The organism is Xylella fastidiosa (genome assembly GCF_011801475.1).
GTDB classification, from domain to species: Bacteria; Pseudomonadota; Gammaproteobacteria; order Xanthomonadales; family Xanthomonadaceae; genus Xylella; species Xylella fastidiosa.
The window spans coordinates 287,843-749,215 of record NZ_CP044352.1 but is presented as its reverse complement, the minus strand read 5'-3'; the positions used below and the strand labels follow the sequence as shown (position 1 = coordinate 749,215).

Here is a 461,373-nt window from a genome sequence, read left to right as displayed (position 1 = left end):
CGGAGAAGCGAGCATGAAAATCCTCGGATGTCGGCACACACCAACGTACCGCCACCGAGGATGGTAACCGTGTCGTCGTGCCCAATATCCAGGCACGTGGAGGACGGGTAACCGCACTATCAAAATGCACAACCTGGCACTGGCCATGGACCCCAGCATCCGTACGACCGGCACACACCACCCGCACCGACGAATCCGCTACCGAAGCCAAAGCCTGCTGTAGTGTCGCCTGTACGCTAGGACCCATCTCACCCAATTGTTGCCAGCCCAGAAACTCGCTGCCGTCGTACTCTACGCCTAACGCATAACGCATCATCATATCCTGGTCACTGGAGCTTAACCGACAGGCAGAGCCTGTTATGCAATTTGATTAAGTAATGCTGCTGCTTCGGCACGTGCAACATCATCTCCGGTGACCACCACTTCACGCAAAAGACTACGCGCGGTCTCCTTATCCCCCAAATCAAGATAGGCAACCGCCAGTTCCAGACGATCACGCACCCCGGATGGGGGGCCAGGCTGCTGTGCCTGGGGCTGACTTTGCTGCGCAGCAACACTAGCAGCTTGAACATTAGCAGCTTGAACCTGGACAAATGTCTGAGGCTTAACAGATGGATTGACGGAGGTATACATACCTGCCGAGACACGATCAAGAGTAAGGTCAGGAACGTGCATGCGTTCGCCCTCACGCACCACCTGATCAGGCATCTCTAAAAAATCACTCCGCGACACAGCAGCAGTGTGAGGAAAAGCAACAACCAATGCCTCCGAGTCGAATTCACGAGATGGCAAATGAGGCAACGGCGAAGGCTTGGGACGGCGGTTCACCCACCACCACACCATGCAGATAAACAGCAAAGCAGCACCACCTAACAGGATCATTGACCCATTGCCCAACCTGCTATGTCCCTGGGTTTTTGGCAAATGCTGTTGAGCCGCTGCCAGCTCACTGTCCTTCAACGCGATCAATTGCTGCTGTTTTTTGCGCAGTTGTTCCAAATCAATAAGTCGGGAACGCAAATCTTGAATCTCAGCGTCGCGGCTGGCAATGTCTTCGCGTGCTTGTTGTAATTGCTCCCCACCAGGCATATCGCCCTCTCTTGAATTGCTGGTACCACTGATAGTGCCAGCCTTCTTGGTGTCTATGGGTACGGCTGGCGCGATTTCAAGCCGATCCGTCGCTGTATCGGGAACAGCAACAGCACGCGACTGTGACGCAGCCCCTGATTCGGCTGGCTGCGGGATGCTTGCACGTGCTTGACGCCACTGCGCAGCCTGTTCACGCACCATTGCCTTAGCTTCGGCAGCCCCAAGCTCACTCAGCGCCTCCTGCGTGGGAGTGCGCAGCACAGCACCCTGTTTAAGTAAGTTGATATTGCTACCGATGAAGGCACTCGGATTAGTACGCAACATCGCCAGCATGGTTTGGTCCAAGGTACGCCCACTCTGGCGCGCTAACTGAGAAGCAAGTTGCGATAGTGTTTGGCCGCGTTGCACCGTGACCGGCCCTGCATCGGATGGCGGCGCAGCAGGAGTGGCCACGGTCCCTACACCTTCTGTTTCTGTTGCATCACCCACATCGGCCGAGGCTGTATCCGTCGCCTCGTCAACACTGGATATGGATGGGGTCGGCGCAGTAACGTGAACGGCAGGAGGGGGAGGGGGCACAGGAACGCTGGGAGCTGGCGCAGAACGCACAATGACATTGGCAGAAGCCACCTGCGGCGCATTGATCGCCGGCTCAGCAATTGCTGCGGCAGTATTAGGCGCATCAATCAAAGCGGAGTATTCACGTACTAACCGCCCTTGTTTCCACTCCACGTCAATCAAAAAGTTGATTGCCTTCTGCTGCACAGACTGGTTGCTAGTCACCCGAACAACCGCGCGACCGTGACGATCCTTGGAGAATTGAAACTGCAAATCGTCCAGAAAACCGTTGGGGCGCTCTAATCCAACCCGGGCGAAGGTCTCTGGCGAAGCCAGCGCAACGCGCACATCGTCAAGCTCGCCGGCCTCGTTAGAGATCACCGGGATCTCTGCTACCAAAGGCTGTCCTGGCTTGGAAAGCACACGAATATCACCAAGCCCAAGCGCCAACGCAGCATTGCTGCACAGCACTAAAAACAAGGCAGTCAAGCCATATACCGGGCTTAATGCGCCCTTGCCCATAGATTTCATGAACACCAATATAACCGGTGCAGCCGGAATTCTGGATCGAATGACCACAATACGATCAGTATTGCTACTCGCGCAAACGGCAAAGGGTAATAACCACCCCATCGCCGCCACCTGTATACCGTTCCACTACGGGGAAATCCTAGTATGCTCAAATCGTCTCGCCCGTCACTAGTTCAGCAAGCTGTATTGCATTAAGCGCAGCCCCCTTACGGATGTTGTCGGCAACTACCCACAGGTTCAGGCCGCGTGGATGGGATAAATCATCACGAATCCGACCAACAAACACAGGATCTTTGCCGGAAGCGTGGGTCACAGGAGTCGGATAACCGCCAGGCTGCCACTCATCAACGACCTCAACACCTGGTGCACTGGCTAGCAACGCACGTACCTGCTCAGAAGTGACTTTCTTTTGCGTTTCGATATTGACCGCTTCGGAATGACCAAAAAACACTGGTACACGCACCGCCGTTGGATTCACCTGAATGCTGCTGTCCTCAAGAATCTTCTTTGTCTCCCAAACCAATTTCATCTCCTCTTTGGTATAGCCGTTAGACTGAAAATCGTCGATATGCGGAATCAAGTTGAAAGCAATTTGTACAGGAAATCGCTTTGGGTTGATCTCTTGAAAGGCTAACAACTGTGCAGTCTGCTGTCCCAATTCTTCAAGCGCCGAGCGGCCACCGCCAGACACGGATTGATAGGTGGCAACATTGATACGCTCAATGCGATATTCCCTGTGGATTGGCGCCAGCACCGGCATGAGCTGCATGGTCGAACAATTCGGGTTAGCAATGATGCCACGCGGCCGCTGCTTCAACGCATGAGGGTTCACCTCCGATACGACTAACGGCACATCCTCCTCGTAACGAAACGCGGAAGAATTATCAATGACCACCACACCAGCAGCCGCAAACTGTGGCGCATACGCTTCAGAGACTCTGCTGCCAGCAGAAAACAATGCAATATCTACACCATGCGGATCAAAGTGCTCCAGCTCCAATACGTTGATGCTCTCGCCCTTGAAGGTGATCTGAGAACCCGCCGAGCGCGCTGAAGCAAGAGGAATCAACTTCGCAACTGGGAAATGGCGCTCTTCCAAGATCGAAAGCATGGCCTCGCCCACTGCGCCAGTAGCGCCAACAATGGCAATGTTAAAACAACGATCTGATTTGGATGAAGACATAAACATTGTTCCTTTTAAAATAAGGGTAAAACAAAAGAAACAGCAACACGGCGATCTATGAATTTTGAAAATCTATAAAAACATACCGAAACCCCTTATCGTTCGGTACTGTCAAGGTTGTACGCATCCAAAGGCGACTCCACGCATCGGCTTGTTCTCGCAAACATCTCACTCGGGTACAGCGATAGTGCAGCCAGCCTGGAAGGGAGTTAACACCAGTACACTAACAAGATTGCCGGTATTCATGATTTTTCTCCGGCCACAATGATAATGCGATGCCTTTGCAACACATCCAGCAACACACAAGCCCCAATCATCATTGGATATCATCGAAGCAATGAAGCAAACGCGTTATATCAAACCAACGCACAAAGACATCCAGCCAGGTGAATCTGTGTCAATCGAATCCCTTGTCAGCAATACCAAACACACCGCTGTGGAACATCACTACATTGGCATAAACAGCAATGTATCCGTTGCAGCGGAACATGAGCATGAACCCCATACAACACACATATTTCACTGCCAATGAGTTTTGGAGGCCCCAAAAACTCATGTCGGCGGATATAAACAGCAGGGCATCAAACCACATAAAGACAGCGTTGGACAGCAACGACCTGCCCCATCCCTGTCACAGACAATCAATCATCGGCATTCCTGAGACCCACACCTTCAGGGATACACGGAGACATCTCACCGACATCACCACACTGGGCACGGTGGCGCAGCGCCTGATCCATCAGTACTAACGCGACCATCGCTTCAGCAATAGGAGGGGCACGAATCCCCACACAAGGATCATGACGTCCCTTGGTGATCACTTGAACAGCGCAGCCATCCACATCCACCGTCTCGCCAGGCAAACGTAGGCTAGACGTCGGTTTCAGAGCAATCGAGACAATAATCGGCTGACCAGTGGCGATACCACCGATGATGCCGCCAGCATGGTTACTGAGGAAACCTAACGGTGTCATCAAATCACGGTGCTCCGTTCCTTTTTGTACAGCGCTGCCGAAACCAGCGCCGATCTCCACACCTTTTACTGCGTTGATACCCATCAACGCAGCAGCAAGTTCACCATCAAGCTTGCCGTAAATCGGCTCGCCCCACCCTGGCGGCACGCCTTCGGCAACCACATCCACGCGTGCACCAACAGAATCGCCAGATTTGCGTAGCGCATCCATATAGGCCTCCAGCGCTGGCACCTGAGCAGCATGCGGCCAAAAAAAAGGATTATCCTCAATCGCATCCCAGGCAAAACCTTCCGGACGTATCTCACCGAGCTGGGATAAAAAACCGCGCACAGTCACACCATAACGCTGCTGCAGCCACTTTTTGGCAACCACCGCAGCAGCCACACGCATTGTGGTCTCACGGGCCGAAGAACGCCCACCGCCACGCGGATCACGGATGCCATACTTCTGCCAATAGGTGTAATCGGCATGCCCCGGACGGAACTGCCGGGCAATCGTCGCATAATCCTTACTACGCTGGTCGGTATTGCGGATCAACAGTGCAATAGGAGTGCCCGTGGTAAGGCCTTCGTAGACGCCGGAGAGAATCTCGACTTCATCGGCCTCACGCCGCGCCGAGGTATGACGGCTCCTACCGGTAGCGCGACGCTGCAAGTCGTGGGCAAACTCCTCAGCAGCGAGTTCCAATCCGGGAGGACAGCCATCAATCACACAGCCAATGGCAGGGCCATGCGATTCGCCGAAGGTCGTGACAGCCAGTAACTTTCCAAACGTGTTCGCCCCCATGAACAAGCACCTTAACGTTCAGCGGCAAGCGCAGCAATACGGTCATGATGAGCAATCAACTCACGGCATTCAACCGCAAAGACCCCCATTTGCCCGACTTTGAATTCAACCCAAGCAAAATCAACCTGCGGCAACAGCTGTACCAACTGTTGCTCAGACTCGCCAACCTCGCAGATCAACAGGCCCTCCTCATCCAAATGAGCCGGAGCATCACGCAAAATCTTCAGCACCAAATTCAGTCCATCCGGGCCAGCACGCAAACCCAGCTCTGGCTCGTAACCATACTCCTGCGGCAGTGCATCGGTTTCGGCGTCAGTCACATAAGGCGGATTGCTGACAATCAACTGGTAACGGCGTCCAACCAGTCCAGCAAACACATCAGACTTGATCAACTCGACGTTATGCGCCAACAGTCGCACCTTATTTTCCAATGCTAACGACAGCGCATCCTCACTGATGTCAGACCCATCCACACGCCAATGAGGGTTGTAGTGACCCATCGCAATCGCAATGCACCCGGAGCCGGTGCATAAGTCCAGAGCATGACGCACGTCACGCCCTGCCAACCACGGCTCAAAACCAGCCTGAATTAACTCGGCAATCGGCGAGCGTGGCACCAGTGCGCGTGCATCGCTCTTAAAGTTCAGCCCGGCAAACCAAGCATCACCCGTCAAATACGCAACCGGCACACGCTCGGTCACGCGTCGCTCAAATAGCGCCAGAACACATTCCTTCTCAGTACGCAATAAACGCGCCTGACCATAGGCGGGGCCAAGATCCGGCGGCAGATGCAAGGCATGCAACACCAGTTGCGTCGCCTCGTCCAACGCATTGTCGTAACTGTGACCAAAGGTCAAGCCAGCCTCACTGAAACGGCTAGCACCGTAGCGGATTAAGTCAACGATCGTGTGAAGTTCATCGGCCGCAGCAGGAGTCATAGCAACAGCCAAAATCAGGTCGGGCGACGATTATAGAGGGAACCGCGCTACGATTGAGCATCCGTTGCAGTGGGAACCACCATGTTCAACCGTAGCACCGTGCTTGTCTTACTAACCGCACTGGCCGCTAGTTTCACTCTACTGATCGGAAAAATATGGCTGCTCAACACACACACCCTCTTGGGTGCACACTCATGCGGTGCGCTTGCTCCCTACACCTGATGCTGTCCTGTATCTCGACGATTTGTGTTCATCCGAGGGTACCCAGCTTATTTCAAATACTCTGAAGGGACATTAGACCCTCATGTTTTTTGGCTTCACCTCCTGCCTGGATATCTGTCCAAGCACGTTAACCATACTTGGACAAGCAGAAAAACACAGGGAGAACCTTCCTGAAACACAACGCCCGCAGGTACTGTTCGTTTCGATCAATCCAGATCGCGATTCACCATTACGACTGAGTGGATATGCTCGCGCCTTCCACAAAAATATCCTGACCACGACAGCAGATACCCCAGCGTTACAGCGCTTTGCCACCGCATTAGGGCTTCGATTCCGGAAAGTACCCGGCAAAAGTTACGCAGAAAACCCTCTCGACGATACGATGGACCACCCCACAGCAATCGTTGTATTGGATCCGCAAGGCCACCATGTCGGCATGATCCACCCACCGTTCAACGCTGAGGAAATCCCCACGGACCTGCAAAAACTCACCAAGGAAATCACTCTGTGAATTTCGTCACCACCCTGACCTATCTTCTGCCACATCGCATGCTGTCCTCGCTGGCACGCCACGTCGCCTATTGCCAGCATCCACTGATCAAACAGTGGTTGATCGACACAGTCATCGCAAAATTCGACGTCAACCTGAGCGAAGCGGCGGAGCCGGATGCCCATGCCTACCCAAGCTTTAATGCCTTTTTCACCCGATCACTTAAAGCCGGCATACGCCCCCCTGATCCGAATCCGGACACATTGCTCATGCCAGCCGACGGACGCATCAGCCAACTCGGGCCAATCCGCGAAGGGCGCATCTTTCAAGCCAAGGGCCAGTCCTTCACTGCAACCGAGTTATTGGGCGATACCGCTGCTGCTTCTGCCTTCACCAACGGGCTGTTTGCCACTGTCTACCTATCGCCACGTGACTACCACCGCGTGCATATGCCTTGTACAGGTCAGCTGCTCAAAACAGTGCATGTACCAGGCCGCTTATTCAGCGTCGGCCCAGATGCAGTACGCCAAATTCCACGACTGTTCGCACGTAACGAACGACTGGTATGCCATTTTGACACTACATTCGGGCCGATGGTCTTAGTGATGGTCGGAGCGCTGCTTGTCTCTGGTGTGGAAACGGTTTGGGGTGGTGTGGAAATCCCCGCTTATGGCGATCGCATCACATACAAGGACTACCAAGGACGCAATATCGCCATAGAGCGCTTCGCAGAAATGGCACGCTTCAACTATGGTTCAACAGTCATCGTGCTATTGCCACCAAATGTCCTCACCCTCGCCCCTCACCTCACAGCAGAAAGCCCGGTCACACTCGGTCAAGCACTAGCACACCGTCTTTCTTTGAATCACTCAACACAGGCACCTACACAAGAAAAATAATCATGTAAAAACCATGATTCAACAGCATTCCAACGCGTGCTCAACATTAAACAAAGCGGCACGAGGATAATTATCTTCAACGGAAAGCTATCGAATGGCGCGAACATGCCGCAAAAGAACAGCATCGCCTGCCCCATAAATAAAATACAACGGACACACACTAAGGACACATGCTAGCAACCCCAACTCAGAATAGACGCCCATCCACTGAGCTCAGTTAAACTCAAGCCATCTTCCGTTCCCTGCACACACTTTTATGCTTACATCTCTTGGATGTGATTTAGATGATCATCCGCTTACAACAGCCACATTGATTACAATACGGATTCCGGAATCTGCGGCACCGTACAACCTGTACCCTGCATCACATCCAACCGCGCACAAGCTTTGCTGTGAACAACCACTCATCACCATGAGAACCTGTTTCACACCGATCACATACAGCACCCACGTAAAGCGATCCCTCAGCAAGCTTGCTGCAGTACACAATGACTATGAATATAGTCTTTAAAGTCAAAACAACTGATGTTGTAGAGCATTCATCGTCCCCCAAAAACCGTGAAAAATGAGATCCATCACGAATTGACTCAATTTATTAAATTGAGCCGCATATCCTGCGGTGATGCAAAAAAAAATAACCCATTGCAAACACAACTATCACGTGAAACAAATCACCTACTCCCACACAAGCCCCGCATAGTGAACAAATATTCAGGCGGCGACTTTGATATATTCCCTGGAATGACTATGCTATTACGTTTAGTGACTGCACTAACGCTGGGCATTGCAGCCTGTGCCCGTGCACAAGGTGACGACCCACAACTGATGGCTGTTCGCGATGCCATCGCCGCAGCCGAAAATGGTCGCCTCGACCCATCTCAAGCAGCAACTCTGAACAAACATCCGTTATACGGCTGGATCGAATACGCCAATCTACGCCGCAATATCGACACAATCAGCAATGCGCAGGCGCAAAGCTTCCTATCACGTTACGCCGACCAAGCCGTCGCTCAGGCATTCCGCTCAGCATGGCTGCCAATCGTCGTGCGGCGTAAAGACTGGAACACACTGCTAACACATTGGAAGCCGACCCGTACCGTCAGTCTACGTTGTGCCCAACTGGAAGCACGCTATCGTTTAGGCAAAGCAGACACCCAGTGGACCAAAGAAGCACAAGAACTATGGCGCGATGCCGACAAACCAGTGCCTAGCATCTGTGATTCCGTATTCGCCACACTCTCTGCTCAAGGAGGCCTGGATAATGCACTGCGCTGGGCACGCATCGAAGCTGCTGCCGATGCGCAACAACCCGAAGTCATGCGCGCCGCAGCACGCGGCCTGCCAGCCAGTGATCAAACCCTGGCTAACAACTACGCCGCATTTGTCGAAGCGCCAAATCAAGCCCAGGCCGTATCGAATTGGCCCAAGACGGAACGTAGCCAACGCATCGTTATTGACGGATTAGCACGCATGGCCAAAGCTGATCCGAGCGCCGCTGAACGTTCCTTACCCAAGTACACCGATGCCCTTAACTTCAATGAGGCGCAGCGTGGTCAAGTGCTGTACCAAATCGCATTATGGACCGTCGCCTCCTACCAACCAGAATCAGCACGGCGACTGGCAGCAGTACCAGAATCGGCCTACGACGAACGTTTGCACGAATGGCGTACCCGCGAAGCAATGGCACGTGGCGACTGGCAAGCTGCATTAAATGCGATCCGCGAAATGCCACCGACACAGCGTGGCGAGCCCCGCTGGCAATACTTCGAAGCACGCTTGGCCGAAAAGACCGGCGACAGCGTACAGAGCCAAACGCTGTACCGTGCTGCTGCACGCAGTGCGACATTTCATGGTTTCCTTGCAGCAGACCATCTGCAACAACCCTATTCACTCTGCCCGTGGCATCCCAACGATACCCCTGACCACGCCCAGGCCAAAGCCGCTGTTGCACGCACTCCAGCACTGGTACGTGCGATAGCACTGTTCCAGATTGACCGGACAGCTTGGGCCACACTTGAATGGAACAACGCACTCACACGCTTTAATGACAACGAACGCCGACTCGCAGTAGAAGTGGCCAGTGACGCAGAATGGTTCGACCGTGCCGTATTCGCACTTGGTAAGCAGCCTGCCGAGCTACGCATGTACGACCTGCGCTTCCCATTACGCCATGAAACTACGATCCGCAGTGAAGCAACCAAAAACGGATTGGACCCAGCCTGGATCACTGCCGAAATCCGAGCAGAAAGCGTCTTCAACCCACGCGCCCGCTCCCCAGCAAATGCACGTGGTCTGATGCAAGTGCTACCCAGCACAGCAGCAAGCGTCGCCAAACGCATTGGTCTCACAGACTATGTCAACGCCGATAGCCTATACGATGCAGACACAAACATCATTATTGGCAGTGCTTACCTACGCCAACTCCTTGACCAATACAGCCAGACGTATCTGACCATTGCAGCTTACAACGGAGGCCCAGGCTCAGTGCAACGCTGGTTATCACAGCGCCCCAACTATGATCCGGATCTCTGGATCGAAACCATCAACTACAAAGAAACACGCGAATATGTCGCGCGTGTGCTTGCTTTTAGCGTGATCTATGACTGGCGCATCAACGGCGATACACTGCTCCTCACTGATCGTTTACTTGGCAAGTCCACTCACCGACGTAAACAAATCATCTGCCAGTGAGCACGACGCATCCCATAACAACCCAGCCCAGGCCACTTGGCGGCCACTTTTGGGCAGTGTCCCCCCTTCGCACCTCATCGCTGAGATGATGCATGAAGAGCTATCTTGTCGGTGGTGCCGTCCGCGACGCATTACTCGGTCAGCCTGCTGGCGACTGCGACTGGGTCGTCGTTGGTGCCGACCCAGCACACATGAAGAGTTTGGGTTTTAAGCCAGTAGGCCGTGACTTTCCTGTGTTCCTACACCCCAAGACCGGCGAGGAATTCGCACTAGCACGTACCGAGCGCAAAAACGGCCACGGCTACCGCGGCTTTATCGTCAACGCTGACCCAACAGTCACGCTTGAACAAGATCTGCAACGCCGTGACTTCACCATTAATGCGATCGCACGTGACCAAACCAATGGCACATTGATCGACCCCTATGGCGGCGTGAATGATCTTGAGCAACGTGTATTGCGCCATATTAGCCCCGCATTTGCCGAGGACCCGTTGCGCGTGCTGCGTGCAGCACGCTTTATGGCACGGTTGGCACCTTTGGGCTTCAGCATTGCTCCTGAAACGCTGGCAATGATGCGTCAGATGGCTGCAAACGGGGAACTCAACAGCTTGATACCCGAAAGAATATGGAAGGAATTAAGCCGATCACTGACCTACACACAACCAGCGGCCTTCCTCCATACACTACGCACAGTGAATGCACTGGAGGTGGTGTTACCCGAATTAAACGCATTGTATGGAGTACCACAACACGCAGACTATCACCCGGAAATCGACACCGGCCTCCACCAAGAATTGGTCAGCGATATAGCTGCAAAGCTGGCACCAGGGGATATGCTGATCGGCTTCGCAGCGCTATGTCACGACCTCGGAAAAGCCCTGACACCACGCGCAACATGGCCTCATCATCCGATGCACGAACAACGCGGGATGGCACCGACACAACAGCTCAGTGAGCGCCTGAAAGTCCCCCGGAATTACCAGCAACTCGCATTGATCGCCTGCCGCGAACACCTCAACGTACACCGTCTGTCAAAGTTGCATGACAATACCGTATACGAACTGCTGCAACGCTGTGATGCCTTCCGCCGCCCCGAACGGATCGCACAGCTTGCGATCGTTTGCGAAGCCGATTATCGAGGGCGCTATGGACATGAAGATGCTAACTACCCACAAGGACAACATTTATGCCGACTGCACGCCGCAGCGTTGGCAATCAACGCACGTGACCTTAATAGACAAGATTTACACGGTACACAAATCGGCGAAGCGCTGGCTCAAGCACGCATCCGTGCGATCAGCTCAGCTGGTGTCTATGATGGGGGAACGGGAACAAATTTCTGACGTTTGCTACGAAGCATAAAATCAAAACGGCATATTTCAGTTGATTGGCCACATATCGAAGAAACCGGACACAACCACCGATATCTGCCTCGCCGTACCACCTACACGGCTTGCCATCGCAAATAACCGCTCATCAGCGCGCCAGGAAGCTTAGATACGCAAGGTATAAGTCTGCGAGCTGCTCACTAGACGTAATCGTGCTCTTCCAAGTCTCAGCCACGAACCTTCTATCACACGATGCATTCCAATACTTCATTAAGAAGCGAGCAAACAGCCCTACTAGCGATCATGGACAAAGCTACTGCCGCGGGAAATGGAGCGAATTAACACACCACATGTGAGCCTGCATCGCTTGGTCAAATGAATGTTTGACGAACAACCAAACGTGCTGGGCCATCAGCATCATGTGATGGCATGATGACCGTCGGTGTCGATGTTGCGTACTCGGTGATCCTACGAAGTGTATCTTTCGACAGCACAGGATCGAAGGTCACACCGTCTACCTTCCCTGAACGTAGAATATCCTCAGCGTACGTCGCATCCCCAGCAATAAAGATCGACAGATCATCGTTACGAACCAAGACGGAAACATGCCCCTTGACGTGGCCTGGGGTTGGTACAAGCACAATGCGGCCATCACGTGTAATTGGATAGGAAGATGCGAACGGACCGACAGCAGGTCCAGTCAGTTCGATCAACTCTGGCTTCAACCAGATTGGCCAATGCTGAGGCAGACAGCCTGCAACCCTACCAAAGAATCCGCGAGAGGCATCATAGTTCTCCTGCGTCACTATGATACGAGTATGTGGGAAATGATCGAGGCCACCAGCGTGATCATGGTGCATATGGTGTGAGAATAACCGCCTCGACATCACGCAACGAATCGATATTCTTCGCCAATAGCTGCGGGCCGATCTCTTCGTGCAACGCGACCTTGACGATCACTTGCTTAGTGAAAAACGGATTCCAACGTGGCAGATATCCCGGGATAGAGTTGCGCCACGTGTCACCTGTATCCACAAGGAAGCGACCTTCTGGATGTTCAATCAAGAAACAAAAAATGGGCAGCGCTTCGGTCCAGTTTGGATCACGAAAGATATCAAGCTTGCGACCGATACCGCTCTTACTGTCTTGCCCCGCCTGTTGAGCCGTCTTGATGCGGACCGTGCTGGTCTGGAACACGGCGTGACTGTGATCATTATGGCTTCTTCCTTTTTGAAATGAATAAAAATCTATCTATTATAAAGAGTGAATATTCTCATTAACTGGTAATGTCGTACTGTACACCGAATTCATGTATTTCATCAAACCAATCCAACTCAGAAACTACATTTTTCTTTGCATTCATTAACCTCATGCTTTTTTATTTTATTTCCTTATAAAAACATGATCCTCGCTTTATCATTAAATGAAAATCATCCGAAAGAAACATGCAACCACTCCGTACTCAGAACTGCCTTGAACCCGTATGACATCATATATGAACAGAAAAAACTTTTTCATTATCCAGAGAATTCAAAAGGATTTTTATCAAACATCCATAATTTCATAAATTAAAATGGAATAGTTTCAAAAATAAAATCACATCAGAGAAAATAAGTCATCAATATCTAAAATAAAACAATTAAAAATATCAAATTACCCCCACTATTGACAATGGGAATTTAAGAATATAATTAATATATAAACCTACCATACTGAAATATTGGCTGCCTTTATATCAACAAATTCAAGAAACTACATAATGCACCTATCGAAACGAATTAACAGCTTCGAATATTACAATCATGAGTTGAATTCAACACACAAAAGTTTATCCAATGATGAATCAGGCACCATGGACACCTACTGACATTGAATTACTAATTCCAATAAAAATCCGCTAGCCTCAGCCAATGATCAAACATCAGAAACGCGAATAACGCCATCAAATACACGATCGAATAACCAAACGTTTTCATTGCAAATAATTCATCAGGTGGATCAAGCAGACGCCAGGCATACCAAAGAAACACAGCGTCCAACACCAAAGCAGCCCCCAGATAAAATACCCCGCTCATCCCAGTCGCCACCGGCAGCAGCGTTACCACACTCAGAATCACCGTATACAACAAGATCTGACGGGATGTATGTTGCACCCCATGGGTCACCGGCAACATCGGAATGGATGCCTTAGCGTAATCAGCACGGCGAAAGATAGCCAATGCCCAAAAGTGCGGCGGCGTCCACACAAAAATAATGGCTACCAACAATGATGCATTAATCCAATCCGCCGCTGTCGACAACCCCGTGACCGCAGCCCAGCCCAGCATAGGCGGCATCGCGCCGGCCAAACCACCAATCACAATGTTCTGCGACGTCATACGCTTAAGATACACGGTGTAAATCACTGCATACCCAATCAACGAAGTAAACGTCAGCACTGCCGTAATAAGATTGACCCAAAGAGTCAAAATCGTCATCGACAACGTGATCAACACCCCCGCAAAAACCAACACCTGCACAGGGCGTACCTTGCCAACAACCAGCGGACGCCATGAAGTACGTGCCATCTGCGCATCGATTTTGGCATCCAGAAGCTGATTGATTGCCGCCGCGGCCGCCGCCGCCAACCAAATGCCTAAAAATCCAAGTGCCCCACTCTGGATCTGCACAACACTGGGCATACCAGGGATAGCCAGAAACATCCCAACCAAAGCCGTGAACACAATCAATGCCACTACCTTGGGCTTGGTCAGATCCCAATAATCCCGCAACCGAGCCGCCATACTCACTCCGGAGCACGCAGCCGTGCGAGCAAAGAAACTAATACGAAAAGCAATGCCACCGCGCCGCCGTTGTGCATCACCCCCACCACCAGAGGAACCGCCAATTTAACGTTGAGCACACCAAGCATCACTTGTACCACCACCAGAAATGCTAACGCTAACGCCCAAGTCAACATGCCGGGCTCACGAGATAAACGCCACGCCAGCCACACCAGATAGACAGAAGCCACAATCGCCCACAACCGATGCATCATCTGGATGGCAATCCGCGATGCGCCATCAAGTACACCACCCTCATAATCCACACCAATCGTACGGAGCAAAGTGAAGCCCTCAGTGAAGTCGTGCGGCGGCCACCACTCACCCACACAACGCGGGAAATTGTCTACCAACCAAGCGCCCCCCCCACACGCCAGCGCTGCGTAATTAGCACTGACCCATCCCCCCAGTGCAATCTGAAACACCAATATCACCACACCCCAACGCAGCCACCAACGCACCTTAGTGGCATCTACCAAAGTGATCGGCAAGTGAGTCGCCCGCCAAGCCATCCACACCAGCAACGCAAACATCAGCAAACCGCCAAGCAAGTGCCCCATCACGACAATCGGCTTCAGCAATAACGTGACCGTCCACATCCCCAACAATGCTTGGAAAATCACAACTGCCAAAGTCAGGACAGCAGCCCGAGACAAATCTTGGTTATTCCAGCGCAGCGCAGCCAACAGTAGGATCACCTCACCTAACAACGCCGCCGCCATTGCTCCAGCATGCTGACCAGCCATGTACAACTGAATCGACACCACCACCAACACAACCGCACTGAAGATTTGCACGACACTGAACCTACGGCGACGCGCAGCCAACAGAGACAGCACTAATACCTCAACGCCCAACATACCGGCCAAGAAACGATGGACCTGCTCACGCCAGACTTTATGCATCTCCAATGGGCGGATCTGACTGGCAGCATGAGCATTTGCCTCCGCGACCGTCTGCGGCCAAGTGATACGGCCATAGCACGTCGGCCAATCAGGACAACTCATACCAGCATCAGATAAGCGGACAAAACTACCAAACATGATTGTGCTGGCAGTAAACAACGCGGCCAACCAAGCCATACGGTGGAAATGCCGGAACAGTAATGGCCGGACGAATGAATCCATCAGAAAAAACTCACTTCAATGACAACAACATCACTCACACGTACTCCAACCACACACCCTATTATATCCCCCCTCAGCCAAGCTCCTTCCAAAGCTGATGCAATAATCAGGACAAATATCTGGCAGCTATGAAGACCGCGGCCATCCATGCCACCGCTGGCACTCGTACCGCCAAACGGCGATAAATACCGATCGTACTAGAATAGGTGTTTAACAGGCTCTAAGCAGCATAAATACTGCAAGACCACACTCAAACCAAGAAACTGCGGCGAAATGTCGCGCCCCCCCATCACAACAATGCGCAGCAGCGTTCACCTGACTCGAGTTACACCGTACCCGTTGTACTCTGGATCACAGCAACCACCCGCTAAGGCTAACCATGAGCACTCCCAAGCCCTATCACACCACTCCCAGAGTGATTCATCCCCGAAATAACGCACCACTCACATCCACAGACCACCAAGCTTGACAAACTCCGGAACACCCACTGACTGGGCGACATGGCAGTTGACGCGCTAGGCTAACGGACTCAACGCTCACATAGGGATGCCGGCGTGACCCGACCCGATTTGAATGAACGCATACTGTCACTACGCAAACTGCGTCTAGCACAATGCCGCACACGCACACGACGCACAATCGAAAGGCGTAACGGCGTTCGGCTCGAAATCAACGGAAGCTGGCTGGTCGAATTCTGTTCCAACGACTACCTAGGACTCGCGCAACACTTCGAAATCATCGCAGCACTACAGGATGCAGCCGCCCGCAATGGCATCGGTGCCACTGCTTCGCATCTGATCTGCGGCCACCACGCAATACATAAGGCACTGGAATATGAATTAGCCGAATGGTTGGGCTACCCACGCGCATTACTGTTCGGTAGCGGCTTCACCGCCAACCTGGCAGTGCAACAAGCTCTGCTCACCAAAGAAAACGACATCTGCGTTCAAGACCGACTCAACCATGCCAGCCTGATAGATGCTACCCGTCTGGCAGGCTGCCGCCTACGCCGCTACCCGCACCTTGATGTGGATGGAGCGGCACATCAACTCAAGAACGCACCCGAAGGTGCAGCAATGCTAGCAACCGATGGCATCTTTAGCATGGATGGCGACATCGCTCCATTACGCGCCCTCAGCCTGGTCGCACGCACCCAACAAGCACTGATGTATGTCGATGACGCACACGGCATCGGAGTGACCGGACCCCAAGGGCGTGGCTGTATCGCAGCTGCTTGGCTCAGCGTAGAGGAAGTCCCCTTGCAATTAGTGACCCTCAGCAAAGCCCTAGGTGGCTACGGTGCGGCCGTACTCGGCTCTGCCACACTGATCCAACACTTGGCCGAAACCGCACGCCCCTACATATACACCACTGCACTGCCTCCTGCCCAAGCCGCCGCCGCACTGACAGCAATCCGTATTGCACGGCGTGACGAATGGCGCCGCCAGCGCCTACAGGAACTTGTGGAGCGTTTCCGCGAGAATAGCCGCCGTCACGGCCTGGAGATCATGGATTCAGAGACACCTATCCAACCCTTGCAATGTGGAGATGAAACCACAACGATGGCGATGTCCGCGGCATTGGAACGCGAAGGGTTCCTAGTCAACGCAATCCGGCCACCCACCGTACCCGAGGGGAAATCACGGTTGCGAGTGACCTTGTCCGCACTGCATACCACTGAACAAATCGATACATTAGTGCAAGCGCTTGCCCGCTCCCGCGATGCCCTCGCGACCGAAGCCGCACCTGTAAAAGTATAAATACGCGATATCAAGGCAGGGGGGGGGGGCTCCCCCACATCTCAGCGCAAGACAAAAAAGCACGACACTGGCCCCCTGACCATTCAAGCACCTTAGCGCCGATAACTGATCGACCAATAGATCACCCAGATTCCTCCTATCAGCAACACATCTAACAATGTATATCGAAGTTACCGGATATGGTCCGGCACTAGTTTTGATCCACGGATGGGCAATGCACAGCGGTGTATTCGCACCGCTGGTCGAACAACTCAGGCCACACCATACACTCTATTTGGTCGACCTCCCCGGACACGGCTACAACCACACCACTCCCACGCCACTGGCCCTACCGCAGGTGGTTCACGCAATCGCAGCGGCGACCCCTCCAGCAGTGTGGTTGGGCTGGTCACTTGGTGGATTATTCGCACTTCACGCCGCAGCGACCCTGCCCCAAGTACGTGGCCTCATCATGCTGGCCGCTACCCCATGCTTCGTACGGCGTGAAGATTGGCCACACGCCGTTGAAGTGAGCATATTGACCCAATTCGCCCAAGATCTGAAACAAAACTATACAGAGACCATCAACCGCTTTCTTGCACTGGACACACTTGGATCAACACACGCACAAAGCGAACTGCGCCAATTACGGAAAATTTTAAATGCACGCCACACACCCAACACCGCAACACTCCAAGCAGGTCTGGAGCTGCTCGCACATACCGACTTACGTCGCGCCCTGATTGACCTCACACCTCCAAGCCTATGGATCGCCGGGCAACGCGATCGACTGGTTCCCGCTGCGAGCATCCAGGCAGCAACGGTACTGGCACCGAGTGACCAGACCGAATTACTCACCATCACCGGCGGTGGCCACGCCCCGTTCCTCAGTCATGCCAATCAAATGACGGCAGCATTACAGCACTTCATTGCCACTCTCCCCTAACCCCTAAATCACCTCGATTCCAATTTACACATCACGGCCCTCCAACCTGGATGAACTACAGTCGTACCATCGTCCCGCGTCCCCAAAGAGCCACCAAACAATATACGGAAAATACTCCAACCCCTGCACCAGATAAGCAAGCATCAACAAGCGTAGCGGCGTGGCAGTGACGGTGATAAACCACTTTGGATTGATTACTGAGTCCTTATCGGTCAACGACCAGATCACCAACACCACGAACGTGATTACCAAGATGCTAGAAAGCGCAATACAACAGAAACCATCACAGGAACAAGGCCAACCAGATAAAGAGTCTAGGTTTCCCAACAAGGCGCTTGAGTCAACCAATCATTCGTGAATTTTCAATTAGGTCTGAATATGCGGCTTATCTGCACAGCCATTTTTTTTCAAAACTGCTCAACAAGCGACAGCTTTTCTGGGAGTGATCGCCGTTAAAAATGCTCAGGGACTCCCGGTGAGAGGAAAACCGCGATTGTGAAAAATCGGGCCTCTGGAAGTCAAAGTAAAACTATATCTACTGTCGTTGTGAGAACTAAAATTTAACCCAACTATAAAGACGATATACGAGCGGTTATGCTTCCGTGGCAAAGTCAAAATATGTGCCATTAGTGCACTGATGCGAATAATCTCAGAAAAAATAATGGGTATAGGCACAAAAAAGGATGGAGAGAGAAATGAAAACTAAGGAATTGGCTTAACATTTATATGTACTTCAATAATTTTTCTTTAACAGAACATATTAAGGACACACTGCAAGCAATGTTAAACGGAAAGAATCATGACAAATCTAACGAATTGCGAATACGCGTCAGCAAGTGAATCAGTTGGCCTTGATCATCCTCGGACAATTCACGTAAAGCATAGGTGGTAGCACACTCACCATGCTGTTTCAAACGTCGCCACAAATCCTTGCCAGTCTCCGTCATAACGATGTGCAACGCACGCCGATCCTGGGCATGCGGTTCACGACGCACCACACCCATCGCCTCCAATTTATCCAAGAGACGGGTCACAGCGCTAGGCGTTTGATCCAATGCCTGGGCCAATTTGTTGGCCGTGCATGGTGCATGTATTGCGATGACCTTCAGACCTAGATAATGAGTAAACCCAAGATCGGGAAACTCTTGACGCATCTCTTCATCCAACTGACGCACAAGGCCGTCACAGACTTGACGTAACAGCAGGCTAATACCTGGAGATGTAGATGGATCCATAATATACACATTAGTTACAATAAGAAATTATTCAAAATATAAATATTAAACATTCTATAAACGAAAGCAACGACACTCTGGATGAATTGCAACCATGATCGATCAAATCATTTGAATAAATAGCAAATATCGTACCAATCACTTACAGAAACACTGGATTACACACATTTACACGTATTACTCAGGGTACTTCGTCCCCCTTTGCAACATCTCACCAAACTGCCACCTGACCCACAGCGCCTGACGTGACTTGGCTTCCTGGGCCACATACGGATAATCGATACTTGAATCTGAATGAGTGACGCATCAGTACAGCCCGATTCCTTGAATAGAGAACACACTTCCACACAATGACCGATCTGACTCGTCCCTTCTTCCATGGCTTCGAACAGATGCCACTGCGCGAATACGCCGAACGTGCCTATCTTGATTATTCGATGTATGTCGTACTTGATCGCGCACTCCCCTTTATCGGAGACGGTCTCAAGCCGGTACAGCGGCGCATCATCTACGCCATGCACGAATTGCGGCTCAATCCAAAGGCAAAACCCAAGAAGTCTGTACGTGCGGTTGGCGACGTGATCGGTAAGTACCACCCACACGGCGACTTGGCCTGTTACGAAGCACTCGTACTGATGGCACAACCGTTCTCATACCGTTACCCGCTGATCGAAGGGCAAGGCAACTTTGGCTCTTCCGACGACCCAAAATCATTCGCAGCGATGCGCTACACCGAGTCCAAACTCACCCCCATCTCTGAGATCCTACTCAGTGAACTAAGCGAAGGTACAGTGAATTGGATCACCAACTTCGACGGTACCTTGGAAGAACCTGCATGGCTGCCGAGCCGCCTCCCACACCTTTTACTTAACGGCACCACTGGCATCGCGGTCGGCATGGCAACCGACGTACCACCGCACAATCTCAACGAAATCGCCAGTGCGCTGATTCACCTGCTTGACAACCCAAACGCCACTATTGCCGCGCTGTGCCAATACATTCGCGGCCCTGACTACCCAACGGCTGCCGAGATCATCACACCACCCAATGACCTGCAAAATCTCTACGAGACAGGCAATGGCAGCGTGCGTACCCGTGCCACCTACCATAAAGAAGACGGCAACGTAGTGATCACCTCGTTACCTTACCAAGTGTCACCGTCCAAAGTAATCGAACAGATCGCCCAGCAAATTCGTTCCAAAAAGCTACCCTGGTTGGACGGCGAAGGGGTACGCGATGAATCTGACCACAAAAATCCAGTGCGTATCGTGCTGTTCCCACGTTCCCAACGGATTGATGTAGAACAACTCATGGGCCACCTATTCGCAACCACCGATCTAGAAAAAAGCCATCGGGTGAACCTCAACGTGATCGGCCTTGACGGCCGCCCGCAAGTCAAACCTCTGAAACAACTGCTCAGCGAATGGCTCAGTTTCCGCAGCGACACTGTCACCCGCCGTCTCAAGTATCGACTACAAAAAGTTGAGAGTCGCCTACACCTGCTGGAAGGCTTACTGATCGCCTTTCTCAACCTTGACAAGGTGATCCACATCATTCGCAACGAGGACGAACCCAAGCCAGTCCTGATCGCACGCTTTGGTCTGTCAGATGCGCAAACAGAATACATCCTCGACACCAAGCTACGCCAACTCGCGCGCCTTGAAGAAATGGCGATTCGCAGTGAACAAGACGCACTGACTAAAGAACGTGACGAGATCAATGTCATCCTGGATAGCGACGTCCAACTTAAAAAACTAATCAAGGACGAATTATTGGCAGATGCCAAGACGTTCGGCGATGCGCGCCGTGCGCCGCTTGTCGCACGCCAAGCGGCACAGGCCATTGATGAAAGCGAACTGGTCGCTAGCGAACCGATGACCGTGGTGCTCTCGGAGAAAGGCTGGATTCGAGCGGCCAAAGGCCACGACGTCGATCCAAGCGGGATGTTCTACCGTGAAGGTGATCGCCTTTTGGCAGCCGTGCGCACCCGCAGCACCCATCAAGTCTCCTTCCTCGACTCCGAAGGACGTGCCTATTCAACACTGGTGCATACCCTACCCTCGGCACGCGGCAACGGTGAACCACTGACGGGACGCTTTTCGCCCGCCCCTGGTGCTTCATTCCAAGCGATGGCTAGTGCCGACAACGACAAATTATTCGTGTTGGCCTCCTCTCACGGCTACGGTTTCATCACCCGGTTCGAAAATCTCACCGGACGAAACAAAGCCGGCAAAGCCATGATTCATCTCACACCTGGCGCCCAGGTCATGGGACTAGCTCCGCTGACCAACGTGCAACATGACCGCATTGTCGCGGTGACCAGCGCCGGCAACCTGCTAGCCATCGCAGCAAGCGAACTCCCTGAACTAGATAAAGGCAAGGGCAACAAACTGATTGATATTCCAAAAACAAAACTGGCCACTGAACGCCTAGTCGCTGTCATCGCAGTCGCTTCGAGTCACACCCTACTGCTCTATAGCGGCGAACGCACAATGCGCCTTTCATTTAAAGATTTGGAGGCTTACCTTGATACACGCGGTAGCCGCGGCCAACTACTGCCAAGAGGTTGGCATAAAATCGACACACTCGATATCCAGTAACCAACATGGCGGAAGATACACAGCCACACAAAAATGGAACCCTGTAGATGAGGCTAAACTACCCCGTAAAACACCATTGCCAGCTGGTTTGATAGTAAGCAATACAAACATAACAAGCTATACAGGATAGTTCTGAACCGACTACGCATTGAAAATAATTCTTTCTATCTTGGTAATTTATGTAGTGCATCACAATCTGATGCCATGAAAGAAACCGAAAACCACATTTCACTTCGCTTGCTTAAGCGATATCACGGTAGGTAATCAGCAATTCCCCGGGAATCAAGCAGGAAACGCAACTATCTTTAACAACGCCACTGTAGCACTGAAATAAAACGCATTGCGTTAATTTTCGAAGTGATTCGATTGCTCCCTTGCTCCCATGTAAACCCATTTCACTACCAAAGATCAGCCCCCCTCTTTAAAGGGGAATATTGCTAAAGATTGAAAAGCAACAAACAACGAACAAAGGCAATGCCGCATCAACATCGCACCAGATCACATTTGCTTGCCCTACACGTGATTAAGCACGTATGGGAAAGATCCATGAGCAGCTCTGATTCAGTCAATATCAAGGAATGAGCGCAGTTGTTCAGAACGGCTTGGATGACGAAGTTTCCGTAATGCTTTGGCTTCAATCTGGCGAATACGTTCACGAGTGACATCAAATTGTTTACCCACCTCCTCCAGAGTGTGGTCTGTATTCATGTCAATACCGAAACGCATACGCAGAACCTTCGCCTCTCTTGGTGTCAAACCAGCCAACACTTCACGCACTGTTTCCGACAAGTTGACATTGGTTGTGGTATCCACAGGAGACTCAACATTAGGATCCTCAATGAAGTCACCCAGATGAGAATCTTCATCATCTCCGATCGGAGTCTCCATTGAGATTGGCTCTTTAGCAATCTTCATTACCTTACGGATCTTGTCCTCAGGCATGTCCATTTCCTTAGCCAATTCCTCTGGAGTCGCCTCGCGACCAAACTGCTGCAACATTTGACGAGAGATACGGTTAAGTTTGTTGATCGTCTCAATCATATGCACCGGGATACGAATGGTGCGCGCCTGATCGGCAATAGAACGAGTAATTGCCTGACGGATCCACCAAGTCGCGTAGGTGGAGAACTTAAAGCCACGACGGTGTTCAAACTTACACACTGCTTTCATCAAACCGATGTTGCCTTCCTGTATCAAATCCAAGAACTGCAACCCTCGGTTGGTATACTTCTTAGCAATCGATATCACTAAGCGAAGATTAGCTTCAACCATCTCTTTCTTCGCCTTGGATGCTTTTGCTTCACCATAAACCATCATACGGTTAATCTCTTTGATGTCGGCTAACGTCAAAGAATTGACTTTCTCCAAATCAATGGAAGCTTGCTGCTCAGCGGTGATCTGATCTTTGATATCACGCAACGCAGAGGACCATTTCTGCTTGCGCTTAATCGCATCCTCCACCCATTCTAAATTTGTCTGGTTGTTTTCCCAGGAACGGATGAAGTCTTTACGCGGCATTTTGGCTACATTTGTCGCCAAGTGAAGCACTTTGCGCTCATGATCCTTGACAGAATTCACCATATTCTGTAGCTGCTGAACAAGCAAATCGGTCAATGGCAACGACAGTTTGAACGTCACAAAGATCGCAGCCACATCTTCACGCACCTTAATGACTGCTTTGTGCTCAGGGCCATGCTTGGCGTAAAGTTTCTTGAACTTGGCATACTCAGTGGACAGAGATTCGATACGCGAAGCAACTTCGGCAGGATCAGGACCAATCATAGGCGCATCCTCATCATTACCGACACTGTCATCGTCTTCTTCGTCAACCTCAACAATGGACTCGTCAGTAACGTCCACTGAGGAGGTTACGGAGTTATCCTCCTCTATCAAATCATTAAAGCCAACGACAACCTCAGTCAGACGCCGCTTACCTTCTTTATGCAACTCATATTCACTAAGCAGTAATTCCGTAGATAACGGGAAAGCGCCTAAAGCAGCTTGTACCTCGCTCAAGCCTTCTTCAATACGCTTTGCAATTGCTATTTCACCTTCACGGGTTAATAGTTCGACCGTACCCATCTCACGCATGTACATACGTACCGGATCGGTAGTACGTCCTGCTTCGGTATCAAGGGCGCTAAGCGCAGCTGCGGCCTCTTCTGCAGCGGTATCGTCGACTTCCCTGTTCCCAGTGTTTCCTTCGTTAAGCAACAAAGTCTCAGCATCGGGAGCCACTTCATGGACCTCAATGCCCATTCCGTTAATCATCCCAATAATGTCTTCAATTTGATCAGGATCCACCAGATCCTCTGGTAGGTGATCATTGACTTCGGCGTAAGTCAGGTAACCCTGCTCCAACCCCTTGCTGATCAGTTGCTTGATATCGGATTGCTGAGCAGTTCGTTCATTGGACATGATGGGGCTTCGCATTCTCAAAGACTTATACAAGTAAAAGTATTATAACAGTTCAATACCGTTTCTCGTACTTAACAGCAGAGGATTTTTAGCGGCCCTGAAACACCTAATTGAGCGTCAAACCCTGGATTCTCAATTGAAAAATAGATACTTACTTAAAGAGCACTCCAAACACAAACCATCACTAAATTAGCTTCGGTTTATCTGAATTCTCTTACGTCATTGTTTATTTGCCCTGATGATGGTGTTGAAACTTGGTTTCCTGCTCCTATTAACAGAAGACATGAATCACACACCAGTACACCACAGAACGATATGACTGATCGCAACCTAATCTCCAACTCGTGAAGATAGCGTCCTTATAAAATTGCATAAATGAACGCAAACTCCAAAATCCGCTGGTTATATCGGGTCGCATCATTGGTAGGGCACATCCCCTGGCCACTCCTCAAACGACTGTCAGATCTGATCGCTTACTGCTGGCTTTGTTTGAACGCCCGGGAAAGTCGTGTGACACAACGCAATTTGGAACTGACCTATCCAGAACTATCTCCCCAGGAGCACACGCGCCTACATCACCAAATCATTTATTCCACAGTGCGCCAAGCGTTCGAAATGCTACATATCTGGACCCACCCAGAGACAGAAAACTTGGCGCGACTACGTGAATACCACGGCGTAGATTTGTACAGTGCAGCCCTAGCCCGCAACCGAGGGATGATTATCGTTGTCCCCCATTTTGGCAACTGGGAATTACTGAAACAGTACCTGTCCGATCTTGCGCCGCTCACGCTCATGTACCGTCCAGCGAATTCGGCCGTGTTAGATGGCTTTCTACAACGAGTACGTGGTGGCAACAATGTCCATCAAGTTCGTGCAGAAGGGATGGCAGTACGGCATCTTTTCAAAGTGCTCAAAAATGGCGGCACAATCGGAATCCTTCCAGATCAACAACCGAAGATCGGCGAAGGTGTATTTGCACCATTCTTCGGCATCGAAGCATTGACCATGACTCTTATACAGCGTTTAGCGGAACGGACCGGCGCAACCGTGCTATACGCCTGGTGCGAGCGAATTAGTCCTCATCTAGAGTTCGCCTTGCATATGGAACACGCCGACCCAGCGGTGGCGGATCCAGATCCACTGATCGCGGCGACCGCACTTAATGCAGGGATCGAACGTATCGCCAGACGCGACCCAACTCAGTATCAGTGGACTTACAAGCGCTACAGCTTGCGCCCACCGGATAGCGGCGAACACAACCCCTATGAAATAAAACACCAATCACACTCAATAGCGAAAACACTCAAGCATCCTGATTGATGATGCACTTATCAAAGCAAACCCACTGAATTAAATAACAAACGTAGCGTTTGAAACGACTTGATTGCACAAACTGAGCGGAAGATCACCCCGCACAAATCCAGAACAGACTCACCCGTAGAACCTCATAGCCCCTCTTCTGGAACGTGCTCATCCATCATCACTTGATGATGAGAAATCCTCTCACCTCACAGCAACCAGATATCTCGTATCTGACAGACTACTCAACTCCCAGACTCACTAAAAAACACCCCATAATGCCGGGGGATCAAACGCAGCTTCTGCCCCTCAACATATTCATCCGTCGCACTAGACAATTCAATCTCCACCTCATGTGCACTGTGCTCCAAACGCGCACGCACACGCATCCTTGGACCACTACGCTGACTCCACAACACGATGGCTGACCACCCCTCCTGCGCATCCAGCACCAGATCCTCAGGTCGCACGTAAAGATCCACCGCCCCCCACCCCGATAGCTGCGGCGGACAAGACAGTACGATCCCAGCCACCTCCAACCCATCAGCACCAACACAGCCAGGCAATCGATTCACCGCCCCAACAAACGAATACACGAACGGCGAAGAAGGTCGGTTATACACCTCATCCGGACTCGCAACCTGCTCGATCCCACCCTGATTGAGAATCGCAACCCGATCGGCTAACTCCAACGCCTCCTCCTGATCGTGGGTGACAAACACCGTCGTCAATCCAGTCCTATCATGGATCTCACGCAACCAGCGGCGTAAATCACGCCGCACCTGCGCATCCAGCGCACCGAATGGCTCATCCAGCAATAACACCCGCGGCTCGATTGCCAACGCCCGTGCCAGCGCCACGCGCTGACGCTGACCACCAGACAACTGCATTGGATAACGCTGCTCCAAACCATCCAACTGCACCAATGAAAGCAATTCAAACACCCGCGCACTGATTTGCGACTCCGGCCAACGTGCCTTACCACGACGCACACGCAAACCAAAAGCAACGTTCTCATACACACTCATATGCTTAAACAACGCATAGTGCTGAAACACGAAACCGACCCGGCGCGCCTGCACACTCATCGTTGTCGCATCCTCATCACCGAACAGCACGCGCCCTGCATCGGCATGCTCCAACCCAGCAATAATGCGCAGCAACGTCGTCTTACCCGAACCAGACGGTCCGAGCAACGCCAACAATTCACCCTGACGAATATCAAGATCGATACCCGCCAATGCAGTGAAATCCTCAAACTGTTTACGCAGCTCCTGGATTCTGATCCCCATACTCAATTCATCCTCAATGCTGGCGCCCGACAGCCAACAACTCACCGTGACGCTTTTCCAGAAAAGCCTTTAACGCCAACGTCAACAACGCACTCAACGCCAACAACGAAGCACAGGCAAATGCAGCACTGTAAGCATATTCGCTATACAGAATTTCCACGTGCAACGGCATTGTGTTGGTTCGCCCACGAATGTGACCAGATACCACAGAGACTGCACCAAACTCACCCATCGCACGCGCACCACACAACAACGCCCCATACAACAGCCCCCAACGAATGTTCGGTAACGTCACCCGCCAAAAAGTCTGCCAACCACTGGCCCCCAGACTCAACGCAGCCAACTCCTCCTCATTGCCTTGCTGCTCCATCAATGGCATCAGCTCGCGCGCAATAAATGGCAAAGTGACAAATATTGTCGCCAAGACGATCCCCGGCAACGCGAACACGACCCGTGGCAACTTCACGATAACCTCGCCAAACAAAGGCAAGGAGAAGTCAACTCCATCCTCAATCAACGGCCAAGCCCACCCCTGCCGACCAAAAATGAGCACGAACACCAAACCAGCAACCACCGGTGAAACCGAAAACGGCAAATCAATCAAACTAACCAACAGCCGCTTGCCAGGAAACTGATACTTACTGACCGCCCACGCCACGGCGACACCGAAAACCATGTTCACCGGCAACACAATCATTGTTACTAACATCGTTAAACGAATTGCAGCCAGCGCATCAGGATCAGAGACCGCCCGTAGAAAAACCTGCACCCCACCACGCAATGCTTCGGAAAACACCAGCATCAGTGGCAGCAGTAAAAACGCCAATAAAAAGCCAAGCGCACCCAGAATAAGCAACCACTGTACCCACAACGACTCGGTCGTCGCAGATGCGGTCAACAACCGATGCCAACGCTGTACACCCCTCTGCCCCTGAACACAGAGAGAAGGCCCAGACATCATATCCTTGCTCATCTTCCCCCCGATGTTTAACACGCAATAAGCATGCCTGCATCGCGTTGACCATTAACAACACCGTGAATGACAACAACAACATTACTGCCGCAATTGCAGTAGCTCCAGAATAGTCAAACTCCTCCAAACGAATCGTGATGAGCAACGGCGCGATCTCAGTTGCATTGGGTAGATTGCCAGCAATAAAAATCACCGACCCATACTCACCCACACCGCGCGCGAAAGCCAACGCAAATCCCGTCAACATTGCAGGCCATAGCGTCGGCAATACGACACGGAACATCGTCTGCCAACGATTCGCACCGAGTGAAGCAGCAGCCTCCTCCAACTCCTTCTCGGCCTCTGCCAACACCGGCTGGACAATCCGCACCACAAAAGGCAGACCAACGAACACCAGCGCTACTACGATCCCCAACGGAGTGTAAGCAACCTTGAACCCAGCCAGCTCCAGCCAACGCCCTATCCATCCATTGGGTCCATACAATGCCGCCAGCGCAATACCGGCCACTGCTGTCGGCAATGCGAACGGTAAATCAATGATCGCATCGAAAACACGCTTACCAGGAAAATCGTAACGCCCAAACACCCAAGCTACCCACGTCCCCATCACCGCGTTAAACGCCGCCGCAACTAACGCAGCGCCAAAACTGACCGACAACGCAGACAGCACCCGTGGTTCCGTCCATACCTTCCATAGCCCACTCCATCCCAACCCACTGGCCTTGACAAATACGCCAACCAGCGGAATCAGCACGATCAGCCCCAACCAAACAAAGGTGATTCCAAGACTCAAACCAAGGCCAGGAATCACGCGCCGACGTGACAAACGCGCCGGCGCCACAGTACTTTCAGCCATGGACTACTTTCCCGCCTGGATCTGGTCGAACACACCACCATCGGTAAAATGCTCCTGCTGCACCTTAGCCCAAGAACCGAACGCTCGCCCGATCGTCACCAACTTAATCCGAGGAAACCTCGCCAAATCCACAGCATCGACCAACTCAGGATGGCGTGGACGGTAAAAATGCTTCGCGGCCAACCTCTGCCCACTCGGCGAATACAAATACTGCAGATACGCCTCAGCCACCGCACGGTTACCGTGCTTATCCGCATTCTTATCCACCAATGCCACTGATGGCTCAGCCAGAATCGACATTTTTGGCATCACAATCTCGAATTTGTCTGGACCCAACTCCTCCCGAGCCAAGAGCGCCTCGTTCTCCCACGTCAATAACACATCACCAATGCCACGCTGAGCAAACGTCGTCGTCGCACCCCGCGCCCCTGTGTCCAAGATCGGAACATTGCGGAACAACGCCCGCATATAACGCAGAATCTTCTCGCGATCCCCCTTGAAGATATAGTCGGCATAAGACCAAGCGGCCAAATAATTCCAGCGCGCCCCCCCACTGGTTTTCGGATTCGGGGTAATCACCTGCACCCCAGAACGCAACAGATCCGGCCAATCCCTAATATTGTTCGGATTGCCCTTACGCACCAGAAAAACGACCGTCGACGTATAAGGAGCACTGTTATCCGGCAAACGCTTCTGCCAACCGGGATCGACCAACTTCGACCTTTCCACAATCGCATCAACATCATAGGCAAGCGCCAACGTCACCACATCCGCCTCAACCCCATCAATCACCGAGCGCGCCTGCTTGCCCGAACCACCATGCGAAGTTTCAATCTTCACCGTCTTACCGGTCGTCTGCTTCCAGTGCCTCTCAAAAACAGCATTGTAATCCCGATAAAACTCGCGGGTCGGATCATAAGACACATTGAGCAACGTCTGTTCGCGCGCATCTGCCAACGACACACTCAACAGCAGCCCCAACAACAAAGCTGCAACATATCGAATTGGAATACATCGGTTCATGTCGATCTCCTGCGCAATCACGGCAACAGCCGGTCCAACAAGGATGCCATGCTGCGCAACCACATGCAGGCGGTGAAATGACATGAAGCTGGCTATTTATGACTTTTAAGCATGACCAATCGACACAGAAGCAGCACTCCCCCCTATGGTGCTGAACCTCCAAGGCGAGTTATATGCCGTTGCGATGTTGGCATACCCGACACCTTTTTAACGATATGGATCCCGTTAGCCTGCATCCAAGCATCGAACTGATCGGCTGTCATCCGCTGGCCATTCTGAGTCATCTCGAACCGATACCTCGCCACATTCCCAGACACCTGCGGCAACACAACAGGTTGCGGCATATTCGGTCGCGAAGACTTCAAAGCACAGGCCGACAGGATGAAAATCGGCATCACCACCAACACACAGCACAAAAACCTGAATACCGATTGAGACATCTTGACCTTATCCACCTGAAAATGAATCTAATTCATTAAGCAACAAAGATGTAATAAATCATGAAACAAAGCACCAACATGCCAAATGAACCATCCAAACAATCATCACCACGAACCCACTGCACGGTTACCCCCACATTCACCATAGCCTCCCCCTCACCTCAACACCCTTCCTTCCCCCTGCCCCACCTATACCACGCAATGATCTAACGCCACCCAACAATCCAATCCACCAACAGAACCATCTGCCCAACAGATCACGATGCCCCCTGAGACAACAGCCTCACCAACTGCCGCACCTTGTCAGCATCTGTGCAATCGTAATCCCCACCCAAATCATGGATATATGGATGAGCCCCCAAACGTCGTGCAGCCACCACACTGCGCGCCGAAGCATGGAACTCATGCGCTCCCGTGCGAACCCGCAACTCCAGCACATTCCCTGCAGACACACCCGCACCTGGCATCACCACAACCCGACCTGCTGCCTGAGCCACCAACGCCGCAATAGTCTCAGCACCCTCCAGCGCGCTCGAACGCCCCCCTGAAGTCAACACCCGCTCACAGCCCAGAGCAATCACATCCTCCAACGTACGTCCTGGATCCGCACTGACATCAATCGCACGATGAAAAGTCACACCAAGCGACCCAGCCGCGGCAATCAACACCCGCATCATCCCCATATCAACCTCACCGGCCGGATCCAAAGCACCAAGAACCACCCCATCACAACCAAGACGCACGCAACACTCCACATCACCGCACATCACCTCCATTTCCTCCTCGGAAAACACAAAATCACCACCCCGAGGCCGGATCAACACATAAAGCGGGATATGCAAACGCTCACGCACCACAGCCAACATCCCATACGACGGAGTCAACCCGCCCCCCTCCAACCCATGACACAACTCCACCCGCATGGCCCCGCCCTCCTGCGCAGCCAGCGCCGACGCAACCGAGCCAGCAGCCACCTCAAGTCCAGCCGACACACCCATACCCGCCTCCCATGATCCTCGTGACTTCCCAAAAACGCGCATGACATAAACATCAAAACTCACCTCACTTCCAGACCTTCAACATCAGACAACCACGCCACACCATCCCAACCAATCAAAGCCACCCAATGCCCAATAAAACCCATCCCATACCCACTTGACCCGACATACAGATAACCCTGAACTGCAACGACTCCCCCAACCTCAACACATTGCACCATCAACACACCCCGAACACTTCCGTACAGATACACCCAGATCGCCAAATAAACACAGATACGCCCACAGCTGCATACCAATGAAAACTCACCGCTTACCGTAAAAAACGTACTACCCCAACAACCACACAGCTACTTGATGCCACTGAACACCGTTCACCGTTGCAGCACCGCAACGTCACTGTAATCCCAACAAAAAAGCACCCCTCTTACCCAACCCCCACCCCCCCAGCGACTACTCCAACACCACGGAACCGACACCCCAAACACCACAGCCCTATGGACCGCCGCCGCTCAGACATACAACAGAATGAACATCACACGCCTCTAACCATGTCACACCGCACACCACACAAACGTTCTGCAACACACAGATGGCTTGGCAAATATCACCCAGACACCAAACACAACACACCATTCACACCCAAGATGCCGCACAAACAAAAATAAAATCCCTGCACACCTTGACGCATCCCGGGGCAAAACCTACGAAGTTTAGCTAAACTCGCCACATGCACACCGTTCGACCCAGCATGTCCGAGATCACCACCACCGACGCCCAAGCCCAACCTGAGAAGAAAGACTTTATCCGGCAGATCATCAGAGAAGACTTAGCCCACGGCACACACACTCACATCCACACCCGTTTTCCCCCAGAACCCAACGGTTACCTGCACATTGGCCACGCCAAAGCAATCTGCCTGGATTTTGGCGTCGCCGCGGAATTCGGCGGACACTGCACCCTCCGCATGGACGACACCAATCCGAGCAAAGAAGACCCCGCCTTCGCCGCTGCAATCCAGGAAGACGTCTCTTGGTTAGGCTTCCATTGGAACGCACTACGACATACATCGGATTATTTCGAAGTACTGTACCTAGCTGCAGAAAAACTCATTGCCGATGGAAAAGCCTACGTCTGTGACCTCAATAGCCAACAGGTACGCGAATACCGCGGCACCCTGACAGAAGCGGGCCGTCCCTCACCATGGCGTGAACGCAGCCCTGATGAAAATTTAGAACTATTCCGACAAATGCGCGCCGGCACGTTTCCAGACGGAACACGTACCCTGCGTGCCAAAATCGACATGGCTAGCGGCAACATCAACCTGCGGGACCCAGCGCTCTACCGCATTAAACACGTCGAACATCAAAACACCGGCAACACCTGGCCGATCTACCCCATGTATGACTTCGCACACGCACTGAGCGATGCGATCGAAGGCATTACCCATTCATTGTGCACCCTTGAGTTCGAAGACCACCGCCCCCTGTACGACTGGTGTATCAACCATGTCGACCTACCAAACAACTCACACTTACTCAAACCGTTACTGGACAAAGGCTTCCCTCAAGAGCCCAGCCAACCTCGGCAAATCGAGTTTTCGCGCCTGAACATCAACTACACCGTGATGAGCAAACGCAAACTCACCGCACTGGTGGACGAAAAACTCGTCGAAGGGTGGGACGACCCCCGCATGTACACCCTGCAAGGCCTACGCCGCCGTGGTTACACCCCAGCGGCGATGCGCCTATTCGTAGAGCGGATCGGCATCAGCAAACAGAACTCAATCATTGATTTTTCAGTACTAGAAAACTGCTTACGCGAGAACCTGGACACCATTGCACCACGCCGGATGGCAACCATTGCACCAATGAAACTCGTGCTGACCAACCTAGCCGAAGACCATGAAGAACAACTGATCTTCCCCAACCATCCCAAAGACGACACACAAGGCACCCGAACAGTGCCGTTCTCACGCGAACTATGGATCGAACGCGATGATTTTTCCGAAGCCCCCCCAAGGGCTGGAAACGGCTGATTCCAGGCGGAGAAGTACGCCTACGCGGTGCCGGCATCGCACGTATAGATGAGGTGGTGAAAAACGCAGAAGGCCACGTCATCGCACTACACGGCTGGCTTGATCCGACCTCACGTCCCGGCATGGAAGGCGCTCACCGCAAAGTCAAAGGCACCATCCACTGGGTCAGCGCACCACACGCTGTAGCAGCGGAAATCCGCCTGTACGACCGGCTGTTCTCCATTGAAAAACCAGACGACAACACCGACGGAAAAACCTACCGCGACTTCCTCAACCCAGACTCCAAACGCGTCGTGCATGGCTACATCGAACCAGCGGCGGCACAAACCGCACCAGAACACGCATTCCAATTTGAACGCTTGGGCTACTTCGTCACAGACCGGCATGACCACGATGCCACACACCCCGTCTTTAATCGCAGCGTCACGCTGCGCGACACCTGGCAGCGCGACTGAACCGCCGCGCCCAACATCAAAAACCAATATTAGTATTGCCAGTGCTCACCGTAGAGTGCCTGCAGCATGACATCCCATCGACCGCAAGAAAATTCTGCGTTTTCATCGCACAGCATCCACGTGATAGCGTACTTAACCTGATCTAACACCCTGAGCATCCACTGCCCAAAGTGCCATGACACGGGACACACACAGCACCTCCACACACTGCTACAACACAACATCCTGCCATCCATTCTGACAATCCCCATCAGGGATACAACAAAGACTTACGCCAATAGCCAGCAGCATCCGCCTGGTAACGCCAGCGCTCATGCAACCGAAAGCTGGCCCCATACCAAAACTCGAACACTTGAGGCACCACACGGAACCCCACCCACTCTTCCGGGCGTGGCACATCACGTCCCTCAAACATCGCTTTCACCTCCGCCAAACGTGCCTGAAACTCCTCAGGCGACCCCAAGGGACACGACTGCATCGAAGCCCATGCACCAATTTGACTCTGACGCGGACGCGAAGCGAAATAGGCATCCGCCTCCTCGGCAAGGACCTGCTGCACCCTCCCCTCAATACGCACCTGCACCCCAGCCTCACGCAGAGAACGCCACAAAAACAACAAAGCAGCCTGCGGATTGGCCTGCAAATCGCGCCCCTTGGGGCTATCAAGATGACTATAGAAAACAAAACCACGCGCGTCGAACTTCTTCAACAAGACCGTACGCACACTCGGATGACCCTCTAACGAAGCCGTGGCCAACATCATTGCATCAGGCTCAATCTCGCTGCTGCTTTTGGCTTCTTCAAACAACAACGAGAACGTGGACAAGGCTTCAGCATACAAATTGAGCATAGATTGAAACAGACATGGAAAGATCACCCTATTGTGGTCGCACCCCTATCGCCCCGCCTATAGGCAAATCAAGACAGCCATTCAAACCCACACAGTGCAACCACTCGCAGCACCCATTCCCGCAATGCAGAAAACAACCCGCAACTCCATACCACTTACCAAATCACCATCCAATACACCTCAAACAATCACACCTCCAATATCACCGTGCACGTGATCGAACGCGCAACAAATCGGCAGTGATAACATCAACACGTTATGAATCCCGCCCCTAATCTTGTGATGATCGGCCCGATGGGCGCCGGAAAAAGCTCCATCGGACGACGCATTGCCAAACACTTCAACCTACACTTCGCAGATACAGATCACGCCATTGTTGAACGCGCCGGTACGAGCATCTCCACTATTTTCAAATATTCCGGCGAACCAGAATTTCGACGCCTGGAGCGTGAAGTACTGTACGACTTGCTGAATCACGAAAACCGACTCATCGCCACCGGCGGCGGTACGATCCTGGATCCAGAGAACCGCCACCGCATGCAAAAACGCGGCTTCGTCGTATTTCTAAAGATCAACGTGAACACCCAATTGGAGCGACTGGCACATGACCGCTACCGACCATTACTGCAACAAATCGACCGCAAACAGGTACTGAGCGATCTCTACGCCACACGCCAACCGCTCTACCAGAAAATCGCAGATATGATTGTGACCACCGACCACATGTCCCCTAACACAGCCACCGCCCAGCTCATTCTGGACTTAACAGCCCACTGGCAGAAATCAAGCAACACCGCATGACCACTCCCACACCACTGCGCAGCGTCACCGTCAACACCCCCCCCCCTATACCATCGCCATTGGTCCCGGCCTATTGCACGATCCTCCACGCCTGGCCGCCACCATCCGCGGCAGACATGCACTCATTCTCAGTGATTCTGAAGTCGCCCCCCGTTATGCCGCACAACTGCATGAAACGCTACTGCGCGCCCGTCCCGATCTACACCTCAACGTATTCACCCTGCCAGCCGGCGAAACATCCAAGTCCCTAGAGAACTTCGGCGCCGCAATCGCCCAACTCGCCACACTGGGCGCCACGCGTGATGCCTGCCTCTTTGCACTCGGCGGCGGCGTCATCGGGGATCTGGCCGGCTTTACCGCCGCCTGCTGGATGCGTGGCATCGACTACGTACAAGTGCCAACCACCTTATTGGCGATGGTCGACTCTTCCGTCGGCGGCAAAACCGCCGTAGACATCCCCCAGGGTAAAAACATGGTCGGTGCCTTCCATCCGCCACGTGCAGTGATCGCCGATACCGACACCCTTGCCACACTCCCGCTACGGGAACTACGCGCTGGTCTGAGCGAAGTCATCAAATACGGCGCAATCCGCGACCCCGTATTCTTCCACTGGCTCCAAACCACACGCGAAGCACTTCTAGCACGTGACCCCGCCGCACTGGCCCAAGCAATCGCACGTAGCTGCGAACACAAAGCCGATATTGTCGGACGTGACCCACTGGAAAAAGGGGAACGCGTCCTGCTCAATCTCGGTCATACCTTCGGCCACGCCATAGAAACAACACAGGGCTACAGCACACCAGGAAGCAACAACCTCAACCACGGTGAAGCCGTCGCCGTCGGCATGGTACTTGCCGCACGCTTGTCAAACACATTAGGTCTGGCACCCGCAGAAGACACCGAGACACTGAAAAACCTACTGGATGCCTACGGCTTGCCCACTGTCCTGCCCTCAGGTCTAACACCTGAAATGCTCCTGGAGCGTATGCGCCTGGACAAAAAAAACATTGCCGGCCGCTTACGCTTGGTCCTATGGCGCGGTATTGGCCACGCCGAAGCCGTCCCCGACGTTGATGAAGCAGCCGTGCGACAGATCCTGGCCAACTAAGCCAATCAACATACGACCACCAAGCCACCAAACCGACGCCCCCATTGATGTGCATCACACCATCACTGACACCCCAACCCCACCAGATGCATCCCCACAACAACGACAATCGCTCGCCATGCGTACACCCTTGCCCCCTTTCAAACGATCCCATTCTCTCCAACACCCGGCTCAACCTGATCTATTGGAACGTTAGAAACGGTTACAACATAACATCCAGATCGGCCCATGCCTCCAACTGCAACCGCTGTACCGTCCCTGACTCGAAACACCGCATAGCACGCGTTTGACAAGACGCAACAACAGACAAAGCTCACATCAAACACCGCAGTCATACTCACCCATCATTCCTAACGCATCACACTGAGAGTCCCTATGCTCAAAAACGATCGCCTACTGCGTGCCCTACGACGCGACACCGTGGACCGTACCCCAATCTGGCTGATGCGCCAGGCCGGACGCTATCTGCCGGAATACCGTGCTGCCCGGCAACACGCCGGCAGCTTCCTCAAAATGGCAAAAACTCCTGAACTGGCCTGTGAAATCACCCTGCAACCACTGCGCCGCTTCCCACTAGACGCGGCGATTCTGTTCTCTGACATCCTCATGATCCCCGACGCGATGGGCCTAGAACTGCACTTCATTGAAGGTGAAGGGCCACGCTTGGGCAAACCAATCCGCGACGCCGCAGCCATCACACAACTCGCCGTGCCGGATATGGAAACCGAACTACGCTACGTCATGGACGCCGTGCGACTGATCCGTAAAGAACTGGACAACAGCGTCCCGCTCATTGGTTTCTCCGGAAGCCCATGGACACTGGCCTGCTACATGATCGAAGGAGGAAGCAGCAAAGAATACGCACGCATTAAGGCCATGGCATTCAACGCACCGGACGTACTACATCAACTGCTAAACACCGTCACCGACGCAGTGATCAGCTACTTGGCAGCGCAGCGCGCCGCTGGCGCACAAGCACTACAGGTCTTCGATACTTGGGGAGGTATCCTGTCGCCCACGATGTACCGAACATTCTCGCTGCCCTACTTAACGCGGATTGCACGCGAACTAGAACGCGGCACCGGTACCGAACATACCCCCCTGGTGTTGTTCGGCAAAGGCAACGGACCTTACATCGCAGAACTCGCCATGAGCGGTACCGAAGCCGTCGGCGTGGACTGGACCATCGAATTAGAAGACGCCGCACGCCGCAGCAACGGCCAAGTGGCATTACAAGGCAACCTCGACCCAGCCACACTGTACGGAACCCCAAACAACATCGCACGTGAAGTACAACGCACCCTGGACAGCTACGCAGCCGGTAACGGTGGCTCACGCGAGGGACATGTCTTCAACCTTGGCCACGGCATGACCCCTGGCATGAACCCGGATCACGTCAGCGCACTTGTCGAAGCCGTGCAGCGCTTGAGCCGTCGTTGACTGGAGTGATCTCAGTTCATTGCATCGTGTCTAACAAACGTGAAACGCTGTCAGCCCAGATGCTATTCACCTGCCCCCCGCTGTGAGCGCATCAAGACAACACACCAAGCAATCATCGAACGGCACGCCATGGAAAAGCAAAAAGAAAGGACTGTTATCAAGTCCGAAGAGATCAAGTCCGAGGAAGAGGGTTTAAACGCAGACGCTCAAATCGTCGCACTTTCAAAAAGAATCGAGTTTTATCTCACGGAATATTCCGTAGAGCTTTTGGCCAGAAAAATGAACAATGGCGACTTCATCATCCCTGCGTATCAACGCGAGTACACGTGGGATGATCATCGCAAATCGCGCTTTATCGAGTCACTGATCCTGGGCCTTCCCATTCCATTCCTTTTCTTCTGGGAAAAACCTGAGGACGGTACGTTGGAAATCGTGGATGGCTCGCAGCGCCTGCGGTCGATCGAAGAATTCCTCTTAGGCAACCTGCAACTTGGTAAATTACAAACCCTCACCGCGTTGTCTGGCTTCAGGTTCTCGGACCTTCCCGAATCCCGGCAAAGGAAAATCAATAATCGATCAATACGCGGAGTTGTACTGAACGAACATTCCGATGAGAAGGCGCGCTTTGACATGTTTGAGCGCATCAATACCGGCAGCAAGATTGCGAACATGGCAGAAATCCGCCGCGGTGCCCTCCCTGGTCCATTCATGACTCTCATCATCAACCTCGCGGAGCTTCCGGAATTTATCGCGCTGACTCCTGTGTCCCAAAAGAATTTTAAGGAACGCGAGCACGAGGAACTTGTCTCGCGGTTTTTTGCCTACAGCGATGGACTAGATGAGTATAAGGACCGCCCCTCGACGTTCATCTTCAACTACATCAAGACGATGAACGACAAGGCAGCCCAAGATGAGACGTTGACCGAGCGTTACCGTAAGCAATTTGAGGAGGTGATCGACTTCGTCGCTCGCGTCTTCCCACATGGATTCAGCAAAACTCCCAAAGGCAAGGCCACACCGAGGGCAAGGTTCGAAGCCATTGCAGTCGGATCACGCCTGGCATTGAATAATGCGCCCTAGTCTGGCCAACGCCACCCCACCCAGCGTCACCACATGGTTAACCAGCAAGAAGTTCACAAAGATCGTTGGTTCAGATGGCGCCAATGCGATCACCCTGCTGCGGACACGCACGGAGTTCGTACGCAATCAACTGCTGCGAAAAAGTAAATGAGCAGCAAACTAAGGATTGCATTCCAAGAACGACTCGAAGAAGTGAATGCCTATCTTGAGTTGCTGACGGTGATGGATGCTCAAGCACAACAAGGGCAACCACGCATCAAAGGCGCAGCAGATCCTATTACCCCCCAACAACAAAAAATCCTTTATTCAAGCGTGTATCTGCAGTTGTACAACCTTGTCGAGGCCACCATTTCTCACTGTATTAAAGCCGTTGCGGAGGCTGTCAAAGGAAATGCGCAATGCACACCTAAGCAACTGAATGATGCAATGCGGCGTGAGTGGGTACGCGTGGTCGCTCGCACGCATACTACATTGGAACCAAACAAGAGACTGGATAGCGCGTTGCAGCTTTGCAATCATCTGTTGGCTGCATCACCCATTGATACCTTCACGATTGAAAAGGCCAACGCTGGCAATTGGGATGACCGTGAGATCGAAAATGTCATTGAACGAGTGGGCCTGGAATTGAAGATAAACAAGCGCGTCTATCAAGCCATCAAGCAGCCTTTTCGGAATGACCTAGGGCCACTGGCCTTTGTGAAACAACTCAGGAATGATCTGGCGCACGGCTCCATGTCATTTGCAGAGTGCGCCGCGGAGATCACTGTCAAAGAACTGGTGGAACTCAAGGAGAAGACCGTTGATTACCTTGACGACGTGGTGGACCACTTCGCCAGATACATTGATCGCTTTGAATATCTTGCCCCGGAGAAGCGTCCTGCATGAGCCGTCATCCACGACGCCCCAAGAACATCCCCAACATTGTGGGCGTTGATCTTTTCTGCGGTGTGGGCGGCTTAAACCCATGGCCTGGCTCGCGGTGGCATTTCAGTCGCCGCAGGCATCGACATTGATCCAAACTGTCAATTCCCCTTCGAAGCGAACAATGCTGCCTTGTTTCTTGAATGCGATGTCGCAACGCTGAAAGCCGCAGCGGTGAGGCGCTTCTATCAAGCCGCCGACATCACCTTGCTTGCCGGATGCGCACCATGCCAACCGTTCTCGGCTTACAGCCGTAGTCGGCGGAATAACGCGTATGCCTCGCAGTGGCCCTTGGTGCTTGCCTTCGCCCAGCTCGTCAAACAGCTCAAGCCGGACCTAGTGACGATGGAGAATGTGCCGCAGCTTGTAAATCACCCGGTCTTTCAACAGTTTCTAAAGAGTCTTTCTGGCTATAAGACGTGGTGGCATATCGTGGAATGTGCATCCATCGGTGTTCCGCAGACACGTAAGCGCTTGGTGCTACTTGCATCCAGGCTAGGTTCTCAAGGACTGGAACTTTCACAGCAGCATGTTCCAAGGATGACGGTCCGTGAGGCCATTGGCTCTCTTCCTCCCATTCATGCAGGGGAGCGTGATCCTCAAGACGCGCTGCACACCGCCGCGTCTTTAAGTGCTTTGAACATGTCGAGGATTCGGGCGTCGCGCCCTGGAGGCACGTGGCGTGATTGGTCCGCAGCACTGCGGGCAGCGTGCCATTGCAAAGACACTGGGGCCACCTATCCAAGCGTCTACGGTCGTATGGAATGGGATCAGCCAGCACCGACCATCACCACCCAATGTTTTGGTTACGGCAACGGACGGTTTGGGCATCCGGAGCAAGATCGCGCTATCTCACTGCGAGAGGCAGCAATACTCCAAACGTTCCCAAAGTCTTATCGGTTCGCCCCACCGGGCGCTCCGATCACGGTGAATACCATGGGACGTCTGATCGGGAATGCGGTACCAGTGCGGCTGGGCGAGGTCATCGCTCGTTCACTCGTCAGGCATGTGCAGGGGTACATGGGCTGACATCACAGCAAGCAGCATCCCTGTGTCAGCCAAGAACACCTCATCGACGCGCTAACGCGATCAAACACCGGCAAGATCAGGTGAAACAGCAGTAGATCAAAGGCCATCACTAAAGGATCCGGCATCACCTAAACAAATACGTGTTTCCTTTTATCCATATCATGTTGGCGTATCCACATCAGCGTCTTGACGAGGCGCACTCAGCACCTGGGTGAGCACCTGCTCCAGCATCTCGCCGGTGACCGGTTTGCGTAAAAACGCATCGCAGCCAACGTGGAACGCCTGCCTCTGGGCATCGGCATCAGTACGCGCAGTGACCACGACAATTGGAAAGGACTGCCCCTGTGCCCGCAGTTGCACAATCAATCCGGCACCATCCAATCCCGGGAGATCTAGATCGCATAAACAGGCATCAAAACGTGTCAGCGTCACCTCCACCAAGGCCTCCAACCCATGTAAAGCATGAGTCACCCGATGCCCACGGGCACGCAACAGTTCGACGATCACCTCCGCCACTGTCGGATCGTCCTCAATCAGCAGCAAGTGCAACGGATTGGAGCAGGGTGAGGGTTCCATATCCATAACGGCAACCGCAGGTTGCACCGCCAACACCCATGGAAGAGGCAGCAGAACACGGAAGCAGGTGCCTTTGCCAAGCTCGCTATCTACGTGGATCTCCCCCTCCATCACGGTAGCCAACTCGCGGCAAATGGCCAAACCAAGTCCGCTGCCACCATAGCGGGCTGCGGTGGATGCACCATTGACTTGCTCAAAACGACGGAATAAGCGCTGGCATTGTTCTTCACTCAACCCAGGGCCGGTATCGGCCACGTCAATACGCACACCAAGGCAGGCTTGTTCCTGCCCAGGCGCGACCTGTAATACAACCTCTCCGTGCTCGGTAAATTTGGTGGCGTTGATCAACAGGTTGAGCAAAATTTGCTGTAGTCGATCAGCATCCCCATGGACATACTGGGGCACCTCTGGATCCAGTCGATAGACAAAACGCAATCCTTTACGCTCCACCATCGGCCGGATCATTGCCACCACCTGTTCCAACAAGGCATGAAAATCAAAATCACGCCGTTCCAACGACAGTTTTCCAGCCTCGATTTTGGCCAGATCCAGGGCATCATTGACCAAACGCAAGAGGTGCTTACCTGCCGCTTGGATCGAGGTCGCATAGCCATGCTGGCGCGTATCAAGCGGTGTTTCCAATAACAATTCGCTCATCCCAAGCACTCCGGTCATCGGGGTGCGTACCTCGTGACCCAACGTCGCCAAAAACTGCGTTTTAGCCAGTGAGGCCCGCTCGGCAACTTCGCGCTGATGTTGTTCCAGCTGCAAGCGGGCACGACGCCGTAAACGGCGGTGATAGTTCCATGCAACGCCCCAGAGCAATAGCAATCCGCTCCCCGTTAATACGCTCATCCCCCACGCACTGCGCCACCAGGGCGGCAATACGCGAAACGTCACCAGATGGATGCGGGACAGATTGCCCATCGGGTCGGTGCCCTGAATCAATAATGTGTAGTCAGCCGGGGGCAACGAGGAGAATTCCCGTGTACCGCTACTCCCCTGATCAATCCACCCGGTATCGAAACCTTTCAACCAATAACTGTAGCGGTTGGACAGTGGATCACCGAAGGAAAGCAACCGCGCGCCGACAATCAGTTGGCGATCATTCGGCAGCAGTTCGAAAGGCTGATCAACCGGCAAATCAATACGGTGCCCAGCACGGATCACACTGACGGTCTCCATACGCAGCTGTGGTACAAATGGGGCTGGGTCAGGCATCGCAGTATCAAACAGCATCAAGTAGCCATCGGTAGTGCCGCCAACCAATACGCCATCCGGAGCCATCCACAAGCAGGCCTCAGCAAACTCCTGGGTGCCCAAACCATCACGCAAACCGAAGTTACGCACCTGGAGCTCATCAGTATTGTCGATACGCCATAGGCCGCGGCGTGTGGACAACCAAATACGGCCCTGTGCGTCATGCTGCATCCCTAGCGACTCCATGGCAGGCAGCCCATGCTGTGGTCCCACTAAAGCAACCCGTTTCCAACCGTGACTACTGTGCCGCCATTGCTCCAAGCCCCGTAACCGATGCACCCAAACTTCATTGCCTCCCACCGGGACAAAGCTATAGGCGCGTGTTCCTGTCAAATCGGGTATGGGGACGAACATACGGCGCTGTGACTCCCAGGCATACACGCCACTACCAGCAGCCAGCCACAAACGCCCATCTGGGCCAAGGCCGATCTGCTCGACGCGGGAACCATCCAGGCCATGACTGCCAGGTACAATCTGATTTAACACACGTCCGCTTTCAAGATCCCGCTGCTGCAGCACGCCCAACGCTTCCAGCCAAAGGCTGCTATCAGGCATTTCCACGATCCAAGAGATAGGACCATACAGCGGGACCGCGTCATCTCCATGTGCAGCCCACTCACGCCACTGGCCGTTTTTCAGATCCAGGCGCGATAAACCATTTTGCATGTTTGCCAGCCACAACCGGCCACGGCTGTCCTCCAATGTGGCGGTAATGTTCACGCCGCGCAGCTCATGACGCTGCCATCCTGTGTGTACCAGCTCACCGGTGCTGGTATTCAGATGCATCAACTCTCCAATACGATTCAATTGCCAAAGTCCACCGGAATACGCCGCCGGGGCAACATTGCAATAGGCACTTTCACCACCATCACTCGGTCGCACGACCGCCATTCGCTTCCAATCCTGGCGCAAATAGCCTAGACCACGACCATAAACCGGTACCCACAGTCCTCCACTCGTATCACGCCACAAGGACGAGACAGTGGACACACCGTGATGCATGTCACTCAAAGGGATCTGTACTGGCGGTCGCTCTTGTCGAGTACGCCACAAACCACGCTCACTACCCAACCAAAATTCACCGTCACCAGCATCAGCTACAGACAAGAGTAGATTGCCAAAAGCAAACATTGGCCCCCAGTTCGGCGCACGCCAACGTCCTTCAGCATCCTGAAGATACACGCCATCCGTACTGCCAACCCACAGTCGGCTACCCACGGCAGCAATGGAATGAATCGAGGTTTTATCCAAAGGCGGCGGCGCCAAATGCAAGCGTCCCGCCTCAAAATACAGTAGGCCATCAGGCGTGCCCACCCACAGCCGTCCATTGGCATCAAAGGTCAACGCGACAACCGGGGTATCCTTCAGAGTCGGCGAAACATCAGCCAGTGCATAACGGGTGAGTGCTCCTGCGCTATCAATCCGTATGACCGAAGCATGTAGATCACTCAGCCAGATCGCATCGCCATGACCGGTCAGCGTATGTAAGGCGTCGGTTTTAGCAACCGAACCTACAGGAATCTGGATGAAGCGACGGCGCTGCGCATCAAGCACAGCAAGCCCCGCATTCTCAGACAACACCCAAATCCTATCCTGTACATCAATATACAAAGCCAGGACGGAGTCGCCCGGCAATGAGCCTGGATCATTAGGATCATGCCGCCACACCTTGAATGCGGTGCCGTCATAGCGCGCCAGACCATCACTGGTGGCCAACCACAAATAACCAGCAGCATCCTGGAGCATTGCCCGCACCACGTTGGATGGCAATCCGCTCGTGGCATCAAGCACACGGAAGCGAGGCATCTCCGGCACCGCCGCTGTGGCTGTCAACAGTGATACAAAAACAAGCAGCGCCGTCAGCAGCCCCCCCGCACCCTCTTCAAACACCGCATCCAGCTATCTCACTTTCCCTATTCATTGACATACTCGCAACGGATCGTTGGAGACGCAAGCCGCAGTACACAGGCACACAGCTTAAGAAATATAGCTAAAATCTGGGGTATGTTCCGTATCAACTTGATGTTGCTTGCCTTATTGCTCACTGTGCCGCTTGTAGGCACGGCGGCCACAACGCGCTATGTACTGGACCCAGTGCATACCAGGATCATGTTCGTGATCGACCACGCGGGCATCTCAAAAGCCCTTGGCACAGTGTCTGGGAGCACCGGCATCCTTGACTTCGATCCGGACAATTGGTCTAACGCACAGCTGGACGTGCACATACCGTTGCAACGTGTGGACCTGGGCGATGCCAAGTGGAACAAAGCCACTTTGGCGCAAGGATTGCTCGATACCGCACACTATCCAGAAGCACACTTCGTCTCTACCCAAGTCACCGCCACCAGTCCATCCAACGGGAAAGCCATCGGCAAACTCACTCTGCATGGGATCACCCGCGAGGTGGTATTGGACGTCACCCTGTATGGGATAAAACGTCATCCTTTGCCTCCGTTCCGACGTACTGTCGGCTTCTCGGCTAACACCACACTCAGCCGTTCCGCATTCGGCATCAATGCATGGAAATCAATGATCGGGGATGAAGTACAACTACGTATTGAAGTTGAAGCGGTGCGTCAAGGAAGCATCAAAAAGGAAACAACGGAGCAAACCGTCCATCAGGACACGACAACATCAAGCAATACAAAGGAATCAGATGCAACACTACACAAAACAGATACAAGCAAAAAAACAAATGAGCTACTGTAAGGGGAGCTGGTCATGACGCTGAAGGGCACTGCTGAACGATGGGGCTGGATGAGCCAAGCGCTGCACTGGCTGATTGCGGTGCTGATCCTAGGCTTAGGGATTGGCGGCCTCATTATGGGCAAACTGCCTAAAACTCCGAATTATTTTTGGGTGTATACCGCACACAAATCAATAGGCATCAGCGTGCTGGCACTGGCGGTATTACGTCTGTTTTGGCGTCTGTATGCCGGCGCCCCCAAACCAATCGCGGGCACGCCTGTCTGGCAGGAGCGCGTTGCCAATGCCACTCATATCATGCTCTACGTACTTATTTTCACTATCCCACTGGCCGGTTGGCTGTACGATTCAGCCCGTGGTCTGCGCACGTTCTACTGGTTTGGTTTGTTTGAAATGCCCGCGTTGGTGTCGCCAAACGAAACGATACGTGGAGTCGCGCTGGAGATCCATAAACTCAGCTTCTGGGCACTGATCGGCTTAGTCGTCTTGCATGCCGGCGCTGCTTTCCACCATCATCTCATTCAACGGGACGCCACCCTGGCAAGAATGCTGCCACGCAACTGGTTCTCGTCAAAATCCTAAGGAGAAAGGAGTGATCTATGTTCAAAGGGTCTTTTCTTACCGTGCTAACAGCCGCCACCCTGGTGATTGGCTGCTACGTCGTTCCCCCGGCTTGCGCAACTGATTATGTGCAAACCTCCGGTTCGATCTTGGTATTTTCAAATAAATACGATGGCAAAGTATTCACGGGCACATTCCCTGGGTTCTACACCCAAATGAGTTTCGACCCGAACGACCTCTCCAAGGCACACCTGGACGTGACTATTCCGCTGACTCATGCCCAGACCGGCGATAAGGACCGTGACTCAACCCTGCAAAGTGCAGATTTTTTCAACGTAAGCAAGTTCGCAACTGCGCACTATCAAGCCAGCAAGTTTCGTGCTCTGGGTCATGACAAGTACGCCGCCGATGGCACATTAGAGCTGCACGGCATGACTAAACCGGTCACACTGACCTTTACCTGGACACCGAGCACACACCCTGTTCTGAATGGCAAAGCCACTGTTAATCGGCTGGATTTCGGTATAGGAAGCGGTGATTGGGCTGACATCAAAATCATTCCAAACGAAACCGCAATCAGCACCAAGGTCGTATTCAAGGCCAAGTAAGGCTCGCTACATGCCCTCAAGCGGCGGACTGCCTCGTCGGGTCCGCCGTTCTTTTATGTGCGACACATCAGAAACACATTGCCATAGCAACACTGCATCGCACAGCCATTCCGGATTCAAGACAATCAACATAGCACCACTCTGCACCTGCATCCGCAGACCCGGTATGAATGTTTTCTACTCAAGAAGCAGTCGACTCCAATTGACATGAAGGGATCAATAAAATGAGCGTTACCCATCTATGGAAGCATTTAAACGCGAAACCATTCCTGCCCTAATTTGATTACCCAAGGACGCATTCCACTGCTGATTAGTGTCTAGAATCGAAGGCTGGCCGCTCACTACTCGTCCTGCGAACGATCAGAGATCACCGCTCTTTCTCCTTCATGGAAATCGGCAATCCGCCATAGATATAACCCGGCATAGGTGCGGTAAGGTGCCCAGCATTCGCCGCGGGTACATAGCGCCTTCGGAGTCGGGACGAAAGCAAGGCTATCCACACGCTGGATACCCTTGCGTACCCCTAAATCATCCACCGGCAGCACATCGGGACGGCCAAGACGGAATATCAGCATCATCTCCACAGTCCAACGACCAATACCACGAATCGGAATTAATTTTTCAACGATGGTGTTATGGTGCATTGACCCCATCTGCCACACACTGGGAAGCTCGCCTGCCACTTCACGCCGCGTCAGATCGCGTAACGCCAGAATCTTGTTGCTGGAGACACCGCAGGCACGCAAGCACGCATCATCAATACACGCAAGTGTTTCGGCATATAAGCAGGTGCTACCAATCACAGCCTCAATACGAGCAACAATGGTTGAAGCCGCTTTACCACTCAGTTGCTGGAACAGGATCGCTCTGGCCAGAGCATCAACTACGTTGAACGGCTGACGCCAGCGCCGCAGAGCTGGCAACGGACCCAGACGCTGCATCCACCCCGACAACCCAGGGTCGCAGTGGTAAAGATAATCATAGGCTGCCATAACATCGAAACCACGTGGGTACCAAGCCATGCACTTCAGCGCCTCCATGTATCAATAACCAGCAGTATCTTGCCTGTCATCATCACGATCCAGCAGCACTGAGAGACCTGCAACAACGCACCTGCCAACACGCCTCTGGAACACAGCAAGGCTGCACTGCAATTGGCAATGCAAGCCAAAGCAGTCCATATCAGGGGAGTATGATCCAGAAGGAACAAATACAACCAAAACGGCACCGTTGGAGGAAAACACGTTGCGCAATGGCTTTTAATATACCTCTGTCACTGCGGCAAGCAACTGAACGTATAAGAGCAGATAGAAGGGTTGAAAGAACGTGCCGCGCAACGCTGCACGTTCCAACAACATCACGACATGGCGTTGAAAGGAATCACTTAACCGCCCAATACAGATCGTAGCTTCCCTCTTGGGTAAACGCCTTGTCCACCCCACCCTTCCAGGACTCGTAGGGACGGTCAATTACCTCGTAGCCTGAGGTAACAGCCCATGCACGCAGTGCATTACGGGCAGCATCCAATCCCGCCATATGCCCGGTGTAAGAGGCAGAAGCAGCACGGCGAGGTTTGGTATGTACGTATTTGACAGGAGCACCGGCAGAGATAGCGACTTTCAGGGCGCCATCTGCGGAAACAGTGGCCGCATGAACTACCTTATCCTTATCAACCACATTCTTTTGAGGCTTCTTTTCTTTACTATCTGTCTTGGACTTGGTCTCACCGGGTTTGCTCTCAACCTTTTTACGCACCGGCTGAACTACATCAAACGCATATTTCTGCTGAGCAAAATCAGTCGTGACAATACGGATTGGGGCAGATGGCTCCAAGCCATTCGCATCCATAACACGCTTAATCCATTCCTGGTTATCTTTAATTGACTTCTTAATGGTATCGTTTTGACGGTCAATATTCCCTGCGTTGACAGCCAAAAGATTTTCACCAGGCACATCGACAATTCTCAGATTGGTCACGGTCAACTTACCATCAATCTCAGCACGGTAATCGACGTTTGGCACGCTGGCCAGAATGTTAGACAAACGTAACAAACCCACCTTTAAATGCTCACCCACATTGCGGCTCACATACAGACCAGCATAGCGACCAAACAGGTTAAATCCGTATTTGACGTTGTAGTCCTGGGTGATTTCGATATTCCGGTTATTCTTACCACTAGGCTTCAAGGTAAACGTGGTCACCTTGTCATAACCTCTGGTTGCATCCTGGATTGCAATCTCAACACGCTCATTCTTCACGCTATTGATAATTTCCCAGCTACCGCTACCGATGTCTTTCTGATTGGAACTGTACTCAACACGGGCACCTTTACCGGACTCCGGACCAACCAAGTTGATCTGAAGTTTGGGATCACGCAACAACAACGGATTCCAATCTTTGAAGCGACGAAAACTGTTTACCGTGTCGTACACGATAGTCGCCTTACGGTTAGTCCCAATACTTTCGGACATATGCCGTTGCCCCGGCAAGACAAACCCAATAACAAGAAATAAAACAGCCACCATTCCCAAAGCTATTAGAAATTCGGTGATACGGGAACGAATCATTCAGCAATCTCCGGAGACCTGATGCCACGGCCGGGTTAATTTAATCTCAAGTTCGCATCGTAGCAGGCTTCACACTAGATGTTCAGCTACCTACTGAGCAAGATCGCAATGAAAGTCCACCCTAAACAATATCAAGCAACGATACTAAGTCACCACGGATAGCAACATCAGCCGCATGACACACAACCAACCAGGAAAAATTCACTAAAAATGATGCGCATGGGGCAGATATTCCTGATACCGATGATTCACCGGAAAAGAGCGCCCGCTGACTTCCAGGTTCAGACGCATGATTATCATCTACTGCTTACCACGCTAAAGCCACGCATGGCATAATCTGCGATAAATGCAGGAATCTAGCCTCCAGCATGCAGATTGACCACGCTACACCACGGAGTCTCAATGCCGATCATCATCCGCGACGTGCGTGAGTCTGAACTCGATGCCGTACTGACTCTGAACAATGAAGCCGGGTTAGCGATCTTGCCACTAGATCTCTCTGCGCTTTATCGTTTCTATAAAGAGGCTGACTATTTCCGTGTCGCCGAACGCGACGGTAATTTGGCTGGTTTTTTGGTCGGCTTTGGTAGCGCAAGCCGCCATGGCAGTAGTAATTTTGCGTGGTTCCGAGAGCGGTACGAGAACTTTTTCTATATCGACCGTATCGTCGTCGCGAGTCGTCGTCGTGGGGGTGGCGTCGGACGAGCATTTTATGCCGACGTACACAGCTACGCTGAGTTGCGCTACCCCTATCTGACATGCGAGGTCTTTCTGGACCACGGTGCCGAAGCAGCATTGTTGTTCCACGGCAGCTTTGGTTTCCACGAAGTCGGACAAAACACAATGACGGGCATTGATGTACGCGCCAGCATGCTAATGAAAAAGATGTGCAGCTACCCCTGGATCCAAGAAACCTACGGTGACAAACTTCCGAACCTCCCCTGGGTAGGCCTGCAACGCCATATCTGCACACCCAACTAGGCGGAGAAGCAAATCATGTCGAATGTGAACATGGACTTCGAGCAAGCCGGCGAACTGAAAATAGGCCAAGTGGGTATCGCCACTTTGCGCATCCGTACTCTGAACGTACCACGCCTGATTCAAGAAATGTCTGACCGAGTCACGCGCGCGCCCAAGCTCTTCAGACGCACTGCCGTGATCCTAGACTTCGGCGAACTCCCGCACCCTCCGGACCTGGCCACTGCAAAAGCACTGGTGGAAGGCTTGCGCGCAGCCAACGTGCTGCCCGTGGCCATTGCCTATGGGACCAATGAAATTGACCTACTATCGCAACAACTTGGACTACCTCTACTGTCCAAGTTCCGTGCTCATTACGAACGCCAAGAAGTAGCCGCTCCACCACCCCAATCAACGCCACCTATAAGCACTGGCCGAATACAACACACTACCGTGCGGTCCGGTCAACAACTGTATGCAGAGCACTGCGATTTAACCATCCTGAATACAGTCGGCGCAGGTGCCGAAGTCATCGCCGACGGTAACATCCACATTTATGGGACGCTGCGCGGTCGTGCAATGGCGGGTGCTCGGGGTAATGCCGAAATGCGAATATTTTGCCGCGACTTTCAAGCAGAACTGATCGCAATTGCAGGCCGATACAAGGTGCTAGACGACATCCCCACTGAACTACGTGGTAAAGCTGTCCAAGTCTGGCTGGAACAAAATCAGATCAAAATTGCTGCGTTGGATTGACGCAGCCTCACCACAGAACGTATCAGGAGAAGTCCTTTGGCTGAAATTATCGTAATCACTTCCGGCAAGGGCGGCGTTGGCAAAACGACTACCAGCGCAAGCTTGGCCTGCGGATTGGCACGACGCGGCAAGAAAGTTGCAGTCATTGATTTTGACGTTGGGCTTCGCAACCTTGACCTCATCATGGGCTGCGAACGCCGCGTAGTGTACGACTTTGTCAACGTGATACATGGCGAAGCCACACTCAAACAAGCACTCATCAAAGACAAACGCTTCGATAACCTTTATCTACTGGCTGCTGCCCAAACCCGCGACAAAGACGCGTTGACTAAGGAGGGGGTGGAGAAAGTGCTCAACGAGCTGCAAGCAGAAGGCTTCGACTACATCTGCTGCGACTCTCCAGCTGGTATTGAGAAGGGCGCCTCCCTAGCGATGTACTTTGCCGACCGTGCCGTTGTCGTCGTAAACCCGGAAGTATCCTCCGTGCGGGACTCAGATCGCATCATTGGCTTACTCGACTCCAAAACAAAGAAAGCCGAAACCGGTGGAAGCATCATCACAACACTGCTACTGACCCGTTATAGCCCAACACGTGTGGAAAGTGGTGAAATGCTCAGCATTACTGACGTAGAAGAAGTCCTCGGACTGAAAGCAATCGGCATCATTCCCGAATCAGGCGATGTCCTTAATGCCTCCAACAAAGGGGAACCAGTGATCCTGGACAACAACTCCTTAGCCGGCCTAGCTTACGAAGACGCCGTGGGCCGCATTCTAGGTGAAGATCATCCAATGCGTTTCACCACGGTAGAAAAAAAGGGCTTCTTCAGTAAGCTGTTTGGGAGCTAAGCATGGGTCTAATCGATTTTCTCAGAAATAAAACGAAAACCGCGGAAACAGCAAAGAACCGCCTGCAAATTATTATTGCCCAGGAACGCACACAACGTGGTGGCCCCGACTACCTGCCACTGCTACAGCGCGAACTGCTAGAAGTCATCAAAAAGTACGTAAAGATTGATGCCGATGCAGTGAAAGTTGACTTAATCAAAGACGGTGCCAACGACGTGCTCGATATATCCGTCGCACTACCCGACGATTCAGAGCGCTGAACCAAGCAGCGTCCTACTTCAACAAATACCGCTAAGTCTGCCCGTTTCTCCCAAACTCATTGATGCCTTCCACATTAACCACATCTCAAACCACCCCCAACGCACTGGAAAATGTAGTTCGCATCGGACACATTGTTCCGGAAGATGCCTTAGAGCTGCTTGCACGTTATGGCCTGCACTTGCACCTCATCGAAGATGGAGCGCCAATCCCTGGCAGCTACTGGGGCGAACCAGAGGCTGGCATCATTGGTTGTAACGTCTACGTGCGCAACGACACGCCCGTGCACTCAATGCTGCATGAAGCATGCCACCTGATCGTACTCCCACCGGAACAGCGCGCAACGGTCCATACAAACGCAACCAATTCAAGCGAAGAAGAAGACGCCACCTGCTATTTACAAATAGTGCTGGCCGATGCACTTCAGGGGATCGACCGCGACCGGCTCATGCAGGATATGGATGCTTGGGGATATAGCTACCGCCTTGGGTCAACGCGGGCGTGGTTCGAACAAGATGCGGAAAATGCACGCGACTGGCTAAACGCAAGAGGCTTACTTACCCCATAAATTTCAGTACAACAGATCGAACACACATCCATCCTCCATCACACACCGCCATCCTCAGTAACTCACAGGATGTGCATGCAACGCAAGCACACCCGCTGCGACAATGTGCTATAGCACTACAGGCGGAATCCATCGACAGAAGATCAGCAAACACACGCACTTAGGCAGGTATTGCACACCTGAACACCGCACAGATAACAGATATGGAAAAAATAAAAATTTCATCGCATGGAACGCAGGCCTTCATACAAACCTTCACAACAAAAAGACAGTAATCCAAACGAAGTAAGTAAACGCAGCGACAGTACTAAAGAGCGATTGGGTCGCAAGTATCACGCCAAGTACAAGTAAACTGGATTGGGGTGCAAATACCCGATATTCCACCAAGAGCAATCAACTCAGCCAGGGAAAGCGCCGCTTAGATCCAACCCGCTCAGAAGATTGAATCACTCATCAAACACCTCACACAAGAACAACGAGCAGACCACTGGGAGACTCTTGCTCACACATCAACGCTGCGAAGCAAGATTAACGCGCCTGGCTAATTCATCCAACTCCGGAGTACGTGCCCCCCAACGTCGCGCCTGCTCTAAAGCACGGCGCGCGAAAGTAATATCGCCCTCACCAAAACGCTCACTTCCAACCGCAATCCAACGCTGTGCCAGACGCTTTCTGGCCCCCAGCAACCCCACATCCTGACCATTAATCGCCTGCCAAACATCAAGGCATGCCTGAGCACTCTGCAACCGATTGCGGCCAAGCTCCTCTTCAAAACAGGCACGCATCGCCACTAACAGGCGTTGTGCAGCCCTCTGCACGCGTGCATCTGCGGGTGCAATCGCTTGGGCAGCACGTACCTGATCATAAGCACTGATACCGGGCGGAGTCAGCCACTCCTTCAGACGCTCAGCCACATCAAAACGCCCCATCAATTCACCCAAATACCGCTCACGCTCAACTTTGGATAATTTTGGCTGTAATGAGAGCCGAGTTTGACGGGCACGTTGCAACGCCTGCTCAGCCAGATAGATCGAGCCTTGATCAGGCAACAGCGCGCGCGCGCGCGCTAACGACAACTCAGCCTGCTCGAAATGGAATTCAGCCGCCTGACGCCCAGCATGCGCCACATATCGCTCCACCACATCCTCCAATCCGCGCCGCGCCGCGCTCTGCTCAGGACGCACTGCCAACACTGCCCTAAAGTCTCGAGCAGCTGGCGCCAACAGGCCACGCCGCAATAATCGAACCGCACGGTGCAGATGTACATCTATAGCGCGGTTGAATAAGTCCTGCGTCTGCGGCAAATCCACGTGGCCTGGATCGTAACGCTGCGCAACATTGAGTTTGGCAGCCGCAGCATCCAACTGGCCACGTTCCAAATCAACGCACGCTTGGCGCAACAATTCAGACAAGGCATCCTCACGTCCTTGCAAAGCACGAGAAAACCCCGGCACCAACTCCAACACTCGCTGATACAACGGCAGCGCACTGTTTGGATCACCCTCTAGACGTCCAGCGACATAAGCCTCATCAGCACGCACCAGCAATTGATCAAGATCAGCATGCTCGGCCTGACGCTGGCGCACTAAACGCTCCAGCACATCAACCTGATCCTGCGGCATCTGCAACACCCGCGCCAAACGCAAATAACGTTCAGCCGCATCAAACTGACCACGATCAAACGTGATCCGTGCCTGCGCTAACGCAGCCTGTCCGGTACGCAACAAACCGTCCTGAGCCTCATGACGATCACTATCCAGTGCTTTCGCGGTCTCAAACAACTCACGCGCGCCACTGCCATCCGGGGCACTCAGATTCCCCTGAACAAGCGCCACCTCACCACGCTGTAACAACTGCGTGATCCTGCTATCCGGCCAAGCCCAATCAGCCAAAAATTTGCTCAACACCAACACTGCCACACCAAGCAATAGTGTCCCAATCGACAACACATGCCAAACCGAGCAGCGCCGCAACAAAATACACATGCGCAAACGGAGTCGAGAAAAGAATGGAAAGAACATGAAGCCGATTCCTTTTCCTTAGCTCAAAACATCCTGACAGTGAACAATGACACTCAACACTCCAAGCATAAACCTCGTAACAACACTGACATACATTCCCTACTGTAGCGGACATATACGCTACGATCAGCCCATCCTCCGCACTTCATTGACACCGGAAAGGCCATCCAATTTACCCAACAACGCCGCCAATTGCCGGTGATGACTCAGCCTGAGCCGTACCCGAAATTGAAGATAACCATTGTCTCGAAACGCATCACTACTCATTTCCAACATATGCGCATCTTCTTGTGCAATCACATCGGCGATGTCCTTCAACAACCAACGCCGGTTTACCGCACGCACCAAAATCTCGACCTCATAACTACCGCTGAGTTGACTGCCCCATTCAACCGATAACACCCGCTGCGGATGCATGGCATTCAAGCGCATCAATACAGCACAGTCAGCACGATGTACCGTCACCCCACGGCTTAGGGTCAAGTAACCGGCAATCGGCTCACCACACACCGGCTGACAACAACGCGCCAGCTGCACCAATATATTGCTGACCCCCTGCACAATGAACATTGATTTGCTTAGACCGTGACGCTTCTTGCTTGGCCGCGCGAGCGGCGCAAATGCAACAACACGCTCAGTCTCCAGCAAAGCACGGCTTACTTGATTCGGCCCAATATTGCCAAGTGCAATCTGGACGTACAAATCGTCCACACTATCGGCATGGAAACGCCGCGCGATAGGACTAAGATCCACGTACTGCTGTCCCACCCGTTTTAGCTCACGGTCCAGCGACTCCTTTCCCACCTGCACGTTACGCGCCCGTTCGATCTTATTGAACCAAGCCCTCACCTTGTCACGAGAACGGCGACTGGCGAGGAAACCATTCGCCCGAAGTAACCAATCACGATGCGGATTGGCTTCCTTCGCCGTCAAAATCTCAACACGATCACCACTTCGCAAACGGTAAGTCAATGGCACAATGCGGCCATTCACTTTTGCCCCCCGGCAACAATGCCCGACCATGGTATGCACGTGATAAGCAAAATCTAGTGGCGTCGCCCCCTGCGGCACATCAATCACCTCGCCTTTAGGAGTTAACGCGTAAACCCGATCCTCTAGCAACTCCGTATCCAGTGCCTCCACCACCTCGCCGAACTCACCCTCTTGAGCTTGCTCCAATAACTGCCGCATCCAGACGATCTTGCGATCAAAATCCCTCTCCGCACCTTTGCCATCCTCTTTGTATTTCCAGTGCGCAGCCACACCCAATTCAGCGTGCGCGTGCATTTCGTGCGTGCGGATTTGTACTTCTACAGTACGCTCTTCCGGTCCCAACACTGCCGTGTGTAGTGAGCGGTAGTCATTCGCCTTGGGCCGCGCGATGTAATCATCAAACTCACCAGGCACCGGTGCCCACAACGCATGCACCACTCCAAGGGCGGCATAACAAGCGGCCATGTCCTCAACCATCACACGAACCGCCTGCAAGTCGTACACCTGTTCGAAATGCAACCGCTTCTTCTGCATCTTTCTCCAAATACTGTAAATGTGTTTCGGACGCCCACTGACCTCAGCACACACACCATGCTCAGCAAGCACCCGCGATAACTCCATAGCAATCACACTGATATAACGCTCACGCGCAACACGGGATTCATCCAAGGCAGACGCGATACTCCGATAGATCTCTGACTCCAAATAACAGAACGCCAGATCTTCTAATTCCCACTTCAACTGCCAAATACCAAGCCGGTTAGCCAACGGCGCATGGATATCACGGGTCAATTGCGCCAACGCACGCCGCTGCGACTCAAGCAACACACCTGCAGCACGCATCTTGGCCAACTGTCGGGCAAGTAAAATCGGCACCACACGCAGATCATGCACAAGCGCCAGCAACAGCCGACGCAACCCCTCACCATTACGTCCAGCCGCACATCCAGCATGCAACGTCCACACTTGTTCCGCTGCATCCTGGCCATCAAGCAAACTCCCGACCATTTGCTGATGCGTACTCGAACGCCACGGCAACACGGGCAACATTGGACGCAGCATTGGCAGATCAAACAACAACGCTGCAATCAGCAATGTTTCATCCGCCGACAACACCACCAGTGCATCCAACATATCTAGCAACACCGGCCAGGCCACCTGCTGCCCAGCTTCAGAAGGCAATGCCTGGCACGCTTGCACTAACCCCTGAGACAATTCCGGATTCAGTGTAGATACCCCGGAGCGTCGCAGTAAGACATCCAGTTCTTGAGGAAATAATGAGACATTCACTACAAACTACCCATCCAATGTGTGCGCCATCCCAACCTTGAAACACAGGCTTTTTAAGATCGCATAAACGAATAGTCAGCATTGGGTTAAACCTACTGCGCAATACTGATTTTAAAGAATGCATCCTGTTCTTGAACGGCAGTTTCATTCCCCTTAGTAAGGGACTCCAGCACACCATGGGGAAGTTAATACGCTCAATCAGAATAGAGCAAGCAATCCTAAAGTGTCCCCAACACAGTCAATCAAATCATGTGGTGCTCGTACATCCCTCATTCTCGATCACCTCTGCAGCAACCGTAACTAGGCTGTGAGGGTACAGGTGGATCACATCAAAATGTGTCACTGAAACGCATCGTCAATCCAATGAACGAGGCTATTCAATGCAACCGCAGTGCCTCATACCACAGACAAGATAACAAACATCATCTATGCACCGAACATCCACTAAATCTTATTGCTCTTGATGCCTACCGAGGCCACCATTGATACACACAAGTTATAAAAGATCCAAGGAAACACGTTGCACCTGTAGACCACGCCTTACACCGCATCAACCACTGGATCATTGCCAACAATTAAGGTCAGCCGCACCAAACATTGGGCAATCCAGAAAGCCTAAAAAAAACCGATGCCGCCAACCGGATGCACCACATGATTTACGCAGCAATCGCAGCTGATTACAGCATGACGTTATCTCCGATCAATGCAATGAAATGACTAAGCAAGACTATTGCTCACCAGCATTACGCGGGAACAATAACATCGCGTCACCGTAGCTGAAAAAACGGTAACGCTGCTGCACTGCATGATAGTAAGCATCAAGAATCCGCGTACGTCCCGCAAAAGCAGCAACCAGCATCAACAACGTACTCTCAGGCAAATGAAAGTTAGTCACCATTGCATCCACGCTACGGATGCAATAACCGGGAAAAATAAAGATCTGAGTCTCACCAACAAATGGTTGCAGCTCCCCATGACGCATCGCACTTTCCAATGAGCGCACCACAGTCGTACCAACAGCAATGACTCGACCGCCCCGCGCACGGGCACTACGCACTTGCTCGACTAATTCAGCGCCAACCTTGAACCATTCACTGTGCATCACATGCTCTTGCAGCAACGCTACCCGCACTGGCTGAAACGTACCCGCTCCTACATGCAGGGTGATATAGCCAAACTCTACCCCACGTGCACGCAGCCGTGCCAACAACGACTCGTCAAAATGCAAACCAGCAGTAGGCGCCGCAACTGCACCCACTGAGCGTGCAAACACTGTTTGATAACGTTCACGATCATATTCATCAGGCTCACGATGAATATAAGGTGGCAATGGCAACTGACCGACATCCGATAACCATTGTTCCAAAGGTGACTCAACATCGAAACTCAATAAATAGAACTCACCATCACGACCAAGCACCTCAGCATGACCGCCCGCATCCAACAAAATTCTATTTCCCACTTTGAGCGACCTGCTGGTACGCAACTGCACCACTGCCTGATGGGTACCAAGAAAACGCTCAATCAGGACTTCAACCCGACCACCGCTCACCTTCCTACCAAACAATCGCGCGGGGATCACTCGGGTATCGTTGAACACCAGCAAATCACCAGGCTGCAGCAATTCCGGCAAATCGCGAACATAACAATCCTGAAATTGCTCTGGGGCCGACGGCACAAGCATCAGGCGACTGGCTGAGCGTTCAGGCAAAGGGCCTTGAGCAATCAGCTCCTCAGGTAAATCGTAATGAAAATCGGACTTTTTCAACACAGAACCACTTGTTCTGCAGGCTTGGGATTATAAAGAGAGACTAACGTACCCAAAGGCTGGATAGACATAGCTAACTTTTTCCCTCATCACAATGCTCAACGATGATGCATTCTCCGATGCGAACGCACCCCCATGACCAAACCGAAACCAACCAGTAAAGAAACCGCCGAAGTACCGCCATAACTCATCAGTGGCATTGGTACACCCACCACAGGTAGTAAGCCTGAAATCATGCCGCCATTAACCAACACATAGACAAAAAAAGACAAAGCAAGCGCGCCAACAAGCAAGCGAGAATAAGTATCGCGTGCTTGCCCTGCGATCCACAAGCAGCGCATGATGACGAACAAATACAACATCAGCACCGTCGTGACACCAACCCAACCAAACTCTTCACTCAATACTGAAAACGCAAAGTCAGTTGTCTGCTCCGGAATAAAGTTCAGATGTGACTGCGTCCCAAGGCCCCACCCCTTACCGGCTAGCCCCCCGAGCCAATCGCAATCTTAGATTGAATAATGTTCCAACCCGCACCAAGTGTGTCGTTCTCCGGATTCAGAAACATCATGATGCGATCCTTTTGATACGGACGCAGCAACCAGAACCAACTGAACGGTGCAATCATAGCAATACTAACGACGCCGATTCCAATCCACCACCACGGCAAGCCAGCCAGCAACAACACAAATATACCAGAGGCGGCAACCAGCACACTGGTACCAAAATCTGGCTGCAACATGATGAGTGAAGTCGGAATACCAATAATCATGAAACTGACCATCACCGTAAACAGACGTGGCGGCAGTGGCATACGATGAAGGTACCAAGCCATCATCATTGGCAAACTGATTTTCAACAGCTCAGCAGGCTGCAAATAAAATAGCTTAAGGTCCAACCACTGGCGCCCATATTTTCCGGTACCCAGTATGAATACCACCATCAACGGCACCATTGAGAACACATATACCAATGGACTCCAAGCACGAAGACGGGGCACTGGAACCCGTGACAAGCACCACATGATCAACAGACCAAACGCAAAACGCACACTCTGCGACAACATCAAGTGACTGGTGCCAGTGACCGCCGCACCAGCACTATGCATCACCATCAGTCCAATCACCATCAATGCCCCAAGAGTCAAGCACAGCGGCAAATCCAGAGTGCGCGTAAAGCGCAACACCAGATCCACAAGCAAGCGCAGCAAATCCCTCAAGGGTCTTCCTCCGGCAATGAGTCGAGAGTCACTGGCGCACGTGGCGCAACCGGCATCATGGCGGTTGAATTTAGCATTCCACCAGCAACCGAAACCTGTATTTCTCCCAGTTGCAAGGCAGCACGGTTTCCAGCTTCGCATACCCCGGCAACAGTCATATCAAACTGAGTCAAACCAATCGCGGTACGACCTCGCGCACTGTCCAAAGGCTCCAAGCCCTCTGGCAACTTGCCTAGCAACCAAGCATCAAAAATCTTGCGTGCAATGGGTGCAGCAGTGCTAGCACCATACCCGCCGCCCTCGACCGCAACCGCAACCGCAATCGTCGGATTATCAGCAGGAGCAAAACCAACGAATAACGCACGATGACGCAAATGCATTGGTAAGTTGCGCGGATCAACGGCAGCCTCCCCCTTACGGCTGGCAACTTGCGCAGTGCCTGTTTTGCCAGCAATCGAATAAGGTGCACCAATCGCAGCTTGGTAGCCGGTCCCTCCAGGACGCATGGTATCTATCATCCCTTCACGTACCACCTGCACATGCCCCGGGTTCGAGCTAATTGGCTGTGATGGCGGTTGCGGCAACACCTGCCACGGCTGGCTGAAGGCGGCACGCTCGGCCACCACCAAGTGCGGGCGGTTCATGTGACCACTGGCCAAGCCAGCAACGCTACGTACTAACTGAAGCAGGGTCACTTTCCAGTCTCCCTGCCCAATCGAAACATTGACCGTATCTCCCTGATACCAAGCCTGCTTACGCACCTTACGCTTATATTCGAGGGAAGGGAGAATACCGCTAATCTCTCCGGTCAAATCGACCCCGGTGAGCTGACCGAGGCCATAGCGACGCATGTAGTCGGTGAAGCGCTCAATGCCCAGATCCAACGCTAATTTATAGTAGTAAGTATTAACCGACTGTGCGATCGATTTACGCAAATCAGTCCAACCATGACCACCACGATGCGAATCTCCCCAACCCCGATTGACACCGGGCAGGTAGAACATACCGGTGGAAAGAATCCGGTCCTCGGGACGACGCACGCCGGCATCCAATCCAGCCAACGCAATCAAGGGTTTGAGTGTAGAACCAGGAGCCACGCCGCCAGAGACCAAACGGTTAAATTGCGGTCGCGAAGGATTCGCATTAAGCGCATTGAATTGAGCATGAGAAATGCCATTAACAAATAAATTGGGATCGTAGCTGGGTAAACTCACCATCCCCAGAATTTCCCCGCTGCGCGGATCCATCGCCACCGCCGCACCTTCATATTGACCAAACGCAGCGACCATCGCACGCTGCAAGTCAGCGTCAATCGACAACCGCAAGTCGGCACCCGCTTGTGCCGTTACCCGTCCCAGACTGCGAATCGCACGTCCTTGCACATTTGTTTCGATTTGCTGATAACCGATCTTGCCACGCAACACCTGCTCGTAGTAGCGCTCCAGGCCCGATTTACCGATGTAGGTCAATGCAGCATCCCCACCGTTCAGCGTCTCCAAGTCCTTTTCGTCGATACGACCGACATAGCCGATCACGTGAGCAAACAAGTCGCTATAAAGATAACGGCGAGTGAAATAGGGTTCCAACTCCACACCAGGAAAACGCCACCGATCAACTGCAAAACGCGCCATCTCCTCCTCACTCATGCGCAGCTTCAATGTCACCGGCATAAATCTTCGACGCACCTTACGCTCACGGTGAAAACGCTCCAGTTCATCCTCTGAAAGCGGGATCACCTTTCCCAGTTCAACAAGCATTGCTTCCATGTCGGCAACCTTATCCGGCATCACGTCCAATCGGAATGCAGGCACGTTATCCGCCAAAAGGCGTCCGTCCCGGTCATATATCATTCCGCGCCCTGGCACGACTGGATGCAATTTGATCCGATTGGCGTCAGAACGAGTCGCATAGATCTCATGATCAAGCACCTGCAACTTGAAGTACCAGCCAACCAAACCAAACAGACACACCACTACAACAAACAAGCTCAGCAAAGCACGGCGGCGAAACTGCTCAACTTCGGCATACGTATGCTTTGCTTGTGGATGATGCACGCTCATCGGATCACTTCCGACTCCCATGACCTAGTCGCAACGCATCCAGCAACACAAACAACGGTGCCCACAACAACATTCCCAATAGCGGTGCCGACCAATAACTCCAGGGCAACAATGGCTGACCCAAGGTCAAATGCAACGCCGTAGCAACTACACAATCGTTGAATAGCAAGCCACCGATGACCAACGCCTGCTGCGGCATCGGGAAGAAGCGCAGGCGGGCTCGAAAACGTTGCACGATGAAGGACATCACCACCAGACGCAACGCCTGCTCCCCTAACAAACCACCATAAATGAAGTCAGCCAGTACACCCATTACAAAAGCGAAACCGATTCCAACGCGACCAGGCGTCTCGATCACCCAGTACATCAGCACCAACGCTAACCAGTAAGGACGGATTGGCCGCACTGACACTGGTAACGGAAGTAACCCCAGAAGCAAGGCCAATATCACGCTGACCGGCAATAACCAAGTATTACGCAGCCGGGTCATTGCTGCGGCTCCTTGATTACCCTGGAAGCGCCAAGATTGGTGGAGTGAGACTCACTGTTTGAGTCAATAATAGATCTTGATGTTAACGACCCTCCACCACCAGGTGACATGGACCCACCCAAGCGCAACAACAGTACATTACGACCACGATCCAACTTGGCTGTCGGCGTGATCTCCCCAACTAGAAAAGCATGGCTATCATCCGGGTGCAGTGCTGAAATATTGCCCACCGGGAAACCAGCCGGGAAACGCCCTCCCAGCCCTGAAGTAATAAGAACATCACCAATTTTCACACCTGAACTCAGCGGAATATTGCGCAGCTCTAAGCGATCCCCCCGCCCATAAACAATCAAGCGAACACCATTACGTGCCACAGTCACCGGCACAGCGTGATCCGGATCGGTCAACAGCAGAACAATTGAATGCAGCGGCGTCACCTCAATCACCTGACCCATTAAACCGCCAGCATCAATCACCGTTTGACCGACGCTGACACCATCGCGGCTGCCGGCATCCAGGACAAGACGCTGCCGAGTTGGATCCAAATCAACATCCAGAATCGGAGCCAACTGCACATCCAGACCGTGATGCTCAGCAAAATTAAGCAACTCACGCAACTGGGCATTGTCACGTGCTGCCGTTTGCAATCGGGTCAAACGGGCATTCGCAATCAACAGCTGATTGCGCAACTGACGGTTCTCGTTAACCAAACGCGCATTACTGATTGCACGCTCACTGAGCTGACCACCAAACCAACCAGGCAACCCAGCCAGCGCCCACACCGGCTGCGCCAGCCAGTTAGCCCGCTGCCGCAACTGCGACAACCAAGCGCCGCGACTGTCGAGCACAACCAACACAATTGCCAAGGTTAAGTAAGTCAGCAAACGTATTGTGCTGACAACTGCTGGCGAACGAGACGCTAATGAAAAACCGGGATAGGAGGGCACAGAAAAACCACATGATCGAAAAACCTAAGACTCACGACGCCGCCAACCAGAAAGAGCCGCCACTATGGCACCTATCCTGCCCTGTACAGCACGCTCAGGCCTGCATCTTAGCCTGAGAGCGCAAACCAAGCTGGAGCATATCTCCCCGATCCTGTGCGAAACATGTATGGATCATACGAAATCACCATGCCAGCTAATTACGGTGCAAAGAATTCATTGCCATGCATATCAACCAACTCTAACGCACGGCCACCACCACGAGCCACGCACGTCAACGGATCATCAGCCACCTGCACGTATAAGCCAGTCTCATCGGAAATCAGCCGATCTAGGTCGCGTAACAATGCCCCTCCGCCAGTCAAGACGATACCGCGCTCGGCAACATCGGCGCACAACTCCGGTGGAGTCTGCTCCAACGCAGATTTCACTGCCGAAACAATCCCAGAGAGTGGTTCGTGCAACGCCTCCAACACCTCATTAGAGTTGATCTTGATCACCTTCGGTACGCCCTCGGCAAGGTTGCGTCCAGAAATCTCCAACTCATGCACCTCAACTTGCGGATAGGCGCATCCAACCTCTAATTTAATCCGCTCAGCAGTCGCCTCACCAATGAGCATCCCGTGGTTGCGACGCACGTAATTAGTGATCGACTCGTCGAAGCGATCTCCACCGATACGCACCGACTGTGAGTACACAATCCCATTCAACGAAATCACCGCAACCTCAGTGGTACCGCCGCCAATGTCAATGACCATCGAACCACGCGCCTCGGTGACCGGCATCCCAGCACCAATCGCTGCGGCCATCGGTTCCTCAATCAAATAAACATCACGTGCACCAGCCTCCTCGGCAGACTCCTTGATGGCACGACGCTCAACCTGAGTGGATCCGGCCGGCACACACACCAGCACACGTGGACTGGGGCGCAAGAAACGCGCCTTGTGGACCTTTTTTATGAAGTGCTTCAGCATCGCTTCGGTGTAGGTAAAATCGGCGATGACGCCATCCTTCATCGGACGGATCGTTGTGATATTACCTGGAGTGCGGCCCAACATCTGCTTGGCTTCGACACCCACCGCAGCGACCGAACGAGTACCGCCAATTGCACGATCCTGGCGCACGGCCACCACAGATGGCTCGTTCAGTACGATCCCTTGCCCCCGCACGTAAATCAAGGTATTTGCTGTCCCCAAATCAATGGACAGATCATTAGAAAACATACCGCGCAACTTCTTGGACATCTGAAAAATCAATCCTGGAAGACGTAGGATGCACACCCATGTGCCGGATGGCTTTAAAATAGGCAAAATGAAGAACTCTAAAGCCGCCTAGATTAACAATGCATCCCCGATGCAAGCAAGGAAAAAACATCATCAATCACTGATATGTCATGCAGCAAAAAATTGTAAGCAATAGGCGCGATAGGCGCGATTCCAGTATTCAATCACCGCAGCTTTTACCCCAGTGAATCCCCTTCCTTCTTTCGGCAATCTATTGTCAAAAGAAAGACCAATACAATCACAACAACAGCATCTGATATCCACACGCTCGCGGTGACATTTTTCGCACTCAAACACGCATCCTTAACATACCGTTCCCAGTGGCATACAGACATCGCACATTCGTCAGATGCAGCTAGGGTATCCCCTCGAAACCATATGTGCCAAACAACTGCATGATCATCACAAATGAGAGACAAATCATCAGAGCATTCAGCGATGACGGCAGGCATGCCCCCTACCCTTGAGCAACCCTCGGTCGCAAATGATTAAATTCACTAGAAGTATGTTCACTTGATGGAAGTTCACCACCAACCCAGCCACCATAAATACGCCATGTGATCACCCTGCCTGCCCACGACAACTCCTCCAGACAACTTGATCTATCAAGCATTTAGATAGGGGAGCACTAACTCACTCACGACACGGTGAGCAACACTGATGGACAAGATTAAAACAAATGCTAAAAGTATTCCAAAAATTCAGCGCTTCAATTTTTACAGAATTCAAAAAACAGTTCAGTAATGCACAATCACCAACACCGCTAAGCGATCGCACCTGAAAGCAAAAGCACATACCTATCATGCTTATTTCACTCATCCCCCCGTGCTAGCACTTAATCACTTCGCATCGCCTCGCGGCAAAGCACCTCATATTGCACTGAAGATCGATCAGTAGTTACAGCACAGGGTGCCAGAAATCTCAGAGCGTCATTTTGAGCATACGGCTCAAGGAGATGATCACGTAAAACATGTACTAAATCGCGGTATTGCTCCATGCTTACCAGTGCTGTGATATAGCTATCTCTCTGATTTTTATTATTTTGGATGATAGAAAGAAAACAGCATACTCTCTGTGATGAGAGGATCTGTTTTAAAAAAGCCATGACAATCATTTAAACAAGATTAACTGCACCATCTGTCATCGCAACATTTGAAGCCGTACAGATGGGCTTCTGCTCCCCTATCTATGATTAGGAACCAACGACCTTATTAGAAGGATGCTTCTTTTTCTTTAAACTCCCATCTGGATTGAAATTACTATCAAAATAATAATTTATGAAGAGTAAAACTGCTGAATAAATGCTCCCAAGTATCACCCACCCTCCAACACCGAAAAAACATCTATCCCAGTAAATACAAAGCATAAAAAATAAGAATAGAAACAATAAATGAAACAATTTTTATCCGGAGCCTACTGCCACCTTCCTCTAAGAGAGCTGATGAAATAAACGACTCAAAAGAATCATCAAGTACAATCATTATCGATTTGAAATTTTTTATTTTATCACCCTTAAATGTGGGTGCCGAAAATCATGGCACACACAAAACATCATTCATTCACAGAGAAAAAATAATATATCCTAGCATAAGGATATATTATTCTCTCACGAATCAATGTTCCAATCCCCCAACCTAATCCCGCAGAAAATCCACCAACCGCTCCAATAAGCCCGCCTTGATCTGCACCAATCAGAGTCCCGGTCGGGGCATAACCTATGACCGTGCCAATAACAGAACCTGTATCGACAAATTCAGCCATGTTACTTCTCCAACCGGCTCCATCAATTTGCATTATTTCAGAAGGTAACAGCTTATCCATATTCATCATTATTACTCCTTAATGATTTAAAAATAGTAGGATACATAGATATAAAATTTTTATGAATAAACGTTCCTGCCATCCAAGCTCCTCCCCACGCAACACCAATCAATCCCCCTGTGTCGGCAAATGCACCAAGAAACATTGGTGAAGTAAAACCGTTCATAATTCCCACAAAAGCACCTGCATCCATCACAATTGACGTCCAGTCAGTCAGAGCGTTACCTCCAAAAACCTCTGAAACCTCACTAACAGATAATGCACGCATTGTCTTAATGATTAACCGTATCCCCTGCTCCTTGGAACCGAGAACATCGCCGGTAATTTCGCAATCCAGATCCATAAAATACATTGATATATTATTTGAATTCCCCCATAAACGAACACAGCGATTCAAACATCCATTCGGACAATAATGAGATTCATCAAAAAATAAGGCAGCTTTAATCCTCAGTTAAATTAAAGCGCAATCAAATAATAGGTATCAATCCGTAAATATCAAGAAAATGACCACACAGCACGGCATGACGACACTAACAAGCTGTTATACCACTCAAACCACAAACATATGTTGAAGTAAACTTCACACAAAGCAACTAGTGTAATGTATATACAAAAGAAAAGCCCCTTCAATAGAATCGACTATGAAGGGGCCAGAACAAAGCCACAAATGCAACTTCAAGATTAGAAAATTTATTTTATAATCTTAATTTTAAAGGTTATTCCTTACAACCTTTAATAAAAAATTTAACCTTTAGTAGTAGAAGAATTCGTTGTTGTCGTAGCACCAAAAATACTAGAAATACTAGAAAATAATGATTGCAAACCAGTTGTAAACAATGATTGCAAACCGGTTGTAAACCAATTAACCACTGTGTTGACACCCGTGACAATATCAGTCAAACATCCACCAGAAATCTGCTCCATTTCTACTTTACTAAGCTCACGCATCTTCAACTCACTCCTTCATTAATTCAAATAATTTATAAAAAAACTCAGCTCTAAAAAATCTATAAACACACTTAAGATTTTCTACTAGAAGTAATTATATTAGTAGCTGTATTAAGTAATGTCGAGAAAGCATTACTAAATAATGTGGTAACACTGCCACTAAATAATGTATTTAGGGTATCTGAAATCAAACGGAATGCCGTGTTGACACCCGTGACAATATCAGTCAAACATCCACCAGAAATCTGCTCCATTTCTACTTTACTAAGCTCACGCATCTTCAACTCACTCCTTCATTAATTCAAATAATTTATAAAAAACTCAGTTCTAAAAAATCTATAAACACACTTAAGATTTTTTATTGTAAGCCTGTTCAAACCCACGTATAACACTGCTAAAAATGTTATAAATATTACTAACTGCACTATATAAAGCGGACGCCTGAGAAACAGCAGTCCCAATGACCATTACAGCAGTTCCAACAGGCGCTAAAAGGGAAGCAACTGTTGCCAATCCTAAAAAACCACCAGAAACCTCTTCCATCTCTACATCATTTATCGTGCGCATAGTTTACTTAACCAGTTTATTTACAAGTGATTTTGTAATCTTAATCTGCGACCCCTTAAATTTTTGTGACAAAAATCTCAATAAATAAGCAGGTCGCCCAAGGTAACCATACAAGCAGCGCATTGTCAACAAAAAATGGAATTAGAAAGCAGAATTGCATGAACATCAATAAAATCAAACACAAGAGCATATTCACATACATGGTCCTGATCGAGTTCAAGTCGTCATTTTTAAATTTAAATTAAAGACTTATAAAGACTTAAAAACTCAAAAATCTTAATCTCTACTACTAACAGAATTGCTTACAGCGCAATCAATAAAACGTCCTTGACATAAGCAGAATATGAGACCTTTCGGCACGTTGCTACAGGTTCTTACGCGTTGGTATCAGGAGGTTACCAAACAGCAAACCAGCCACAAGCGCCATCACCACATTCGTTACGCCTAGCAATTCGTCCTGGCCCACATGGATGCTTTGATGTTCAACCACATCCATAAATCCACGCATACTGGTACTCCCTGGTACCAACATGATGATGCCTGGCAAGCGGATCAAGGCGCCAGGTTTGGGCATTAAGCGACCAAACAAATTGCCTGCTGCAGTCAGTACCATTGCTGACAGGAAAACACCTTCTTCGGCATTACCACTTAATTTCCCGGCATAGCGTGCGATCACATAACCAGCCATAGCAGCCGCCATCACCCATGGGTAATCGCGAAAGCGTGCCTTGAACAGCACAGCAAACCCATACGCGGTGGTCAACAATGCCACCCATTCAACCCATTGTGGTTGAGGCTGCGCTACGTATATTTGCGGTTTTAGCCCAATCAGCTTGCACAAACTCAATGCGATCAAAGCCCCGACTGTAAGCTTGAATACCACAGTCAATGCACCAGCCAACCGCGCTGTACCTGAGACCCAATGCTGACTTGATAATTCGTTCACAGCGTTTGTCAGTGACATACCTGGCAGTAATACCACCACAGAAGCAATAATCACCGTATTCAGATTGATCGGACCAATCAGCGTGGCTACCAACGTCGCAACAAAACCAGCCAGCAACGCGGCCAATGCCTCACTGGCCTCACGAGTAGCAGCACGGTGATCGGTATACTGTGTCAGCAGGCCAATCAACAAACCAACCGTCGCAGCAGTAGCGACATCCAGCCACGGCAGCTTCCATAACCCAGCAACACCACCAGCAGCCAGCCCAAAACCGAACACGCGCATCATCTTGGAACGTCGATCCAACTCACGATCCAACCGGCGCAATGTAGTGTGTCCCTGAGAGATACTCATGCGTCCAGAAGCAACTGCTTGAGCAACATTGTCAGCCACGCTGAGCTTGTACAAGTCGTTCTCCCCCGGTGCCAACCGGATCACGCGGGTAATATCACTTGAACCGATTGCCTTGGCTGGATCACTAAAGCTGAGAATGATGCCCGTTGGATTGGACCATGGTTCACAATCCAATCCAAGTTGCTGGCTCAGCGCCACCAAAGATGCCTCCAGCCGCTGTGCGGTGGTGCCATATGTATGCAGGCGTCCGGCAATCTCAGCGACAAACGCAACACGCTGTGCATAGCTGGTGGAAAGGGCAGGTGAAAGAAGAGGGGCAGAAGACATGCGTCGGACAAAAAGGCACGAATAGCGAAGAGAGTCAGTGTATGTCGCCTCTGACGTGAAGATCGACCTTCGTACTTCACGCGGAACCGGTTATGCTTACACGCTTATTATGCCGAAAAAGACCGTTACTGCACCGCACATTGAACAAGACGCCCAAGACCGTGGCCAGATACACCTGAGCGGCAGCTGGGTGTTAGCTAACTTATTAACGGCATCCGAATTACTTCAGTCATATAGCAACTCCATCCAGCACATCAACGCACGCAATATCGACCAACTCGATTCGGCCGGCGCATTACAGCTGCTGCGTTTCACCACACGTACAGGACTGAAAAACGAAGCAATCGAATTTCGGGAAGAACACCGCCCCTTGATCTCCACAATTGAGATTCTCGACGATGAGCATCCCAAACCTGAACGTGACTACGGTTTTCTTGCAGCACTGGAACGCCTAGGCATCGCGGTTGTCAAAACCCGCCGCAATATTATCGACGTATGCAGCTTCCTCGGCGAGAACTTAGTGAAGATAGCCCAACTGGCTCGCGAACCACGGCGGTTCCGCATCACCTCAACCGTGCACCACATGGAGCAAGTCGGTTTGGATGCGGTGCCTCTGGTGGTGGTGCTGTCGTATTTGGTAGGCGCTGTAATTGCATTCCTAGGTTCGACCATCTTGCGCAACTTTGGCGCAGAAATCTTCGTCGTCGAATTAGTCAACATTGCCTTCCTGCGTGAGTTCGCAGTGCTGTTGACCGCAATTGTCCTGGCCGGTCGTACCGCCAGCGCGTTCACAGCACAAATCGGTGCGATGAAGTCGCGCGAAGAAATCGACGCAATCCAAACTTTAGGCCTAGACCCGATCGACCTGCTAGTCATCCCACGTCTTATCGCACTGCTAGTCATGCTCCCACTATTGACCTTCATCGCAATGATCGCCGGCTTAGCTGGAGGAATTACGGTTGGCGCATTTGACCTAGGCATCCCTCCGCAAATGTACTTGTCACGCATGCACGAAACCATGCAATTGCGGCACTTCATAATAGGGATGTCCAAAGCACCACTGTTTGCACTGATTATTGGATTGATCGGCTGTCTGGAGGGACTCAAAGTCACCGGCACCGCACAATCCGTCGGCAAACATACCACCTCCAGTGTTGTACAAACGATCTCGCTAGTCATCATCATTGATGCCTTAGCAGCACTGTGGTTCATGCGTATGGGTTGGTGAAGCTGATGAGCAAAATAACAACGCATCCCATCGCCGCAGAACATAAGGAAGCAAACTTGGCAATCCGCGTACGTGGCTTAATCAACCACTTCGGGACGCAAACCGTCCACGATGGACTAGACATAGACGTCCATCGTGGTGAAATCCTCGGTGTGGTCGGTGGTTCAGGCACCGGAAAATCAGTGTTGATGCGTACTATCCTAGGATTACACACCCCCAACGCAGGGTCGATCGAAGTACTCGGAGTAAACCCACACTCACAAAGCTCTGAGGACCGACGCATCATTGCTCGCAACACGGGCGTGCTATTCCAGGATGGTGCCTTGTTCTCCTCAATGACGGTGGGCGAAAACGTACAAGTACCAATGAAAGAACATCACGGAGAGTTCCCAAAACGCTTGTACTACGAACTGGCGCTACTCAAAATCAAGCTTGCAGGATTACCCGCCAACGCACTGGATAAGCTTCCCTCGCAACTATCTGGAGGCATGCGTAAGCGCGCTGGCTTGGCACGCGCTCTAGCGTTGGATCCCCCACTGCTATTTCTGGACGAACCCACCGCAGGGTTGGATCCCATCGGCGCAGCCTCATTTGACCAACTCATCAAAACCCTTCAGAAAGCACTTGGATTAACAGTGTTTCTCATTACCCATGACCTGGACACGCTATACACCATCTGTAATCGCGTCGCCGTACTGGCCGAACGCAAAGTCATCGCTAACGCACCGTTAGCAGAAATTGAAAACATCGACCACCCGTGGATCCGTGAGTATTTTCACGGACCACGGGGGCGTGCTGCGCGTACAGCACAGCACACCTCTACAGGAAGCAGCTGAACCATGGAAACCAAAGCTAACTACGTCCTGATCGGTTCCTTCACCATTCTGACTGGGCTGGCACTGCTGATTTTTGGCCTATGGGCAGCCAAGTACTCTTCCGACCGCACCTGGCAAAACTATCGCGTAGTGTTCCGTGAGGCAGTCACTGGCCTATCCGTCGGCAGTCCGGTGCAGTACAACGGAATCGCAATCGGTTCAATCACCCAACTCACTCTCGCCCCGAACGACCCGCGCCAAGTCGTCGCACATATACGTGTCAACTCAACCACACCTGTCAAGAAAGACACGCGCGCCAAACTGGCAATCACCAGCCTGACCGGCCCATCCATCATCCAATTATCTGGCGGCACCCCGGAATCACCATCGCTGACAAGCATTTATAAAGATGACGCACCCATTATCCAAACCACCCCGTCTGCATTACAGAACATCACCGACACTGCTAACGACATCGTCGAACGTTTGTACGATGTCCTCAGCGACAAGAATGTCGCAGCGATCTCAACCATCCTGCAGAACATGCAGAAAATCAGCGGCCAAGTATCCGACAGTGATACAGGCTTGGAAGCACTACTGACCAGCGCGCGCGATGCCACACGCCAACTCAACACCACCCTGACCACCGCCAACGGCACAGTGCAGCAATTGGACAATAACCTGGTGAAACAACTGCCGATCATCCTCAACAAACTCGAAGCCACATTGACCAAGATCGACGCAACTGCCAGCAACGCAAATAGCATCCTTGACAACAATCAAGCAGCCATCAACAGCTTTGCCAACGAAGGCCTGAGCCAATTTGCTCCGACTATGAGCGAGCTAAGCAACCTGATCCGTGACTTGCGTCAAATCAGCAACAAACTCGAAGGCAATCCAAAACGTTACCTACTTGGCCGCGATGCTCCTAAGGAATTCGACCCCAAATGAAGCTGATCCATCCCCTGGTGTGCCTATCCGTACTCACGCTCGCCAGCTGCTCCTCAACACTACTAGGCGAAAAAAAACCGACCACGATTTATTCACCACAAATCCACGTCACCACCGATCCCTCCTGGCCTAGAGTGACTTGGCATCTGACAGTACTCCACCCCAAAGCCCCACGCATGATCGATACCCCACGTATCAACGTACAACCTACCCCAGGTGAGATCCAGGTCTACCATAACGTCAGTTGGGCGCAACCAACCACCGACATGCTCGAAGACGCACTCATCCGCGTCTTCGAAGATTCAGGAAAAATTGCTGGCGTCACTCGGGCAGGAACCGGCATCCGTACTGATTACAGCCTCAGCTTAGACCTGCGCCGCTTTGAATCCGATTACGCCGGAACACCAATGCCAACCGCAACCATTGAAGTCAACGCCAAATTGATCGGCGCACACAATAAACGCTTGATCGCTTCGCGTACTTTCATCGTCACACAGCCGGCAACAAATACCGATACCTCCACGGTAGCCAACGCATTCGGGCAAGCACTCACTCAATTGACCAATGAACTGGTTGGCTGGACGCTGACCATGGGTCAGAGCGACGCTATCTCCAACAACAAGCCTTCACAACACTAAGACATACAAACCAATCCTGTTTGGCAGGACATCACAAACAACAGCATGTTGTTATTCCAACCTCCTCATCACCAGCACAGCAAACACGGATGCCTCAACTTCAACCAAGCAAGAAGCAAACTGCTAGACGCGCCCCACTACACCATTAAAAACACCCCGCAACATCCCTAGATCATCTGACCAAATCACAAACATCACATCAGGATACGCCGGAACGTCAGATTCACCCGCTCACCTACCACCCTCAAAGTGCGTGGTAAAGCATGCTGATAGTCACGCTGAGTCGTCCCTCCCATCAGCAACAAATCACCATGACTGAGAACGCATTCAGCACGCAAATGACGCTCCCTCCGATGTCGGAACACAAAACGGCGTGAAGCCCCCAAGCTAACTGATGCAATCAGAGGATCTATACCAAGTTCCGCTTCATCGTCACTATGCCAACCGATCGCATCACCACCATGACGATAACGATTAAGCAAAACACTGTTAAAAACAGCACCCGTTTCACCCTCTAAACACATACGCAGCTCAGCTAACGCCGGCCACCACGGACGGGGCTGAAAGCATCTTCCCGAATAACGATAACTGGCCTGCGGATCTCCCACCCAACATGACAATCGCGGCGAATTCACCTCACGGCCAAAGATGTGGATGCGATGGACTTCCCAAGGAACCCCTTCAAGCAGACCTGCCAACAAGGCATCAGCCGCACCGGATGGCAACCATCCCGACTGCAGAGAAATCCGCACACCTGGCAAAAACGGAAACAGATCCATGACAAATCCCCCTAACACGACAAACCAGGACACAGCAGTCATTTGCTGCTATTACAGAACTCCAGGAAAATAATCAAAAGCTATCACGCTTATTTCAGGAGCAAAGCATGTTGGCAGCGAAACAGGAGACAGAAACAAACACCATTGAGCGTGACGTCATGGAATACGACGTTGTCACCGTCGGCTCTGGCCCAGCAGGCTTAGCTTTTGCAATCCGCCTGAAACAACTCAACCCTGCCTTGTCGGTATGCGTGATCGAAAAATCCAGCACAATCGGCGGACATATTCTCTCTGGCGCAGTGATCGAACCTGCCCCCCTGGATAGCCTACTCCCTGGCTGGCGCAACGCCCCACCTCCAATCTGCGTCCCTGCAACCGAGGACGAATTCTGGCTCCTGAGCAAAAATGGCGCATACAAATTTCCGATCATGCCGCCGAGCTTGCGCAACCACGGTAACGTGATCGTCAGCCTTGGCGCACTATGCGCCTGGTTAGCACCTCAAGCCGAGACACTGGGCGTAGACATTTACCCAGGCTTCTCCGCCACTGAAACCCTGCACGACGCGGCTGGCCAAGTCATTGGAGTGCGCATTGGCGACATGGGTATCGCTAAAAACGGAACACACAAACCTAGCTTCACCCCAGGCATTGCAATCAAGGCAAAGGTCACAGTACTTGCCGAAGGCGCACGCGGCCACCTGACCAAACACCTGATTAAACATTTCTCACTAGATCAAAACAGTGATCCGCAAACCTACTCCATCGGAATCAAAGAACTATGGCACGTCCCAGAAAAACGTAGCTCTCCAGGCAAAATCTTACATACCCTCGGCTGGCCAGCCGATACACATACCTACGGAGGTGGCTTTCTCTATCACCTGAATGACAATCGCATCGCACTAGGTTATGTCAGCGGCCTGGACTATCACGACCCAAGGTACGAACCCTGGGAAGCATTCCAGCAATGGAAAAACCACCCACTCATCAAACCGCTTCTGGAAAGTGGTGACCTCCTATCGGGCGGCGCACGTGCAATCGTCACTGGCGGCTGGCAATCCCTCCCCAAAGTGGACATGCCAGGCGCACTGTTGATCGGTGACACTGCCGGCTTACTCAACGTCCCTAAGATCAAGGGAACACACCAAGCAATCCGCAGCGGCATGCTCGCCGCCGAACATCTCGTCGCCACCCAACTCATCCCCTATGGATTTGATGCCAAACTGCGTGCTTCAAAGGCAATGACCGAATTAAAACAAGTACGCAATATCAAGCCAGGTTTCAAAAAAGGCTTATGGTTGGGCCTACTGAACGCCGCCTGGGAGACAGCTACCCGTGGCGCTTCTCCATGGACATTGAAAAACACACCAGACTGGGCCGCACTGCAACGGCTCGACAAAAACCAACAAACAAAACACGACTACGTACAACGCACCTTACCGCCACGCGACCGCCTGCATAGCGTCTACTTCGCGGCCACTGTGCACAATGAAGATCAACCCATCCATCTAAAAGTCACCGACCCCGAACGATGCGTCACACGCTGCGTAGAGGAATACGGCAATCCATGCACCCGCTTCTGTCCGGCCAACGTCTACCAAATCATTGAGGACCCCAACTCAGCAACCAACAAACGCTTACACATCAATGCAGCCAACTGCGTGCACTGTAAAACCTGTGACATCAAAGATCCGTACCAGATTATCGACTGGATCACCCCAGAAGGCGGATCAGGCCCAAATTATCAAAACCTATAAGCACCCATCGACACCGTAGGAATATCAAAAGCACAAAAAAATAAACAAATATCATTCCGAAAGATTAGTAACCACATCATCAAAAATGGATAAAACACTATAAATCTCAAAACAATCACCACTATGCAATGTATTAAGAAACAAAATAAGGATGCTTCAATGAAAGCCACACGAAAAAATTATTTCACTCACATCATCATCGCTGGATTCTTTCTAACGCTTCCATTCCACGGGATCACGACACCACACAACACCAAAATTCAAACAGCGAAAATTCAAAAAGAAGATCCACTTTTTGAAACACTAATCGATAAAGCACCTGAACTCATCACCCTCTATGACCAAGGGATTTGGCTTGAGGGACCTCAAACCTTACCTGACGGCAGCCTTATTTGGAGCGATGTCAAAGCAAACCGCGTGCTTCGCTGGCAAGAAGGAAAAGGAGTTTCCGTCTTTTTAGAACCGTCACATTTCCAAAATGGCCATGCCTTAGACAATGAAGGACGCTTACTCGCAGCATCGCATGGGAAAAGGGCGATAGAACGGCTTGAGAAAGATGGTAAGTGGACGATAGTGGTCGATTCTTATCAAGGAAATAAACTAAACAGTCCAAACGACCTCATTGTCGATCGTAGTGGCGATATATGGTTCACTGATCCTGCATTTGGCATCAATAATCCTAAAGAAAGCTACGGCGGCAAAGCAGTCCAAGGAGGAGATTACAGCTATCGCTACTCACCAAAAACAGGCACCATCGTTCGCTTAAAAACACCTCTTGTCAAAGCACCGAATGGGATCGCCCTCAGTCCTGACGAAAAAACGCTTTATATCGCAGACAGTGAATTAGCCTATAACTCCAATAACTCTGCTCTAAATAGCAGAATTGTCGCTTACGATATTAAAAAAGATAAATCACTTAGAAATGGAAGAGTGCTTGCATCTATTTCACACGGCATACCAGACGGTATCGTGACTGATGCCAATGGAAATATATGGTCAAGTAGTGAAGGAGCTATTCAAATATTTTCCCCCAAAGGAAAACTTCTTGGCAAAGTAATCCTACCTGGCACTGTCGGCAACATGAATTTTGCACTGGATAAAGAAAATAACCCTATTCTTTACGTGACAGCAAGCCATGCCATTTACCGTCTAAAAATAAAGGTAAAAGGCAAGTAAACACTAAATAATAAAACTATCGTTAAGGCGCATGCCTTAACGATAGAAATGTATGGATATGGCCAGAAACCAACACACCGGCCACAGCGTATCAACCTAATAACACGCCCAAGGGGCTCGACATTTTGACGAACACTGCCAATTCAAGTTCCATCTCAAACTGCACTTTCACCCACAAGAAATACACCGATAACGCCCGCGCCGCCTATTTTCCAACGCTTACTCAATAGCAATCATCCGCTTCCCTTATCACCCAGCAAAAGACGTTTATTGTTTTCCCAGTCAGAATTGGGTCAAAAATTGCTTCACCATTAGCCTTATCTCGCTCGCTAAGCTGACAACACACCCCTGCTATTAAGGATTCGCTTCTGAGTACATTCCCCATTTACCCTCATCCATGCACTGCTACTCTCCAACAGGAATAATCCACAAGGGACATGTGGGCAACTCCTTGGAGCATGACACGCTACCCACGTACCCTATGACACAGCACAATGACAATGATGATGATGCCGCACTGTTCCGTGCTGCGATCGGTCCTGTACGGCCACTGCGCCCAAGCGAGACGGCCATCACCATCAAACCTCGCTCACGGCCCCGCAGGTGCATCATCAAACACCACGAAGACGAGGCGAAAAGCGAATTTGCACAGTTACTACGCGAATCAGCGCCACTGGAAGCTGGCGACACTATCAGCTACCGCAGTAAAGCCCTGCCTTCGCGTCTGTTCCAGAGACTCAAGCGAGGACAATTCTCGGTACAGGACGAACTGGACCTGCATGGAGCCACTGTCGTACAAGCTGAAACACTACTGCGCCAATTTCTACTCGAAGCACATACGTACGAATATGGCTGCGTCCGCATCATCCACGGTAAAGGACTGCAATCCAACGGCGGCACCCCAGTACTGAAAAATCTGGTGAATCAATTGCTGCGCTTACGCAAAGATGTGCTTGCGTTCCATTCTTCACCACCCGCTCAAGGCGGCACCGGCGCAGTATTGGTGCTATTAACGCACCGCTAAACCAATTCGACATGGAGCGACAGCCAAGCGCATATAGCAATCTCACTGAACTTACGACATCGCTCAGTCTAGTGACTGCACACCTGAACAATACCCACCTCAATAACGACACTTCCACGCTACGTTGTTCAGCAGCCACAACCCCTAACTCATCAACCACCCACATCGCAACGGAAGATCGGAGTGGATACACCCAAGACTTAACTCTATAGCGATCAAGCAATATTCTTTGTCCCCTACACCACGACACCGTTAAGGCGATACAGCAATACCACGACCTGAGCAGCAAGGCCCTCACCGCGACCAATAAAACCAAGTCCCTCGCTCGTCGTAGCCTTTACACTGACACACTCCGGCTGCACTTCAAGCAAGCGCGCAATCCCCTCACGCATCGCATTGACATACGGAGCAATCTTCGGCGATTCGCAGATTGCAGTTGCATCAACATTACCGACACACCAATCACGTTCGCGCAGCAACAGGTTGCAGTGACGCACAAAGACACCACTGTCTGCTCCCTTCCAACGTACATCGGAAGGTGGAAAGTGCTGACCAATGTCACCCAACCCCAACGCACCAAGCATGGCATCACACAACGCATGCAAGATCACATCACCATCACTGTGTGCCAACACACCGCAACGATGCGGCACTCGCACCCCACCCAACATCACATGATCACTGGGTCCAAACGCATGCACGTCATACCCCTGACCGATGCGAACATTCAAACCCGTCATCACCCTCCCCCTAAATAAGCCACTCAAACACGCCGCGCCAATTCAAACTCGAAACGCACCAAATCATCTGGCGTCGTGATCTTAAAATTACTCTCGGCACACTCCACCAGAAGAGGACGCAATCCCTGCCGCTCCATGACCATCGCTTCATCGGTCATCTCGATCCCATCCGCTGCAGCGACCTGCAAACCGCGCACCAACTGAGATCGCCGAAACAACTGTGGAGTGAATGCACGCCATAACCGTTCACGTGGCTCGGTGCCGTCAATACTGCCATCAGAACCGGCACGCTTCAGCGTGTCGCGCACCGGTACAGCCAGGATCGCACCCACTGGATGGGCACAGCCCGCCTCCAGCAATCGTTCCAGATCGGACAAAGCCACGTTGGGACGCGCAGCATCATGGACCAACACGAAATCATCAGCGTGCACCACCTGTGGCAACGCCAACAAGCCAGACAATACCGAAGCAGCACGGGTCACGCCTCCACTGCAAGTCAACAATGGCTTACCTGCCAGCTCTGTCCAGCCGGACCAAGCCAGATCGCCCTCAGCCACCACCACCATCAACCCACACACCGCCGGATGTGCTGCCAATGCTTCCAGGGTATAGACAATCAACGGCCGCCCAACAACGGGTAAATACTGTTTGGGCACAGGAGAACCAAATCGGACCCCACGGCCAGCCGCAGGGATCACCGCCCAAACACCAACACTCATCGTTTTTCTCTACGAGGTTGCGACAGATCAACTCCATGATCTGCAGATGTATCGTTGGGGAGAGGCACAGGAATATCCTCAACCACACGATAGAAGATCTCCCCAGGCTTGATCATGCCCAGCTCGCTGCGCGCACGCTCCTCAATCGCTGCATCGCCATCCTTCAAGTTCTTAACCTCAGCAGCAAGCGAAGCATTACGCTGACGCAAGCGTTCGTTCTCTTGATGCTGTTGAACGATTTGCACCTGCAACATGCGGACCTCCCCGGAGTTACCAGGGCCAAACCAGAAGCGGTGCTGTAACCAAGCCAGCAATGCCGCAAGCACCAGCAATAACCAGCGCCAGTTACGCACAAATCAGGACTTCAGGGAAACGAACGCATCACGACCAGCATAACGCGCACCAACACCAAGCGCCTGCTCAATGCGTAACAACTGGTTGTACTTGGCAACACGATCAGAACGGCATAACGAGCCAGTCTTGATTTGAGTTGCCGTAGTCGCCACCGCAATGTCCGCAATTGATGTATCCTCAGTCTCGCCTGATCGATGCGAGACGATAGCAGCGTACTGAGCACGGTGAGCCATCGCAATTGATTCCAGAGTCTCCGTCAACGTACCGATTTGGTTAAGTTTTATAAGGATCGCATTCGCGATGCCAGAAGTGATGCCTTCCTGGAAAACCTTAGGATTAGTCACAAACAGATCATCGCCCACCAACTGTACTTTATGGCCGATACGTTCAGTCAATTGCTTCCAACCCACCCAATCATCCTCGGCTAAACCATCCTCAATACTGATGATTGGGTACTGCGCAACCAAATCATCCAAGAAATCAACAAACTGCTCACTGGTCAGACGCTTGTTCTCACCAACCAAGTTGTACTTACCGTTGTTGCGAAACTCGGAAGAAGCAACATCCAAACCTAACAACACATCCTCTCCAGCGATATAACCAGCCCTACCTATTGCCTCAAGAATGGCATCCAGTGCCTCAACATTACTGCGGAAGTCCGGAGCAAAGCCCCCTTCATCACCCACCGCAGTACTTAAACCCTGTCCCTTCAGCACTGACTTTAGCGCATGAAAGATCTCGGTACCGGCACGCAGTGCTTCGGAAAACGAAGCAAAACCAACGGGCAACACCATAAACTCCTGGAAATCAACGTTGTTATCCGCATGCGCACCACCATTGATGATGTTCATCATTGGCACCGGCAACGATAACTTGGATTCACCAAGGGTGGACAAATACATCCATAGCGGCTGTTTACGCGCGGCGGCAACCGCATGTGCGGTTGCTAACGAAACACCGAGCAGCGCGTTAGCGCCCAAACGCCCCTTATTCTCGGTGCCGTCCAGATTGATTAAACGATGGTCCAAGCCTGTTTGGTCAGCTCCATCGAAACCCACCAACGCCGCAGCAATAACACCATTGACGTTATCCACCGCTGCACGCACCCCCTTGCCTAAGTAACGTGTCTTGTCACCATCACGTAATTCCACCGCTTCCTTGGTACCAGTCGAAGCACCTGAGGGGACTGCGGCACGGCCACAGACAGCATTCTCCAGAGTGACCTCCGCTTCAAGAGTAGGGTTGCCACGGGAATCAAGAATCTCACGAGCATAAATTTTGGCAATAACGGTCATGGGTCCAGTCAACAACCAAAGAAGGGAGCAATACCAGAGAACCATCGGATTATCATCGCGGTAGCGCGACTCGCAAAATAGCTCCGGCCCCAAAAGATCTAAGAAAACGCCAGGATCATATCACTGAAGACCACCACCCTGGCTGCGTTGATTTGGAACACTGCATCAGGTATTGCGACAACGCATGCATCTCATTCTGGATCATCGCATCGACAATCCAGAGCATTCACATGCCACCATCCCACCCTGAAGTGCATTCCAAAGATAACCCTCACATTCATAAACGCTTCGAGCTTGAAAATTGTTCAACACCATGCGCCATTCTCATCACAACCAAGTCACCCACCTCCACACGGAGGACGATCACCAGCCCAACACACAAAAATAAGCAAGGCAACTAAGGAATACCATCCATCCAAACCAAAGCCTTCCTGCAACCGGCAGATTGATTCAATCCTGCTCGAGGAAACCTCGTTTTTTGGTGACCGCATCCAACTCCACCAAGGTTTCCAACAACATCGCCATTGTGCGCAACGGCCAAGCATTGGGGCCATCAGACAATGCATTGGGTGGGTCTGGGTGAGTCTCAGCGAACAATCCGGAAATACCCACCGCCACAGCTGCCCTCGCCAACACCGGTACGAACTCGCGTTGCCCACCGGAACGACCACCCTGAGCACCCGGAAGTTGCACAGAATGAGTCGCGTCGAATACCACCGGACAGCCGGTCTCGCGCATCACCGCCAGTGAACGCATATCGCTAACCAAGTTGTTGTAACCGAACGAAGCGCCGCGTTCACATACAAGAATCTGCGAATTACCCGTCGACTTTGCTTTCTCAACCACAGGTTTCATATCCCATGGCGACAAAAACTGTCCCTTCTTGATGTTGACCGGTTTACCGACCGCACAGACATTCCGTATGAAATCAGTCTGACGTACCAAAAACGCTGGCGTTTGCAGCACATCAACAACAGTGGCTACCTCGTCTATTGGCGTGTACTCGTGCACATCCGTCAGTACTGGCACCCCAATCTGCGTCTTCACCGCCTCCAGTACCTTCAACCCCTCTTCCAAGCCAGGGCCACGAAAACTACTCCCTGAAGTTCGGTTCGCCTTATCAAAACTGGACTTAAAGATAAAGTTCAAACCAAGCTTAGAAGTGATCTCCTTCAGTACACCGGCAGTATCCAACTGCAACTGTAGCGACTCAATCACACAAGGACCGGCAATCAGGAAAAGTGGCTGGTTAAGACCGACTTCAAAACCACAAAGCTTCATCACATCACCTGATTGTTTAGGAATCACGAGCAACACAGAAAAAAACGACAAACCCAACGCAGGACATGTCCCTCCCTCAACCTCCCTGAAGATATCTTGATTCCGATCCGAAACACATCTTCATCAAAAATCAAACATCAGATCAAAAACAGACATAGGTTCAAACGCAGACTTCCCTGAGCAATTTGCCTCCAGCCTTGCGCGCGCGCGACGCCTTCACAAAACCAATAAAGAGCGGATGACCATCCCGTGGAGTCGACAAGAACTCAGGATGCGCCTGGCACGCCAGAAACCAAGGATGCATCTCACGTGGTAACTCGATCATCTCCACCAAGGTGTCGTCCATTGATTTAGCAGCGATCACCAAACCAGCATCCTCCAACTGAGTCCGGTAGCGATTATTAAATTCGTAACGATGCCGATGACGCTCACCAACCACATCCCTTCCATACAACTCGCGCGCCAGTGTCCCTGCCTTGAGACGTTGCTCCTGCAAACCAAGACGCATCGTACCGCCTAGATCGGACTTCTCATCACGACGCTCGACCTCACCTGTTGTGGTCCGCCACTCGGTAATCAAAGCAATGACAGGGTGAGACGACTGGCGATCATTCTCAGTACTATTGGCACCCTCAAGCCCGGCAACATGGCGCGCGTAATCCACCACCGCCGCCTGCATACCATAGCAAATGCCGAAATACGGCACCCGCTGCTCACGCGCGTACCTGGAGGCGAGCACCTTCCCCTCAAAACCACGATCACCGAATCCCCCCGGCACCAAAATACCGTCAATGTCTTTAAGAGCAGCCATATCGCTCCCCTCCAAGTCCTGAGCCTCAACCCACTTCAGATTGACCTTAGTACGTTGACGCAGGCCACCATGCTTGAGTGCCTCACCCACGGACTTATAGGCATCCTGATAATCGACGTACTTGCCGACAACAGCGATAGTGACTTCATCCAGAGGATGCTTAATCGCGTCGACCACATCCTCCCATTCGGACAAATCAGCCAAACTCGCTGTTCCGCTTAGTTTGAACTGATCAATCACAATTTCATCAAGACCCTGGCGACGCAGCTCCAAAGGCATCCCATACAACACGTCAATATCAGGACAGCCAATCACTGCCCGCTCGGAAACGTTGGTAAACAATGCAATTTTGCGACGCTCTGAATCCGGAATCACCTGCTCGGAACGACACAACAACACATCCGGCTGAATACCGATCGAACGCAGCTCTTTGACAGAATGCTGCGTCGGTTTTGTCTTGAGTTCCCCAGCAGCGGCAATATACGGCACCAGCGTCAAGTGCATGAACATCGTCCTCTCCGCACCACGCTCAATCCGCACTTGACGGATCGCCTCCAAGAAAGGGAGCGATTCAATATCCCCGACAGTACCGCCAATCTCCACCAACGCCACATCAAAGCTTGCTGTAGCCTCATCAATGCAGCGGCGAATCTCGTCGGTAATGTGAGGGATCACCTGTACGGTCGCACCGAGATAGTCACCGCGGCGCTCCTTGCAAATCACATTCTGGTAAATCCTACCAGTAGTGACCGAATTTTTACGCGACAACCGCGTGCGTACAAAACGCTCGTAATGGCCCAAATCCAGATCAGTCTCAGCACCATCGTCAGTGACATAAACCTCACCATGTTGGAACGGACTCATCGTCCCAGGATCCACGTTGATGTAAGGATCCAACTTCACCATCGTCACCTTCAAACCACGTGCTTCAAGGATGGACGCAAGGGAAGCCGCCGCGATGCCCTTGCCAAGGGAAGAAACAACACCGCCAGTAACAAAAATAAGAGGAGTCATGGGACCACATGGCTCAGGTAAAACAATAGTCTAACGGGCACTTCTCCGATGCCCAAGCATCACCACTAAGAACGACAAATGTATTGGGGCACAAAACTAAAGACGCCCCGGGATCATCCGGGGCGTCAACGCAGTAACTAAACAACTAGATCAACGGGTAGCAGAGGTGTTCTCTTCTGCTTCCTTCGTGGGCGCAGTAGCACTGCCAGTGCTCATGGGCTTAGCAGAATGAGAACGATGCTTCTTGCTTTTTCTTACTTTGTGCTCACCCGTGTGCTCACCCATACCCTGCCCCTCGGAATTAGTAGGCATGTCGGTAGAAGGAGAGGCTGGCTGTTGCATTTCAGTAGCGGTCGACGATGCCTTGGGGGCTTGAGCCAGAGCACTTGGCACGGCGACTCCCACAACAGCGGGGACCAGCATGAGCATCACTAGGTACTTCAGTTTCATGGTCGCGACTCCGGAAGTTCCTGTCCTGACCCGAAATAGGGCGACTTCAATTGGAATTCCGCCGCCGAGCCTACCAGGAATAGCAAGACCTTCACTGAACGAACCTGAATGGCGTGCAAAAATGTGTAGCAAACAGCACACTTAGACGTTACCTCACGCCACCCCAAAAGACGCATGAACTCCCGCTATAACGCCGCAGACATCGAAGTTCTCACTGGCCTGGACCCAGTCAAACGCCGCCCCGGGATGTATACCGATACGACACGTCCCAACCATCTGGCACAGGAAGTTATTGACAATTCAGTAGACGAGGCACTTGCAGGCTACGCGAATCGAATTGAAGTCACACTCTACAAAGACGGTAGCTGCGAAGTCGCCGACAACGGTCGTGGCATGCCAGTGGATATTCACCCAGAAGAGAAGATTCCCGGCGTTGAATTGATCCTGACCAGGCTACACGCTGGCGGCAAATTTAGTAATCGCAACTACACCTTTTCTGGAGGATTGCACGGCGTAGGCGTGAGCGTAGTCAACGCACTGTCCAGTAAAGTTGATCTCTTCATCAAACGCGAAGGTAGCGAACACCACATGGAATTTCGCGAAGGCTTTGCCGTATCCAAATTGAAAGTACTCGGCACAGTCAGCAAAAAAAATACAGGTACACGTCTGCGCTTCTGGCCTGATTCAAAATACTTCGACACCCCTAAATTCAACGTACGTGTATTGCGCCATCTACTGCGTGCCAAAGCGGTCCTCTGCCCCGGTTTGACAGTCGAATTACTTGAAGAGGCCACAGGAGAGATCAACACATGGCACTTCAAAGACGGCTTACGCGACTACCTTAAAGGCGAAATGACCGAAAGTGAACTGCTGCCTGCTGAGCTGTTCATTGGCTGCCTGAAGAAAGATACAGAAGTAGTGGACTGGGCGGTCGCCTGGGTCCCCGAAGGAGAACTCACTCAAGAAAGCTACGTCAACCTGATCCCTACCCCACAACATGGCACCCACGTCAATGGACTGCGCTCAGGATTAACCGACGCACTACGCGAATTCTGTGACTTCCGCAATCTACTGCCACGCGGAATCAAACTGGCTCCGGAAGATGTCTGGGATCGTGTCACTTTTGTGCTGTCGCTGAAAATGAGTGACCCCCAGTTCTCCGGTCAAACCAAGGAACGCTTATCTTCACGCCAAGCAGCTGGTTTCATTGAAAGCACAGTGCATGACGCCTTCAGCCTATGGTTAAACCAGAACGTAGACATTGGCGAACACATTGCGCAGATCGCTATTGAACGTGCCAGCGCACGTCTGAAAACCGAAAAACAAGTCACCCGAAAGAAAATCACCCATGGCCCCGCACTCCCCGGAAAATTAGCCGACTGCATCAGCCTGGATCTTTCACGCACAGAACTGTTCCTGGTAGAAGGCGACTCGGCCGGAGGCAGCGCCAAACAAGCACGGGACAAAGATTTCCAAGCGATCCTGCCGTTACGCGGCAAAATCCTCAACACATGGGAAGTCGCCTCCGGCAGCGTCCTCGCCTCCGATGAAGTGCATAACCTGGCAATCGCAATCGGCTGCGACCCTGGCAAAGACAATCTCTCAGGATTGCGCTACGGCAAAATCGTCATCCTGGCCGACGCCGACTCCGACGGCCTACACATCGCCACCCTGCTTACCGCACTCTTCCTCAAACACTTCCCCGGACTCGTTGCAGCCGGTCACGTGTTCGTGGCAATGCCTCCCCTGTTCCGCGTCGACGTAGGCAAGCAAGTGTTTTACGCACTAGACGATGAAGAAAAGACCATACTGCTGGAAAAGATACAGCGTGAAAAAATCAAGGGACAAATCAGCGTCACCCGCTTCAAAGGCCTAGGAGAAATGAACCCGCAGCAACTACGCGAATCCACCATTCATCCGGATACACGCCGCCTCGTACAACTGACCATGGATGACAACACCCAGACTTGCTCACTGATGGACATGCTACTAGCCAAAAAACGCGCAAGCGATCGTAAACAATGGCTGGAAACAAAAGGTAACTTAGCGTCACTAGACATATAGCAGACCATCCATACGAACCATAAAAATCAGCAATTGCAACATTCACATAGCCCCCAAGATCCAACGCCAACATCAGGCATCAATGCACAACCTGTCGCATACCAACACACTGCACAAAAAACGAATGTGTCATTTGCGATGCACAACCATCCACTGCTATTGAAAACCCGGCTCATGTAGCATCACATCACTGCCCTATCCGATAGCCTCGCCCCAGCATCCTGCTGTGCGATATACCCAAGCATCTTCGAATCCACACGCTCACTCCATGAGAGCGCCAATACAACAACAGCAGGCTCTGAAAGCAACAACGATACACGTTGAACAATACAGCAGCGAAACCACACCACCACATCACTCACCGGCACAGCACAATCCCCATGCAAAATCCACCAAAGCACATCCGGATCAATCAATAGACCTTAACATCCATGTCACCAACACAGACCGGTAACACACAGCGACCACACCATCGACCAGAAACACCTCACGACCATCGCGATAGAAACAGCACCACACAGATCCAATCAACCCCAACATCAAGACATGGCCTCCAGCAACTTCTGATACCCCCACCGCTCACCGCGACTGCTCTCATTTCTCACCAAATCTATTCACATGGCCATGACCCCTCGCATCGCTCTTTTGTCGCTACTACTTTCTGGTAGTGTTCCTTTGGCCTACGCAACGGCAACGCCCCCCAAGCCCGACAAGGAAACCACCACACCTGCTACCACCCTCACAGCACTACCAGCCAACACACAGATACGGCAAAGCATCCGCATCGGTAACCGCACCCTCGGTAACCGCACCCTAAGCTACAAAGCCATCATTGGTGCTTTACCGGTACAAGACGACAAAGGCAAGACGATCGGCGAGGTGATGTTCACCGCCTACATCATGAAAGGCAACAACCGCCCGGTCACCTTCGCTTTAAACGGCGGTCCCGGAGCCTCCTCGGTTTATCTCAATATGGGCGCGATCGGCCCCAAGGTGGTTCACTTCGGCACCCAGGGCACCAGCCCATCCGACCCCGCGATACTGCACGACAACCCCGGCACTTGGCTGGACTTTACAGATCTTGTGTTCATCGACCCAATCGGCACCGGCTTCAGCCGTGCCCGCATTGAAGGCGAGGAAGCTAAAAAACAATTCTTCAACCCCAAAGCCGACGTCGACTACTTATCACGCACGATCTATGACTGGCTGGTCGCCAATGGCCGTCTCCTCTCCCGCAAATATTTGGTGGGTGAAAGCTACGGCGGCTTCCGCGCTCCACGTATTGCACACACCTTACAAACCCAGATGGGTATTGCACTCAATGGACTGGTGCTGGTCTCGCCCTACCTCAACCCGACCCTGGACGACAATAGCGATGTTTCACCGTTAGCCTGGATAATGACCCTGCCTTCTATCGCCGCCGCACACCTGGAACGCCAACATCAGTTAAGCGAAGCAAAGATGCGCGAAGTGATTGAGTACACGCGTGGCGACTATGCCAGCACACTGATGAAAGGCCGCTCTGATCCTGCGGCCACCGAAACGATGCTACAGCAAGTCATACACCTGACCGGATTAGATCCGACTTATGTACGCCGTGCTGGCGGACGTCTGGAAACGCAGGCCTACCTACGTGAAGTATTCCGTGATACAGGCGAACTTGGGAGCCGCTATGACATTAACGTCACTGCATTGGACCCGTTTCCCTACGATTCCGAGCAACGCACCAACGACCCGTTACTAGACAGCATCATCGCCCCAACTACTACAGCCATGGTCGACTTCGTCACCCGAACCGTTGGGTGGAAAGTACACGAACGCTATCAAGCCCTGAACTACGATGTAAATCGACAATGGGACTGGAACGAAGAGTTGCGTAAAGGCTCAGTCACACAATTACGCCAATCGGTGGCCATTGACCCAAAACTACGCGTGTTGATCGCACATGGCTGGAACGACCTTTCCTGCCCCTTCATGGCATCGGTGTTGACCATCGACCAGATTCCCAAAATGGGCAGCGATCCAACCCGGATACAAGTGCGCGAATATCCTGGCGGCCACATGTTTTACAACCGCCCCGACAGCCAGTCATCATTCCGCCAAGACGTACAAGCGATGTACGAACATCCCCAGGACACCCCCTGAATCAGTCGCCTGAAATATATCTAGCTTGATATTGATCAATCACTTGCGACATAAAAGCAATACTCATTCCAGAGTATTGCTGACTTGACCGCTCAAGGGACGATGCTCAACCAGATAAACTACCCAGAGTGTGCGGACCCAGATCCAAACACCATCAATACGATGACATCACCAACCATAGCAACGCCCAGCACTGATTTCGCATACTGAGCAGAACATCCAAATCCACACCGTATCGACAAGAACGCACTGCGCTACAACGATCATCACGATTAAAACTCCATGAATATCCTCGGACACCTTGAAGTTCGGTAAACACCACCTATACACGCATTGAGCACTTGGCACATTGGTTCAAGAATCCCCGTCTGAAAACATCCGACACCCACTGGCAATCGGCACCACACATCATCGTATGTAAGATGTTCCCCGGATTGTCGACACCCTCATAAATAGACCGTAGACATGCTTATTGGACGTGCTCATGGCCTACAACCAACCCATGAATGGAAACACCCCAGTATCCCAACAGACATCATGCTCAACAGTCATTGTGACCATTGGAATAGATACTGGACACTGATGCCATCCTGCATTCACCCAGCCAAGCACCAAACCATCCTGTTAACATGCCCCAGTGCCCTCGCGGCACGCCCTATGGACCACGACCTAATCTCCCTCCACTACTCCTCTCCCTCGACGCGCCCAGGCTTGATTGACCTATGTGCTCTCCTTGCCACGTCACCTAAGGAAGAGGCGCGTGTTTGAACTGCTGATTGTCATTGCGCTGATTTTTCTCAACGGCTTCTTTGCTATGTCAGAGATGTCTCTGATGACCTCACGCAAAAGCCGGCTGAAGCAGATGGCCCACTCCAGCAAACACGCGGCTAAAGCGCTGACACTCGCCCAAAACCCTGAGAGCTTTCTATCCACAGTACAGATAGGCATCACTCTCATCGGCATCTTGACCGGGCTGTTTGGCGGCGACGCAATCGGTACGGCAATCGGTCAATGGCTGACCGCATTGACCCCACAGCTAGGCGAATACACAAGCATCATCGGCAAAACTCTGTCCGTCGCACTCATCACCTTCTTAACACTGATCTTCGGCGAACTGGTACCCAAACGGCTGGCACTGACACATTCAGAAAAAATCGCCAGCACCATCGCCGTTCCGATGAGCGTGTTAGCGCGCATCGCCGCACCCGGCGTTTGGGTATTGGCCAAATCCACCCAACTTGTACTGCGTGTCTTTGGATTTGGAAAAATTCCATCCAGTGCAGTCACTGAAGAGGAAATCCGCCTGCTCGTCGCCGAAAGTCACGAAGCCGGTGTGATTGATGATTACGAACGCAACATGATGAACCGAGTCATGCGCCTGGGTGATCGTACTGCCGATAGCCTAATGACACCACGCAATCGGATTGCTTGGCTGGATAACAGCGCCGACCTGGAACACAACCTTGAAATCATGCGTGAACACCAATTCTCACGCTATCCCGTCTATCGCAGCAGCGACCAGGACATCGTTGGCATTCTCGAAGTGAAATCTGTCATCACACGCATTGATAGTCAGACCCAGACCACGCTATCCCTGTTCCAAGAACTATGCGAACCAGTCTTTGTCTCTGAATCCACACATGCGTTGAAACTGCTAGAAATCTTCCGCGAGGAACAACAATCAATGGCGCTGGTGGTCGACGAATACGGAGAGATCCTTGGCTTAGTGACAATCAGCGACCTCATGGGCGCAGTCATCGGCCGTCTCCAAAACGTGGAAAACACCGACGAAGACGCTTTGATGGTCACTCGGGAAGATGGCTCATTCCTGATCGACGGGACCCTGCCCATTGAGGAACTGCGCGAAGTACTCGGCGCCGAACTGCCAGACGGAGAGGAAAACAACTACCACACCTTAGCCGGGATGTGTATCTCCTACTTCGGCCGCATCCCACATGTTGGCGAATACTTCGACTGGGCCGGCTGGCGTATCGAAATCGTTGATCTAGACGGCGCACGCATCGACAAACTCTTACTTCAGCGGCTGAATAAAGAAAAAAACCACGTCCCCCATAAATGAAATCCAGCCAACCCCTAGCATTCAAACACCATGATGTAACGTGCGGCTTTTAAAAATCCCGAATCATCATAGCGATGCATCGTCGCAAGTATTCATTGCCCCAAGCACCATTCACTATTAAAGACCGAGCCATCAGAAAACTGCAGCTCTGGATGGCAAGATTGATGTGGGGAGTATTCAAGCCGTGCGAAAAAATCATCGTCTCTGATCCTTCATAGCGCGATTGAGCAGTATATTTCATACCAAACCCCTGTTGCTGATACCACTGATCAACGTGCAAACCTGCGGAACAGTGTCGTCACTCACCAACCAAGGATGCTGAATTATCCGGACAAGCGTTGTAATTCCAAGGTAATCACCAAAAAATGAAAAAACGAAAAATGATAAGACCGACCCAGTTGCTATATTTATACAGCTTCTTAATTTATTTTTTAGATCCACACTTGCAAGTAATATAAATAACGTCATTAAAGTAAACCATAAAAATATATTAAATGAGTGAATAGCAACGATTTCAAATCTTTTTATACTACTCAAATAAGATAATAATCCTGAATATGCGGCGATATATAAAATAGAAACCTTATGGATTAATATTCACCGTAACAACCCATCCATATAATCAGCTGATAATTTTCTTTATTATTTAAATAAATTACCTCACTGAATACAATCCCATTGTTATTGGTTTTAAATCCTTTAACCCATGACACTATAGATCTCACACCCATATATCACTGCATGAAGCAGGAGTCCGATGAGCCCGCCAACTAGGGTGCCGTTGAAACGGATGTATTGCAGGTCGCAACCTACGTTTAGTTCCAGTTGCCGTGTAAGGTGATGTTCGTCCCAGCCTCTCATGGTCGAGGCGATGTGATGGGTCACGGTGTCGCGTAACCGTTCGCTGAGGCGTTCGCTGGTATCCAGAAGATGTTCATTCAACTTGTCGCGTAGGTTCGGATCTTCGGAGAGTGCTTTGCCTAGCGATTGCAATACGCCTTCTAAATGTCCGGCTAATGTTGAGTCAGCACTTTCTAGGTCGGTGCGTAGTGCGGTATTGATTTGTGTCCACAAATCCCGGATATAGGTTTGTATGGTTGAGTTGTCGATCGCTTGTTGTTTGAATTCTTCTACGCGTTCAATAAACGCGGGATCGTTGCGCAGGCGATGTATGTAGTCTTGTAACCATAGTTCGTACTGTTGGCGCAATGGGTGTTTGGGTGTAGTCAGGATCAGTTGCAGTTCTTCCAATCCGGCGCGTGCAATGCGTTCGGCCAGACGGTCACCGATTTCGTCAACGGAGGTGATCCAATTCACGGTGCCCATCAGTGTTGGCCATTCACGGCGCGCATAGCGCACGATTAATGCGGAAGCCTGTGCTTTGATTTTGTCGTTGTCTAACCAACGTGCTAAGCGTAATAGCGCTTTGTCGAACAAGCGTTGGTGGCGTTTATCAGTTGTGAGTAGCGCCATGATATCGCCGGTGGTGATTGCAGCATTCCATTCACGTAGATGTGTGATGACAAGGTGTTCGATGGCGTTCCGGACTGTTGTTTCGTTGAGTAAATTCAGTGTCTGGATTGCCCAATCACGTGTCATCTGTGTCAGCGCTTGTGTCTGCTTAGGTGTTGAGAGCCATTCGCCCAGGCGCGCTGCGGGGTTGAAAAGGCGCAGTTTTTCGAGAAGAGAGTAAGGGGCTAAGAAATGGTCGCGTACGAAGTGTGCCAGGCCATCGGCCAAGCGATCCTTGTTGCGTGGCAGGATGGCGGTGTGAGGGATTGGCAGGCCCATCGGATGTTTGAATAACGCGACCACCGCAAACCAATCGGCCAGTGCACCAACCATGGCTGCTTCGCAGAAAGCACCGAGCCAGGCCCAGATGCCGCGGTTGCCCTGGGTATGGGCCAGTATGAAGCCTCCGAGCATGATCAGCAGCAGTAGCAGCGCCATTACTTTCATGAAACGTAGTTGGCGCAGACGGGGATCAGTGGTTGGGGAAGAGGACTGGGAGCCGGACATCGGCGAAGTGTAAGTAAGTAAGGGGTGAATCCGCATGATGTGGGAATGGCCGGTGCGCTGTCATTCCGCGAATAGTACTTAGGTAATGTTGGTCATGAGGGTGTGCGATGGTGTTTACATGTTCACGCATGTTCTAAAGGTGGTAGTACGTGATGCGAACATCAGATCATGCTTGGTGGGCTGATCGTCATTGTGATGTGTTGAGATTTTCTCTGTATGTGCACTTTATAGACATGCATCGGAGGACTGGGGTTTGCATGATTTCTAGAATAGTAACGTTCTTGGGGTTGAGTCCTGGCGGATATGGCGATGCGGATGCGTCATTGTCGCGTGGGTTTGAATGTGTTTGGTTGCTACGATGCTTGCCATATAAAGACTAATTTTCTTTCAAATAGCGTTTTGTCTCTCATAGTGTTTTTTGCACATGCCGTTTGTCAGTCACTCCTTTAGACATCATGCGTGGCTCTTTGTCTGTTTAGTTGAAGTGCATCGCTTGTTTTAGGTAGCGGTACTTGATGGGTGATGGTCATGACTTCTCTCGGTTCTGCGGTGTGGTACAGAGGCTGCAGGCTGCGGGGCGATGCTTGGGGAGATGTGAGGCACTGGCTGGTACGTTAGGGATGGTTAGGTCGCTAGAGTGGCTGTGTGTTGCTGGCGGCAACGGGATACGAATCATGCGCAGGGGGGATGGGCTTGCGTGCGGTGAGTTACGTCGTTTGCAGTGCAGGAAAATAACGAAAAAACTCGGTGGATGTTTGCTGATCAATGCATCGGCTCTCAAAACGAAGACTGCGGTGTTGCGTTGATGGGCAGTATAGATTTCAGTCTTCTGTATGCGATTTGTTGCTCTTTGGGGTGCTTGGTGACGGATTGCGGGTTTTCTTCTCATTGCGTAGTTCATGTAGTTCATTACGCAGTATCTCGATCTCGTGGCGCAATGCTTCGATCTCCTCACGGGTTGGTATCTTGAGGGTATGCAAGATGTCTTGTATCCGTTCATCGAATAGCTGGTTCATCCGCCGCCAGTTGCGTTGCGTGTTTTCCCATGTTTCTTCTAATTTGACTTCGACGTGTTCACGGATGCTTTCTGCACTGTGAAGGCTACTTTCACGTCTGCGTTGCTTTATTTCTTCGCCTTCATTGACAAGTGCTTCAAAGAAACGCGCACCTTCTGATTGGACACGGCCGAGGGCGCCGATCCCCGCAAGCCAGACCCGCTCTGCAGATTTGCCTAAGCGTTGGGTGAACTCTTCGTTGTCATGGTCATTTGTCTGTTCGTTTGGGTCTTTACGTGAGGCGTGTTCATTGTGGTGATTGGTAGGGATCATTGCGGCTCTCCTCAAATCTGTAATACGAAACAGGATACTCGATACACGTTTTTGGATTGCATTCTATTACGGCATATGTCAAGTGCCATGTAATGCATTGGATGGTGTCTTTGTGGCGTTCAGTCGGGCATTTTGGCGAGGATATGGCATCCTCTGTTTTGATGACGTTTTATTATTAGGCCAGCAGAGAATGGTGCTTGGCATGACCCCGGATCTGGAGTCGTTCTAGTTGCAGTGCGATTGTGGTGGGTGGGTGTCATCGCTCTGGTGAAGGGCAAGGTGTTTTCATTAATGGATGATGGATGGGTGTACGTGAAAGTGCTCCGTGGGTTTGGTCGTCAATGTGGTAATGGTGAGGCAGATGAGGGGGTGTTCAGGACGTGGGTTATAGTGATCTAGGGCATGGTGGTATTGCGTTTGTCCAAGTGAACGTATCGTGTTTGGCCAGTCGTCTTGATGCCGCCAGTGCCATGTACTTTAAGAGGCTTGTGCTTCAGCAAGTGGGGCCAAATTGCTAGGCTCCCCGTGGTGAGTATTTTGAAAATTCATTTTTCTCAGCAGCAACAACCTGATCATACGCTCTCTCCGGGGGTGCATCGCATCGTCAGGCATGCGTCCGGAGTCGTTGCCTTTGCCGATGAGGTTCAGGGGCGTGGCGTCGTGTTGGCGCAATTCTCCTTGGATAACCGCGGTCTTTGGTTACAGGTGGCTAAAGGTATTCGTGGTATCCATGTTAATGGCCGCCCGGTGCGGCGTATGGCATGGTTGCGTGTCGGCGATGCTGTGTATGCCGATGGTGTGGAAATGCTTGTGATAGGTATTCAAGCTGAGCCACCCGATGATGCAACCGCTACGCTTGATCGGAATTGCTTGGTGTTGCGTGGTGTTGGTGGACGTCACTATGGGCGTAGCTTCACTCTGGAAACACCGCGTATCGTCGGGCAAGAGGCGGGGGTTGATATTTGGATTGATGATCCGGTTTTCGCGGCCCGTCATGCGGTGTTTGAGCGGCATGGTGATCGGGTGTTATTGCGCGATCTTGGTTCAGAGGAGGGGAGCGTGGTTAATGGTTGCAAGGTCCGCGATGCTTGGTTGCAGGCGGGTGATCAGATTGTGCTTGATGGTCAGCACCGTTTTGTACTGGAGAGTCCGCTTTTTTTATTGTTGCCACTGTCATGTTCGATGTCGGAGGACGTCGCTGCCCCGATACCACCGGCTGCTGTGTCTGTTAGAACGCCGCGTCGTACTGCACGTTGGCCGTGGTTGTTGTTGAGTGCGTTACTTCTGGCGACAGCGCTTGGCGCGTTGTTATGGTTCGATGTGCGCTGACCATCCAGAATCATCGTAAAGATTCGGAGTGCATGGGGTTTAAGACATTGGGTGGCTTCAATATTGCTTATCACTTACGCTGAGTGTGAGCTAGGTCAGGTTGGAGTTTTTCCTTAGGTGCTTGTGGGCTTGGGTTTGTTCTGAGTTGGTCTGATAATGGCGAGATGGAAATTAAGTCCGATCATTCTGAGCATGGTTTTCAGTTCCCCGGTACGTTCGAGTTGAGCGTGGTAGGGACGGCAGGTAAGGCGCTGGAGACGGAGTTACCGCGGTTACTTGCGCTATGCGGGGTGGAACTGGTGCAAGAGCGTATCAGTTGGAAACATTCGTCAACCGGGAAGTATGTGTCGGTGCGGATTGGCTTCCGTGCGCTGGATCGGGAGCAATATGACGCTGCTCACCAAGTGCTGCGTGATCATCCGGAAGTGAAGTGGACGCTGTGAATGCGTGTGGTGCTGTTGCGCCCTGGCATGTTGGCCGTGCCGCGCTGCTGCGTATGCTGGGTGCTCAGCCTTATGTGCCGGTTTGGCATGCGATGCAACGTTTTACGGATGTACGCGATGCTACTGCGGTTGACGAGCTGTGGGTAGTTGAGCATGAGCCGGTATTCACTCTTGGGCAGGCTGGGAAGCTTGAGCATGTCCTGGCCCCTGGGGAGATCCCGGTGGTGCACGTGGACCGCGGTGGTCAGGTGACCTATCACGGTCCTGGTCAATTGGTGGTGTATCCACTGCTGGATCTATCCCGTCTGGGGCTTGGTGTCCGTGATTATGTTTATGGGATTGAGCAGGCGGTGATTAATACGCTGGCTCAGTGGAATATTCTCGGTGAGCGGCGCGAGCATGCTCCTGGGGTCTATGTCGGTGACGCCAAAATTGCCGCGCTGGGTATTCGGGTACGCCGTGGTTGCAGTTTCCACGGTGTGGCGTTCAACGTTGCAATGGATTTGGAGCCGTTCCATCGTATTCATCCTTGTGGTTACCGGGGGCTGCAGGTGACCTCGGTGTTAGACTTGGGGGGTCCTTCCGAGATGGACACGGTGGCGGCTGCATTGCTCGCTGAGCTAGCGCGGCAATTTGGTTTCGTGCTGCACCCCACGTCCGGATGGCTTAGTTCTTAGTTTTTTGCAAGCGGTCTAGCCTATTCTGGTATTGCGATGACTCAACCTATTATCCGTTCTATCCCGTTGCATGTTGTCTCAAATGATCATCCTTCATCTTCCCCATTGCAGCCTGGAGTAAAGCAATCGGGTGAAGACAAGATTGGGCGTTCGCCTGTGCAGTTTGCAGATGTTCCGGTGTTACGTAAGCCATCATGGATTCGCGTTCGCATTCCATCCGGCAATGCGGTGCAAAGTCTCAAAGCCAAGCTACGTGAGAATCGTTTAGTCACGGTGTGTGAGGAGGCTGCCTGCCCTAATATCCATGAGTGTTTTAGCCATGGCACAGCGACGTTCATGATTCTGGGTGAAGTGTGCACGCGTCGTTGTTCGTTTTGCGATGTGGCGCATGGCCGCCCCAAACCGCCGGACCCGGAGGAACCAATCAGTTTGGCACGCACCGTCGCTGAGATGGGTTTGAAGTACGTGGTGGTGACCAGTGTGGATCGCGATGATTTGCGTGACGGTGGTGCCCAGCATTTTGTTGATTGCATTGCTGCGATCCGTCAGAGTGCACCACAAACACGGATCGAGATTCTGACCCCAGATTTCCGAGGAAAGGGACGCATGGATCGTGCATTGGACATTTTGGCGGCATGTCCGCCGGATGTATTCAATCATAACGTTGAAACGGTGCCCGCTTTGTATCCCAATGTGCGACCCGGAGCGGATTATCAATGGTCATTGACGCTCTTAAAACGCTTTAAGGCACAGCATCCGCAGGTGCCTACGAAGTCCGGGATCATGCTCGGTTTAGGGGAGACTCTGGATCAGGTACAGGCGACGTTGCGTGACTTGCGTGCTCATGACGTGGATATGGTCACGGTTGGTCAGTATCTGCAGCCGACGCCGCATCATCACCCAGTGTTGCGGTATTGGACTCCGGATGAGTACAAGGCGTTGGAAGAGTACGGTATGGCGTTGGGTTTCAGCCACGTTGCTTCAGGTCCGATGGTGCGTTCTTCGTATCACGCCGACCATCAGGCGAAAGAGGCGGGCTTAGGCTTCAATGCCACCGTTTCGCTGGGCTCTCCAGCGGTATCGTCGACTGAACATCGGGAGCGCAATACCATCGCATCAAAATCAGCCTCTAAGACTGAATCGATCCATCATAGATAGCTCAGAATGCGTACCACCAGTCCAGAAACAGTCAGAACACCCGCGCATTCTCTCGTGTAGTCAGGTTGCGTTTGGAGGATGAGGCGTTGCACGAAACAAGGTAAGCCATTTTCGACATCCTCCCCCCATCTACATTTTTTTGATACCACTAATGAATGCTATCGCTCCCCCATACATCGCCTTCTAGTTAGGTTTCAGTAACTTTGAGGTCTTACCCTTTCCATTTTGTGAATTTGTCACCGCCCACATAAACGACGCGAGGAATACACTAATGAATAACATGCTTCCTCGTTAGCGTCCGATGACCTTCTTTATGAGCATACTGCTATTGACGGTCATCTCATCAACATCGTTAAGAACAACATCAACCCAGCATTGTCGGCATGTTTAAGGCCCTAGACGAGACGCCTGAAGTACCACTCACCTGCTTAGAATAGACCTGCTCCTTGGCAATCACTCAACATTGCTTGTTTTAATACTCCTAGTGTGTTGTACCAGCTCACTATCACGATGCAATCACATCTAGCACATTTCTTTTGATTTGTGATGAGTTAATACGGATAAAGCAATTCACACCTCTTCATAAGTGAGTACGATGTCTCAAATAAGATATTTTGGATAGCGTCATATTATCCATCATGATGATTTCTTAAATTCATCGACACAAGCCACATAAGAGTATTCAGCAACCCTAAATTTATTATGATTTACTGTTTTTCGATATTGAAATAAATCTAAGTTAAACTGATTTTCATGGAAAATAACATCTTATTTTATAAATGATCACTTAAGTTCGTCGGCCAAAATTTCATAGAATATTCAGCAACTCTATATTTATTATGCTTTATTGTTTTTTCGATATTGAAACTCAAAAAATTTCATTTCAAAAAAACAGATTTATAAAAAATAAATGGTTAATTCAATCCACAAACCTAATAACATATCAAGAAATTTTCTAAAAAATCACACCCCAAAACATGTTTGAGGATATTAATAAATAATAAACTCAAAAATTCATTTCGCCCCATTATTTCTTACTGAAATAAAATTCAACACGACTTCCATTTTCATACAAAAATAAGGAGAATAAAAAATTTAAAAAATAATATACCCCCCAATAAACCATCCAAAAAATCCTCCATTTAAAACTACAAGGTGAATAGTTTGAAACTCCCTGAAAGTATCTTGAAAACCTTAAAATATACGATGTCTGTTTCACTATTAGCGGGAGGTTTATTTTCAACCTCATATGTTTACGCTGAAGCTCATGTCGATAACCCCTTTGTTGACGCGACCTCCTATCTGAATCCAGATTATTCAAAAGATATTGATACTTCCATTACGAAAGTAAGTGATGTGTCATTAAAAGAAAAAATGGAAACCATTAAGCACTACCCTACAGGGGTTTGGCTTGATACGATTGATGCGGTAAAAGGTGGCGCCAAAAATCCAGGACGTCTTAATCTCACAGGCCATCTAGATGCTGCATTAGCACAGAAAAAAGGAAATACGCCTATTACAGCAACCTTTGTTATTTATGACATACCTGGACGCGATTGCCACGCATTAGCTTCCAATGGAGAATTGCCTTTAAATTCAGCATCTCTGGAACGTTATAAAAGAGAATATATTGATACGATTGCCAGTATTTTTTCAAATCCAAAATATAAAGATATCCGCATTGTCAATATTATTGAACCGGATAGCTTACCAAATCTTATCACCAACTTGAGCACCCCTAGTTGTGCCAAAGCAAAAAATACCGGAATTTACGAAGAAGGCATTAAATATGCACTTAATAAATTTTCTGAAATTCCAAATGTATACAACTACATGGACATCGGTCACGCTGGCTGGCTAGGATGGGATACTAACCGGATACCAGCAGTCTCTTTGTACACCAAGGTCATTCAAAGTACTACAGCAGGTTTTGCTAGTGTCAATGGTTTTGCCACCAACACTGCAAACACTACACCGTTGATTGAACCAAACCTACCAAATGCTGATCTAAATATCGGTGGACAGCCTATTAGATCCTCTAAATTCTACGACTGGAATCGTTATTTTGACGAAATGGATTATTCAGAAACTTTGTATAACGATTTTATCGCTGCTGGCTGGCCATCCAGTATCGGATTCATCATTGATACTGGACGTAACGGATGGGGTGGATCTCAACGCCCAACGTCCGCTTTCGGAAACGATATTAATAGTTATGTGAATTCTGGACGTATAGACCGTCGTAATCACCGTGGTAATTGGTGTAATCAGCAGGATGCAGGGATAGGTTTACCTCCAACTGTAACTCCAGGTGGCCATGTGGATGCTTTTCAATGGATTAAACCACCAGGTTACTCCGATGGTTCCAGCTCACTGATTCCAAACGATCAAGGTAAAGGCTTTGACCGGTACTGTGATCCTACATTTACAACACCAGATGGCGTGCTAACAGGTGCATTACCTGACGCTCCACTCTCTGGTGATTGGTTCCATGCTCAATTTGTAAAATTAATCAACAACGCTTATCCCGATATCAGTCGCACTCCACTCCCCAGCTCCGGTTCTAGTTCTAGTTCTAGTTCTAGTTCTAGTTCTAGTTCCAGCTCCGGTTCTAGTTCCAGCTCCGGTTCTAGTTCCAGCTCCGGTTCTAGTTCCAGCTCCGGTTCTAGTTCCAGCTCCGGTTCTAGTTCCAGCTCCGGTTCTAGTTCCAGCTCCGGTTCTACTTCCAGCTCCGGTTCTAGTTCCAGCTCCGGTTCTAGTTCCAGCTCCGGTTCTACTTCCAGCTCCGGTTCTACTTCCAGCTCCGGTTCTACTTCCAGCTCCGGTTCTACTTCCAGCTCCGGTTCTACTTCCAGCTCCGGTTCTAGCTCCGGTACTGGTTTTAACCCTGGTGCTGGTTTTAACCCTGGTGCTGGCTCCGATCCAACTAAAAACCCTATTACTTCTAGTATCACCGTGGACAGCGATTGGTATACTGGCTACTGCGAGCGTGTCAAGGTGACTAATACCGGCAGCAGTCGCAGCAACTGGACAGTAACGATTCCACTCAAGGGGACGATCCAGACCCTATGGAGTGCGACTTGGTCACTGAGTGGTAGTGACAAGCTCATCGCTTCTGGTCTGAACTGGAATAAGACGCTTGAACCGAACGGCACAACAGAATTCGGTTTCTGTGCAAACTATTGAGGTACGTTTTTCACTCCGGCGGCACATCGCCGCCGGAGTAGTTGCGAGCTTAGACTTTCATCCCCCCAATAAAAACTAAGCACCATACCTATACGTTCCCATCTGCTCAGACGAACACTAGGTAACAAAAACAGATTTAGAAACACTCGAAAGCAATCACTCAGCAACATCCAACGCTATAAAGCGCGCTGCTGATGGGACCGGCGAACCAAACACCCCAACACCGCCTCACACTCAGCCTCCGATGCGAGCAACACCGTGAACACTATTTATCACGGCCGGGTGCAGGAACCTTCTCGGTCATGCACCGATAGCGTTACAACATCAAGAACGATGATTGCCAATTGCTCTCTGGAGCGTTCCCTACCCCACTGGCTACCGGATCGCTGCCTTAAATCAGAATACAAGCTTTGATAGGCAATGGAATCTTTCTTTCAAAGGATTACAAGAACATGACGTGACGCCAAGGCGTCTTCACCTTTTATCCCGAATGCATCCCACTGCAACACATACAACGCATTGCGATCCAAGCAATCCGCTAGAACACCGCCCAGTCCGCTAACACGTCATTATTAAAAGTATGATTTAATCCACAAAATCTTGGGCCATATATAGGGTGCCGCACTGAAAGAGGAATCACCCTAAGGATGCGTCATGGATACAACCCAGTGATTGCAATCACTGGCTGACAACCGCAAAAATTCAAGGACATTTTATGGAAAGAAAGAATCATAAAAAAACAACATTAGCCACCCTCATCTCCGTACTACTGATGGGAAGCGCTGGTGCCACCTATGCAAACTCGCCATCCATATCGGAGAAACTAGATTTGGCGACACAGCATCTTGATGGTGCTGCATCCACTGGCGAAGCAATTTCCTCCGATGGGAAAACCATCGCAACATCCATCAATAATCGTACTCGTGCATTCCTGTTATCCGGTGACAATTGGGCAACAAAAACCGAGCTTGGCTCATTAAAAAGCGATAGTTCAGGTACTTCTATTGTTAGAGCGCTCTCTGCGGATGGAAAAATCGCTGCGGGAATATCCTCAGTTGATTCCAGTTCTACTCAACTGCATGCAACCATTTGGTCAGGCGACAACTGGGCAACAAAAACGACTCTCGGAACGTTAGCAACAAATAACGGGGGTGACTCTGTTGTTTACGCACTCTCCGCCGATGGGAAAGTCGCTGCAGGACAAACCGCAGCCTCGATAGGTACTCTTCATGCGGTTATCTGGTCGGGAGACAATTGGGCAACAAAAACGGATCTAGGAACAATAAGAAGCGATGGTACAGGTGATTCTATGGTTAAGGCGCTTTCCGCTGATGGGAAAATCGCCGTTGGCTCTGCTGCCTCTGATATCAAAACCCCTGTTAATGGGATGTACGCAGGAGGCGTCCTTACAGGGCCAAATAGTGTCCGCGCTATTGCCTGGTCAGGCGACAATTGGGCAACAAAAACTGACCTCGGCACGTTAAGAAGCGATAACCTAGGGGCCGCCGTTGCCAATGCGATCTCCGCCGACGGGAAAGTGATCGGTGGGGCTTCTCACCATTACGTCACCACTGAATACTACCGCGCGAATGCTGATCAGCTAGCAACCATCTGGTCAGGTGGCAACTGGGCAACAAAAACGAACTTAGGATCACTCAGAAGCGATAACTCAGGTGCATCTTTGGTGGCAGCACTCTCTGCCGATGGCAGCATCGCAGGTGGAGCCGCTCTAAACGACGCTAATGCCACGCGAGCCATCATCTGGTCAGGCAGCCACTGGGCAACAAAAACAGATTTAGGAACACTCAAAAGCGATAACTCTGGAAATTCCGAGGTGGTAGCACTCTCCCCTGATGGCAGCGTCGCCGTAGGAACTGCTGCTACTGATTCAGGCAGCTCACATGCCACCGTCTGGAAAATCACCTATCCAACAGAATCAACAAGTACATCAGACAGTACCACTAACACCCAAACACCTTCACAACCTTCACAACCATCCGTCGTCACGGTCGATGCAGACAACACGAAAAAAACTTTATCGCAGTTGGGTGCAGAAACCTTCTCGGTGATGGACTTACAACGTCAAGGATTGACCCGCCTGCAACAACACTGTCAGATAGACGCGGCGGGGCAATCCTGTTGGGGTATACAGACTGCGATCAGCTCTATAGACGGCAACCGAGATAAAGTCGCCGGTATCAGACTGGGTCATGGGTTCACCGAAACATTTTCTGCCGGCGTCTCCCTGGATCGCTCCCTGTCCCGCTCCCTGCCAGATAGTTACCTGAAAAATAATGGCAATCTGGGTGCAGGCCTGTATGCACAATGGAATACCGCTTTCAAAGGGAGCCAATGGTATGTGCGTCCGGCCGTGGCATTTAATCGCTACAACGTCACCGTGCAACGTCCAGTCCTTGAAAATACAGAGGCGGGCATCGGCACCAGTCGTATGAAGGGCCGTGGCGCTTCGCTGGAAGCAGGACAAACCTTTAAGTCCGATCATGGCGTTTTGTTAGGCTGGCATCTAGGAGGACGTTACAACAACGTTTCCCGTGCTGAATACAGCGAACAAAATGCTGCGTTCCCAACCACTTACGGCAAGGCGAGCTTCAAACGCACTTCTGCTTATCTTGGTGCAGACGCAACCATCCCATTAACCACGAACCTAAAATGGATGGCTGCTGTTGAAATAGACCGGGCACTGAAAAACCGTGATGCCGTGTACAGTGCACAAGCCGATTATATTGGCAGCTTTAACCATCGTGCCGGAATCAAAGGCACCATTGCGACACTATCAAGCGGATTGCAATACACCATCAGTGAAAAAATATTGCTTGGATTAACGCTGGATGTGAATCAAACCGCCTTTGGCGATATCGCACGTGGCGGAACGTTCACTGTAGGCGGACATTTCTAAGAGCCGCAGCTCACATCATTATCCTTCACATGCAATACAAACTTGAGAGCCGCACATGCGGCTCTCTTTTTTTATTCATGTATTCATGTTTTTTTTAGGCATCGCCTCACAGCAATCAGCATTGGCGGCTATAGATTCAATCGCCCAATAGCGCTGTTAAGCATCTGCAAAATAACAACGCACAACAGCAGTAAGACACTGTGCCCCTTACCTCAATCACACAAAGCCATCCAGCCTGGGGCTGAATCATAAGAAGTGCCATTTTTTGCCGTTCACCAATCATCGCCAATAATCACCAGTGGCATACAAAACCAGTCACCAGAGATTGCCTTGATCGCTATCCGGTTCTGAACCCCATTAGCTCACTATTCAATTCGCTGGCGCACCCATGAGGCAAACAAGATGCAATGCCAACACATTCATCACGAACAACAAGCATTGTCTATCTCATCAAACATACTCAGGTCATACCCCATACCCCCTAAAGACGGGAAAACGACCAAGACTGCATACGCCCCTCACAATACGGCATCACCCCATGGAATGGACGCGGATCATCGTCAAACACCAGCGGTAGGAACTTGGCATCCCCCTCCCACATGGGCAATTCGAATAAACGTTGGCGCTCGACCCATTCCAAAACACCTTCAGCATTGTGTGTTTTGGGTTCTCCCTGAAACGCATCAATCACAAACACAAAACCAAACCAATCATCCCCCTGTTTGCCAAAGCCCGGCCAACTGATCGTGCCTCGCAAACGGATTGAAAGGCAGTCAATCCCTGCTTCCTCATATAACTCACGGCGCATGCCAGCCAGAACATCCTCACCCGGTTCGACCTTGCCACCTAGACCGTTGTACTTGCCCAGGTGCGCATCTCCAGAACGCGCATTACGGTGAATCATCAACACACGGCATTGGTCCGGTGAAAGCACATAACCGAGCGTGGCAATGATCGGGGTATAAGCCATATGTACATTCAACAGCAAGAGAGTGAGGCGAGTATGCCTGCTTTCACAAAAGCCGTCGTCTTACGTCTTAGCCGCGCATCAGGCGGCACACACGATGTGACCGGCCAATAGCACTCAATGTCGCCATGCCGTGACCGCGTTCAGCCAAATAGTCCAACCACTTCCCAAGAAAAATATTCATGCGCATTCGATAATGCATCAACTCCCCCGGAAGAGGAGACAAACCAATCACATCTTGCCAACGACGCCCAACATAGCAATGCGTGGTTTCCACCTGTAAGGCATCACAATACAAGCGCACGTAAGCCGAGGGGTCCGGCTCACCGGTCATGGGGTCGCATAACTCGTAGGTTAAACGCAGATCGACCGTATAGCGGTGACGCTCGATCACATCCAGACACAGGTCCAGGCCATCGCCAATCACCGAAACGTAACTCCCCTTCTCCAGATCCCCTGGTGCGAACAACCTTTTCAAATGTCGGTAATTTTCCGCATACAGCGCCATGAGCCAACTCAAACGACTCAAACGGGGTATGCGCTGATGGAGCATCATGTCGTTCAGCATCGGCAGATGCTACACGGTTCACGGCACCAAAAGCAGTATCACAATGCCAGCAATCACGATCTGGTATGCCAGCGTATAAGTGACATCAAAACATCTCCCGCTGCAGTCCCAGGGTCACCAACACCTTGCTGGAGATTTCTTCAATAGAGGTATGCGTCGTACTCAACGTGGTGATCCGCTCCGCAGAAAACATCTGCTCAGCCGCTGCCACCTCACGTTTGCAAGTATCCAATGCCGCATAACGCGAATTGGGCCGCCGCTCTTGGCGAATCTGCTGCAATCGCTCCGGATTAATCGTTAAGCCAAACAGCTTTTTGCGATACGGGCGTAAGCGTAACGGCAATTGATCACTGTTCAAATCTTCATCAATAAGAGGATAGTTAGCAGCGCGTATTCCGTAATGCAAGGCCAAATAAATACAGGTGGGCGTCTTGCCCGCACGCGAAACAGCCACGAGAATCACTTCCGCCTCATCGTAACTCGCAGCGACGCCATCATCGTGAGCCAGCGCAAAATTCATCGCGTTGATACGGCGGTGGTAGGTTTCAAAATCGACCATGCCATGCGCTCGACCAACACAGGAGTGACGCGATGTATTGAGTTCATGTTCCAACAGTCCAATAAACGGCGCGAATACATCCAACATCAACGCACCGCTCTCGGCCAGAATCACGCTCAAATATGGATTCACGCAAGAATTGACCACAATCGGGCGAACCCGATACCGCTCACTTGCAGCTAAAATGCGTTGGCTGGCATCGCGTGCCTTCTCTGCATCATCAATGAATACCATACGCTCGGCGACGAAAGTAAAGCCGCTAAATTGAGTCAACAACGAATGTCCGATCGTTTCAGCGGTAATCCCCGTCCCATCGGACACATAAAACACAGGCCGGATTGTCGACATGCAAACTCCCTCAATTGACTGGCACCGAGACATCTCACCAATTTAAGCTTGTGCAGTCTTGCCTATGCACTGCATCATACGACCACTTTAATACGGACGCGGCCATACAGCCCTCCTCCAGGCGATGGCCCTAAACGGAGCATCGTACTTGAACGAAAATATCCTTTGGTTACATGAACTGCGCTTGACCGATCTGGCCCGCGTCGGTGGTAAAAATTCCTCACTCGGCGAAATGATCGGCAATCTCACTGCCCTTGGAGTCTCTGTTCCAGGTGGCTATGCCACCACCGCAGCAGCATTTAAAGCCTTTATCGCTTACAACAACCTGTCCAAACGGATCTACGACAAACTAGCCACCCTTGATGTTGAGGACGTCAAAGCACTGACAGCTGCCGGCAAAGAAATCCGCGACTGGGTCATTGACGCTCCATTACAACCAGAACTGGAGAAGGATATTCGTGACGCCTACGACACGTTGTCAAAAGACAATAGCGGCAACGACGTCGCCGTAGCGGTGCGCTCTTCAGCGACCGCGGAAGATTTACCAGACGCCTCATTCGCCGGCCAACAGGAAACCTTTCTTAATGTGATCGGCGCCGACCAGGTCGTACACAAAATTAAAGAAGTATTCGCAAGTCTTTATAACGATCGTGCAATTGCCTACCGCGTCCATCATGGCTTCAAGCACGAGGACGTATTCCTCTCCGCCGGAATACAACTGATGGTTCGCTCGGATATCAGTGCCTCCGGCGTGCTGTTCACTCTAGACACCGAGTCAGGCTTCCGCGAGGTGGTGTTCGTCACCGCCAGCTTCGGCCTTGGTGAAATGGTCGTACAGGGCGCCGTCAACCCAGACGAATTCTATGTCTATAAAAAGACGCTCAAAGCTGGCAAACCTGCCATCCTGCGCCGCACACTCGGCACCAAACTGGTGCGCATGGTCTATTCAGACGCCCCAGGAGAGCGCGTCAAGATCGAAGATACCCCAACTGAATTACGTCACTGCTTCGCCATCAGCGACGCTGACGTACAAGAGCTGGCGAGACAAGCACTGATTATTGAGCAGCACTACGGCCGCCCGATGGACATTGAATGGGCTAAGGATGGGATCAGCGGCAAATTATTTATTGTGCAGGCACGTCCGGAGACAGTGAAATCACGCAGTCACACCACCCAGATTGAACGCTTTGCACTCCAACAACCCGGCCAGATACTGACAGAGGGACGTGCCATCGGCCAGAAGATCGGCAGCGGCACAGCCCGTGTGGTGCACTCACTTGAGGACATGCACCACATGCAACCCGGCGATGTCCTGGTTGCAGACATGACCGACCCAGACTGGGAGCCAGTCATGAAACGCGCCAGCGCGATTGTCACCAATCGCGGCGGACGTACCTGCCACGCCGCCATTATCGCCCGTGAGCTGGGAGTACCCGCAGTGGTTGGCACCGGCAATGCGCTATCAATCATTCAAGACGGCCAACCCATCACGGTAAGCTGCGCCGAAGGTGACACCGGCTATATCTACGCCGGGAAACTACCGTTCGAACGCACCACAACAGACCTCGGCCACATGCCACCAGCGCCGCTAAAAATCATGATGAATGTTGCCAATCCGGAACGTGCGTTCGACTTTGGGCAACTCCCGAATGCCGGTATCGGCTTGGCACGCCTGGAAATGATCATCGCCGCACACATCGGCGTGCACCCAAAAGCACTTCTGGAATACCACAAACAAGATGCTGACACGAAACAGAAGATTGACGCCAAGATTGCCGGTTATCCTGATCCAGTCAGCTTCTACGTCAACCGCCTCGCCGAAGGTATTGCGACCCTGACCGCCTCAGTCGCACCCCATACGGTCATCGTGCGCCTGTCGGACTTCAAATCCAACGAATACGCACACCTGATCGGTGGCCAGCACTATGAGCCACAAGAAGAAAACCCGATGCTCGGCTTCCGCGGTGCCAGCCGTTACGTCGACCCTTCATTCAGCGATGCCTTCGCATTAGAGTGCAAAGCAGTACTAAAAGTCCGTAACGAGATGGGTCTAGATAACCTCTGGGTGATGATTCCATTTGTACGCACTTTGGAAGAAGGTCGCAAAGTGATCGACGTACTGCGACAAAATGGCTTAAAACAGGGAGAAAATGGTTTAAAAGTGATCATGATGTGCGAAGTGCCCTCCAACGCACTGCTGGCTGATGAATTCCTGGATATCTTCGACGGCTTCTCAATCGGCTCCAACGATCTCACCCAACTTTCCCTAGGTCTGGACCGCGACTCCTCCATCGTCGCCCCTCTATTTGACGAGCGCAATCCAGCCGTCAAAAAACTACTGTCAATGGCAATAAAAGCGGCACGTTCCAAGGGAAAATACATTGGAATCTGCGGCCAAGGCCCATCCGATCATCCAGACTTGGCCGAATGGCTGATGCAAGAAGGCATAGAATCCCTGTCACTGAACCCAGATACCGTCGTCGATACTTGGCTACGCTTGGCAAAACTAAAAACGGTGCACTAAATGGACTGGACTAAATTACTATCAAACATCGTATCGCCTGCAACAGTGACGACGTTCCACGGCAGATTCAACTGGACACGGATCGACTGGATCCACATCCTCATGAATCTGACCGCCGCCGCCGCCATCGCCATCCTTGGTGTATGGTTGAGCAAACGCCTGAGCAACGGGCTGCATCGCATCCTGATCCGCGCGCACGTTGAAATCACACTAGCCAACTTCCTGCGGAATATCGCATACGCGCTGCTTTTGATCGTTGTCTCTGTCAGCGTCCTGCAACGCCTTGGTGTTCCAGCAACATCCTTAGCCGCAGTGGTCGGTGCAACCGGATTAGCAGTTGGCCTCGCACTGAAAGATTCACTCTCCAACATCGCAGCAGGAGTGATGCTCATCGTATTAGGCCCAGTCCGTAGTGGTGACCACGTTGTCATCGCCGGCCAAGAAGGCATCATTGATGAAATCCGGATATTCCAAACCCGGCTACGTACCTTCGATCAGCGCATCATCACCTTACCAAACAGCACAATCACTACAGTACCTATCATCAATTACAGCACCCTGCCAACCCGTCGGGTTGAAATCACTGTCGGTGTCAGCTATCAAGACAACTTAAAGCAGGCACAGGAACTACTGGTAAAAATTGCCCGCGAAAATCCAAAAATATTGGATGACCCTGCACCCTTGGTGTATGTCAACAACCTTGGAGAAAGTAGCGTAGACCTTCTGCTATTGGCCTACACCCAGAACGACAACTTCAACCCTGCCAAAAGCGAGATCCTTGAACAAATTCACAATCAACTACCTGAAAATGGGTTGAACATCCCCTATCCACAACGTGACCTACATCTCTACCACCACGACACCAACAACGGAAAAATCGCCTCACTGCTATTACCTAGCGTGACCGACAAAAGCTAAGGCCAACACAAAGGGCCACCGCTGGCCTGCCAACATTGAAAGTACACCCACGCCCAGGGGGTGGGTGTCACTCACGTCCCAACCAACCCCACAATGCCACTTAAACACAACCAATACGCCCTGCCTCTGCTCCTTTCAACCTCAACAATGGCTCTAACGTCCATGCATCTGCCCTCTCCTCGCGCAGATGCTCAGACCAGTGAACAAGCCATTCCTCGGACTGTCAGACTACTGACAAACCAGCGAATGTCCCCATTGATTTCCGGTAATGACGCAATTCCGCGATTGAATCATAGATATCGCTCAGCGCCGTGTGACTGGACGTTTTGACCACACCATCCAGGATACTGGGGGACCAACACCCAGCCAATTCCTTCAGCGTGGACACATCCAGATTACGGTAATGGAAATAGCGCTCCAAACACGGCATCTGCCGATGCAAGAAACGTCGATCCTGACAAATCGAATTACCACACATCGGTGAAGCCCCGATTTTGACCCATTGCTGTAAAAAAGCAATCGTGCTTGCTTCAGCCTGAGCATGCTGAATTTCACTATTAAGCACACGCTGCCATAACCCAGAATGGCGGTGTTGATTACGGTTCCACTCATCCATTGCTTCCAACACATTCAAAGGATGACTGATGGCAAACTCAGGACCCTCAGCAAGCACATTGAGCTGAGCATCCGTCACCACCGTAGCGATCTCAATGATCGAATCGCGATGGGTATCCAGCCCTGTCATTTCCAAATCGATCCAAATCAGCCGCCTGTCACTTTCGACTACGGGGAGCTCTGCAACCATATCACCATCCTTTGCACTTTAATCACCCATATCAATCATATGAACCAAATATGATACGCCCGATCATTCACCATAAACCTGATGCAAACAGCGGATCGGCAACTGCAACACAATCAAGTCATCATCATTGACACCAAACCAATTCAAATATTTCCCCGGGCGAACGACTACCCAAATCGCGTAAAAGTCACGCATCACGCATCACGCATCACGCATCACTAAAGTTGATCGCAAAACACTGCCAGATCTGATGAAAGCAGCCCAAACAATAAGCAACTCACACTGAGTGATGGATGCAATGACATGTGATTCACCCATGCCCTTACAGAAAAAGATGATCCCAATGAAATCAAACAATAGACCTACTTCACAGCAGTGATGAAACAACAATCGCAATAGCTAAATGACATCTGAAAATTCACATAGAACGAATAGTTCCCCTGGAAAACTAAGAGTTGCCCCTCTATAGCAGATCGGCATCCCTTCCGTTCCGTAACACAGTGAGGTTTTCAATGCAAACTAAAGCAATGACCAAAGGACTCGCACGTGAATTTCCATCTGCACCAATACGTGAGCTGGCTGAAACTGAGTTGCACTTCATCGTTGGTGGTTCCTCTCAGGAACAATCAGATCAACAAACTCAACCTAAGAATCCAAATTACTTGGATGAACAAAGACAAACTCAGATCGTAGGTCCGTCTTCATTCGATATGGACAATGTAAAGTTCTGATAACAAGGTCAAACCCACCAACAGCCCCTGAGTACCGCAGACGCCATACTCTATGTAGTGTGGTGTCTTTGATTAGACAAAAAAAATCAATTCATCATTATCCAAGTTATCTCAACTGAATAGTGCATCCCTGGCGACACCCTGCGCGCAGAAACTACTATCACGCTTACTGACTTCAGTCCTCATCCTGCCTCTGCCGCCACTCACGGGGAGTCATACCACATTGCGCTTTGAATGCACGGGACAATGCAGCTTCACTGCCATAACCAACCTCAACAGCAATCGTCTTTAACAACTGTCGTCCTTGACGTAAAGCTTGCTGAGCCAGCTTGACGCGCCAACCTTGCAGATAGACACCAGGGGTACAACCGACAACACGACGAAAAGTACCAGCGAACACACTGCGAGACATCCCCGCAAGATAGGCCAACGCCTCCAATGACCATCCCCGTTCCGGCTGCTCGTGCATGGCAACCAACACCTTGCGCAGCTTGGGATGCGACAAACCGGCCAACATGCCACCGGCCACCCCGCCCGTTTCCATCAGATATCGCAACATCTGAATCAACACCACCTCGAACAACCGATCAATCAACACACGGCGACCGCAATGATCGCCAAACGCTTCATCAAACAGCAGCTCCAGCACCTGAGCGGCGCCATCAATGTTCTCCAAGGGTAAACAGACGACATCTGGTAACGCCCCCGCCACTTGATTCGCACTCCCACCTTCGAAGTCAAGTTGCGCACAAACCAAGTCAGCGCCACATTGCGCGTCGGCAACAAAGCGACGGGACATGGGGCGCGGATAGAACAACAAACTGGGAACACTCACCTGAAGCAACTCCCTACCTGGATGAATAACATCCATCGCCCCACTTCTGAGCAGATGTACCTGACCGCCTTCAGCCGGAACGGAAAAATCCGTGATACCGCACAAGGTACCCGAATGGAACATCCGCGCGCGAACAGGAAAGTGATTCAGCAACGCCTCCAGACGATCAGTACATGCACCCGTCACTTCGATACTCATTATCAATATTTCAGTACTTTTAGTGACTAAAAATACTTAATTGAGTCATAAAATTCATCTTACCAAAGGAATCCAACCAAACCCCTTACATCACAAAGGATGTCACTCATCACACCAAAACTCGCAGTACCCGACCGTACTTCAACATCACTCACAACAACATCAACGTGCATTTGAATGTCCCAAATGTACCCACCTATCACTGAGGATCAACCCTATGAAATTCACCCGCAAACTAGCCACCGCTGCCATCTTGGCACTGGCATCCACCTCATCCCAAGCCGCCGGCAGCCCTGGTGTCGAACACCGCACCCAAGCCTTCCTCGAAGACTTAGCGAAGGGAGGGGGAGCACCGATCGAAACCCTGTCGCCTGCCAACGCACGCCAAGTGCTTGTAAACGCACAAAAGGGAGCCAAACTGCCACCTGCAGACGTGAGCGAAAAGACCATCACCATTGATGGCAAGCAGATTGTGTTGAACATCGTTCGTCCAGCCGGCGTCAAAGGCATCCTGCCTGGCTTCATGTTCGTCCACGGCGGCGGCTGGGTTCTTGGAGACTTCCAAACCCACGAACGCCTTGTACGTGATCTGGTGTCCGATTCCGGCGCAGTAGCCATCTTCGTAAACTACACCCCGTCCCCGGAAGCACGCTACCCAGTGGCTATCAATGAAATCTACGCAGCAACCCAGTGGGTAGCCGAACACGGCGCGCAGATCAATGTCGACGGTCAACGCCTCGCCATCGTGGGAAACAGCGTCGGCGGCAATATGGCAACCGTGGTAGCACAGATGGCCAAAGAAAAAGGCACACCAGCGCTACGCGCACAAGTGCTGTTCTGGCCAGTCACTAATGCAAACTTTGAAAACACCTCTTACAACGAATTCGCAAACGGTCACTTCCTTACAAAAAACATGATGAAATGGTTCTGGGATGCCTATACCACTGATTCCAAACAGCGTCAGGACATCTACGCATCACCGCTGCTAGCCACAGCCGAACAATTGAAGGGCCTACCACCCACCCTGATCCAAACCGCTGAGAAAGATGTGCTCCGTGACGAAGGCGAGGCCTATGCACGCAAACTTGACGCAGCCGGCGTCAACGTCGTCATCACCCGCTACAACGGCATGATTCACGACTTCGGGCTCCTCAATGTACTCGCCGACCTACCTGCCACTCGCGCTGCGTTACACCAGGCAAGCGAAGAACTGAAGATACACCTGCGTTAACGTCTGACGCTAGCTGGCCCAACATCCGATTGCTGTTGGGCTAGCCCCCTGAATGTTTTAAAGACGCCTCGAGAAAAATTCCAAATCCCGCCCCACACACTACCCCTAAGGCTGCACAACCGTGACCATTGCAGGAGCAACCCGCCCTGTACCACGCAACGCCGGTCGGTACATATCCTCCACCAGAGAGGGCGGCACATTGTAACTACCTGGCGTCACCGCCCGAACCAAATAGAAGAGATTGGCCGTCCTGCCGCCCGTCAACTGCAACATTGCGACATAACGATCATCGCGGAACTCCTCATGCTTGATATCGGCAGCATCGGCACGCTCACTGAGCGCGATCCCATCCACCGTCACATCAGCCCATTGCCTGGTCTCACCAAGATTGAAATTCTCGATCTCCAGCCCCGCCGGTAACAGATCGGTCAACAACGCATCCGGCATATTCTGCTTCGATGTGACACTCACCCGCACGATCAACGCCTGCCCCTCCTTCAATGGCCCCGGTGTCCACGGCTTGCCGTCGACGGTGTACCAACGGCGCACCACTAACAGTTGGCTATCATCCGATACCGGCGCTTGACGCGGGATACCCGCAACCTCAAAACTGGCGTACAACGGTACATCCCCTTGCGGTACAAAACGCACCCCACGCGCCAAAGCAGCCGCATCAAAACTCCGACCAATCAGCCTACTTGCAGCAATATCCTCGCGCTGCTTGCCCACGTACAACGTTCCGGACACCTGCTTCTTCTGATCGACCAACAACGCCCTACCCAGTTGCGCTAGCGCCACCTGCTCCTGAGTGCTCAACCACAACCAGCCACTACGGCGACGCGCTTGCAGATCACGTCCTAAGGCCATCACACGGGCCTCATAGGCCGGCTTCGCCAGACCATGGGCACGCACCAAGGCAATCATCAACGCATTATCACGAATCACGCTGCCGTAATCACCGAACACCTCCGGTCGACCACCCTCCGATTTGGCAAAGCCCGCTTCAATGGCCGCTTCACCACGCTTGCGGTCACCCTGCAAACTCAGAGCAACACCCAAATGCACCAACGACAGACCGCTCACTGCCTTACCACGCTCATTGTCATACAGCGTACGCAACGTCCCCAACGGAGCGCGATTGACACGTGCCAACACATAACCCGACCACGCCTGGTGGGCGAACATCAGTGCCTCACTTTGATCATTACCGTAAAACAGATGAGCACCAGACAGCAGATCCTCACTCAACCGGTTTAATGCCTTCTGGAGCACTGCATCGGACACAGCAAAACCAGCATCCTTAGCATCCAGCAAGAAACCAGCGATATAAGGTGTCAACACCGGATTGACATCACTGTTTCCCCCCCACATTGAGAAATGGCCATTCGTCGTCTGCAACGACGCCAACCGCCCCAAAGCACCTTCCAAGCGTTCCAGGCGCTGTGCTGGAGTCACCCCCTGAATGCCTAGCGACCGGATAGTGGCATCGTCTAACCACAGCGCAGCATAGCCCTTACTGGCCGTCTGCTCAGCACAGCCATACGGATACTCAAACACCCCCTGCAACACACTGGCAAACGGGATTGGTGCCAATGTACTGACAGACAAGCGCGCATTGACCGAATCAGGCATCAGCCCCTTGGCCAACGCCGGATCAAACGCAATTGGTGCCAGGACATTCAACACATGCGCCTGCGTGCGTAATCCCTGTGGCCAAACCGCACGCACCGGCAAATCATAGTGGCGCTCCGCCTTGGAGCCATTACCCTCCACCCGCACCCGCACTTGCGCCACGCTATTTCCCTCCAACGCACGCAACGGAAAATTAAGCGTAGTCTTGCCATCAATGCCAAGCGTGACACTGCGGCCAGCCTCAGCTACCACCAACGGGCCAACACCCTCGACCTTCACCGCAAATTTGCCCTGCTTACCTGTGAAGTTCTGCACATCCACTGTCACCGTACTGCGATCACCCGGTGCCATCACGCGCGGCATGCTGGCTTCGGCCAGAATGGGCGCACGCACCACCGTCTCAGCATCGCGCTGACCATAACGAGTGTCGCTATACACCAACGCCGACACACGCAAAGCACCATTGAAGTCAGGAACCGGCAGTTGGATATGCGCATTCCCTTTCGCATCCAGCTTGACCGCACCGGAAAATAGGTCAACGGTCTGTGACAGCGCCGTCGGACGCTTTGCCTGCGGCAATGGCGGCAATGCCATATCACCACCAAACTTCAGCCTGCCGGTACCGCCCTCGAAACTTTCAATCACCCGCCCATAAATATCGTACGCATCCACACTCAAACGGCGTTGGGCAAAAAAATGCGCCGCAGCATCCGGCACCGGGAAGCCGGTAATGTTAAGGATGCCTGCATCCACCGCAGAAATCGTCACATGCGCCTGTTTTCCGGCCAACTCCGGTACGCTGACAGTCACCGGCAACGATTGTGCCGGACGCACCTGCTTAGGCACCACAAGACCAACCGCTACACGCCGCTCCTTGCGCTGCATCGGAACATAAGCCTCCCCAACCGCACGTGCCGGAGTGGTGTTGTTAGAAGCGCTGCCGCCACGGAACACTAATGCAGTGACGTAAACATCATGACGCTCCCAATCAGCAGTCACCGGAATCTCAAGGGTAGTGCTCGGATTGGCGTCGATCGCTTGCACATACAAAGGCTTGTCACTCTCCACCAACAACAGCCCCTTGCCCGGGTGCGGTGGAGTGATGGTCACCTTTAAAGTATCACCAGCACGGTAACTGGTTTTATCCAAGGCTAATTTGACCTTGTCCGGACGCGCATCCAAACCGCGGTTATCGTCTCCCCAACTCCAGCCTGCACGGAATGGATAACGCATGGTCAAACCGGTCACCGGATCGAATACCTCCAACCGATAATCCCCCCACTCCACGGGCAACGACAACGTGGTGGTGTGACTCGAGGAAATGTCCACCGTCCGCGTCTCCTTATTCTCGAAACGCCGCGTAAAGTCATAATCCCAGCGGCCATCGCTGTAACGCCAATGATAGTCACGCAACTCACGGACCAACGTCGCCTTCAACCCTTTAGCGGATTGCGGTTTACCATCAACACCAACCCGGGTCAGTTCAAAGCGCGCCATGCCGTTCGCATCAGCCCCCGAGGCAACATCAAAAAGTGGACGCACCCCCACCAATGCATCAGCCGGCCACAGCACCCGCTTGAGGCTCCGAGTAACGGGGCGCCCCCCACTCTCGTAGACACTCCCTGAAACAACCACGGCCATTGGACTCACCGGCTTGGCCTCTTCAGGCAGCACAATGTCATGAACCAGATGGCCATCCGCGCCAAGCGTGATATCAATGGTCTCCTTCGCCCCACGCGGCAGTTGCAACGTGGCATCGCCGAAAAACCAGCCGGGCATATTGTCCAACGGATGCTGTTCAACCGCGACGGCGAGATTTGCAGTAAAACGATTACCTGCCGCCGGTGCGCCATACAAATACGCCGCATCAGCCGTCAACGTGAACGGTGCCTTTGCCCGCAGCACCGGCTGCGCACTGGACAGCTCTAACTTCATCCGTTCTGGAAGAAATTCCTCAACCCGCACAGCCAACCCCTGTACCGCCTCCTTACTGGCCGGATCGGTACGGAACTCAACCCGCCAACGCCCGGTGGGAGCATCGGACGGAATCTTCTGCGTGAACTCCAGATATCCCTGCTCGGCAGGCTGCAACCTGGTCTCCCGGAAAGTTTTACCATCCGGTTGCTTCAAACGCAGGAACACCGGCTGCGGCTTCACTGGCTTGCCATCACGATCACGCAACAACGCCGATATACGCAGCATTTCCCCCGGACGGTACAAATCACGTCCGGACCAAGCAAACACATCAAACCACGGGTTCTCACGCCCAGCGACCGCAAACTCGCTCAGGTCCAACGCCGGCTGATTAAATGGAAGAATCGATATGTCGCGGCCATTGCGCGATACCAGCACATGGCCAGCATTCAAAGTGTAATTGAGCAACGCATTGCCATTATCATCGGTGGCGCCCTGCAACACGGTCTCACCTTTGGCGTCGAGAACGAGGAGGTCAACCTGCTTATAAGGATTTCCGCTGCGCAACGACGCGGTATGCACAAACAACTTATCTTTGTAAGCACGGGCGTGCAGACCAATATTGCTGACACTGAAAAAAGCCGTTTCAAACGCATCGCTGAAACTGCCAGTCGGCTTCATCACGGCGAAATACAGCCCTGGCTCACGCAGCTCCCTGATGTTCTGGATCGGCAGATAGGTCAGCGCGCGTTCGTTTTTCTTACCATCGAGTACGAAGCGGGTCACGTAGACGGGATCAGCCAACTCCGATAAGCGCTTCCTGGAATTGCCTTGATTGCTCAACTCCCAACTACTACGCTGCCCGGCCTTATGGTACCGAGCCAAAAATGCTGGTAACGCCTTTTCGCGCACGCGCATAAACTCAACATCCACCTCAGGAACGTTAACCGAAACAACCGGCACACCACGGCTGCCGCGCGCCGGAAGAATGCTTCCCCGGGAAGCAAAACCAACCACTGGATCCAGTTCGCCGGTATACACCGGCTCCTTGCGACTTTTACCCAAACGGCTCCCAGTCGCAGCAAGCAAATCCCCGGAGATCAATACCGTATAGTGCTTGTCTGCCTCAACATAAGGATAACGGAGCGTCTTGGCGTCATCGGACAGCGACCAACCCCCATCATGATTACCGCTGCCCTGCTCTAAACGGACCAACGTGTCGAATTCCTGCGTCGCTGCCAACGGCTGTGAGAATTCCAGTGCCAGCGCCAATTCACCATCATGCTGATCCGGATAAGCGCGTACTAGGACGAACCCCTTGACCGGCTCTTTTGCCACAGCAACCGGCTCACCACTGCTCTGCGGCAACTGGCCGTTGTGGTTGCGGTTACAGCCGAATGAAAAAGCAACCGTCAACAACAACACAGCACGTGGGATCCAACCGCGGACCAACGGACGCAACATCATTGCAACACGGTCTCTCATTTAGGAGTACTCCACAGATAGTCACCCGCAGTATAGCGACACAGATCACGTATGCATGTCGTAAACACCGAATAACCCAAAATCGGCAAATCACACCCGATCCAGCACACCAGCTTGCCCCCATCCACTCAAGCATTGCCGGTCACAAACACCGATGACACATCACGGCACATGGCCACGTTTACAGCGACCCACTCCGTCGATCGCTCGCAACGCACATCCCCTAAGTCGAATACAACACCGCTGCCCCAAACCACGAGAAACACACCACACCGCATCACTCAACCTGACCCAAGCAGCACGCCGGCACCTCTTTGTGGGTCAAAGTCACATCAAGGGATGACTGGAGGGGTATCGCCGCTCTGCGATAAACCAGCGAAAAACCATAGCCTGCACGCTATCTAAGCAATCTAAGTACCTAATTACCTAAAGGTGCCTGACAAAAGCCGGTGCCGATAGACTAATGACACCAACTTTTATCCCTGATCGTTTTGCTCTTACCGATTCAGCAATGGAACCTTACTTAAAGACTCCTTCAAGTGCCAAACATCCCAAGGAAGATGCTCAGTTATGCCAATAGCCACCAACTCCGTTTCAGCGGCAACATCGCGAATCAACCTGATCACCTGTGCCAAACGCAATTGCCCAACCGGGTAAGTTGCCCGCCAATCGAATTCCGGCTCCGGCTCGGCAAATAACAACGAGCGGAATACATCAGGATGAAGAACGTCCAGATCGAAATGAATCACCAACTTCTCGATTTTCTCCTTACGGACCCAATCAATCACCGTCTGGCTGTTGTCAAATAACACCTCCGGTTTGGCCACATTGAGTCCAAGGCGATGAATTACCTCAGTCTCCTGCTCCGTCAACCCCGTTTCAATCAACCCTGCAAACATCACCCTGGACGGCTTCAGCGGAACTTTCACCTTTGCGGCAAATTCGTTATCACCTTCACCCAGCAAACTTCCCAGAACCATCGTGTGACCATTTATAGAATCCTGTGGTGTTTTTATATCAGGATGAGCATCAATCCATAACACACCCAACTGACCATGATGTTTCTCATTCAACCAAGCAAAAGGCGCCAAATCCACCAGGCAATCACCACCAAAGATCACCACATAATCCGGATCTTCCCGCTCCAACAGTCGATAAGCTTCATCATACTGCTTGAATAATTGCTGCCTGTAGATAACCCCTCTCTCCGGTTCGGGCGTTTCTTTTTTAAACTCAGGCACATTCACCTCAAACATAGGCGCCTCTGTTTCCGGCGCCAACCAAGCCAGAAGACGTGCGCCCAAACCATATAGCTCCTGATTTCCACCTTGCCATTGAGGAAACAGCATTCTGATTGTTTTCTTCTTAACTATACTCATTGCGTCCTTCATCATACCTACCTATTTCACAATCGTTATGTATACCAACACACAATGAATCTACCATTGAATACTTCATTGAACGCTGAGAATAAAAAATTAATCTAAAATCATTGCCATTCGCTTCCACGCATTCTCTGCCATACGGAAAGCGATTATCAATGCCTCCTTTTACCTATTGATTAAGCAGCACCCTAAAACCGGCCCGCACCATGCGCTACACACATCTTGGCACCCACAAACTGCACTGACAGCGTCTGCTTCCACATAGCATGCCCCCTGGACATCCAACACTCCCGGTACGACCATCCCATCCAATCAGCCCGTTGTCGCTCTGTCCTTAAACACCCGCCACTGACAGAACAACTCCCAACAACGGCCCACTTGGGTTAGGCTGCAACTGGAGTGCTTGTCTCCTATTGATGACCATTGAGCAGCAAGCACCCTTTCAATTTACATGGAGAGAAATCGTTAATGAGGAATATCAAGAATGGTTTAAAAGGCATTTACGCGCTATTACTGTGTTTGATCATCGCCCCAGCATGGGCCAACACCGCCAAACCGACACAACCGACACAACCGACACAACCGACACTATTTCAAGAAATTATCCTTGAAGCAGGCATTGAAAATGATTTAAGGCAAATTCTTGGAGAACATTTCGACACATTCAAAAACAATTTTGAAATGGTCGCCAATCCGGCTCACCTCAAAGATGGCGGCATCTTTTTAGATGGCTGGAAAACAGGACAACCCGACAAACAGGCCGCCGCCTTCGTGTACTACCCTGGGGAAACAGGCAGAGTGTATGCGGCTTATTACAACGGACGCCAAATATTCCATTTTGGTGTCAACGCTTCCCAAATCCACCCCGCCATCCAAGTGTGGACAAAACGGTTCTTACCGCCCTCGGCGGTGATATCCCACGCCAAAGAGCGTAGCGCTGCGGACCCCCGCTCCTTGATGAAGCGTCGCACCATGTCAAATGAGCCTTCTCCGGAAGAACAGGACAAATTGCGTCAATTGGCCGCCACCATCTGGCAACCCTGGATCGTCAACTATTGGGATATGAACGCCACCGTTGGGAATATTCTAGCCACGGTGACGGGAGAAATTTTGAAATGCTCAATAGCCTACAGCTTCGTACCTCAGCAAATACTAAACCCTTTTCTTAAACCGCTCTGGAAAGACAGATGGAAACTTGTAGTTCAATATTTCGCGCAAATCATTTGGGAAAATTATAAAATATCGCAGAACCAACGCTATCAATCATGTATATACGTTGCTGCGGCAAACTGGCGAAGCCCGATTGAAATGGCTTCCGCAGGGATCTAAGCAGACTCCCTCTTGCTAGCATGGTCATGGAGGTCGCTCTCTTTGTCAGCATTGGAAGCCGAAAGCAACTCATCATTGATTTGTCTCCGAGTGTGATTCACTCGGAGACAAACAATACAAGCCCACCTCTCCAGGCAAGATACCTTCAGACCACTGCTTATCACATAGCCACTCAATAAACTCCCCACTTTTACGGGGCATATCAGAGACATATTAAAAAATGCGTGGATACTACTGAACTATTCAAATATCACTCCATGACGCCCACACCCATCTAAATACTTTGGAAACACCGATTACATGACATTCTCAACATTTATTAAAGGAATGATTGATTTATGCATATTGATCCTTGATGCAATCACTTCTCTATATTCATACAACCCACCCAGAGTACGCAACATGATCATCTTTTTGATTATTTTGATTATCTGTTGCGGCGCTATGTTTCACTTCGGACGCAGGGACCTCTCCACAGCGCACCAACCTCCAAATGCAATTCACGCGGAAGAAAGTAATCCACCTCAAACGGGATACTCAAGAAGAATCGTTGAATTACTCATCAGTTTAGCCATCGCCTATTTCGTACTACTCCAAAGAAAATATGACGCACGCGACATAGCCATCCCTTTTATTATTATCCTTATCATTTTATTTGTGGCATTCTATTTTGCGAAAGGTGACCGAGCCTTCAAGTAAATGTACCTCTGATTCATTGGGGGGCAAACAATATACCCCACACCAGCACTTTCCCAGGTTAGACACCTTGAAACCACTGCTCATCACACGGCCACTCAATACTCCGATACTTTTACAGGGTATATCAAAAAGACATTAAAAAATGCGTGGATACTACTGAGCTATTCAAATATCACTCAATGACGCCCACAGCCATCTACATACTTTGGAAACACCGATTGCATGACATTCTCAACATTTATTAAAGCAATGATTGATTTATGCATATTAATCATTGATGCAATCGGAGATGCATATTCACACGACCAATGGAGAGTACGGTATATGATCATTTTCTTGATTATTGTGATTATCATTTGCGGCGCTATGTTTCACTTTGGACGCCGGGACCGGTCCACAGCGCACCAACCTCCAAGTGCAATTCACGCGGAGACAAACAATACAGCCCCACCCCACCACTTTCCCAGGTTAAACACCTTGAAACCACTGCTCATCACATGCTCATCCAACAAGCGCTGCTTCTGATGCGATTTATATCAGCCATGCCCATTTAAAACCATGGGCGGACATGAGCGCACTGAACTAAAAAATATCACTTACCTCCCTCTAATGCTTTTGGAAACACCGATTGTATGAAACTCTCCGAACTCATTGAGGCAATCATAGATTTATTCATTTCACTGATATTAATCATTTATACAACTGTTTATAAAGCAATCAAAGCGCATATCGAATTAAGATTACGCGCTGCTAAATTTTCTATCATCTTTCTTATTGTTGTGATTATCTTTCTCCATATTTCCCTTAATACTAATATTTTAATTTACCTTTCACAGTACTTCCCAGCTCCAAGTGCAACTCACTCGGAAAGTAAAAATACACCGCAACCCTCCCCCGCTCCACAGCAGACACCTTGAGACCACTGCTCATCACATGGCCACTCAACAAACACTCCTGCTTTTACGGGGTATATCAAACACGTATAAAAAATACGCGGCTATTACCGCGCTGAATTGGCCAAGCCCCTTTGCAATCGCTTCCACAGAGACCTGACAGATCATCAGGCAATAGAGAAATAAATATGTTTTCTGTTTTCGCATTCCTTATTTATTACTTCGTGGTTTATGCTTTCTTTTCGCCTGGGAGCCAAACATTTTTCCGCCTGACAATATTTGGTCTTTTCCTTGCCTGCATTGTCTCTAGCTGTATGTTTCACAGCGGAAGCCGTGAGCGCTCTACGGTAGATGCAATGCCAGGTGAGATGCACCCCGAAGAAACGAATACACCGCACGACACGCCCGCACCAAGCAAAGCCGATTAAAACCACAGCTGCGTTTTGCTCAGCGCTTGACTGAAATGCTCCGGGGACACTGGATCACACCGCATAACCAGCAAGTCGGAAGAGCAGAGAAATCAGCATCGGTGATCAGGAAGGCACTGGCACTGCCGTTCTGAACATGGCATAGGTGAAACCTCAGGTGATGGAACATCAGGGTTGAGCTGGAGACACTGCACAGCGCGATCCCCCATTGAGCATCGGCTCTTGCACTTGGCGGGCCGTATGGGAATCACTAGGAAATATGTAGAGCCACCCCAAGGTGATAGCGGCGAACACACGACATGCACACAAACACCTAACAGCACCCCAAGACAGCAACACATGCAATCGGGATCAAAACTCAATCCACGTTCTGCACACTTTCTGCTGGCACCCGCACACAACCTTCCATCAGCACGCGGGCACTGCGGCTCATCCGCACATTGGCGACAGACCATTGCCCATTCACTTGATGTACTTCGGCCCCAACTTGCAAGGTGCCGGAGGGATGGCCAAAGCGGACCACACGACGCAGCCCGCCACCAGCCGCACGATTGACCAGCGTGCCGGGGATTGCAGCCGCCGTCCCCAGCGCCACGGCGGCGGTACCCATCATCGCGTGGTGCAACCGGCCCATGGACATTGCCCGCACCAGGACATCAATTTCTGTAGCATGTACGTGCCGACCACCGGAGGCGACGTAATCGGCAGGAGCTGCAACAAAAGCAAGTTTAGGGGTGTGCTGATGCTGGACCATGTCTTCTAAATGTCCGATCACTCCCATACGCAACGCCCCATAGGCGCGTAACGTCTCCAGACAAACCAACGCATGCGGATCGCCATTGATCGCCTCTTGTAGCTCGGTACCGGTGTAGCCCAGGGCATGGGCATCCACACAAAGCATCGGTATCCCTGCATTGATCAAGGTGGCTTCAATCGGCCCCAATCCTGGCACATCCAACGTATCGATCAGGTGCCCCGTCGGAAACATCACGCGATCTCCGCCCACATCCGCAGGGTTGAGAAACTCCAAGCGCACTTCAGCCCCCGGAAAAGCAGCCCCCTCCATCATGAAATCGCCACTCTCCTGCACCTGTCCATCAAGGATGGGCACATGTGCAACGATGGTTTTACCGATATTGGCTTGCCAAATCCGTACACTGCATATCCCGCGGTGTGGCACCCGTGCCGGATCGACAATACCGGCAGCAATGGCAAATGGCCCCACTGCGGCGGACAAATTGCCGCAATTTCCTGTCCAATCGACACAGGCACCCTCAATCGCAACTTGACCAAACAAATAATCCACATCGTGATTGGGATAGGCACTCGGCGCGATGATCACCACTTTACTGGTACTTGAGGTGCCGCCTCCCATTCCGTCGATCTGCTTACCATAGGGATCTGGGCTGCCGATGACACGCAGTAACAAGGCATCACGCGCAGGGCCTGGCACACGGCAGGCTGGAGGCAAATCCTCCAAGCGAAAGAACACACCTTTGCTGGTACCGCCACGTAGATACGTCGCAGGGATACGGCATTGAGGGAGAGGTAGCATGACAAGACCTCGAACGCGGTAAGGGAAAAGAGGGAAAGACAGTGCCCACTCAGCCGACCTGTGTAGGACTATCCACATTCACATCATTGAGAAGGACTCCTGCCAATCACAACGATAGCGGCATCGCCACTCAAACACAGAAGAGGCACCAGGGCACCTCACATACTGCGTCCTCATGGCCCACATGAACGCGCTGCCCTGGGGGATCTCATCCGGCATTGAAACCTCCACATAAGACAGCGGCGGCATGGGATACGCGTTAAATCATAGACACACCAAGCACCATCACGCTGTCATATCACAAAGGGATTTCCTACGCGGTGAACAACAACAGGACACCGCTTATATCAAACGCGTTGTGAGGTGCCTGAGGTGGTCGCAAGCATCTCTTGCGCAACACGCTGCAACACGCCACCGGCCGCATAAATTGACAGCTCCTCAGCGGTATCGAGCCGACATGTGACCGGCACTTCCGCGACGCTGCCATCACGGCGCTGTATACGCAGGATCAACACCGCACCCACACTCGGCACGCCGCATACATCAAACAACTCCGTGCCATCAATGCGCAACGTGATGCGGGTGGTACCAGGGTGAAACGTCAGCGGTAACACGCCCATGCCAATGACATTGGTGCGGTGGATACGCTCGAACCCTTCGGCCACAATCGCCTCCACGCCAGCCAGACGCACGCCCTTGGCCGCCCAGTCACGGGAGGATCCCTGCCCATAATCCGCACCAGCAATGATGATCAAAGGTTGGCTGCGCTGCATGTAGATTTCTATGGCTTCCCACATCCGCATCACGGTGCCATCCGGCTCAAGCCGGGTCAGCGACCCTTGACGCACCTTGCCATCAGCATCACGCACCAACTCGTTTAACAGCATCGGATTAGCGAAGGTGGCGCGCTGGGCGGTCAAATGGTCGCCGCGGCGGGTTGCATAACTATTAAAGTCCTCTTGGGGCACCCCCATGCGGGCCAGATACTCTCCAGCCGCACTATTGGGCAGGATGGCATTCGACGGAGACAGATGATCGGTGGTGATGTTATCGCCCAACACCGCCAACGGCCGTAACCCGCGCAAGGTGCGCGCACCGGCTAAGACCCCTTCCCAATAAGGGGGCCGACGGATGTACGTACTCCCGGGGTGCCCCATGCGTATAACGGCGGGACGCATTCACGCCGCTGTCTAGACGCTTGCAACAGCGGCATGTACACATGACGGAATTGCTCCGGGTGAACGCTGCGACGCACCAGTGCATCAATGTCGGCATCACTGGGCCAAATATCTTTGAGCATCACCGGGGTACCATCGGCATCATGACCGAGCACATCTCGTTCAATATCAAAACGGATGGTGCCAGCGATTGCATAGGCAATCACCAGAGGCGGCGAAGCCAAAAAAGCTTGTGTGGCATCAGGATGAATGCGTCCGTCAAAGTTGCGGTTCCCCGACAACACGGCCACGGTGTGCACATGACGCGCCATGATGGCGTGCTGGATCAGCGGATCGAGTGCACCACTCATGCCATTGCAGGTGGTGCAAGCAAAACCGACGACGCCAAAGCCAAGCTGCTGTAGCGCGGACAATAGTCCGGCCGCCTCCAAATACAATGGCACCGCTTGGGAACCCGGCGCTAGGGAGGTTTTGACCCAAGGTTTACAGCGTAGTCCCCGAGCATGAGCATTACGCGCCAATAAACCGGCAGCGATGAGGTTACGCGGGTTAGAGGTATTGGTGCATGAGGTGATTGCCGCAATGATGACTGCGCCATCGGGCAGATGCCCGGCGGCTTCCTCTGCCCGCGCTTGCGCCAAGCCGCCAGCAATGCCGCGCTCCGTCAACGCGGATGTGGGCAATTGGTGATGTGGGCTGGACGGGCCAGCCATGGTGCGTGCGACGCTGGAGAGGTCGAAATGCAGCAGGCGCGCGTACTGTGCCCCATCAAGCGTATCGGCCCACAGTCCGGCCTGTTTGGCGTAGGTATCGACCAACGCCACCTGTGCCTTGTCGCGTCCGGTCAGCCGTAAATACTCCACGGTCTGCGCATCAATAAAGAACAACGCCGCAGTTGCGCCATATTCCGGAGCCATGTTGGCAATCGTGGCACGGTCACCCACGGTGAGCGCAGGGACGCCTTCGCCACGGAATTCCAGATACGCACCCACCACACGCGCCTGGCGTAAAAACGCTGTCAGCGCTAGCACAATATCCGTTGCGGTGATCCCGGGGCGCGGGCGTCCGTGTAACTCCACACCCACACTCTCTGGACAACGCAGCCACACCGCACGGCCCAGCATCACACTCTCCGCCTCTAAGCCGCCAACACCAATGGCAACCACACCCAGAGCATTCACATGCGGGGTATGGCTATCTGTACCGATACAGGTATCTGGGAACGCCACGCCATCCTGGACTGCGACGACAGGCGACAGTGCCTCCAGGTTGATTTGATGCATGATGCCGTACCCCGGAGGAATCACCGTGACATTTTCAAAAGCGTGTCGGGTCCACTCGATAAAATGAAATCGATCCGCGTTGCGGCGTGCTTCAATCGCACGGTTTTTGGCAACCGCCTCCGGATCGCTGCCGCCGTATTCCACCGCCAATGAGTGGTCAACAATCAGTTGTACCGGCACCGTGGGGTTGACCTGGAAGGCATCCCCTCCCTGGGCCGCAATCGCATCACGCAATCCAGCCAAATCAACCAGTGCTGTCAGGCCAAGGATGTCATGGCAGACGATACGCGCTGGAAACCACGGGATATCGGTATCACAGCGCCGCCCAATGAGCTGGCCCAGATACGCAGGCCACTGATCCGACACGGCGCGGCGCAACACGTTTTCTGCATACACGCGAGCGACATATGGCAACGCCGCGTAAGCCCCGGGGCACAACGCATCAATGGCGGCCCGAGCATCGTAGTAATGGAACGGTGTCCCCGGCAGGGGTTTGCAATAGCGGTTGTGCATAGGGGAAGGCACTGCGGCTGCTGTGTAGTCTACATAGCGCGAGTGTCGATGGGGTGATAACGCCCCCCTTTGGGAGCCATCAAAGGACAACATCATGGGTGATGGTGATGAGAGCGTTGCGCACATCACCCGATGCTGTACACATCATGCGTATTGGGCAGCCAAGCGAACATGATGCAACGTCCCTGCGTAGCGGATTTTTCAGCTCTATTGCGGCTTGGTGTGCCGCAGTAGGCATCTTTTACAACCGCCACGCATACACGCATACAAGCCACGCCGCACCTTGCAGTACATAGATACGTCGTGGCCAATCACTGCGGCGCGTTTGCGGTCGCTCATCAGAACGGCACCGCTAGCGTACACGGCAGCACCGACACATCTTGCAGAGCGTGGATGAGGTGCTGGCATGACTCAGAACAACGCTTTGATGATAAACGTGGCGATGCAGACAACACTCACGCCAAGCATCCATTGAAGTAACAGCATTTCACCTTTGTATTTCAATGAAACGTTGATCTGGCTGTACGAAGCGTTTTTCTATCTGTGTGATAGCGTTGTTCTACGTTGCCTAAACGTTGTTCTACCTCTGCGAAGCCTTTCACGATGTTCGCCCCAAGACGCACCAGTCCCTTGTCGTTTCTGGATGCGGACTCGGTGACCTTTTGCAAATTCATTTCCAACACATCAGCACACGCTTCGGCTTCAGCCTCAGCGTGTGTGTCTGGGACGCTTGCCGTTTTGAGCCTAACAAAAGTGTTTCGGATCGGCGTCAATGCGTGCCCATAGAGACATGTCACGCTGTGCGGCATCTGATGCGTTGATGGTTTGGCCGATAAGGCGATTCGGAGCGCGTTGCTTACCTTCTTCAAATTTTTTTCCGGAGCAACGCCGATTTTTTCTCCCGCGATGGGGAATAGGCGACCGCTCCCTAATGCTGGAACGCCTTGAGTACGTGCTTGGCGCTCATACGGTGGGTAGCTTGCAGTGATACGCGCGCAGTCTTCGAGCAAATAGTGTTCGGCATCTTCAATGATCATTTGCACATCTGCTCGGTCCGGAACGTTTTCCAGCAGAAAGCGCCACACCACGGTTAATATGCTTTTTAGCGGCGCAAACGTCATGCACACCAGCCCAAAGGTGCGATTAGTGCGGATGATGCCCTCGAAGTACACATCTTCGGGCGGTTGCTCGTCAAACCAGATCCAATCGACTGGATCGGCCTGCCATTTTTCACCTCCCTGTTCAAAAGATTTGAGCGAGACGGAACTACGCACGCCAGAACAATGGCGTACGTATACGGTATCGACCAGCTCAGGCACACCAGGCGCCCAGGTCATGCCATCAATGCACGCGCCAGGAACGCGCCGGTGCCTCATTCGGTTTTCGGATCACGGCCGAGCAAGAGGCGTTGCACACTGCCGGTGCGTTAACTCTCCCGTTTCAGAACCGGGTAAACCGTGATGAGCACTAGTAAAACGTTTGCCATCCCAGAAATCAGGATACCGGCCGGTGAGGTGTATTTGCTGACTCATGACAAGCACACAGCCGTTTTTCCGTATTGATTGGCTAGGATGAGCAGCCTCTCGCGCATGGTCGTGCCCATCACGTGAAACGCGTGTTGTTTGGCGTAGGGAGGATAGTTGGCTAAGCGTTTAGTACAGCGGTGGTGCATTTTTTCTGCCAGCAATAATGCCAAGGCATGATTGGGTGGTAAGGACTGCAATAGCAGCATCCAACTCGGCAACATCAGCACTGTTTAGCGCGAATTTACTGGCAATATGGGTTTGCTTGGGAATAAGGCGCGCGGCGAGTGTGTAGAAATTCCGTGCGATTTGCACAAGCCTACTCCGCTAACGCCGGAACGCCGCCGAGGTAGTCGAGGGCCTCAAGAAACGCGTTTTTAATCGTCGCAGTGTTGCGATTTTTACTGCCAGCAAGCCTACAACCCAGGTTCCAAGAGGTGCTTTTTAACCACAGCATGACCGTACAACAACATGAAAGGTGCGTTTACTAACAACGCCGTTCGTTAATTCCATTTTCGCGGTGATTGTAGTGTTGCCCCGGCATTTCCCGGTAAGCACAAAACCGAACGTAAGCGGCCGGTTACCTTGTGGTTTTTTTAACTCCACAGCAACGTGCGTTGTATCCGTCCCTGTTAACTGGAGGGAAGACAAACATACGTCTATCGTGCGGGGTACGCGCAGCCTTATGTAGCAATCGATTTGTACTTTTTCAGCAAGAATCAAGGGGTACGGCTCGTGTGCTTCGGCGTATGGGTCAATCTCTACTTCATGTTTAAAGCTCACGGGCGCACCTCGGCACTGCCACGGCGCGGCTGTCGCTGTTGCGTAACAAAAGTAATTGCGCGATTGCGGCATGTTGTTCCGCATTCATCGTTGCTTTCTCATTTAAAGCGCGTTCCATGCTGGCTACTTGCTCCTGAATATACGTCGCGCGTTGCGTTAATTTGGCGTGATTAACCCACGATAGCACCGCATGAGCGGCTAGTGATACTAACGACGTAATCATCACGTATTCAACAAGCAATCGCATGTTAGGAAGATAGGCTGGGATACGGCGCAACGCTTTTCTGATCATTATCACTTTCCGCCGATACCCAGCTTCAGCACGATAAAGTTCCGAATCAGCGCTAGCGTGTACAGCGTGTCTATTAAGCCGGACGCGATCACCGCAGCCACGGTGAATGACTGGCTCAGCTCCAGACCTTCACAGATACACATCACGAATAAGCCCACAAACCCTATCGGACAAACGCTGCTTTGCAACGTGGCTATAAACCAGAGACAACGCCATGCCTATAAACCGGTGCTTTGCGCGTAACGCGGCAACGCCGGTTGTACCACTGCCTGCCAGAGGTGGCACAGCAAAGCCATTTTTCAGAGGTTTTTCAGCGGAAACGTTTTTGACAAAGATGCAAAAAATGGCGAGGCGATGCGGTCACTTGGGTGTTGTTGTCCTTCCGCAACACACTCGGCAACACGTCTTTTGATTCATTCCAATCGTGTCATTGATGTGTCTATCGGCCGGTTGTATGCCAGTCTCTACGGACCATTTTCAGGGGTCATCAAACACTTTCGGAAGCCCGCACATTGGTTTTAAGCTTAACGAGTGAATTGCGTAGTGCATAAGTCTCCAGTGACAGGGGGACGTGGTTCTTCCGTAAGGCATACCCTCCCTCTTACTACGGAATGAATCGTTTTTCTTCTTTCTTTGAATTCCAATGTGCGGGCGTTGCGATGGTTGTAAACTGCGTGCGGCCGGATTTGTGGATGCTGGTGTCGCAGCCGCCACTGGCTATGTACAGTAAAAATTATGTTTCTGGTTAGTCTTAGCTGTACACTTTGCGGCCGCAACCTCATGTTCTGAGTTGTTGTTTTGGGCCGTTAGCTCAGTCGGTAGAGCATCGGACTTTTAATCCGCTGGTCGCTGGTTCGATTCCAGCACGGCCCACCAGCTTGTTTCAGCCCTTCTAGTTTTTCTCTATTTTTCATGATGAATTGAGGGTGTTTTATTTGTTTTTAATGGCGAATGGCGAGATCAACATTTTTGGGGTCCGATTCTCAAACATGTCTCACTGCGCTTGCGGTTAAGTCGTCAAAATAAAACCACGCAATGGTTCTATTGTTAATCTGGGCATTGTCATTAATAGTGCATGTCATTGTTCTGTCGCTATCCGGTGTGAAAGGCGGAATATTCACTGCAATGCAATGCTATGGCGATGACAAATTGGCGTTGCGCGATTAGGATGCCGCATTGGAAGGAGGTAAGGATCAGGTGCTGCGGGAAGACAGGGCATCCAAGCGCTGTTCGAAGGCATGGTAATCAAGGCGTTCGTATAGTTCGGCACGGGTCTGCATGTGCGGCAATACAGCCTGTTGATGGCCATCACGGCGAATTGCCATATACACGGTTTCAGCAGCTTTGTTGGCGGCACGGAATGCGGATAATGGGAAAAGTTGCATCGCAACTCCAACAGCCTCTAATTGTTCGCGGGTCAACAGTGGGGTTTTACCAAATTCGGTCATGTTGGCAAGCACGGGGACTCGGATTCTTTCGACAAAATGTCGGTAGGTCTCCAAATCGGAGACGGCCTCGGCAAAAATACTGTCAGCGCCAGCTTCGACATAGGCCTGGGCGCGTTCAATCGCCGCTTCCACACCTTCGGCCTGAATGGCATCGGTCCGGGCAATCAAAAAGAAGGTTGCATCGGTGCGGGCATCGGCAGCAGCCTTCACCCTATCTGCCATATCGCTCAGGGACACGATCTCTTTTCCGGGACGATGGCCGCACCGTTTTGCCGCTACTTGGTCTTCAATGTGGCACGCAGCAGCACCAGCTTTAATCAGTGTCTTGATGGTCCGTTCGATATTGAGTGCGCTGGGACCGAAACCCGTATCAATATCCACGAGCAAGGGAAGATCACACACATCGGTGATGCGGCGTACATCGATCAAGACATCTTCTAGGGTATTGATTCCCAAATCTGGCAGGCCGAGGGAACCGGCAGCGACGCCGCCTCCGGAAAGATAGAGGGCACGGTAACCGGCACGTTGGGCCAGTAGTGCGTGGTAGGCATTCATTGCACCGATCACTTGCAAGGGGCGCTCGTTCATTAAAGCAGTACGGAAACATTGGCCTGGTGTCTGGATGGGGAGAGATGTGGACATGGGGCGATTTTTAATCTGTAAAAAAGATGGAGAGAGGAGCGCACTCTAAGGTGCCACACGGAAGCGCTCCTTCAGAAGTGCTCCATCATGGGGAACACTATGTCGCAGTATGAGATCACATGAAGCACGGCAACATCATTCGCATGAAATGGTGGTTCGCACGGTCTGCCCGATGGGGTGCCACAGGCGCAGACCGTAGCAACAATCCGTATTCCGTGCTTCAGTAGCCAAACCAGTCTCTGAGCACAGTTGTGACGGATGGCGGACTTGAATACCTGTCACACTGGCAGATCAACCCAGGTTGTAGGCATCATCATCATGAGGCAAAGATTGGTCCGCACCGTGTTGCCACATGGTGATCTCTGACGCTGCCAACACAGGCACACAAGACAATGGGAGCACCGGATTAAAGCACTCGCGACATCATGAGTATGAGATGTGGGCGACTTGAGCGATGCGTTGAGTGCATTAGGCAAAGGCAGATCGGAGCTTTCCTGACAGATGTTGCACGCTAGATGGGGTGTGGCCAATCTATGAGCATTGTTCCTGTTTGAACATGAGCACATCGGCAATAGTGCTATGTCACTGGCAATTGGTGCATCTTTCTTGGTGATTGATCAGCCGGGATTTATCGGACAGGCCATGCGCTGCAAGCCTTGAATATGTTCGCCTGTCTGTTGGACTTTAATGAGGAGACTGCATCAGCCGTTGAAAAACGCGCTGCGCGGCAAGAGATCCCGAGCAAATGAGAAATGACAGTTATTTTTCCTTACGCCAATTCACTGAGCCTTTAGTCTCAACAGTGCTGGATTCCACTTCAAGATCAAAACCACGGCTTAATAAGTATTTGAGGGTTAGCACGGAACCACTGCCAACCATCGAAACACCGTAGCCTACATAGAGTTTAGGGGAGAGATATTTTCCGAACCCCAGGACAGAGCCACCCATAGTGCTGGATTGGCTGATACCTGCATCATCCAGACCGAGTTTGGCACCAAGTTGGGAGGCAATCAGACCACCGCCAGCCGATAGTGCGGCGGCGGCAGAAGCAACTTGCTGGTTCTCGTCGCTACTGGCAGTCGCCAGTTTACGTCCAAGCACCAAGTAGGAGAGCGCTTCGGATTGCGACATCACCGGGTCCGACCAGACCTGAGCACGTGGTGATTGCGCGCGGCCACTGACATCAATCCCTGCGGTGATATCCGCTATACGGCGTTGGGCACGGATGTTCACACGCGGATCAGAAACAATATTGTTATTCCAGACAAGTTGACCGCGCGTAATGGTCAAGTCCTGGCCGTAGGCTTTATAGCGGCCACGCACATCCAGACCACCATTGGCGGTCATCTCACGGCCAGGACGCGCGCGGATCTGCATCTGTCCGGAAAGGCCCCCTTTCAAACCAAAGCCGCTCATGTTGACTTTGTCGCCAAGGACAATACGTAAGTTCATCTCCAGCGGTGAGACGGTAGTACGCTCAGGGTCTATCGGATCGAGAACGACGACATCCTCAGACACCGAGACGCCACGGTCTAAACGCTCCAAATCAATGTCAGCCTCCGACACTGCAACCTCACCTTGCAGTTGCATGGTGTTATTAATCAAACCAAATCGTAAATCAGGGTCAGACACGATACGTAGTTCGCTGGTGTTGTAGGCAAGGACGTTGCGACCTCGAATATTGAGCTGTAATGGATTGTTCTCTCCGAACCAGGAGAGACCACCATCAATATTCAATGTGCCATCTCCTGATTTGACAGAGGCTAGAATCCGCGCCGATCCGTCGGGCTGTGCCGTGAAGCGCCCTTGACCCTGGCTGAGGTTCAATCCGATTGAGGGGTATTCAGCAGTGAAATCACGCAGGGTCGCTTCACCACCGAGCAGCGGCCCGCTACGTGTACCGCGCAAGCTGACATGGCCTTCAATCAAGCCTCGTGGATTGCCAATGTCAGGGACAAACATTTCCAGCCAATACAAGCGTGACATGTTCATATACAGATCCCCTGTCAGTGGCGCATAGGGATCCCAGCCGGTATTGAACTTGGCATCGACAAAGCCGTTACCCTGAAAGCCAATGCCGAGTTTGCCAACGATATGCTGCGAGGTCAGGTCGACTTGGACGCTGAATTGGTCGTAACGGACTAATTCACCGCGATCTTGGACACCAAGCACGTCAGCGTAGCGCGGCTCTCCTAAGCGAATGCCTCCTTCCAAGGAGGACGCGCGGAAGCTACCTTCCCAGGCATCGCCATGCGGTCGCAGGTGACCATCGAGTGTGAGTACACCTCGCAGGTTGATTGAGCGGCCATTTTTCTTGGGTAGCCAGGGATGCACCAACGTCAATGGGAGTGCCTGGCCCTTCAGTACCAGTCCCTCATGTGGCCAGTCGGCATGCAGACACAGGGCACCGCCGCCCTGCGCATCCAAACATGTGGCGGACAGGGTGAAAGCAGGAGCGTTCATTACAAACTGTGCCGGTGCACGCAGTGCCCACGCTGGCCCCCTGGCTGGTTCAATACGTAACTGTGAAAGGTTGCCGCGCCAGCGCGCGCCATCGCGATGGACGCCGCCATGCAGGGTAAGCAGAACCATTGCATGGCGTACATCGGCCTGAAGATTCAGATTCTCAACTGCACCACTGGCGTGGATGCGAACACTATCAAGCAGTGTGCCGATCTCAAGTTCCTGTGCTTGCAGGGTGAGCTTGCCGTTGTTGCCGCGCCACGGCAAATGTCCATGCAGTGCGAACTGTTTGGCGCGATAGTCATTCCAGCGCAGGCTGGTGCCGTTCAAATCGACAATCACATCTGGAGTGTGTGCAGGGCCTCTGAGCAGCAGGCTGCCTTTCAGGGTGCCTTCTTTGCTTGGCAATAGGTCGTTCAAATGGAGTGACTGTAACTGCACGGCCAAATCCAAATGCGGTCCGACTTTCCCTTTAGCACTGATGTGGCTATCACCGATGCCGAGTTGGAAGGCACCCTCACCCTGATGATCTTTGAGGGTAAAGCGGCCGCTGGCTTGCATGGGACGTTGCCGGAGTTGTCCGTTCAGTCCCGGCACTGCCACGATAGCCTCAATGCCAGAGGATACAGTGCGTTGTCGGCCTTGAGAGGTCAATTGACCGGATACATGACCATTCCAACCAGGGATGAAATAACCCGGATCGAACTGCGCCAATTCGGCCTTCAGGTCCCAACGCAATGCAGGTGCCCAGGTCACCCCGCCAGTGAAGTCAAGCAGACCGCCAGGGGTAGCCGCTTGGACTTGCTTGAAGGTGGCATGTTCAGCATCTCCCCGGACATCGAAGATCAAACGCGCTTGTTGTGCATCGCGCGTCAGCCGTGCACGGCCGACTGCTGCCCAGGCACGAAGGGTGCCGGACACTCCCAATCCCGCCTCTTCGAGAACAACCGGCACGGCTCGGATTTGAGTATTCCCAGGCTCGGGAGAGGGCTTGAAACTTAATCCACGGGCGTTGACTGAAAAATGGAAGCGCGTGTTAGCAGGATCACGCAGATCGACCTTACCACGCAGGTTGGTGCGCCCTCCAAAGGCATCAATGACCAGTGGTTCGACCATCAACATTTGATTGGCCAGTTGCAGGCGCGAGGGCTGCAATACGATTGTTTGCTCTCCCTGTTTGAACTGTCCCTTAAGATCAGCTTTCCCACCTTGCCCCTGGGCATGCACGTTAAACGCCAACGCTGTCGCTGGTGGAGTCCCGGTCAGTTCACCAGGGAGCAACAATCCAGGTTCAAAGTGTTCACTGGCAGCACTGAACGTCCAGCGAGGGTCGCTGCGGCCGTTGAGCACCACATCGGCCTGCAATGGTGCAGGGGCACGTCCGGCAAGCGCGAGCTGCAGGCGATCCAGGTCACCACGGATCACCAAGCCAAAACTGGCGGGCGGCCGGCCACGGACACTAGGCAATACCGCAGTGGCGGTCAAGTCGGTGGAGTAATCGTGACGGGGGCGGTAGTAACCGTCGGCACGGATATTGCCACGATCACTGTCCACGGCAAGGCGCTGTATTTCTAATTCACCATCAGCAACGTTGACCGCACCGCGGATGCGGCGCAGATGAATGAGTGGTTGCTTTAATTTGGAAATGCGAAAATTATCAATCGTGATGGTATCGATCTGCAAGGCCAAGGGCACGTTGATCGACGGCAACACATCAGGCCAACTCGGGAGCTTGAACGGTTCCTCGCTCTGACCCAGGCTGAGGCTGGCGTTGCTCATTTCCAGCACATCAAGACGCAACCGAAGTAGGAGCAGTCGCCAGATATCTGGGTCCATACGCAAACGCGCAGCACGGAAATGGATGTCTTGGTAGCGAAACTCAATGTTGTGTAAGGTCAGCGGCCCAGCCACAGCACCTTCAGCACGGTCCCAGGTCAATGCGGTAGCAGCCGGTAGACGGGTCACGACCTGAGCCAACAAAGCATCACGCCCAGAGGTGGTCTGCAATAACCAATACAGCAACGCCAGCAGTGTGAGAAATAGGCCAGTGGCAATCAACCCTATACCAAACCATAGACGGTGCCGACGCAGGGCACCAATGGGCTGAGGAGCATTCACAGATTGGCCCCAATGTCGATATACAGTTGAATCTTGGAATCGGGTTTGTTCAAGCCACGCGCAATATCCACACGTACTGGACCTACCGGGGAGCGGTAACGCAAGCCAATACCAATGCCGGTATGCCAATCCGGATAGCGATTGAACGCACTGCCGCTATCCACGAACACGGCGCCACCAAAGGGTCCTCCTTTGTAGTAGTACTCATATTCAGCGCCAGCACTGAAAACATGTTTGGCACCGAGTGCGAAGGCATCCGGTTTGGCAGTACGTGGACCAACCTCGCGGAAAGCGTAACCACGAATGCTGTTAACGCCTCCAGCAAAGAAACGCAAGCTTGGCGGCATTGCGACCAAATCGCTGGCCCAGGTGGTACCGACCTCTCCACGTAAGATGAGGCGGCTGCTGGACCCCAATCCATGAAACCAACGCAGTTGGCCATGAAGCTGGGTAAAGTTACTTTTGGAACCAAATGCACTGGCACCACCACGCAGGAGCACTGTGGCGGCGCTCCCATTGCGGGGGAAGGTGGCATCGTCAACATCAACATAACTGGCTTCCAATTGTGGGTAGACCAGCGTGGAATGCTGGTAAGCCACTGTATTGGTGCCGTCATCGGCCGCATAACGCCAACGCTCCCGTAGCGCGTTCAGTGAGGCGGTTGCGGTCAAATGTCGGTTGATCTGACCGCTACGTGCCGCCGATAGCTTCACGTTACGCAAGTCGATGTACTGGGTCTGCTCATCATAGGCACGTGCGGAGAATATGTACCAACCATCCAGCCATTTGAACGCGGGGATTTGATAGGCCGTGGTGAGGCTTTTGCGATTCTGGGCATAGTCCAATCGTGCATTCATTTTGTGTCCACGCGCATTCATGTAACGTCGCTCAACACCAGCACGCAGACCGGCACCACTTTCGCTGCCATAGCTGATGCCCGCCGTGTAGATTTTGCTTTTGGCGCGTTCCAGCTTGACATCAACGGGAACATTGCCTTCAGAGTCCGCTTCCTCGGGCTTTGGTTGGATATCAATGCTGCTGAAATAGTCCAATTTGGTCAGTGACTCACGCAGGCGATCAAGCTTGCCTTCGTGGAAATAGCTACCTTCCTCCCAGTACACCAGTGGATTAAATAGCCCTTCGTGGAAATAGTCGTAATGGAAGCGAACGGGCCCCATGTCATAGCGGCGCCCGCTTTCCCAGATCAAATCAATGTCTGCTGCATACGTGGCACGGGTCACTTCGACCTGACGGCGGGTGAAATCGGCATCGAAATAGCCTCGCTCAGCCAAGCGCCGGGTGATGCGAACCTTGCTGGCTTCATACGTGGGATGGTTGAATATTTCGCCAAGCTTAGGCTTGAAATCTTCCAGGTCACGCTGAAGATAATGGTCCTGCGCGGCGGCTCCTGTCATCGCAACGTGCGCCTGACGTATCCGGACCGGCTCTCCTTTGTCCACGTAAATAACCACGGTGATGTGATCATTCTGGCGCGGGGCATCAATGCGAATGGCGGGAGCATAATAGCCAAAGGGCTCCAAGGCTTGGCGGGTCTGGAACTCGGCTTGGCTGAGCAGGTATTCCAGCCGGGATTCGCCCTGCTCCTTACCAACCACGCTATACAACGATAACGAGACAGTGATGTTTTTCATCATCTCAACGTCATCACCTTTATCCAAACCTTTGATCTGGATTTTGTCTACGGTTGCGTTCGCCTGAGCCAAAGAAGCGAAGAGCAACCATAAGCTCAACATTGGCGGGATAAAGCGTCTTAGCATTTGCGCAGTATACCGAGGCAGTATGGATAGAGTGATAAATCTCACATTCCAGAAGCATCTAAGGACTTCCAAATCCTGCAGGTGAAGCATCCATGCCGTTCGCATCATATGGCACGGTACAACGTAGTTTCTTTAACACACCGAAAGTAGCAGCGAAGGTTGATGGAGAAAACAGCAGCCCTAAGGGGTGTCCAAGCTTGGAGACAAGATCAAAAATAACGCCGCCGACTATTGGCTTCACAGCTCTCGTTAGATTTATTACGATCGATATTTGAATCGGTGCTTCGGGCTTTATAACTCATGAAGATTGACATACATAAAAATAAAGCTTCGGCACATGCCCATCACACATTCCAATAGGCTTTGCTGATGCTGGCTCCTTTCATACTCACCGGGAATAAGCCAGAGCAGTACGCGCAACTTGAGGCCCAGGCCAAAGCACTGATACATGGTGAGACCGACAGGATTGCGAATGCCGCTAATCTTGCAGCACTCATCTTTCATAGTCTGCCTGGGCTGAATTGGGTCGGCTTCTATTTCTACGATGGGCGTGAATTGGTCGTTGGTCCATTTCAAGGATTACCCGCTTGTATACGCATCCCACTGGACAAAGGTGTCTGTGGTGCTGCTGCACGTACGCAGCGCACGCAACGGATTGACGACGTGGACACATTCCCTGATCACATCGCTTGCGACTCGGCCTCACGCTCTGAACTGGTGGTGCCATTACTCAAAGACAACACCCTGATCGGTGTGCTGGATCTGGACAGTCCAACATGTGCTCGCTTCGATAGTGACGACCAGACGGGGATTGAATCGCTGGCGCGCGTGTTCGTTAGCAATTTAAGGTGAAAGTGGTTGCCATCTATGGCACAACATCGCTCCAAAGAGCACGCCCTAGTTTCGTCAAGTCGACCTATCCGCATCTTTGTTAACATCCGCCATGTTGACTGCAAGCTCCACCTGGCCCTGGCATACCTACCAGAAGCATTTCCGGGACCCGCTGGCTCGGGGAGGCAATTCACATTGGCGGTGGTGGCCGTGGAGCACTTCACTGGGCAATGAAGTTTCTCAGATCAGTGCTTCGCTTCATTGTCTTCACCACTTGAGGCGATGCTTGAGGCGATGAGATCAAAAATTGAATGCACCACACTATTCCTACTCAATCCAACAGCATCACCCCTGAAGATTGGAGGTGGAGTTAAACATCCGTTTGCGATGCGATGCTACGACCCGCGCGTCCTCGGCAGTCATGGCAGGCTACTGGAATGCTTGTTGTTATCCATCAAAGTAGGCAATCAAGCAGTACAGAAGGATGAATTTAATGGTGGACACCTAAATCCACATCTTCTTTGTGCCGCATGAACCACCACGCTCTGCCAATTGATGCGCTACTACCAGCTATAACAACGAGCTTATCCAATCATCCACGCCTGATTTTGGAAGCCCCACCAGGGGCAGGCAAAACCACCCAAGTACCGCTGGCCTTACTTGATGCGCCGTGGCTGAACGGACGCAGCATCATCCTTTTGGAACCACGCCGGGTCGCCGCACGCAATGCGGCACTGTTCATGGCCCGCCAATGCGGTGAAGAGGTCGGTGGGCTTGTCGGCTATCACATCCGGTTTGAAAGTAAAGTCTCTGCACGCACCCGCATTCACGTCGTGACGGAAGGAATTCTGACCCGGATCATCCAGGATGACCCGCTGCTGGATGGGATCGGCGCGCTGCTGTTCGACGAATTCCATGAGCGCCATTTGGCCAGCGACCTTGGCTTGGCGTTGGCACTGGACGTGCAGACACAGCTACGTGAGGATCTACGCATTGTCGTGATGTCAGCAACCCTGCAAGGGCAACGCTTGGCGCAATTTCTCGATGCACCACGTCTGACCAGCGAAGGGCGTGCCTACCCCATTACGATCACTCACTTTCCTGCGCGCCGTGATGAATCACTTGAAACACAGGCAAGCCGCGCCATTCAGCATGCTCTGGACACACACCAAGGTGACGTGCTGACCTTCCTCCCCGGCCAGCGAGAGATCGCCAGGTTACAAGCCATACTGGAGAAAACACTCTCCCCAGAATTGCACGTGATGCCACTGCACGGTGAACTACCGCTGCAAGAGCAAACACGTGTGCTGGAACCAGATCAACATGGCAGGCGACGCATCGTGCTAGCCACTAATGTCGCTGAGTCCTCAATCACCTTACCGGGAATATCGGTGGTGATCGACAGCGGATTAGCACGTGAACCTGCCTACGATCCGAATACCGGCTTCACACGCCTGGATGTGGTGAGCATCACGCAAGCTTCGGCTGACCAACGCGCTGGACGTGCAGGCCGCCTCGCCCCAGGCTGGGCCTATCGGCTGTGGCCGCAATCACAACGACTGGAAGCACAACGCCGACCGGAAATAATCCAAACCGAATTATCTGGTCTGGCCCTGGAACTGACAGCTTGGGGCAGCAGCACACTGCGCTTCATCGACCCCCCTCCCTCTGGCGCGTTGAGCGCTGCACGCGAATTACTACAACGACTGGGTGCGATCAGTAACACCTCCACCCTCACTCCCCTGGGTAAGCGCATGCTGGCACTGGGCATTCATCCACGTCTGGCCGCCATGTTGCTGGCCCCACACGATCCGCAGGAACAGGCGCTGGCCTGCGATTTGGCAGCATTACTTGATGCGCGCGATCCACTGCGCGGCAGCGGCGACGCGCTGATTAGTCGCTGGCGTGCCTTAGCCGAATTACGCAGCGGCTGTCTCCCTCACGACACCAAACGCAGCACACTAAAAGCCATCGACGCCACAACGCACCAATGGCGAAGGCGCATCCGCTGTGACGCCACACCACCGGATGCGATAGAAGCGCATACCCTCGGCAACCTACTCACATATGCTTTCCCTGAACGCATCGCCGCACGTCATTCCAGTGACCCACTGTATTACGTATTAGCGAACGGCCGCCGTATGCGCCTGTTAGACAACAGTGCGCTGCATGGCGAACCTTGGATCATCGCCAGCGAGTTACATCACGGGATCAAAGACATCCAACTGCTCTGTGGTGCCCCTTTGGATGAGAGAAAGTTGCACGCTGATTTCCCCGAACGCTTCATCCAACACGATGTCATACGCTGGGAAACAGATAAACGCGCCTTGGTGGCGCAGCGTGAATCCTGCTTCGACCGCATCGTCCTCGACGTACGCCCCGCCGGACGCATTGATCCAGTACAGGCTGCAAACGTATTAACCGGAGCCGTACGCACGCTCGGCCTGGATACCCTCTCGTGGACAGAACACCTACGCCAGTGGCAGGCACGCGCTGTAGCACTGCGTCACTGGATTCCGGAGCTTGAACTTCCAGACCTTTCCAATACAACGTTACTAGCAACACTGGACACGTGGTTAAGACCAGCATTCGCAGGGAAAACCAGACTGGATGCACTGGATGAAGCGGCATTCGAGCAAGCAGTCAAATCGCTACTGTCGTGGACACAACACGCACTCATCGACCGTCATGTACCCGCCCACATCATCGTACCGTCTGGGATGGGACGCCACATTGACTATGGATTAGCCGACGATGGCACGCCGCAGCCGCCAGTGCTTTCTGTCAAACTACAAGAATTATTTGGTCTGCCCGATACCCCACGCATCGCAAAAAACCGTATCCCTCTCACTCTACACCTACTCTCACCTGGCGGGCGCCCGCTGCAAGTGACTCAGGATTTAAAGAGTTTCTGGACTAACACGTATCCGGAAGTGAAGAAAGAAATGAAAGGACGCTATCCGAAACACCCATGGCCCGACGATCCATGGACTGCAACCGCCACCCACCGCACGAAATCACCTGGAAAGTAATATAGCTGTCATGGTAACGATGCCAACGAACCCCATACGTACCGTTCTCAAATGAAGAACACGCGAAATCTGCACAGCGATCGTTTAGCATACGTAGAAAATTAGCCGCACTATTGCGCCGTTATCCTGTCATAGGCCGCTACGGAACATACTTAGCTGAGCATCAGCCAATAAAGATATGTATCAGCGCCCGCTGTCATGATATGACCTAATATATTGCATTACATAAACACTAGCCGCTTTTCACTGGACAAGGAACCCATTCATGAACAAGTTCACCGCCATGACCGACCGTGCTCTCAAACACACTATGGACCTGGCTCAACAGGCCAATGACCGCATCCGCCGCACTGCACCGCAGGCAAGCCAGTGGTTGAAGAGCGGCGCTGCCTTGGAGGTCGTTAAAAGCAGCCGGAAGGTAACTGGTAAGCTCATCAAACGCAACCCCAGCATTGCCGTTGCTGTCGCAGCAGTTAGCGTAGGGCTAGCTGGTTATATGATCTACCGTAAATATAAGATGAATCATAAAAAGAAAATCGTCATCAACGGTAAAGGAGAACACATGCTGAATGAGCATGCTGACCACGTTGAGGTACGACGTAGCATTCACCGCCATCGCAGTGCAGCCGCTCCTACTGATAACAACAGTGGGTAACCCTCGCACGATGCAAACTCGCTGTACACGCAAAAACGCTGCGGTATTTACCACGACACCTCACAAACCCGTGGCGCTGGTATTTAAAAATCATTCAGATAAAGTCGGTCTTCATAAAGAATCCATCTTTGATCTTCCCAAGTAATCACTGATCGTCTTTATTGGCAAGGACAGCTCGTCACTGCCGCATAGATCCGGAGTTCCCCTGAACAGCGTTTGCACCATCACTAAAGTTAGATCAGATCGGTAGCCCCGTTCTACATGCAATAAATCAGCATGGTATGACCTGCGGATCATCGTTTTTTAAAACGCAAGCACCGTACTAAAGTACTTTACGGATCATCCAGACGAATCATGAAAAACGAAGCGATAAGGCCCCAGTAACAGCAACGCTTTTCAGGCTTGCTTGAGAAATGGACGACACAATGCAAACTATAGACAGCTCCTCAACTGGGCAACTGACTGTCAACAAGCAAATCAAGCATGACGAAATCATAAAGAGCACTGTCACAGAAAACTGACACAAATAAAATAACCTTCAGACCTAAATATGCCGAAGCGGGAAAAATTAGCCAAGGATGGACTGATTGGCAAATAACACAGCACATCAACACCAGAAAATAGAAATCATCTTCAATACCCCCAGCGACACACAATTATAATGCAGCTCGATCAATATTTTATTAACTCAATATTTATAATAATATAACAAAATATCTTTATGGAGAAATATTTAATACATATAGGAAATATAGGCTTAGATTCAAGTCATTACCACTGATTGTCAATGCATATTTAAAACCTACACACTGTTTTGAGTATTTCTCATTAGTTATTCATATCTCAATTAAAATTGATTGAAAGCACAGCGAACGCAGTCTAAACTGCAATCACTTTCCATCCGGCGGATAAATCTTACTATGCTGCGTTTCGCTACAGCTGGGTTTTTCTATGTATTGTTGACTCCTATGGTGAAGGCTTCCACACCTCATTATTCTGTCAATACCCCTTTTAATCAATCGACCCCAACGACGGTGGTTACACCGATCAACACGATGTTCTACAACCCCCAAACCCCATTAGGCATACCGGGCAAAGCACTGTCACAACGTTACAACAGAGAGTATTTAATGGACCCCATGTTGCTGCACTTGCGGGTAAATAGTCGCCAAAGTATCGCAAAAACGAAAACGACTTCAACCGAAAGTACAGCCAACTCAAATAACAAAACAGAAACCGATTACAAGAAACAAACCATTTACGACAACACACCCTGGCGCTTCAACATGAACCAACAAGGTAAGCGCATGACAGCCGATGAGTTCGACGCATGGATGAAAGCGCGTGGAGTGCATGTTATCCCAAGCCAAACTAATAACAACGTGCAATCGGTATCTGAAGCCAAGTAATCAATGATGTCCACATACTCTGCCCTTGCCATACTAAAATCTTGATGATTGGCACGCTTTTTCTCTGACATCCCGGCTACAGGTGTTTTTGTCACTCAAGTAAGGAAGATAGCGCTGTAATTATTGAAGTGAGTAAAAAAGTCAGGCGCGATGCGTGGCATGCAAACTTGAGAAATATGCCCTTATTTTTGCAGTGCCCGCTCCGCTACCTCCATTGTGTCGCGCCCAGGTAATTTTAATTGTGCTTGTGGCCAACCACCTCCAACACAAGCCAAGCATTGAGCTTCTTGCGACCATTCCTTATTGCGTACCGCCGCTGAATACGTAATACGCTTTTTAAAGAGCTTCCAAGCATTGTAGAAATAATCCGAATTTTGGAGCGTCTCTATCCATCTCTTTTTTTGTGGATTACGGCCTCAAGATTTCACGCCATGACACACGGTTTATATTGAGGCCTCCGCTGGAGGGCGTCTTCAACGACGTAACCGTACCGTCATCCGCTCCTATTTGCATGATATTGCCGGTAAATACAGGGCTATTCGGCGCACTGCTCACACCCACACCAGACACTGGATTACCATTCAACGCACCACCACTGCCACCACCAGTGTTGAGATCAAAAAACCATTGACCCAACCGGCCACCAGTGAATGGGTTGATCGCCATGACAAACCCACTGCCGCTGAGCTTGCAAATGTCGCTGTTATCCGGAATACGAGTGGTCCCGATCAACGCCGCTCCACGGAACATGTTGGACACAATCATCCGTTCTCCCTGCTTACCGGATTTCGGCGAAATCAGATCCATATACCAGCCATCAGTACCTATATTCTTAGGATCAGAAACCGTACGCACGGCATACCCATTGACTACACCCTCATCAACAATCTGTACCTGGCTCAGCCCAGTACGCCCAGAAATCGTCGTTCCCTGGTCAATCAGGCCATACCAGCTCTGTACCTCCTTGTTATCCATATCATGCGAAGACAACACTCTCCCTGTCCCAAAGAAAATCCACATCCGCCCCGTGGAGCGCTCAATGGCCCCCAGCGGAGTTGCGCTGATCGGCTGTGCCTTCCCTTGATACGTGGCAGTAAACAGCGGCACCACCTTCCAAGCGTTATCGCTAAAAGTAAAGCGCCACAACGTGCCCAGCAGGTCACCTGCATACACGCGATCCGTAATGCCGTTGCTCTGGCTGGACCAGGGAAATACACCAGACAGTCCATTGTTTGAGGTCTTGCTAACGGGCACTTGGGCTGCATGACCGGTCAACAGATTCATCACGATCAGTTGCGCGTTATCCGCAGTGCTGTTTGGACCATTGCCAAGCAATACCGACCAGGTGCCATCGGAGGTCTGCACAATCATCGGTTTGCTCAAGGTATTCCCCAAGCCGCCAATATCCGCGGACGTTTTGTCCCACAGCAAACGAATATTGGAAGGGTCGGTCACATCCAAGGCAAACAGACCTTTGCCGCCTCGACCCAACGTCCCCACCAGCACCGAGCGCCACCCCAACTTGGTATCGTAAATATCAGCGGCGGTCAGTTCACCATCCACGTAGTACTGGTGTACGTAGTTCTGATCGGTGTACTCCAGCAATTTGGGCATGGCCGCACGAGGCACAAATGCAAATATTTCTTTACCGGTATTGGCATCGAAGGCATGCAACATGCCGTCATTGGCACCCACGTAAACCACCGGCACCCGGTTGGCCTGCTGGGCGGCGAACGCGGCATAGGCGCTCGCCCCAGTGAAGTTCGCGGTTGTGTACAGCCGTCCATTGGGGGCACCAACATAGAGCGGTTGGGAGTTGACAATATCTCCCATGATGCCGCTGCGGATGCGGAGTTTGCCGGGCACATTGCCTTCCTGGCTGCGATCACCACGCAGGTAATTAATCTGCTGCGCACTCGCCGATGCCAGCGCGGTTTGGCCTAGATTTTTTTTGGTGAAGTCTTGCAGTGTGGTGGCATTGGCAAACTTGATAACACGCTGTTCCCATGCCGGGAAGTTGGCGTTCCAAAATGGGGTGAGCGCGCCGGTCACTTTATCTACGTGATAGGCGATCAGATCACCACGCCAGGTGCCACTGAAAAATTGTGCCTGGTAGGTAACCGCACCGGTTTCAAGTCTAGCGCTGTTGCTAGACAGTCCCGTCCCTGCCCCCTTGATCTCGGCAACGATGCGCGAGAAGGCCTGTTTGAGGCTGGCTACCATCTTTTCCGCGTCGGCGGCAACGTAGAAATTGTCCGCCCGCTTGGCATTGGCCTTAAGATCGTTATTGACGTACTCGCCGTTGGTCCACCAAGTCGCCTCAGACAGGGGGTTAACTGTCTTATCCGGATCGTAACCGGCAGGCACTTGAAATCCGCCATATTTCGCGGCCAACCAGTATTGGTTGGTTGATATTGGAATTTTGTAATCCCCCCCCTCCACCACATCCACCCAATGTGTTGTGAGCAGCTGATCCCCTTCAAGATCAGGACGCATGTCCTTGGTATGGGCATCGTAGGCCAGAGCGGCAATGTAGGCTGAGTTGTTTCCGGCGCCAGGCACTAGAAAGTTGAATGAAGGTGCCAAAGCCGAGGTCATGGCATCCTGCTGTCTCATGCCTTCCATCTGGAAGATCTGCGCCATGCGCTTGACCACGTCAATGCTTCTGTCATTTCTGACCGCTTGGGGTTTGACAGGCTCTCCGGTTGTGTTGGTATTCCCAGGTAGATTCTTATCGAAATTGGTGTGGGTATCGCCGATTCCCAGAACAACATTGCTCTGGCAGGCATAACGAATCGGGTCATCCCAATCGGTAATCACCGGAAACGCATCGGCCTGCTGGTACTTTTCATTCACAGAACCCGTCAATACCGAATATTCCGGGACATTGCCCAGGCGTTTAAAATAACGGTATGCCGTGTAGTAAAGCTCACTGACAGGATCGAACCCCTTCGTGTTCTTACCGGTCTCCATCTGAGAGAACTTATTCAAATAGTTAATCACCCCGGAATTGCCGATAGTACGACCCACCCGATGAGTAGTCGCCTTAGCATCCTCAGGATTGGGATTGTCATAGAGGACGCCAGTTCGAGGATGCCATTCGGCATGGGGGTTGGTTTTTTCGCCTTGCTCCGGATAGTAGGTTTTAGGCCCAACAAACTTCTGGCGGGCACGCAGAACACCGCCATCGTCCAAGTAATAGTCGTCATTTTTGTAACTAAAAACGCTATAGCGGACACGCTTGGAATATTCCTGGACCAGCCCCTCGGGCTTGTAGAAACCACTGGGATAGGCCACACAGTTGGACTCCAAGCCGACCGAGGCATCGCACACTTTGACTCTGACGCTCACTTCGTAAACGCCTCTATCATTGCTGTTTAATGGATGCCTGGAAGGATCGTAAGGTTGACCCTCCGTATTTAAAGGATCTGTCGATAAACCGGGAAACTGAGTAAACCGCATTCTGTTGCCGAGACCGTCAATGCGCATACGGAAACGGAGCCACTGCGCCGGCACTGAAGTGGTAAGAGCCAAGCCTTCGATGGTGCGACGCGGGAAATTTCCAGGATAAGCACGATCCATCACTGCTTTTTCTAGAATGGTTTCGTTGGCGGTGTCACGCACCCGATAGCCACCGGTCAATGCGGAGCGAAATGGATCAATCGTCTGGGTGGCGGCCCAATTCAGAAAATTCCCAGCCCACACCCCGCCTGTAGTATTGCAACCGTAATTGGCTTGAGGCCTTGGAGAAGCAACGGGATAGAAGTAACGATCCAGCTCCCGAGAGCTGTAGTGGTATTTGTAGCACTTGTTGGAATCGAAGTAGCCGACATACCTCACCCCTGGGGTGTAGGTGTCGGCCAGATTAGCCACGCTAATCACCGTGGGAAACTCGATAGACGCAACAATAGCCAGGTTGCCTGGCACGTCGCCGCCACCATGTAATGGGGACTGGGAGATCTGCACCCCCGCATGTACAGCACCACTGATGACCAATGAGTGTGCCGAGAACACCGCAACCACACATCTAAAAAAGAAGAGGTTATTGAGAATAATCCTGCTCATACCTACCATCAAATCTTGTTCCTTCATCCTTGCTCCTTAGAAAATATTAACCATAATGAATCCTGAAATTTCAGATAAGAGGTTTAATAAAATCTTTTGCATATTATTCAATAAAGAATAAAAATTCACGCAGAATTATTAAATAAAAATAAGAAGTATCTAAATTATAAATTCCAACCCTCCAGTATTTTCAATTAAAATAAAATACAAATTAATTAATCGTATACACATCAAGAATAATATAAGTAACAAGAAAAAGAAAGAATCACTAACGACATGGATATCCTTTCAAACGTATCAAGCATTAGAAACTTCCCTGAACAGACGTTCCATACGTCGCACTCTACGCAAAAAATCTAATTTCGATCATTTATTGGAAATACCTCTCACATTCAAATAATAGCTCTGAGAAAATCACAGCGGAGACACATTGGCCATCTGTACACCAAGTACAGGTAGCAGACTGGGAAAGAAATCTGTTGTGCATCGCAAAAAGCACGTGATTTTTGTCTCTGACATCACGTGTATTACGAGGGGATTATATTTGAAGTGTGTCATCACAAATGACCACTAAACAATCGTCGGCATTCTGTGTTACTTAGTCCCCAAAACCATCGATATGCACTAAAGTAGACCTGCACGTACTCACGATGCTGACAATCCAGAGATGCGCCGTTATCGGACATAAAACGGTAGTTAAGTGATAGGAAACACAATCATGAACAGATTGTCAGAACAAGTGTGTCAGGAAATATTGAACAGTCACGTAGAGTTTTGGAACACTCCATAGTTCGGACAAATCCCTTACATCTTCATATAATCAGCGCCAATATCGTCGCCATACCTCCACTCAGGCACCCAAGGAATCACGTTTGAACTCCACTATCCCTAATACACCCGCTCTACACGTGTATAACCTGCACAAGACCTATAGCAATGGTACGCAGGCCCTCAAAGGGATCAGTCTGGACATCACACCAGGTGACTTTTTCGCTTTACTTGGCCCCAACGGAGCCGGCAAGTCCACTTTAATTAGCATCGTCAGTTCTCTAGTGAATTTAAGCAGCGGTAGTGTCGAAGTATTCGGCATTGACTTGGTACACGAGCGTAGTGCGGCCATACGATTGATCGGTCTGGTACCACAGGAGATCAACTTCAACCTGTTCGAAAAACCTTTAGACATTCTGATCAACTACGCCGGCTTCTACGGTATACCGTACGCCAAAGCTGAGGCTCTTGCAGAGATTGAACTCAAACGCGCGCACCTGTGGGGAAAGGCACATGTAATGAGTCGCACTCTGTCTGGCGGGATGAAACGACGTTTGATGATTGCCCGTGCGATGATGACTCAACCGCGTTTGCTCATCCTGGATGAACCTACGGCTGGTGTGGACGTGGAGATTCGCCGGGACATGTGGCGTGTGTTACAGGAGATCAATGCTAACGGCACCACAATCATGCTCACCACACACTACCTTGAAGAAGCAGAAAGCCTATGCCGTAACTTAGCGATCATCAACGGTGGTCAGATTATCGAAAAGGGACCTATGCGTACACTACTCGCCAAATTGGACGTGGAGGGATTCCTTCTTGATATCGACGGAACATTACCGGCGCAGCTGCCAAGCATTGAGGACACGACGCTGAATGCTTTGGACGATCACACGTTGGACTTAAGCATGCCGCGCGCGATGAACCTGAACCAGGTGTTCGCTGCACTGAGCGCTGCTAACATCCAGGTACGTTCGATGCGTACGAAGAGTAATCGTCTGGAAGAGCTGTTTATACGTTTGACCAGCACGTAGAACCGCAACATCGCTGCAAGCATGCCAACGTACGCAACCATACCCTAATTATATTCCACTACCGCATGCGATCCTTACCGTGACAAACACACCAAGCAACACTCAGCGCAACCTGACCGCTCTAAGTACCATTGTCCGCCGTGAAGTGCGGCGCATATTACGCATCTGGAGCCAAACATTGGTGCCACCAGCCATTACGATGGGCTTGTATTTTTTAATTTTTGGCAAGTTGATCGGTACACGCGTAGGCCAAATGGATGGCTTCGACTATATGCACTTCATCGTACCGGGCTTAGTCATGATGAGTGTGATCCAGAACAGTTACGGTAACATCAGTTCTTCGTTCTTCGGCGCCAAGTTCGGCCGACACGTCGAGGAGCTTCTGGTGAGTCCAATGCCAAATTGGGTGATTCTATGGGGCTACGTCGCAGGAGCAGTGCTACGAGGGGTGATGGTCGGCGCCATCGTGATGGTCATCGCGATGTACTTTACTCCGGTGCGACTACCTTACCCACTAGTGACATTAAGCACAGCTGTACTGGGGGCAATCATCTTCTCACTGGCCGGCTTCATTAACGCTACCTACGCCAAAAATTTCGACGACATCGCGATCATACCGACGTTCGTTCTAACTCCATTGAGCTATCTCGGAGGCGTATTTTACTCAGTGAAGCTGCTACCAGGCTGGGCAGAGGCCGCCACTTATGCGAACCCAATCTTTTACATGGTCAATGCCTTCCGCTACGGCTTGCTTGGCCATAGCGACGTACCATTGTGGAAAGCATATGCACTCATGCTGACATTCATTGCTGGACTCAGTGCATTATCGTTGTGGTTGCTAAGACGGGAAATAGATTAGGAATGCAAGTTTACAAGCCTGTCGGATCGATTGTTTGGTACTAAGCCTGGATCTGGATTCTATGGAACTTAATACTCACCGCATGTTTAAACACAAAACATGCAGCGTTATCACCTTCTGAATTAATGCCAAGATGTTCACTTGCCAAAGAAAAAACGATCAACAAGAAATAAATCAAGCACTAAACACCCCAAAAAATAAACATCAGTGTCGCTGTTGAAGATATTCAGAATCAACAACCATGAAACAAACACAGGAGCATAGTTCTAGAGGATTTTGATATGAATCCATGAAGCATGGAGGAACCACATGCTACATGCAAAACATAAACATTCAATAGCGTATGTGGCAAACCCGGTAGGTAGGCCACTCATCTATCATCTGATCCAATCGCCCCCCGAAATTAAAGGATATAGATGCCACAGACATGATATCGCGATGAAACCACACGCAATACTTGAAAAAACCAAGATTGCAAACCATTGCATGTAATAGTTGAATTGCCATATTAAGGCAGTAATGCAAGAGACTATCGTCACGTACTCTGTATCGTGTTATGCACTATTTCGATTGAGTCATCACGATCTTCTGGCATCGCCACTGTTTGCACGATACGTCCATGATCCAAGATCACGACACGATCCGTACTCGCAATGGTTTCGGGGCGATGCGCAACGATGACTTTGGTTAGTTTTAACTGGTGTACTGCATCATTCACTAAACGCTCTCGCATAACATCCAAGTGGCTCGTTGCCTCGTCTAAGAACAGCAACTTGGGCTGACGATAAAGCGCACGAGCTAAAATCACACGTTGCTTCTGTCCACCGGATAGAGCACTGCCCATATCACCGATCAACGCGTGGTATCCCATTGGCATCGCGGCGATGTCTTCATGAATCGCGGCTAGCTTCGCTGCCGCTTCAATACGCTCCAGGTCGAAATCAGGATCAAAAAAACTAATGTTATCAGCAACACTCCCCGCAAAGAGTTGGTCATCTTGCATCACCGCACCAACAATCGAACGCACATTGCGTGTACCGAATTTATGCAAATCACGCCCACTGATACGTATGGTACCTGCGGTAGGTTTGAGCAACCCAAGCAGCAACTTCATCAGTGTCGTTTTACCGCAACCAGAAGCACCGATAATAGCCACCGACTCGCCAGCGGCAACCTTGAAGCTGCAATCTTTCAGCACCCATGGTTCGTCTTCACCATAACGGAACGACAATCCTTCCACTTCAATATCTGGTTCTTTTTTCTGTAGCTGCATTTCCGGCAATTCATAATCTTCTTCCGGAGGGGTCAAGACGATATCAGCCAAGCGTTCACCATGCAGACGCAACATACGGAACTCAACCCATTTATCAATCAAGCTAGAGATTCGACTGGCAAACTGATCTTTGTAGGATAAATAGGCAATCAACATGCCAACCGAGAACACATTGCTCAATGCCAATGTGGCACCGTACCAGATCACTGCAATACGCTCCAGACCGAACACAAGCTGACTAGCAGTTGAGAAACCCAATGACATGCGTGCCAGCCGCACTTCTTGGTTAACCGTGTCATTGAGTAGATTCTCGTAAGTAGAACGACGTAGAGACTCTTCACATGCCACTTTCAAACTTTGAATACCACGTAATGATTCCAGCAAATGGGTCTGCTGTTTTGCTCCAACGACTAATTGCTGTTCGGTGCAGTCACGTACTGGCCAATAAGAAACAGCACGGATAACCATGTACAACACCACGGCTACCAAGGTTACCAACGCCAGTTTCCAACTGTAAACGAGCATCAAACCAAGCGTGACGAGCGTCATCAGCCCATCAATAATCGCTTCAACAAAACTGGTGGTCAGCGTTTTCTGGATCGATTGCACCGAAGACATGCGAGAAGTCAAGTCTCCAAGATGGCGCTTTTCAAAGTACTCCAATGGAAGCTTCAGTAGATGTGCGAATACGTTACCCATCCATTGCAGGCCAAGCCTTGACGACAGGTAAATCACCGACCAGCTACGGAACAAACCGATAGCGATCTGAAGCAACAATACCAATCCGAAGCCCAACCCCAGTACCACCAGCAAATCGCGATCAGCCGAGACCAGTACCTGATCCACGACCCATTGCATGTAGAAAGGCGAGAGCACTACAAAGACCTGTAACGCCAACGAGAGCAACAGAATCTGCGCCAATGCCCTCCACAACCCTCGGATTGGACCGGTCAACTGACGTGCTGAAATTGAAGGCGGTGGTTTCTGCTGCTTGAATTCGGTCGTTGTTGTCAATTCAAGCGCTATGCCAGTGAAATACTTTGACACTTCATTGAGTGAAAGCTTGCGCTTGCCGATGGCTGGATCGTAAATGGTGACCTTAGTGGTCCCAACTTTTGCCAGTACTACAAAGTGATTGAGATCCCAGTGCAGAATACAAGGTAACTTAAGCTTACCCAGATCTTCCATATCCAGGCGTAGTGGACGCGTAGAAAAGCCTAGCTGCTGCGCAATATGGACCAAATGAGTCAGTTTGGCGCCTTTGAGAGATGAGGGAAAACGCTGACGCAACTGGGATAGGGTCAGATGCTTACCATGCGCATTGGCTACCATCGCCAGCGAAGCCAAACCACACTCACTGACCTCAGATTGCAAAACGGATCTCATTTTAAATCCATATGGTAAATTTTATACTTCAAGGAGATTCTGAGTAACATCCGTAAACGTGACGCAAGAACTTCATTAAAGTAATCAATAGCGTTTTATATGATCCATACTAAAGCTTCCTCTCAACTTATCGCAAGTAGACAATACAATAGTAAAGAGATTTTCCATAAAAAATAAAGGACGGTATCAGTTTCTAATACCGCCCGATGGCGCTCCCAAGCCCCACCTATCTACAAGCTGGTTAATTTATATTCTTCAAGGAGATGCTGTTTACATTGTTAGTAAACAGCATCTTAAGTAAAAGTAACGACCCAAACTAAAATCACTGGCTAGAACTAATGCTGCATGCATCATTATGCATAGCAACAGCTATAGCAGCAACTGTGAGTACAGTTATACCTATAGCAGCAAGCGAGAGTAGACCTATAGCCACAGCTCCAATAAGAATACTCGCCCCGATAATAATTTCGCAGCAGCAACCACCATGAACATTTTCCATTTCATTTACAGTAATTTCACGCATTCACTTAACCCCAATAGGCATTTAAAAAATAAAAAAAAGAAGGGACAAAGAGCAACCTCATGGACTCCTTTATCCCTAATAATTTATAATTATTTTTAGATTAGCGCAAGACAACCATGAAATCAATGATAGATTCAATTTTTATTAATTTACTCTTGTATTATATTATAAATTTTCACACTTCTGACATAAAAATCTTGGGAAACTATCCTCCCAAAGTTAAATCCAAAAAGGCTTACATTTGATCCACTATGTTTGAATGGGGGAGTCAGAGCAGAAGCCGGGAAAGAGTCAAACGAACTGGAAGAAGAGACATTAGGGGAAACAAAGAAAAAAATGCCGCCATCAACCCTTCTGATTTCTTGCATAACAAGCTCACGCATTTAATTTACTCCAATAATTGATTATTAAGAAGACAATAAAACAAAGGGGCGGATTACAGAAAATAAGAAGGAACCCAATCAGGAGAAAAAGGCTTTCATGTTCCTTTGTTTGATATATCTGAAATGGGGTTCCTTAAACATTAACGAATTTAATCATCTTTTAATAAAATCAAGAAAATAAAAAACTCTAAAATTGGCTCAATTATCGCTTCAGACGAAGCGAGGTTATAAATCTATTTTCTGTATGACATTATATAAATTTACTGTACCAATAGAAACATGCCGGCTGGAGGTCCTTAAAAATCCAGTACCAGTTCCGAAAAAGCCTATCCCAGATAAAACAGGTCCAGAGACAACAGGGTCTGGCAACGTAAGAGATCCAGAGTTCCCAGTTACATTAGAACCAGTTGTAAAAGAAATAGAAGAAACAGTTCCGTTGGAAAAACTCTTAGGATAAATAACGAAGAAAAAAGCACCATCAACGTTTTCAATTTCTTGGAAAGCAAGCTCACGCATTTGATTCATTTCCATGGGCGGTTATTGGGAAGATAATGAAAATAAGGGGCGAGAAGATCACACATTCGTTTGTTTCAATCATTCCGAATCCCCCCTCCCTTAATGATTCCTCATCCTTCCTCAGATTTAGTAAGAACTGCTGCAAAATAGCACCGGGAATATTCAAGTCCCTTGATTTATTTCCTGGGTGATGCTTGTAGCATTCACAGTGTCGATATTGAGTGTCGGCTTGATGTAAAAGGAAGATCCCCGACCAAAATTTACAGCAATCGCTGTATTTCCGATTCCAAAAAATGTCAGCATAGGAGTTCTAATCAAACCACCCAAAGATCTATAATTAAGATTTAAAAAATAAACGCCGCCATCAACACTTTCGATTTCCCGTACTGTCAACTCACGCACTTTATCAATTCCCATAATTTATTCCAATATAATTTAATTCAAGAGACTGCATTATGCGAATAACAAGATTAGAAGTAAATAAAATTAACGTTAATTATTAATAAATATTGCTCGCAAACCATAGAAACTAAGAATATCATTCATTCGCCAAGATTAATATAAATAATATAATGAAAAAGTATCAAAAAATACATATAACTTATATATTTAAGGTAAGATCAATACTATCAATAGAAAAATCAATTATCACTAACCTTTCCTCGCAATGAGTACAATGGTTCAAATATCCATTCTATTAATCGACGTTTCTCGCTAAGAATATCAGCATCAATGAGCATCCCAGGTTTTAATGGTTCATGCCGACCATAGACTGTGATGGACTGTTGCGGAAGCTTCACTATCACGCGGTAATACGGTTCGGTTTGTTGAGTATTACCGATTAATGCTGCAAGCTCGCTCGAAGTCAACGCACTACGACTAATTCTGGATACTTGACCACGTTGATGCCCGAACTTCTGATATGGGTAAGCTTGGTAACGTAAACGGACCTCATCCCCTTGCTCGATAAAACCAATGGCGCTACTCGGCAATAGAAGTTCTGCTTCCAACTCACCATTCACGGGTAACAGACTCAACATCGGCTGCCCCGCCTGTACTGTTTGCTGAGACTTGACAATCTGGGTAGCCACGATTCCATCAATTGGGGAAACAACCGAAAGCGCACCGCGCGCCTCCGTTTCTACCTTTTCCTGCTCCAGTTGCGCCAGTTCACGTCTGTAGGTTGCCTGGGAATTCTGATACTGCCCCGGTAATTCCCTTAAAGATTGTTGCAACTGAGCAATAGACCGTCGCGTCATGATAGCTTGACGTTGCATTGCCTGCATCTGGCTCGTGTAATCCAGTACAGTGGATTCCTGTTGTTTGATTTGGAGGGTGCCCACATAACGCGCATCCTCTAACTGCTTCAAACGCTGCAAAGTTTCGTTTGCAATCTGTATCTGTTTCTGACGAGTCGCAATCTCAATTTCGATTTGTGCCAATTCACGTTGCGCAGCACTCAGTTGCGCTTCAATCCCTGATGTTTGTGCAGATAGCACTTGCGCCTGAGCTTGTTGACCCATCGACAATCCCTGCTTCCGCTCCTGCAACTGTTGCTCCAAGGCTCTGATGGCATCACCACTGGCAAGAGTAGTCCGCGGCACTGTAACCAATGCGAGTATCTGCCCAGAAAGTGCATTAGCCCCCTCTGACACTTTTATCTGGCTTACCATACCCGTGGCAGGTGCGACTACCGTCACAAGCCCTTTAGATGGAACAAGCTGCCCCGTTACACTGGATCTACGAGTGTAAGTCCCTACGCAGAGAAAAACCACAACTAACAATGCCATAACGCTGGATGCAAACACTAACAACCATGCTTTAATTGGTTGGATCAAAGAGATACCACCAAGCCAACTAGTGCGCTTTGCCTCAAGTACTTCTTTGCGAAACAAATCCTTCACAATTGATTAAAATCACAATTTTCATTAGTGGATTTATAACAATTTCTCTTTCAACAGTGCAACTCATATTTTCGTTAATTTGATTATTTCTTCGCTGTTGCATTTCTTCGCTATTGCGTGTAATGCGCGTACTTGATTAGCAATTTATAACCGATTCGCATTAATGAAGAATAAGTTAAGAAAGCAGTTTGATACGCATATGAAATATTGCCACACAGGGAAGAACACTGAACTACATGTCAGTTAATGCAGCGCTGAGGCATAACGACGCCGAATCAAGTCACGCGTCAAGACTGCAACCACTAGCAAGTTGATCGCCAGAACACTCCAAGAGGGCCAACCGGGATGATGGATAATTGCATAGATATCAAATGGCAAGTAGATCGCCGCCGACACGCATCCCAGGAGCGAGGCCCAGGCTTTAACTCGCCACAGTCCCCAAAATTCGATCAGATGCAGTACCCCGTAAGCCAACATGAGAACTGCAGCCAAATGCACGGCATTGGGATCAATCATTTTCAACAAAGAAGGTAAGAAACCATGCTCTGGATCAAGATGGAGAAGCCTAATCAAATTGGAGACGATATTCTGAAGCGGCAAAGGACCAAGTAGTTCTAGTCCAGTAGCACCAACTAAGGTAAGCACCCCCTTGAATGCTTCGAATAGGGCTATAGCGTGAAGCCCCGAATGCGAGTGCGAATCCGGATTACAGGGTTTGTCAGTCACACTTGATGACCTCGCTTCTTCAGCCAGTACGACTGGCACGCTTGCGATCATTTTCACTAAGATATTTTTTCCGTAACCGGATTGCCTTCGGCGTGACCTCAACCAACTCGTCATCTTCGATAAACTCTAACGCCTGCTCCAAGGACATCTTAATGGGCGGGGTCAATGAGATTGCGTCGTCCTTCCCAGAAGCACGAATATTTGTCAATTGCTTCTCGCGAAGTGCATTGACGGTCAGGTCATTATCCTTGGAATGGATGCCAACTAACATGCCTTCGTAAATATCCTCACCAGCATCAATCAACAAACGCCCACGTTCTTGCAAACCCATCAAAGCGTACCCAGGTGCTTTGCCATGACCATTAGAAATCATGACACCGTTGATACGCTTAGCAATCGGACCATCAGCTTTCGGGCCGTAGTGATCAAAGATGTGGAACAGAAGGCCGCTCCCAGAAGTGATGGTTTTAAACTCAGTCTGGAAACCAATCAAACCACGCGCCGGGATAATGTAATCCAAACGTACGCGCCCCTTACCATCCAACTCCATATTCGACAACTGAGCTTTACGAGTGCCCAAGCGCTCTATCACACCACCTTGATGCTCCTCCTCCACGTCCACGACTAACTGCTCGTAAGGCTCTTGGAGTATTCCATCGATTTCCTTGATGATGACTTCCGGGCGCGATACACCCAATTCATAGCCCTCACGCCGCATAGTCTCAATCAAGACAGACAAGTGCAGCTCACCTCGACCGGAAACCTTAAATCTGTCAGGATCCTCGGTATCCTCAACACGCAACGCAACATTATGTAAAGTTTCGCGAGCCAAGCGCTCACGGATCTGACGGCTTGTCAGGAACTTCCCACCCGAATATTCCTTCTGCCCAGCAAATGGCGAATTATTAACTTGAAAGGTCATACTGATTGTCGGTTCATCAACGCTCAATGCTGGCAGCGCATCTGGGGCCGTTGGGTCAGTAAGGGTATCGGAAATACTGAGTGACTCAATACCTGAAATAGCAACGATATCGCCTGCCTGGGCTTCCTCAACCTCATGACGCTCCAGACCAAGGAAACCGAGTACCTGGAGAACTTTACCATTATGTTTATTACCCATGCGATCAATGACCGTCACCGGCATGTTAGTAGACACCTTGCCACGTTGAATCCGACCAATACCAATGAGGCCAACGTAACTGTTGTAGTCCAATTGACTGATACGCATCTGAAATGGGCCATGCAGGTCAACTTGCGGCGGTTGAACGTGCTGCATGATCGCTTCGTACAGCGGATTCATATCCCCCGCCCGCGCACTTGACTCCAAGCTGGCATAGCCATTTAGTGCCGAGGCATAGACAATCGGAAAGTCCATCTGCTCCGGTGTAGCACCGAGACGGTCGAATAAGTCCCAAACCTGCTCAACAACCCAATCCGGACGAGCACCAGGACGATCAATCTTGTTGACCACCACAATCGGCTTAAACCCCATTGCAAAAGCCTTCTGAGTCACGAAGCGCGTCTGCGGCATTGGCCCATCCATTGCATCCACCAACAGTAGGACTGAATCAACCATCGACAATACGCGTTCAACCTCCCCTCCAAAATCAGCATGCCCAGGAGTATCAACAATGTTGATGCGGTTACCATTCCATTTGATTGCCGTATTTTTAGCAAGAATTGTGATACCGCGTTCCTTTTCCTGGTCATTGCTGTCCATCACGCGCTCACCCACCTGGGCACGTTCGCTGAAAGTCCCAGATTGCTTAAGCAACTGATCAACAAGAGTGGTCTTACCATGGTCAACGTGAGCAACGATGGCGATATTACGGAGATTTTCTATGGACATGCGAAACGACCCGGAGTTTTGCACCCGTCGTAAGGAAGCTAGGGTAAGAAGGATGAGGATTATACCGGTTTAGATTAAATTCGCGTTGGACAATCACTCGAGATACAAACAAATCGAAGCTATTTCAAACTTGCTACCGACATTAACGTGAAGAAAGAAGGGAGTAGCAATAAGCTGCGTGGGTGTATTCTACGCCTTTATTCATGCGAAAATTCTTAATTTTTTAAGGAAAAGATCTTCATGCACCTCATTGCTCATTTAGACACTGTCCGAGGGCCGATCAAAATCAATCTATTCGCTGACAAAACCCCATTAACCGTCGCTAATTTCGTTAATTTGGCCAAGCGCGGCTTCTACGACGGTTTAAACTTCCATCGTGTGATCGCCAATTTCATGATTCAGGGCGGCTGCCCCGAAGGTTCCGGCCACGGTGGTCCAGGCTACCACTTTGAAGATGAAACCAATAATGGCATGTGCCACGAACGCGGCTCACTGTCGATGGCCAATGCAGGCCCTAATACGAATGGCAGCCAGTTTTTCATCACTCATGTAGCGACGCCATGGCTAGATGGCAAACACACGGTATTTGGGAAAGTACTTGATGGCCAGGATGTGGTGGATGCAATCGCCCAAGGCGACATCATCAACAAAATCACAATTGAAGGCGATACTGATGGCGTACTAGCCCTTAAAACTGATCGCATCATCGAATGGAATTCGATCCTTGCCACCTAATCTAACATTTTTCTCACCAAAAATAGCCTTGTTCCACTTGTTGTATGAACATGCTATCCAACACTTCATTGCCGTTTTCCCACAACACCCCACCAGTTTTAGATCACTTCATTGAGCACAGGGAAACATCCTATGAAAGCACTTGTTCGTGTTGCTGTGACCGGCGCTGCAGGCCAAATCGGCTACTCATTGCTATTTCGCATCGCTGCCGGAGAAATGTTTGGCAAAGACAGGCCAGTGATACTCCAGATGCTGGAACTCCCCGACGAGAAAGCACAGGCTGCCCTTAAGGGCGTGATGATGGAGCTTGAAGACTGCGCGTTCCCACTACTGGCTGGCATGGTCGTTACCGATAATCCAGACATAGCATTCAAGGATGCCGACGCCGCATTGCTGGTAGGCTCCCGCCCCCGTGGCCCTGGCATGGAACGCAAAGATCTGCTAATGGAAAACGCTAAAATTTTTACCGCCCAAGGTGCGGCCTTAAACAAAGTGGCTCGGCGCGATGTCAAAGTGCTGGTCGTTGGTAATCCAGCAAACACCAACGCCTACATCGCAATGAAATCGGCTCCAGATCTAAACCCGAAACACTTTACTGCGATGCTGCGCCTCGACCACAACCGCGCATTGAGCCAGTTATCGACCAAGCTAGGTAAGCCTGTCGCCAACATTGAAAAACTCATTGTATGGGGCAATCACAGTCCAACCATGTATCCGGATTACCGTTTCGCCACCGCCGATGGCACTCCAATCATTGAGGCGATTAACGACCAAGCATGGAACGCTAACAGCTTCATTCCCACCGTCAGCAAGCGTGGTGCCGCAATCATCGAAGCACGTGGCTTGTCTTCAGCAGCTTCTGCAGCCAACGCAGCCATTGACCACATGCGTGATTGGCTGCTTGGCAGCAACGGCAAGTGGATCACAATGGGAGTGCCATCGGACGGTTCCTACGGCATTCCTGAGGGAATGATATTTGGTTTCCCAGTCACGACCACCAATGGCGAATACAGCATCGTCAAAGATCTGCCCATTGACACCTTCAGCAAAACATACATTGACAAAACGCTGGCCGAACTGGAAGAAGAGCGTGCCAGTATCACGCATCTGTTACGTTAACTGAGATATATCAGCGATTGGGCACCGACTGATGTCCGGGGCCCATTGCTTCCCGATTTACCCAGGCTTTGACATTCTTGGATTGAGACTGCTCAGCAAACTCCATTCAGACTGGCCGCTACACCAGCCACAAAAACACCCTCACACGAAGACGCGCCTTGCATTAACAATCAGATCAGCCCTTCCGCCTGTAATGCAGCCTGCACCCCGGGATCAGCCTCCATACGCTCAAAGAACGCTGATAACGCATCCAAACTAGAAAGATCCACACCGACTTTTTTAGCCCATCGCAACGTGACGTACAGATACGCATCAGCACCGGAACGCTGTCCGTTAGCAAGCCAATTGTGATGCTTCAAATGTGCATCAGCACGCTGGTACAACACACGCAATTTCTGGCGAGCGTTGTCCTGACTGAGTGCAATCATTTGTGGATCCTGCAAATAGGTGGTGCCTCCAAAAAGCGCCCGATACATGGGATGTACGTCGGAATTTGAGAAAGCAATCCAGCGATTGATCTCCGCACGCGCTTTCAGGCTACCGTCACCAGACAACCCACGCTCAGCAGGAGCAATATCAGTGATGTAATTGAGAATGGCTACACTCTGAGTCAATACCCAGTCACCTACTTGTAACGTCGGCACCGCACCTGCAGGATTCAGAGCAAGGTATTCAGGTGCCTTCATACTCTGATGGTCGAGAAACTGAAGATCAAATGAAGAACCAGACCACCGCAACAAAATGTGGTCGGCCAAAGAGCAAGCGCCTGGCATGATGTACAACTTCATTGAAGAACTCCGCAATAACAATGGAACCGAATTATGCACACTTATCCCAACCTAAAGAGTGCTTTTAATGAACTAACTTATTTTTCAGTCACTGTGTGTCTGTGCGTCAAAGCAACATCTGCACTAAAGAAAACATAGCCGCCGCCCATGTTCATCTGAACACACGCACGTCCAGCAATCCAAAGCAAACCAGACTTTGCCGCTCCCTAAAATGCCATAGATCATTCAATCAAGCACAGCTATCACGGACTTACTGCAACATAAAATAGCTACAGTGCTGACATCGCACCTGCAACCTCACCGACAACGACCACAGCGCAAACATCAGCAATCTGATAACTCAAGATTGCAATAGCGGCACGCGACACGCATCCACAACACCTACATCAGAGCATCTGCCAAGCGTGCAATACCCTCACGGCTACGACGCCAAGCGGGACGTTGCTGCCACTCAACCAAATTAAGCTGGCGCGCATTGGCCAGATAATCACTCTCCACCTCACGTAACTGAGTCACAATACGTGAGTCGTAACAAATCATGCCAATCTCAGCGTTAAGCGCGAACGAGCGGATGTCCAAATTAATCGATCCGAACAACGCAATATCATCATCCACACTCAGATGCTTGGCATGCAGGAAATGGGGACGATACAACGCAATTTTGATTCCTGCGCGCAACAGCTCCTCAAAGTACGCCTCCTGAGCCCAGGCCATCAGAAACTGGTTATTACTCTCGGACAGGATCAACTGCACGTCTACTCCAGATGTGCCTGCAATACGCAACGCACTGAGTGTGGCCTCATCAGGCACGAAGTACGGCGTCGTCAAGACAATACGCCGCCGTGCCAAATGGATCATTGTATTCACCGCATCACGCGCATTCTCGTACGGGTAAGCCGGACCGCTGGCCACTAGCTGGGCCGCAACATTTTGCTCACATATGGGAACATCTGGACGCATCCCCAAACGTTGACCAGTTTCAACAAACCAATCACTGAGAAACACCGCCTCCAGATGACTTACCGCAGGGCCGCACACGCGTGCGACCAATTCACGGTTGGGGAAATGCGGCACAAAATCTGGACATGCCAAATTCTGCGAACCGATATAAGCGACCCGATTGTCGATCACAGCAATCTTACGGTGGTTGCGCAAATCCATACGCCCACTGCGACGCCAGCGCAACCCACCAGGCAACATAGCGTGCACCTCCACACCATGGGCACGAAGGCACTGCTGATAGGCACGTAGACCGCGTTTAGCACCGACTGCATCCAGCAGCAATCGGCAAGAAACGCCACGCGCCGCAGCACGCTGTAATGCAGCCACAACCGCATCACCCACCGCATCATCGAACATCAAGTAATACAGCAAGTGCACACGTTCGCACGCGGAATCAATATCATTGATCAACAAATGCAGCGAAGCTTGGTAATCATCCAATAGATCCAAGGCGTTACCACGTGTTGGCATAAAATCGCCCTGATGCTCCACCAAAGGTACCAATTCCGCAGCGACGCCATTCTCCTGAGGCTGCCAGCGCAATGCACCCAACCCACGCTGCCACTCACGGATCACATGAGAAGCCAACGCCTGACGCAACACACGCTTACGTGACAGCCAAGGATGGCCAAACACCAAGTAAAGTGGCAAGCCAAACACAGGGACGAAACCAATCAGTAACAACCAGCTGCGCGCAGCACTAGGGGTGGTTCGTGCCGGGATCCAAAGCAACGCAACCAAACGGATCACCCAATCCAATGCAAACAGCCAAGTCCCTTCCATCCAAACCTACAAAGAACTTTCCTCAGCACAAAGTCAGGGCGGCCCTATGTCAGAACCTTTCGCAGTCATCACAAAGCAACCAACTAGCACCTGACTCCACCAGCACAGAAAATGCACCGCACCACACTAAGAAAACGGAAATGACGCTTGACAAATAGCATCTATAAAAAAATAAAAAACAATCACTTACTTAATCTTGCCTTCCTTGTAGATCACATGCCTACGCACCCTAGGATCATACTTTTTAAACTCAAGCTTCCCAGGAGTGTTCTTTTTGTTCTTGTCAGTCGTATAAAAATGACCAGTATCAGCCGAAGAAATAAGGCGGATCTTGTCGCGCTTGCCTGCCATGATGGATAACTCCTCAAACCTTCTCGCCGCTAGCGCGCAGCTCAGCAAGGACAGCATCAATGCCATTCTTGTCAATAGTACGCACAGCACATGTGGAAACACGAAGTTTAACCCAGCGGTTTTCGCTGGCAACCCAGAAACGGCGCTTATGCAGATTCGGCAAGAAGCGACGGCGGGTCTTGTTATTAGCGTGGGAGACGTTGTTACCCGTCTGCACTCGCTTGCCGGTAACTTGGCATACGCGTGACATTGCGCACCTCAATCGTTAATGAGCCCGACCACCACAGTCGAGCTCTGAAGGTGTCCCCCATACTCTGAGAGACGGCAACCCCGACGACACGAAATGCACAACGCGGCATCGGGAATCAAACACTTACACTGCGACAAAACAGTCAGGGAGCTGAATCCCCAAACCGCGGCCAATGTACAGACCTAACATAGCAAGACGCTTATTATGTGCGGCTATCCCTTACATCGCAAGCACTCACCAAAACACAATAGAATTCCCTCTAAACTGCAACGGTGGCATATCAAGTCGGAGAGCAAACCATGCCACATCCGGAAAAAAAACAAGCCCAGTGACCGTTACTTGCGTGAATCATCCTCTGCATACATTCACTCGCACTGAACATCAATCGCAACATAAATCATCCCTTACTACCAACCCAATGCCGTCACCGCTTCAATGCAAAGCACCGCAACACAGCACAGAAGCGTTCAAAGTAAGAAACCAACCCATCGAAATAAAATACCGACGATACGGACAACAACCCGCTCATCAAGCGCTAACAAGGCCCGCTTACGACCTCCTACAATTTCGACTCCTCAGCCTCAAACCTACGAGATGACTTCCACCATTGCCGACCCACTCGCACTGACACGCCAATGGATCGAACGCGCTGTCATCGGCCTGAACCTGTGCCCATTCGCCAAGGCCGTTTACATCAAACAACAGCTACGCCTGGTACTGAGTGACGCAACCAAACCTGAAACGCTACTGGAACATCTAGCAAAAGAATTACTACTGCTGCGCGACACACCAGCCGAACACATCGACACCACATTGATCGTGCATCCCCACGTCTTGACTGACTTCCTTGATTACAACGACTTCCTCGACAATGTCGACGCGATCATCAAGACATTAGATTTACAGAGCATATTGCAAGTGGCCAGCTTCCACCCGAAATATCAATTCCACGGCACCGCACCGGATGATATGAGCAACTACACCAACCGCTCTCCCTACCCTAGCTTGCACCTGCTGCGGGAGAAAAGCGTGGATCACGCGATAGCCGCATTCCCTGATCCAAACGTCATCGTGCAGCGCAATATCCAAACACTCAAACGTCTCGGCAACACAGGCTGGCAACAAGTGCTTGCTGGCACTCAAATAGAATGAACCACACAGAACTACATCAACTTCATTAAAAGTGGCCCACGTATCTATCACCCCATCTTGGCTGCCTGCGTAACACTGAATGGATGCACCTCAAAATACACTGACATGTGTACACCATATTCACACTCCGGCGTCACCTCAATACGCTGTCCAGCAACACATCGCTTGCAAGCTGGATAAACATCAAATGGGTGCCACCAGCACCAATGTCACCAGCCCATGCGGCAGCACATTGAAACCTGGCTAGCGCCTGCGCACCTCAAGTATTTCAACGTAACGTGCAACTGTCGACTCCACCAACACCAAGCGCAATGGGGCATCACCACGACTCTAAAATGTACATCATGGGAAACGACCTTCAGCACACCTCGCTGAGGCCAGCAACACATGAGAAAAAAGGACAACCGACATCCTCATGGATACTTCCCTCATAACTAAGTAGATAACAAGCAAATAGCATGTACGACACATGTTCACCAAAGAGCGCAACGCAATACAGAAACAAACAGCAACATGCTGCTACTGCTACTGCTACTGCTACTGCTACTGCTACTGCTACTGCTACTGCTACCAACATAACACTGCACAACACCCCAAGTGAGGAAAAAGGATCACCAGCAGGCTGAGCACATCCAGAACCAAAGGCGATACCACACTACCTAAAGCACACACCCACATCACTCACAAACCAACACATACACAACACAGAGCATACAACCCCACCGATCACATCCACCACACACGACGCGAAAAGAATGTTCAGACATCAAAACACGCTTCCAACAGGCTCTGCACCTCTGTCAATGAAGCCACAATCCGGTGCCCCAGCGCGCTTACCTGAGCATCCGGCATCAGCAAATCCGGCACCTGAATTGGCGTCATACCTGCAGCCAATGCGGCACGTACCCCAATCGGTGAATCCTCCACCACCAAGCAGCGCCTCGGAACGATACCAAGCGTGTGCGCAGCCAATAAATAAATATCTGGCGCTGGCTTAGCTTGCGCAACTTCACTCGCAGTACACACCACATCGAAACGCGACAACAAGCCTGCCGTATTCAATTTACGCAGCGCCAACGGACGCCGCGTAGACGTACCAACCGCACACGGAATACCACGCGCGAACAGCCACTCCAGTAACGTAACGATTCCTGGCCGATGCGGCACACCCTTCATAACCACCGCCTCATATAACGCATCGCTGCGGGCCAACAACGCTGTCGCTGATACAGCACCAATGCGTGCGCTCAGCTGCACGTGACAAGCGATATCGCTCACCCCGACCATCTGCAACCAGTAATCCGGCTCAATTTGGTGCTCAAGATCAAACGCAGCGCGACACCGACATTCGATGCTCACGCGCTCGCTATCAAGCATCAGACCATCCATGTCGAAGATCACCGCCTCGGGCATGAATGACAACGGAGCACTCACCATCATCGGCTCCCCTGTGAAAACAGCATCGCAAGATCCTGGGCTTCAAGCACACGCCACTGCCCTTCCGGAAGTCCATCCAGGACCAAGCCACCGATAGCACTGCGATGCAACGTGTTGACACGGTTTCCGGTTGCACCAAACATTCGTCGCACTTGGTGATAACGCCCCTCATACAACGTCAACCGTACCTGGCATGGTCCCAGTACTTCCAACACTGCTGGTTGCAACGGCTTTGTATCTCCATCCAACAGGAGAGTGCCGCTGGCAAACAACGTTGCTTCGTCTCCCCGCAACGCTTGCACGAGTGTCGCCTCATAGACTTTAGGAAGATGTGTCTTAGGCGAGATCATCCGGTGCAGCAGTGCACCATCATCCGTGAGTAACAACAGACCACTGGTATCCCCATCAAGCCGACCGACCGTGGAAAGCAACGGGGAGCGCAAGCGGAAACGGGCAGGCAACAAGTCATACACCAAGCGCCCCGCGTCCTTGGTCGAACAAATATAACCAGAAGGCTTATGCAGCATCACCATTAATCCAGGCGGCGGATCCAACGGTTCACCATCAAAACGAACCGCAGTGTGTTGTACATGGTCATCGGCATACAACACTTCACCTTCATCATTCGTGATACGGCCTTCTCTAAATATTCGGGCAACCTCTTTACGGCTCCCATAACCAAGATTAGCAATGTACTTGAGTAATTTCATACAGACCTGCCCTGCGCATCATGCCGTGACTCACTCTCAACATCTGCCCATATAGTAAGTGGTGATTGGCAAGCACGAAAATGAGCTGGCTGACCAAAACGCCCGTGCAATCCGCGGCAACGCAACGCTGACCACATAATCAGAAGACCGTACGGGTGAACATCAATACTGATGGCGTTATACACATGAAATCCAAATATGGACGCCGTAGGCAGTCACTTCACATGACACGGTGCTAACAACACACACAATGACTGTTTGGATCATCGCCAAAACCTTGCATTGCAACGCCATGATTTAGATGATCTACCACGTCCTCGGGCATTGGAGCGATAAAGCAAAGATCTATTGCTATGGCACTGAGAGCCAATCATGAAATAACGCAAAACAACTTCTTATCCGATCTTAAAGATACGTCTGTACAGCGGCCTCAATCTGAGCTAGTGACTGAAACCCAAGCAAACGTGAGACCTCCAGACCATTCTTGAACACCCCCAGGGTCGGAGTTTGCCGTAACCCCAAGTCACGAAAGAAATCCTCGCCTATCGTCTCCAAACGTATCTTCAACACCACCACACCAGCGGCTGCATCGGTCGCAGCAAATTTGTTCAAAGCCATATCTAGCATACGGCAGCCAGGACAATGTTCCTTATAGAAGTCCACCAACAGGCGGGAATGCGCCTTCAAGGCGGCATTGAATTCGTCAGGCGACGTAGCGGTAATGATCTGCATCGGAATCCTTGTTGCATTGATCCAGGACTTGATCAGTCCATTCAACAATGGCAAGCGCATCACGCTCGCCATGCGGCATCTGTTCGATCAACAAACGCGGGAATCGGCTGGCAAAAAAATCCGAGATCCGATGCACCGCACCGCAATAATACTCCTGCCCCCATTGTGTCTCGCCTGTACCAAAGACCGCGACAGACGGCGGCTTGCCAATCAGCTCTAACAATTCAACAATAAAACGCTTCATCTCGAACGGGGTACGACCAGCGTTATCAGTCCAGGTGCCAAGCAAGAATAATGTGTAGGTATGTGGATCAAGGGCTTGCCCAGCAAGCGTTTGCAAGTCAGTCTCGATCCAATCCACGCGATGACCTCTCTCCTCACAGCGCGCCCTGATGACACGGGCCACTTCACGTGTGTTACCACTTAGGGAGGCGAGAGCAAGCAGAATTCGCATGGCATCATCAGCTATAAGTCGTCAAAGCAGTTGTCTACATTGGTCTTCTTATAGCTGGCATTACGCATCTCAAAGAAATCCGTTTTTGTCTCGGTAAAATTGTCTGCATAAGCCCTGATCCAGGGCATGACGTTATCAGTAGTCTCGGTGTACAGCGTCTGGATACCAAGCATGCCAGCCATTTTATTAGCGCGGTACTTCACGTAGCGGATCATCTCCTCTACGTCAATACCGTCAATGCCATCAAGTACCTCACCAGTCCACTGTGTTTCTAGCTCAATCGCATGGGCAAATGCTTGATGCACGTAATCGGTCAATGCATCGGTTTGCAATTCCGGATTCTCACCAACAATGGCACGAATCACTTCGCTGATGAATTTGGTATGAGCCAATTCATCGCGGTTGATAAAGCTGATGATTTTGCCAGTGCCAGTCATGCGGTTCTGCCGCACCAAGTTGTAGAAATAGGCAAAGCCAGAATAAAAATTAATACCCTCAAGAATCGAGGATTGAATCAGCGAATACAGCAAAGTCTCAGCAGTTTTCTCACGCATAAAATCGTCATAGGCCTGCATGATTGGGGCATTGCGCTTGAGAATGGTGGGATGGGTCCGAGCGATCTCAAACACACGGTTTTGGTTGGCCAAGTCAGTGATGGAAGCCAACACATAGCTGTAGCTCTCGTTGTGAATCACCTCTTGCTGACCAATAATCGCAGCATTGGCATGTGCCGCCGGATCAGTGATGTACTCAGCAACGTTGTAGATGAAGCGTGTCTGCGGTGAATCCAATGTAGCTAGCAAACCGATGATGGCGTCATAAGCGTTTTTCTCGCGTGCCGACAGTTCACCGTATTGGCGCTTGTCGATCTTCATATCAACCTCGTCCGGGATCCAAAAGTTGGTCGACAATTCCTTGTACGCCCGATAGAAGGATGGGTAAGGAATGTCGTTCCAATTCAGAATGCCGCTGGTTTTCCCGTTAATAATCCCTGTGGAACGATTAGGATTACGGGGTTCCAAAATCTTGATGCGATCTAGTGAGATAGCCATGTTGGTCATTTAAGTCAAACGATGCAGGACACCGGCACAGGACCGATAGACTACAAATTCAGGCAGAGCAAACAGCATCAGCTTGAACACCACTCGCATTCGCTGATGTCAATGTCGTTAGAGCGCACGTAGTAAGTCGTCTTCAAGCCCTCACGCCAAGCGGTCATGTGAAGATCCAACAACGTGCTAGCACGGATGGTACTTGGCACATAGAAATTGAAACTGAGCGATTGATCAACGTGACGCTGGCGGCGGGCATTCTGGCGTATGCTCGCGAACTGGTCGAGCTTATAAGCACCCTTTTCATAATACGGCCACGTATCCAGCGACAATCCGGGTGCCACAACCGGGCGGCGGTAATCCTTCTTCTCTTCGTAGTAAAACGCGCTATAGATGGGGTCGATTGACGCAGTGGAACCGGCAATCTGCGCAGTACTCATGTTCGGCGCTACCGCCACCATATAGGCATTACGCACGCCATTGACAGCAACTTGGGCAGCTAATTCAAGCCATTGTGGGCTGTTGTAGTCACGCGCGCGGAAATACTCACCGGTCTGCCAGTCACTGCCGGGAAACACTGCATAGGTGCCCTTCTCCTTAGCCAACTCCATGCTTGCTCGAATCGTCAGGTAATTAATGCGTTCATACAACGCGTCGCTGTATTGCTCAGCTTCCTGCGAATTCCAGTGAATCGCCTTCTGCGCCAGCAAGTGATGCCAACCGAAAGTACCTAAACCAATCGCACGGTATTTCTGATTAGTAATCGTGGCTTGTGGGACGGGCAACAGATTCAGATCAATGACATTATCAAGCATACGCACCTGAATCGGGATCAGACGCTCCAATACATCGGCGCCAAGCAAATCAGCCTGTACCGTGATTGCACGACCAAGATTGATCGAAGACAGATTGCACACGACGAAATCACCAGCATGCTTGGTCGTAACGATCTGATTGCCACTGATCATCTCCTGTATGAGCCGGGTTGGCGTCATGTTCTGCAGGATCTCAGTACAGAGATTAGACGAATACACCATGCCAACATGCTTGTTGGGATTCTTCCGGTTCACTTCATCCCGGTAGAACATGAATGGATTGCCCGTCTCTAATTGGCTGACCATGATGCGTTTAAAGATGTCAATGGCCTTGACCGTCTTACGGCTGATACGCTCGTCAGCAACAACGTCCTCGTATTTACGGCGGAAGCTGCCATTGGGGTCACCCCTCTTCTCGTCATAGAAATCCTGCAGGTACCAACCTTTAACCCGCTTCACCTCATATGGGTCGAACAAATACCAATCGCCGCGACGTTCGACCGCTTCCATAAACAAGTCGGGAATGCAGACCGAGGTAAACACATCATGGGCACGTAAACGCTGATCTCCGTTATTCAGACGCAAATCCAAGAACGCTTCAATATCGCGGTGCCAAATATCCAAATAAACCGCAATCGCACCCTTGCGCTGACCAAGCTGATCCACAGAGACAGCGGTGTTATTGAGCTGTTTGATCCACGGCACAACACCACCAGAAGAGTTAGCTACACCACGAATCATTGACCCAGAGGAGCGTACGTAACCCAAATAAGCACCAACGCCTCCGCCATGCTTGGACACACGCGCAATATCGGTGTTGGAGTCGTAAATACCCTGCAAACTGTCGTCAACGGTATCAATGAAGCACGAAGACAACTGGCCATTGATTTTTCCGGCATTGCCCAGGGTGGGAGTCGCCACCGTCATGTACAAGTTAGACAGTGCCCAGTACGCTTCGCCAACTAGTTGCATGCGGCGCTCACGTCCACCTTTACCGGGGCCATACTCGTCTTGCATCAAATACAAGGCGATGGTAAGCCAACGTTCTTGTGGCAATTCAAACACGCCGCGAGAAGTATCGGTCGCCAAGTAACGTGTGGCCAATAAGTACAAGCCGTTATAAGTAAACAGCTTATCGCGCTCAGGATCGATCATCTGACCAGCCTCGATCAACTCCTCCTTGGAGTAGCTGCGCAAAATATCGTTGGAATAGATATTGCGGTCAGCCAAACTCTCCTGTAAACCGACAAACGAGCCGTATTTCTGGCTGGCATCGTAGAAGCGATTGCGGCTGGCACGCTTGTATAAGCGACGCAGATACAAACGTGCAGCGAAGTACTCCCACTCCGGCGCAGTCAGGTCAACACGTGACTCAGCCTCACGGATCAACAGATCAACCAAGTCATCAGCATTAACGCTATCCTTACGTTCGACGAACCCGAACACCGCGCGCTTATATTCAGCCACGTCCAATTGTGGGAATTCTTGGTGAATCGTATCGATAGCGCACTCCAAACGCGCACAGTCGAACGGCATACGGCGGTTACCCGCTTCTTTGGTAATCCAGGTAGACACATTGGCTTCTTCCACAGCCCGAGTATGCATCATGGCAGTTTGGCGTGGGATAGGCACCTCGTCCTCCGGTTCATCAGGATGGAAGACAGATAACGCAACAGGCGGAACAGACCCAGCGACATGGCCAGGATTGGGTAAAGAATCAGCGATAGCCGCAACAAATTGCTCTTTGGGAATCATGCGTCCTCCATCATGTGATACACGGATCTACCTCAAGCAGTGAGGTAGAAACCAGCTTTAGTGGACCTGGAAACAACAGCAGGTAGCCATACAGCTCGCACAAACAGAGCTACGGGCAACATTTACACACCGTCTACCCCATTAGGGAGACACCAAAACATGGACCGCGTACCGTGCTATGCACGCGGTTGTCAGCTGTTTTACGCAACGGGGACGGGCAGACAGGAACCGCGTCGATTTAGCCGCCCCCAACCCAACGGACGAAGGATGACAATCAACACTTACCAATTCCGCCGGGGATAGTCATACCCAACCCTACAGGGGGGCTGTACCTCCAAACGCTCCTGAAGACGCAAGATCAACCTGGGCCAACAACCACAAGATAATGGGGAGGAATGGCATCGTCAACACAAAATGCTGTGAAATCACCCAAACCTTTGACGCACCGTTGGTTTTATTTTTGCATCACAAACCACTGGCCAGACAACCACATCAACAGGTTGCACATTCAAGAATATAGGGAGAGTTTGACAGACATCCTAAGATGTGGCTGACAACAAGACACAACTGACTATTTCTGCTCAAAACAGGTCAGATTTCAATGGATGCACCCCAAGTATCAACTGCACTCACACACTTCTCAGACACAGCGCGGCGAGACTCTTCAATCATCGTCACACACTGTCACTCAAAGTACAGGTGCGAATGACTGTTAGTAACATCAGGAAAGCGGACTCAGAATAACGCATCATCTTGGAACTCACACACATAATGCTGCCGTGGCCAAGCATAGGTTGGCACTTCAATGACTTCGGGTACAGGAGGATCGTGAAACACGGATAACAAAGGCCGTTACGCAAGCGATACGACACCACCACCACGACACGCACGCCCAACATTGGTCGAAAATCGAACAAATACAAATGAAGCCAACGTAAACTTCAATAGTATCGGGCACCCAATCAAGCCACCAGCACCAGCCACAATCTCTGGTCACCAGAATCATCGCAACGAGTTAAACCACCGATTTCTTTGTAAAAGGTGACTGACTCAATTCTCACTCAGGTATTGCACCGCCGCACACCCAACCAATTACCACTGACAATCACAAGTGAATCCAAAGGGGCAATCATTCTTAGGTGGCATGGATTGATGGGACACAAGGAAGCGTTGCCTAACCAGTAATAAAAATAGATGCCGCTCAACGACCAACAGTAATTAAGCGCTTACGGTATTGAAACGACGACCAGAGCGAAGCAGCGATTAAAGCCACGCCCATCAGCCCAGTAATTACCTCAGGGACATGATATACGGTACCAACCAGCATGATGACCGCAAGCACACCAATCGCGTAATGCGCACCATGTTCGAGAAAAACAAATTCATCCAACGTCCCTTTGCGAACCAAGTACAAAGTGATTGAACGCACAAACATAGCGCCGATTGCAAGACCAAGCATAATGATGACGACATCGCGGGTAATAGCGAACGCGCCGATCACCCCATCGAATGAGAACGAGGCATCAAGCACTTCCAGGTACAGGAACGCAGCGACACCGGAGCGCTTCCCCGGCCCCATCACCCCATCCTCCTGTCCGTCCATCTTGAATAGCGCATCGACGCTATCCACCAACAAGTACAGCAGGATACCGCCAAGGCCGGCAAACAAGACATCCTGAAACACTTCGTAAGGCAAGAAAAACTTGGTCCCCATCAAACAAGCAACTGCGACAATTACCGCCATAGCATCAGCCTTACCAAGTTTGGCGAGCATGCGTTCAATCGGACCCAACCAGTGCAGCTGCCGTTCGTTATCAAACAGAAAGTTGAGGAACACCAGCAATAAGAACATACCGCCAAACGCAGCAATCGAAGGGTAGTGATCCGTCAGCACTAGGCTGTATTGCTCGGGGTGTTCCAACGCCAACTTCATCACTGGAATCAAGCCCATGCCGGTCGCGACCGCAACGATGACAATAGGAAACACCAGACGCATACCAAATACAGCAATGAAAATGCCAATCGTGAGAAACAGCTTTCGCCAGAATTCACTCATGTGCTTGAGAATGCCAGCATTAATCACCGCGTTGTCAAATGACAGCGAAACTTCCAGCACACTCAGCACTAAGCATAGCCACAGTGCCTGCCAGACACCGAGAGCAGTGCTGTACCCCCACCAAGCAGCCAAACTAAGACAGAAGGCGGTAAAGATGAAAGAAATTCGGAAATCGCGGAGCATAAAGAATCCAGAACAACAAGAAGCATAAACTAAACTCCCTTAATGTATGCGCTGCTACAACCGCATAGAAAGGGAAAGAAAAAGCTGGAGTCGTCCACACACATAAGGTAGACGTAAACAGCAGCAAGCAACCAGACTGCACGGGAACTCGCGTCAGCCAAGGTGAAACAGGAACAGTCTAAAGGGATTACCTAACGGGTGCCACACACTGAACTGCAATGAAAATCGAGATACAAGCTGACAATCACTCCATTTCACAACAGCAACCGGGACATCTCCTAGTAGATCGAACCTTAAAAACAAGCATCCTTTAACAGCATGAACTTTCATTACTACATGGCTATCCAATAAGAAGTCGTCAGTAAACAGGAATCCACAACAGCCCAGGCAAGTCAACCAAGGTAAATGCTTTCACCCACTCAATTCACGAGATAATTAGCCCCTGCACACCTGATGTAAAGCAATCAGTTACCAAGGCGATTCACATGAATGATTTGGACCACCCATTACACTCATCGAATACTTGAAGTACAGAAGAGCGGCAATGGGCTATAAACGTTCATCGTCAATGCCTTTGATGGCACTTCACCAAGGCAAAGCCCACTGTAAAGACTAATGATGTTCAACCACGAAAAACGACAAGCATTTTCCAATAATTATCCCAAAATACCTAAGTAGAAAACATTCATCGCTTTGAACCACTCAGGCATACATCGCTGTCAAGCAAACGAATATCCTTTAATTTTTAGACGCATCCACTCTCGATAACCACCGACATACCGTATGTCACAATGCGTATAGTGATAAGTACGCGTGCCTGGTCAAGGTTCACAACAACCACAATCACGATGTGCTTTAACTCATCATATTTGGCTCTTTACATGCATCTGGACATACCAAAGCACTCAATTTTTGACTATTAACTCGACACGAAAAACTGCAAAAGATTCTTACAACCACTAAATCGCCTGATACACCTCCCGGAGGACCGAAACTCGCTTCGGTACTAATACATATAATATGCTCCAAATATCGCATCAATAGCGAAGCATCTAGCAACCATCACAAAGCCTGCCCACTCAACATGACAATCAGGGCAGAAGAAGCCGAAGAAAAAGGGGCATCTTAGCCCCCTTTAATCTCGATAAGAAACGGCAAGCAAAGTTGCACACTCTGTATAAGAATGACTTTCTAGCAACTTCCTATGTCTCTTGTACCAATCAAACAACGAGAGGTTGCTTACGATCACGTTACAATTGCGACTTGTGAATGGTCACTTTGAAGCGCTTACGCATCATATCAACGTAAGCATGGACTGCTAGCGTTCCCTCAATCTGATCAAGCTGTTGTCTAAGCATCGCTTTCTGCTCTTCAGGGAGTTTCGTTAGATCACCAGGGATCACTCGAGTAACCGTAAACACTGCATAGCGACCATCGTCCAAACGCACTTTACCAACCGTCGGCTTACCCGCAACCGGAGATAATGCCGAAAAAATTGCACGGGTAGCCGCAAACGCCGGAACCTGTGCAGTACGTTGCAAACCGGTAAGAGGTGTAATCTGCAATTTCTCAGCTTTTGCGACCTCTTCTAAGGTTTCTCCCTTCTGCAACCGTGCTACCAGTGCATCCGCTGCAGAGGCCTCATCCTTTTCCGCACGATCAGCGCGCACCGCAGCAACAACTTGCTCACGCACCTTATCCAACGGCAGTTGCTGCTCAGTGGTATGCGCAATCACGCGTAATACCACGCTGTGATTCGGATTAATCTGAATGGGATCGCTAACTTTACCCTCCTGGATAAAATCGTGGTTGAACAACACTCGCTGCACTGCAGGATTAGCAGCAATACCAACAGCATCACGACGTGACAAAGGGCCAAGTTTGCGCAATGGCAGCCCCAATTGTTCGGACGCGGAAGAAAGATCAGTCGGATTTTTGACTAAAAGGTCCATCAGTTTTCCTGTAACGTCGTTGAATGCCTTATCAATGTCCTCCTTGGTTTGTTCTGCAGCAAGCTGATCCCGTACTGCTTCAAACGGTAATTGCTTAGCAGCCTTAATTTCTTCCAGTTTGATCACGTGATTACCAAATTCTGTTTTGATAGGGCCGACCACTTCACCCACTTTCATTGCAAAGAGTGCATCCTCAAACGGCTTAACCATCATTCCTCTCTGCACCCAACCCAAGTCACCACCAGCATCTTTAGAGCCAGGATCCTGTGAGTTAATGCGAGCCAGCGCAGCAAAATCAGCACCGGGTTTGCGGGCTTCCTCAACAAGTTTGGCAGCCTTAGCCTCGGCTACTTTTTGTGAAGCAGCATCAGCACCCGCAGTAATTAAAATATGCGCAGCCTTACGTTGCTCATTTTGAGCCTCCCCGCGTTGCTGGGCATCGTAGCGTTTACGCAACATAGCCTCACTAGGCGTCGGCCTGGGTAAGTGAGCGGCATCCAAATCAACATATTCGAACGAAAGTGTCTCCGGCTGACGGAAATCATCCCTATGAACGGCATACCATTCTTTGATCTGCATATCGCTAATCTCAGCCGTATCAAGCTTCAACGCCGGTAAAGTGACGAGCTCAGCATTGCGAGTCTGGCCGAGTAACGCGAGTATTCGCTCCAACTCGGTGTTCGGTACAAACCCAGAATCAAAAATCGCGCTGGGAATCATAGATAGCTGCATCATGCTGCGTACATAGCTCTCGTACATCTGCGGGGTACGCATCGTCGGTTCCTGAGCCAACAGCAGGCGATAGCGATCTTGATTGAACTTTCCTTTAACCTGGAAACGCTGATCGTTAGCAATAATGGTACGCACGGCCTCATCACTGATCACCACTCCCGCGCCCTCAGCCACTAAACGCATCACATGCTCTTCGATTAACTGATCTAACAGCTTGCGCTTGTTACTGAGGGTCTCGAACTCGCGTGCATCGAAGCCTTCGCCCTGCTGAGCACGCTGCTGCAGGCGCGCCTGATCGAAGCGGCTCTGGAACTCTTGCTTGCTAATCCCTTGACGCTGCCACAATAAAGATATTGGCCAAAAAGCAGGTGCAGACTTCCACCAAGTCGGCGAAGCCTGTAACTGCGCTACATCGTCCTTCCCCCCTACCCCTATGTAACGAACGTCGATCACAAACAGAAAAGGGATGACCAATAATCCGATGATAGCAGTCGCAATCCATCCAGATGTTTTTTCACGGAGTTTTTGCAGCATTAGTATTTGAGAATCGTAAGATCTGAGGAGATATTCTAGATTTTAACCTGCTTGAAGCGGCGCCAATTGTTTAACGTAAAGACACGGATGGCAGCTTTAGTGACTGACAACACATAGTACAAGCAGCATGCAGGGGGACACCGACTCTATCTATATGCACATGAGATCATGTGGTCACATATTAAAAGAATGTGTTTGATGCCTGAGCTCCAGACACACAGGGGAGAAAATACTGACTAAAGCTCACAACCTCCAGCAGGACAAGAGAAAACATCAAATTAACCAGCTGAGCCAGCGCTACGCGCTTTAGAGCTTCCCCTTTTAACAACATGCAACTAGAAAAGGAAATAGCTAAATTAAGAGAGCTTGAGAGAACCTCAGATAATATGGCGGAGCGGACGGGACTCGAACCCGCGACCTCCGGCGTGACAGGCCAGCATTCTAACCAGCTGAACTACCGCTCCACGTTTACAAAACTTTAATCATTAATGCTTTGGTGGGTGCTGAGGGTTTCGAACCCCCGGCCCTCTCCTTGTAAGGGAGACGCTCTACCGCTGAGCTAAGCACCCCCTAGCCAGCGGAGGATTTTACGGCATCTTTTAGTGCTTTACCAGGCTTGAATGAAGGGTTATTTGATGCAGCGATCATGATAGGTTCACCAGTCTTCGGATTGCGGCCAGGACGCTCAGCACGCTGACGCACCTGGAAAGTACCGAACCCTACCAACGTAACGGAATCACCCTCTTTGAGGGCCTCAGTAATTTCATTAACGACGGCATCAATAGCACGACCCGCCTCAACCTTGGACAAATTAGCAGCAGCAGCAACACCATCAATCAATTCGGTTTTATTCATCTAAAAACTCCCATTACGGCATTGAGCCGCAGAATCAAAAATCGGTCTTTTGCCTCATGAGGCAAGGAATTTAAACCAAGTACCTGATTAGCATAGCGCACACAACAGGTATAGCCACGAGTCGCATGCTTTTATACCAGCGCCTATCCAACACGCGCAAGCTGAACATGAACAATAACGATTAAGGCAACCGCTTTTGCACACATTTAAATAGCGTATATCAGTGTCTGACACGAGCATTGCTTGATCCCTTGGACTTGCCACGCACAGTAGACACACGCGAATGGGCCTTACGCGGTTTGCTCTTACCTAATTGGGCCGCAACTTTAGGTTCAAGTGGACTTTCAAGAGCTAAATCCAACACTTCATCAATCCACTTTACTGGAACAATCGTCAAAGCACGTGTCACATTAGCCGGGATATCAGCCAAATCTCTACGATTTCCTTCAGGGATCAATACTGTTCGGATACCGCCACGTAATGCAGCCAACAATTTCTCCTTCAAACCACCAATCACAGAAACTCGGCCACGCAAAGTAATCTCACCAGTCATCGCTACATCAGCACGCACTGGCACCTTGGTAAGCATTGACACCAAGGATGTGACCATGGCAATACCTGCACTTGGACCATCCTTCGGCGTGGCACCGTCAGGCACATGAAGGTGAACATCTTGATTATGCAAAAAGTCCACGTCAATACAGAAGCGATCAGCGCGCGAACGGACCACCGTCAACGCCGCAGACGCCGACTCCTTCATCACGCTACCAAGCTGACCAGTCAAAATCAGGTTACCCTTACCCGGGACAAGAGTAGATTCGATTTGCAACAAATCTCCACCTACTTCTGTCCAAGCCAAACCAGTGACTAGGCCAATCTCGTTAGCTTCCTCAGCACGGCCAAAATCAAAGCGGCGCACCCCAAGATACTTTTCAAGATTTTTCGAAGTCACCGCAAATAATACCTTAGACTTGGTTGACTTCTTAGCAAAAGGCTTCACACCAACTAAGGCAATCTCCTTGACAATTTTACGGCAAATTTTAGAGATCTCGCGCTCAAGGTTACGCACTCCAGACTCACGCGTGTAGTAGCGCACAATGTCGCGAATCGCGTCCTCTCCAATCGCCAATTCCCCAACAACCAAACCATTGGCTCTAATCTGTTTAGGTACCAAGTAACGGGTAGCAATGTTGAGTTTTTCGTCCTCAGTATAGCCTGGTATACGAATCACTTCCATGCGATCAAGCAATGGACCAGGAATGTTCAGCGAATTAGAGGTTGCCACGAACATAACCTCGGACAAATCCAGGTCAACATCAAGGTAATGATCATTGAACGCATTATTCTGCTCAGGATCAAGCACCTCCAAGAGCGCTGCAGAAGGATCACCCCGGAAGTCCATAGCCATCTTATCGATCTCATCAAGCACAAACAGAGGGTTTTTACTGCCAACCTTGTTGAGATTCTGTACGACCCGGCCCGGCATTGAGCCAACATAAGTACGTCGATGCCCCCGAACCTCAGCTTCGTCACGCACACCCCCCAAAGACATCCGTACGAACTTGCGATTGGTCGCCTTAGCAATAGACTGACCGAGGGAAGTTTTACCTACACCAGGAGGGCCAACTAAACACAAAATCGGACCTCGCATCTGTTTGACTCGTGACTGGACCGCAAGATACTCAAGGATGCGTTCTTTCACCTTATCAAGACCATAGTGGTCATCATCCAGTGTAGATTGAGCGACTTTCAAGTCCTTTCGTACCTTAGTGCACTTCCTCCAAGGGACCCCCAACAACCAGTCAAGGTAATTACGCACTACTGCTGCCTCAGCTGACATTGGAGACATCTGTTTAAGCTTGTTGAGTTCGCTCTTAGCCTTACTCTGGACTGATTTTGGCATCCCGATTTCGGCAATTTTACGAGCCAACTCCTCCAATTCACTCGGAAGATCGTCGAAGTCACCCAACTCCTTCTGGATCGCCTTCATCTGCTCATTGAGATAGTACTCACGCTGACTCTTCTCCATCTGCGACTTAACTCGACCACGGATACGCTTTTCCATCTGCTGAACGTCGATTTCACCATCGACTAGTCCAATGAGTATTTCAAGTCGGTCACCAATTTCGATAGTTTCCAACAGACGCTGCTTATGCGCCAAACGCACACTCAGGTGCGCAGCAATGGTATCGGCTAAACGACCTGGATCATCAATACCACTCAAAGTTTGTAACAATTCTGGAGGGAGCTTGCGATTGGTCTTAACGTACTGCTCGAAGAGCGACAACAGAGATCGAACAATTGCCTCAATTTCACGTTCTTCGCGCCCCTGAGTAGAGGCAATTTCGATACCACAACCTCGTAACGCACCATCATGCTCGACTACTTGATCCACACTCACACGGGTTAGGCCTTCGACCAACACCTTAATCGTGCCGTCAGGAAGCTTTAACAACTGCAGCACCTGAGCATAAGTACCGATGGCATGCAAATCAACCACACCAGGATCGTCAATGTCAGCCGTTTTTTGTGCAACCAACAAGATGCGCTTATCAGCGTCCATTGCCTTTTCAAGCGCCCGCATTGACTTTTCACGACCTACGAACAATGGAATCACCATGTACGGGAATACAACCACGTCACGCAGCGGCAATACCTGCAGATCAAGGGCTTTTTGAGAGGACTGAGTCATTAGCACTCCAGTGTAATGCATTGAATTTACGGCAACAGAAAAGACAATGGCCCCGTTATGAGGCCATTCGGGCAAGCTTACAAGAGCTTTCTTTAAAACCGTCGACTCTCAGTGTCAGTTATACGAATAGCCGCAACGCTATAAAGAGCATTCATTCGCCGGAAGCAACCTTTGCAGGCATCGTTTGATAAATCAGATAAGGCTCAGATTTATTTTCAATAACCGATTCATCGACAACAACCTTACTAATACCTTCCTGAGAAGGAAGTTCGTACATGGTATCCAGCAGAACCAACTCAACAATAGTACGGAGACCCCGCGCACCAGTCTTGCGCTTAAGAGCTTTCCTAGCCACTGCTGAAAGCGCGTCCTGACGGAACTCCAACTCTACGTTCTCCATCTCAAACAGCTTTTTGAACTGCTTTGTAATAGCGTTCTTTGGCTCGGTTAAAATTTTAACCAAAGCCGACTCATCCAGCTCATCAAGTGTAGCTACAACTGGCAATCGCCCAACGAATTCAGGGATTAACCCAAACTTAATCAGGTCCTCTGGCTCGACACCAGCTAGTACCTTACCAACATCGCGCTTACTCTCTGAGCTTTTGACCTTAACACCAAAGCCAATACCACCAACTTCATTGCAACGCTGTTGGATCACTTTATCTAGACCAGCAAAAGCACCGCCACAGATGAATAAAATATTTTTGGTATCGACCTGCAGGAATTCCTGCTGTGGATGCTTGCGACCACCCTGAGGAGGCACAGAAGCAACCGTACCTTCTATCAATTTCAGCAATGCCTGCTGCACACCCTCACCAGAAACATCTCGGGTAATTGATGGATTCTCACTCTTACGGGAAATCTTATCTATTTCATCAATGTAGACGATCCCATGTTGCGCCTTTTCAACGTCGTAATCACACTTATGTAACAACTTCTGAATAATATTCTCCACGTCCTCACCAACATAGCCAGCCTCAGTCAATGTGGTTGCATCGGCAATCGTGAAAGGCACATTCAGCAAACGCGCCAATGTCTCGGCAAGCAATGTCTTGCCGGAGCCTGTTGGGCCAACCAACAAAATATTAGATTTAGCCAATTCGATGTCGTCATTCTTATGCCGACTTTCGATCCGTTTATAATGATTGTAGACGGCTACAGCAAGAGTCCTCTTAGCACGCTGCTGGCCAATGACATACTGATCCAAAACCTCAAGTATCTCCTTGGGCTTAGGCAAACTGGAACGCGCAGATTGCGACTTCTCTTCCAGTTCCTCGCGAATAATATCGTTACACAACTCAACGCATTCATCACAAATGAATACGCTTGGACCTGCGATCAGCTTGCGAACCTCACGCTGGCTTTTACCGCAGAATGAGCAGTAAAGAATCTTATTTCCGTCACCAGAACGGCTTTGCCGGTCTTCGCTCATGCTTTTGTTACCCGATTAGCGCGGTAGGTATATATGCAGATTTACCCATGACAATACCACAATATGAGCAGAACAACATCACAGATTCCATTGCAACTAAAAATTTTCCAACTGATGCATTGAGAGATCAAGAAGACTGGATCAACTCTTCCTGGCGCTGCCCAAAGACCTGATCTACCAAACCATAAGCTTGGGCATCAACAGCACTTTTAAAGTTATCACGCTCGGTGTCATGAGCAATAGTCTCCAAGGACTGTCCCGTATGCTTAGCCAATATTTCGTTTAGACGTGCACGTAAAGCAAGTATCTCACGCGCATGAATGTCTATGTCAGTAGCTTGCCCCTGGAAACCACCTAACGGTTGATGGATCATCACACGCGAGTTCGGCAAAGCATAACGCTTACCAGACGCACCTGAAGCCAGCAACAACGCCCCCATAGAAGCAGCTTGACCAACACAGATAGTACTGACAGCGGGTTTAATGTACTGCATCGTGTCGTAAATGGCCATACCTGCAGTAACCACACCACCCGGAGAATTAATGTAAATATTAATGTCCTTCTCGGGATTTTCCGCTTCCAAGAAAAGGAGTTGCGCTACTATCAAATTGGCCATGTAATCGTCAATAGGGCCAACCAGAAAGATGAGACGTTCCTTTAATAAACGCGAATATATGTCGTAAGCACGCTCCCCCCGGCTAGTCTGTTCGACCACCATCGGCACTAGATTTAAAGCTTTTGTCACATCATCCACGCGGATATCTCCGACTCTAATTTAAACATCCATACGTTCAACACAGAGGTACACAAGGAACTAACTTTGTTATTGGGTAGAACAAAAGCGCCTATATTCATGTATCAAGAAGACACATGATCGCAAAACTAACCAGTTTATTGCTGGATAGCTTCCTGGAACGACAGCACTTGTTCAGTTTTCTGTGCACGGTCAGCGATCCATTCGATCACCTGCTCCTCCATAACCAAGCTCTGTACGCCCTCCATCAGTTTGGGATCATTGCGGTACATTTGAAATACCTCTTCGGGCTCCTCGTAGGTTGAAGCAATCAAATGGAGCGTTTCAGTGACACGCATAGGATCCAAGCGCAATCGATTGCGTCCAGCAATCTCACCAACCAACAAGCCAACCAAAACACGTTTGCAAGCAGCATCCATAAAACCAATATGTGCATCATCGGGGATAACCGTAGGGTCACGACCACTCAGTCGAATCTGCTCAATCTGCTTAGCTAACATTAAGCGAGCCTCTTTCTCAACCAAACGAGGCGGCATTTCAACATGAGCGTAGGCAGCAATTAACTGCTCCCCGATCTCACGACGCAGATGACTCACTAGCGCCCCCTTCAATTCACGTTCTAGATTTGCACGGATATCTGCACGAAAATCCTCTAATTTTCCGCTCTTCACCCCAAAACTCTTGATGAACTCTTCGTTCACCTCCAACAACACTGGCTCGGAAACCTCAATCACTTTGACATGAACTTGCACAGCCTTACCAGCAAGCTGCATTACACGCCAATCATCGGGAAAAGTTACATCCAGCACATTTTCATCTCCCTTAGATAAGCCTTCCAAACCACGCTCAATCTGCTCGAACATCACACCGGAACCAAGAATGGTGCTACCGGCTTCGACACCTTCAATCGGCAAACGTTCATCACCAGCTTGCGACCAAGTCTCCAGAGCCACCAGATAACCCACCTGAGCGCCATGCTCAGCGACACGCCAAGTGCGCCGCTGCAACCTCAAATTTTCGATCATTTGATCTATATCAACGTCGGTCACTTTGGCGGTACGTCGAACCACCCCAAGCTTGGATACATCAATCTCGCCAAAATCAGGCACCACTTCGAAGGTAGCGACAAAATTAAGCCCCCCTCGTTAGCATGATCAATACGGGCTGCACCCGCTAGACGCAACGAATGCGCACGAATTGCAGAATCAAGAGTCTCACGCAATAAACTATCAAGCACCTCAGCACGCACCTTTTCACCGAAGCGCTGCTCAATCACTTTAGCTGGCACCTTACCAGCACGGAAACCATTAATACGCGCGGCACGAGCAATTTCACGTAAACGTTCATCAACATGAGATTCCAAACGGTCTTCCGGCACAGAGAAGGTCAAACGACGCTCCAAATTACCGATGGATTCGATCAAAACTGGCATGTTGACTCCTACCTCGACGACCCATTAGGCCAGTACGAATTTTTAGTGAAATTGTAGTTGAACCGGATAAAGGCAGTCAGCCCGCCCTCACCTATAGGAGACTATTTTCGCCGATAACGGCGTACACTTCCAGCACCCCCAACAGACACCACGCTTGTGAAAGATCAAGTGTTAAACCCTATGCAAACTAATACCAAGTTCCCTTTATGCGTCCAGTAAAAATTATTGGCACCCAATCGATTCCTCAAAATAACTGTACTAGATCACCCACATCTTCTTCATTTCTTCAAAAAAGCCCCTTTAATCCATGAAAAATTTGATATATATCAATAACTTAATACAAAACCATCATTTCTACACATGAGGTTACGTACTTTAAGTTGAATGATTCGTCTATACTTGACTGCTTAAAAGAGCATTGCCGGTGTGGCGGAATTGGTAGACGCAAACGGTTTAGGTCCGTTCGCTTTTAGCGTGCAGGTTCGAGTCCTGTCACCGGTACCACAAGCTGAATAGATGTGATATGGACAAGAAGAATCCTTAGACATCAACCGCCTCAAAATTTTAGAAACCCTTATAACTGAACACCAAATAAAAATATTACCGCCGTACTCTTTATAAAAGATTGCGTAACACGTCACTAATGAACGTAAGCGGGAAGCCTTTGGAATGCCATCACCTGAATCTCTATCACTATACTATCCACAACCCTTACCACAGCCCTTAAACTGATAATTACGATGCAAGTAATGAAAAATATGAGTATTTAAAATACCTCAAGCCGATCATTATAATCAGAACCCTAGACTCAAGCTTTATTTATAAAATATTAATTTTTTAATTTTTATATAAAAATATCTATCATTAATATGTGATAGATATATAAAATGGAGAATTTACCATTACCTTGAAATATCGTTTAACGTTAAGCGACAGATCATTATTAGACCTTATGAACCACCTTAAGATGCTCAACGAATAAAAACACCAAGAGTAAGCCTAATTACTATTCTTCACAAAGAGAAAAAGATAAGGCATTGATAAATTTGAATTTTTAAATTTATGAGCGTCCTATTGAGAGAGTATTATAGAGTTAACAGGAGGTTACAGCAAGATTTAAAGCGCTCATAGCTATAGCTAGAAAAACTAGCGATTGTTGATTTAATCAAAAGTCCTACGAAGTACTTTTGATCTACCCGGAACGGAGTGCCGAATCTAATGATACCTGCTTTCCACCCTATCCAAAGTCAGCATTTATTAATTAACTTAATGCTATCCAAAGATAATATCTTGCCTAAACGTTAGAATAGGAGGCTTTTATTATGTTTCTACAAAGTGAGGAAAACTATCGAGAGGAGCCAATCTTCATCTGCTCAGTCTGCTCAAACAAGCGCATTCAGGAAAACTACTCTTTAACCTCCTTCCAGTAAAGAACATACAGAACTATCCTTTCAAGGTCGCACGTCATATGTTTTTTGACAGAAAACTACTCAACATAAGGAAGGGTAGTATCGATAGAAGCAAACTCAAACAACCCAATTTATAGCCTAAATTAGGCGAAGGTTAATCTTGCAGCCCTTCTATAGATTTCACATCGGAACACAGCACTTATACCCTAAGAAAACGTGCCCAAGACATTACAGTCGTTATAAAGTCTCAAAAAAAGTTCCAGATTTAAAGATCCAAAGAAAACAACGGCTCTATGTCGGCAATATCCTAGCAATTGTCAAGTTACTGTCGCTTCGTTATGGTAGAGGAATCGACTCCGCTTCTGTTGTATGGAGTCGCTGCGTCGGGGATGCGCCAAGGAACGCTGATCGGTCTATCGGGGATCACCGGTCTGACGAATACGAAACCATGGCTTATGCATTCCCATGGACAACATTAACTATCCCGGGAATAGCATGTATGAAACGCATACAAGCATTAGTCGTTCTTTCACTTCTTTTCATAGCAAACGCGCAAGCACAGCAAGGCACACTTTTCTGCCCGCAGTTACCTACTACATCCAAGCTACACTGGGATCAGAACGTCGGCATCGGCTTTCTATTCTGTAAGGCCAGCAATGAAGAGGGCCGCATGGTATTGGGCGTCATTTTAACAACGCGCGACCCTAATATCCCGATGACTCGCAATCATCGTGCCGAGAAGAGCCAAATTGGCTCTGAGAAATTTTACTGGTACAAACTTGACTTAGGTATAAAAAACACGCCAAGTCAAGAAAACCGCCGCATTACTGTGGTTACTTTAGGCAGAAAGCGCTATGCACAGATGTGGATCGACGCACAGGACGAACAGGAACTGGTAATGATGCAATTTGTAATCAGTAAGCTCGACCTTGAATCCGCAAGCCTGGCACTACTGCCCTAAATTTACCGCTGGACCCTGAAGATCCTCTCAACCGCAAAACTAATGACATCAAGGAATCTCTTCCTATGTTTCATGCACCCTAATTACCCCTGAGCAATATCAGTAATTACAAACATGTTCCATTGTTCCATTCGTTTTCTCACTTGTACCAGCCTAATGACCTATTTTGACTTGACCTTCTCGGGAATGTATAGCAGCGAACCCAAATGGAGCCCAGCAAATGAACACAATCAAAAATAACGGTAAATATCTGAACTAACTCTCTTGCCGGATCGGATAGCAAGTCACCCTAAACAAGGAACCAAGCTATACACACACCCATCTGACTATATTTTGGCTACAGCATCTGGTTCACCCAACGTCACTAAGTAGAAAACAACACCACACACACACTGGATGAAAAGTAGCACTCTACTACATACAAAAATACTGAACTCATCAGGAATATCATGCACTTATAACAGGAAAGCCTAGCCTAAATAACTTTCAAAGATTATAAAAATATTCACAAAAGATTAGGTAAAGCACCAATAGTAACTAACGCCACAAGAATGGGTAATAACACATCGTTTAATATCACGTTTAAACATCACGCTTGGAACATACAGTTCCACAACCACTGATGATCAACCATAAGCACAATCTGTTTATCACTGCCTAGTACGCTGGATTGGCGATACGACCTATACCACCTCAAGATGCAAAGAATCTGAGAACGGCATCTATAGCAAGATCACCCCAGACATCTCCGCTCCATCGTTACCATCTGCTCCCTCATGACTACACATCACCCTCAATAATGGCCTGCTCGACCAACTTTGAGAATACCTATACTAGAAATTAACTACCCGGCATTCCAAAGAATAGATCGAGACAAAGTTTCAAATGTCCTACAGAAACTATGATTGGTTGTTCTATGCACTGGCAAGATAATTTCGGCACATCAATGCTCATCTCCTGCTTCGCCAACCACAAGAACATCAGACATCTCATAACTACGCTATACGCAATCACACAACACACCCAAGCAGCACTCATTTCAACCATTTTACAAGACAAACTCTAGAGTACATACGAGATCACAAACGCACGAAAGGATACACGCAAGCTAAAAGCGCAATCTAACATCGAAAATATAATTTCTATAGACGATCAGTTACCGCTGCACGCGGCCACACTGATTTGACATCATAAACCACCGCCTGCGACTTACCTAGAGCTGCAATAGTCGCTACATCGTACATTCGGTACTGGGCATGCGCCACCGCGAGCACAATTGCATCATAAGCACCGGCCTTGGGCTCCGTACACAACGTGACAGCCTCATGCTCCAACGCTTGCTGCGGATCAGCACAAGGATCGCAAACATCGACTTGCGCACCTAAAGTCCTGAACATGCGCACCAAATCCAAAGCGCGGCTGTTACGTAAATCGGGGCAATCTTCCTTGAAGGTAACACCCAACACAAGCACCACGGCACGTGTCATCGGCACACTAAGCTCACCAAGTAAAGCCACAACACGGTCCACAACATGCCGACTAACACGATTGTTAACGCGACGTGCCGTATGAATCAAATCCGGGTAATACCCCACACTCTCGGATTTGTGCAACAAATAGTAAGGATCCACACCGATGCAATGACCACCCACCAAACCCGGGCGGAAAGGCAAAAAATTCCACTTGGTTTCTGCCGCTTCGAGAACGTCCAAGGTGTCGATACCGAGCCGATCAAAGATCAATGCCAACTCATTGACCAACGCAATATTCACGTCACGCTGAATGTTCTCAACCACCTTAGCTGCCTCGGCAACTCTGATCGACGGAGCACACCAAGTACCAGCAACGATGATCTGCGAATATAACGCGTCCACGACAGCTGTAATATCAGGGGTGGAACCTGAAATAATCTTGCAGATGTCCTGTAGCCGACGCTTACGATCACCAGGGTTAATCCGCTCAGGACTGTAACCACAATGAAAATCGACATTAAAGCGCAACCCAGACCCAGCCTCCAGCAATGGCACACAGACTTCCTCCGTTGTGCCCGGATAAACTGTGGACTCATAGATCACTAAATCCCCAGGCTTAAGTACCGACGCAACCAACATGCTGGCCGAACGAAGCGGCCCCAAATCCGGTTGCTCAACCACATCAATAGGGGTAGGCACCGTAATGATGAAAATCTGACAGTCACTCAATTCCCGAGGATCACTGCTATAACGCAAATGTCGCGCAGCTTGGAGTTCCTCAAGCTCAATTTCACAAGTAATGTCATGACCGGCACACAACTGCTGTACCCGACATATATCAATGTCGAACCCAAGTGTCGGACGCTGTCGACCAAACGCAACCGCCAACGGCAATCCCACATACCCTAGTCCAACCACGGCGATGCGCGCCAACGTTGGCCCCCCTTGCTTATCAGCAACCATGCCACTCAAAAATACTTGTCCGCCTACACGATAAAACCTAGACTACTTAAGATAACGTACCGGCCACGAACCGTATAGACGCCACTAGGCAGTTCACATTCTTGCGCCAATCAGGCACCCTATAACACCTAAATTGCCCGGGTGGCGAAATTGGTAGACGCAAGGGACTTAAAATCCCTCGACCTTTAGGTTATGCGGGTTCGACTCCCGCCCCGGGCACCAATAAATTCAACCACATGAGCATTCATACAGCGGACAGAACTTCACATTAAACGGCTAAGAAAGATGGAGCATTTCAAGAAAAAGTCCGTTGCTCTAAGTGAACGTGAAATATGCAAATATCATTTGCCATGCTGATCCAAGGGGTAACTAAAAAACAACTAAGAAACTATTGCCGTCTGTTCAACCGAGGTCTTGAAGACCTGTAAAAACGCGCACTTCAAAGAATCACAAGATTGAGTACACACCTTGTGAAAACCCTCCATCAAGCATCACACCCAAACACTTAAACGCGCTTCCACACTACAAAATGCTCCATATCGCCAAGACGATAAAAAAGAAAGAAGAATATAAAAATATCACCAGCAATTTACTGATCAAGCGATGCAGCACGCAACGCCTCACCTGGCTTCGTGAAAATTCGCTGCCGCAGGTTTTCGACCTGTACATCATGCTCTTTGGGTTCTAGTTGCTGTGCTTCGATTTGCGCGCGCTGCGCTGCGTAATGCTTATATTTTTCCTGCCAAATCTCATCCTGCCTTCTGATCTCTGCGACGCGATAAGCAACCTCAGGACCAAGCAAGCCCACAACTTGCAGGCGTATCCCATCAGGCGTCACTTCATCCTTCTGGAGTTGGATAATTTTCACAACAGCATCCTGCTGCTGTTGGATTTTTATACGCTCTTCCTGTACTTTCGATGGAAGTTTCTGTTCAAGAGCAACAAGGCGCTTCTTCTTCTGCTCATCTGTCAGCGCTTGATCGTCAGCGATCTTAAGACGCTCCAAATCGTAACGCTGCCGTTGCTGTTCTGCACCGAAAAATGGCTCACTCCAGTCGCCCAGCGTTCGAACCGCAAGAGATGCGCGCTGATCAAGTGCACGTTGTACCGCCACAAAGTCCAGCTTGTCGCCAAGTACCATACCCATGTCTGGCAGCTTCACCAACTGCGAAAAATACGCACAGTAACGTGTCCAAACATCCTGCGCCTCAGCCTGCGCGGACTTGCCATGCAGTTGTTTAACAATCTCATGTGTAACAATTTCATCAAGTGCGGCAGGCGTTAGATCATTCTGTGCAGTCAAAAAATAATCGAAAAAATCCCGCACAGCACTCACTCTTGCAAGATGCCCATACGCATCAAGCGGCAACGGTGGCGCAATGGAGCCAGCCAGCGATTGTGGCAGTACCGTTGGCACCGTAGAATCAACGGGCAACCTGGATAGCCGATTGGTAGTTTTTCCCTCTCCAACCGCGACTTCTTTTAATAGATTATTTGACATTTGCGGTAGAGATAAATCGACTGCGCCAACATCAATTGCTTGCCGTACATCGAACGAATACCAAACACCACATACGACCACGCAGCCCAATATCAAATAAAGCACAATACGATGATTCACAAACGAATATTTTTTTATCACTCAAAGACCCTGCATTTTCAGACGATTCACATGAGTGCGTATTACTGCTAAAGGATCCTCCGCATACGCACCGCGGATACCAAGAACTTGGTTTATTTCATCAAAATGGTTCCAATTAAAGTTATTGCTTATTACCTTACCGAACATGGAGCTACAGGTAGAGACCATGCCATCATTGCTACCAGAGCCGCGATTGATCATCACTCTCCCAAATCGATACAACGCTTTTGTAGTTGGATCGACAAAATTTGCAAGATCAATAAAAGGAATCACACTTGTATCGATAACATTGGTACCGAAGAGTGATTCTTTTTCCTTAATCGCTGCACCACCCCATGAGTATAGGTATTGACGATGACTTCCGAAGGTTTCAAATTCTGCTCCTCCCTTACATGAAGCAAGTTTATCAAGGCCAGCACTTGGATAATTCTCGTTAAATATCACTACTTGCGATGTCGTTAGACTCTTTAACGCAGCAAACATATCCTGATTCAGATTAGCGGTTGTTATCGAAGCAAACGCATTACTGAGGCCACCCAGCGCCGTTGACAACGGCCTAATTGGATTCTTATTCAACAGCTCCTCAAAGTAATCTGCCAATTCCGAACCATGATGAGGCGTACCAATAGTCGTCAACGAAGCAACAAGATCGGGAGCAACAGCCGCTACGTAACGGACAGTCAATCCACCCTGACTATAGCCAATCAAATTAACTTTCTCCGCCCCGGTAATAGCAAGGACTGCCTTAACGTATGCGAGTAATTGCTCACCACGACCATTTGGGCCATCTGGTCTCTGAAAAGCAGATGAAGTGGACAGATAGACATTTGCACCATGTGCTCGCAAATCCTCGGGAATCCTGTAAAAATAATCAATAAAAACAAATAGCTTATCGACTCCCCCGAAACCAGGTTCGAAAATGATCGGATATTTTGTCGCCGCATAACTGTCTTTGGATGCAGCCGACGCAACCCCCATACCCGTCAGCATTACTAAAGCAATCGTATTAACGAAAAAAACTGTGCTCATCACGCACGCAAGCATTTTCTTCATTAACTCATAATAAATAAAATTAATCAATTCAACCCACCCCGAAAAATTTAGATCAGAAAATGCTAAGGAGATGATTCTCACACCTTAGAAAATCCATTTCAAATAGAATTAAATAATAAAAAAATAAGCAATTACTATCATTAAGACTTAGAAAGCTATTTCTCTATTTCGCAACCTCAAAGATCATCGCAACATTTACTTCAAAGTAAGAGAAGTTCAATGTCATTTTGATCGATTTTCTCTATCTCTATTTTTATTTTATTGTATATAGTTGGTGGCCGTGTTAATTTTAATTATTCGAAAGACCAGTGACGATACATTATTCATATAAATGAATAAAAAAGAGTAAAAAAGCAGCTCCGAAATAATGATTTATAGAAAAAAAGATGAATTTTGATGAGATAAAAACAACAAAAGTGTTAAAGATTAAAATTTGATGACTTTAATTAATCCACACTCTTTGAGTACGCTGGACAGTATCGTTGGCGTATCTATCCCGACAAATAATCTCCCATCCATTACTCGCGTACATAGAAATTACAGTAACCGATAGCTAGCAGTGCAAAGAATGATTAGGAGGCAGACAATCCATCAGTATAGGGATATTACGATATAACAATTACACCATCAGGAAGATGACCTAATGCCTCTTTAAATTCCTACTATTCAGAAATATCCTTATTTATCTTTTTATCCCCAATTGAACCACCATCACACTGATGGCTGCTATCAACGTTTATTAAATATTTAATGATGACATCCAACACACTGGATCAACGCAAATCAAAAAAAGAAGATCGTTAATAGCCCCCACAATATAATCAATGATATTGGCATATCAGTCATACAGCAAGACCTGAGTGATAAAATTATCATCTTTCAGAAGGAATTTAATACTTATTACGCTGCATTCCATCTATACAACACTATCACCACTAAAGAATCCCATTGATCAACCACAAAATCAACACACGTCACTCACACGGCAATTTACATATTTTAATAAAGCGACGCATCAATATAATTTACTAAGATTCATACCAGGACGGCATCAGCAGTATTTCAACACACTTTCCCATTATAGAATCACCTCCACCATCGCCAGAACGAGAGCACTTGCGGCGTAGATACTTCTTCCATAGCCTGCCCAATAGCATCCTTAGCATCCTTAGCATCCTTAGCATCCTTAGCATCCTTAGCATCCTTAGCATCCTTAGCATCCTTAGCATCCTTAGCATCCTTAGCATCCTTAGCATCCTTAGCATCCTTAGCATCCTTAGCATCCTTAGCATCCTCGATACTATCCAGAAACATCTGTAAACCAAAGTCACAGAACCGCCGCACAGATGAACAGCAGCATCAACCATTCTGGTAGATCTTTTATAAGAACTCAGCATATATAACTCTCACCACGCAGGAGCAGATCACCCGTTCTTTAATTACTGTATGCGCTCATTTCTCACAAATAGGTCCAGTTTAAGAAGCATGCTATTACAAATATTAATGCGAGTTGGACAAACCACATATTCAGTTGTCGCAGCACCGACAATATGTCCGATTCAAATCACAGTGAATCACGCAATTACCCATGTAGAATACAAGCATCAATAACGTCATTGGTGATTTTTTGCATCATCTCAGCTCAGTCTTCTATTTTTTCCATGATGTCACAACATTACAGACTTACCAAAACTACATCCAACGAATAATATATAGGTACCAGTACTTTCTCTACAGCGTCTAAATGAGAATATATCCGAGAAATATTTCACGGATATCATAGAGAGAATTTAACCATTCGATTATATTAAAGAAGATATCTACTACTAATGTGATTGATCAGAAATATGAATGAGAGAGAGCATTCCTAATTTCACTAATCGGTGAATATCATCTCAATCAGAATTCACGTTTATTAAGACTCTATAAGAGCAAACGGCATACCCTTCTGTATTCATTCACTTTAAGAATAATACTATTTTAAAATTTCAGTTCTTATTCTTTACATAGAAATATGGATTTATTTCTCAGATCATCTAAGACGATATCGTGACGATCCGTGAGGCAAGACTAACCGCATTAGTCGCATCATATCATTGTTATCTTACATTTCATCTCCAGAATCACACATAATTGAAGCAATGTCTTTTTTTCAGTTGCAATCCATGATGGAATCATAACTATACAAATATTCAGAAACCTATATGCAACCTAATATTTCAAGATTTGATGATAGGTATTCATGAAAAATTTAATTCCTGAGTCAAATTTCTCTAGAATCGATAATCATCAAAAAAACAGTTTATATATTAAAGATATTTCTTGTATTCATAAAGCACTCTTATTTAAAAAGAAAGTCCGAATAGAAATTAGGGTAGTAATCCAGGCATACAAAACAACTACCGCATAACTAACACTAACATGTTGGTTGTATACAGGATTACAACAGGCCTTGAAACTTAGAATAATCTAAGAATAATGGAAAAATTATGTAATAAATTAGCTCCAACAGGATAGTCAATCCATCTACATAGTTTGGCGAATGCTTAAGCAATGCCAAAGGCTGTACGGTCAAATCGACGATACCCGATCGCTTCATGCAAATGCATGCTGGTGATTAATGTGCTACCATCCAAATCGGCAATGGTGCGTGCCACGCGTAGAATCCGTTGCATTGAACGTGCCGATAGCTGCAACTGTTCGATCGCGCGTTCCAGCAAACGCTGGTCGGTGGCATCCAAACAGCAATGACGCTCGGTTGCGGCTTGGCCCAGATGCGCATTAAGCCCCGCTTGTCGATTATATTGCAAAGTCCTGGAATCAGTAACACGCCTCCGCACTGTAACACTATGTTCACCACGCGGTGTACTAGGGCGCAGTAGCTGCGGTGCCAACCGTGGTATTTCCAACTGTAGATCAATGCGGTCCAATAACGGACCAGAAATACGGCGACGATAACGTCGAATTGCATCCAAACCACATTGACAACGTCCACTCGAATCACCTGCCCAACCACAAGGGCAAGGATTCATAGCAGCTACTAACTGAAAACGGGCAGGATAATCCACACTACGTGTGGCACGAGCAATCGTCACTACACCAGATTCCATGGGTTCACGTAAGGCTTCCAAGGTTTTGCGTTGCCATTCGGGCAATTCATCCATAAATAGCACGCCATTATGCGCGAGCGAGATCTCACCAGGACGTGCCTGTACCCCACCACCGATCAGTGCAACTGCGCTAGCACTATGATGCGGAGCACGATAGGGACGTCGTCGCCAATGAGTCAGATTCAAATCATGCCCACTCACCGAGGCAATCGACGCGCTCTCCAATGCTTCTTGCTCGCTTGCTGGCGGTAATAAGCCTGGCAATCTTGAGGCTAAAAGAGTTTTACCGCAACCAGGACTACCAATCAGCAACAAATGATGTCCACCAGCCGCAGCAATTTCAAGAACACGGCGTGCCTCCTCTTGGCCGCGCACGTCAGAAATATCAGGAATATCATGCAATACATCAGACTTAACTTCGAATCTCTGAGCAGCCAGCAATAATGTTTTACCGCACAAGCCAGCACAAACCTCAAGTAGAGTGCGAGCAGTATAAGCTTCACAACACCCTGCGATTGCTGCTTCAGCACCATTACTTTCTGGTATCACCAGCCAGTGTCCTGCCTGTGATGCAGCTAAAGCCGCAGGTAGCACACTGTCAACCGAACGCAGTTCTCCAGTGAGTGCAAGTTCACCGAGGAACTCCTTACCTGCTAAAGCATCAAGTGGCAGTTGACCGCTGGCGGCCAAGATTCCTAATGCAATCGGCAAATCAAAGCGCCCGCCCTCCTTCGGTAAGTCAGCAGGCGCCAAATTAATGGTGATACGTCGGGCCGGATATTCAAAGCAAGCACACAATAACGCGGCACGCACTCGATCTCGAGATTCACGTACAGCAGCCTCAGGCAAACCAACGATCTGTGTTGCAGGCAGGCCACCCGACAAATGTACTTCAACCCTAACTGAGGGTGCAAAAACTCCAGCACGGGCACGGCTATGCACCAAAGCCAAGCTCATAACAGAATCCTCAATTTTTTCCCTGATCAGTAAGGCGATCCTCAAGAAGAACAAGTGTATGCAATAGAGTTTCAAGTTTCTCGCGGGTACTTAAAAGAATTACACGCTGAATCTCAAATTCCTCACGTGTTACCAAATCCAGCTTTGCCAATCCAGCCTGTAAGACATCTTTAAATAAAGTCTGTAGCTCCCCCCGTGATTCATACAAAGCGGGAGGAAGCAAGTCACTAAGACGGTTAGCGATGGTATCAAGATGGTTCAAATCGATCATAATTACTCGAGCTGTACAAGAAACAAGACCAGAATACCATCTACTCCAAAAGCGAGACATAGGTATAATCATGATTTCAGGTTAAGAAAAATCTGATTAAGTGCTCCTATTTTGAAGTCATTCATCAAATAAAATACAAAATAACACTATGCAACTTCACAATAGTGCAGACTATGAATAGAAAACATTCAGTGATCTTATAACGTTCTAACAATCACAATGAATTGCCGATGGGTCACAGTTAGGAGATCTTATAAGAAAGATCATACTAATGGGGCACACAACAGTTTAATGTCAATGCAACATACACACCCTTCATTCACATGAAGGCGGTTGCATAATGAGGTCGCTTATGTGTCAGAGTCGTATCATTAGGCACTGTTCAGCGCTCGAAGCTATTCTATTGAGATATACAATAATATTGACTGAGGCTGACTCATAGCGACTAGCCATCATATTAAATACTTTAATCTAGCTATTTATAATAAATAACATACGAATTAAAATAAGGAAAAATAAACACAACAATTTCTTCCTAATCGAATTTCAATCAAATTACGCTAAGGAAATCACTTTCAAAAAAATAAATAACCTTAAAAATAAAAAAATAATAGATATTAAATAAAAATTAGAAAAAATAAATTAATTAATCGTTAAAGTAGGAAAATTATATAAAATACTCATCAAATAAATATGGCGCAATTTACCTTTCATTTGATGTAATTCAATATATAAATGGATCAAAAAATATGAAACAAATAATAGAGAAAACACTAAAAAACACCATCAACGATAACATGACAACTTAAAACAGAGGTGAAGAATCACTAAGTGACTTCTTCAGCAATTATAGGGCGTTCAAGCATCTCCACATAAGCCATGGGTGCATTATCACCATGACGAAAACCACATTTCAGCAAACGAATATAGCCACCCGGACGAGTAATATAACGCGGGCCCAAGTTTGAAAAAAGGATACCAACAGCTTCCTTATTTCGTAAACGCGCAAAGGCCAAACGACGATTAGCTACACTATCGACCTTGGCTAAAGTTATCAAAGGCTCAGCGAAACGACGAAGCTCCTTAGCCTTCGGCAAAGTAGTCTTTATCAACTGATACTTGAACAATGAAGCAATCATATTACTAAACATCGCTCCACGATGAGCATCAGTACGGTTAAACTTACGACCCGACTTTTGGTGACGCATATTTTTTATTCCTATTTAATAGCAAAATGGCCATAGGGATTATCACCATCATCTCGTTAGTCCATGGACTAATAAATTAGTTTCTAAGAGATGGCGAGACACAGATTCTTCATCTGCCCCCAAATCCAAGTTTAACCAAGCATTCCATATTGAGAAACACCTGGAGGCGGCCAATTCTCCAACTTCACTCCAAGTCCTAAACCACGTTGGCCAAGAACTTCTTTAATCTCAGTAAGCGACTTCTTACCTAAATTGGGAGTCTTAAGCAACTCAACCTCTGTTTTTTGGATAAGATCACCAATATAATAAATACTCTCCGCCTTCAAACAATTAGCAGAACGCACCGTCAACTCCAAATCATCAATTGGACGAAGCAGCACAGGATCCACACCACTACTAGCAGGTTTGACTGTACCACGATCACGGTGCGTAAAATCACCAAACACCGACAGCTGATCAGTAAGAATATCAGCAGCAGTACGAAGAGCTTCTTCAGCGTCTATCGTACCATTTGTTTCGATGTCAATAATGAGTTTATCCAAATCAGTACGTTGCTCTACACGTGCCGCCTCAACGACATAAGCAACACGACGAACCGGAGAAAACGAGGCATCCAAAATCAAACGACCAATGGTTCTATTTTCATCATCAGGACGACGACGGACAACAGCAGGCTGATAACCAAAACCACGCTCAATTTTCAAACGCATATTAATTGTAGTGTCTTTAGTCAAATGACATATGACGTGACCATCATTGATAATTTCAACATTATGGTCCGTCTTAATATCCGCAGCAGTCACCACTCCTGCTCCTTGTTTAAATAAAGAAAGAGTAGCAGTATCACCACTATGTATACGGATCGCCACATCCTTAAGATTTAACAAAACTTCAAGCACATCTTCCTGCAAACCTTCGACTGTTGTGTACTCATGCAACACACCATCAATTTCCACTTCTGTAATCGCGAATCCCGGAATCGAAGAAAGCAGGACACGACGCAATGCATTACCTAATGTATGAGCATACCCGCGACCCAAAGGCTCAAGTACAACCTTGGCACGGTTTTCTGTAAGACGTTCGATCTGCGGACCTCGAGGACGCAGAACCTGGCTGACGGTAACCGTCATGTCGCGTGATCTCCTATAAACCTCCTTTAAAAAATGGAGGATTTCCAATATAAATTATTTTGAATACAACTCTACAATCAAAGCTTCATTGATATCCGAAGGTAAGTCAGCACGATCCGGAAGAGCCTTAAAGACACCACTGAACTTCTCAGAATCAACCTCAATCCAGGAAAAAGCGGAACCATGCTGATCTTTTATAGTCAACGACTCTTGAACACACAAATACTTTTGCGCTCTCTGAGAGAGAGCAACCACATCACCAGGCTTAACATGATACGAAGGCAAATTTACCATCTTCCCATTGACCAACACACTACGGTGAGAGACCAACTGACGAGCAGCAGGACGTGTAACAGCAAAACCCATGCGGTAAATAACATTATCCAAACGAGTTTCCAACAACTGAAGCAAATTCTCCCCAGTGTTACCTTTTTTAGTAGAAGCATTTTTATAATAATTACGGAACTGACGCTCCAAAACACCATAAATACGCTTAACTTTTTGTTTTTCGCGCAATTGAGAAGCGTAATCAGACAATTTAGACTTTCGTACAGCACCGTGCTGACCAGGCCTCTGTTCCAATTTACACTTAGAATCTAAAGCACGAGATGGACTCTTTAAGGATAAGTCGGCGCCTTCGCGGCGCGCAAGCTTACAACTAGGGCCGATATAACGAGCCATTTTTTAACGTTCCTTTAGACACGACGCTTTTTTGGAGGACGACAACCATTATGCGGGATTGGCGTCACATCAATGATATTTGTAATTTTATAACCGACATTACTTAAAGAACGGACTGCTGATTCTCGACCAGGACCTGGACCATTGATCCGCACTTCCAAAGATTTCATTCCATAATCTAACACGGCACGCCCAGCCTTCTCGGCAGCTACCTGCGCAGCAAAAGGTGTACATTTACGTGACCCGCGAAAACCAGAAGCACCGGAGGTACACCAGAACAAAGAATTACCCTGTCGGTCAGTAATTGTAACAATAGTATTATTGAAAGAAGCGCAAATATGGGCAACGCCATCGGTGATAACACGCTTAACCCTCTTCTTAGTTTTGACAACAGACTGTTTAGACATTTTCTTAGGATCTCTCTACTTCTTAATTGCTTTGCGCGGCCCCTTTCGGGTACGAGCATTAGTTCTAGTTCGTTGCCCACGCAAAGGAAGACAACGTCTATGACGAAGACCACGATAGCAATTTAAATCCATTAGACGTTTGATAGCCATACCGACTTCACGTCGCAAATCGCCCTCAATCACATATTTACCCACTTCAACTCTAAGACGCTCAATTTCCGATTCAGATAAATCACGAATCTTTGTATAAATGGCAACGTTAGCAGCATCACAAACCTTTCTGGAACGTGTACGACCAATTCCATAAATGCTTTGCAACCCTATCCAAACATGCTTTTGAATTGCTAAATTGACGCCTGCAATACGCGCCATGAGGAAAACCTCCAAATTAAAATGAACAGATCTCAGGCGTTTAGATCAAAAAATATAGATACGCCAGTGAATCCAATAATGGATGAAGATGGGAGGTATTTTACCAAAAATTATAGGAAGTTGGAAGCATATAAATTTTGTTAATTCACAAAGCGACGCTTTTTTGAAACACCTTTCAAATTAGCTTTATTAAAAAAACTCACACCATCATATTGGTTAGAGGCTTGATGAACTTGTATTTGAGAAATAAAATCCATAACAACCACAACAGCAATCAGCAAAGAAGTGCCACCGAAATGAAAGGAAGCGCCCATCCTGGACTGCATGAATTCTGGCAACAAACATACAATAACTAAGTACAAAGATCCTACCGCAGTCAAACGAGTCAAAACCCCATCAACGTAATCGGAAGTAGCCTTACCAGGCCTGATTCCAGGAATCAATGCACCAGACTTTTTAAGAATATCAGCAGTTTCCTGCGAACTAAACACAAGAGCTGTATAAAAAAAAGCAAAGCCTATTATCAGAACAGCAAAAAGAATCATATGCAAAGGCTCACCCGGACCTAAAGCACTAGAAACGCGCTGCAACCAAGCACCAAAAAGAGTATTAGAAGAAGCTTGCCCAGACCACATTGATAAGGTAACAGGAAAGGCTAAAATACTAGAGGCGAAAATAGGGGGAATAACACCTGCCATATTAAGCTTGAGAGGCAAAAAAGAACTTTTATTCATATAAGAATTACGACCCTCAACACGCCGAGCATAGTTCACAGTAATCCTACGCAAGCCACGCTCAACAAAAACAACGAAAAAAGTGAATGATAAAACAATAAAAACAATTATCAATAAGGAGATCAAACTCAATGCATCGCTACGGAAAGCATCAATTGTTTGCAACACAGACCCAGGCAGGCCAGCAACGATACCTGCAAAAATAATCATCGACACACCATTGCCAATACCCCGCTCCGTAACCTGCTCACCAACCCACATCAGAAAAACAGTTCCTGCAGTCAAAGCAACAATAGCAGTCATTACAAAAGCAGCTCCAGGAGCATATACCACAGCAGCGCCGCCAGGAGCTGTTTGATTTTGCAATGCTAATGCGATACTACCACCCTGAATTACAGCTAGAATAACAGCACCAATGCGCGAATACTGTGTTATCTTGCGCCGCCCTGACTCACCCTCTTTTTGCATTGCTTTCAGGGAAGGGAAAATATGAGTAGCCAACTGGACAACAATAGAAGCAGAAATGTAAGGCATCACATTTAATGCAAAAATGCTAAAGCGATGGAGAGCACCACCGGAAAACATGTTAAACATGTCCACGATACCACCACCTTGCTTCTGCATCAGAGCGAGCATGGCCTCAGGATTTACGCCAGGAACCGGAACGTAACAGCCAACCCTATAAACAATTAAAGCGCCCAAAAGAAAAAGCAACCGATTACGAAGCTCGATCGACTTAGCGAAGCGATTACCAAAATTTCCCAGACCAGGTTGAGACATTTATATGTTACTCCTGGAAGCTACCACCAGTAGCTTCAATCATAGCCCTAGCACCTGCAGTTGATTCTATACCCTTTAATACAAATACTTTGGTCAATCTACCTTTCTTGACGATTTTCGCCTTCTTCGCAGTGGAAGGGACCAATTTCGCCAAACGCAAGGAAGCAAAATCAATCTCACCTGGTTCTAAATTATCCAATTTATAAGAAAGCACTTCGGCAGTATTAGCAACTGATCTGGAACGAAAACCGATCTTAGGTAAACGACGCTGCATTGGAGTCTGCCCCCCTTCGAAACCAGGCTTGATCTTCCCCCCCCCTTACGAGCAAAAGACCCTTTGTGGCCGCGACCTGCTGTTTTACCCAAACCAGAACCAATACCACGACCAACCCGAGCACGGGAAGAACTAGCACCCAAGGCGGGCTTTAAGTCATTTAGACGAAGAGACATTATCGATCAATCCTGAATACGAACGAGGTAATGAACCTTATTAATCAACCCCCGTACCTGTGGAGTATCATTTACTTTACGCATATCACTAACCTTACTCAATCCTAAAGCACGGACTGACAAACGATGTCGAGAAGGAACACCAATCAAACTACGAACTAAACACACTTTCAGAGTTTTATCGTATTCATGAACCATGGCTAAAGTCTCTAACATTCTTACCACGCTTGAGAGCAATATGAGTCGGTGATTGCATGTCCTCCAAACCCTTTAATGTAGCACGCACTAGATTAATCGGATTACGAGAACCAATAGCTTTAGCAAGAACATTTTTCACGCCAACCGCCTCTAATACAGCACGCATAGCACCACCAGCAATAACACCTGTACCCTCCGATGCAGGCTTCATGAAGACAGAAGCAGCACCGTGGTTAGCCTTCACAGGATGCCAAAGAGTACCGTTATTTAAACTCACATTAGACATCCTTTTACGAGCATACTCCATTGATTTTTGAATAGCGACAGGAACTTCACGCGCTTTTCCATAACCAAAGCCAACACTACCTTCACCGTTACCTACAATAGTCAAAGCAGTAAAAGTAAATTGACGCCCACCCTTAACTGTTTTACTGACACGATTGACAGCAACCAGCTTTTCTATCATACCATCATCGATTTTTTCTTCACGAGAACGATCTCGACTTCGTTGTGAACGTTCTTCTGCCATTATTAATTCCTTAGATTGAACGGATATATAGTTACGGCCCAGAGACAGTTATTAAGTTATAGCTTAAATGTTGAAGCCGTAATTTCATAAGGACAAAAAAACACAAGAACAGGAAGCATAATCCCCCCCCGCCCGCTCCAACTTTAAATAAGCAACCAAAGAAACAAAGGGAAGAATTCAGAATTTCAACCCCGCATCACGGGCTGCATCGGCTAGGATCTTGATGCGACCATGATAAAGATAACCAGAACGGTCAAAAGCAATCCTATCCACACCAACAGCCCTAGCACGCTCAGCAATTAACTTACCAACTTTGATAGCTGCCAGACTGTTTTTACCATTCTTGAGACCACCCTTAACCTGAGATTGTAGGGTATTGGCGGCCGCAATGACCTTTGAACCATCAGCAGTAAAAATTTGCGCATACAAATGGCGGCCAGTACGCAACACGGAGAGGCGAGGTACACCCAACTTACGTATATGAAGACGGGTCGATTTAGCGCGACGCAAACGAGCAACATTCTTACCAATACTCACAATAGACTTCCTAAATACTAAAAAGCATGGCAGAGGGAAATCCAACTACCAAACAGAAGGGTCAGCGATTAATAGACATTTGCACATCACGCTTTCTTAGCTTCTTTACGCATGATAGCCTCAGTAGCATACTTCAAGCCTTTTCCTTTATAGGGCTCAGGCGGCCGAAAATTACGAATCTTAGCAGCAACTTCACCAACACGCTGTTTATCTATCCCCTGCACCACAACTTCAGTTTGACTAGGAGTCAACAAATTTATGCCTTCAGGGGGAACAAACAACAATGGATGCGAAAAACCAAGAGAAAGATTCAAATCTTTGCCTTGCATTGAAGCACGATAACCCACACCAACCAATTCAAGTTTACGCTCAAAGCCTATAGAAACACCCTTAATCATATTTGACAAAATAGCACGGACCGTACCAGCCAAAGAAACATGAGAATGATCATTAGCCGACAATGTAAGGATATCGCCATCCATAACAACATTTACATTATCGGACTTAGGAAAAGTTAAAACACCTTTCACTCCCTTAACAGTTAGCATGTCAGACTGAACACTGACTTCTACACCCTTCGGAATAGAAATGGGCTTCTTAGCTACTCGTGACATACGCCCCCCTTCCTAAGCAACGAAACAAAGAACTTCACCACCAACACCAGACTCACGAGCTTTAGAATCGGTCATAATGCCCTTGGAGGTGGAGATAATAGAAACACCCAAGCCACCCAATACTTCAGGAAGCTCGGCCTTACCACAATATTTACGCAACCCAGAACGCGAAACACGCTTTAAAATTCTGATAACAGGGCGACCTTCAAAATATTTCAGTACAACCTCGATATCAGATTTACTATTATCACTCTGAATTACTTTTGCATCAAAAATATAACCTTCATTCTTCAGAACCAGAGCAATAGCAAGCTTAACCTTAGAGAAAGGAAATCTCACATTAGGCTTACCAACAGAGGCTGCATTTTTAATACGAACCAACATATCAGCTATAGGATCAGTCATGCTCATCTTAACACCTTAATATATAGTTGCATCGATATCCACTATTACGAAAATTCAATCATTTTTGTATGACTAAAAGGAAATCAACTATACTTCAAGAAAGTAGAATCAACATTTCAAATTAAAGTGAGTTAAATATCCTATACCACAAAGCTTAACAAGAACTACCAACTTGCCTTACGCAAACCAGGGATATCCCCCCTCATAGCTGCCTCCCTAAGTTTATTGCGACCTAAACCAAATTTACAGTAGACACCACGTGGACGACCAGAAATTTCACAACGGTTACGCAACCGAGTGGGAGAAGAATCCCTAGGCAATTTCTGCAATTTGCAAGAGGCTTCGATCTTTTCTTCATAAGAAGAAGCATAACTTGAAATAACCTTTTTTAAGGAAAGACGTTTATCTGCAAACTTTTTAGCCAACCTTTTCCGTTTAAGGTCACGATTAATCATGGAAATTTTTGCCATATCTTTAATTCTCCAATCAGTTACGGAATGGGAAGTTAAAGGCATCAAGCAAAGCTTTAGCTTCAGCATCCGAGTTAGCTGTAGTTGTAATAGCAATATCCATTCCACGTATAGCATCAACCGCATCGAAATCGATCTCAGGAAAAACAACCTGCTCCTTCACACCCATATTAAAATTACCACGACCATCAAAGGAACGTGGAGGAATACCACGGAAATCACGGACACAAGGCAAAGAAATATTAATCAACCTATCTAAGAATTCATACATCTTAGAGCGACGCAAAGTAGTCTTGCAGCCAATAGGCCAACCATTACGAATCTTGAAAGATGCAACCGAAATACGAGACTTAGTAACAATTGGCTTCTGACCAGAAATTTTAGCCATATCAGCAAGAGCGTTTTCTAGAACCTTCTTATTCGTAGCTGCCTCACCTACACCCATGTTGAGCGTAATCTTGACCAATCTAGGAACAGCCATGGGATTAGAATAACCAAACCTCTTAATTAAAGCAGGCACTACTTCTTTCTTATACATGTTTTCCAAACGCGTCATAACCTAATCCCTCAAGCACCAATAACTTCACCAGTGGAGCGAAAAATACGCAACTTACAACCATCGCCTAAAATTTTAAAACCAACACGATCACCCTTACCAGTCATCGGATTTAAAATTTTAATGTTTGAAACATGGATAGGGGCTTCACGGTCAATTAAGCCACCAGAAATACCCCGCTGAGGATTGGGCTTTGTGTGCCGTTTAACAAAATTAACATTAGAAACAACCACACGATGACCATCAATGCGTATAATCTCCCCTTGCTTACCTTTGTCTTTACCAGCGATAACAATTACTTGGTCACCCTTCTTAATACGACTAGCCATTTCTATATCATCCACTCACAGTACTTCAGGGGCGAGAGAGACTATCTTCATCAATTTCTCAGAACGAAGCTCTCGAGTTACCGGCCCAAAGACACGCGTACCAATGGGTTCTTGCTTATTATTCAATAACACCGCCGCGTTACCGTCAAAACGGATTAGTGAACCATCGGGACGACGCACTCCACTGCGAGTACGAACGACAACAGCATCATAAACCTCACCTTTTTTAACTTTCCCGCGAGGGATAGCTTCTTTCACAGTGACTTTAATAACGTCACCAATACTTGCATAACGACGTTTCGAACCGCCTAAAACCTTAATACACATTACTTCCTTAGCGCCAGAATTATCAGCAACACCAAGGTAACTCTGCATTTGAATCATGACCTAGCTCTCCAAAGATTTATTTAATCTGAACGGGCAACAATTTCCACTACACGCCAGTTTTTTGTTTTGGATATTGGAGCGACTTCAGTCATAAGAACCACATCACCCTCATTACAAAGATCATCAGCATCATGTGCATGAAGCTTAGTGGAGCGTTTAATATATTTACCGTAAAGGGCATGCTTGATTTGACGTTCGACCAAAACAGTAACCGTCTTTTGCATTTTATTACTGATCACAAGACCTTTAATCGTACGTAACGGCTTTCTTTCGTTATTGTCATTCATCACGCCGGCGTCCTATTTATCCAAGACAATAGATACTTCACACGAGCAATATTACGGCGCACTCTACGGATTTCATGAGTCTTTTGAAATTGACCCATAGCCACTTGCATACGCATCGAAAACTGTTCTTTACGCAACTCAATCAAATGAGCCTTCAAATCATCAACAGATTTACCGCGAAATTGTTGAATATCCATCAACGCACCGTCCTGACAACAAAAGCGGTAGTCACTGAAAGTTTGGACGCAGCCAAACGGAAAGCTTCACGCGCCACATCCTCCGAAACACCTTCAATCTCATAGATCATACGACCTGGTTGAATTTGAGCAACCCAATACTCAACATTACCCTTACCTGAACCCATTCTAACCTCAATAGGTTTCTTTGTAATTGGCTTATCTGGAAAAACACGGATCAACAATTTTCCGCCACGCTTAACATAACGACTAATTGAACGACGAGCAGCCTCAATTTGACGAGCCGTCAACTGGCCGTGAGCCGTAGCTCTTAAACCATACTGACCGAAACTGACTACATTAGCGTTCCAGCTCAAACCACAATTGCGGCCTTTATGCATTTTACGATATTTTGTTCGCTTTGGCTGTAGCATTAACGTCACCTCACCTCACGGGAACGACGAGATGAACGGTCAGCATTACGATCACCGCGCGAACCATCATCCTGCTTTTCCTGACTCACACTAGAAAAACTGAAAATATCTCCATGATACATCAAAACCTTGACGCCAGTAACACCATAGTTCGTATACGCTTCAGAAAAACCATAACCTATATCGGCACGCAAAGTTTGCAATGGGACACGACCTTCACGGTACCATTCAGATCGAGCAATCTCAGCGCCATTAAGACGTCCAGCAACACTAATTTTTATCCCTAAAGCACCCAAGCGTATCGCATTGCTAACCGAACGCTTCATAGCACGACGAAACATAATCCTACGTTCTAACTGTTGAGCGACCGATTCAGCGACCAACTGTGCATCAAGCTCAGGTTTACGTACTTCAATGACATTGATATGGACGGGAACGCCCATAATATCACTGACTTGTTTTCTCAACATTTCAATATCTTCACCACGCTTACCAATAACTACACCAGGGCGAGCAACATGCATGCTAACACAAGCAGTATTAGAAGGACGCTCAATAAGTATCTTACTGATACCAGCCTGAGACATTTTTTTACGTAACACTTGGCGCACTTTAAGATCTGCGGCCAAATACCGCGCAAATTCAGCCTTATTTGCGTACCACTTGGAATTCCAATCTGCAGATATACCCAAACGAATTCCAATCGGATGAACTTTATGCCCCATAATATTTTCCTTCCCGAATTACTTGGCAGGGCCGACAACTACGGTAATATGACTACTACGTTTAACAATACGAGAACTACGCCCCTTGGCACGTGCCATGAAACGTTTCAGCATTCTGCCCTCATCAACGATTATGGTATTGATCCTCAAATCATCAATATTAGAACCGTGATTGTTTTCTGCATTAGCAATAGCAGACTCAACCACCTTCTTAATCAAGCAGGCGGCCTTCTTACTCGAAAATCTCAAGAGATTAACAGCAGAGTCAGCAGATAAACCGCGAACTTGAGCGGCAACCAAACGAGCCTTTTGAGGAGAAACACGTGCACCACGCAATATAGCAGACGCTTCCATATTCATATTGCCTTATTTACCTGATTTTTTATCACCACAATGACCCTTAAAAACTCGAGTTATAGAAAACTCACCGAGCTTATGACCGACCATATTTTCATTAATAACGACAGGATGGTAATTTTTACCGTTATGTATAGCAATGGTATGACCAACCATTTGCGGAAGAATAACGGAACGCCTGGAGCAAGTCTTGATAGGTCGTTTACTACCTGCAGCAGACTCAACCTTTTTGATCAAATGGTGATCGAAGAAAGGACCCTTTTTTGTTGAACGCGGCATTAGTAATTTAACCTCTGCGACCACGAATAATGAATTGCTGAGTACGCTTATTTTTACGCGTTTTATAACCTTTAGTAGGAACGCCCCAAGGAGTAACGGGATGAGGATTACCCTGGCCTGACTTAGCTTCACCGCCACCATGAGGATGATCAACAGGATTCATAGCAGCACCACGCACAGTAGGACGAACCCCAAGCCACCTTTTAGCACCAGCCTTACCAAGTTTCCGCAAATTATGTTCTTCATTACCAACCTCACCGATAGTGGCTCGACACTCAGCCAGCACTCTACGCATTTCCCCAGAACGCAAACGCAGCGTCGCATATACACCTTCACGCGCGACCAATTGAACAGAAGAACCCGCAGAACGCGCCATTTGGGCACCTTTTCTTGGTTTCAATTCAACAGCGTGAACAGTAGTACCAACAGGGATATTACGCAGGGGAAGAGAATTACCAAGCTTAATAGGCACATTCGGGCCAGAAATTATTTTATCGCCTTCCTTTAACCCCTTCGGAGCGATAATGTAGCAACGCTCGCCATCAATGTAACATAATAAAGCAATATGAGCAGTACGATTAGGATCATATTCGATCCGCTCTACACGAGCAGGAATAGCTTCTTTATCACGCTTAAAATCGATAACACGATAGCGCTGCTTGCAACCACCACCTATGTGACGAACAGTAATACGACCATGATGATTACGGCCACCAGTTTTACTTTGCGATTCCAACAAGGAAGCGTGCGGAGATCCCTTATGAATATTTGGAGTGACCACGCGTGCAGCAGAACGGCGACCTGGAGAAGTGGGTTTGAATTTTATTAACGGCACGGTGTCACACCTCAAACGCTAGCAGCAACATCAATGGATTGCCCATCGATTAAGCGAACATAAGCTTTACGCCATCCAGAACGAGAGCCACCACGATTGCGAAAGGATTTACTTTTACCTTTTACATTCAAAACCCTAACGACACCGACCTTTACATCGAAAAGACGCTCAACTGCATTTTTCACATCAACCTTAGTAGCATCACTCGACACCTCAAAAACATAGACATTAGAAATCTCTTGAAGACGAGAGCTCTTTTCTGAAACCCGAGGAGAACGCAGTACGCCGAATATTTTTTCACAACTACTGTTCATACCAACCATTCCTCGATCTTTTTGACAGCACCCACAGTAAGCACAACAACGTCTGAGCCGACTAGCGCCACTGGATCCAGCGCCTGCACGCTACGAACATCTACACAAGGTAAATTACGAGACGATAATGACAAGCACTCTGAAATCTCATCACTCACAATCAATAAACTAGAGCCCACCCCCACCACTTCAAGCGATTTAATTTTCTCGGCAAACACCTTAGTCTTAGAAACTTCAACATCAAAGGCATCCACAACCTTCAATCGCCCTTGACGGTTCAACTCAGAAAAAATCGAACATATGGCCGAGCGATACTGCTTACGATTAACTTTTTGAGAAAAACTACGGGGCTTGGCAGCAAAAGCAACACCACCGCCAACAAAAATAGGAGCTGTCAAAGCACCATGACGCGCGCCGCCACCTTTTTGCTTTTTTGATTTTTTGGTGGTGCCAGAAACTTGCGAACGAGATTTCTGAGCCTTAGTTCCAGATCGCGCCGTATTGCGATAGGCAACAACGACTTGATGAACTAACGCCTCACTAAATTCGCGACCGAAAACCACATCCGAAACAGGCAGAGTGTTATCGCTACCGACGATAGTCAAATCCATAACACCACCCCCTATATCTTACTAGCCGAACGAATGAGGACATCACCACCAGAAGCACCAGGAATAGCGCCGCGAACAGCAATCAAGAAACGCTCAACATCAATCTTAATCACTTCAAGATTTTGGACGCTCTGCCTCACAGCGCCCATATGACCAGACATCTTTTTTCCCGGAAACACACGCCCAGGGGTCTGCCGCTGCCCCAAGGAACCCGGCGCACGATGCGACAAAGAGTTACCATGAGTAGCATCACCCATCCTAAAATTATGGCGTTTAATAGTACCTTGAAACCCCTTACCCTTGGTTATACCCTGAATATCTACCTTCTGACCAACAGCAAAAATACTTAACCCAACCTCAGAACCAACACTATAACTACCAAGCTGAGTTTTTTCGACACGAAACTCCCACAACCCACGACCTGCCTCAACCTTTGCTTTAGCAAAATGACCAGACTCAGGCTTATTCACAAGAACAGAACGACGCGAACCAACCGTTACCTGAATAGCATCATAACCGTCAACATCGGAAGTTTTTATTTGCACGACACGATTCGCAGTCGCCTCTATGAGAGTAACAGGTATCGAACGACCATCCTCAAGGAATACCCTACTCATACCAGCCTTACGGCCCACAAAACCCATTGAATAGCACCCCATGACTACAGATCCCCTCAGGTCAACTTGATTTGCACATCTACGCCAGCAGCCAACTCAAGCCTCATCAACGCATCCACCGTCTTATCGTTTGGATCAACGATATAAAGAACACGCTTATAAGTACAAGTCTCGTACTGGTCACGGGCATCTTTATCAGCGTGCGGAGAAACAAGAATGGTGCACCGCTCAATCTTAGTGGGCAAAGGGATAGGACCACGAACATGAGCACCAGTCCGCTTAGCCGTCTCGACAATTTCACCAGCAGAGCGATCAATCAGGCGACAATCAAATGCCTTCAATCGAATCTGAATCTTTTGGTCCGCCATGAAGGAGTTTCCATAATTATTTTAAATAACACGGCCAGATCACTTAAATACCGGAACAATCGCAGCAACAAGCAACCAAGCACAACCAATTCATTGAACAAACTCTCAAACACAATGGGCACAGCTATAAGCATATAGAGACCCAAGCCACCCAACTTAGCACAAGAACAACTAATCTTCAGTTCCATGCAAATCAAGGCAGGGGAGTATATAGCACTCAAATAAGGATGGTCAAGAACAACAGCCAAGAGCCGCTCAATAACCACATAAAAAAACCGACACACCATCTACAAGATGCAATCACACCACAATGGAGAGACTAAGAGACCATGAATGCAACGCAATCCAATCAACATCAATTAAGGAGCAACAAAAAAGGCACATTATACGCCGAACCAGCCCCATAGGCAAGAAGCATATCCAAGAAAAGCAACTTAATGACGAAGCAAGCAACACAGCAAGCAAATTATGACGCCACTCTGTCTATAGAGCAAAAAAGCATAAAGATAATGAGAAACATCAATTTGAAAACACTACCCCAGACACAGTTATGCCAAGTCAAAAGATTAATGCAGGACTGAATTTTTCAAAAACTTCAGTTAGCAATGCGAGAGAACCAAGCCATACACCGAAGGATAGCAAAACAACACCATCAAAACGCCATTACCAAGTCACAGTTATGTTCGAGTGACTTACTAATCAGCTCAAACAACAAACTAAATCACACCGAATTAGATCAACACAATCAAAAACCCACAATTAAATGAATGACCTCCGCTAAAAACATACCTGCCAGATCGCATACAACGACCAGAAACAAACCCACTGCGATGTCAAAACCTACCAGCAAGTATTAGCAGGGATATAAATCCACCAAGCGCCTAAATTCTAAACCTTAATACTTCATTACCCCATACATTACGTTAATTCAGTTAGCATGATAATGCAAAGCATCTTTGGACTTTCTAAACATTAGCTTTAACCTGAACCATGCAACCTACCAAACTCGGACTGAAGCTTAACGACCAAGGAACCTTTTATTTAATCTTGCACATCAGCAAGCCAAGCTATCGGCCAGGCCACACGAAATCACGACTTCTCGACAAACCCAATAGAGGGCATGAAGCTAACAAAAAACGATACGAACACTCAAGTACACCGAACCGAATAGCCCGACACTCTATTGGATGCAGTACCATGAATAGAGTAGATAACTAACTACAGCTTTAGAATCTTGTCTAATAATATCTAATTGCTATAATCCTGGCTTGGTAAGAGCCAGGCTAGTGCTTTGCTAAGCACACTTAATTTAAAGTATAGACTTGGGACTTATATGTGCTGACTTCTACGTACACCACGAAGAAACTCGCGCTCCGCGCTGCTATATCTTCACTCATTGCTGTAACCATAACCAGTCTCGCTTTACTAATATTTGATGTAAAGTATGCCTGTGGCGCAACATTGACGGGTTTAGCAATCACATTGGGTAGTTGGTTGTCAGCGCAAGTCGCATTAGGTGGCAGAGTTCAAGGAGCAGTAGCAGTAATAGCCAGACTGATACTCGCATTTTTGCTCAAATGGGTGTCTGTGATTACTGCGCTATTGCTTGGCTTTTGCCTTTGGCGGCTGCCTGCATTAGGGCTTCTAAGTGGCATTACAATTGGCTTGTTTTTTCAAGCCTTAACTATGACCAGACAACAATCATAAAGATTTTTCAGACTTAAGGTCCCAGACACATGGCAGGCGAGGAAGCAACTCCCACCTCATACATTCAACACCACCTGCACAATCTGACTTTTCAAATGCAGGACGGCAGCAAATTTTGGGTACTGCATCTTGACACGCTGATAATGGCTGTCTTGATGGGGTTGGTAATGGTATTGGTATTTTGGAGCGGTACATGCAAGGCCACTTCAGGGATACCTGGGAAATGGCAAGCATTCGTCGAGGTTTGCTTGGAATTTGTCGACCGCCAAGTCAAAGATACCTACCACGGTCCGAGTAAGTTGGTCACACCAATCGCAATAACTCTGTTCTTTTGGATATTTTTGATGAACCTCATAAAGGTGATCCCTGCTGACTTCATCGCTATCCCATTTAGCTGGGCAGGTGTACATGCTTGGAAACCAGTTCCAACGGCTGACGTCAATGCCACGCTTGGGATGTCAATCAGTGTCTTTTTCTTGATGCTCTTCTTCTCATTTCGTGCAAAGGGTATAAGCGGCTTCCTCAAAGAATTTCTTACAACACCTTTCGGTAAATGGATGATGCCGTTCAACCTTGTCCTCAACATTGTAGAATGGCTAAGTAAACCGATTTCACTAGCGATGCGGCTCTTCGGAAACATGTTTGGTGGCGAGATCGTTTTCTTATTGATTTGGGTACTTGGTGGTGCAGGCATTTCGGGCATGCTTGCCAGCAGCACGTTTGGCCTAGCCTGGATGCTGTTTCACTTACTGGTGATTCCACTCCAAGCATTTATTTTCATGATGCTCTCGATCGTATACCTGAGCCTGTCAGAAGACTCTCATTGAGTTGTTCCCCATCATCTTAAGTTTGCTTCCTCACCCTCAATTATTTCATTACCGGAGAAAATCATGTCCCTAGATGTCCTGACCAATTTCGCTCAAATCCAGAGCTTCACTGCTCTTGCCATTGGCATCATGATCGGTTTAGCGGCACTTGGGGCGGGTCTTGGCCTCGCCATCATGGCTGGCAAATTCCTAGAGTCGGCCGCACGTCAGCCAGAGTTGATCCCACTGTTGCAAGTCCGCATGTTTATCAGCGCTGGTCTGATCGACGCCGCATTTATTATTAGTGTCGCCGTTGGTCTGTTGCTTGCTTTTGCTAACCCACTCTCATCCACTCTTCTCGTAGCAGTTAGCAAGGCATTAGCTGGTTGATCCAGTGTAATAGGATGTGGCTAAACACACACATGAAGCACTTGGCCACACTATGCAATGTGGAGTCACACTCGCTTTTGTAGTGTCACCATAATCCGTAATAAGCAAATTGAGAGCCCTATGGACATCACATTTACTATCTTTGCCCAATCCATAGCCTTCGCAGCTTTGATTTGGATCGTGGCAACCAAGATTTGGCCGCCATTGATAAAGGTAATTGAGGAGCGGCAGCAAAAAATTGCAGAGGGTTTAGCTGCTGCTGACCTCGGCCAAAAGGAATTAGCTCAAGCCCAAGAAGAAATTAAAAAGACATTAAAAAATGCACGCGAAAAGGCCAACGAAATCATCGAACAAGCTCATGCGCGTGCTCATCAAATTATCGAAGCAGCAAAAGCTGAAGCAATCACTGAAACCAATCGGCAGCAAAATTTGGCACAGGTTGAAATAGAAGCAGCTGCAAAACGCGCCAGAGAGGAGTTACGTAAGCATGTATCTATACTCGCTGTTAACGGTGCTGAAAAGCTACTTAAACGTGAAATCGACGTTAACACACACAAAATGCTACTTGATGAGCTCGCTGCGGAGATTTGACCCATGAGTCAGGCCCTTACGCTGGCTCGTCCTTACGCTCGTGCAGCGTTCGCCATAGCCTGTGAAAAAGGTAAGTGTATGCAGTGGTCACAAGCGTTAACATTCTCCGCGCAAGTCGCAAACAATCCCATTGCGGCTACGTTGCTTTCCCATCCACAACTAGATCATGAACAAGCCGCAGCACTACTGTCACCCGAAGGAGCGGATCCAGCTTATGTCCGCTTTCTAGAGGTAATCGCCGAAGCACATCGACTTGATGTATTACTACAGGTTGCAGGCTTGTATGAAAAATTACGCGCCGAAGCCGAGCATGTCATCAAAGCTAAGATCACATCTGCCATTGAGCTTGCGCCAAATGAACTAAACAACATTGTCACCGCACTGAAAAAACGCTTTGACTGCGAGATTGAGGTCACCACTGGTGTTGACCACTCACTGATCGGTGGTGCAGTGATCGACACTGGTAACGTAGTCATCGACGGCTCGATCAAAAGCAAGCTCACACGCTTACAGGCCTCGCTGACCCACTGAAACTCACAAACTGTCAGCTCCCCCAGGCCGACGCAATTAGGACTCAACGATGGCAACCACCCTCAACCCTTCCGAAATAAGCGAATTGATTAAGACTCGCATCGAACAGGTCAAACTATCCGCAGAATCCCGTAACGAAGGCACCGTGACCAGCGTTTCCGATGGCATTGTGCGCATTTTTGGCTTAGCAGATGCGATGCAAGGAGAAATGATCGAATTGCCTAACAAAACCTATGCACTAGCACTGAATTTGGAGCGTGATTCAGTTGGTGCCGTGATACTGGGTGATTACAAACATTTACGTGAAGGAGACGTCGCTAAAACAACCGGACGCATCCTTGAAGTGCCGGTTGGCAAATCGCTGTTGGGCCGCGTTGTCAATGCTTTAGGTGAACCAATCGATGGCAAAGGTGCACTAGGCCCCACTCAAACTGCACCAGTGGAGCGCGTTGCTCCTGGTGTCATCTGGCGCAAATCAGTCGATCAACCAGTACAGACCGGTTATAAGTCAGTTGATGCGATGATCCCTATCGGCCGCGGCCAACGCGAACTCATCATCGGAGACCGCCAAACTGGGAAAACCGCAATGGCAATCGATACAGTGATCAGCCAGAAAGACACCGGTATCAAATGCGTTTATGTAGCGATCGGCCAAAAAGCTTCTACTATCGCCAATATCGTTCGAAAACTCGAAGAGAATGATGCGCTGGACCACACTATCGTCGTAGCCGCAACCGCATCTGAATCAGCCGCACTTCAGTACATCAGTGCCTACGCTGGGTGCACCATGGGCGAATATTTCATGGACCGTGGCGAGGACGCACTCATCATCTATGACGATTTGTCGAAACAAGCCGTTGCCTATCGCCAAATCTCGCTACTCCTAAAACGTCCCCCTGGCCGAGAAGCTTACCCGGGCGACGTATTCTACCTGCACTCGCGTCTGCTGGAGCGTGCCGCTCGTGTATCTGAAGAATATGTCGAAAAATTCACCCAAGGTGAGGTGAAAGGAAAAACAGGATCCTTAACTGCACTACCAATCATCGAAACACAAGCTGGCGACGTGTCCGCCTTTGTACCAACCAACGTAATTTCAATTACTGATGGCCAGATCTTCCTGGAAACTGATCTTTTCAATGCTGGTATACGTCCAGCTGTCAACGCCGGCATCTCCGTATCGCGCGTCGGTGGCTCGGCACAGACTAAAATTATCAAGAAACTGTCCGGGGGCATCCGCATCTCACTGGCACAATACCGTGAGCTGGCAGCATTCGCGCAGTTTGCATCTGACCTAGATGAAACAACCCGCAAGCAACTCGAGCGCGGCCAACGTGTCACTGAACTGATGAAGCAGAAACAGTACACCTCAATGTCCGTCGCCAACCAAGCGTTATCAATCTACGCAGTCAACGAAGGCTACCTTGACGACATACCAGTGGACAAAGTACTCACCTTCGAAGAAGGCCTACACGCCCATTTTTCCAACACTCAAGGCGCGCTGATCGACAAGATCAATAACTCCGGTGACTGGGACAACAACATTGAAGCTGCTTTCAAGCAGCACATTGAAGAATTTAAGACCACGGGCAGCTGGTAACAGTAGCGACTGCGGGCGGGCCTCAGGCTAGCTACTGTAAAGGCTTGAATGAGCTTCAGCTCACCCCTCCCTATGAATCAAACGAGTAAGCAATGGCAAGCGGACGCGAAATCAAAAGCAAGATCAAAAGTGTGCAGAACACTCGTAAAGTGACACGCGCATTAGAGATGGTCTCGGCCTCAAAAATCCGCAAAGCACAGGAGCAAATGAAAATCTCGCGCCCGTATGCGCAGGCAATGAAACAAATGATTGGCCATTTAGCTCAAGCAAATACTGACTATCTGCATCCATTTCTGATCGCACACAAGCAAGTTAAGCGAATAGGCTATATCGTGATCTCATCTGACCGTGGCTTGGCTGGTGGTCTCAACAACAATCTGTTCCGCAAGATGCTTGGCGAAATGCACCAGTGGCAAGATAATGGGGCCGAAGTCGACATCGTCACGATTGGTCAGAAAGCATCCGTATTCTTTCGCAGAATTAAAGTCAACATACTCGGCAGCGTGACTCACCTAGGAGACACGCCACGCCTAGAACAGCTCATTGGTGTCATCAAAGTTATGCTTGATGCATACACTGAAGAAAAGCTTGATCGCGTCTATTTGGTCTATAACCATTTCATCAACACAATGGTTCAGAAAGCGAGCTTCGACCAACTTCTGCCACTGCTAGCAGCTAAAGACAAGGTCGCGCACCATGATTGGGATTACTTATACGAACCCGATGCCGCAACAGTACTTGAGCACGTGATGACACGCTACATAGAATCGCTTGTATACCAAGCGATGCTAGAAAACATAGCATCTGAGCATGCAGCGCGCATGGTAGCAATGAAGGCTGCTAGCGACAACGCCAACAAGCTGATTGGCACACTACAACTGGTCTACAACAAAGCACGTCAGGCAGCGATCACCCAAGAAATTTCAGAAATCGTCGGCGGTGCCGCCGCAGTCTGATCTGAATACCATTTTCCCAAGATCCCTTGCCATATCCGGCCTGGACTGACAAAACATTTAAAATGCCACGAGGATTCCATCCATGAATCAGGGTAAGATCGTTCAGATCATCGGCGCAATTGTCGACGTCGAATTCCCACGAAACAATGTCCCCAAAGTATATAACGCGCTGAAGATCGACGGCACAGCCATCATCTTGGAAGTGCAGCAACAGCTTGGCGACGGCATTGTACGCACAATAGCACTTGGCTCCACAGACGGCTTAAAACGCAACCTCATTGCCACCGACACCGGCCATGCAATCACAGTTCCCGTAGGCACTGGCACATTAGGTCGCATCATGGATGTACTAGGCAACCCAATCGACGAAGCAGGTCCGATCACTTATACAGATCAATGGGAAATCCATCGAAACGCTCCTTCCTATGAAGATCAAGCCTCAACCACCGAACTGCTGGAGACCGGAATCAAGGTCATCGACCTTATGTGTCCATTTGCTAAAGGCGGCAAAGTCGGATTATTCGGTGGTGCCGGTGTCGGCAAAACTGTCAACATGATGGAATTGATCAATAACATCGCCAAGGCACATAGTGGGCTGTCCGTATTCGCGGGTGTTGGCGAGCGAACCCGCGAAGGTAACGACTTCTATCACGAGATGAAAGACTCCAACGTTCTCGACAAGGTAGCAATGGTGTATGGGCAGATGAACGAACCACCGGGTAACCGTCTGCGCGTTGCGCTCACCGGTCTCACCATGGCCGAGTACTTCCGCGATGAGAAAGACAGTAGCGGCAAAGGCAAAGATGTACTTCTATTCATCGACAATATCTACCGCTACACCTTAGCTGGCACGGAAGTATCCGCCCTACTCGGTCGCATGCCCTCAGCAGTAGGCTACCAACCAACCCTTGCCGAGGAAATGGGCGTACTACAAGAACGTATCACCTCAACCGCAAATGGCTCGATCACCTCGATCCAAGCAGTGTACGTACCCGCCGATGATCTGACTGACCCATCACCTGCGACGACCTTTGGACATCTGGACTCCACAGTGACACTATCCCGCTCGATCGCCGCATTAGGCATTTACCCGGCAGTGGATCCACTGGATTCGAGCAGTCGCCAGATGGATCCGCTGATCATCGGCGAAGAACACTACAATACCACCCAACGTGTCCAACAAACTCTGCAAAAATATAAAGATCTGAAGGACATCATTGCAATCTTAGGCATGGATGAACTTTCCGAAGACGACAAACTATCCGTGTCACGTGCACGCAAAATTGAACGATTTTTCAGTCAACCATTCCATGTCGCAGAAGTATTCACCGGTGCCCCAGGTAAATACGTCCCATTAAAAGACACAATCCGTGGTTTCAAAGCAATCGTAGACGGCGAATATGACCATCTTCCCGAACAAGCCTTCTATATGGTCGGTAACATTGAAGAAGTCATCGAAAAAGCCAACAAAATGACAGCATGATTGACTTCCTCGGATAAGAATCAGCTCAATCCTCTACTGCATTGGAACAGGATTCACCCTAGAAAACACATGGCATCCATGAGCACTATCCGTTGTGACATAGTCAGCGCTGAGCAAGAGATCTTTCATGGTGAAGCCACCTTTGTCGTGGCCACAGGAGAACTTGGCGAACTGGGAATTGCCCCAAAACATGCGCCACTGATCACTCGTCTGAAACCTGGCAAAGTAGTCATTACCACTGTAAACGGCGAACAACTCGACTTCGCCATTTCTGGTGGCATCCTAGAGGTACAACCGCAAGTCGTCACGATTTTGGCAGACTCAGCAATACGTGCAGACACAATTGACGAAGTGGCCGTACGTAAAGCAAAGGAAGAAGCCGAACGCATCCTGGCCAATCGTGGCGAAACGATTGACGTAGCTAAAGCACAACAGCAATTAGTTGAAGCTGTCGTGCAGATGCAAGCATTGGAACGCCTCCGCCGCACAGTCAAACACTGACATTTTCTCCGGCAGAAGATCGGAGCTCATCACCCATTCCACTATTAGCTAGAGAAATACCGATATCGGTAATCAAAAGAGTGGGTCTAAAGCCAATTCTGCCTCGCAGTTCAAAAGCGCATAAACATATCGTGCCGCAAAGCACACCTTGAATCCCTTGACATCGGAGATCATTCGACATCGGGAACATAGGACGCTTCACATTGGACAACAACGTTCCCTAATTCATACTGCTAGAGAAAACCCATGTCATTGTCTTCCCTATTGCGGCACAACGTACATCTTGCTGCATTCATCATTAGCCTGAGCCTTTTCGGGTACACAGACCAGGCACACAGTGCCCCCAGTACATTGACCACCTTGCTGGGAAAAGTAGCAGAACGCAACGCAATCGGTGACGAAGTCGCACTCAGCAAATGGGACACTGGTAAACCCGTCCTTGATGCCTCACGCGAAACAGCAGTATTACAAAGCGTACGCGACCAAGCACCGCAGTACAGATTAGACCCAGACTTAGCTGCTCGCTTCTTCTCCGCACAAATTGAGAGCAACAAACTGGTGCAATATCAACTGCTCAACCGTTGGCAATTACGCGGCAAGGCTCCAAATCGGACGCGACCAAACCTTATCGCTCTGCGTGATCGCCTAGATCACCTGCAAAACGAACTGCTTGACGCACTAGCACAGAGTATGACTCTACGTGAACAGAACAACTGTCCATCTGAGATTGCCCTTGCCACCGAAGCCTATGCGCGACAATTGAACCTAGACAATCTCCATCATCTCGCATTAATACGCAGTCTCGGTGATTTCTGCCACTGAACTCAGTAATGCGACACCGACTGTGCGCTCACCAAGTGAGCCACGACGATGAACCAAGCCGCGGTCGTACTGCCAACCTCCAACACCCTGCTTAACGCCTCAGTCCTCCAAGAAAAACATCTACGGGCTGAATAAAATCACCCCAAGTGCTCCTTAAGCTCAAAGACATCCAAACAACTGACCAGAGAAATCCCTCAACAACACCATCCCAAAGACACCACTAACACTAACAACATTTTTGTTACCTCTGCTGCAATACGATCACTGGTACGTTTTACTAAAGTAATGACGCATCATAAGTAGCGCCCCTCCCACTATGGTTGGAGTGCCTAGAATGCAAATCTCGCTGAAACCGGACGCTACCAATGCCTCTGTCCCTACCCCTACACATCGTGATCCTTGCCGCCGGCGAAGGTAAGCGCATGAAATCGGCACTGCCAAAAGTACTGCATCCCATCGCCGGAAAACCGATGCTCGCGCATGTGATTACGACCGCACGCGCACTCACTCCAGACGCGATCCACGTAGTCTACGGCCACGCTGGCAACCAAGTCCGCGCAGCATTTGCAGACCAGACCGACCTACACTGGGTCGAACAGACTCAGCAACTTGGCACGGGACACGCAGTCAAACAAACGATGTCGGCCATCCCGAATGCAGCAAACGTACTCGTACTGTATGGCGACGTACCATTGATTCGTGCCGAAACCCTGCAACGTCTGCCAAGAGCATCTACACCGATCGCCGTACTGGTTACAGAGCTCGCAAACCCAGCTGGCTACGGCCACATCGTACGCAATAGCGAAGGCAAAGTCGCAGCGATCATTGAAGACAAAGACGCCGACGAAGAACAACGCCGCATCCATACTGTCAACACTGGCATCCTCTGTGCTGAATCAACGGCACTACGCCGTTGGCTAAGCAAACTATCAAATACCAATATGCAGGGGGAATACTACCTGACCGACATCTTTGCCAGCGCCACAGCCGACCTCACACCAGCCAACATGATCATGGTTACCGATGCTCAAGAAGTGGAAGGCGTCAATGATCTTTGGCAACTCACCCAACTGGAACGCGCCTGGCAAATACGCGCTGCACGTGCCTTGTGCCTGCAAGGCGCACGCGTGGCCGATCCAGCAAGACTGGACCAACGAGGCACAATACGCATCGGACAGAATGTCCACATTGATATTGACGTTGTGCTAGAAGGAGAAATCGAACTCGGTGATAACGTCGTAATTGGCCCATTCGTGCGACTGAAGAACGTAAAACTTGGACCTGGTACCAAAGTACACGCACACTGTGATCTGGAAGGCGTCACCACAACGGGCTCAGCACTCATCGGTCCATTTGCACGCCTGCGTCCGGAAACAATGCTGGCCGACGGCGTGCACATCGGTAACTTTGTCGAGACAAAAAACACGTCAATAGGTGCCGATAGTAAAGCCAATCACCTAACTTACTTGGGCGACGCACAAATCGGCACCAAGGTAAACATTGGTGCTGGCACCATCACTTGCAACTACGACGGCGTCAATAAATCGATCACACTGATCGGTGATGGCGCCTTCATTGGCTCACACTCGGCACTGATAGCACCCGTCAGTGTGGGTGCTGGCGCCACACTCGGTGCCGGAACAGTACTGACCCATGATGCACCAGCCCATCAACTTACTGTGGCGCGCGCACGTCAAACCACACTGGACGGCTGGCAACGCCCGAAAAAGAAAACCTAGATACACAAGACGTAACATAATGCTCATCCCTCCTTGTAACGCCTTTCATTCCTGCTTTTCCCGATACAAACTCGTGATGGCGACGTTGATTGGATAATATCATCCTACATACTCCCTACCTGGGCTCCATCACATAGCCAGAAGCACGTCTCCTGTCCAACAACAGCCACCACAGACCACCTTGCACCGAATCAAAACCCGGGCAGCCACCTCCATATCATCATTCCCGCATCGCTGGTAATTGCTACCAGACAGTGAAATGCCTAATGGCAATGTGCCTGTTTAGTCAGACTCTAGCCTCCTAAATATGACCAGGACGCTACACGTCTTTCACTGTGAAATACCGATTTTAAAAGGATCTCCTACCTCACACTTCATACCCCAGTTATATAACATCCCTGGACTCATGCCCTATGCGCCTCACAGATCCTGCACTAACAAGCTCGCCCATTCCACTTACTGGTATTCATACTCTGACACCATCAGATTAGAACTTCTTCATATAAGAACCTGCCGATGCGCCAAGGAGCACTGTGGCCTTCCCGAACAGAAAAACCATAAAGACATCCACAGAACAACAAGCACAAGCAACACACATTGCAGCAGTCGCCTACCTGAAACCCCTCAAAATACGCCCACCCGCCCTAAAACAACGGCTACCTACAGCGGCGATCTAAGCCGCTGCTCGGACGTCATCCAATGGCCTACTGAAGTCATTACGTGAAGATACAATCGCATTAAAAATACAAACGGCTGCGAAAAGTATTCAATGCATTAGCAAAAACCTACTAACATTGTTTTCCAGTGCGCCAACATTTCCACATTTCCATGAAAGTACTGGAGCAAGATCGATCCCCGGGGTTTCCTCTTGACATACGTCAACGCCAATACTCCTTCAATGTTGCTTTCGGTGTATAACAGCAAATTAGCAATCTCTGAAATACTGTAATCTTCCTTGCTAAGCGCAACGATGCGCTTAGCAAGCGTTACCAATCCAGATACTGCAATGATTTCTTCGTAAAACCTGTCAAAAAGCCTGCCTCAATCTTTGTTTCGATCTTTTTCATCGCCGTTCCGACACAAGGCTACAGATCGTACTCACCAAGAACCACCTAAGCTTACGGAACGTTCAAACTACGAGCGTCCGGCATCCTATTCAAACCAGACCTAACTGCAATACCGAGTGAAATCCTCAGACAAAAAATTGACATCGGAACGATGAAGTCTCACAAGCTGAAATGCGTTCCTATCCCCATGATTGGCCTTAAGCCGCGCCGCACCACCAGCGACGCACCCACATTATTAAAAAGCTGACGAGAAAAAAGCCGCCACGAGAGAACACGCCGCAGACATGCAAGAACAGACCGAGTGGATGCCTCAATAAAATGAGTCCTCACGCCGACAACGTTTAACTTTGACGTCAAATACTGGCCTTGAGCTGGTCAACTACACGTTGGCCGACACCGTACGCCGAAGCTGGGTTCTGGCCGGTGATAAGGCGACCATCGACCACGACATTTTCAACCCAATTAGGAGCAGACTGATGTAGCGCACCACGCTGCTTCAGCGTGGTAGCCAACAAATAAGGCACAACATTAGCGTACTTAACCTCAGTCTCCTCCTTGCCAGCGACGAGGTAACTGCCGTCAGAGAGTATTGCATTCACCAGAGCAGCAGGACCATGACAAACCGCAGAAACAATACCGTCACTTTCCCAAATACCACGGACTACGTTCTGCACGGCCAGACTGTCAGCAAAGTCCCACATCGTACCGTGACCACCAACAAAAAAGACCGCCGAGTAACGCAACGGATCAAGGTCACCGAGAACGAATGAGTCAGCGAGCGACGGAACCGCTTTGTTCTTCCAAAAACGATCATTGACCGGGTCGGAAAGATCAAAGAAGTCGATCGGTGGGTGGCCACCACGGATGGAAGCAATCTCCACCGGGATACCCGCTGCTTCAAAGACCTCAAGCGGATGGGTGAGTTCAACCATCGCGAACCCTGTAGGCTCACCGCTATCGCCGCGGATCAGATGACTGGTCACTACACACAGGATGGGTTGATGATATTGGTCATGTTTTCAAGCTCCTGATGATGTCAGCGAAGTCATGTCAATGACGAAACGATACTTAACGTCACTTTTCAACATACGCTCATAGGCCTCGTTAATTTTCTGGATGGGGATGATCTCGACATCAGAGACAATGCCGTGCTGCCCACAGAAATCGAGCATTTGCTGGGTTTCAGGCACACCGCCAATGAACGAACCCGAAATGGCCCTACGGCCACGTACCACACCTCCAGCGTTCACAGGCGTGCTGAGCGGTCCCATATAGCCGACGAGTACGAGCACACCTTCAAGTACAAGGGTGGGCATATAGGGATTGACGTCGTGATCATAAGGAGCGGTATCAATGATAACGTCAAAGCGGCTGTAGACAGCTTTCATCTGCTCCAGATCGCTGGACAACACAACACGGTCGGCTCCAAGACGGAAGGCATCTCCCTCTTTGCCGGAAGAACGCGTGAACAACGTCACATCGGCTCCAAGAGCCTTAGCCAGCTTCAAGGCCATGTGTCCGAGGCCGCCAAGACCGACCACCGCAACCTTGCTGTCTTTGCCGACATTCCAGCGACGCAGCGGCGACCATGTCGTGATGCCCGCGCAAAGCAGCGGCGCGGCTCCGGCTGGATCGAGACCATCAGGCAACAACAGCACGAACTTATCACGCACGACAATGACATCTGAATAGCCACCATAGGTGATACTGCCATCCCGCCGATCAATACTGTTATAGGTGAAGGTCGAACCTTCAATGCAGTCCTGTTCCCACCCTTTGAGACAAGGCTGGCAGTGCTGGCAAGAATCGACCATGCAACCAACACCAACCAGATCGCCCCGCTTAAAGCGGGTGACTGTCTTGCCGATCTCGCGTACACAACCGATGATCTCGTGGCCGGGCACGATTGGATAAGTAGTAAAGCCGCTGTGGTTACGGGCAAGATGCAGATCAGTGTGGCAGACACCGCAGTAAAGGATATCAATGACGACGTCATCCGGTCTGGGAGCTCTCCGTCCGAAAGCGAACCGTTCAAGCGGGCCAGTAGCCGATAGGGCAGCGAAGCCCATTACATTCATGGCGCACATTCCTTAAATTTTCGTAAAAGATCTTCCGGTCACACCACACCGGCGCAACCGGAAAAAGAAATAGCGAAATCGAATCTCAAGCGTTACCAGAAGCAAAAAGCGCTTCCAAGTTCACGAAAGGACCCAACGGAATCACATCCCAACCGATCAATCCGGCCTCGGCGAGAGGAAACTTGGAAAGAGACTTCCTGGCAGCATCCGCAGACTCAGCTTCCACAATGATGACCACACCAGGGCGGTCCCTGTCGGAAATAGATATCACTGATAATGTCACTCTTATACATCTGCCAACCATGACGGACTTCATCCAGCATGTACGGCTGATATTTCTCCAAAATATTTCTCCAAGCTCGCACCAGGCTGGGGAACGTCAAGACACAACAATTTCATATTCAAACCCCCTCGTTCCGGGGTATAACGGATTACACGGGCTGAAAGCGGCGCACGGTCTCCGCCACGCGCAGACCTAGATGTTGTGCGGTCTTCAAATCGCTGGCGGGCGGCGCGATCTCCGGAGCCGCATCGTTATTCGACTGCGTCATCACGCCTAGCCAGCTTCCGAGGCGATTAAGATCGTCCGGACTGCCGGTGCTGCTGTTATTGCCCGGCATCAGGTCGAGTCCCACCCAGATCATTCCATGCTGAGCAGCGAACAACACCATCGACATCAGCGAATTGAGCTTGTCACCATGCTGTGCCCCTGAGTTGGTAAAACCCGCGGCAATCTTGTTGCGCCATTTCTGCGACACCCAGGCCTTCTTGGTCGAGTCCTCAAAGAACTGCTTGAACTTCGCACTAATCAAACCGTTATAGGTCGGCGAACCAAAAATGATTGCATCGCTCCTCTCCAGAGCCTCCCAGTCCACCGAACCATCAGCAACGGCCATGAGTCTAACATCGGCACCTTTCATTTCCTGAACACCTGCCGCAACGGCCTGAGCAACCCGCGCAGTGTGCCCATAACCGCTGTCATACACGATCGAAATCAGCATCTATTTCACCTTAATTTATTAAATTCTGAAAAACAGTAATTGAACCGGGAAACTGCAAACTTTCAAACTTCCCGAGCCATGTCCAAATCTCCACTTAACTTGCCAGCCACTATAAAGCAGAATTCATATCAACAATAGAGGATACATTTCCACTCAATGATTCAAAAAATTCTACAATAATAAATTATATAAATTTTATGAGGTATATGAAGATATGCAGAACATGTTCGATGGTGTGCAACTATTCGTTGAAGTCGTTGAAGCCGGCGGCTTCGCCAAAGCAGGTAAACGACTTTCACTCACCCGCTCCACAATCGGCAAAGCAATCGCCCGTCTAGAAATGCGCCTCGGCGTCCAGCTTTTTCAACGGACAACGAGAGTGCAGTCCCTCACCGAAGACGGCCAGCAGTATTACGAACGGTGCCTTCGTGCAATCAAAGAATTACGTGCTGGCGAAGCCATGCTTGAGCAAGGTCGGCGAGAAGTGGCCGGACGACTGCATGTCTCCTTGCCGGTTCTGTTCGGACGGCAATGTGTCGCCCCCATCCTGCGCACCTATGCACGAGAACATCCCCAGCTAGAACTCGAACTAAATTTCAGCGACCATCATGTCGACCTGATTGCCGACGGTTTCGACCTTGCGGTACGCAACGGCCCTCTGGGCAATGGCACCACACTACGCGCACGCCGCTTAGGGAACCAACGCAAAATCCTATGCGCTTCACCGACTTACTTGGCCGCAAGAGGCAAACCCCACACACTTGCAGACCTCGCAGACCACGACTTGCTCACCTACTGCCGCAATGACCGTAACATGGCCTGGACACTTCCCGACGCAACAGGTGCCCTCGTCGACATTCCGATCACCTCCCGACTGCGTTGCAACGATCTGGAGGTCATTGCGGATACCGCCGTCGATGGAATGGGAGTTGCCTGGCTACCCTACTGGCTACTTATGGAACGGATGCAACGCGGCGAACTCATCGGCATTTGGGGGGATCGTCCAAGTGCAGTAATAGAGTGTCATGTAGTTTGGCCTGCCGCCCAGCATGTGCCCCTACGCTCCAGACTAGCAATCAACCTACTTGCCGCTGAATTACCTAAATATCTGGAAGCCTGAGATGTATAGTGGCATTTGACTAACCCTCATAACAAAAAATAACAAAATTCCCCATAACCCTATCAACGACGTACATCAACATCGCATCAATCGTTACCAGCCACCATCATCCTCCCGATCAACAACGACCCCATGCTGACATGCGAACGCCTATCCACATCCGCACCCACCGCCTCAATGGCGGAAAACATCTCACGCAGATTGCCAGCAATAGTCAGACCATCCACTGGATAAGCAATCGCCCCATTCTCAATCCAAAAACCAGCCGCCCCACGCGAATAATCACCAGTCACCGGATTCACACCACTGCCCATTAATTCAGTCACCAGCAAACCACGCGGTAACCCAGCAACAAGCGCATCCAGATCAGCAGCATTGGCTATCACCTCAAGATTGTGCACACCACCTGCGTTGGCAGTACTCTGCAAGCCAAGCTTGCGTGCCGAATAACTACTCAACACATAACGCTGCAATACCCCGCCTGCAACCAGCGGAGCATCACAAGTCGCCACACCTTCAGCATCGAACGTCGCCGAGCGAAGCCCACGGCGCAAATGGGGGCGCTCATTAATCGCAAACCACTCTGGGAACAACCGGGTCCCAACACTATCAAGCAGAAAACTAGCACGACGATACAACGCCCCACCGGAAACCGCATTGAGCAAATGCCCAATCAACGAACGTGCAACTTCTGGAACGAACAATACTGGTAACTGAGTCGTCGCCAAAGAACGCGGCTGCAACCGCGCAACAGTGCGCTCCGCAGCCTTACGTCCAACTGCAACAGGCAACTCCAAATCCTCTCGTGCCAGAGCGTTGGTATACCAACCATCACGCTGCATTCCATCCCCATCACCAGCGATCAACGCACAACTCATCGAATGCTGAGTCATACGCTCACGACCGACAAAACCATGCGAATTGGCATACACAGACAACGCAAAACGAGTACTGACCGAAGCACCATCAGAATTGACAATACGCGCATCAGCAGCGCGGCCTGCTGCTTCACACCCCAGAGCCAAATCCACCGCAGTACCGGCCTCCAGAGTCCACGGATGCCAACAATCCAGATCAGGGAACACCGTTGCCATTCGCACTGGATCAGCCAACCCATTCGCTGGATCATCCTCCGTATAACGAGCAATCGCACACGCTTGTGCAACTGTGGCCTCCAAACTTGCCTCTTGCAAATCGACAGTACTAGCACTGCCCTTACGCTGACCAAAATACAGAGTCACCCCAATACTGCGATCACACGTAGACTCAACCGTCTCCACATCGCCCATCCGCACATTCACATCCAACCCACGCTCCTCACTGCAACCCACTTCAGCCTGAGTAGCACCACATGCATGAGCACGCTCCAGCAAACGCTGCGCAATATCAGCCAGAACATCCAAACGCACCTGGCTATCATCAACACTATTGAGATCTGTGGAACATACGTTCAATGTCTTATCCTGTTGAAGTCAGCGTGCCTATGTACACGGTCGACAAAGTTTATTTTTAAATGTGGAAGAATGGTGCAATGCGCGGATGTAATAAAGAAACCGGCGAATTCCTTGGCCCCAGCCGCAGCCAACAACGCCGTACAGCACTTGAAGTCCTAGTACTCTCCGAAAAACTAGCAGCACTCACACCTGCCCAGTTGGCCAAACTGCCAATCCCCGAGAGATTACTACCACACATCACCGAAACCAAACGGATCACATCACACATTGCCCGCAAGCGCCAGCTTGCCTTTCTCGCCAAACAAATGCGACGCGAAGACGACACCACGCTAGAAGCGATCCGCGAGAAACTTAATGCCAGCGGCATACAGGCACAACGTGAGGTTGCAACCTTGCATCGGACTGAACAGTGGCGCAAACGCCTCCTCGAAGAAGGCGACAGCGCACTCACTGAACTATTAAACCAATACCCACAAGCAGATTGCGGAAAACTGCGCCAATTACTGCGCAACAGCAAAACCGAACAAGCCAGGAACAAAGCACCGCAGGCATTCCGCGAACTGTACCAAGTACTCCATGGATTGATCATCACCCAAAACAGCGACAATCAGCACCAAACACCACAATAATCGACCAAACCATGCCGTGATAAACACAACACCGCCATTCACCCGGCATACCAGACTAAATCAAAGTCTCCTGAACACAATAGCGCTGCCTCACTACCATACCAACCGCCATCGTGTTGCATCGCAAACCCTTAAGCACATTTCCCTTATAGGTAGGCAACGCAACAACAACAAAACCGTGCAGCCTCACTAAAGAATCTCACTGCATCAAAGCATATAGCCACCCCTGAATCACCAAACACTGCACGCAAAAACTTCCAAGAAGTGTCATTGAGCAACGACGCCACCCCAGCCCAAAGAGCCCCTTCATCCAAACAACAGCTAGAGCCAAAAAAACCTCGCTCAAAACGGCCTACACTGTCTCTGATGTCAATCGCATCTTCTCTACTCTATTCGAACATCAATCGAAACAGCCACCTCCCCGCTGCGTCTCCAATAACAACAATCAGCAGAACCAGAAAAAACCCTTCGACCACCTTTTAACCTAACCGCATTCATGCCTGAGTCCCCCCCACCGTCAACCCATCAATGAGTAACGACGGTTGGCCGACACCGACGGGCACACTCTGCCCATCTTTGCCACAGACCCCGACCCCCGCATCCAACGCCAAATCATCCCCAATCATGCGCACCCGCTGCATCGTCTCAGGACCATTGCCAATCAGCGTAGCCCCCTTAATCGGAGCAGTCACCCGGCCATCCTCAATCAAATAAGCTTCAGTCGCCGAAAACACGTACTTGCCGCTGGTAATGTCGACCTGCCCCCCCCGAAATTAACCGCATACAGTCCCTTCTTAACCGAACGGATCATCTCCTCACGACTATGTGCACCAGCACGCATATACGTATTGGTCATGCGTGGCATCGTCAAGTGTGCAAACGACTCACGGCGACCATTACCAGTCGATGCCACTCCCATCAACCGAGCATTCAACGTATCCTGCATATAACCAACCAACACACCGTCTTCAATCAATGTGGTGCATTGCGTAGGCGTCCCTTCGTCATCAATATTGAGCGAACCACGACGACCATCCAGCGTCCCATCATCAACAATCGTCACCCCTGGTGACGCGACGCGCTCACCAATACGACCGGCATAAACACTGGTAGCCTTACGGTTGAAATCACCCTCAAGACCATGGCCCACCGCCTCGTGCAACAACACACCAGGCCAACCAGCACCAAGCACCACCGGCATCACACCAGCCGGAGCCGGAATCGCCTCAAGATTCACCAACGCTTGGCGAAGCGCCTCCCGTGCAAAAGCCTCCGGGCGGCCATCGGCAAACAACTCAGCATATCCATAACGCCCGCCACCACCGGCATAACCAGATTCACGGCGACCATGACCCTCAACGATCACCTGCACATTCAATCGCACCAACGGGCGCACATCCGCAGCGAGCACACCATCACTGCGTGCAATCAACACCACATCGACACCACCAGACAAATTAACCATCACCTGAGTGACACGCGGATCAGCCACACGCAATAACTGATCGACACGCCGCATCACCGCAATCTTCTCAGCATTATCCATCCCACCCACCGGATCCAATGCCGGATACAAACACAGCTCCCGCCCATGACGGCGCAACACCGCATGTGTCCCCTGCACCCCATCCCCAGGTGAACGCGAAATCGCACGCGCGGCATACGCCGCTTCAAGCAACGCATCCCGGTTAATGTCATCGGAATAAGCAAAACCGGTCTTCTCACCAGAAATAGCACGCACCCCGACACCCTGTTCAATCGAGTGCGTTCCATCCTTGACAATACCGTCCTCTATACTCCAACTCTCACGACGCGCGTGCTGGAAATACAGGTCGCCAAAATCGACCCCAGGTCCGAGTAACGTTCCGAAAATAGAATCAATTTGGCCGTCATCCAGACCGGCAGGCAACAACAGCCGGGATTCGGCGACAGAGAGTGCGGTATTTTTCATGAGTCAAGAATGCGGGCGGATTAACAAACACGCAAGCACTCCCACTGAATTAACAAGATCAAATCAAACGAAGGCAGCACACATACCCACTTCATCATCACAATACACCGATCAACCAGCCCCCCTAATTCTCCGACTTACTATTGGAAGGCTTATCACGCTGACGCGAGTCCAGATTCATCACCTGGACCTTTGGATCATTCCAAGGCCCACTCACATGATAGGTTTTGGAACCGATCGCACCCAATGACTTACCAAGCACCATATTGGCGGCCGCACCCACCGCCGCACCCACCGGACCTCCAGCTACCGCACCAACCACCGTCAACAAATTGCCGCTTTTGGGATTCACATCCACGATCTGATCAAACGTCTGCGTAGATAAATCAGACTGACCACGGATCGCAATATTCACCGCTGGTCCCTCAATCTTGAGTCTATCCGTGTGCGCCTTACCATCCCCAAAGTGCACTTCACCATAGAAGCGATTAAACGCTAAACCCTTAGAAAATAAATCGCGGAAATCCAGCATCAAGCGCCGTGGCAGCTGCGTCACACTGAGTAACCCAAGCACCCGACCAGCCCCAGGCTTGAGTTCCAGTAACTGGCCATTACGCGCATTCACCTTTAAATCACCACTCAGCGAAGGCAACTGGAAACCGACCGGCGGTCCATTCCAACCAGCACTCAACTGAATCTGCCCCTCACCGCCACGCAATTGCTCCCCATAACCGATCGCTTGTGCCAACTCCCCAAGATCACGGCTATCGACCCGCGCCGACAGTCGAATGCTGGCGGCCTCCCCTTTACCCCGCCACGTAGCGAACATCGATAACCGCTGACTAGGCGAATTTGTCTGCAACTGATCTACCTGAATCCCATCAGACAAGCGCCGAGTACGCAACCCCACACGGCCAAGCTTGACCTGACCTAACCTCGCATCTTCCACCTCAAACGCCAAAGATGGAATCGAAGCCGGATCGACATCCGCCATTGCAGACTGCACCGACCCAGACACCTTCACCGACGGAGCCTGCGCTGCCTGCCAGTGCAACACACCCAAACTGCCCGTGACCGTACCGTCAATTGACTCAGGAATGTTCAATTGACCAGACAATGCCGGCCCATCCACCACCACCGCAACCCCTTGATGCACCGGACGCAACTGAAATCGAGTATTCGGGAACATCCCACCCAACAGCAACAAACTATCCACCTGCAGATCAATCAACCGCAACGGCAAATCTGAGGAAACAGCAGACCCACCACGCACTAACCTCACCCAGTCGATTGCATCAAGCGACGTACTGTGTCCAATAACAACCAAACCATGCTCCAGCGGTGCCTCGCGCACGTTGTCACCCCCCATAACCACACGCACACCGACCCCTGCCCCATCTCGATGACGCACACGCGCCGCAACCAACTTACCCAATGCCAAAGCGATATCACCCTGCTCCATGGGTAAAGCAACATTTATATGAGCAGGCAACACCCTGCCGCTCCCTTTGTCCAACGGCGCCGGCAAATTCAACGCCGTACCGACCAGATCCGAATCCAAAGTTAAATGACCCAAGACCCTGTGAGCGTCAGGCACACTCTTAGCCAAATCAACACCGATCCGCCATTGCGAAATACCATTGACATAAGGCCGCAACCAATCCATCTGAGGCGCATGACGCAGCAAAGACTTGACATTGACCGCTGCCGACAACCGCGCCTGGAATATCTGTGCTGGATCATCAACCGCATCACCCACCCGCACACTTAAACGCCCCTCCAACCCCTGATGCAGCACATGCAAGCCCTCAGCACTGAAACCATCGCTGCTATAGCGCACAGGACCACGCACATTCTCAAAAGCGAGATTCCAACGCCGGTCAATATAATTCACATTCTCCAGCGACACCTCACCCCCAAAATGACCGTAGTCCGCGCCCTGCTCATGACGCAAAGGCAGATGCATATCAAAACTGACACTCGCCGGACCACTCGCACTGACACTGTCCAAAGTATCCGCATCGTGTTGATGCAATGGACTGCGCCGCAACAGCCCCAACAACCGAGTCGCATCACTTTGGACATGAGCACGTACATAGAGATCGCCCTTCTCAAAATCCTCTATACCCGCCTCCAACTGAACTTGTGGCACGCCAGCAAGCTCCCCCCGTCCCTTGATCGAAAAACCATTACCGATAAAAGCGATATCAGCATCCAGCTTTTCCAATACAGGCCACTCGGACTGAAATCGCATCACCCCACCATGGATACGGCCAGCCGCCTCAAAATAACCGTCATGGTTATTAAACGGCCAATCCTTCAACTCCCCCTCAATGAGAGCAAAGCCACCGCTAGTCGAACCATTGACCAAAGCAGCATTCAGCCAATCAATCAACTCACGACTCATCTTAGAACGAACCCAAAAGCGCTTGGCCACTGGCACCGCAACATCATCCAACTGCACAGCCAGTGAAATACGCGGCAACGTGCCATGCCCTTCGAACCACAGCCCACCACGCAGATTTGCCCCGTAATCGGCTGCCTGCACCCGCAATGCTGGCGTTGCAACTTTCCAACCATCACCTTGACGCCAACCGACAATACGCCCCGCCAAGTGGATTTCATGCCTACGTCCAAACCCGGAAGGCCAATCAAGATGCACCGACGCATCAGAATCCAAAGTCAGCACCGCCCCCTGCGCATCCCCCTCCAACGTACCGCGGACCCCACTCAGACCAGGAGCATCAGCCACAGGTAGAAAACCAAGCTGCTCAACACGGCCAGCAACCCAAAACCAACCATCGGCCTGCTTGCTCACATGCAACCCAGCAACCCGCAACTGTGGCCGTGCATGCAGCAACCAAGTACGCAGATCCGGCGCAAGCCAATCGCCAAGCGCCAACACCGCCAACACCGCTCCGGCATCTACAGCATTTGGTGCACTGACCGTATAGAACGAACCTCCTTCGACCACCACCCCATCCAACTTTTGCAGCCTCCCCGATTCCCCCATCCGCAACCGAGGCGCCACAACCCGCCACCCATCCCCCTGACGTTGCCAACGCACCAACACCTGTAACTGCGGCCAAAACACCCTTGGCACCACTGTCTGTCCAGCAAGACGCCCCCCTCGAATCGGACCCCTTGTAGATCACCTTGCACCGTCACCTGCTCGACATGGTGGCGATGAAGTTGCGCCCAAACCCGCACATGGCCAGCACCATCACGTAGGTGGACTCCTCTCATCACACCAGCAAGCAAGGATGACCAAGACGCCAACTGATTCGGCAGCGTCTCAACATAAACATCACCATCACCACTCACACGATCAAAATCGACAACCCCTGTCACCGGGGCACGCGCTGAATCCAACCAACCATGAACACCAGCGCGTAGCCGATCTCCGGCCACACGCACCCGCAGATTAATCTGCGACAACGTCGTACTCACCCCTGACGACGGAGCATCCACACTGAGCCGACCACCGATCACCTGTAACTCACCCAACCGCCGCAATACCTCCAACGGATCGCCCTCAACATCACGGGGCAACCCATAGACCGACCAACGTCCCGCACTGTCACGATGTACAGTCAACGCCACCCCACGCAACCGCAACTCGATCAGCGAATGCCCTGGAAGAATCCCTGTATACATCGCCACCAGCATCTCTACTTGCCCAATCCCCACCTTACCCTGCGGACCGATACGTACCCCCTGCAAACGCAGCAATGGACCGCGCTGCGTCCAAGATGTACTCAACGTATCGAAGCGCACCGGCTGACCCGCACGCACACTGAGCCAGTCCGCCACTTGCTGTGGATGACGTTCCACCACTGGCAAGAGCTGGCTCACTACCCCATCGCCAACGCCACTGCAACAAAGACAGCAACGCAAGCGTACGCCGCGTAACGGAAAACACGGGGGAAGCGCAACAAAGAAGACACCTTAAACAATAGCAAGCTTGAAAAAATCGGCCGCATGGAACCCCATCATATCCATCTGCCGTGAAACAAATACCCACCTTGACACACGCATAATGAACATCCACAACCACATATCCACCATGTACACCACACATGGCACCAAATCATTCACAACAACACCACCTCATACTGCTCCTGCAAATAGTGCGGATCAGCCTGAAACCGAATCGCTTTGCCAAGCACCGCCTCCAACTCAGCAACCGCAGCAGACTCCTCATCCGTCATCCTGGACACCACATTGGGTGAGGCAATCACCAACAACCGCACCGCATCGAACTGACGCACTGCACGGGTGATATCACGGAATATCTCGTAGGTCACCGTCTCGACCGTTTTGATCGTGCCACGCCCCCCGCATGTCTGGCACGTCTCAGACAACTGCCTCTGCAAACTTTCCACAGTACGTTTGCGCGTCATCTCAACCAAACCCAGCGGCGAAAAATCGTACACCGTGGTCTTGGCATGGTCACGTATCAATGCTTTCTCCAACACACGCAACACTTGGCAACGGTGTTCGGCGTCTTGCATGTCGATAAAATCAATGACGATAATCCCGCCAAGATTACGCAACCGCAGTTGACGTGCCAACGCCTGCGCCGCCTCCAGATTAGTACGAAACACCGTCTCCTCCAGAGTACGCTTACCGACAAAGGAACCGGTATTCACATCCACCGTGGTCATCGCCTCAGTTTGCTCAATGACAAGATACCCCCCTGATTTAAGAGGGATTTGTCTATCCAAAGCGCGACCGATCTCATCCTCCACACCATAAAGATCGAAAATCGGATGATCGCCGACATACAACTCCAACTTATCCGCCAGCACCGGCATATATTTCGTCACAAATCCCTGCAACTGGGCGAAAGCCTCCTTCGAGTCCACCTTGATCTTTTCCACATCTTTACGGATTAGATCGCGCACCGAACGCAACGAAAGACTCAAATCCTCATAGAGGAGACTGCACACAGGCAATTCACGCCCACGCCGCTCCACCACACCCCACAACCGCGACAAATAGGCAATATCCTCAACAAGCACATCAGCAGACTGGCCCTCAGCATTGGTACGGACGATATAACCGTAATCACCGTACTGCGCCGCCAGATCCGTCACGACTGCTTTCAACCGCGCACGCTCTGCTTCATCTTCAATCCGGAGCGAAACCCCAACCATCTTAGACTGCGGCAGCAACACTAAATAACGCGAAGGAATGCTGATCTGAGTGGTCAAACGCGCACCTTTCGTACCGATCGGCTCCTTAAGCACCTGAACCATCAACTCCTGCCCATCACGCAGTAACTCAACAATTGGTATCTCAGATAAAGGCGGCACTGTCGTTTCATCAGTATCAATCACACTGGAATCAGCAGGCGCAGACCGCACCACATCGTTAACGTGTAGAAAAGCGGTACGTTCCATTCCCACATCAACAAAAGCCGCCTGCATCCCAGGCATGACGCGCTGCACCCTACCTTTGTAGATATTCCCAACCACACCACGACACCCATCGCGCTCAATGTGCAACTCCTGAAGCAAACCGTTTTCAACGACTGCCACACGCGTTTCACCAAAAGTCACGTTAACTAAGATCTCCTCTGACATCTAACTCTCCTCGAACGTAGCCAGCAACTGAGCGGTTTGCTGTAGCGGTAACCCCATCACCCCAGAATAACTACCGACCAAACGGCTGACGAAACACTCCCCTCGTCCTTGGATAGCATATGCACCAGCCTTCCCCATCGGCTCACCACTGTCCACGTAACGCGCGATCTGTCCCTGACTCAACAACGCAAAACTCACCTCCGAAACCACCAATACCTGCGCTGCCACACCTCCAGCCGCCACCAACGACACCGCCGTCATCACCTGATGAGTACGCCCAGATAAAGCGGCCAACATCGTTGCCGCTTCAGCCAAATCGACCGGCTTACCGAAGACGCGGCCATCCAACACCACCTCGGTATCCGCACCCAACACCTTCGGCGCAAACGCATCCCCCACCCTTGCCAACCCCACCTGCGCCTTCTCTTGCGCCACACGGCGCACATAATCCTGGGGAAGTTCGTCCTCCCTACGCACCTCAGGAATCTCTAGATCAATGACTTGGAATGGAATATCCAAGCGTTGCAATAATTGCCGACGGCACAGCGAACGGGAGGCGAGATAGAGCATACGTGGAAGAATAACCCGCGCGCATACCAAACTTACGTTACCCTTCTCAGATCACAATTTATTCATTAGCGACACATCTCACTGACTCACAGTGTATTCACCAACCAAGGAAAAATTGATGCGTATTGCATTACCACCAGTACTAATTGCCCTGTCCCTGTTCACGGGATTGGCCACAAGAGCCCATGCTCACGACTCTTCCAGCTGCAACCTGCCCAACGATGCAACCTTACTCAGCATTTCCACAGAAGGAGAGAGCAAGCGCACCCCGGACACCGCCAACCTATCGGCAAGCGTGTTCACCAAGGACCCCAGCAGCAACGCCGCCATGAGCCAAAACGCCGAGCGAATGAGCCGGGTGATGGCCGGCATCAAGGCTGCAGGCATCCCCAATAATGATGTGCAAACCAGCAGCATTTCGCTTTACCCGCAATACGTCTATCAAGAAAAGCTTGGCCAAAAACTCACCGGTTACCAAGCCAGCAATACCATCAACATCAAGGTACGTGACCTTACCAAGCTCGGTAAAATTATCGACATTTTGACAACCAACGGCGTCAGCCAACTCAATGGCCCAAGCTTTGAGATCGACCAGATTGAATCGGCCTACGACGAAGCGCGCCTCTCCGCATTACAAAAAGCCCAAGCACAAGCCAAGTCCTATGCTGACCGTCTGGGCCTTAAGGTACGCCGAGTAATTGATATCTCCGAGAGCCGCGGCGGCGACTCACGTCCAATGAAAGTGATGTTCACCCGCGCAATGAAAGACAATACAGAAACCCCAATCTCCCTTGGTGAAAACAGCATCGGCGTTTCACTCAATATCAAATTTGAATTAGGGAAATAGAAAACAAAACATCTTGGGATTCCCCATCAAGATTGCAACAAACTCAAGAGTGATTCGTACAAGCACCGTCAGCATGTCTCTTCATTAGAAAACAAAATATGCTTGGCGGTGCCTTGTTCTGAAAAATAACCACTTTCATTTACAAAAGAAAACAACACATCCGCAGTAACCAATACCTGCTTCGGCCATATTTGAATCTGGCACCCCAAGAACTCCCGTATTTTGAGGCACTCTTATTTAAGATGTGATCCACAAAAACAGGGCAATGATGGACATCATGACTTGACTGCCCATTTGGCAGCTTCTGCAGTATTTCTTGATCTACTGTTTTTACGGATGAGCGATCAAATTAACCCTATCCGCCTTAATTATCCTGTCCTGCATTCCCTTCACCGTCACGCCCCCTACCTCTAGCAGCAACAAAGACACCGAATTTCACATTCATCCGGATGAAGAGATAGAATAATCCAGCCCCACCGATCACGTTGCCATGATTCCAATCAGCTTCGAGTTTTATCCACCCAAAAACGACGATCAACGCGCACAGTTGGACAGGACAGCAAACCGGCTACGCGCATTCGCACCAGAATATGTCTCCTGCACCTTCGGCGCCGGTGGCTCCACACTCAGTTACACCTCAGAAACAGTGCGCCATCTCAGCCAACACCACGGCTTTGACGCCGCACCGCATCTGTCCTGTGTGGGCGGCAGTCGCCAAGAAATCCGCGAACTTCTCAAACTGTACCGCGCGATTGGCTGCCAACGCATCGTGGCGCTACGCGGCGATCTCCCCTCGGGCATGGGCCACCCCGGCGACCTCCGCTACGCAGCTGACCTGATTACCTTCATCCGTGCCGAGCATGGCGATCACTTCCACCTAGAGATCGGCGCATACCCGGAAACCCACCCACAAGCCAGCAACACACTGAACGACCTTCACTATTTCAAAGCCAAAGTCGATGCAGGCGCCGATGCGGCAATCACTCAATACTTTTACAACCCAGACGCCTATTTCCACTTCGTCGACGCAGTGCAGCGCCTGGGCGTCACCATCCCCATTGTTGCCGGAGTCATGCCCATCTCCAACTTTGACCAGTTGCGCCATTTCTCCGAACAATGCGGCGCCGAAATACCTCGCTGGATTACAAAAAAAATGCAGGCTTACGGCGACGACACCAAATCGATACGCGCGTTCGGTGCCGACGTCGTGACCGCACTATGTGAGCGGCTAATCGCTGGCGGCGCACCGGGGCTGCACTTCTACACGCTCAACCTAGCCAAACCAAGCACCCAAGTGCTGCAACGCTTAGGCTATTGAAGCCACCACAGCACGCCCACCACTGCATCACATACAGCAACAGTAGCCACGCCTTATTGCTTCGCTCCCCCCGGCCACAAACCACGCATGGCAGCAATCCCTTGCGCACCATGACGCCGTGCTTCCTTGACCTGATCAGCGCACATCCCACCGATCGCATAGATTGGCAATGCAACCTGCTCGCGCAACTGCTCAAACCTCTCCCACCCCAATGTCACTGCACCAGGATGACTCTCCGTCGGTAACACCGGGCCGAGCACCGCAAAATCACACCCAATGCGCTGGGCATGGCACAAATCGGCCAGGCAATGACACGACGCACCGACCGGCAACCCAACCGGCAACGGACGCGCATCCAACACAGCCAACTGTTCAGCCCCCAAATGCACCCCGATACCCAAGGCCTCGGCCAAAGCAATATCGCGATTCAGCAACACTTCCACATGGGCACGGCCACGACGTTGCACTGCTTGGCGCACCAACCCCGACCAACGCACCGGATCGTGTTGACGCATGCGCAGCTGGATCCGCTCAATGCCAAGCCGATACGCATGCTCCACTGCATCCAACCACTCAGCATCCTGCTCCCCAGGCTCAGGTGTCACCAAATAACGGTCTGGTTGACGCAACATCCCCACGACCGGCTGATCAGCCGGCGGCATCGAATAACGCAACAATTTATCGGGTTCGACCCACGTCAACGCCTGTCCCTCACGTCCCCGCAGCCCCCCCTTCCAAGCACGCACCCGCCTCACCTCCAGACGCAGACGTTTACCCGGATACAACTGCGGCACCTCCATCAACCACTCGCCAACGTCAGCGCTGATCCCAAGTTCCTCATACAACTCGCGGGCCAACGCCTGCTCGGATGTCTCACCAGACTCACGCTTTCCCCCTGGAAATTCCCACAAGCCAGGCATATCGCTGTTCTCGGTACGCCTACTCAGCAGCAAGCGTCCTCGCACATCAGCAATCACAGCTGCCACAACATGAATAGATCGCAAAGAATCAGTCATATCCGCAAGCTTGCCGATATCTCGTCATCCCATGCAACAGAATGACTCATACATACGACTTGATTCACACATCGCAGGGTATCCCAGGACATCCATCTCCCCATTCATTGACCAGAACGCGGTCACCAAACAATACACTCATGACATGAATACCGCAGGTGCGAGTCATCATACGAATCAAGCGACATCCTCGATAAGAACTAAAGGCCACCTGGAAATGGATCGGATCGTCATCTAGATCGACACATCATCGGTATGTTGCAAAGCTGACAACACTGGAAACAGGACCAATAAACACGAAACAGTCAGCACATATCAATTGCCATGCTCACATACCTACGCATTTAGAGAATGTGTAAATAAAAATGTGCAAACATGCTCTAGCACAACAGGAGATCGAACCGATCTCAACGTAAGAATCCCGTTATAGATCGATAGCAACCCAATCGCTTCAAAACGCATCCATGGCATAGGTATGTGAGGACTCAAAGCAACAGCAGGGCATGATACATCGCCACCGCACGCAACCTCATCAAACATCCCCCGCGACTCACCATATCAACACCGCATTGCACACACCGGACTCAGCACGGCGGCTCCCTTGACAGCGCTTAGGGGGCTTTTCATAATCCAACGCCTTGAAAAGCCCAGGTGGCGGAATTGGTAGACGCACTAGTTTCAGGTACTAGCGGGTAAAACCGTGGAGGTTCGAGTCCTCTCTTGGGCACCATCATCAGAATCCGGTAGACCACATGGTTCACCCGATTCACCCCAAACGCCCAGCCGCAAAGGTTTAGGGCGTTTTTCTATTGGCAGCTGTGCCTGAACCTCCCATACCATGCTGCTCATGGCAGGCATCTGAAACCATGTAAGAACATGTGTGCGCAGCGTGTCATAGCCAGCTCCCAGCAAGACTGCATGAAATGCGTGCGGATCATGTGAACAGGCAATGCTGCAACACTTGGCTTGGCGGGAGCATCATCGTTTCAATCTATCTGACCTCAGCTCAAGCAATGCCAAGACCAGAAATGCTGCTGATCACCTCCGGATCGAACCCCGCCAAAATAGCAAAGTGGCGACCTCGCTCCACGTAGTCCTGATAAGCACCAAAACTCGGTGCTCCAGGAGAAAGTAATAACACCCCCCCCTGCGCACCCAACGCCGTGCGTGCCAACGCCACCGCATGCGGAAGATCCACCGCCGCATGTAATCCAAATCGACCTGCTGCCAATGGCGCCAGCAGTGCCTGGATATGTGGCCCGTTGGCTCCCATCGTGACAATGTCCAGTGGTACTTTCCGTGTTATCCGGGCAGCAAAACATTCCCAATTCACTCCCCGATCATACCCACCCACCAATACGGCGACGCGGCGACGCCCGAGGAAGCAATCCAGCGCCGCCAAGGTGGCATGCGGCGTCGTGCTGATCGAATCATTGACCCAGAGAATGCCATCGCGCTCCCCCAAAAATTGCAGCCGGTTGGGTAGCGGACGGAAATTGCAGGCGGCAGGTGCCAAGGCCACCGCATTCAGCCCCAGCGCTTCGAGTGTGGCCAACACTGCACAGACATTGCTGCCATTGTGCGCTCCAGGCAACGGAATTAATGCAGTATCCAGCACGGCCTGCTCACCCCGGTACACCACCTGACCGCGCACGTGCCAGCCATCACGCTGGTTGAACCAACGCAGATCACTCTGTGGCAATACCAGCGACGCCAACCGCGGATCGGCGGCATTGAGCAAGGCGATGGGGGGACGCGCCACAGTCACCAGGCTGAGCTTGTCATTGATATAGCGCTGCTCGCCGCCATGCCAATCCAAGTGCTCGGGAAACACATTCAACACCAACGCCAGCGCGGGACGCGCCCCACTGCCTGCCACATCTGCGGTCTGATAACTGGACAATTCGATGGCCCAATACTCGGGTGCCGGCTGCGGTGTTAGCAACTCCAGTAACGGCAGGCCAATGTTGCCAGCCAATGCCGTGCAATGCCCCGCAGCGCGCAACAGGTGCGCCAGCAGTGCCGTTGTCGTGCTTTTGCCTTTAGTCCCAGTGACGCACACGGCACCAGGAACCACGCCATCCGTATCGGCGTGCGCTGCAAACCACAATTGGGTGCCACCAATGAAATGCGCTCCCGCGGCGGTAGCAGCAACAGCCAGCGGAGAGTAAGGACTGATGCCTGGCGATTTAATCACCACATCGAAGGCGGCAAGCCGTGGAACACTCACTTCGGTTTCAATGGACAGTACCGGATCAGCCAGCGCCTGCACCTCAGTCGCTTCGGCAATCGTGCAGAACAACGTTAATGGTTGTTTCGGAAACGCGGCACGAAATGCACGGTAAGCGGCACGACTTTCGCGCCCCCAGCCCCACAACGCGACACGGCAGCCTTCAAGTGCGGAAATGCGCACTCATGGACTCCCATAGGGATGCTGGGATGCGATGCTCATCGGACAACGTCAGCAAGGGGTCTAACTGTAACTGTGCAGGATCCAGATGCGGCTGGATTTCACGCATGAAGCGCATCACCAAAGCATCTTCCTTCCATTCCGCACGTGTCGCCAGCACGGCCAGCGCGGTACGAGACTCGCGTGCTTCGCCGACACACTCGAAAGGCTTGTAATCCTGCCATTCCAGCAAGGCATCAAAACCGCTGGCTTGGCTAGCATCATCCAACAAGTTACGGCCAAAGATCCCTACGAGGCGGGTCTTGGGCATGAACGGTGCCAACGCCAAGAACACAAAATGGCACTTGGGACACTGTCCGCACCAACGATGCGCGGGACGTTCACCCAAGATGTGGAAATTACGATTGCAACTCGAGAAATAGGCATCGTAGCGGGCACAGTGTGCAAACTGCCGCGCTACTGCCAATTCCGAGAGAGGACGCAATAAGGAGTAGTAACGCAGGTCAGCAGCAACACGGCGCTGTACATAGTCACTGAAATGCTGCTCGAATGCCCAGCTCTTGGACCATTGATGGTTCACTTCGCCGGTGCCGGGGATAACACTGCCATAGCTGGCGGAACGCTCGTTGGAAAATACAACTTGATCGACACCATGTAGTAAGGCAACTAATACCAAGATTGCCGAGTTGATGGCGGTCACCGGGATATGTCCGTTCCAGGCACCTTTGCGGTTTAACGCGAATAATTCTGGCGCTAAGGTACGTCCAACGTTGAGCATCTGAAGTTCTGAGCGCTCAGCGCAGGCACGGATCAATTGCGAAGCACCGATCCACACCACCGTTTGCTGCATACCGGCGACACGCAATGCCTCAATACTGACCAAGGAATCCTTACCGCCACCAATCGCTACCAGAGCGTGTTCACGCAAACCGAGCTGCGGTGCAGGGGCCATTGCCCCGGTGGCTTGCACCGGCAATTGGAAGCGACCATGCAGGTTCAATCCATTGCGATATGCGAATTCGCTCAGTCCATACAAGTACACCTCCTCCACAAGGGCAGCAGTCTCAGCATCTATGGAATCATCATCCATCGTCACTGTGGACGGAACGATTGCTTTGTAATAACTCACACCAGCAATCAGGTGCAGCAGGCGCAATGCCTGGCGTACGGCCTCGGCGCGCTGCCCCTCCAAGGCAAACGGAGCGCCCGGAACCATGATTTTTTCCACAAATTCCGGTCCCTGGTCAAAGGCATACACCAAAGAAACAACGCCGGTCTGTGCATCCAATGTGCAGCGCACAAAGCGAAATGCAGAGATCTGGGATGTATCAAAAGTGGACGTCATGAAAAATCCCTGAACGGACAGGTCAACAGTCCGCATGTAACAGGATGCACAACCTGCATGATTGTCGTTACAACCGGACCACAACACCACTCAGGCATCAAGCACGACCTCGGCCGGCAGGCCGCGCAGATTGTAAGTGCTGGCCATCGAGAAACCATAGGCGCCAGCATCTGCAATCAACATTAAATCACCGGAGGCGGTGGCGGCTGGAAGGTGACGGCGACGGCCAAACACGTCGGATGACTCGCAAATAGGACCCACGACATCGCACAGTACATGGGGTGTCTCATCCAAGCGGGTGAGGTTCTCCACGCCGTGCCAGGCATCGTAAAGGGCCGGACGAATCAGGGTATGCATGCCAGCCTCCAGGCCAACCCGAAGGATGTCATCTTTTTCAATCACTTGGGTGACCCTGGTCAAGAGCACGCCCGCTTCGGCTACAAGGAAGCGGCCCGGCTCAATCACCAATTGAAATTTGGGATGCAAGGCTTTGACTTCAGCCAAACTTGCTCCCCACGCCCCCACGTCAAATGGTTCATCATCAGGCCGGTACGGGATCGGTAAGCCGCCGCCGATATCCAGGGTAGACACACTCCCGATGCGGGAGGCAAAACCAGCCAACTCATCGTACATGCGAGACCAATGGTTGCCGCTCTCCACGCCACTGCCAAGATGGGCATGCAGGCCGGTCACGGTTATGTTCAGTGTCTTGGCAACATCGATAAATTCATCAATCCGCGTGACCGAAAGGCCAAATTTAGATGTCTTACCACCGGTGGTGACCTTCTCGTGATGTCCATCGCCGTAACCCAAATCGATACGTAACCATAACGTCCGTTCACGGAATACCTCCGGCCATAAGCGCAAGGCCTCGACATTGTCCAAGGTCACATTGACACCTAGTAAGAATGCCTGCTCGTACTCCACACGTGAGGCGAAACTTGGAGTGAATAACACACGCGACGGAACCAAGTGTGGCACCACTTCAAACACGTGACGCAATTCACCCAATGACACGCACTCTAGTCCAAAGCCTTCTTCAATCAGGGTACGGAGAATGGCCGGATGCGGGTTGGCCTTGATGGCGTAGTAGCACTGATCCACGGCAGCTACTGCATTCAATTGCCGCGCACGTTCGCGCACTGTCGGCAAATGGTAGACGTAGCAAGGACCAATGCCCTCTTCATCTCTCATGGCCAGTAAACGCATGCGGGCACTGTGCCACCAAGGCATGACCCGCGTACGTACGTGCCCGATGATCTCGCGCCAAGGCGAACCAAACACGGCACGATCTTGGACAGGCATTGCACCACTTTCGATCAATTTGAAATGCAGCACCGCCAATAATCCGTCCGCATCAGTCTCATCAATCACAAAGGTGAGATTAAGATCATTGGAAGACTGCGAGATCATGTGGACACGTTCTTTACCGAACGTAGCCCATACCTCAGAGAGTTTATGCAGCAGGGAACGCATACCACGCCCGACCAAAGTGATCGCAGCGCAAGGCACAATAATTTTGACTTTGCAGATCTGTGATAAATCGGTTGACAATGCAGTCAGTACGTCGGTGTTAACCAGGTTCTCGGAGGGGTCCAAGGACACAGTAACATTGGTTTCTGCCGATCCGATGAGGTCCACCGACAATCCGTGTTTCTTGAACAATGTAAATACGTCAGCAAGAAAACCCACCTGCTGCCACATGCCGATCCCTTCCATCGACACTAATACAATGCCATCACGACGGCTAATCGCCTTGACTCCAAGCACCGGCTCAACTTCAGCATCAATACGGGTCCCCAACACATCGGGCCGCTCAGTATCTAGAATCAGCATCGGCACGCCAGTATCACGGCATGGTTTGATCGAACGCGGATGCAACACCTTCGCGCCAGTTGTGGCGATCTCCTGTGCCTCGTAGTAATCCAGGCGCGTCAGCAAACGCGCATCAGGGACCTCCTTCGGGTTCGCACTGAACATCCCTGGTACATCAGTCCAGATCTCAACACACGCCGCACCAAGTAGCGCACCAAAATATGCTGCTGACGTGTCCGAACCACCACGTCCCAGGATGGCGGTACCACCATCTTGATGACGTGAGATAAACCCTTGAGTGATCAATACCTGAGCACGTTGGGCATCGAAACGTGTACGCCACTCCACATCAGACTTCCATTGACAGGAGACAGAAAGACGTTGCGACCATTCACTCTGGTTGGGCTGTGGTGGTAAAGCGGTCAGCCAGTCACGTGCATCCATCCAACCGATATCAATACCCGAAGCACCCAGGTAGGCCGCACCGAGTGTGGAAGACAACAGTTCACCTTGCCCTAACAACTCAGCCTGCCAGTCCAGTGACCGCGTCACCGCACGCGCATCTTGCAGAAGATCCGACAACATGGCGAAACGCGTGCCGAGCACAGCTTGCGCATCTAACCCAAGCTCAACCAAAAAATCGCGATGACGCTGCTCCAATGCAGTGACGCGCTTGGCACTGTCCACAACACCTTGAGCAATCGCCGTCAGTTCATTGGTCACGCCAGACAGCGCCGAAACCACGATCAGTACACGTGTTCCATGCTCTTCAAGGCGCTTCCTCACCACCATCGCAATGGTGTCCCAGCGATGACGACGCGATACGGAAGTACCACCAAATTTTAGAACGATCCAGCGCTCGGCTGTAGGGGAAGCGGACATTAGCGTTACTGTTTTCACTCAAGAGTAAAGCCATTTACGGTACGTGGCATTTCTGGGAATTCTACTGCCAATCTAACGATTGATGACCGCCCTATTCCTGTCACTGATCTATTCGTACTGAGATCTAGCAAATAAAACGATAAAACCAGCCCAATGCAGAGAGAGAAGCGGCAAATAGTGTTTTTTGCGCACATAGAATCAAGTGTCGGCCAACACCGTCACTTCCCGCTTCTACGTCCGCAACATGGCCGACCGGACTACCATTACGGAGAACAATAAATGTCCGCTGTACATCCCATTCCTCACCCCATATGCGAATCATCCATTCGCATCATCGAAGAAACCCATCGCAATGTGTACTGGATCTATATGCATGCTCATCTCGCCAGAACCACGGGAGCCGCCTATTTTTCCTTAAAACTGATTGATGACATCATGAATTATCAATCCGTACTTAGACAACGTTTAAAGGAACAAACGGTTCAATTACCATTCGTTGTTCTCGCCTCGGACAGCAATGTATTTAATTTAGGCGGGGATCTGCAGCTTTTTTGTGACCTGATACGCCGTAAGGAGCGTGAAGCATTATTGGACTATGCCTGCCGCTGTGTGCGTGGAGCCTATGCGTTCCATGCTGGGCTCAATGCTAATGTGCATAGCATCGCGCTGCTCCAAGGCAATGCGCTTGGAGGAGGCTTCGAAGCTGCGCTCTGTTGCCATACCATCGTAGCTGAAGAAGGTGTGATGATGGGTTTTCCTGAAGTATTGTTCGATCTTTTCCCAGGCATGGGAGCCTACTCTTTCATGCGTCAACGCATCTCTCCTAAACTGGCCGAACGCCTCATCCTTGAGGGCAATCTCTACAGTTCCGAAGAATTATTGGCGATTGGGCTGATCGACAAAGTAGTACCGCGCGGCAAGGGGATAGAAGCAGTCGAGCAAATCATCCGTGACAGCAAACGCCGTCAATATACTTGGGCAGCCATGCAGGAGGTGAAAAAAATCGCACACGAAGTCTCTTTAGAAGAAATGATACGCATCACCGAACTCTGGGTAGACAGTGCATTGAAACTAAGTAACAAATCACTCCGAACTATGGAGCGCCTGATCCGCGCCCAGCAGACTCACAAAAACACAGCACTAAAAAACTGAGCACTTAAAGCTGTGCTGATGATCATCGTAAAACCCCACTGCGCCGGCGTTCCTGTCGGCGCGCTTCAAGCGCATCACGACCACACAGCAGTGCTTCATCCAGCATTTGGACAAGAGCACACCACTCCAATTGCAACTGCCAATCTGGGATACGCATCAACTCTGCCGCCAGCGACGAAGCGCGCATTAAACCAAGATGACCAAGCACACCACGCAGTGCATGCGCTTCTTCCCGCACCTCCTGCCACTGGTTGGTTTCAGCGGCAGACAACATTGTCTGCTGGCAGTGTTCGGCATCTCGAAAAGACTGAACTATGAACCGCTCTTCGAAATCATCGTCCATATTCAACTCAGCCAGATCATCCAAACCCGCCGGATCGAACACCTGATGCTGCTGAACTGAGGATTGCGATAATGCAGCGTAAGGTAATGCACCACCATCCCCTTCAGCAATTTCGGCAAGTACATCCAGCAATTTAGTAGCAAGCACGGGTTTGGACAGAAAAGCACGCGCTCCTGCCTCTTCACAACAGCGGATCGAATCGGACGTCGCATCGGCACTCAGCACAAGCACCGGTGTATAAGGCAGACTGGAACTTTGCATGACCCGCAACTGTTTGAGCATGTCCAAACCGCTCATTCCAGGCATGTGCAGGTCGATGATCACAACATCGAATTCCATACTGATCAAACAATCCAACACTGCTTCCGCACCATCCACGCATAACAGCTTGTGTCCCGCCTTATCAAGGATTCTGGATAACACCATGCGGTTAGTTTCATGGTCATCAGCAACCAGCACGCGCATGCTCTTGACACGAGCACGATGCCGTAGGAATGGATTGGAAAATGCGATAACGTTACTCGGTTCGGTACACTGCGATGCTTCGGATACCTCTTGCGCAACCACCTGTTTCTTGGCAAGTTCAAACGGCAATTCGAACCAAAACAAGCTCCCACAAGGGACGTTCTCCTCAAACCCGATGCTTCCACCCATCAATTCAATTAAACCCTTGGCAATCGTGGTACCCAGTCCGCTTCCTTGATAACGGCGATCCAAACCAACATCAGCCTGCTCGAACACGTCGAAAAGCCGATTCCGCATTCCCAATGGCACACCAATGCCAGTATCTGCAACTTCAAAACGCAACACCACACTGTGCTGTCTAGAACGGTTCAACACGCTGACACACAATGTAATCCGACCACGCTCGGTAAACTTGACCGCATTACCGACAATGTTCAATAAGACCTGACGCACATAGCCAGCATCGCCGAACAACCATTCGGGAACATCCAACCCCACATCGACACGATATTCCAAGGCTTTATTGCGGATCTGTGGTTGCAGGATCAGACCGACACTGCCAATCACCTCCTTCAAGGAGAAAGTATCGTGGAGGATACGGATCTTACCTGCCTCAATTCTTGAGATGTCGAGCACTTCCTCAATCAAGGACAACACGCTGTGTACCGATGCCTGGATCGCTTTCAAGCATTCCCTTTGCTCGGCATCCAAACGCGTTGTGGCCAGCACCTCCGTCATACCCGACAAACCATTCAGCGGCGTGCGAAATTCATGGCTCATATTAGCCAAGAAGCGACTCTTAGCCTCATTAGCATGACGTGCATCGTTAAGGGCTTGGATCAATGCCTTCAACAGAGACTGGAAATACCAAGGGATGGCAATCAGACCAATCAGTAATCCCCAAGCCAGAAACGGATTCGACTTCCAGTACGCTGAAACGAGGATCACCGTCAGGAAACTCAACGCACCAAGGGTCGTAGTGACCAGCAAATACACACTGCCATAACGTAAGCCATTACCGATGGTTACCCACAAACATAGGACATACAGCGGTGAACCCGCCTCGCCCATCAGCAACATCAGCACCGTCAGTGATGTGTAGTCGGCAATGATGCCAATACAACGCCGCACGTGCGAGATCTGCGGATGCATGACAATCGCAAGCATCAGCGCCAGCGACACGCCAAGATCGGACAGCAACACCAACCAGATGACCCGCGATGTATTGAGATCCGTTTCGCCATGCCAACATACGCTCAAGTAGATGATGAAGAGCGAGGCGATAAGAAATCTGATTAAATTTTGTACATGCTCACTATCTGGCCGCTGCGATAGCCGACTGCATATCCATTTAGCTTTCTTTAGCATCCCACACTCCCGGCCTGGCCAAAGCAGTGGAGAACTTAACGCAAATGCGTTGTAGTTGATCGCGCCCCCTGATGAGAGCGTCGACACAATGTGGATCAAATAAACGCCCACGCTGCGCGTACAAATAGGTGATGGCCGCCTCCATAGTCCACGCCTGCTTGTAAGGCCGCAATGAGATCAATGCGTCAAATACATCAGCCAAAGCAACAATACGCGCTTCCAAAGGAATAGCCTCACCCACCAAGCCATCTGGATAGCCACTGCCGTCGTAACGCTCGTGATGGCGCAACGCAATCAATGCACCCAGCTGGATACAACGGTTCTGGCTGCCACTCAGCAACTCGCAACCAATACGCGGATGCCGACGCATCATGGCCATCTCCTCCTCGTTCAACGTGCTCCGCTTAAGCAACACCGCATCGGGAATGGCAATCTTGCCAATATCATGAAGCGGTGCGGCACTCTGGATAAGTCGCACCTCTTCCTCAGACAGACCAAGTTGCTCAGCAATTAATCCGGCGACCTGCGACATGCGCTCGAGATAGGTACTGCTGCTGATATGGCGGTACTCAACCGCCCGAGCTAAACGGGAGACGGTTTCACGCTCCCGTTCTTCGAACTCACTCATCACAGCGCGCAACCGCTGCTCCAAGGACAGCACACGTTGTTTCGCCCTTTCACTATGCTGGCGTAGCTGCAATAAGTTATTGCAACGGGCGCGTAGTTCACGAGGACGGATCGGTTTAATCAGAAAATCAATGACACCGGCATCCAACGCAGCCTGACGGATCGGCTCATCACCGACGATGGTAATCAATAGAATAGGAATATCGCGGCGATTGGGCAGCTGATGGAGGCGCATAGCGAATTCCAGACCATCCATATCCGGCATCCGGTAATCAAGCAATAATAAATCAACTTGGCTAACCTCACACCAAGCCAGCGCTTCTGATGGATCACCGAAGTCAAAAACTTGCAAATGAGGCGCAATGTCCTCAATCACATGGCGGAGCATCGTCCTAGCCGACATCTGATCGTCGACAATCACAATGTTCAATACCACATGCACCGCGTCACAGCTATCCAAATGCTGTAGCGAAGACAATTCACCGGACTGCATAGCAAAAACATCATGCATACGCGCCCCCTTCAAGGAAGTATGCCACCCACTTTCGTACGTCACCCGCCCCACTATAAAAGTGGGAATGTACAGGCAGCATAGGTTGAATCCGACTCACGATAATTGCTTCCCGTCACATTTTGATTGGATATCAATTAACGTTCTGGACGCATATAAGGGAATAACAGCACATCGCGGATTGAGGTGCTACCGGTCAGCAGCATCACCAGTCGATCAACACCAATCCCTAACCCTCCGGTTGGCGCCATCCCATACTCCAAAGCGCGAATATAGTCGGCATCGTAGTACATGGCCTCATCATCCCCCCCTTCTTTGGCTTCAACCTGCTTTTGGAAGCGCATCGCCTGCTCCTCCGGATCGTTCAATTCCGAGAAACCGTTGGCGATTTCCTTCCCATTGATGAACAGTTCGAAGCGATCGGTATACCCTGATTCGATGTCGCTTTCGCGCGCTAAAGGAGAGATTTCAACCGGATGATCCGTAATGAAGGTCGGCTGGATCAACGTATGCTCAACAGTCGCCTCAAAAATACTCAAGAGCAATCGACCCCAACCGTAGGACGATTTAACCTTGATCTTGAGTCTCTCACAGTGAAGGAGCAATGCATCACGATCGGTACACTCGGCAACGCTCATCTCAGGATTATGATGGCAAACTGCCTCATCCATGCGCCAACGCCGGAATATCGGACCCAGATCAATCTGAGCACCGTCCCAAATCACCTGGGTCGTGCCCAGCACAGACTGTGCAGTATCACGGATCATCGTCTCAGCCAGATCCATGACCTCATGGTAGGTGGAATAGGCCTCGTATAACTCAAGCATCGTAAATTCGGGGTTGTGCCGGGTCGACACCCCCTCGTTACGGAAGTTGCGGTTAATCTCGTAAACCCGTTCCAGCCCACCCACGACCAAACGCTTGAGATACAACTCTGGGGCCACGCGCAGATATAACTCTAAATCCAAGGCATTGTGGTAGGTCACAAACGGCTTAGCCGCAGCACCTCCTGGGATGTAATGCATCATCGGCGTCTCTACTTCCAAGAAAAGACGCGCATCCAGCCAAGTACGCAGCGCACGAATGATCTTGGAGCGTTTGATGAAGATCTCACGCGATTCTGGAGTCACAATAAGATCAACATAGCGCTGGCGGTAGCGCTGCTCCACATCAGTCAGCCCGTGCCACTTGTCAGGCAATGGACGTAACGCCTTCGTCAAAAGTCGCAAAACATTCACCTTGACCGACAGCTCGCCCGTTCTGGTGCGGGTCAATCCTCCTTCAACAGCAATGATGTCGCCAACATCCAACACCTTGAATGCGGCATAGCTGTCCTCACCAAGCACGTTACTCTGTATTAACAGCTGGATGCGGCCAGACTCGTCCTGAATCTGAGCAAAGCTGGCCTTGCCCATGAGACGCTTAGCCATCAATCGGCCAGCCATACGTACACGATGGCTTGACGCCTCCAGGGTCTCAGCAGTCCATGTCTCGACGTTGGCAAATGCTGCCTGCACATCAGCAGCATAATGCTCGCGTTTGACATCATTCGGATAAGCCACGCCTTGCGCACGTAGTGCTAAAAGTTTTGCACGGCGCTCGGCAATCAGCGCGTTCTCGTCAAAGGACACCTGCGACGCAGGGAGATGCTCAGTCATGAAGATGATCTATCGTTAAAGGACACAGGACGTTCCAGATTCGGGAATAAGGGTGACACCAAAGAAACTCGGATACTTTTTTAAATCGGATAACGCAGTCAAAGCAACGTCGTCATACTGGATGCCGTATACACTTCAAAAGTGATACCGTAGGGTAGCGGCACCCGAAACTATAGGTGAATCATGCATCGGCGCGTTTAGCGCCTGCTTCCAAACCAGCCTTCAAACTCGCTTCAATAAACTCATCTAAATCGCCGTCAAGTACTTTCTGAGTATCGCTGCGCTCAACGCCAGTACGAAGATCTTTAATCCGACTCTGATCCAATACGTAATTGCGAATCTGACTCCCCCAGCCGATATCAGACTTAGAGGCCTCAAGTACGTCTTTTTCGGCATTCCGCTTCTGGATCTCCGACTCGTACAACTTGGCCGCCAGCATCTTCATCGCACGATCACGGTTAGCATGCTGACTACGTTCCGTCTGGCAGGCCACCACAATCCCACTCGGTACGTGGGTGATACGTACTGCAGACTCAGTCTTGTTCACGTGCTGACCACCAGCCCCAGAGGAGCGGTATACATCGGTCTTCAAGTCGGCCGGGTTAATCTCAATGTCGATGTTGTCATCGACCTCCGGGGAAACAAAGACAGAGGTAAAACTCGTATGGCGACGGTTATCCGAATCAAATGGCGACTTACGCACCAAACGATGCACCCCAGTCTCCGTCTTCAACCAACCGTAGGCAAAATCGCCCTCCACGCGAAACGTGGCTGATTTGATGCCGGCCACTTCACCGCCAGAAACTTCAAGCAATTCGGCCTTCCAACCACGCCCCTCGGCCCAACGCAAATACATACGCAGCAGCATCTCTGCCCAATCTTGGGCCTCGGTCCCTCCAGCACCCGCCTGGATGTCAACAAACGCATTGGCACCGTCCATCTTCCCGGAAAACATGCGCTGAAACTCCAGTTTCTCGACCTGAAGTTGATAGATGTCCACGTCGTTCAGGACAGCCTGCAACATCTCCTGATCTTGCTCTATTTCAGCCAGATCCAAAAATTCGCTGGCTTCAGCGACCCCGTTCAGCACATGAGCAATGCCGGTGACGGTCTTATCCAGTAGCGAACGTTCCCGGCCCAGTTGCTGCGCATAGTCTGGAGTATTCCAGATCGTGGGGCTTTCCAGCTCACGGGTTACTTCTTCCAGACGCTCCTTCTTGGCGTCATAGTCAAAGATACCCCCTCAGCGAAATCATCCGATCATTCAGATCGGCGATTCGCTGGCGTATCGGATTAATTTCGATCATCTCAGGATTCCGGAAAACAAGCGCATCAGTTTACCAAGCCAAACCAACGTAAAACGGTTCGTCTATCTACGCAGCTTTCTATCTAAGCGGCTTTATGTCGTCACTAACCACCTCTGCAACGTGCCCAAGAGAGCAGCAGCGTGACAACAATTCCAAACCGTCATCCCTGTCCCTATACCAGCGAACGCACGGATGAGCAGTAGAGCATCACGCTGTTTCACACATGTACGGCCCACCTCACAACACGCCCGACTCCAAGACTGAGATCGGAGACTAAGATTCGCTACCCAAACCTGCCCATCCCCAGGACGCGTTATAAGCTGTCTACACAAGGCAGATGCTCCTGTTAGCAAGCCATTGAAACAGATAAAGCAAAGATAGGAAGAACCTGAAACATCCCAACAAGGGATCGGTAGAAAGCCAAATAAAGCATTCTGAAGCACATACGATGTGAGACAACATCTAGAAATGCGCATCCCTCACAGAAGTAAGGGACAACGGCAAACCCAGGCTAAAGTGACTCAGCGATCCTCAGCAACGATGTAACGCAATGACATTTCAATTTTTGGTGCATCGTGAGTGCCACCACTACTACATCTCTTCAAGCAGCTTCCCACCCTCAATAAGTTTGAACGTGCTCATCGCAACACTCCATCTGCACCAACCTAAGGATCAAGTAGGCCACTGGAAATTGCTTGGGAACCCAATACATCACATTCAATCACTTCCGCATATTCCACGATCAACTGAATCGCATCACCACCGCGGTAATCGTCGCAAACCAACCGATATGCCAAACGCAATCGCCGTGCTGGAGGATCACCCTGCCAGCCGTTGAAATAAATAGCGTTCAGAGCGTCATGCCGTCCTGAATAACGCACCTCCATTTTCAAATGACGCTCCTTGAGGACACGCCATTGCAGCACTTCAAACTCTCCATCAAACAATGGCTCTGGAAACCCCTGTCCCCATGGCCCACCCAGCCGCAATGCCCGCGCATGTAATGCGTCCAGCTCATCGGCCGCCAATTCACCATCGCTATACAACTCAGCCTGCAACACATTCTTATCAACCATCATCTCAACTTGGGCACGAAATACACGTTCGAACACCGGCAACACCTCCGCATCCAGTGTCAAGCCGGCCGCCATCGCATGACCTCCAAATTTCTGAATCATCCCGGGATAACCACTGTCGAGCGCCACCAATACATCGCGGATATGCAGTCCTGGGATCGACCGTGCCGACCCTCGCAACACTGTACCTCCCGGCTCAGCCGGTGCTAAAGCCACCACCGGACGGTGCATTTTGTCCTTCATCTTGGACGCGACCAAACCAATCACTCCTGGATGCCAGTCCGGATCGAACAGGCACACCGCCATTGGCAACACACCGCCTGACTGCGCCATCGCTTGCGCTACTGCCTGCTCAGCATCGTCACTCATACCCTGCTGTACCACACGGCGTGCGGCATTAATCTCCTCAAGCATGGCTGCGATAGCACGCGCGCGAGTCCAATCCTCAGTGAGCAACAATTCAATGCCCAACGCCATATCCTCCAACCGTCCCGCAGCGTTCAGACGCGGACTCAATGCAAAACCAATATCAGTAGCGGTCAATTGCGACTCATCACGGCCACTGACCTCGATCAACGCGCGTAGTCCGAGACACCCTTGACCACGACGCAACCGGCGCAAGCCGGCAGCAACCAAAGCACGATTATTCGTATCTAAAGGCACCAAGTCGGCAACCGTCCCGACCGCAACTAAATCCAGTAAGGACGTCAAATCAGGACGGTTTTTCTGAGAAATAGAACTGTGAATACGCGTTTCTTGACCTTCGCACTCAGCACGAGCAGCAGGATAAAGACGCGCACGCAGCGCAAGCAGTACATAAAAGATCACCCCGACACCCGCCAGCGTTTTACTCGGAAACAAATCGCCAGGCAGATTCGGATTAACAATGACATCGGCTGCTGGCAAGGTTTCACCCGGCAAATGGTGATCAGTCACCAACACCTTCCAACCGCGGGCCTTAGCAGCAGCAATGCCAGCATGGCAAGCAATGCCGTGATCCACCGTAACAAGCAACGCTGGCTGCAACGGTGCCAACTCCTCAACCAATGCCGACGACAAACCGTAACCATGCACCATACGATTGGGGACCGCATGCATCACGTTACGCGCGCCAAGCAAACGCAAACCACGCACCGCAACCGCACAGGCAGTTGCACCATCGCAGTCAAAATCACCGACAACGAGAATACGCCCCTTGGCCTTGATGACCTCAGTCAACAATACAGTGGCTGCCTGCATGTTGCTCAGCATGGCGGGTGACAACAACTGAGCGAGACAGGGTTGCGCCGTCACCGGATCAGCACAACCACGTGCCGTGTACACACGTCGCAGCAATGGCGGCACATTGTCAGGCCAAACAGCCAGCGGTAAAGAGAGACGGCGAATAATCTTGGGCACGCTCAATCGGCCAGCTGAGTACGCGCACCACACCAAAAACGCCAACGGTGCGCACGGATCATTGTGAAAATTTCTCCATCCCGAAAATCCAGTACCAATTGCTTTAATTCGCCACGCCTCATCGCCGCCAACAAAGGAGCAACTACCTCATCGCTAAATTGCGTCAACGAGCGCAGGTGACGCAGATCAACCAATGCATCCACCATGTGCAGACTGTCGGTATCAGATCCAGAGGCCTTCGCCAAGGCACGCAGCAGCACATCACGACTGCGCACCTGTCGGTGCGGCGTCATCACCGTATGCGGTAACACACCTGCTCCCCAAAACCACAGCGAGTTGATCATCTGCTTACCACGCGCAACGCGCTCAACGTTCCACGCATGTTGATGCAATAACACCTGGACCTCGGTTAACAACGCCCTCCAGCAACGCCCCATGTCACCATCCGGCAAGTGATTAAACAGGTCATCACCAAGGACATCCTCCGGGGCGGAGAATGCGGGCAAACAAGCCTCTGGAGTCAGCTGCACGTACCACCGTGCTGGCGTTGGCGCATCCAGCAACAAACCGGCTTCACTGAACAAGGTCTGCAACTCTGGCAACAATGCAGCTTGGTCCTTAGCGTCCAATGCCAACATCTCACCACAGGCCACCAACCGTGCCGCACCCATATCCGGAACCACATAGGCAGGATCCGCACGCACCCAAGCCGCACCTGCCGCATCACCAACATCTATCTGGCGGGTCAAGGCGGCCACTGGCCAGGACGCAGGAACAAGTTCAAAGTGACGGCCCAATTGAGCACGCTCCCCACAACCCCCAGTGATACGATCAGCACGCGCCAGCGCCCGCACAACCGCGTCACCCCGCAACGTACCTAGCAAGCAATGACGCTCCGGCAACAACAGCGTGACACTGGACATGACAGAATCAGCTGATATATTCCACCGCAACCACCTCGTACTCACGTCGGCCAGCAGGCGCCTCAATCACAATCGTATCGCCCTCTTGTTTGCCAATCAGCGCACGGGCCACCGGCGAGGAAATCGCAACCAAACCCTGTTTGATGTCAGCCTCAAGATCGCCCACGATCTGATAGCGACTCTCTTCATCAGTCTCAAGATCGGCTAACGTCACCGTGGCACCAAACACGATCTTGGTACCCGCATTGAGTTTGGCGACATCAATCACTTCAGCATGCGAAAGCTCGCCTTCCAACTGTTTAATGCGACCTTCAATAAAGCTTTGTTGTTCACGCGCAGCGTGATATTCAGCATTTTCCTTAAGATCCCCATGCGCACGTGCCTCTGCAATCGCATTGATAATCTCTGGACGCTTGACCAATTTCAGATGTTCCAGCTCATCACGAAGACGACGCACACCTTTCAAAGTCATGGGCGGTCTCATACCTGCAGCTCCTTGTGGAGTTCCTGTAGCGACCAAACCGGACCGGTACCGCGGAACTCGAGTGAATTCACCAACGCCTTAGCGCCAGCAATAGTAGTCGAGTAGGTCACACAATGTTGCAGTGCCTCCCGACGGATTGAGAAAGAGTCGGCAATCGCCGCACGCCCTTCCGTAGTATTGATGATGTAAACAATCTCGCCGTTCTTAATCAAGTCGACGATGTGCGGACGCCCTTCGGCCACTTTATTCACAACCTCACAGGCCACTCCATTCTGCTGCAACCAAGCATAAGTACCAGCAGTAGCAACCACACCGAAGCCGCGCTCCACCAAGGCCAAGACAACTGGCAACACACGCTTTTTATCAGGATCACGCACCGAAACAAACGCCCTGCCTGGTTGCGGGGCACGGATATCGCCGGCTTCCTGCGCGCGGGCGAACGCTGCGGCAAAACTACGGCCCACCCCCATCACTTCACCTGTAGAACGCATTTCCGGACCGAGAATCGGGTCCACGCCCTGTAGTTTAGCAAACGGAAAGATCGCTTCCTTCACCGCATAATATGCCGGTACAACCTCACAAGTCACACTTTGCTCGGCCAATGTCTTGCCAGTCATACAACGCGCGGCAATCTTGGCAAGCGGCACCCCCGTCGCTTTAGAGACGAACGGCACGGTGCGCGAAGCACGTGGATTGACTTCCAGCAAATATACGATGTCACTACCATCATCATTGGATTGGATCGCAAACTGTGTATTCATCAAACCAATGACGTTCAATGCCTGCGCCAACCTGATGACTTGGCGACGTAAATCGTCCTGAGTCGCGGCCGATAACGAATAGGGCGGCAAGGAACATGAGGAGTCACCTGAGTGGACACCAGCCTCCTCAATGTGCTCCATCACTCCACCGATCAGTACCTGACCCTCCGGATCAGCAATGATGTCCACATCGACCTCAACCGCATTGTCAAGGAAACGATCAAGCAACACGGGCGAATCGTTGGATACCTTCACCGCATCACGCACATAACGCGCCAAATCGGCCTCACTGTAGACAATCTCCATCGCACGGCCACCAAGCACATAACTCGGACGGACCACCAGGGGATAACCAATCTCACGGGCCAATACCAATGCCTCGTCAGCGGTACGCGCCGTACAGTTTGGCGGCTGCCTCAAACCAAGTTGCTGAACCAGCCTCTGGAAACGTTCACGGTCCTCGGCCAAGTCAATCGATTCCGGAGAGGTGCCGATCACCGGCACACCGTTGGCTTCCAACGCTTTAGCCAGCTTCAGAGGAGTCTGTCCACCGTACTGTACGATCACTCCAACAGGGTGTTCGACCTCAACGATTTCTAACACGTCCTCTAACGTCAATGGCTCAAAGTAAAGGCGGTCAGAGGTATCGTAATCCGTAGATACCGTCTCCGGATTACAGTTGACCATGATGGTTTCAAACCCATCCTCACGTAACGCCAAAGCGGCATGGACGCAACAGTAATCAAACTCAATGCCTTGGCCAATGCGATTCGGCCCCCCCCCAAGATCATAATTTTGCGGCGATCACTCGGCGCAGCCTCACACTCTTCCTCATATGTTGAGTACAGGTAAGCAGTGCCAGTGGCAAACTCACCAGCGCAAGAATCGACACGCTTATATACCGGCTTGACCTTGAGCACACGGCGCAACGTCCGCACCGCAACCTCATTCGTGCCGGTTAACTGCGCGATACGCGCATCAGAGAAACCTATACGCTTGAGCTGACGTAAGCGTGCCCCATCTATCGAACCAAGACCATCGGTAACCAGTCGGCCCTCAGCAGCAACAATCTCCTCAATCTGATCCAAAAACCATGGGTCGATATAAGACAACGCGTAAACATCAGCGACTGCGAACCCAGCACGAAATGCATCGGCTACATAAAATAGCCGCTCGGCCCCCGGTGCTTTCAACTCACGCTTGAGGACAACCAAATCATCTTCGCTGCTCAAATCCAAACCAGTCGGCTCCAAGCCAACCTTGCCGGTCTCCAGCCCACGCACCGCCTTCTGCAACGACTCTGCAAAGGTCCGCCCCATTGCCATCACCTCACCCACAGATTTCATCTGCGTAGTCAGACGTGCATCCGCTTGCGGAAACTTCTCGAAAGCAAAACGCGGGATTTTAGTCACCACGTAATCAATGGATGGCTCAAACGAAGCAGGCGTTTTACCGCCGGTAATCTCGTTCTTAAGCTCATCAAGGGTGTAGCCCACCGCCAGTTTTGCCGCAATCTTAGCGATTGGGAAACCAGTCGCTTTGGAAGCCAACGCTGAAGAACGCGACACGCGCGGATTCATCTCAATCACCACCACACGGCCGGTCTGTGGATCAATACCAAACTGTACATTCGAACCACCAGTATCCACACCGATCTTACGCAGTACCGCAATCGAAGCATCACGCAAACGCTGATACTCCTTATCACTCAATGTCTGCGCCGGAGCAACCGTGATCGAATCCCCGGTATGTACCCCCATCGGATCCAAGTTCTCGATTGAACAGACAATGATGCAATTGTCCGAGGCGTCACGAACCACCTCCATCTCAAACTCTTTCCAGCCTAGGACGGACTCCTCCACCAGCACCTCATGTACTGGGGAAAGCTCCAGACCGCGCTTGATAATTTCCTCGAACTCCTGGCGATTGTAAGCAATCCCCCCTCCGGTACCGCCCAGGGTGAAGCTCGGTCGGATGATCGTCGGAAAACCGACTTTGGCCTGGATCTCCAAAGCTCGCTCCAAACTTTTAGCCACTTCGGCCTTCGGACACTCCAAGCCGATCTCCTGCATCGCCACACGAAACAACTCACGATCCTCAGCCATACGGATCGCCTCGCGCTTGGCTCCGATCAACTCGACACCATATTTCTCCAGCACACCGTGATCGGCCAAGTCCAAAGCGCAGTTCAAAGCCGTCTGACCACCCATCGTTGGCAACAGCGCATCTGGCTTCTCTTTGGTGATGATCTTCTCAACCGTCCGCCAGTGAATCGGTTCGATATACACAGCGTCGGCCATATCAGGATCGGTCATAATCGTCGCCGGGTTACTGTTCACCAAGACGACACGGAAGCCTTCCGCACGCAACGCCTTACAGGCTTGGGCACCAGAATAGTCAAACTCACAAGCCTGACCGATAACAATCGGGCCAGCACCGATGATAAGTATGGTACGAAGGTCAGTACGCTTTGGCATGAAATCCTCAGTAAAATCAATCCTGTTACGCCTCAGCAGACAACCCAATCATCCTGGCCGCCCCTGAGCATTGATGACGCCGTGATCGACTGCCACGCGAATCTCACATCGCATCGTAACGCCAATGACAACGGCAATACCGATACGCACACCGCCCCACCACCACCAGCACATCACTAATGACGGACATCAAAACCGTCAGGATTGAGCCGCCATCATTGTAATGAACCTGTCAAACAACACATCAACATCGTGCGGACCAGGGGAAGCCTCCGGATGCCCTTGAAACGAGAATGCCGGCACATCAAGCAACTCAATCCCCTGATTGGTCCCGTCGAACAACGAACGATGCGTCACCCTGACATTGTTTGGCAACGTTGCCTCGTCAACAGCAAAGCCATGATTCTGCGACGTAATCATTACCCGCCCGCTGCGCAAGTCCTGCACCGGATGATTCGCACCATGGTGACCATGGCTCATTTTGACGACCCTGGCACCAACAGCCTGGGCCAGCAACTGATGACCCAAACAAATACCGAAGATTGGAACCCGTCGCATGATGAACGTCTTAATCGCCGCAACGGCATAATCACAAGGCTCTGGATCACCTGGGCCATTGGAAAGAAACACCCCATCCGGGCAGAGCGCCAACACCTCGTCAGCCGGAGTCTGCGCAGGCACCACTGTAAGATCACAACCACGCTCCGCCAACATCCGCAGAATATTGAGCTTCACACCGTAATCATAGGCCACAACCTTATATTGCGGCGCGGCGCGCTTGAATTCGTTACGATCCAAGTCAAGCTGGCCTTCGTACCAAGAATACCCCTGTTTGGTACTGACCACTTTGGCTAAATCCATACCTTTGATACCTGCAAATTGACGGGCCGCATTCTGAGCCTTGCCAACATCAATCTCACCAGCCATCAACGCACCATGCTGAGCGCCTTTCTCACGAAGAATACGGGTCAGTTTGCGCGTATCGATCCCAGCAATAGCAACCACACCGCGTGCGGCCAACCAATCTGACAACGAAATCTGACTGCGCCAATTGCTTGGACGACGCGGCACATCCCGCACAATCAGCCCAGCCGCCCATACCTTATTCGCCTCATCATCCTGATCGGTACAACCCGTATTGCCAATATGCGGATAAGTCAGGGTGACCAATTGGTACGCATACGAAGGATCGGTCAGGATCTCCTGATAACCAGTGAGGGCTGTGTTAAATACCACCTCACCAACGGAAAGCCCATTAGCGCCTACAGCATCGCCCTCGAATACGGTACCGTCTTCGAGAACTAGGATTGCGGGTTCTGTCACGGGTGGAGTCTCGCTCTGGCTGCCTGGGACACCGATGCCGCCGCCTGAAATCAGGTTGCAGGAAAGCTCGAACACGGCGTTGAGACCGGTCCGAAACTAGATTCGGGCAGACTGGTATTCTAACGGCAAGCATCGCCCCGTACCAGCCCAACATCACCACACAGACAACACACGGAAGCTGAAAGCCGAGTATCAACTCACATAATCAAGTCACGCACCCGATAACACCCAGGCACACGCCCCACCACACGCCGGGCTACGCACAACGCACCACGTGCAAAAACATCACGATTGGTGGCACGGTGTACTAACTCAATGCGCTCACCCAAGCCCGTAAACTGCACCAGATGGTCACCAACAATGTCGCCGGCACGCAAGCTTGTATAGCGCGGCGCGATCCCCTTGCAGGCAACCGCCTCACCTAACGTCAGCGCACTCCCAGACGGAGCATCCTGCTTGTGGACGTGATGCGACTCGACGATGTCGCAATCCCAACCTGACAACGCATCACCGGCACGTTCAACCAAATTCACCAACGCCGCCATACCCACACTGAAATTGGACCCCCACACCAGAGGAATCCGCGCCCCTGCCATGACCAAAGCCTCATGCTGCCTCGAATCGAGACCAGTCGTCCCAGAGACCAGCGGCACAGCGCGCGCTACACACAATGCCAGCAACGACGAAAACCCCTGTGGCAAACTGAAATCAATCGCAACATCAAACGCCGGCACAGCTGCCAATTCAGCAGCCGCAAAAAATGGCACACCATCGCTCACATGGCGATGCGGTGCATTCCCGACCACCGCAGCAGTCACCTGAAACGAAGGGTCTTCTGAGGCCAGTCGCAACAGCGACTGGCCCATGCGCCCGGAAGCGCCATGAATAAGAAGTCTAAGAAAAGAATCCACTGCAACAACCCAACCACGCTATGAAGACCCTACAAGATAGCACCGTGTCCAACACAACGACTCCCCTCAAACACAGTGCGAATCAAAAGCCCTGACGGTTTACCACATCATGCAACACCAACAATCACATGCAAACCTACAGCAGAGACCAGAACATTTTTAGCATCAGCCAAAACGACAGAAAAATCACATCAACATAGCTTGGCACTGCAACAGAAACCACCAATGAAACTCACAACACATCAAAAGCGACATCAAAGTAATGATGACGCCACCCAACATGCACACAACACCATCAAACCCGAAACACTTCAAGGACAGTGACCTATCACCATTGCCATGCCGTAAAACCACTGCATTGCTAAAAACTCAGAGAAAAACAAATAAAAAGCCTCGCTGACCAGGGGATTAGGTCGGCGAGGCCAGAAGCGGGGATTGGGGATGAATCCCTACTCCAACGATCTTCTCCAGGGGATTAGGAGAGATCCTACAGGCAAGCATTGCACTTGCCGATGCGTATCACACCACACCTATACATTGATAACACGTGAAGATATAAATTAATCACTCATTAAATAGCGAAATAGCGGCAACATTACCCCATACCGCATCCAAGATCATGGATAGATCACAAGTAAACAACGCTTACACATGACTCAGTGCGCCTCATCCCAGTGATGACCTACGCCAACATCGACAACCAACGGCACACGCAACTGCGCTGCCGCAGCCATTCGTGCCGACACTTCATGTACAAGCGTCGGCACGAAACCCTCATCCGCCTCAAACACTAATTCATCGTGTACTTGCAAGATCATCAGCGCACGCTCCCGATGCCCTCCCACTCCCAACCAACCATCCACTGCAACCATGGCACGCTTGATGATATCGGCCGCAGTCCCCTGCATTGGCGCATTGATCGCTGCACGCTCAGCACCGGCACGCTGCGTCTGGTTACCGCTGGCAATGGAGTTCAAATACAGACGGCGTCCAAACACCGTTTCTACATACCCTCTATCGCGCGCCTGCTGACGCGTGTTTTCCATAAAATCACGCACCCCAGAAAAACGATCGAAATACAAGGCAATGTAATCCTGCGCCTCACCGCGGCTGATACCAAGCTGACGCGCCAAGCCAAACGCACTCATCCCGTAGATCAAGCCAAAATTGATTGCCTTCGCCGCACGACGCTCATTCGGCGTCACCTCATCAATTCCACGACCGAACACCTCCGCAGCGATAGCACAATGCACATCCACACCAGACTCAAACGCATCAACAAGCCCCGCATCACCTGAAAGATGCGCCATGATCCTCAACTCGATCTGCGAATAATCGCAAGCAATCAACTTGCGCCCAGAAGGCGCCACAAAAGCACGACGGATACGGCGACCATCATCTGTACGAATCGGGATATTCTGCAAATTGGGATCTGAGGAAGACAACCTCCCAGTAGCAGCACCGGCCTGATGGTAATTGGTATGCACACGCCCAGTGTGCGGATGGATCATCTCCGGCAACTTCTCAGTGTAGGTATTGCGCAGCTTGGCCAAGCTGCGATATTCCAGAATGACACGCGGCAACGCATGCTGATCAACAATCGCCTCCAACGCCTCCTCATTAGTCGATGGCTGCCCCTTGGGCGTCTTCACCACGACTGGCAACTTCAGCTCATCAAACAACAGCACCTGTAACTGTTTCGGTGAATCCAAGTTGAAGTGACGCCCTGCCAAGTCCATCGCCTTTTGCTGCGCAATAACCATCCGCCGCGACAAATCAGCACTCTGCTTATACAACTCCTCTGCATCAATCTGCACACCATTGGCCTCAATGCGCTCCAACACTGCAACCAGTGGCATTTCGATTTCACGGTAGACCCGCTCCAAACGTGGCTCGGCCAACAACTTGGGCGCCAGCACACAGTGCAAGCGCAACGTGATATCCGCATCCTCAGCAGCGTACTGAGTGGCCTCCTGAACCCCCACATGCGAAAAAGGAATCTGCTTAGCTCCCTTACCCACCAGATCAACATACTTCATCGTCTCGTAACCGAGGTGGCGCCTGGCCAACGTATCCATATCGTGACGCGCATGACCGGAAGTAAGTACAAAACTTTCTAATAGAGTGTCATCGGCATAACCAGCGAGCACGATACCGTAACGACGCAGCACATGCATATCATATTTGCCATGCTGACCCACCTTACGCACCGCAGCATCTTCCAGCAGCGGTTGCAGTAATGCCAGCGCCTGCCCGCGATCAAGCTGCACCGGCGCACCAGGGTAATCATGACCAAATGGCAAATAAGCAGCACATCCTACTTCTGACGCAAAACTCAGGCCAATGAGCACCGCTTGCATTGGATCCAGACTGTCAGTTTCAGTGTCCAAAGCAAACTGACCTGCCACCCGCAACCGCACAATCCAATCCTGCAACTGCTCAATTGTGAAAATCGTCTCGTACTCTCCGGACGCAGACAACGCCGGATTAATCTCCATTGCCACCGATGCATCAGGAGCAACATGGAAACCCGCATTTCGCCCACGCCCAGGTTCCTGCTCAGCCACAGTGACTGCAACGCTACCACCATCGAGTTCCTTCAATGCCTGTGTGAAGCCATACCGCTGATAAAAATCACGCAGCGCTTCAGTATCACGCTCACGCAGCGCCAAATCCTGCGGGCGCTTCTCCAATACCACATCAGTCTTGATTGTAATCAGCGCACGATTTAACAAAAGTCGTGGCAGCACAACACGCAGATTGTCACCAATTTTCCCCTTGATCTTGTCCGCATTGGCAATCACCGCATCCAGTGAACCATACTCAGCCAACCACTTCGCTGCTGTCTTCGGCCCGCATTTATCCACACCAGGCACGTTATCCACCGAATCACCCATCAACGCCAAAAAATCAATAATCTGATCCGGAGCAACGCCGAATTTATTGATCACTGCCATAGCCGAGTCCATCCGACTACCAGTCATTGTGTTGACCAACTCCACACCTGGACGCACCAACTGAGCGAAGTCCTTATCACCCGTAGAAATTGTCACCGCAATCCCATCAGCAACGGCAGCTAAAGCTAATGTGCCGATCACATCATCAGCCTCCACCCCATCGATACACAAAATATCGATACCTAACGCATGCACAATCCCACGCATCGGCTCCACCTGCATACGCAAATCATCAGGCATAGGCGGACGATGCATTTTGTATTCGGAATCAAGAGCATCGCGAAACGTCTTTCCTGGAGCATCAATCACGAAAGCAGCATAGTCCGGGCGCTCCTTCAATGTAGTACGCAACATGTTGACCACACCGAACAACGCACCGGTAGGTTCACCTGCTGCATTACTGAGCGGCGGCAATGCGTGAAACGCACGATAAAGGTAACTGGACCCATCAATTAAAACTAATTTACTCATCAGCGCATTCTACGCTGCACACCACAGTGACATCGAAAACGCATACTCTTACCTACCACTGACTTCAGAAGCAAATCGACCACGATGAAACACGCACCCCTGATTTTGTTATCCCTACTCATATTTTCTGGCTGCAGCACAAAGGGCGACATACACGCCGATGCACCCTTAAAACTACATGGAGCTGTAATAACCACCAAAATTATGGGAAACGGTGATCGCGTGGATGAATTCCGGGTAAGCGGACAGCTACGTATGGTCAAGATCACCCCGAAACACGCACCTGCATACTACTTGTACGATCGTAATGGGGATGGCCACCTCGACGGCGACCGCAACATCGTTTCACCCGTATATTGGAACATTTATAGTTGGTGACAGAATGCCCTTTACTTAACAAACATCACCGATTGCTTGGCATATTCACTGGACCACCATCCAACGCAACCACCTCATTGCACAAACCAAGCTGCTTCAAAACATGCTCCTCAACCAATGGAGGAGCAGCTCGGCTCCAAAAAATCGTCATTTGTCAAAACCGCATGATACGGACCAACCTAATGCAGTCATCGTCCCACTCCAAATAAATGCAGAGCCTCGCCATACGTCAAATATATCTATACGTACATACCTCACTGCATCATGAACAGCATCCCTATGAGACGTTGCCTTTATACATCAATACAACAATGACGATACGCTGGACACAAGGAACGTCTCCAAAAATGTTCGACTGCAACTGCATATTCAAATCCTTGCTTTCACATACATAAAGCGACTTTGCGTAAAACAGCCAACGCATCATGAAACTCATACTAAAAGTAAAAATGTATACGCTCACTACATATAAACCAATGCCGAACAATCCAATACCACACTCAGCTTAAACTGATCGTGATCAATGTGAGTGATTTGAACGCATCATCAATATACAAACATTTTTCATCGTGCAAATTTCTTAACCTCGAACTAAGGTTCATCAACAGCATCCTCTACGCTCACTCATGGCAGTTGCAGTTCCTGCTCGCCCCTCCCAACAACACATTCACTCTATAAATTTCTGAGTGCAACGGGTACATATGAATCATATACAGTGCCCACAAAGATCATAACGGGCCAATATTCAATTGCACTCACGTAATCAACTCACAATCCTGCAACATAAAAAAACACAACTGCACTTACCCAATGCATCGTTTCCACAGTCATTTCAGAATATCGAATAAAACAACCGCAGCAGCCGCCACTCATCTAAATAAAATGTGGACTTGGCACACGCCACTTTGGGAAGACCGATTAACAACACATCTAGGCGCATACCATTGAAAAACATCAATCACAAACACATCGTCTGCATACTAAAATCCCTGGCAACCCACAACGCATCTAGCCAGACACAGCATATTTCGCATCGAACTCTTATTCACTCACACACCGAACCAACACACATCCATGAAACCGTGTCCTCTATGAAACATCTTGCGGCACTGAGTCAGAGATAACGTGACCAAAATTTATTAATACACATCATGCAAAGATCATGCCTCTACAGCATCGGTATTCATTCTCACCAAAAAACAGCACGATAAATTGCACCACACCTTTAAATACAACAGCCCACCTGACAGGAATGCTCTCCGAAGCGGCTATTCGGCAACACCACACTACTGTGATGCTATCTATTAAAAAATTGATGATAATTGATCCACGCTAGATGCAACGAAAGGAACAATGAATACACGCATCTTTTTGGCCCGCATCATCTCCATACTCGGCCATCCTGGCGTACTGGGATCATTCGCAATCGCTACAAAACTAAGCAACACACCGACAAGTACACACGTAAAAACCGTCGTCATCAGTACTATGCTGCTAGTGACGGTACTGGGCTTGGCCTACAGTGTATGGCAGGTTCAACGTGGATATTGGAGCCATATTGATGCCTCCAAACCAAACGAACGCGCCCAACTCCTACCGATATTGCTGCTACTGCTCGGCATAGCCACACTCAGCCTATGGGCGCTGGACATGCCAAAACAAGTGGTCTCCGGCCCAATCGCCGGCATCGCCCTCGTATTAGCCGCACACAGTGTACGGCACTGGATGAAACCATCTCTGCACGTCGGTTTCGGTATTCTGGCCACAGGACTAAACAACACACTGCCAGTAGATGTCAGCCTATTGGCAGCAACGGCACTGGTTGGTTGGTCCCGACTAGCGCTGGGTCGCCATACCCGCCGCGAGGTGGCAGTCGGTGCCGCACTGGGCGCGGCTACCGCGGCATTGTTCCGTAGTATGAGCGAGTAATTGCGTACGAATCAGATCATGCACCCGCGTTGTACACGCCATTTTTGTAATGTGAATCACAAAATCATTCGCAAAAAATGTAAAACAACTCAGCCACAACAACGGCGTAGCCAAAAAACAATGATCGTCAATCAAGCATTGAGTGCAGTATCCGATCTAAAACCACAAGCAGCGGCCGCTATAAAAATCAAACATCGGCAGATACCCCAAACACCTGACGCAAGTAATGCAGGTACCCTGGATCATCGCACATGCTTTTACCCGGAGAATCACTGAGCTTCGCCACTGGCTGACCATTGCAACGGACCATTTTAATCACGATCTGCAATGGCGTCGGCCCGAGATCATTCGTCAAACTCGTCCCTACGCCAAACGCCAAGCGACAACGGCCACGGAAGTGCTGGTACAACCGCATGACCTTATTCATATCAAGTCCATCACTGAATACCAGCACCTTGGTACGTGGATCGATACGATGCGACTCCAGATGCATAATGATGCGCTCCCCCCATTTAAATGGATCTCCGGAGTCGTGGCGCATTCCGTCAAACAACTTGCAAAAATACAAGTCAAAGTCACCCAAAAACGCATCCAACCCAACAACATCCGACAACGCAATTCCTAAATCGCCGCGGTACTCACGCGCCCAGGCTTCCAACCCTGCCACCTGGGAATCACGCAGGCGCGGTCCCAATGCCTGAAATGCCTGTAGATACTCGTGTGCCATCGTCCCCAATGGGGTATAGCCATACTGCTTGGCGAAATAAACGTTACTGGTACCAACGAAGTTCGACCCTAAACCTTGCGCCAACAACGGCAATAATTCGGCATGCCACTGCCGCGAGTAACGGCGGCGGGTGCCATAGTCAGCAATGCTGCACTCCTCATAACCACTCTCGTCTTTAAGTAAACGTACCTTGGCATCCAATCGGTCACGACCCACATCAAGATTCAACACGCTTGTATTGCGGAACCAAACCTCATTGATAATCGCCAACAACGGCACCTCGAACAGAATCGTATGTAACCATGGGCCACGAATATCCAATTCAATCTCGCCCGGCACCTGGGACGAGGCACGCAATTGCAGGTATTTACGGTCTAAATGAAACAGTCCAAGGAAATCAACGAAATCTGGCTTCATGAAGCGCAAGCCGCGCAAATAATCCAGTTCCTCCTTAGAAAAACACAGCCCACATAGCCCATCAATCTCATGAGAGATTTCGTTGATGAAACGCGCCAGATCCACACCAGGCGTACGGCATTTAAACCTGTACTCCACCTGTGCCCCAGGGTATTGATGCAACACCGCCTGCATCATCGTGAATTTATATAAATCAGTGTCGAGGAGCGACTTTATAATAAATTCCATATATTACTCATCACAACATTCACCGAATCTCAGCGCCCCCAGGCAAGCGTTGCAGGATACTCTGCATGTAACTTCACATCCACTCCAATCAATGGCACGCTGACGGCGATCCATGTGAAGAACCATTGCTTCCGCTTCACTCCAGCACCGCCAAGAAAAGTATTACACCACACTCAAACATCAGGTTGAAACACTGCAATCGTCAGGGCACATCCCCGCATGTAATGCAGTCGAATGCTTGTTTAAACGCATCGAATATTTTCACCAAGTCGCCACGCATCACAACACATGCAGCAACAATCTCATGTCCACTTCGTTCGCTATTCGCTATTTTAAATAATCGGTAAAAATGCAATCTCACAAAACGTTAGGACAACAGCAGCAACGCAAATAAGAGAACTGAAACCACCGACCACTACGAGAGGAAGTACTTAAATACTGCCCCACAGACACTATCAACCCGCTGATGCTTTGCCTCCTATACCGATGCATCAACATCACACCCCTCAGAGCTGCTCAATGTACACGACGCATTGCCTGCTCAATACTCTTCACTCTCTAAAAAGGTTCCCATATGACTGATATTCTGGTGCTCTACTACAGCCATAGCGGTTCAGTTGCACGGCTTGCAAGACAAATCGCACGCGGCATTGCCGAAGTACCGGGGATGGCCGCCCGGCTGCGCACCGTACCACCAGTCACTGCAGTCACCCAAGCACTTGCGCCCGTCGTACCGGAAGATGGCGCACCCTACGTGCTACCCACAGACTTGACCGAATGCGCCGGCCTATTACTCGGAAGTCCGACTCACTTCGGCAACATGGCAGCACCCGTAAAATATTTCCTTGACTCGCTAGGCACCGACTGGGCCAACGGCACACTGGTCGGCAAGCCTGCAGGGGTATTCACCTCCACCGGGTCCATGCATGGCGGTCAAGAAGCCACGCTATTGTCAATGCACCTACCGCTGCTGCACCACGGCTGCTTGATTGTCGGCATCCCATTCACCGAACGAGCACTCAGTCACACACGTAGCGGCGGCACACCTTACGGTGCTAGCCACGTCGCCAACGCCACAAACGACACACAACCGACCGACGAAGAAACCTTGTTGGCACGCGCACTTGGTCGACGCGTTGCAGATCTCGCACAGCGACTGACACAACAACGATAAAAACAGTTAACGAAGCAACTGGCCTACAGACACATCCTGCACAATACGCTGTACATATAACACACTCAGCGATACCACCTGAACGCACTACTGATAGCCTCCTGTACCAACAAGCAGGTCATACCACCCAGTGACGGCGATACTCCACTTGCAAATGAAAACACGTACTGGATCAAACTTAGGAGCATAAGGCTTATCATAACGCCTCTTTTACTCATCACCTGCTCACAGAACCACAGCATATGGAAGACCTTTTGATCGTCACCACAGGTGGCACGATCGACAAAATCTACTTCGACGAAAAATCACACTATCAAGTCGGAGACCCACAAATTACCCAGATTCTCGAAGCGCTTGGCATCGCCTTCCGCTTCAACGTGATTCCAATCATGCGCAAGGACTCACTGCACATGGTTGAAGCGGACCGCGAATTGATCCACAACACAATCACCGCACACTCCTGCCAGCACGTGCTGATTACCCACGGTACCGATTCAATGGTAGAAACTGGCAAGCGACTACAATCAATCCAAAATAAAACCATCGTGATCACAGGTGCACTAAATCCAGCACGTTTTCACGGCTCAGACGCCCACTTCAACATCGGCTGCGCAATCGGCGCACTACAATCGCTATCGTCAGGCGTGTATATCGCGATGAACGGAAGAATCTGGCATCCGGACAAGGTCCGCAAGAACATCATCAAAAACTGTTTCGAAACAATCTGAATCATGCTGGAAACCACACGCAGCAAACACAACCAAGATCGCCTATCAGCCACATTCCTACGAAATACGCCACCGCAATACCAACATCGACACTGTCAATGCAACGCACCTCATCTGTGGGAACACCTATTACCTACTGACTGTCTGGAGTGACGCGAACACACACCGATCAGACAGAAGGAATCAGATAGCAACGTCCTACTGCAACAACACCGCGTTAGGATGCCATCATCACACCTGCGCACGGACAGCTGGTGTGCTTGCCGAGCACAGCGGATCTAAAAGTGTCACACACCTTGACAGTGCCCCGAATCGTATTCGCGATGAGATCGCATCGCGGCGAATCACCTCCACCAAACAGTCAAAGTCCCGATACGGCGATGATCTTCTATCACGCGGCACACCGCACCAAACTGCATCAAACAAGCAGCACTTAAATAACCTGGGCGCGCAGCCATGATGGCCTCTGATAGGTGAAGCAACATACCTGATCCGGGTTGGTGCACAAAAATCACCTGGACTGAAACCTGAGTGACTGTGTGCCACGCTTAGAAAAACAAAGTCGAAACCAACTAAGCCGTACTACGTCCATCTGTTCACAGTGTCTATGTTTCTCACAGAAAATAACCAATGCCACCAACCCTGTTGGTAACCAAGCAGAAAAGAGTGTCAATACGTTCTTGAGATTCATTTGCAGGCGTTTCGACACAATGAACCGCTGTAGTAATTACGCTTCTTATCGCTGTCCGGATCATGTGCCGTCGCGATCGCATCTCCGCATCACGCAGGCACGCAGGCACACAGGCACACAGGCACACAGGCACACAGGCACACAGGCACACAGGCACACAGGCACACGGATCATGTTCTAATTGAGATAACAGCGTTACGACATCGTGAAGATTATTTAACGGTCGCTGCTCAATACTAAAAAACTTAGCATTGTCATAAGCCTTAATCGTCCCATCCGCGCGCCACATCTTCGCCAGCCGTTTAACCGGATGTCTTAAAATCATTATCAGAGTCGTGCATATGTTTTATTCCTTGAGTCAAGGCAAACAGCAGCCGACCACTACATGTTATTCAGTAGGTCACGGTGCGCAGCAGGTTGCTGCATTAATGTGAATGTTACGGCGCGTTCATGTCGTGCGCGTTGTAATGTTCTTAAGATAAACGGCAACCAATGGCACACCGTCTTTAAAATAGCTTCAGCGTTATTACATACTCAGCAGCGCTTTGTAATATGTTGGCCGTTAAAGCGAGATGTGCACGTTATGCCGTTGTTCGCATACACTTCGCGCCATGCCTACGAAAAAGAAAGATAGCTATGCCATAGCGGTTGGAGAGCGTTTAGCGGCTGCGCGTAAAGCTGTTGTACCGGCTATGACTCAAAGCAAGGCAGCAGAATTACTTAGTAAAAGTTTAGGTAAGCATATTACAGCTGCAACTATCTCCGGTTATGAAAGCGGACACCGCCTTCCTCATGTTTTTCTTGTAAACGCGCTATGTAGTATTTATGGCACTTTAACACCCGCCTACGTTTTCCACTTCGATAACGCGGCGGAAACGATGCAAGAGTCCAACCTATTGAAATATTTTCGCTCAGCAGATGCACGCGATAAAAGGAATATTACTAACCTAGCCTTGCACGCGCTGAATGGGTTGTACCCGAAATCGACCGATTCAGAATAAAGACGGAGAAAAGGGGCAATAAAACACTGCACGCGCTGCGTGGAATCGAGCAATCAGCCTATCTTATCAGTCGTCTGATAGAAGTCCAAAAAAGTCTTTTTCATTCCCATAAAAGCGTTGAAAAAACTGTAAAGCGCAGTGCTGAGCGCTAGTCTGTTGTGCTGTCAATTTAAGCGGCTAACGAGCCACCCACCCCGCCAGAGTGGGCTATCGCAATACGTAAAATATTTCTAAAAGCATTTAACATAATGCGGCGTGCAGCATAACTATTTCTAATAGCAATATTGTTCATAAATACAAGCACATTCACCGCACAAGCCATCACATGCTAAGCAGCACCACAGACAGGACCACAACATACCGATACAGCCACCGCGGTAGCCGCGGTTAATTGCGCTGCTGCTAGTGACATCAAAGACGCGCCGCTGTGCTGTTGGAACGGCATTCGGGATAAACCACAGACAACCACACCCACGATTGAAACGAATTAAACCCGTGTTAGACGAGTAGATATCTTTTGAATAAATGAACTGCGCTATGGGATCCATTGGTTTGGATCGGCGAGTTATATTTCTCAAGTAAGCAAATCAAGCTAACATGCACTGACACAACAAAAGGGATGCAAAATACTTATCTAAAAAAATAAAAATCACATCAATAAGAATAAGAATTCCATAAATCGATTTTATTTATTTTTTAGATCTCATCCTCAATTTCTCAGCGTATTGAATGAGCTATTCAATAAAATGTAATCATGCAACATCACTTAAAATTGATCGAACACAGCGACTGAATCTAGCTTCCAGAGCCTATATATGAAGCTTTGAAAGTGATGAGACCTTCAATCCGTTATTAAATAATGCGAAACACTACTACACGGTGGTTGCGCTTGCGATTTGTGGCAATAATCGTAGAGCAAATCACCCAACACCTTACAAGATAGGCACCAGCCCAGCACCGAATGCAATCAGCATCCGCACCAACAACCACTTTGGACCAACATTGACTTCAGGAAAGTCACCGACAGGTTCATAACATTGCATGAAATTCGGATCCCGACGTGGCAATGGTATTGGACAATCCAACCCGGGTTTGAATTCATAGTTGGTTGCATAGCGCCAAGGCCACAGGTCCAGCACAGGCAATGCCTCAGACAGTTTACCTACCGAATAATTGAGCTTATAGAGCCCAGGTAACTTCTTCCGCGGTGCCACGACCCACGCATTACCTGGAGCAATGTCACCCTCAATACTGGAAGCCAACAGACCGGCAAACGCTGGATCCTCAATCACCACAACAGCTTCAGTATTGTAACTCTCACTGCGCGGATCGAAGTTGTGGGTACCAATCACTCCAACCTTACGATCAACCACCAATGATTTTGCATGCAAGCCCATGCGTGCGCCCGGACGGGTCACAGGTAATGGTTTATTGACAGTGTGAATGCGCCAAAAGGGCGGACGCGTTTCAGTACGTAAAACACGCCTATCCACTTGACCTTTATTTTCAAGCTGAGGTAACTGACGAGCATTGTCTGAATCATCGGAGACTTTGGCAGCAGCCAAAAGGTCCTGTCGCCTCTGAAGAGAGTCATTGTTCCATCCTTCAATCGGAACAACGCCCGTCAGGTCGATTGGCGGATTTTCCGGAAACGGCTTGTACTCGTAAATGTCGAACCCCAGGTCACGCATGTTACGCCGCTTGTATTTGTAAAATAAGGCATAGACGATGGGATTATCGGTAGCAGCCAAACTGTTGGTCACCACAACCACGCGCGGTTTGTCCTGAGTCCGATTGAGGCGACGGAAGATGTTCAGCGCTGGTTTGGACAACACCAGATATGGGGTCTGCAAGATCACCTCATGACGCGCATTAGAAATCAAACTATCCAACCGTGGCCCGATGGAAACCGGATTTGCGTTGTGCTCATAGCGATGCTTTTGCGGCAGGTCAGCAACATATTGCACTTTGTTCACAGCCAAGGCCGCATCGACAAAAGTGCGCTTGACATAGTCCGGATCGTTGGCCTCAGCAGTAACACGCTGGACCCGTTCCAACAGATTGAAGACAGCTGATGGCAGCATCGGCACCCCATCCTGCAGCACCATACGTCCAACATCCCTGAGGCGCTCTACCGGTACGCTGCGCTCAGCCGCCCAAAACGCATCAAAGTTAACTGCCATTTGCAGCACCGCCGGTCCGGCGACAAGCACATCACGGTCACGAAAATTATATTCAAGATCCCAATCATAATAGTCATCTTGGTAATTACGCCCGCCGACCACGCCGATCATTTCATCAATGACCAACAATTTATTGTGCATGCGCTGATTAAATCGACGAAAACAACACAGCACGCTGGCAACATAGTCACCATAGTTCAGCTTGGCTTTGCCAAAAATCGGGTTGTAGATACGTAGTTGGAAATTAACGTGTGCACCAGCCAAGGCACCCAGAATATTCAGATCAGAAATCGCCGAAAGCTGGTCAATCAGTAAACGAACTCGAACACCACGTCTGGCAGCAGTCAATAGCTCATCCATGATCAACCGGGCACTATCGTCCTTGTCAAAAATGTAAGTCTGCATGTCGATACTGCGGGTAGCACTGCGGATCAAATTGATCCGTGCGACCAACGCGCTCTCGCCTTTATCGAGGATGGTGACATAGTGAAGTGGTGTCACAGGCGTAGATTCACTCAGCGCTCGGCTCCCAAGCGCGTACAACGGCGAATCCAACGCACAACGATTGGGCCTGTCACAATCCAGCGTAGCCGGGCGCGCAGCCACGGCGACCGACGCAGCATAATCCAACTGGGCATGCGACAGGCTAGCGCAACCACTGCCCAACAAAACAGCTGCTAGCAGCAACAAACGTATGAATATATTCAATGACTTGGCGGCCCCTCGATCAAACGGCCATGCCAACGGAAGGTCACCCGATTGCCAAGTATTAACCGCCAACCGTCAATGCCATAACGCTCACGCAACACAACGCCAGTACCGACCAGGTCGCAATCATAACCAGGCCGAGCACAGGCGGCTGGCTGAATCTGCAAGGTTTCATCACGGCTGATACCACGAATTGTCAAACTCCCACTAATTTTGCCTCCTTGCAGGATCACCCGAGAGGAATAGGGCTGGGATTCAAACTCGATTGTCGGATAATGCTGAACATCGAAAAAATGCTCTCCACGGACCCAATCAGTGTAATGGGTTCTACCAGGAATGAGCGCATCGCCTGCATACAGGTGCAACCGTACTTTCTCGCGCCCCTCCGGCAAGATTACCACTTCACCTTCTAAGCGAGGGAACACCCCATCAATGCTCTGCCCTAAACGAGTACGGACTTCGAACTCAAAGTAAGAATGCACTGAATCCAGCGTCAATCGCTGCTGCGCTGTCGCCCAGGAGACAGGTAACACGGAAAACAAAATAGAGATCCATACCATTGCAGACATGACGTCACGGCCACCAGAGCGCAGTCAGACAGATAGTGTCCAGTTCAATGCCCGTCTTCAATGGCAACGTCAGCAACGCAATCGAGCCAGTAGACATCCCAACGTCATCACTGGTCTTGTTGCTGTGTATCAGCGAGACCAACCGTTCCATGCTGGGATTATGCCCGACCAACAGCAACCGATCGACGTCACGGCACTCATCAGCAAGTGCCATCAGAGTACCCACTGTTGCCTCGTAGAGGCGCTCCTCTAAGCGTTGCTCGACATCACCGAGCACCGCAACTATTGCCTCCAATGTCTCACGCGTACGTCGCGCCGGAGAACACAACACCCGATCAGGAATCAAATGCTGCTTACACAACCAGTGCCCAGCGGCTTCCGCCTCAATCATGCCTTGTTGGGAAAGCGAGCGATCAAAATCAGTCTGACCGATACCAGTCGGCTCAGCATGCGCATGACGCAACAAGATCAGTTCACGCATCACGACGTGCTATATCCACAGATCCACCTACAGCTTATGGAGCCACTGCAACAGCGGCTTCCAGTCCTGCTGATGCTCGCGCGCCTGAGCAGAACGGTAATCGAACACGCTACGCCCCTGACCAGCCAGCACCACATAAAACTGACTATCACGCAATTGCGCAACCAACAGATACGGCCAGTCACCCAGCATCTGCATTGCTTGTTGCGTGGTCTGAGTCCGAGATCGAGCACGGTTAAGCACTAAACCAACCGGCAACTTGCGCTGATGCACCCGTGGAACCTTAGCCATGGTGTTCAAGAAACCCACCACTGCCTCAATATCCAATGCCGAAGCCATCACCGGGACAATCACCGCATCAGCATGTTCTAGAAAACCCTCCAGATCATCGGCAAACATCCCAGCAGGAGCATCAACAATAAGCAGATCCGTATTGGCGGGTAAATCGTTGCGCCAGCGATGGGACCCATTGGCAGCATTAGCATTGATTGACAGCACCTGACTATCCAGGTCAGCGCGGCGCTCAGTCCAGCGTGTAGACGATTTCTGCGGATCCGCATCGGCCAGGACAGTACGCACCCCACGCAACGCCGCCTGCGCCGCCAAATTGGTGGCAATAGTCGTCTTGCCCACGCCACCCTTGGAGCCGGCCACTACGAATGTTTTCATGTATGCCTCGCGTCAAGAAACACCACCAGCGTACACCGACTGAAACGTATAAATAGAGATCGTTGTAACAACAACACTTACACTTAACAGCATGAATGCTGTGCACCAAAATAACACCCGTCAATCCAACCCACCAACCGCAGCAGAAAACGCAATGTTTCTAATGGCAGCTACGCATTTTGAATCAAGTAGAGCCGTACTACCACCAGTGGCAGCAACGGCTCCCATACACAGCTAATTGAGCTGTGGCACGTGGATCGACCCCTCTCCAGAGGCATGACTTAAACGCCCGCGATACTGGATTCATCTTTTTGTCGGCCTTGGAGCCTATCTGCTCCAAAGATCTGACAGATCAACGGCTATCCAAACAGTCAGCAGAACATTGAACTCCCAGAAATCACGTTTTCTTAGATGAGAGATTCAGACCGCCCTGCACTACCACATGTTGCACATCGACGCGACGACAAACACAACAAGCTTTGTGCATCACTCAGGAGTCAGAATCAAACCACGCAACTACAGCCAGCCCGACACCACGCAATTGAACGCACTCATGCTCATTTCAGACGATTGAAACCCTCTGCTAAAAAAACCTATCCATATTTTGAAGAACAATCGCAATCACACCACAGATTAGAGAAATCATTTGCGAGATAATCAACCACAAAATAACTATTTATCTATATTAATTCATTTAAAATCAATGCGTTAAAATGGTTATTTCGCTCCGCAATATTTGGAGCGCTCCGCAATATTGGGAGCGCTCCGCAATTCACCGCGTCGGCGTCACCTTCGCCCCTTTGCGCTTGCGTACATAGTGTTCCGTCATCGTCACCGACGCATGCCCCAATTGTGCTTGTGCTTGGCGCATATCGCCCGCCAAATCTGCCTTATCGGTCGCCGCTTTGGCGCGTAGATCGCGGAATTGAAATACCTCCTTGGCGATCCCTGCGGCAGCGCGTACTTTCCTAAACCTGTAAGCTAATTTTTTCCAATTCAACCCCAAGCCTTTTTCATCCACAATCAAACGTGTACTACGCAGCTTCATCCCCCGCTTGCGATCAAAAATACGCTTTATTAAAACTGCCAATTCACCCGTAATCGCAATCGCCAATTTCACTCCCGTTTTAGCTTGGCAAATCTCCAAAGCGCCATTAACAATATGGCGCTCATCCATAGACACAACATCACTCACACGCTGCCCCGTCAGATAGGCGAGGTCCATCGCATCCCTGAGCGTTTGGTCCGCTGCCTGGTACACAGCGCGGTACGTCGTATCATCTATATACACGTCGCGCCCCCGCTCCTTATTACGCCGGATACCCCCACAAGGGTTAGGAAGATCAGTAATTCCCTTACTCCGCGCCCAATTCCAAAGATGCGAAAATAATGCTACTTCGCGATTAGCGCTTACCTTAAAAGGCCGCCAATCTAGATACTGGCGGATATTCACAGGTTTAATTGACTCAAACGGCGCGGGGGGATCGTCGAAAAACTGCAACAGATAGTTTAAATATACGTGGTGCATGCGTTGGGTGTTATACGCCTTTGTTGGGATCACCTCAGCGCGGTAACGCTCGGCCACATGGCGGAACGTCACCGCAATCGCAGGAGTGATCTGCGCATGCTCCAGCTCAGCCCACCGCTTGATGGCTAACCCGTAGTCGCGTCCTAGTGGCGTCTCTTTGCGTGGCTTGCCGCCATGATCGTAGTAGTAATACACCACGCCGGACTTCTGAGGGCGCACGCGAAACCTCGGAATCGCGCCTGCTTTGATTGGCTTACGTCCCATAAGCGACCTTATTAGACTTCCACACAGGCCGAACCACCGCAGAAGGCGGCATCGCGTCAATTGCAGCACGCAGCACGACAGGCCAGTCATGCGCATCCAGATAATGCCGAATGCCGTTCTTCCTAAGAAAAGCGGCTTGGCGAGCGCGTTGCGGAGTACCGCATAACTCGGCCACCTCACTTCTAGAAAGACATAAACCAGCGGCTGGGGGCATGCCACATGTCTGCTTTGATGGGGCGCTCATCGCGTCATGGCTCCTTGTGATGTGAGTGGTTTGCCTGTTTCTCTGCGTTTCACCGCTTCCAGCAGCAGGTCCTGTACTTCGCGTTTAGATTCACGGCGGGCCATCACCAATTCATCCACCGTGCCCGCCGCCACGATGTGGTGAATAAATACAGGCCGCGTATGTCCGGCTTGCGCCTGACGTGTCGGCCCAATGCGTTCGATGATCTGCTGGTACTGCTCCAGGTCCCACCAGTGGCCGAAGAAGGCCAAAATATTTCCGCCGTCTTGCAGATTTAAGCCATGACCGGCACTGGCCGGATGGGCAAATAGCACGGGAATGTTCCCCGCATTCCAATCGCGGATCGTGTCGGGGTGTTTGTCCAAAGCACGCCCCTTGGGGAAGGCACGCTGCAACCGTGCGACATCACTTTTAAAGTGATACGCCACCAACACCGGCATACCGGCGGCTTCTTCGATAATGTCGTGCAGCGCCTCTAATTTCGCATCGTGCACGACTTCCCAGGCCTGACGTGTGTCATCGGTGTACAGCGCACCATTGGCCAGTTGCAGGCATTTAATTGTCTTGCTGGCGGCGTTAAAGGCTTCTACTTCAGCACCGCATTCCAAGGCGATGAACATATCTTGTTCCATCGCCTTGTACAGACGTTGCGCATGTGCTGGCAACGCAACGCGAATCGTATTGACAATCGGCTGGCGTAAATCGAAGTACGCCTGTGGATCAAGTGATAAACACAGGTCGCGTATCTTGTCTTGAATCTCTTGAGATGCATGTGGCGTGGGCGCAAAGCGCACCGCATGCGGATCACTGCCGATCTGCATCGCACGGAACCAGCGATCGATAAACGCTTTAAAATGCGTCCCAAGCCGTGCCCCACGATCCACCATCCACATCAGCGCCCACAGGTCCTGTAGCCCATTGGGCGCGGGCGTGCCGGTCAACCCAACGTAGCGCTCCACCTTGGTATGCACATGCGTGGCCAGTGCGCGGGCGCGCCGTGTTCCTTGCCGCAGCCGGAACCCTTTCAACTTGGAGCACTCATCGGCGACCACCATACGGAACGGCCAACGGTCCTTGTAAAACTCCACTAACCATTTCAGAGTGTCGTAATTAATGCAGTAGATATCCGCCTCCTGCTCCAAGGCGTGGCGACGTGCCGCCGCACTACCCACGACCACGGACACCCGCAGATGGCGCAAATGGGGGAACTTGGCCACCTCATCCGGCCATGTCGTGGCCGCAACGCGCAGCGGAGCAATCACCAAAATAGGCGCAATGTCTTCCACCACCAGGAGCACATCTAACGCCGTCAGCGTGGCTACTGTCTTCCCCAAACCCATGGGCACAAACAAATTGCAGCGTGGGTGCGTCAGGATGAAATCAACGATGGTGTGTTGGTAGGGGCGCAGGTTCATGCCAATGCTCCGTGCAGCACTTCAGGATGGGTGGGAGGCACGCTGCTATACTCGCCACCACATGGAGCTAAAGCGGGGGACTGTGTGACATCTGTAGCGTTCGATACGCTTAAATTTGCGAACCGGCTGAAAACGGCAGGGGTTCCTGCGGCGCACGCAGAGGCCGAAGCCGAAGCCTTGGCCGAAGTGCTAGAAATAAATTTAAAAGGCCTTGCTGAGTCTGAATCTAAAAACGGCAAGGCATTAGCGCGTCTTGAAGCGGATATGAAGGAAGGCTTTGCGCAGGTGAATACGCGCTTTGCTGAGATAAAAGGCGAAATGCTCCTACTCAAGTGGATGCTAGGCGTGCTCGTGGCGGGCGTTGCTGCACTGATCATCAAAGCGTTTTTCTGAGTCACGCCAGCACCTCATCCACGCCTTTTAAGGAATCGACCACGACCACGCGCTGGCCCATGCCGCGCATGCGCTCATGCTCACGGACTTGATGCGGTGTGCACTGCTGGCCGGGGGCTTTGAGTTCCACCCACAGGGTGCGCCCGTTGGGCAGCATGGCGATACGGTCCGGCGCACCGTGGCGGCCCTCCCATTTCACCTTGCGGATTTCACCGCCCTTGGCCCTGACCTGGGCCACTAAATAACGTTCGATTGTCCGCTCACGGGGAATGGTCATCATTGCTTCCTATACCGGTGGGTTTCAAAGCCTTCCGCCGCTAAGGGCAACCCTTGTGCCCAGGGGGGCGGTGTGGCCATGAGTGCGGCCAAGTGCGCGGCATTGAAAGCGGCGTTGTCATCGGCTTCGGTAATGATTTCGTCGTGCACGGTTAAAACAATCGCGTATCCGGCGGCTTCAATCGCAGGCATGCAGGCGGCCAACACGTCGCGGCTGACGGCTTGGGTGATGTTCTCGACCAGCTTGCCGCCGTAGGTGGTGATGCGCGTCCATTTGCGCGTTACCGGATGCGTGCCCATGTAGGACAGCGCGCCGTGCTCATCGACTCTGGGAGCGGCGTAGTAAAGCACCCGCCCCGACGGCAGACGCAGACGCAGCCATGCACGGCTGTACTGCACTGTGATACCGCAGCAGGTGTGCGCCGTTTCGGGGTGGCCGATGGCGTCTGTGACTGCGCACTGCAACGCCTGCCAAAACGCGGCAATGGCAGGAAAACGTTGCCCAAACCATCCAGATGAACGCTGGACCCTTAGCCATCCACGAACTCCCCCAAGGCGCAGAATTTCAAGACTGGAACCCCCAATACCCCTCAGGTGAATTTGGCTTATTCACCAAAGCCGCCAAACAAAGCTTGGCTGCGGGCATGGATCTCTCCTACCACGCCCTTTCCGGCGATCTAGCGGACGTCAACTACTCCAGCATCCGCCAAGGCACATTGGATGAACGCGAACGCTGGAAAGAAGACCAGCAATTTTTTATTGAATCCCTCCACACCCCTGTTTTTGAAGCGGCCTTGAAAGTGGCCTTGCTGAGCGGACAGATTCGCGTGCATGGCAAACCACTGCCTGCCGAACACTACGACCGATACCGCCGCGTTTCCTGGCAAGGCCGCCGCTGGGCCTGGGTCGACCCCCGCACCGACGTTGAAAGCGCACTGACCTGCATCCGTGGCGGCCTGACCTCCACCAGCCAAGTCATCCTGGAACAAGGCCGCGACCCCCAGGACGTCTTTCGCGAAATCGCCCAAGACCTGAAAGAAATGCAAGCCTCCGGCATCCCCAACGACTACCTCAAGTACCTGCTGTATGGCGCAGACCTCACTACCGCCAACACCACACCGACCCAGAAGGAACCCACCCCCCATGACCACAGCCACTGAGGTAGTACGGGACCTTCGCAAAGGCGGCACCCAGTACCGCCATGCCGATGTCCTATCGATAGACGAACCCTCCAGAACCCTTGAACTTGCATTTAGCAGCGAAGCAGCAGAAGTGCAAACAAGGAGCGGCGTGGAGATTCTCGGCCACCGTATCAACGAAGTACGCATGCACCGTCTTGACAACGGTGCCGCCTTACTCCTGGACCACAACCCACGCGAACACATTGGCGTTGTCGAATCGGCCTCTATTGACAGCGACCACCGCGGACGCGCCATCGTGCGCTTCGGGCGCAGCCCACGTGCTGAAGAAATCCTACGTGATGTCCTGGACGGCATCCGTAAACACGTCTCAGTGGGCTATTTAGTCCATCAAGTCGAAGTGATCGGCCAACGCGACGCAGGCCCCCTGTACCGCGCCACGGACTGGGAACCCATTGAAATCTCCATTGTCAGCATCCCTGCCGACCCCTCCGTTGGCATCGGGCGCGCCTTGGAAAATCCGCCACAGGACACCGCAACAGTCTCGCAACACACTCCAGGCACCTCTGAGGATAAAACCATGACGGAACCATCACCCCCCGCCCATGCCGACACCACCAACACACCCCAGCCGACATCCAACGCGACTGACACCCCCAACAGCGTCGATGCCGAACGAACCCGTGTCAGACACATTGCTGACCTTGGCAAAACCTACGGACACCTGGAACTGGCGCACGACTACATTACCCAAGGCCACTCACCGGAAGCATTCCAGCGCGCCCTACTGACAAAACTGACGGACAAAGCCCCCATGCCCCAGTCTGAACCTCACACGGAAACCGGCATCGGCCTGTCCACACAAGAAATACGGCACTACAGCATCGTCCGCGCAGTCCGCGCGTTATTGCCTAATGCCAGCCAGACCGACCGCAACGCGGCGGCCTTTGAGATTGCCTGTTCCGCTGCCGCAGAAAAAACCTACGGCAAACAGGCGCGCGGCCTACTGATCCCCTCGGACGTCCTCAACCGCGCATTCTCCACCACCACCCCGACGGACGGCCCCGGCAGCAACATCATTGCCACCGAACTACACGCCTCCTCCTTTATCGAAATCCTGCGTAATAAAACCTGGGTCATGCAGCGCGCTACCGTCATGGGCGGCCTGGTTGGCAACGTCGATATCCCCAGACAGAAAGGCACCACCCAAGCCTACTGGGTGGGGGAGGGCGACTCACCGGAAAAAAGCAAACCTGCCCTGGACCAAATCCACTTCACCCCCAAATCCCTGGCCGCCTATACCGACATCACCCGGCGTCTGCTCCTGCAATCCACCCCGGATGCCGAACAAATCGTCCGCAGCGACCTACTGAACGTCATGGCCCTGGAAGTGGACCGTGCCGCCATCTACGGCAGCGGCTCAGACATGCAACCCACAGGCGTTAAACATCACAGCGGCATTAACGCCGTGTCCTTTGCACAAAAAGGGCAACCCACATTTGCTGAACTTGTCCAGATGGAAACGCAAATTGCCCTGAACAACGCAGATGTGAACGCCATGTCCTACGCCTTCAATGCAGGCATACGTGGCTATGCCAAAACCGCCTTGAAGTTTCCCCAGACTGCCGCCAGCGGCACGATTTGGGAATCCGGCAACACCGTCAACGGCTACCCAGCCAGCGTGTCCAACCAGATCAAGGCCGGTGATGTCTTCTTTGGGAACTGGGCGGACCTCATCATTGCCATGTGGGGAGGCTTAGATATCACCGTCGACCCCTACAGCCTCAGCACCAGCGGCGGCACCCGGATTGTCGTGTTCCAAGATGTCGACTTTAACATCCGTCGTACCGAAAGCTTCTGCTACGGCGCAGCCGCCTGACCCTTGAGGAACACACCATGCCGACGACGACAAACACCCTCAAAATCAGCGCTGCGGTGGTAATCCAAGGCCTGATTTACCGCCCTGGCACAATCGTCCAGATCCCTACGGCACTGGCGCACGATTTAATGCGCCGTGGCCGTGCTGAGCTTGCCGGTGATGCCGATGGCCCCGTGGCAGTGATCATCGACCCACCCAGCGGCGGAGCACCCACACCAAACACCTTGACCCCTACAGAAACCAACGAGAAACCTCCCCCCGCGGGAGTCGCCGTTGATGCACCACCCCTCCTGGGATGACCTAGACGCCTTCCTAGAAACCGATGATTTTGCCGTGACAGCCCAATTACACTCGGAGAAAACGGGGCGCGTCCATCAATGCACCATTGTTTTTGACGCGACCTACATTGATGCGGACATCGGCGACTACAGAATGAACGCCCCAGAACCCTCCTTTACCTGCAAAGAAAGCGATGTTATGGACTTCAAAAAACATGACTACGCCCGCATTGAAGATCGCCACTACCGCCTCACCCACGACCCACAACCGGATGGAACCGGCATGGCCCTCGTGCGGCTGGCCCCGATGGCGCCCCCATGATTGGCATCCACATCCACCCCCACAGCCTCACCGCCATCGCACAAGCACTCAACGCCACTGAAACGCAGATGGAACAGGCCCTGCGTTCGGCCAAAATCAAAATGGCGGCCTGGCTGCGTACCCGCTCCGTGCGCGGACTGAGCGATGCATTGCAACTCCAACAAAAGATCGTGCGCCGCCGCCTGCGCACCTATCGACAACGCGACCAAATGAAAGTGTGGTACGGCCTGAACCCCGTCCCCCTCCTATGGCTGAACCCCAAAGCCACCCCTAGCGGCGTCAGCGCCCTGGGCGGGCGTCAGATCAAAGGCGCATTCATTGCCACAGTGCGCGGCAAACGGCAGGTACTCAAACGCCTGGGCCGCGCCCGCTACCCCGTGGCCGTTCAAAAAGCAGACATTTACGCACCCTCCATGACCTATATCGAAAACGGCCTTCTTGACACAGCCACCTTTGAAGCACGCTTTTACACCCTGTTTGAGCACGAACTGCAATGGCGGACACACACACCGACATAAGCTTAGAAACCCTGCATACCGCCATCCGCGACCAAATTGCAGCGCACTTCCCAGACCTGGCCACCGTTGCGTTTTATCAGGACGATGAAGACCACCAACTGCCCATGCCCGCCTGTTTACTGACACTGAGTGAGATCGAACCGGCCCCCGAAAACGATGCAGGCACCGGACAATTCCCCGCCCTGCTGCGCTTTCAGGCACGGCTTGTCCTAGGGCACCGCGGCCCCTCCACCCACCTGCAAGCACGTCTGGCCGCCGCCGCCCTGGGCACCTGGCTGTACCAGCGCCGCTGGCGTGGCGTACCAACCGACCCCTGCCGCGTGATTGCCATCTACCCAGACGAATTCAACGCCGCATTAGATCGATACGTCGTCTGGACCGTGGAATGGCAACAACCCGTCTTTCTTGGCAACAGCGCCTGGACCCATGCAGGCACCCTACCCACCAACCTATGGCTGTCCTTCACACCGCAGACCGGCCCCTCCGTCCAAGACAGCTATCACCAGATCGCCCCATGAGACAGACACTCAACGAACACACCCGCCAATTAGCACACCTGATCCTCCAAGGGACCGTCGCCGAACTGGACCCTGCAACCGCCTGCGTGCGGATTGAAGCCGGAGAACTGCTCACCGACTGGCTGCCTGTCATGGCCTCACGTGCCGGAGCCGACCGCTCCTGGTGGCTGCCGCACCTGGGCGAACAAGTCATTGCACTGTGCCCCAATGGAGATTCGGCACTGGGCATCGTCTTGCCTGGCAGCCTCTACCAAGAGACCTTCCCTGCGCCCAGCAACACCGCCCACCAGCCCTGCCTGCTGTTTGGCGACGGAACACGCATCACCTACGACCGCCAAGCCCACGCCCTGACCGTAGATGCTTCCGCCGCATCCGGCACCGTCACCCTGATCTGTGCCACCGCCACCCTCAATGCCAGCGACCGCCTCACCTTGGACACGCCCAGCCTCCACCTCACCGGCAACCTCACCGTAGACGGCACCATTCACGCACAAGGGGACATCACCGCCGCAGACATTGGCCTACAACGTCACCACCATACGGCCCAAGGACCCAATGCACCGACCACCCCTGCACAGGGGTAGGCGTTCAAACAAAAGCGAACGTGAGGCGATCATGACCATTAACTGTTCAAGCCAGTACCTTTTAACGGTTAGGAACTCTTCACTTCGTTGAGCAAATCGGGGTGGCGATCCAGAAGCTTGAATAACTTAACCAAAGACAGCGGCGGCTTGGTTTTACCGTTCTCGTAACGTGAGAAAGCATTAACACCACCACCGAACAGTTCGGCAGCTTGCCGCTGGTCGAGATCAAGCTTCCGGCGTACCTTGGTAATGTAACCAGGATCGACGTAGGCCGAATTCACCTGACGTTGGAACAAGCCGACCAATTCGCTGTAACGATCACCATGTTCACGGTCCAAGACGACTTCGCCACAAGCCGGGCAGAAGTCGCCGGTCACCGTTGGGATACTAGTAGTTTCGCTCTTGTAGGTGTAAAGCATGTCGCGCGTGTCGTGGATCAGTTCTGCCGCGCCGCAGCATGGACATCTCATGGTCATAACTCCTTGAAGGAAACAATCAACACGTCATCAATGACAGTTAACTTCAGGTACACCTCATCACCGCTTGCCGTCTTGGCGTGGTACACATCCTGGAATACTGTGTGATCCGCGTAGGTCGTCATGCTCTTGTAGAAGTCGGCAGACGTGAGCGCCAAGACAACGGTGCACATTCCAGTTAAATCTTTGATGCCGAGCTCACGTGCTCCTTGGTAGGCGGTCGCTGTAGCCCTGACCTTGCCAGCTTTCACCAAGGCTTTGACGACTGGTAGCTTATAGTGAGATGTGCCTTTCTCCATGCACCATTTTAACTTATTAGGTTAATTTATCAAGTAGGTTAATTAGGTTAATTTTGAGATTTTCAGCAATTCCTACTTAACGTGCGACTAAACATGAAGGCGCGTGATCTTCGGGCGTGGCTGCTGACTAGCAACCCACAGGTCATACTTGAACTGCATGGCTGCCCACATCTCTGCACTGGTGCCAAGCGCATCTTCCAGGCGAAGGGCCATATCGGCAGAGATGCCATTGGTACCATTGAGAATACGCGACAAAGCCACACGGCTGACGCCTAGCTTTGCAGCCGCATTGGTCACAGTGAGCTCACCAAGATACTCACGCAACACTTCACCTGGATGTGCGGGATTGTGCATACGTTTCATCGTGTGTTTCCTAGTGATAATCCTGATAGTCGACCAAGATTGCGTCTTCGCCTTCAAAAGCAAACGTGAGGCGATAGTTGCCATTCACCCAGATGGACCAATGACCTTTTAAGTCAGCGCCTTTTAGTGGGTGCAGTTTCCAGCCTGGAGCATTCATATCTTCGGGGCGCTTGGCACTCTCCAACGCGGTGAGCTGGATACGCAGTTTGGCGGCGTGTTTGGTTTGGATACCAGCGGTTGATCCCTTGAGGAAGAATTGTTGAATGCCTTTGTGGCGGAAACTTTTGATCATCAGGCGGCCAGTATACCGTAAATGATCGGTATACAGCCAGAGGTGGTTATAACCAGTCGAACCCACATTAAAATACTGAACAAATGTTCCATATCATGTCCGCATCATGCGTTGCATATATCGGTAACCGATAAAAGAAACGCTAAGGAAAACCCGCCACAGGACACCGCCCAGTGAGTCCCCCCAAGCTGCTGAGCATGCGCGGAATGAACATGCACACCGGAAAGCCGCTTGATGGCATCGACCACCTGCGCCAATCGGTGCAAAACATCTTGAGCACCCCATTAGGGAGCCGGATCATGCGCCGTGATTACGGCAGCCGACTACCACACCTGCTTGATGCCCCGATCACACGTGCCCTAACAATGGACCTGTACGCGGCCACCGCACAAGCCCTTGCCGCACACGAGCCACGGATCACCCTGCGGCAAGTGACGGCCCGCGCCACCGCATCGGGCACGGTAACCCTTGTGTTGACTGCCCACTACCTTCCTGAGGGGAAAACCGTCACCCTAGACGGCATCCAGGTGCGTTGATGGACAACACTCTGACGGCGATTGATATCTCCAAGCTGCCCATGCCCGATGTCATCCGGCAAGTGGCCGCAGACGTGATCTTGCAAGAGATGCTGGCTGATCTGGCGGCACGTGACCCGACCCTGAAAAACCTCCTGCCCTCAGACCCCATCTACACCCTGTTAGAAGTGGCCGCCTACCGCGAAGCCGTGCGCCGCTACCAAAGCAATGAAGATGCCAAAGCCGTCATGGTGGCCTTGGCCAGCGATGCCGACCTAGATCATTTAGCCGCATTATTTCGCGTCAAGCGCCTCGTGTTGGAGGCAGGTGACCCCACTCAAGGCATCCCCCCGAGGATGGAGAGTGATGCTGCCTTTCGGCGGCGTATCGTCCTTGCACCGGAAGGCTACAGCGTCGCCGGTCCGGAAGGCGCTTACATCTACCATGCCATCAGCGCCCATCCCGACGTGCTTGACGTCAGCGCCACCAGCCCAACCCCTGGGGACGTCATCATCACCGTACTATCACGCAGCGCCAACGGACAGCCCTCACAAGACGTGCTTGACGCCGTGATGGCCGCTGTCAACCAAGAATCAGTACGCCCCATGACCGATCACGTGACCGTACAACCGGCACAGATCACTGACTACCAAGTTCACGCACGATTGCACACCTACGCCGGACCGGATGCAGCGGTCGTCCTGTCCGAAGCACACCGCCGCATCACCGCCTACACCACAGACACATTCCGCTTAGGGCGAGATATCGCCCTGAGTGGCCTGTATGCCGGACTGCATGTCGAAGGCATCCAACGCGTAGAACTCATCACACCACAACAGGGACTGACGATGGACCGTACCCAGGCGGCCCGCTGCACCAACATCACCGTCGTGCATGGTGGCGTGGATGAATGAACCCCTGCACAGCCTGCTTCCCCCCACGGCAACACCGCTCATGCGCACCCTGGAGCAAGTGATGGCACGCATGGCTGACATCCCGATCCCATTCAAACAACTATGGGACCCGCACACCTGCCCCGAGCCATTACTCCCCTGGCTGGCCTGGTCATTGTCCGTGGACACCTGGCGCAGCACGTGGCCCGTGCATATCAAACGCGCGCGTATTGCAGCAGCCATCGAGATTCAGCGTTGCAAAGGCAGCGTTAAAAGTGTGCGCGATGTGGTGCGCAGCTTTGGCGGAGACGTCCTCATCACCGAATGGTGGCAACAAAACCCACCGGCTGCACCGCACACCTTCACACTGCTGCTCACCTTATCCGGGCAAGGCGGCAGCCAGAGCACCGCCGAATTTGTCGCAGATGTCATTACAGAAGTCATCCGCACCAAACCCGTTCGCAGCCATTTCACCTTTACCCAGGGCGTGCACACCATCGGACAGATTGGCCTGCTGGGTGGCGCACAGATCACCGCGTACCGACGCCTACACCTCACCCAGGCCGCATGAGGATGTTATGACCCCACTCCAAATCACCATCACCCCCCAGGGCCGCGCCGCCCTAGTGAACGCCCAACATCATGGCACCGTCCCCGTGCGGCTGGCCTCTGTCGGCCTGACCGCACAACACTTTGACCCCACCGCGGCAACGATGCCTGATGAATCCAAACGCCTGACCACCTTCTCAGGCGGCGTGGTGGCCGCAGACACCATTCACATCACTATCCGCGATGCAACTAGCGACCAGTACGACGTCCGCGGCTTTGGCGTCTACCTGGATGATGGCACCTTATTTGCCACCTACTCCCAACAGGACATCATTCTCAGCAAATCCGCATCGGCCATGCTACTGCTGGCCATTGATGTTCGCTTCGTAGATACCGATGCGACTCAACTCTCCTTCGGTGAAACCTCCTGGAACAACCCACCGGCGACACAGACAGTGGCAGGCGTGCTCACCTTGTCCAGCAACGCCCAAGCCATCGCGGGCCTGGAGGATCGCAGCGCCATACCGCCTACCGCATTGAAAGCCACCCTGGATCACCGCCTAGGCGAAGCCGCCCCTTCCGACTACGCCAAAACACTGCTGGCCAGCGCCGATGCGCCCACCCTCCGCCACCTGCTGGGCCTAGGCGATGCTGCCGTGATGGACACCGGATCAGGAAAAAACTTGGACGCAGATTTACTTGACGGCTATCACGGCACCTACTACCTACAATGGAGAAACCTCCAGAACACACCACAGACCTATCCACCGAGTGCCCACCAGCACGCCAGCAGCGATATCCCAGAACTGGCCTCGCAACTAGATACTCTGGTGAAAAAAACAGGAAGCCTCATGACAGGCTCGCTCCAATCCCAAGGCACCCTGATTGGTGACTCCCACCGGAACCACACTCGGTGCCATGCTATCCACAATGGCTGCCGAACATGGCATGACCTGGGCGATCTCCCCGTCGCTCACAGGCGTCGCGCTACCCCACATTGATCAGACAGAAGAATCAGATATCAACGTCCTGCTACGGCTAGCACAGCGTTACGATGCGATTGCTAAACCTGCCGGAGGTCGACTGATCTTTGCCAAACGCGGCGAAGCTAAAAGCGTCACAGGCATTGATATGCCACGCATCACCTTAACACCTGATGAGATTGCCTCCTGGCAAATGACCTACGCAACGCGGGACAGCCCCGGCACAGTGATTGCCTTCTATCGCCTGGCACGCCGCGCTGAACTGCATCAAGTCAGTGTCGGTGACGGGCATCCCGTTCACCGCATCAAACAATACCTGCCTGATGCCGCCGCCGCCATCGCTGCTGCTCGGGGTGAACTCTCACGCCGCGCCCGCGCTGAAACCAAACTCACTCTAGAGATGGCAGGGCGTGCGGAGCTGTCCGCAGAAGCCGTCTTGACACTCAACGGCTGGCGGGAAGGAGTGAATGGTGATTGGCTCGTCACCCGTGTGCAACATGGCCTAGACAAAAACGGCTACCGATGTAGCATCGAAGCCGAGCGGCCCAACAACCATCCAGATGTTGCTGCCGCCATCAACACGCAAGTACGCGATCAAGTCGTACGCCCGTCCCGCACCCATCATCAGAAAACATAAGGGCCTGCTATCGGTTCCGCATTCTCTGATACCTCAATGCGGCATTTTCCGATACCACCACCCCCACCGCGTCCAGCATATTAACCCTGCCGGACGCGGGGCCATTAAGGCCGCTCCATCCGCGAGGCGCTGGAGCAGCGCCTTTTCCGGCAGCTTATCCGCTTTGATTAACGAAATATTTTGCGCAGCAGTCCAGTTAAACGAAATTCTTTCTTGAGATTGCGGTTACTGATGAATTGGCCGTGAGTTTCAAGGTTAAGGTTCAAAGACGGAAAGCCCAATATGCGCTCCGCAATTTCTCATCCCCATCAAAAATCCCCTGAAAATAACAATTAGTAATTTTACTCATTATGGAGTTTAAATTAATATAAAATATATTTTTAAGATAAATTTACATTAGAGATAATCAACACGAAACAAGCCGTTCTAGGCGATCAAACAGTGCAGTCCAGAACACCGTCGGCAATTCAACTCGCAACGGCACGCTGAAAAACCAATCGTCAGCAAATGCACGGCATTTGACCGCATCCTTCTCGGTCATCAACACAGGAAGTCGACTACCAAAGGTAAAATCCTCTGCCCGATAAAAGTGATGATCCGGAAATGCATGCGGCACCACGCCAATACCACGCTGACGCAGCATCGAAAAAAAACGTTCCGGATGTGCGATACCAGCAACGGCATGCACACGTTGTCCAGAAAAAGCATCCAACGACCGCCGTCGGGAACCTTGTAACGACTGCGCGTGATCAATGTGTAAACGCATCTGCCAGTCACTGGGACCAAACCCAGACGTTGGTCGATCACTATACTGACCTGCATTGAGCACACGAAAATCGCAAAGGCGACCACGCACCATCGGCTCACGCAGCGGACCAGCGGGCAACAGATGCCCATTGCCGTAACGACGCTGACCGTCGATGACTTCAATCTCGATATCACGCATCAACCGATAATGCTGCAACCCATCGTCACAAACCACGATGTCACAGCCTTCCGCAACCAAAGCACGCGCTGCCGCACTCCTATCAACATCCACACGCACACGCATGCCGGTCTTCCAAGCGATCATTGCTGGTTCATCGCCAGCCAATTCAATTGGCGTATCTGGTTGAATCCAGCGGGGAGTCTTAGGATCACGGCGACCATAACCACGGCTGGCGATGCCCGGGGTCCACCCTGCTTCACGCAGGCGTGCAACTATTTCGATGGTTAACGGCGTTTTACCAGTACCTCCAGCAACCAAGTTACCGATCACCACGACGGGTACAGCCACTCCATAGCGACGCCGCCAGCCGCGGCGATAGGCCAAACGACGCAAACTGACTGCACCAGCATAAATGACCTCCATGAACCGCATGAATGGCGGCACCGGAACCTGCCCATACCAATACTCAGGAATCCTAGAACCACGTCCACTACTCATGTTGGACGTTCGCGAAATTGCATGCTGTACAAATAAGCGTACAACCCATCACGTGCCAACAGATCGACATGGGTACCAGACTCAATGATGCGCCCCTGGTCCATCACCAACACCTGATCCGCATGCTTGATCGTTGACAGTCGATGCGCAATCACAAGTGTGGTGCGCTCCGGCATCAAGCGCTGCAACGCATCCTGCACTAAGCGCTCAGATTCGTTATCAAGCGCAGCCGTGGCCTCGTCCAGGATAAGAATCGGCGCATCCTTCAGCATCGCGCGCGCAATGGCCAAACGCTGACGTTGTCCCCCAGAAAGACGCCCCCCCTTAACCCCAACCTGAAACTGTAATCCCTCTGGAAGTTGATTCACAAAATCCTGAGCGTTTGCATCAACCACGACACGTTCAATCTCCTCAGAAACGACCTGACGCATCTCACCATAAGCAATATTATCCGCGATGCTGCCATCGAACAACATGACCTGCTGCCCTACCAATGCAATCTGACGGCGCAGATCAGCTAAAAGATAATCCTGTAATGGATGGCCATCCAACAATATCTGCCCAGACTCCGGCTCGTAAAAACGCGGAATCAACTTGATTAAACTTGACTTACCGCTTCCTGAACGACCAACAATCGCAGTGACCGTGCCCGGTGCAGCAACAAAGCTGACACTATCCAGCACAGGAGCAGACCGACCAGGATAGCGTGCGGTGATCCCGCGGAACTCAATTAATCCTCTGGCACGCCCCAACGGTCGTCTGCCAGTATCAAGCTCATCAGGACTATCTAGTACCGAGAACAGACGTTGTGCAGAAGCAATACCGCTCTGCAACATGTTCTGTACATTGGTCAACTGTTTCAACGCGGGAATAACCGCGATCATTGAAGTCATCAGCGAGACAAAATCGCCTGGACTGAGGCGACCGGCCAAAGCTTCATGGCCAGCAATGAGCAACAACATTGCCAACCCAACCGCACCAAGCAATTGAACCGCCGCCGAAGAGATACTACGTGTCGACTCAACCTTTACCGCCAAACCCAAATTGATATTGGCCAACCGAGCATAGCGCTCCAACTCGCTCTCTTGCGCGGCATACACTTTAACGTCCTGGTAGTTGCTTAACGCTTGATCGGCAGCTTGCATGAGCTGCGCATTACTCTCTTGGATGTGATGGCTGATACGACGGTAACGCTTAGCAACCCGCTGCATGACCCAAGCCAGCAACGGAGCGACCAAAAGGATGGCGAGCGTGACCGTCCAGCTGTACCACAACATCACAACCAACGCACCAATCACCTGAAGTGTCTGCTGCACCATCACCTTCATCGCGTCGATAACCGCATGCGCAACTTGCTCACTGTCTGAACCGAGTCGCACCAACATCGAAGCCACTGGCTCACCGTCAAAACGGCTACCAGGCAAACGAAAATATTTGGTCAGGACACACACACGAAAATCCCGAGCAATGCTACGCGCGGCGCGGCCCATCGCCATATCAGTGATATAGCCAGCAATGCCGCGTAACAAAAACAAACCGACAATTCCAAGAGGCAGCCACAGGGCCACCTCACGGTTTCGCTCGATAAAGGTTTCGTTGGTGATGGGCTTCATCAACGCCAGAAAGGTAGAACCAGCAACTGCCTCAAGTAAAGCACCACATGCAGCAACAACGAGTAACCAACGATACTCCCGCGCATACGACAGCAAGCGACGGTACGTCCGCCAGGGCGTGGCATAACGCATGGCCCCTGATAAGACGTTCACCGAGCTGTTCCAACTTTATTAGCATCTGGTGCAGTGGCGATAGCGATATGCCGGAAACCGAGTTGGCCCAATGCATCCTGCACAGTGACCACCGCCTGATATGGAGTACGCGCATCAGCACGTAGCAGAACGGTCTGCTCACGGTCATCGCCAGCAACATCAGCAATGCTACGCTTCAATGACTCAACATCGGTCCGCAATACCTCATGATCGTTAATGAAGTAGTGTCCATCCGCATTGACCAGTATGCTTAACGCCTTGGATGGCACCGACTTATGCTGGTCGCTGGCATTGGGCAACTGAAGTTGCAACGTGGAACGAGCATCGAACGTTGTCGTTACTACGAAAAAAATGATCAAAACCAAAATCACATCAATCAGCGGGACCAAATCGATGTGTGGCTCGTCTTCGAGACGCTGATTCCCTATACGCATCTCATCAATCCTTGGTGACAGCATTGGGGTGCGCCACTTCGGCATTTCTTCCTTGAATAGCAATCTGAAGACCATCAATCGCATCCAGCAAGAGCATTGCCTCTTGCTCCATCTCAATCACGTACCCAGTAATTCGCCCCTTGAAATAACGATGAAAAATCAGAGCGGGAATCGCAATAATCATACCTGTAGCAGTGCAAACCAATGCCTTGCCAATCCCTCCAGCAAGCTGATTCACATCGCCCACGCCATAATCGAGAATCCCCAGGAACATTTGAATCATACCGACCACAGTACCTAGCAAACCAAGTAAAGGACCTGCAGAAGCAATCGTACCGAGTGCATTCAGAAAACGCTCCATGCGATGCACCAGATGGCGCCCTGTATCCTCAATACGTTCACGAATCATTTCACGTACGCCACCTTTTACATCCAAAGCGGCGGCCAATAGCGCACCAAGCGGAGAATTACGGCGCAGAGACTCAAGATGATTTTGGTCCAATTTGCCACGCCTCACCCACTCACGAACCTCCCGACCCAGCCCCGACGGCAATACCTCATTACGACGCAGAGTCCACAGCCTTTCAAGCACAATCGCCAATGCAACAACACCTAACATCAACAGCGGCAACATCGGCCAGCCGCCAGCCTTTACCAGTTCCAGCATGTCTCGTTTCTCCGACGCTCTTTGGATACATCTTCAGTGGCGGATAGGATAGCAGCGGATCGGCGACGTTCGACCGCATCCCAGAATCGACGACGCCAAACACGGCGTTCACGTAACTGCAGACCCTGCTGTCCAACCCAAATCCGTACTGCGCCGCTATGCGCAGTAAGCAACACATCTGCCGTTTCACTCCAGCTCTCCACCACCGAACAGCGCGGATGACCGAAGCGGTTACCATCACCACTGGATACCAAAGCTAACCGCGCATTAACCGCACGGACAAACCCAAGCGAGGAAGAACCGGCGCTCCCATGATGCGGTACGACCACCACATCGGCACGTACACTCTCACGATCCTGACTCAATAAACCACGTTCGACCACTTTGCCGATGTCACCCGTCAACAAAGCACTGCCCCAGCGCGTGTCGATACGCAATACACAACTGGACTCGTTACCTAAATACCTCGAATGCGGTGCAGGATGTAAGAAACGAAACTGGACTCCATCCCACAGCCAACTGTCCCCAGCACTGCAACGGCGCTCAACGTCGAGTGGAGCATCCGGAGGAGCGTAGCTGATATCAACCGGATAAGCCTTCAGGACCGCGGGCAAACCTCCGACGTGATCACTATCAGCATGACTAGCCACCAATGCATCCAAGCGACGGATGCCACTGGCACGTAATGCCGGCACCACAACACGCTCACCGGCATCGAAACCATCATTCACTGCTGGACCTGCGTCGTACAACAACGTATGGCCTGAAGTACGCACCACAATCGACAGTCCTTGCCCCACGTCCAGCATCTGCATCTCAAACTCCCCGGGGCGGGGACGCTCACGCTCAGGCCACAACAAAGGCAACCACAGCAACAGCGCCAACCACTTACCAGGCGTACCGCGTGGTAACAGCAACCAAAACGCTCCCAGCAAGGCCAACCCCAATGCAACACCATCAGATTCCGGCAACCACCACAATGCGAAATCAGTCTGTGCCAAGTATTCGAATAGCTGCCAACTCCATTGGAAAAAATTCCCCCCCAAACGCCACATGGGGCTACCCCACCCTGGCACTAACGCTTCCAGCGCAGTCCCTAACAACGCCAGCGGTACAACGACAAAGGTCCATAACGGAATCGCAATCAAGTTAGCCAAAGGCCCAACAAACGAAACCTGACCAAATAAAGCCACGGTGAATGGTAATAACCCAAGGGTTGCAACACCTTGTGCCGATAAGAAGCCACGACAAGACGCGGCATGACCGTCTTGCATACACCACATTAACCAAGCGACACCGGCAAAGCTGAGCCAGAAGCCAGCACTAAGAATGGCTAATGGATCCCAAACAAGTACGACAAGCAAGGCAAGCCCCAGGACATGACCCGGCATGGCACGACGCCGAGTGAGGCGCGCCAATGCGACGATGCCGATCATCAAAGCGGTTCTCACTGTGGGCAGTGACGCCCCAGCCAGGACGGTGTAGCCGGCTGCGGCCGGTACCGCAATGAGTGCCATAGCGATTGGCCGCGGCCAACGCCAAGCCAAATGTGGGAAAACTCGCCACAGCAACGACACAAGCAACGCACAGGCACCAGCGACCATACCGACATGGAACCCCGAGATCGCAATCAAATGCGTCAGCCCTGTAGCGCGCAATACTTCCCAATCCTGTTGAGACAAACCCCGGGTATCACCCAAGGCCAACGCACGTAAATACACCGACGCTTCCAACAACACCGCATCAGCAATACGCGCAGACATCCGTTCCCGCCAAGCATTGATGCCAGTGGCTGCCGCAAGCTCACGTGCCATCGTCGGCATACGTACGTAACCGGTCGCAACAATCCCCTGGGCTAGGGCATAACGCTCGCTGTCGAAACCTCCGGGATTCATCAAACTGTGCGGCGCACGCAGACGCACGTGCAGCTGCCATACAGATCCAGCATGCAATGCACTGCGTGGCCCCGGTACTACCGCCTTATTCTCGTCATACCAGGATAACTGCAGCAGTCGACCACGCAGCGCTGGTTCCTGATCTTGATCGGTATCAACACGCAACAAGAAACGTGTACGCCTGGTCTCTGGAACCGGCAAAGAAACGATCCGACCACGTAACACCAGATCACGGCCCTCCAACGCGAACGACAATTGATGTCGCAAACCAAACTGACCATGCAAGCAACAGTTAGCAAAACCAAACAACACCACACCGCACCAAGCAACACGGCGCACGACAACAGCGAGCATTACTCCGACAAACAGAAAAATCCACAACACCCATACGGGCGGTAATCGCGGCAAGGTGAGTGCAGCAAGACAACCCAGCAGCAACGCAACAGCACTCGGCAACAACGCCGGAAACGCGAGGTAACGCAGGCACGCTGCGTGCCGGATCACACTTAACACGTCAACCCAACATCGCTGCAACATGTGTCGCTGCTCAGGTTTCATATCGTCCATATCGTCACCGGCATCGACCGCAGCCAATATCACATCCTTCGATAACCGCTCCGTTCTTTTAGGAAGGGTCACAAATCACTTTCTTGAGATCAAGGTAACCGTCATGCACTGGCGATGCGGCCATCGAAGTCAGCCTAGTTCACTTAGATTAAGCAACGTAGTGGATATCAGCGCATGCGGCTGTAAGAATTGACGCCGCATCATGATCGGTCCGTTCTCACGGACCCGCACCATCATTCATCATGATTGGCATATCGTGGTGGAATCACTTGGAACATCACCGCCGCACCAGTTTAACCACCAAAAACAGAACCAAGGCATGCAAGGACACACCCGGGACTCCACACTCAGACTTCTGCTGAGGTCAATTCGCGCAAACCACCTTGATACAACTCCAGTACCCGATCCAGGCATCTTGCCAAGCCGCGATCATGTGTCACCAGTACCAAACTGGTTCGCTGCGCACGATTGAGTTCGAGCATCAATTCAAACACCGTGCTGGCGGTACGATTGTCGAGATTTCCGGTCGGCTCATCCCCAAGCACACAATCAGGAGAATTGGCCAAAGCCCGCGCAACCGCAGCACGTTGCCGTTCACCCCCGGATAGCTCACTTGGCTTGTGATTCAGACGATGCCCCAATTCGACCGCTTCCAACAACATCTGTGCGCGCATCTTAGCGCTGCATACACTCTGACCAGACAACAACACCGGCATCATCACATTCTCCAATGCAGTAAATTCCGGCAACAAGTGATGGAACTGGTAGATAAACCCCAATGTTTTGTTACGTAAGCGACCACGATCCCCATCAGACAAGGCCGACATACGTTGCCCAGCGACGTACACTTCACCCGCAGTTGGAACGTCGAGTCCGCCCAGTAAATGCAGCAGCGTGCTTTTACCAGCACCAGAGGCACCAACAATCGCCACCGTCTCGCCACGCATAACTTGCAAATCCAGCCCATCAAACACTTGGGTCAGTAACTTACCCTCAGAATAGGTTTTTCCAAGGGACTCGGCTCGAATCACCGGGCCGGTCAATGCCTGGGGAGTACTGCGCTCATTCATAACGCAGCGCCTCTGCTGGCTGAATCCTGGCGGCACGCCACGCCGGGTACAAGGTGGCAATGAAACTCATTGCCAACGCCATCAGAGTAATCACTACCACATCAGGGAACTGCATATCGGTCGGCAGGCCAGTGATGTAATACACATCCTCCGGAAGCAGGGTAATGTTGAACGTGGATTCAATCAATTTCAGGATTCGCTCCAGATTCCAAGTCAGCACCACACCACCGATCACGCCAGAGAGGGTACCGATGATGCCAATCAACGACCCCTGCACCATAAATACTCGCATCACCCCTGCTGGCGACAAACCCAAGGTGCGCAAGATGGCGATATCGGCTTGCTTATCAGTGACCAACATCACCTGCGAGGACACCAAGTTGAAGGCGCCCATCGCGATGATCAGGGAGAGCAAAATGCCCATCACCGTTTTTTCCATCTTCAATGAACTGTACAGATTGGCATTTTCGCGTGTCCAGTCGCTCACCAGATAGGGGCCATTCAGGCGGACCGCCAAGTCACTCGCAACGTCCCAGGCATGATCCATATCGTGCAATTTCAAACGCACGCCGGTCACACCGTCCATCCGCATGATCTTCTGCATATCCTCCATATTGACCACCGCTAAGCCACGGTCGATTTCGTTGTAGCCGACTTCAAACAAGCCACTGACGGTGAAGCGCTTCATCCGTGGCATCGTCCCCACTGGAGTGGTCTGAGTTTGACTGAGGAGCACGATCACGCTGTCGCCGACATCAACGCCTAACCACAAGGCTAACTCCTTACCAAGCAAGATGTTGTACTCACCGGGCTTGAGACTATCAATTGAACCAACCTTCAATTTCTGCGCCAGCACCGAAACCTTAGTTTCCTGGTTGGGCACGATGCCACGCATCATCGCAGGCTGATGACGCTCCCCCTGGAGCAACGCTTCACTCTCGATGTACGGCGCAGCACCAGCGACGCGGGGATCAGTCATCGCCAACGCAACTGCATGCTGCCAATCATGCATCGGTGCTCCCTGCGCACTCACCGTTGCGTGTGCAGACATTTGCAACAATCGGTCACGAATCTCTTTCTGAAAGCCGCTCATCACTGCCAAGGTAGTAATCAAGACAGTCACTCCCAGAGCAATGCCCAGGATGGAAGCCATTGAAATAAACGAGATGAAACCATTGCGCCGCTTGGCACGCAGATAACGCAAACCGATCGCAACAGAAAGCGGATTAAACATTGAGACCCAACTGATAGTGAAGCGGCTATGGTGCCATTGACGGCACCTGGGACGAAAGCTGACGCGCTTGCATGACCAGACGCAACTGACGCCGCATGGCTACCGACAATGTATCAGGCCAAAACAACAGATACATACGGCAGCTATCCGGAACACGCCAAGAAACCGTCACCAACGGGCCGTACCAGGAGACGTGCAATTCTTTAACCGGCATCTGGTTGAACAAAGGTGGCTCATCGCCAGAAGGAATCAGCAAGACACAACAAGGGTGACAAACAACACGGCGCAGCTCCCAAGCACCACCGCAGGCGGCCAATAGAACACCGCTCCAACGCAAGGTAAGATTTAAGTCACACCGTAGCAGCGCAACGCAAGCCAGTAGCGTCAAAGCAAACAACGCAACCAACAGCCATCGAGACGGTGACCACTCAAGCAGGCAAGGCCCGCATGGTAACGATGAGAGCGGCAAACGACGCATCCTGACAAACCTCGTACCCCATCAACCAACGCCACAATTTATCGTCCTCACAATCCAAAAAGCGTAGGAAAACACCGCGCTCCGCCTCAGACGCTTGCGCCCAGCAATGTGAGAGATAGCGATCAAACAGGTGATCCAATTCACGCATCCCACGTCGGCTACGCCAACGTAGTTTGTTCAATTCAGCCGGTTTATCCATCGTAGGTTCCTCGGCAGTAGCACGCTGGCATCGGCAATAGCGCAAGCAGCAGAGGCGTCAATTTAATACCAGCACTACCTTCGTTTGGTGACTAATGCATCCTATTCGCATTCTTTAGTCTCAGGCGCGACGCAGCATCATCAGTTTTTTGATCTCGGCAATGGCCTGAGCGGGATTCAATCCCTTCGGACAGGTTCGCGTGCAATTCATGATGGTATGACAACGATATAACTTGAATGGATCCTCGAGATCATCCAAGCGCGCGCCAGTATCTTCATCACGTGAATCGATAATCCAGCGGTAAGCCTGCAGCAAGATCGCCGGACCCAAATAGCGATCACCATTCCACCAGTAACTCGGACAACTCGTCGAGCAACAGGCACATAGAATGCACTCATACAAACCATCAAGCTTCTTGCGGTCCACAGGAGACTGCAATCGCTCACGATCAGGCGGCGGCGGGGTCTGAGTACGTATCCAGGGCTTAATAGAAGCGTACTGCGCATAAAAGTGAGTCAAGTCGGGGATCAAATCCTTGATCACGTTCATGTGAGGCAGTGGATAGATCGGGATCTCAGATATGGTGCATGCACTAATCGCCTTGGTACAAGCTAACGTGTTGGTCCCATCAATGTTCATCGCACATGAGCCACAAATACCCTCGCGGCAAGAACGACGGAACGTCAGAGTCGGGTCGATCTCATTCTTAATCTTGATCAACGCATCCAAAACCATCGGGCCGCATGTATCTAGATCAATTTCGTAGGTATCGGTACGCGGATTGGCATCATCATCCGGATTCCAACGGTAGACCTTAAAGGTGCGAGCATTTTTAGTACCGCTTTTGGCGGGGAAATGCGTCCCCTTACCGATCTTCGAATTCTTAGGGAGAGTGAACTCTGCCATGACATTTATATCCAGCTAGGTCAATAGACGCGCGGCTTAGGAGGTATCACATCCACGTCTTTGCTGAGCGTGTACATGTGCACAGGGCGGTAGTCAAAACTGCATGAGCCCTTTTCGTCGACACTGACCAATGTGTGTTTCAACCAATTCTCGTCATCGCGATCTGGATAATCTTCATGCGCATGAGCACCACGGCTCTCTTTGCGCTGTTCAGCCGAGTTAATCGTAGCCAGTGCGTTTAACAGCAAATTGTGGAGCTCGTAGGTTTCTATCAAATCCGAATTCCAAACAAGTGAACGATCAGAAACCTTGACGTCATCAAACAAGGCAAAGATTTCATTCATCTTTTCGCACCCTTCTTGCAAGGTCTTACTCGTACGAAACACCGAAGCATCAGATTGCATGGTACGTTGCATCGTGTCACGAATCACCGCTGTCGGCGTGGAACCATCAGCATGGCGAAGTTTATCAAGCAAGCCCAGTGCCTTGTCGCAACTATCCGAGGGCAATACCTTATGCGGCTGATTTGGTTTGATTGTTTCGGAACAACGATTGGCAACCGCACGACCGAATACCACCAAATCAAGCAACGAATTCGATCCCAAACGATTGGCACCGTGCACCGATACACAGGCCGCTTCACCAACCGCATATAGCCCCGGCACCACTGCATCAGGATCATTACCAACTTTACGCACCACTTCGCCATGGTAATTGGTTGGAATACCACCCATGTTGTAATGCACTGTTGGCAGCACTGGAATCGGCTGCTTGGTCACATCCACGCCAGCGAAGATACGCGCACTCTCGGCAATGCCAGGCAATTTTTCTTGGATCATGCTCGGACCCAAGTGAGTCAAATCAAGCAATATATGGTCTTTGTGTTCACCAACGCCGCGCCCCTCCCTGATCTCAATAATCATTGAGCGACTCACCACATCACGAGAGGCCAGATCCTTGTAGTGAGGTGCATAGCGCTCCATGAAGCGCTCCCCGTTAGAGTTACGCAAGATTCCTCCCTCACCACGCACTCCTTCGGTGATGAGGCAGCCAGCCCCATAGATTCCTGTGGGATGGAACTGCACAAACTCCATATCCTGCATCGGTAAACCGGCACGCATCACCAAGCCACCACCGTCACCAGTACAGGTATGAGCAGAAGTTGCACTGAAGTACGTGCGACCGTAGCCACCGGTCGCCAACACGACTCCATGGGCACGAAACAGGTGCAAGGATCCCTCGGCCATGTCCAACGCCAACACGCCACGACACAAACCCTCGCTGTCGAAGATCAGATCAAGTGCAAAGTACTCAATCATGAAACGCGCGTCGTGCGCCAATGCTTGCTGGTACAAGGTATGTAACATCGCATGGCCGGTTCGATCAGCTGCAGCGCAGGTACGCTCTGCCCGCGGCCCCTCACCGTAACGTGTCGTCATCCCACCAAATGGCCGCTGGTAAATCTTGCCTTGTGCAGTACGAGAGAACGGAACACCATAGTGTTCTAGTTCGATCACAGCCGGGATTGCCTCACGGCACATGTACTCAATCGCATCCTGGTCACCCAGCCAGTCTGACCCTTTGATGGTGTCATAAAAATGGTAACGCCAATCATCCTCCCCCATGTTACCAAGCGCAGCGGAGATACCACCTTGCGCAGCGACGGTATGCGAACGCGTCGGGAATACTTTTGTCAGACAGACAGTCTGTAAGCCTTTATGAGCCAAACCGAACGTGGCACGTAGACCAGCACCGCCAGCACCAACGACAACCATGTCATATTTGTGTTCGGTAATTGTATAAGCGGACATCGAATTATCAGTTCCCAAGCGCGATACGAACGACCGCAAAAACGCTGGCGACCGCGCCAAGGACAGCGATAAATCTCACCATCGTCTGGAGTGTCAAAGCCAGAAAAGAGTTGTGGATGTAATCCTCAAGTACCACCTGCAAACCGAGCTGCGCATGCCAAAAGGCAGCGACCAGGAATCCAATGAGCAATATTGCATTCCAAGGTTTGGCGACGGCTGCAACCGCTGCTGCATAGTCGACACCAAGCAAAGTCAGCAAAAATGCCAAAAACCATACTCCCAGCAATACTAATGCAATCGCAGTGAGGCGCTGCAACACAAAATGCCCGGTCCCCACCTTAGCAGCACCTAGACCACGGGCATTTTTGAGTGGTGTACGGTAACGACTCATACAGTCCCCCGGCCAACAACCACATAGCCCCATACACCAGCGGTGATGACAATGCTACCGAGTACGGAAGCCCAACTGGAACGAAGAAAGCTGCTGATAGCAAAACCGCAACCAAAGTCCTGCGCAATATGCCGGATACCGTTGCACAAGTGGTAACCGAAGCACCACGTCCATACAAGCAAGAAACATTGGCCGTACCAGAGATTGAGACAACTTCGAAAATAATCCCAAGGCTCCGGGCCAAACATCAACGCCAACAAGCCTGCAGCGATGACAAGTACTCCCAGCGAAAGGAAGACCCCAGTCGCACGATGCAGAATCGACGTAACCATTTGCATTTGCCAGCGGTAGACCTGCAAATGAGGTGAAAGAGGGCGTTCTCGGGTCGCCATGGTAGAACTCGTTATCCCGGCTGAGCAGCACATTGGCCGCGTTGACTGAAACTGCAATCAGAAATCAATACAGCGCCCATCTTTCTCCCAATCCCCATAACGCACCGGATCCAATCCACCACGCCCGCCAACCTCTTCAAGATTAGATCGTTGCTTCAGATCGGCAGTTGCGTTTTTCGCTATCTCCTGGGAATCCTCTGGAGCAGAGCAGACAGAAAACATACGTTTTTCACCAATAAAATTTTGGAACTCTGATAGGCCTGAACCTGACATCACAAATCATCACAAGAATGCACTGAAGCTTTTTGTATCCGGAAATGGATAAAACTCAAGAACCAACTTTCCGCGATTCACGACATCTAAAATACCGATCCGCATCTTTATCCGAACATATAACTAGGGTCTCTGTATACATCCTGTATACATTCAGCAAAAACGCTTACTGAGCGTCTTATCTTAAAAGAACCTGCAAGGCAGTGCGGTCTATCCCTATAATCCTCTTCAAACCGGCTGCGATTCTATTCCTCTCCCCAGTGACTGACAACCTCCAAAGCAACGGACAGACACTCTTCCCACTGCCATCGTATGAAATGTTGCGCATTTCAGGCGCAGATACACTGAGTTTCGCACATGCCCAATTCAGCAGCGATGCACAAGGCCTAGCCATCGGCAAGTGGCACTGGAGTGCTTGGCTAACTCCGAAAGGACGTGTCACTGCATTGTTCGCCTTATATCGTCCTGCTGAAAACGAATTACTGTTGATCCTACCCGATGGAGAAGCAGTGATGATGGCCACCCAACTGCAACGCTATATCTTCCGACGTAAAGTACAGATCGCTGTGGAGCGGAATCTCATTACAACCGCAACTTACGACACACCGGTACACGCCACAGGTACGCAAGCAGCGCAACTTGACGGAATCACCGAATTGGACGTTAGCGGAATCACTCTGCCAAGACGACTACTGCTAGTACCAGCTGCCGCCATGCCACCACGGGTCCCCGCATTCGAAGCGCAATGGCGCGCGGCAGATTTACGATTGGGGCTACCACGCCTGGACGCAAGCCAGCGCGATCAATGGACACCACAGCAGATCGGCCTAGACGGGTTGAATGCCTACAGCATACGCAAAGGTTGCTATCCCGGGCAGGAAATCGTTGCACGTACTCATTTCCTCGGCAAAGCGAAACGCCGCGCTCAGCTACTGGCCATCAATACTCATGTACAGCCAGGGGAAACGGTCAAAAGCGCAGAGGGCGACATCGGCCAGGTGGCCAGCGTTGCAGAGGGTCTAGCACTCGCAGTACTTCCAATAGACACAGAATACGGTGAACTCAGAGTCGCCGGAACACTGGCAACACCCCTTCCTTTCGTCGCCGGGCTTGCACGCTGATATAGGCAGATCCGGCGACACTCGCCTGCCCATCAACTGGAACCGAACCACATTCACCCTTGAGACAGATGTAAGAATGGGAACTGTCAAAAACACATCCACCAAATACTAAACACAGTGCATCAAGCCACACATTGAAGCACCTTAATGACCGGCCAAACATTCACCAGAAACCGCGTCAAACACATGTAACCGATCAGGCTGCACCGCCAACGGCAATGACTCGCCGATCCCCGGCAACTCCTGAGGCGGCACCCGCAAAATGAGTGCCAAGGCACCACAGCGCAGATGTAAAAAAACCTCATTACCGACTGGCTCCAACGCTTCGATAGTCGCCTCCAATGCCACTGGTTCACCAAGACCCGCCGGACGTATGTGCTCCGGACGTACCCCCAACACCACATCACGCCCGAACCAAACTGACTTCGGAATCGCACCAGCAAACATGACGCGCTCACCGGATACCAAGTGCAGTTCCATTCCACCTGCAACCGCCTCCAATCGGCCAGACAACATGTTCATTGCTGGATTACCAAGAAAACCAGCAACAAACAGATTCGCCGGATGGTCGTAAAGCACCATCGGGGTATCAATCTGCTGGATCACTCCATCTTTGAGCAACACAATACGGTGACCGAGAGTCATCGCCTCAACCTGATCGTGGGTCACGTAAATCATCGTCGTACCAAGCTTGCGATGCAGACGCGTGATATCAGAACGCACACTGTTACGCAGTTTTGCGTCTAAATTGGATAACGGCTCATCCAATAAAAACACTGCTGATTCACGTACCATCGCCCGCCCCAACGCAACACGCTGGCGCTGCCCACCAGACATCGCTTTAGGCAAGGTATCCAGCAGAGAAGTCAAACCAAGCATCTCGGCCACATTCTTAATGCGCTCGGCAATGGCCTCCGTGGAATACCCCCGCAGCTTCAGCCCGAACGCCAAATTCTCAGCGGCCGTCATATGGGGATACAACGCATAGCTCTGAAACACCATTGCGACATTACGATCCTTCGGCGGCACGTCATTCACCACACGCTCACCAATACGCAACGTGCCGCTACTGATATCTTCCAACCCAGCGATCATGCGCAACAACGTCGATTTACCGCATCCTGACGGTCCCACCAACACCATCAGCTCACCGTCATTAACTTCGAAACTGATTCCAGGAACTACCACCTGGCCGTTGTCGTACACCTTACGGATCGCTTCCAACTGCACTTTGGCCATGCCATAAGCCTCAACGGAACAAACATCGCTGTCCCGGCCCCGAAAGCAACCGGACCGCGCGGCCTTAGCCGCATCTAGCGATTCTGACATGACATTGACATCATTTTCACATCACACCACCAAATCACCACCCACCTACGCCATCCATTCCAAGAAATCACAAGCGGGTTCGCACTATCACCCGCTCCCATCCCTACTCCACCAACCCAGCACTAGCACATACACCACCAAACGCAACGATTAAGCCACGCATCAACACATGCTGCTCACGCAAACAAAAACACCCCCACACCAACAAACGTTAACATCCAAATCCGAGACCAGGTCCATGCACAACACCCTCTTATTGTTTGGCGCCACCGGCGACCTCGCCCAACGCTATCTCTTCCCCTCCTTACTGCAACTGTTTACTGATGGCTTATTGCCACAAGACTTCCGCATTCGTGCTCTGGCCTTGTCACCCCATAACACCACACAATTCCGCGACATCCTGCGCACGCGCTTGGAACAAGCACTACCCATCGCCAACACCGCGCACATCCAAGCCCTACTACAACGTGTCGACTACCTTTCCGTAGACTTGAACGACCCAACATCAATCGCCGAAGCAGTCCGAGATCTGACGGAACATCCCTGCATCAGCTACTTGGCAATCCCACCAGGCCTGTATACCAACACCGCCCTAGGATTGGCACAAGGAGGGGCACTGCAGACACCACACCGATTGATGCTGGAAAAACCGATCGGACGCGACTCAATAAACGCACGCGAAATCCTAAACACCATCGGCACACTGATTGACGAAGATCGCATCTTCCGCGTAGACCACTATCTAGGCAAAGCAGCAGTGCAGAACCTCGTCGCACTGCGGTTCGGAAACACCCTGCTAGAAGCGGTATGGAACCGAAACCACATTGAGTCCGTACACATCCTCATCGCCGAAACCGAAGGCGTCGATGGCCGCAATGCTTACTACGCACGTGCTGGCGCACTACGTGACATGATGCAAAGCCACATCCTGCAACTCCTATGCCTGGTCGCTATGGAACCCCCGGTCTCTATGGAAGCCGACCGCATACGCGACGAAAAAGTCAAAGTCCTGCGCGCACTACGCCCACTGAACGCCCAAAACGCCGCAATGCACAGCGTGCGCGGACGCTACAGCGCGGGCACCATTAACAGCCAACCAGTGCCAGCCTATCAACCACCAGAAGGCAGCAATGTAGAGACCTTTGTCGGTGTCACCGCATACATCGACAACTGGCGCTGGGCGGGCGTACCGTTCCATCTATGCACAGGAAAACGCTTGGCCGAACGCTCAACCCAAATCGTCGTCACCCTCAAACCCGTCACACACTGGCTATTTGAACGTCCAAACCGGAACAATGCAGCACCAAACCGCCTGTGCTTCAAACTACAGCCCCAGGAAAATATCGAACTAAACCTGATGAGCAGCCTGGCCGGCCCCGAATGGGGAACCCTAGAACTGCAACCGCTGGAATTGGAGTTATCCGTCCCAACCGGGAAACATCGCCACATCGCCTATGAGCGCCTTTTCCTCGACGCATTCAACGGCAACCCTGCGCTATTTGTACGTCACGACGAAGTCACAGAAGCCTGGGCTTGGATCGACAGCATCAGCAATGCCTGGGAACTGTCCGACTTACCACTGCAACCCTACCCCGCCGGCGGCTGGGGCCCACCTCAAGCCCACCAATTTCTGCCGCCATTGGGGATTGATGGCCATGGAAACAACGCATGAACGCACCACAGGCTCCCGTACTGGTCGCAGACATTGGAGGGACTAACGCCCGCTTTGCGCTCGCCAACCCCACCCTAACCTCAGCACCACTGCTGAACGACAGCATGCGCGAATTCGCCGTCATCGAATTCCCCTCACTGGGCGAAGCTGCACAGCACTACCTGCATCACATCGGCATACATACCACCAAAGGCGTCTTTGCGATCGCCGGACACGTAGACGGCGATGAAGCACGTATTACCAATCATCCCTGGGTCATCACACGCACGCGCACTGCAACAATGCTCGGCTTCGACACCCTGCACCTCATCAACGATTTTGTTGCCCAAGCGATGGCCATCAGCGTGTTAGGCCCTCAAGATGTCATCCAAATCGGCAGTGCCAAATGGGAGCAATTCCCGCTATCAGCAGCCACTCGCAACTACGGCATCATTGGCCCCGGCACCGGCCTAGGCGTCGGCGGCCTGATGATTCGCAACGGCCGCTGCTATCCGCTAGAAACCGAGGGCGGCCATGTCAGCTTCCCGCCAAGCACCCCAGAAGAAATCCGGATCCTGGAAATCCTGTCACAACAATTCGGACGTGTCTCCAACGAACGGCTGATCTCCGGTCCAGGGATAGTCAACATTCACCGCGCACTGAGCGAAATCGACGGAATCGACCCAGGTCCACTGCGCCCTCAAGACATCACCATGCGCGCCGCTGACGGCGACATACGCGCCACACGCACCATCAATCTGTTCTGCAACATCTTCGGCACCATCACCGGCGACCTGGTACTCATCCAAGGGGCTTGGGATGGCGTCTTTCTGACAGGCGGCCTCGTTCCCAAACTATTGAACTCAATACAGCATTCCGGTTTCCGCCAAAGATTTGAACATAAGGGTCGATTTTCGGCCATCATGGCCCGTATCCCCTCTTTGGCAGTGATCCATCCACACCCTGGCCTACTCGGCGCAGCCGCATACGCACGAGACACCGAGCAAGTCCCGCAGGAAATCAAGGCATGATCCCTACAAACGACGCACACATCACCTTGATGAACTACGACGACCCGCTGGAGTGGGCACAGAGTGTCACCAGAGAATTGGAGAACATCCTCCTCCAAGAGATCACCCAACGTGGCCGCGCCTCCCTGCTCCTCTCTGGTGGCACCACACCGGCACTCGTCTACGAAACCCTCGCCACACGGCCCCTAGACTGGTCCAAGATCGACATTGGCTTAGTCGACGAACGCTGGCTATCACCGCAAGACAAAGACAGTAACGCTTGGCTGGTACGACACACACTTCTGGAACACGCCAAGCACGCCACCTTCCTGCCCCTGATACGACCAGGCAAAACACTGAACCAATGCGTCCATGACGCCAACCTTCAGATCACCCATAGCCCCCCACCTTGCGCCGTAGTGCTGGGCATGGGCAATGACGGCCACACCGCATCACTGTTTCCAGGCTCATTGGATCTCCAAAAAGCAATAAACACTCCCCAACCCTACGTAGCACTCGATGCCACCGGCTGCCCCGGCGCCGGCGTCTGGCCACTGCGTATCACCCTCACTCCAGCCGGACTCAACAACATTCCACACCGTCTCCTGCTGCTACGCGGAAAACAGAAACTGAAAGTTCTGGAAACAGCACTCTCCTGCAAAGATGCACTGGACTATCCGATAAGGACCGCGATCGACCTACCAAATGCGCGCCTCCGCGTGCACTGGTGCGCTTAACCAAGCCCTCGCAAAAAGCGCTACATCCATCGTGGAAGAATACAAACCCTCGCAACAGATCCCACACCCTATCACTGGCCTGCAATGAGAGAGCAAAGTCAACTAAAACACCCTCTGCTCCATTCATAAACCCACCGCCCATGCGCCCACATCCCAACATTCAAGCCGTCACCGACCATATCCGCCAACGCAGTGCCACCACGCGCACCGACTACCTCGCCGGGATTGATGCAGCACTGCGCGACGGACCATCCCGCAGCCGCCTAAGCTGCGGCAACCTCGCCCACGGCTTCGCCGCCTGCGGCACGACTGATAAAGAACGTCTACGGGAAGCAATCACCCCGAACCTAGGCATCATTACCGCCTACAACGACATGCTTTCGGCACACCAACCGTTTGAACATTACCCAGACATCATCCGTAACACGGCGCGCGCACTGGGTGCCACCGCACAAGTCGCCGGCAGTGTCCCGGCCATGTGCGATGGTGTCACCCAAGGCCGTGCAGGCATGGAACTGTCGCTATTTTCACGCGACAACATTGCTCAAAGCACTGCTATCGGACTGAGCCACGACATGTTCGACGCAGCAATCTACTTGGGCGTATGCGACAAAATCGTCCCCGGCCTGCTGATCGGCGCATTGGCATTTGGCCACCTACCCGCCGCCTTCGTCCCTGCAGGACCCATGCCCTCCGGCATCCCAAACAAACAAAAAGCAGAAATACGCGAACGCTACGCGGCTGGTCAGGCAACACGTGCTGAACTGCTCGCAGTCGAGGCCGCCTCCTACCACGCCCCCGGAACCTGCACCTTCTATGGCACCGCCAATTCCAACCAAGTATTGCTGGAAGCAATGGGCGTGCAATTACCCGGCGCCTCGTTTGTCTCTCCAGGCACCCCACTGCGTGAGGCACTGACCCAAGCCGCCACAGAACGCGTCCTACACATCACCGCACTGGGGCAGGATTTCCGCCCGATTGGGCGATTAATCGACGAACGCGCCATCGTGAATGCCATCGTCGCCCTCATGGCTACAGGCGGCTCAACCAACCATACCATCCACTGGATCGCCGTCGCACGTGCAGCCGGCATCTTGCTAACCTGGGACGATATGGATCGCATCTCCCAAACCGTACCACTCCTGGCACGCGTCTATCCCAACGGTGAAGCCGATGTCAATCGATTCCATGCCGCCGGTGGCACTGCCTTTGTGTTCCGTGAACTGATGGATGCCGGACTGATGTACGACGACTTGCCAACCATCGTCGCAGGCGGCATGCGGGCCTACACCCAAGAACCTCACCTACATCACGGCACACTCGGCTACAGCCCCTCACCGACCACCAGCACCGACGCATCCGTAGTCCGCCCGGTGACCCATCCATTCGAACCCCAAGGAGGCCTGCGCCTCCTACATGGCAACCTAGGCCGTGCGCTCATCAAACTGTCAGCGGTTAAACCGGAATACCGGGCCATCGAAGCGCCAGCCGTGGTGATCGACACACCACAGACACTGCATAAACTGCATGCCGCAGGTGCACTCCCCAAAGATTTCATCCTGGTCGTTCGCTATCAAGGACCGCGTGCCAACGGAATGCCAGAACTTCACTCGCTGGCACCATTGCTAGGATTGCTGCAAAACCAAGGTCGGCGGGTCGCCCTAGTCACCGACGGACGTCTCTCCGGCGCCTCGGGCAAATTCCCGACGGCGATCCACTTGACCCCAGAAGCAGCACGGGGCGGCCCGATTGGACGCATCCGCGAAGGCGACCTCTTACGCCTTGATGGTGAAGCCGGCATCTTGGAAGCCCTGGTACCGACAACCGAATGGGAGACGCGCACCCCAGCCCCAAACACAGCAACCACAAGCAACGACCTGGGGCGCAACCTGTTTGCGATCAACCGCCAAGTGGTTGGCCCTGCCGACCAAGGCGGACTATCGATCTCCTGTGGTCCGAAACCTCCGGACAACCACGTGTGGAGCAACACTGCCAACGACACGCCAGACGATCACGCCACCTTGGCCCCCTGACAGACGAGTCCAAAGCCCCCTGAGACATCACCCAATACACAGCCCCAAATAGCACACACCGCTTGCCCTGAATCCCCTGTCCTATTCGACATCGCCCTATTTAAAGACACAAATGAGCATTACTGAAACCCAAAACAAAGCCGAATCCCTGTTATACAACGCCGGCATCCTACCTGTTGTAACCGTGGACACAGTGGATCAGGCGCGCCGTGTCGTCGGCGCACTGCTGGAAGGCGGCCTCACCACGATCGAACTGACCTTACGCACCCCAGTGGCCCTGGAAGCATTAGCAACTCTCAAGCGCGAACAACCAGAAATCACGATCGGAGCAGGGACCGTACTCAACGAACACCAACTCCGCCAATCAATCGACGCTGGAGCCGACTTTCTTATTACACCAGGCACCCCTCCCACCTTGGCACAGCTGCTAGCCGATGCACCAATCCCCGCAGTACCGGGTGCGGCCACAGCAACAGAATTGCTCGCACTCATGGTGTTGGGCTTCCACGTCTGCAAACTGTTTCCGGCCAATGTGGTGGGCGGCCTGCACATGCTCACCAGCTTGGCCGGCCCCCTAACCAATCTGAAACTATGCCCCACTGGTGGTATCAACGAAACCAATGCTAGCGACTATCTGGCACAACCCAACGTCATCTGCATCGGCGGCTCATGGATGGTTCCCAAAGACTGGCTCGTTCAAGGGCATTGGGACAACATCAAAAACTCCTCCTCAAAGGCCGCAGCAATCATCCAACAAGCGCGCAGCCACTAAATATCGATTCATCTGCAGATCTAGGGACATATCTGTAATCCCATGCCCAGTAGCCACTTATCGAAAAAGTAATCTGAAAAATCTGTTGCAGTTTTAGCGATCAAAAGATCAAAAATCACCCGTGTATTTCCTCGCTTCGTTCACACAACAACTAACCCACTAAGCGATCTATACAACATCAAACAATGACCAGTTTAATTAAAGTGCTTGCGCAGTATTTACTGCCCAGATATGATCGCAACCTCGATTTCCAGGGGCCATAGCTCAGTTGGTAGAGCGCTTGCATGGCATGCAAGAGGTCGCCGGTTCGACCCCGGCTGGCTCCACCAACGCACGCTCAACCAAAAACCAGGAAGCGGTATCAACATGCTTTGCGTCGTACGTCCCCATCGTCTAGAGGCCTAGGACATCACCCTTTCACGGTGGCGACCGGGGTTCGAATCCCCGTGGGGACGCCATATTTGCCCCCCTATGTAGGGGGGGCACCTTCTTTTTTAACTCATCTCAACCGTGCTAATGGATGTATACATGCCCATCTATCATTTTTTCCACATGGGCCTGAATCCTTCGCTATAATCCCCTCTCAATGCCGAAGTGGCGGAATTGGTAGACGCAGCGGACTCAAAATCCGCCACCCTTAAAAGTGTGTGGGTTCGAGTCCCACCTTCGGCACCAGGTAAATGTAAAGTAAAACTTAAAGGGTCAGCCTTTATAGGCTTGGCCCTTTTGTTTTGCTACAACATCGTCCCCTACTACGCTGTAGGCGAAAGGTCTACGGTGACCGGCAACGGCACAGCGACCAATCACCATTTCATCTCCCCAAACCCAAAGCAATTTCCAGTCATCTGCACACACTGTGCCCAACGAGTCGCAGTACTGCAAAACCTCAAGGAACGGATTGGCTTCAAACTTTGTGACCACATACATATAGGCACTTGGACTAACCCTCAAGCAACGCCCTCCACCCTGCTACCTACATTCAGATCGGCTGCGCATCGCATAGCGTCCAGCGGCGCTACGCACGCGGCAATCACCCTAGGCACGCCGCTATATTCGATCACATCCAGCGTCAAACGTGATCGAATATGCATTATGAATACTCAATCAATATCACACTACAATCAACTGTTATAACAATATGGCTTACAATTTTTTAAAATGTCATTAGCTGACAGTCTCCGGAAATGAGGTCTTTTCCATTGGCAGCTGCATTGCTTAAAAACGTCCAAAGAGAACGTCCTATAACAAATCAAGCATGGTCGCTGCATACCGATACTTGTGCCTCATCTAAATGATACTTCTCCACCAACATGACTTTGCTTTTGCTTTGCCAACAGCACAGCTTGTGCGCCTCCGCTAGAATGACACTGTTTGCTCCCCCCTCACTCATTGAGATATCCCATGTCAAAACTTGCCTATCACCGCGTTCTCCTCAAACTTTCAGGAGAGGCGTTGATGGGAAGTGCGGATTACGGCATTGATCCAAAAGTGATCAATCGACTGGCGGGTGAAGTCATTGAGGCACAAAACGCAGGTGCCGAGTTAGCCTTGGTGATCGGCGGCGGTAACATCTTCCGAGGTGCAGGTCTGGCTGCCAAGGGTATGGACCGCGTCACCGGTGACCAGATGGGGATGCTGGCAACAATCATCAACGCATTGGCAATGCAAGATGCACTGGAAAAGCTCGGCACCAAAGTACGAGTGATGAGTGCAATCAAAATCAACAACGTATGCGAAGACTTCATCCGCCGCCGCGCAATCCGTCACCTGGAAAAAAGCCGTATCACCATCTTCGCAGCGGGCACTGGCAATCCCTTTTTCACCACCGATTCTGGCGCGGCGCTACGCGCCATTGAAATTGGCGCAGATTTGCTATTGAAGGCGACCAAAGTCGATGGCATTTACAACAAAGATCCGCAAAAGCACTGCGACGCAGTCAAGTACAGCACGCTGAGTTACGACGAAGTCATTTCGCAGAACCTTGAAGTCATGGATACCGCCGCCTTCGCACTGGCACGTGACAGCAACCTACCATTACGCATTTTCGACATTGAGCAACCTGGCGTACTACTACGCATCTTGCACGGCGAAGAGATTGGCACTTTGGTCAAGGAACGCAACTCAAAAAGCTAAAAATGATGGCCTGCCCATGTAAAAACGCTCGATCATCTCTGCATATCCACGGCTGTTGAGGCTGAAGGTCAAATAGAAGGTAAGCAGGGCTCTGACCCGATACAACATTAAGACCGCTGTTGCGGATCTTTTTCACATTCGTATTGCGCTGACCATGCTGGAGATAGAGTCACATACACACTTTCAAAGTGCTTTTGCGCGATTCTCTTCAGCGGACATTTACGTCCCAATGTTTCTTTTCCAGACCAAATGACATGCGCAGGCAGCGATGCAGCGCAACATTGCAGTGCTTCAATCAAATACAACACCTCACCAACATTTGATAAATGCATGCACCGACTGCATCGACGAACAAAAGTAGGAAACTTAACAGCAATTATTCATGGCAAAGCGGTGAAGTCGGCCTATAAGCCGGGTTCTGTCATGAACAGCCATTCATCTAGGCACCGCGTCACCACGGTGCTCAAGCAACCTACCCGGATCCAGCACGAGCCACGCCATAGGATCCCTATTTGGTCTTGCTCCAGGTGGGGTTTGCCGTGCCGGTCCGTTACCGAACTCGCGGTGCGCTCTTACCGCACCATTTCACCCTTACCGAATCCTAGAAAGGAATATTGGCGGTATCTTTCTGTTGCACTTTCCGTCGACTCACGCCGCCCAGGTGTTACCTGGCACCTTGCCCTATGGAGCCCGGACTTTCCTCGGCATCCTCTCGGATGACGCGACTGTCCAGCCGACTTCACCGCCGCCGATTATCACACAGCATCTAACGCTATGTCTGCCAAGAAACGAACACACATTCGGCGTTAGACGATACAAACGATTTTATGCAATATCGGTTCGCTTAATTCAACTTCTGACGGAACACAATGCTGCTTCAAAACCAGACATTACGGACAAAATCCATGTATTTAAAAATTATGGGCGGAAAATCTCAAAATTCATTGATATATAAAAAGTAAATACACGTGATGCCGCTACGCGACATCTTTTACAACACTGATCCTTAAACAAGTATAGGGTTTGAGCACCAGTCCATACCGTTACAAGCCCCTAGTGCATCATGGCACTGCTTATTCAAGAAAATGAACACTACTCAACCACCATGAGCAAATCTGCGTGGATATCTTGAGAAGCTATATACATTGATCAGTTAAGGTAAGAAAAAATATTGCGCGCCGTAAAAGATAAGCGACAAGATAACCATTGGCATCAACGTGGTTTGAATGGCGTTATGAAAGGTGTCACAACCTTCTCACCCGTTTCAGCATCACGAATAACAGATTGGCCTTTCTTATCCACCTCTTCGATACGCACGATACTTTGCATCGGCAGGTGCAGCGTTTTAGTGTTCGCAAATTCATGGCGCAACTGCTCCTCAGTGGGATCGACCACAAGCCCACTATGCACATCAAACACCAACTCACTGATCTCGTTAAAACCCCACAAATGGCTACTGATCACACAACGGGCGTACAACTCATATACCTTGCCCTGGTTGACGAAAATAATTTTGTATAGTGTTTTTGACATGAGATGGATTATACGTCCATCTCATGTCACTTCATTTTGATTTTGTATTAGCGATACATCTTGCAGGTACTGTTACACACATTGTCACCATATAATGCGAGCACATTCAGAATCAACATCACTGACGCAGCCGCCGCACAATTGCAGCGCGTACAAAGCTTCCGTAGACAACACCAGATACAAATCCTGCCAAATGGGCCGACCAAGCAACCATAACCAATGTCGGACCAGTGTAAGCAAATACGACCTGCAGCAACGCCCAAAACCCGATGAGGAAAGGAGCTGGAACCCGGATAAACTCCAGAAACAACCCTAACGGCAACACCACTCCCAACTTTGCTCCTGGAAACAATGCCAGGTAACTACCAATGAGCGCCGAAACGGCACCAGAAGCACCAATAATCACGTGATTCGGGCTACCGATGGTCAACACCGCAGCCAAATTGGCCAGTGCGCCACCAAGCAGAAACAGCAGCAGTAACCGCCACGACCCGAGGATACGTTCGGCTGGTAACCCAAAGATCAGCAGAAACACGAGATTACCCAACAAATGAGCCCAATCGGCATGGAGAAACAGGGCTGTAAACAGGCGCAGCGCACTGCCACCCTGCGAGGTAATCCACATGTCAGGCACATGAGAGAAGCCACCTGACAGCGCTCCCCAATCCAGCCACAGCGTACTGCGTTCTTGGCCTGGCCTACTGATCGACCACAGGAACGCGATCAATACAGCAAAAAAAAGCAATGGCACCGCCCAAAGCCAGGTTGGTCGATTGCGTGAAGGAATAGATACAAACATAGGTTGGCCCAATACCAACTCGGGAAAATCATTGATTCCGCATACGTACAGCCGCGTACTTTACAGCGATGGAGACATTATTGTTTAGCAAGGATCCGCATGTAGTTGCAGTACAGCATGACTCATCTATTGATAATGAGACTCAGGCATCTACTGCCTGACTCTAGCTAGATAGCACAATGGGCAGGTAAGGAACACCCGAGTAGACATCCTTCAACGAGGCAACACCGCATGATTAGACGTGTTTTCACCTTAGTCAACGTTACTACACTAACGCTAAGCATCACTGGTGTGCTCTACATCAGTAATGCGCACGCTGCTGCTTTCCAATTAAAGGAGAACAGCGCTAAAGCTCTGGGTCGGTCATTCGCAGGCGCGGCAAGCGCCCAAGACGACGCCGCCATCATTGTCAACAACCCTGCCGGCATGCGCCAACTCGACGGACGACAATTCCAGGCCGATCTGAGCACGGTCAGATTTTCCGCCGAATATCGTGGGAATCCAGGAATTTATCGCAATGGCAACCCAATCGGTGGCGGCAATGGTGGGGATGCCGGCATGGTGGCACTGCTGCCTGACTCCTATTTCCACATGCCTTTTGGCGATAACAACAACGTGCATTTAGGGGCAACTCTCAACGCACCATTCGGTTTCAGTACAAAATACGATCGCAACTGGACAGGACGCTATCACGGCATCTATAGCAAGTTACAGGCAATCGATCTAGGCATAGCCGTTTCCTATGACGTTAACCCGTACGTGTCGTTCGGCGGTGCAGTGTTTGCTGAACGCTTGAACGTGAACCTGAGTAATGCGATCGACTTCGGGAGCATTCTAAATGCGCGTCGCGTACCAAGCTTCTCCCCGGGTAGTGCCGATGGTTACTCACACATCGAAGGTCACGATACCAGCATGGGCTTCACACTGGGGGGGTTGTTCAGTCCCGATGAAAAGACCCATATTGGCTTCAGCTACCGATCTGAGGTTAAACACAACGCAAACAATGGAAATGCTCACTTTACTGTACCTGAGAACGCTGCTGCAGTGCTGGCGGTTGCTGCACCGGGAACATTCATCAATACAAAAATTAAGTCCACGATCCGCTTACCTGCCAGCGCAACAACCAGCTTCACTCATGCCATTGATGACCGATGGTCCATAATGGCTGAAGTCACTCGGACTGCCTGGAGCAAGTTAGACAAAATCACCATTCATTTCGCATCCTCTCAGCCCAAAAACGTACTGAATTTTTCCTATCGAGATACCACTTTTGTTGCTCTCGGGACCGAATATCGGTTCAACGACATGCTAACGCTGCGTGGTGGCTTGGCTTATGACCAGACGCCGACCACCGCCGAATATCGCAGCGTACGGGTGCCAGACAACAGCCGCACCTGGATCTCATTCGGTATGACTTGGAAACCATCAAAGCAAACCGATTACAACATCGGATATGCACATTTGTTTATCGGTCATCCGACTATCACACAAATCAGCGCAACAGGTAGCACCTTAGCCGGTGCTTACAACATCAATGCCGACTTACTTGCAACTTCGATCAACTACAAGTTCTGAGTAATGCGTATATACACCGCCCATTACTAACCTACCCCCAGAAGGTCAATCCACTAGACCGAATTCAATCGATTCAGAAACCCTCGGTAGCAAACCACACCTGCAACACCTATTCACCGAACGCCAAGGGATCCCTTGGCGTTCGGCATCACTGGTACCAACCACAACCAATATGACTCAATAGCCCGAAAAGCTTGTCACTGCAGCGCGAGTGCTGAAAAGCAGAATGCAAGCACCCGTTGTGTCGCCGTACCAAATGACGGAGGGATATCGTCTTCAGCCCCTCCCCCTGTAAGGTCTTTATTTCCCCCTCTCCTCAACAACAATAACTTCTCAGCGGAACACACGCACTTAACACATCAACACACATCAACGTAACGATAGTGTGTTATTCCGGCGGCTATAAGCAAGCATCAAGTATCCAAGTGCTTACATTCCACCTACATTCATTACCAATGCAGGATTGCCAGTTTCACACTCCTGGGCCTGGCATCATGTGAGGAGAGAGAAAAGCCGTAGCAGCGTGAAGAGACTTGGAAGGCAGACACTAAGGGCATTTCATGTCTGGCAGTCAAATTCAAGTAGAGTAATTGGCTTAGGCAATGGAATCTGCGAAGCCATCGTTTGCTCTACGCTGAAGGAAGAACGTTTAGGAATTCACCAGAAAAAGAGCTTGGATCACCCCCTCAGCACCACAAGCACCAGTCCCAGCTATAATCGGTCAACTACGCTTTATCAATGAACATTCAGGCGATGCTCAACCAAATCAAACAAGACGCTCAGGATCGCATGACAAAGAGCATTGACGCTCTACGCAACTCCCTGGCATCTGTACGTACTGGCCGGGCTTCGCCATCACTATTGGATGGCATCAAAATCAAGGCTTACGGTACCGATACACCATTGAATCAGGTCGCCAGCATCAGTGTCTCAGAAGGACGCTCATTGGTCATCACGGTGTTCGACAAAAATATGTCCAAGGACGTTGAGAAAGCAATTTATGCTTCCGACCTTGGCCTGACACCAACCGTTGTTGGCACATTGATCCGCCTCAACCTGCCACCACTCACTGAGGAGCGCCGTAAGGAACTCACAAAAGTCGTGCACAGCGAGGGAGAGGACACCAAAGTCGCAATCCGCAATATCCGCCGCGACGCCAATCAGCAGATTAAGGATATGCTAAAGAGCAAGGAAATCACTGAAGACGAAGTACGCCACGGTGAAGAAGACATCCAGAAGCTGACCGATAAAGCAATCAAAAGCGTGGATGAGGTAGTCAAGTCCAAAGAACAGGAATTGATGACGGTCTGAAGATGCAGATCAACACCATACCAGTCAATCCCACACTTCCCCGCCACATAGCCATCATCATGGATGGTAACGGGCGCTGGGCAGAACGCCGATCACGGCCGCGCACCACAGGCCATCGCGCCGGCGTAAAAGCAGCCATGCGCACCGTGGATTTCTGTCTGGAGAAGGGAATCAAGATGCTGACATTGTTCGCATTCTCCAGCGAAAATTGGAACCGGCCAGCCGATGAAGTCAACTTTTTGATGGAAATGTCAATCAAGTTATTTGGCCGCGGCATCGAAGAACTGCACCGACGCGGTGTACAAGTACGCTTTATAGGGGAACGTAAACGCTTTGATATCGCGCTCGTCGAACATATGACCAAGGCGGAACACCTGACAGCCAGCAACCAACGCTTAATACTGTCACTCGCCGTCAGCTACGGTGGACGCCAGGACATTACGATGGCTGCACGCGCTCTGGCCCAGGATGTGGCTGCCGGACGATTGAAACCAGAGCAGATTGATGAAGATTTGCTTGGACAACACATGGCGCTCGCTGATCTGCCGCCGCCCGACATGTTCATCCGCACCAGCGGTGTTATTCGAATTAGTAACTTCTTGCTGTGGCAGATCGCCTATACCGAGCTGTGGTTCACCGACGTGATGTGGCCAGAATTCAACTCGACCGTATTGCAGCAAGCGTTGGACGACTACGCCAGCCGGGAGCGTCGCTTCGGTCTAACAAATGCACAAATCGCCAGCCGGGGGAAAGGAAGCATACCCGCATGACCCGAACCCGTGTCATTGCCGCGCTGGTCATGGCACCCGTCGCAATGTGTTCGATCCTGTTTTTACCAACGGCCTGGTTAGCCTCATTGACAGCAATCATCTTCCTATGGGGCTTATGGGAATGGATGAAGCTGTCCCAGGTAGAGGACACCTTGGTACGCACCGTGCTGCTGACACTGAACCTGCTTCTCATGGTGTTATTGGTTTGGGTTTCAGCTCACTCACTGGTGCTGTTTCAGATTGCCACGCTCATTGGTATCGCCTGGTGGATCCTAGCATTGTTATGGCTACGCTTCCTCGGATTTTGTGCCGACCCTAACCAACGCACCGCAAAGATAGTCAAAGTCACCGCAGGCACGTTAGCGGTGATTCCAGCGTGGTCTGCACTGGTCCTACTCCACTCAGGTGATAAGCCTGGCTCAACATTTCCAGAGAGCTTACATGCCCACCTGTGGCTGCTAACGGCTCAGATAATGATATGGGCCGCTGACTCCGGAGCGTATTTTTCTGGTCGCCTCTTTGGTAAACACAAACTGGCACCGCAGATCAGTCCCAACAAAACTGTAGAAGGCCTCCTCGGCGGCATACTCACTGGATTGGCAGTAGCGGCTGGTTTTGGTCTATTGAATGGCGTAACCATGGCCCAGTTCCCATCACTATTGCTCGTTTCATTCGTGGCAATCTTGGCTTCGGTGATCGGCGATTTGTTCGAAAGCCTGCTTAAGCGCCACGCCGGCATCAAAGATTCCGGCAGTATGATTCCAGGCCACGGTGGCGTTCTCGATCGTATCGATAGCACGCTCGCCGCACTCCCCGTGTTCGCACTGGGAAAAGACATCTTCGGTTTCTGAGCATGACTAAACCGATCCGCAACGTCGCCGTACTCGGTGCCACTGGCTCAATTGGGGCAGCAGCACTGGATGTGCTCGCACGCCACCCCAGACAGTTCCACGTAAGCCTGCTAGCCGCTGGCCAGCGCGTCGATGCACTGTTGGCATTGTGCCGCACGTATCGTCCGGACCATGCGGTGATCGGCGATGCAACGCTCTACACCACTCTTCGCGACGGCCTGAATGCCGCTGGTTTAGCCACCAAAGCGTACGCTGGAGAAGCAGCATTAGCAGAACTAGTCGCCAGCACCACATGCGATACCGTAGTGGCAGCAATCGTCGGAGCAGCGGGCCTCCATTCGACACTGGCGGCAGCACGCGCCGGAAAACGTCTGTTGCTGGCGAACAAAGAATCGCTGGTCCTGGCCGGAATGCTGCTGATGCGTGAGGCCAGCATCAGTGGCGCGGAGATCATACCGATCGATAGCGAACACAACGCAATTTTTCAGTGCCTGCGTTCGCGTACTACAGATGGCGTGCATCGGGTCACTTTGACTGCTTCTGGCGGTCCATTTCGTGGCCACAACCGCACGATGCTAGCCAAGATCACTCCCACTCAAGCAATGGCCCACCCAACGTGGTCGATGGGACCAAAGATATCGGTAGATTCGGCTACACTGATGAACAAGGGCTTGGAAGTCATTGAGGCCCACCATTTGTTCGGGCTACCTAGCGAACAGATTGATGTACTAGTGCATCCACAAAGTTTGGTGCACTCTCTGGTGGAGTTTATTGATGGTTCGACGCTCGCTCAGTTAAGCCTGCCAGACATGCGTACCACCCTGGCAGTTGGCCTCGCCTGGCCAGAGCGAATCGGTTCCGGGGTGCAGGGTTTGGACTTGATGAAGCACAACAGGTTGGACTTTGAGCATCCGGATACCGAAACGTTTTCCTGTCTGCGTCTGGCACGAGACGCCATGCAGACTGGCGGCACGGCGCCTGCGGTGCTAAATGCTGCCAATGAAATCGCTGTTTCAGCGTTTCTTCAGGGGCGCATCGGTTTCCTAACAATTCCAGCACTGATAGAACACGCACTGACTACACTTCCTCGTTACGAGGCAGACACTTTGGAGACTCTACTGACCGTGGACACAGAAACCCGCCGCATCACACACGCAGCACTCACCCATTTCCCACTCCCTCTCTAATATCACAAACATCAATACAAAATCTTATGGGTGATTTCTTAGCATCTATCTGGTGGATGATCGTCAGCTTCAGTGTCCTGGTTACGTTCCACGAATTCGGGCATTACTGGGTCGCACGCCGCTGCGGCGTCAAAGTTCTACGCTTCTCAATCGGCTTCGGCACGCCGCTTTGGTCACGCCGCAGTAGCTCAGGTACCGAATTTGTGATCGGCGCAATCCCACTGGGTGGATACGTGAAGATGCTGGATGAACGCGAGGCTGATGTAACAGTCGCGGAACGCAACCAAGCATTCAACCGTAAATCGGTATGGCAGCGTATCGCAATCGTCGCCGCCGGACCGCTCGCCAACCTATTGCTATGCATGCTGCTGCTATGGGTACTGTTCGTGATCGGAAAGCAAGATTATTCAGCAACTGTGGGCCGTGCCGAACACCTTGCTGCACAAGCCGGTATCCATCCTGGAGATCGCATCACAGCCATTGATGGTCGTCAGGTCACCAGCTGGAGCGAAGCCAGCATGCTACTGACGGCCGCAGCCATGGATAGGCAGAATGCCGTTTTAAGCGTTATCGGACCTTACGGCGAGCGCAGCGAGCACACCTTAGAATTATCAAAGCTAAAACAACCTTTTGATGAAAGGCACGTGACCGCACTGGTTGGCATAAACTGGCAATTCATGTTGCAGCCACCCATCATTGCGAAAATCGAACCTGGTTCAATCGCCGAAGGCGCCATAAAACCAGGGGATATCGTCCTTGCCGTAGATGGACAACAGACCCTTTCCACCGAAGACCTATACAACCAAATTCAGAAACTGGGCCGCGATGGACATCCGGGAATGATAGAGATCAGGCGTGGTGAAGAACGCTTGGCGCTAGAACTCAGCCCTCGGAAGTCAGCACAGGGAGTCTGGTTACTCGGTGTAAAGACTAATCCCGGACCGGTGCCAGCTTTCGACAGTCAACAACGCTATGGTGTACTTGCAGCTGTACCGCTGGCAATCCGCGAGACCGCTCGGATGACCGCCGATTCATTGGGAATGATGAAACGGATCATCACTGGCCAAGCATCGGCAAAAAATATCTCTGGCCCAATCAGCATCGCCAAGATCGCCAATGCATCAGCCAAACGAGGAGTAGGATGGTTCATCTATTTTCTGTCGTTGCTATCACTCAGCTTAGCGATTATCAACCTGTTTCCAATACCAATATTGGATGGGGGGCACCTACTGTATTACGCTATCGAACTACTCAAAGGCAGCCCACTTAGCACACGTGCCATGGCCGCAGGCCAATACATCGGTTTAGCGCTACTCGCCGGACTGATGGGGCTAGCGTTCTACAACGATCTGCTCGGCTGAAGAACCGCTATGTGAGGTGAGACTGTGTTTAAGCGAAACTGTCGTCGTCATGCGTCGGCACCCTGTAACCCAAGTTATCGACACCAATCGGATTTAACATGACGCGATTTTACACCCGCCATTTACTTACCCTAACCATTGCTGCCAATTTCGGCTTACCTGTCTTGACACAGGCCGCCGAATCCTTCGTTGCAAACGATATACGCGTCGACGGCCTACAGCGCATCGCATCGGGAACGGTCTTTACCTACCTACCGGTTAACCGGGGAGACACTGTGGATGACGCTAAAGTTGCTGATGCAATCCGTGCACTGTACCGCACCGGTTTTTTTGAAAACGTTCGGATAGACCGCCAAGGTAATATATTGGTCGTCAAAGTCAAAGAACGCCCGGCAATTAATAAGCTGACCATCACAGGAAATAAGGACATCAAGTCCGAAGAACTCCTCAAGGGCCTATCTGAGATCGGACTGAGCGAAGGAGGTACCTTCGACCGGCTCAGCCTGGACCGCGTTACCCAAGAGCTGAAACGCCAGTACAACAATCGCGGTAAATACAACGTTCAGATGACAACAACGACCACTCCATTGGATCGTAACCGTGTGGATGTAACAATCGCGATTAAAGAAGGCAAGGCTGCCAAAATCCGGCACATCAATCTGATCGGCACTGAAAAATTCAATAACAAAGATGTCATGAGTGCCTGGGAATCCAAGGAACACAACTGGGCTTCCTGGTACCGCCGTGACGACCAATACTCTAAGGAAAAGCTGTCTGGAGACCTTGAGAAGCTGAACTCCTGGTACTTGGATCGTGGCTACGTCGATTTCAATATTGACTCAACTCAAGTGTCGATCAGCCCCGAAAAGCACAACATGTTCATTACTGCCGGCGTCACAGAAGGCGATCAATACAAGATCTCCTCCATCAAGGTAACAGGCAACACAGTATTACCTCAGGAAAAAATCGAAAAGCTAGTCATCCCCAAGACAGGTGACATTTTCTCGCGCGTTCTGCTGGAATACAGCTCGGCAGCGATCATTAATACGCTGAGCAATATCGGCTACGCATTTTCCAAGGTCAACCCAATCCCAACAGCCAACCGCGCTGACCGTACCGTCGCCGTCAACTTGCACGTTATCCCTGGGCCTCGCGTCACCGTGCGTCAGATCCTGTTCAAAGGTAATACCCGCACCTCCGATGAAGTACTACGTCGTGAAATGCGTCAGTTCGAAAACAGTTGGTACTCGCAAGCAGCGATTGACCGCTCCAAGATACGCCTGCAACGCCTGGGCTACTTCGAAGCCGTGGACGTAGAGAGCACACCAGTTCCAGGAAGCAACGACCAAGTGGATATCGTCTATACCGTCAAAGAGACTACCTCGGGTAGCTTCCAGGTCGGCCTGGGTTACTCGAAAACCTATGGTGTCACCACTTCAGTACAGTTATCGCAGAACAATTTCCTTGGTAGTGGCAACCGCGTGTCCGTAGATGCTTCACGCAGCAGATACCAAGATCGCTATTCGTTCTCCTACACCAACCCGTTTTTCACCGACAATGGCGTCTCACTAGGCTATAACTTGGCCTACCAAAAATTAGACTACTCAGACTTCAACGCTGCGCAATACAACAGCAAGCGTATGTCAGGACAAACCATCTTTGGAATCCCGATTACAGAGAACGACACTGTCTCTTGGGTCATCGGTGCAGATAGCAACCAAATCACGACCTTCCCAGGTTCCACGCCAAAAGCAATTATTGACTACATCGACGCAGTCGGACAGCGTACCTTCCGCGCTTGGCGCACCGAGCTGGGCTGGGCACGTGACACTCGCAACGACTACTTCATGCCAAATCTTGGTATGTATCAGCGCATTGGCGCAGAAGTGACACTACCCGGCTCAACGATCAAGTACTACAAAATCAATTACCAGATCTCGAAATACTGGCCAATTATCCCGGCGTTAGTACTCAACACGCGCCTTGAAGTAGGCTACGGAGACGACTACGGAAAGAGTCACACTCGGATCCTTCCTGACGGGACTGTGGCCACTGCTTCCGGATTGCCTTTCTTCGAAAATTTCTACGCCGGTGGCACCAACTCGGTACGAGGCTTCAGAGATAACACCCTAGGACCGCGCTCGGAAGTGACCGCACTGTACAATCAAGGCCAACCATTGGGTGGTTCCTTCAAGACCGTTGGATCAACTGAAATGTACTTCCCAAAACTTTTCGACAGCCCATCGGCACGTATCTCGGCTTTCCTTGACGTCGGCAACGTCTTCAATGGCGTAAAGAACTTTACAACAAACGAATTACGTGCCTCCAGCGGCGTAGCGCTGCTATGGCGTGCCCCCATTGGCCCGATCTCTATCAGCTATGCATTTCCTATAAAGAAGAAAAACGACGACGAGATTGAGCGACTGCAATTCACCTTCGGCGGCCAATTCTAACTGCAAAATAGCAGGAACCTTCTTGTACTCCTAATACATCCGGCGAAGCATCCAGCCGCTTTAAAAACACAGGGTTTGCTCCCCCCAAGCACTACAATGCGCGCGGGGGCAGCATTCCGTCTGATTCACTGCCGCATGAGTGGTTATTCTTCGGACAGTCACCAGACATTAAAATTTTCAGCGTAAACATGCCAATCTTTACTGCTCAAGAGCTCGCCGAACGCTTTAACCTGCAACTGTTTGGGGACGGCAACATCCGTATCCACGGTGTCGCCACACTCACACAAGCAAGTCCGGAACAACTTAGCTTCCTCGCTAATCCACGCTACCTCACACAGCTACCCAATAGTCGCGCGGGCGTCATTGTGCTGCATGCCGACGATGTCAAAGCAGCCTCTGGTGCAGTACTGATCGCCAAAGACCCTTACGTCACTTTCGCCAAGATCGCCACACTATTCGACATAAAACCAGCGCGTGAAGCAGGCATCCATCCTCTAGCAACCGTCGATCCAAGCGCGCATGTCTCACCAACCGCGCATGTCGGCGCATTTGTCAGCATTGGCGCACGCAGCAGCATCGGCGCAAGCTGCATCATAGGAACCGGTAGTATCATCGGCGATGATTGCACCATTGATGACGGCAGTGAACTCATTGCACGTGTCACGTTGATCTCCAGAGTACGCTTGGGTAAACGGGTACGCATTCACCCTGGTGCAGTGCTGGGTGGTGAAGGCTTCGGACTTGCAATGGAAAGCGGACACTGGATCAAAATACCGCAGTTAGGTGGCGTTGTGATCGGCGATGATTGCGAGATAGGCGCCAACAGCTGCATCGACCGCGGTGCACTTGACGACACTGTATTGGAAGAGGATGTGCATATCGACAATTTAGTGCAAATCGCACACAACTGCCGGATTGGAGCACATACCGCAATCGCCGGCTGTACAGGCATTGCTGGTAGCGCGAAAATTGGCCGCTACTGTCTGCTTGGCGGCCACGTTGGCGTCGTTGGTCACCTCCAGATCTGTGACAACGTCGTGATCACCGGCAAATCGGTCGTACGTAACTCAATTCACACCCCCGGCGAGTACTCATCAGGTACTCCATTGACCGACAATCGTACTTGGCGCAAAAACGCTGTACGGTTTAAACAGCTGGATATGCTGGTGCGCCGCATGATGGCCGTCAGTAAGGAGAAAGCATGAGCGATTCACCCACTACCGCTCACACTCGTCTGGAATTACCAATCGATATCATTAGAATCCAAGCATTGCTGCCACACCGCTATCCCTTTCTATTGGTCGACCGAATACTGGAACTAGACCAGAAGCAAAAGCGTATCGTTGCTCAGAAAAATGTGTCCATCAACGAACCATTCTTTCAAGGACATTTCCCTGAACATCCAGTCATGCCAGGCGTTCTTATCATTGAAGCACTTGCGCAAGCCGGCGGCGTGATGACCCAACTAAACCTTAGCCATAATGGGCATTCCAGCCTCTTGTTTTATATGGTTAGAGTCGACAATGCCCGCTTCAACAAACAGGTGGTGCCCGGCGACATCCTGATCCTGGATATGACGATGAAACGACGGATCCGCAATATGGGCTGCTACTACGGCGAAGCGCGGGTTAACGGCGAAGTCGTCGCTTGCGCTGATATCATGTGTGCTGGTGTCAAGTCTTAAGCGCCCAGTATGGAAGCAGTGATGAATAAGCATGCGTCCTTGATCCACCCAACCGCAGTGATCGCTCCATCGGCCACGTTAGCCCCAGACGTACAGATTGGTGCCTTTACATTGATCGGTAACGACGTGCAAATAGACACAGGTACGATCATCGGATCACATTGCACTATTCACGGTCCCACCAGGATCGGGCGTAATAACCGATTCATTGGTCAAGCCGCGATTGGCGGCGAACCACAAGACAAAAAGTTCGCAGGCGAGCGCACCGAACTACTGATCGGCGATAACAACACCATCCGCGAATTCGTCACTATCAACCGTGGCACTGGCGGTGGTGGTGGTGTCACATCAATTGGCAATGACAACTGGATACTGGCGTATACCCATATCGCTCACGACTGCCACGTCGGTCACCACTGTGTATTCTCCAACAACGCCTCGCTGGCTGGTCACGTCACCGTCGGTGACTGGGTGATCTTCAGTGGCTTCTCTGGCGCACATCAATTTTGCCGAATCGGAAGATATGCCTTCATCGGCATGGGAACATTGATTAATGGCGACGTACCACCGTTCACCTTAATTGGTAGCGATACCCTTGGTCGTCCAAGGGGCATCAATAATGAAGGATTGAAACGGCGCAACTTCACTCCAGAACGCATCACCGCCATCAAACGCGCTTATCGCACCTTATACGTAGCCGGACTACCACTGGCTGAAGCAAAACAGCAACTCGCTGAACAAGCCAAAGACAACGACGACATCAAAGAACTCCTCCAATTCATCGAGACAGCGCAAAGGCCGCTACTACGATGAGCTCAACCTCAAAGCAGAAGATACCCACCGATACCCCGTTACCGCACACCAAACTGACTTACCACGGCACCTTGACATGATCCAAGCGCCCCGCATCGCAATCATCGCGGGTGAAGCATCAGGTGACCACCTTGGCGCTGGATTAATCCAACAACTGCGCTTGCACTTCGCTACCGCAGAATTCATCGGCATCGGCGGGGACATGATGCGCTCGGCGGGCTGCCAGACTTGGTTTGACACAAGCGAACTCGCGGTTATGGGCCTGACCGAAGTACTACGGCATCTACCACGTCTTTTAAAGATACGTCGCGAATTCTGCAAACGCGCACTAGCTTGGCATCCGGACGTATTGATCGGTATTGACGCACCAGACTTCAACCTTACAGTAGAACGCTGGTTCAAACAGCGTCACATCCGCACCGTTCATTACGTCAGTCCCTCGATATGGGCTTGGCGTGAAAAACGTGCCGCGAAAATTGGTGCCAGCGTCGACCGCGTCCTCTGTCTCTTCCCAATGGAACCACCTATTTACGCACGCTACGGCATTGATGCACGCTTTGTCGGCCATCCAATGGCCGATGAGATTCCCTATCAAACCGACCGTGCCACAGCGCGAACTGCATTGGGCCTGCCCCTCCTCAGCCCAGTGCTTGCAGTCCTTCCAGGCAGCCGCCATAGCGAAATTAGCCAACTTGGCAACACCTTCTTAGAAGCCGCCGGACAATTGTCTGAACATCTACCAGGGCTACATGTCGTCATCCCAGCTGCAAACACACAATGCAAACCACTGCTAGCCGAACAACTCTCGCGCTCCACCTTACCCGTCATGCACTCACACCTACTGGATAGTAGCGCTCGTACTGCAATGTTGGCCGCAGACGTGGTCCTGGTGGCCTCTGGTACAGCGACCCTCGAAGCCATGCTGCTCAAACGCCCAATGGTCGTCGCTTACAAAGTCGCACCACTCACCTATCGCATTGTCAAAACACTGAAACTACTAAAAATCAATCGTTTTGCCCTGCCCAACATCCTCGCAGGAGAAGACCTTGTACCGGAACTGATACAGAAGGATTGCACCGCACCGGCCCTCTGCGCAGCACTGCTAGACTGCTTCAAACATCCCCAGAAAGTCACCGCACTACAAAACCGTTATCTGCAATTACACACACAACTACGCCGCAACGCATCGACACGCGCAGCCGAAGCAATCGCCGAACTATTACAACAGAGATAGACTGCAACACTCGGGGACACTGCACCACGAATCAGCACCACACACAGCAGGTAACAATGGTCTCCAAGTTTGATACACAACATCTCCTCAATAGCAACACGGCACTTGTCGCTGGCGTCGACGAAGCCGGACGTGGCCCCCTCGCCGGACCAGTCGTCGTTGCAGCAGTCGTATTCGATCCCTCACAACCACACATCAACGGCCTTAACGATTCCAAACAATTGTCCCCTGCCTGCCGTGAACGTCTCTACGCTCACATCGTTGAGCGCGCCTTGGCCTATAAAGTAGTCATGATCGACAGCACACAGATCGATACACTGAATATTTACCAAGCCACCATGCTCGGTATGCGCTTAGCGGTAGAAGGCGTCGCTCACGTTGCGAAATCCGCGAGAATTGATGGCAACCGTCTCCCTAAAAACCTCCCCTGCCCGGCTGAAGCTCTAGTCGGCGGTGACGCACGTGATCCCACAATCATGGCCGCTTCCATACTGGCCAAAGTCACCCGCGATCGCCATATGGTTGAACTGCATCTGCAATATCCACATTACGGCTTCGACAAACACAAAGGGTACGGAACACCGGCACACCTGGCCGCTTTAGCAGAGCATGGCCCATGTCTAGAGCACCGCCAAAGCTTCGCTCCTGTGCGCAGAATGCTGACCCCTAAAGCCATCCATGCAAGACAATCAGCACATCAACACAATGAGAACTCACCTACTAAAGCAGCCTTTAACATGCTCATAGAACGCGATGATTGAGAGCAACATCGAATAACAAGTAACTCTTCCGAAGTCACTGAAGATCACAGTGAATGCTTTCCGAGCACATAACAGACTTGCATTCCCCCACACATTCAACCGAATAAGAACACCCCAAAAACACCAACACCAATTCCACATTTCAAACCCATTACATCACCATCAGACAACAAACCTCCACAGCTACCACAACCAGCACCAAATCTGGAACCACCTATCAAACGCGTGGATGTACAAAAAATTGTCCAACTTACAAACCGAGATGACATCCAGACTTCACTACCAAACACCACTACTGACTGAGTGATAAAACCCACTCCTTCCCAGAACACTCCACTCGATCACACACACCATCAAACCACGTCCCAATTGCACGCCTGCAACACACACATCGAAAAAAGTACCCACGCAACCCACCGCACAGCCCGTGAATGCCAAATACTGCCATCACCCTTTAGACAATGCCCCGATATTTGTATCCCATACTGAACACCAAAATCCAACGCCACGCCAAAATAGCTATCAGTAAACAACGCATCTCAGCAACTAAACCCAATAAACAATGCTGCGTGACGAATAACACCCAACTGACATTACAAACAGATGTATTCACCAACACAGTGTTACGCATTAAGCAAACACATACTATTCAAACAGATACAGTGCCTTCGCCCATCACAATCCTGCCCCTTTGACCTGATGCACAGCAACCCGGTCCCCACTCACCATCATTGACAACATCGAACGTCAACGATTGAAAAAAAACAGCAACGTGCATCCTGGAGATCACCCTCCCAGCGACGCTTCACTAAACATCATGCCTGTGTGTACACACCTATCCATTCGCCTTTGAAAAAGCTGACACACATTCCCCACTATTTTCATCAACACACATCAGCCAACAACGCCAACAACGCCTCGCGTGGCAACTTACCAGTCTCATTACGTGGCAACGCATCGACCTTGCGTAGACGACGCGGCAGAAAAAGCGGATCAATTTTTGTACGCAACATTTTTTGAATATGCACCTCATGCAACGTCGGCGCGACCACCACCGCAGCAATGCGCCCCACCGTCTGATCAGCCTCAAGCGGCATCTGCACCAACACACCATCCACCACACCAGGAATGGCCAATAGACACCGATTCAACTCACCCAACGAAGCACGCTTACCGGCGATCTCCAACAAATCGGCCTGACGCCCAAGCACCTCAAAACGACCATCCTCGTACACATCCACAAAATCAGCGATAGCCATCGGCGCGGGAAGATGACGGGCATACACCCAAGTCACATCAGCATTGACCTCAATACTCACCCCATCAAACCGTGTCCATGCTTGTTCATACACTGTACGGCGCACCGCAAAAGTACAGGTTTCAGTAGAACCAAATACCTCCCGTAATTCACAGCCAAAGCAAGCCTCAGCGGCAACCGCCAAATCATGTGCCAGTGGCGCAGTCGCCGAAACAATACCGGCAACCTCCGGAAAACGCAGACCCGATTGAACCAACACACGCAGATGTACCGGTGTCGTCACCAACAAACGAGGTGCTGGTACCTCAGCCAAAGCTTGCGCAACGTCTTCAGGAAAAAATGGCCGACCAGCATGCACCGCCACTGGCGCCAGCAACGGCAACAACACCGAAAACTCCATACCATACATATGCTGCGACGGCACTGTGGCGACGATCGTTGGAACCTGAGAGCCCCACAAACTATGAAATGCAGCCCAATCCTGCTCCGTACTGGTCACCAAACTACCCCAGGTTTTGAGATTGGATGTAGGCACCCCAGTACTTCCAGAAGTAAAACCAATCGCAACCACAGCATCTTCCAAAAGACTAGGTATCGCACCATCTAATTCCGGAAAGATCTCGGGCAAGTGCCAATAACGCAACGCCTCCATAGATAACTCTCGATCACCCAAACAGTAACTATCTGGATAAGCCGCATAAATCTCAGCAACCACTCCCGGAGCACGTGAAGACGGTAAAAGAGAAACCTGGCCACGTAATGCACACGCATAGAACGCCAACAAAAAGTGGTAACGATCCTCACACAAATTCACCACATAGCGCCCACTAGGAAGTTGAGCAGCCAAACCACGGACCTGAGCTAAAAAACGCCCCAGGGTAATAGGCTTCCCATGTACCCATACCAGTGGCCGATGAAGCGAACCGACACCCATCGGAAGAGACCCGACACCTGAAGAGGGAAAAGAGGGAAAAGCAACAAGCGACATAGCGTAGAGATAGCAGTCAAGGAAATCATCCCCATGCAGCCATACCGACCAGGGCTAGCACATCGGCACAAGGACAAGGCCTGCGACTCTACGGTAACGATATGCAATACATTCTGAGCAACGTTTCGATACATACAGCACACAAACACAGTGCACCAGATGAAATCAAAAGAATCTATCCACTAAAGCATCAAAACATACGATGCACTCTGCATGACCTTCACTTGATCGCTCTTAACGCTGCTGTGTTTCAACCACACATGCCCTCACACACTGTTGAATCAAAGAAAACGATCAATAAACCGCAACAATAACGATATGCCTCACCATGAAACGAATCCAAGAAAGCGATCATACCCAGTCTTTAGCAGCGGATAATTGTTTCAATGCACGCTGAAATAGAACTGAACGAAACACGTCCAGCAGCAAAGACATTCACCAAGTCAATATAAAAGTGATACCACTGAATCGATAACGGAAAAATAAAACATCACGCAACGAAAAAACACATTGATATTCCTTTTGAATTAAAAAATCCTTCCTAACTTTCTATAAATAATGACTCTGAAAAAAATACATTCATTGGTGAACACATAGAACATTCTAAAAATTCATTCATAACTTCCTGACTCGAAAAATAACGAGAGGCTGCGAAATTCAAAAAAATAATTCCGATTATAAACCACTGAATCACTGCATATATTTCAAAGAAACTCATTTCGCAGCCACACTCCAAAACTGGGTATCCAAGAAAAAATGAATATCCCATTAAAGAGATAACACAACATCCTATCTACGTTGTCATTCGCATCATGTTCCAATCCACACTCAATGAATTTCAGAGTACATATAAACCAAAATACTCAACGACAGCGTACAACTGATCTTGATGCAACACTAAATTGTGATTGATATAAGAAAGAATAATGTAACAGCACCATCACACCGTGACATTGAACGATATAATCCCGACTCCCTGATGCAGGGCGCTACAACCTCCTTCACGTCTTACCGATAGCCAGGCCCGAGCGGAATTTTACCGTTCTACAGCGCCAGGAAACGTGCAGACCTTCCGCCTATCTGCCCATAACTGATATCCCGCCATGAACACCCACCCCCAAACATCACCAAATACTCACTACAAAATCGCAGACATTTCCTTGGCCGACTGGGGCCGCAAAGAAATCGACATTGCCGAGCACGAAATGCCGGGACTCATGTCCATTCGCCGCAAATATGCCAGCAAACAACCACTCAAAGGCGTACGCGTGACCGGCTCGCTTCATATGACCATCCAGACAGCCGTACTGATCGAGACACTAAAAGATATCGGTGCCGATGTACGCTGGGCCTCGTGCAACATTTTTTCCACTCAAGATCATGCCGCTGCTGCGATCGCCACCAGCGGCACACCCGTGTTCGCCTGGAAGGGAGAGACATTAGAGGAATACTGGGATTGCACCCTGCAAGCACTCACCTTCACCCTGGCGGATGGCACACTGACCGGCCCAGAATTGATTGTGGATGATGGCGGCGACGCTACCCTCCTCATCCACAAAGGCTATGAATTAGAGAACGGATCAACCTGGGTCGATGAACCCAGCGACTCACTTGAAGAACAGGTGATTAAACGCCTGCTCAAACGCATCGCCATTGAGCGCCCCGGCTACTGGACCCGAGTCGTCAACGACTGGAAGGGCGTGTCTGAAGAAACCACCACAGGTGTACACCGTCTGTACCAAATCGCTGCAACCGGCAGGCTGCTCGTACCTGCAATCAACGTCAATGATTCGGTCACTAAAAGTAAATTCGACAACCTATATGGTTGCCGCGAATCGCTGGCTGATGGTTTGAAGCGTGCAATGGACGTGATGTTGGCCGGTAAATTAGCGGTGGTATGCGGCTATGGCGATGTTGGCAAAGGGTCGGCACATAGTTTGCGCGCCTACGGTGCCCGCGTGATTGTGACCGAAATCGATCCAATCTGTGCGTTACAAGCCGCGATGGAGGGTTTTGAAGTCACAACGGTTGAGGACACACTCGGTCAGGCTGACATCTATGTCACCACCACAGGTAACAAAGATGTCATCCGGATCGAACACATGACCGCAATGAAAGACCAAGTGATCGTCTGCAACATCGGCCACTTTGACAATGAAATTCAAGTCGATGCACTCAATGCCCTGACTGGGGTACAAAAAATCAATATCAAACCGCAGGTGGATAAATTCATATTACCCAACGGCAATACACTCTTTCTTCTTGCAGAAGGACGCCTCGTCAACCTGGGCTGCGCAACGGGTCATCCCAGCTTCGTCATGTCTAACAGCTTCGCCAATCAAACTCTGGCGCAGATTGATCTGTGGCAAAACAAAGACGTTTACGAAAAAAATGTTTACCGCTTGCCAAAAAAATTGGATGAAGAAGTCGCACGCCTTCATCTGGAGAAAATCGGCGTGAAACTCACCACACTCACGGCTAACCAAGCCGCCTATTTAGGCATATCAGTAGAAGGACCATTCAAACCTGAGCACTATCGGTATTGAACACACCCCGAAAACACCAGAAGTATTTAGCACACACCGACAATAGCAATTGCTATAGAAAACATGCCCGTCGGCTAACACAAGCAGACGACGGGCATGCGGCACTTCAGAACTTCATCCCAAGCTCGAATGTGACGGTACGTGGAACATAGTTGATATCGCCGATCCGATTGATGGTGATGTCCGGTTGCAATCGCCCATCACTGCCAAAGCTGTTATAGACATAAGATGCGTAATTCTTGAAATTAAACGCATTGAGCAGATTCACACGGGCCGATAGCTTGAAATCGTTAAACACTGTGAACTCTTTACTGGCCTGGAAATCCACCGTGCGATACCCCCAAATGTTGCCTCCCACCAGGAACTTTCCGCTGGACGGTGGAATAACTCCCACCTGCTGGCAATTCGCACCATCTGGATCAATCTGACCGTAACAAGCAATCGTATTGATCGGGGTGGGGGTGGCCAGCACCACCTTGGCGCCAAAGGTCATCCCCCACAACCCATCCATCGAACCGGAAACAACCAAACGGTGCGCGGCAACCGCATCGGACTTGACGAACGGATACTCATAGATCGTTGCCTTGTCGAAAGCAAATGGTTCATCAATGGTGCGATTTTGACGCGCACTGGTGTGCGTATAGGCCACATTGACTCCCCAACCGGATTCCTTGCTATAAGGCTTCTCAACAGACAACAGCACTTGGCTACTACGCTGCTTCAAACCATTCATGCCGAGAATCGTGTTTTTGTGACCAGGGACCGACTGATCCCATGGCGCGTTACCTTCAGCATCAAAATACCGACCATCTGGATAGCGGTTGACAAGCGACATCGCAAGGCCGTCATTGCTCAATACACGCTGAAACGTCACATCAGTCAACCAACCACCTATCTTATTGCTGATACCGATGCTGTATTGGTCGCTGTAAGGGGTCTTCAGCTTATTGTTGAAGATAAACAGTTCACCGCTGCCACTGACCCCAGCAATGGCATTTAATTGATCAATGCCATTGAGATATTTCGGATCCCAAGGCACACAAAGCCGATCAGAGTGATAACACGTATGGGTGGCTGGATCTTGGAAATACACGGCAACCGGCGACAACGCCGCTTTACTAGTCTCATAAGCCATTTGTTCGAATAGATTACGATCATACGAACGCCCAGCACCACCGTGCATCACCGCCGCTTCATCACCATAAATGTCATAAGAGAAACCAAAGCGTGGTGCCCACCCCTTATTGAAGTTATGACGGTTGTGACCATTACTGATGTAATCAGCAACGTTGATACCGCTAGGCAGTAATCGATTCGCCCACGGGTGACCTGGATTCTCCGGATCATCGGCATATAGTGCGGCAACAAATGCCTGCGAAGTGACAAAATTGGTATAAGCCGGATTGTCCTCGTAATCCCAACGCAACCCCAAATTCAGCGTCAATTTCTGGTTGACGTTCCAATCATCCTGAAGATAAAGGCCATACTGCTTGGCCCTGGTTTCCACCAGCGCCTTCTGCCCAGGCGTCGCATAGGGTGAGTAGAAATCAACGCGGTATGGCGTTGTGGCCACTCCACTGGAACTCACCGCATAACTGAATTGAGGGTTCAACGATGCCGCATCTTGTGATTGCAGCGTAATGTTCTTATAGCTGACACCCATTTTAATAGTGTGGTCACCATTCCACTTAACACTGGTGAACGTTAGATCGTTCTGCAAGGACCAGCCATCTTGATGGCGGCGCTGCATACTTGAGCCACCATCAGGGCCTATGGAAAGGAACGTGTATTCGCCAATATTGGGATCGGTTTCGTCCAGATACACGTAGTTAAACCCATTACCGATACTCATCGGATTCGGATTGTTCCTAGCATTTTCCCGGGTAAAGATCAGCTCATTGGACCAAGCATCAGCACTACGCTGCCAACGCAAGCTGCCGCGTTTGTCTTTATTGATCTTATTGAGGCCATGATCGGCGGCATTCTGGCCACCGATATTATCGATTTGAGTTTCATCGCGATACTGCACACTCAATTCCAAACGGTCATCACCGGTTGGCTCAAAATCGATCTTGCCGAAAAATAGATCCTCGTTAAATGGCAAATTGACAGGGCCGTACTGTTGCGACAGATAAGAAGGCAGAAAATGCACATAAGGTGCAGCACGTGCATCGGCCTGGACACTACGTGGTACCACATTGTCCTTGCCTTCATAGGCAAAGAAAAAATGCATACGGTCGCGAATGATCGGCCCGCCGAGCGCAAAACCATATTCTTTGGTCTGTGAATCAACCTTGGTCTCACCCTCATCTGGCCGCCGGTCACGCAGACTTTGATTGGTGTAACGATAGAATGTTTCACCGTGGAATTCATTGGTCCCTGATTTTGTCGCCGCTGTGACCGCCGCGCCACCGATCTGACCATATTCGGCTTTGTAGTTGGAAGTGATGATTTTGTATTCGCCAATCGCTAGTTGCGGGAACGGACTCCCCTGGCTGTCGTTCTGCCCCGAAATCCCCCCTTTGGCAACGTAGCTCTTCTGCCCAACACCGTCGATATACAAATTACTGGCGCTACTATTAGACGCACCGGCGCGTAGTGTGGTGCGTCCCTGAGGATCAATATTGAACGCCATACCTGGCACGGTATCGGCAAACTCCAGGAAGTTACGCGTCGCCTGCGGTAGTTGCTGGATCTGACGTAAGGCGATTGTATTGCCGATCTCGGACGTTTTGACCTCACGGATCGCCTGTCCAGTCACTTGGACCGCATCCAAAGTCTTCGCATCGCCACTGATGGGAACACCAGCATCCAAATTGACTGTCACACTAGAAGCCACGCTCAACGTGACTGTGCGGGAAACGCCACCAACGCTGATCGTGTACTGCCCAGGAGGAAGACCGGTCATCCCGTAAGTCCCATCGGATAAGAGCGTAGTTCGGCGCACCAAACCAGTGGCGGTGTTGGTGACTAAAACCACAGCCCCCGCCTGCGCCCGGCTCACCTGACCACGCAGAGTGGCATTACTGCTCTGCGCGAATGCATTCGGCAGTGCCAAGTACAGACAAACAGCGAATGCATAACACAGCAAACGGCGTATCTGCAATAACTGGCTGGAGCAGGATTTCTTCATCTTGACTCTCTCCCAAGGGCAACGAGTATTACGTGCAAGAAATGGATCAGCTATCGTTCGGATGTACACTTCATTTAAGGATGTAAGGATGCCAAAGCTCAATTAACACCATATGCGCGCATGAAATTTGAAGCACAGATAAGCAGTTTCTAGATGATTGGCATGAAAACAAGCAAGGAACGGAACAGACGTATCTGACAGATGTTCCATGGAAACATGCATCAAACGTCCCTTGAGGTCCAAACACACTGACATGCATCGTCGTTCGCACCGTTTTGACATCATTTGATCCACACATCATCCAGGCCTGTTCGAAGGATGCCCTTTTCTTCCTGAGCAACACCGTGACAGAACATGGTTAAGTCACCCAGTAACACCGCACTTTCCCCCTCGAACACGGCATCGCAACAACACCACCGTATTCCACCCATTCAAGGACCAACGTGGCCACCATAAATTCTATGCAACTGGGATTACAGCAGCCAATCGTTCTTGCCATCAACGCGGCAACATATGTATGGGTTGCCATATGTTATCCAATAGTTTGCCGATAAAAATGATGCCGCAATCACCCTTGTTGAAGAAATACCACATCACCGCTGGCACATCATGGTCGCTATTGATATTTAACACCGGAAAGCAACTCATACTCGGGTAATAGTCAAATAGCGTCACCAGCAATGACGCTAATAAACAAGCATAAGCTGACGTACCCACCAAACCAAGTCCGGAACGCTCAATAGCTTAGCACCCGCATCACATGGTGACCCATCAAGCTCAATATAGTACACATCAAAAGATGCACTGGAAGATACAGCGATAGCGTGAAACAGCTGTTAGAGCGGTAAATACCAACCATGAAAAATCCATCAAGCCATAACCAAACTCCGATGTTTCATTACATGCATTAACGGATGTTCAGGACAGGTCCTCTCATTGCGCTGATAAAAACCAGAATCAATCAAGAGAATCTGGGAAAACTAAGATCTTCAAGAATTCACTGAACACATGGTGTTATCGCAATAACAGACACAAGATAATCCCCAGAGCGACCATGCCAAAATTGGTTTCTGCTATTGAAAGTAATACGGGATACGGGATACGGGATACGGGATACGGGATACGGGATACGGGATACGGGATACGGGACAACATCAGAAAATCACATGCACAATACCGTGTATCAGTGCTAAATTTTCTTACCGCAAAAGCACATCAATAAGATGTATTGACATTTCTTAGTATTGCAATACTGTTCTTTTTACGCGAGCGCGTCAGTATGGCGATTATTCTGGCCAGTGATAAAGATGAAGTATAAAACCAGCTTAAAAACATATTGATAATTCAAAATAGAAATAGGCTACAGGTCAAACAGCAATCGACTGGCTCCGCCCCGAAACTTTATCCAATCTATGGTGCATTGTGCTGCTTGATGAAGGAGAGAGTCGCTTCCAGACGGTGTAAATGCGTTGCATTTCTCAGCATCGAAGCAAGATAGCAGTAATCACGTCCAACGTATCTAGATTGATCCAAGGATCAAAGGTCCTAAAAGGTATACAAGCAATCTACACGAAACAGCGAATCGAGAAAGGGGTGCCCCAATGTGGCTTGTGTCACACCCAGTTTCTTGAGACAAGCACTTCGGGTAAGCGATTGTGGTGAACAGTCACACCAGGATCTGTTCAGGATATCCGATGTGGTAAAGATAAAGTCCTAAACGATCTATCTACCAGAACCACCATGATCAACGCAGGCTTAGGAGGCCGCTGCATACGTACGAACTGTTTGATCCACTAGCCACAAAAGGGACAGTAGCGATCACATGTACAGCTGCCTTGCCCGTGCATTGGAAACATGGATGAAAATACACATAAATGAATGGCGGTGTGCGCATCTGTCACCATGAAAGACTTGCCGATACCCGCTAAGCGATAATACCGAGGATGCCAAAAAAGAACTCCCCACTCCTCCCGAAAGAAACGACGACTACTCAATCCAGCGTTGACACCTCGGGATCATCCAATCTGACCTGGCCCGTCTCTGAACACACGATACGTCGCCCGCTATGGGCGCGCCTGCTTGGCCAGATCCTTGATCCTTGGTTGGATCTCTCCATAGAGCCAGAACACTCTGTTCAATATAACGATGGCCGCCCCATCATCTACGTGCTGGAAGACTATGGCCTGTGCAATACACTGATCCTGGACAAAGCCTGCCGCAAAACCAAGTTGCCATCTCCATTGATACCACTGTCAGGCAATCCACTACAGCGCAAGCGTGCTTACTTAGCCCTGTCGCGACGTAGCTCCAGCAACTCACTGATCCCTAACCAGCGCGGCGGCAAAACACACTCCGACTCGCTAGCCAATCTACTCCAAGCACACCGTATACGTGACACCCTTGATGTGCATTTAGTGCCCGTATCCATCTTCATTGGACGTACACCAGATCGGCAAAGTGGCTGGTTTGCAGTGCTTTTCTCGGAAAATTGGGCGCTCGTTGGTCGCTTCCGACGCATCCTGGCGATACTACTCAATGGACGCAACACCATTGTGTGCTTCGCACCCCCCATCTCAGTACGTCAAACACTGAACGAAGGTTTGCCGCCTGAACGTACTCTGCGCAAGCTACAACGTGTATTACGCACCCACTTCCGCCGTATTCGGGAAACAGTGATCGGTCCAGATCTGTCAACCCGTCGCTTACTGGTAGACAATGTTCTGGCAACAGAAGCAGTGCGTGAAGCCATTGGCGCCCAAGCCAAGCGCGACGGTACCGATCTGTCGGAAACCTGGCGCAAGGCGCAAGCTTACGCCTGGGAAATCGCTGCCGACTATTCCAGTCCTGTCATACGTTCGGCCGATTTTTTGTTCAGCCATGTCTGGAACCGCATCTATGCCGGTGTACTGGTACACCACGTGGACAGCTTCAAAGAGATATCACCAGGGCACGAGATTGTGTATGTACCCAGCCACCGCAGCCATATGGACTACCTGCTCCTGTCGTACTGCCTGTACAAATGCAGCATCGGGTTACCACACATCGTGGCAGGCATCAACCTGAATCTTCCTGTCGTGGGCACACTGCTCCGCAAATGCGGCGCATTTTTCATCCGTCGATCCATCAAAGGCAACATGCTGTATTCAGTAGTGCTCAGCGAATACGTAGCGCAGCTGGTGGCCGGTGGTTATTCCCTCGAATACTTTATCGAAGGCGGCCGCTCACGTACTGGCCGCCTGCTGCAACCCAAAGGTGGCATGATCATGATGACGGTGCAGGCCTTCTTGCGCCAGCCACGCAGGCCCGTACTGTTCCAGCCAATCTATATCGGCTATGAAAAACTGATGGAAGGCACCAGCTACCTGGATGAACTGTCCGGCGAACCCAAAAAGAAAGAGTCGATCTGGAGGGTGTTCTGGAATATTCCCAAAGTGCTCAAACAGAAGTATGGCCAGGTTGTGGTGAACTTCGGCGAGCCAATCGCACTCAACGACGTACTCGCCGAACTAGCCCCAGAATGGGAAGGTCAAGCACTCAACGAAAATGAGAAACCAGCCTGGTTATCAAGCACCGTCAACCATCTTGCTCGGCAAATTCAGACTCGCATCAACAGCGCCGCTGACGTCAACCCAATCAACTTATTGGCACTTGCACTACTATCCACACCTAAACATGCGATGGGTGAAGCTGACCTGATCGCGCAAATTACTCTGTGCAAAAAAATACTGCTTGAATTGCCCTATTCAAACCGAGTAACCATCACTCCACACACCCCAGAACGCATCATTGCCCACGCCGAACAAATCAACATACTCACCCGTGTCCACCATCCACTTGGCGATGTATTGAGAGTCGATGGAGACAATGCAGTTCTGCTCAGTTACTTCCGCAACAACGTGTTGCATCTATTTACTGCCTCCGCGTGGGTGGCCTGTTGCTTCAAAAACAACCGACGCATGAGCCGCATTGCTCTGATCCGTCTGGGGGTTGGTATGTATCCATTCCTACAAGCCGAATTATTTCTACCATGGACTGAGGACCAATTTGCCCAACACATCCAACAGGTCATTGAATTATTTGTCCGGGAAGGGCTTCTCCTATCAGCCGGCAATGAGGAAGAAGACCCACTCACACGCAACACAAGCCAGACCGACGAAGTCTTCCGCCTACGGGCGATCAGTCATTCATTGCAACAAGCATTCGAGCGCTACTACATCACCATTTCAATATTGGTGAAAAACGGCCCTGGAACCCTCAGTGCATCCGAATTGGAGAGCCTGTGCCAGCTCGCTGCACAACGCTTAAGCCTGCTCTATGCGTCGACCGCACCGGAGTTTTTTGATAAAGGACTGTTCCGAGGCTTCATCCAAAAACTTCGCGAACTGAACTTAGTATGGCCAGACACATATAGCAAACTGCTATTTGACGAACGTCTAGACACATCCGCCAAAGACGCTCAAGTGATCCTTGGCCGCGAACTACGGCACACGATCGAACGCATCAGTCCGGAAGCAACGAAACCTGCACCAAAATAAAGATATACAGCAACGACACAACACAGACTACCGATAACAATGATCTACCTCTTTGGTGGCACGAGGCGCACCTAACGCGCTAAGTCGTTTTTTCATTACAACAAATAGTCAAACCATAACGTTGTAAACACCTGCAGGACACAAAATAAAGCACGTAGGAGTACACAGCGCATCGACACACTCACTTCCTCACCTACATGCACTTGGCTCCACTTGATGCATCACATCAAAATAATCAATCTCGGAACACTCTCACTTGCCAGCATCAAATACATCGCACAAGCCTGATACAAACATCAAATAAGAAGATTGCAAGCACACGCTATAGGGCCAGAACCTGACAACCATGCGTGTATACATGACAAAAACCGCTGCGGTCTTCTATCAAACCATCAACATTCCCGCCCCCTCCCCCTCTTCTGACGATCCGAGCTGCTCTCTATGTCCTACATATGAGAAACCGTCGAATTCGATGGTTATTTCACAAAATCCGATGACAATACCAATGCAACTCGAGCCACTTCTCACCAACAAAAGGCAACCACCTCACGATCCATGAGGTAGCACTGCGATAACACATCCATCGACTCTGTTTCAGCTACGTATTACATTTCATATACCCCCGACCGGCTCAGAACTATTTATGCGCCGCTTCATCGCCGCTCTATCCTTCATCCTGCCTCTTGCCGCAATCGCCCAAACTGCACCCATGACACCTGACATCACCGGCAGGCAATTCGTCGTGCCAACAGAAAAGGACGATTACATCAAACGTGAAGTGATGATTCCGATGCGTGACGGAACAAAGCTACACACCGTCATTATTATTCCCAAGAAAGCCCAGCATGCACCGATGTTGCTCACACGAACACCATACAACGCCAACGAGCGTAGCGAACGCATACTATCACCGCACATGAAAAACCTCCTGCCACAGGGAGATGACGTGTTCGCAACCGGCGACTACATCCGCGTGTTCCAAGACGTACGCGGCAAGTACGGCTCGGAAGGAGACTACGTTGTGACCCGACCATTACGGGGTGTGCTCAACCTCACCAATATCGATCATGCAACCGATGCCTGGGACACCATTGATTGGTTGGTGAAAAACATCAAGCAGTCTAATGGCAACGTCGGCATGATCGGCTCCTCGTATGAAGGGTTCACCGTCGTGATGGCCCTGACCGATCCACACCCAGCGTTAAAAGTGGCTGCACCGGAAAGCCCGATGATTGATGGTTGGATGGGCGATGACTGGTTCAACTACGGCGCCTTCCGCCAAGTCAATTTCGACTATTTCTCTGGCCAGATGACCAATCGCGGCAAAGGCCTATCCATCGCACGCCAAGGTTACGACGACTACAGCAACTTTCTGCAAGCAGGCTCGGCCGGCAACTATGCTAAAGCCGCAGGTTTAGAACAATTACCCTGGTGGCACAAACTCACCGAACATCCAGCGTATGACAGCTTCTGGCAAGAACAAGCACTGGATAAAGTCATGGCACGCACCCCACTGAAAGTCCCCACAATGTGGTTGCAGGGCCTATGGGATCAAGAAGACATGTGGGGAGCAATCCATTGTTATGCCGCGATGGAACCACGCGACGTACACAACGACAAAAATTACTTGGTGATGGGTCCATGGCGTCACAGCCAAGTCAACTATGACGGCAGCAACCTAGGCACCCTCAAATTCGACGGCAACACCTCACTGCAATTCCGCCACGATGTACTGAAACCATTCTTCGATCAATACTTGATTGATGGTGCCTCCAAAGCAGACACACCGCCTGTCCTTATCTACAACACTGGAGCGAACCATTGGGACCGCATGCAACACTGGCCACGTAGCTGTGAGCGTGGCTGCGAGTACACATCCAAGCCGCTATACCTCAATGCTGGCGGCACACTGTCATTCCAGACATCGCAAAGAAAGCAAAATGATTACGACGAATACATCTCCGATCCTGCTAACCCAGTCCCCTTTATGCCACGTCCAATAAACTTCAAAGACAACGCGATGTGGAGCACCTGGCTGGTTCAGGATCAACGCTTCGTTGACAACCGTCCAGACGTGTTGACTTACCTCAGTGAACCACTGACCACACCCCTGCAAATCGCAGGCGTACCCCGGATCAACCTGCATGCCTCCACAAGTGGCACAGATAGCGATTGGGTGGTCAAACTGATTGATGTCTATCCAGATGAAATAGCATCCGATCCAAAGATGGGGGGCAACGAACTGGCAATATCACTCGGCATCTTCCGTGGCCGCTACCGCACCAGCTTCCAATATCCAACCCCAATGACGCCGAATCAGCCGCTGTTGTACCGTTTCGACCTCCCAAATGCCAACCATACGTTCCTCACTGGACACCGCATCATGGTGCAGGTGCAATCCAGCCTGTTTCCACTGTACGACCGCAACCCGCAGCGCTACGTACCGAATATCTTTTTCGCCAAACCTGATGATTACATCAAAGCAACCCAACGCATCTGGCACACACCACGACAACCCAGTTTCGTCGAACTTCCTGTGGTGAATCCAGACATACTCACACAGTGGACTCATTGGAACATCGGCAGCTCTCACAAAACAACGTTACCTACCCCATCACTCTCTGACTGGTTGTAGAACACACATCATAATTGTGCAGCGTGACTTTGCTCCTGCGATGCCGATACAAATTCCCCACCCATCAACATTTTGATGCTGACTGGATTCGACGGACATTATTCTCCGCACAACAACATGAAACGCTTTACACAACACAATTGGCCGTGCCAACACCAGAGCGACTCCGAGAAACATTAAGAATTCCGCATGTTTCACCTGATTCCTGATAAGACACACCTAACCTGGATCATTGCAGCTCGGCAGCTCAATAAGTTTGAACGCTGCACTGCCCATCAATATAGATGCTACGCCTTACCGCTCACTGTCATCACAGATTGAGCAGTTCCCCAAACAAACGTATCGAAGCATTCTGGCAACACAGCACGCCTACCAACAGATAAAGAACTTGCAAGAAGGAACGCGTACAAAAGGAGATGGCCCCACCGGTTGATCTCGGCACCCGCATCAATCAATACCGTTGCTGCCTTCCGGCCCTGGCGGGGTTTTCGATCTAGCGTTGCGAGGGACCGGCAGGGCCACCATAAACACGTTAGAACAGCTTGGAAGTCCTTAAACAGTTTCAAACGCACTGGACCTTAAGGACTCTTGTAAAGCCGGACGCTTACACCACCCAACTCCACCACTGCTCATCCCGCAGATTGTAGCGCCTCATGCAGTCGAGCCGCCAGCTTGCGATTAATGATAGTCCTGCCATCACTTCCACCTACGCAATCATGGTAGGCAAACGCAGCCAAAATACTTAACAACGAATGCTGTCAAACATACTTGACCATGAAGTACACACCACCAGTTCATTCGACTATGCACCAACCGATGTTACTACCGTCTTGAACCTTGGATATCTCAATCACCACTCAATACACGCCTAAATAGAACCTTCTCCAAAAAAGTCTTGACGGCACTTGGAAGAACACATCATTTATTCCAATGTAGTCGCGTATCACCCCAAGGCGCTTCGCCATAGGAGCACAAGCAAATACAGCCAATCATCGCAATACACACACATCAGAACAGCAAAAAAATCGCGTATTGGCGCATTGAGCGCCAGATGGAATCCTCTGTAAGGATAACCAACAAATAAAATCGTACCCAGATACATGACTAAGAACAGCACGCACAACGGACGACGTGATTGACGACGTAATAAACATTAAAAACTGGCCCTACCTATGGATAAGCGCTGCAAACGTGCCGCCATCAACGCATCAGATCACCAATAACACATCCATCCGTGACAATGCCGACGCACGAAACTACCGTACGTCGGCATCCATCATCACCTCATACTAAAAACCAAGCTGGTAACGCAGTCCAAGACTCTCCCCACGGCTACGTGTACCAAAGTAATGCTCTAACCCCATGGTCCACAGACCTGCGGTCACTCCGACAGGCAAGACCATCGATAATCCAAGCACACCCCCAGAACGACCAGGCCAGGACGAAGCCACCAACGGCGTCCACGACGAAGTCGCTGTAAAGCTGGCCTGTGGATTCAAACCACTCTGACGCAACGTCTGCTGCCATTCACCATAACCACGCCATTGCACGCCACCCCAGCGCCACTCCGTACGCACACCGGCCAGTAACTGACTCCGCCTCGCTTGGGCGGACTGTACCTGTAAGCCAAAGCCAGAGCCACTCTGCTCACGGAATCCATCCGTCCGCAGTTGCGTTTGATCCAGACCAAGATACGGGGTCAATGCCAAGGAACCCTGACGCCAGTGATAGCCAGCCTCCACACTGCCACTCCAAAACTGACCGCTGTAGCGACTGGATGTCCAATCGTTCCAGTCACCCAATTGCAACTGCCGGTCCAGGCGACGTTGGAAACTACCAAAACCAAGCTGCCCCAAGACATACAAGGGGCCCTGGGTGCGCTGTAAATACACACGCCCTTGCACTTGTCTGTCTATCCCTCGAAACCCAGAGGCACTACCGGAGGGGCTGCTATCGGCCTGACCAAAAGCAACACCCACAATGTCACCGGAGGCAAGTTGCGCATCATGTCCCACCAACCAGCCAGACAGGGAGAAGGTGCCGCTAGCCGCACCATTGTGCCCCGGACCACCCAAGGCTTGATGCCACGTCACAATACGCTCGCCCGAACGAGGCGCATCTAGACGCGTCGCCAAACTGCGGCGCCCCAAATCAATGGCATCAAGGCTAGCCGCCGCCGCCGCAACATGCGATTGCCCCGACAAACTCTGCAACGAAGCCGCCGCCACTGCCGCGCTACTGGACTGTTGCAATGCCGCTGCCGCCCCAATAAAACTGGTGGGCAACGCACCGCCGCCTTGCGCCTGCTGTGCATCAATTGCACGGAATGCATGCTCAACACGCTGGGCAGAGGCCTGCGCAACTCTATCAACGATCCCCAAAGCCTGTGCCGCCGCGCTGACATTCAGACGCTGCAGGGTCACGTAGGCATTGTTAGTGCCGTAAGTCAGACGACCTTCTCCAAGCAGCACAGCCGGACCCCAAGTCAACTGCGAGAACGTGCCGGTTAAACTACCATCGGCCTGCAATACGCTGTAGGAAGTATTGAAGGTCACATAATCACGTTTACCCAACACTTGGAGTTCCCCCCCTTTCAGGGTGGCATTACCAGCCACGCTCAGCTGATCTCCAACGTACAGTGCAAGACGCCCTGTCTCCAATTGGGTGTAATCACCCTGCACCTTGAGCCCATCCTTCCCAAGCTCCAGGGTGCCGGCATTGCTCACCGCACCGCCGAAGCGACCGCTACCAATCAACGTCGCAGTATTAGCAACGCTGACTGCGGATGCACCCAAGCTGGACGCTTGCAATGTGCCTCCCAGGACTTGGGTGGCTCCGGTGTATTGATTATTGCTGCCACCAAGCACCAGTGTTCCGGTACCACGCTTGATCAAGCCGCCGCTGCCGGTGATGTCATTGCCCCAGGTGGAACGCCTGTCATCGAAGCTAACTTGGACATCACCCCAATCGAACTTAGCCGGGCCCAGCACTGCTTTACCCACATTCAGTGCACCATAGCCGAAGACTTCATCCACGCCGGGAGCACCAAGATCAGTCGCCGTACCAAGCAGGGTCTGCCGCACCAGGTCGTTGCTGAAATAGGGAAATGCCTCCCATACCAATGCCGCTGCACCAGAAACCAACGGCGCTGAAAATGAGGTGCCCTGTAGTTTATAATATTCATCGTCAACAGAAGAGCTGTTGGTCACGCTGTTATGTATTACCACGACATCACCTGGTGCAGCTAAGCAATAGTGCATTGCGATGCCGCAATGGTTCGAGTACGAAGTCAATTGGTCGGGATGATCCAAACTATCCAGCGCAGCAACCACTAACCATCCCCTTTCCAGATCGGCAGGCGATGCCCCCCCTCCACCGTGGGCAAGCTCGGCAATCTGGAAAGTTGACCCGGTTGTGGTTGGGCTTCATTACCACTAGCGAAGACCACCAAGCCATTGTTATTCAGCACGAAGTCACGGTATGCATTCACGAACAAACCCGTGGTGATTGGACTTCTCCATACTGGCTCACCACCTGTGTCCTCACTCTCATATCCCCAGGAGTTGTTTTGGATACGCACTCCTGCGGCAATCATGTCGGCATTGACGCGTTTTAGCTGTGCTGTTTCTCTTTCAAAAAAGTTCCCGCCTATTGGACTTTCTTTTGCACTTTCTGCTGCAGACGAGAAGACGCGCGCTGAGAAGATAGTCGCACCTGGTGCGATACCACCAGGCCAATATTCAACGGGTTGCCCCGCAATGAGCTGTGCCACGTTGGTGCCATGGCCACTCACATCATCTGGACTGGCGGGGTCTTGATAATCCACATACACATTGTTGTGGATGACCTGATCGTGCAATGTCACATGGTTACGATTCACGCCGGAATCAACGACGCCAATCATGTAACCCTTGCCAGTAAAGCCAAGTGTATGAGCAGGCTCTGTATTCGTACCATTTAGGTGCACCCGAAACTCGGCAGCTAACGCCGGATCCAAAGCAGGCAATGGTGTCGGTGTCGTCGGTGTCGTCGGTGTCGTCGGTGTCGTCGGTGTCGTCGGTGTCGTCGGTGTCGTCGGTGTCGTCGGTGTCGTCGGTGTCGGTGTCTCTGAGCGAACTAATGGATCGCCGCAGGCACTCAAAGCAGCAGCCAATGCGGATGCCAAGATCGTCCTGGCAGCAAATATCGTTTTCATCGTTTTCATTTATCCTTCAATGCGCAAGGAAAAATACATGACAAATTTCATATATTTTATGCGAAAAATTACTTGATTATCGCTCAAATATTTGATTTAAAACAAGTCAAATTCACACCGCTGGGATCTCAAAGCAGGCTTAACCATCGCCAAGTACATCACTGCCTTTTCTTCCTGCGTTCGACTCAACACGCACAACCGCTGTGAATCATCACCATTGGGGCTATCGTTACCAAATCACCAAAATAGCATCCTCATACCAGTGGTCCCTCCGAAGGGATCACAGACTGGGTTGCCCTGCCTTGTAAAGCACCTTCGGGCTCATCAAACCAGCAACTTCTTTGATCCTCGACTCCCCCAAGCACCTACTGAGACAACACACATCACGGAATGGGGGAATCTAAAATAGCTGACCTATATCACCAAAGATCACACGCTTCTATACGGAAGACGCGTATTCAGTGTCGTACTGCATTCGCTCAGAATCCACTGATACAAAACCATTCAGCTGCACTAGGGGCCCCACCCTTCTGTATTTATTTGCCGTCACCTTCATAGGCGTAGGCGTCAAAATCACCAGACATCAGGAACATATTGTCTAGCCAGGTTAAGCGGATACCTATCACCTTGATTCATTGCTCTTTGAGCAACACATACCGCATGGTAAGGTGCAGGTGATTTAGAAGCTAAATCCCAAAGAAGTGTCACCAGCGCATCACATAGAAGCACAATGGAGTCACACACCATAACCGTGACGCACAAACCCATATATAATCAATAAGTTACGATACTTACAGGAGACACTACAGCGACTCCTGCTTACCAACAAATTTCTTTACGATGATGCCTGATTGTTGACCTCACAATCATCCCATCCTTACTGAACGCCCCAGTGTCTCTAATCTCACGCTTTGCGCATGTAAGGTTAAAAGCGCAGCCTCAGCCCACAACGCTCCTAATGAAAGCAAAGCGGTGCCCTTCGCTATCGAATTGATTTAATTTAGATTAACTGCAAATTCCAGAAACTGAATGCGCATATACTTGACACCCGAATCTTGGTCGTCATCATGTTGGGCGCGCGCATCTTGCGCGTTGCCTAACTAACGACGAGGATTGAACGAATGAGCATCAACAAACTACTGATCGCACTGGCGATGGGTGCGACCCTTGCTGCGTGCGGCCGAAAAACACCAGAAACGCCACCGACCCAGGATCCTAATCCTCCTAGTAATCCTGCAGCCAATGAGGCTCAAGCAGCCGCCGATCAGGCGGCTGCCAATCCACCTGCTGACGCAACCCCAGCTGCCGCCGATACTGCAGCTGCTGCTGCCAACACAGCAGCTGATGCCGCTGCAACCACAACTCCTCCAGCAGATGCTGCCAAGCAATCTGGAGCAGCTCCTGCCAACAAGGCGAAAAACCCTGCAGAACAGAAGAAGTAATCCTTCTTCAGTACTTCATGTGTTCGGAAAAGCCGCTGGTTTGCCAGCGGCTTTTCCTTTGCTTAGCAGTGACCGTATACAACCATGAGTCTTTGCCTACTGCCTGACTTCAACAAAACTTGCCGTTTAAGATGGAGTTAGATGTACCACGCATTTGCTTGGCAAACTAAGTGCCATGCCCCGATTGCCAAACAATGAATGCAATTTTAATTAATAAGCGACTATATCGCTGAAGATCGCATCGCCGAGAATCACCCATCTCTAGTCGTTATACAGCTCGCCCCGCCTACCGAAAAATTAGCGGCAAAAATCACGAAAATATTCAATTCTTCTACACACTCCCCTGAATAGCTTTTTCCAAAGAATAATGCTTGGTCAATTAAATACCTGCCTCACCCTATGACACACCAAACAAGTCAGTCCCATTTTCACTGGTGCACACCAAGACACTCGAATTTCAAAAGCCTCTCATCAAGAAATAGTCTGGAAACATACAAGCGTGAAGCTTTCATCTGTAATGACGGGCAACTAATTTTTGAAAGAATCCACTATTGGAAATAAACCACCGTAATCTGTATCAAACAATCAACACACATTAAACCTAGCGAATATGGATATTCGTTATCAGTGATGTATTTAAATGCAACAACATTCAAATACACCATGCAATCCTCCTTGATGCACGTATCGAATCAATCTTGATCAGCAGAGAAACAATCCCTCCGCCATTCCAAAATAAACCCACAGAAATTCCAAAACATCGGAAAAATGCACAACAGATTCAGAGATTCAGAGATTCAGAGATTCAGAGATTCAGAGATTCAGAGATTCAGAGATTCAGAGATTCAGAGATTCAGAGATTCAGAGATTCAGAGATTCAGAGATTCAGAGATTCAGAGATTCAGAGATTCAGAGATTCAGAGATTCAGAGATTCAGAGATTCAGAGATTCAGAGATTCAGAGATTCAGAGATTCAGAGATTCAGCAATATACATCATTATAATTTTCCAAATAAATCCCATCCGCTATAATGAATTACCCATCACAACTATTCAGGCCACATTATCTTGCCAACGCATACCACATCTAACGCATCCTCCGAATGGACCAAAATGCTCTCGCTGGAAAGGCTTGAAGATAATCTGTTCCGTGGTCAAAACCGTGACATTGGAACGAAATATGTGTTTGGTGGGCAAATACTTGCCCAAGCCCTGGCCGCAGCGCAAAACACCATTGAAAACAGCCGCATTGCGCACTCCCTACATGCCTACTTTCTACGCACTGGCAACATCCAACAACCGATTATCTATAACGTAGAACGCACTCGGGACGGCAAAAGCTTCTCATTACGCCGCGTCACCGCAATCCAGCACGGTCAAGTAATCTTTTTCTGCACGGCATCATTCCAGGAACGCGAAGACGGCGCTGAACACCAAACCAACATGCCTGCAGTCCCTCCCCCTGAAGACATCGCACCAACCCCACCGCTGCCTCCGGAAACACTAGCCAGAATGCCACCCCAAATGCAAACCTGGCTCAACCTGAGCGGACAATTTGAATTTCGCCGCGTGCCGCCCAACAACACACTGGATTTGCAGAAACATTCAGCATTCCAACACTTGTGGCTACGCATGAACGCCCCACTTGGTGACCGCATTGAATTGCATCAGATATTGCTAACCTACGCATCCGACTTCCAACTCCTCGAAACAGCCACCTCACGACATGGAATCAACTACCACACACCACAAGTACAGATGGCCTCACTGGACCATGCACTGTGGTTCCACCGCCCATTCCGCATTGATGACTGGTTGTTATATACGCTTGAAAGCCCCACCGCACAGGGCGCCCGCGGATTGGCCCGCGGACAATTTTTCACCCGCAATGGCGTATTGATCGCCAACACCGCCCAGGAAGGACTCATGCGCATGACCAACCATACAACGCCCTCCAAGGATTAACCGATGCGTGCCATCTTTACCAGCCAGCGTGTGGAAACAGTCGAAGGTGTCGCTGCACTCCTCAACGAAGCCGACATCCAAGTAAAAATCAGCCATCAACGCTCTTACCACAGCAAACGCAACGGTCAATTCAGCTATCTCGACACAAAAAACAAAGACCAACATCCAACCGTCTGGATCATCCATGCAAATGACCAACCCCTCGCACGCGATATTCTAAGAAAAGCGAGGTTACTGGACACCACCCGGCATAACCTCTCCGATACCGACAACGTATTTACCTCCCCTATCAACACCATTGCACCACGGTCGCTTCATTGGACATGGCGTATCCGCCTCACCCTGCTGCTGACGATTACTGCAATCGGACTAATCATCACCTGGCATCACTTCCCGCCTCCAACGACAACACCACAAACATCGCTCCAAACACAACAACGGGCCAAACAACAAGACGAACAAACAGTCCGCGTGCAAATCCAACCGATGCATTAAACTCAAACCATCAACTACTCATCTCCGTAACGATCTCCCACCCTCCAAGCCACCCATATACCCACCTAAAGAAACACAAAACAACCTTCATGTGATGCCGATACACAATACGAAAGCCACCTAAAGCACCATCCAAACATCCAACACCCCTTCACATCCCACCCGTTGCCCCAAAACCACGACAAAACCGGCATTCTCACCCAGCAATGCAAACAACCCGTTCGTAATGGCACGCAACAATCACTACTTACCACAGCACATCGCCCCCCATTCGCATCACCTCAAAAGCAACACTACCGCTTGGACATCTATCATTGAATGCACAGACAGACAGGCACACATGCCGTTGTGACCCTGACAGCAACATTCACCCCATAAGAAAATCACGAACCATGCACCCCCAGTAGCCACTATGCTGCAATCATGGCGATAGACTCCAAACCACACGACGACCTACAGCTATTCAAGACCAACCTTCACCCATGCGGTTACTGGCCGGACAGATGGGCAAGCGATTTGGTCATGGACCCAAACGACCCCCGCCTGGGTGCCATCTACCCCCAAACCCTGGCTTGGGGCTTCCGTCGCTCCGGCAACCTGCTGTACAGACCACACTGCGAACACTGCAATGCCTGCGTCCCAGTACGCGTCAATGTCAATGCTTTCGTTCCAAATCGTAGCCAGCGTCGCTGCCTGGCCCGCAACGCCACGCTTGTCACACGCATCGTGCCGGCCGAACGTAACGCAGAACAACTTTCACTCTACCGCCGCTACCTGCACCAACGTCATCCCGATGGCGGCATGGATGGTCACGGGGCCATTGAATTTGATCAATTCCTGATCGGCCCCTGGGGATACGGGCGCTTCATGGAAATCCGCGAACCCGCCACCAACGGCACACCCGGCCAACTACTGGCAGTCGCAGTCACTGACCTAACCCACCAAGCCTTATCAGCCGTATACACCTTCTACGAACCAAACGCAGCGGCCCGCGGCCTCGGCACACTGGCCATCCTGCATCAAATCCACTGGGCACAACGCGAACAGCGCCCATACCTGTACCTGGGTTATTGGATCAAAGACCACTTCAAAATGGATTACAAACGCCGCTTCCAAAAACTTGAAATATATGACGGCTACCGCTGGCGCCCCTTCAGCACCACCTATCCAACAACGCACACCCTATAACCCATACACCCAACATCGCATCCAACAACGACTGAATGATCTACTTCTCGTGACCACACCGTTTCAATTCGGCAACACCACACCGCACCCCAAAAACACCCATTCCGATGTACCCGTCAAACATCCCCACCACCAATACCTCACCGCATATACATAGAAAAAATAATTGAATCGAACACGTAAAAAAGACAGCACAAGCAACGAACTGTTCCAACCACAGCCTCAACGTAACCTCACCACATCACAGAACGCACTGGACTATCCGCACCTTCACCCCAACCAAAACAAATAGCGTCATGGCACAATGCCTCACATATCAAAACGATACCCAACAAATAGCCAACACATCATTGTGGCGCCTGCTGCCAACATCGACACCATCAACAACCATGCAAACGGGCATTCCATAAAAAGCCCCTTGAAACACAGCAAACCGATGCATAAACACAAAACACCATGACCATTGACTGCAACGCCCTCGCCGGATCAATCACCTAACCACTGTTCAATCACTGACACCAACCATCAAATGAACAGCATAATCGCCCAACAACTTAACATTGAGTACGACAATCACCCCAGCAATCAACCACGCAACCACCATTAACCAACGTGGCGCCACCAACGCACCCATCACCTTACGATCCGCAACACAACGCAATAACGGAATCACCGCAAACGGCAACTGCATCGACAAAATCACTTGACTCAACAGCAGCAAGCGCCCGGTCCCTTGCTCCCCATACAGCGCTACCACAACAATCACCGGCACAATCGCCAAACCGCGGGTCAACACACGCCGCAACCACGGCCGCAACCGCAACCGCAAAAACCCCTCCATCACGATCTGCCCTGCCAACGTCGCCGTGACCGTTGAATTGATCCCTGACGCCAACAATGCCGTTGCAAACAACGTCGCAGCCACCCCAACCCCAAGGACCGGCGCGAGCAACTGATACGCCTGCTCGATTTCCTCCACATCAAAATGATGCTGCGCATGAAACACCGCCGCAGCAAGAATCAGAATCGACGCATTGATAAACAACGCCAACATCAACGCCAAAGTACTGTCGGCCACAGCCCAACGCAACGCCGAACGTCGCCCCACCGGCGTACGCGGATAAGCACGCGTCTGCACAATCGAAGAATGCAAATACAAGTTATGCGGCATCACCGTCGCACCGACAATACCGATCGCCAAATACAGCGCTTGAGGATCAGCAACCACCTGCCAACGCGGCACAAAACCACCCAACACCTCCTGCAACGGAGGCGCAGCCAACACAATTTGAACCACGAAACACCCAAAAATCACCAACAACAACGCGATCACAAACGCCTCAAGCGCACGGAAACCACGATGCATCAACAACAACACCAAGACCACATCAACCGCCGTGATCACGGCCCCCAAAATGATTGGAACCCCTAACAACAAATTGAGCGCAATCGCCGTACCGATCACCTCCGCCAAATCACACGCAATAATCGCCAACTCACAGACCGCCCACAACGCCAGATTCGTCCCACGTGAATAACGCGCACGGCACGCCTGCGCCAAATCCATATCACTGGCAATCCCTAAACGCGCCGCCAACGCCTGCAACACAATCGCCATCACATTGGAGAGCAAAATCACCGACAACAACATATAGCCAAAACGCGAACCACCCGCCAACCCCGTCGCCCAATTGCCCGGATCCATATAACCGACCGACACCATATAGCCCGGCCCCAAAAAGGCCAACAAACGGAACCCCCAATGCCCCCTGCGCGACACCGCGACACTGGCATGCATCTCCCCAAGACTGGGAGAATCCGACACTGGAGACGTAGGCTGAACCGAAGACATAGAAGAAGACATAGAACGATGAATAAGCAACGACACATCCCATCTTATAGCATTGGCTATACAGCAACTCACCCTACAAAAAATCGCTGCCCATACCAAACACAACTAAACACCTGATACCAACATTTCACCATTCAAAACATCCCACGGAACGCCCCCAATGCCGACTCACCATGTGATGGACACAAGCACAAAAAAGTTACCCCAAAATAGCGATGACCAACGATGCAATCCCCGATGAACACGAGGCACACCATACCCAAACACGAGAACACCCAAACACAGACCGCCCCCCTGATTGATGCAAAGATTCACGTCGCAAGCTTTCGTCAAGTGCGCCAAGCACGCCGTGACGAACTGATCAAAGACTACGTAGAACTGATCTCCGACCTTATCGCTGACAGCGGCCAAGCACGCCAAGTTGATATCGCCGCACACTTAGGCGTTGCACAACCGACCGTCGCCAAAATGCTCAAACGTCTTGCCCGCGATGGCTGGGTCATACAACGGCCATACCGTGGCACATTCCTCACCCCTGCGGGCAAAGCACTCGCTGCCGCCAGCCGAGAATGCCATCAAACCGTAGAACGCTTCCTACTGGCCCTGGGCATTGATGCAACCACCGCACGCCGCGACGCCGAAGGCATCGAACACCACGTTAGCGAAACAACATTGGCCGCCTTTAGAACATTCCTACAACGCCACAGCGACACCACCTGAAACCAACATGACTGCCCCCCCCCCGTCTTGCCAGAACACACCCACTGGATGCGCCATGCACTGACCCTGGCCCACCGTGCAGCAACAGAATTCGATGAAATCCCCGTCGGCGCTGTACTAATCAGCCCCGAAGGGACCCTACTCGGCGAAGGATGCAACTACAACATCACCAGCCACGACCCCAGCGCACACGCCGAAATCATGGCACTGCGCGCTGCGGGCCACCAACTGCGCAACCATCGCATGCCTGGCTGCACCCTCTACGTCACCCTGGAACCTTGCCTGATGTGCGCCATGGCCATCATCCATGCACGCATCGCACACCTCATCTACGCCGCCGCAGACCCCAAAACAGGCGCCTGCGGCAGCACATTCGACATCCTCAACGACCCACGCCACAACCACCATGTCCACGTCTACGGCGGCCTCCTTGCCGAAGAAGCCTCACGCCGCCTGACAAACTACTTCCGTACCAAACGCGGCCAACCGCCACTGCCACAATAACCCCCCTCCCCCTGCGCGACAGCACCACCAACCATCCGATACACCACAACACAGCATCCATCCACCGATCAAACACCCCTCTCACCCCCCACGCGCACCTACATTCCTGACCTTGCAACAACACACCTCCCAGAGACCAAACACAACAGGCCCCGCAACTGCGGGGCCTGACAACACAACAACAGATCACATACTCACACAATCGAACTGGCGACCAACCTGGGCGACTCCTTGATATCACGCACACTGGCTTGCATCGTCGTCACCGTAGGGGACAGCGCCATCGCCTCAATCAAACGCTCCACCTCACCGGACAGCACCGTCCCATCCTGGAACACCAACGATTCCACCTGATGCGCCGCCTCACTGAACCAACCCGCCACAGTCACCTGATCCTCACTGCCATTGAACAGGATAGACAGATCATCACCTGAGCGCGTAAAACACGCCTCCTCCCGATGCAACCCCTCACCAAACTCGAGCGTGTCAGCACCGCCTTGCTCAATGATGGTGTCGTGACCGTCTCCCTGATCGAAAAAGTAGGTGTCTGAATTGCTGCTGCCGTAGAGCATATCGTTGCCCCTGCAGCCGACCAATACGTTATCCGAAGAGTCAAACATAGATACCTTCAACACGTCATCGCCATCCTCTCCAACCAGGATGTTCCGGCCGTTCCAGCCGTTCAGCGTGTCATTGTCTGCGCTTCCTAGCGTCTTCAGACCTATGCTGCTCAATGTCTCTCCGCTCCATACCGTGCCATCGGCAAACACGATCTGTTCAATGTCGGCGTTACTGTTGCGGGTACCATCGGACGTCAACCAATCCTTTAAACGGATGCTGTCGTATCCGTTATACAGATCCAGCACAACATCCTGACCTTCACGCAGCACGTGTATATCACTGACGGCAATCTCCTCACCAAACACGATCTTGTCGAAACCACCCTGTTCCACAATGGTGTCGCGACCATCTCCCCGGTTGAACAGATACGTATCCGAATGCACACTCCCGTACAACATGTCATCACCGGTACCCCCGCTGAATACGTTGTCCGAGGAGCCATCCGTAGACACCTTCAGCACATCCTTCCCGGCGCCGCCCTCCAGGCGGTTGTGGCCTTCCCCACCGTCCAGCACGTCGTTTCCATTATCACCTAACAGCAGATCGTCTCCTGCTTCTCCATAAAGCGTGTCGTCTCCATAATCCCCGGACAGCACATCATCCCCATTGCCACCTAGCAGAATATCCGAGCTTCCCCAGCCCTGCAGAGTGTCATTACCAGAAGTACCGAACGTCGTCATCTCCCTCCAACCCAACGTATCCCCTGTCCACCTCGTGCCGTCAGCAAAAAGGATTTCTTCAATGTTGCCGGTGCGATTGTATTCGCCATCAGAGGTCAGCCAATCCTTCATGCGGATACTGTCGTGGCCGTTGCCCAGGTCCAACACCACATCTTGCCCTTCGTGCAGCAGCCGCACCTGGCTAGCAATAATCCCCGCACCAAAGACGAGCTTGTCAGCACCGCCTTGCTCAATGAGCGTGTCGCGGCCGTCTCCTTTGTTGAACAGATAGGTGTCTGCAAAGAAACTGCCATACAACAGGTCATCGCCGCTGCCGCCGTTCAGCACGTTATTCCAGCCATTCGCCACGTTCAGTACATCGTGACCGGCGCCGCCCTCCAGACGGTTGCTGCCTTCGCCCCCGTCTAGCACGTCATCGCCATCCCCGCCCAGCAGCAGATCATTGCCTTGCCAGCCATTGAGGATGTCATTGCCCGAGGTGCCCAGCGTGGTGAGGCCCAGCGTGCTCAAGGTCTCCCCAGTCCATACCGTGCCGTCGGCAAAGACGATCTGCTCAATATCGGCGCTATGGTTGCGGGCGCCATAGAAAGTCAACCAGTCCTTCAAACGGATACTGTCCTGACCGTTGCCCAAATCCAACACCACATCTTGCCCTTCGCGCAGCAGCCGCACCTGGTTAGCAACAATGCCCACACCAAAGACGAGTTTGTCAGCACCGCCTTGCTCAATGAGCGTGTCGTGGCCGTCTCCTTTGTTGAACAGATATGTGTCTGCAAAGAAACTGCCATACAACAGGTCATCGCCGCTGCCGCCGTTCAGCACGTTATTCCAGCCATTCGCCACGTTCAGTACATCGTGACCGGCGCCGCCCTCCAGGCGATTGCTGCCTTCGCCACCATCCAGCACGTCATCACCATCACCACCGGAGAGCACATCATCACCGCCACCGCCCCGCAGGAGATTGGCGCCCGCATCGCCAAACAGCAGATCCATGGCGGCACTGCCCTCGGCATTTCCGGCAATCAGGGGAATGCCCGCATCGGCCAGCGCCTGCCTTCCATCGGGCGTTGCCGCAGTCCGATAGACCATCTGGCATAAGGCATCCAGGGGATTCCAACCGCTGGGGGCCAGGGCGTCACGGCCGTAGCGCTGTAAGTCCATCACATCTTGTAGCGCCTGAGCTTTGTTGTGCTGCCAGGTCTGATCTAACTTGGCCTCCAGGCCGGAGGCATCCCATCCCATCACGCCGTTGTTGTACGTCAGGGTGAGTCCGGACAGGTAATCATTGAGCCGTGGCTCCAGCACCAGGCGGATATAGATGGATTCTTTGAGCTTGGCGTAGGCATCCGTAAGGGGATCGAACCCAGAGTAGAGTTGCTCAGGGATGAGCGTGATGGTGATGACATCTTCTTTGTGTCCATCCGGATGGACAACGCGGTTCCAGCTGAGGATCGGTGCTCCCAGTATGTGGTCGTTTTGATCGCTAATCAGTCTAGAGCCGTTGAACTTTTCCAAAATGCCGATCATCGGCCCAAGCCGGGTACGCTGCTGCTGTTGGAAGGCCAGAACGGCCTCCTTCCCCTGGGCGGTCACCTCAGGAGGGACGAACCCCTGGTAATACACCGTGCGCTCCACATCTGCGGAGGCTTTCAGGCGTTCCTCAGTGCTCAGCATGGTTGAGGTGCTGGCCCACAGGGCGATCACCTGATCCAGCGCCGCACGCAGTGTGCCCTGGGTGGTGCCAGAGAGCAGCGCCTGCACCGCCACCAATAAGGCAGGTGAGAGGCTGGCGGCTTCTTGCAGATCGCGCACTGCGCCGCTGCCGCTGATGGCTGGCAAGGCGCGGGCCGCGTCATTGATGGTCACCTTGTCGTGGGCGCCGCGGTAATCGCGGTAGAACTGGTCCACACCTAATTGCAGATTGCCAACGGTGCCGCTGCGGCCATCGGTACGGGTGTAGCTGCCGCGGGCATCCATCACGTTACCGTTGCCCAGGTTCACGCGTTGGGTGTCCGTAGGCGTGAGGGTGATGGAGGCAATGCCCAGGGTGGAGAGGGTGAACAGTTCGTTGGCCTGGGACTGGCCATCTTGGTTGAGATCGCGCCAGACGCGCACGTCCGTAAAGCGGGCGTCGGCAGCACTGAAGAGGCCATCACCGTTGCTATCTAAATCACGCAGGGCGTCAAAGCCAGAGGCGGCGGTGTGACCGTTGCTGAGCACGGTATCGGCGCCGAACAGTTCGCTGCCGTTATCAATACGCCCGTTGCCGTTGCGGTCCAGGACCAGCAAGCCGTCATCGGACTTCACCCAGCCGCTGGCGTGGGTGATGCCGTCGCCGTCCAGGTCCAGCACCAGCGGGTCGCGTACATCACGGCTATGACGAAACAGGTCATGCAGCAGATCTAGCAGGGAGGCGTTGTCTGTGTGCAATGTCTGATTCAGGCGTCTGAATAGATCGCCTATCTGAGTGACCCAGTCATACAACCTCGCCCCTGACAACTCCCCGATGTGGTGCAACTGGTCAAACACCTTATCCAGAAAAGCGCCAATGTAATGACTGCCTAAGAACGTGCCTTCCACACCGGCCGCCACCGTCAACACCGAAGCAACAGCCGCCCCAATCGGGCCATCCAGATATACCGGAGTCAACAGCAGCCCAACCGCTTTGGCCTCCGCCAAACCACCCATCAAGCCACCCAGATACTGACTGGTCCAATCCTGGACAATCTGCCGGCTGCCCTCGATATTGCCACTGGCGTACGCCGCATTGGCATCGTGCGCCATCACCGCCAGCGACAGCAGATCGGCAGCCACACCGAGTTTGCCCAGCACCCGCAACGCATCAGCACGTGCCGCAGCAGACTCCGGCCCCAACAACTGCGTGGTACGCTGATACCCGTCTTTGATGTCCTGCACCAGACGTGCGCCCTCCAGGTGAGTGTCCAAGCGCGCGGGGATGTATCGGGCGAGGTTGTCATAACGTCCCGCATCCCCAAGCGGCGGCTTGCCTTCCAAACCGGTCAGCGCAAAGTACTGCTGGCTGTCCACGCTGGGGATACCACCGGATAATTTCATGATGGAGCCATCCGCATTGATGGCCAGCTTTAAGTAGCCAGAGAGATGCTCTGATTGTGCTGAAATCGCCTGGAAGGACCCCACCGCCCCCAAGCGCCGCAAATCAGCGATAGGCAACCCATCCACCGAGGTGATATTGGGGTTGTTCAGCAGGCGCGGCAGTTCGGTTTGATTAAACACCCCATTCACCGAGGCACCGCCGGTCAGGGTGCGCACCTCACCCACCGTCTCATTCACAAAGCGGGCGGAGATCGTGTCCCAAGCCCCATTCGGAAGACGTGTGCCATCGGCGGCTTTTTCGCCAAACAGGAATTGGTTGGCGGGGGTACCCCACTTATCAGGTTTACCGCCGATAATTTGTTCTAGTTTTTGATAAAGTGGTTTATTCCAATTAGGAGTAGTCGGATCGACATTCAGAAACCTGGCGGCCTCAGTGGTATCAATCACCCGAATATCGTCGCCATTATGCAGCATCCCCTGAATAATCTGAGAGTTATCGAGTCCATTGGCCGTATAACCGCTATATAAAACCGTGATACTGCCGCTGCTATGAATATCAAGTTGATTAATTAAATCGCGCAACTGCTCCCTGGTGGTGATGCTGCCCAGTAATGCGTTAGCTTGTTCTGCAGTCAATGACATGTTTATCTTCCTCTGATTTAAAATCCAAAACGGACCACAATGGGATGGTGAATGCTATCGTTAGATTCACCTGCTCCATGCACCGTCACTGCTTCTTTCAAAATGACGATAAATTGATTCAGCGAATAATTATGCAACAGCGGTTGCGGCGCATCGGGGGTGTCCCAGGTGGAACGGGGTAACGCCTTAAGATAGCCTCCTTGATCAGAGGGCATTAATTCGATCGATACCAGTTTGCTCCACACAACCACATAGGGGTTGTCCTCAAAAACCAGTGATCCCCCTCCATCATCCAATTCGACAATAAACTTCGCCCCATTTAAATACAGATAAAAACGGTAATGAATAATACCTTCATAGGCTTGATTTCCAGTGGCCCCCCCCCGTATAAATGGAAGTTACGTTCACGATCCACCGTCCATTGCCTACGCAGACTGATGTCTAAATCCAGATCTTTTTTAAAAGGTAACCCATATTTTTCGATATCTTCGGCACTGGGGATTTCATTGATAAACGGCATAGATGCTCCTTTAAAGTGTGAAATACATAGATGATGTTATTGAGTCAATAAAATACTGCTTACTGCATGCCCCCCTCCCTTGTGATGGTGTGGCGGTGTCACACCCTTGATAAAACACCCGATCATGGTGCTTTATCAAACATATGACACTGCGGTTTGCAGTTGAATACACATCATCGCCATGCAGCAAAACGTCCACATAATAATGACTGCGCAGCAACGCGTTATTTTTGTGGGGATCATTCGGGGTGATATTCAAAAACCTAACAGCCTCGGTGGTATCAATCACCCGGATAGTATCCCCGTTATGCAGCATCCCCTGAATAATCTGAGAGTTATCGAGTCCATTGGCCGTATAACCGCTATATAAAATGGTGATACTGCCGCTGCTATGAATATCGAGCTGATTAATTAAATCCCGCAACTGCTCCTGGGTGGTAATACTGCCCAGTAATGCGTTGGCTTGTTCTGCAGTCAATGACATGTTTATCTTCCTCTGATTTAAAATCCAAAACGGACCACAATGGGATGGTGAATGTGACGGTTAGAATCTCCCGCGCCATGCACAGTCACGGCTTCTTTCAGGATGGCAATGAATTCATTGAGTGAATAATTGTCCAGGAGCGGTTGCGGTGCATCGGGGGTGTCCCAGGCCGTGGGCGGTACTCTCTTCAAGGGACTCACCTGATCATGGGGCCATACCTTGATCGACATCAGTTTGCTCCACTCAACAACAAAAGGATTATCCTTAAACATTGAGGGTTTACGATTACGGTCCACATCTAATTCAACAACAAACTTCGTCCCATTCAAATACAGATAAAAACGGTAATAAAAAATCTCTTCATAAGCCTGATTTGCAGTGGCCCCCCCCGTATAAATGGAAGTTGCGTTCACGATCCACCGTCCATTGACTACGCAGACTGATATCCAAATTCAAATCATTTTTATAAGGTAACATGCCATATTTTTCGATATCTTCTGCGGTGGGAATTTCATTGATAAACGGCATAGACGCTCCTTTAAGGTGTGAAATACATAGATGATGTTATTGAGTAAATAAAACACTGCTTACTGCATGCCCCCTCCCTTGTGATGGTGTGGCGGTGTCACACCCTTGATAAAACACCCGATCATGGTGCTTTATCAAACATATGACACTGCGGTTTGCAGTTGAATACACATCATCGCCATGCAGCAGAACCTCCACATAATAATGACTGCGCAGCAGCGCCTCATTTCTGTTGGGATCACCCGGCTCTATATTCAGAAACTTGGCGGCCTCAGTTGTATCAATCACCCGGATAGTATCCCCGTTATGCAGCATCCCCTGAATAATCTGAGAGTTATCGAGTCCATTGGCCGTATAACCGCTATATAAAACCGTGATACTGCCGCTGCTATGAATATCAAGTTGATTAATTAAATCCCGCAACTGCTCCCTGGTGGTGATGCTGCCCAGTAATGCGTTGGCTTGTTCTACAGTCAATGACATGTTTATCTTCCTCTGATTTAAAATCCAAAATGGACCACAATGGGATGGTGAATGCGACGATTAGAATCTCCCGCGCCATGCACAGTTAATGCCTCTTTCAGAATGGCAATAAATTGATTGAGTGAGCGATTGTCCAAGAGTGGTTGCGGCGCATCTGGGGTGTCCCAGGCCGCGGGCGGTACTCTCTTCAAGGGACTCACCTGATCATGGTGCCATACCTTGATCGACATCAGTTTGCTCCACTCAACTACATAGGGGTTGTCCTTAAACATGGAGGGTATACGATTACGGTCTACATCTAATTCAACAACAAACTTCGTCCCATTTAAATACATATAAAAACGGTAATAAAAAATCTCTTCATAAGCCTGATTTGCAGTGCCCCCCCCGTATAAATGGAAGTTGCGTTCACGATCCACCGTCCATTGACTACGTAGACTGATATCCAAATTTAGTTGCTTTTTATAAGGCAACCCATATTTTTCGATATCTTCGGCACTGGGGATTTCATTAATAAACGGCATAGACGGTCCTTTAAGGTGTGAAATACATAGATGATGTTATTGAGTCAATAAAACACTGCTTACTGCGTGCGCTCCTCCCTTGTGATGGTGTGGCGGTGTCACACCCTTGATAAAACACCCGATCATGGTGCTTTATCAAACATATGACACTGCGGTTTGCAGTTGAATACACATCATCGCCATGCAGCAGAACGTCCACATAATAATGACTGCGCAGCAGCGTGTTATTTTTGTGGGGATCATCCGGATCTATATTCAAAAACTTGGCGGCCTCGGTGGTATCAATCACCCGGATAGTATCCCCGTTATGCAGCATCCCCTGAATAATCTGAGAGTTATCGAGTCCATTGGCCGTATAACCGCTGTATAAAACCGTGATACTGCCGCTGCTATGAATATCAAGTTGATTAATTAAATCCCGCAATTGCTCCTGTGTGGTAATACTGTCCAATAATGCATTTGCTTGTTCTACAGTGAGTGTCATCTCTTTTTCCTTATTCCTTTCATTTAAAATTTAAAACGGACCACAATGGGATGATGAATGTGACGGTTAGCGTCACCTGCACCATGCACAGTCACTGCTTCTTTAAAAATACTGATAAATTCATTGAACGAATAATTATCCAATAAGGGTTGCGGCACATCAGGACTTTCCCAGGCAGAATGGGGTAACTCCTTAAGATACCCCGCCTGATCATGGGGCATGACTTTGATCGACACTGGTTTGCTCCACTCAACCACATAGGGGTTGTCCTTAAACGTGGAGGGTATACGATTACGGTCCACGTCTAATTCAACAACAAACTTCGTCCCATTCAAATACAGATAGAAACAATAATAAATAGCATCTTCATACGCTGGATTTCCTGTAAGCCCCCCCCGTATAAATGGAAGTTGCGTTCACGATCCACCGTCCATTGACTACGCAGACTAATATCCAAATTCAGACCTTTTTTAAAAGGCAACCCATATTTTTCGATATCTTCGGCACTGGGGATTTCATTGATAAACGGCATAGACGGTCCTTTGAGTATTTAAAACATGGGGACAGTAGGTGTCATGGTTAATCAAAGAAGTGCTGCTGTGGGTTATTGGGCAGCGTCTTTGCTCCACAGGAGGTTAAAGCCGCTGTGTCACGGGGTGCTCTGGGGTGTTCTGTATGGTCTTTGCGGTTGGATAGGGCGCTGTTTGGAAGCGTTGAGAAAGTCAATCGCTGGGTCATGCATCATCCCCATGTTTACAGTGCATCAGACATGCTGTCTCTTTAGTTTTTAAAGGACAGGGAGTGGGTGTGATGGATGGTGATCGGGGGGAGGGTGACAGGGCTGGCAGGGATGCGGTGGCCTGTTGGTCTGGGTGTCCTTGGGTTGCATTGGGGCGGCTTCCTTTGCCTTATTTTTTGCGATTTATATCACTTTTTTTTGGCGATGCAAGGGGGGAGCAGGCGCTAGGAGGTGATGGGCGGTATGTTCGCTACGCTAACGTCGCGGTGCAGGTGGATAAGGGGGGCAGTGGCGGACTTGGCCTTGGCCACGGACGACAAAGCGTTCTACTGTGAGTGCGTCTAATCCCATGGGGCCATAGGCATGGAGTCGTGTAGTGGAAATGCCAATCTCTGCGCCCAGTCCGAGGGCGCCACCATCAGAAAAACGCGAGGAGGCGTTGACCATGACGACGGCGGAAGGCAGTTGTTGTACGAAGGTGTCGGCATGTGCGGGGTCGGCGGTGACGATGACTTCGGTGTGATCGGAGCCGTAGCGGCGAATATGTTCAAGTGCGGCATCTAAGTTGGGAACAATACGTATTGCGAGGATTAAGTCGAGATATTCGGCGGCGTAGTCGGCGTCCGTGGCCAGGAGCACATCAGGAAGCAAGGTGCAGGTGGCGTGGTCACCACGCAGTTGGACGCCATAGGGACGTAAGGCAGCGGCGGCGGCAGGGAGGAAGCGTGGGGCGATGTCGGTATGGACGAGTAAGGTTTCCAGGGCGTTGCAGGCGGCGGGACGGGTGGTTTTTCCGTCAATCAGCAGACGTATTGCCATCTCGATGTCGGCTGAGGCATCGACAAACTGATGGCAGACGCCTTTGTAATGTTTAATGACGGGGATGCGTGCATGTTCGGCAACGAAGCGGATAAGGCCTTCGCCGCCACGGGGGATCACCAGGTCAATGAGGTCGCTGAGTTGTAGGAGTTCCAGCATGGTGTGGCGCGCCATGTCTTGGACGAGGATCAGGGCGGTTTCAGGCAGTGAGGCGAGGCGCAAGGCGCGCTGTAGTGCGGTGGCAATGGCGATGTTGGAGCGGATGGCTTCGGAGCCGCCACGCAAGATGATGCCGTTGCCGGCTTTGATGCAGAGTGCGGCAGCATCGGCGGTCACATTGGGTCTTGCTTCATAGATCATGGCAATGACGCCCAGTGGGACGCGGATTTTTTGGATATGGATGCCGTTAGGGCGCCGGTCGTCGCGGGTCACTTGGCCGACGGGGTCCGGCAATGCGGCAATGTCACGTAAGGCATCGGCCATGGCGGCAAGGCGTTGGGGGTCTAGGGCGAGTCTGTCGAGCATGGCGGTGCCAACCTGTTGGGTGCGGGCGGCGTCGAGGTCGGCAGCATTGGCGGCGAGGATGGTTGCGGCATCGGTGTTCAAGGCGGTCGCCATTGTTTCAAGGAGGCGGCGTTTGGCGTCGGTGGATAAGGTCGCCAAGATGCGGGCGGCGTCGCGGCATTGTTGGGCAAGGTGTCGGATGTGGGACATCAGGTAGGGCCGTGGGTGCAAGGGGATGGGTGTTGGCGGGGGGTGTGTTCGCAGTGTGGCACGGGTGGCGCAGGCGCTGAGATGTGGGGAGATGGTGCTGGGGATGGGTGGTTGCTGTGCTGGATGTGCTCAGGGGGTGAGAAGGCAAACGGTGGGTATGTTCTGCAGGCGGGGGGCATCTACGGTTGTAGTAGGCAGGGGGTGCAATGGTATGGGGGGCTGGCTATCGGGAGGTCAGTTGCGGTTCGCTATTTATTTGATGGTGGTGATGGTTGCAAGAGTGGGGGGCGGTCAGAGGAGGACGAGGTCATCACGGTGAACGATTGTGTCGCCATAGGTGTATCCAAGGAGGGTTTGAATATCGCGGGAATGGCAACCGGCAATGCGGCGGACATCGGCGGCTGAGTATTGGACAAGTCCGCGTGCCAGGGGGTGGGAGGGGTGATCTGGGCTGCGGGTGGCTATCTGGATCATATCGCCGCGGCGGAAGTCGCCTTCGGCACTCAAAACGCCGCCCGGAAGTAGGGAAGCGCCTTGTTGTGCCAAGGCAGCGGCGGCACCGGCATCGATGAGGATCGCGCCGGGCTCCACTGGGGCGTGACGCAACCAATATTTACGGGCGGCAATCGGGGTACAGGTGGGATGGATGCGGGTGCCGCGGAGGCGGTGTTGTGCGAGTCCGCGGACAACGTCGCTGCTGCGGCCGTTAAATAGGTAGGTGTCAATGCCAGCGGCGCCGGCTTTAAGTGCTGCTTCAAGTTTGGTACGCATACCGCCGGTGCCAACGGTGCTGCTGCTGTCACCAGCCATGGCAAGGTTTTCAGGGGTCAGGGTGCGGACTTCATGCAGGGGCTGTGCGTCAGAATGGTGGCGTGGGTCGGTGGTGTATAAGCCGTCAATATCGGTGGCGATAAACAGGGCTTGGGCATCAATCAGTGCGGCAACAATGGCTGCCAGGTTGTCGTTGTCGCCTAGTTTGAGTTCATCGACGGAGACGGTGTCGTTTTCGTTGACGACAGGCAAGGTGCCCAGGTGCAGTAGTTCACGCAATGTGGCACGTGCGTTGAGGTAGCGACGGCGGTTGCGGAGGTCGTCGTGGGTCAGGAGGACCTGGGCAACGGGGCGGTCGAAGAAGCGTTGCCACAGTGCGATGAGTTGTGCTTGTCCAAGGGCAGCTAAGGCTTGGCGGGCGGCGAGAGCGCCGCCGGATTCGGGCAGTGGGGGTATCAGGGCACGACCAGCGGCGACAGCGCCAGAGGAGACGATGACGAGTTGGCGTCCGGCGGTGATGTTGGCGGAGACGAAGTGTGCTAAGTCCAAGGCAAAGCGGGGGGAAAGGCCGCCGCCATCGGCGGCGAGGAGGCTGCTACCCACTTTGAGGACGGCGCGGCGCCACGGGGGATGGGTTGTTCGGGGAAGCGGGAGGGGGGAGGGATGCCGGTCATGGGGAGACGGGGTCAGTTGCAGGGATAGATGGGAGGCATGGGCAGTTGCTGTGGGGGGTCAGGGAGGGGATGGGTTGGTGTGTGTGGGGGGGGGTGATGGGAATCGGGGAGGCGGTGGTTCACCGCGGGTCTGGGTCGGAGGTGGGTTGGGTCAAGGTGTGCCAACGGGCACGGAGGGTCTCCAGGCATAAATCAGCGGCAGCGCCGGGGGAGCGGCGTGCGGTGAGGCTGGTTTCTGGGGTGCGGTCTTGGGCGGCGGTGTCAGCGGTTTTGGCGGCCATCTGGTAGGCGTCACGGAAGGGGATGCCGGCGATTGCGGCTTCAATAGCGGCATCGGTGGCATACATACCGGGATCAATGGCGGCACGGAGGGTGTCTGGGCGCCACTGTAGGCGGGACAGGAGTGCGGGTAAGAGTTCTAAGGCGGCCAGGCCGCGGTTGAAGCCGCGGACGATGGCGCCTTTACTGTTCTGAAGGTCGCGGTGGTAGCCGGACGGGAGGGAGAGGAGTTGTTCGATTTCGGTGCGGGCGGCGGCAACGCTGGCATGGGTGGCGCGCATGAGTTCGATGACGTCTGGGTTGCGTTTGTTGGGCATGATGGAGCTGCCGGTGCTGTATTCGGGCGGCAGGGTGATGAATGCAAATTCGCTGGTGGTAAATAGGGAGAGATCCCAGGCGATACGGCGGAGGTCTAAGGTGGCGCTGCCGAGTGCTTCGAGTGCGGCCAGTTCAAATTTGCCGCGAGAAAGTTGGGCGCAGATGGGGTTGACTTGGAGGCGTGCAAAGCCCAGTGCAGTGGTGGTGTGGGGGCGATCCAGGGGGAGGTTGACGCCATAGCCGGCGGCGGTGCCGAGGGGGTTGCAGTCGATCAGGGCGAGGGTATCGGCGGCGCGTAGGGCGTTGTCGATGAAGGATTCAGCCCAGCCTGCCCACCACATGCCGGCCGATGAGACAACGGCGCGCTGCAGGTGGGTGTAGCCAGGCATGGGGAGGTGTTGTTCGGCAGCAGCACGCTGTAATGCATGGTGGGCAATGTCACGGTTCAAGGTGCTCAGTTGGGTGAGTCGGTCTTTCAGCCATAGGCGGGTGGCGACTAGGATTTGGTCGTTGCGGCTGCGGCCGGTGTGAATTTTGCGGCCGGTGTCTCCGAGGCGTTCGGTCAAGCGGGATTCAATGGCGGAGTGGCCGTCTTCGTACTGTGTATCTAGGAGGAAGGTGCCGTTGCGGTATTCGTCGCTGAGGTGTTGCAGTTCTCGGAGGATGTTGTCGAGTTCGTCGGGGGTGAGGAGGCCGATGCGCTGTAATGCTTGGGCATGGGCTGTGCTGGCTGTGATGTCGTAGAGGAAGAATTCGCGGTCCAGAAGGACATCATCGGCTGCCAGGAAGGTTTGGATGCTGGCGTCGATCGCCACGCCGGGTTTGTGCCAAAGCAGGTTTGGCATGGTGGTGGTGTCCATTGGGGAGGCCGGGGTGGTCATTATGGAATGGGTGATGGGACAGGGTTAGGTTGGTAGGGAATGGCGGTCAGTTCGTCCAGGCCAAGTGCGCGGTTGAGGTTCTGTAGGGCTTGGGTGGCGGCGCCTTTGAGGAGGTTATCCAAGGTGGCGACGATCACAACGCGTTTGTTGCCCGGTGCCATGGTGAAGGCGCCGATCTGTACGGTATGGCGGGCGGCAATCTGGTTAACCCAGGGGGGTGGGTCGATGATGTCGATCAGTGGGTCGTTGGCATAACGGGTTGCGTAGAGGGTCTTGATGTGTTCCCGGGTCAGGGGGCGTTGTAACCAGAGGTTGGCGGTGAGGGTGATGCCGCGAAAGTGGGGGGCGACATGGGGCATGAATTCGACGGGGATACCAAGTTGGGCGCTAACTTCACGTTCATGCAGGTGGTCGGTGAGTGCGTATGGCATGAGGTTGTCACGCAGTAGGGCTTGGTTGTTTTTGTCTGAGGGGGTGGTGCCAGCACCGGAGTAGCCGGAGACGCCAAAGCACTGTGGGGGGCCAGCCAGTTGGTCGCGAAGGGGGGCGATGGCTAGTTGCATTGCGGTGGCGTAGCAGCCTGGGTTGCTGATGCGTTTCTGTCCGGTGTAGGTGTGTCGGGTCAGTTCGGGGAGGCCGTAGTACCAGTCTGGGTCAAAGCGGGTATCTGCGGATAGGTCGATGATGAGGGTGGGGGGTGCGGTGGCATCAATGGCGTGTACGTAAGGGGCGGCGTTGCCATTGGGTAGGGCGAGGATGACGACATCTGCACGTTTGGCAGCAACGGCAGCTGGGTCGAGGGTTTCAAAACGCAGATCACCGCAGTAGGTGGGGTTGTGTGCGGCAACGGGCTGGCCATGGTATTCACGCGAGGAAACAAAGATGAGTTCAATCGCGGGGTGGGCAGTCAGGAGGGTGATCAATGCGGCGCCGGTGTAGCCGCGGGCACCAACAATGCCAAGGGTGAAGGTGGCAGTGCTCATCTTCAATCGATCAGGGTTGGGGGATGTTGGGTGCAGTGGGCGACGCATTGTTGGATCTGTTGGAAGTGATGTAGGCCATTCCAAAAGATTTTCCAGTGGTCTTGTTTGTAGTAGCCATCGGATTCGGCGTAGTAAAAAGCATTGGCTTGGTTGTTGTGGCGGGAACGCCAGAAGAGTTGGGGTGTTTCTTCGCGCATGATGCTCCAGACGGCACGGCCGAGGCCTTCTCCCTGTGCGTCGTCCAATACGGCGAATTTATCTAGGTATGGGACGTTACCCAGCTTGGTCAGGATCACGGCAGCGCGGTAGTTTTCGCTGACATAGGCGCGCAGTAAGGGGGTGGTTTCGAAGTAATGGGGGATCAGGGTACGCCTGAAGCTGGATTGGATGAGGTGTTGGAGGCGCGGGAGGTCTAGGTCTTTCCATGTGGTGGCGCGGATGACTCGTTCGCCACGGCGTATCAGGGTGCCGGAGCCTTTGTGGGTAAACAGTTCTTTGGCAAGGTCGGCGGGGCGGGTGATGGAGACTGAGGATTCTAGGGGCAGTCGGTCCAGGAGGTGTTTGATCTGTTCGATCTTGAGTTTCATGCCGCCATAGACCCAGGGCTGCTGGATGAGTTGTTCGTATTCGGTGGATAGGTTGATTGAGTTAATGATTTTTCCATCGGCATCAAGTAAGCCGCCCGTGCCGGTGAGAAAGATGATTTTGTAGGGCTGGAGGACGTGTACGAGTTCATTGGCGGCAACATCGGCATTGATGTTGAGAATTTGGCCGCTGGGAGTTTCGCCGAGGCTGGCAATGACGGGAATAGAGGCGGCACGCAAGCTGGCCTCAATCGGTGCGATGTTGACGGCGGAGATTCCGCCCACAAGGCCGTAGGTTTCTTGGTCAAGGTAGTGTGCTTCAAATACTCCGCCGGTGATGGAGGTGGCGCGGGCGCCGTTGCGCTGTAATGCTTCGATGAGTTGGAGGTTGGTGGCATGAAACACTTTGCGGACGATGGCCATTGTCTCTGGCAAGGTGACACGGAAGCCGTTGACGGTCTTTTTTTGAATGCCGACAGCAGTGAGTTCTTCATCCAATTGGGGACCGGCGCCGTGCAGGACAATCGGGGTGAGTCCCACCTCTTGGAGGAATGAGAGGGAGGAGGTCAGTGCGTCCACATCATCGCGCAGTACGGCGCCGCCAACTTTGACGACAGCAAAGCGTTTTGCATCCAATTGGGAGAATCGCTTGAGGTATTGGCTAATTTCCTTGGCGCTCGCCATGCTTGACAGCAGGCGGATGATGATCTGTCGAGTCTGTAGGTTGGCGTGCATTGGATTGGCGGTGGTTGGGGGACGGACGCGCCCGGGAGGACCAAATAATTAGCGATGCCGGAGGTTAGGTGGCATTGATGATGCGGTAAACGGATTCGGCGTAGCGTTGCAATTGTTGGAGGGTGACGAATTCATCTGCGGTGTGGGCTTGGGCAATGTCGCCCGGTCCGTAAACGAGAGCAGTGTAGCCGCAGGCGGAAAAGAGTGAGGCTTCTGTCCAAAAGTCCACGGCGTTACCAATCGGCAAGTGCAATGCATCCGCGATATCACGGGCGGAGAGGCGACGGATTTCGGCAGTAGCAATGCCACCCCAGGGTAAGCTTGGGCCGCGGAATGTTTCTTCAAAGGAGGCGGGCGCCGGTACGGCCAATGCGGCCAATGCGGCCAGGAGTTGATCCACATCCATTGATGGGAGGGGGCGGAGGCCAAAGCGTAGTTCGGCGGTCGGTGCGATGATGTTGGCTTTGATGCCTCCTTCGAGGCGTCCGATGTTGAAACGCAGTCCGGTCAGTCCGCCGAAGCGGGTATGTGCCAATGATGCGGTGTAATCAAGGGCACGGACGCCCCAGCGCATCGCTTGGTGGAGGGCACTGGCCTGGGGTTGTTGTTCGGCGGAGGCATGACCGGCGCGGCCGGTGAATTTCATCAGGACGGCGCTGATGCCACGATGGGCTAGCACAGCTTGACTCATGGTCGGTTCGGCCACTAAGACGGCGTGATACGGGATATTGCGTTTTAGGAAGGCGGCAACGCCGCGCGGGTCGTTGGCTTCTTCGTCAGAGGTGAATAGGAGGGCAGCGGGGCCATCAGTGGCTTGGACGGCGGCCAATAGGGCGGCGGCAGCGCCTTTGATGTCGCAGACACCTAATCCGATGACGCGATCCACGGCACGGCGCATCACATGTGGGTCAGCGCTCCATGCGGGGGAGTCGGGGACGGTATCTAGGTGGACGTTGAATAGGACGTTGGGGGTGCCGCGCACTGCATAGAGGCTGACGGCACCGGCGCCATGATCGGTCATTTCAATCTGGAAGCCCGGGAGGTGGGCTTTCACATAGGAGAAAATGCCGTCGGTCGTGATGGAACGGGGGGGTTGCGGGTATCGAAGGATACCAGTTGCTCAAGGTGATCCAGGGTGGAGTCGAGCAACGCGCTCATGCGTCAACCTTCATCATGATGTGTGGCAATGGGCGCAGTGGGAGGGCGTGGTTTGAAAAGACAATGACGGTCATGAGCGCAGGGAACGATTTACATGAGCGTATAGGGTGGAGCTCATGCCAAAGAGTTTGATAAATCCTTCGGCTTCTTCAATACCCCAGTCAGCGGTTTGGGCGTAGGTGACGCCTTTGCTAGTGAGGATGTGCGGTGAGCGTACTGCGACGGCATCGACTCGACCACCTCGGGTTTCAAGGACGATTTCACCATTCACGTTGGCTTGGGAGGATTTTAAGAAGGTCTCTAGGTCGGTCTTCAAGGGGTCATGGAAAAATCCTTCGTACACCAGTTCAACCCATTTACGGGCTATGTGGGGTTTGAAGCGGTTCTGTTGTTTGGTCAACACGGCGTCTTCCAGGGCACGGTGGGCGGTCAGCAGTGCGGTGAGTCCAGGGGCTTCGTATACGATGCGGCCTTTTAGGCCAATGACGGTATCGCCGGTGTAAATACCGCGCCCCACGCCATAGGAGGCGAAGAGTTTGTTGAGTTTCATCAGAATCTGAGGGCCGGAAAGGGGTTTTCCATCTACGGCGACGGCTTCGCCTTCAACAAATTTGATAGCCACCGTGAGGGGGTCGGTGGGCCAGGCGCTGCGCGGGGCGCACCAGCCACGGGCACCTTCTCCCGGGGCTTCCCATTTGTCGATCTCGCCACCAGACAGGGTGATGCCCAGGAGGTTTTCATTGATGGTGTAGTTTTTCTGTTTGGCACGGACGCCAAAGCCGCGTTCTTCTAAGTATTTTTGTTCGTACAGACGGGTCTGGGTGTGCTCTTTCTGGATTTCCCGAATCGGGGCAATGATGGTGTAGTCGCCCTGTGCTTTGATCGCCAGGTCGAAGCGGACTTGGTCGTTGCCCATGCCAGTACACCCATGGGCAACGGCGCAGGTGCCCAGTGCATCGGCACGCTGTAGTACGGCATCCACAATTAAATAGCGATCAGAAACAAGTAAGGGGTACTGGCCTTGGTAGGCTTCGCCAGCCCAGACAAGCTGTTTTACGAAACCATCCCAGATGGCAGGGCCGCCATCCACGGTGAGGTGGCTAGCTACGCCTAATTCGGCAGCACGTTTTTCAATGAAGTCGCGCTCATCTTCGTCAACACCGCCGGTGTCGGCAAATACGGTGTGTACGGCATAGCCCTGTTCTTTCAGGTAGGGGATGCAAAAGCTGGTGTCGAGTCCACCGGAGAAGGCCAAGACAATGTTTTTATTACTCATGGGGGAAGTTCCAAAAAAATATAGCGTGAATTATTGGGAAGCAAGTGCGGCCATGATGGCCTTTTGTACATGCAGGCGGTTACCAGCTTCATGGATGGCAATGCAGTTAGATCCATCCATCACTGCATCGGTCGCCTTGACGTTACGGCGCAGTGGTAAGCAATGCGAGAAGACGGCGTTGTTGGTCAACGCCATTTTGGCTTCGTCAACGATAAAGTGTCTGTATTGGTCGCGTATCGGTTTTTCCATGGCCCAGTTGCCAAAGAACGGGAGTGCGCCCCAACTCTTGGCGTAGATCACATCAGCACCACGGTAGGCGTTGTCGATGTCGTGGCTCACTTGAAAGGTGCTGCCAGTGTCTGCAATGTTCTGCCGCGCCCAATCAATGTAACGCTCATCAAGGACGTAATCGGGGGTTGGGCACAGTAAGGTGACATCCATGCCCAAGCGAGTCGCGATGGTCAGTGCGGAATTGGCCACGGCGGTATTCAAGGGTTTGGGGTGATAGGTCCAGGTCAATACGTACTTTTTGCCGCGCAAGTCTGTGGTGCCAAAGTGCTCCTGCAAGGCCATGATATGTGCCAGTTCCTGGCAGGGATGGGTGATTGTCTCCATGTTGATCACCGGCACTGGGGAATATTTGGCAAAGCTGTTGAGTACGATGTCCTGGCGGTCGTAAGTCCAGTCTAAAAATTTCGGGAACGCACGCACGCCGATGAGGTCAACGTAGTGACCCAGGACTCTGGCAACTTCGCAGATGTGTTCTTCGGTCTCTGCTTCCATCACGGTGCCGGTATCGAACTCAATCGGCCAGGCATCTTTGCCAGGCTGTAAAACGATGGCGTGACCGCCCAACTGAAATGCTCCCAGTTCAAAGCTGCTGCGGGTACGCATGGATGGGTTGAAAAATACTAAGGCGATGGACTTGCCCTTCAGGGCGTTCCCCAGTTTGTTGTGCTTGAACGCGCGTGCTTGGGTCAGCAGTGCATTAAGTTCAGAGCAAGTCCAGTCCTGGGTATTCAAAAAGTGTTTCAAGGCCATCGTTCGATCCTTTTCAATATGAAGTGTTGCCGCAAAATAAAGCTAGGGGACACACACACAGAATGCGTCGTATTTTTAATCACTTAAATTGTGGCAAACATGAAAAAGAAAAAACCCAGCTTCGCTGGCCAGGATTTTTTAAAGGGAATGAAAAAACGCTCCGCAAATCACCTATGCATTCCTATGCATTGAAGAATGCTGACCTGTAACCAATGGACACGAAAGGTCAAACTGGAATACAAGCGGGCACGGATGAAGGCGCCATAGTGACGTTCATTTGTATAGGGGGCAGCAATGGTGCCATGCACGGGGTGCCAGTGCAACTCCAACGAGGACGATGCATCAGCAGGCTCAGGGCTACTGCTGTGTCGCACCATGCATGGGAAACAGTGCATTGGTTTCAACGGGGCGGGGGGAAGTTGTGTTCGGAGAGGTAAGGTGTCACCAGGACACGCACCGGTAAGCGGTTACCTGGATCCTCAGGCAGTCGCGAACGATATTTGGTGCCCTTGTAAATGTAGTCAACGTCATAGGCAATCGGACGGCGAAATTGACGCGGCACCTCAACGATACGGCAGTTACGCTGGGAATTGGTTGAAGCGCCAGGCAGTGCTTGTTCTGTGCGGTGATTGGAAAAAAAACCTTTTACCAACTCCATGACCCGCGAGATTTTGCGATGTTTGTCATGACCCGGGTCCAATTCGGGGGCAACCTCAGTAAGTGGCAAGGGATCGCACTGTTCCTCAACATGGCTGGCATGCCAAGTCTGATAGACAGGCGCGACCTTCATCACCTGGGCGTAATCAAATTTGACGTTGCCGACGATCCCCACATTTTTCAGATCAGCCTTCCGTGGATGGGCTGCCCAAGAAGGCATCACAAAAGACGCCAATACGCAGCATGTGAAAAATAACGATGGAAGGCGCATCAATCCCATTCAAGCATGTATTCAGCGGAACGTAGTGTAGAGACGGAATCTGTCAAGGGGCTGAACATACCCCTTCTGGCAGCCAATCACAGTCTCAAGTATGAACCAAAGCATCAAGATACGGTCTCAGGCGCTAGAATCCGAGATTGCTCCTAGGATGGTCTGTGATGAGCCTGCACCTTTACAACACCCTTCACCGGAGAGTCGAGCCGTTCGAACCGCTGGACCCTGCCTGCCCAACTATGTATGTATGCGGTCCGACCGTCTACAACTATGTGCATATCGGCAACGCCCGCGGTCCAGTCGTGTTTGGGGTGTTGGCCGCGCTGCTGCGGCGGCGGTATGGGGCGCTGCGCTACGCACGCAACATCACTGACGTGGATGACAAGATCAACACTGCTGCGCAGGAGCAGGGTGTTCCCATCTCGGCCATTACTGAACGCTTTTGCGCTGCTTACCGTGAGGATATGAAAAAACTCGGTGTGGAGCCGCCTGATATCGAGCCGGAAGCCACTGCGCATATGCCACAGATCATCGCGATGATCGAACAGCTGATCGAACGCCAGCATGCATATGTCGCGATGGAGCATGTGCTGTTCGCGGTGAACAGCTTTGCCGATTATGGGCAACTGTCGCGCAGGGATACGGAAGAAATGTTGGCCGGTGCTCGAGTCGAGATCGCTCCATACAAGCGTGACCCAAGCGATTTCGTGCTGTGGAAACCTTCCAGCGATCAGCTTCCTGGCTGGGACTCGCCCTGGGGGCGCGGCCGCCCCGGCTGGCATATTGAGTGCTCCGCAATGGCCGCTGCGCATCTGGGGGAGACGATTGATATCCACGCTGGCGGAATCGATCTGCAATTCCCGCATCATGAAAATGAAATCGCACAAAGTCGCTGCGCACACGGCAGCAGTACGTTCGCACGGGTCTGGATGCACAACGGGATGCTCAATTTTGAAGGTGCCAAAATGAGCAAATCGCTGGGCAATATCGAGACCGTGCATGAGTTGGTGGCAAAGCATCCTCCCGAAGCACTACGTTACGCGCTGCTTTCGGCACATTATCGGAAACCGCTGGACTGGTCAGAGGCACTCATCGCACAGTCGGTACGCACTCTAAACCGGCTGTATGGGACGCTGCGCGATTTGGCGGCGTATCCGGCACGCGCCATCATCCCAGGGAATATCGAAGCAGCGTTGGATGACGATCTCAACACGCCGCAGGCGCTGGCCGAGTTGGCGACACTGGCAAACGAGGCACGCATCCAATTGGCTGACACCACACATCACGCAGCAGCCGAGGTCACTACCGCGCTCACCCGGCTGAAAGCCAAGTTGCTTGGCGCCGGACTGGCTCTTGGTCTGCTGCAGCAAACGCCGGAGGCATGGTTCAGCCAAGGTACCAACGAGAGCGATGAAACGCATATCCAGGCGCTGATTGATGCACGCGGTGCCGCCAAGCAGGCGCGGGATTTTGTACGTGCCGACGCAATCCGTGCACAACTCGCCGCAGAGGGTATTGTGCTTGAGGATACACCGCAGGGGGTACGCTGGATGAAGCAGCACACGTAAAGGTGTGGATCTGACTATCTACGGCAATCACGCTGATACACTCGCCCTACCGTCACCGTACACGGAGTCATCCTGTTCAAGACCATGACCGATGATCCATTTCCACTGGAATCCACCGCGGCAGCGGCGCAAGCAGCCATTGCCGAGGAATTTTCCTTCTTCGGCAACTGGTCGGAACGCTATCAGTATCTGATCGACTTGGGACGCAAGCTCCCAGTATTTCCCGAGAGTTGGAAAACGGAGGAGCACCGTCTGCACGGCTGCCAGTCCATGGTCTGGATTGTGTCTGAAGGCAATAGCGATGATCTCAAGTTCTATGGTGCCAGTGATTCAGCCATTGTCTCCGGTCTGATCTATCTAGCGTTGCGCGTTTACTCCGGACGCAGTGCCGCCGAAATACTAAAGACTTCCCCCAGTTACATCACCGATATCGGCCTCGCCAAACACCTGTCGCCAACACGTAATAATGGTTTGGCAGCAATGCTCGACTTGATTCGCAATACAGCGCAAGCACTTACCGCATGAGCACATCCCCTTCCTCCAACGCAACGCTGCGCACGCTGCTATGCCGTCCTGGTTTCACGGCGGTGCTGGCCTATCGCATCGCTGCAACGCTGTCTTACCAAATCGTGTCCGTGACGATCGGCTGGCATATTTACGAGATCACGCGTAACCCACTTTTACTCGGTCTGGTCGCTCTGGCTGAGATTCTTCCGTTTTTCTGCATCGCTCCATTCGCTGGTTATTTGGTCGACCATCTACCACGGCGTCGGCTGGGAATGTTCGCAAGTCTCGGCTTGGCAATGACTCCAACAATTTTACTGATAGCCGCATTCAACACGGCACCAGTAACGGCACCAGTACAGACTACTTGGCCAATCTACGTTGCGGCCAGTTTGAGTGGCATGGTGCGTTCTTTCATCGTCCCGGTGTACAACGCGCTGTTTGCACGTGTGCTGCCACGAGAAGACTATGCACGTGGTGCTGGACTTGGCACTGTAGCATTCCAGGCTAGTTTGGTGCTCAGTTCCATGCTGGGAGGCATCTTGATCGCTTTGGGCGGCAAAGAACTAGCTTATGCTGCCGGAGTGGTCGCAGCCATCATCGCGCTGCTTGCACTGGCATTGCTGCGGGTTGAAGAACCCGCAGTCGATAAACCACGTGCCCCAGTATTGGGCAGCATCGCCGAGGGCGTGCGCTTTGTGTTCTCCAATCAGATCATGCTTGGTGCGATGGCACTGGACATGTTCTCCGTGCTGTTGGGGGGTGCCGTGTCGATGCTGCCGGCGTTCATCCAGGATATTTTTCACTATGGTCCGGAGGGTCTGGGCATTTTGCGTGGCACGCCGGCGCTGGGTTCAGTACTGGCGGGGCTATGGCTGGCAAGGTATCCGCTACAACGTCACGCAGGACGCACCTTATTGCTGGCAGTCGCCGGATTCGGGATATGTACGATCGCGTTCGGTCTGTCCCAACACTTTTGGGTGTCAGCGGGGATACTTCTGGTTTATGGGGCATGCGACGGGATTTCTGTCGTCTCGCGCGCGTCAATCCTGCAATTGGTCACACCAGATGAGATGCGCGGTCGGGTCTCGTCAATCAATAGCATCTTCATTGGTTCGTCTAATGAGCTGGGCGCATTCTATGACGGAGTCATGGCACGTTTTATCGGCCTGGTACACGCTGTGGTTCTGGGCGGCTTTATGACATTGGTTGTCGTTGGCATCACGGCACTGAAGGCACCGCGGTTACGCCGGTTGGATCTACGCGATCTGTAACAAGCTAATGAGTGGCATGGTCGATGTTCTGCCCTTTTGTGCCAGCACTGATCGGGCAGTTGGTCGATATCCGGGGAGGCGGCAGAGTGGGCGGTGATGTTGATGACGTTCGACAGACGGGTTCTCTGTACGTATGACGCATTAGCTAAGAAAGCAAGCAGCGATTCCTAGACACCCAGTGCTAGTATTCCCAAGCATGTTCACAGTCTGGGATGGTGGGAGCGAAGCGTAGGCCACCGTGAGTAGCAATGAAGCGACAGGTGGCCATGAACACCTGGGGAGCGGCATTGGAACGCAATGGCGAGGCGATCACGTGGTCACCTGCCTGCGCAAATGCCAGTAGCTGACGCTGTGCTGGCGGCGTCCCCAATTGGGTAAACATCGTACGTATGGCATCAACCGAGACGACCGTATCCTGATGGTGCGCATCGCGGTAGTAGTAACCGACAAACACAGGTACCCGTATCTGTGCATACATGGACGGCACCATCCCACCACGGCTCAATGCATACAAGGCACGATAGCCATCCAGATGCGCCCCGCCAGCCCAGTAGGGGCTTTTAGCCGAGGAGCGCATCACTGGGTCACCGCTGTTTTTAACCCAGAGCACGAATTGGCTACCCCAAGGCCATCCAAATACACGCAAGCGTTCATCACGCTCACGCACCAACGGGGACCACAACACCAGTGTCTGGACTTGCGCTGGGTCAGCAGCCACAACCTGGGTAGCCAGTGCCCCCCCCATGGAGGTACCAATCACTACAACGCGCTCGCCCAGCACACGGGCCACGGCAACGGCTTCAGCAGCAGCCTGACGCAGTTGTACGGCATCAATACCACGGAGTGCATCCATCGCCTGTAGGCCGTGCCCTGGGAACCGGGGCAAATATAAATTACAGCCAAATGCTCGGGCCAACTTAACATGAAGGGGAGCACCTTCCCCCTGACTTGCGGTGAAGCCATGCAGATAAACCATCGCACAACCGGCACGCGCCGGATGCAACGGATCAGCCCAGACAATATGCGCCTGTGTGTCCGAGCGGAGCTGACCCGCTGCATCTTCACGTTGCACCAACCATTGGGTCAGCGTGTTGGGATGATTCGGAACACTCACCGGAACAATCGGTGGCAAGGCGGTAGAAGTACGCGGGCCGAGTACGAACACTAACCCGAAGAAAGCCAGGATCCCCAACAACCATGACCACGACCGTCTGCTGGACTTAGTCATAACACACGACCTTCGGTGGAATAACAATTATGTTAAGACGAAAGAACGCACATTCCTGAAGAATGTGGCAACACCGGAAGCAAGAGGAATAGCCGCGCGCTGAACCAAATGTAGTGATTGATGTCATAACGCGTGGCAAACCAGACACTGGAAACAAGCTGTGTTTAATCGCCCTGCTGCTTTTGTAGGTGTTCCCAACGCTCTTGGGCATCAATCGTACGCTCGGCAGTGAGACGCGCATCAAGCCGCTCCAAGCCGATCTCCTCGCCGGTATCCACACAGTAGCCGTAATCGTTAATTTCCAAGCGATTGAGGGTGCTATCAATCTTAGCAATTAACTTACGGTAACGATCACGGGTACGCAGTTCCAACGAATTCTCGGTTTCACGGGTCGCACGCTCGGCTTCATCACCAATATCACGTACTTCATCGCGAAGATTTTCGATGGTCTGCTTAGACTCTTCGACAAGATCCTTACGCCATTGCTCTAAACGCTGGCGGAAATACTCCTGATGCAGCGGGTTCATATACTCCTCTTCTGAGGAGGGCTTGTAACCCAAAGGCAATATGGGACGACCGGTCGCCTCATCGACATTGTATTTAACGACTTTATATTTCGTCTTGGATACGCGAGGCAGGGTTTCACCAGTCACTGCAACAGCCACCTTCCCTGCCGGACGCGAGGCACTCGGTTTTCTGGAAGAATCAAACTTAGCAGGCGTCTTCGCTGAAGATTTCGAAATAAGCGCATGATTGGCCGCAGACGTAGACTTGGGATCCATCGGAATTATCGCGACCGCAGGAACAACGTTATTGTCGATCGGAACGGACTCTGCCGTCATGGGTTTACTTGCCGACTTGAGCACAGATTTGGCGACCTTATTTGTAAGATGGCCAGACAAAAGCTTGACCTGAGCATCTTTATTGGCAACAGTCTTATTCACAGGCGCTTTCTTGGTAGTGGCCGGTCGTTTCTTCCCGGCAGACGGAGAGGGACTCTTGGCAGGTAGTTCCTTATCAGCAGCAACAGCCGCATTCTTGCCAATGGGCTTGGCAGTGTTGGAAACAACCGGAACAATCTTCTTTACAATTTTTTTAGCAGCCACAAAACACGCTTCCTTGACTCCCTGGTATCTGGGAAAGCGGCTTTTTATAGCCTACCTTCCCTAACCAATCAACCACGTGTTCATTAAATCACGTGCACAAAGTCATCATGCACCCACTCATCCTCTTGCTCAAGATTTACAAGCGCCTTATTAGCCCACTGTTAGGGCCACATTGCCGTTTCGAACCAAGTTGCTCTGAATACGCGATGGTGGCTATTGCCCGCTTCGGCACGCTGCGCGGCATATGGTTAGCAGCACGTCGGCTGGCACGCTGCCATCCGTTGCAACTGGGTGGCCACGACCCGGTACCCGACAACACCAGCACACAGGTCAATCCCCGTTCTCATCGCTGTACAGGACACCACCAATGAATCCAACCTTGATCGTGAACGCCCGCTTGGTCAATGAAGGCCGCGAATTCGACAGCGATTTGAGAATCGAGAACGGACGCATCGCCCGTATCGACACCGGACTGTCTGCACAAAGTAAGGACATCGTCATTGATGCAGCGGGCCGCCGTTTACTGCCTGGCATGATCGACGACCAAGTCCATTTTCGCGAACCTGGACTCACCCACAAGGGCGATATTGCCAGCGAGTCCGCTGCTGCAGTGGCCGGCGGACTGACGAGCTTTATGGATATGCCCAACACCAATCCACCGACATTAGGCGCTGCTGCATTGCAGGCCAAGTATGACGCTGCAAGGGGGCGTGCCTGGGGCAACTATGGTTTCTACCTCGGCGCCAGCAACGATAATCTTGCGGCAATCCAAGCACTAGACCCCAAAACCAGTCCAGGCATCAAAGTGTTCATGGGGGCCTCCACAGGCAACATGCTGGTGGACAATGAAACCACGCTGGAAGGGATTTTCCGCTATGCACCCACCCCGATCATCACCCACTGCGAGGACACACCGACCATCAACGCAACACTGGCCAAGTACCACTCTCGCTACGGCAATACACTGAGTGCCGAGCAACACCCAGATATCCGCTCGCGCCAAGCCTGCTTGAAATCCTCGCAGCTAGCCGTATCGCTGGCAAAGAAAAACGGCACCCGGCTGCACGTACTCCATATTTCTACCGCTGATGAGCTGAGACTGTTTGAAGCTGGCCCACTGGTCGATGCCGCCGGCAAACGATGCAAGCAAATCACCGCCGAAACCTGTATCCATTTCCTACATTTTGATCGCATGGACTATGCACGCCTTGGCAACCTCATCAAGTGCAACCCAGCCATCAAGGAAGCCAGCGACCGCGAAGCACTGATCGCCGCTTTGGCAAAGGACGTGATCGACGTCCTCGCCACCGATCATGCACCGCACACCTGGGAAGAGAAACAGCAACCATATGCACAGGCTCCCTCCGGCCTGCCATTGGTCCAGTACGCGCTGGTCGCAGCACTGGAACTGGTGCATGCCGGTCGGTTATCGGTAACTGAGATCGTGCGCAAGTTTGCCCATGCACCGGCACAACTGTTTGACGTGATTGAACGTGGTTTCCTGCGCGAGGGCTACTGGGCGGACTTGGTACTGGTCGAAGACACACCATTCACTGTCAAACGTCAGGAGATACTTTCTAAATGTGGCTGGTCGCCATTCGAAGGCACCACATTTCGTTCTCGTATCGCTTCCACGTGGGTCAACGGCAACCATGTGTGGGACGGCAACCGCCTTGTTGGCGTACCGAACGGCCAACGTCTGGAATTTGACCGCTGATGCTTGCACTCACTGTGAATAGGTTACTCGCGCTCGGTATGTTGGTCACAATGACTTTACCGCCCATTACATATGCCCAGAACAAGATAAACACACAAGAAACCCGCTCTGAGTTTCCCACCAATGTATCCCAAGGCGCACTGGTGATCGGGACCGTCCCAGCAGGCAGCCGAGTCGAGTACAGCGGACAGGTGTTGCGAGTCGATGACAAGGGTCAGGTTGTCTTTGGAGTAGGCCGTAATGAAACCGGACCACTGATACTACGTATCCAAACCCCAAAAGGGACTGTCAAACAAGTCAACATCAACGTGACAACACGCCAATGGCCGCTTGAGGTGGTCAACGGCGTGCCGCCAAAAACAGTCAATCCACCACCAGCAATTGCTGCACGGATCACCCGTGAACAAGCACAAATCACTGATGCACGCCAGCGCAACGACGCTCGCTCGGATTTCGCCCAAGCCTTTATCTGGCCTGTACAAGGCCGAATCAGCGGACGTTTCGGCAGCGAACGCATCTACAACGGTCAAACTGCAGGCAACGGGCACTCAGGGATGGACATCGCCACAGCAACCGGGACGCCGGTAAAGGCACCAGCGGCTGGTGTGATCACCTTCGCCGCACCAGATTTGTACCTGACAGGCGGCACAGTGTTGTTAGACCATGGCGCTGGAGTCAGCTCCAACTTTCTGCACCTATCACGGATTGATGTAAAAGCTGGCGATCACGTGGATCAAGGTCAAGTCATCGGTGCAGTCGGTGCAACTGGGCGAGCCACCGGACCGCACTTACATTGGGGGATGAATTGGTTCAACGTGCGTATTGATCCTTTGTTAATACTCGAACGCACCCGCTAGACATTCGCGACCTGACAAAACCACTCCACAACAGCACATTCACTCAATCTGGCAATGTATCGAACGGGGCACCGACACAATGGATGCCCCTTTTCCTTTTTACATCTCAGTACTGACCCGATCACGTCCAGCCGCCTTGCTTGCATACAACCCGTTATCGGCACGTTGCAATAGTGCTTCGATGGATTCATCAGGCAACCACGAGGCCACCCCAAGACTCAATGTGCAACGTAACCGGGTACATTCAAATTGGAACGGCTGGCTTGAAACAGCAACGCGGATCCCCTCGGCGACACGCCGCGCTGCTACCAAGTCGGCCCCAGGAAGGATCGCAATTAACTCATCACCTCCATGACGCCCAAGCGCGTCACTGGCACGTAGCCAACCGCGCACCCGCTGCACCACCTGACGCAAACAAGCATCTCCAGCAGCATGCCCATATTCGTCATTGATACGTTTGAAATGATCAATGTCGATAAACGCCACCGATAAAGGAGTCCCCATCTGACGGGCATCATCAATATCGCGCTCCAATCTCCGCTCAATCGCGACCCGGGTCAACGCACCGGTCAGACCATCCACATTTGCAAGCAACCTGGCACGGTCGCGATCACGTCGCAACTCCAGCATATGATCAGCCAGTACCAGAGTCACCAGCAAACAAGATAATCCCAGCGACATGCTCAGCCCATATCCAATCCAAGCGCCATTGCCACTCAACCGATTCCAGCCAATCAACTCCAAGCTGCGCAGCATAGAGAACAATAACAAAGGGGTCCAAGCAACCAACAACGACCAAGCATCGCGATGACCACGGACGCCTCCCAACCATACACAACTAAACAACAACAACAACGAAGCAACCATCAGAGAAAGATACGTGAGTACCGGATATGGCTGGATCTGCGGCACCACGTTCAACACTGCCATCACCAGTAACCAACCCGAAGAAGCTTTCAACGCCAAATCCACCCGTGGTATCCGGAACGCGGTGTTCAAGTAGTGACGCTGGAAATTCACGATGACAAAGCCACCAAAGGTGGCAACCACCCGTATCGGTACTGGTGAGGAGCCAAACAATTCTCCGAGCACCGGAAAACCTCTCGCCTCGCCATCAAAGCCGATCAGGTACAGCAGTACACACACCAAATTGACCGTAAAATAGCCATACACAGGCTCACGCAACCGCACCCAGAGTGAGGCTGAAAGTACAGCCAGCACCGTCGTTAAACCGAGGATAAAGCTATACCAAGCAACATGATCCAGATCACGACGATGCACCACATCATTGCTCACAATGGAAACTGGCATTGATATCGTGCTCTGCGCATGCACACGCAACCATACTGCCCTCCCCTGCGGCAACCCCTCGGGTAAATCGATCACCAATGCACGCGTTGCATAGCGGCGGTCCGCCGCAGCTCCGTAGATCGCATGGTGGCTCGGCACGCTACGCCCAGGGACCCAAGCCTCAACCCAGTTCAGATACGGGAACTCTATCTGCAGCTTTGGTTGCCCAGCTGCACTGATCTGGCGGTCAGCGCGGATACGCCACCACACCGGATGTCGCGCCGTTTCATAGATACTGGCACCCCCTGTGTCATTTGGGCGCAACATAGCATCGTATACACCCGCCAACACCTCGTGTGCTGGCGGGTCGTCATCCAAGCGTTCCAGCATCAGCGACTGTGCAACTGCTGGTGCTGCCAAGCACAGCCACAACAACACACCTCTCAACAGAAAATAACCAAGCTGACGCTTCATTCTCTTAGCAGCTCCCAACAACGGCATCACTGAGAAAGTGACTGACCTGGAAGGTCCCATAAACCAAAGTGCATCGCCCACCCTGCAATCTCTCTTTGCCTCCACACACTTAAGATGCAATGGATAATCTCCGATACCTTCATGCTGTGTGATGTCCGCCTCAGGATGGATTGCAATTTTTTGAATTTATTCACACATGGATGACCTTTGATTACCACGTGTGATCCTCTTTGAGGAACACGTTAATTCATCACCTGATTTTCTTGATAACGCCGGATTGAGATACAAACCAATAGCACCTCCTCATCCTGTGTGTGTATTGATTAACCAACTGTTAGAAAACAGTGTGCTCGAGATCGCTGGCATTGGTGAAAATGCATGATGGATTGATGGAAAGACATGCTGACAGCGTAACAATTGAATAACGTTCTTTATAAAAAAGCTATCTTCCCAAGAATACTGTTAATCGGTTACTGAGAATTCCTAGGGAAAAATTTATTAATTAATATTCACACGATGAACATCTAAAAATAATATCAGTTAACCACATTGCATCTGTCGAACAGATCGCCCTTCAACCCCGTGTCGCAAAAAATGCACATCGACCATAAACCAAGTTTGTTTATAGAAAATAATATATTTCTATCGAAAAAATAACGTGGTTAATCTAAGTAAAATGTGCGGCACAAACAGAAAAACCAAGTTCGGAAGTTAAATATTTCCGAGAAAAGCAACGAGGCAAACGATGAACATATCGCTTCAATGTACTTAGCGAATACACATCACACCATCACAACCTGCGTATGGCACTCAAACGGCGGCCATACGCTGCATTACTCATGAGTCAATGCAAGCCTTCCGAATTCGATCATTGAGCATGGCAATCCTGCAAGCACGGCGTAGGTAAATGGTCCATAGGCGGCAGAACAACCGCTTTATCAGTGAGCCAAACGGCCGCTTTGCCCACAACATGACGCGGATCATGACCGCCAATGAGCACATTAGAACGACGATCCCATTCAACCGTCTGCACATTGCCCCAAACGTGGCTAGAACCACGCCCACCGGCAACCGTATCGCTTGGCTGCTTGATCGTATGCCCCATCGTCTCCAATCCCTTGATCACCTCTGCCGGAAACGTAGCCGCCTCCGTCTCAATGACGTCCGGCAACCATTGGTGGTGATACCGCGGCAACGCAGCAACCTGTTGCGCGTCCAATCCAGCGTCGTAACCCAAGATCCCCAACAGCACCATTGTGATAATACGACTGCCGCCAGGCGTGCCAATCACCGCCACTTTATCGGCAGATTCAAGGAAAGTCGGCGTCATTGAGCTGAGCATGCGCTTCCCTGGTTTGGGGGCATTCGCCTCATAGCCCATCACCCCAAACACATTTGGCACGCCTGGCTGGAGTGCAAAATCATCCATCTCATTGTTAAGCAACACACCGGTTCCCTTCGGAATCAGCCCCGAACCGTATAGCAAATTAACCGTTTGCGTCGCACCCACTCGGTTTCCCTCCGCATCAATGATTGAAAAGTGCGTCGTCTCCTCATCCTCCAATGGCGTTGGATGACCTGATAACAACACGCTAGGCGTTGCCTTCTCAGGGTTAATCCCCGCACGCAAACCACGCGCATAGTCCTGACTCGTCAACACACGCTGCGGAATCGACACAAAATCGGGATCACCGAGAAAAAAAGTACGATCCCGATACGCACGGCGCATCGCTTCTACCACCAAATGAACGCGATGCACGTCATCTAGCCGAGCCAGATCCCAACCTTCCAAGATCTGTAACATTTCCGCCAACGCGATACCGCCAGAAGACGGCGGCGGCGCAGTGGTGATCTTCCACCCTCGATAATCGAACGTGATGGGAACACGCGACTTGACCCGATAACCGGCCAAATCCTCAGCAGTCCAACGTCCACCCGCCTGATTCACCCCAGCCAGCAACCGCTTCGCGGTCTCGCCCCTATAAAAACCATCAAAGCCCTTATTGGCCAATAACGACAAAGTCCGCGCCAATTCCGGCTGTTTGAAAATATCACCCTCATCCATCGGCTTACCGCCACGGAGATAGACTTCACGTGTCCCCGGATAACGCTCCATCACTTCACGGCGCGACTGATACCCCTCCACCATACGCCTGTACACAGGAAACCCCGCAGACGCAATGCGGATAGCCGGTGCCAATGTTTGTCTCAATGGCAACTTGCCATAATGCTCAGCTAGTTCAACAAGTGCTGCCGGTAACCCCGGGATACCTGCCGACCAAGGCCCGTTGATCGAACGGTCATGATCCAGTTGACCATCCTTGTTTAGAAACGTACCCAGATTAACCGACGCCGGCGCGTATTCCCGCGCATCCAGCATGACATCACGCCCCGTCTTGGCATCATGAAGCAGAAAAAAGCCACCGCCGCCCAAACCAGAACTAATGGGTTCAACCACCGACAACGTGGAAGACACCGCCACTGCAGCATCGAAAGCATTCCCACCCTGCTTCAGAATCTGCAGCCCAGCATCCGTCGCCAAATAATGACTACTAGCAATCACTGCACCAGGCGGGACTCTGGCGACTCCCTCCCGTAACAGTGCTACCTCTGTCTGCTCTGCAGAGACGTGCGAGAAAAAAACACAGAGCAACAAGAAACAACGAGGAAATAAACTCATAAATCAGGAGATTCCTTTTCATACAACTCGGGATCGTTGCGTTGCAACTGCTGCAACTTACTAAGCAGTTGCTCCCGCGTTTCCAACAGACCAGGATCTGGATCAATACACTCCACCGGGCAAACAACCACGCATTGCGGCTCATCGTAATGACCAACACACTCGGTACAGCGCAGCGGATCAATGATGTAGATCGTCTCCCCCATCGAAATCGCCCGATTCGGACAGACCGGCTCACACACATCGCAATTAACGCACAACGCATTAATCCTTAACGACATCACAGATGTCTCAAAGAAAAGGCCAACCACATCATGCACAGCGACATCACGCAACCACCACCGTTAAAAAAACAGCAATCCCAGCAAACAAGCCATCGAAGCTAACGCCCATGACGGGGATATTCATAAAGACGCAAGCACGCATCTGCCTGCTCCCAGCAACACCTGCTGCCTCATTTTGCTTCGACAAAAACATACTCAGCCCCACTGGACTGCACCACTTTTTGCACGCGAGCATTGTCAGCACTCATCCCAATGAAAAGCACATGCACTCCCTTCATCGAACCGGCCTGCACCTTATTGAACGCAGCCACAATCAAATCGGCCATCTTGGCCGACGCCGAAGAACCAAACACCACCAGCGTCCCCGGCTGCACCCCACGCCCCAACGCACTCGTGACATTCTCTAATTGGCGATCATACTTTCCTTTGAAATCAGGATCAGACGCCGGCGGCAAATAGTACAAAAACGGACTACCGGTACTATTGCCCAAGTGATTGGAAACAACCTGGCCAAGATACGTCTTCCAAGCAGCATCATCATCCTTCGCCGGAACAGTCGGCACTGAAGAAGCAACATCCGCCACCGTTTGAGCTGCTTTCTGACCACAAGCGGCCAAAACAAAAACAAACGAAGCAACCACCACCACACGCAACATGTTATTCATTGCTCTTGCCTTACAGATTATGGATAAAACAGAAAAACATCGTGTACCCCTAAAGATTCTGACGTAACGCCGCAACGACCGCCGCAGGTGCAAAGCCGGAAACATCTCCGCCAAGCCGCGCAATCTCACGCACCAGCGAAGACGAAATAAAACTATGCTGCTCCGCCGGAGTCAGAAATAATGTCTCAACTTCAGGGATCAGATGACGATTCATACTCGCCATCTGGAACTCATACTCGAAATCCGAAACCGCACGCAAGCCACGCAGCAACACACCCGCGCCAACGTGACGCACAAAATGCGCTAACAATGTATCGAACCCAATGACCTGCACATTTTCATGCTGGCACAACGCCTCACGCGCCAGAGTCACACGCTGCTGCAACGGCAGAGAAGGTCCCTTGGATGGACTCTGCGCAACACCAACCACAACCGACTCAAACAGCGGAGCAGCACGACTCACTAAATCAATGTGACCATTAGTGATCGGATCGAAGGTGCCAGGATAGACGGCGATGCGGCGATTAACCACGCTCATACAGACGATACTGACTTAGAACCAACAGGCAGTGTAACAGCCGGATACCGATACAACGCATAGCACACTTCACGCGTGCGACCGTCACGATGCAACTCCCAACCTGGCAGCATCACTGGTTCCAGATCAACCGGAGACTCCATATACAACCACGCTGCGGCCGCCACGTGCAGCGCCAATCGCACCACCACCGTCTCCCACACCCCAGCAGCAAACGGCGGATCAAGAAAGATAATATCGAAACGCGCCGCAGCAGGCCGTTGCAACCACTGCAACGCATCAGCCTGCACAATCTCCACCTGATCCTGAGCACCAAGCCGCGCCACCTGCTCACGCAACAGGACCACCAACTCCGCGTGACGTTCGACCAGTACCGCCCTCGCCGCACCACGCGACACCGCTTCCAATCCCAACGCACCGCTCCCAGCAAACAAATCCAGAACATGTGCCCCCGGCAACACAGGCATCAACCAATTGAACAGCGTTTCGCGCACACGGCTACTGGTCGGACGTAACCCAGGCAGTTCCGGCACTCTCAAGCGCGTATTCCGCCAGCGGCCACCGATAATCCGTACATGTCCTTCACCACAAACACGCACCGGTAACACACGCCGATGATTCATCGGCAAACAAAAAACAACGGATGACAAGAGAAGAACATCGACCGCCAGACACCAAAAAAGAAACCCAATGATACCTCCCGACTGACCAGAAGCCTTGAAAGCATCACCGACGACCCATACCCCCTCGCCATCCCCGCATCGAATGCGGCACACCTTTTATGGAGCTTAACAACGATGACCCTCGAAGCAGACAAACAGACCCACGGCTTCCAAACGGAAGTCAAACAGTTACTGCAACTGATGATCCACTCCCTGTACTCAAACAAGGAGATTTTCCTACGCGAATTAATCTCCAATGCTGCCGATGCTGCGGACAAACTGCGCTTTGAGGCATTGAGCGCCCCCTCATTACTGGAAGAAGATCCCAACCTGCGCATCCGCGTTGAGTTTGATAAACAAGCACACACCATCACCATTGATGACAACGGCATTGGTATGAGTCGTGATGAGGCCATTGCACACCTGGGCACGATTGCCAAGTCAGGCACCGCGGATTTCCTCAAAACACTGTCTGGCGATCAACGCAAAGACGCCAACCTCATTGGCCAATTCGGTGTCGGCTTCTACAGTGCCTTTATTGTCGCCGACCACGTCGACGTCTACAGCCGCCGCGCCGGACTGACAGCAGCCGAGGGCGTACACTGGTCGAGCAAAGGTGAAGGCAACTTTGAAGTGGCCACCATTGATAAACCGCAACGCGGTACCCGCGTCGTGCTCCACCTGAAAGAAAATGAACAACACTTTGCAGAAGGATGGACCCTACGCAGCACCCTGAAAAAATATTCCGACCACATCGGCCTCCCCATTGAAATGCTCAAGGAACACCACGGCAAGGAGGAAGAAAAAGACACCCCCAAAGAAGCCGAGTGGGAAGCCGTCAACAAAGCCAGCGCCCTATGGACACGCCCCAAAAACGACATTAAGGATGAGGAATACCAGGAATTCTATAAACACATCTCACACGATATGACCAACCCGCTCGCCTGGAGCCATAACAAGGTCGAAGGCAAGCTGGAATACACCTCCTTACTCTATGTCCCAACACGCGCACCATTTGACCTGTACCACCGCAATGCTGCCAAGGGACTGAAACTGTATGTACAACGTGTTTTCATCATGGATCAAGCGGAACAGTTCCTGCCGCTCTACCTGCGTTTCATCAAGGGCGTTGTTGACTCTGCCGACCTCTCGCTGAACGTCTCCCGCGAGATCCTCCAATCTGGCCCAGTCGTGGACTCCATGAAAGCCGCACTGAGCAAACGCGCCCTGGACATGCTTGAAAAACTCGCCAAAGACGCCCCAGAAGATTACAAAACCTTCTGGAAAAACTTTGGCCAGGTACTGAAAGAAGGACCCGCCGAGGATTACAGCAACCGCGAGAAAGTCGCCAGCCTGCTGCGCTTTGCCTCAACCTACGACACCTCCGGTGATCCCTCCGTCGCACTCACCGATTACATCGCACGCATGAAAGAAGGTCAGGACAAGCTCTACTACCTGACCGGAGAATCCTACGCACAAATCAAGGACAGCCCATACCTGGAAGTATTCCGTAAAAAAGGCATTGAAGTACTGCTACTGGTAGACCGCATTGACGAGTGGTTGATGAACTACTTACATGAATTCGACGGCAAATCCTTTGTCGACATTGCACGCGGCGATCTGGACCTCGGAAACCTCGACAGCGAAGCAGACAAAAAAGCACAAGAGGAAATCGCAAAAACCAAAGAAGCATTAGCCAGCCGGATCAAAGCCACACTGGGAGAAGATGTTGCCGAAGTGCGCGTCTCACATCGCCTGACCGATTCACCCGCAGTACTCGCCATCGGCGAAGGCGATCTCGGCCTGCAAATGCGTCAGTTACTCGAAGCTAGCGGCCAGAAAGTTCCAGAAACAAAACCCGTCTTCGAATTCAACCCAAGCCACCCACTCATCGAGAAACTGGACGCCGAACAAGACATGGACCGTTTTGCGGACTTGAGCCACATCCTGTTCGATCAAGCCGCACTCGCTGCCGGAGACAGTTTGAAAGACCCGGCCAACTACGTGCGCCGCCTCAACAAACTCCTACTGGAACTATCGGCCTAAAAAACAACTGGATGCAATGGGCAGCACAGCAACACGCCCGCAGCAACACACCAACAATGCCCCTGAATGTTCAGGGGCATTGTCCTTCAGGCGCTACACACGAAACCTTATTTAGATCCGCTAATCTCAAGCAAACGCTGCCAAGTGGAGGAACAAAAACGTTCCTCAAATACACTCAAAAAAACATCAATGCCTCAGCACGCTGCATCACACCCTACGTTCTTTCATTTATCCACCGCGCTTTCCACCTTCAAACTGCTTGCGAATCTGCGCATCCACCGCAGCGATTGCCGTCATATTCATCACGCGCCGTGACGTGGTGCTACTCGTCAAAATATGCACTGCCTTGGAAATACCCATCAAAATCGGGCCAATCGCCACACCATCGGTAAACACACGCACCAAGTTGTAAGCAATATTGGCCGCCTCCAAATTTGGAAACACAAACAGATTAGCCCGACCTTTCAACGTTGTATTGGGCATAATGCGCTCGCGCAGCACCTCATCCCACGCTGTATCCGCCTGCATCTCCCCATCAATATTCAACCTGGGGCTACGCTTGAGCAGCAGCTCACGCACCTGGCGCATCTTCAATGCATCACGCGAATCGTGACTACCAAAATTACTGTGCGACAGTAACGCCACACTCGGCTCAATGCCAAACAACCTCAAGCGGTAACACGCCTGCAACGTGGCCTCGGTAATCTGCTCGGCGCTCGGATCTTCCTGCACATGGGTATCCACAAAGAAAAACGCACCATGTTGGTTAATCACGCCTGTCATCGCCGCCGTTGAACTCACCCGAGGTTCCAGAGGGATCACACTGCGCGCATAACCGAGCCTCTTATGGAAACGACCGACGGCTCCAGTCAACAACGCATCGGCCTCACCACGTGCAACCATCACCGAGGCAATCAGAGTAGGACGCGAACGCATTAACTCCTTCGCCGCACTGACCGTCACCCCACGACGCTCCGTCACCCCATGGTAGTACTGCCAATAATCGTTGAAGCGAGGATCATCGTGGATATTGGTCACCTCGAAATCGACACCAACCTTCATGCGCAGCCCCATGCGCTGAATCCTGCTTTCGATCACATCCGGACGACCAATCAGAATCGGGAACGCCAACCCTTCGTCAATCACATTCTGCACCGCACGCAGAATCACCTCTTCCTCACCCTCGGCATACACCACCCGCTGCTTATCAGCACGCGCACGATCGTAAACCGGCTTCATCATCAAGCTGGTGCGGTAAACAAATTGGCTCAACTTGTCATGGTAGGCGCTCATATCCGTAATCGGGCGGGTCGCCACCCCAGAATCCATCGCCGCCTGCGCCACCGCCGAAGACAGTTCCACTAATAAACGTGGGTCAAGCGGACGCGGAATCAAATACTCCCGGCCAAAACTTGGCGTCTCACCACCGTAAGCAGCGCCCAGATCGGAAGCCTCACACCGTGCTAACGCAGCAATCGCCTTAACGCAAGCAATCTTCATCTCCTCATTGATCGTGGTCGCACCCACATCCAACGCACCACGGAACAAGTAGGGAAAACACAAAACATTGTTGATTTGATTTGGATAATCCGAACGCCCAGTTCCAATAATGGCATCCGTACGCACCGCACATACCGCCTCAGGCATGATCTCCGGAATGGGATTGGCCAAGGCAAAGATCACTGGGTCAGGCGCCATCGTCGCCACCATCTCTGGCGTCAAGATGCCAGCAGCAGAAAGCCCAAGAAAAATATCCGCACCCTCCACAATCTCCGCCAAAGTGCGCTTATCCGTATCCCGTGCATAACGCTGCTTCTCCGGATCCAAATCGGTACGGCCAGTATGGATCACCCCCTCCCGGTCATAAGCCAGAATGTTATCCGGGTTCAACCCCAGCGAAACCAGCATATTGACGCAGGAGACACCCGCCGCTCCCATGCCGGTGGTTGCCAACTTCACCTCTCCGATCTTCTTTCCAGTGATGACCATCGCGTTAAGCACAGCCGCACCGACAATGATCGCAGTACCGTGCTGATCATCGTGAAAGACCGGAATACTCATCCGCTCACGCAACTTACGCTCGACGATGAAACATTCCGGGGCTTTGATGTCCTCTAAGTTCACACCACCGAAAGTCGGCTCCAGACTGGCAATAATGTCTACCAACTTATCCGGGTCAGACTCGTCAATCTCGATATCAAACACATCAATGCCAGCGAACTTCTGAAACAGCACGCCCTTGCCTTCCATCACCGGCTTACCCGCCAGTGGACCAATGTTCCCCAAACCCAACACCGCAGTGCCGTTGGAAATCACCGCAACCAAGTTACCGCGCGCCGTGAGCTCACTTGCCTGCTGAGGATTTTCGACAATCGCTTGGCAAGCAAACGCCACACCTGGGGAATACGCCAACGACAAATCACGCTGCGTCAGCATTGGCTTGGTTGCGACCACCTTGATCTTACCGGCTGGCTGCGTGCGGTGATAATCAATCGCCGCCTGTTTAAATGTATCGTTTGACATCGCGCTTGAATACCTAAATAGGCGTAGGAAGAGCCCACTCTAACTACATACCAATGACGAGACCTGTCACGCAACAGTGACAGCCGATGCTAAATACGGCACCACAAACCCCAAAGCGTATAACACCACCATCGCAGCAACACGCACTGCGATGACTAACTAAAGACTCAACGCGACACAGACGGCTCAGCATCATTGGCATGTAGTGACTGGTATGCAGCTTCACTGCCATCCAGTGCAATTTTGAGCTGCTCATAGTTCAACGCATTCTCCCAACGCGAAACTACCAGCGTAGCCACTGCATTGCCAATAAAATTGGTCAGTGAGCGGCACTCACTCATAAAGCGATCTACACCCAAGATTAGTGCCATGCCCGCAATCGGCACTTCCGGCACCACCGCCAACGTTGCTGCCAAAGTAATAAAACCAGCACCGGACACACCGGCTGCCCCTTTAGAACTCAACATCGCCACCAAAAACAAAGCAAGCTGATGCGCTGGCGTCAGCTCCGTGTTGGTTGCCTGAGCAATAAACAACGCCGCTAACGTCATATAAATATTGGTGCCATCCAGATTAAAAGAGTAACCAGTGGGCACAACCAGTCCAACCACGGACTTTCCACACCCCGCCTGCACCATCTTTTCCATTAGCGACGGCAACGCCGACTCCGAAGACGAAGTCCCCAACACCAGCAACAGCTCCGCCTTCAAATAGCGAATCAGTTTTAATATTGAAAAACCACACAACCAACTCACGGCACCCAAAATCACCAACACAAACAACAGCGAAGTGAGATAGAACGAGCCAACCAACCCCCCCAAATTCACCAATGAATCAACTCCATACTTACCAATCGTGAACGCAATCGCTCCGAATGCACCGATAGGAGCCATTTTCATCAACATCTGGACAAGCTTGAATACTGGTACGGTCAACGCATCCAGTAAATTGAGCACAGGCTTACCACGTTCCCCAGCAAGCGCCAACGCAATACCGAACAACACTGCCACAAACAACACCTGCAAAATATTGTCCCCAACAAACGGACTCAACAGTGTCTTCGGGATGATGTCCATCAAAAAGCCAACCAACGTCAAATCGTGTGATTTCTCCACATAATTTGCGATCTCCCCCTGATGGAGATCTACTGGATTAATGTTCATGCCCGCACCTGGATGCACCACATGAGCAACGACCAAACCCAGCAGCAAGGCTAGCGTGGAAAAGAAAAGGAAATACACCATCGCCTTACCAAATACGCGAGCCACCGTCCCCACATGCGCAACGCTAGCGATCCCTGTCACGATTGTCAGAAAAATCACTGGCGAGATAATCATCTTCACCAGCTTGATAAAGGCATCCCCCAACGGCTTGAGTTGCTGACCCACAGCAGGATAACAATGGCCTAACAGCGCCCCCAGGATAATCGCGATGATCACCCAGAAATACAACTGTAAATAAAAAGGATTATAAGGTTTATGCGGGGCAGGCCCATTGGCCCGAGAGCTGGGATGCATGAAACAAACTCCGGTAGACAAAACGGAACCGCATAGCGCGGGCTTCAAATGATGCAATTCTCGAACGAAGACGTAATCATACAGATAACCTATTGGTACTAACCTCCGTAAAGATTGACACCCGGAGCTTAAGATTAAGTCCTTGTGAATTCTTTTACTATTTGCTCAAATTCCGTTAAGGCGCTTGAAAACACCGTCGCACCTGTAAAAGCCCGTCCCAGAAATGCACTTGCCTCCTATGGAATGCCTCGGCAACAACAACCCCATACATTAATCTGAAGTTCAGAGAACCGCTATGCGCCCCATCAAGTTTCTTTTCACTCTATGCCTAACAAGCACCGCTTCCGCTGCCGTCGCTGGCGACTTTAACCACTGGCCATTGCAATATACCTTTGGCAACGCAACAGAGGCTTCGTTAACCGGAAACTTTGCTTACGACTACAACAACTTCTCTGGTGATGATCGTCTTAAAGACAGAAATTTTATGCGCCGCAAAGAATTGGGTATCTCAATTAAAAAGAAGGATGTCTATGACGCCGCTGTTGCCTTTGACTTCCAATCCAAACTGTGGCTTGACGTTTTCTTCCGCTTTGAAACAAAAGCACTCTTTGACCAGGATTACGGTCGTATCCGCCTAGGCTACATGAAAACCCCAGTGGGTATGGAAGCACTCGCCAGCTCACGCGCTGGAAGCTTCATGGAAACTGCACTGCCGGTGCAATCCATCTATGAAGGGCGCCGTACCGGCGTGGAATGGGTGCTGGAACGTCCACAGTACCTGCTGCAAACCGGTGCCTACGGCGGAAAAGATCTACAAGGCGACAACCCGGGCACCACCCAAGCCATCCGTGCAATATGGACTCCGTTCAAGAGCACTGGCGACGTACTGCACTTGGGCGTGTCCTATTCACAGGAAAACCCACGCGGCTACCATAACGGCTCAAACGTATCCTTCAGCCCACGCACCCGGGTACGCGCCCGTCCAGAAAGCGGACTGACCGACGTGCGCCTCATCGACTCGGGCACCCTGGTTGACGTTGACAAAATCCAACGCAACGGCTTGGAACAACTATGGATCCACGGCCCACTCCTGGTACAGAGCGAAGCACTGCATATCAAAGTGACACGTAATAACGGCCTACCCACTTACAACGGCAACGGCCAGTACATCTACGGCAGTTGGATACTGACTGGCGAATCCCGGCCTTACACAGCCGGCACCGTTGGCAATGTCACTCCCATGCACGACTACGGCGCAGTCGAATTACTGGCCCGCTACAGCCGCCTCAACCTGGATAACGGCAGCATCCTCGGCGGGCGTCAACACGACTGGACTGTCGGCGCCAACTGGTACCTCACCAACTACTTCAAATTCCAAGCAAACTACGTCAAAGTCAACGCTACTCGCCTTGGCACACGTACCACACCGGATATTGTCGAGCTACGCGCCCAAGTTCATTTTTGAACCATGAGCCACATCACGTGGTAACAGCACATGATGTAGCATTTGGCACATTTCCAGGTACCAACCCTAAATCATCATGACAGCGGCACTGGACGCGTGCCGCTGCTATTTTCGATCATCATGAGAAACGATATGACCGCAACAGGTCATATCGTCCAGTCAGCGCACCCGATACAAACGATGCAACCTACGGCACTCACACATGCTGTACATACCACCACTGCAACCATTCACAACCACTGCCTGGAGAACATCATCGCATTGGCTGGAGGAGGAGCAACGGGACACCGCTCAGCGAATAGAAGAATCAAAACCATCCAGAGACAGACAAACAGCCCGACACTGGAACGCACCCAACACACTCCCCATACCTCAACCATGACACCATTGACCACGGCAGCATGAAGCTGACAGCAATCGACACTTCCGTCCCCACTTACACAGCACGTACTGAACATAGACAGCCGCCGCCCTAACATCGGTCTTCAGCAACACTCACCTACTACCCCAGGGAGAGGATCAGGTATTGCCACACACAACGGCTGTCGCCCCCCCTTGCCATACTCAACAGCCGCTGACACATTCATTTGCTGCACACCACCCATACGAGCATCGCACCAGGCATCCCCCAGCACTCAGCACCAACCACATTTGGCTGACACAGAGGACGAGCAATGTTCATTCAGCAGCAACATTGCCTGGCCATGCTGTGCTAGAGCAACAGACATAAACAAAACATGCCACTGAAACAACAGAGCCAAACACCACCTACCGTACAAAGCGCGATCCTACAAACCACCCAAGACAGCAATACCACCCTTCATTGCAGTCTGGAACACTTACCGCAAGGGGTGGTGATTATCGACGCCGAACTGCGTCTAGCTGCTTGGAATACACGTTACGTCGAACTCTTCCACTTCCCCCCGGAACTGATGCAAGTCGGCCAACCGATCGAAGATTTATTCCGTTACAACGCAGAGCGTGGCCTCCTTGGTGATGGCCCCATTGAAGAGGCAATCCAACGCCGCCTCAACCACCTGCGCAGCGGCAAGGCACACATCCGTGAAAGCGAGAAAGAAGACGGCACAGTACTGGAAATTCGCGGAAATTCCCTGCCAGAGGGTGGCTTCGTCACCAGCTACACCGACATCACCAGCTACAAAAACGCCACACGCGAACTACGTTTACTCGCCGACACACTCGAACACCGTGTCGCCGAGCGCACTCGCGACCTGGACCAAGCACGCCTTGAAGCCGAGAATGCCAATCGTTATAAAACCCGTTTCATCGCCTCAGCAGTACACGATCTACTGCAACCACTCAATGCAGCACGCATGTTTGTAGCAATGTTGCGCAAACAATTGCACGACACAGATGCACTGCGCATCGCCAACAACATTGATGGGGCGCTGATCGCAGAAGATGCCATCCTCAGCAGTCTACTGGACATCTCGCGGCTTGAATCAGGTACCTTAAAAACGCAAGTGCATCACTTTGCACTGGGAACACTGCTAGAAACGCTGGCAGGTGAATTTGGCATCCTTGCGCAAAGTCGCGGAATCTCCCTCAAATGGGTACCAAGCCATGCCATCGTATACAGCGACGAAACATTACTTCGGCGGATTTTGCAGAATTTCCTTTCTAACGCAATCCGCTACACCCCGCGCGGACGCGTGCTGATAGGCTGCCGGCGACATGGCAACTGGTTACGCATCGAAGTACATGACCAAGGACCGGGCATTCCCGAAAGCTTGCAAAGCGAAATCTTCGAGGAATTTCGACGCCTTGATGACGGCGTAGTCAACGACCGCGGTGCCGGCCTTGGATTGGCCATCGTCGAACGCATCGGACGCCTGCTCAACCACCCTATCGGACTACGCTCCACACTTGGACATGGCAGCACGTTTTCAGTCAGCGTACCACTGGAGCAGATCACAACAACCCACCCCGTATTCACACGGACACCAATGCCCACCCGCGAGCTGGATGATGACCCGATGCTGCATGGCTGCCAGGTCTGGTGTATAGACAACGACCCGAGCGTCTGCCAAATCATCCACACCCTGCTGGAACGCTGGCACTGTGCGGTTGGCTTTACCGGGAGTCTGGACGAAGCACTCATCACCGCCGCCACTGCACCACCGCCCGAACTGATCCTGATGGACACCAGTATCGATGAACACGGCGACACCCCTCTAATACCATTGCTGATGACACACTGGGGACACACACCACGCGTGATCCTGATGACCTCCGAAGAAGATCCAACCCTACGCGACCGGGCATTGAATCGAGGCTGGGGCTTCCTGGGAAAACCTATACGGCCACCGGCATTACGTGCACTGATGACACAAACACTGCTACGCCAAGACTGAACACAACACAGAACATCCTTCACCAGCCGCGTTTATAAAGCCGTGTCTAGGCTTCAGGCTCAAGCGACTTCACCAATACCGCTGCCTGGGTACGGCTATAGCACTCCAATTTTTTCAAAATGGCTGTTACATGCACCTTGACGGTGTTTTCCGCCAAACCCAATTCATACGCAATTTGTTTATTTAACAGGCCATCAGCCAAGCACAACAACACACGGAATTGTTGTGGAGTCAGTCGAGCCAATTTAACGGCTAACTGGGTATCGGCTTCAGAACACTCCACCAACATCGGTGGGAACCAGGTGCAGCCATCCAACACTGCAGCAACCACTTCCGTTATCGTCTCCGGTGGTGAGGACTTGGGAATAAAACCAGCAGCACCGAATTGCTGCGCACGACGGATCACCCGTGGGTGATCATTAGAAGAAATCACCACCACAGGGATATCCGGGTGCTCACCACGCACATGCAATAACGCCGAAAAACCTCGCGCGCCTGGCATTGCCAAATCCAACAACACCAATTCCGTTTGTGGATATGCCTGCAATGCCGACCTGAGCGTCGCGGCACTGGAAGCATCCAGCACCTGGGCATCCTGAAAATTTTCGCGCAGCACTTGAATCACCGCATTGCGAAATAGTGGATGGTCATCGGCCACCAGGATCAGCATCTCACTCATGTGTGCAGTCTGGCACGATGACCACATGCACAGCAGCCCAATCCAACAGCAGCATCCAGCAGTTAAGAGAAGAGACACTTCATTAACGCCCTCGCACGACACAACCCTCATGACCTCAACAACGCTCCGCTGCATGCTCGCAACCACCTATTTCTAATGATCAATACAACGACCTGCATCACCCCCCAAAACCCATGATGCCCCACCTCACAGCAACACGACTAACACAGGTATACCGCACCATCCCACAAGACAGCACACCGCAATGAAGCATGCTTGCGGATACAGCGACAACACAGCAATGACACAAATCCATAAGCACTGATTAGCACCGCAAGACAGCAACAGACAAACCCGCCAACGCAACGCTGGGGAGCCATATCACGCTGCGCGCGCGCCTGCATGACGCCAGAATCTCTAATGGACACATGCGATCCCAATGCACGATCCCACTGACGTATGCGTCCCACGATCAATGCCATGAGCGGCCAGCACCTGACTAAAGCGCAATACACACGCCACCTCGTACCCTCATACACTGAGCACTCAACGGGGCGGCAACATGCTACTGCGCCACGTATACAAAAATTGACGACGCTTCAACGTATCCAGATACACCAGCAGCCCTGGTCCAAGTGCAATGGGACGGAACATGGACACAATACGATCACTCCCCGGTAACACCGGCATCAGCCGTACTTCATGCGACAGGACCCGTTGGCCGCGCTCTGACAACAAATAATCAAGGAAACGCTGCGCCTCAGACACATGCACGCCACCACGCGGGATCACAGCGGTACGCAATGCCAGCAGGGTGTAATCCTCAGGCTGCACGATACCAAGAGGCACACCAGCATCCACGCGCGCCTGCGCATACGAACCAAGGACGTTATAGGCCAATAGCAATTCGCCGCTGGCGACACGCTCCAACAACGCCCCTGTCCCTGCTTCCAACTGCACTCGTTCCTCCCCCATCGCCTCCCACAACGCGCCAGCAATGCTGCCGAGCTGCGCATCCTGAGTGCTCAATAGATAACCCACCGCACTGCGCTCCACATCATAGGTTCCAATCTGACCACGCAATGGCGCCTCAGGGGCGCGCAGCAACGCAAGCAATTGGTGGCGGGTGCGTGGCACCTGCGGCGACGGCAGCCGCCGGGTGTTGTAGACGATGACCGCTGGTTCATAACCGATCCCGAACACCTCATAACGCCACTGCGCCCAGGTCGGCAGTGCCCTGGTTCGCGACGAACGATAGGCCAATGCGTGGCCGTCATTTGCCAGCTTGATCTGTAAATCCATACTCGCGCTGATCAACAGATCCGGTGGTGGCTGACTTGATGCCGGATGCAGATAACGGTGATAGATCTGCGATGCAATCTGCTCCTCATAGATCACTTCGCTTCCAGGATGCAGGCGCTGATAATCAGCAATGACCACGGCAAACCTCTCCACATCGTTAGCCCCTTGAATGCGCAGTTGTGCGGTCACCGGGCCTTTGGTTGAAAAATGCCGTATCTCACCAGGATGTGCCCACACCATAAAATGGCAGGTCAATAACAGCAGCAAAACGGCAACACGGATCATGATGCGGGTCACCGAGGAAAACCTAGGGTGATCATCAGGCCGCCACCAATGCGATTAGATAGATCGATACGGCCACGATGGTTATCAATGATCCGTTTCACAATCGCCAATCCCAGACCCGCCCCCCCTGGGGATGCATGCACGCCACGCACAAAACGCTCAAACACACGCTCAGCCTCACTAGGAGCAATCCCCGGACCTTGATCGGCCAATGTCAAGACACACTCATGTGCGTCACTGGTCAATGTCAACTGCAAGCTGCCACCCCCGTATTTGCAGGCATTGTCGACCAAATTTTTCAGTGCTTCGCGCAGCAACAAGGCATCACCACGTATCCATGCTGGATGCGGATCATTCGTCCACTGCACACATAGCATCTCCTCCCTATATGGCACGACTTCAGACACGGCCTGGTGGATCAACTCGAGCAGATTCACCTCCTCAAAGTGCTGTATCTGGGTACGATGAATCGCACTGGCATCACTCAGCAACTGGTTAAGCAAGCGACTCATGTGGCTTGCATTACGCTCAATCGCCGTCAAACTGCAACGCAACTGGAACGCATCCCCTTCCTCCAATGCAAGCTGCGCCTGAGCACGCAATGCAGCCAGTGGGGTACGCATCTGATGCGCGGCTTCCCCCATAAACGCACGTAACGTTTCATTACTGTTGGACAGCCGCTCCATAAAGTGGTTCAGTGCACCGACCATCTGCGCCATTTCTTGCGGCGGCGCAGTCGTCAACGGCTTTAGATCCCAGGGTTGGCGCTGCGCTAAATCACGCTCAATCCGACGCAACGGCCACAACGCGCGATATACACCCAACGCAACCAAGGGCAGTGACAACAGCGTCAAGACAGCAATCACCAACAACGCGTTCACCACCATTTCATGCGCCAACGCATCACGTGCCTGCCGGGTCTGACCAACTTGCACATACACCTCAGTCAGTGTTGCCACTGAAGCAAGCGTCCTTGCCACCGCGACGAACCGCACCAGCTCACCGCTGTAGTCAGCATCGAACAGCAAGGGTGCCTCCCCAGGCAACGGCACACGCGGTGGTGACGGTAGGTCACCATACCCGGTCATAATGTGGCCGTGTACATCGTAAACACGATAAAAAACCCGGTCTTCAGGTGCCATCGCCAATACGTCCAACGCCACATAAGGCAGATCCACCTGCCACTGTCCATCGACCAGCGAGACGCTGCCCAAGATCGATAACGCAGAGGACACCAACAAATGGTCATAAGAACCGTCAGCAGCACGCTGCCCGTAGTCACGCGCGGCAAAGAACAGGAACACGGTGCTCATCATCGAGAATGCGCCGAGATACAACCACAAGGTACGGCGGATCGAACCACCGTTAATCGCACGCTTCATGGCCCCTAGCCTCAACGATCGGTTCGAGGAGATAGCCTGCACGACGCACAGTCACGATACGCAGTGGCGCCGCTTCCAATTTCCTACGCAACCGTGCCACATAAAGTTCAATCGCATTCGGCCCGGCATTGTCATCAAAATTGAACAAGCTGTTGCCAATCTCGTCTTTACCCACGATTTGACCCAACCGGGCAATCAATATCTCCAGAAGCCGGTATTCACGATTAGGTAATTTGATCGGCTCACCGTTCAAACAGATGCGATGCGCTGCATTATCAAACTCAAAGCCGCCAATCCGCACCACTTCACTGGCATTACCACGGTTACGACGCAACAAGACACGGCAACGCGCCTCAAACTCACGAAAGTCGAACGGTTTGCTCAAGTAGTCGTCGGCACCAACATTCAACGTATACACACGATCTTCAATGGCATCACGTGCCGTCAGTATCAGCACCGGTGTCGTGTCGCCACGCTGGCGCAACTCACTCAGCAACTGCAAGCCATCCAAACTGGGTAAGCCAATATCCAACACCACCAGGTCAAAGCGCTGGTAACGCAACACGCCCGCAGCAGCTAGACCATCGCTCTGCCAATCCACCGCATGCCCGTGACGCCGCATGCGCCGGATGATCGCATCGGCAAGATCAGCATTGTCCTCAATCAACAATAGGCGCATTGAATCTCATCAAATCCAAGGGCTTCGTAAAGACCAACGTGCGTACCTCAATGCAGTGACACCTCACTCTTGATATTCAATGTCTGTCCGTGGCTTGGCGTCATTGACAGGTCAATGACAGCTTTGCCCACCTAAGCTGAAGGTATTCACCTGAGGTTCTGCTCAAGTTTCACACACCACACAGCACATGGGAGGGTATGTGGCGATACGACGCCTGCGCACTATTTTTGTTTCCCTACTGCTAGGCTTAGCCGCCTCGGCCACTCAGGCGGCCGATCGCAGTGACCGCAATGTAACCGCCAAACTGGAAGGACGATTTGAATGGGATTTTGCACTATTCGACAACGACACTCGCGGGACTCCAAATCGCAGCAATAACGAGATCCGCAGATTCTGGCTTGATGTGACGGGTAAGGTTTTCGCCTTCGACTACACGATAGAAGGCAATTTCACAAATTTGCAGGATAAGTTCAAAGGAAAAAGTATCGAGATGGGAGATGTCTATCTCAGACACGACTTTGGCAACACCGGCACGCTGACCCTCGGACAGTTCAAACAACATTTCAGCCTAGACGACCGCACCAGCCCTGACTACGGCCAATTCTTGGAACGCAGTGGAGGCGCCAATACACTGGCACCGGAGTACCACAAGGGTGTGTCATGGAAAGCCACACACCAAAACACCACTTGGTGGGTCAGCGCCTACAGCCTGGACAGCATTAGTCTCTCCAACGTCAACGGGCGTGGACTCGGTGGCCGCGGAACCTGGTCGCCAGACACACCAGAGGGCGACGTGCTGCATCTTGGCCTGTCGCTGGCACACCAGCGTTACGATCATCCCGGCAGCGACGGCATGACCGCCTTAAGCATCCGCCCACTCCCGGCTGGGCACCTGTCCGACAACAGTGGCATTACGCTGGCACATTTCGCCAACGGACGCGATACCAAAGTAAACAGATGGGCACTGGAATACGCGCAAGTGCGCGGACCGCTGTCATGGCAAAGTGAGTATATCGGCGGTGCATTCAACGACGGCATGCAACGCGCCACTGTGCAATCGGCCTACGGCTTTGTCAGTTGGTTCGTCACGGGTGAATCTCGTACCTACGACCGCAAAACTGGACGATTCACACGCATCAAAACACTGCACAATCCACGTGGCGCATTAGAATTGGCGCTACGATACGATCGCATGTGGGGCAACCAACACCACAACAACCAACCCAATTTCCTCAATGCGTCCACCGCCTCCTGTACACTGGGCGTAAACTGGTACATTAAACCCAACCTAAGACTGATGCTCAACCTGATCGACAGCCGTAATCGCGACCGTTTGGCCGGCACCGTTTTAGACCATACCCGGGCATTGACCGGGCGTTTACATTACGACTTTTAGTATGCCCCTCAGCGCCGACACACACGTCGAAATATTGACTTTCAGCCAAGTGCTACGCCGCAATAGGTGCGGCGTATGCGCGATAACGGCATGCTATCGCCTCCCACCTGCAACATTCCAAGGAAACTCTCCATGCTGACTGCGCTCGGCTTCGGAATGGTCATCACCTTCATGTATTTGATAATGAGCAAGCGGCTTTCGCCGCTGGTCTCACTGATCATCGTGCCCATTGTGTTCGCATTGGCTGGCGGCTTCGGCTCCAGCATGAGCGAAATGATGCTTGAAGGGATCAAAAAGATTGCGCCAACCGGCGTGATGCTGATGTTCGCCATTCTTTACTTCGGGGTGATGATTGATGCTGGCCTGTTCGATCCGCTCGTACGGCGCATTCTGCGGATAGTCAAAGGCGATCCGATGAAGATCGTTATGGGTACGGCAATCCTGGCGCTACTGATCTCACTCGACGGTGACGGTTCGACAACCTACATGATCACCGTCTCGGCAATGCTACCGCTGTACCAGCGTCTGGGCCTAAACGCACTGAATCTGACTTGCGTGACCATCCTGGCCGGCGGAGTGATGAACCTGACACCATGGGGCGGCCCAACCGCACGCGCGGCGACCGCGCTACGTGTCGATCCAGCCGATGTCTTCATCCCCCTCATCCCGGCGATGGGCATCGCCATCATCGGCATTCTGACGCTGGCATGGTGGCTAGGCATGAAGGAACGCAAACGTCTGGGTGTGGCCAAATTGCCTAACAGCGGCGCTTGGAATGGTTACGCAATGCACGATGATGAAGATGCGCTGCCCACCATGGAAGGCGATGCCGAAGATATCAAGCGACCCAAGCTGCTGTGGGTGAATTTTGCGCTCACTATCGCCCTGATGGCCGGATTAGTCGTTGGCATACTTCCGATGCCCATCCTGTTCATGATCGGCTTCGCATTAGCGCTCCTGATTAATTATCCAAACTTGGCAGAACAACGCCGTCGTGTGGTTAATCATGCAGGGAACGTTCTTTCAGTGGTCTCGTTGATCTTTGCTGCCGGCATCTTCACAGGCATCTTGTCAAACACTGGAATGGTCGACGCGATGTCACGCAGCTTTCTGGCACTCATACCAGACAGCTTGGGGCCCTACTTGGCGGTGATTACTGCTATCGCCAGCATGCCCTTCACTTTTTTTATGTCCAACGATGCGTTCTATTTCGGTGTGCTCCCGATCCTATCCGAAGCCGCCAGCCACTACGGCATTACCCCTGTAGAAATGGCACGTGCCTCATTGGCTGGGCAACCGGTACATCTACTGAGTCCACTCGTTCCTTCCACCTACCTACTGGTCGGACTTGCCAAAGTAGATTTCGGTGACCACCAGCGTTTTTCCCTCAAATGGGCGGTGTTAATCTCAATGGTGCTATTACTCAGTAGCCTATTGTTTTTGATTTACCCACTGGCCGCATGAACTTGACTTCTCATCTAATCTCCACACGCCCACTTTTAATTTCTACAAGGAGTCTCGTATGACCCTTCGCATCGCCTACGTCACCAGCGGCATGGGCAGTATCGGAACTGCAATCTGCCAGAAGTTGGCACGCAACGGCCATACCGTGGTGGCTGGCTGTGGCCCCAACTCGCCTCGCAAAGCTAACTGGCTGCGTGAGCAACGTGAACTTGGCTTCGACTTCATCGCCTCTGAAGGCAATGCTGCCGATTGGGATTCAACGGTATCCGCCTTTGCCAAGGTAAAAGCCGAGGTCGGCGAGATTGACGTTTTGGTCAATAACGCCGGTAACAACCGCGACATGCTGTTCCGGCAAATGGGCCGTGAAGACTGGAACAGTGTCATCAGTAGCAACCTCAATTCACTGTTCAATATCACTAAACAAGTCATTGACGCCATGACCGCGCGCAATTGGGGACGTATCGTCAACATTGGTTCGGTGAGCGCGCACAAAGGTCAAATAGGCCAAGTGAACTATGCCACTGCAAAAGCCGCAATGCACGGCTTCACGCGTGCACTTGCACAAGAAGTCGCTACCCGCAACGTCACCGTAAATACAATTTCCCCAGGGTATATCGCCAGCGCTGCAATCAGCAGTTTCCCCCCAGATGTCCTTGACCGTCTCGCCAACTCAGTACCAATGCGGCGCTTGGGCAAAGCCGAAGAAGTCGCTGGGCTATGCGCTTGGCTGGTTTCAGATGAAGCTGCCTACGTCACAGGTGCCGACTACGCAGTTAACGGTGGCTTACGCATGGAGTGAAGCCGCCTGCGGCATGGTGACTTCTTCTCTTCGATAGTCACATAGTCACTTATCATCTTGACGACCTTACTACCGGGCTTATATGGCATCCCCTCACACGTTCGAGGGAATCGGCGGCTGGCTTCTATGAAGCCAATAAGGCTGAAATCATCGCCAGTAACATATAGATCGGAAGCTGCAAATAACGCATTGCAAGGCAGTACTCACTGGCTCCGTTACATGCTCCAACAGCCTACTTCCCAAGTCACTTCTTCATGAGAGAGACTTGCGCTTCCTCTTGGACGCCCAGAAAAATAAAAATCACAAAGATCGCTATCCAAGATTTGCATCATCCCTAACATGAGACTGCGACGTGAACCTCATTATTAAAAGATGGCCAGCCAAGCCCGAGGAAGAGAGCACAACACGAGGTGGTATGCGAATCGCCACGATTGGTGATACCTGGCGCTTCACGGGGAATCTGACGCGCTATCGATCGAAAGAAGACATCGAACACTAATTCATCTAAAACAAGCAATCCAAGGATCAAAAACAGACTCCACCCTGTCCTAGCCCTATCTATCACAGCTTTCAAATTATTTTTTCTGAGGCAACACTTTTCCGAGAGAACAACGCACCGACGTCCCATTCCAACAAGCCAATTAAAATTAAAAACAAGCAAAAGCTGCGTGACTTTCTATACTGTGATGACTGGGAATCTTCAGACCAGATGAGCAAATGCCTTCTGGCACCAATCAATGATCGGGTTCCAAAGGATTCCTAAAGCCAACAGAGCAAACACATTAATACTCAGAATGACTCTCAGAACACGACCATCATTCACTGGGAGCGGCTCACCAACGGGCTCATCAAAATACATCACTTTAATGACACGAAGATAATAGTAAGCACCAATCACCGCACAGATCACCCCAAGAATCGCCAACCACAGCATGCCCCCTGAACTGCAGCACCGAGCACAGCCAATTTTGTCCAAAATCCTAAGAAAGGAGGAATACCAGCTAACGAAGCCATGACACATAAGAGCAAGCACGCCATCCAAGGATGACGCGTGCTCAATCCTTTAAAGTCGTCAATATTCTCAGCCTCGGAACCGCGACTTGACATCGCAATAATCGCTCCAAACGAAGCGGTAGACATGATTGCGTAACTCAACACATAGAACATGGACGAGGAATAACCGCGTATACCGCCACCAGACATACCCATCATCAAAAAACCGACATGAGAGACAGTCGAGTAAGCCAGCATACGCTTCAAGTTGGTCTGCACAATCGCCATCAGATTGCCAATCACCAAGGAGAGCGCCGCCAGACCACCAAAAATCAAATGCCACTGCGGGGACAATGGACCGACACCCACTTCCAATAGTCGATAAGCCATACCGAATGCTGCCAACTTTGGCGCCGAACTGATAAACAAAACAATGGGTGTCGGCGCCCCTTGATACACATCGGGCAACCACATATGAAACGGCACGGCACCAAGTTTAAAAGCTACTCCGGCAATCAAAAATACCGTACCCGTCAACAGCAGCGTCTTTTCCGATGAACCATGGATCACATCGCTGATACCAGGCAGACTGAGTGTGCCAGTGGCGCCATAAATCAAAGACATTCCATATAACAGCAAACCAGAGGCCAACGAACCAAGCACGATGTACTTCATCGCTGCCTCAGTCGATATTTTGCTATCGCGATTGACCGCAACCAACGCATAGGAACAAAGCGCCAACAGCTCAAGCCCCAGGTACACCATCAGCAAGTGACCCGCAGACACCAGGACCATCATCCCCAAGGTGGCAAACAACACGAGCACTGGAATTTCACCCTGGAACAAGTTGCGCTCACGCAAGTAACTCCACCCGTAAACCAAACTTAGGGCGCTGACCAAGACAATCACTACTTTCATCATATCGGCAGCGCTATCACGCACAAACATCCCATGAAACGCTGCACCTTGCCCGCCAACACCGGCGACTAACATGGACAACACAACAACCAAAATCGCAACCGAAAGAAAATGCGTCCAAACCTTCCGCACTTGACCGATAAATAGATCGATCATCAACAATGCAAAGGTACTAGCTAGAAGGACTAGCTCCGGCAACAAGGGAGCCAGATCGGCAATGTTTAACCCAGATGTCGGCATGGTCATTATCGAATCCTGAAATCAATTGTGCCGCAGCCGATCACAGCTTGCTCACGGCAATCTGAGTAGTGAGCTTGACAATGGAAGAATCCATCAAATCAATAAGCGGCTTAGGATACAGCCCCAACACCAACACACCAATCGCGAACAACACGAGTACGGAAGCTTCCCGAAAATTAATGTCTTTCAATGCGGCGACATGCGTATTAGCAACCTCTCCAAAAAACACACGTTTATAGAGCCACAGCGTGTAGGCAGCGGTAATCACTAGCGTCGTCCCTGCACCGAATGCCACCAGTGGGTGCTTTTGAAAACTGGCAAGGATCACCATGAATTCACCAACAAAACCACTGGTTCCCGGCAAGCCCGCATTTGCCATATAGAACAATATGGCAAACGTCGCAAACCACGGCATCACATTCACCACCCCACCGTAATCAGCGATACGGCGGGTATGCATGCGATCGTACAGCACACCAATACAAGTGAACATTGCACCAGAGACGAAACCGTGCGAAATCATTTGCACCATGGCCCCCTGTAATCCAAGACGCGCAGCATCTGTATTACCAAAGTCACGTACCAAGGTGAAGGCAATGAAGATCCCCAATGTCACGAAGCCCATATGCGCAATTGAAGAATAGGCAATCAGTTTCTTCATATCCTCCTGTACCAGCGCAACCAAGCCGACATAGATCACCGCAATTAAGGACAACGCAATAACCACCCAAGCAAACTCGTGGCTCGCATCCGGGACAATCGGCAGATTGAAACGCAAGAAACCGTAGCCACCAATCTTCAACGCAATCGCCGCCAGGATCACTGAACCTGCAGTCGGCGCTTCCACGTGAGCATCCGGCAACCATGTATGCACCGGGAACATTGGGACCTTGACCGCAAAAGCAATCAAGAAGGCAAAGAACAACCACGTCTGCTCTTTGGCACTGAGCTGCATTGCATACAAATCAGCCAGCTGAAAGCTCCCCCCCTTCAAATACAGGTAGATCAAGCCAACCAACATCAACACCGAACCGAGAAAGGTATAAAGAAAAAACTTGATCGCTGCATAGATACGACGTGGACCACCCCAGACACCGATGATCAAGAACATCGGAATCAACATCGCCTCGAAGAACACATAGAAAAGCATTGCGTCCGTCGCAGCGAAGATACCGATTGTCACCCCTTCAAGAATGAGAAACGCCGCCACGTATTGGGGAACACGCTGCTGGATCGACCCCCAGGAACCGATCAATACCAATACAGTCACCAACGTTGTCAACAGCACCAGCGCGATCGCGATGCCATCCACACCAAGGTTGTAACCAATACTGTACGTCTGGATCCAGACATGCTGCTCAACAAACTGCAACGCATCTTTAGCAATATCGTAACCACCCAACAAGTGCAGACTGAATCCGAAGGTAACCAGCGCGACCGCTAACGCTGCCCAACGAGCAACATGGGCGTTGCGCAACCCCATAATCAAGAGGCCACCAATGATCGGCAGCCAAATTAAGACAGACAGTAGAGGCCAATTCGACACGTATTTTTATTCCGTAACAGATCAACGCCAAAAACACATCAGCACTGCCAACAAAGCGATCAAACCAATGATCATTGCGAAGGCATAGTGATAGACAAAACCAGATTGCGTGCGACGTAACACATTCGCCACCACATCAATCAGGCGTGCCGAACCATTCACCAAAACACCATCCACCACATGGGTATCAATCGCGCGGGAAACATTACCAAGCTTGAGGCCCCATCCGGAAAAACCACCGATCCACAACGCATCAAAACCGTACTTGTTCTCCAGAATACGCACCGGCAACGAGAAGGTTTCACGTATTTTCACTGGCCATTGCGGTTTCCATAGATACAGCAACACGGCAAGCAAGAAGCCGGCAACCGTTAAAAAGAATGGTGCCGACATCATCCCATGCAGCGCAAAAGCCACCGGGCCGCGGAATTCCTCACCCAAAACAGCAACTGTATTCTGTGCCGGATCATAAAAATCAATGATGCCTGTAAAGAATGAGACAGTCTGACCCCAGATCACCTCAACGGCATGATGGCCTGCCCAGTCCGTACCAAACAGCATCGGACCAATCGTGAAGAAGCCCAACGCAATAGAAGGGATTGCCAGAAAAATTAGCGGCAATGTCACTACCCATGGCGATTCTTGCGGCTCATGCACACCATGCGCATGTTCATCATTTGACGTGTGTGTATTTACATGGTCATCAGCATCATGTCCGCCTCCAACACGGCGGAAACGCTCCTCACCATGAAAGGTCAGAAACAACAAGCGGAAGCTGTAGAAACTCGTCACCAGTACACCGCCGAGCACCGCCCAGTAACCGTAAGTCGCTACCCAACTGTGTGCATGCTCAGCATGATAAGCCGCTGCCTCAATGATGGTGTCCTTGGAATAGAATCCAGAAAAGAACGGCGTCCCCACCAAAGCCAACGTACCAATCACACTGGTGATATAGGTTATTGGCATGTACTTACGTAGCCCGCCCATCTTGCGCATATCTTGCTCATGATGCATGCCAATAATGACTGAGCCAGCCGCAAGAAATAGCAATGCTTTAAAGAACGCGTGCGTCATCAGGTGGAACACAGCCGCCGAATACGCCGACACACCCAGTGCCACTGTCATATAACCCAACTGCGATAAGGTGGAATACGCCACGACACGCTTAATGTCATTCTGCACCATGCCGATCAACCCCGTAAAAAATGCGGTCGTGGCACCAACGAACAACACGAACTGCAACGCAACCTCACTGAGTTGGAACAACGGTGACATGCGTGCAACCATAAAAATGCCTGCCGTCACCATCGTGGCCGCATGGATTAACGCTGAAATAGGAGTTGGCCCTTCCATGGAATCAGGCAACCACACGTGCAACGGAACCTGTGCGGACTTACCCATCGCACCGATAAACAAACAAATACACACCAACGTCGCCGTTGACCAACTCAGCGGCCCCATGACGTGGATGATGCTGCCAAACACGTCGACATTACCGCTCCACACGTTAGTGGTTTGTCCCACCAAGCTACCCACGTTGGCAAAGACCACTGAATAATCCAATGTGCCAAACGTGTACAGAACCAAACTAATGCCAAGCAAGAAACCGAAGTCACCAACGCGATTCACCAAAAACGCCTTCATGTTGGCAAATATCGCACTCGGCCGCTTGAACCAAAAACCGATCAAGAGGTAAGACACCAATCCCACTGCCTCCCAACCGAAAAACAACTGTAAAAAGTTGTTGCTCATCACCAAAGTGAGCATCGAGAAGGTGAATAGAGAGATATAACTAAAAAAGCGCTGATACCCCGGATCTTCTTCCATGTAGCCGATGGTATACAGATGGACCAACAGCGACACAAACGTCACCACAACCATCATTACCGCAGTGAGACGATCAATCATGAAGCCGACATGGGCAGAATACTCACCCACCTGGAAGAAGGTATAGAGATTCTGATTAAACGGTGCCGCTCCCTGTCCAACGAGCTGGTAAAGCGTCCAACACGACAACGCGCAACTGACAGCAACACCCAAAAGGGTGACACAATGCGCCCCCTTGCGGCCGACCTGGCGCCCTAACAATCCGGCAATAATGCTGCCAAGCAGTGGAGCAAGGACCACAGCAATCAGCATATTCTTGGAAAGAGTAATATCCATCTGCGGATCAGCCCTTCAGAGCATCGACTTCGGCCACATTAATCGTGTGGCGGGTACGGAACAGGGTGACCAGGATCGCGAGGCCAATGGCAGCCTCTGCAGCAGCAACGGTCAAGATAAAAAACACGAACAATTGGCCCGCAGTGTCACCAAGCTGACGAGAGAAGGCAATGAAGTTGACATTGACGGCCAACAACATCAGCTCGATAGACATCAACAATACGATGACATTCTTACGATTCAGAAAGATACCCGCAAGACTGATACAAAATAGGACTGCTCCCAACGCAAGAAGATGACCCAGGCTAATCACGGCTTTATCTCCTGTACATCGTTGTTGGTATCACTCCGAATCGGAACCACAGAAACCGGTTTTTCAGTTGGCATGCTAACGATACGCAGGCGATCAGCAGACTTCACCCGAGTTTGCTGACCCGGATCCTGAGTCTTCACACCCTCACGCTTGCGCAGCGTTAGCATCACGGCAGCGATCACAGCCACCGTCAGAATGACTGCCGCAAACTCAAACGGGAACAAAAAGTCGGTGAACAAACTATGAGCCAACCAGATTAGATTGGACGTATCAGCAGCCTGAGCAGCAGCATTATCCACAGGGAACGGCGTCGCCATGCGCATCTTCACGCCGATCAACACCACCATCTGCACCAGCATCACCCCAGCCACCAATAGACCAACGGGCAAATATCTGACCCAACCCTCACGTAATCGACTGGTATCGATATCCAACATCATCACCACAAACAAGAACAGCACCATCACCGCGCCAACGTAGACCAACACCAAAGTCACTCCCAGGAACTCGGCACCAACGAGCAACCAGATGCAGGCCATGGAAAAGAACGTCAAAATCAGACATAACACGGCATACACCGGATGACGCACACTGATAACGGCACCAGCCGCTGCAACAGCGACAGCGGAAAAGAGATAGAAAGCAATATTTACCCAATCCATCATGACCTCAACGGAAAGCGGCATCGGCAGCACGACGTTCGGCGATCTCTGCTTCAAATCGATCACCGATGGCCAATAACTGCGGTTTAGTCACAATATTCTCCCCACGTTTCTCAAAGTGATATTCAAGAATGTGAGTCTCCACAATCGAATCAACAGGGCAACTCTCTTCGCAAAAACCGCAAAAAATACATTTGAACAAATCAATGTCGTAACGCGTGGTACGACGCGTGCCATCTTCACGTTTGGCAGAATCAATCGTAATTGCCAACGCAGGGCATACCGCTTCACAGAGCTTGCAAGCGATACAACGTTCCTCACCATTAGGATAACGGCGCAGCGCATGCAGGCCACGGAAACGTGGTGATTGTGGAAACTTCTCCATCGGATACAACACGGTGTATTTCGGCCTGAAGGTGTATTTCAACGTCAGCCACAATCCAGCCAACAGTTCAAGTAACAGCAGGCTCTTGAAGTAATGCATCACTCTGTTCATCACTTACACGCCCTTTTGAATCACACCGGAAAACACCATTAATGCCGTCACTGCGATCCACACAATCGTCAGTGGGATAAACACCTTCCACCCCAAACGCATAATCTGGTCGTAACGATATCGGGGGAAACTCGCACGGAACCAAATATAGGCGCTTGCAAAAAACAAGACCTTAAGCAGCAACCACGGCCAACCACCGTTCCACACCCAATCAATCAACGGTGAAACCTGACCACTCACCCATCCCTGGATTGGACTCAACCAACCGCCCAGGAAAAAAATAGAAATCAATAAACTGACCAAAATCATATTGGCGTATTCGGCCAAGAAAAAAAGCGCAAATACACTGCCGGAATATTCCACCATATGTCCGGCGACAATTTCAGACTCACCCTCCACAACATCAAACGGAGAACGATTCGTTTCAGCCACACCAGATACCCAATACACAATAAACAAGGGGAATAACGGAATCAAAAACCAATCAAAGAAACCAGAACTGCCCGCCTGCGCCATCACAATCTGAGACAGATTGAGACTGCCCGCAGCAATCATCACACCGACCAAAGCAAAGCCCATCGCAATTTCGTAGCTGACGACCTGAGCCGCTGAACGCATTGCCCCCAGGAAGGCATACTTCGAATTAGAGGCCCAACCGGCCAAAATGATGCCGTAGACACCCAGCGAAGTCATCGCCAACAAATACAACAAGCCCACATTGGCGTTAGACAACACTAATTTTGTATCAAAGGGCACAACGGCCCAAGCGGCGAATGAGGGCGCTAACGTCAACAACGGCGCGATCACAAAAATCGCCTTATGCGCCTTGCTAGGATATAGAACCTCTTTAAACAGAAGTTTGAAAACGTCCGCGAAAGCTTGAAAGAGACCCATGCCGACATACATCGGCCCATGACGCACATGCATCCAACCGATCAGTTTGCGTTCCCACACCACATAGAACGCCACCGACACAATTAATGGGATAGCGATCATGAGTATCTTCAAGACGGTCCACAACACGACACCAATGTCTCCAAACCCGAGAAACCATTGGTGCAACGGATCAACCACATTCAAGAACCATGTATTCATACAGCCACCATCGTGACGCGACCAGCACCGATTGGTGCGGTGGCACCGTGACCCGTTTCGATCCAGACCGTACCCAAGGCGACACGCGTGTCTAACACCACTGGCAGCGTCGCTTTGCCAGCAGCCGTACTCACTTTAACCATCTGGCCAGCGACCACTTGCAATTGCTTCGCCTGCTCTGGATGTAACGCCAGGGCTGGAGCAACATTCAGCGGATGCGCCTGCAATGCAGCAGCACGACGTACGACGGCATCCGTACGATAGATCGCCGGTGTCGCCGCCACTTCCAACCCCTCCTGCGCTGCAATCGGCTGTGCCGATGTCGAAGGAACCACGGGGTGCGGCCGCAACTGCGCACGCAAACCCGCCAAATCGAGAAAATCAAAACCGGATAGCCCCAACTCACCTCCCAAGGCACGCAGCACACGCCATCCCTCACGGGCCTCAAGCGGTAATTTGCCGCCTGGCTTAGCCGCCTGAGTGCGACCATCAAGATTAGTCAATGTCCCATCAATCTCAGGTAATAAACCAATAGGCAAGATGACATCCGCGACATCACGGGTTGAGACACAAGCGAAATGACTGAACGCGACCACCTTGGCACCATGCAGTACCTGACGCGCGGTCGCCGTGTCGGCAAAGTCCAAGCCCGGCTCAATACCGTACAACACATAAGCCTGACAAGGCTCGACAAGCATCGCAGCAGCATCACGACCTGTCGGCAACACACCGTGCTGGGTAAGTCCAATCGAATTAGCCCCTTGCGGGATGCGGCACAAGGCCGCACCGGTCGTCTCAGCGAACTGACGCGCCGCCGCCCGCAACGTGGCTGCTTGCGGGTGATTCTCGGCCAGTGCACCGACCACAATGACCACACGGGCAGCCGCTTTCGCCGCATTGAGCAAAGCCGCATCGGTCAACGCATTGGCTAACTGCGACGGAGGAACGATGGACTTCCCAGTCAGCGAGAAAGTGAAGTCAAAATCGACCGGATTTACCGCGTACACCTTGGCGCCGTTGCAAGTGACCGCTTTGCGGAGGCGTGCATGCAACAACGGTAACTCCTGACGTATGTTGCTTCCGAATAAGACGACCAGATCGGCGTTGCCGATCTCTGCCAACGGCAATGCAAACGGCTCGGCCACAGCAACATCAGAAAAATCACGGTTGAAGATCCGATGATCAAGGTGACCGGTGCCCAGACCCGCTGCCAGACGTGCCAACAATGCCCCCTCTTCGTTCGACGTAGCAGGATGCACCAAAACACCAAGCGCATCGCCACGATGCGCACTCAAGATCTCAGCGGCAGCGGACACACCCTCGGCCCAACTCACTTCCAACCACTGGTCACCAACCTTCTTTAGCGGCTTGACCGCACGATCCGCCGCGTACAACCCCTGATGCGAATAACGATCACGATCAGACAACCAACACTCGTTCACATACTCATTGTCACGCGGCACCGTACGTAACACTTCGCCCTGACGCACATGCAGAAATAAGTTGGAACCCATCGCATCGTGATACCCCAACGACTGGTAGGCCATTAATTCCCACGGTCTAGCACGAAACTGAAATACCTTGTTCGTCAATGCACCGACCGGGCACACATCGACCACGTTCCCAGATAACTCAGTAATAAGTGGTTTACCGTCATAAGTACCGATTTGCAGATTCTCTCCACGGTACATACCGCCCAACTCATAGGTACCAGCAATGTCAGCGGTAAAACGCACACAACGCGTGCATTGAATACAGCGGGTCATCTCGGTAGCGACCAACGGACCAATGTCCTCATCCGGTACCACGCGTTTACGCTCATGAAAGCGGCTGACCGAGCGACCATAGCCCATTGAAACATCCTGCAACTCGCACTCGCCTCCCTGATCACAAATCGGACAATCCAGGGGATGATTGATGAGCAAGAACTCCATCACGCTACGCTGATATTGCAGGGCTTTTTCACTGCGGGTGCGGACTTTCATCCCCTCCATCACCGGCGTAGCACAGGCTGGCAAAGGCTTCGGCACCTTCTCGACATCGACAAGACACATTCTGCAATTGGCCGCGATTGGCAACTTCTCGTGGTAACAAAAACGCGGGATCGGAATACCAGCGTTATCTGCAGCCTGAATAATCATTGAACCTTTCGGTACAACTAAATTCTGGCCATCAATTTCAATGGTGACACGATCAGGCCGCACCTCAGGATTCACAGATTGGTCACTCATGCAGCCACTCTCGCCTTGTCATCCACAATCGACCGACCATGAACAATGTAGTACTCAAATTCATCCCAGAATTGGCGCAGGAACCCTTGGATTGGCCAAGCTGCAGCTTCACCAAACGCACAAATGGTATGCCCCTCAATCTGCCCCGCCACAACTTTAAGCTGGTGCAGATCCTCCATCGTGGCCTGGCCAGCAACGATACGCTCCAAAACGCGGTGCATCCAACCGGTCCCCTCACGGCACGGAGTACACTGGCCACACGATTCCTTATGAAAAAACTGCGAGATGCGGCAGGCAAAACGGACACAACAGACACTGTCATCAAGCACAACAATCCCCCCCGAGCCTAAACCGCTACCCAGCACACGCAGTGTGTCGTAGTCCATCTGAAGGCCCTGCAACTGCTCGGCTTTCAATACCGGCATGGATACTCCCCCCGGAATTGCAGCTTTCAGAGCGCGACCTGGCCGCAGGCCACCAGCCATCTCCAGCAATTCATCAAAGGTGGTGCCTAAGGGTACCTCGAAGTTACCCCCTTGCTGCACGCACCCCGAGACGGAGAAGATCTTAGAGCCACCGTTTTTAGTCTTGCTCAGAGACAAAAACCACTCCGGACCATTGCGAATAATGGCTGGCACTGCGGCATACGTCTCAGTGTTGTTGATCGTTGATGGCTTGCCGTACAAGCCAAAATTGGCAGGAAAGGGGGGCTTGTAGCGAGGCTGCCCCTTCTTGCCTTCCAGAGACTCCATGAGCGCAGTCTCTTCACCACAGATGTAGGCACCAGCACCAAGCACCGCATAGATATCGATATCTACGCCACTTCCCAAAACGCTCTTACCAAGCCAACCATGTGTGTAAGCATCGGCCAGCGCCTGTTCAAAATGTTCGAACGGCTCGTGGTGGAACTCCCCACGCAAATAGTTGTAAGCCACAGTGGAACCAGTGGCATAACATGCAATCGCCATCCCCTCCACCACGGAATGCGGGTTATAGCGCAGGATGTCACGATCTTTACAGGTTCCCGGTTCGGACTCGTCCGAGTTACACAGAATATATTTTTGCATGGTGCCCTTCGGCATGAAGGACCATTTGAGACCCGTCGGAAAACCTGCACCACCACGACCCCGCAGATTCGACTGCTTGACCATGTCTATGACCTGCTCCGGAGGGATCTTTTCCTCAAAAATCTTGCGTAACGCAGTGTAGCCGCCGGTCTTCAAATAGCTTTCATACGACCAAGGAATTTCATAATGCAACGTGGTATAGATCACTTGGTGCGGCTGAGGTGCCGGGCCAACCGGTCCCTTGGATACGTGAGGATGTCCCATGACGTTACTCCAAGCCGTCTAACAACTGGTCAACCTTCTCCTTGGTCAGACGCTCATGATAATGACCGTTAATCACCATCATCGGAGCACCAGCACAAGCAGCAAGGCATTCTTCCTCACACTTGAGGTAAACACGGCCGTCAGCAGTGGATTGGCCAAGCTTGCAACCTAGTTTTTCCTCCGCATAGCTCACCAAATCCTCAGCACCGTTGAGCCAACAACTGACATTGGTGCAGAAAGCAACATTATGGCGGCCAACCTTCCGCGTCTCAAACATTGAGTAGAAAGTAGCAACCTCATAAGCCCATACGGACGGAATATCCAGATATTTGGCCACAGCGGCGATGAGCTCATCCGTCAACCAACCCTGATTTTGCTCCTGCGCGGCATACAGCCCCTGCAACAAGGCTGATCGCTTCTGATCCGCTGGAAACTTGGCAAGCCAATGATCAATGTGAGCCCGCGTGCGGTCACCCAATACCACCTGGGGATCCACATCACGCACCAGTTCAAAACTCTTTGTCGCCTTCATCGGTCGACCTCACCAAACACTAAATCATATGTACCAATCATGGCCACAACATCGGCCAACATATAGCCACGCACCACGGCATCCATTGAGGACAAGTGCGCAAATCCTGGAGCACGCAAATGCACACGAAACGGCTTATTGGCACCATCGGAGATCAAGTAACAACCAAACTCACCTTTCGGCGCCTCGACCGCACTGTAAGTTTCACCGGCAGGAACACAATAACCTTCGCTGAACAATTTAAAGTGGTGAATTAATGCCTCCATGTCGTCCTTCATGCTCTCACGCTTGGGCGGAGCAACTTTGCAGTTTTCAACCATCACCTGACCGGGATTCATCTTCAACCACTGCACACACTGTTTGATGATGCGATTCGACTCACGCATCTCAGCCACACGGCACAAATAACGGTCATAGCAATCACCACACGTGCCAAGCGGAATATCAAAATCGACCGCATCATATTTAGCGTAAGGCTGCTTCTTGCGCAGATCCCAAGCAATACCCGAGCCACGCAACATGACACCTGTCATTCCCCAGGCCTTGGCCACATCCGGCTCAATCACACCCACACCAACGGTGCGTTGCTTCCAGATACGGTTGTCAGTAAGTAACGTCTCATACTCGTCGATACGCTGCGGGAACGTGTCAGTGAAGTGCTCCAGAAAATCGAGCATTGAACCTTCGCGAGCGGCGTTCAGACGCTTCAGCGCCTTGCCCTTGTGCCAACGTGATTCCTTGTACTTGGGCATCGTATCCGGCAAATCACGATACACACCACCTGGACGATAGTAGGCTGCGTGCATGCGTGCGCCGCTGATCGCCTCATACACATCCATCAGCTCCTCACGCTCGCGAAACGCATACAACATCACAGCCATTGCGCCAAGGTCCAACGCATTGGACCCCAGCCACATCAAATGATTCAGAATACGCGTGATCTCATCGAACATCGTACGAATGTACTGCGCCCGCTCCGGCGCTTGGATGCCAATCAAAGTCTCAATGGCGCGTACGTAAGCGTGCTCATTGCACATCATCGACACATAGTCCAAGCGATCCATGTAACCGATGGATTGATTAAACGGCTTGGACTCAGCAAGTTTCTCAGTCCCGCGATGCAGCAGACCGATATGCGGATCCGCACGAACCACTGTCTCCCCGTCCATTTCAAGAATCAGACGCAACACCCCATGCGCGGCAGGATGCTGTGGACCGAAGTTCATCGTGTAATTACGAATCTCCTGCTTGGATTCAGTAGCATTGCTGGCAGAAGCCGCAGGCGCCTGGCGAATCTGATTCACTTAACAGTCTCCGAATGAGTAGATTCGCCCGCTGCAGCCCCAAAGCGGGGATCATCACGAATCACCCGCGGAACACTGACACGCGGCTCAACCGAGGTGACCGGGACATACACAACACGCTTCTTTTCCTCGTCGTAACGCACCTCAACGTTGCCGGTCAGCGGAAAATCCTTACGAAAGGGATGACCAATGAATCCATAGTCCGTCAGGATGCGACGCAAATCAGGGTGCCCCTCGAACACAATACCGAACAAATCAAATGCCTCACGCTCGAACCAATTCACCCCAGGCCATACGTCCGTCAGCGAAGCGACGATCGGTAACGCATCATTGGAAGCAAAACAACGCACCCGCAAACGCCGGTTATGCCGATAAGAAATGAGGTGCGCGAGCACTGCAAAGCGCTCCTGCGGAACATCCCACGGCTGAGTACCATCATTGCTGCCTGCACTTGGAAACTCACCCCAAGCAAAGCGGCCAACCGCCTTACCAGCAACGCCACGGCTGAACCCCTGCGCGGATACATCAGTGGTGTCCCACTCCGCATTGCCATAGCCAAGATAGTCCACTCCGCAAAGATCGGATAACTGTTCAAAGTCGAACTCGTCACGCAACGCTTTGCAAACGGCACACCACTCAACCACGGGCACATCAAGACTGATCTCACCACGCGGCTGGGCCACGGAGACCCGAACCGTTGGGAAGCGCGACATTAGACAATCAACGAAAGAAAGAGTTTGTTCTGCCATGTGGACTTGGCTGCTCAATAGTTGGCTATTCAGTAGATAGAAAACAACAGATCAACCTGCGATGGTCTTGGTTCGCCAGATCTTTTTCTGCAACTGCAAAATGCCGTAGACCAACGCTTCGGCAGTCGGCGGACAACCGGGAACATAGACATCCACGGGCACGATGCGATCACAACCGCGCACCACTGAATAAGAATAGTGATAGTAACCGCCACCATTAGCGCAACTACCCATAGAGATCACCCACTTCGGGTCAGGCATCTGATCGTAGACCTTGCGCAACGCCGGAGCCATTTTGTTAACAAGAGTACCCGCCACGATCATCACGTCAGACTGACGCGGCGAAGGACGAAATACTATTCCGTAACGGTCCAAATCCAGGCGGGCAGCACCAGCGTGCATCATTTCAACGGCACAGCAGGCCAAACCAAAGGTCATTGGCCACATCGAACCGGTACGCGCCCAGTTCAACAAAGCATCGACACTGGTTGTCACGTAGCCCTTTTGCAACAGTGGACTCTCCCCCTGCGGCCGTAGAATGTCATCCACCTGACCATCAGGGATCGGATTAGTCATCAGACGATCAATAGCCTGAATTACTCCCATTCCAGCGCTCCCTTCTTCCATACGTATATAAAACCAAGAAACAGCATCCCGACAAATAGCCCCATCGTGACAAGCGAACGCGCGCCAATATCCATGAACACCTGAGTCCAAGGCACGATGAAGATGATTTCTAAGTCGAAGACAATGAATTGAATCGCAATCAAGTAATAACGCACATCGAACTTCATCCGTGCGTCTTCGAAAGCCGAAAACCCACACTCATATGAGGAGAGCTTTTCGGAATCAGGGCGATGCGGACCGAGGAACCTGCCAATCAATATCAATGCAAGACCAATACCGGTAGCCACAACCAGAAAAATCAGAATCGGCAAATATTCGGCCAGCACAGCGATTCTCTTTCTAACCGATGCCCCCATAAAATAGGAAGACATAGGCATGCATTGGGGAGGGGATACAACAAGATTCTACCTGGCGATGATCACGACGCGCAAAAACAAACAAGCAAACATGGTGCCCAAGAGGGGACTCGAACCCCTACGACTTACGTCGCTACCACCTCAAGGTAGTGCGTCTACCAATTCCGCCACCTGGGCTTACGTTACGTGACCACCCTTACAAACGCAGCGTATTCTAACCACCTTCACCGTTTTTGCGAGTGATCGGAAGCTTTTTCCTTATCACCAACCGGTGTATTAGTGGACGTTGGCACCGCAGGAACTTGAAGCACTGGCGATGCCGCTTGGTCAGCGCCAGCAGCAGGAGCCGCAGGCACCTCCGTCATCAAACTATTCTGCTGCGCAACCGAATGGTGACCGCGACTGGCATACCAAGCCATGAATAGACTGATACCAAAGAACACTACAGCCAACCACTTCGTCGATTTCGAGAGGAAATTGGAAGCACCACGGGAACCGAATACGGTACCCGATGCGCCAGCACCAAAGCCAGACCCTGCCGCCGCACCCGTACCACGCTGCATCAAAATCAACACAATCATAGCGATGGCAACAAGAACATAGATCACATTAAGCAACAACATCTCGAATCAGCCTCCGAGTAAAGGAACGTTGCAGATCAGCCCTAAACCGTCGCACGAGCGATAGCCAAGAAATCATCAGCAACCAACGAAGCACCACCAATCAACCCACCATCGACATCCTGCTGGGAAAACAACTCAGCAGCATTGCAAGGCTTGATGCCGCCTCCGTATAGAATCAACAGAGAATCGCCGATTCTAGCATCTTGCCTCGCAATTTCACCACGAATAAAAGCGTGCATCGCTTGAACTTGGCTCGGATCCGCATGACGGCCAGTACCAATCGCCCAAACCGGCTCATAGGCAATCAAGCCACGGGCAACACCCTGCGGGCCAACCAGAGCCAACACAGGCGCAAGCTGCATCGCAATGGCAACCTCTGCCTGTCCAGCCTCACGCTGGGGCAAACTCTCCCCAACACATAGAATTGGTCGCAACCCAGCACTCAGAGCAGCAGCAAATTTACGCGCCACCAACTCACTGTCCTCATGGTGATACTCCCGACGTTCAGAATGCCCAACCAAAGTGTAATGAGCACCGACATCAGCCACCATCGCCGCCGAAACTTCCCCAGTGTAAGCACCTTTATCATGGTGACTGACGTTCTGCGCACCAAACGCCAAACCTTCCCCTTTGAAGCGCTGCGCCAAATCACTCAGATACAGCAATGGCGGCAAGATAATCACACTGACTCCAGGCAGCGGCAAACCAGCAGCGACCTGCGCAACCAATGCCTGTGCGAACGCGTGGCTACCATGCAACTTCCAATTCCCAGCCACAATCTTGGGACGCATAGGTTAGAAACTCCTGAAAATTCCAGTACGCAAGGATAGCCGATGTTCCATCGTCTTCTGAACAATGCCTATCCAATTCACATCACAGCCCCTCCCCAGCATCCACAGCAAGCGTTCCCTGCACTGTCAGCAACCAACACCCCACACCCCGGCATCTTTACATTCCCAATACACATATGACTGAACCACTTGACGTAAGCAACCTGACAATCACCCTACTGACGACACTGTCACCCACACACAGCCCATCAATGTCAGCATCTGACTGCCAACCAACTTCGGCACTACCATCACTGCACACGGTAAACAACCCGGTGCTGACCACCCTGCACCACTGTAAATGACGGCAACAACACACCACTTGGCGACACTGCCTCACTGGCCACTGCAAATTTAGCTTTCAAAAAAGAAACACGCGTCCCCATGCTGGAGGTTATACGTGGATCCTTCTGCTCCAGCGCAATACGCACCTTCACCGCGGCCTTTCCTTTATCCTCCGTGGGCACAATGGCAACGACATGCCCCGGGATGCGCCAGTCAGGATAAGCCGTCAACACCACCTCAATAGGCCTGCTCAATAAGCATGTTGACCTTCACATGACAGATGTAAACCTCATTCACGTCAACATCAATTTCTAGCAAATCCATATCCAAAATGGTGCCTATGCAAGAGCGGATAAAACCACTGCCGGCAGATAACGGCCAAACGCTCTCGCCCACCTGCGCCGCCTTCACAATCACCACACCGGCCAAAGGTACACGTACCACCGTGAAACCCAAGTTCATTTTGACCTGAGCAACCTGCGCCCGCGCCACATCGGCCACCTTGCGACTTGCTTCAAGCTGCGCTTTATGCGCTTTAAGCGTGGTCACCGCGGTACGCGACTGCTCCGCTGCCTACTTACTGAGCACACCGACACTGGACAACTCGCTGGCGCGGCGCGCCTCAGCCTCAGCCTGCACCAATTACGCCTGGAACTGCCCCACCTACGCCGCGGCTGCTTCGACACTGACCACAGCTGTGTTGAATTCAGTACGCAGCGCACTATCATCAAAACGCGCAATCACTTGCCCGGCCTTGACCGTGTCACCCTCTTCAATGAATAACTGAACCAAAACGCCGCTGACCTGCGCCGAAACCGTCGCTTGCCGTCTCGCGATCACATAGCCCGTCCCTTGCAGCAGCGGCGTTGCTGCACTAGAACGTGACGATATTGCCGTCACGCGCTGCACCAAAATAACCCCCTGGGTACGCCACCACACCACAGCAACCATCAAGTGAATCACAGCAATACTCACCACAATCGCCATCCAACGCCCCTTACCGCGACAATCATTGGCCCGCTGATCTTGCTCTATACGTCATTCATTCAATAACTTCGAATGATTCATGGCAGAGAATTTATTTAATGAACGTTACAGCTCTAGAACCGAGTCCCCCCCCCAGCTCCAGCACCGTATAAAGGCCAGAAAGAGAGTCACCTGATTGCACTCCAGTACTGCGGTATGAAAATCCACGACCTACTTACCAAACACGCGTGACATTTAAGGCAGCGCCAAAGCGTGCCTTTGGATTACCATGCGCGTCCCCAGACGTCACTCACAGCCTGATAGGGCACTCCTCCACATTGGTTTCACTCACTCAACAGGCGATAGGGTCTGCACTTTAGAGAACTGCAACCCTCACAACTAACACGCAATGGCTCCCGCCGCCCCATCAGCCAGCAACCTATCGCCGGTCATCCTCCTGAGGCATCGCACAAACGTCGTCGAACAGCGCTAGCTTCGCCTCGTCCAGAACCGCATAGGTCCGGTGACCACATCGGCTACCGATGCGATCTCCCTAGCGTCCCGTCTTGATCTTGTAAACCTCCAAGGTGTAGCCCCTGACATTCAGGAACAGGTTGCCCTTGGCTGGAACCCGCCACTTGCGGTCCAGCCACCTTGATCAGCGGATGAATCGATACCGTAGCCAACCTTCACATCAACGTGGTCTATCGCCGCCGCTCCTCTTCCCCGCGCAGACACAGCCAACCCGGTAGAGCGCGTCAACATCGGCGTATATCATGACGTGGACGCCCCAGATCTTCTTGTTTCCATCCATCAGGCAAGTCTCATCACTGGCTTCGTCGGCACCGCATAGATCGACCACATCCATGCACATCGACCCTGTGAGACACCACAGCCACATCGCATCGGCTCCTACTCATCTGCCTACCCCTTCGAAGCTCGCCCAACACCGTGACCTGCCGCGCAACACACTGTTTGACACAGTGATCAAACATCACAAACTGACATATCACATAGATTTCCCTGCGATCCTCCGCGCTACGCGCGCCGCCTTGAACCTCACCCAGAAACAACTTGCCAAGCGCCTAGGCGTCTGCTTCACCACGGTCAACCGCTGGGAAAGTGGCGGCAACACACCTCAGCATGCAGCGCATGCAAACCACCCTTGCTCTAGCGCAGGAAGCGGGGGTCCAAGGGACCGAAAGCCCCCCGCCAGCCGAAGCCGCCGCACAAGTGACGCGGCGGCGCACGGGGCGAGCGGCGACGGCCACGCCCACAACCAAACCGATGGAGCAGATGCTGTGGGATGCCGCCTGCTCGATCCGCGGCGAGAAGGACGCAGCTAAGTTCAAGGATTACCTGCTGCCCTTACTCTTCCTGAAGCGGCTGTCCGATGTTTTCGACGACAAAATCACACGGCTCGCCGAGGAATACGGCGATTGTGCCACCGCCCTGGAAATTGCCGAATCGGACCACTCACTGCTGCGGTTCTACCTGCCCCCGCAGGCTCGGTGGACGGTGATCAGCGGGCGTAAGTCGTTCAACTGGCCGCTGGATGAAGACGACCGTCCAACCGCGCCACGCGACATCGGCGAGCACCTCACTAAAGCCGTCCGTGCAGTGATCAAACAGAACCCGACACTCTCCGATGTAATCGACATCGTGGACTTCGCCGTCGAACGTAACAGCGAAGGCGACATCAATCCGGCCAAGCTGCGCGGCGTGGTCGAAACATTCTCCGACCTGCGCTACCACCTCGGACTCGCCCACGTACACCCTGATTTCCTCGGCCGCGCCTACGCATACCTACTACGCAAATTCGCCGAAGGTTCCGGACAGAGTGCCGGCGAGTTCTTCACCCCAACCAAGGTGGGCTTTTTGATGGCACACATCCTGCGCCCCAAGTCAGGCGACGCCTGTCACGACTATGCGTGCGACTCAGGCGGGTTACTCATCAAACTGCAGATCGTCTGCCCACGAACTTGACCCCACCAGCCGCGTCCCAGTGAAGTTGTCCGGCCAGGAACTCCAGGCAGACAACTACGCCATCGCGCAAATGAACGCAATCATCCACGATATGGAGGCCGAACTCGCCCGCGGCGACACCATGATCAACCCAAAGTTTCGCGCAGCCAACGGCAAAATCCCCAGCCACGACATCGTGGTGGCCAACCCGATGTGGAACCAGCCCTTTACGGCGGACCTATTCGCCAACGACCTTTTGACCGCTTCCGCACGGCAGGCGGCATCACCAGCGGCAAGAGAGACTGGGCATGGTTGCAGCACACCTTGGCGTGCCTGTACGACCACGGCCGCGCAGCGGTGGTACTTGACACCGGCGCGGTGACACGCGGCTCCGGCTCCAAGAACGAAGACAAGGAGCGCAGCATTCGCAAGTGGTTCGTGGATCAAGACCTGATCGACGGCGTCATCCTGCTGCCTGAGAACTTGTTCTACAACACCACAGCAGCGGGCGTAATCGTGGTGCTCAACAAACGCAAACCGGCGGCGCGAAAGGACAAGATCGTCCTGCTCAACGCCAGCCGCCGATACAAAAAGGGCAAACCCAAGAACTACATGCCTGAGGAGGACGTGCGGTCTTTAGCGGCGCTCTACCTCAAGGGCGAACCCGTCGCCGGGGAGCTGGCGGTTATCACCCAGCAACAAGCCGAAGAGGCAGACTACAACCTGAGTCCGGAGCGATGGGTGAGGCAGTCAGAGGACACCGATCATCGAAGCAGCGGTGACTTAGTTCGTCTTGCAAATGACCTGACAAAGAACGCAGATAACCTCTGGCATGAGCTTGAGCCGCTGCTTTGCCGCATTGCTTCGCAGGCAGAGGCGTCATGAAAAGCGTGCCGCTTAACGACACGTCGAACTTCGAGCTGATCAGCAGTCTTTGGATAAGGAACACGTGGACCCTTGAAGTCAGCCAGAGTCCTACGTAGCACGAACTTCGCAGGCGATGGGCTGCTCGACTTCGATGATGTGGTGGAGCTGGAGGTCGAGGATCGACACGTTGCCTCGCGGCAACTTCAACCCGGGGACATCATCATCGAACGCCCCGGTGGCGGCCCAAAGCAGCCCATCGGTAAAGCCGCACTCTTCGTCCCCTTCGACGATCACACCTACTTCTCCAGCAACTTCACAACAACGATTCGCATCCGAGATCGATCGCTATTCGACCCTGGCTACGTCGCCCTCTATTTGCACGCACTCTACCTTGATGAAGCTACTGAAACCCTCCAACGCGCAACAACGGGTATTCGCAATCTGGACTGGCGTGAGTACCTCCGAATCGAAGTGCCCGCGCATCCTCTGCAGGAACAACAGTCCCTCGCGCGCCTTATCATTGGCGTACGCACCGCCTATCGGCACGAACAGCACCTCTGTCAAACACTCATGGCACTGAAGCGCTCAGCGCTTAGCAGCATCTTCACACGCGGCCTGCACGGCGAAGCACAGAAGGACACCGAGATCGGGCCGATGCCGGAAAGCTGAGGGTTAGAACCCATCGCGGCACACTTCTCGGTTGTATCTGGTGGCACCCCATCTCGTGGCGACCCTGCCTATTGGACTGGCGGCAGCATCCCTTGGATCAAAACTACCGAGGTGGCGTACTGTCAGATTACGGAGACAAAGGAGCACATCACACCCAAAGGACTTCAAGACCCTGCGGCCAAGTTGCTACCGAAGGGAACCCTTTTGATGGCTATGTACGGCCAAGGCGTTACTCGAGGCAAAGTCGCGATTCTTGGTATCGAAGCCGCATGCAATCAGGCATGCGCGGCTATGGTTCCGATCAACAACCTAGTTCATACACGATACCTCTATCACTTTCTTACTTGACTTGGCGCTACGAGGATATTCGATCACTCGCCCACGGCGGGCAGCAACAGAACCTCAATTTGGAGATGGTTCGTGACCTTCTATTCGCAACACCTCCCTCGCACGCCGAGCAGGACGAGATTGTCTCAATCATTGACGCCATCGACCGCAAGATCGACCTGCACCGTCGCAAGCGCCATGTCCTTGAGGACATGTCCAAATCCCTGCTCCACAAACTGATGACCGGGGAAATTTCTGTATCGGATCTGGATCTGTCGGCACTGTCCCCAGCCTCGACGCAACACGAGGGGATCACCGCATGAGCACACTCAAAATCAGCGAAGCCGGGACCGTGCAGTTCCCCATGGTGAAACACGCGGTGGAGATCGGCTGGACATCAATCACGCCGGAGGATGCGCGCACCAAGCGCGGCGGCGAAGCCGGTACCTTCTTCCGTGACGTGCTGGAAGCCAAGCTCGCAGCGTTCAACCCCTGGATGTCTGCCGACACCATGCGCTCCGTGGTGGAAACCTTGGACGCACTGCCGGCCACCATTGAAGGCAACCGCAAGTTGCTGGCCTGGCTGCGCGGCGAACATCAGTGGTACGACGCCTCCGCAAAGCGCCACCGACCGGTGACACTCATCGACTTCACACACGTGGCGGACAACCTGTTTCATGTGACCTGGGAATGGAAGATCAAACCACCCGCACGCAAGGGCAACCGCGCCGATGTCATGTTCCTCATCAACGGCGTACCGGTGATGATCGTCGAACACAAAAACCCGAAGGACGGCGACGCCATTGAGCGTGCCATCAAGCAACTGCGTCGCTACACGCTGGAAACACCCGAGCTGCTGGCGACAGCCCAGCTATTCAACGTCACGCACCTACTCGACTACTGGTACGGCGTCACCTGGAATGCGAACCGGCGCTCTATGGCACGCTGGAAACAGGCACCAGAAGAAACCTACCGCTTCGCAGTACAGTCCTTCTTCCAACCCACCGAATTCCTGCGCACGTTGCAGCACTGGATTTTGTTCTACGTAGAGGACGGCAAGATGCGCAAGTCGGTGCTGCACCAGCACCAGCGGCGCGCCATCGACGTGATTCTGGAACGCTGCGCAGACCCTGCCAAGACACGCGGCCTAATCTGGCACACCCAGGGCTTGGGCAAGACCTTCACTCTGCTGACCGCTGCACGGTTGATCTTGGAAAACAAGGCACGCTTCGCCAATGCAACGGTGATTCTCGTTGTAGACCGCACGGAGCTGGAAGGCCAGTTGAAAGGATGGGTGGAATGCCTGCTGGGCGAGATGCAGCAGCAAGACATCACGGTCAAACGGGCCAACAATAAGGCCAAACTGCAGTCCCTGTGAGATGCTGACTTTCGCGGCCTGATCATCTCAATGATCCACAAGTTCGAGGCCGTCCGCAAAGACAGGTGCCTGCGCGACAACGTGTACGTGTTTATTGATGAGGCGGACCGCTCGGTAGCCAAGGACCTTGGCATCTACCTGATGGCGGCTGTTCCCAAGGCCACGATCATCGGCTTCACCGGCACATCTATCGCGCACACCTCACAAGGGGAAAGCACGTTCAAGATCTTCGGCACGCAGGATGCGCTGGGTTACCTGGACAAGTACTCCATTGCTGAGAGCATCGCCGACCAGACCACGCTACCGATCAAATACATGATGGCACCGGGTGAGATGACGGTGCCTGCCGAACGGCTGGACAAGGAGTTTTTTGCGCTGGCCGAGAGCGAAGGCGTGAGTGATGTCGAGGAATTGAACAAGATACTGGACCGCGCGGTAGGGCTACGCACCTTCTTGACGGCAGATGACCGCATCGAAAAGGTGTCGGCTTTCATCGCGGCACACTTCAAGGAGAATGTGCTGCCACTGGGTTACAAGGCCTTCGTGGTTGCGGTGAACCGCAAGGCGTGCGCCAAGTACAAGAAGGCACTGGACACGCTGCTACCGCCCGAGTGGACTGCAGCGGTCTACACCGAGAACGCCGCTGACGTGGTGGATCGTCCGCTGGTGGCCGGGTTGCAGCTCTCCAAGGAGGCCGAGAAGCAAGTGCACAAAGACTTCAAGAAAAACACCGAAGACCCGAAAATTCTGATTGTCACCGACAAGCTGCTCACGGGCTACGATGCGCCATTGCTGTACTGCTTGTACCTGGATAAGCCGATGCGCGACCACATTTTGCTGCAGTCGGTTGCGCGAGCGAACCGGCCTTACGTGGATGCCAACGGGATGCAGAAGCGTGTCGGCCTGGTGGTCGACGTTGTCGGCGTGCTGCGTGCCCTTAAGAAAGCGCTGCAGTTCGACTCCAGCGACGTCAGCGGTGCAATTGAGGATCTCGACATGCTGCTGGAGGATTTCCTGAAGCGTATTGCACAGGCCAAGCAGGACTACCTAAAGCCGGATGCTGGTGGCACGCCGGACGAGCGGTTGGAGCGCCTGGTGTTCGGCCGCTTCTTGACGCCCGAGGCGCGTAAAACCTTCTTCGAAAACTACAAAGAGATCAAGGCCCTGTGGGAAATTCTTTCGCCCGATCCCGCGCTATGTGACCACATCACGACCTATAAGCAGCTCAGTCAGCTGTACGCCACTGTGCGCAACGCCTACGCCTCAAAGGTTGGATTTGTGGCTGACTTGGCCTACAAAACACGCCGCCTTATTGAGCAAAACGCCGAACAACACGGTCTTGGACGCCTGACCAAGAGTGTGACCTTCGACATGGCAACACTCACCTCACTGCGTGACGAAGTTGGGTCCGAGGAGGGCAAGGTATACAACCTGGTGCGCGATCTGCAGCGCGAAATTGACGAAAACCCCGCCACGGCCCCGGTGCTACAGCCACTGAAGGATTGCGCCGATCGCATCATCAAGAATCTGGAGGAGCGCAAGACGACCGGTCTGGCCGCGATGGACCAGCTCGCAGCACTGGCTGCCGAGAAAGACGCGGCAATGCAGGCGGCACGCAACAGTGGTTTGTCACCTCGCGCCTTCGCCATTGCCTGGGTGCTGCGCGAAGACGCAGCCATCAAAGCGCTGGGTATCGACGCCATGACGCTGGCCAAGGATGCCGAAGCGTTGCTGGGACGCTACCGCAACGCCCTGATGAACGCCGACGAACAACGGAGGCTGCGCGTGCCTCGCTGTACACGCCCCTCCTTGCTCTTGGGCAGGACGAGCGGGCGCGTGTCGTCGACCTCGTTGTACGGCTGTTGTTGGCGGAGGGCCGCGAATGAAATCGTCGCAATATCCGGCACAAGACTTGAAACGTCGTGTGCTGTCCTGGGCGGTCAAGCTCAAGGTGAATCCTCGTGCCGTTCGGGTCCAGGACATGCGCAAAAAATGGGGCTCGTGCTCTTCAACGGGCACCATCACGTTAGCGAGCGACCTCCTCGACCAAGAGCAGCGTTTTCAGGACTACGTCATCGTCCATGAGCTGCTTCACCTACGCTTGGCAACTCACGGGCGCATGTTCAAGGCACTGATGAGTGCATATGTTCCCGGTTGGCACGCAATGGAAGGTACGGGGCAACACCGCTTTGCCGAAAGTACAGATCGACAAGAAGCAGGGTGTGATGCAGGAGGAATAGATGAGCATACCGTCCGCCATCGCACGCGTAAGAAAGGCAATTCAGCAACGCAACACGGCACGGTGGCAGTACACGTAGAGAACTCGGTATCGGCTTGAAAATGGGGCCTCCGACACCGCAGCCGTGCTGGCTCTTCCTGTTTGCGTGAGCGTCTGTGAGCGTCTCTCTGGCACCCCCTCTCCAGTCCGCATCTGAGGCACACGATGCGACAGACCAGGCGATCAAGGGGCTGCACGATCTAGTTCTCAACACTGGGAGCGCGCTCATAGGCGCTGCCGCTATTGTGAGGCGATCTGTCCTAGTCGTTCGCGTTGTGTCGCGGAGCCTGGAAATGAAAACGCCCAACTGAGAACAGTTGGGCGTTGAATTTTGGTGGCCGGGGAGGGAATCGAACCCCCGACACGGGGATTTTCAGTCCCCTGCTCTACCGACTGAGCTACCCGGCCCTTCACACCGCATCGTTTCGCTGCATGTGTAAGGTGCGGCGACTATACCCACCCAGGCACAGGTAGATCAAGTTTTACGCGCCGCGCGAACATAACCAGCAACAAACCCCGCAGAGGAACAACAGGTACGCAGGCAACTGCATGTTGATGTGTGATGCACTCAGCGATCACGCTGACCAGGAGTCACCATAAAGCAACGCGATAAGCCCATCAGATGCAGAGGAATACGTCGCACTGCATGAGGTCACTGCTATCACCGATGCATCCTAGGTTGTCGTGGCTGTTGATGAGCTGCGGCCAAAACAAGTCTGCTTACCTCATCAAGCCCCCGAGCCGGAGCTGGCAAACTCCTGGCCGGGGGCGATGACACCACGTCCTATTGACGATCACGCGACCGCAGTGTGATCCACATCCAGATACTCCTGGATCTGATCAAAGTTCATGTAACGGTATATCTCCGTACGTTGAGTATCGATCACACCAATGTCTGCCATGTATTCATCCTTGGTCGGAATTTTTCCCAAGCGGGAGCAGATAGCGGCTAATTCTGCCGAACCCAGATACACGTTGGTATTACGACCCAAGCGATTAGGGAAGTTACGGGTGGAGGTAGAAAATACCGTCGCCCCCTCACGCGCCTGCGCTTGATTGCCCATGCACAGGGAGCAGCCTGGCATCTCCATACGCGCCCCAGCATTGCCAAAGGTGCCATAGTGGCCTTCCTTGGTCAGCTCCGATGCGTCCATTTTGGTCGGGGGAGCCACCCATAGCCGAGTTGGGATATCACGTTTGCCTTCCAACAGCTTGGCCGCAGCGCGGAAGTGGCCAATATTGGTCATGCATGAACCGATAAAGACCTCGTCAATTTTCGCGCCCGCAATTTCAGACAAGGTTTTCACGTCATCTGGGTCATTCGGGCAGGCCACAATAGGTTCATGAATATCAGCCAGGTCGATCTCAATGACCGCAGCGTACTCAACGTCGGTATCCGGTTCGATCAGTTGCGGATCAGCCAGCCATGCTTCCATCTTCTTAATCCGGCGCGCCAAGGAACGGGCATCGGCATAGCCTTCGGCAATCATCCACTTCAACAGGGTGATATTGCTATTGAGATACTCAATGATCGGCTCTTTATTCAAACGGACGGTGCAGCCCGCCGCTGAACGTTCCGCCGAAGCATCAGACAGCTCGAATGCCTGTTCTACCTTCAAATTGGGCAGCCCTTCAATTTCGAGAATCCGACCAGAGAAAATGTTTTTCTTGCCCTGTTTGGCAACAGTCAACAAGCCTTGTTTGATGGCGTACAGCGGAATCGCATTCACCAGATCACGTAGCGTCACCCCCGGTTGCATGTGACCTTTGAAGCGCACCAAGACGGATTCGGGCATATCCAACGGCATCACTCCGGTCGCCGCAGCGAAAGCAACCAAGCCAGACCCCGCAGGAAACGAAATACCAATCGGGAAACGGGTATGCGAATCACCGCCAGTACCGACGGTATCAGGCAACAGCATGCGATTGAGCCAACTATGAATCACACCATCACCAGGACGTAGGGAGACGCCGCCGCGGGTGGAAATGAATTCCGGCAAGGTGTGGTGAGTTTTTACATCCACCGGTTTCGGGTAGGCCGCGGTGTGGCAGAACGACTGCATCACCAAGTCAGCGGAGAATCCCAAGCAGGCCAAATCTTTCAATTCGTCACGCGTCATGGGACCGGTCGTATCCTGTGAACCGACTGATGTCATTTTTGGTTCGCAGTATGTCCCCGGGCGCATGCCCTGCTGCTTGCCATTTACTTCGGGGAGGCCACAAGCGCGGCCCACGATCTTCTGCGCCAACGAAAATCCGCGGCCAGTTTCCGGTGGATTGACGGGCAAACGGAATAGGGAAGTGGGTTCCAGCTTTAAGGCCTCACGCGCCTTGGAGGTCAGGCCACGGCCAATGATGAGCGGGATACGACCACCAGCGCGCACCTCATCCAACAACACGTCCGATTTCAACGAAAATTCAGCAATCACTGCGCCGTTCTTCCGTGCTTTTCCTTCATACGGATACAACTCAATCACGTCGCCATGTTCCATCTTCGATACATCAAGCTCAATCGGCAGCGCACCAGCATCTTCCATCGTGTTGTAGAAAATCGGCGCGATCTTCGAGCCTAAACACACACCTCCGAAACGTTTGTTCGGAATGTATGGAATGTCCTTGCCCGTCCACCACAGCACCGAGTTAGTTGCGGACTTCCGGCTGGAGCCTGTACCGACAACATCACCGACATAGGCAACGAGATGCCCTTTCTCCTTCAACGACAACATCTCTTGAATTGGCCCCCGTTTGCCATCTTCTTCGGGTACAAACGGTGCTCCCTCACGCTTGTTCTTCAGCATTGCTAACGCATGCATCGGAATATCCGGCCGGGTTGTCGCATCCGGTGCCGGCGACAAATCATCGGTATTGGTTTCACCGGGGACTTTGAACACGGTGACGGTCAGGCAATGCGGCACTTCCGGCTTGCTGGTGAACCACTCAGCCGCCGCCCAGCTTTCAAGGACTGCGCGTGCGTTGCCATTGCCCTGCTCTGCTTTCTCCTGCACGTCATGGAACGCATCAAACACCAGTAAGGTGTGCTTCAACCCTTCGGCCGCAACCTGACCTAATGCGGCATGATCAAGCAAATCAATCAACGGTTGGATGTTATAGCCCCCGAGCATCGTCGCTAATAATTCGGTGGCGCGCTGTGGCGTGAGCAACGGCGTGACTTCTGTTCCAAAGGCAACCGCGGCCAAATAGGAGGCTTTGACTTTAGCCGCATCATCTACGCCACCTGGCACACGGTGGGTGATGAGATCCAGGAGAAAATCTTCTTCACCCACTGGTGGGGTTTTAAACAATTCAATGACATCTGCCGTCTGCTGCGCACTCAGCGGCAATGGTGGAATGCCAAGCGCAGCGCGCTCAGCAACGTGATGGCGATAGGCTTCCAACATGGGTAACTCTCCGCATAAATAATTTAGGATGGACAACGTATGGATGGAGGCGCTCATGCGCCCGGCACGATGAGTTTCATACCTTTAAAATAGTCACGATAAAACGCATCGTTCCAGGTCATCAGGCCGTCGCACTGCAACAACGCATGGGCACCAACTAGAAAATATTTCATGTCACTTTCGGTGGCATTACGTTGACGATAGCGGCGGTACATCTCGCCAGCACGCAACGCCGATTTAGCTTCTAATGGATCGAAGTGTACCCCCATCTCCTCAAGCACTCCCAGCACCTCAGCGCCGCCGCGTAACACAGCACTCATCTCGGCCAACACCACATCACACACCACAACCCGGCCACTGACTAGACATTGGCGCAACGCAGCTTCAACTGCATCGGCCTGTGGCCGATCAGTGAGCAATTCAACCAGAACGGGGAAATCGACTGCAATCACCGTCTCATTGCTTGTCCGTCTTCGTCTCGATGGCACTGCAACCGAAATCGTCCAGGATAAATCTGCCGCGGGCACGCGCGATTGCATCATCCACACTCTTACGTAGGATGATACGTCCCCCCTCCAATTCAACCTTCAACACGGTGCCCTTGGTCAAACCCAGTGCATCGCGCACTCTCTTAGGCAGCGTAATTTGCCCACGTTCGGCAACAGTCGCATCCATTGATGATTGCCTCTATGAGTATGCGTTCATTATACATATTTTTTTTGACATACCAGAATGCATGCAGACATCAAGTATTCCGGGTCATACGTGAGCATAAACATTCGCAGTGACATCAGTGACACATCCCAAGGTGTACTCTTGAGGTATACCTAAGGTATGCCTCAAGCACTACAACCGCCCATCAGGATCCATCAGGGACACTGTAAGCCGATAATGTGAAGCGGCACTGCCACTGCAAGCCATCCAAACGTAAGGAATCACCCACTATGCGCGATTCATTCTCCACCCATCGTCAATTACACGTCGGGAACCAGTCTTACCACTATTACAGCCTTACGAAACTGGGTGAGCACTTCGACATATCGCACCTTCCCTACTCAATGAAGATCTTGCTGGAGAATCTGCTCCGGCATGAAGACGGCGGCGTCACCGTCAGCACCGCGCATATTGAGGCAGTGGCCAAATGGAATCCCAAAGCCGAGCCGGACACCGAAATTGCATTCATGCCAGCCCGTGTGTTGCTACAGGACTTCACCGGAGTTCCCTGCTTAGTCGACTTGGCAGCCATGCGTGACGCAGCCATCAGACTCGGCGGCACCGCAGAGCAGATCAACCCACACATCCCATCAGAACTTGTCATTGACCACTCCGTACAGGTTGACGTTTTTGGCAAACCGGAGGCACTAGAACACAACGGCAACATTGAGTTCCAACGCAACAAAGAACGTTACGGCTTCCTACGCTGGGGCCAAAAAGCATTCAACAACTTCAAGGTTGTACCGCCGAATACCGGCATCGTCCACCAAGTCAACTTAGAACACCTTGCTCGCGTGGTCATGACGACCGAAAAAGAGGGCGCCACCTGGGCCTATCCAGACACCGTGTTCGGTACCGACAGCCATACCACGATGATTAACGGAATCGGCGTACTCGGCTGGGGCGTCGGTGGTATCGAAGCCGAAGCGGCAATGCTGGGTCAGCCCTCTTCGATGCTGATCCCCCAGGTGGTCGGCTTCAAACTCACTGGCACACTCCCCGAGGGCGCCACAGCCACTGATCTGGTGCTGACTGTCACCCAGATGCTACGGAAACACGGTGTGGTCGGCAAATTCGTTGAGTTCTACGGCGATGGCCTAGCACATCTGCCACTGGCTGATCGCGCCACCATCGGAAACATGGCACCGGAATATGGTGCCACCTGCGGCATCTTCCCGATCGACACAGAATCATTGAATTACCTACGCCTGTCAGGACGCAGCGAATCGCAAATCGCACTGGTCCAAGCCTACGCAAAAGCACAGGGGCTGTGGTATGCGCCCAACACCCCGCCTCCCAGTTACAGCACCACGCTGGAACTGAACATGGACGACATCAAACCATCGTTGGCCGGTCCCAAACGTCCCCAAGACCGTGTGCTACTGCAAGACATGCAAAACAACTACCGCGAACACGTTCGCGCACTGACCGCACATCGCACCACCAAAGCCAACGATCACGACACACACCCCATCAAGGGACAAGTTGACCTCGATATCAACGGACAAACACTGCAACTCAAGGATGGCGCCGTCGTCATTGCAGCCATCACTTCCTGCACCAACACCTCTAATCCGGCGGTGATGTTCGGCGCTGGCCTGCTGGCACGCAATGCCGTTGCCAAGGGACTGCAACGCCAACCCTGGGTCAAAACCTCGCTTGCCCCTGGTTCGCGTGTTGTCACGGACTACCTGGAGAAAGCCGGCCTGCTCAACGATCTGGAGACACTCGGGTTCTACGTGGTTGGCTACGGCTGCACTACCTGCATCGGGAATTCTGGGCCACTGCCCCCAGAAGTGAGCGCAGGCATCGCCAAGGGCGACTTGGTAGCCGCCGCGGTACTGTCGGGAAACCGTAACTTTGAAGGGCGCATCCATCCAGAAGTCAAAATGAACTATCTCGCCAGTCCAGCACTGGTCGTTGCCTATGCCATCGCAGGCACGGTCAATAGTGATCTGACCTCCGAGCCATTGGGCAATGGCAACGACGGACAGCCGGTTTACCTGCGCGACATTTGGCCAAGCAACAAACAGATTGGAGATGCCATCGCCGCCACAATCGGTCCGGAGATGTTCCAACAGAACTACGCCGACGTGTTTAAAGGTGACACCCGCTGGAACACCATCGCCTCACCAAACGGAGCGTTGTACGCCTGGGACGCCCACTCAACTTACATCAAAAATCCCCCATATTTCGATGGGATGACGATGCAAACAGAGCCTGTCAAGGACGTTCGCGGCGCGCGCGTGCTTGGCCTGTTTGCTGATTCGATCACCACCGACCACATCTCCCCAGCCGGCAACATCAAACAGGATTCTCCCGCCGGACGCTTCCTGCAAGAACATGGCGTACAGCCTACCGACTTCAACAGCTACGGCAGCCGCCGTGGGCATGACGATGTCATGGTACGCGGCACCTTCGCCAACATCCGCCTCAAAAACCTCATGCTCAACGGCGAAGAAGGTGGGAACACATGGTATCGCCCCAAAGCCGGTGGGCCACCGGAGAAGATGTCGATCTATGACGCCGCGATGAAGTACAACACAGACGGCGTCCCGCTGGTGGTAATCGCTGGAAAGGAGTACGGCACTGGCTCCTCACGCGACTGGGCAGCCAAGGGAACCAAACTCCTTGGAATTAAAGCCGTCATTGCCGAGAGTTTCGAGCGTATCCACCGCTCCAACCTCGTCGGCATGGGCGTACTGCCACTGCAATTTCTCGACGGCCAGAACGCACAGACACTGGGTCTGGATGGATCGGAAATGTTCGATGTGACCGGTTTGGAGGGCACTATCAGCAAACATGCCACCGTGAGTGCAAAACAATCTGATGGCAGCATCAAACAGTTTCAAGTCAAGGTCCTACTGCTCACCCCGAAGGAAGTGGACTACTTCACACATGGTGGACTGCTCCAGTATGTGCTGCGCCATCTGATCAACACTGGCAAGCCTGCTTAATCCGGAAATCAACATTGCAACAGCGACGCCCCACCTTTCCGTGCCTGCCTTCTTGTCTGAAGCAAGACGTTCGCAAATACCGACAAAGCGGACGGTGGCGGCAATCGCTCTAGTACAAGAACTCTTTGGAGGTCTCCACCCAACACACCTGTTATCCGGCAATACCCTCTGCCCTGGGGACCCCACTAGAAAAACGCAATATCCAGTCAACATTGTCAACCGTGAAGTATCAGCACCTATAGCCTCCCTGGTCGAACAACCCAACTCAAGAATATCCAAATAATGTCAATATTCGGCTTAAATAGAGCGCATGTCTTATCACATGATTTAAAGATGAGCATATTGATTTTGAACGTGCATTCACTGATAGACACGTTGAATAAATGCATCGTATAGAGAGCAGCAGCTCGGAACAATCAAGAACAACACACCTGCAAAAACACCGTATACATACGGAAAATCTTCCTGTTTCTGCATCCTTTGGAAACACAGCACCTCAGAAACCGATCAGCACTAGTATCAACGTCTAAAACAAGCAAGAGCGAACGGGAAATCTCATGCTCAGCCACTCCAATGGGAGCAGTACTATAAAAACACTCTGCATACGAGTGAGCACTATGACATGCAACAGTGTCGGAATAACCTCAAACACCAACGGATTAACACGCGTATCACCATCAACCATGTATCGACTGGATACGATCGCCTGGAAATAGTATTCCAATGCATGCTCGCTGCCATGATAAAAATTTCATCAGCTTCCTTCTCAGAAAATAACAATGCATCCAAGCTTTGAGCATCAATTAGGTAACGACGCTTGATCTATGTGAAACATAATAAATAAATGTATTTCGATCTAAATACATTTTCTGCAACAACATAGTCATCATCTGCATACTTTCCATTGAAAAAAAGAGATTCACCCTGTATCTCTGCATATGGTTCTTTAATTTAAGTACCAATAATAACAACGATGACAATTCTCATATCGATCACGTGGCAGAAAAAATGATCGAACCTATTCAACGATTCTTTTTATGGAATAGCAAAAAATGTAAGAAAAAATGGTCGCAAAAAGACACCTACCAACGACGCTTAAAGATCCTAAAAAATTTCCTATAAATCAATAATAAGAAAACGCACCCACATGAGAAAAAGCTTGCCATGAGCAATCACTTTTCAATCAGTGATGTGACAGAGAAATTCAAAATGAAAGATTACATTTCCTATCCCTATCAATTGGATACCACACCATCAGAACAAGCAACACATACCAACATACCTGACATCGTCATCTATAATGTTGCCGTTTAATTCTAAAATAGCTATTTCATCAGCCAATCACCTTATTGCCCCAATCACGATTGGGATGACGCATCCAATACCCTTCACTTTTACTAATACAAAAAGTATCCTGCTGCTGCCCCTCAGCCTACGCATTCACGATGAATGCGAACAGACACACTAAGGATTCTCTGGAGGATCAATGAGTCAAACACGTCCTTGGCTGCAACACTATCCATCGGGAATCTCAATAGAGATTGATACTAACGCTTTCCGTACTATCGCTGATGTCTTCAATACATCAGTCATCAAATATCGTCATTGTCCCGCCTATACCAATTTCGGGAAAACACTTACCTACGGCGAAGTCGATCTATTAACAAAACAATTCGCCAGCTATCTGCTCAATGTGTTGAAACTCAAAAAGGGCGACCGAATCGCACTGATGATGCTCAACTGTTTGCAATATCCAGTAGCGACCTTCGGCGCACTATGCGCCGGGTTAACTGTTGTCAATGTCAACCCCCTCTACACAGCGCGCGAACTCAAGCACCAACTGGTTGACGCAGGGAGCACTGTATTGGTGGTCATGGACAACTTCTGTACAACTGTGCAGCAGATCATTGCTGACACCCCAATCAAACAGGTGATTACGACTGAATTAGGCGACCTGCTCGATTTCCCCAAAAGATCACTGATCAATTTTGCCGTCAAGCACATCAAAAAATTAGTGCCGGAATACCAACTGCCTCGCTCAATCCGCTTCCGTGAAGCACTCGCGCTGGGAAGCAAGCATTCCATGCCTCCAATCCACATCGCAAGCGACGATTTAGCTTTTCTACAATACACCGGCGGCACAACGGGGACACCCAAAGGCGCAATGCTGACCCACAGAAATATGGTCGCGAATATGCAGCAGGTGTCGCAGTGGCTCCAAACAAACAACAGTCTCAAAGAAGGCTGTGAAACAGTGCTCACTGCTCTACCGCTGTATCACATTTTTGCGTTAACCGCGAACAGCTTAGTCTTTATGAAAATCGGTGGTTGCAACCATCTGATTAGCAATCCACGCAACATGCGAACATTCGTCAAAGAGTTGCAACGCGTCCGCTTCACTGTCATCACTGGAGTCAACACACTGTTCAATAAACTCCTTAACACCCCGGGCTTCGACAAACTTGATTTCTCTTCTCTGAAGATTGCCCTGGGTGGCGGCATGGTGATCCAGCGCTCCGTCGCCGAACAGTGGAAGCAAGTTACTCGTGTTCCGCTGATTGAAGCTTACGGACTTACCGAGGCATCACCAGCGGCATGCATCAATCCGCTGAATCTGCAAGAACATAACGGTTCGATCGGTATGCCGATCCCTAGTACTGATGTCTGTATTAAAGATGACACCAACACCGTATTACCTATAGGCGAAATGGGCGAACTGTGTATTAAAGGTCCGCAAGTGATGAAAGGCTACTGGCAACGCCCAGAAGAAACTTCAGAAGTGTTAGATGCAGACGGTTGGCTGCATACTGGGGACATTGTCAAAATGGACAAACAAGGGTTTCTGTACATCATCGACCGTAAGAAAGAAATCATTCTTGTCTCTGGCTTCAACGTCTATCCGAAGGAAATCGAAGAAGTCATTGCAATGATCCCAGGCGTGGCTGAAGTCGCTGCGGTCGGAGTCCCGGACGAGCAGTCCGGCGAAGTCGTTAAGGTAGTGATTGTCAAAAAGGATCCCATGCTGACCGCTGAGGAAGTAAAGGCGCATGCTGCGACCAACCTGACCAGATACAAGCTACCACGCATCATTGAGTTCCGTGCGACACTCCCTAAAACCGATGTTGGCAAGATTTTGCGGCGCGAATTGCGAGACGCAGCACCGGCATCAAACACATTCACAGCTCAGCCCAAGTAGTTATTTCCATCATTTCATCAATCCCCCTGATCGCTGATGAGCATTGCGTCATCTCTTTTGCAATACGCTGCAAGCGACTCAGGGAATGAAACGCTGGTAGCACGCCATCTGCCCAAAAACCATCATAACGGCGTTTCGGAATATTCTAACGAAGTGCCCGATACAACGCTGCTAATACTGGTTTACCAACATAAGGGTGACTAATCCCGTTGGATGTCATTCTTCAACTGGATTTATCGGACAGAAGAGCGCAATCGGTTTCCATCAGATGTAACTCAATGCATCGCAGATTAAATAAGACAGGATGAAATGACTGCTGTTCCTCAACGCGTAAAAGATACCTACCGACAGTGTCGTAGAACTATTTCAGCGAATGATCTATGCGACCCACAAAACAAGTTCATCTACTACAGAATGACATTAGAAATCAGCTAAAGATCTCTATATTCACTAGAAACGATAATAACGGATTTTTTCTTACACCCTAAATAATGTAATGAAATATTGACATGAGAGTCGACCCCAAGGTCAACACCCTATGTATTACCCTGCCTGTGGTCTGCTTAACAGGTATATTCATCCAAGAAACGGAATATACGACGCACTTTAAGATTACCCTGCAATACTGCCGAAAAAGATAGGCACTTTAAATCCTGTCTCTCCCCGGCTCATACTGTGGTTCTCTACAGAACACTTTCTATTTATGCGCCTGCTTATCACTGGTGGTACTGGTTTCATAGGCACTCCACTATGTGCCATGCTCATTGGGGGTGGCCATCAGGTCACCGTGCTGAGTCGCGATCCCACACGACATAGTGCACGTTTACCTCAAGTGCAACTTGTAAACACGTTGGAGAACGTCGTCACGCCAATTGATGCGATCATCAACCTGGCTGGAAAATCTCTGTTGGAAGGACGCTGGAACAAACACATTAAGGAAGAGATCCGCTCGTCGCGGTTACAAACGACACGCCGATTATATGACTGGATTGCCACTCTTGCCGTTGAACGGCGTCCGCGTCGGTTGATCTCTGCTTCCGCCATTGGTTACTACGGGGAATGTGGGGATACGCCTCTCAAAGAATCCGCACCACCTGGAAACGATTTCGCTGCACAACTCTGCCGCGACTGGGAAAACGAAGCACTACGGATCAGTGCACTGGGTTCACAGGTGAGTCTGATACGTATCGGTATCGTACTTGAACGCGACGGCGGTGCATTGGGCCAAATGCTGCCGGCCTTCCGGTTCGGCGTTGGTGGACGCTTTGGGAACGGGCAACATTGGATGAGCTGGATCCATCGCGAAGACCTCATCAATATGATCATTTGGCTCATCGAGCATGGTCAGCCTGGGGCTTACAATCTCACCGCACCACATCCAGTCATCAACGCTGCCTTCGTTCGGGCACTCGGTGCAATCCTGCACCGTCCTACGCTGTTCACGCTACCACCGCAGCTACTGCGGCTGTGCTTCGGCGAGATAGCAGATCTACTCACCCTCAGCCAACGCGTCAAACCGGGACGAGCACTGGAAGAAGGCTATCGTTTCAAGCACACCGACATCAACGCTGCATTGGCTTCAATCTTGCGAAAAAATTAACGCTGTATCCCAATGACTACCTCCACGCCCCGGTCCCAGATTTATATAAAGAGGTCACCACACATTACCTGGCTCCGCCTATAGCTATAACACGAGATAACACTGATGTCAGCGCATTGATACCCGCACTGATCCCATCGATCAAAATTGACTCGGCAAACAGCAACACTAAATATACTTTCATCATAAGTTAAATGGAGTGGACGCACTCTATTATGGGTTGGTTTATCCAGCAGCCGACCCTATTCCATCTGTGCTCTGACCACATTTGAAAATCTCAAAATGCGACCGCTACCTACTTTACTGACGCTATCTATCGCTGCCGCATTCGGCGGTTTTGCAGCCACTGGGATGAATGATTGGCTTGATAACCGCGCCGAAGCGGCATCCAACACCAATGCCATCTCACCAATATCATCACTGCCAACGGGCACGGTGCCTCAAACCACGGCTACCAACCAGCCGCTACCATCGTTAGCACCCATGCTGCAACAAGTGATGCCAGCAGTGGTCAGCATCAACAGTAAACAAGTGGTACGGGTGCGCAATCCATTTTTCGACGACCCGATCCTACGTCGGCTATTCCCAGAGATCCCCCAAGAACGGATTAATGAGTCGCTCGGATCTGGGGTGATCATCGACGCGCGCAATGGCTACGTACTTACCAATCATCACGTGATCGAAAATGCCGACGCCGTGCAGGTGACATTAGCAGATGGGCGCAGCTTCAAGGCCGAGTTCCTCGGTTCTGACGCAGACACCGACATCGCCTTGATCCGGATCAAAGCAAATAAACTGACCGAAATCAAACTCGCAGACAGTAACAAATTACGCGTGGGCGACTTCGTCGTAGCCATTGGTAACCCGTTCGGCTTTACCCAAACGGTGACCTCAGGCATCGTCTCGGCGGTAGGTCGCAGTGGCATCCTCGGCCTGGGTTACCAAAACTTCATCCAAACCGACGCATCGATCAACCCGGGTAACTCAGGCGGCGCACTGGTGAATCTTCATGGCCAGTTGGTTGGCATCAACACGGCCAGCTTCAACCCACAGGGCAGCATGGCTGGCAACATCGGCTTAGGCCTGGCAATTCCTTCGAATCTAGCGCGCAACGTCGTCGAGCAATTGGTCACGAAAGGCGTTGTGGTACGCGGGACAATCGGCGTACAAACACAGAATATTGATGCACGAATGGCACAAAGCTTAGGCCTGAGTAATCCACACGGCGCATTAGTGACTCGCGTATTACCCAATTCCGCTGGTGCCGCAGCCGGACTGCAACCAGGTGATGTGATCCTGGCAGCCAATGACCAAAGGGTGGACAACGCGGAAACATTGCACAACTACGAAGGACTACAGCCCGTCGGTAGCTCAGTAACACTGGAAGTACACCGTGGCGGCAAGCCACTCAAAATACGCCTCACACTCAAAGAATTGCCACGCGCAATCGCCGGAGAAACGCTGGATTCACGACTGTCGGGCGCCATCTTCGTTGACCTGCCAGAGTCCCTCCGTCAATCAGGAATCGGTGGAGTCATGGTCAACAAAATCAAACACGGCAGCCGCGCTGCGGCCAATGGGTTGGTAGCCGGAGATGTCATCATTGCCGCATCCATCGGTGAATTCTCTGATCTGGCGAGCTGGCGGGCAAGCTTTTCCCACCCACCACAACGGCTGATACTGCGTGTGCTGCGCGGTAACGCACAGTATGATGCGCTGATGCGCTGATGCGCTGTCGTTAGGCATCATCGTCGGCACCTTGATCGGCAGATTCACCGATATAGTCGACTGACCACAAACGTTCCTCACCCACCCAGAATTCTCGTATTGGGTGTACTGTGAGGAAACACGCAGTATGATGCACTGGGCACGCGCTTTACTAAGCGTAGACACAGAAACTTGATGCACGACTTACAGTGCTATTCATCGAACGGTACCGGTAAAGTGTGACCGGCCTGCCACGCTCAACGAAGGAGATCTTAATGATGAACCCTACCAACACCGAGCACCTTAAGGATAACTTGAACCAAGCTGGAGCGCGTCTGAAATCCGCAGCACTCGCTGCAAGCGAAGCGGTGAAAGATGCAGCTGGTGCCGCCAGCGAAGAACTTAAACAAGGCCGGAGCAACGTCAAAGCTCAACTATCCGACAGCGCACAAGCCGGCTTGGCCGCCGCAGAATTCAGCACCGCAGCAGCTAAAGAACAGGTAGACGCTCTGATGGACAAAGGTCGTAACCTACTTGACAGCGCTGCCGAGCTCATTCGAGAACGACCTCTCACCTCATTGGGCGTGGCTTTGGCCGCCGGTTGGGTCATTGCTAAGCTTTCAAATAATCACGACAAGTAAGTCAAGTGAACAATCAGGATACTGCCGACCGCGTATCCCAGAGCACTGCGGCTGACGTGAATCCCTCTGACATCCAAGACAGCGTGGAAACCGTGACTGGGGCCGGACGCGCCAGCCTTGCTTCATCCAAGGCTACCGTTCGCGCCTTTTATCTTCTTTTACTCTCAGATCTAAAGATGGCGTGGAGCGCGCTTGGTCACGCCTTTATCTGGGCCTGCATCATGATTGTGCTCGGCGTATCCAGTTGGTTACTGCTGATAGGCATAACCATCTCACTCCTGGAGCGCATGGGATTGCCATGGCTCGAATCACTCATACTAACCGCGCTTGGCAACCTAATCATGACTGGGCTTGCAATGTGGCGAATGCTGCACTATTTACGCCACACTGGATTACACGCAACACGACGCCAATTGCTGCGCCTCGCCCTGCTGCACGGAACAGACGAAAGCCAGCTCACAACCGAGAAGGATCGCTCATGAGCTTCCGTACACTATGCCACCGTGTGGAACGTGCCGAGCGCTTAGTAGAAGAACGCAGTAAACAAACCTGCAACCATTGGCAAGAACTCCAACACAGCTGGCAAGCAACGTGGACACCGCTACGCATCGTGATAACTGGGCTTGGATTGGGATTCATTGCAGGACGCGTAAAGCCCAGCATTACTTTAAAAACGTTCACTGATAAATTCGGCAGTGCTAAGCACTTGATACAGATACTCGGTGCCATGTCGACATTTTTTACGACGACATGCGCACACAATGCCTCTAAACAGAACAAGCCCAGCACCGAGGAAAGCCACACAACCACCACATCACAACCTACAGCAGACATAATCAACCTATCCGAACACGCCTGAACCCGCTACATGTAGGCCGGTGCTTGGACGCACTCAGTCACCGATCATTCCCCTTTCTGATTCTGTCCACCCCATGACCGATCAGCCGACACACAACAACTGCACCAACGATGCAATCAAGCGTCGACGCTCGCCACTGACGGCACGCCCCCAAGCTCCACTGTCACTCGTTGTATTAGCAACATTGGCAGTAGGTTACACACTGTGGGCTACACAGGCAGTGATCCTTCCCGTATTACTGGCTGTATTCTTCGCCCTAGTAGGCAACCCCATCCTACGCGCACTGGGTCATATACGGATTCCACGCGCCATTGGGGCGTTGCTGTTGTTGTGCTTGGGAATCAGCGGGACAGTGGTGCTAAGTGTAGAACTCGCGGGACCAGCCAGCGAATGGATACAACAAGCACCGGACAAAATACGCCAAGTAGCACGCCAAGTACGCCACCTTACCAGACCGATGCAACAAGCCAATCAAGCAGTAGAAAGCTTGGCACGCGCAGCCGATGGTGAAACCGAACGCCAGTCCCAGATTGTGCGCACCCGCCTATACAACCCTTACACCGTACTGATGGACACACACAAACTGGTCATCTCGGTCTTGGGAGTGATCCTATTGACGTTCTTCTTCATGGTTTTTGGGGAGAAGCTGCAACGCAAAGCGATTGCACTGCTCCCAAACCATCATCAACAACGTTTCACCGCCTCAATCCTACGCAACCTGGAACACGAGATCTCACGCTATGTACTGACTATCAGCGTGATAAACGCCCTCGTCGGCTTGATATTCAGCGGTTTACTGTTGCTACTAAGCATTCCGCTGCAAGAAGCACTGCTATGGGGCACAGTGGTTGCCCTACTTAACTTTGCACCATATGTAGGGCCGCTCATTGGTGTATTGCTGATGCTACTCATCGGCTTAGTACAATTTCATGAATCCAGTAGAGCATTACTACCGGCACTGCTGTATCTGATGCTACACACGCTGGAAGGGCAACTCATCACACCAATCATCCTCGGGCACCGCATGGCGATCTCGCCACTCATGTTGATCGTGGCATTGCTACTGTTCGGCTCCCTGTGGGGACTCATTGGCCTCTTGCTGGCAGTACCGATGCTTGTATGCATCAAGATGGTGATGAGCCGAATTGAGGACTTGCAGCGCTGGTCACGACTGTTGGAATAACGCATCACTCCAAGTACATGACATCCCTTCGGACGCTTACAAATATTTCCCCCTGAACAGGGTAGTACAGCGCACAACGCCCCCATCGCCACATCTGACTACAGCCACCAAGACACTTAGTTTATGCCCATCCCCTTCGGTTTCACTGTTGCTACCACCAATACCCTGCCATTGCATGTACTCGATCGCGCACACTTCGCCAACTGGTTGACCGCACAATCACCGGCGATTCAATCATGGGTACAGGCACAGGGCTTTGCCGCTGCCGCAGGGAGTGTACTGCTACTACCGGGCGAACACGGCCTCAGTGGAGCAGTGCTGGGCACGGGTGACTACGCTGATCCCTACGCCTATGCACACGGCCCATTTGCACTCCCAGCCGGCACCCACTGGCAACCTACCGGAACATGGGACCCCATCAAGCAAGCCACCCTGACACTGGGTTGGGGCCTGGGTAGCTATCGCTTCACGCGCTACCGTCTCCCAGACCGCGCACCGGCGGAATTGGCCGTTACACCAACACCAGAAACTCTGGCACTGATTCAGGCGTGCCTACGCGTACGCGACTGGGTCAACACACCAACCCAGGACATGGGTCCGGAAGAACTCCAAACCATTACCCGCGACTTGGCCCAGAGACACGGCGGTACATTCGAAAGCATCATCGGGGAAGCACTATTGACGCAAAACTTTCCCACCATCCACGCCGTCGGCCGCGCCTCCCACCGTGCGCCACGTCTTTTACAACTCAACTGGGGTCAACACACCCATCCTCACTTAGTCCTGATCGGCAAGGCAGTGTGCTTTGACACTGGCGGCCTAGATCTGAAACCTGCCGACGGCATGCGCCACATGAAAAAAGACATGGGTGGTGCCGCACACGCTCTAGCGCTGGCCGGACTGGTGATGGAGCAACAACTACCAGTGCGACTGACCGTGCTGATACCAGCGGTAGAAAATGCAATTGGACCTGACGCCTTTCGCCCCGGAGAAGTGATTGTGACTCGGGCAGGAGTGAGCGTTGAAATTGACAACACCGACGCCGAGGGCCGCCTCATCTTGTGCGATACGCTGGCATACGCCAACGAACTGAAGCCGCACACGATCCTGGATTTCGCAACCTTGACCGGCGCAGCGCGGATCGCTCTAGGACCGGACCTGCCAGCACTTTTCAGTAACAACGAGGTGTTGGCCCAGGCCTGGCTGGATGCTGGTAAGCAGACCCGCGACCCAGTGTGGCGCATGCCACTGTGGCGCCCATATTTGCACTACCTCAACAGCCATGTTGCCGACCTGGCCAACGCCGGTTCACGCATGGCTGGCGCAGTAACCGCCGCACTGTACTTGGAACGATTCGTCGCTCAAGACCTGCCTTGGGCGCACCTTGATGTTTACGCATGGAACGACCTCAATCGCCCCGGGCGCCCAGCAGGTGGCGAGGCACTGGGACTACGCTCGGCTTGGGCGATGCTGAAAGAACGCTACAGATAAGCAACCAAAGGACCCAGCCAGACAGCACCGAACGATGCTAGCCATCGTTCGTTCATCAAAATACGACTGCAACCCGCCACCGCCCATAACACACTGGCACCGCAATCCCCGATACACAGCGTACGTATTTGCTGCTGGCTGACACCGACCAACGCCGACATGGCTGCTCTTCATACACTGTCTTAGCAGCTGCATGACTGCTATGCACTGCAATGCGGCTACCGATTCACCAACGATGCCTTACCAGCCACCCCAGAAACCAGGAAATACAGCACGACAGGAGCGCTGCCACAGCGCCACCCATGCACCGCTAAGGCTTTGCTCCCCTCCCCTCGTTATCTTCCCAATGCAGTACACGGCGCGTGACAAAGCGATACACCGGCTTCCCAGTGGCAAACCAGAGCCGACGTATCCATGAAGGACGCTTGAGAAGACGTCGTTCTACCGGCGTCAACGCCTCCGGACAATACATACGCTTATGCTTGAGCAGGTGCCGCAGATCCTCGCGCGCCAGCAAACGCATCCACGGAGCACGCGGATCGCCACGTACCGCCAACTGAAAATCGATCACCCCTGGGCTGCCATCCTCCAGCACCAACCAATTTGCCTCCTTGGCAAGATCATTGTGGACGACACCGCAACGATGCATCTGCTGCAACAAACGACACGCCGCACGAAAGTAAGCCAAATCACCACGTGGCGGACACTGATACATCATTTGACCAGACAGAAAACTGCGATCCAGACACACCCCATCCCAGTTCAGCAACCGTGGCACCGCTGGCAACGTATTGAGTTGGCGCAGTGCTGCAACTTCACGTCTGGCCAACCACCCCGCAAGACCACGCAACCACCATGACACGGCACCAAGATCACGCCGGATGAACTTCTCTCCCTTTCCATTTACCAGCAAAATACGGCCGAAACAATCGGCCTTCAGCGTTTCGGAGACAGAAAAAGGCCTAGACATTCACACATTGTAGAGTGCAATCAAGCGACTTTCAGGGATGCCCCGCCGCTAGAAAAAAAGCGTATGACTTATCACCCTATAATTCCAACATGAATACACCCTGGATTACAGCAACACTGGCATGGATTGAACAACATCCTGCACTGGCCGGCTTGGTCATCTTTGCCATTGCTTTTAGCGACGCAGTCATCATTCTCGGCGCAATCGTGCCAGCGCTGCCACTGCTATTTGCTGTTGGCGTGCTCATCGGGCTCGACAAAATCAACGGCCTCTACGCAGTCGCATGCGCATCGCTAGGGGCATTCGCTGGTGATGCACTGAGTTTCTGGATTGGCTATCGATGGGGCCATCGATTGCGCGAAATCTGGCCATTCAACCGCTATCCGCAATTACTGCACCGTGGTGAATCACTATTTCGCGGCAACGCATTCAAGAGCATCCTGGTGGCACGCTACGTCGGCGCGGTCCGTCCCTTCGTACCGGCCATCGCCGGCATGCTGCGCATGCCGCTCAAACACTACACCTTTGCCAGCGGCTTAGCGTGTCTGTCATGGGGCGCCCTGTTCCTGGCGC

The 461,373-nt window shown here is 51.5% G+C and carries 374 protein-coding genes, 11 tRNA genes, 2 other RNA genes and 28 pseudogenes (2 of these 415 only partly in view); 163 read left to right on the top strand and 252 right to left on the bottom strand.

Features of this window, described 5'->3' with window-relative positions; genetic code table 11:
- The 6 genes from truA to prmB all read right to left on the bottom strand — a co-directional run.
- A protein-coding gene (gene truA / locus F7G16_RS03225; RefSeq protein ID WP_004090661.1) for a tRNA pseudouridine(38-40) synthase TruA crosses the window boundary here: on the bottom strand, positions 1-313 show its start. Its footprint begins 458 nt before the window's first position; 313 of the gene's 771 nt are visible here — the first part of the coding sequence; the start codon lies at positions 311-313; its stop codon lies beyond the left edge, outside the window.
- A 44-nt stretch (positions 314-357) separates the two neighbouring features.
- A complete protein-coding gene (locus F7G16_RS03220; protein ID WP_004090659.1) occupies positions 358-2,169 on the bottom strand; it encodes a motility hub landmark protein FimV in 1,812 nt (603 codons plus the stop codon).
- A 157-nt stretch (positions 2,170-2,326) separates the two neighbouring features.
- Positions 2,327-3,361 carry an aspartate-semialdehyde dehydrogenase gene (locus F7G16_RS03215; protein WP_004090657.1) on the bottom strand — a complete coding sequence of 345 codons (1,035 nt, stop codon included), beginning with the start codon at positions 3,359-3,361 and terminating at the stop codon, positions 2,327-2,329.
- A 397-nt stretch (positions 3,362-3,758) separates the two neighbouring features.
- On the bottom strand, positions 3,759-3,917 hold the full coding sequence (locus F7G16_RS03210) for a hypothetical protein (protein WP_225621954.1): 159 nt from the start codon (positions 3,915-3,917) through the stop codon (positions 3,759-3,761).
- Positions 3,918-4,002: 85 nt separating this feature from the next.
- Positions 4,003-5,121 carry a chorismate synthase gene (gene aroC, locus F7G16_RS03205; protein ID WP_004090653.1) on the bottom strand — a complete coding sequence of 373 codons (1,119 nt, stop codon included), beginning with the start codon at positions 5,119-5,121 and terminating at the stop codon, positions 4,003-4,005.
- Positions 5,122-5,132: 11 nt separating this feature from the next.
- A complete protein-coding gene (gene prmB / locus F7G16_RS03200) occupies positions 5,133-6,059 on the bottom strand; it encodes a 50S ribosomal protein L3 N(5)-glutamine methyltransferase (protein WP_004090651.1) in 927 nt (308 codons plus the stop codon).
- An 81-nt stretch (positions 6,060-6,140) separates the two neighbouring features.
- Between prmB and F7G16_RS03195 the strand changes: the two genes are divergently transcribed.
- From F7G16_RS03195 to F7G16_RS03175, 5 genes are all read left to right on the top strand, one after another.
- Positions 6,141-6,281, top strand: coding sequence for a hypothetical protein (locus tag F7G16_RS03195; protein ID WP_012382507.1), 141 nt, complete (start codon positions 6,141-6,143; stop codon positions 6,279-6,281).
- Positions 6,282-6,363: 82 nt separating this feature from the next.
- Positions 6,364-6,792, top strand: a complete 429-nt coding sequence (locus F7G16_RS03190) for an SCO family protein (RefSeq protein WP_004090650.1) — start codon at positions 6,364-6,366, stop codon at positions 6,790-6,792.
- Complete coding sequence (asd, locus tag F7G16_RS03185) at positions 6,789-7,670, top strand: archaetidylserine decarboxylase (protein ID WP_011097716.1); 882 nt, start codon at positions 6,789-6,791, stop codon at positions 7,668-7,670. The genes F7G16_RS03190 and asd overlap by 4 nt, the downstream gene beginning before the upstream one ends.
- A 741-nt stretch (positions 7,671-8,411) precedes the next feature.
- Positions 8,412-10,361, top strand: a complete 1,950-nt coding sequence (locus tag F7G16_RS03180) for a lytic transglycosylase domain-containing protein (RefSeq protein ID WP_004090648.1) — start codon at positions 8,412-8,414, stop codon at positions 10,359-10,361.
- Positions 10,362-10,453: 92 nt separating this feature from the next.
- A complete protein-coding gene (locus tag F7G16_RS03175) occupies positions 10,454-11,704 on the top strand; it encodes a multifunctional CCA addition/repair protein (protein ID WP_004090647.1) in 1,251 nt (416 codons plus the stop codon).
- 356 nt (positions 11,705-12,060) lie between these two features.
- Here F7G16_RS03175 and F7G16_RS03170 read toward each other — a convergent pair whose 3' ends face one another.
- The 4 genes from F7G16_RS03170 to F7G16_RS03160 all read right to left on the bottom strand — a co-directional run bounded on the left by F7G16_RS03170 (position 12,061) and on the right by F7G16_RS03160 (position 15,638).
- Positions 12,061-12,495: an MBL fold metallo-hydrolase gene (locus tag F7G16_RS03170; RefSeq protein ID WP_256626225.1), complete on the bottom strand. Its 435-nt coding sequence runs from the start codon at positions 12,493-12,495 to the stop codon at positions 12,061-12,063.
- A 43-nt stretch (positions 12,496-12,538) separates the two neighbouring features.
- Positions 12,539-12,886 (bottom strand): MBL fold metallo-hydrolase, encoded by a 348-nt coding sequence (locus F7G16_RS12490; RefSeq protein ID WP_256626224.1) that lies wholly within the window; start codon positions 12,884-12,886, stop codon positions 12,539-12,541.
- A gap of 680 nt (positions 12,887-13,566) precedes the next feature.
- On the bottom strand, positions 13,567-14,472 hold the full coding sequence (gene cyoE, locus F7G16_RS03165) for a heme o synthase (protein WP_004090646.1): 906 nt from the start codon (positions 14,470-14,472) through the stop codon (positions 13,567-13,569).
- 2 nt (positions 14,473-14,474) lie between these two features.
- The gene (locus F7G16_RS03160; RefSeq protein ID WP_004090645.1) at positions 14,475-15,638 is read right to left on the bottom strand and encodes a COX15/CtaA family protein; all 1,164 of its coding nucleotides are present in this window, start codon (positions 15,636-15,638) and stop codon (positions 14,475-14,477) included.
- A gap of 554 nt (positions 15,639-16,192) precedes the next feature.
- On the opposite strand from F7G16_RS03160, the gene bioF reads away from it, so the two are divergent.
- A complete protein-coding gene (bioF, locus tag F7G16_RS03155) occupies positions 16,193-17,398 on the top strand; it encodes an 8-amino-7-oxononanoate synthase (protein ID WP_004090644.1) in 1,206 nt (401 codons plus the stop codon).
- Between the two features lie 157 nt (positions 17,399-17,555).
- Positions 17,556-18,323, top strand: coding sequence for a pimeloyl-ACP methyl ester esterase BioH (gene bioH / locus F7G16_RS03150; protein WP_004090643.1), 768 nt, complete (start codon positions 17,556-17,558; stop codon positions 18,321-18,323).
- A 24-nt stretch (positions 18,324-18,347) separates the two neighbouring features.
- On the opposite strand, the gene F7G16_RS03145 is transcribed toward bioH, so the two are convergent.
- Both F7G16_RS03145 and F7G16_RS03140 read right to left on the bottom strand, forming a co-directional pair.
- Positions 18,348-18,575 (bottom strand): hypothetical protein, encoded by a 228-nt coding sequence (locus tag F7G16_RS03145; RefSeq protein WP_174851736.1) that lies wholly within the window; start codon positions 18,573-18,575, stop codon positions 18,348-18,350.
- A gap of 545 nt (positions 18,576-19,120) precedes the next feature.
- On the bottom strand, positions 19,121-19,558 hold the full coding sequence (locus tag F7G16_RS03140) for a MarR family winged helix-turn-helix transcriptional regulator (protein WP_004083857.1): 438 nt from the start codon (positions 19,556-19,558) through the stop codon (positions 19,121-19,123).
- Between the two features lie 350 nt (positions 19,559-19,908).
- Between F7G16_RS03140 and parC the strand changes: the two genes are divergently transcribed.
- A complete protein-coding gene (parC, locus tag F7G16_RS03135; protein ID WP_004090641.1) occupies positions 19,909-22,158 on the top strand; it encodes a DNA topoisomerase IV subunit A in 2,250 nt (749 codons plus the stop codon).
- 561 nt (positions 22,159-22,719) lie between these two features.
- Here parC and rpoD read toward each other — a convergent pair.
- Positions 22,720-24,576, bottom strand: a complete 1,857-nt coding sequence (gene rpoD, locus F7G16_RS03130) for an RNA polymerase sigma factor RpoD (protein WP_014607668.1) — start codon at positions 24,574-24,576, stop codon at positions 22,720-22,722.
- Positions 24,577-24,951: 375 nt separating this feature from the next.
- Here rpoD and F7G16_RS03125 point away from each other — a divergent pair, with 375 nt between their 5' ends.
- Positions 24,952-25,899 (top strand): lauroyl acyltransferase, encoded by a 948-nt coding sequence (locus tag F7G16_RS03125; protein ID WP_004090638.1) that lies wholly within the window; start codon positions 24,952-24,954, stop codon positions 25,897-25,899.
- Positions 25,900-26,123: 224 nt separating this feature from the next.
- Here F7G16_RS03125 and F7G16_RS03120 read toward each other — a convergent pair whose 3' ends face one another.
- The 7 genes and pseudogenes from F7G16_RS03120 to F7G16_RS03090 all read right to left on the bottom strand — a co-directional run bounded on the left by F7G16_RS03120 (position 26,124) and on the right by F7G16_RS03090 (position 31,681).
- Positions 26,124-27,170: a sulfate/molybdate ABC transporter ATP-binding protein gene (locus F7G16_RS03120; RefSeq protein ID WP_011097711.1), complete on the bottom strand. Its 1,047-nt coding sequence runs from the start codon at positions 27,168-27,170 to the stop codon at positions 26,124-26,126.
- Between the two features lie 13 nt (positions 27,171-27,183).
- Entirely contained in the window at positions 27,184-28,143 is a 960-nt protein-coding gene (gene cysW / locus F7G16_RS03115) for a sulfate ABC transporter permease subunit CysW (protein ID WP_004090634.1), read from the bottom strand.
- Positions 28,144-28,150: 7 nt separating this feature from the next.
- Positions 28,151-28,999, bottom strand: a pseudogene (cysT, locus tag F7G16_RS03110) (sulfate ABC transporter permease subunit CysT); the annotation flags it as partial.
- 3 nt (positions 29,000-29,002) lie between these two features.
- On the bottom strand, positions 29,003-30,106 hold the full coding sequence (locus F7G16_RS03105) for a sulfate ABC transporter substrate-binding protein (protein ID WP_004090630.1): 1,104 nt from the start codon (positions 30,104-30,106) through the stop codon (positions 29,003-29,005).
- Between the two features lie 59 nt (positions 30,107-30,165).
- Positions 30,166-30,462 carry a hypothetical protein gene (locus F7G16_RS03100; protein ID WP_011097709.1) on the bottom strand — a complete coding sequence of 99 codons (297 nt, stop codon included), beginning with the start codon at positions 30,460-30,462 and terminating at the stop codon, positions 30,166-30,168.
- Positions 30,463-30,719: 257 nt separating this feature from the next.
- Positions 30,720-31,523, bottom strand: a complete 804-nt coding sequence (locus tag F7G16_RS03095; protein WP_011097708.1) for a copper homeostasis protein CutC — start codon at positions 31,521-31,523, stop codon at positions 30,720-30,722.
- On the bottom strand, positions 31,520-31,681 hold the full coding sequence (locus F7G16_RS03090; protein ID WP_225621612.1) for a hypothetical protein: 162 nt from the start codon (positions 31,679-31,681) through the stop codon (positions 31,520-31,522). Before F7G16_RS03090 ends, F7G16_RS03095 begins: the two co-directional genes overlap by 4 nt.
- Positions 31,682-32,211: 530 nt before the next feature.
- On the opposite strand from F7G16_RS03090, the pseudogene F7G16_RS03085 reads away from it, so the two are divergent.
- A pseudogene (locus tag F7G16_RS03085) lies at positions 32,212-33,953 on the top strand (glutamine--tRNA ligase/YqeY domain fusion protein).
- Positions 33,954-34,203: 250 nt separating this feature from the next.
- Here the strand turns inward: F7G16_RS03085 and pdxH are convergent.
- Positions 34,204-34,803, bottom strand: coding sequence for a pyridoxamine 5'-phosphate oxidase (gene pdxH, locus F7G16_RS03080; RefSeq protein WP_004090626.1), 600 nt, complete (start codon positions 34,801-34,803; stop codon positions 34,204-34,206).
- 258 nt (positions 34,804-35,061) lie between these two features.
- On the opposite strand from pdxH, the gene F7G16_RS03075 reads away from it, so the two are divergent.
- The 7 genes and pseudogenes from F7G16_RS03075 to F7G16_RS03050 all read left to right on the top strand — a co-directional run bounded on the left by F7G16_RS03075 (position 35,062) and on the right by F7G16_RS03050 (position 41,182).
- Positions 35,062-35,604: a shikimate kinase gene (locus F7G16_RS03075; protein ID WP_004090625.1), complete on the top strand. Its 543-nt coding sequence runs from the start codon at positions 35,062-35,064 to the stop codon at positions 35,602-35,604.
- A pseudogene (gene aroB, locus F7G16_RS03070) lies at positions 35,601-36,712 on the top strand (3-dehydroquinate synthase). The gene F7G16_RS03075 and the pseudogene aroB overlap by 4 nt, the downstream one beginning before the upstream one ends.
- 375 nt (positions 36,713-37,087) lie before the next feature.
- Positions 37,088-38,152, top strand: a complete 1,065-nt coding sequence (gene hemE / locus F7G16_RS03065) for a uroporphyrinogen decarboxylase (protein ID WP_004090618.1) — start codon at positions 37,088-37,090, stop codon at positions 38,150-38,152.
- Between the two features lie 129 nt (positions 38,153-38,281).
- A complete protein-coding gene (locus tag F7G16_RS03060; RefSeq protein ID WP_004090616.1) occupies positions 38,282-39,232 on the top strand; it encodes a DUF262 domain-containing protein in 951 nt (316 codons plus the stop codon).
- Complete coding sequence (locus F7G16_RS12090) at positions 39,222-39,383, top strand: hypothetical protein (protein WP_234552911.1); 162 nt, start codon at positions 39,222-39,224, stop codon at positions 39,381-39,383. Before F7G16_RS03060 ends, F7G16_RS12090 begins: the two co-directional genes overlap by 11 nt.
- Positions 39,380-40,117, top strand: coding sequence for an MAE_28990/MAE_18760 family HEPN-like nuclease (locus tag F7G16_RS03055; RefSeq protein ID WP_004090615.1), 738 nt, complete (start codon positions 39,380-39,382; stop codon positions 40,115-40,117). Before F7G16_RS12090 ends, F7G16_RS03055 begins: the two co-directional genes overlap by 4 nt.
- Positions 40,118-40,201: 84 nt before the next feature.
- Positions 40,202-41,182 (top strand): DNA cytosine methyltransferase, encoded by a 981-nt coding sequence (locus F7G16_RS03050; protein ID WP_236641883.1) that lies wholly within the window; start codon positions 40,202-40,204, stop codon positions 41,180-41,182.
- 159 nt (positions 41,183-41,341) lie between these two features.
- Here F7G16_RS03050 and F7G16_RS03045 read toward each other — a convergent pair whose 3' ends face one another.
- Positions 41,342-44,824 (bottom strand): ligand-binding sensor domain-containing protein, encoded by a 3,483-nt coding sequence (locus F7G16_RS03045; RefSeq protein ID WP_243857849.1) that lies wholly within the window; start codon positions 44,822-44,824, stop codon positions 41,342-41,344.
- Positions 44,825-45,022: 198 nt separating this feature from the next.
- Between F7G16_RS03045 and F7G16_RS03040 the strand changes: the two genes are divergently transcribed.
- From F7G16_RS03040 to F7G16_RS03030, 3 genes are read left to right on the top strand one after another with little or no spacing between them, the layout of a single operon-like run.
- Positions 45,023-45,727, top strand: a complete 705-nt coding sequence (locus F7G16_RS03040) for a YceI family protein (RefSeq protein ID WP_004090609.1) — start codon at positions 45,023-45,025, stop codon at positions 45,725-45,727.
- Between the two features lie 12 nt (positions 45,728-45,739).
- Positions 45,740-46,306, top strand: a complete 567-nt coding sequence (locus tag F7G16_RS03035; protein WP_004090608.1) for a cytochrome b — start codon at positions 45,740-45,742, stop codon at positions 46,304-46,306.
- 17 nt (positions 46,307-46,323) lie between these two features.
- A complete protein-coding gene (locus F7G16_RS03030) occupies positions 46,324-46,893 on the top strand; it encodes a YceI family protein (RefSeq protein WP_004090606.1) in 570 nt (189 codons plus the stop codon).
- Between the two features lie 341 nt (positions 46,894-47,234).
- Here F7G16_RS03030 and F7G16_RS03025 read toward each other — a convergent pair whose 3' ends face one another.
- Together F7G16_RS03025 and F7G16_RS03020 are read right to left on the bottom strand one after the other, a co-directional pair.
- On the bottom strand, positions 47,235-47,915 hold the full coding sequence (locus F7G16_RS03025; RefSeq protein ID WP_004090601.1) for a DNA-3-methyladenine glycosylase family protein: 681 nt from the start codon (positions 47,913-47,915) through the stop codon (positions 47,235-47,237).
- Positions 47,916-48,273: 358 nt separating this feature from the next.
- Positions 48,274-49,419, bottom strand: coding sequence for a polyketide cyclase (locus tag F7G16_RS03020; protein WP_004090600.1), 1,146 nt, complete (start codon positions 49,417-49,419; stop codon positions 48,274-48,276).
- Between the two features lie 444 nt (positions 49,420-49,863).
- Here F7G16_RS03020 and F7G16_RS03015 point away from each other — a divergent pair, with 444 nt between their 5' ends.
- The 5 genes from F7G16_RS03015 (at position 49,864) to F7G16_RS02995 (ending at position 52,846) form a co-directional block, all read left to right on the top strand.
- Entirely contained in the window at positions 49,864-50,442 is a 579-nt protein-coding gene (locus tag F7G16_RS03015; RefSeq protein ID WP_004090598.1) for a GNAT family N-acetyltransferase, read from the top strand.
- A gap of 15 nt (positions 50,443-50,457) precedes the next feature.
- The gene (gene minC, locus F7G16_RS03010; RefSeq protein ID WP_004090597.1) at positions 50,458-51,174 is read left to right on the top strand and encodes a septum site-determining protein MinC; all 717 of its coding nucleotides are present in this window, start codon (positions 50,458-50,460) and stop codon (positions 51,172-51,174) included.
- 36 nt (positions 51,175-51,210) lie between these two features.
- Positions 51,211-52,020, top strand: a complete 810-nt coding sequence (gene minD, locus F7G16_RS03005; protein ID WP_004083895.1) for a septum site-determining protein MinD — start codon at positions 51,211-51,213, stop codon at positions 52,018-52,020.
- Positions 52,021-52,022: 2 nt separating this feature from the next.
- On the top strand, positions 52,023-52,280 hold the full coding sequence (minE, locus tag F7G16_RS03000) for a cell division topological specificity factor MinE (protein WP_004090594.1): 258 nt from the start codon (positions 52,023-52,025) through the stop codon (positions 52,278-52,280).
- 62 nt (positions 52,281-52,342) lie between these two features.
- Positions 52,343-52,846 carry a hypothetical protein gene (locus F7G16_RS02995; protein WP_004090593.1) on the top strand — a complete coding sequence of 168 codons (504 nt, stop codon included), beginning with the start codon at positions 52,343-52,345 and terminating at the stop codon, positions 52,844-52,846.
- Positions 52,847-53,355: 509 nt separating this feature from the next.
- On the opposite strand, the gene F7G16_RS02990 is transcribed toward F7G16_RS02995, so the two are convergent.
- The 14 genes and pseudogenes from F7G16_RS02990 to F7G16_RS02925 all read right to left on the bottom strand — a co-directional run bounded on the left by F7G16_RS02990 (position 53,356) and on the right by F7G16_RS02925 (position 69,880).
- Positions 53,356-54,867: a tetratricopeptide repeat protein gene (locus tag F7G16_RS02990; protein ID WP_004090592.1), complete on the bottom strand. Its 1,512-nt coding sequence runs from the start codon at positions 54,865-54,867 to the stop codon at positions 53,356-53,358.
- A 126-nt stretch (positions 54,868-54,993) separates the two neighbouring features.
- Positions 54,994-57,150, bottom strand: coding sequence for a RelA/SpoT family protein (locus F7G16_RS02985; RefSeq protein ID WP_004090591.1), 2,157 nt, complete (start codon positions 57,148-57,150; stop codon positions 54,994-54,996).
- Between the two features lie 727 nt (positions 57,151-57,877).
- Positions 57,878-58,918 (bottom strand): tRNA preQ1(34) S-adenosylmethionine ribosyltransferase-isomerase QueA, encoded by a 1,041-nt coding sequence (queA, locus tag F7G16_RS02980; RefSeq protein WP_038232174.1) that lies wholly within the window; start codon positions 58,916-58,918, stop codon positions 57,878-57,880.
- Between the two features lie 98 nt (positions 58,919-59,016).
- Positions 59,017-60,137: pseudogene (gene rodA, locus F7G16_RS02975) on the bottom strand (rod shape-determining protein RodA).
- A gap of 106 nt (positions 60,138-60,243) precedes the next feature.
- A pseudogene (gene mrdA, locus F7G16_RS02970) lies at positions 60,244-62,197 on the bottom strand (penicillin-binding protein 2); the annotation flags it as partial.
- A gap of 4 nt (positions 62,198-62,201) precedes the next feature.
- Entirely contained in the window at positions 62,202-62,687 is a 486-nt protein-coding gene (gene mreD, locus F7G16_RS02965; RefSeq protein WP_004090587.1) for a rod shape-determining protein MreD, read from the bottom strand.
- A 115-nt stretch (positions 62,688-62,802) separates the two neighbouring features.
- Positions 62,803-63,634, bottom strand: a pseudogene (gene mreC, locus F7G16_RS02960) (rod shape-determining protein MreC); the annotation flags it as partial.
- Between the two features lie 197 nt (positions 63,635-63,831).
- Positions 63,832-64,875: a rod shape-determining protein gene (locus F7G16_RS02955; protein ID WP_004083920.1), complete on the bottom strand. Its 1,044-nt coding sequence runs from the start codon at positions 64,873-64,875 to the stop codon at positions 63,832-63,834.
- A 1,590-nt stretch (positions 64,876-66,465) separates the two neighbouring features.
- Positions 66,466-66,741 (bottom strand): hypothetical protein, encoded by a 276-nt coding sequence (locus F7G16_RS02950; protein ID WP_004090583.1) that lies wholly within the window; start codon positions 66,739-66,741, stop codon positions 66,466-66,468.
- Positions 66,728-67,087 (bottom strand): hypothetical protein, encoded by a 360-nt coding sequence (locus F7G16_RS02945; protein WP_012382505.1) that lies wholly within the window; start codon positions 67,085-67,087, stop codon positions 66,728-66,730. The genes F7G16_RS02950 and F7G16_RS02945 overlap by 14 nt, the downstream gene beginning before the upstream one ends.
- 395 nt (positions 67,088-67,482) lie before the next feature.
- The gene (locus F7G16_RS02940) at positions 67,483-67,686 is read right to left on the bottom strand and encodes a hypothetical protein (RefSeq protein WP_004090581.1); all 204 of its coding nucleotides are present in this window, start codon (positions 67,684-67,686) and stop codon (positions 67,483-67,485) included.
- Positions 67,687-67,757: 71 nt separating this feature from the next.
- Positions 67,758-67,964: a hypothetical protein gene (locus F7G16_RS02935; protein ID WP_004090580.1), complete on the bottom strand. Its 207-nt coding sequence runs from the start codon at positions 67,962-67,964 to the stop codon at positions 67,758-67,760.
- A 70-nt stretch (positions 67,965-68,034) separates the two neighbouring features.
- A complete protein-coding gene (locus F7G16_RS02930; RefSeq protein WP_225621745.1) occupies positions 68,035-68,229 on the bottom strand; it encodes a hypothetical protein in 195 nt (64 codons plus the stop codon).
- Between the two features lie 388 nt (positions 68,230-68,617).
- Positions 68,618-69,880: a threonine/serine exporter family protein gene (locus F7G16_RS02925; protein ID WP_004090578.1), complete on the bottom strand. Its 1,263-nt coding sequence runs from the start codon at positions 69,878-69,880 to the stop codon at positions 68,618-68,620.
- A 109-nt stretch (positions 69,881-69,989) separates the two neighbouring features.
- Between F7G16_RS02925 and F7G16_RS02920 the strand changes: the two genes are divergently transcribed.
- From F7G16_RS02920 to F7G16_RS02905, 4 genes are read left to right on the top strand one after another with little or no spacing between them, the layout of a single operon-like run.
- Positions 69,990-71,108, top strand: a complete 1,119-nt coding sequence (locus F7G16_RS02920; RefSeq protein WP_004090577.1) for an MlaE family ABC transporter permease — start codon at positions 69,990-69,992, stop codon at positions 71,106-71,108.
- 5 nt (positions 71,109-71,113) lie between these two features.
- On the top strand, positions 71,114-71,944 hold the full coding sequence (locus F7G16_RS02915) for an ABC transporter ATP-binding protein (RefSeq protein ID WP_004090576.1): 831 nt from the start codon (positions 71,114-71,116) through the stop codon (positions 71,942-71,944).
- A gap of 3 nt (positions 71,945-71,947) precedes the next feature.
- Positions 71,948-72,874 carry an MlaD family protein gene (locus tag F7G16_RS02910; RefSeq protein ID WP_004090575.1) on the top strand — a complete coding sequence of 309 codons (927 nt, stop codon included), beginning with the start codon at positions 71,948-71,950 and terminating at the stop codon, positions 72,872-72,874.
- The gene (locus F7G16_RS02905) at positions 72,871-73,512 is read left to right on the top strand and encodes an ABC-type transport auxiliary lipoprotein family protein (protein WP_004090574.1); all 642 of its coding nucleotides are present in this window, start codon (positions 72,871-72,873) and stop codon (positions 73,510-73,512) included. Before F7G16_RS02910 ends, F7G16_RS02905 begins: the two co-directional genes overlap by 4 nt.
- Positions 73,513-73,706: 194 nt before the next feature.
- Here F7G16_RS02905 and F7G16_RS02900 read toward each other — a convergent pair whose 3' ends face one another.
- Positions 73,707-74,291: an alpha-ketoglutarate-dependent dioxygenase AlkB family protein gene (locus F7G16_RS02900; protein ID WP_012382502.1), complete on the bottom strand. Its 585-nt coding sequence runs from the start codon at positions 74,289-74,291 to the stop codon at positions 73,707-73,709.
- Between the two features lie 107 nt (positions 74,292-74,398).
- Here F7G16_RS02900 and F7G16_RS02895 point away from each other — a divergent pair, with 107 nt between their 5' ends.
- From F7G16_RS02895 to F7G16_RS02885, 3 genes are all read left to right on the top strand, one after another.
- Complete coding sequence (locus tag F7G16_RS02895) at positions 74,399-76,045, top strand: electron transfer flavoprotein-ubiquinone oxidoreductase (RefSeq protein WP_004090572.1); 1,647 nt, start codon at positions 74,399-74,401, stop codon at positions 76,043-76,045.
- 159 nt (positions 76,046-76,204) lie between these two features.
- Positions 76,205-77,221 carry an SMP-30/gluconolactonase/LRE family protein gene (locus tag F7G16_RS02890; RefSeq protein ID WP_004090566.1) on the top strand — a complete coding sequence of 339 codons (1,017 nt, stop codon included), beginning with the start codon at positions 76,205-76,207 and terminating at the stop codon, positions 77,219-77,221.
- Between the two features lie 481 nt (positions 77,222-77,702).
- Positions 77,703-78,245 carry a Smr/MutS family protein gene (locus tag F7G16_RS02885; protein ID WP_004090565.1) on the top strand — a complete coding sequence of 181 codons (543 nt, stop codon included), beginning with the start codon at positions 77,703-77,705 and terminating at the stop codon, positions 78,243-78,245.
- Between the two features lie 236 nt (positions 78,246-78,481).
- Here F7G16_RS02885 and ispF read toward each other — a convergent pair whose 3' ends face one another.
- The 7 genes and pseudogenes from ispF to F7G16_RS02850 form a co-directional block, all read right to left on the bottom strand.
- Positions 78,482-78,985, bottom strand: a complete 504-nt coding sequence (gene ispF, locus F7G16_RS02880; RefSeq protein ID WP_004090564.1) for a 2-C-methyl-D-erythritol 2,4-cyclodiphosphate synthase — start codon at positions 78,983-78,985, stop codon at positions 78,482-78,484.
- 29 nt (positions 78,986-79,014) lie between these two features.
- A pseudogene (ispD, locus tag F7G16_RS02875) lies at positions 79,015-79,704 on the bottom strand (2-C-methyl-D-erythritol 4-phosphate cytidylyltransferase); the annotation flags it as partial.
- Positions 79,701-80,057, bottom strand: a complete 357-nt coding sequence (ftsB, locus tag F7G16_RS02870) for a cell division protein FtsB (protein ID WP_011097688.1) — start codon at positions 80,055-80,057, stop codon at positions 79,701-79,703. The pseudogene ispD and the gene ftsB, both read right to left, overlap by 4 nt.
- A 3-nt stretch (positions 80,058-80,060) precedes the next feature.
- Complete coding sequence (gene eno, locus F7G16_RS02865; protein WP_004090561.1) at positions 80,061-81,353, bottom strand: phosphopyruvate hydratase; 1,293 nt, start codon at positions 81,351-81,353, stop codon at positions 80,061-80,063.
- Between the two features lie 450 nt (positions 81,354-81,803).
- Positions 81,804-82,634: a 3-deoxy-8-phosphooctulonate synthase gene (kdsA, locus tag F7G16_RS02860; RefSeq protein WP_004084011.1), complete on the bottom strand. Its 831-nt coding sequence runs from the start codon at positions 82,632-82,634 to the stop codon at positions 81,804-81,806.
- Between the two features lie 160 nt (positions 82,635-82,794).
- Complete coding sequence (pyrG, locus tag F7G16_RS02855; protein WP_004090560.1) at positions 82,795-84,459, bottom strand: CTP synthase; 1,665 nt, start codon at positions 84,457-84,459, stop codon at positions 82,795-82,797.
- A gap of 150 nt (positions 84,460-84,609) precedes the next feature.
- On the bottom strand, positions 84,610-84,909 hold the full coding sequence (locus tag F7G16_RS02850) for a hypothetical protein (RefSeq protein WP_004090558.1): 300 nt from the start codon (positions 84,907-84,909) through the stop codon (positions 84,610-84,612).
- Positions 84,910-85,083: 174 nt separating this feature from the next.
- On the opposite strand from F7G16_RS02850, the gene parE reads away from it, so the two are divergent.
- Complete coding sequence (gene parE, locus F7G16_RS02845; RefSeq protein WP_004090557.1) at positions 85,084-86,973, top strand: DNA topoisomerase IV subunit B; 1,890 nt, start codon at positions 85,084-85,086, stop codon at positions 86,971-86,973.
- A gap of 182 nt (positions 86,974-87,155) precedes the next feature.
- On the opposite strand, the gene F7G16_RS02840 is transcribed toward parE, so the two are convergent.
- Complete coding sequence (locus F7G16_RS02840; RefSeq protein WP_011097686.1) at positions 87,156-87,389, bottom strand: hypothetical protein; 234 nt, start codon at positions 87,387-87,389, stop codon at positions 87,156-87,158.
- Between the two features lie 202 nt (positions 87,390-87,591).
- Here F7G16_RS02840 and F7G16_RS02835 point away from each other — a divergent pair, with 202 nt between their 5' ends.
- Positions 87,592-89,118, top strand: coding sequence for a S10 family peptidase (locus tag F7G16_RS02835; protein ID WP_004090556.1), 1,527 nt, complete (start codon positions 87,592-87,594; stop codon positions 89,116-89,118).
- Between the two features lie 760 nt (positions 89,119-89,878).
- On the top strand, positions 89,879-91,198 hold the full coding sequence (locus F7G16_RS02830) for a hemolysin family protein (protein WP_012382501.1): 1,320 nt from the start codon (positions 89,879-89,881) through the stop codon (positions 91,196-91,198).
- Positions 91,199-91,897: 699 nt separating this feature from the next.
- Here F7G16_RS02830 and F7G16_RS02825 read toward each other — a convergent pair.
- On the bottom strand, positions 91,898-93,217 hold the full coding sequence (locus tag F7G16_RS02825; protein WP_004090550.1) for a DUF445 domain-containing protein: 1,320 nt from the start codon (positions 93,215-93,217) through the stop codon (positions 91,898-91,900).
- Between the two features lie 515 nt (positions 93,218-93,732).
- Between F7G16_RS02825 and F7G16_RS02820 the strand changes: the two genes are divergently transcribed.
- Positions 93,733-94,023 (top strand): hypothetical protein, encoded by a 291-nt coding sequence (locus F7G16_RS02820; protein WP_004090546.1) that lies wholly within the window; start codon positions 93,733-93,735, stop codon positions 94,021-94,023.
- 15 nt (positions 94,024-94,038) lie between these two features.
- Here F7G16_RS02820 and F7G16_RS02815 read toward each other — a convergent pair whose 3' ends face one another.
- Positions 94,039-94,545, bottom strand: a complete 507-nt coding sequence (locus tag F7G16_RS02815; RefSeq protein ID WP_004090544.1) for a phasin family protein — start codon at positions 94,543-94,545, stop codon at positions 94,039-94,041.
- Positions 94,546-95,073: 528 nt separating this feature from the next.
- Here F7G16_RS02815 and F7G16_RS02810 point away from each other — a divergent pair.
- From F7G16_RS02810 to F7G16_RS02785, 6 genes are all read left to right on the top strand, one after another.
- Complete coding sequence (locus tag F7G16_RS02810; RefSeq protein ID WP_011097683.1) at positions 95,074-95,874, top strand: FHA domain-containing protein; 801 nt, start codon at positions 95,074-95,076, stop codon at positions 95,872-95,874.
- 164 nt (positions 95,875-96,038) lie between these two features.
- Positions 96,039-96,317, top strand: a complete 279-nt coding sequence (locus F7G16_RS02805; RefSeq protein ID WP_004090541.1) for a YbeD family protein — start codon at positions 96,039-96,041, stop codon at positions 96,315-96,317.
- 53 nt (positions 96,318-96,370) lie between these two features.
- Positions 96,371-96,994 carry a lipoyl(octanoyl) transferase LipB gene (lipB, locus tag F7G16_RS02800; RefSeq protein ID WP_004090540.1) on the top strand — a complete coding sequence of 208 codons (624 nt, stop codon included), beginning with the start codon at positions 96,371-96,373 and terminating at the stop codon, positions 96,992-96,994.
- A 36-nt stretch (positions 96,995-97,030) separates the two neighbouring features.
- Positions 97,031-98,152, top strand: a complete 1,122-nt coding sequence (gene lipA / locus F7G16_RS02795) for a lipoyl synthase (protein WP_004090539.1) — start codon at positions 97,031-97,033, stop codon at positions 98,150-98,152.
- Positions 98,153-99,358: 1,206 nt separating this feature from the next.
- Positions 99,359-101,338 carry a glycoside hydrolase family 6 protein gene (locus tag F7G16_RS02790; protein WP_140161236.1) on the top strand — a complete coding sequence of 660 codons (1,980 nt, stop codon included), beginning with the start codon at positions 99,359-99,361 and terminating at the stop codon, positions 101,336-101,338.
- A 715-nt stretch (positions 101,339-102,053) separates the two neighbouring features.
- Entirely contained in the window at positions 102,054-104,255 is a 2,202-nt protein-coding gene (locus F7G16_RS02785) for an autotransporter domain-containing protein (RefSeq protein WP_004087368.1), read from the top strand.
- Between the two features lie 481 nt (positions 104,256-104,736).
- Here the strand turns inward: F7G16_RS02785 and F7G16_RS02780 are convergent, their stop codons facing one another.
- The 3 genes from F7G16_RS02780 to ppsR all read right to left on the bottom strand — a co-directional run bounded on the left by F7G16_RS02780 (position 104,737) and on the right by ppsR (position 106,697).
- Complete coding sequence (locus F7G16_RS02780; protein WP_004087369.1) at positions 104,737-105,225, bottom strand: NUDIX hydrolase; 489 nt, start codon at positions 105,223-105,225, stop codon at positions 104,737-104,739.
- A 67-nt stretch (positions 105,226-105,292) separates the two neighbouring features.
- The gene (locus F7G16_RS02775) at positions 105,293-105,790 is read right to left on the bottom strand and encodes a DUF1249 domain-containing protein (RefSeq protein ID WP_004087370.1); all 498 of its coding nucleotides are present in this window, start codon (positions 105,788-105,790) and stop codon (positions 105,293-105,295) included.
- 85 nt (positions 105,791-105,875) lie between these two features.
- Positions 105,876-106,697 carry a posphoenolpyruvate synthetase regulatory kinase/phosphorylase PpsR gene (ppsR, locus tag F7G16_RS02770; protein ID WP_004087371.1) on the bottom strand — a complete coding sequence of 274 codons (822 nt, stop codon included), beginning with the start codon at positions 106,695-106,697 and terminating at the stop codon, positions 105,876-105,878.
- A gap of 148 nt (positions 106,698-106,845) precedes the next feature.
- On the opposite strand from ppsR, the gene ppsA reads away from it, so the two are divergent.
- A complete protein-coding gene (gene ppsA, locus F7G16_RS02765; RefSeq protein WP_038231631.1) occupies positions 106,846-109,221 on the top strand; it encodes a phosphoenolpyruvate synthase in 2,376 nt (791 codons plus the stop codon).
- Positions 109,222-110,139 (top strand): mechanosensitive ion channel family protein, encoded by a 918-nt coding sequence (locus F7G16_RS02760; protein ID WP_004087373.1) that lies wholly within the window; start codon positions 109,222-109,224, stop codon positions 110,137-110,139.
- A gap of 223 nt (positions 110,140-110,362) precedes the next feature.
- Here the strand turns inward: F7G16_RS02760 and orn are convergent, their stop codons facing one another.
- Positions 110,363-110,944: an oligoribonuclease gene (gene orn, locus F7G16_RS02755; RefSeq protein ID WP_004087374.1), complete on the bottom strand. Its 582-nt coding sequence runs from the start codon at positions 110,942-110,944 to the stop codon at positions 110,363-110,365.
- A gap of 512 nt (positions 110,945-111,456) precedes the next feature.
- Here orn and F7G16_RS02750 point away from each other — a divergent pair.
- A complete protein-coding gene (locus tag F7G16_RS02750; RefSeq protein ID WP_004087375.1) occupies positions 111,457-111,675 on the top strand; it encodes a hypothetical protein in 219 nt (72 codons plus the stop codon).
- Between the two features lie 175 nt (positions 111,676-111,850).
- Here F7G16_RS02750 and F7G16_RS02745 read toward each other — a convergent pair whose 3' ends face one another.
- Entirely contained in the window at positions 111,851-112,708 is an 858-nt protein-coding gene (locus tag F7G16_RS02745) for an AraC family transcriptional regulator (protein WP_004087376.1), read from the bottom strand.
- A 217-nt stretch (positions 112,709-112,925) separates the two neighbouring features.
- Here F7G16_RS02745 and F7G16_RS02740 point away from each other — a divergent pair, with 217 nt between their 5' ends.
- Positions 112,926-113,939, top strand: coding sequence for an alpha/beta hydrolase (locus F7G16_RS02740; RefSeq protein ID WP_004087377.1), 1,014 nt, complete (start codon positions 112,926-112,928; stop codon positions 113,937-113,939).
- 105 nt (positions 113,940-114,044) lie between these two features.
- On the opposite strand, the gene F7G16_RS02735 is transcribed toward F7G16_RS02740, so the two are convergent.
- Together F7G16_RS02735 and F7G16_RS02730 are read right to left on the bottom strand one after the other, a co-directional pair.
- Positions 114,045-118,949 (bottom strand): alpha-2-macroglobulin family protein, encoded by a 4,905-nt coding sequence (locus F7G16_RS02735; protein WP_413790133.1) that lies wholly within the window; start codon positions 118,947-118,949, stop codon positions 114,045-114,047.
- A 518-nt stretch (positions 118,950-119,467) separates the two neighbouring features.
- The gene (locus F7G16_RS02730; RefSeq protein WP_011097674.1) at positions 119,468-120,349 is read right to left on the bottom strand and encodes an arginase family protein; all 882 of its coding nucleotides are present in this window, start codon (positions 120,347-120,349) and stop codon (positions 119,468-119,470) included.
- A 474-nt stretch (positions 120,350-120,823) separates the two neighbouring features.
- On the opposite strand from F7G16_RS02730, the gene F7G16_RS12085 reads away from it, so the two are divergent.
- The 3 genes from F7G16_RS12085 (at position 120,824) to F7G16_RS02715 (ending at position 123,300) form a co-directional block, all read left to right on the top strand.
- Positions 120,824-121,684, top strand: a complete 861-nt coding sequence (locus F7G16_RS12085; RefSeq protein ID WP_004087380.1) for a hypothetical protein — start codon at positions 120,824-120,826, stop codon at positions 121,682-121,684.
- Between the two features lie 402 nt (positions 121,685-122,086).
- Complete coding sequence (locus F7G16_RS02720; RefSeq protein WP_225621709.1) at positions 122,087-122,383, top strand: hypothetical protein; 297 nt, start codon at positions 122,087-122,089, stop codon at positions 122,381-122,383.
- Between the two features lie 632 nt (positions 122,384-123,015).
- The gene (locus F7G16_RS02715; protein WP_004087384.1) at positions 123,016-123,300 is read left to right on the top strand and encodes a hypothetical protein; all 285 of its coding nucleotides are present in this window, start codon (positions 123,016-123,018) and stop codon (positions 123,298-123,300) included.
- 762 nt (positions 123,301-124,062) lie between these two features.
- On the opposite strand, the gene prpF is transcribed toward F7G16_RS02715, so the two are convergent.
- The 8 genes and pseudogenes from prpF to F7G16_RS12685 all read right to left on the bottom strand — a co-directional run.
- A complete protein-coding gene (gene prpF, locus F7G16_RS02705; RefSeq protein WP_011097671.1) occupies positions 124,063-125,259 on the bottom strand; it encodes a 2-methylaconitate cis-trans isomerase PrpF in 1,197 nt (398 codons plus the stop codon).
- A 347-nt stretch (positions 125,260-125,606) separates the two neighbouring features.
- Positions 125,607-128,233, bottom strand: a pseudogene (gene acnD / locus F7G16_RS02700) (Fe/S-dependent 2-methylisocitrate dehydratase AcnD).
- A gap of 207 nt (positions 128,234-128,440) precedes the next feature.
- Positions 128,441-128,641 (bottom strand): hypothetical protein, encoded by a 201-nt coding sequence (locus F7G16_RS02695; protein WP_161594822.1) that lies wholly within the window; start codon positions 128,639-128,641, stop codon positions 128,441-128,443.
- A 92-nt stretch (positions 128,642-128,733) separates the two neighbouring features.
- The gene (locus F7G16_RS12690) at positions 128,734-129,609 is read right to left on the bottom strand and encodes a terminase large subunit domain-containing protein (RefSeq protein ID WP_004087387.1); all 876 of its coding nucleotides are present in this window, start codon (positions 129,607-129,609) and stop codon (positions 128,734-128,736) included.
- A 276-nt stretch (positions 129,610-129,885) separates the two neighbouring features.
- Positions 129,886-130,071 carry a hypothetical protein gene (locus tag F7G16_RS11910; protein ID WP_012337703.1) on the bottom strand — a complete coding sequence of 62 codons (186 nt, stop codon included), beginning with the start codon at positions 130,069-130,071 and terminating at the stop codon, positions 129,886-129,888.
- Positions 130,072-130,528: 457 nt separating this feature from the next.
- Positions 130,529-130,837: a hypothetical protein gene (locus F7G16_RS02680; protein WP_011097669.1), complete on the bottom strand. Its 309-nt coding sequence runs from the start codon at positions 130,835-130,837 to the stop codon at positions 130,529-130,531.
- On the bottom strand, positions 130,834-130,974 hold the full coding sequence (locus tag F7G16_RS02675) for a hypothetical protein (RefSeq protein ID WP_012382487.1): 141 nt from the start codon (positions 130,972-130,974) through the stop codon (positions 130,834-130,836). Before F7G16_RS02675 ends, F7G16_RS02680 begins: the two co-directional genes overlap by 4 nt.
- Positions 130,961-131,110 (bottom strand): annotated as a pseudogene (locus F7G16_RS12685) (site-specific DNA-methyltransferase); the annotation flags it as partial. The gene F7G16_RS02675 and the pseudogene F7G16_RS12685, both read right to left, overlap by 14 nt.
- A gap of 521 nt (positions 131,111-131,631) precedes the next feature.
- On the opposite strand from F7G16_RS12685, the gene F7G16_RS02660 reads away from it, so the two are divergent.
- Positions 131,632-131,707, top strand: a tRNA-Lys gene (locus tag F7G16_RS02660).
- 159 nt (positions 131,708-131,866) lie between these two features.
- Positions 131,867-131,998 (top strand): hypothetical protein, encoded by a 132-nt coding sequence (locus tag F7G16_RS12485; protein WP_274849819.1) that lies wholly within the window; start codon positions 131,867-131,869, stop codon positions 131,996-131,998.
- Between the two features lie 26 nt (positions 131,999-132,024).
- On the opposite strand, the gene prpB is transcribed toward F7G16_RS12485, so the two are convergent.
- The 3 genes from prpB to F7G16_RS02645 all read right to left on the bottom strand — a co-directional run bounded on the left by prpB (position 132,025) and on the right by F7G16_RS02645 (position 139,256).
- On the bottom strand, positions 132,025-132,921 hold the full coding sequence (gene prpB / locus F7G16_RS02655; RefSeq protein WP_004087205.1) for a methylisocitrate lyase: 897 nt from the start codon (positions 132,919-132,921) through the stop codon (positions 132,025-132,027).
- A 759-nt stretch (positions 132,922-133,680) separates the two neighbouring features.
- Positions 133,681-137,502 (bottom strand): translocation/assembly module TamB domain-containing protein, encoded by a 3,822-nt coding sequence (locus tag F7G16_RS02650; protein ID WP_004087207.1) that lies wholly within the window; start codon positions 137,500-137,502, stop codon positions 133,681-133,683.
- Positions 137,499-139,256 (bottom strand): autotransporter assembly complex protein TamA, encoded by a 1,758-nt coding sequence (locus F7G16_RS02645; RefSeq protein WP_004087209.1) that lies wholly within the window; start codon positions 139,254-139,256, stop codon positions 137,499-137,501. The genes F7G16_RS02650 and F7G16_RS02645 overlap by 4 nt, the downstream gene beginning before the upstream one ends.
- Before the next feature lie 393 nt (positions 139,257-139,649).
- On the opposite strand from F7G16_RS02645, the gene F7G16_RS02640 reads away from it, so the two are divergent.
- The 5 genes from F7G16_RS02640 to F7G16_RS02615 all read left to right on the top strand — a co-directional run bounded on the left by F7G16_RS02640 (position 139,650) and on the right by F7G16_RS02615 (position 145,207).
- Complete coding sequence (locus F7G16_RS02640; protein ID WP_004087211.1) at positions 139,650-140,132, top strand: GAF domain-containing protein; 483 nt, start codon at positions 139,650-139,652, stop codon at positions 140,130-140,132.
- 240 nt (positions 140,133-140,372) lie between these two features.
- Positions 140,373-140,645, top strand: a complete 273-nt coding sequence (locus tag F7G16_RS02635) for a hypothetical protein (protein WP_225621676.1) — start codon at positions 140,373-140,375, stop codon at positions 140,643-140,645.
- On the top strand, positions 140,642-143,143 hold the full coding sequence (gene hrpB, locus F7G16_RS02630; protein ID WP_004087216.1) for an ATP-dependent helicase HrpB: 2,502 nt from the start codon (positions 140,642-140,644) through the stop codon (positions 143,141-143,143). The genes F7G16_RS02635 and hrpB overlap by 4 nt, the downstream gene beginning before the upstream one ends.
- Positions 143,144-143,408: 265 nt before the next feature.
- Complete coding sequence (locus F7G16_RS02625) at positions 143,409-143,798, top strand: hypothetical protein (RefSeq protein WP_004087218.1); 390 nt, start codon at positions 143,409-143,411, stop codon at positions 143,796-143,798.
- A gap of 920 nt (positions 143,799-144,718) precedes the next feature.
- On the top strand, positions 144,719-145,207 hold the full coding sequence (locus F7G16_RS02615; protein ID WP_004087222.1) for a hypothetical protein: 489 nt from the start codon (positions 144,719-144,721) through the stop codon (positions 145,205-145,207).
- 408 nt (positions 145,208-145,615) lie between these two features.
- Here F7G16_RS02615 and F7G16_RS02610 read toward each other — a convergent pair whose 3' ends face one another.
- Complete coding sequence (locus F7G16_RS02610) at positions 145,616-149,299, bottom strand: pilus assembly protein (protein WP_140161835.1); 3,684 nt, start codon at positions 149,297-149,299, stop codon at positions 145,616-145,618.
- A gap of 845 nt (positions 149,300-150,144) precedes the next feature.
- Here F7G16_RS02610 and F7G16_RS02605 point away from each other — a divergent pair.
- Positions 150,145-151,077, top strand: coding sequence for an ABC transporter ATP-binding protein (locus F7G16_RS02605; protein ID WP_004090226.1), 933 nt, complete (start codon positions 150,145-150,147; stop codon positions 151,075-151,077).
- Positions 151,078-151,156: 79 nt separating this feature from the next.
- Positions 151,157-151,936, top strand: a complete 780-nt coding sequence (locus F7G16_RS02600) for an ABC transporter permease (RefSeq protein WP_011097664.1) — start codon at positions 151,157-151,159, stop codon at positions 151,934-151,936.
- Positions 151,937-152,471: 535 nt separating this feature from the next.
- On the opposite strand, the gene F7G16_RS02595 is transcribed toward F7G16_RS02600, so the two are convergent.
- From F7G16_RS02595 to typA, 8 genes are all read right to left on the bottom strand, one after another.
- Positions 152,472-154,595 carry a peptidase domain-containing ABC transporter gene (locus F7G16_RS02595; protein ID WP_004090222.1) on the bottom strand — a complete coding sequence of 708 codons (2,124 nt, stop codon included), beginning with the start codon at positions 154,593-154,595 and terminating at the stop codon, positions 152,472-152,474.
- A gap of 322 nt (positions 154,596-154,917) precedes the next feature.
- Positions 154,918-155,118 (bottom strand): hypothetical protein, encoded by a 201-nt coding sequence (locus F7G16_RS02590; protein ID WP_004090220.1) that lies wholly within the window; start codon positions 155,116-155,118, stop codon positions 154,918-154,920.
- A 149-nt stretch (positions 155,119-155,267) separates the two neighbouring features.
- The gene (locus tag F7G16_RS02585) at positions 155,268-155,501 is read right to left on the bottom strand and encodes a hypothetical protein (RefSeq protein ID WP_004090218.1); all 234 of its coding nucleotides are present in this window, start codon (positions 155,499-155,501) and stop codon (positions 155,268-155,270) included.
- Between the two features lie 225 nt (positions 155,502-155,726).
- On the bottom strand, positions 155,727-156,032 hold the full coding sequence (locus tag F7G16_RS02580; RefSeq protein WP_004090215.1) for a hypothetical protein: 306 nt from the start codon (positions 156,030-156,032) through the stop codon (positions 155,727-155,729).
- A 147-nt stretch (positions 156,033-156,179) separates the two neighbouring features.
- Complete coding sequence (locus tag F7G16_RS02575) at positions 156,180-156,434, bottom strand: hypothetical protein (protein WP_011097662.1); 255 nt, start codon at positions 156,432-156,434, stop codon at positions 156,180-156,182.
- Positions 156,435-156,658: 224 nt separating this feature from the next.
- A complete protein-coding gene (locus F7G16_RS02570) occupies positions 156,659-157,921 on the bottom strand; it encodes an HlyD family secretion protein (RefSeq protein WP_011097661.1) in 1,263 nt (420 codons plus the stop codon).
- A gap of 243 nt (positions 157,922-158,164) precedes the next feature.
- On the bottom strand, positions 158,165-158,647 hold the full coding sequence (locus F7G16_RS02565; protein ID WP_012382473.1) for a DUF2127 domain-containing protein: 483 nt from the start codon (positions 158,645-158,647) through the stop codon (positions 158,165-158,167).
- Between the two features lie 19 nt (positions 158,648-158,666).
- Entirely contained in the window at positions 158,667-160,496 is a 1,830-nt protein-coding gene (typA, locus tag F7G16_RS02560) for a translational GTPase TypA (protein WP_004090207.1), read from the bottom strand.
- 240 nt (positions 160,497-160,736) lie between these two features.
- On the opposite strand from typA, the gene F7G16_RS02555 reads away from it, so the two are divergent.
- On the top strand, positions 160,737-161,231 hold the full coding sequence (locus F7G16_RS02555) for a peptidylprolyl isomerase (protein WP_004090205.1): 495 nt from the start codon (positions 160,737-160,739) through the stop codon (positions 161,229-161,231).
- Positions 161,232-161,363: 132 nt separating this feature from the next.
- Complete coding sequence (locus tag F7G16_RS02550; RefSeq protein WP_004090203.1) at positions 161,364-162,350, top strand: malate dehydrogenase; 987 nt, start codon at positions 161,364-161,366, stop codon at positions 162,348-162,350.
- A 170-nt stretch (positions 162,351-162,520) separates the two neighbouring features.
- Here the strand turns inward: F7G16_RS02550 and F7G16_RS02545 are convergent, their stop codons facing one another.
- The 4 genes from F7G16_RS02545 to rpmB all read right to left on the bottom strand — a co-directional run bounded on the left by F7G16_RS02545 (position 162,521) and on the right by rpmB (position 165,524).
- Positions 162,521-163,138, bottom strand: coding sequence for a glutathione S-transferase family protein (locus F7G16_RS02545; RefSeq protein WP_011097659.1), 618 nt, complete (start codon positions 163,136-163,138; stop codon positions 162,521-162,523).
- A gap of 381 nt (positions 163,139-163,519) precedes the next feature.
- Positions 163,520-164,923 carry a cardiolipin synthase gene (cls, locus tag F7G16_RS02540; protein ID WP_004090198.1) on the bottom strand — a complete coding sequence of 468 codons (1,404 nt, stop codon included), beginning with the start codon at positions 164,921-164,923 and terminating at the stop codon, positions 163,520-163,522.
- 186 nt (positions 164,924-165,109) lie between these two features.
- On the bottom strand, positions 165,110-165,277 hold the full coding sequence (gene rpmG, locus F7G16_RS02535; RefSeq protein WP_169710113.1) for a 50S ribosomal protein L33: 168 nt from the start codon (positions 165,275-165,277) through the stop codon (positions 165,110-165,112).
- Positions 165,278-165,287: 10 nt separating this feature from the next.
- On the bottom strand, positions 165,288-165,524 hold the full coding sequence (rpmB, locus tag F7G16_RS02530; RefSeq protein WP_004086565.1) for a 50S ribosomal protein L28: 237 nt from the start codon (positions 165,522-165,524) through the stop codon (positions 165,288-165,290).
- A gap of 594 nt (positions 165,525-166,118) precedes the next feature.
- Between rpmB and F7G16_RS02525 the strand changes: the two genes are divergently transcribed.
- Positions 166,119-166,676, top strand: a complete 558-nt coding sequence (locus F7G16_RS02525; protein ID WP_004090196.1) for a DUF1415 domain-containing protein — start codon at positions 166,119-166,121, stop codon at positions 166,674-166,676.
- Positions 166,677-167,435: 759 nt separating this feature from the next.
- On the opposite strand, the gene F7G16_RS02520 is transcribed toward F7G16_RS02525, so the two are convergent.
- From F7G16_RS02520 to tig, 15 genes and pseudogenes are all read right to left on the bottom strand, one after another.
- Positions 167,436-168,113: an HAD family hydrolase gene (locus F7G16_RS02520; RefSeq protein WP_004090195.1), complete on the bottom strand. Its 678-nt coding sequence runs from the start codon at positions 168,111-168,113 to the stop codon at positions 167,436-167,438.
- Positions 168,113-168,823, bottom strand: coding sequence for a pseudouridine synthase (locus F7G16_RS02515; RefSeq protein WP_004090194.1), 711 nt, complete (start codon positions 168,821-168,823; stop codon positions 168,113-168,115). Before F7G16_RS02515 ends, F7G16_RS02520 begins: the two co-directional genes overlap by 1 nt.
- A 405-nt stretch (positions 168,824-169,228) precedes the next feature.
- Positions 169,229-169,555 carry a thioredoxin family protein gene (locus tag F7G16_RS02510; protein ID WP_004086561.1) on the bottom strand — a complete coding sequence of 109 codons (327 nt, stop codon included), beginning with the start codon at positions 169,553-169,555 and terminating at the stop codon, positions 169,229-169,231.
- Complete coding sequence (locus F7G16_RS02505; protein ID WP_004090193.1) at positions 169,527-170,009, bottom strand: flavodoxin; 483 nt, start codon at positions 170,007-170,009, stop codon at positions 169,527-169,529. The genes F7G16_RS02510 and F7G16_RS02505 overlap by 29 nt, the downstream gene beginning before the upstream one ends.
- Before the next feature lie 11 nt (positions 170,010-170,020).
- Positions 170,021-171,061 (bottom strand): ribonucleotide-diphosphate reductase subunit beta, encoded by a 1,041-nt coding sequence (locus F7G16_RS02500; protein ID WP_004090192.1) that lies wholly within the window; start codon positions 171,059-171,061, stop codon positions 170,021-170,023.
- Between the two features lie 77 nt (positions 171,062-171,138).
- Positions 171,139-173,631: a ribonucleoside-diphosphate reductase subunit alpha gene (locus F7G16_RS02495; protein ID WP_004090184.1), complete on the bottom strand. Its 2,493-nt coding sequence runs from the start codon at positions 173,629-173,631 to the stop codon at positions 171,139-171,141.
- Between the two features lie 1,201 nt (positions 173,632-174,832).
- The gene (locus tag F7G16_RS02490) at positions 174,833-175,870 is read right to left on the bottom strand and encodes a DUF475 domain-containing protein (RefSeq protein ID WP_004090180.1); all 1,038 of its coding nucleotides are present in this window, start codon (positions 175,868-175,870) and stop codon (positions 174,833-174,835) included.
- Between the two features lie 1,250 nt (positions 175,871-177,120).
- Positions 177,121-179,088: a peptidylprolyl isomerase gene (locus F7G16_RS02485; RefSeq protein WP_004090178.1), complete on the bottom strand. Its 1,968-nt coding sequence runs from the start codon at positions 179,086-179,088 to the stop codon at positions 177,121-177,123.
- A 387-nt stretch (positions 179,089-179,475) separates the two neighbouring features.
- Positions 179,476-179,552, bottom strand: a tRNA-Asp gene (locus tag F7G16_RS02480).
- Between the two features lie 30 nt (positions 179,553-179,582).
- A tRNA-Val gene (locus tag F7G16_RS02475) sits at positions 179,583-179,657 on the bottom strand.
- 1 nt (position 179,658) lies between these two features.
- A complete protein-coding gene (locus F7G16_RS02470) occupies positions 179,659-179,943 on the bottom strand; it encodes an HU family DNA-binding protein (protein WP_004090176.1) in 285 nt (94 codons plus the stop codon).
- 220 nt (positions 179,944-180,163) lie between these two features.
- Positions 180,164-182,635 carry an endopeptidase La gene (lon, locus tag F7G16_RS02465; RefSeq protein WP_012382467.1) on the bottom strand — a complete coding sequence of 824 codons (2,472 nt, stop codon included), beginning with the start codon at positions 182,633-182,635 and terminating at the stop codon, positions 180,164-180,166.
- A 151-nt stretch (positions 182,636-182,786) separates the two neighbouring features.
- Positions 182,787-184,067 carry an ATP-dependent Clp protease ATP-binding subunit ClpX gene (gene clpX / locus F7G16_RS02460; protein ID WP_004090165.1) on the bottom strand — a complete coding sequence of 427 codons (1,281 nt, stop codon included), beginning with the start codon at positions 184,065-184,067 and terminating at the stop codon, positions 182,787-182,789.
- A gap of 127 nt (positions 184,068-184,194) precedes the next feature.
- The gene (gene clpP, locus F7G16_RS02455) at positions 184,195-184,821 is read right to left on the bottom strand and encodes an ATP-dependent Clp endopeptidase proteolytic subunit ClpP (RefSeq protein ID WP_011097655.1); all 627 of its coding nucleotides are present in this window, start codon (positions 184,819-184,821) and stop codon (positions 184,195-184,197) included.
- Positions 184,822-184,958: 137 nt separating this feature from the next.
- Positions 184,959-186,253: pseudogene (gene tig, locus F7G16_RS02450) on the bottom strand (trigger factor).
- Positions 186,254-186,673: 420 nt separating this feature from the next.
- Between tig and F7G16_RS02445 the strand changes: the two are divergent.
- Both F7G16_RS02445 and F7G16_RS02440 read left to right on the top strand, forming a co-directional pair.
- A tRNA-Leu gene (locus F7G16_RS02445) sits at positions 186,674-186,757 on the top strand.
- Between the two features lie 1,404 nt (positions 186,758-188,161).
- The gene (locus tag F7G16_RS02440) at positions 188,162-188,623 is read left to right on the top strand and encodes a hypothetical protein (protein ID WP_004086550.1); all 462 of its coding nucleotides are present in this window, start codon (positions 188,162-188,164) and stop codon (positions 188,621-188,623) included.
- A 1,142-nt stretch (positions 188,624-189,765) separates the two neighbouring features.
- Here the strand turns inward: F7G16_RS02440 and F7G16_RS02435 are convergent.
- Positions 189,766-191,058 carry a nucleotide sugar dehydrogenase gene (locus F7G16_RS02435; RefSeq protein ID WP_004090155.1) on the bottom strand — a complete coding sequence of 431 codons (1,293 nt, stop codon included), beginning with the start codon at positions 191,056-191,058 and terminating at the stop codon, positions 189,766-189,768.
- 135 nt (positions 191,059-191,193) lie between these two features.
- On the opposite strand from F7G16_RS02435, the gene F7G16_RS02430 reads away from it, so the two are divergent.
- Positions 191,194-191,280 (top strand) — tRNA-Leu (locus F7G16_RS02430).
- A gap of 367 nt (positions 191,281-191,647) precedes the next feature.
- Here F7G16_RS02430 and F7G16_RS02425 read toward each other — a convergent pair.
- The 32 genes and pseudogenes from F7G16_RS02425 to rpsJ all read right to left on the bottom strand — a co-directional run bounded on the left by F7G16_RS02425 (position 191,648) and on the right by rpsJ (position 212,881).
- Positions 191,648-192,700: a lipase secretion chaperone gene (locus F7G16_RS02425; RefSeq protein ID WP_020852437.1), complete on the bottom strand. Its 1,053-nt coding sequence runs from the start codon at positions 192,698-192,700 to the stop codon at positions 191,648-191,650.
- Positions 192,701-193,834, bottom strand: a complete 1,134-nt coding sequence (locus tag F7G16_RS02420) for an esterase/lipase family protein (protein WP_012382466.1) — start codon at positions 193,832-193,834, stop codon at positions 192,701-192,703.
- Between the two features lie 1,005 nt (positions 193,835-194,839).
- Positions 194,840-195,067 (bottom strand): hypothetical protein, encoded by a 228-nt coding sequence (locus F7G16_RS02415; protein WP_167405105.1) that lies wholly within the window; start codon positions 195,065-195,067, stop codon positions 194,840-194,842.
- Between the two features lie 1,232 nt (positions 195,068-196,299).
- A complete protein-coding gene (locus F7G16_RS02410) occupies positions 196,300-197,820 on the bottom strand; it encodes a YifB family Mg chelatase-like AAA ATPase (protein WP_004090148.1) in 1,521 nt (506 codons plus the stop codon).
- Between the two features lie 10 nt (positions 197,821-197,830).
- Entirely contained in the window at positions 197,831-198,091 is a 261-nt protein-coding gene (locus F7G16_RS02405) for an accessory factor UbiK family protein (RefSeq protein ID WP_004086547.1), read from the bottom strand.
- Between the two features lie 827 nt (positions 198,092-198,918).
- Complete coding sequence (gene rplQ, locus F7G16_RS02400) at positions 198,919-199,299, bottom strand: 50S ribosomal protein L17 (RefSeq protein ID WP_004090145.1); 381 nt, start codon at positions 199,297-199,299, stop codon at positions 198,919-198,921.
- Positions 199,300-199,430: 131 nt separating this feature from the next.
- Positions 199,431-200,429 carry a DNA-directed RNA polymerase subunit alpha gene (locus F7G16_RS02395; protein WP_004090142.1) on the bottom strand — a complete coding sequence of 333 codons (999 nt, stop codon included), beginning with the start codon at positions 200,427-200,429 and terminating at the stop codon, positions 199,431-199,433.
- 54 nt (positions 200,430-200,483) lie between these two features.
- Positions 200,484-201,110 (bottom strand): 30S ribosomal protein S4, encoded by a 627-nt coding sequence (gene rpsD, locus F7G16_RS02390; RefSeq protein WP_004090136.1) that lies wholly within the window; start codon positions 201,108-201,110, stop codon positions 200,484-200,486.
- A gap of 14 nt (positions 201,111-201,124) precedes the next feature.
- Entirely contained in the window at positions 201,125-201,517 is a 393-nt protein-coding gene (gene rpsK, locus F7G16_RS02385; protein WP_004090135.1) for a 30S ribosomal protein S11, read from the bottom strand.
- 15 nt (positions 201,518-201,532) lie between these two features.
- Positions 201,533-201,889 (bottom strand): 30S ribosomal protein S13, encoded by a 357-nt coding sequence (gene rpsM / locus F7G16_RS02380; RefSeq protein ID WP_004090134.1) that lies wholly within the window; start codon positions 201,887-201,889, stop codon positions 201,533-201,535.
- 140 nt (positions 201,890-202,029) lie between these two features.
- Entirely contained in the window at positions 202,030-203,403 is a 1,374-nt protein-coding gene (secY, locus tag F7G16_RS02375) for a preprotein translocase subunit SecY (RefSeq protein WP_004090133.1), read from the bottom strand.
- A 7-nt stretch (positions 203,404-203,410) separates the two neighbouring features.
- A pseudogene (gene rplO / locus F7G16_RS02370) lies at positions 203,411-203,853 on the bottom strand (50S ribosomal protein L15).
- Positions 203,854-203,859: 6 nt separating this feature from the next.
- On the bottom strand, positions 203,860-204,051 hold the full coding sequence (rpmD, locus tag F7G16_RS02365) for a 50S ribosomal protein L30 (RefSeq protein ID WP_012382464.1): 192 nt from the start codon (positions 204,049-204,051) through the stop codon (positions 203,860-203,862).
- Positions 204,041-204,580 carry a 30S ribosomal protein S5 gene (gene rpsE, locus F7G16_RS02360; RefSeq protein ID WP_004090125.1) on the bottom strand — a complete coding sequence of 180 codons (540 nt, stop codon included), beginning with the start codon at positions 204,578-204,580 and terminating at the stop codon, positions 204,041-204,043. Before rpsE ends, rpmD begins: the two co-directional genes overlap by 11 nt.
- 177 nt (positions 204,581-204,757) lie before the next feature.
- Positions 204,758-205,117 (bottom strand): 50S ribosomal protein L18, encoded by a 360-nt coding sequence (gene rplR, locus F7G16_RS02355; protein WP_004090124.1) that lies wholly within the window; start codon positions 205,115-205,117, stop codon positions 204,758-204,760.
- Between the two features lie 86 nt (positions 205,118-205,203).
- The gene (gene rplF / locus F7G16_RS02350; RefSeq protein ID WP_004090121.1) at positions 205,204-205,731 is read right to left on the bottom strand and encodes a 50S ribosomal protein L6; all 528 of its coding nucleotides are present in this window, start codon (positions 205,729-205,731) and stop codon (positions 205,204-205,206) included.
- A 12-nt stretch (positions 205,732-205,743) separates the two neighbouring features.
- A complete protein-coding gene (gene rpsH / locus F7G16_RS02345; protein ID WP_004090119.1) occupies positions 205,744-206,142 on the bottom strand; it encodes a 30S ribosomal protein S8 in 399 nt (132 codons plus the stop codon).
- A 158-nt stretch (positions 206,143-206,300) separates the two neighbouring features.
- The gene (rpsN, locus tag F7G16_RS02340; RefSeq protein ID WP_004086535.1) at positions 206,301-206,606 is read right to left on the bottom strand and encodes a 30S ribosomal protein S14; all 306 of its coding nucleotides are present in this window, start codon (positions 206,604-206,606) and stop codon (positions 206,301-206,303) included.
- 16 nt (positions 206,607-206,622) lie between these two features.
- Positions 206,623-207,162, bottom strand: a complete 540-nt coding sequence (gene rplE, locus F7G16_RS02335) for a 50S ribosomal protein L5 (protein WP_004090114.1) — start codon at positions 207,160-207,162, stop codon at positions 206,623-206,625.
- An 11-nt stretch (positions 207,163-207,173) separates the two neighbouring features.
- Positions 207,174-207,491 carry a 50S ribosomal protein L24 gene (gene rplX / locus F7G16_RS02330; RefSeq protein WP_004090113.1) on the bottom strand — a complete coding sequence of 106 codons (318 nt, stop codon included), beginning with the start codon at positions 207,489-207,491 and terminating at the stop codon, positions 207,174-207,176.
- A gap of 15 nt (positions 207,492-207,506) precedes the next feature.
- Positions 207,507-207,875 carry a 50S ribosomal protein L14 gene (rplN, locus tag F7G16_RS02325; protein ID WP_004090111.1) on the bottom strand — a complete coding sequence of 123 codons (369 nt, stop codon included), beginning with the start codon at positions 207,873-207,875 and terminating at the stop codon, positions 207,507-207,509.
- A 23-nt stretch (positions 207,876-207,898) separates the two neighbouring features.
- Positions 207,899-208,165: a 30S ribosomal protein S17 gene (rpsQ, locus tag F7G16_RS02320; protein WP_004090110.1), complete on the bottom strand. Its 267-nt coding sequence runs from the start codon at positions 208,163-208,165 to the stop codon at positions 207,899-207,901.
- Positions 208,165-208,362 (bottom strand): 50S ribosomal protein L29, encoded by a 198-nt coding sequence (gene rpmC / locus F7G16_RS02315; RefSeq protein WP_004090108.1) that lies wholly within the window; start codon positions 208,360-208,362, stop codon positions 208,165-208,167. The genes rpsQ and rpmC overlap by 1 nt, the downstream gene beginning before the upstream one ends.
- Positions 208,362-208,775, bottom strand: a complete 414-nt coding sequence (gene rplP / locus F7G16_RS02310) for a 50S ribosomal protein L16 (protein ID WP_004086531.1) — start codon at positions 208,773-208,775, stop codon at positions 208,362-208,364. The genes rpmC and rplP overlap by 1 nt, the downstream gene beginning before the upstream one ends.
- A gap of 5 nt (positions 208,776-208,780) precedes the next feature.
- Positions 208,781-209,500, bottom strand: a complete 720-nt coding sequence (gene rpsC / locus F7G16_RS02305; RefSeq protein ID WP_004090104.1) for a 30S ribosomal protein S3 — start codon at positions 209,498-209,500, stop codon at positions 208,781-208,783.
- Positions 209,501-209,518: 18 nt separating this feature from the next.
- A complete protein-coding gene (gene rplV / locus F7G16_RS02300) occupies positions 209,519-209,854 on the bottom strand; it encodes a 50S ribosomal protein L22 (protein ID WP_011097648.1) in 336 nt (111 codons plus the stop codon).
- Between the two features lie 12 nt (positions 209,855-209,866).
- Positions 209,867-210,136 (bottom strand): 30S ribosomal protein S19, encoded by a 270-nt coding sequence (gene rpsS / locus F7G16_RS02295; RefSeq protein WP_011097647.1) that lies wholly within the window; start codon positions 210,134-210,136, stop codon positions 209,867-209,869.
- 7 nt (positions 210,137-210,143) lie between these two features.
- Entirely contained in the window at positions 210,144-210,971 is an 828-nt protein-coding gene (gene rplB / locus F7G16_RS02290) for a 50S ribosomal protein L2 (protein WP_004086523.1), read from the bottom strand.
- An 11-nt stretch (positions 210,972-210,982) separates the two neighbouring features.
- On the bottom strand, positions 210,983-211,285 hold the full coding sequence (rplW, locus tag F7G16_RS02285) for a 50S ribosomal protein L23 (RefSeq protein WP_012337685.1): 303 nt from the start codon (positions 211,283-211,285) through the stop codon (positions 210,983-210,985).
- Positions 211,282-211,896 carry a 50S ribosomal protein L4 gene (gene rplD, locus F7G16_RS02280; RefSeq protein WP_004086522.1) on the bottom strand — a complete coding sequence of 205 codons (615 nt, stop codon included), beginning with the start codon at positions 211,894-211,896 and terminating at the stop codon, positions 211,282-211,284. The genes rplW and rplD overlap by 4 nt, the downstream gene beginning before the upstream one ends.
- 11 nt (positions 211,897-211,907) lie before the next feature.
- Positions 211,908-212,555: a 50S ribosomal protein L3 gene (gene rplC, locus F7G16_RS02275; protein ID WP_012337684.1), complete on the bottom strand. Its 648-nt coding sequence runs from the start codon at positions 212,553-212,555 to the stop codon at positions 211,908-211,910.
- A gap of 14 nt (positions 212,556-212,569) precedes the next feature.
- Positions 212,570-212,881 carry a 30S ribosomal protein S10 gene (rpsJ, locus tag F7G16_RS02270; RefSeq protein WP_012337683.1) on the bottom strand — a complete coding sequence of 104 codons (312 nt, stop codon included), beginning with the start codon at positions 212,879-212,881 and terminating at the stop codon, positions 212,570-212,572.
- A 1,736-nt stretch (positions 212,882-214,617) separates the two neighbouring features.
- On the opposite strand from rpsJ, the gene atpB reads away from it, so the two are divergent.
- The 10 genes from atpB to glmU all read left to right on the top strand — a co-directional run bounded on the left by atpB (position 214,618) and on the right by glmU (position 224,004).
- Complete coding sequence (atpB, locus tag F7G16_RS02260) at positions 214,618-215,415, top strand: F0F1 ATP synthase subunit A (RefSeq protein WP_004085638.1); 798 nt, start codon at positions 214,618-214,620, stop codon at positions 215,413-215,415.
- A 63-nt stretch (positions 215,416-215,478) separates the two neighbouring features.
- Positions 215,479-215,784, top strand: a complete 306-nt coding sequence (gene atpE / locus F7G16_RS02255; protein ID WP_004085639.1) for a F0F1 ATP synthase subunit C — start codon at positions 215,479-215,481, stop codon at positions 215,782-215,784.
- Between the two features lie 120 nt (positions 215,785-215,904).
- Positions 215,905-216,375 (top strand): F0F1 ATP synthase subunit B, encoded by a 471-nt coding sequence (locus F7G16_RS02250; RefSeq protein WP_021358235.1) that lies wholly within the window; start codon positions 215,905-215,907, stop codon positions 216,373-216,375.
- Positions 216,376-216,378: 3 nt separating this feature from the next.
- Complete coding sequence (locus tag F7G16_RS02245) at positions 216,379-216,906, top strand: F0F1 ATP synthase subunit delta (RefSeq protein ID WP_004085641.1); 528 nt, start codon at positions 216,379-216,381, stop codon at positions 216,904-216,906.
- A 49-nt stretch (positions 216,907-216,955) separates the two neighbouring features.
- Positions 216,956-218,503 (top strand): F0F1 ATP synthase subunit alpha, encoded by a 1,548-nt coding sequence (gene atpA, locus F7G16_RS02240; protein ID WP_004085642.1) that lies wholly within the window; start codon positions 216,956-216,958, stop codon positions 218,501-218,503.
- 92 nt (positions 218,504-218,595) lie between these two features.
- Positions 218,596-219,459, top strand: coding sequence for a F0F1 ATP synthase subunit gamma (atpG, locus tag F7G16_RS02235; RefSeq protein ID WP_038232815.1), 864 nt, complete (start codon positions 218,596-218,598; stop codon positions 219,457-219,459).
- Positions 219,460-219,541: 82 nt separating this feature from the next.
- Entirely contained in the window at positions 219,542-220,942 is a 1,401-nt protein-coding gene (atpD, locus tag F7G16_RS02230; protein WP_004090068.1) for a F0F1 ATP synthase subunit beta, read from the top strand.
- A gap of 78 nt (positions 220,943-221,020) precedes the next feature.
- On the top strand, positions 221,021-221,443 hold the full coding sequence (locus F7G16_RS02225; protein ID WP_004090067.1) for a F0F1 ATP synthase subunit epsilon: 423 nt from the start codon (positions 221,021-221,023) through the stop codon (positions 221,441-221,443).
- Between the two features lie 246 nt (positions 221,444-221,689).
- Complete coding sequence (locus tag F7G16_RS02220; RefSeq protein WP_004090066.1) at positions 221,690-222,265, top strand: chorismate mutase; 576 nt, start codon at positions 221,690-221,692, stop codon at positions 222,263-222,265.
- A 371-nt stretch (positions 222,266-222,636) separates the two neighbouring features.
- On the top strand, positions 222,637-224,004 hold the full coding sequence (glmU, locus tag F7G16_RS02215) for a bifunctional UDP-N-acetylglucosamine diphosphorylase/glucosamine-1-phosphate N-acetyltransferase GlmU (protein WP_172632651.1): 1,368 nt from the start codon (positions 222,637-222,639) through the stop codon (positions 224,002-224,004).
- A gap of 1,420 nt (positions 224,005-225,424) precedes the next feature.
- Here glmU and F7G16_RS02210 read toward each other — a convergent pair.
- From F7G16_RS02210 to F7G16_RS02195, 4 genes are all read right to left on the bottom strand, one after another.
- The gene (locus F7G16_RS02210; RefSeq protein WP_011097644.1) at positions 225,425-226,054 is read right to left on the bottom strand and encodes a type 1 glutamine amidotransferase domain-containing protein; all 630 of its coding nucleotides are present in this window, start codon (positions 226,052-226,054) and stop codon (positions 225,425-225,427) included.
- Positions 226,055-226,090: 36 nt separating this feature from the next.
- Entirely contained in the window at positions 226,091-227,149 is a 1,059-nt protein-coding gene (locus F7G16_RS02205; protein WP_004090054.1) for an NAD(P)-dependent alcohol dehydrogenase, read from the bottom strand.
- A gap of 85 nt (positions 227,150-227,234) precedes the next feature.
- Positions 227,235-227,420, bottom strand: a complete 186-nt coding sequence (locus F7G16_RS12075) for a hypothetical protein (RefSeq protein ID WP_228446166.1) — start codon at positions 227,418-227,420, stop codon at positions 227,235-227,237.
- A 160-nt stretch (positions 227,421-227,580) separates the two neighbouring features.
- Positions 227,581-228,150: a flavodoxin family protein gene (locus F7G16_RS02195; RefSeq protein ID WP_004090052.1), complete on the bottom strand. Its 570-nt coding sequence runs from the start codon at positions 228,148-228,150 to the stop codon at positions 227,581-227,583.
- 214 nt (positions 228,151-228,364) lie between these two features.
- Here F7G16_RS02195 and F7G16_RS02190 point away from each other — a divergent pair, with 214 nt between their 5' ends.
- Positions 228,365-229,270, top strand: a complete 906-nt coding sequence (locus tag F7G16_RS02190) for a LysR family transcriptional regulator (RefSeq protein ID WP_004090051.1) — start codon at positions 228,365-228,367, stop codon at positions 229,268-229,270.
- A gap of 86 nt (positions 229,271-229,356) precedes the next feature.
- On the opposite strand, the gene pmbA is transcribed toward F7G16_RS02190, so the two are convergent.
- On the bottom strand, positions 229,357-230,724 hold the full coding sequence (pmbA, locus tag F7G16_RS02185; protein WP_004090050.1) for a metalloprotease PmbA: 1,368 nt from the start codon (positions 230,722-230,724) through the stop codon (positions 229,357-229,359).
- 77 nt (positions 230,725-230,801) lie between these two features.
- On the opposite strand from pmbA, the gene yjgA reads away from it, so the two are divergent.
- Positions 230,802-231,353 (top strand): ribosome biogenesis factor YjgA, encoded by a 552-nt coding sequence (gene yjgA / locus F7G16_RS02180; protein WP_004090049.1) that lies wholly within the window; start codon positions 230,802-230,804, stop codon positions 231,351-231,353.
- 494 nt (positions 231,354-231,847) lie between these two features.
- On the opposite strand, the pseudogene tldD reads toward yjgA, so the two are convergent.
- The 4 genes and pseudogenes from tldD to F7G16_RS02160 all read right to left on the bottom strand — a co-directional run bounded on the left by tldD (position 231,848) and on the right by F7G16_RS02160 (position 239,462).
- Positions 231,848-233,304 (bottom strand): annotated as a pseudogene (tldD, locus tag F7G16_RS02175) (metalloprotease TldD).
- Positions 233,305-233,428: 124 nt separating this feature from the next.
- Positions 233,429-237,287: pseudogene (locus F7G16_RS02170) on the bottom strand (YhdP family protein).
- A gap of 111 nt (positions 237,288-237,398) precedes the next feature.
- Positions 237,399-238,892, bottom strand: a complete 1,494-nt coding sequence (gene rng / locus F7G16_RS02165; RefSeq protein WP_004090042.1) for a ribonuclease G — start codon at positions 238,890-238,892, stop codon at positions 237,399-237,401.
- Entirely contained in the window at positions 238,893-239,462 is a 570-nt protein-coding gene (locus F7G16_RS02160) for a Maf-like protein (RefSeq protein WP_004090041.1), read from the bottom strand.
- A 118-nt stretch (positions 239,463-239,580) separates the two neighbouring features.
- Between F7G16_RS02160 and F7G16_RS02155 the strand changes: the two genes are divergently transcribed.
- Positions 239,581-240,309 (top strand): SIMPL domain-containing protein, encoded by a 729-nt coding sequence (locus F7G16_RS02155; protein WP_004090040.1) that lies wholly within the window; start codon positions 239,581-239,583, stop codon positions 240,307-240,309.
- Positions 240,310-240,799: 490 nt separating this feature from the next.
- Positions 240,800-241,627 carry a methylenetetrahydrofolate reductase [NAD(P)H] gene (gene metF, locus F7G16_RS02150; protein ID WP_004090038.1) on the top strand — a complete coding sequence of 276 codons (828 nt, stop codon included), beginning with the start codon at positions 240,800-240,802 and terminating at the stop codon, positions 241,625-241,627.
- 53 nt (positions 241,628-241,680) lie between these two features.
- Here metF and F7G16_RS02145 read toward each other — a convergent pair whose 3' ends face one another.
- Positions 241,681-242,643, bottom strand: coding sequence for a Nudix family hydrolase (locus F7G16_RS02145; protein WP_004090037.1), 963 nt, complete (start codon positions 242,641-242,643; stop codon positions 241,681-241,683).
- A gap of 645 nt (positions 242,644-243,288) precedes the next feature.
- On the opposite strand from F7G16_RS02145, the gene F7G16_RS02140 reads away from it, so the two are divergent.
- Positions 243,289-243,373 (top strand) — tRNA-Leu (locus F7G16_RS02140).
- Between the two features lie 276 nt (positions 243,374-243,649).
- Here the strand turns inward: F7G16_RS02140 and murD are convergent.
- The 3 genes from murD to F7G16_RS02125 all read right to left on the bottom strand — a co-directional run bounded on the left by murD (position 243,650) and on the right by F7G16_RS02125 (position 249,095).
- Positions 243,650-245,056, bottom strand: coding sequence for a UDP-N-acetylmuramoyl-L-alanine--D-glutamate ligase (gene murD, locus F7G16_RS02135; RefSeq protein ID WP_004090031.1), 1,407 nt, complete (start codon positions 245,054-245,056; stop codon positions 243,650-243,652).
- The gene (murL, locus tag F7G16_RS02130; protein WP_004090028.1) at positions 245,037-246,398 is read right to left on the bottom strand and encodes a UDP-N-acetyl-alpha-D-muramoyl-L-alanyl-L-glutamate epimerase; all 1,362 of its coding nucleotides are present in this window, start codon (positions 246,396-246,398) and stop codon (positions 245,037-245,039) included. The genes murD and murL overlap by 20 nt, the downstream gene beginning before the upstream one ends.
- A 90-nt stretch (positions 246,399-246,488) precedes the next feature.
- On the bottom strand, positions 246,489-249,095 hold the full coding sequence (locus F7G16_RS02125) for a bifunctional aspartate kinase/diaminopimelate decarboxylase (RefSeq protein ID WP_004090027.1): 2,607 nt from the start codon (positions 249,093-249,095) through the stop codon (positions 246,489-246,491).
- Positions 249,096-249,374: 279 nt separating this feature from the next.
- On the opposite strand from F7G16_RS02125, the gene rpfF reads away from it, so the two are divergent.
- Positions 249,375-250,247 carry a diffusible signal factor synthase RpfF gene (gene rpfF, locus F7G16_RS02120; protein WP_004090025.1) on the top strand — a complete coding sequence of 291 codons (873 nt, stop codon included), beginning with the start codon at positions 249,375-249,377 and terminating at the stop codon, positions 250,245-250,247.
- A 22-nt stretch (positions 250,248-250,269) separates the two neighbouring features.
- On the opposite strand, the gene F7G16_RS02115 is transcribed toward rpfF, so the two are convergent.
- From F7G16_RS02115 to polA, 11 genes and pseudogenes are all read right to left on the bottom strand, one after another.
- Positions 250,270-252,423, bottom strand: coding sequence for a response regulator (locus F7G16_RS02115; protein ID WP_004090024.1), 2,154 nt, complete (start codon positions 252,421-252,423; stop codon positions 250,270-250,272).
- Positions 252,407-253,543 carry a cyclic di-GMP phosphodiesterase response regulator RpfG gene (gene rpfG / locus F7G16_RS02110; protein ID WP_042466552.1) on the bottom strand — a complete coding sequence of 379 codons (1,137 nt, stop codon included), beginning with the start codon at positions 253,541-253,543 and terminating at the stop codon, positions 252,407-252,409. The genes F7G16_RS02115 and rpfG overlap by 17 nt, the downstream gene beginning before the upstream one ends.
- Before the next feature lie 155 nt (positions 253,544-253,698).
- The gene (lysS, locus tag F7G16_RS02105) at positions 253,699-255,219 is read right to left on the bottom strand and encodes a lysine--tRNA ligase (protein ID WP_004090013.1); all 1,521 of its coding nucleotides are present in this window, start codon (positions 255,217-255,219) and stop codon (positions 253,699-253,701) included.
- Between the two features lie 181 nt (positions 255,220-255,400).
- Positions 255,401-256,526 (bottom strand): peptide chain release factor 2 gene (gene prfB / locus F7G16_RS02100; RefSeq protein WP_100206163.1). Its coding sequence is split into 2 segments (ribosomal slippage): positions 255,401-256,450 and positions 256,452-256,526, totalling 1,125 coding nucleotides; the frame shifts between segments, so codons are not numbered across the junction.
- A gap of 665 nt (positions 256,527-257,191) precedes the next feature.
- On the bottom strand, positions 257,192-259,033 hold the full coding sequence (gene recJ / locus F7G16_RS02095; protein WP_038232083.1) for a single-stranded-DNA-specific exonuclease RecJ: 1,842 nt from the start codon (positions 259,031-259,033) through the stop codon (positions 257,192-257,194).
- Positions 259,003-259,923, bottom strand: coding sequence for a hypothetical protein (locus F7G16_RS02090; protein WP_004089998.1), 921 nt, complete (start codon positions 259,921-259,923; stop codon positions 259,003-259,005). Before F7G16_RS02090 ends, recJ begins: the two co-directional genes overlap by 31 nt.
- 7 nt (positions 259,924-259,930) lie before the next feature.
- A complete protein-coding gene (gene greA, locus F7G16_RS02085; RefSeq protein WP_038232812.1) occupies positions 259,931-260,395 on the bottom strand; it encodes a transcription elongation factor GreA in 465 nt (154 codons plus the stop codon).
- A gap of 8 nt (positions 260,396-260,403) precedes the next feature.
- Positions 260,404-263,645 (bottom strand): annotated as a pseudogene (carB, locus tag F7G16_RS02080) (carbamoyl-phosphate synthase large subunit).
- A gap of 198 nt (positions 263,646-263,843) precedes the next feature.
- Positions 263,844-264,968 (bottom strand): glutamine-hydrolyzing carbamoyl-phosphate synthase small subunit, encoded by a 1,125-nt coding sequence (gene carA, locus F7G16_RS02075; RefSeq protein ID WP_038210466.1) that lies wholly within the window; start codon positions 264,966-264,968, stop codon positions 263,844-263,846.
- 197 nt (positions 264,969-265,165) lie between these two features.
- Positions 265,166-265,879: a 4-hydroxy-tetrahydrodipicolinate reductase gene (locus F7G16_RS02070; protein WP_012337670.1), complete on the bottom strand. Its 714-nt coding sequence runs from the start codon at positions 265,877-265,879 to the stop codon at positions 265,166-265,168.
- A 656-nt stretch (positions 265,880-266,535) separates the two neighbouring features.
- A complete protein-coding gene (gene polA, locus F7G16_RS02065; protein WP_038232810.1) occupies positions 266,536-269,307 on the bottom strand; it encodes a DNA polymerase I in 2,772 nt (923 codons plus the stop codon).
- Between the two features lie 84 nt (positions 269,308-269,391).
- Here polA and F7G16_RS02060 point away from each other — a divergent pair, with 84 nt between their 5' ends.
- Entirely contained in the window at positions 269,392-269,685 is a 294-nt protein-coding gene (locus F7G16_RS02060; protein ID WP_004089989.1) for a DUF2782 domain-containing protein, read from the top strand.
- A gap of 25 nt (positions 269,686-269,710) precedes the next feature.
- Here the strand turns inward: F7G16_RS02060 and F7G16_RS12480 are convergent, their stop codons facing one another.
- Complete coding sequence (locus tag F7G16_RS12480; protein WP_014607619.1) at positions 269,711-269,836, bottom strand: hypothetical protein; 126 nt, start codon at positions 269,834-269,836, stop codon at positions 269,711-269,713.
- Positions 269,837-271,038: 1,202 nt separating this feature from the next.
- Between F7G16_RS12480 and F7G16_RS02050 the strand changes: the two genes are divergently transcribed.
- Positions 271,039-271,614 carry a hypothetical protein gene (locus tag F7G16_RS02050; RefSeq protein ID WP_004089987.1) on the top strand — a complete coding sequence of 192 codons (576 nt, stop codon included), beginning with the start codon at positions 271,039-271,041 and terminating at the stop codon, positions 271,612-271,614.
- A gap of 187 nt (positions 271,615-271,801) precedes the next feature.
- Here F7G16_RS02050 and pncB read toward each other — a convergent pair whose 3' ends face one another.
- Complete coding sequence (gene pncB, locus F7G16_RS02045; protein ID WP_011097631.1) at positions 271,802-272,986, bottom strand: nicotinate phosphoribosyltransferase; 1,185 nt, start codon at positions 272,984-272,986, stop codon at positions 271,802-271,804.
- A 574-nt stretch (positions 272,987-273,560) separates the two neighbouring features.
- Here pncB and wrbA point away from each other — a divergent pair.
- From wrbA to F7G16_RS02030, 3 genes are all read left to right on the top strand, one after another.
- Positions 273,561-274,160 (top strand): NAD(P)H:quinone oxidoreductase, encoded by a 600-nt coding sequence (wrbA, locus tag F7G16_RS02040; protein ID WP_004089979.1) that lies wholly within the window; start codon positions 273,561-273,563, stop codon positions 274,158-274,160.
- Positions 274,161-274,402: 242 nt separating this feature from the next.
- Positions 274,403-274,888, top strand: coding sequence for an asparaginase domain-containing protein (locus F7G16_RS02035; RefSeq protein WP_004089977.1), 486 nt, complete (start codon positions 274,403-274,405; stop codon positions 274,886-274,888).
- 1,302 nt (positions 274,889-276,190) lie between these two features.
- Positions 276,191-276,580 (top strand): helix-turn-helix domain-containing protein, encoded by a 390-nt coding sequence (locus F7G16_RS02030; protein ID WP_004089975.1) that lies wholly within the window; start codon positions 276,191-276,193, stop codon positions 276,578-276,580.
- A 932-nt stretch (positions 276,581-277,512) separates the two neighbouring features.
- Here the strand turns inward: F7G16_RS02030 and F7G16_RS02025 are convergent.
- From F7G16_RS02025 to F7G16_RS01995, 7 genes are all read right to left on the bottom strand, one after another.
- Positions 277,513-279,471: a phospholipase D family protein gene (locus F7G16_RS02025; protein WP_011097628.1), complete on the bottom strand. Its 1,959-nt coding sequence runs from the start codon at positions 279,469-279,471 to the stop codon at positions 277,513-277,515.
- Entirely contained in the window at positions 279,468-280,040 is a 573-nt protein-coding gene (locus tag F7G16_RS02020) for a YceI family protein (RefSeq protein WP_011097627.1), read from the bottom strand. The genes F7G16_RS02025 and F7G16_RS02020 overlap by 4 nt, the downstream gene beginning before the upstream one ends.
- A gap of 4 nt (positions 280,041-280,044) precedes the next feature.
- Positions 280,045-280,521, bottom strand: a complete 477-nt coding sequence (locus tag F7G16_RS02015; protein ID WP_004089961.1) for a SixA phosphatase family protein — start codon at positions 280,519-280,521, stop codon at positions 280,045-280,047.
- Between the two features lie 27 nt (positions 280,522-280,548).
- Positions 280,549-281,190 (bottom strand): ParA family protein, encoded by a 642-nt coding sequence (locus F7G16_RS02010; RefSeq protein WP_011097625.1) that lies wholly within the window; start codon positions 281,188-281,190, stop codon positions 280,549-280,551.
- 772 nt (positions 281,191-281,962) lie between these two features.
- Positions 281,963-282,982 carry a tyrosine-type recombinase/integrase gene (locus F7G16_RS02005; RefSeq protein ID WP_011097624.1) on the bottom strand — a complete coding sequence of 340 codons (1,020 nt, stop codon included), beginning with the start codon at positions 282,980-282,982 and terminating at the stop codon, positions 281,963-281,965.
- Positions 282,972-283,226, bottom strand: a complete 255-nt coding sequence (locus F7G16_RS02000; protein ID WP_011097623.1) for a DUF4224 domain-containing protein — start codon at positions 283,224-283,226, stop codon at positions 282,972-282,974. The genes F7G16_RS02005 and F7G16_RS02000 overlap by 11 nt, the downstream gene beginning before the upstream one ends.
- A complete protein-coding gene (locus F7G16_RS01995; protein ID WP_011097622.1) occupies positions 283,223-284,641 on the bottom strand; it encodes a DEAD/DEAH box helicase in 1,419 nt (472 codons plus the stop codon). The genes F7G16_RS02000 and F7G16_RS01995 overlap by 4 nt, the downstream gene beginning before the upstream one ends.
- Before the next feature lie 84 nt (positions 284,642-284,725).
- On the opposite strand from F7G16_RS01995, the gene F7G16_RS01990 reads away from it, so the two are divergent.
- Positions 284,726-285,034 carry a hypothetical protein gene (locus tag F7G16_RS01990; protein ID WP_011097621.1) on the top strand — a complete coding sequence of 103 codons (309 nt, stop codon included), beginning with the start codon at positions 284,726-284,728 and terminating at the stop codon, positions 285,032-285,034.
- 1 nt (position 285,035) lies between these two features.
- On the opposite strand, the gene F7G16_RS01985 is transcribed toward F7G16_RS01990, so the two are convergent.
- Positions 285,036-285,314 carry a PDDEXK family nuclease gene (locus F7G16_RS01985; RefSeq protein ID WP_011097620.1) on the bottom strand — a complete coding sequence of 93 codons (279 nt, stop codon included), beginning with the start codon at positions 285,312-285,314 and terminating at the stop codon, positions 285,036-285,038.
- Positions 285,311-285,709 carry a DNA polymerase family A protein gene (locus F7G16_RS01980; protein ID WP_014607617.1) on the bottom strand — a complete coding sequence of 133 codons (399 nt, stop codon included), beginning with the start codon at positions 285,707-285,709 and terminating at the stop codon, positions 285,311-285,313. Before F7G16_RS01980 ends, F7G16_RS01985 begins: the two co-directional genes overlap by 4 nt.
- Before the next feature lie 89 nt (positions 285,710-285,798).
- Here F7G16_RS01980 and F7G16_RS01975 point away from each other — a divergent pair.
- The 7 genes and pseudogenes from F7G16_RS01975 to F7G16_RS01945 form a co-directional block, all read left to right on the top strand.
- Positions 285,799-286,470 (top strand): annotated as a pseudogene (locus F7G16_RS01975) (phage portal protein); the annotation flags it as partial.
- Complete coding sequence (locus tag F7G16_RS01970) at positions 286,454-288,328, top strand: phage major capsid protein (protein ID WP_038232803.1); 1,875 nt, start codon at positions 286,454-286,456, stop codon at positions 288,326-288,328. The pseudogene F7G16_RS01975 and the gene F7G16_RS01970, both read left to right, overlap by 17 nt.
- A 17-nt stretch (positions 288,329-288,345) precedes the next feature.
- On the top strand, positions 288,346-288,627 hold the full coding sequence (locus tag F7G16_RS01965; RefSeq protein WP_159241635.1) for a hypothetical protein: 282 nt from the start codon (positions 288,346-288,348) through the stop codon (positions 288,625-288,627).
- The gene (locus F7G16_RS01960) at positions 288,605-288,928 is read left to right on the top strand and encodes a head-tail joining protein (RefSeq protein WP_011097935.1); all 324 of its coding nucleotides are present in this window, start codon (positions 288,605-288,607) and stop codon (positions 288,926-288,928) included. The genes F7G16_RS01965 and F7G16_RS01960 overlap by 23 nt, the downstream gene beginning before the upstream one ends.
- A complete protein-coding gene (locus tag F7G16_RS01955) occupies positions 288,925-289,446 on the top strand; it encodes a hypothetical protein (RefSeq protein ID WP_011097614.1) in 522 nt (173 codons plus the stop codon). Before F7G16_RS01960 ends, F7G16_RS01955 begins: the two co-directional genes overlap by 4 nt.
- The gene (locus F7G16_RS01950; RefSeq protein ID WP_011097613.1) at positions 289,422-289,964 is read left to right on the top strand and encodes a hypothetical protein; all 543 of its coding nucleotides are present in this window, start codon (positions 289,422-289,424) and stop codon (positions 289,962-289,964) included. The genes F7G16_RS01955 and F7G16_RS01950 overlap by 25 nt, the downstream gene beginning before the upstream one ends.
- Complete coding sequence (locus F7G16_RS01945) at positions 289,961-290,548, top strand: phage baseplate assembly protein V (RefSeq protein ID WP_011097612.1); 588 nt, start codon at positions 289,961-289,963, stop codon at positions 290,546-290,548. Before F7G16_RS01950 ends, F7G16_RS01945 begins: the two co-directional genes overlap by 4 nt.
- 68 nt (positions 290,549-290,616) lie before the next feature.
- Here F7G16_RS01945 and F7G16_RS01940 read toward each other — a convergent pair whose 3' ends face one another.
- The 4 genes from F7G16_RS01940 to F7G16_RS01925 all read right to left on the bottom strand — a co-directional run bounded on the left by F7G16_RS01940 (position 290,617) and on the right by F7G16_RS01925 (position 291,978).
- Positions 290,617-291,018, bottom strand: coding sequence for a type II toxin-antitoxin system MqsA family antitoxin (locus F7G16_RS01940; protein WP_004090697.1), 402 nt, complete (start codon positions 291,016-291,018; stop codon positions 290,617-290,619).
- A 2-nt stretch (positions 291,019-291,020) separates the two neighbouring features.
- Positions 291,021-291,323: a type II toxin-antitoxin system MqsR family toxin gene (locus tag F7G16_RS01935; protein WP_004090696.1), complete on the bottom strand. Its 303-nt coding sequence runs from the start codon at positions 291,321-291,323 to the stop codon at positions 291,021-291,023.
- Between the two features lie 87 nt (positions 291,324-291,410).
- Positions 291,411-291,686: a HigA family addiction module antitoxin gene (locus F7G16_RS01930; RefSeq protein WP_004085172.1), complete on the bottom strand. Its 276-nt coding sequence runs from the start codon at positions 291,684-291,686 to the stop codon at positions 291,411-291,413.
- Between the two features lie 10 nt (positions 291,687-291,696).
- On the bottom strand, positions 291,697-291,978 hold the full coding sequence (locus F7G16_RS01925; protein ID WP_004090695.1) for a type II toxin-antitoxin system RelE/ParE family toxin: 282 nt from the start codon (positions 291,976-291,978) through the stop codon (positions 291,697-291,699).
- A gap of 197 nt (positions 291,979-292,175) precedes the next feature.
- On the opposite strand from F7G16_RS01925, the gene F7G16_RS01920 reads away from it, so the two are divergent.
- The 5 genes and pseudogenes from F7G16_RS01920 (at position 292,176) to F7G16_RS01900 (ending at position 295,555) form a co-directional block, all read left to right on the top strand.
- On the top strand, positions 292,176-292,514 hold the full coding sequence (locus tag F7G16_RS01920; protein ID WP_004090694.1) for a GPW/gp25 family protein: 339 nt from the start codon (positions 292,176-292,178) through the stop codon (positions 292,512-292,514).
- Positions 292,514-293,407, top strand: coding sequence for a baseplate assembly protein (locus F7G16_RS01915; protein ID WP_011097611.1), 894 nt, complete (start codon positions 292,514-292,516; stop codon positions 293,405-293,407). The genes F7G16_RS01920 and F7G16_RS01915 overlap by 1 nt, the downstream gene beginning before the upstream one ends.
- Entirely contained in the window at positions 293,400-293,957 is a 558-nt protein-coding gene (locus F7G16_RS01910) for a phage tail protein I (RefSeq protein ID WP_011097610.1), read from the top strand. The genes F7G16_RS01915 and F7G16_RS01910 overlap by 8 nt, the downstream gene beginning before the upstream one ends.
- Before the next feature lie 7 nt (positions 293,958-293,964).
- Positions 293,965-294,882: pseudogene (locus F7G16_RS01905) on the top strand (hypothetical protein); the annotation flags it as partial.
- Positions 294,854-295,555 carry a phage late control D family protein gene (locus tag F7G16_RS01900; protein WP_228446162.1) on the top strand — a complete coding sequence of 234 codons (702 nt, stop codon included), beginning with the start codon at positions 294,854-294,856 and terminating at the stop codon, positions 295,553-295,555. The pseudogene F7G16_RS01905 and the gene F7G16_RS01900, both read left to right, overlap by 29 nt.
- Before the next feature lie 406 nt (positions 295,556-295,961).
- Here the strand turns inward: F7G16_RS01900 and lpxK are convergent, their stop codons facing one another.
- The 14 genes from lpxK to F7G16_RS01830 all read right to left on the bottom strand — a co-directional run bounded on the left by lpxK (position 295,962) and on the right by F7G16_RS01830 (position 309,067).
- On the bottom strand, positions 295,962-296,981 hold the full coding sequence (gene lpxK / locus F7G16_RS01895) for a tetraacyldisaccharide 4'-kinase (protein ID WP_004089261.1): 1,020 nt from the start codon (positions 296,979-296,981) through the stop codon (positions 295,962-295,964).
- A complete protein-coding gene (gene msbA / locus F7G16_RS01890) occupies positions 296,978-298,726 on the bottom strand; it encodes a lipid A export permease/ATP-binding protein MsbA (protein ID WP_004089264.1) in 1,749 nt (582 codons plus the stop codon). The genes lpxK and msbA overlap by 4 nt, the downstream gene beginning before the upstream one ends.
- Before the next feature lie 17 nt (positions 298,727-298,743).
- Entirely contained in the window at positions 298,744-299,181 is a 438-nt protein-coding gene (locus F7G16_RS01885) for an ExbD/TolR family protein (protein WP_004089267.1), read from the bottom strand.
- A gap of 4 nt (positions 299,182-299,185) precedes the next feature.
- A complete protein-coding gene (locus F7G16_RS01880; RefSeq protein ID WP_004085189.1) occupies positions 299,186-299,848 on the bottom strand; it encodes a MotA/TolQ/ExbB proton channel family protein in 663 nt (220 codons plus the stop codon).
- On the bottom strand, positions 299,833-302,310 hold the full coding sequence (locus F7G16_RS01875; protein ID WP_038231910.1) for a DNA internalization-related competence protein ComEC/Rec2: 2,478 nt from the start codon (positions 302,308-302,310) through the stop codon (positions 299,833-299,835). The genes F7G16_RS01880 and F7G16_RS01875 overlap by 16 nt, the downstream gene beginning before the upstream one ends.
- Positions 302,311-302,657: 347 nt before the next feature.
- The gene (gene lolD, locus F7G16_RS01870) at positions 302,658-303,380 is read right to left on the bottom strand and encodes a lipoprotein-releasing ABC transporter ATP-binding protein LolD (RefSeq protein ID WP_004089270.1); all 723 of its coding nucleotides are present in this window, start codon (positions 303,378-303,380) and stop codon (positions 302,658-302,660) included.
- The gene (locus F7G16_RS01865) at positions 303,373-304,614 is read right to left on the bottom strand and encodes a lipoprotein-releasing ABC transporter permease subunit (RefSeq protein ID WP_004089276.1); all 1,242 of its coding nucleotides are present in this window, start codon (positions 304,612-304,614) and stop codon (positions 303,373-303,375) included. Before F7G16_RS01865 ends, lolD begins: the two co-directional genes overlap by 8 nt.
- Before the next feature lie 25 nt (positions 304,615-304,639).
- On the bottom strand, positions 304,640-305,020 hold the full coding sequence (locus tag F7G16_RS01860; protein WP_011097604.1) for a hypothetical protein: 381 nt from the start codon (positions 305,018-305,020) through the stop codon (positions 304,640-304,642).
- Positions 305,021-305,042: 22 nt separating this feature from the next.
- Entirely contained in the window at positions 305,043-305,291 is a 249-nt protein-coding gene (locus tag F7G16_RS01855; RefSeq protein ID WP_004089280.1) for an FAD assembly factor SdhE, read from the bottom strand.
- Between the two features lie 120 nt (positions 305,292-305,411).
- Positions 305,412-306,197, bottom strand: coding sequence for a succinate dehydrogenase iron-sulfur subunit (locus F7G16_RS01850; protein ID WP_004089282.1), 786 nt, complete (start codon positions 306,195-306,197; stop codon positions 305,412-305,414).
- Positions 306,198-306,217: 20 nt separating this feature from the next.
- Entirely contained in the window at positions 306,218-308,008 is a 1,791-nt protein-coding gene (sdhA, locus tag F7G16_RS01845) for a succinate dehydrogenase flavoprotein subunit (RefSeq protein WP_004089284.1), read from the bottom strand.
- Positions 308,009-308,015: 7 nt separating this feature from the next.
- Entirely contained in the window at positions 308,016-308,399 is a 384-nt protein-coding gene (gene sdhD, locus F7G16_RS01840; protein ID WP_004089286.1) for a succinate dehydrogenase, hydrophobic membrane anchor protein, read from the bottom strand.
- Positions 308,396-308,791: a succinate dehydrogenase, cytochrome b556 subunit gene (gene sdhC, locus F7G16_RS01835; RefSeq protein ID WP_004089288.1), complete on the bottom strand. Its 396-nt coding sequence runs from the start codon at positions 308,789-308,791 to the stop codon at positions 308,396-308,398. The genes sdhD and sdhC overlap by 4 nt, the downstream gene beginning before the upstream one ends.
- A gap of 57 nt (positions 308,792-308,848) precedes the next feature.
- Positions 308,849-309,067, bottom strand: coding sequence for a DUF1674 domain-containing protein (locus F7G16_RS01830; RefSeq protein WP_011097601.1), 219 nt, complete (start codon positions 309,065-309,067; stop codon positions 308,849-308,851).
- Positions 309,068-309,381: 314 nt separating this feature from the next.
- Here F7G16_RS01830 and ygfZ point away from each other — a divergent pair, with 314 nt between their 5' ends.
- The gene (gene ygfZ / locus F7G16_RS01825; protein WP_004089294.1) at positions 309,382-310,185 is read left to right on the top strand and encodes a CAF17-like 4Fe-4S cluster assembly/insertion protein YgfZ; all 804 of its coding nucleotides are present in this window, start codon (positions 309,382-309,384) and stop codon (positions 310,183-310,185) included.
- A 144-nt stretch (positions 310,186-310,329) separates the two neighbouring features.
- Here ygfZ and F7G16_RS01820 read toward each other — a convergent pair whose 3' ends face one another.
- Positions 310,330-311,424, bottom strand: coding sequence for an ABC transporter ATP-binding protein (locus F7G16_RS01820; protein WP_011097599.1), 1,095 nt, complete (start codon positions 311,422-311,424; stop codon positions 310,330-310,332).
- A gap of 328 nt (positions 311,425-311,752) precedes the next feature.
- Between F7G16_RS01820 and zwf the strand changes: the two genes are divergently transcribed.
- The 8 genes from zwf (at position 311,753) to F7G16_RS01780 (ending at position 318,392) form a co-directional block, all read left to right on the top strand.
- Positions 311,753-313,186, top strand: a complete 1,434-nt coding sequence (gene zwf / locus F7G16_RS01815) for a glucose-6-phosphate dehydrogenase (protein WP_004089298.1) — start codon at positions 311,753-311,755, stop codon at positions 313,184-313,186.
- Entirely contained in the window at positions 313,183-314,196 is a 1,014-nt protein-coding gene (gene glk / locus F7G16_RS01810; RefSeq protein ID WP_004089300.1) for a glucokinase, read from the top strand. Before zwf ends, glk begins: the two co-directional genes overlap by 4 nt.
- Positions 314,193-314,912 carry a 6-phosphogluconolactonase gene (gene pgl, locus F7G16_RS01805; protein WP_011097597.1) on the top strand — a complete coding sequence of 240 codons (720 nt, stop codon included), beginning with the start codon at positions 314,193-314,195 and terminating at the stop codon, positions 314,910-314,912. Before glk ends, pgl begins: the two co-directional genes overlap by 4 nt.
- Positions 314,913-315,052: 140 nt before the next feature.
- Positions 315,053-316,945, top strand: coding sequence for a phosphogluconate dehydratase (gene edd / locus F7G16_RS01800; protein ID WP_038232799.1), 1,893 nt, complete (start codon positions 315,053-315,055; stop codon positions 316,943-316,945).
- A 112-nt stretch (positions 316,946-317,057) separates the two neighbouring features.
- A complete protein-coding gene (locus F7G16_RS01795; protein ID WP_004089306.1) occupies positions 317,058-317,717 on the top strand; it encodes a bifunctional 4-hydroxy-2-oxoglutarate aldolase/2-dehydro-3-deoxy-phosphogluconate aldolase in 660 nt (219 codons plus the stop codon).
- Positions 317,718-317,970: 253 nt separating this feature from the next.
- Positions 317,971-318,046: transfer RNA gene (locus F7G16_RS01790), tRNA-Ala, on the top strand.
- Positions 318,047-318,099: 53 nt separating this feature from the next.
- A tRNA-Glu gene (locus tag F7G16_RS01785) sits at positions 318,100-318,175 on the top strand.
- A 130-nt stretch (positions 318,176-318,305) separates the two neighbouring features.
- A tRNA-Leu gene (locus F7G16_RS01780) sits at positions 318,306-318,392 on the top strand.
- A gap of 27 nt (positions 318,393-318,419) precedes the next feature.
- Here the strand turns inward: F7G16_RS01780 and F7G16_RS01775 are convergent.
- Together F7G16_RS01775 and F7G16_RS01770 are read right to left on the bottom strand one after the other, a co-directional pair.
- Positions 318,420-318,644: a hypothetical protein gene (locus F7G16_RS01775; RefSeq protein WP_004089308.1), complete on the bottom strand. Its 225-nt coding sequence runs from the start codon at positions 318,642-318,644 to the stop codon at positions 318,420-318,422.
- Between the two features lie 20 nt (positions 318,645-318,664).
- The gene (locus F7G16_RS01770; RefSeq protein ID WP_155115092.1) at positions 318,665-318,808 is read right to left on the bottom strand and encodes a hypothetical protein; all 144 of its coding nucleotides are present in this window, start codon (positions 318,806-318,808) and stop codon (positions 318,665-318,667) included.
- A gap of 310 nt (positions 318,809-319,118) precedes the next feature.
- Here F7G16_RS01770 and pyrH point away from each other — a divergent pair, with 310 nt between their 5' ends.
- Positions 319,119-319,850 (top strand): UMP kinase, encoded by a 732-nt coding sequence (gene pyrH / locus F7G16_RS01765; protein ID WP_004089310.1) that lies wholly within the window; start codon positions 319,119-319,121, stop codon positions 319,848-319,850.
- A 391-nt stretch (positions 319,851-320,241) separates the two neighbouring features.
- Here pyrH and rnpB read toward each other — a convergent pair.
- From rnpB to F7G16_RS01745, 3 genes are all read right to left on the bottom strand, one after another.
- An RNA gene (rnpB, locus tag F7G16_RS01755) (RNase P RNA component class A) lies at positions 320,242-320,591 on the bottom strand.
- Positions 320,592-321,062: 471 nt separating this feature from the next.
- Positions 321,063-321,383 carry a DUF1820 family protein gene (locus tag F7G16_RS01750; protein WP_004089314.1) on the bottom strand — a complete coding sequence of 107 codons (321 nt, stop codon included), beginning with the start codon at positions 321,381-321,383 and terminating at the stop codon, positions 321,063-321,065.
- A gap of 118 nt (positions 321,384-321,501) precedes the next feature.
- On the bottom strand, positions 321,502-322,182 hold the full coding sequence (locus F7G16_RS01745; protein ID WP_004089316.1) for a rhomboid family intramembrane serine protease: 681 nt from the start codon (positions 322,180-322,182) through the stop codon (positions 321,502-321,504).
- Between the two features lie 234 nt (positions 322,183-322,416).
- On the opposite strand from F7G16_RS01745, the gene F7G16_RS01740 reads away from it, so the two are divergent.
- The 12 genes from F7G16_RS01740 (at position 322,417) to F7G16_RS01685 (ending at position 336,182) form a co-directional block, all read left to right on the top strand.
- Positions 322,417-323,757, top strand: a complete 1,341-nt coding sequence (locus F7G16_RS01740; protein ID WP_370447385.1) for an outer membrane protein transport protein — start codon at positions 322,417-322,419, stop codon at positions 323,755-323,757.
- Between the two features lie 753 nt (positions 323,758-324,510).
- Positions 324,511-325,068, top strand: coding sequence for a ribosome recycling factor (gene frr, locus F7G16_RS01735; RefSeq protein WP_004089320.1), 558 nt, complete (start codon positions 324,511-324,513; stop codon positions 325,066-325,068).
- 2 nt (positions 325,069-325,070) lie between these two features.
- Positions 325,071-325,838: a polyprenyl diphosphate synthase gene (gene uppS, locus F7G16_RS01730; RefSeq protein WP_011097592.1), complete on the top strand. Its 768-nt coding sequence runs from the start codon at positions 325,071-325,073 to the stop codon at positions 325,836-325,838.
- Entirely contained in the window at positions 325,835-326,689 is an 855-nt protein-coding gene (locus F7G16_RS01725; RefSeq protein WP_004089324.1) for a phosphatidate cytidylyltransferase, read from the top strand. The genes uppS and F7G16_RS01725 overlap by 4 nt, the downstream gene beginning before the upstream one ends.
- A gap of 2 nt (positions 326,690-326,691) precedes the next feature.
- The gene (dxr, locus tag F7G16_RS01720; RefSeq protein ID WP_004089326.1) at positions 326,692-327,876 is read left to right on the top strand and encodes a 1-deoxy-D-xylulose-5-phosphate reductoisomerase; all 1,185 of its coding nucleotides are present in this window, start codon (positions 326,692-326,694) and stop codon (positions 327,874-327,876) included.
- A gap of 26 nt (positions 327,877-327,902) precedes the next feature.
- Positions 327,903-329,237, top strand: a complete 1,335-nt coding sequence (gene rseP / locus F7G16_RS01715) for an RIP metalloprotease RseP (protein ID WP_004089328.1) — start codon at positions 327,903-327,905, stop codon at positions 329,235-329,237.
- A gap of 98 nt (positions 329,238-329,335) precedes the next feature.
- On the top strand, positions 329,336-331,690 hold the full coding sequence (gene bamA / locus F7G16_RS01710; RefSeq protein WP_004089330.1) for an outer membrane protein assembly factor BamA: 2,355 nt from the start codon (positions 329,336-329,338) through the stop codon (positions 331,688-331,690).
- Between the two features lie 188 nt (positions 331,691-331,878).
- Complete coding sequence (gene lpxD / locus F7G16_RS01705; RefSeq protein WP_004089333.1) at positions 331,879-332,895, top strand: UDP-3-O-(3-hydroxymyristoyl)glucosamine N-acyltransferase; 1,017 nt, start codon at positions 331,879-331,881, stop codon at positions 332,893-332,895.
- Complete coding sequence (gene fabZ, locus F7G16_RS01700) at positions 332,892-333,374, top strand: 3-hydroxyacyl-ACP dehydratase FabZ (RefSeq protein WP_004089335.1); 483 nt, start codon at positions 332,892-332,894, stop codon at positions 333,372-333,374. Before lpxD ends, fabZ begins: the two co-directional genes overlap by 4 nt.
- 21 nt (positions 333,375-333,395) lie before the next feature.
- Positions 333,396-334,187: an acyl-ACP--UDP-N-acetylglucosamine O-acyltransferase gene (gene lpxA, locus F7G16_RS01695; RefSeq protein ID WP_011097591.1), complete on the top strand. Its 792-nt coding sequence runs from the start codon at positions 333,396-333,398 to the stop codon at positions 334,185-334,187.
- Positions 334,188-334,263: 76 nt separating this feature from the next.
- Complete coding sequence (lpxB, locus tag F7G16_RS01690; RefSeq protein ID WP_004089337.1) at positions 334,264-335,421, top strand: lipid-A-disaccharide synthase; 1,158 nt, start codon at positions 334,264-334,266, stop codon at positions 335,419-335,421.
- 56 nt (positions 335,422-335,477) lie between these two features.
- Positions 335,478-336,182, top strand: a complete 705-nt coding sequence (locus F7G16_RS01685; RefSeq protein ID WP_004089339.1) for a ribonuclease HII — start codon at positions 335,478-335,480, stop codon at positions 336,180-336,182.
- 884 nt (positions 336,183-337,066) lie between these two features.
- Here the strand turns inward: F7G16_RS01685 and F7G16_RS01680 are convergent.
- Positions 337,067-338,428 (bottom strand): AMP-binding protein, encoded by a 1,362-nt coding sequence (locus F7G16_RS01680; RefSeq protein ID WP_011097590.1) that lies wholly within the window; start codon positions 338,426-338,428, stop codon positions 337,067-337,069.
- A gap of 1,103 nt (positions 338,429-339,531) precedes the next feature.
- Between F7G16_RS01680 and ahcY the strand changes: the two genes are divergently transcribed.
- Positions 339,532-340,974 (top strand): adenosylhomocysteinase, encoded by a 1,443-nt coding sequence (gene ahcY / locus F7G16_RS01675; RefSeq protein ID WP_004089347.1) that lies wholly within the window; start codon positions 339,532-339,534, stop codon positions 340,972-340,974.
- 106 nt (positions 340,975-341,080) lie between these two features.
- Here ahcY and F7G16_RS01670 read toward each other — a convergent pair whose 3' ends face one another.
- Both F7G16_RS01670 and F7G16_RS12010 read right to left on the bottom strand, forming a co-directional pair.
- Positions 341,081-344,107 (bottom strand): TonB-dependent receptor, encoded by a 3,027-nt coding sequence (locus F7G16_RS01670; protein ID WP_004089349.1) that lies wholly within the window; start codon positions 344,105-344,107, stop codon positions 341,081-341,083.
- 498 nt (positions 344,108-344,605) lie between these two features.
- Positions 344,606-344,824 carry a hypothetical protein gene (locus F7G16_RS12010; RefSeq protein ID WP_012382449.1) on the bottom strand — a complete coding sequence of 73 codons (219 nt, stop codon included), beginning with the start codon at positions 344,822-344,824 and terminating at the stop codon, positions 344,606-344,608.
- A 1,340-nt stretch (positions 344,825-346,164) separates the two neighbouring features.
- Between F7G16_RS12010 and plsB the strand changes: the two are divergent.
- Both plsB and F7G16_RS01650 read left to right on the top strand, forming a co-directional pair.
- A pseudogene (gene plsB, locus F7G16_RS01655) lies at positions 346,165-348,642 on the top strand (glycerol-3-phosphate 1-O-acyltransferase PlsB); the annotation flags it as partial.
- A gap of 643 nt (positions 348,643-349,285) precedes the next feature.
- Positions 349,286-351,277, top strand: a complete 1,992-nt coding sequence (locus tag F7G16_RS01650; RefSeq protein WP_004089355.1) for a CocE/NonD family hydrolase — start codon at positions 349,286-349,288, stop codon at positions 351,275-351,277.
- 419 nt (positions 351,278-351,696) lie between these two features.
- Here the strand turns inward: F7G16_RS01650 and ffs are convergent.
- Together ffs and F7G16_RS01635 are read right to left on the bottom strand one after the other, a co-directional pair.
- Positions 351,697-351,793: signal recognition particle sRNA small type (ffs, locus tag F7G16_RS01640), an RNA gene on the bottom strand.
- Positions 351,794-352,566: 773 nt separating this feature from the next.
- Positions 352,567-355,481: pseudogene (locus tag F7G16_RS01635) on the bottom strand (S8 family serine peptidase).
- Positions 355,482-356,593: 1,112 nt separating this feature from the next.
- On the opposite strand from F7G16_RS01635, the gene F7G16_RS01630 reads away from it, so the two are divergent.
- The 4 genes from F7G16_RS01630 (at position 356,594) to F7G16_RS01615 (ending at position 360,561) form a co-directional block, all read left to right on the top strand.
- Entirely contained in the window at positions 356,594-356,914 is a 321-nt protein-coding gene (locus tag F7G16_RS01630; RefSeq protein WP_038232771.1) for a hypothetical protein, read from the top strand.
- A gap of 1,112 nt (positions 356,915-358,026) precedes the next feature.
- Positions 358,027-358,878: an acyl-CoA thioesterase II gene (gene tesB, locus F7G16_RS01625; protein ID WP_004088074.1), complete on the top strand. Its 852-nt coding sequence runs from the start codon at positions 358,027-358,029 to the stop codon at positions 358,876-358,878.
- Positions 358,879-358,881: 3 nt separating this feature from the next.
- Positions 358,882-359,373: a hypothetical protein gene (locus tag F7G16_RS01620; protein WP_004088072.1), complete on the top strand. Its 492-nt coding sequence runs from the start codon at positions 358,882-358,884 to the stop codon at positions 359,371-359,373.
- Positions 359,374-359,796: 423 nt separating this feature from the next.
- A complete protein-coding gene (locus F7G16_RS01615) occupies positions 359,797-360,561 on the top strand; it encodes an arginyltransferase (RefSeq protein ID WP_004088071.1) in 765 nt (254 codons plus the stop codon).
- Positions 360,562-361,066: 505 nt separating this feature from the next.
- Here the strand turns inward: F7G16_RS01615 and F7G16_RS01610 are convergent.
- Complete coding sequence (locus tag F7G16_RS01610) at positions 361,067-362,425, bottom strand: Nramp family divalent metal transporter (protein WP_012382445.1); 1,359 nt, start codon at positions 362,423-362,425, stop codon at positions 361,067-361,069.
- A 225-nt stretch (positions 362,426-362,650) separates the two neighbouring features.
- On the opposite strand from F7G16_RS01610, the gene mntR reads away from it, so the two are divergent.
- Both mntR and tadA read left to right on the top strand, forming a co-directional pair.
- On the top strand, positions 362,651-363,133 hold the full coding sequence (mntR, locus tag F7G16_RS01605) for a manganese-binding transcriptional regulator MntR (protein WP_011097582.1): 483 nt from the start codon (positions 362,651-362,653) through the stop codon (positions 363,131-363,133).
- A gap of 48 nt (positions 363,134-363,181) precedes the next feature.
- Positions 363,182-363,637, top strand: a complete 456-nt coding sequence (gene tadA / locus F7G16_RS01600; RefSeq protein WP_004088064.1) for a tRNA adenosine(34) deaminase TadA — start codon at positions 363,182-363,184, stop codon at positions 363,635-363,637.
- 194 nt (positions 363,638-363,831) lie between these two features.
- Here tadA and F7G16_RS01595 read toward each other — a convergent pair whose 3' ends face one another.
- The 16 genes and pseudogenes from F7G16_RS01595 to F7G16_RS01520 form a co-directional block, all read right to left on the bottom strand.
- Positions 363,832-368,655 carry a calcium-binding protein gene (locus F7G16_RS01595; protein ID WP_011097580.1) on the bottom strand — a complete coding sequence of 1,608 codons (4,824 nt, stop codon included), beginning with the start codon at positions 368,653-368,655 and terminating at the stop codon, positions 363,832-363,834.
- A 17-nt stretch (positions 368,656-368,672) separates the two neighbouring features.
- Positions 368,673-369,175 (bottom strand): annotated as a pseudogene (locus F7G16_RS01590) (hypothetical protein).
- Positions 369,176-369,185: 10 nt separating this feature from the next.
- The gene (locus tag F7G16_RS01585; RefSeq protein WP_004087881.1) at positions 369,186-369,659 is read right to left on the bottom strand and encodes a hypothetical protein; all 474 of its coding nucleotides are present in this window, start codon (positions 369,657-369,659) and stop codon (positions 369,186-369,188) included.
- A 17-nt stretch (positions 369,660-369,676) separates the two neighbouring features.
- Positions 369,677-370,187: pseudogene (locus F7G16_RS01580) on the bottom strand (hypothetical protein).
- A 10-nt stretch (positions 370,188-370,197) separates the two neighbouring features.
- Positions 370,198-370,670: pseudogene (locus tag F7G16_RS01575) on the bottom strand (RTX toxin).
- Positions 370,671-370,687: 17 nt separating this feature from the next.
- Positions 370,688-371,194: a hypothetical protein gene (locus F7G16_RS01570; protein ID WP_038232768.1), complete on the bottom strand. Its 507-nt coding sequence runs from the start codon at positions 371,192-371,194 to the stop codon at positions 370,688-370,690.
- Positions 371,195-371,204: 10 nt separating this feature from the next.
- Positions 371,205-371,678, bottom strand: coding sequence for a hypothetical protein (locus F7G16_RS01565; RefSeq protein ID WP_004087885.1), 474 nt, complete (start codon positions 371,676-371,678; stop codon positions 371,205-371,207).
- Between the two features lie 23 nt (positions 371,679-371,701).
- Positions 371,702-372,210: pseudogene (locus tag F7G16_RS01560) on the bottom strand (hypothetical protein).
- A gap of 462 nt (positions 372,211-372,672) precedes the next feature.
- Positions 372,673-373,950: a glutamate-5-semialdehyde dehydrogenase gene (locus F7G16_RS01555; RefSeq protein WP_004087888.1), complete on the bottom strand. Its 1,278-nt coding sequence runs from the start codon at positions 373,948-373,950 to the stop codon at positions 372,673-372,675.
- Between the two features lie 291 nt (positions 373,951-374,241).
- Complete coding sequence (gene proB, locus F7G16_RS01550) at positions 374,242-375,411, bottom strand: glutamate 5-kinase (protein ID WP_167405123.1); 1,170 nt, start codon at positions 375,409-375,411, stop codon at positions 374,242-374,244.
- Positions 375,412-375,514: 103 nt separating this feature from the next.
- Positions 375,515-376,837, bottom strand: a complete 1,323-nt coding sequence (argH, locus tag F7G16_RS01545; protein ID WP_004087890.1) for an argininosuccinate lyase — start codon at positions 376,835-376,837, stop codon at positions 375,515-375,517.
- A 35-nt stretch (positions 376,838-376,872) separates the two neighbouring features.
- Positions 376,873-377,856, bottom strand: a complete 984-nt coding sequence (gene argC / locus F7G16_RS01540; RefSeq protein WP_011097577.1) for an N-acetyl-gamma-glutamyl-phosphate reductase — start codon at positions 377,854-377,856, stop codon at positions 376,873-376,875.
- Positions 377,857-377,858: 2 nt separating this feature from the next.
- Entirely contained in the window at positions 377,859-379,175 is a 1,317-nt protein-coding gene (locus tag F7G16_RS01535; RefSeq protein WP_004087892.1) for an acetylglutamate kinase, read from the bottom strand.
- A gap of 64 nt (positions 379,176-379,239) precedes the next feature.
- Positions 379,240-380,333, bottom strand: a pseudogene (locus F7G16_RS01530) (acetylornithine deacetylase).
- Between the two features lie 70 nt (positions 380,334-380,403).
- Entirely contained in the window at positions 380,404-381,609 is a 1,206-nt protein-coding gene (locus tag F7G16_RS01525) for an argininosuccinate synthase (RefSeq protein WP_011097576.1), read from the bottom strand.
- A gap of 30 nt (positions 381,610-381,639) precedes the next feature.
- Positions 381,640-382,650 carry an N-acetylornithine carbamoyltransferase gene (locus F7G16_RS01520; RefSeq protein WP_004087894.1) on the bottom strand — a complete coding sequence of 337 codons (1,011 nt, stop codon included), beginning with the start codon at positions 382,648-382,650 and terminating at the stop codon, positions 381,640-381,642.
- A gap of 62 nt (positions 382,651-382,712) precedes the next feature.
- On the opposite strand from F7G16_RS01520, the gene F7G16_RS01515 reads away from it, so the two are divergent.
- Positions 382,713-382,859, top strand: a complete 147-nt coding sequence (locus F7G16_RS01515; protein WP_162179007.1) for a hypothetical protein — start codon at positions 382,713-382,715, stop codon at positions 382,857-382,859.
- A 191-nt stretch (positions 382,860-383,050) separates the two neighbouring features.
- Here the strand turns inward: F7G16_RS01515 and F7G16_RS01505 are convergent, their stop codons facing one another.
- Positions 383,051-383,587, bottom strand: coding sequence for a hypothetical protein (locus tag F7G16_RS01505; protein WP_014607601.1), 537 nt, complete (start codon positions 383,585-383,587; stop codon positions 383,051-383,053).
- A gap of 158 nt (positions 383,588-383,745) precedes the next feature.
- On the opposite strand from F7G16_RS01505, the gene cysS reads away from it, so the two are divergent.
- The 3 genes from cysS (at position 383,746) to F7G16_RS01490 (ending at position 386,927) form a co-directional block, all read left to right on the top strand.
- The gene (cysS, locus tag F7G16_RS01500; RefSeq protein WP_004087897.1) at positions 383,746-385,149 is read left to right on the top strand and encodes a cysteine--tRNA ligase; all 1,404 of its coding nucleotides are present in this window, start codon (positions 383,746-383,748) and stop codon (positions 385,147-385,149) included.
- Positions 385,150-385,233: 84 nt separating this feature from the next.
- Complete coding sequence (locus F7G16_RS01495; RefSeq protein ID WP_004087898.1) at positions 385,234-385,674, top strand: SufE family protein; 441 nt, start codon at positions 385,234-385,236, stop codon at positions 385,672-385,674.
- Positions 385,671-386,927 (top strand): MFS transporter, encoded by a 1,257-nt coding sequence (locus F7G16_RS01490; RefSeq protein ID WP_038232764.1) that lies wholly within the window; start codon positions 385,671-385,673, stop codon positions 386,925-386,927. Before F7G16_RS01495 ends, F7G16_RS01490 begins: the two co-directional genes overlap by 4 nt.
- 181 nt (positions 386,928-387,108) lie before the next feature.
- Here F7G16_RS01490 and F7G16_RS01485 read toward each other — a convergent pair whose 3' ends face one another.
- On the bottom strand, positions 387,109-388,155 hold the full coding sequence (locus F7G16_RS01485; protein WP_004087900.1) for an alpha/beta hydrolase: 1,047 nt from the start codon (positions 388,153-388,155) through the stop codon (positions 387,109-387,111).
- Positions 388,156-388,319: 164 nt separating this feature from the next.
- Positions 388,320-389,261: an RNA polymerase-binding protein DksA gene (dksA, locus tag F7G16_RS01480; protein ID WP_004087902.1), complete on the bottom strand. Its 942-nt coding sequence runs from the start codon at positions 389,259-389,261 to the stop codon at positions 388,320-388,322.
- A gap of 107 nt (positions 389,262-389,368) precedes the next feature.
- On the opposite strand from dksA, the gene yidD reads away from it, so the two are divergent.
- Genes yidD through F7G16_RS01465 form a run of 3 tightly spaced genes read left to right on the top strand, consistent with a single transcriptional unit; the run spans position 389,369 to position 391,835 of the window.
- The gene (gene yidD / locus F7G16_RS01475) at positions 389,369-389,632 is read left to right on the top strand and encodes a membrane protein insertion efficiency factor YidD (protein WP_004087903.1); all 264 of its coding nucleotides are present in this window, start codon (positions 389,369-389,371) and stop codon (positions 389,630-389,632) included.
- Complete coding sequence (locus F7G16_RS01470) at positions 389,629-390,978, top strand: dihydroorotase (RefSeq protein WP_004087904.1); 1,350 nt, start codon at positions 389,629-389,631, stop codon at positions 390,976-390,978. Before yidD ends, F7G16_RS01470 begins: the two co-directional genes overlap by 4 nt.
- A complete protein-coding gene (locus F7G16_RS01465) occupies positions 390,978-391,835 on the top strand; it encodes a M23 family metallopeptidase (RefSeq protein WP_004087905.1) in 858 nt (285 codons plus the stop codon). The genes F7G16_RS01470 and F7G16_RS01465 overlap by 1 nt, the downstream gene beginning before the upstream one ends.
- A 99-nt stretch (positions 391,836-391,934) precedes the next feature.
- On the opposite strand, the gene F7G16_RS01460 is transcribed toward F7G16_RS01465, so the two are convergent.
- The 7 genes and pseudogenes from F7G16_RS01460 to rsmD all read right to left on the bottom strand — a co-directional run bounded on the left by F7G16_RS01460 (position 391,935) and on the right by rsmD (position 398,389).
- The gene (locus F7G16_RS01460) at positions 391,935-393,599 is read right to left on the bottom strand and encodes a GGDEF domain-containing protein (RefSeq protein ID WP_012382441.1); all 1,665 of its coding nucleotides are present in this window, start codon (positions 393,597-393,599) and stop codon (positions 391,935-391,937) included.
- Positions 393,600-394,467: 868 nt separating this feature from the next.
- Positions 394,468-396,186 (bottom strand): annotated as a pseudogene (gene ggt, locus F7G16_RS01455) (gamma-glutamyltransferase); the annotation flags it as partial.
- Between the two features lie 89 nt (positions 396,187-396,275).
- On the bottom strand, positions 396,276-396,560 hold the full coding sequence (locus F7G16_RS01450) for a YfhL family 4Fe-4S dicluster ferredoxin (RefSeq protein WP_004087908.1): 285 nt from the start codon (positions 396,558-396,560) through the stop codon (positions 396,276-396,278).
- 46 nt (positions 396,561-396,606) lie between these two features.
- Positions 396,607-396,750, bottom strand: coding sequence for a hypothetical protein (locus F7G16_RS01445; RefSeq protein ID WP_155238078.1), 144 nt, complete (start codon positions 396,748-396,750; stop codon positions 396,607-396,609).
- On the bottom strand, positions 396,734-397,228 hold the full coding sequence (locus F7G16_RS01440) for a hypothetical protein (RefSeq protein WP_024748942.1): 495 nt from the start codon (positions 397,226-397,228) through the stop codon (positions 396,734-396,736). The genes F7G16_RS01445 and F7G16_RS01440 overlap by 17 nt, the downstream gene beginning before the upstream one ends.
- Before the next feature lie 49 nt (positions 397,229-397,277).
- Entirely contained in the window at positions 397,278-397,766 is a 489-nt protein-coding gene (coaD, locus tag F7G16_RS01435) for a pantetheine-phosphate adenylyltransferase (protein WP_004087910.1), read from the bottom strand.
- Positions 397,763-398,389: a 16S rRNA (guanine(966)-N(2))-methyltransferase RsmD gene (gene rsmD / locus F7G16_RS01430; protein WP_004085276.1), complete on the bottom strand. Its 627-nt coding sequence runs from the start codon at positions 398,387-398,389 to the stop codon at positions 397,763-397,765. Before rsmD ends, coaD begins: the two co-directional genes overlap by 4 nt.
- A gap of 174 nt (positions 398,390-398,563) precedes the next feature.
- Here rsmD and htpG point away from each other — a divergent pair, with 174 nt between their 5' ends.
- Positions 398,564-400,474: a molecular chaperone HtpG gene (gene htpG, locus F7G16_RS01425; RefSeq protein WP_012337609.1), complete on the top strand. Its 1,911-nt coding sequence runs from the start codon at positions 398,564-398,566 to the stop codon at positions 400,472-400,474.
- A 228-nt stretch (positions 400,475-400,702) separates the two neighbouring features.
- On the opposite strand, the gene F7G16_RS01420 is transcribed toward htpG, so the two are convergent.
- Together F7G16_RS01420 and F7G16_RS01415 are read right to left on the bottom strand one after the other, a co-directional pair.
- Positions 400,703-402,997, bottom strand: coding sequence for an NADP-dependent malic enzyme (locus F7G16_RS01420; protein WP_027700407.1), 2,295 nt, complete (start codon positions 402,995-402,997; stop codon positions 400,703-400,705).
- 167 nt (positions 402,998-403,164) lie between these two features.
- Positions 403,165-404,514, bottom strand: a complete 1,350-nt coding sequence (locus tag F7G16_RS01415; protein WP_004087914.1) for a dicarboxylate/amino acid:cation symporter — start codon at positions 404,512-404,514, stop codon at positions 403,165-403,167.
- Positions 404,515-404,809: 295 nt separating this feature from the next.
- On the opposite strand from F7G16_RS01415, the gene F7G16_RS01410 reads away from it, so the two are divergent.
- The 3 genes and pseudogenes from F7G16_RS01410 to F7G16_RS01400 all read left to right on the top strand — a co-directional run.
- A complete protein-coding gene (locus F7G16_RS01410) occupies positions 404,810-405,979 on the top strand; it encodes an OprO/OprP family phosphate-selective porin (protein WP_004087915.1) in 1,170 nt (389 codons plus the stop codon).
- 132 nt (positions 405,980-406,111) lie between these two features.
- A complete protein-coding gene (locus F7G16_RS01405; protein ID WP_225621642.1) occupies positions 406,112-406,384 on the top strand; it encodes a hypothetical protein in 273 nt (90 codons plus the stop codon).
- 176 nt (positions 406,385-406,560) lie between these two features.
- Positions 406,561-408,354, top strand: a pseudogene (locus F7G16_RS01400) (hybrid sensor histidine kinase/response regulator); the annotation flags it as partial.
- A gap of 46 nt (positions 408,355-408,400) precedes the next feature.
- Here the strand turns inward: F7G16_RS01400 and F7G16_RS01395 are convergent.
- The 4 genes from F7G16_RS01395 to F7G16_RS01375 form a co-directional block, all read right to left on the bottom strand.
- Positions 408,401-409,033, bottom strand: a complete 633-nt coding sequence (locus F7G16_RS01395; RefSeq protein ID WP_011097569.1) for a response regulator — start codon at positions 409,031-409,033, stop codon at positions 408,401-408,403.
- Between the two features lie 546 nt (positions 409,034-409,579).
- Positions 409,580-410,620 carry an ABC transporter substrate-binding protein gene (locus F7G16_RS01385; RefSeq protein WP_004087920.1) on the bottom strand — a complete coding sequence of 347 codons (1,041 nt, stop codon included), beginning with the start codon at positions 410,618-410,620 and terminating at the stop codon, positions 409,580-409,582.
- An 8-nt stretch (positions 410,621-410,628) separates the two neighbouring features.
- Positions 410,629-412,002, bottom strand: a complete 1,374-nt coding sequence (locus F7G16_RS01380) for a sensor histidine kinase (RefSeq protein WP_004087921.1) — start codon at positions 412,000-412,002, stop codon at positions 410,629-410,631.
- The gene (locus F7G16_RS01375; RefSeq protein WP_004087922.1) at positions 411,986-412,681 is read right to left on the bottom strand and encodes a response regulator transcription factor; all 696 of its coding nucleotides are present in this window, start codon (positions 412,679-412,681) and stop codon (positions 411,986-411,988) included. Before F7G16_RS01375 ends, F7G16_RS01380 begins: the two co-directional genes overlap by 17 nt.
- A 199-nt stretch (positions 412,682-412,880) precedes the next feature.
- Between F7G16_RS01375 and F7G16_RS01370 the strand changes: the two genes are divergently transcribed.
- The 3 genes from F7G16_RS01370 to phbB all read left to right on the top strand — a co-directional run bounded on the left by F7G16_RS01370 (position 412,881) and on the right by phbB (position 416,340).
- A complete protein-coding gene (locus F7G16_RS01370) occupies positions 412,881-414,077 on the top strand; it encodes an OprO/OprP family phosphate-selective porin (protein WP_011097568.1) in 1,197 nt (398 codons plus the stop codon).
- Between the two features lie 132 nt (positions 414,078-414,209).
- Positions 414,210-415,541, top strand: coding sequence for a CitMHS family transporter (locus F7G16_RS01365; protein WP_004087924.1), 1,332 nt, complete (start codon positions 414,210-414,212; stop codon positions 415,539-415,541).
- A gap of 58 nt (positions 415,542-415,599) precedes the next feature.
- Entirely contained in the window at positions 415,600-416,340 is a 741-nt protein-coding gene (phbB, locus tag F7G16_RS01360; RefSeq protein WP_004085289.1) for an acetoacetyl-CoA reductase, read from the top strand.
- A gap of 700 nt (positions 416,341-417,040) precedes the next feature.
- On the opposite strand, the pseudogene nuoN reads toward phbB, so the two are convergent.
- From nuoN to F7G16_RS01260, 21 genes and pseudogenes are all read right to left on the bottom strand, one after another.
- Positions 417,041-418,497 (bottom strand): annotated as a pseudogene (nuoN, locus tag F7G16_RS01355) (NADH-quinone oxidoreductase subunit NuoN).
- A 34-nt stretch (positions 418,498-418,531) separates the two neighbouring features.
- The gene (locus F7G16_RS01350) at positions 418,532-420,037 is read right to left on the bottom strand and encodes an NADH-quinone oxidoreductase subunit M (RefSeq protein WP_011097566.1); all 1,506 of its coding nucleotides are present in this window, start codon (positions 420,035-420,037) and stop codon (positions 418,532-418,534) included.
- Positions 420,038-420,058: 21 nt separating this feature from the next.
- Complete coding sequence (gene nuoL / locus F7G16_RS01345; protein WP_004087928.1) at positions 420,059-422,200, bottom strand: NADH-quinone oxidoreductase subunit L; 2,142 nt, start codon at positions 422,198-422,200, stop codon at positions 420,059-420,061.
- Between the two features lie 7 nt (positions 422,201-422,207).
- Positions 422,208-422,513: an NADH-quinone oxidoreductase subunit NuoK gene (gene nuoK, locus F7G16_RS01340; protein WP_020851042.1), complete on the bottom strand. Its 306-nt coding sequence runs from the start codon at positions 422,511-422,513 to the stop codon at positions 422,208-422,210.
- Positions 422,510-423,178: an NADH-quinone oxidoreductase subunit J gene (locus tag F7G16_RS01335; RefSeq protein ID WP_038231682.1), complete on the bottom strand. Its 669-nt coding sequence runs from the start codon at positions 423,176-423,178 to the stop codon at positions 422,510-422,512. Before F7G16_RS01335 ends, nuoK begins: the two co-directional genes overlap by 4 nt.
- A gap of 4 nt (positions 423,179-423,182) precedes the next feature.
- Positions 423,183-423,671 (bottom strand): NADH-quinone oxidoreductase subunit NuoI, encoded by a 489-nt coding sequence (gene nuoI / locus F7G16_RS01330; RefSeq protein WP_004085295.1) that lies wholly within the window; start codon positions 423,669-423,671, stop codon positions 423,183-423,185.
- 3 nt (positions 423,672-423,674) lie between these two features.
- Positions 423,675-424,766 (bottom strand): NADH-quinone oxidoreductase subunit NuoH, encoded by a 1,092-nt coding sequence (nuoH, locus tag F7G16_RS01325; protein WP_038231678.1) that lies wholly within the window; start codon positions 424,764-424,766, stop codon positions 423,675-423,677.
- Positions 424,763-426,997 carry an NADH-quinone oxidoreductase subunit NuoG gene (gene nuoG, locus F7G16_RS01320; protein WP_004087932.1) on the bottom strand — a complete coding sequence of 745 codons (2,235 nt, stop codon included), beginning with the start codon at positions 426,995-426,997 and terminating at the stop codon, positions 424,763-424,765. The genes nuoH and nuoG overlap by 4 nt, the downstream gene beginning before the upstream one ends.
- Positions 426,994-428,328, bottom strand: a complete 1,335-nt coding sequence (gene nuoF, locus F7G16_RS01315) for an NADH-quinone oxidoreductase subunit NuoF (protein ID WP_004087933.1) — start codon at positions 428,326-428,328, stop codon at positions 426,994-426,996. The genes nuoG and nuoF overlap by 4 nt, the downstream gene beginning before the upstream one ends.
- Before the next feature lie 4 nt (positions 428,329-428,332).
- The gene (gene nuoE, locus F7G16_RS01310) at positions 428,333-428,860 is read right to left on the bottom strand and encodes an NADH-quinone oxidoreductase subunit NuoE (protein ID WP_004087934.1); all 528 of its coding nucleotides are present in this window, start codon (positions 428,858-428,860) and stop codon (positions 428,333-428,335) included.
- Positions 428,857-430,164, bottom strand: a complete 1,308-nt coding sequence (locus tag F7G16_RS01305) for an NADH-quinone oxidoreductase subunit D (RefSeq protein WP_011097562.1) — start codon at positions 430,162-430,164, stop codon at positions 428,857-428,859. Before F7G16_RS01305 ends, nuoE begins: the two co-directional genes overlap by 4 nt.
- Entirely contained in the window at positions 430,161-430,913 is a 753-nt protein-coding gene (locus F7G16_RS01300; RefSeq protein WP_004087936.1) for an NADH-quinone oxidoreductase subunit C, read from the bottom strand. Before F7G16_RS01300 ends, F7G16_RS01305 begins: the two co-directional genes overlap by 4 nt.
- Positions 430,914-430,964: 51 nt before the next feature.
- Complete coding sequence (locus F7G16_RS01295; protein WP_004087937.1) at positions 430,965-431,519, bottom strand: NuoB/complex I 20 kDa subunit family protein; 555 nt, start codon at positions 431,517-431,519, stop codon at positions 430,965-430,967.
- On the bottom strand, positions 431,510-431,866 hold the full coding sequence (locus F7G16_RS01290) for an NADH-quinone oxidoreductase subunit A (protein ID WP_011097560.1): 357 nt from the start codon (positions 431,864-431,866) through the stop codon (positions 431,510-431,512). The genes F7G16_RS01295 and F7G16_RS01290 overlap by 10 nt, the downstream gene beginning before the upstream one ends.
- Before the next feature lie 122 nt (positions 431,867-431,988).
- Positions 431,989-432,073: transfer RNA gene (locus F7G16_RS01285), tRNA-Leu, on the bottom strand.
- A 47-nt stretch (positions 432,074-432,120) separates the two neighbouring features.
- On the bottom strand, positions 432,121-432,519 hold the full coding sequence (secG, locus tag F7G16_RS01280; RefSeq protein ID WP_004087939.1) for a preprotein translocase subunit SecG: 399 nt from the start codon (positions 432,517-432,519) through the stop codon (positions 432,121-432,123).
- Between the two features lie 41 nt (positions 432,520-432,560).
- Positions 432,561-433,310, bottom strand: a complete 750-nt coding sequence (gene tpiA / locus F7G16_RS01275) for a triose-phosphate isomerase (RefSeq protein ID WP_004087940.1) — start codon at positions 433,308-433,310, stop codon at positions 432,561-432,563.
- Positions 433,311-433,600: 290 nt separating this feature from the next.
- Positions 433,601-433,888 carry an efflux RND transporter periplasmic adaptor subunit gene (locus F7G16_RS12070; protein ID WP_011097559.1) on the bottom strand — a complete coding sequence of 96 codons (288 nt, stop codon included), beginning with the start codon at positions 433,886-433,888 and terminating at the stop codon, positions 433,601-433,603.
- Entirely contained in the window at positions 433,872-434,183 is a 312-nt protein-coding gene (locus F7G16_RS12065; RefSeq protein ID WP_011097558.1) for an efflux RND transporter periplasmic adaptor subunit, read from the bottom strand. The genes F7G16_RS12070 and F7G16_RS12065 overlap by 17 nt, the downstream gene beginning before the upstream one ends.
- A gap of 114 nt (positions 434,184-434,297) precedes the next feature.
- Positions 434,298-434,621 carry a biotin/lipoyl-containing protein gene (locus F7G16_RS01265; protein WP_004087947.1) on the bottom strand — a complete coding sequence of 108 codons (324 nt, stop codon included), beginning with the start codon at positions 434,619-434,621 and terminating at the stop codon, positions 434,298-434,300.
- A 673-nt stretch (positions 434,622-435,294) separates the two neighbouring features.
- On the bottom strand, positions 435,295-435,468 hold the full coding sequence (locus tag F7G16_RS01260; protein WP_225621717.1) for a hypothetical protein: 174 nt from the start codon (positions 435,466-435,468) through the stop codon (positions 435,295-435,297).
- Between F7G16_RS01260 and F7G16_RS12005 the strand changes: the two genes are divergently transcribed.
- From F7G16_RS12005 to F7G16_RS12050, 10 genes and pseudogenes are all read left to right on the top strand, one after another.
- A complete protein-coding gene (locus F7G16_RS12005; RefSeq protein ID WP_004087951.1) occupies positions 435,467-435,946 on the top strand; it encodes a helix-turn-helix domain-containing protein in 480 nt (159 codons plus the stop codon). The genes F7G16_RS01260 and F7G16_RS12005 overlap by 2 nt on opposite strands.
- Positions 435,888-436,586, top strand: a complete 699-nt coding sequence (locus F7G16_RS12475) for a type I restriction-modification system subunit M N-terminal domain-containing protein (protein WP_256626238.1) — start codon at positions 435,888-435,890, stop codon at positions 436,584-436,586. The genes F7G16_RS12005 and F7G16_RS12475 overlap by 59 nt, the downstream gene beginning before the upstream one ends.
- Entirely contained in the window at positions 436,528-436,947 is a 420-nt protein-coding gene (locus F7G16_RS12470; protein WP_306308735.1) for an N-6 DNA methylase, read from the top strand. The genes F7G16_RS12475 and F7G16_RS12470 overlap by 59 nt, the downstream gene beginning before the upstream one ends.
- Positions 436,878-437,450: an SAM-dependent methyltransferase gene (locus tag F7G16_RS12465; protein ID WP_260473178.1), complete on the top strand. Its 573-nt coding sequence runs from the start codon at positions 436,878-436,880 to the stop codon at positions 437,448-437,450. Before F7G16_RS12470 ends, F7G16_RS12465 begins: the two co-directional genes overlap by 70 nt.
- A 72-nt stretch (positions 437,451-437,522) precedes the next feature.
- Positions 437,523-438,101: a restriction endonuclease subunit S domain-containing protein gene (locus F7G16_RS01250; RefSeq protein WP_004087956.1), complete on the top strand. Its 579-nt coding sequence runs from the start codon at positions 437,523-437,525 to the stop codon at positions 438,099-438,101.
- A 12-nt stretch (positions 438,102-438,113) separates the two neighbouring features.
- Positions 438,114-438,449 carry a restriction endonuclease subunit S gene (locus F7G16_RS12680; RefSeq protein ID WP_080502610.1) on the top strand — a complete coding sequence of 112 codons (336 nt, stop codon included), beginning with the start codon at positions 438,114-438,116 and terminating at the stop codon, positions 438,447-438,449.
- The gene (locus F7G16_RS01240) at positions 438,383-438,751 is read left to right on the top strand and encodes a restriction endonuclease subunit S (protein WP_186449624.1); all 369 of its coding nucleotides are present in this window, start codon (positions 438,383-438,385) and stop codon (positions 438,749-438,751) included. The genes F7G16_RS12680 and F7G16_RS01240 overlap by 67 nt, the downstream gene beginning before the upstream one ends.
- Positions 438,748-440,658: pseudogene (locus tag F7G16_RS11990) on the top strand (type I restriction endonuclease subunit R); the annotation flags it as partial. The gene F7G16_RS01240 and the pseudogene F7G16_RS11990, both read left to right, overlap by 4 nt.
- A 1,030-nt stretch (positions 440,659-441,688) precedes the next feature.
- Positions 441,689-441,913, top strand: a pseudogene (locus tag F7G16_RS12055) (M48 metallopeptidase family protein); the annotation flags it as partial.
- 27 nt (positions 441,914-441,940) lie between these two features.
- Positions 441,941-442,144: a hypothetical protein gene (locus tag F7G16_RS12050; RefSeq protein ID WP_228762630.1), complete on the top strand. Its 204-nt coding sequence runs from the start codon at positions 441,941-441,943 to the stop codon at positions 442,142-442,144.
- A 272-nt stretch (positions 442,145-442,416) separates the two neighbouring features.
- Here the strand turns inward: F7G16_RS12050 and F7G16_RS01225 are convergent.
- The 4 genes from F7G16_RS01225 to F7G16_RS01210 all read right to left on the bottom strand — a co-directional run bounded on the left by F7G16_RS01225 (position 442,417) and on the right by F7G16_RS01210 (position 446,157).
- A tRNA-Phe gene (locus tag F7G16_RS01225) sits at positions 442,417-442,492 on the bottom strand.
- A 386-nt stretch (positions 442,493-442,878) separates the two neighbouring features.
- Complete coding sequence (gene acnB / locus F7G16_RS01220) at positions 442,879-445,482, bottom strand: bifunctional aconitate hydratase 2/2-methylisocitrate dehydratase (protein ID WP_004087965.1); 2,604 nt, start codon at positions 445,480-445,482, stop codon at positions 442,879-442,881.
- Positions 445,483-445,535: 53 nt separating this feature from the next.
- A complete protein-coding gene (locus F7G16_RS01215) occupies positions 445,536-445,934 on the bottom strand; it encodes a type II toxin-antitoxin system VapC family toxin (protein WP_011097555.1) in 399 nt (132 codons plus the stop codon).
- A gap of 4 nt (positions 445,935-445,938) precedes the next feature.
- Positions 445,939-446,157 carry an AbrB/MazE/SpoVT family DNA-binding domain-containing protein gene (locus F7G16_RS01210; RefSeq protein WP_004087969.1) on the bottom strand — a complete coding sequence of 73 codons (219 nt, stop codon included), beginning with the start codon at positions 446,155-446,157 and terminating at the stop codon, positions 445,939-445,941.
- Between the two features lie 269 nt (positions 446,158-446,426).
- Here F7G16_RS01210 and acnA point away from each other — a divergent pair, with 269 nt between their 5' ends.
- From acnA to F7G16_RS01165, 9 genes are all read left to right on the top strand, one after another.
- The gene (gene acnA / locus F7G16_RS01205; RefSeq protein ID WP_038232757.1) at positions 446,427-449,153 is read left to right on the top strand and encodes an aconitate hydratase AcnA; all 2,727 of its coding nucleotides are present in this window, start codon (positions 446,427-446,429) and stop codon (positions 449,151-449,153) included.
- 1,486 nt (positions 449,154-450,639) lie between these two features.
- The gene (gene rpfB / locus F7G16_RS01200) at positions 450,640-452,349 is read left to right on the top strand and encodes a fatty acyl-CoA ligase RpfB (protein ID WP_004087973.1); all 1,710 of its coding nucleotides are present in this window, start codon (positions 450,640-450,642) and stop codon (positions 452,347-452,349) included.
- 703 nt (positions 452,350-453,052) lie between these two features.
- Positions 453,053-453,949: a TIGR01777 family oxidoreductase gene (locus tag F7G16_RS01195; RefSeq protein WP_004087975.1), complete on the top strand. Its 897-nt coding sequence runs from the start codon at positions 453,053-453,055 to the stop codon at positions 453,947-453,949.
- A 282-nt stretch (positions 453,950-454,231) separates the two neighbouring features.
- Positions 454,232-455,677 (top strand): Do family serine endopeptidase, encoded by a 1,446-nt coding sequence (locus tag F7G16_RS01190; RefSeq protein ID WP_038232755.1) that lies wholly within the window; start codon positions 454,232-454,234, stop codon positions 455,675-455,677.
- 257 nt (positions 455,678-455,934) lie between these two features.
- A complete protein-coding gene (locus F7G16_RS01185) occupies positions 455,935-456,297 on the top strand; it encodes an ElaB/YgaM/YqjD family protein (RefSeq protein WP_004087979.1) in 363 nt (120 codons plus the stop codon).
- Between the two features lie 5 nt (positions 456,298-456,302).
- The gene (locus F7G16_RS01180; RefSeq protein WP_012382436.1) at positions 456,303-456,779 is read left to right on the top strand and encodes a hypothetical protein; all 477 of its coding nucleotides are present in this window, start codon (positions 456,303-456,305) and stop codon (positions 456,777-456,779) included.
- On the top strand, positions 456,776-457,156 hold the full coding sequence (locus tag F7G16_RS01175; protein WP_004087983.1) for a hypothetical protein: 381 nt from the start codon (positions 456,776-456,778) through the stop codon (positions 457,154-457,156). The genes F7G16_RS01180 and F7G16_RS01175 overlap by 4 nt, the downstream gene beginning before the upstream one ends.
- Positions 457,157-457,229: 73 nt before the next feature.
- Positions 457,230-458,339 (top strand): AI-2E family transporter, encoded by a 1,110-nt coding sequence (locus F7G16_RS01170; protein WP_004087985.1) that lies wholly within the window; start codon positions 457,230-457,232, stop codon positions 458,337-458,339.
- A gap of 123 nt (positions 458,340-458,462) precedes the next feature.
- On the top strand, positions 458,463-459,830 hold the full coding sequence (locus F7G16_RS01165; protein WP_004087989.1) for a leucyl aminopeptidase family protein: 1,368 nt from the start codon (positions 458,463-458,465) through the stop codon (positions 459,828-459,830).
- On the opposite strand, the gene F7G16_RS01160 is transcribed toward F7G16_RS01165, so the two are convergent.
- Both F7G16_RS01160 and F7G16_RS01155 read right to left on the bottom strand, forming a co-directional pair.
- Positions 459,821-459,991 (bottom strand): hypothetical protein, encoded by a 171-nt coding sequence (locus tag F7G16_RS01160; protein WP_012382435.1) that lies wholly within the window; start codon positions 459,989-459,991, stop codon positions 459,821-459,823. The genes F7G16_RS01165 and F7G16_RS01160 overlap by 10 nt on opposite strands.
- Positions 459,992-460,140: 149 nt before the next feature.
- The gene (locus tag F7G16_RS01155) at positions 460,141-460,800 is read right to left on the bottom strand and encodes a serine/threonine-protein kinase (RefSeq protein WP_004087991.1); all 660 of its coding nucleotides are present in this window, start codon (positions 460,798-460,800) and stop codon (positions 460,141-460,143) included.
- An 89-nt stretch (positions 460,801-460,889) separates the two neighbouring features.
- Here F7G16_RS01155 and F7G16_RS01150 point away from each other — a divergent pair, with 89 nt between their 5' ends.
- On the top strand, positions 460,890-461,373 hold the beginning of the coding sequence (locus F7G16_RS01150; RefSeq protein ID WP_004087993.1) for a bifunctional DedA family/phosphatase PAP2 family protein. Its footprint extends 1,571 nt past the window's final position; 484 of the gene's 2,055 nt are visible here — the first part of the coding sequence; its start codon is at positions 460,890-460,892; its stop codon lies off the right edge, out of view.

Coding starts and splice junctions, on each gene's coding strand:
- F7G16_RS03220 (WP_004090659.1), bottom strand. CDS start 2,169: ATGGGCAAGGGCGCATTAAGCCCGGTATATGGCTTGACTGCCTTGTTT.
- F7G16_RS03215 (WP_004090657.1), bottom strand. CDS start 3,361: ATGTCTTCATCCAAATCAGATCGTTGTTTTAACATTGCCATTGTTGGC.
- F7G16_RS03210 (WP_225621954.1), bottom strand. CDS start 3,917: ATGAGTTTTTGGGGCCTCCAAAACTCATTGGCAGTGAAATATGTGTGT.
- aroC (WP_004090653.1), bottom strand. CDS start 5,121: ATGGGGGCGAACACGTTTGGAAAGTTACTGGCTGTCACGACCTTCGGC.
- prmB (WP_004090651.1), bottom strand. CDS start 6,059: ATGACTCCTGCTGCGGCCGATGAACTTCACACGATCGTTGACTTAATC.
- F7G16_RS03195 (WP_012382507.1), top strand. CDS start 6,141: ATGTTCAACCGTAGCACCGTGCTTGTCTTACTAACCGCACTGGCCGCT.
- F7G16_RS03190 (WP_004090650.1), top strand. CDS start 6,364: ATGTTTTTTGGCTTCACCTCCTGCCTGGATATCTGTCCAAGCACGTTA.
- F7G16_RS03180 (WP_004090648.1), top strand. CDS start 8,412: ATGACTATGCTATTACGTTTAGTGACTGCACTAACGCTGGGCATTGCA.
- F7G16_RS03175 (WP_004090647.1), top strand. CDS start 10,454: ATGAAGAGCTATCTTGTCGGTGGTGCCGTCCGCGACGCATTACTCGGT.
- cyoE (WP_004090646.1), bottom strand. CDS start 14,472: ATGGCGGCTCGGTTGCGGGATTATTGGGATCTGACCAAGCCCAAGGTA.
- F7G16_RS03160 (WP_004090645.1), bottom strand. CDS start 15,638: ATGGATTCATTCGTCCGGCCATTACTGTTCCGGCATTTCCACCGTATG.
- bioH (WP_004090643.1), top strand. CDS start 17,556: ATGTATATCGAAGTTACCGGATATGGTCCGGCACTAGTTTTGATCCAC.
- F7G16_RS03140 (WP_004083857.1), bottom strand. CDS start 19,558: ATGGATCCATCTACATCTCCAGGTATTAGCCTGCTGTTACGTCAAGTC.
- parC (WP_004090641.1), top strand. CDS start 19,909: ATGACCGATCTGACTCGTCCCTTCTTCCATGGCTTCGAACAGATGCCA.
- rpoD (WP_014607668.1), bottom strand. CDS start 24,576: ATGTCCAATGAACGAACTGCTCAGCAATCCGATATCAAGCAACTGATC.
- F7G16_RS03125 (WP_004090638.1), top strand. CDS start 24,952: ATGAACGCAAACTCCAAAATCCGCTGGTTATATCGGGTCGCATCATTG.
- F7G16_RS03120 (WP_011097711.1), bottom strand. CDS start 27,170: ATGGGGATCAGAATCCAGGAGCTGCGTAAACAGTTTGAGGATTTCACT.
- cysW (WP_004090634.1), bottom strand. CDS start 28,143: ATGAGCAAGGATATGATGTCTGGGCCTTCTCTCTGTGTTCAGGGGCAG.
- F7G16_RS03105 (WP_004090630.1), bottom strand. CDS start 30,106: ATGTCATTTCACCGCCTGCATGTGGTTGCGCAGCATGGCATCCTTGTT.
- F7G16_RS03100 (WP_011097709.1), bottom strand. CDS start 30,462: ATGTCTCAATCGGTATTCAGGTTTTTGTGCTGTGTGTTGGTGGTGATG.
- F7G16_RS03090 (WP_225621612.1), bottom strand. CDS start 31,681: ATGGTGCAATGTGTTGAGGTTGGGGGAGTCGTTGCAGTTCAGGGTTAT.
- pdxH (WP_004090626.1), bottom strand. CDS start 34,803: ATGCTCAATTTGTATGCTGAAGCCTTGTCCACGTTCTCGTTGTTGTTT.
- F7G16_RS03075 (WP_004090625.1), top strand. CDS start 35,062: ATGAATCCCGCCCCTAATCTTGTGATGATCGGCCCGATGGGCGCCGGA.
- hemE (WP_004090618.1), top strand. CDS start 37,088: ATGCTCAAAAACGATCGCCTACTGCGTGCCCTACGACGCGACACCGTG.
- F7G16_RS03060 (WP_004090616.1), top strand. CDS start 38,282: ATGGAAAAGCAAAAAGAAAGGACTGTTATCAAGTCCGAAGAGATCAAG.
- F7G16_RS12090 (WP_234552911.1), top strand. CDS start 39,222: ATGCGCCCTAGTCTGGCCAACGCCACCCCACCCAGCGTCACCACATGG.
- F7G16_RS03055 (WP_004090615.1), top strand. CDS start 39,380: ATGAGCAGCAAACTAAGGATTGCATTCCAAGAACGACTCGAAGAAGTG.
- F7G16_RS03045 (WP_243857849.1), bottom strand. CDS start 44,824: ATGCCTCGCTTCCGTGTGCTTGATGCCACGAGCGGATTGCCATCCAAC.
- F7G16_RS03040 (WP_004090609.1), top strand. CDS start 45,023: ATGTTCCGTATCAACTTGATGTTGCTTGCCTTATTGCTCACTGTGCCG.
- F7G16_RS03035 (WP_004090608.1), top strand. CDS start 45,740: ATGACGCTGAAGGGCACTGCTGAACGATGGGGCTGGATGAGCCAAGCG.
- F7G16_RS03030 (WP_004090606.1), top strand. CDS start 46,324: ATGTTCAAAGGGTCTTTTCTTACCGTGCTAACAGCCGCCACCCTGGTG.
- F7G16_RS03025 (WP_004090601.1), bottom strand. CDS start 47,915: ATGGCTTGGTACCCACGTGGTTTCGATGTTATGGCAGCCTATGATTAT.
- F7G16_RS03020 (WP_004090600.1), bottom strand. CDS start 49,419: ATGGTGGCTGTTTTATTTCTTGTTATTGGGTTTGTCTTGCCGGGGCAA.
- F7G16_RS03015 (WP_004090598.1), top strand. CDS start 49,864: ATGCCGATCATCATCCGCGACGTGCGTGAGTCTGAACTCGATGCCGTA.
- minC (WP_004090597.1), top strand. CDS start 50,458: ATGTCGAATGTGAACATGGACTTCGAGCAAGCCGGCGAACTGAAAATA.
- minE (WP_004090594.1), top strand. CDS start 52,023: ATGGGTCTAATCGATTTTCTCAGAAATAAAACGAAAACCGCGGAAACA.
- F7G16_RS02995 (WP_004090593.1), top strand. CDS start 52,343: ATGCCTTCCACATTAACCACATCTCAAACCACCCCCAACGCACTGGAA.
- F7G16_RS02990 (WP_004090592.1), bottom strand. CDS start 54,867: ATGTTCTTTCCATTCTTTTCTCGACTCCGTTTGCGCATGTGTATTTTG.
- mreD (WP_004090587.1), bottom strand. CDS start 62,687: ATGACCCGGCTGCGTAATACTTGGTTATTGCCGGTCAGCGTGATATTG.
- F7G16_RS02955 (WP_004083920.1), bottom strand. CDS start 64,875: ATGTCCAAGAAGTTGCGCGGTATGTTTTCTAATGATCTGTCCATTGAT.
- F7G16_RS02950 (WP_004090583.1), bottom strand. CDS start 66,741: ATGAATATGGATAAGCTGTTACCTTCTGAAATAATGCAAATTGATGGA.
- F7G16_RS02945 (WP_012382505.1), bottom strand. CDS start 67,087: ATGTATTTTATGGATCTGGATTGCGAAATTACCGGCGATGTTCTCGGT.
- F7G16_RS02940 (WP_004090581.1), bottom strand. CDS start 67,686: ATGCGTGAGCTTAGTAAAGTAGAAATGGAGCAGATTTCTGGTGGATGT.
- F7G16_RS02935 (WP_004090580.1), bottom strand. CDS start 67,964: ATGCGTGAGCTTAGTAAAGTAGAAATGGAGCAGATTTCTGGTGGATGT.
- F7G16_RS02930 (WP_225621745.1), bottom strand. CDS start 68,229: ATGGAAGAGGTTTCTGGTGGTTTTTTAGGATTGGCAACAGTTGCTTCC.
- F7G16_RS02925 (WP_004090578.1), bottom strand. CDS start 69,880: ATGTCTTCTGCCCCTCTTCTTTCACCTGCCCTTTCCACCAGCTATGCA.
- F7G16_RS02920 (WP_004090577.1), top strand. CDS start 69,990: ATGCCGAAAAAGACCGTTACTGCACCGCACATTGAACAAGACGCCCAA.
- F7G16_RS02915 (WP_004090576.1), top strand. CDS start 71,114: ATGAGCAAAATAACAACGCATCCCATCGCCGCAGAACATAAGGAAGCA.
- F7G16_RS02910 (WP_004090575.1), top strand. CDS start 71,948: ATGGAAACCAAAGCTAACTACGTCCTGATCGGTTCCTTCACCATTCTG.
- F7G16_RS02905 (WP_004090574.1), top strand. CDS start 72,871: ATGAAGCTGATCCATCCCCTGGTGTGCCTATCCGTACTCACGCTCGCC.
- F7G16_RS02900 (WP_012382502.1), bottom strand. CDS start 74,291: ATGGATCTGTTTCCGTTTTTGCCAGGTGTGCGGATTTCTCTGCAGTCG.
- F7G16_RS02895 (WP_004090572.1), top strand. CDS start 74,399: ATGTTGGCAGCGAAACAGGAGACAGAAACAAACACCATTGAGCGTGAC.
- F7G16_RS02890 (WP_004090566.1), top strand. CDS start 76,205: ATGAAAGCCACACGAAAAAATTATTTCACTCACATCATCATCGCTGGA.
- F7G16_RS02885 (WP_004090565.1), top strand. CDS start 77,703: ATGACACAGCACAATGACAATGATGATGATGCCGCACTGTTCCGTGCT.
- ispF (WP_004090564.1), bottom strand. CDS start 78,985: ATGACGGGTTTGAATGTTCGCATCGGTCAGGGGTATGACGTGCATGCG.
- eno (WP_004090561.1), bottom strand. CDS start 81,353: ATGACCGTTATTGCCAAAATTTATGCTCGTGAGATTCTTGATTCCCGT.
- kdsA (WP_004084011.1), bottom strand. CDS start 82,634: ATGAAGCTTTGTGGTTTTGAAGTCGGTCTTAACCAGCCACTTTTCCTG.
- pyrG (WP_004090560.1), bottom strand. CDS start 84,459: ATGACTCCTCTTATTTTTGTTACTGGCGGTGTTGTTTCTTCCCTTGGC.
- F7G16_RS02850 (WP_004090558.1), bottom strand. CDS start 84,909: ATGAAACTGAAGTACCTAGTGATGCTCATGCTGGTCCCCGCTGTTGTG.
- parE (WP_004090557.1), top strand. CDS start 85,084: ATGAACTCCCGCTATAACGCCGCAGACATCGAAGTTCTCACTGGCCTG.
- F7G16_RS02835 (WP_004090556.1), top strand. CDS start 87,592: ATGGCCATGACCCCTCGCATCGCTCTTTTGTCGCTACTACTTTCTGGT.
- F7G16_RS02825 (WP_004090550.1), bottom strand. CDS start 93,217: ATGTCCGGCTCCCAGTCCTCTTCCCCAACCACTGATCCCCGTCTGCGC.
- F7G16_RS02820 (WP_004090546.1), top strand. CDS start 93,733: ATGGGTGATGGTCATGACTTCTCTCGGTTCTGCGGTGTGGTACAGAGG.
- F7G16_RS02815 (WP_004090544.1), bottom strand. CDS start 94,545: ATGATCCCTACCAATCACCACAATGAACACGCCTCACGTAAAGACCCA.
- F7G16_RS02805 (WP_004090541.1), top strand. CDS start 96,039: ATGGAAATTAAGTCCGATCATTCTGAGCATGGTTTTCAGTTCCCCGGT.
- lipB (WP_004090540.1), top strand. CDS start 96,371: ATGCTGGGTGCTCAGCCTTATGTGCCGGTTTGGCATGCGATGCAACGT.
- lipA (WP_004090539.1), top strand. CDS start 97,031: ATGACTCAACCTATTATCCGTTCTATCCCGTTGCATGTTGTCTCAAAT.
- F7G16_RS02790 (WP_140161236.1), top strand. CDS start 99,359: ATGTCTGTTTCACTATTAGCGGGAGGTTTATTTTCAACCTCATATGTT.
- F7G16_RS02785 (WP_004087368.1), top strand. CDS start 102,054: ATGGAAAGAAAGAATCATAAAAAAACAACATTAGCCACCCTCATCTCC.
- F7G16_RS02780 (WP_004087369.1), bottom strand. CDS start 105,225: ATGGCTTATACCCCGATCATTGCCACGCTCGGTTATGTGCTTTCACCG.
- F7G16_RS02775 (WP_004087370.1), bottom strand. CDS start 105,790: ATGCTGAACGACATGATGCTCCATCAGCGCATACCCCGTTTGAGTCGT.
- ppsR (WP_004087371.1), bottom strand. CDS start 106,697: ATGTCGACAATCCGGCCTGTGTTTTATGTGTCCGATGGGACGGGGATT.
- F7G16_RS02760 (WP_004087373.1), top strand. CDS start 109,222: ATGGACTGGACTAAATTACTATCAAACATCGTATCGCCTGCAACAGTG.
- orn (WP_004087374.1), bottom strand. CDS start 110,944: ATGGTTGCAGAGCTCCCCGTAGTCGAAAGTGACAGGCGGCTGATTTGG.
- F7G16_RS02750 (WP_004087375.1), top strand. CDS start 111,457: ATGCAAACTAAAGCAATGACCAAAGGACTCGCACGTGAATTTCCATCT.
- F7G16_RS02745 (WP_004087376.1), bottom strand. CDS start 112,708: ATGAGTATCGAAGTGACGGGTGCATGTACTGATCGTCTGGAGGCGTTG.
- F7G16_RS02740 (WP_004087377.1), top strand. CDS start 112,926: ATGAAATTCACCCGCAAACTAGCCACCGCTGCCATCTTGGCACTGGCA.
- F7G16_RS02735 (WP_413790133.1), bottom strand. CDS start 118,949: ATGTTGCGTCCGTTGGTCCGCGGTTGGATCCCACGTGCTGTGTTGTTG.
- F7G16_RS02730 (WP_011097674.1), bottom strand. CDS start 120,349: ATGAGTATAGTTAAGAAGAAAACAATCAGAATGCTGTTTCCTCAATGG.
- F7G16_RS12085 (WP_004087380.1), top strand. CDS start 120,824: ATGAGGAATATCAAGAATGGTTTAAAAGGCATTTACGCGCTATTACTG.
- F7G16_RS02720 (WP_225621709.1), top strand. CDS start 122,087: ATGATCATCTTTTTGATTATTTTGATTATCTGTTGCGGCGCTATGTTT.
- F7G16_RS02715 (WP_004087384.1), top strand. CDS start 123,016: ATGAAACTCTCCGAACTCATTGAGGCAATCATAGATTTATTCATTTCA.
- prpF (WP_011097671.1), bottom strand. CDS start 125,259: ATGCTACCTCTCCCTCAATGCCGTATCCCTGCGACGTATCTACGTGGC.
- F7G16_RS02695 (WP_161594822.1), bottom strand. CDS start 128,641: ATGCCAGCACCTCATCCACGCTCTGCAAGATGTGTCGGTGCTGCCGTG.
- F7G16_RS12690 (WP_004087387.1), bottom strand. CDS start 129,609: ATGAGGCACCGGCGCGTTCCTGGCGCGTGCATTGATGGCATGACCTGG.
- F7G16_RS02675 (WP_012382487.1), bottom strand. CDS start 130,974: ATGTGTATCTGTGAAGGTCTGGAGCTGAGCCAGTCATTCACCGTGGCT.
- F7G16_RS12485 (WP_274849819.1), top strand. CDS start 131,867: ATGGTTCTATTGTTAATCTGGGCATTGTCATTAATAGTGCATGTCATT.
- prpB (WP_004087205.1), bottom strand. CDS start 132,921: ATGTCCACATCTCTCCCCATCCAGACACCAGGCCAATGTTTCCGTACT.
- F7G16_RS02645 (WP_004087209.1), bottom strand. CDS start 139,256: ATGTTGAGCTTATGGTTGCTCTTCGCTTCTTTGGCTCAGGCGAACGCA.
- F7G16_RS02640 (WP_004087211.1), top strand. CDS start 139,650: ATGCTGGCTCCTTTCATACTCACCGGGAATAAGCCAGAGCAGTACGCG.
- hrpB (WP_004087216.1), top strand. CDS start 140,642: ATGAACCACCACGCTCTGCCAATTGATGCGCTACTACCAGCTATAACA.
- F7G16_RS02625 (WP_004087218.1), top strand. CDS start 143,409: ATGAACAAGTTCACCGCCATGACCGACCGTGCTCTCAAACACACTATG.
- F7G16_RS02615 (WP_004087222.1), top strand. CDS start 144,719: ATGCTGCGTTTCGCTACAGCTGGGTTTTTCTATGTATTGTTGACTCCT.
- F7G16_RS02610 (WP_140161835.1), bottom strand. CDS start 149,299: ATGAAGGAACAAGATTTGATGGTAGGTATGAGCAGGATTATTCTCAAT.
- F7G16_RS02595 (WP_004090222.1), bottom strand. CDS start 154,595: ATGAGATCCGTTTTGCAATCTGAGGTCAGTGAGTGTGGTTTGGCTTCG.
- F7G16_RS02590 (WP_004090220.1), bottom strand. CDS start 155,118: ATGCGTGAAATTACTGTAAATGAAATGGAAAATGTTCATGGTGGTTGC.
- F7G16_RS02585 (WP_004090218.1), bottom strand. CDS start 155,501: ATGCGTGAGCTTGTTATGCAAGAAATCAGAAGGGTTGATGGCGGCATT.
- F7G16_RS02580 (WP_004090215.1), bottom strand. CDS start 156,032: ATGGAAATGAATCAAATGCGTGAGCTTGCTTTCCAAGAAATTGAAAAC.
- F7G16_RS02575 (WP_011097662.1), bottom strand. CDS start 156,434: ATGGGAATTGATAAAGTGCGTGAGTTGACAGTACGGGAAATCGAAAGT.
- typA (WP_004090207.1), bottom strand. CDS start 160,496: ATGTCCATAGAAAATCTCCGTAATATCGCCATCGTTGCTCACGTTGAC.
- F7G16_RS02555 (WP_004090205.1), top strand. CDS start 160,737: ATGCACCTCATTGCTCATTTAGACACTGTCCGAGGGCCGATCAAAATC.
- F7G16_RS02550 (WP_004090203.1), top strand. CDS start 161,364: ATGAAAGCACTTGTTCGTGTTGCTGTGACCGGCGCTGCAGGCCAAATC.
- F7G16_RS02545 (WP_011097659.1), bottom strand. CDS start 163,138: ATGAAGTTGTACATCATGCCAGGCGCTTGCTCTTTGGCCGACCACATT.
- cls (WP_004090198.1), bottom strand. CDS start 164,923: ATGGAAGGGACTTGGCTGTTTGCATTGGATTGGGTGATCCGTTTGGTT.
- rpmB (WP_004086565.1), bottom strand. CDS start 165,524: ATGTCACGCGTATGCCAAGTTACCGGCAAGCGAGTGCAGACGGGTAAC.
- F7G16_RS02525 (WP_004090196.1), top strand. CDS start 166,119: ATGACTTCCACCATTGCCGACCCACTCGCACTGACACGCCAATGGATC.
- F7G16_RS02520 (WP_004090195.1), bottom strand. CDS start 168,113: ATGGTGAGTGCTCCGTTGTCATTCATGCCCGAGGCGGTGATCTTCGAC.
- F7G16_RS02515 (WP_004090194.1), bottom strand. CDS start 168,823: ATGAAATTACTCAAGTACATTGCTAATCTTGGTTATGGGAGCCGTAAA.
- F7G16_RS02510 (WP_004086561.1), bottom strand. CDS start 169,555: ATGCAGATCATTACCGCTACGTCGCCTGACGAATTCAATGCCGCCTTG.
- F7G16_RS02505 (WP_004090193.1), bottom strand. CDS start 170,009: ATGCGAATTCTGCTTGCTCTCGCCTCCCTAAGTGGTAACACACGTGAA.
- F7G16_RS02500 (WP_004090192.1), bottom strand. CDS start 171,061: ATGGCTATCTCACTAGATCGCATCAAGATTTTGGAACCCCGTAATCCT.
- F7G16_RS02495 (WP_004090184.1), bottom strand. CDS start 173,631: ATGATTCCCAAAGAGCAATTTGTTGCGGCTATCGCTGATTCTTTACCC.
- F7G16_RS02490 (WP_004090180.1), bottom strand. CDS start 175,870: ATGCTCCGCGATTTCCGAATTTCTTTCATCTTTACCGCCTTCTGTCTT.
- F7G16_RS02485 (WP_004090178.1), bottom strand. CDS start 179,088: ATGCTGCAAAAACTCCGTGAAAAAACATCTGGATGGATTGCGACTGCT.
- F7G16_RS02470 (WP_004090176.1), bottom strand. CDS start 179,943: ATGAATAAAACCGAATTGATTGATGGTGTTGCTGCTGCTGCTAATTTG.
- lon (WP_012382467.1), bottom strand. CDS start 182,635: ATGACTCAGTCCTCTCAAAAAGCCCTTGATCTGCAGGTATTGCCGCTG.
- clpX (WP_004090165.1), bottom strand. CDS start 184,067: ATGAGCGAAGACCGGCAAAGCCGTTCTGGTGACGGAAATAAGATTCTT.
- F7G16_RS02440 (WP_004086550.1), top strand. CDS start 188,162: ATGAAACGCATACAAGCATTAGTCGTTCTTTCACTTCTTTTCATAGCA.
- F7G16_RS02435 (WP_004090155.1), bottom strand. CDS start 191,058: ATGGTTGCTGATAAGCAAGGGGGGCCAACGTTGGCGCGCATCGCCGTG.
- F7G16_RS02415 (WP_167405105.1), bottom strand. CDS start 195,067: ATGTTTCTGGATAGTATCGAGGATGCTAAGGATGCTAAGGATGCTAAG.
- F7G16_RS02410 (WP_004090148.1), bottom strand. CDS start 197,820: ATGAGCTTGGCTTTGGTGCATAGCCGTGCCCGTGCTGGAGTTTTTGCA.
- F7G16_RS02405 (WP_004086547.1), bottom strand. CDS start 198,091: ATGATCGATTTGAACCATCTTGATACCATCGCTAACCGTCTTAGTGAC.
- rplQ (WP_004090145.1), bottom strand. CDS start 199,299: ATGCGTCACCAAAAGTCGGGTCGTAAGTTTAACCGTACTGATGCTCAT.
- F7G16_RS02395 (WP_004090142.1), bottom strand. CDS start 200,429: ATGACGGTTACCGTCAGCCAGGTTCTGCGTCCTCGAGGTCCGCAGATC.
- rpsD (WP_004090136.1), bottom strand. CDS start 201,110: ATGGCTCGTTATATCGGCCCTAGTTGTAAGCTTGCGCGCCGCGAAGGC.
- rpsK (WP_004090135.1), bottom strand. CDS start 201,517: ATGTCTAAACAGTCTGTTGTCAAAACTAAGAAGAGGGTTAAGCGTGTT.
- rpsM (WP_004090134.1), bottom strand. CDS start 201,889: ATGGCGCGTATTGCAGGCGTCAATTTAGCAATTCAAAAGCATGTTTGG.
- secY (WP_004090133.1), bottom strand. CDS start 203,403: ATGTCTCAACCTGGTCTGGGAAATTTTGGTAATCGCTTCGCTAAGTCG.
- rpmD (WP_012382464.1), bottom strand. CDS start 204,051: ATGGTTCATGAATACGATAAAACTCTGAAAGTGTGTTTAGTTCGTAGT.
- rpsE (WP_004090125.1), bottom strand. CDS start 204,580: ATGGCAGAAGAACGTTCACAACGAAGTCGAGATCGTTCTCGTGAAGAA.
- rplF (WP_004090121.1), bottom strand. CDS start 205,731: ATGTCACGAGTAGCTAAGAAGCCCATTTCTATTCCGAAGGGTGTAGAA.
- rpsH (WP_004090119.1), bottom strand. CDS start 206,142: ATGAGCATGACTGATCCTATAGCTGATATGTTGGTTCGTATTAAAAAT.
- rpsN (WP_004086535.1), bottom strand. CDS start 206,606: ATGGCAAAAATTTCCATGATTAATCGTGACCTTAAACGGAAAAGGTTG.
- rplE (WP_004090114.1), bottom strand. CDS start 207,162: ATGACGCGTTTGGAAAACATGTATAAGAAAGAAGTAGTGCCTGCTTTA.
- rplX (WP_004090113.1), bottom strand. CDS start 207,491: ATGGCTAGTCGTATTAAGAAGGGTGACCAAGTAATTGTTATCGCTGGT.
- rplN (WP_004090111.1), bottom strand. CDS start 207,875: ATGATTCAAATGCAGAGTTACCTTGGTGTTGCTGATAATTCTGGCGCT.
- rpsQ (WP_004090110.1), bottom strand. CDS start 208,165: ATGAATGACAATAACGAAAGAAAGCCGTTACGTACGATTAAAGGTCTT.
- rpmC (WP_004090108.1), bottom strand. CDS start 208,362: ATGGATATTCAACAATTTCGCGGTAAATCTGTTGATGATTTGAAGGCT.
- rplP (WP_004086531.1), bottom strand. CDS start 208,775: ATGCTACAGCCAAAGCGAACAAAATATCGTAAAATGCATAAAGGCCGC.
- rpsC (WP_004090104.1), bottom strand. CDS start 209,500: ATGGGGCATAAAGTTCATCCGATTGGAATTCGTTTGGGTATATCTGCA.
- rplV (WP_011097648.1), bottom strand. CDS start 209,854: ATGGAAGCGTCTGCTATATTGCGTGGTGCACGTGTTTCTCCTCAAAAG.
- rpsS (WP_011097647.1), bottom strand. CDS start 210,136: ATGCCGCGTTCAACAAAAAAGGGTCCTTTCTTCGATCACCATTTGATC.
- rplW (WP_012337685.1), bottom strand. CDS start 211,285: ATGAACAGTAGTTGTGAAAAAATATTCGGCGTACTGCGTTCTCCTCGG.
- rplD (WP_004086522.1), bottom strand. CDS start 211,896: ATGGATTTGACTATCGTCGGTAGCGATAACACTCTGCCTGTTTCGGAT.
- rplC (WP_012337684.1), bottom strand. CDS start 212,555: ATGGGGTGCTATTCAATGGGTTTTGTGGGCCGTAAGGCTGGTATGAGT.
- rpsJ (WP_012337683.1), bottom strand. CDS start 212,881: ATGGCGGACCAAAAGATTCAGATTCGATTGAAGGCATTTGATTGTCGC.
- atpB (WP_004085638.1), top strand. CDS start 214,618: ATGGCAGGCGAGGAAGCAACTCCCACCTCATACATTCAACACCACCTG.
- atpE (WP_004085639.1), top strand. CDS start 215,479: ATGTCCCTAGATGTCCTGACCAATTTCGCTCAAATCCAGAGCTTCACT.
- F7G16_RS02250 (WP_021358235.1), top strand. CDS start 215,905: ATGGACATCACATTTACTATCTTTGCCCAATCCATAGCCTTCGCAGCT.
- F7G16_RS02245 (WP_004085641.1), top strand. CDS start 216,379: ATGAGTCAGGCCCTTACGCTGGCTCGTCCTTACGCTCGTGCAGCGTTC.
- atpA (WP_004085642.1), top strand. CDS start 216,956: ATGGCAACCACCCTCAACCCTTCCGAAATAAGCGAATTGATTAAGACT.
- atpG (WP_038232815.1), top strand. CDS start 218,596: ATGGCAAGCGGACGCGAAATCAAAAGCAAGATCAAAAGTGTGCAGAAC.
- atpD (WP_004090068.1), top strand. CDS start 219,542: ATGAATCAGGGTAAGATCGTTCAGATCATCGGCGCAATTGTCGACGTC.
- F7G16_RS02225 (WP_004090067.1), top strand. CDS start 221,021: ATGAGCACTATCCGTTGTGACATAGTCAGCGCTGAGCAAGAGATCTTT.
- F7G16_RS02220 (WP_004090066.1), top strand. CDS start 221,690: ATGTCATTGTCTTCCCTATTGCGGCACAACGTACATCTTGCTGCATTC.
- F7G16_RS02205 (WP_004090054.1), bottom strand. CDS start 227,149: ATGAATGTAATGGGCTTCGCTGCCCTATCGGCTACTGGCCCGCTTGAA.
- F7G16_RS02195 (WP_004090052.1), bottom strand. CDS start 228,150: ATGCTGATTTCGATCGTGTATGACAGCGGTTATGGGCACACTGCGCGG.
- F7G16_RS02190 (WP_004090051.1), top strand. CDS start 228,365: ATGCAGAACATGTTCGATGGTGTGCAACTATTCGTTGAAGTCGTTGAA.
- yjgA (WP_004090049.1), top strand. CDS start 230,802: ATGCGCGGATGTAATAAAGAAACCGGCGAATTCCTTGGCCCCAGCCGC.
- rng (WP_004090042.1), bottom strand. CDS start 238,892: ATGTCAGAGGAGATCTTAGTTAACGTGACTTTTGGTGAAACGCGTGTG.
- F7G16_RS02160 (WP_004090041.1), bottom strand. CDS start 239,462: ATGCTCTATCTCGCCTCCCGTTCGCTGTGCCGTCGGCAATTATTGCAA.
- F7G16_RS02155 (WP_004090040.1), top strand. CDS start 239,581: ATGCGTATTGCATTACCACCAGTACTAATTGCCCTGTCCCTGTTCACG.
- metF (WP_004090038.1), top strand. CDS start 240,800: ATGATTCCAATCAGCTTCGAGTTTTATCCACCCAAAAACGACGATCAA.
- F7G16_RS02145 (WP_004090037.1), bottom strand. CDS start 242,643: ATGACTGATTCTTTGCGATCTATTCATGTTGTGGCAGCTGTGATTGCT.
- murL (WP_004090028.1), bottom strand. CDS start 246,398: ATGACGTCCACTTTTGATACATCCCAGATCTCTGCATTTCGCTTTGTG.
- F7G16_RS02125 (WP_004090027.1), bottom strand. CDS start 249,095: ATGTCCGCTTCCCCTACAGCCGAGCGCTGGATCGTTCTAAAATTTGGT.
- rpfF (WP_004090025.1), top strand. CDS start 249,375: ATGTCCGCTGTACATCCCATTCCTCACCCCATATGCGAATCATCCATT.
- F7G16_RS02115 (WP_004090024.1), bottom strand. CDS start 252,423: ATGCTAAAGAAAGCTAAATGGATATGCAGTCGGCTATCGCAGCGGCCA.
- rpfG (WP_042466552.1), bottom strand. CDS start 253,543: ATGCAGTCCGGTGAATTGTCTTCGCTACAGCATTTGGATAGCTGTGAC.
- lysS (WP_004090013.1), bottom strand. CDS start 255,219: ATGACTGAGCATCTCCCTGCGTCGCAGGTGTCCTTTGACGAGAACGCG.
- F7G16_RS02090 (WP_004089998.1), bottom strand. CDS start 259,923: ATGTCCAGTGTCACGCTGTTGTTGCCGGAGCGTCATTGCTTGCTAGGT.
- greA (WP_038232812.1), bottom strand. CDS start 260,395: ATGACTTTGAAAGGTGTGCGTCGTCTTCGTGATGAGCTGGAACATCTG.
- polA (WP_038232810.1), bottom strand. CDS start 269,307: ATGAGTAAATTAGTTTTAATTGATGGGTCCAGTTACCTTTATCGTGCG.
- F7G16_RS02060 (WP_004089989.1), top strand. CDS start 269,392: ATGAAACACGCACCCCTGATTTTGTTATCCCTACTCATATTTTCTGGC.
- F7G16_RS12480 (WP_014607619.1), bottom strand. CDS start 269,836: ATGACGATTTTTTGGAGCCGAGCTGCTCCTCCATTGGTTGAGGAGCAT.
- F7G16_RS02050 (WP_004089987.1), top strand. CDS start 271,039: ATGAATACACGCATCTTTTTGGCCCGCATCATCTCCATACTCGGCCAT.
- pncB (WP_011097631.1), bottom strand. CDS start 272,986: ATGGAATTTATTATAAAGTCGCTCCTCGACACTGATTTATATAAATTC.
- wrbA (WP_004089979.1), top strand. CDS start 273,561: ATGACTGATATTCTGGTGCTCTACTACAGCCATAGCGGTTCAGTTGCA.
- F7G16_RS02035 (WP_004089977.1), top strand. CDS start 274,403: ATGGAAGACCTTTTGATCGTCACCACAGGTGGCACGATCGACAAAATC.
- F7G16_RS02030 (WP_004089975.1), top strand. CDS start 276,191: ATGCCTACGAAAAAGAAAGATAGCTATGCCATAGCGGTTGGAGAGCGT.
- F7G16_RS02020 (WP_011097627.1), bottom strand. CDS start 280,040: ATGTCTGCAATGGTATGGATCTCTATTTTGTTTTCCGTGTTACCTGTC.
- F7G16_RS02015 (WP_004089961.1), bottom strand. CDS start 280,521: ATGCGTGAACTGATCTTGTTGCGTCATGCGCATGCTGAGCCGACTGGT.
- F7G16_RS02010 (WP_011097625.1), bottom strand. CDS start 281,190: ATGAAAACATTCGTAGTGGCCGGCTCCAAGGGTGGCGTGGGCAAGACG.
- F7G16_RS02005 (WP_011097624.1), bottom strand. CDS start 282,982: ATGGGACGTAAGCCAATCAAAGCAGGCGCGATTCCGAGGTTTCGCGTG.
- F7G16_RS02000 (WP_011097623.1), bottom strand. CDS start 283,226: ATGAGCGCCCCATCAAAGCAGACATGTGGCATGCCCCCAGCCGCTGGT.
- F7G16_RS01995 (WP_011097622.1), bottom strand. CDS start 284,641: ATGAACCTGCGCCCCTACCAACACACCATCGTTGATTTCATCCTGACG.
- F7G16_RS01985 (WP_011097620.1), bottom strand. CDS start 285,314: ATGATGACCATTCCCCGTGAGCGGACAATCGAACGTTATTTAGTGGCC.
- F7G16_RS01970 (WP_038232803.1), top strand. CDS start 286,454: ATGACCACAGCCACTGAGGTAGTACGGGACCTTCGCAAAGGCGGCACC.
- F7G16_RS01965 (WP_159241635.1), top strand. CDS start 288,346: ATGCCGACGACGACAAACACCCTCAAAATCAGCGCTGCGGTGGTAATC.
- F7G16_RS01960 (WP_011097935.1), top strand. CDS start 288,605: ATGCACCACCCCTCCTGGGATGACCTAGACGCCTTCCTAGAAACCGAT.
- F7G16_RS01955 (WP_011097614.1), top strand. CDS start 288,925: ATGATTGGCATCCACATCCACCCCCACAGCCTCACCGCCATCGCACAA.
- F7G16_RS01950 (WP_011097613.1), top strand. CDS start 289,422: ATGGCGGACACACACACCGACATAAGCTTAGAAACCCTGCATACCGCC.
- F7G16_RS01945 (WP_011097612.1), top strand. CDS start 289,961: ATGAGACAGACACTCAACGAACACACCCGCCAATTAGCACACCTGATC.
- F7G16_RS01940 (WP_004090697.1), bottom strand. CDS start 291,018: ATGAGATGTCCATGCTGCGGCGCGGCAGAACTGATCCACGACACGCGC.
- F7G16_RS01935 (WP_004090696.1), bottom strand. CDS start 291,323: ATGGAGAAAGGCACATCTCACTATAAGCTACCAGTCGTCAAAGCCTTG.
- F7G16_RS01930 (WP_004085172.1), bottom strand. CDS start 291,686: ATGAAACGTATGCACAATCCCGCACATCCAGGTGAAGTGTTGCGTGAG.
- F7G16_RS01925 (WP_004090695.1), bottom strand. CDS start 291,978: ATGATCAAAAGTTTCCGCCACAAAGGCATTCAACAATTCTTCCTCAAG.
- F7G16_RS01920 (WP_004090694.1), top strand. CDS start 292,176: ATGCGCGGAATGAACATGCACACCGGAAAGCCGCTTGATGGCATCGAC.
- F7G16_RS01915 (WP_011097611.1), top strand. CDS start 292,514: ATGGACAACACTCTGACGGCGATTGATATCTCCAAGCTGCCCATGCCC.
- F7G16_RS01910 (WP_011097610.1), top strand. CDS start 293,400: ATGAATGAACCCCTGCACAGCCTGCTTCCCCCCACGGCAACACCGCTC.
- F7G16_RS01900 (WP_228446162.1), top strand. CDS start 294,854: ATGCTATCCACAATGGCTGCCGAACATGGCATGACCTGGGCGATCTCC.
- lpxK (WP_004089261.1), bottom strand. CDS start 296,981: ATGAGTAGTGGACGTGGTTCTAGGATTCCTGAGTATTGGTATGGGCAG.
- msbA (WP_004089264.1), bottom strand. CDS start 298,726: ATGCGTTATGCCACGCCCTGGCGGACGTACCGTCGCTTGCTGTCGTAT.
- F7G16_RS01885 (WP_004089267.1), bottom strand. CDS start 299,181: ATGCGTATAGGGAATCAGCGTCTCGAAGACGAGCCACACATCGATTTG.
- F7G16_RS01880 (WP_004085189.1), bottom strand. CDS start 299,848: ATGCTGGAACTGGTAAAGGCTGGCGGCTGGCCGATGTTGCCGCTGTTG.
- F7G16_RS01875 (WP_038231910.1), bottom strand. CDS start 302,310: ATGGACGATATGAAACCTGAGCAGCGACACATGTTGCAGCGATGTTGG.
- lolD (WP_004089270.1), bottom strand. CDS start 303,380: ATGAATGAGCGCAGTACTCCCCAGGCATTGACCGGCCCGGTGATTCGA.
- F7G16_RS01865 (WP_004089276.1), bottom strand. CDS start 304,614: ATGTTTAATCCGCTTTCTGTTGCGATCGGTTTGCGTTATCTGCGTGCC.
- F7G16_RS01855 (WP_004089280.1), bottom strand. CDS start 305,291: ATGGATAAACCGGCTGAATTGAACAAACTACGTTGGCGTAGCCGACGT.
- F7G16_RS01850 (WP_004089282.1), bottom strand. CDS start 306,197: ATGGCAGAGTTCACTCTCCCTAAGAATTCGAAGATCGGTAAGGGGACG.
- sdhA (WP_004089284.1), bottom strand. CDS start 308,008: ATGTCCGCTTATACAATTACCGAACACAAATATGACATGGTTGTCGTT.
- sdhD (WP_004089286.1), bottom strand. CDS start 308,399: ATGAGTCGTTACCGTACACCACTCAAAAATGCCCGTGGTCTAGGTGCT.
- sdhC (WP_004089288.1), bottom strand. CDS start 308,791: ATGGCGACCCGAGAACGCCCTCTTTCACCTCATTTGCAGGTCTACCGC.
- ygfZ (WP_004089294.1), top strand. CDS start 309,382: ATGTTGCGCATTTCAGGCGCAGATACACTGAGTTTCGCACATGCCCAA.
- F7G16_RS01820 (WP_011097599.1), bottom strand. CDS start 311,424: ATGGCCAAAGTGCAGTTGGAAGCGATCCGTAAGGTGTACGACAACGGC.
- zwf (WP_004089298.1), top strand. CDS start 311,753: ATGCACAACACCCTCTTATTGTTTGGCGCCACCGGCGACCTCGCCCAA.
- glk (WP_004089300.1), top strand. CDS start 313,183: ATGAACGCACCACAGGCTCCCGTACTGGTCGCAGACATTGGAGGGACT.
- pgl (WP_011097597.1), top strand. CDS start 314,193: ATGATCCCTACAAACGACGCACACATCACCTTGATGAACTACGACGAC.
- edd (WP_038232799.1), top strand. CDS start 315,053: ATGCGCCCACATCCCAACATTCAAGCCGTCACCGACCATATCCGCCAA.
- F7G16_RS01795 (WP_004089306.1), top strand. CDS start 317,058: ATGAGCATTACTGAAACCCAAAACAAAGCCGAATCCCTGTTATACAAC.
- F7G16_RS01775 (WP_004089308.1), bottom strand. CDS start 318,644: ATGTATGTGGTCACAAAGTTTGAAGCCAATCCGTTCCTTGAGGTTTTG.
- F7G16_RS01770 (WP_155115092.1), bottom strand. CDS start 318,808: ATGCATATTCGATCACGTTTGACGCTGGATGTGATCGAATATAGCGGC.
- pyrH (WP_004089310.1), top strand. CDS start 319,119: ATGTCAAAACTTGCCTATCACCGCGTTCTCCTCAAACTTTCAGGAGAG.
- F7G16_RS01750 (WP_004089314.1), bottom strand. CDS start 321,383: ATGTCAAAAACACTATACAAAATTATTTTCGTCAACCAGGGCAAGGTA.
- F7G16_RS01745 (WP_004089316.1), bottom strand. CDS start 322,182: ATGTTTGTATCTATTCCTTCACGCAATCGACCAACCTGGCTTTGGGCG.
- frr (WP_004089320.1), top strand. CDS start 324,511: ATGCTCAACCAAATCAAACAAGACGCTCAGGATCGCATGACAAAGAGC.
- uppS (WP_011097592.1), top strand. CDS start 325,071: ATGCAGATCAACACCATACCAGTCAATCCCACACTTCCCCGCCACATA.
- F7G16_RS01725 (WP_004089324.1), top strand. CDS start 325,835: ATGACCCGAACCCGTGTCATTGCCGCGCTGGTCATGGCACCCGTCGCA.
- dxr (WP_004089326.1), top strand. CDS start 326,692: ATGACTAAACCGATCCGCAACGTCGCCGTACTCGGTGCCACTGGCTCA.
- rseP (WP_004089328.1), top strand. CDS start 327,903: ATGGGTGATTTCTTAGCATCTATCTGGTGGATGATCGTCAGCTTCAGT.
- bamA (WP_004089330.1), top strand. CDS start 329,336: ATGACGCGATTTTACACCCGCCATTTACTTACCCTAACCATTGCTGCC.
- lpxD (WP_004089333.1), top strand. CDS start 331,879: ATGCCAATCTTTACTGCTCAAGAGCTCGCCGAACGCTTTAACCTGCAA.
- fabZ (WP_004089335.1), top strand. CDS start 332,892: ATGAGCGATTCACCCACTACCGCTCACACTCGTCTGGAATTACCAATC.
- lpxA (WP_011097591.1), top strand. CDS start 333,396: ATGAATAAGCATGCGTCCTTGATCCACCCAACCGCAGTGATCGCTCCA.
- lpxB (WP_004089337.1), top strand. CDS start 334,264: ATGATCCAAGCGCCCCGCATCGCAATCATCGCGGGTGAAGCATCAGGT.
- F7G16_RS01685 (WP_004089339.1), top strand. CDS start 335,478: ATGGTCTCCAAGTTTGATACACAACATCTCCTCAATAGCAACACGGCA.
- F7G16_RS01680 (WP_011097590.1), bottom strand. CDS start 338,428: ATGTCGCTTGTTGCTTTTCCCTCTTTTCCCTCTTCAGGTGTCGGGTCT.
- ahcY (WP_004089347.1), top strand. CDS start 339,532: ATGAACACCCACCCCCAAACATCACCAAATACTCACTACAAAATCGCA.
- F7G16_RS01670 (WP_004089349.1), bottom strand. CDS start 344,107: ATGAAGAAATCCTGCTCCAGCCAGTTATTGCAGATACGCCGTTTGCTG.
- F7G16_RS01650 (WP_004089355.1), top strand. CDS start 349,286: ATGCGCCGCTTCATCGCCGCTCTATCCTTCATCCTGCCTCTTGCCGCA.
- F7G16_RS01630 (WP_038232771.1), top strand. CDS start 356,594: ATGAGCATCAACAAACTACTGATCGCACTGGCGATGGGTGCGACCCTT.
- tesB (WP_004088074.1), top strand. CDS start 358,027: ATGCTCTCGCTGGAAAGGCTTGAAGATAATCTGTTCCGTGGTCAAAAC.
- F7G16_RS01620 (WP_004088072.1), top strand. CDS start 358,882: ATGCGTGCCATCTTTACCAGCCAGCGTGTGGAAACAGTCGAAGGTGTC.
- F7G16_RS01615 (WP_004088071.1), top strand. CDS start 359,797: ATGGCGATAGACTCCAAACCACACGACGACCTACAGCTATTCAAGACC.
- F7G16_RS01610 (WP_012382445.1), bottom strand. CDS start 362,425: ATGTCTTCTTCTATGTCTTCGGTTCAGCCTACGTCTCCAGTGTCGGAT.
- mntR (WP_011097582.1), top strand. CDS start 362,651: ATGAACACGAGGCACACCATACCCAAACACGAGAACACCCAAACACAG.
- tadA (WP_004088064.1), top strand. CDS start 363,182: ATGCGCCATGCACTGACCCTGGCCCACCGTGCAGCAACAGAATTCGAT.
- F7G16_RS01595 (WP_011097580.1), bottom strand. CDS start 368,655: ATGTCATTGACTGCAGAACAAGCTAACGCATTACTGGGCAGCATCACC.
- F7G16_RS01585 (WP_004087881.1), bottom strand. CDS start 369,659: ATGTCATTGACTGCAGAACAAGCCAACGCATTACTGGGCAGTATTACC.
- F7G16_RS01570 (WP_038232768.1), bottom strand. CDS start 371,194: ATGCCGTTTATTAATGAAATCCCCAGTGCCGAAGATATCGAAAAATAT.
- F7G16_RS01565 (WP_004087885.1), bottom strand. CDS start 371,678: ATGACACTCACTGTAGAACAAGCAAATGCATTATTGGACAGTATTACC.
- F7G16_RS01555 (WP_004087888.1), bottom strand. CDS start 373,950: ATGTCCCACATCCGACACCTTGCCCAACAATGCCGCGACGCCGCCCGC.
- argH (WP_004087890.1), bottom strand. CDS start 376,837: ATGCCAAACCTGCTTTGGCACAAACCCGGCGTGGCGATCGACGCCAGC.
- argC (WP_011097577.1), bottom strand. CDS start 377,856: ATGAGCACTGCCACCTTCACCCTTGGCATTGTTGGTGCCCGCGGCTAC.
- F7G16_RS01535 (WP_004087892.1), bottom strand. CDS start 379,175: ATGCACGCCAACCTACAGACTCGACAGATCATCATCCGCCTGCTGTCA.
- F7G16_RS01525 (WP_011097576.1), bottom strand. CDS start 381,609: ATGAGTAATAAAAACATTGTCTTGGCCTTCTCCGGTGGACTCGACACC.
- F7G16_RS01520 (WP_004087894.1), bottom strand. CDS start 382,650: ATGGCCTTGAAACACTTTTTGAATACCCAGGACTGGACTTGCTCTGAA.
- F7G16_RS01515 (WP_162179007.1), top strand. CDS start 382,713: ATGCGTCGTATTTTTAATCACTTAAATTGTGGCAAACATGAAAAAGAA.
- F7G16_RS01505 (WP_014607601.1), bottom strand. CDS start 383,587: ATGGGATTGATGCGCCTTCCATCGTTATTTTTCACATGCTGCGTATTG.
- cysS (WP_004087897.1), top strand. CDS start 383,746: ATGAGCCTGCACCTTTACAACACCCTTCACCGGAGAGTCGAGCCGTTC.
- F7G16_RS01495 (WP_004087898.1), top strand. CDS start 385,234: ATGACCGATGATCCATTTCCACTGGAATCCACCGCGGCAGCGGCGCAA.
- F7G16_RS01490 (WP_038232764.1), top strand. CDS start 385,671: ATGAGCACATCCCCTTCCTCCAACGCAACGCTGCGCACGCTGCTATGC.
- F7G16_RS01485 (WP_004087900.1), bottom strand. CDS start 388,155: ATGACTAAGTCCAGCAGACGGTCGTGGTCATGGTTGTTGGGGATCCTG.
- yidD (WP_004087903.1), top strand. CDS start 389,369: ATGCACCCACTCATCCTCTTGCTCAAGATTTACAAGCGCCTTATTAGC.
- F7G16_RS01470 (WP_004087904.1), top strand. CDS start 389,629: ATGAATCCAACCTTGATCGTGAACGCCCGCTTGGTCAATGAAGGCCGC.
- F7G16_RS01465 (WP_004087905.1), top strand. CDS start 390,978: ATGCTTGCACTCACTGTGAATAGGTTACTCGCGCTCGGTATGTTGGTC.
- F7G16_RS01460 (WP_012382441.1), bottom strand. CDS start 393,599: ATGAAGCGTCAGCTTGGTTATTTTCTGTTGAGAGGTGTGTTGTTGTGG.
- F7G16_RS01450 (WP_004087908.1), bottom strand. CDS start 396,560: ATGTCGTTAAGGATTAATGCGTTGTGCGTTAATTGCGATGTGTGTGAG.
- F7G16_RS01440 (WP_024748942.1), bottom strand. CDS start 397,228: ATGAATAACATGTTGCGTGTGGTGGTGGTTGCTTCGTTTGTTTTTGTT.
- coaD (WP_004087910.1), bottom strand. CDS start 397,766: ATGAGCGTGGTTAATCGCCGCATCGCCGTCTATCCTGGCACCTTCGAT.
- rsmD (WP_004085276.1), bottom strand. CDS start 398,389: ATGAATCATCGGCGTGTGTTACCGGTGCGTGTTTGTGGTGAAGGACAT.
- htpG (WP_012337609.1), top strand. CDS start 398,564: ATGACCCTCGAAGCAGACAAACAGACCCACGGCTTCCAAACGGAAGTC.
- F7G16_RS01420 (WP_027700407.1), bottom strand. CDS start 402,997: ATGTCAAACGATACATTTAAACAGGCGGCGATTGATTATCACCGCACG.
- F7G16_RS01415 (WP_004087914.1), bottom strand. CDS start 404,514: ATGCATCCCAGCTCTCGGGCCAATGGGCCTGCCCCGCATAAACCTTAT.
- F7G16_RS01410 (WP_004087915.1), top strand. CDS start 404,810: ATGCGCCCCATCAAGTTTCTTTTCACTCTATGCCTAACAAGCACCGCT.
- F7G16_RS01405 (WP_225621642.1), top strand. CDS start 406,112: ATGACCGCAACAGGTCATATCGTCCAGTCAGCGCACCCGATACAAACG.
- F7G16_RS01395 (WP_011097569.1), bottom strand. CDS start 409,033: ATGAGTGAGATGCTGATCCTGGTGGCCGATGACCATCCACTATTTCGC.
- F7G16_RS01385 (WP_004087920.1), bottom strand. CDS start 410,620: ATGATCCGTGTTGCCGTTTTGCTGCTGTTATTGACCTGCCATTTTATG.
- F7G16_RS01380 (WP_004087921.1), bottom strand. CDS start 412,002: ATGAAGCGTGCGATTAACGGTGGTTCGATCCGCCGTACCTTGTGGTTG.
- F7G16_RS01375 (WP_004087922.1), bottom strand. CDS start 412,681: ATGCGCCTATTGTTGATTGAGGACAATGCTGATCTTGCCGATGCGATC.
- F7G16_RS01365 (WP_004087924.1), top strand. CDS start 414,210: ATGCTGACTGCGCTCGGCTTCGGAATGGTCATCACCTTCATGTATTTG.
- phbB (WP_004085289.1), top strand. CDS start 415,600: ATGACCCTTCGCATCGCCTACGTCACCAGCGGCATGGGCAGTATCGGA.
- nuoL (WP_004087928.1), bottom strand. CDS start 422,200: ATGGATATTACTCTTTCCAAGAATATGCTGATTGCTGTGGTCCTTGCT.
- F7G16_RS01335 (WP_038231682.1), bottom strand. CDS start 423,178: ATGATGGATTGGGTAAATATTGCTTTCTATCTCTTTTCCGCTGTCGCT.
- nuoI (WP_004085295.1), bottom strand. CDS start 423,671: ATGAACAGAGTGATGCATTACTTCAAGAGCCTGCTGTTACTTGAACTG.
- nuoH (WP_038231678.1), bottom strand. CDS start 424,766: ATGAATACATGGTTCTTGAATGTGGTTGATCCGTTGCACCAATGGTTT.
- nuoG (WP_004087932.1), bottom strand. CDS start 426,997: ATGAGTGACCAATCTGTGAATCCTGAGGTGCGGCCTGATCGTGTCACC.
- nuoF (WP_004087933.1), bottom strand. CDS start 428,328: ATGGGACATCCTCACGTATCCAAGGGACCGGTTGGCCCGGCACCTCAG.
- nuoE (WP_004087934.1), bottom strand. CDS start 428,860: ATGAAGGCGACAAAGAGTTTTGAACTGGTGCGTGATGTGGATCCCCAG.
- F7G16_RS01300 (WP_004087936.1), bottom strand. CDS start 430,913: ATGGCAGAACAAACTCTTTCTTTCGTTGATTGTCTAATGTCGCGCTTC.
- F7G16_RS01295 (WP_004087937.1), bottom strand. CDS start 431,519: ATGGGAGTAATTCAGGCTATTGATCGTCTGATGACTAATCCGATCCCT.
- secG (WP_004087939.1), bottom strand. CDS start 432,519: ATGTTGTTGCTTAATGTGATCTATGTTCTTGTTGCCATCGCTATGATT.
- tpiA (WP_004087940.1), bottom strand. CDS start 433,310: ATGCGTCCCAAGATTGTGGCTGGGAATTGGAAGTTGCATGGTAGCCAC.
- F7G16_RS01265 (WP_004087947.1), bottom strand. CDS start 434,621: ATGGCGATTGTGGTGAGTATTGCTGTGATTCACTTGATGGTTGCTGTG.
- F7G16_RS12005 (WP_004087951.1), top strand. CDS start 435,467: ATGCACATCGACCCTGTGAGACACCACAGCCACATCGCATCGGCTCCT.
- F7G16_RS01260 (WP_225621717.1), bottom strand. CDS start 435,468: ATGGATGTGGTCGATCTATGCGGTGCCGACGAAGCCAGTGATGAGACT.
- F7G16_RS12475 (WP_256626238.1), top strand. CDS start 435,888: ATGGAGCAGATGCTGTGGGATGCCGCCTGCTCGATCCGCGGCGAGAAG.
- F7G16_RS12470 (WP_306308735.1), top strand. CDS start 436,528: ATGCGTGCGACTCAGGCGGGTTACTCATCAAACTGCAGATCGTCTGCC.
- F7G16_RS01240 (WP_186449624.1), top strand. CDS start 438,383: ATGCGCGGCTATGGTTCCGATCAACAACCTAGTTCATACACGATACCT.
- F7G16_RS12050 (WP_228762630.1), top strand. CDS start 441,941: ATGAGTGCATATGTTCCCGGTTGGCACGCAATGGAAGGTACGGGGCAA.
- acnB (WP_004087965.1), bottom strand. CDS start 445,482: ATGTTGGAAGCCTATCGCCATCACGTTGCTGAGCGCGCTGCGCTTGGC.
- F7G16_RS01210 (WP_004087969.1), bottom strand. CDS start 446,157: ATGGATGCGACTGTTGCCGAACGTGGGCAAATTACGCTGCCTAAGAGA.
- acnA (WP_038232757.1), top strand. CDS start 446,427: ATGCGCGATTCATTCTCCACCCATCGTCAATTACACGTCGGGAACCAG.
- rpfB (WP_004087973.1), top strand. CDS start 450,640: ATGAGTCAAACACGTCCTTGGCTGCAACACTATCCATCGGGAATCTCA.
- F7G16_RS01195 (WP_004087975.1), top strand. CDS start 453,053: ATGCGCCTGCTTATCACTGGTGGTACTGGTTTCATAGGCACTCCACTA.
- F7G16_RS01190 (WP_038232755.1), top strand. CDS start 454,232: ATGCGACCGCTACCTACTTTACTGACGCTATCTATCGCTGCCGCATTC.
- F7G16_RS01185 (WP_004087979.1), top strand. CDS start 455,935: ATGAACCCTACCAACACCGAGCACCTTAAGGATAACTTGAACCAAGCT.
- F7G16_RS01175 (WP_004087983.1), top strand. CDS start 456,776: ATGAGCTTCCGTACACTATGCCACCGTGTGGAACGTGCCGAGCGCTTA.
- F7G16_RS01170 (WP_004087985.1), top strand. CDS start 457,230: ATGACCGATCAGCCGACACACAACAACTGCACCAACGATGCAATCAAG.
- F7G16_RS01165 (WP_004087989.1), top strand. CDS start 458,463: ATGCCCATCCCCTTCGGTTTCACTGTTGCTACCACCAATACCCTGCCA.
- F7G16_RS01160 (WP_012382435.1), bottom strand. CDS start 459,991: ATGTCGGCGTTGGTCGGTGTCAGCCAGCAGCAAATACGTACGCTGTGT.
- F7G16_RS01155 (WP_004087991.1), bottom strand. CDS start 460,800: ATGTCTAGGCCTTTTTCTGTCTCCGAAACGCTGAAGGCCGATTGTTTC.